This is a genomic window from Paenibacillus dendritiformis, assembly GCF_021654795.1.
Taxonomy (GTDB): Bacteria; Bacillota; Bacilli; order Paenibacillales; family Paenibacillaceae; genus Paenibacillus_B.
Genome location: NZ_AP025344.1, coordinates 5,873,186 through 6,317,500, shown reverse-complemented (window position 1 = coordinate 6,317,500; position 444,315 = coordinate 5,873,186). Strand labels below are relative to the sequence as shown.

Here is a 444,315-nt window from a genome sequence, read left to right as displayed (position 1 = left end):
GGCTGGAACCGCCGCCGTATTTCCGGTTGCCCCTTCCGCAGATTCCGGTTCCCCTTCACCTTCGACAGCTACCGTCTTCACCATAAATGCCTTCAGCACTTCCATATCCTGAACGCTGAGCGTACGGCCTTTGTACATCAGCACACCGCCGAGCATCGTCCGCACGTCTTGGTCGAGCCGATCCCCCGGCTTGGCTTGCGATACTGGAATTAACACCATCTGTCCACTCCACGCTCCCGATCCTTCGTAAAATAAGAAGAAAACCTCTTCCGCAGCCGAATCGCTCTGGACCGGCTGGGGGGTAGAGGTTCAATATAATGACTGCATCAGGAAGCATTTTTCGTGATGTCAATAACCGTCTGATACAGTAGAAGGGGCGCATCTTGTATAGATATCGCCCCTTCGTGTCAAATTAGGATGAAGGATTGTCTGCGCCGCCGGTGGTGTCGGCCGCGGCAGAATCTGTCTCAGGCCCGTTCTCCTGGCCTTCCGGAGAACCGTTGCTGTCTTCCATCTCATCCTGTTCTTCATTCTTGTCGCAACGGCTGACGGTTGCTACGCTGTCATCCTCCCGGATATTAATGAGCTTGACCCCTTGCGCATAGCGCCCCATCTGCGAGATGCCTGCCATGCTCATCCGGATAATGGTGCCGAGCGAGGTGATAATCATCAGATCCTCTTCCGGCTGGACAACCTTCAAGCCCACGACAGGACCGTTTTTCTCCGTTACGTTAATTGTCTTGATTCCTTTGCCCCCGCGGCTTTGAATGCGGTACTCGCTCATTGGCGTCCGCTTGCCGTAGCCTTTGGAAGAGACGATAAGAACATCATTGTCCTCGCTGACGACGTCCATATCGATGACGAAGTCGTCATCATCGAGCGTAATCCCTTTGACGCCGGTAGCGGAGCGTCCCATAGAGCGGACATCTTTTTCCGGGAAGCGAATCGACATCCCGTTCGATGTCCCCATAATAATCTCCTGCTGGCCGTCCGTGAGACGAACCCCGATAAGATCATCGTCTTCTCTGAGGTTGATCGCAATGAGCCCGCCCTTGCGGATATTAATGTAATCGTCCAGCGGCGTCTTCTTCACGATACCGTGGCGGGTGGCGAAGAACAGGAACTTGTCCGATTCGAATTCCTTGACCGGAATGACGGCGTTGACCGATTCGCCCTGCTCGATCTGAATCAGGTTGATAATCGGCGTTCCGCGCGAGGTGCGGCTCAAGTCAGGCACCTCATACGCCTTGATGCGGTACACCTTGCCTTTGTCAGTGAAGAACATCAGGTAATGGTGCGAATTCGTGACGAATAGATGCTCGACGAAATCGTTATCCTTCGTATCCATTCCGACCACGCCCCGTCCGCCGCGCTTCTGGCTGCGGTATGTCGTAACCGGCAGGCGCTTGATGTAGCCGCTGTGCGTAATCGTGATGATAACATCCTCTTGCGGGATCAGATCCTCGTCGAGAATGCTGTCTTCGCCGATCGTAATCTCCGTGCGGCGCTCGTCGCCAAATTTTTGTTTTACTTCTTCCAATTCGTCGTTAATAATATTCAACACCAGCTGTTCGCTAGCCAAAATTTCCTTAAACTCAGCGATTTTCTTCATCAGCTCGGCGTATTCTTCCTCGATCTTCTCCCGCTCCAGGCCGGTCAGGCGCTGCAGGCGCATATCGAGAATCGCCTGAGCCTGTTCGACGGAGAGCTGGAAGCGGTTGATCAAGCCTTCACGCGCGATATCGGCTGTTCGAGAACTGCGAATGAGCGCGATCACTTCATCGAGATGATCAAGCGCCACGCGCAACCCTTCCAGAATATGAGCGCGGGCTTCCGCCTTCTTCAGATCGAACTCGGTACGGCGGCGAATGACTTCGACCTGGTGCTCCAGGTAGTAGTAGAGCATATCGCGCAGGTTCAATACGCGTGGCTCCTGATTAACGAGCGCCAGCATATTGATGCCGAAGTTCGTCTGCAGCGCGGTATGCTTGTACAGATTGTTCAGCACGACGCTCGGATTGACATCCCGGCGCAGCTCGATCACGATCCGCATGCCGTTCCGATCCGATTCGTCACGCAGATCCGTAATGCCTTCGACGCGTTTCTCACGGACCAATTCGGCAATCTTCTCGACCAGCTTCGCCTTATTGACCTGATAAGGCAGCTCATGAACGAGAATCCGGGCTTTGCCGTTATGCTCTTCAATTGTTGCCTTCGCCCGCATCGTAACCGAACCGCGCCCGGTCATATAGGCTTGACGAATCCCTTCGCGGCCGAGGATCAGACCGGCCGTCGGGAAGTCCGGCCCCTTGATATAATCCATCAGTTCAAGCGGCGTAATCTCCGGATTGCGGATAAGCGCTTGAATGCCGTCAATGACCTCGATCAAATTATGCGGCGGAATGTTCGTCGCCATCCCGACCGCAATCCCCGACACCCCATTGACAAGCAGGTTCGGGAACCGCGCCGGAAGCACGACCGGCTCTGTCTCTTCCCCGTCATAGTTCGGAGCGAAATCTACTGTATCTTTATTAATGTCACGCAGCAGCTCCATCGCGATCTTGGACAGACGCGCTTCGGTATACCGCATCGCTGCCGCAAAGTCCCCATCTATCGAACCGAAGTTCCCGTGACCGTCGACCAGCATATAACGCAGAGAGAAGTCCTGCGCCATGCGCACCATCGTCTCATAGACCGCCGAATCACCGTGAGGGTGATACTTACCGATGACTTCCCCGACAATTCTTGCCGACTTCTTATATGGCTTGTCCGGCGACATGCCGAGTTCGGACATCGCATACAATATCCGGCGATGGACCGGCTTCATCCCGTCGCGCACATCCGGCAGCGCACGGCTGACAATGATGCTCATCGCGTAATCGAGAAAAGATTCCCGCATCTCCATGCCGATGTCGCGATCTTTAACTTGCGATTGTTTTTCTTCCGCCATGCTGGACCTCCTCATCATTCTTGTTCACAGCGTCCACAATGTATGGCAAAAAGCAATGAGTTTGCTTATCAAGCGAAAACGGCCCCATTGCCCTGATCGGGATCGAACCGTTTCCCTGCATGAATAAGAGCAGCTTCCCTAGTGAGCTGCCTATTATTCACCAAGTCCATATCTACGCTATTTTCATTATATTACTTTCACAAAAGATGTACAATTAAACGTTCCGCCAAATCACACCAAAAACCGAACGATTCCTTTTGCAAAATGGGCTTTTGTTCTTTTCCAATCGGCCTATGACGACATATCCTTTATTATACCATACTTCACTACTAGAAAAGATGACGCACGCAGGTTCATCGGAAAGGATGGTTGAATGGCCATACGACGTGTTGCCAGTAAGCTGAAAAAGACGCTGGCCTTGCAGCGCTCCGCCGAGCTCAATGAGTTCATTCCAGAAACGCATCCCTTCAAGGAGAACCATCTGGAGAGCATGCTTGAGGCGCATGCCATGGTCTACGTTAAGCCGAACCGGGGAACCCATGGTCATGGTGTCATGAAGGTGGTCCGGGAAGAAGGAGAATATCTGTTGATGGCGGGCACGCAGTTATTCCGCTACCCGACATTCGAAGACTTGCACCGGGCGCTCGCCAGTCGAATCGGATCCAAGCCCTATTTGATTCAAAAGGGAATTCATCTTCTTACCTATGAAGGCAAAAAATTCGACATTCGCGTTCTGACGCAGATGAGCCCGAAAGGACGCTGGGTAACCACGGCCGTCTTCGGCAAGGTCGCCGGCTCGAGTATTGTCGTTACCAACTTCAATAGCGGAGGGAAGCTGGCTGATATTAATACGCTCCTCAAAGGCAATATGACGGAGGAAGAACGGGTTCGCCTGATTGCCCTGCTGAAGCAGCTGGGGGTCACGACCGCAGCGGAACTGGAAAAAAATTTTCCCGGCCTGAAGGAAATCGGGTTGGATGTCGGACTGGACGAAGACCGCCATCCGTGGATATTCGAGGTCAACACGAAGCCGGATATCACCGCGTTCCGGAACATGAAGTTCAGCCAGTGCGATTACCGCCTCATCCGCAAATATGGCATCGCCTACGGCCGCCTGCGCGGACGCTTGCGCCACCGCAGACGTTCCTCCTAACCGTTCCCGCACATCGCAGGCAGGCAGAAGGCTTCTCACACTGCCCCAACGCTTGCAGCGCAAAAAATCCCCGGTCCCTGCCAGGACCGGGGATTGCATGCTGCAGCTTAATAATCAAGATTTTTGACAAACTTGGCGTGGCGCTGAATGAAATCGCGGCGCGGTTCCACATTGTCGCCCATCAAGGTGTCGAACACTTCGTCCGCCATCTTCGCATCCTCGAAGGATACTTGAAGCAAGGAGCGGCTCTCGGGATCCATCGTCGTCTCCCATAGCTGTTCGGCATTCATCTCGCCAAGACCTTTGTAGCGCTGCACGTTGACCTTGGCGCCCTCGCCGAATTCGGCAATAATCTCGTCTCTCATTTTCTCGCTGTCCGCATATCGAACGACCTTGTTCCGCTCGATCTTGAAGAGCGGCGGCTGCGCGATATAGACGTAACCCGCTTCAATAAGCTTCCGCATGTAGCGGTAGAAGAACGTCAAGAGCAGCGTCCGGATATGCGCCCCGTCGACGTCGGCATCCGTCATAATAATGATTTTGTGATAACGGGCCTTTTCCAGATCGAAGTCTTCGCCAATCCCTGTGCCAAGGGCCGTAATGATCGCCCGGATTTCGGCATTGGACAAGATTTTGTCCAGACGGGATTTTTCCACGTTCAAGATTTTCCCCCTGAGCGGAAGAATCGCCTGGAAGTGGCGATCCCGGCCCTGCTTGGCCGAACCGCCCGCGGAATCCCCCTCGACGATGAACAGCTCGCTCTGAGAGGCATCCTTCGAGGAGCAGTCCGCCAGCTTGCCCGGCAGCGAGCTGACCTCAAGCGCGCTCTTCCGGCGGGTCAATTCCCGGGCGCGGCGTGCGGCTTCCCGCGCGCGTGCCGCCTGCAATCCCTTCTCGACGACCTTCCGCGAGATGGCGGGGTTCTCGTCCATAAATTCCATCAGCCGCTCGGCGAACAAGGACTCGACGATGCTGCGCACTTCGCTGTTCCCCAGCTTCGTCTTCGTCTGGCCTTCGAATTGCGGTTCCGGAATTTTGACCGACACGATCGCCGTCAAGCCTTCGCGCACATCATCCCCGCTCAAGTTGGACACATTATCCTTCATCAGGTTCATTTTGCGAGCATATTCGTTAATGATCCGCGTCAATGCGCTCTTGAATCCGGACTCATGGGTCCCGCCTTCATGCGTATGAATATTATTGGCGAATGAATAAATATTTTCCGTATAGCTGTCGTTATACTGAAGGGCAATTTCGCATGTAATGTAATCCTTCTGCCCCTCAACATAGATCGGCGGCTCATGCATTTTTTCCCGGTTGCGGTTCAAATATTCGACGAATTCGATAATCCCTCCGTCGTATTTGAACGTCTCCGTCTGGTTGTTCCGCTCGTCGGTGAGCACCATTTCGATGCCTTTATTCAGGAACGCCAGCTCGCGGATACGGGAGACCAGCGTCTCATGATCATAGACGAGCGTGTCCGTGAAGATTTCGGGATCCGGCTTGAAGCGAATCGTCGTGCCGGTCTCGTCGGTATCCCCGAGCACTTTCAGATCATACTGCGGCACGCCGCGGCGGTATTCCTGCTGATGGATATGGCCGTCCCGCTTTACCGTAACGATCAGGCTCTCCGACAATGCGTTGACGACGGACACCCCTACGCCGTGCAGACCTCCGGACACTTTGTAACCCTCGCCGCCGAACTTCCCGCCAGCGTGAAGCACCGTCATGACGACCTCGACGGCCGGACGCTGCATTTTCTGCTCGATACCGACCGGTATACCGCGCCCGTTATCAATGACCGTGATACTGTTATCTTCATGCACGATCACTTGAATCTTCGTACAGTAACCGGCCAACGCCTCGTCAATACTGTTGTCGACCACTTCCCATACCAAATGATGAAGCCCTCTGACGCTAGTGGAACCAATATACATCCCTGGCCGCTTACGAACCGCTTCCAGGCCTTCCAAGACCTGAATCTGGCTCTCATCATAAGTGTTTTGATTCAAAGACATGCCCTCACCTACTTCTTATTTTTCAGTTCCGCCGCTGCTTCATCCGCTATACGTACGATGCGGCTTGCAGGCATTTCCGGCGCGCTGCGGCGCCAGACCGGTCCGGCAAGCGAAAGTGTCGTATGCTTACTCGTTGTAATGACGCGCCCGCTTCTTCAGCGTAGTAGATGAAATGGGCGAAAAGTAAACTTTTCCTCTCGTGACGACGATCGACTTGGCTTCCTCTTCGCCTATCGCCTCCACATTTTTGACCTTGTGGGCATTCGCTACGAACTGCTTGGACAGCTTCGATGATTTCTCAATGGAGACATCGAATATCGCGACCAGTTCCGAGGAACGAATGACCTTTTCTCCACCCAGGTGAATATACAATCGGACTTCCCCCTTAACGCATGACTTGCCCATTTTCCACGTGGAACATATTTGCATCCTGGAGCCGGCCAATGTTGATGCCCTCGATGCCCGTCGTCGTGATGAACGTCTGAACCTTGCTCTGAAAGGTCTCAATGAGCTGCGTCTGGCGGTGCGAATCGAGCTCGGACAACACATCGTCCAGCAGCAGCACGGGATATTCACCGATTTCTTCATGCATCAGCTCAATCTCGGCCAGCTTCAAGGACAAGGCCGTTGTCCGCTGTTGACCTTGCGAGCCGTACGTTTGCACTTCTTTGCCGTTAATGAAAAAGGCGAGATCGTCCCGATGCGGCCCGACAAGCGTTATGCCGCGCCGCACCTCCTGGTCTTTCATTTGTGTTAACTTTAACATAAATTGTTCAAATAAAACAGCGTCATCTTCTTCCGCCGCCGTGAAGGAAGGCACATACTCGATCTGAAGCGCTTCCTGCCCGTTGGTAATGCCTGCATGAATCTGCTCGGCCCAACCTTGCAGCTTTAGTAAATATTGTTTCCTTTTCCTTACAACTTTAACACCATTAACCGCAAGCTGCTCGTTAAAAATCTCGAGCATCGCATCCGGCTGCGCGCCGGGCTTGGCCCACATCTGCTTCAACAAATTATTGCGCTGAATCAGGACCTTCTGATACTGCTGCAAATGGTACAAATAGCTCGGCTGAACCTGGCCAATCTCCATATCAAGGAAGCGCCGGCGAATCCCTGGAGAGCCCTTGACGATCTCCAAATCCTCCGGCGCGAACATGACGACATTGAGCGCCCCGATGAAGCCGCTCAGCTTTTTCTGCTCCAGCCCGTTCAGCTTCGCCTTCTTCCCCTGCTTGGAAATGCTCAGTTCGAGCTGAACCTGGCCATACTTCCGCTCCACGAGCGCCTTGAGCGAGGCTTGATCCGCTTCCCAGCCGATCAGTTCCTTGTCCTTCGAGGTGCGATGAGACTTGGTCAGGGCGAGTACAAAAATGGCTTCCAGCAAATTGGTCTTGCCCTGCGCATTATTGCCGACGAAGATGTTGACCCGGTTGTTCGTATCCAGCTCCAAGCCCTCATAATTGCGGTACTGCTTCAGCGCCACGGATTTGACGAACACCGGCTATGCCTCCTGCGCGGCAGCGACGCGGAAAGCGCCGCAGCCTTCCACGTTCACAGTATCCCCCGCATACAGCTTCCGTCCCCGGCGGGATTCCGGCTCTCCATTGACCTTGACCTGATTTTCGGCCAGGAGCACCTTGGCATGTCCCCCGGTCGAAGCGCAGTCCGCCAGCTTCAGGAATTGCCCGAGCGTAATATATTCCGTATGAATCGTAATCTCGTTCATGATCGTATCCTCCTTGGCAGCCTCCCTGCGGCTGCGCTCCCCTGCCTTTGTCTCCGGTTAGTTGGTCGTCCGGTATGGCAGGATGAGATGAAGGCTGTTCACCTTCTCCGTTGGTTTAATAATAATCGGACTCATGGCGCCCGTAAATCCGATGAAAATATGCTCGCATTCCACAACCTTCAGCACGTCAAGCATATATTTGGAGTTGAACGCGATGCGCAGCGGTTCACCGTTGAATTCCTTGACATCCAACTGCTCGGTCACCCGCCCCAGCTCCGAGGAGCTCGACGAAATCTCGATCGTGCCGTCCTCCTTGGTCTGAAGACGGACAATGTTCGTCTTCTCTTCACGGGACAGCAAATACGCCCGGTCGATCGCATCCGTCAATTTTTTTGTATCCAAAACAAGTTCTGTTTTATACTGCTGCGGAATAATCTTGGAAGTATCCGGATAAGTGCCGTCCAAAATACGCGAATAAAACAGAACGCGGTCGATTTTGAACAATACCTGATTGTCGGCTACGACGATGTCGACAATCGTGTTTTGATCCGGAATGATTTTGCTCAATTCATTGAGCGTCTTGCCGGAAATGACGACATTGTTGAAGCGAATCTCCTCGTCGGCTTGAATATCGGCGATACGGCTGGCCAGCCGGTGGCGGTCCGTAGCGACGAACTTGAGGTTCCCTTCCTGCAAGTTCCACAGCACGCCAGTGAGGATCGGCGTCGTCTCGTTCGTGGAAATGGCAAAGACCGTCTGCTTGATCATGGTCTTCAGCAGATCGCCGTTCACACGAATAACTTGATTCTCCTCAATGCTTGGGAGCACCGGATACTCCTCCGGATCGAGACCAACCATCTGAATGTCGGTCGAACCGGAACGGAGGAAGGTCTGGAAGTGGTCTTTGACTTCGATCTCGATGTCTTGGGACGGCAGCTTTTTGATAATCTCGACAAAAAACTTGGCCGGCAACACGACACTGCCCGGCTTCTCCACCTGAACAATCGTCTGGCGGTCATCCTCTACCGGAATGAAGCATTGAATCGAAATGTCGGTATCGCTGGCCGTCAAGGTCACGCCTTGGTAGGTCACGTCCATCTTAATCCCGGTCAGAATCGGAATTGTCGTCCGGCTGGAAATCGCCTTTGATACATTTTGTATCGCTTCGTTCAGTTCATTTTTCAGTATGGAAATTTTCATGTCGTCACTCCTTAATGCCTATTGTGCGTTGCAATTCGTGAGCAGCGGATATCGCTTGTGTCGTTACTATGATGATCTATATTAATCTTTTAAAATAATAATAGTAATAGTAGGCGCGCTGAATATGTGGATAACTATCCGGAATGCGCATAAAGTAAAGCCTATCCACATGTGTATAGATTGTGCATAGGCTTTTTATGTTGTTCACAGCGTCGGATTTTTGATTTTATCGATTAGGTTCTGAATCACTTTGTATAATTCCTGATCTTGCTGAATGTTCTGGGTAATTTTTTCGTGCGCATGGATGACCGTCGTATGGTCCCGGCCGCCGAAGGCTTCCCCTATCTTGGGCAGGGAGTAATCGGTTAGTTCGCGGGAGAGATACATGGCGATCTGCCGCGGGAACGCGACGGCCTTCGTTCGCTTCCGGGCCTTGAAATCCTCCATCTTCAGCCCGTAGAACTCGCCTACCTTCTGCTGGATATCCTGTATCGTAATCATGCGCGGACGGCTGGAAGGAATGATGTCCTTCAGCGCTTCCGCCGCCAGGTGGGTCGTGATATCCTGGTTCGTCATCGTCGAGAACGCGACGACCCGGGTCAGCGCCCCTTCCAGCTCACGAATGTTCGTGTTGATCTGATTCGCGATATAGCCCATCGCTTCATTCGGGATATCGAGGTTCTCCGCCTTCGCCTTTTTGCGCAGGATCGCGATTCTGGTCTCCAAATCCGGAGGCTGAATATCGGTGATCAAGCCCCATTCGAACCGGGAACGAAGCCGTTCTTCCAACGTTTCGATCTCTTTGGGCGGACGATCGCTGGAGATCACGATCTGTTTATTTTCGTTATGAAGCGCATTGAAGGTATGGAAAAATTCCTCCTGCGTCGATTCCTTGCCGGCGAGAAACTGAATGTCGTCGATGAGCAAAATGTCGACATTCCGGTATTTATTGCGGAAGCTCTCCCCCCGGTTATCCCGGATCGCATTGATGAATTCATTGGTGAACTTCTCGGAAGTGGTATATACGACGCGGCTCGCCGGATTATGCTCTAAAATGTAGTGGCCGATCGCATGCATCAAGTGGGTCTTGCCCAGCCCGACGCCCCCATAGAGGAACAACGGGTTATATGCTTTGGCCGGCGCTTCCGCCACCGCGAGCGAAGCGGCATGGGCGAAGCGGTTGTTCGAGCCGATGACGAATGTATCGAACGTATATTTGGGGTTGAGCATGGTCGAAGCCGGCTCATCCTGAACGGCAGGGCGGGCCGGAGGACTCTGTGGCTGCGGAATGTCCGGTTCCGCATGGGCCGCCTCTTCGATGATGAACTTGACGTCCACCTGATTGCCCGTAATTTCTAAGATAGTTGAGCTAACCAGCTTCGTATAGCGGCTTTCTAGCCATTCCACCGCAAATGTGGTCGGTGCGGTAATCAGTAGCTGCGTGTCCGTAAACTTGACCGCTTGAGTGGCTTTGAACCAGGTATCGAAGCTTGGTTTGCTAAGCTTGGTCTGGATGACGGACAATATTTCCTGCCAATGTTCATTCGCTTGGCGCTCCACAGATCGTTTCACTCCTTCAAACCTTCTGCGTCGTCATTGACGCGATAACCGGCGTGCTTCGCCGTTCCATGAAAAGGACAAGGGCCCCGACAAGACGCGATAAGGGCTCTCCAAGGCACAGAAAGCCCTTATGAAAGAAGGGCGCATTGTCGGGGTCTATGCTGACATGTTATGACGGCGTTCGGCTTGCGCGTGGCCGCGAAGCGAACGGGCCTGATGTCGGGATATAGCGATTCGAATCATAGATTATCCACAATATCAAGAAGATGTCGAACCGTATATAAACGTTATATTCGAGTTGTTCACAACTTTATCCACAGGTTGTTGATAAATAAATATCCACAACGGTTATTCACAACCGAAAAGCAATATAATCATAGCAGAAGAAGGCTTGTTTTTCAATGATACCGCGATAATTATCCACAAATTCAATAACTTGTGTACAAAAATTATATACACCACTAGATATTGTTTATAACTTGTTTGTGATTCGACAAAAACGGACACTGTGCATAAATAGTTGTGCACAAGTCGTCATGGAAATCTGTCGATTTCTCAACGGTTTTGCACATGTGAATAACTTCATGGCGGCGGGAACGCGAATCAGGGCTGCGGATAAGTTCCGAAGGCGGACTTTCTATTATGGAGAAGAAGAAAGAGGAAGGAGGGTGCCTAACGTTATCATTGACTTTTCAGAGGTATTCTGTTTAAATGTAGAAAGGAATTTTGTGCGAAAGTGTGAACTGACGCAATCAATGGGACTCCCATGACATATCTCATTCGAGGAGGTGCGCTACGTTGAAACCAACATTTAAGCCAAATGTGAGCAAACGCAAAAAAGTTCACGGTTTCCGTAAAAGAATGAGCACGAAAAACGGCCGTAAGGTTATTGCTGCTCGTCGTCAAAAAGGCAGAAAAGTACTGAGCGCATAAGACGCGTGAATGCAAGACCACCACGGTGGTCTTTTTTTCTTAAAGGGGACCGCCGCGAGTCAATCGCATCTATTTATAATAGAGAGTCTGTTGAATCCGATATGAGGGTCAAGAAGGATGGCGGTCTGCAAGCAGTATAGAAGAAGCCATGAATGTCCTGACAGATAAGGCCGGCTGGCGGCAAGGGGGCATCATGGCCGTTTTTTGCTTGCTTCCGATTTCCCATGCCGCTCCCGGCTGCGGCCGGGGCGCGTTTATTCCGCCTGGCGGAAGCACATACTTGGTTAATGGAATGCCGGCAGAGATTCATGCAGGCTTCGTAAGAAGGGCAGGAGTAAGCACGTGCAGAAAAAGTACCGGTTGCGGGACCGATCCGATTTTTCCCGGGTATACCGATACGGCCGTTCGTTCGCCAATCATCAGCTGGTCTTATATGTTTTCCATCGTCCGCAGGTGGAGCGGTTCCGCGTAGGGGTCTCCGCCAGCAAGAAGATCGGAAATGCGGTCATGCGCAATCGCATGCGGCGAATGATTAAAGAGATTGTGAGGCGTGAGGCCGATCGGATTATCGATCATGTCGATTTGATTTTCATCGTCCGCAAAGGCGCGACGGAGATGAATTACGATCAATTGACGAAGAGCGTGCAGCATGTGATGCGCAAGGGATCCGTGTTCAAGCAATAGGCAAGATTAGAGCGGCTTGGATCGTTTCCTTTAGCGTTTGAAATATGATATATTTACTTTGGAATCGGATGGTTCAAGAGAGGAGTTTTTGCTATTGTCGCTGAAGAAGTTGTTGCATAATCGTAAATGGCTCTTCGTGGCGGTATCTGTGCTGCTGCTGGTCGTACTGACCGGATGTACGACATCGACCACGACATTGAAGACAGAGGACCTGCTGCAAGGGAACTTCTGGGAGCGCAACGTCGTTTATTATTTCTCGTTAGCTCTGGATACGTTTGCAGGATGGTTCCAGGGAGAATACGGCCTCGCCATATTGCTGCTTACGATTATTGTCCGGTCTCTTATTTTACCGCTTACCGTGAAGCAGATGCGCAGCTCGAAGGAGATGCAGAAGCTGCAGCCGAAGCTTGCCGAGATTAAGAAGAAGTATGGCGACAATCCGCAAAAGCAGCAAGAAGAGACGATGAAGCTGTTCCAGCAGCATAATGTCAATCCACTGGCCGGCTGCTTGCCGATGATTGTTCAGATGCCGGTATTTATCGCCCTGTACAACTCGATTTATCTGAACTCGGAGATTCGCGAGCATACGTTTTTATGGCTCAAATTGGGACAAACCGACCCGTACTACGTGCTTCCGATCATCGCTGCTCTGACCTCGTTCGTTCAGACGAAGATGATGACGGCGCAGCAAAAAGGGCCGAATCCGATGCAGTTCATGCTGTACGTGTTCCCAATCTTGATTTTTGTCATGTCGATCAACTTCCCGGCGGCGCTGCCGCTGTATTGGGTATATAGCAACTTGTTCACGATTGTCCAGAACTTTTTCCTCTATCGCAACAATGATAAGGAGGTCAGTCCGGCGAAATGAACACGCTGATTGTATCGGGAAAAACTATCGAAGATGCAATAAAAAACGGATTGGCACAATGGAAGGTGACGGAGGAGCGCGTCACCGTCCGCGTATTGGAGAAGCCCTCGCGCGGATTGTTCGGCTTGATTGGGGTGCGCCCGGCTACCGTGGAGCTTACGCTGCTTGAGAAGCCGGAGGCGCCTGTACCGGCGCCGGAGGCCACTCCTGCCCCGGCCGCGCCGGAAGTGAAAGCGAAGCTGGCGGAAGTGGCGGCGATGCCGGCCGCCGAAGCCGCAGCCGAAGAGGCCGCGGAGCAGGGCCCCGATCCAATCGAAGAGTCGAAGCGGTTCGTTATCGACGCCGCCCGCGCGATGGGATTGGAAGTGGACGTATCCGTGCGCAAGCGCAAGGATACCGTGACGTTCGACATTAGCGGACCTGATCTCGGGCTCCTTATCGGGCGCCGGGGCCAGACATTGGACTCGCTGCAATATTTGACGAGTCTGGTCGCTAACCGTTATTCTAAGCACCACCTTCGAATTATTCTTGATGCAGAGCAGTTTCGAGAGCGACGGAAGAAGACGCTGGAAGCGCTGGCTGACCGGTTGGCGAACAAGGCGGTTCGCAACCACCAGGATGTCGTGCTGGAGCCGATGACGCCGCAGGAGCGGAAGATTATTCATGCCAAGCTGCAGGATCATCCGAAAGTGAAGACCTACAGCAAGGGCGAGGAGCCGAATCGGCGCATCGTAATTTCCGTAAAATAAGCCGCAATGGTATTATTGGAATATTCACTATTAATAGACGTGGAATTCAAGCACGAACGCAATGATTGCGCCTATGCCGGGGGTAATCATTGCTTTTTTTTAACAAAATTCAATGTCCGGTATACGTACAGGATAGAAGCATGTGCGAAGACAGGAGGGAGTTCCCATGATGTACGATACGATTGCAGCCGTCTCGACGCCGTTGGGCGAGGGCGGAATCGCGGTGATTCGGGTGAGCGGGGAAGGCGCGCTCAAGGAAGTGGAGAAGCTGTTCCGCTCCAAGGTGAAGCTGACCGAGGCGAAGACGCATACGATTCATTACGGCCATATCGTCGATCCGAAGACCGGGGAGCGGGTCGAGGAGGTGCTGGTGAACGTGATGCGGGCGCCGCGCTCGTTCACGACGGAGGATGTGGTCGAGATCAATACGCACGGAGGGATGATCTCGATTCGCAAGGTGATGGATCTGCTGCTGGAGCAGGAGATTCGGCCGGCGGAGCCAGGGGAGTTCACGAAGCGCGCGTTCTTGAACGGGCGCATTGATTTGTCGCAGGCGGAGGCGGTCATTGACCTGATTCGCTCGAAGTCGGATCGGGCTTTCTCCGTGGCGATGAAGCAGGTGCAGGGCCATCTGTCGAAGAAAATCAATGCGCTGCGCCATACCCTGATCGAGACGCTGGCTCATATCGAGGTGAATATCGATTATCCGGAGCATGACGTGGAAGAATTGACGAGCGCGTTCATCCAGGAGAAATGCGGCCAAGTCAGAAAAGAGATTGAACAGCTGTTAAAGACGGCCTCCGAGGGGAAAATATTAAGAGAGGGCATCGTAACGGCAATCGTGGGGCGACCGAATGTAGGGAAGTCCTCGCTGCTCAATACGCTGGCCCGCGATAACAAGGCGATTGTCACGGATATTCCGGGCACGACACGCGACGTGATCGAGGAATTCGTCACCATTAACGGCATTCCGCTTCGCTTGCTGGATACGGCCGGTATCCGGGAGACGACGGATGTCGTCGAGCGCCTCGGCGTCGAGCGTTCTCGCAGCGCCCTGCTGGAGGCGGATCTGATTCTGTTCGTTGTGAATAACAATGAGCCGCTGCATGAGGATGAGCGGGAATGGATGAAGGAATTTGTGGGTAGACAAGTCATTGTGATTGTGAATAAAATGGATCTGCCTCAACATATCGATATAAGCGAACTGGAAGCTTCGTTCGGCGCAGACGCCATTGTCCGCATGTCGGCGAAGGAGCAGGAGGGCGTGGACGCCTTGGAGCAGGCGATCTCGACCTTGTTCTTCAGCGGAGGCATCGAAGCCGGAGATTTGACGTATGTGAGCAACGTGCGCCATATTGCGCTGCTGAAGAAGGCGCTCCAGGCGCTTGATGACGCGATAGACGCTTCCCGCCAGGGCATTCCGATCGATATGATTCAGATCGATGTCCGGTCGGCCTGGGAGCAGTTAGGTGAAATTATCGGCGATGCCGTGGGCGATTCGCTGATTGATCAAATATTTTCTCAATTCTGCCTCGGCAAATAAAAGGCGGGACGAAGATGGGAATAGAGGAGGGATACGATGCCATTCGATGCAGGACATTATGATGTTATCGTCATCGGCGCCGGACACGCCGGCTGCGAGTCGGCCTTGGCGACGGCCCGGATGGGCTGCAATACGCTGCTGTTGACGATTAATCTGGATATGGTGGCCTTCATGCCGTGCAACCCCTCGATCGGGGGGCCGGCCAAAGGCCATGTCGTGCGCGAGATCGACGCCTTGGGCGGCGAGATGGGCCGCAATATCGACAAAACCTTCATTCAAATGCGCATGCTGAATACAGGCAAAGGACCGGCGGTGCACGCGCTGCGCGCGCAGGCGGATAAGGTGCTGTACCAGCAGGCGATGAAGGAAACGGTGGAATCGACGCCGAATCTGACCCTTCGCCAGGGCATGGTGGAGGAACTGCTCGTGGAGGACGGCAAATGCGTCGGCGTCGAGACGAAATCCGGCGCCCGCTATACGGCGAAGGCGGTCGTGCTGACGACCGGGACGTATTTGCGCGGCAAAATTATTATCGGCGAGCTGATGTACGAGAGCGGCCCGAACAATCAGCAGCCATCGGTCAAGCTGTCGGAGAACCTGCGCAAGCTGGGCTTCGAGATGGTGCGCTTCAAGACCGGGACGCCGCCGCGCATCAATAAGCAGTTCATTGATTTCTCGAAGACGGAGATTCAGCCGGGGGATGAGCATCCGAAGTTCTTCTCCTATGAGACGAAATCCTCGGATAATGAACAGCTTCCGTGCTGGCTGACCTATACGTCGGAGGAGACGCACCGGATTATTAACGAGAACCTGCACCGGGCGCCGATGTTCTCCGGCGTCATCGAGGGGACCGGACCGCGTTATTGTCCATCGATCGAGGATAAAATCGTCCGCTTCGCCGACAAGCCGAAGCATCAGATTTTCCTGGAGCCGGAGGGGAAAAATACGGCGGAGTATTACGTTCAAGGGCTGTCTACCAGCATGCCGGAGGACGTTCAACTGCAGATGATCCGCTCGGTTCCCGGGTTGGAAAAAGCCGAAATGATGCGCACCGGCTATGCCATCGAATACGATGCGGTCGTGCCGACGCAGCTCTGGCCGACGTTGGAGACGAAGCTGGTCGAGAATCTGTACACGGCCGGCCAGATCAACGGAACATCCGGGTATGAAGAAGCGGCCGCGCAGGGCATTATGGCCGGAATTAATGCGGCGCGCAAGATTCAGGGCAAGCCGCCGGTCATTCTGGACCGCTCGCAAGGCTATATCGGCGTCTTGATTGACGATCTCGTGACGAAGGGGACGATGGAGCCTTATCGTCTGCTGACGTCCCGGGCTGAATACCGTCTGCTGCTCCGGCATGACAATGCGGACATTCGTCTGACGCCTATCGGCTATGAGATCGGCTTGATTAGCGAAGAGCGCCATGCGGCCTTCCAGCGGAAGATGGAGCTCGTCGAGCGGGAAATGGAACGGCTGCGCGAGACGAAGGTGAAGCCGGATGAAGCGGTGCAGGCGATGCTCGCCGAAGCGGGATCGGCCCCGCTGGTGAACGGCTGCGACGCGATTACGCTGCTGCGTCGTCCTGAAGTGGCCTACGCTCAGGTCGAGAAGCTGTTCCCATCTCCGTATGAACTGGATGACGAGATGAAGGAGCAGGTCGAGATTCAGATTAAGTATGCCGGCTACATCGAGAAGCAGCTTCTGCATGTGGAGAAGCTGCAGAAGATGGAGAAGAAGCTGATTCCGGCCGATATCGACTATCAGGATGTGCAGGGCATCGCTTCCGAGGCGAAGCAGCGCCTGGAAAAGGTGCGGCCGATCTCTATCGGTCAGGCGTCCCGGATCTCCGGGGTGACGCCGGCGGATATTTCCATCCTGCTTGTCTATATCGAACACTACAACCGCGTCACGGCGGCCAAGCAGGAGGAAGTCCGCAACGGCTAGGCCTGCTCTGCTCGCCAAGGGCGGGATTTCATATGAGGGACGGAGAGATTCAAGCTTATGGATGCCGTACAAGAACAGTTTGCCGGCTGGCTGGCCGGGCACGGATGGACGCTTACGGAACGGCAGCGGGAGCAGTTCGAACAATACTTCCATATCTTAGTTGAGTGGAACGAGAAGATGAACCTGACCGGGATTACCGAGCGGGATAAAGTATATGAGAAGCATTTCTATGATTCGCTGCTGCTGGCGGCCCACGTCAACATGGAGGATATCGTCACCATGGCCGATATCGGCTCGGGAGCAGGGTTCCCGGGCATTCCGCTTCATATCCTGTTCCCGCATGTCCAGCTGACGATTGTGGACTCGCTGAACAAGCGGATTCAGTTCTTGAATTATCTGGTGCAGGAACTCGGTCTGACCGGGGTGGAATGCATTCATGGCCGGGCGGAGGAGATGGCGCGCAAGCCGCAATACCGGGATCGGTTCGATCTCGTCACGGCCCGCGCCGTCGCCCGCCTCAATGTGCTGAACGAATTCTGCCTTCCGTTCGTGAAGACGGGCGGCCTGTTCGCGGCGATGAAGGGGACGAATCCGGCCGAAGAGATCGCCGAGGCGGGGAAGAGCCTGCAGGTGATGCAAGGCTCCTTCCTGGCGGATCACAAGCTCACCCTGCCGGTGGAGCGATCGGAGCGCCATATCATTTTGATTGCCAAAAAAGGACCGACGCCCAAAGCATACCCGCGCAAGCCGGGCATGCCGTTGAAGGCGCCGATACAATAAAGGAAAGGAGCCGGCGTTTGTGCCGGCTCCTCAGACTGTCGACAAAGTCCTGTCGACAGTCTTTTTCTTATGATCGCGGGGCCGGGGAAGGCAGGCCAGGTTAGGTCAGGGCAAGCTGGTCCCTGCGTGAAGCTGGATGGTGCACGCATGGAGTCAGCTTGCCCGCGGAGGAAGCAAACTGGTACGCGTATGGAGTAAGCGGGTACGCACATGAAAATGCTGCACAGGCGCAGCATTTTGAGCCTCAAGAGGCTAAATTCCAATAAAATCCTGCAAAACTGCATCATTTCGCCATTTTGAACGCTATCTGCGCCTTACCGTAGGGTAATTGCTGTAGTTTTGCAGCAATTCTATTTTCGCATACTCGTGCCAATGAAAATGCTGCATTCATGCAGGATTGGTGGAGAAGATGACTAGAATGACGGGAGATACGGCAGCATTAGGGGAGTGGATGATCGGAGGTGCGTATAATGATGATAGTTCCCTTGAGACAAAATTCGACTTCGTCTTTAATTCCTTGCTTGTTCGAAAAATTTCAGAGGTATCGTTACTTGGCGTTCCTGAAAGACACGTACATGTTTCCATTCCATATGCTCACCCCCTTTTGAATTATTTCCCCGAAATCTCTTTGATGAATTGTACTACATTACTTATATCTCAATATTATTTACATAACAATCATGAAATGGTAATGTATAGATAACTGTATTCCATTATAAGGAAGTGAAAGTGTGAGTTCCGTCAATCTGGTGTTCTTAACCTTGGGGGAGTTGCTTCAACGTTATCGCCAGGAACGGGGGATGACGCAGGTACAATTGGCTGAATTATCGGGAGTGAGCAGAGGGAACATTTCAAAGATTGAAAATGGAGTAATTCAGCGCCCAGATTATAATACGATCCAGCCGCTTATATCAGTTTTGGAGATTCCCCTTGAAGAACTGTTGGAACCACTCGTGTTTGCAAAGCCACAATCAGATACGTTATTGGCACTACTCCACGACTCCTTTTCATATCAAAATGCATCTATAAGCGCCAAGATCGCCTCATATTTATTATTAGAATCGGAAGATGAAAACAGCGATGTAATAGCAAAGAAAATATTACTAACTGCAGAGCAGTTTCCCGACAATACCGAAATAAAGCTTGCTTTGCTCGATACGGTCATAGCCTATGCCAGAAGCCACGGCGTGCTGCCACAACTTGCGCAAGGATTACTTCAAAAGTATTTGATTGAACGAGATGACTTCAGCAAGCTGGAAGAGACGTTTTGCTCGGGAAAATCCATTTTGAAATATGCCGAATTCCTATCTATCGAAAACCGAATCACCTTATACTACAAGTTGGGTGTCCATGCCTATCACTTGCGAAGATATCCCGAATCTATCGAATTGTGCAAGCGAATTGTCATTGAGGATGAGACAGAGAGCAGTTTCAAGGCTTATTCTATACTTATGATTTGTTCTTCCTATTTTCATCAGGAACAGTACGAGTTAGCCGAGAAATACTTGAAAGCATTCAGTTTGTTCGACTTTCCTTTTGTGAAAGAGAATGTTGATTTTATGACGGCTAAACTTAATGAACGAAAGGGACAAACAGATTTAGCAATTATGCAATTACAGCAATGCCTAAACACTTCTTTTTATAAAATGAATATCGTGAATTCACTCCTTACTATATATTTTTCTAAACACGATCATGATTCTATACAAAAGTTACTTGAATGAATCAATTTCATAATGCATAATTACAAAACTGTAGATTAACCGAATTAAAGTATTTCCTTTTTTGAAAATTATGCAGCTTGCTCTTGGAATTGACGATTTAAACGATCACATGCTAATTTTATACAATTGTAAACCAAAGTAACCAAGTTAAAATGAACCTTAGCTTTTTGACCCGTTCGGTGTCTCACATTGTTCAATTGGAAGAATTCCTTCAAGTAAGCATTCACTCTTTCGACTGCAGAACGTCTCTTAGCGATTTCTTTCCAATGCTTTGAGCCTCTGGCCGGGGCGGTATATTTTCTAAGATCAGTTGTTATCTTCATTTTATAGACTTTCTGGCAAAGTGAATCATGCGCCAATGGACAGCTTTCGCATTCTTTCGGTCGAACATATTTGAGTGTTCCATATTTTGAATCGTAGCTGTCATAACGATAAGAATGCTCCCTTACACAGGTTGGGGCGAAGTGTTCGTCAAATCCGTCGTGTTCTGGTTCTCGGCGACGGTTATACGCAATTACAGCATGTGCCTCTGCTTCTCGAACTTGCTTGTATATAGGTTCATAATCGTATCCAGCATCCATGGTTGCGTACTTGAAACTGAAATTCGGATGCTGTGAAGCAACCCCTTTTAGGAGTGGAATGGCCGCTTTACCGTCATTCAAGCTTCCGGAAGAGAGCAAGGCTCCGAGGATATACTGACTCTGCGTTCCAATGGCAAGATGACCTTTATAGCCATACCAAAAGACATTTTTTCCATCACTATTTTTCTTGACTCCCCACTGCGGATCAAGAGGCATTTGATCTCGCAAAACATGGAATGATTCATTTAATTGAGCGGCAATTTCTTTTTCGAAGATTGGTTTTTGTTCCTCTTCTTCTTGCTTTTGTTTGAGCCAAGCTTCACGTTCGGCTTTTGTTTTTCGCCCACGCTTTTTTGGCTCAGGTTTTTCCTTTTCTTGCTTCGCAGGTGCCTGATCCCGAGCTTCGATATGGGTCGCATCGATTGCAACCGTATCGTCTGTAATGAATCCTTCTGCCATGGCTTGTTCGAGTAACTGCTCTTGCATGTCCTCCAGTGCATGGCTTTGGCTCATCTTGCGCACCAACCGGGAATAGGAAGAGGCCGAAGGAATCGCTTCTGAAAGCATAAAGCCACAATCCATGCGGAATAAGATGTCATGTTGAAGTCTCTTTATTAAATCTTTAATCGTAGGAATACGTTCAACGATTCTAACAATCAAGGAATAGACCATCGCCCTATAATTCACTTCAATGGGGGCACCATAAAAAGATGTTTTCCTGACCAAACGCAAGATCGGAGTGATGTCGATTGTAGAAAAAATCTCACGAAAACGATCTTTTTGTTCCATCTCATAAAGCTCTTGCAGGGTAAATAAGCTCTCATGTCGAATATAGGGCATAGGGAGTTCGCCTCATCTCTTTGGGTATTGTGTGGATACTTTACTTATTCGAGATTTGGGGAGGTACTCCTTTTTCTGTACCTTAAAAACCCAGTCATAGCAAGACTTTCGATTTATGAAATTGATTCGAATGTGAAAATGAATTCATTGGATCTGATCTATCAAATCCTATAATTAAGACCGGTCATGCGTATTATTTTATGAATAAGGGGAAGTTTTTAAATATGATCGGCTTACATAACGAAGCCGTCGCTTGTCTCGTGAAAAGCGTGTCTATACTTTATGAAATTAGTAAAGAAGATGAAGAGCTAATTTGCAAAATTGAAAAAACCAGAATAAAAATGGAAAAGGCAGTTCTAGAGGGAAAAAATCTTACTGATGTATATGTAGTAAACCTCAGCCAAGAGTTAGATGAATACTTAGTAGAAATTCAGAAAAAAGGGCTTATTAAAAGGGTCTTATGGCTAAGCTGAAACACACAAGTATAAACGTTAGGGCAGTCAAAATAGATATTGAATCTGAAAAAGTTTCAATTGTGGGTGAGTTACTATGGACTACATAATCATTGAACCTGGTCGTAGTATCGGAACGGTTAAGCTGGGGATGACCAGAGATGAAGTAAATTGGTGTATCCAAAAATATATTCGTGAGTACAATGATGAAGAACAACGCCATTTTGAAAGTTATATTATCCCTGAATATGATGAGAACGAAAAATTGATAGCACTGCAAGTAGTACGAGATTTAAAAAATACGCAAACTTTATATGTTATGAAATCGATGTCTTTAATACAAAGGCAGAAGATTTAATCGAAATGATGGATAAAATAACGTCATATCTAAGAACAAGTGAGCCCGATTTAGGATCTATTTTTGACTTTACAGAGGTTGGTCTTTCTTTCTACAGGTCTAACGTCTTTACTGAAAAAGAGATGGAGGAAGACTGGTTCAAGTTAAAATCGCCAGAAGAACAGGAAGATGACATGAAATATTTGTACTTTGAAACCGTGATGGTCTGTGGATTGGATTATTATGATTTGTTAAGGAAAGCGAGGGAAGGAAAGCTGCTAGAATAAGAATAATATATTATCATGACAGAGCCGCAGGAGTAGTCTTGCGGCTCTGTCATGATTTACCCAAGCTCAATGTACCACCCAATATGCCGTGAGCTTCGGCTATTCGCAAGGATGAGTATTCACCTGTTTTGTCATGGAATTTTTATCTATCATGAGACCGAGGCGAGTAAGGTTCGATTCGGTCTCCAGCGTTAAGCCATCATCATTTATTACAACATTTGGATGGACTAAACCGTTTCCATAATCAGGAGGGATACGCATGCGTTATTTTTTATTCTTGACCTTTATAATGTCCCTATTTGTTTCAGGATGTTCTTCTCAAGAGAAGCTATCGACATCAAGTAATGAATGGAAAATAATTGGGGTCATATGGAAAGGTTATATGTACCAAGCCACGGAAGAGATGGTAACGGAGATCGATGAAAACATTGGCGCCGTTGAAAAATGAATCTTTTTTGAAATCATATCAAGATACGTTCTCAAACAAATACCCAGTTGGAACCAATCTATATTCGATAAAGGATACTCCCGTTACAGAAGCGATTGCTGCAGAAGCGAGTAACAACACCTACTATAAACTATATTGCGAGGGAAAGATTCGCGGAGATAAATCGGGAAAATGTAAATGAGCGGCCTGTGTACGTAGGCCGTTTTTTGACGTAACGGACACAGCAAAGTTTCATCGTTCCTATATGGATAATCCATTATCAGATCAGTTCCGAGAATATCTATGAAACGCAGGAACATCATGGTATCATGTAAAGTAGAGCAGAAATGGGTGCCAATGGAATTGGTGATTTGTTCCACGTGGAACAATTTTTTTGTTCAGGTTCTCTCCTTGCAGGAAATAGGTGCCTGCTTGGAGAATAGTTAGGAATAGAGGATAGCTGTATCCCATGCAACGGCATGGATATAGCACGGGTAGGCTTTTTCATGTAGGTATGGATCACGGATTATACAATCCGATGGAGCAGAGCAACTGCCGCTTCTTCAAGTGTCTGGCATTATTTTGAAGTTAGGTGGTATTATCGGATATGAAAGAACAACTGTCTCGGTTATTCGGTTTTGCAGAGCGGGAAGCGCTGGATGAGGTGAAGCAGCTTCCGGTGAACGAGATCGTCACCAGTCCTTATCAGCCGCGCACCATTTTTGATGATGAACGAATTGATGAATTGTGTCAGACGATTAAGACTCATGGTGTGATTCAGCCCATCGTGGTTCGGCAGCGCAACGGCAAGTATGAGATTATTGCCGGGGAGCGGCGTTGGCGGGCCGTGAAAAAGCTAGGCATGGACACCATCCCGGGGATCATTCGAGAAATTAACGATTCTCAAGCGGCGTCGATTGCCCTCATTGAGAATTTGCAGCGTGAAGGGTTGACCGCCATCGAGGAAGCGGTTGCTTATCAGAAGCTGATCGATCTCCATGATCTGACACAAGAAAGCTTGGCGCAGCGATTAGGCAAAAGCCAATCGACGATAGCCAACAAGATTCGGTTGCTTCAACTTCCGGAAGCAGTCAAGACAGCTCTGATGGAACGCAAGCTGACGGAACGTCATGCCCGGGCACTGTTGGGTCTCGATTCGGAAGAATGGCAGCTCAAGTTGTTGAATGAGATTATTACGAAAGAACTGAATGTGAAGCAGACGGAAGCGAGAGTCGCTTTCTATAAAGAAGTCAATAAGGCCAAAAAGACGAAACGCATTTCGTTCACGAAAGATGTGCGTTTGGCCTTGAACACGATTCGCCAGTCGATTGATATGGTATCCGGATCCGGCCTGAAGATTAAAACGAATGAAACGGATCACGAGGATCATTACGAGATTGTGATTAAAATTCCGAAACGATAAAATCGCGTCTTGAAGTCCAATAATGTGCTGCATGTCTACCGTTGCTTAGAATCGGATGAAGACGTTGGTGTTGTTCTGATGACGGAACGTTAGGGCGGCAGCCAAGACGCCGCTCTTTTTATTGCACAGGAAAGCAATTCAAGTTCTCGATGCAGCTCGAGCAGGCAGAAAGAATCAACATTGAGGTGAAGAGGAATGGCTAAAGTCATTGCCATTACCAACCAGAAAGGCGGCGTCGGGAAGACCACGACGACGGTGAATTTGGGTGCGGGTTTGGCGTTGCTAGGCAAGCGGGTATTACTGGTAGATATCGATCCGCAGGGCAATACGACAAGCGGAGTAGGGATCAATAAAGCAGATGTAGCCAACTGCATTTATGATGTCATCATTAATGACGTCCATCCCAAAGATGCGATCGTTCCCACGATGGTCGAAGGATTACATATTATCCCGGCTACGATTCAACTGGCGGGGGCCGAGATTGAGCTGGTGCCGACGATTTCACGGGAAGTCCGGTTGAAGAAGTCCTTACAGCTTGTGGCCCATCAGTATGATTATATTTTGATTGATTGTCCGCCGTCTTTAGGGATTTTAACAATTAATTCGCTGACGGCTTCTCATTCCGTCATTATTCCGATTCAATGCGAGTACTATGCCTTGGAAGGCTTAAGCCAATTGCTCAATACGGTAAGACTGGTGCAAAAACATCTCAATACATCCCTGCAAATCGAGGGCGTTCTGCTCACGATGCTGGATGCGCGTACGAACCTGGGCATTCAAGTCATCGAAGAAGTGAAAAAGTATTTTCAACAAAAAGTGTATCAAACGATCATTCCTCGGAATATCCGTCTGAGCGAAGCGCCGTCGCATGGACAGTCGATTATGACTTATGATCCGAAATCGAAAGGCGCCGAGGTATATTTGGAACTTGCGAAGGAAGTGATTTCATATGAGTAAGCGTTTGGGACGCGGCTTGGATGCGCTCATTCCTTCTTTATCCGTGAACGATGATGATAAGGTTACGGAAGTGTCCTTGCAGCAATTGCGTCCGAATCCTTATCAGCCGCGTAAAAATTTCGATGAACAGTCGATTCAGGAGTTGGCCGAGTCGATTAAGCAGCATGGTGTCATTCAACCGATTATTGTCCGGAGCGTCGTCAAAGGATACGAAATCATTGCAGGGGAGCGCCGTTACCGGGCTTCGCAATTGCTTGGGCTGCCAACGGTACCGGCGGTCATTCGCAGCTTTTCCGATCAGCAAGTGATGGAAATTGCTCTCATTGAGAACCTGCAGCGGGAAAACCTGAATGCGATCGAGCTTGCGCTCGCTTATCAAGGTCTTATGGATCAGTTCTCGCTTACGCAAGAGGAACTGTCTGTAAAGGTCGGCAAATCACGATCGCATATAGCCAATTTCCTGAGATTGCTTCAACTTCCGGAAGAAGTAAAGGAATATGTTTCACGTGGAACACTATCGATGGGACATGCACGCGCTATCGTAGGCGTAAAAGATACAACGAAAGTGAAGCAGCTTGCGAAATCGACGATCGATCAAGGCTGGAGCGTCAGACAACTGGAAGAAGCGATACAGCAGCTTCACCAAAAAAACAAACCGGCAGACAAACCGAAGGCTGTTCGCCATGACCCATATTTGCATGAAGTAGAGGAGAGCCTGCGCGAGCAATTCCGCACCACGGTCCGGATTAAGCAAAATAAAGACAAAGGAAAAATTGAGATTGCGTATTTCAGCAAGCAGGATCTGGAACGGCTGCTGGAAATGCTGCAGACCGTTTCTTCCAAATAATTTTTGCAAAAAAGCTGGACACTTGGTTGTCATCCTAAGCCCAAAGGATTAAACTAAGAATGCCAGTTTTTTTCTGTTTTGAGAACCAATTTCCGCGAAGATTCCGGTCTGAAACGGCTGGTTTCCAGGGATATATTGGGATAGAAAAGGTTACAAAAATGTTCTATTTGTCGATGCCGGGATAAGGTAAAGTTATAGATAGAATGAGGTGGATGAGATGGGCGGAAGAGCGGGTGCGCCTCCGATCATTTATATGGATCATGCAGCCACCTCGTGGCCCAAGCCAGCATGCGTCATGGAAGCGATGCAGCGCGCGATGCTGGAAGAAGGAGGGAATCCGGGGAGAGGCGGACACCGCATGGCCGTGAAGGCAGGCAAGCGCATTCTTCATGCGAGAATGGCGGTGGCCAAGCTGTTCCAGGTGGCCAACCCGGTAGATATTGCCTGGATGGCCAATACGACGATGGCGTTGAACACTGCTATTCATGGCTACGTCCGGCCGGGGGATCATGTCGTAGCAACGGGTGTAGAGCATAACTCGGTTACTCGTCCGCTGGAGTGGTTGATGCACCATCATCAGGTTGAGGTCACTTATGTCGAACCGGATGCGGCCGGAACGGTCGATCTGCATCGCGTTCGGCAGGCTTTGAAGCCTCATACCCGGCTCGTGATCTGCAATCATAGCTCCAATCTGTTCGGTTCCATCCAACCGGTAGGGGAGATTGCGGCCATTGCGCATGATTATGGCGCGAAGCTGCTTGTGGATGCCGCCCAGTCGGCGGGTCTGCTGCCCATCTCGGTGCCGGCGATTGGCATTGATATGCTTGCTTTTCCCGGCCACAAAGGCCTGCTTGGGCCACAGGGAACCGGCGGGCTATATATTGACCCGGCTCTCGATGTCCAACCCCTCGTACAGGGGGGAACGGGAAGCTTTTCCGATGAAGCGGTTCATCCTGCGACGCGGCCGGATTGTTATGAAGCGGGGACGCCGAATACGGTCGGGATCGCTGGTTTGGAGGCAGGGGTACAATTTGTACTGCAGGAGACGGTTGAGGCCAAGTATATGAAGGAATGGAAACTGGCACAGAAGCTGATGGAAGCAATCGAGCGGTTGCCAGGCCTGCGTGTCCTTGGACCTGAACTCGGCCAGCCGCGAACGGGGATCGTATCATTGGTCAGCGAACGCGTCGATAGTTCCGTCTTGGCCTATCGCCTCGATCGGGAGTTCGGCATTGCGGCGAGGGCGGGATATCATTGCACTCCTGCAGCCCACCGGGCTGCGGGGACGTTGGAATCCGGCGCGCTTCGCATTAGTGTCGGCTGGAATACGACGGAGGCAGATATCGAACGGGTAACGGAAGCTCTACATTGGTTATGCATCGGATAAGCTAGAGGCAGGAGAGAACAGAAACCTATGATGAATGAATTATGGAATGAATGGTTGCCGCTGGTTGTACTGTGTACGGCAGGGCTATCTCTTATGTTACTATTACTGGTATGGATTCAGGGCGTGAAGCTTCGCAAGCTGCGGCGGAAATACATGTCCATCATGGGGGAGAGCGGCGTAGAGCAGCTCGATCTGGTGCTGTCCAGCATGCATGATGACATGAGCCGGTTGCGGGATGGGTTCGAGCAGCATCAACGTCGGATTCAGCAGTTGGAAGGAACCGCAGCCAGAATGAAATCCCATGTCGGCATTCAGCGCTATAACGCTTTTGCAGAGCATGGGAGCGAACTGAGCTTCTCGATTGCCTGGGTTAACGATGAACAGGACGGCATTGTATTGACAGGCATTCACGGGCGGGATCATTCCTACGTATACGCTAAGCCTGTGGAGAAAGGACAATCCGCGTATACCTTATCGCCGGAAGAAAAGCAGGCCCTTGAAGCGGCGGCAGCCAGCCGTGGACAAGCCGCCTCGGTGAAGGCTGACAGAGATTAGTTAACCGGGGTTGTCCCTTCGATCGATTGATGGATCACTTCTCCTATCAGTTCGGCCATGCTCATGACCAGATGAAGCCGAGTATTTTGCAGCACGAAATATTCCATGAAGCCTCCGACGTTGACGATGCCGGTTATGTGCATGTCGCCGACCGGGGGCAATTGTTTGTTCACTCCCGCACCCGGACGGACAGGACCATGCTGGATCTGAACCGCGCCTACGCTGCTGCTCTGGCCAAGGCAGGCATCCACGGCTAAGATGAAGGTACTCGGGTCTTCCTGCCGCAATTCATCCAGCTTGTCCTGCAAATTCATGGCATGGACCGGCTGCTGAAGCGTTCCGAAGACGCGGTAATGGGAACTGGAACGCTTGACCAGATACGTGCCGACGAGGGGGCCCAGGCAATCCCCGGTGGAGCGGTCGGTGCCAATGCATACAACCGATAATGATTGGTAAGGGGCACGCAGGCGCAAATGCTCGCGGCAGGAACGGACCAGCGTCGTCAGCGCTTCCGGCGTGTTGTAATCCACTTTGCATGGCAGACAGTCTATGGGAGCAGGAGAATTGGATAGAGAGTAACTCACGGCGCAACCTCCGTTTCTACGAAATAGTAGTAACTAGTATATGGATGAAAGAGGAGTTTTATACTCGGAAGAAGGAAATCATACTGTTAAGGAAGGATGCGCCGTCATGAATGGAATAGAAGCGGAAGAATGGCTGCTGGCCTTTGATTCTACCCAGCATGCGCTGCGAATGGAAATGCTGATGGAATACCTCGATCTGGACATTGACACTTGTCCGACGCCGACACAGATTACGGCAGGGTGCGCACTGTCCATTCAGTTCCAGCCTGACGATCTGGGGGCGGTGCGGACCCTGATTCGAAGCGAGCGGGTCGAGATTCGCGGGATATTCTATAAGCGGAATGATCACTATATTCAATTGATAGAATCGGCAGAGGAGTGAGAGGATGCTGCAGGCGGAACCGGAAGAGACGCATATGATGGAGCAGAACATCGAACAGACGGTGGGCATTTTTCAGAAATGGCAGCATCAGTTGATGGACTGGATCACGGATCCTTCCACATGGGAATGGCTGATAATCAAGTCCATCCGGATCGTGCTCATTATTCTCATCTCCCGGATTGCGATTAAGGTGGTCTTCCGCATGATTGACCGAGCAATCAGCAAGAAGGGAAGGGGCAATCTTGCGCTTAATCCGCGCCGGCTCCTCACGATTGTGAAGCTGCTCAAAAATGTCACCTCATTGACACTCAACTTCACGATGATTATGTTCATCTTAATGGAGTTCAACGTCAATCTCGCGCCGCTGCTGGCCGGGGCAGGGGTCGTTACGTTTGCGATCGGCTTCGGCTCGCAGAGCCTGGTCAAGGACGTGATGACCGGTTTTTTCATTATTTTCGAGGATCAATTCGCCGTAGGGGATGTTGTCAAGGTAGGACAGTTCCAGGGCACGGTGGAAATGATCGGTTTAAGGTCTACGCGGATACGCAGCTGGACAGGGGAGATGCATATTATCCCCAATGGAAGCATTACGGACGTAACCAACTACTCGATCAGCAATTCATTAGCGGTGGTGGATGTTGTCATTGCCGCGGATGAAGATGTCGATAAAGCCATTCATCGAATGGAGAAGACATTAGCCGCCTTGCCGGACCGCGAACCGAATGTAATCCGGCAGCCGCAGGTGCTTGGAATTCAGACAATGACCCGCACCGAGACGACGATACGCATCATCGCGGAATGCAAGCCGTTCACTCAAGCGCAGGTGTCCAGACTCATCAATCTGGAGGTTAGAAAAGCGCAATATCGCAAAGAAGAGGAAGCGGCAACGATTGAAAATTATGAAGGAAAGGGGCTCTCGACGAATGGAACGTAAGCAATTTGAACTGGGGGATATTGTGCAAATGAAAAAGCCGCATCCATGCGGCACGAATGAAATGGAGATTATCCGTATGGGGATGGATATTCGGATTAAATGCGTAGGGTGCAAGCACAGCGTGCTCATTCCGCGGGCCAAGTTCGAAAAAAGCATGAAAAAAGTGCTTCGGTCGGCAGAAAAAAAAGTGGAGTAAAACATCTTGCATTTTTAAAGTTCATGTGTTAAAATGAATTGTGCTGTGGAAAGGTACCCAAGAGGTCCAAGGGGGCTGACTCGAAATCAGCTAGGCGTGTCAAAGCGTGCGTGGGTTCGAATCCCACCCTTTCCGCCACTTTCACTTTAATTCTACGCTCTGGTATGATACTGGAGTTAATGTACATACCTTCGTACGTTGGCTGCTTCATAACGACGAACTGATTCGATACCTCTTACCGATGAGTAGGAGGTATTTTTATATGGTTTACCCTTCCGAAAAGTAGGATATAATTGCCATGCAATAGAATGGCTTTATGGGCGGTCGGCCAATCTCCCGGAAGGGAGGTGATGCCAGTGAGCGTATACGAAGCAATGTCCGTTATGTTCCAATTCGGGATATCGATACTCGCGTTATTGACTTTTGTCGGGACGCTGCTGATATACATGCACACAAAGAAATAGACCGCCCTTGCTGAAGGGAAGCGGTCTATTCGCCAACCTGAAAAGCCGCCGCCTTTGAAGCGGCTGTTGTGAAGAGTCGTGTTCGGGCACGGCTCTTTTTCTATTTATATGATAGCATGGCAGTTTTTATACGTCTACATGATTTGGATTAGAAGAGAGTCGGATCTTCTTCCGTGAAGACCCCAGCGTGAAGCCATCTAGACAAATGAAAGGACTCCGCAGTTGCAGAGTCCTTTCCTGGTTGACGGTGCTTGATTAGACTTTCTTTACTTCACTTCTTCAGATGGCTCAGGTTCATCTATATGGCTGACCATACAAGATTCGTGTTTCAGACTAAAGTGTCTTTGGCACAACCCCTCGCTTCTCTTATGATGTTATCGTAAAGTTTGCGTCATCACTCGGCTGTTTCGCTGCAACGTTCAACGGAACCCACCTCGCTTCGCACCGTCAGTCGTTATTATGGCTGTTCATGCCGATTTTATGCGCTCGGTACAATTATTTAGTGGGTAAGTGCGTGGGATTTCTTTTTCCATTTACGGTCTTTGTTGGTCGTCTCCGGGAACGTTTCGCCTTTTTTCAATCGAATCTGCTTCGGATCCTGAATCTCGGTGTGGAAGCTTGCCTCGCCTACCTCCATGTAGATACCGTCGTTGGGCGCTTTGTCTCCCGGCTCGAATTCGGTCTTTTCCCCCATCGTTGCCACCTCCTGACATCGGCAGATTTGTCTCTTCCATTGTATTGTTCGCGTGCGGACACAGGTTCATGAATGGAGAATTGTAGGAGGGATATGCCTTATGACTTTTCAACAGCCCGGGGAATGGACATTCCGCGATAAAATCGGTCAAGACAGCGAAGGTATGGCTTGCGCCTTGGCCCAGTTTTTGATATATTTATTTAGTGCGAGTTTTCTCGCTCCTTGCTCCTGACGCACCGATCAGGGGCCTGAAGTCCAAGAGGAGGTGAACGTGAAATGCGCAAATACGAATTGATGTACATCATTCGTCCAGACATCGAGCAAGAAGCTGTCCAAGCTGCAGTCGAAAAATTCCAAGGCGTCATCTCTAACGAAGGCGGGGAAATTACGAAACACGACGTGATGGGCAAGCGCCGTCTTGCTTATGAGATCAAGAAGTTCCGCGACGGTATCTACGTTCTCGTGAACTTCACTGCACAACCTGCAGTGGTTGCCGAGTTGGAGCGTCAATTGAAGATCTCCGACGAAGTTATCCGCCATCTCGTAACAACAGACGTGGCTTAATTGCCGACCATCGTATTTCGTAAGGATACGTCGAAGGAGGGGATTACATGTTGAATCGCGTGATCTTGATTGGTCGTCTAACCCGTGACCCTGAATTGCGCTATACGCCATCCGGAGTTGCCGTGACGCAATTTACGTTGGCGGTCGATCGTCCGTTCTCGAACCAGAATGGCGAGCGGGAGGCGGATTTCATTCCCGTGGTCACATGGCGGCAGTTGGCAGAGACTTGCGCCAATTATTTGCGCAAAGGTCGGCTAACGGCTGTGGAAGGCCGAATCCAAGTCCGCAGTTACGACAACAATGAAGGGAAGCGCGTATACGTTACGGAGGTTATCGCCGATAACGTACGATTCCTGGAGTCCAACCGCGACAGCGGAGGAAGTCGTGACGATATGGGCGGAGGTTATGGCGGCGGACAGCCGAACAATAACTCACGGCCATATGGCGGAGGAGGCTCTAGTCAGTCCCGCGGTCCGGCAGCGGATCCATTCTCTGACGACGGCAGACCGATCGATATATCTGATGATGATTTGCCATTTTAATAGGGAAAGGACTGAATGGAATGAGCTTCAAGCAAAATGAAGGCGGCGAACGCAGCGAGCGTCGTTTTGGCGGCCGTAAAGGACGCAACAAGCGCCGTAAAGTATGCTACTTCACTGCGAACAAAATTACGCACATCGATTACAAAGACACGGATCTGTTGAAGAAATTCATCAGCGAACGCGGTAAAATTTTGCCTCGCCGTGTAACAGGAACAAGCGCAAAGTATCAACGTCTGCTGACTGTAGCGATCAAACGCTCCCGTCAAGTAGCGTTGCTGCCATACACCACGGAGTAATGCAAGAGAGCAGCCGGGTTAGTACCCGGCTGTTTTTTATGTCTTCATTTACATGTCTATCCCCCAAAAAATCGCAAATTTCCTCTTAAAACCCATTAATTTTTCCCATATTTTCAATAATTACATCAAAAATGTGACCAATCAGTATTTTATTTTTTCATCAAATACATGTAAAATAAAACTTGTTGTTTTCTGTAATTCGAAAATGTATGGTAGATCCAATGCAATACCTCATGGCTCCGCTCATACGACAGCTATAAAATAGATAAATCGGACCATGAGCAACTAGGGGTAAGCCGAACATGAAGTGAAGGCGGCTTCAACTTTTTGGCTCTAGCCGGGAAGAGGTAGCCGGGTTGAGCGAGTGTCGATCGGCAGGATGCGCCATTCATCAAGGGCGTGTCCGGGAGCATAATATGCTAAAGGAATGCATCGCGCGGATTGCGTCTTATGGGGAAGACGCGGCAGGAAGAAGCGATGTTTCATTTGTTGATCCAGTTGTGTAATCATCCGGCAAAGGGGTGCGGCCAAAGAACTTGCCCAAGAAAGAACAGCACAGAGAAAACGGGGCAGCGGGCAGGGCGCTACAAATTCATCAAAAAGGAAGAAGTTGATAGCATGAAAAAATATAAAAAATGGTGGATAGCCTTCTTGGTGATCGCCATCATCGGATTCGGAGGGTTTTTCTTCCGCAAACAGATCGCCGTCTTGGCGTTCGACATGTTCCTGTCGGGGCATGTGGAGGAAACACTGGAGAATTCGTACAAACCGATTGAAGGCAAAGAGGAAGTTATCCGGAAGGTTACCGAACCGTTCTCGGTGTTGCTGTTAGGGATTGATGCCCGCGGCAATGAAGTGGGGCGTTCGGACACCATCATTTATTCCGTCGTGCGGCCGGAAGACAATAAAGTCCTGCTGCTGTCGATTCCGCGCGATACGTACACCGAGATTATCGGCAAAGGGTTCGAGACGAAGCTGAACCATGCTTACGCATACGGGCAAGCGAAAATGAGCATGGATTCGGTGGAGAACCTGCTGAAGCATAAAGTTGATCATTACGCAACCATTAACTTCCAAGGATTGAAGGATGTCGTGGACGCGCTGGATGGCGTAGAGCTTCCGATCAAGGAAGACATTGTGAACAAGGATCCGAACCACGAGAAATTCCGGATTGAGGCGAACAAGCCAATTTACAACGGACAGGAAGCATTATACTTCGTCCGCTATCGCGAGGATTCCGACATGAACCGGACGATGCGGCACCGCACCTTCTTGAACGCCATTATGCACCGGGCAATCGAAATGGACAAAATCGGCCGAATTCCTGAACTTATTCAAATTATGGGTGATAATTTCTCGACCGATATTCGTCCCAAATTCATGATTGACCTGGCAAAGACGATGTTCACGCAGTCGGATACGCCGCAAATCAGCAGTTACATGCTGCATGGCGACGGCAAAATGATGAGCAATGTATGGTACTATATGGTTGATGAAGAAGATATGGAATATGTGCAGAAGCTCCTTGATAATTGGCTGGATCCGAACACGAAGAAGGCCGATCTGATGGAGCCGCGCGAGGTCAAGGAAGATTAAACGGATAAGAGTCAGTCGTGATTGCGGCTGACTCTTTGTTTTTGATATGGGAAATGTGTTAATTTAATCTTAGGGAGAAAATGGCCCCTGCTTGAAATGAGGAGGAGACCACGCGGATGAATATTGCTTTTTTCTTAACGCCCAAACATGAAGTCGTATGTTTGACGGTGAGCGCCACCTTGCGTCAAACCTTGGAAAAAATGGAGCATCATCGTTATACGGCCGTGCCTATATTGAATGACGATGGGGAATTCGTCGGGACGGTTACCGAGGGAGACCTGCTGTGGCATATGAAGAACTCGAACGGGAGCATCACCTTCGAGAACGCATCGCGTTTTTTGCTCAAGGATATCCCCTTGAACGTCCGTCATAAAACGGTGCGCATCGATTCGAATATGGAGGATCTGATCAACTTGGCCAAGGTGCAGAACTTCGTTCCGGTCGTTGACGATATGAACCGCTTTATCGGCATTGTCCGGCGCAGCCAAATTATAGAATATTGCGAGCAGTTCACGTCGAAAGCCATGAATATCAAGTAAATATGGTATAATGAAGAATGACGGTTTTATTGGGGACAGGGAAAAAATAAGGAAGTTAGCCCCGGTTCTTGCGTGACGAACGGAATAGAACCAAGAGGGAAGAAGAGCTTCTCAAGAGGTGAATAGGTTGAAATATCGCTGGTCATCGTTAGCATGGGCGGTTGCGGCGCTCGTATTGTTATTATCCATCCTACAACCGATTCAGGTGTTGACGATGAGTTTTATGGCGGTGCCGTTTGTCATGCTCTACGCAACACAATCCCTTCGCGGATTTATTCTGCATGGGGCGGCATTGTTATTGCTTGTATATGTTCTGCTCGGCAGCTTAGGGATGGTAGGCGTGCTGACGGGTGTATATTTTATGATTCCGGGAATCGTATTCGGTCATATGTTCAAACAGAAGCGGCCGGCCTTGAACGTCTATGTCGCGGGAACGGCCGCATTCCTCGTGGAATCGTTGCTGCTGTTGGCGTTTGCCAAGCTGGCATTTGACTTCAATGTGTATCATTACATTATGTCGCTGATGAACGAGAGCATGGCCGGACTGCAGCAGACAACGCTGTTCCCGGCGGATCTTACGCAGGAGATGAAGGAGCAATTCGTCATCCTGCTCAGCCAGATGATCCCGTTCATGCTGATTATCGGCGCCCTCTATATGGGCACCATTACTTATGCCATAAGCCGGGCGCTGCTCACGGCGCAGGGTATCGCGGTGCAGAAGCTGAAGCCGGTGTGGCAATGGATGCTGCCGCGGGCCTTAATCTGGTATTACTTAATTACGATCATCCTCGATCTGATCGTGCAGAAGACGTCAGGAAGCTTCCTGACCTTGATCTTGATCAACCTGGTGCCGTTGCTCCAACTCGCTTTTATGGTGCAGGGCATCGGCTTCCTGTTCTTCCTGGCGCATTCGCGGAAGTGGAACAGGGCAATTCCGGTCGTTATTACCATTGCAGTCATCTTTGTGCCGTTGTTACATGGCATTTTGCGAATTATCGGAATCGTGGATCTGGCCTTTCCGCTGCGGCAGGCCATGTCCAAGCCAAAAGCGTAGGGTGAAAAGCCATGCCTAAAATGTTGTTCCAACGCTGGTATTTCAAGCACATCATCTGGACGTTCGTGCTGCTCGTCGTGGTCACGAGCGTCCTTGCATATTACAACTGGATGGTCGGCTTGCTTGCCTTCGCCGGCATCGCCGCCTTGGCTGCGGCTTCGCTGGCGGCGGAACACAAATTCCGGCAAGAAACCGAATTGTACCTAACCACCCTGGGGCTTCGCGTCAAGCGGGCCGGAGAGAGCGCCATCGTGGATTTGCCCTATGGCATTCTCCTGTATAGCGAGAACCGGATCATCGAATGGCATAATGCTTATGTGGCGCAGCTTATTGAGCAGGACAGCCTGGTCGGAGAGGAACTGGGAGAAGTCTTCCCTCAGCTTCAAGCCGGGAAAGATGCAGAGCATTCCCAAGAGCTGTTCATCGGCGGACGCATCATTCATGCGGACATTGTGCCGGGGGAGCGGGTGGCTTACTTCACGGACATTAGCGACATCTGGACCCTGCGCAAGCGGTACGAGGAAGAACGCATCGCGGTAGGAACGGTTATCATGGATAATCTGGAAGAGTCGACGCAGGGGATGGATGACCAGCAGCGGACCGGGCTCATCGCGCGGGTCGCCGGCCAGATTACGGAATGGGCGGCGGAGAACGGGATTCTGATTCGCCGGCTCTCTTCGGAGCGGTACTTCCTCGTGATGGACGTACAGACCTTGAAGGCGCTGGAACAGACGCGGTTCGCGATTCTGGATGAAGTGAGAGAGGTGCTGTTCGGCAATAAGCTTCCGGTTACGCTCAGCATGGGGATTGCGGCCGGTGCGGAGAGCATTGCCGAGCTTGGCCGGATGGCTCAGTCGAGCCTGGATATCGCTCTAGGCCGAGGCGGCGATCAAGTCGCTGTCCGCATGGGTCAGCGGCTGTCTTTTTATGGGGGCAAGACGAATGCGGTCGAGAAGCGGACCCGGGTGCGTGCCCGCGTTATCGCGCATGCGCTGCGCGATTTCATCCAGCAGAGCGACGCGGTGTTCATTATGGGGCATAAAGTGCCGGATACCGATGCGATCGGCTCGGCGATCGGCGTGCTGCACGCATGCCGGATGCTTGAGGTTGAGGCGTTTATCGTACTGGAGGACAGCAATCCGTCCATCGACCGGATGGTGGATCAGCTGCGGAGGGACGAGATTCTCTGGTCCCGGTTCATTACCCGGGGCGAAGCCGTCGAGATGATTACCGAGGCCAGCCTGGTCGTCGTGGTCGATACCCACAAAGCATCCTTGGTGGAGGAGCCGAAGCTGCTGCGTTCGGATCGGATCGTCGTCATCGATCATCATCGGCGCGGCGAGGAATTCATCAACGACGCCGTGCTTGTCTATCTGGAGCCGTATGCCTCGTCCACGGCCGAGCTGGTCACGGAGCTGCTCCAATATATCCATAACCGGATTAACTTGAGCATGCTGGAAGCCACTGCGCTGCTGGCGGGCATCACGGTGGACACGAAGCATTTCACGCTCCGGACCGGGTCGCGCACCTTCGATGCGGCCAGCTTCCTACGCCGCCAAGGGGCCGATCCGCTGCTGGTGCAGCGCATCTTGAAGCAGGATCTCGAAGAATATATCGAGAAGGCCGAGATTATCCGGCGGGCGGAAATGTTGTATGGGCATATTGCGGTCGCGGTTACGGAGCCGGGACGCAAATATTCACAGTTGCTCATCGCCCAGGTAGCTGATACGCTGTTGAATATGACCGATGTGCTGGCGTCGTTCGTGATTAGCGAACGCCCGGACGGACTCATCGGGATTAGCGCGCGGTCGCTGGGGCAGATGAATGTCCAGGTCGTGATGGAGCGGCTGGGAGGAGGAGGCCATCTGACCAACGCGGCTGTGCAATTGGCGTGTCCGCTCGAGGAGGCGGAAGCCAAGCTGAGACGCGTGCTCGAAGAAATTGATGCGGAAGAGGGGTTGTTCGAATGAAAGTCATTTTGTTGCAGGATGTTAAAGGACAAGGCAAGAAGGGGCAAATCAAGGAAGTCTCCGAAGGGTATGCGCAGAACTTCCTGTTCAAGCAGGGACTTGCGCGTCCGGCGACGGAAGGCAATCTGAAGACCCTGGAGCAGCAGAATAAATCGGAACAAAAACGCAAGGAGCAGGAGAAGCAGGATGCGGAGAAGCTCGCTGCGACCTTGAATGAGACGACGGTGCCGCTGAAGGCGAAGGCCGGGGAGGGCGGGCGCCTGTTCGGGGCGATTACGACGAAGCAGATTGCGGAAGCGCTCAGCAAGATGAAGCTCAAAATCGATAAGCGTAAGATCGAGCTGGAGGAACCGATTCGTTCACTCGGCTATACGAATGTAACCATAAAGCTGCACCCGGATGTAAAGGCGACAGTGAAGGTTCACGTCACGGAGGAATAAGATGAACGACTTGTTCGTTGATCGGATTCCGCCGCAAAATCTGGAGGCGGAGCAAGCGGTACTCGGCGCGATTCTGTTGCAATCCGAAGCCTTGATTACGGCGATGGAGCGGATTCAGCCGGAGGACTTCTACGATCCGGCTCACCAAATGATCTACGAGGCGATGATTGAACTCGGCGAGGAGAACCAGCCTGTCGATCTCATTACGCTGACGGCCAAGCTGCAGGCGAAGCAGCAGCTCGAGGATGTCGGCCGCATCTCGTATCTGACGAAGCTGGCCAACGCGGTGCCGACGGCGGCCAATGTCGATTACTACGCGCAGATTATCGAAGAGAAGTCGATGATGCGCCGCCTGATTCGGACCGCGACCCAGATCGTAAGCGAAGGCTATTCCGGCGGCGATGACGTCTCCGGCCTGCTGAGCGATGCGGAGCGCAGGATTCTGGAAATATCGAATCGCCGTTCGTCCAGCGGCTTCATCGCCATCAAGGATGTGCTGATGGATGTCTACGAGCGGGTCGAATTCCTGAGCCAGCATCAGGGCGGGACGACGGGGATTCCGTCGGGGTTCCCCGATCTTGACAAGATGACGTCCGGCTTCCAGCGAAGCGACCTCATTATTGTGGCGGCCCGGCCTTCCGTAGGGAAGACCGCGTTCGCGCTCAATATTGCCCAGAATGTCGGCGTGCGCGCGAAGGAGACGGTGGCGATCTTCAGTCTGGAGATGTCCGCCGCACAGCTCGTTCAGCGGATGATCTGCGCCGAGTCGAACGTGGATGCCGGACGCCTGCGTACCGGACAACTGGAAGACGATGATTGGGAGAAGCTGACGATGTCGATTGCGGCGCTGTCCGAGGCCGAAGTCTATATCGATGATACGCCGGGCGTCACGGTCGCCGATATCCGGGCGAAATGCCGGCGGCTGAAAAAAGAACGCGGGCTGGGCATGATCCTGATTGACTACTTGCAGCTCATTCACGGACGCGGCAAGCCGGGAGAGAACCGGCAGCAGGAAGTATCCGAGATCTCCCGGACGCTGAAGCAGATAGCCAGGGAGCTCGAAGTGCCTGTTATCGCCCTGTCCCAGCTGAGCCGGGGCGTGGAGCAGCGTCAGGATAAGCGTCCGATGATGTCTGACTTGCGGGAATCCGGTTCGATCGAGCAGGATGCCGATATCGTCGCGTTCCTGTACCGCGATGACTATTACAATCAGGATACCGAGAAGAAGAACATCATCGAGATCATTATCGCCAAGCAGCGGAACGGCCCGGTCGGAACTGTCGAGCTCGTCTTCCTCAAAAATTTCAATAAATTCGTAAGCTACGAGCGCAATCATCAGGAAATGCCTGCAGGATAGACATTTAATGGGATTCATAGCGTGCGAGCGTTACTTTTCCGAACATTGCTATATGGGCGGTACGTAACGTTCGCTTTTTTATTGACTTCGTCTTCCAACGCTGATACACTTAAAATGCTGCCTTCGGAAGAATGCAGCGAATATTGGTGTGTGAACACCCGACGGGGGTATGAAAATGTCTACAGTAGTCGTCGTAGGAACCCAATGGGGTGACGAGGGAAAAGGGAAAATCACCGATTTCCTCGCCGAAAGCGCAGATGTAGTGGCGCGATATCAAGGCGGTAACAATGCGGGGCACACGATCCTAATCAATAATAAAAAGTATAAGCTGAGCCTGATACCATCCGGCATCTTCTACAAGGACAAAATCTGTGTCATTGGAAACGGCATGGTAGTCAATCCAAAGGCGTTAATCGAAGAAATTGGATATATTCACGATAATGGCTTCTCGACCGACAATCTCCGCATCAGCGATCGGGCACATGTCATTATGCCATATCATATGGTGCTGGACGGGTTGGAGGAAGAGCGTAAAGGACCGAACAAAATCGGGACGACCCGCAAAGGGATCGGCCCTGCCTATATGGACAAAGCGGCGCGCAACGGCATTCGGATCGTCGACTTGCTCGACAAGGACGTATTCGAACAGAAGTTCCGCCATCTTGCCAAAGAAAAGAATGAATTGATCCGGATGTATGGCGGCGAAGAACTGGATATTGAAGCGACGCTGAACGAATATCTGCAATATACGGATGCGATCCGCAAGTATGTCGTCGACACGTCCGTCGTGTTGAACGACGCGATCGATGCCGGCCAAAAGGTGCTGTTCGAAGGGGCGCAAGGCGTCATGCTCGATATCGACCAAGGCACCTATCCGTTCGTTACGTCTTCGAATCCGACGGCAGGAGGGGTCTGCATCGGTTCGGGCGTGGGACCATCCAAGATCGAAGAGGTTATCGGCGTCGCCAAGGCTTATACGACACGCGTAGGCGACGGCCCGTTCCCGACGGAGCTGAATTGCGAGACCGGAGACTTCATCCGCGAAGCGGGCCATGAGTACGGCACCGTTACGGGCCGCCCGCGCCGCGTCGGCTGGTTCGACAGCGTCGTCGTGCGCCATGCGCGCCGGGTAAGCGGCATTACCGGATTGTCCCTGAACTCGCTGGACGTGCTGACCGGATTGAAGACGGTCAAAATCTGCACGGCTTACAAATACCGCGATCAGGTGATTGAGCACTATCCGGCGAACTTGAACATGCTCGCAGAATGTGAAGCTATCTACGAGGAAATGCCAGGCTGGACCGAAGACATTTCGCAATGCAAGACGATGGAAGAACTGCCGGAGAGCACCCGCAACTATGTGAAGCGGGTATCCGAGCTTACAGGCATTCCGATCTCGATCTTCTCGGTCGGACGCAATCGCGAGCAGACGAACCAGGTTCGTCCGATCTATCGCTAATAGATGAAGACAAGGGTTGTGAGCCGGTTGTTCCCGCGAGGGACGGCCGGTTTTTTTTGCGCATAATTGGGCATACTAAGCAGTAATACAATTGCAACTCTATCCGTTCTCTCTTTCATTGCTAGATGGACGGATAGCGGCTGGGAGGCTTCATTATGCGCATGACGCTACGCATTATCCGCCTGATCGCCATCATCGTGACGGTCAGCGTGTTATCCGGCTTTATTACGATAGCGACGACCGCGGTCGTCGTCGATCGCTATATTCAATCGGCCTTGAATACATTTCAGATTCCGATAGAGCGGCCTGCTCTCACGCTCACGTCGATGTGGGGGGAACTGTTCGGAAGCGGAGGCAAGGCGGCACAGCCGGACAAGAGCAAGCTGACGCCGCAGAGTCCGCAAGCGCCCGCAGCGGGCAAAAAAGCATCCGATCCGCCGAAGGAGGAGCCTGGCGACGGGGCGCTGCCTGTGATGGGCGGAATCTCTTCCGGCGACGCCGCGGAGCGGGAGCGGGTCGTCATCTCTCCGGATGCGCTGTCCCGCAATAAAGAAGAGATTCCGGCGTCCAACAAGGAGCAGCTATTCGCCACTTTGATGAAGAAGCTGCCCCAGGAGGAGATGCAGCGGCTGTCCACCTTGATGGAGGACGGCTTGACGGCGGCGGAGCTGACGGAAGCCGAGCAGATTTTGGCGAAGTATTTGAATGACGAAGAATACGGGCAGATGCTCGAATGGTTGAAGGGCAAGCCGGACAAGGCGGAGGAGCCGAACGGACCATCCGAGGCCAATGGCGAAGCGAGCGCTCCGGAAGGAACGGGGACGCCATAACCCTTCGCCGGTTATATTCCTGGTCTGCCGCTTTGCCTATGATGAATAAAAAACGCGGATATGGCGCATCTTGCATAGCAGGTGCGCCATATTCGCGTTGGATCACGAATTTTGAACGAGAATGGAACGAAAAAACCGAAAATCTCCTTATTTTTGCCCATTTTTTTCGTCAGTTGCATTGTTCTTCCGACCTATGTTACAGTATAAAAGGTGGAAAAAAGATGACAAAACTTTAACCATTTGTCGGGGTCCGCAGGATGATGCAGAGACAGAATGGATACGGATACAGGGAATCGAGCCTTGCCGGTACGTTGCGTACAGGCATCCATGGCCACCATTCGAATTCCCGTTGTAATCGGCGCAGAAGTCTTGATATCAGATGTGAAGCAAAAGGAGACTGACATGGAACGTTACGATAGCGATCACCGGAAGGATGAGAAGAATTCGGTCTCAGGCAGCCGGTGGCAACAATGGAAGGCAGCGTGGCGTCGGATGATGCCGGAATCCGCTCAACAGTGGATCGCTGTTCACCGGAAGCAACTTGGTCTGACACTGGGGGGCGCAGCGCTTATCGCTGCATCGATCTGGGGCGGAACCGCTTATGTTCATGCCAATACGGTAGCGTATTTTCACGTATATAACAATAATGAATGGGTAGGAACGATTTCCAGTCTGGACGAGCTGGAGTCGTTCTATGCGAAGAAGCAGCAGGAAGAGCAGGGAAAATATCCGAACGCCCATATTCAGCTCGACACGAAGCATATCCGTACAGAGCCGGATTCCGGCTTCAAGGCGAAACCGGCGACGGCCGAGACGATCGCCAAGCTGGATCGCACGTTGAAGCCGTATGCGGCTGGCGTCCAGCTCAAGGTCAACGGCAAGAGCATCGGCATCGTGAAGGATGAAGCGACGGCGGAGAAGATTCTTGCCCAGATTAAGTCGAAGTATTCCGGCAAGGCGGGCACAGGCAAATCGGCCAAGGAGGTCAAGGTGCTGTCCGCGCCGGTTCGTTCCGCGAATGCCACGAAGGCGATGTCACGGGTGGAATCGGTCGAGTTCCGCGAGCGGGTAAGTATGGTGGAGAGCAATACCGACCCGCAGCAGGTGCTGCAGCCCGAGGAGGCGCTCCGAATGCTGACGACCGGCGTCACCAAGCCGGTCCAGTATACGGTGAAGGAGGGAGATACGCTCTCTTCGATCGCCAAAAAGCAGAATGTGCCGTTGGAAACCATCTACCGCAACAATCCTAACGTCGGGGAAGAAGTGCTGAAGCCGGGACAAGAGCTGGATCTGACCGATGCGAAGCCGATGATTACCGTGAAGACCGTAGAAGCGTATAGCGAATACTTGGTGACGGAGCCGCAGCGGATCATCAAGGAAGATCCGGATATGCGCGCCGGCGAATCGAAGGTCGTGCGCAAGGGCAAGCAGGGGCTGAAGCGGATGTCGTACCGCCTGACGAAGGATAACGGCAAGCTGACTCATGAAGAGTGGATTGAGCAAGAGGTGATCGAGCCTTCCGTGCCGGAGATTATTTTGCGCGGAACGAAGGTGGTGCGCGGCGAAGGGACAGGCACCTTCGATTGGCCGGTCAACGGAGCTACGCTGACCAGCGGCTTCGGAAGCCGCTGGGGCCGGACGCATAAAGGCATCGATCTTGTATCGTCCGACCGCTCGATCCTGGCCGCGGACGAAGGCGTCGTTATTTTTGCCGGCCAGAAGAGCGGCTATGGCAATGCCATCATCGTCGACCATAATAATGGGTACAAGACGTTGTACGGCCATCTCAACTCGATTAACGTCAAAGTCGGCGATATTGTCGAGAAGGGACAAGACATTGGCGTGATGGGCAATACGGGCAATTCGACGGGCACGCATCTGCATTTTGAGATTCATGTGAACGATGAAGTCAAGAATCCTTTAAAATACTTATAAATTCAGACTTAAAAAGGCCGGTTTTCAGCACCCGGAGGTTGCTTGAAACCGTATCTTTAACCGATACCGAGGCGGGAGAATGATCCCGCCTCTTTTTGATGCATCCCTGGAAGTAACGGAAGGAAGGCGGGAAGGGGAGAAGAATTTATTAAATTTGTCCAATCCGGGGTTGACATTCGGGATGGGGCGGCAAATATGGTAATATAGAGGGGCACGGATCGTATGAACTGATTCTATCGATTCCTGACAAGTCGGAACCGAATCATAATAGGGGACATTTTCAAGATAGAGAGAGGTGTGGCTTCATGCACGGCAAAATTCTCGTGGTGGATGATGAGCAGCCGATAGCGGATATTCTCAAATTCAATCTGGAAAAGGAAGGATACGAGGTCATCTGCGCCTTCGATGGCGGCGCGGCGGTCGAGCTCGCGCTGTCGGAGAAGCCGGACCTGATTCTGCTCGATCTGATGCTGCCGGTGAAGGACGGAATGGATGTATGCCGGGAGATCAGACAGCATCTTCATATGCCGATCATTATGCTGACGGCAAAGGATACCGAGCTGGACAAGGTGCTCGGGCTGGAGATGGGCGCGGATGATTATGTAACGAAGCCGTTCAGCACGCGCGAGATGCTGGCGCGGGTGAAGGCGCACCTGCGGCGGCAGAACAAGGCGTCCGCCCAAGCGGCGTCGGACGGGCAGAATGCGGATAACGGCGAGAAGCACGGCTTGCGGCTGCATGAGCTGCTGATTGACACCGACATGTATGTCGTGTACAAGAACAAGGAAATGCTCGATCTGACCCACCGGGAGTACGAGCTGCTTCATTATCTGGTTCGAAATGCAGGCAAGGTCATGACTCGGGAGCATCTGCTGCAGGCGGTATGGGGGTATGAATATTTCGGCGATGTCCGAACGGTGGACGTGACGATTCGCCGTCTTCGCGAGAAGATCGAGGATGATCCGAGCAAGCCGGAGTACATCATTACGCGGCGGGGCCTCGGTTATATGATGCGCAACCCGCGTAACGGGGGCTTCTAAATGAAGCGGGGGATCGGCCGGTTTTTTCGCACGATTCAAGCGAAGCTGATCATTATTTACGTATTGCTCATTCTGATCGCGATGCAATTAATCGGTGTATACTTTGTCAGCTCGATGAAGAATTCATTGACGCTGAACTTCTCCCGGGATCTGCGCAATACGGCAGGACTGCTGTCTCATTATACGGGCCAGACGTTGAAGGGCGATGAGACGGTAGACAATCCGAACACGATTAAAGAGATCGATCGGTTCGTTCGCAACTTCATCAATATGAACGGGATGGAGATTCAGGTGCTGGATGCGACGGGCCGGGTATTGACGACCTCCTCGCAGACGAGCACGGAATATGTCGGACGCAAAAATACGGAGCCGGTCGTAAACCGTGCGCTGCAGGGCATCAGTTATAACGAGGAAGTTATCATCGATGACAAGAACGTGCGCAAGCAGATTGTGGCCCAGCCCGTCTACTCGAACGGGAAGCTGGTCGGGGCCTTGTATATCGTCGCCTCGATGAAGGAGCTCTACGAGACGATCAACGGAATCAACCGCATCTTCTTCTCGGGGATGGCGATCGCGCTCGGCCTGACGGCGGTGCTGGGCATCATTCTCGCCCATACGATTACGCAGCCGATCAAGGAGATCACGAAGCAGGCGACGAAGGTGGCCGAGGGGAACTTCGATGGCGAAGTTCCGGTGCTCGGCACGGACGAGATCGGACAGCTGAGCGAGGCGTTTAATTATATGACGCGGCGGCTCCAGGAAGCGCTCAATGCGAATGAGGAAGAGAAGGAAAAGCTGGCTTCCATCCTGACCAATATGAGCGACGGCGTTATCGCGACGGACGAAGCGGGACAAGTCATACTCGTCAATCGCCGGGCTTGCCTCATGCTGGGAATTCGGGAGGCGGATGCCTTGGGCCGGTCGATCGCCGGGCTGCTCAGCATTCCGGATCGGCAGGTCGAGCAGCTCGTCAGCGGGGAGAACAACGGGATGCTGCTCCCGGCGCGCGGGGCTGGCGATGCGGCGGAACCTGGAGGCGAGACGGTGCTGCGCGTCACGTTCACCCCGATTCACCGCCGCGGCGAAGGCATGACCGGCTCGATTGTCGTCCTGCAGGATGTGACCGAGCAGGAGAAGCTGGAGCAATCGCGCCGCGAATTCGTCGCGAATGTGTCGCATGAGCTGCGCACGCCGCTCACGACGATCAAGAGCTATGCGGAGGCGCTGGAGGACGGCGCCCTGGAGGAGAAGGAGCTGTCCGGTCGCTTCGTCGGCGTTATCCGCAATGAGACCGAACGAATGATCCGGCTCGTGACGGATCTGCTTCATCTGTCGCGGCTTGATTCGAAGCAGGCGATTATGCGCAAGCAGCCGACCGACATTGCCGAGATGCTGGAGGATGTGCTGGACCGCTTCTCCTTCCAGTTCCGCAAGAAGCGGATTACAGCCAAGGCCTCGGTCGAGGGAACCAATATTCCGGTCGTCATCGACCGCGATCAGATTGATCAACTGCTCGACAATCTTGTGTCGAATGCGTTGAAATATACGCCGGATGGCGGCGAGGTCACCTTGTCCGCCGTATTCCGGGAAGGCAGGCCGAATGTTGAGGTGAACGTCAGCGATAACGGGATCGGCATTCCGCAAAAGGATCTGGAGCGTATTTTCGAACGCTTCTACCGTGTCGACAAGGCGCGATCGAGAAATATGGGAGGAACCGGTCTGGGGTTGTCCATTGCCCGGGAAATTGTGCGGGCGCATGGCGGGGATATCCGAATCGAGTCGGAATGGAATGAAGGCACCAAGGTGGCCTTCACCCTTCCGGTCTCGGCCGAAGGGAGTGACCCAAGTGTATGATTGAGCGGCTGAAGACGATATTGCTCACTGTGCTTGTGCTGCTTAGCCTACTCCAGAGCTTCTTCCTGATGTATAGCATGCCGAATTACAATTTCGAGAAGAAGACGTCCAGCGATTATATCAAAACGGAGCCGCTCGGACCGGAGGAACGGCTGGAAAACCTCGTCTTCCCGGAACAGATGATTCTTCATCTGGGAGGAGACAAGCATACGATGCTGTATCCGGGGACAACGTTCTACAATATTATCATGAAGCGTCTGCAGGGCCGGACGTATGACGGCTTCCAATACCGTCCGGTCTCATCGGTCGATTGGGAGCGAGTCCGGAAGCAGAACGAAGGAATCGAGCTGAGGTTCAACTCGCCGGTTCCGGCGAAGCTGCTGCAGCGGGTCTTCCCGCTTGGGGATGATACCACCTTCATGGAAGAGACCATCAAGCGGATGTGGCTGTATGCCAATCCGGAGTCGAACGAGGTGAGGGTGTACTTCTTCAATGCGAAGGGAGACGCGGTCTATGAATCGACACGCGCCAATCTTACTGTGCAGGATGTCACCCAGCAGGTCGAATTCGGCCGCACCTGGACGCCGTACCGCTTGGTCGGCGGCATGTTCTATCTGCCGGAGGAACCGCTGGAGGCGGTGGAGGTGGAGCTGCCGTACGAGCGGATTACGGTGGAGCAGATGCAGCGCAGCCTGTTCTTCGATCCTGCCTTGACGAAAAATATCGTCGCCGGCAACTCTGAAATTTATACCGACGCCAAGCGGGGGCTGGAGATCAACCGGGGAGAGCACTGGATTATCTATTCCGATCCGGCGGTGATGACGGAAGGGAAGCAGGATGTCGCGGCGGATGCGACATCAGCGGTCCGCTTCATCAACCAGCATGGCGGGTGGAACGGGAAATACCGCTTCACGCTGCCAGGTCCGAACGAAAGACAGTCGGGATTGTACGGCGGCGCGAATGAACGCGGAGTCGTCATGCGGTTCGAGCAGTATTGGGGCTCATACCCGGTCGTCAGCACGCCGGATTTCCATTTCGGCTATATGCAGGTGGCGATTCAGCAAGGAACGGTTACCAATTACGAGCGCTCGCTCATTCAGCTCTTCAATCGGTCTGCCGAGAAAGAGATACGCAAGCTTCCGGCGGGCGACGACTTGCTGAACAAGCTGAAGGCTCTCGGGCGGCTGAATGAGATCGTCAGCGTCGATCCCGTCTACGTGCCGCATTACAGCAAGGAGACGATTCACTTGATCCCTACGTGGCAGGTGAAGTTCAACGACGGTTCGACGACGCTGCTGCAATAGGGCGACTTCCGCTCGATGGAACCGGGATCATGAAGCGCAAAGGAGGATCGGCATGGATTGGAGTCGGGCCAAAAATATTTTGATATACGCGTTCCTGCTGCTGAATATTGTGCTCGGCTACCAGCTGTGGCAGGATATTCGCGAGCAGCTCCATTCCGATCTGGACTGGACGTCGCTGTCTGAAGAGACCCGCCAGATGATGGACGTGAAGAGAATTCAGGTTACGGCTAAAATACCGGCGGAAACCCCGGCGCTGCGCGAAATTACGTACCGGTTCGTCCGGCGCGATCCGGATCCGGTGCCGCTGGAGAATCCGCAGGACAGCACCATCATTTTCTCGGAGAAGGATCTGGTGCGCGGGCTGCAAGGAGAGATTCCCCATATTGAAATGTATCGCTATGATTCGTTCAGCGGAAGCGTCGACACCTTCCTGCTGCACCAGCGGCTGGCGAATGGGCTGCCGATATTCGAAGTAACGCTTGAGCTGAGCACCCGCAGCCAGAAGATTACGGCCTACCGTCAGCAATATGTGGAATTGATCGAGCCGAAGGTCAATCAGGAGCAGAAAATTTTGTCCGCCACCAAAGCGCTGCAGAGCGTGATCGACAACGTGCTGGCGCCCGGCTCGATCGTGAAGGATATCCAGTTGGGCTATCACGGCCAGCTTTTCGATGCAGATACGCAGGTAGCGGCTCCTTCCTGGCGGATTTTGCTCGAAAATGGCGAGGTGTACTACGTAAATGCGATCAATGGAGCGGTGGACAGTTCGGAAGCGGGAAAGAAGGAGAGCGAGAAATGAGTTTACGATTTTCAGTGTTGTCAAGCGGTTCGACGGGGAATGCGACCGTGATTCAAAATGATGACGCGACGGTGATGATCGACGTCGGTCTGAGCTGCAAGCGGACCGAGCAGTTGCTGGAGGAGCAGGGACTCTCCGGCAAGCAGATCGACGCGATTTTCGTCACGCACGAGCATTCGGATCATATTAAAGGATTGGGCGCGTTTGCGCGGAAATACGATTTGCCCATCTATGCCAACGAGAACACGTGGGCCGCGCTGGAGAAGCATGTCGGCAATATCGCGGAGGAGAACCGCATCGTCATGCAGACCGGCGAAGCCCGCGACTTCGGCGATCTGCGCGTGGAGTCGTTCGGCATCTCGCATGATGCGGCCGAGCCGGTAGCATACCGCTTTTTCGAGGGGGAGACGAAGCTGTCGGTTGCGACCGACTTGGGTTACATGAGCGATAAGGTCCGTGACGCGATCGCCGACTCCGATGTGCTCGTCATGGAGTCGAATCATGACGTCGAGATGCTCCGCGTCGGGCGTTATCCATGGAACATCAAGCGCCGCATTTTGAGCGATCTGGGCCATTTGTCGAACGATGCGGCGGGCGAGGCGTTGTGCGAGGTCGTCACCGGCAACACGCGCCGTACATATTTGGCGCATCTGAGCCTGGATCACAATATGCAGGACTTGGCCCGGATGACGGTGCAGGACGTGATGGAAAGCAAGGGCCATTTTTTCAAAGAGAGCGAGTTCCAGTTGAAAGATACGTATTATGACCGTCCCACGGCATGGGATAAGGTCAGCGAGAAGTCTCCGGTTCGTCGGTAAGCCATCGATCGACTTCATGCGCTTTGCGCGCGATGTCCTCATCGGTGATGAGCCCTTTCTCGACCAGCAGCTCCATTAAGGTGGACAAGGCAAGCGTAAGGCGGTATTGGTCTTCCTTCAAGTCGGCAAGTTGCCCCACAATATTGACGTCCGACCAAGCGGAAGAGGCTGTTTTCATGTGCATTTCCTCCTTCATAACGGAATAGGATGGTAAAGAGTTACAATGCCGTCTCTTTTCTCTCAACGAGAACGATGTATGATAGAATATGTACGAGGAAACGAAATGATGACATGCCTGACGCATGAACTGTCCGCTGCAGGCATCTCATATATAGTGTTGACCGTTTGAAAGCCTGGCATTCCTGTGTAATGGGTAATAGGATGCAGAGAGTCGGAGCAGCAGCCGAACGTGGCGAGAGCCCGGGTTGAGGGGAGTGGGTTCGGATGAGCTTGTTTGAGGATGATTTTTTCTCACCGAAGGTGAGAAGGCGGATCGAGCGCAGATGGTACCGGCGTACCAAGGCTCCCCGTGAAGGCTGGAAGCGGATTAGACGGTCAGGAAGCGGCAAGTGGTCGACGGTGCAGGTCGCCGTCGTCAGCTCGATTATCAGCGCGTTCGTCGCCGTCATCCTGTTCAGCTGGATTACCGGATCCGGAGAGGCCGGCTCTCCCGCCGTGGCGGTGGCGGGCAATGCGATGGCGAACGATCCGTACGAGCGGATCGTCCAGGCTGCGGACAAGGTCAGTCCGGCCGTGGTCAGCATGGTCAACAAGCAGAAGCAGATTGGCGATGAAAACGGTGCGGCGCAGGATATGAATCTCGGCTCCGGGGTCATTTTCAAGAAGGACGGGGGCAAGGCGTATGTGCTGACGAACGAGCACGTCGTTCAAGGCGCGGACGAATTGGAGGTCGTGCTGGACAACGGACAGCGCAAGAACGCCGAGCTTGTCGGCAAGGACCGCGTCATGGATGTCGCGGTGGTCCGGATTGACGCCGCCGGCGTGACAGCGGTCGCTGAGATTGGCGATTCCCGCGCGATTCGGCGCGGGGAGACGGTCATTGCCCTCGGCAATCCGCTCGGCTTCGGCGGGTCGCTCACGGCCGGGATCGTCGGGTATACGAACCGGCTGATTCCGGTGTCGCTGAACCAGGACGGGGTATACGACTGGGAGCAGACGGTGATTCAGACCGATGCCGCGATCAATGAGGGCAACAGCGGCGGGGCGCTTGTCAATCTTGACGGCCAAGTGATTGGCATCAATACGATGAAGATCGCGACTACGGGCGTGGAAGGATTGGGCTTCGCGATTCCGATCAATGAAGTGATGGAGACAGTCGAACAGATTATGGAGGACGGTAAGGTCGTGCGGCCGTATCTCGGCGTCTATACGGTCGATGTGAACAATCCGTACGCGCCGATTACCGAGGAACAGCGCGAGGACATCCGCCTTCCGAAGGACGTGAGAGAGGGCGTTATCGTCCTGGAATCATCAGGCCCCGCCAAGCAGGCCGGCTTGAAGCTGAACGACGTTATCGTCCGGTTCGATAAGCAGGAGATCGGCTCGACCCTGGAGCTGCGCAAATATTTGTATGAGAAGAAGCATATCGGCGATAGCATGGATGTTCATTTCTATCGCGACGGCGTGCTGATGACGGTAAAGGTGATCTTGGCGGATAAGCCGGACTAATCGGGACACAATGACAAGAGAACGGTGCATATCCGCGGCGTTTCGCATTCGTTGGGGAGCGCCGGAACCGGAGCAATGACTTTTCCAATACTGACAGCAGGTTAGGCAAGAAAGAGGGAAACATGCATGTATGTCGTCTGTAAAGAACACGTAGAATTGGCAATCGATAAATTCGTAGATGAGTATGAGGATGCTCCCGATCTGGTCAATTTGGACGAGGTCGAATTCAGTGATTGGGAGAAGCCGGTCAAATGCTGCATGAATTGCGATCGGGAGGCCAAATTTCTTATCGTGTGAAGGACAGCAGAAGAAAGAGTAGCGTGCGCAGCACGGAAGAGCAAGGGCGCTGAACCGGAAGGTCGGCGGCCCTTGTTTTTTTGTGAGCATCGCTGTGGATAAGCGGGATAAGTGAACCGAAGGAAGGTTGTCCACATGTGGATAAGACTGTCGTGACGGTCGAATGCGGTTATCCACAGCACGGCAGAATGAGGATAACGGGGCTTGCGGGATGCCCCGGCTAGATAACCGGAAAGAGAAGTGGATAAGTGAAATATGCGGGGATATGCCGAACTTCGAGAGCAGAGCGGACAAGGGTGTCTGTCTGTCCTTATGGCCATTATCCCCATTGTTCAGGTTTCCATCAAAAAGGGGAGTTGGATTGCCCAAGGGAGAGAATCGTCTGTACGCTCGGATAGACAAGTTGTGAAGGTGAAGCGAAGGACGCGAAACTGGAAAGGGAATGGGCGCAACTCTTTTGTTCAGTCTTCCATTGGTTCAGGGTCATCCTTACTAACTCTGATTTAGAGGATATGAGAGCTGGCGGAACGGATCTGAGCGGGTGGGATCGTGCCCGTAAGAGACAAGATGCCGTTGAAAAGAGAGGTTAAGAGAAAAACAAAGGAGAGTTGTTCCGAGAAGTGGCGATAGGGACCCCTGAGGCGATGGGACAGGCAAGGCAGGCCGGGGGGAACGGGCCACATGCCAAAAAGCAGCAACCGGAGGCATCGGCTCCGGTTGCTTGCATTCGCTCCGCTTATATGGCGGGAGCGCTGCCGGTGCGAGGCCGGCGGCGGAAGCGGCCCGTGCGGTTCGGCCGATCCTCGCGGAACATGAAGAAGTAGCATATGGCCGAGGTCACGTATAGGACGCCGGTAATGGAGAAGGTCATCGCATAGCCCCAATAGTAGCCGTACGAGGTCACGAGGAACGACTGCACGGAGCCCATGCTGGCCCACCCGAGCATAAAGGCGGTCTGGGTCAGCGAGTTAGCGATACCACGTCTCGAATCCGATATGCGGTCGACCATGATGGCGGATTGAATCGGATTGGCCGCGTTCATGAGCGCCTGCCGGAACAGGAAGCTGATGGATGCAATGAGCAGCAGGTTCGTGAATCCCGTCAACAGCAGGAACGGCAAGGACATCAGCTGAAATAAGACGACGGCGCGCACTTGCCCGACGCGGTGGACCAAGGTCGGGCCGATAAGCATCGAGACGATGGTCATCACCTGGCCGAGCGAGATCAGCAATCCGACGGCGGTCAGCGAGACGGAGAACCGGTTCGTGAAATAGAGGTTCAAGTACGGCACGACCAGGCCGGAGCCGAGGCCGACGAGAAGCTGGCAGAACGTCAGGCGCCGGATGACCTTCCATTCCCGCTGCTTGGCTGCGGCGGGCGCCGGTTCGGAAGCCTGCGAAGGCGCCGGGGCGGGAGCGGGCTCCGGCTTCCGGGCGGCCCGCTTGCTCTCCTTCACCAGCAGCAGCGGCAGGAAGGCCGCGAAGCTGGCTGCGCCGCCGATGAGCAGCACCGACTGGAGGCTGACAATCTTGCTCCAGCCGAACGCCTGCAGGACGTCGGCCAGATAGCCGCCGCCCATGCTCCCCAGCACCTGTGCGGCCAGCACCATCGAGGAATGGTAGCTGAACAGCTTCAGACGCTGCTCCTTCGGCGTATTTTCCGCCAGGAAAGGAATCGCGATTACCTGGAAAAAGGCTGCGAATATGCCGGTAAAGACGGCCAGCACCTGCAGGCTCAGCGGGGCTTCGGCGAAGGCGCGCAGCATGAAGCTGATGCCCGTCACCAGCGAGCCGGCAATCAGAATCCGCTTGCGGCTGGAGCGGTCTCCAAGCAGTCCGATCGGGATGAACAGGATTGCCGTCGCCAAGGACTGCACGCTGATGATGGTCCCGTTCATCTGATCGTTATAGCCGAGAGATTGCACATATAGATTATACAGAACGGAGAACATGCCGGTTCCGATCTGGTAGAGAAGGTTGGCAATAAAAAACAGCTGGATATTGCGGTTCCAGCTACGTATCTCATCCGTTGCATGATGAAAAAAGCGCATTCGTGTCACGCCCCCATTTTTCTTGCTGCCTCTCTCATTGTAACAGGGGGGGATGCGGGAATAAAGAGGCCTTGTTGGGAAAGGCCTCCCCGGTATGGCAGAAATTACAGGTCAATGGATCAGCTTGCTCTCCTTCGCTTTTCGCACCAGCCCCGCGCTTGCCTTGTTGATCGGGCTTTTGAGGACGAGGCCGATGAGGAGGAAGAGGCCGGCGACGACCGCCAAGACGATGATGTCGCGCCGCACGATATCCCATAGTATGCCGCCGACCGCTTCCCGCATCATGCTGATGGCATAGGTGAACGGCAGGAACGGATGAATCGCCTGGAAAAAAGGCGGTGTTGTCTGAATCGGAAAGGTGCCTCCGGAGCCGGCCAGCTGCAGGACGAGCAGCACGATGGCGAGCGCCTTCCCTACGTTGCCGAAGACCGAGACCAGCGTGTAGACGGCAAGCATGAAGACGGCGCTGATGATAAGGCCGAAGACGATGAACCAGCCCGGATGGAGCACGTAGGTCTTCAGCAGATAAATATCGCCGGCGGTTACGAACAGCGACTGGAGCAGCGCGATGGTCAGGAAGGTGAAGTACCGGCCGAAATAGATTTGCACATTCGTATAATGCTTGCCCTCCTCATGGACTTCCACCGTCAGCAGCGAGACGAGCAGCAGCGCCCCGACCCAGAGAGACAGCGTCGTGAAGAACGGAGACATGGCCGAACCGTAGTTCGGAATCGGGAACAGCTTGTTCTCCTTCAGGATGACCGGCTCGGCGAAGAATTCGCTCTCCTTCTCGAAGTTGTTCTTCAGCAGATCGATAATTTCGGCAATATCGCCCTGCTCCTCAAACGCACGGATTTTATCGGCAAATTCCGTAATTTTGGCTTGAACGGCAGGCAGGTTCTTCTGAATTGCCGGAATTTTCTCGGTGCCGATGGCGATCACCTTCGAGGCGTCCTTCAACAACGTCTCGATGTCCGGAATATTTTTGATGGCATCCTGGAGCACTTGCCGCACTTTGGCGATGTCCCCGGCCGCTTTGTCCACGCCCTGCAGCATGGCAGGTTGAATCTCGCTGTCGTACCGGTTCAGCATATCCCCCGCAATGGCTCCCGCATCCTCGGACAGCCGATGGAGATGGTCCAGCAGATCGGCCCCGACGTCCTCGCCGCGATCGACCGCGGCCTTGATCTCATTGACGGTCGCGGCCTGCTGGGCGAGCTTGTCCGAGAGCTGCCGCAATCTATCGGTTACGCCATGGAGCTGTCCGCCGGTGACCGCTTGGCTGAGCCGGTGGAACCAATCGGCCGCGCTGTCCGCAATCTTCACGGCGGCGCCCAGCTTCTCCGACAGCCGGCCAAGCCCCTTGCTGGCCAGCGACGGGTCGGCGGTGACGTTCTGAAGAATCGCCGTCACCTGGTTCACCGATTCCGCGGCCTGCTGCAGGGTGCTCAGGTCCTGCTTAATGAACGGGGAGATGGTCTCGATGCCTTCCCGGCTGTACTGGAGCAAGTCCGCGAGCTTGGACGAGAATTGCTGCGCGTCCTTCGCCAATTGGGCGACGGTGGGCAGATTATTCAAGGCCTCGTTCACGATCCGGTCCGCGGTCGTCACGTCCCTCATCGCGGTGTTCACCGCATCCGAGAAGCGGGGGAATGAGTTTTCCAGTTTGAAGACGAGGTTCTTCACCTTCTCAATGGTCGGCAGCTCATTGGACAGCTGGACTCCGAGTTCATTGAAGATTTTGAAAATCGTCCGGTTGGCCGTTCTGACGAAGTTGTCGCTGACCTCCTCGATGATGCCGGTGGCGCCCTTGGATGTAATTTTGGGAGCGACGGCATTTATTTTTTCATTCACAAAGTAGAGGATCTCGGCCTTGATCGGCTCGTTCGACAGCACGGATCCGATACGGGCGGAGAAGTCCTCCGGAATGAGGATGGCGGCGTAGTAATCGCCGTGGCTGACGCCCCGCATCGCTTCGTCCTTGCCGACGAAGGTCCACCCGATGAGCGTATTGGTCTTTAGATTCTCAATGACCTCATTGCCGATATTGACGGGCTTGTCCATAATCACGTCCCCGTGATCAAGGTTGACGACGGCGATTTTGATGCCGCGCGTATTGCTGTACGGGTCCCACGATGCTTCAATATTGAACCACGCATACAGGGACGGAAGAATGCTCAAGCCGAGAATGATGACTGTGGCGGCCCAATTGGATCCGATTCGCTTCAGGTCATTCGCGTAAATGGAAATGATATGTTTCATGATGGCCTCCGCTTTTAGATGTAATATTTTCAGTATTTGCCAAAGGAAATTCAATCATGCGGAAGGAGCAGGCGAAGCCGGAGGGATCGATCCGTGATCGCGGGATATGTATGCGCTTGCTGCATCGCAAGGAATGTCTTCAGGAAATGGGAGAGACTCCCCGGTCTTGACAAATGGCGCGGATATGAGAGGATGGATAAGTTACAGAAGAAATCATCCATTATTCTTCCGAAGTCAGACAGAAAGAAGTGGGTTTGCGTGAAAAAATACGCCATCTATCTGATGCTGGTCGGCGTGATGGTTGCATGGGGCTTGAACGTGACGGCGACGAAGGTGCTGGTGACGCATTTCATGCCGGTCACCATGACTGCATTCCGCATTATGACGGCGGCGCTGAGCGTGTTCCTGCTGCTCATACCGATGCGTCAGCTGCGGCTGCTGCGGGGCAAGGAATGGGGCTATGTGCTGATCGCTTCCTTGTTTAATGTAGTGGGGCATCATTATTTTTTGTCGCTTGGCCTGGCGAATACGTCGGCTTCCAACAGCGGCTTGATTCTCGGCCTGGGGCCGTTATTGACGACGCTGATGGCGATTCTGTTCCTGGGCACCCGGATGACCTGGTTCAATATGACCGGCATCGTGCTCGGTTTGTCCGGCGTCGCCTTCATCGTCACCCATGGGAGCTCGGGGATGAGCGGCGTCTCGATCGGGGATGTGTATGTGTTCCTGGCCATTCTGGCGCAGGCGATAAGCTTCATTCTGATTAAAAAAATGGCCGCCACGCTCGATCCGCGGCTGATGACGGGATATATGCTGTTCTTCGGGTCTTTCGGATTGTACGCGTTAAGTTGGGTGCTGGAGCCGGAGGGGATGGCCAGCATGGCGCAGACCGATATCGGGCTGTGGGCGGTCTTCCTCGGTTCGGCCGTGATCGCGACGGCTGTCGGGCATATGACGTACAATTACGCGATTGGCCAGGTGGGCGCCGCGGAGGCGTCGATCTTCATCAATCTGAATCCGTTTTTCGCCTTGATTGGCTCATCTCTCCTGCTGGGCGAGGCGGTCACGCTCGTGCAAATGTCAGGGTTCGTGCTCATCCTGATCGGCGTCCTGTTCGGCTCGGGGGCCCTTGAGGAGTGGCTGCGCCAGCACCGTCTGCGGAAAGGGGACAATCGCGGGTATCCGCAAGCGGCTGAGCGCAAAGGCTACAGCAGCGGCTCTTGAACGTTCTTGGCGGAAGCCGGGAAGGCGGAGTCGAGAAATCAATCGGCCGTGGAAGAGGAAGGGCTGTTCCATAAGTAGGTTTTAATTACAGTGGGACAGCCACACCCTGCTCCACACAGCGCGACTTGCCGAAAAAGCTGCGAAAGTACAGTTTTCCCCTGTGTGGCGGCTCTCGTTTCTCAGTAGAAAAAATCGATTTAAAACGCTATGGCGCGAAATCCGCCAAACTGCACGATTTCTCCAGACACGCCTATTCGGTAAGCGAAATGCTGCGCAAATGCAGCATTTCGATAGGGACGACTTTCCCAGAAAGGGAATCCTGCAAAACGGCAGGAATTTCACCCGTTTCGCTTCGACTTGAAGCAAAAGGGCCTAAAATGATGTAGTTTTGCAGCAATTCCTCGGGATGTGGACGCATTGAGTCGAAATTCCTGTAAAATAGCAGCAATTCCCTCCACATGTTCAAGCCCCAGTAGGCAACGATGCCTCCAGGATCCGACGCGGTCTCTTGGATCCCGTAAAATCAGGCCGTTGAGAAGTCCATGGGGATTTTCGCCACTTCATTTTTATATGGTGGATCTCGTCTCTAGAAAAAATCAACTGAAAACGCTCTGGGGGCCAAGGTTTGGAATAGGTCAATGGACATCTCCACCCTTCGTGCACAAATCCTGGATTCACTGCCTCGACGCTCTTCCGCCGCCAGTCCCGCCGCCGTCTTTTCCACTTCTAGTCTCTATTATCCCGTCTTGCCCTGCGTCATGATTCAATGCCTATGGGAAAGTCCCTTTTTGGCGTGCTATGTATTGAAAAAAAGCTTCCCGCCTGTGAATCGTGATCGAATAGTCCCGGTTAAAAGCGCTGGTGCGTCACAAATTCCCGCACCGGCTTGCGGTAACCGCGCGGCCGCAGGCTGGATGTATCTTGCTTGCCAATCGTGATCAGCATGACCGGAATATAGGTGGCGGGAATATTCAGAATCGCCTGCACTTTGTCCGGATCGAAGCCGATCATCGGGCAGGTGTCCCACCCCTTGGCCTTGGCCGCGAGCATGAACTGCATGGCGGACAGGCTGGCATTGCGAATCGCCTCATCCCGTTTGAACGTCTCTCCGCGCTCTTCATAGAATCGGATGGTATCCTCTGCCACCATGTCCACTTCCTGCTGACTCAGCACGCCAAGATGGACCAACCCTTCGTTCAGCTCCCGTGCCTTCAGATGAGCTTCCATGCTGCCCAACACGACAATGACGCCGGAAGCCGTCTTCACCTTGTATTGCTTGTTCGCTGCCTCGTATATCTGCTCCTTGAGCTCTCCATCCGTTACGGCAACATAATGCGCATGCTGTAAATTGAATGCGGACGGGGCGAACTTCACCAGCGAGAAGATCTCTTCCAGCTCCGACTCGGAGATAGCCACGTTCTTTATAAACTTATTGGCGGATCGTCTTCCTTTGATGATAGCTTCAAAATCTTGTGTCATTGTGAACCGTCCTCCTCGAAAATCATTGTTTGTCCTATTTTACCATCATTACTTATTAAAAGTAAGTGCATATTGTAATAAAATTAACATTATTTTTGTTATTTTAATTTTAAGGCATGCGAACCGGGCACGGCGAATTGATAAGATTTTGATAAGAATGGGCTTCGGACGGCCCGGGAGCGGATTTTTATGCTACTTTGAATTCAGATTGCTGCGTGAAAGGCGGGTGGAGGGATCTGCTGCGTTTGACACTTTAGAAGGACATAGAGGCGGATTGAAACACATATCGGCGCTCCCGGCGGCATACATATTGGTTCTTAAGGGAGCTCTCTGAAATTTTATTTTAGGAGGAATGGATAAGGGATGAAATGGAAACGAAAGAGGCCGGCCTTGCTTCTGAGCCTGTGCCTGCTCTGGCCGCTGCTCGCTCCCGCCGGACAAGCTCTGGCTGCCGGGCTGCCGCAGACCGAGTTCGGGCAGGTGCTTGATCGGAGGCAGATGGAGATCGGCCCGGGAGCCACGTACACCTGGTACAACATGAAGCTTCCGCAAGGCTTGGAGAAGGTGCATTTCATCGAATTCGATCCGAAGAATGAGGCGCTCGATCTGCAGCCGGGCATGACGGACGGCAAAGTGTACGGCATGCAGGGGGTGACCAAGATGGCGAGCGATGCGGACAAGCAGGGGAACCGGGTCATCGCGGCCATCAACGGCGATTTCTATGATATGTCCACCGGCGTGCCGCTCGGTCTCTTCATGGGAGACGGCGAGATTCTCGTCAGCCCGCCCGAGCCTGCCAGTTGGTATGCCTTCGGCCTGAAGGAAGACGGCACGACCGTCTACGGGTTGAGTCCGGCCCTCAAGCGGACGCTGCATATCGGCGGCAAGGATGTGGAACTATCGGACATCAACCGCATGCGCGGCACGGGAGACAAGCTGATGCTGTATACGTCCGCCTTCCATACATCGACGATGACGAATCAGCTTGGAGACGAGGTGGTGCTGGACGTACGGTCCGGCGAGGTGAAGAGCGGGCAGACGCTGAAGCTGAAGGTGTCCGAGTTAAGGCTGCATGCGGGCGATACGCCGCTCGCCGAGGGCAAGGTCGTCTTGTCGGCGGCGGGATCCTATCGCGAGCTGCTACAGGGACTTCGGGTCGGCGATGAAGTCACGATCGATTTCGAGCTGGAGGAAGCGTGGCGCGACGTGAAGATGGCCATCGGCGGCGTGGCCCAACTGTTGAAGGACGGCGAGGTGCAGCCGCAGAGCGACAAGGCGCTCTATCCGCGCGTCGCGATCGGCACGAAGGCCGACGGCTCGCTGGTCATGATCGAGATTGACGGCCGGGCGCCGGGCTTCAGCGAGGGCGTGTCGTATGACGACCTGGCGAAGGTGATGAAGGACATCGGCGTCGTCAACGCGCTCTGTCTCGATGGCGGCGGCTCCTCCACGTTCGTGGCGCGGCTGCCGGGCATGCCGGAGCGCCGCATCTTGAACCGCCCGTCCGACGGCGGGGAGCGGAAGACGGCCAACGGGCTGCTGCTCGTGAACAAGGCGCCGGAGGGAGAGGCGGCGAGCCTGGCGGTGCAGCCGAATCTGGAGCGGGTGCTGGCCGGGTCTTCCTACACGTTCCAGACGGCGGGCATCGATGCGAACGGCCACCCGGCTCAAGTTGCGGGCACACCGCAATGGAGCGTCGATCCGGCGATGGGAACCATCGACGAGAACGGCTTGTTCACGGCAGGCGATTCCGCCGGATTCGCCGAGGTAAAGGTCTCTCTCGGCGGCTTGACTGGCCAAGGGGAGGTCGAGGTGGTGAAGGAGTTGACCGAGCTGCGCTTCCCGGATACCGTCCGCACCTTCGCATCCGGCGAGAGGGTTACCCTTCCGGTGAGCGCTCTGCGGGACGGGCAGGACATCGTGGCCGACAACCGCCGCTTCACTTGGCGGGTGGAGGGGCCGATTGGGACGATCGACGAGAACGGCGTCTTCACGGCGACGGAAGAGACGGAGAAGAGCGGACGCATTGTCGCCGCTTACGGAGGCATTGAAGCCTCGATGGAGGTGAATGTCGGATTGCCTCCCGTCATTTTGGAGGATTTCGAATCGGGCATGGACCGGTATTTGACGACAAGCGGGGACCGGTACCAAAGTGTCCGCGTCAGTGCAGAGACGAACGAGGATTTCGTCCGCTTCGGTTCTTCCTCGGCCAAGCTGGAATATGATTTCACCGATACAGTTGGCATATCCGGCGCCTATCTGGCCGTGAAGGATGATGCGTCGCGCATCCAGATTCCGGGGTATCCGGAGAAGATCAGTGTCTGGGTCTACGGCGACGGCAAGGCGCACTGGCTGCGCGGCCAGATCCGCGACGGCAATAATGCGGCAGTGGCCCTTGACTTCACGGAGGAGAAGGTTGGCGTTGATTTCACCGGATGGCGCTACCTGGAGGCGGAGGTGCCGAAGGGCAGGCCGTTGCCGTTAACGATGGATCGCCCGATCCGGTACATGGAGACGAAGAATGACAACAAGACGGCAGGGGTTATTTATATCGATCAGATTCGGGCGCTGTACGGGCCGGCTGATGATGATCTGGATCCGCCGATCTTGAAGGACTTCGCCCCGGCTGACGGCAGCACGGTGGATACGGCGACGCCGGAGATTCATGTGTACGCCGAGGATGCCGGGTATGATCCGGCGGCCCATCCGGGCACGACGCTTATCGATCCCGAGTCGATCCGCATGATGGTCGACGGGAAGCTCGTGCCGCATAGTCTGTACCCGCCTAAGGGCAAAATCACGCATATTCCGCCGGTGCCGCTCGCGGACGGCGTGCATACGGTGAAGGTGCGGGTCAAGGACTTGTCCGGCAACCCGACGGAGAAGGAGTGGAGGTTCGAGGTCGATACGGGCGCTCCGAAATTGATGTATACCGGCCCTGATAATGTGTATGCCGGCGGCACTTATACGGTCGATGTTACCGCTCTCCGTGCTTCCGATATCCGCCGGGCAAGCATCGCTTTTGATTTCGACCCGGCCCAGGCGGAAGGGCTGGAGGTCGTGCCTGGGGCTAAGCTCCAGGATAGCCATCTTGCGTCAACGGTCGATCCGGCCAGCGGCGGGGTGGAGCTTAAGTTCACGGGCCTGTCCGATTTGATTCTGTCCGACGACGATGTGCTGGCGCAGATCCGGTACCGGGTGAAGACAAACACCGAGGGTGAGCTGCGGGTGAATTTCCGATCGGGATCGATCGCGTTCGCCGATCAGGATGACGCCGACTTCGATTTCTTCGGGCTGCCGCTGGTGGCGGCAGTGCAGTACCATCTGCGGCTGACCTGGAACCCGGATGGCATCGCTCAAGGCAATGAGACGGTGTTCGGCGTCGTCGATGAGCAGGGCCAGCCGGTAGAAGGCGCACGGCTGATGACGGCGGACGGGCAGGAGATTGGCGTGACCGATGCAGAGGGCAAGCTTGCAACCCGCGCCTTGACCGGGACGGTCAAGGCGTATGCGCTGCAGGCGATGAAGGATGAGCGCTACAGCCCGGTCGTGAAGTTCAAGGTATCGCCGCTTGCGGGCGGCAGCGATCCGTACAATATCAGTGTCGCGATGGGCGCTGATCCGGCCACGGCGCGCGGATTCGCCTGGCATACGCATGCGAACGTAGAAGCGACGGTGGTCGAGGTGGCGAAGCGGGACGGATTTTCCGGCTTTGACGGAGCCGGCGTCATCAAGGTGAACGGCACGAGCAGCCTTTATCATACCTGGGATATCGGTACCGTGCGCGTGCACAAAGCAATCGTAGACGGGCTGGAGCCTGGCACCGCCTATGTCTATCGTGTGGGCGACGGCGGCAGCCATGTGAGCGAGGGCTCGTTCCGGACAGCGGGGACGCCGGAAGAGCCGACCAAGTTCTTGTTCTTCGGCGACTCGCAGGCCTCCAATGCCGCCGGCTTCAATCTGTGGGGCAATATTCTTCGCAAAGCCGCGGCCGATCATCCGGACTTTGATTTCATCCTGCAGGCCGGGGATATGGTGGAGGACGGCTTCAAGGAAAATGAATGGAATCTGTGGTTCAAGGAAGCGCAGGATATATTGACCGATACGACGATTGTCTCGGTGGTCGGCAACCACGAGGTGACGGGCACCCGGAAGAATGACGATTTTCTGGCGCATTTCAATAACCCGCAAAATGGAATCGACAGTCTCAAGGGCAGCAATTATTCCTTCGATTATCACAATGCCCATATCGTGGTGCTGAACAGCGAATATGACTTCGAGGCGCAAAAGGAGTGGCTGCGCCGCGACCTCGCCGCCACGGACAAGACGTGGAAAATCGTCACGTTCCATCGCGGTCCGTACGGCAGTGTCTATGACTCCGCCCATATTCGCGAGGCGTGGACGCCGACGTTCGACGAGTTCCATGTCGATCTGGCGATGAACGGGCATGACCATGTCTATGTCCGTTCCTATCCGATGCGCGGCGGGAAGCCGTTCGGCGAAGGCGAGGGCACGACGTATGTCGTCGGCGGCTCGACCGGACCGAAGTTCTACGCCGTGACGGAGCGTGAGTGGCAGTATAAGGTGGACGGCGAGCAGACGCAGATCTACGGCGCCGTGGAGATTCGCGGGGGCGAGCTGACGTTCACGGTGAAGACGCTCGGCGACCGGCTGGTCGATCAGTTCACGCTGCGCAAGGGCCCGACGGAGCCGGTGCCTCCGGCCGAGGTCGTGCTGGACCCGCCGCAGGCGAAGCTGGCGGTCGGGGAGAGCGTGAAGCTGAAGGCGACGGTGCTGCCGGCCGAGGCGAGCGACAAGACGGTGACGTGGTCCGTCTACCGCTCTTCCGCCGACGGCGTCGCTTCGGTCACGGCGGATGGCGTCGTGACCGCTCATGCGCTCGGCACCGCCGTCGTTCGGGCGACGAGCGTCGTCGAGGCGGTCTATGCCGAGAGCGTAATAACGGTCGACCGTCTGCCGGAGGTTATCGTCGATGAGGTCCGGCTCGACCGGACGGAGGGCACCTTGAAGGCGGGCGAGACCTTGCAGTTGAACGCGTCCGTGCTGCCGGAGACAGCCGATCCGTCGGTCATCTGGGCGGTGTACCGCTCCGCGCCGGAGGGCGTGGCGACGGTTAGCGATCACGGCCTGATTACGGCCGTGAAGCCGGGGACGGCGGTCATCCGCGCGCTGAGCCGGGCGGATGCGTCGAAGTATGCCGACTTCCGGCTGACGGTGACGCCGGCCGTGGAGCCGCCGAGGCCGGATCCGGAGCCGGAGCGGGAAGGATCGAGCGACAGCGGCGGCTCCCGGACGGAGCCGAGCGTGACGCCGAAGCCGCCGGAGCCGGACGCGAAGGTGGATCCGGGCCGGATTCGCGTGAAGGCGAAGCGGGATCCGGGCGGCGCTCTTGCCCGGGCGGAGGTGACGGCTGCGATGCTGGAGCAGGCGCTGCGGGGCGTCGCGCCGGATCGGCGCGGCGTGAAGAGGGTCCGCATTGAGGCGGATGAGGACAAGGACGCGACCGGCATCGCGCTGTCGCTGCCTGCGGCGGCGGTATCGGATTCGAGCCTGCGGCACGAATACGAGATCGTGACGCCGCAGGCGACCGTGACGGCACCGTCGGGACTGGTGCCGGAAGGGGCGTTGGCGGACGATGCGAAGACGGTGAGCATCGTTATCGCCCAGGCCGACCGCAGCGCATGGCCGGCGGGGCTGGCTGGGCAGGCAGGCGACCGCCCTGCGGTGGAGTTGTCGCTGCTGGCGGATGGGAGGCCGCTGTCCGCCGGAAAGCTTGGGGAACGCGTGCTTGTCGCCGTTCCATATGAACCGGCTGCGCAGGAGCTCGCGCAGCCGCATCGCATCGTCGTCCGGACGGTAGATGCGGACGGCCGGGTTATCGCGGTTCCGAATGTGCGGTATGATGCGAAGTCCGGTATGGTGTATTTTTCGGTGAACACATTGGGTGTTGCGGCAGTTACCTTCTATGCGGATGGGTTTGACGATATCGGACAGCTTGGCTGGGCGAAGACCTCCATAGACGCTTTGGCGGCCAGAGGCATCATTAGCGGTATTGGCGGCAATCGGTTTGCGCCGCAGTCGGAGATTTCCCGGGCAGACTTCACGGTGATGCTCGTGCGGGCACTGGAGCTTCAAGCGGCAGGCCGTAAAGGGGTAAGGGGCTCGGGATTCGCTGATGTGGGCGCTGGCGCGTATTATGCGGACGCGATTGCGGTGGCGAAGGAATTGGGCTTGGTACGGGGCAAGCAGGATGGTTTCTTTGGGCCGCAATATGCGGTTACTCGCCAAGATTTGTTCACGATGACAGCCCGCGCGCTGGGGCACGTCGGCAAGCTGAAGCTGATGAGTGATCCGGCCGCGTTGACCCAATTCGCCGATCATGAGAAGATATCCGGCTATGCGAAGGAGGCGCTTGCCGCCTTGCTGGAGGAAGGGCTTATTCAAGGCAGCGGCAGCAAGCTGCGTCCGGACGGTTACGCGACCCGGGCCGAAGTCGCGGTCTTCTTGAACCGGGTGTTGGCGCTGGTTCAGGAACAGGAATGAGATATGAAGTAGCAGAATAGGGTTGTGAAGTTGCTGGAATGGGCGCTCTCTGTGTGAGGGCGCCTTTTTAATGCCTGGTCTTTTTTATGCAGAATAGATGAAGGTCGGGGGTCGTGGGTATGCTCAAGGTCTTATCGTCAGTATCCCATTCGGTCAGGATAACGGGAATGGAGCTTGAGGTTAGGTCACAGACGAGCGTGGTTTTTGCGGAAGCGACGTGAAAGTTATAGCTGCTTATGGGGGGCTGGTGATAGCTGTGCACGCGGGATGGGATACCTGGCGGCGTTGAATAGACGCGTCGAGGAATTGTCGGGTACACTAGAATCAATGATGGAAGTGTTAGAGGCGAAGGTTCTCTTTTGGATAAAGTAAACAAAACGAAACGGGGTAAGCGAGACGAATGTTTATTCAATTGGTATGCGTTGGGAAGCTGAAGGAGAAATACTTGGTGCAGGGGATTGCGGAATACAGCAAGCGGCTGGCGCCCTATGTGAAATTCCAGGTCATCGAGGTGCCCGACGAGCAGGCGCCCGAGAAGATGAGCGACGCCGAGGTGGAGCAGGTGAAGGAGCGGGAAGGCGACCGCATCCTCGGCCACATCAAGCCGGACGCGCATGTGGTGGCGCTGGCCATCGACGGACAGCTCTGGTCGAGCGAGGACCTGGCCTCCCATATCGATCGCCTGGCAACCTATGGGACAAGCCATTTCGTCTTTGTCATCGGCGGCTCCAATGGCCTGTCCGACGCTGTCCTGCGCCGCGCCCAGACGAAGCTGTCCTTCGGCCGCATGACGCTGCCGCATCAACTGATGCGCCTGGTGCTCGTGGAGCAGATTTACCGGGCGATGAAGATTAATCGGGGGGAACCGTATCACAAGTAGGGCGTAAAATAGGGGGGGTGCCTGGCACTTCCTTTTTGCTGATATTGTTCTCTCATTAAAAGAAATCTTCGCGTTTTTTCAATAAGGCGAACGAATGAAATGCTTATTTTCGGAGCGAGGCATTATATCGGTGAGTGTATACAAACCATGTAATGCTTGCTGTTAATAATGCCGACGAAATCAAAGCTGTAAGAACACTATATGTTTGCCAAATAAGTATCGCTGACCAATCTAATGCAAAGTACATTATACACTGGACAATCGTAGCAATCAGCAAAATAGCTGTTACGATTATTCGCTTTTTTGTCATTGGCTGCCGCTCATTCGTTTTCCTTCTGCGTATTCCTAAGAGAAAGAACAGAACAGCCAATAGGCAAAGAATAATTGTGGTGGACGACAAAATGATGTCCAAAAGCTGTGTGCCGCTTATTCCATATGATTGCGTCAGATTGCCGTCTAATATATCTTTAACTTTTAGTACCATGCTTCTGTTGATATTTGCGCCGTTGGTCAGCAAGCAGATGGCTGTTCGTTCATTTGGCAGTATGACCATTTCGGTTCCGAAACTGGGGTTGCCCCCTGAGTGCTTTATAATCGTTTGGTTGGCGTTTACCGACCAGCCCGCCGCATAATACATTTCGTTGACAGCCGGAACAGACATATCACCCTGATGTGATTTTTCGATAACCGTATGGAATATTTCGGGTATGTCCTGCACAATACCCATCTGTATGCCCATCCAACGCGCCATATCTTTTGTACAAGAAATGATGTAGGCTGCGGGTTTATTCCCGGAATAATCCGGCGCGTTATATGGAGTTGTCATAAAAAAGGAAGAACGGTAGCCCTGTGCCAATTGTCCGGTGGCTTGAGCATCTTCTTTATAAACATACGTCTGGTGAAGACCCAGTGGCTGAAATACCTGTTCCCTCATAAAGTCTTCATAGCTTTGTCCCGACACAATCTCAATAACCAGACCTAATACGTCATAATTAACAGTTCCGTAATTATACTGCTCACCAGGATAGAACGACAATTCAGAATCTACGAGCATTTCTACGGTTTTTTGCAACATATCCGGCGTATTGCCTTGTGGAATGTTTTGATTGTGAGGGCCATTTGTTAAGCCGCTAGTATGGTGTAAAAAGTTATTGAGTGTAATACTTTGCATATCAACGTGTTTCCCCTGATACTTTAACGTAAACCAAGGCAAATATTTCTGGATAGGGTCTGACATTGACAGCAGTCCTTGTTCTTCCATCAGCAGAATACCCATGCCGGTAAAAGCTTTACTTACCGAAGCCAGCTCATATAGAGTATTTTCACTTGCCGACAGTCCCTTTTCACGATCTGCGTACCCGGAAGAAAAGTAGAGCACTTCATTGTTCGCAAGTATTGAGATTGAGATTCCCGGTACACCTGATATACGGCTTGCATCATCCAACAATGTTTGTATTGAATCAGATTGCGAATCTGATAATGCATAACTTGGTGTTGCGAATCCGGTGAACAGTATAAGTAATGCAATCATAAAGACAATAATTTTTTTCATAGTCTCTCCATTCCGAAAAAACTCCCGTACGGAAAATATAAATAATCTGCAGTACGTCTTATTCCCCTAAAGTGTAATAAGATATATATTATGAAGTTTATTATTGCAAAATCTTATTGTATGTGAAGAATTATACGATATAAAAAATCATACCATAATTTTCTACTTACTACGAACTATTTTGCTAGAAACACAAAAAGCCCCCCCTGCGTCATTAGCGGAAGGGGGCAATAGTTTGGAAGTATTCCTCATTCTTCTCATCAAAGAAATTAGCTCGATCTCTTTGTGATGCGCTTATTTCCTGCTACAGTCAGATAGAAACACTGCATTTAGTCAAACTTGAATAGCTCAGAAGACTCCAATTGTGTTGATGTCGACCTTTTTCGATGATATTCCAACTGTAAACAAGGTTGATAGTCAAGCATTTTGAGGCGATTTCCGAAAAACAATAATAATATGGGAGATTATTACCTTATGGACGAGTTCTTTTGATAGGAGTTAAGTTCGCTTTATAGATGATATGGTGAACCGTATCATAAGTAGCGGCAAGTTTTATAGAATCTTGTTCGTTTTTAATAATGTATACTTATTGGAAACAATCAAATTTCCGAGGTGCTGACGTGAGCGGACCCAATTGCATATGAAGATGTTATTTAATAATTTCCCTATAATGAATTAGATCTAAAGCCTGATGGAATTTGTAGAACCGAATGCAGACATGGAAATAGAAATAAATACATTGTGCCTAGAAAAAAAGGCGCTCAAGGAAAATTATGTTTCTTCTTGGAAGACCAGGGACTGGAAAGTCAACTTTTATCCACTCATTAAAATAGAGACCGAATATATCTTTAAGAACCCTTGCTTCAATAGATGTTCTGAAATAATTAAAGATAACACTCTCTCGGAGCTGCTTGATGAAATAAAAAATATATCAGGAGAGGCAATTGAGAAGAAAGATAAGGGGCCAACTGCGAAGACTTGCAGGGATTTGATGAGGGAAATTATTAAGAGTTTTTTTCGAAACTTGAACGGGGTCTTAAGGAAAAGCCCATTATTAGTAATATGGCCAGTTACTGAAAAACGTGAAGTAGATGAAATGCTAATTTCAAAGGGGAAAGAAGTCCTAAACTTTACAGGACCGCAAACTGACAACTTTATTGATATTGCTAAAGAACATTATCGGTAATGAACGCTGGTAAGGAATTAGATGACTTTAACCTTATCTATGAAGATGTGGTTGATGCCTATGATGCAGTTTCTTCTAACTTCAATGGGCTCCTTAGCTGCATAAGGTTGATACTCCGCCGTTGTCCATGGGCAACTCTAGTTTGACGGATGTTATGTCGCCAAGACCTTTGATTGTTGCATCAAACAGTTTAGTTATACTTATGTCTCTACGTGTAATGGTAGCTTTCAACGTGGAAATCAGCCGGGATTGTGGTTAAAAAACATGGATGTTTTGTTTTCAATCTCTTTCGAATCAGTAGAACAACTTGAACCCCTTAAGGAAATAGGTACACGTTGTTAACCGGTTATTGGGTATCGTTATTCTTAGTGAAGAACAAGGAACTAGACGAGTATTGATGCAAAGAGAGCTTGATTTGAGATAAAATAGGATTTAAGGTTGAGGACATTAGGGGTGCAGGGGACTGAAAGCGCCATAAATAGTAGCTTGATAAAATGGAGATCATGGTTATTATTTCAAAGAAATAAGTCTGGTCGTCAGCTTTTCCCGTTTATCTAACTTTGAATGGATAATGAATATGCAGTTTGGAGGTGCTCTATGAGTATAACTGGCAAAAAAATTCTAGTTACGGGTGCAACTGGAGGAATAGGGAAAGAAATTGCTATCCATCTTTCCAAGGTGGGTGCTCAAGTTGTCGTCACAGCTAGGGATAAAAAGAGACTCGGAGATTTAATGATTAGATTACACGGGAGTGGTCACGAGCAATACGTATGTGATTTCACAAATTTGGAGGAGATTGAACCGATGATTTCTTACTCAGCAGCGATCAGCCCCTTTCACGGGCTTGTTCATTCAGCTGGCGGTGGAACGATCATGCCGCTTCGGTCGCTCGGTTCTTCCATTTTACACCAACACATGCAAGTGAATTTTTATGCCTTCATAGAACTTGTGAAGCAAATTACTAAAAAAAAACACATGTATGAGGGGGGCAGTATAATTGCGATTTCCTCGTTTGCAGCTGAGAACGGTGAACCGGGTCAAACGGCATACTCTGCAGCCAAGGCGGCAGTAGACGCGTCAGTGAGAACACTTTCTTTTGAACTAGCCTCTAAAAAAATTCGTATTAACAGCATTCGTCCAGGTATGATTCAGTCTGATTCAACCGAAAACTATGAACGAGATATGGGTCAGGAAAAGTTTGAAGCTTTGGTACAAAAACAATTGCTTGGATTAGGACAACCCAAAGACGTTGCAGCCTTGGCCGCTTTTTTATTAAGCGATGAATCTAGCTTTATGACAGGAAGAAGCGTTTATTTAGATGGCGGAAGGTTTCTATAATCTTTCTATCAGTTTGTTAAAATACGGGTTGGAAAACTGTTGCTTAGTTTAGATCAGAGAAGGAACAGAAAAGCTCAGCCCTTAAGTAACACCGTAAATTACAGTGTTATAGTTTAGAATGATAAGAATTGGTGCGCTGACATTGAGTCGGCGTTTTTTTATAGGAAGAAAGTTTTCTGTAAACAAACTAAAACATCATAAATAACTGTACATGCCCAACAAACACTTAAAGAAAATGTAAATCCAAAAACTGACAGTCTCCCTATGCAGTTCTAAGCTGTTTTTAAATTTGGGCGAGAATTACTCCGGATAGAGCTTGTTTGTAAACATATTGGGGAATCCCTTGTGGGTAAACGATGTTTGGCCTTCAGACCGCTAATGACATAAATCCTGCGCGCTAGTCACCTGAAGAACAGAGGCAGAAGGATGCCACGAATCCATTAATCCCTAAGTTCGGTGATGAGACTTGGGCACTTGACGGATCATGTCACGCCAGATCAATCTTGCTCTTGCTTTTGGATCCATAACTTCTGTTGCAAAAGGATATACTACATAACCCGCCCGAGCATGGCTTCCACGAGAGCATGACCATAGACCTTCTTCCCTTAAGCTTCTGCGATCCCGATGATGCAAGCTTTCACGATGTATGTCTGTTAAGGTACCTGAAAATCAAGATGACAACATGCCATCTACAAAGTGAGTGAGATGTTGGAGTACGGATTTGGAAAAATACAACGGGACTTTCCATTGTTGAAAGATATTATTCCAATTGCATACTCAGTTAAATAAGTGAAAGGTTGTATGTACTTATGGGGCTATGCTCATTAACGGGCTCTTATGGAATATTTTTACATATATCCTTAATTTTATCTTTTCCAGAACGATATCCTCACTCAGAAGAAGACTCCCAATTTTCCGTACAGCGAATCAGCTCAGGGGCAGGAGCGTCGGCCATTTTTGTTGGATATCCCCATCGCATTCAAGAGCGTCTACAAAAAAGAGGGTTAAAATGTTACGTAGAAATACCGATAGTAGTATATAGTGATGCATACAGGAAGCTGATAAAGTCATATTACCGTAATCGATAAATGATACACTTATTTGCGCAATGCTTGCAGGAGTTAATCCCTCGTAATTTAGGCTAGTCATAATGAATTTTTACATCACCATAAGAACATTTTAATACTTGTTACATTGCGAAACAAATTAAGTATACTATTAAAATATTAGCAGATAAGTGAGTGAATGGGATGTACATCCATTTGACGGAATATCTCGATCAAACAGTAAAAACTTCACCTGATAAAATCGCTGTCATCGATCATAACCAATCGATCGACTTTAAGACACTAGTCGTCAACGCGAAGAAATTGGCTTGTTTCATCAGCCGAATAATGGGCGACATGATTAATGCTCCAATCGCCGTGTATATGGAGAAAAGCATCGGAAGCATCGTTTCCGATATTGCGATCCTGTATAGCGGCAACGCCTACATGAATTTGGATATAAAAACTCCGGCGGCACGTACTCGTAGTATTATCGAGTTGATCCAGCCGAGATTGGTCCTTACGAACAGTAAATACGTTGGGCACCTAAAGGAAATTGCATCCGAAGTGCAAATCGTTACCTTCGATACGTTGGATTTTCAACAGTTGGTTTACGAGGAAGAACTGATTTCTGCACGGCTTCAGCGGCTGATAAGCACCGATCCAAGTTGTATTATTAACACGTCTGGTTCTACGGGTGTACCAAAAGGCGTAGTTCTCAACCATTTGAGTTTTATTGATTTTACGGATTGGGCTGTTGAAACACTAGGCATTGACAATGATGAAATCATAGGAAGCCTCTCGCCGATTGTATTTGATATTTATAGTTTTGAACTGTGCATGCTCATGGCAAAGAGCAGTACCATCGTGATCATACCGGATGGGCTGTCGCCGTTTCCGGTAAAAATATTGAACCTAATGCAGGAAACCAAAGTATCGTATATTTTTTGGGTGCCTACCATTATGGTCAATATCGCCAATATGGGGCTGCTTGATCACATTGAGTTGCCCGACCTCAAGACGGTGTGGTTTGCCGGTGAAGTATTTCCAACGAAGCAGTTAAATGTGTGGAGAAGGCATTTACCGCATGCACGCTTTATTAACCTATATGGACCTATCGAGATTACGCTGGATTGTACATATTTTATCGTAGATCGTGATTTTCGGGATGATGAAGTTGTTCCGATCGGCTTTCCTTGTCGGAATACCGATATCTTGATATTAAACGATGAAAACATACTTGCTGGAGTCAATGAAGAAGGGGAGTTGTGCGTTCGCGGCGTTTCCCTTGCAATGGGGTATTATAACAATCCGGAAAAAACAGCCGCTGCCTTTGTGCAAAATCCACTTCAGTCCGCCTATCCAGAGCTAATTTATCGTACGGGCGATATTGTATTGAAGAATGAACGTGGCGAATTGATTTTCAGAGGACGCAAAGATACTTTAATCAAGCACATGGGCTACCGCATCGATCTTGGTGAAGTCGAGCATGTAATCATCAACAGCATGAAATTGGTTAAAAATGGATGTGCTGTTTACGATCATGTTCGCAAGGAGATAGTATTCTACTACGAATCATTAACGGATATGCAGCCTGCTGATATGCGTAAAGCGATAGCCGAACTATTGCCCAAGTATATGATTCCGAACAAATATGTGTGTCTGCAGGAATTACCGCGGAACACAAATGGCAAAATTGATCGCCTTTACCTGAAACAGCAACTAAGTGAGAGCCGCTAACTATACTTGCGAAGAAGGGACAGTCATTGGAACAAGTAGAACGATTGTTTGCGTTTATCCGCAGCATCAAATCCCGACAAATGAGAACCAACGCAATGTTTACCAAGAATCGGCTTGAGGAAATCGAACTTTCGAGCGATCTGAAAGTGGTGATTGGACAGGATGCATCCGTTGTGCTTATTCCTGACGGCAGTTTATTGCGGGTATATTACTACGCCCGTGATGAACAAGCGTTGCAAGAGCTTAGGAGACTGATCCCTTCAACAGATTTAACGGTTGTTTGCGATATCGTAGTAAAGGAGCCACAAGGGATCCGCCTAAGCGAAGAATTGACCAGATATGGCTTCACTTGCTATGCGAAGTTTATTCGTATGACTTGTGCAACGATTGATCGAGATGCCGAAGTCAATACAGCGGAAGTGGAGTTGGCGCAAACTGCTGATGCTCAGGAAATACTAGACATATTACATGACGAGTTCGATCCTATTACTGCCCATTTTCCTTCCCTGGCAACCGTACGCAGGATGATAGAGGACGAAGAAGTTTTTATCATTCGCCGGGATGGACGGATTGCAGGGCTTACGTCATTTGATTCCAAAAACAAAAAAATAGCCTGTTTGGGGTTTGTGGTCGTACGCAACGAATACCGTAAGCAACATTTCGGACGAAAAATGTGGCAACACAAAATTCAAAACAGTCCACACATTGAACAATGTTACTTATGGGTCAATGCGCTGTGCCATGGCCCTATCGCTTACCATGAGAGAAATGGGTTTGTCCAAGATGGCGTTGTGGATTATATTATGATTTTGAAAGAATAGGTGAAATTTTGGGGTTAGATACACATACAAACCAAGGAGTGACGATGATGGATACGATCATGGATATTTTAAAAGAACTTCGACCGGAATGCGATTTTGCATCAAGCACTGACTTTATAAGCGACGGCTTGCTGGATTCGTTCGACATCGTATCGCTCGTGACTGAACTGGAGGATAAGTTTACCGTTTTAATTGATCCGCTCGATATTGTGCCTGAACATTTTATGAGTCTTCCTGCCATTGCTGGCCTTGTTAAGAAAAGCGGCGGTGATGTGCAATAACATGCATGAAAGCGAGTAAACCTTATGAAAATGGTATTTCGTAATAAGAAAATATCCGGAATCATGTGTGTGTTGCCCGAATCGGAAGTGTTTTTTGACGATGAAATTGGCAATTATACATTTCCCGAAGCACAAACCAAACGGTTGAAATCGGTAATGGGCTTTGAGAAGCATCGAGTCGTCAAGCAAGATACCGCCTCATCCGATCTTTGCATCTATGGATTGGAGCAACTGCTGCAAGCGAAAAAGATTAACAAAGCAGACATTTGTGCCGTGATTGTCGTTACGATCACACCCGATCATTTCGTTCCTCATGTGAGCAATAGGATTCAAGCCCATTTTGGTCTTTCCGAAGAAGTATTATGCTTGGATATTTTACAGGGCTGCAATGGATTTCTTATCGGATTGATGCAAGCGTTCATGCTGCTTGACTACAATCCAGGGATGAAAGTGCTGCTATTCAATACAGACACATTGAGCAAGAAAGTTTCCAAGCAGGATCGCAACAGCTACCCGTTAATCGGAGACTGTGCCACGATTACCGTTGTCGAGCAGGATGAAGCGGCCAAGCCTATTTATTTTCAAGTTTCTATGGACGGGACACAAGGCGAAGCATTAATCATCCCAGCCGGTGGATCACGCATGCCCTGCAGTCCAGAAACGGCTCAGATGAGAGATAGTGGTGACGGCAACATACGCAGTCTGGAAAATCTCGTTATGGATGGCACGGCCGTCTTCCAGTTTGTGATGACGAAAGTCCCTCCTCTGATAGCCAATACGATTGAATTTTCCGGAATTAGCCAAAAGGAAATCGACTGGTATGTCTTTCATCAACCGAATAAATTCATGCTGCAGAAGCTGGCTGACAAAATTGGTGCTCCCAGGGAAAAGCTTTTTATGAATATTGTGCAAAACTTTGGCAATCCAAGCGGTGCGTCGATCCCGTTAACAGCAGCCTTTAATTTAGGTGAGCGATTGATTCATGAGAGCTTTACATGCTGCCTTAGCGCCTTTGGAAGTGGATTAAGCTATGGTGCCATGATAATGGAGCTAGGAAGGTTTGATTTTTGTGAAATTTGTGTATCAACTTACTGAATCTTCCATTTACTGTTCTTACTTTGAACCGATCGACTCTCGTATGTATGTGATTCATCAAAAGGATCGCGCTTTGATCATTGATCCGTTTATAGAAGATGAACTCTATACATTTTTGCAATATCATTCGATCAACCAGGTACAAGTCCTGCTTACGCATGAGCACTATGATCATATTTCCGGCGTAAACTGGCTACGCGAGGTTACCCATTGCCAAGTGCTTTGTTCAGCATCTTGTGGGGAGAGGATTCAGGATCCTCGGAAGAACTTATCGCAATATTTTACGGCATTGTTTGGTTTACAAAATGAATCTATACGGAATAAAATCAAGGAAATGAATGTGCAGCCTTACAGTTGCAAAGCCGATCAAATATTTACAAACGAACTGGAACTCACTTGGTTTGGCCATCATGTGTATGTTCGAGAAACACCGGGCCATTCAATTGGCAGCGTATGTATCCTGGTGGACAATCACATTATTTTCACGGGTGATAGTTTGACTAACGGAACACCTGTCGTAACGCGACTGCCAGGCGGAAACCGCCAAGCGTATCAATCGGTTACCCAACCCTATTTATATGGATTGCGGCAGGATATGTTGGTATTCCCAGGCCATGGCGATATCGATACCATAGGCAACTTGCTTCAGAGGAGTTGAGTCATGCTTTTACAAGGTAAAATTTGTTTTATTACCGGTGCCGGAAAGGGAATCGGACGCGCTACACTTGAACGCTTTGTAGAAGAAGGCGCGCAACTTATTTACGCTAATGATAGCGTAGAAGGATGTCTCGATGAATATTGTGCCGAGCATACTCAGGTCGTGCCGCTTTATTTCGATGTTGCTGATGTGGCACAGGCAAGAAAAGCCTTTTTGAAGATCAAGAAGGAAGCGAATCGATTGGATGTTTTGGTCAATAATGCGGGTATGATGAAAGATGCGCTCATCGGAACGATCAGTCGCTCGCTAATGGAACAACTGTTCGCTGTGAACGTCTTTGGAACGATGGAAATGTTGCAATTAGCCAGCAAGCTGATGATCACTCAAAAGTGTGGCAGCATTATCAATTTGTCATCAGTTGTAGGAATAACAGGGAACCCTGGTCAACTCGTTTATTCAGCTACGAAAGGTGCTATCATATCGCTGACCAAGACAGCTGCAAAGGAACTTGCACCAAAAGGCATTCGTGTAAACGCAATCGCGCCTGGCATGATTGACACCGATATGATGCGCTCGATCGGTGAGAAGCATCTTCAGGTACACCTCGACCATATCCCGTTTGGCAGGCTGGGTCAACCGAGAGAAATCGCTGATGCCTGTGTGTTTCTGGCCAGTGGTATGTCCAGTTACATCACCGGGCATATTTTATCTGTGGATGCTAGTGTTTTGGTATAGCACTACTTCGCGTTGAATCATTCAACTAATTTGTGGTTATAGCCGGAAAGGAGGATGAACGATGCTACTCAGTAAGTTCAATAACTTACAAATTGCCGGCATTGCGTGTGCAACACCAACGCAGGAAGTTACCGCAGAAGAACTATATGAGAAGTTTGGCAAGGACGTTGTGGAAAAAACCATCAAAATGGTAGGCGTTAAACGTTCACGCCAATCAACTCGCAAGCAACTCTCTTCCGATTTGGGCTATGTCGCTGCAAGAGCAATATTACAAACGAAACAGATTGACCCCTCAAGCATTGGCGTGTTGCTCTATGTAACACAGACACCGGATTACAGGGTGCCAGCAACCGCCTCCATTTTACACCAGCGTTTAGGTCTAACCGTTGACTGTGCGGCAATGGATATTAACTTGGGCTGCTCCGGGTTCATCTATGGCGTGCACAGTGCTTGTTCACTCTTAACCAGCTTAAATTGTGAGCGTGCCCTGTGCATCGTCGGGGATACATCCAGCAAGCTGGGCTCGCAAGAAGACCGCGTATCTTCCTTGTTGTTCGGGGATGGAACGGCAGCCATTCTCATTGAAAAATCCGTACAGGCCCGCTCGATCGAAATCGCTTTGCGTTCAGATGGCAGCAGATATGATGCGATTATGATACCGAATGGTGCATTTCGAGCCATGACCTTAACTCCTGAAGAACTCGCTCTTGGCCACAGAAGTTATGCTTATCCGATTATGAAGGGCACGGATGTATTCAACTTCAGTATCACGGATATCCCTAAGCATATCCATGAGTTTTTGCTTGGACAAAATAAATCGATTTCAGACTATGATTGTCTTGCTTTGCACCAGGCCAATCTCTTCATGTTACAGCAAATTGCCAAACGTGTAAAGGCAAGCCCTGAACAACTGCTTGTCAGCATCGATCGATATGGAAACACTAGCGGTGCCTCGATACCTTTATCGCTTGTCGATCGTTATGGTGCACAGGATCGCGGTGAGATTCAGGCGCTGATGAGCGGATTTGGCGTAGGGTTGTCATGGGGGGTAATGAGTGCAAGCTTACTAGCCGAAAATATACTGCCTATGATCTATACGGATGAATTTTATGACGACCCAGCCTTAAATGTACAGGAGTGAACTACCAAATATCATACATTTTTGGAGGAATTAATGATGGAACTCAGTAAAAAAATGAAATTATTAGAGGAATTGCTGGAGGTGGAGGCGGGAGAAATTAATGCCGACACGCTGTTGGATGATATTGAGAGCTGGGACTCCATGGCCAAGCTATCATTAATTGTGATGATGGAGGAAGAATGCAAGAAACCTCTTTCGGGTGATACGATCCGCTCATTTACATCTGTTCAAGATATTCTCGATTATATGGATTAATGACCTATGAAACATTCACAATTCAAAAAGTACTTACCTTATTTCGAGGATCGATATGTATTTGAATTTTGCCCTGTCGATCGAATTGGCGATGTAGTTGCATTTATTGATACCTATTGGAAAAAGAATCATATTTTTGTGAGATCACCTGAATTTTTATCATGGCAACATTATGATAAAGCTAGCAACAAATACAATTTTGTGATTGCGAAACATAAAAAAACCGAGGAAATCCATGCGATGGTTGGGGTCACACTTTCCAGCCATTTTGATCCCGCGATTAAGACGCCTGTAAGATGGGGGAGCATGTGGAAAATTCGCCCTGATATTCAGGAGCCTGGACTTGGATTGATGGTTGAGTGGAAAAAAAACGAAACGGGTCATGCATGTGCAGAAGTTGGCTTTGGAGAATCAAAGATCGCGATTGGTCTAGCCAAAAAATTAAAAGCCATAACGGGCATTGCTGACCAACACGTCATCATCAATCCCAAGAAAACAACGTTTCATATTGCTTCGAATGTAGACACCGCAGATTGCTATGCGAAGCAAGCAGTACCATCAAATAAAGCTCTATTGGATTGTTCGTTGGATGAATTTCGGCAATTAGAAGGCCCTGTGATCCATACGATTCCGTTTTATAAATCTAAGCTCTATTATGAAAACCGATATTTCCGCCATCCCATCTACTCGTACCAAGCAACGAAAATTTGCAATGCAGCGTCTGACGTTGCAGGCATCTTGTTCTGGCGAAAATGTACGCACGGATCTGCCGCATGTATTCGAATTGTTGATTATTTTGGTGCTCATGATGCACTAAGTGGGTGTTTGGATGGCTTCCTGGAATTGTTAGCGAAATACGATGCTGAATATATTGATTTTATTCATGTGGGCATGCCTGACAAACTTATGATGGAAAGTGGATTTATAAATAGGGGAAACTATCCATCGCTCATCATTCCTAATTTTTTTGAACCTTTTGTGCAAAAAAATATTGATGTTACTTACAGTTATGAAAGTAGGGATACCAACTACATACCTTTAATATTTAAAGGTGATTCTGACCAAGATCGACCAAGCTAATTCTCATTTACATGCAGACTGAATTCTTACAGCGGGAGAAGGCTCATATCCAAACGAACGCTTTGGCGGTCATGTATCATTATGTAAGGCAAAGGGAAGGCTGGAATGGAATATCTCCGTTTCTCCCGGGGGAATTTTGAGCGTACTGAGAGTAAGGTGGGGTATTATCATTAAGGCTAATAAACAATTTTTGATATGGTTTCTACAGGTACTACCATATCACTGAGGCTGTATAAATAACAGTCTCTTTTTTTTGCTATTTCAGACGTTCCAGTGATCCGTACTATAAATAAAAGCAACTTTTTGCTTTGGGTGGGCATAATGAAATCAGTGCGTGCCGAAAGAAAGGAAGGAGATGGATACACGGAAATGGTCCATCCCTTTGTCATCTTGCCTGAAGAACAAGTGCCCGAAGGTATTGAGCATTGTGAACGCTGTCGTGTTATCTTGGGTGAAGGAAATCCGAAGGCCAAGATCCTGTTGCAGCCGTCGGTATTATTTGCTGGCACGAGTTTGAGGGTGTCCCGATCAGCTTTACCTATCACCCGCTTGCCGTAAGAAGGAGACCCAATTTACTAAGGTTCTTCGTAGAGGATTTTAAAGCATTGAAGGAGAAGTCGAAGGGAAGATCAACGCCGCAAGCAAAATGAATTGAGGTAAAGCATTATGTCTAAAATTGATAATATGATGGCGATTCTATGGATGTTGCATTCAGGCAGGAAAATTACCGCAAAACAAATAGCTGAAAAGTTAGAGATGAATATAAGGACGGTTTACCGTTATATTGATGCGCTTTCTGCGAGTGGTGTGCCGATTATAGCGGACACAGGTCATCATGGGGGGTATACCCTGTTGAATCATTTTATTGAAAGTCCTCTTCTTTTCGATGTTGATGAGAAAACCGCATTACTTCATGCTGCTGTTTTTGCCCAAGAAGCTGGCTACTTTTTAGGAGAGGCATTAGACCGAGCGACACCAAAGCTAACAATGTATTCAAATCAAGAGCAGGAAAGAAGGATTAAGCAACATTTACAAGGGCTTGAAGTCATAAGTCCAACTGGAAAATCATCTATGGAGCCAATATTGAAGCAATTGGAGCAAGGTATAGTAAACGAATCATCTGTAGAAATTGAATATCATACAAATCGTGAAGAGCAATCCAAGCGCAGGATTGTTGATCCATATGGAATGATTTATTGGAATAATAACTGGTATGTCATTGCATTTTGTCATCTAAGGAATGAAGTCCGCAGTTTTAGAGTAGGGCGAATTCGCAGTATTATTCAAACAGAAATTACCTTCAATCGTCCAACGTCCTTTTCGGCCGGTGAATTTTTTATGAAAAGCCTGCTTCCAGAAACAGCAGATAAGCAAGGACTTATGCCATTCGTTGTTGGCGGTACGACCAGTGCGTTGGATAATTTATGCCAGCATTGGTTTTTAGGGCATCATTTCAGAGAACGAACTTCAAAGAAAGCTGTATTTCTGCTTGAAGAAGAAGCAATTCATACATATGTACCGTATTTACTGTTACCTTACGGTAAATCTATTCAAGTCATTGAACCACTAAGTTTGAAGCAAAAACTTATTGAGGTTCTATATGAGTTAATTGATTATTATCAGGCTTAAAAACTTTACTGACGGAGGATGTCAGTAAAGTTTTTTTATATTAGGGTATATCGATTCATCCCTTACAAAAGGAGTGCTGTTATGCATACAAGAAAAGTGTATCTTTATGTATTTAATACAATGTCAGACTGGGAGGTAGGTTATTTAATTGCGGAACTCAACTCGGGAAGGTATTTTAAAAAAGAATTAGCGCCTTTAGAGGTGGTTGCTGTAGGCATTGATAAAAATCCTGTTACTACAATGGGAGGATTGAAAATACTGCCTAGTATTTCTATTGATGAGTGTATTTTGGAACGGACCGATGTTTTAGTTCTTCCGGGCGGAAATACTTGGACAGAAGCAATTCACGAACCTTTATTGAAAAAAGCTTCTGCATCGTTAAAAGAAGGTACTGTTGTTGCGGCGATTTGTGGTGCAACCGTAGGACTTGCAAAGATGGGATTGCTAAACTCAAGAAGGCATACAAGCAACAGCCTAGAATATATGAAAATGATCTGTCCCAATTATACTGGAGAAAAATATTATGAAATGGAACCAGCAGTAACTGAAGGGAATTTAGTTACGGCATCAGGAATAGCTCCGTTGGAATTTGCGATGCATGTATTGAAGGTGCTGGATGTATTTGCACCAGACACATTACAGTCATGGTTCAATCTTTATCAGACTCATGAACCGAAATATTTCTTCGCGTTAATGAATTCTATCCAGTAGCTGATAGTGGATAACAAGGGAAAGAAGAGAGGATCAGAAGAAATAATCAGCTATTGAATCAATTTCATAATGCATAATTACAAAACTGTAGATTAACCGAATTAAAGTATTTCCTTTTTTGAAAATTATGCAGCTTGCTCTTGGAATTGACGATTTAAACGATCACATGCTAATTTTATACAATTGTAAACCAAAGTAACCAAGTTAAAATGAACCTTAGCTTTTTGACCCGTTCGGTGTCTCACATTGTTCAATTGGAAGAATTCCTTCAAGTAAGCATTCACTCTTTCGACTGCAGAACGTCTCTTAGCGATTTCTTTCCAATGCTTTGAGCCTCTGGCCGGGGCGGTATATTTTCTAAGATCAGTTGTTATCTTCATTTTATAGACTTTCTGGCAAAGTGAATCATGCGCCAATGGACAGCTTTCGCATTCTTTCGGTCGAACATATTTGAGTGTTCCATATTTTGAATCGTAGCTGTCATAACGATAAGAATGCTCCCTTACACAGGTTGGGGCGAAGTGTTCGTCAAATCCGTCGTGTTCTGGTTCTCGGCGACGGTTATACGCAATTACAGCATGTGCCTCTGCTTCTCGAACTTGCTTGTATATAGGTTCATAATCGTATCCAGCATCCATGGTTGCGTACTTGAAACTGAAATTCGGATGCTGTGAAGCAACCCCTTTTAGGAGTGGAATGGCCGCTTTACCGTCATTCAAGCTTCCGGAAGAGAGCAAGGCTCCGAGGATATACTGACTCTGCGTTCCAATGGCAAGATGACCTTTATAGCCATACCAAAAGACATTTTTTCCATCACTATTTTTCTTGACTCCCCACTGCGGATCAAGAGGCATTTGATCTCGCAAAACATGGAATGATTCATTTAATTGAGCGGCAATTTCTTTTTCGAAGATTGGTTTTTGTTCCTCTTCTTCTTGCTTTTGTTTGAGCCAAGCTTCACGTTCGGCTTTTGTTTTTCGCCCACGCTTTTTTGGCTCAGGTTTTTCCTTTTCTTGCTTCGCAGGTGCCTGATCCCGAGCTTCGATATGGGTCGCATCGATTGCAACCGTATCGTCTGTAATGAATCCTTCTGCCATGGCTTGTTCGAGTAACTGCTCTTGCATGTCCTCCAGTGCATGGCTTTGGCTCATCTTGCGCACCAACCGGGAATAGGAAGAGGCCGAAGGAATCGCTTCTGAAAGCATAAAGCCACAATCCATGCGGAATAAGATGTCATGTTGAAGTCTCTTTATTAAATCTTTAATCGTAGGAATACGTTCAACGATTCTAACAATCAAGGAATAGACCATCGCCCTATAATTCACTTCAATGGGGGCACCATAAAAAGATGTTTTCCTGACCAAACGCAAGATCGGAGTGATGTCGATTGTAGAAAAAATCTCACGAAAACGATCTTTTTGTTCCATCTCATAAAGCTCTTGCAGGGTAAATAAGCTCTCATGTCGAATATAGGGCATAGGGAGTTCGCCTCATCTCTTTGGGTATTGTGTGGATACTTTACTTATTCGAGATTTGGGGAGGTACTCCTTTTTCTGTACCTTAAAAACCCAGTCATAGCAAGACTTTCGATTTATGAAATTGATTCTATTGTTTATGGAATAGAGAATGACGAAAGTTTGTTGCATTATGGAAAGTAGGCTTTATCCGCTATTTCATTGATAGACCCGATAGATAAACTATATTTAAGTTAAATAGTGAAACTTATATTCGGGCTTCGGTCTGTTACGACAGGTCAAGAACAACTTCAAGTTGTACCAGGGGAAGCTCAAGAAGTGATTCCGGTCGATTGCGTGAACACAAGGAGGACACGGGGATGAGAATGCCGAGCGACAGCGAGCTGACAATTCTATTCGATGGAGACGAGCGGCAGCTTCAACAATTTATTGAGAAGCATCGCGAGACATTCGAGCGCTATCAAATAATGGATGACGTGAATGAACTAGCGGACGAGCTTACGGTCGAGAAGCAAATTCCGGTTGTGTTCGCTTTCGTACACGGCGTTACCGTAGATTGGCGAGAGTACGACGAGGATATCGTCCGATTGTTCGGTGAAATGCTGTCGGATGAGACGGTCGAGGTAGCGAATACGGACAAAGGGCTGGACATTACCTACAATGGACAACTGCATTCGATACCACTCACCTTTACCGGAAAAGATCGCTATATTACGATTCGGGGGTTTCAGGAGTTGATTAAGGACAAATACGAAATTCGTCTTTTTGAAGCCTCGTATTTGTCCGATACTCACGACTTTTTGATTTTACCGAATCGTCAGTGGGAAGAACTGGATGCCCGGTACCCGGATCGGATCAGGGAAATGTTCCGCGTTATTGATGACGAGCTGGATTTTCCGTAAAGCTGTTTCAGAAGAAAAATGCGATTCTCGCTTATAAAAGCAACCCGCAAACTTTGGCGTTTGACGGGTTGTTTTTCTTTAGAGATCAAGCTTTTTACTATCGCGTTGTTCAAGGTTGCGGGCCGTCTGGCTTAGCTCGACATTTTTTTGATCCTCAAAGGTTCCCAAGGCGAGATCAAAAACCGGGTTTGTCACGCCGTACCAGTAATTTTCATTTTTATAGTGATGCCATAAATGGACTTTCTTCATCCAACGGCCCCATGGGGAGACGGGGGTAACCGGACGATGGGCGATATAGTGCTTCCACTCATAAAACAAGAGGAACAGGATCACGCCAGCGAGAAAAGCATTCGCAATCACGAGGCGTGCTGAAATAAAGTAGGCGATGGTTCCCGCGATGGCGAGGTTCGGCAGAGTATACCACAAAGGCAGAAACAACAAATGCAGGTCATTCGGATTGGCGTGATGATCATAATGTAAACGCTTAAGTAATTTTAACAAGAAGGGATTTTTCGGAGTTTTTAGGTGAAACAGGAAACGATGCGTAAAATACTCGGCGGCGGCATAAGCGGCCATGCCTATGGCGAATGCAATCCATGGGCCAATGGTTGTCAGGCCTGGAATGAGCAGGCTAACACTGACCAAGAAGATTCCGCACATGATGCATATATCGGGAAAAAGGAAAAACTCTTTTATATATTTAGTCTTCATTCAAAACGCCTCCTTATTGCCATTACTTACGGCCAACGTTTCCGTGTATCTTGTGAAGGGGCCTTTTTGCTGCGCTGATCTATAAATATGCAGGAAATACGGGGGTGTTGCCGGTTGATCACTGGGAATGCTGATTCAAGTAAATTGCCGTCGCTCAAGATAAGTCAGGGGAACCGTAACCTAAAGAAAGGCAAGTTTTTGCTCTGGTGGGGGATAATGAATACATTGGTGCGAAAGAAAGGAAGGAGCTGCATGACACGGAAATGAGTCATCCCTTTATCATCTTCCCTGAAGAACAAGCGCCCGAAGGTCTTCAGCATTGTGAATGTTGCGAGCTATCCAAGCAACGGACTCGTGTTATCTGGGGTGAAGGAAATCCGAAAGCCAAGATCCTGTTGATCCTGGATAATCCGGGAGCCCGCGAGGATCGGCAAGGAAATCCGTTTTTGTGCGGTACCCGGGAGACACTCCAGCATGGCATGAGGGAAGCGGGTATCGATACAAACGCGGTTTATGTCACTTATTTGCTTAAATGCCGGCCGATTCGTGCTTACAATAAGCCTGAGGCCAGAGCAGCATGTCTTCCCCATCTACACTTACAGCTCCTGCAGAAGCAGCCGTCGGTATTATTTGGTTTTGGGAATGTCGTGGCGGAAGCAATATTCCCACAGAAGGAGAACGCCAGTGTCAAGGAATTGCGAGGGAGCTGGCACGAGTTTGAGGGTATCCCGATCAGCTTTACCTATCACCCGCTTGCCGTAAGAAGGAGACCCAATTTACTAAGGTTCTTCGTAGAGGATTTAAAAGCATTGAAGGAGAAGTGGAAGGAAAGATCAACGCCGGCCACATAAACGGATACATATATTCAATGAAGAAGACACGTTTAATCACGACAATCAGGCCCCCGATTACTTCGGCGGCCTTTTTTCGCTGAGAGACCAGATAAGCTATCATAAGGGAAAGCGATAAATTTCGGCATATTGGTGCGGGTACTAATCATGAGCAAGAGGAAACTTTAGTTAAGTTATCTCTTAAGGGCCAGCGTTAGAGAATTTCCTGCCTTTTAATTACTTTGTAACTGTCATATAATAGTAAATATCTTAATCTTTCAATGATAGTGGTATACTATGATTAGGCAATAATAGAAAAGGTATATGATTCCGATCACGTTCCGGCTGCTATGTTAGGGGAACTGGCGGGAGCGACTACATCTTTTCTTCAAATATCAGAGTATAAGGGCGGTAAAAATGAGCAGCAGACAAACCGAAACAGACGTTATCTTAATTGGTGCTGGAATCATGAGTGCGACTTTGGGGACATTGTTGAAGGAATTAGTGCCGTACTGGGAAATTACAGTGTTTGAGAAGCTGGCAAGCGCAGGAGAGGAAAGCTCTAACGAATGGAATAACGCGGGAACGGGGCATGCTGCGCTGTGCGAACTGAATTACACAACCGAAAAGCCGGACGGGACCATCGATATTAGCAAAGCGATCAAAGTGAATGAACAGTTCCAAGTTTCACTCCAGTTTTGGTCTTATCTTGTCGACCGCAATCTGATTCGGAAGCCGCAAGACTTCATTATGCCTTTGCCGCATATGAGTTTAGTCCAGGGGGAGCAAAATGTAGCGTTTTTGAAAAAACGTTTTGAAGCGCTATCAAACAATCCGCTGTTTCAAGGGATGGAATTTTCCGATGACCCGGAAAAATTGATGGAGTGGATCCCTCTGATTATGAAAGACCGTACCTTGAATGAACCGATAGCGGCAACAAGAATCGAATCCGGCACAGATGTCAACTTTGGCGCTTTAACGCGCATATTGTTCGATCACTTACAGAATAAAAACGTCGATATCCATTATCAACATCGAGTAGAGGATATTAAACGTACGAGCGATGGCTTGTGGGAATTGAAAGTACGGAATGATCGAGGCGAAGTCGAACGCCATACCGCCAAATTTGTCTTTATCGGCGGCGGGGGAGGAAGTCTTCCTTTGCTTCAAAAATGCGGCATTCCTGAAGGAAAGCATATTGGAGGGTTCCCGATAAGCGGGTTATTTATGGTGTGCAATAATCCGGAAGTGGTAGCGCAGCATCATGCCAAAGTATACGGAAAAGCGAAGGTTGGCGCGCCTCCAATGTCGGTTCCGCATCTGGACACCAGATTTATCGACAATAAAAAATCGCTGCTCTTTGGACCGTTTGCCGGCTTCTCGCCAAAGTTCTTAAAAACCGGTTCCATGTTTGATTTGATAGGTTCGGTAAAACCGAATAATGTATTGACGATGTTGGCGGCGGGCGCAAAAAACCTGTCGTTGACAAAATACTTAATCCAGCAAGTTTTGTTATCCAAGGAAAAGCGCATGGAAGAGTTGCGGGAGTTTATTCCGAATGCCAAAAGCGAGGATTGGGATCTATTGGTGGCGGGCCAGCGCGTGCAAGTCATCAAAGATACGGTTGCCGGCGGTAAAGGAACGCTTCAATTCGGAACGGAAGTCGTCAGTGCCGCCGATGGATCGATAGCCGCCTTGCTCGGCGCTTCTCCGGGGGCTTCAACCGCCGTGTCCGTCATGCTGGAGGTCATCGAGAAATGCTTCCCGCAGCATCTAAAAGAGTGGGAGCCGAAAATAAAAGAAATGATTCCTTCTTATGGATTGTCCTTAGTGGAAAACCCGGATCTTATCCATGACATTCGTACGGAAAAAGCGCGGATGCTTGGTCTGCACAGTGAACTGCAGCCTGTGATGTAGATAGTGAGAATGATCCAAATGATGGCGACTTGATAATATAATCCATCCGATAAAAATATCCCCTTCAAGTTGACTCGTTTTCTCATGATGACGTGAGGTCTTTTGAGTGACTGCTTGAAGGGGACGATCGCTTATATTTTATCTGCAGAAATACGCTCAGGTATTTTGGTAACATTGTCGAAGCCGAAATCCAAGTTTCTCGTCATGTACTTATTAAAAAAGCTTGGATCAATTCCTGTCATATGATGAAAGAAGGATACTTCTACTTTCCAATCGTTTTCAATCATATGCCCAATATCCAAGAGACCCCTTTTTGAAACCAGATCAATGATTGTTTTGATTTTCATTGGTTTCTGGATTGGAATGACATCATCAAGCGGTTCAACTTTTAAATAACCTTTCCGGTGCATTGCCGCGTAAAAGTTCCGATGATCTTTCGGTTCGATGATCCCAAGATTAGCTGCCCTATATCCCAACACTTGCAACGAAGTTTTCCATTTCGCTTTCAAATCTAAATAATCATCTGGATTCGTGATATGGGATACATCCTTCATGTCAATTGCGAATTCGTCTTCCGGCAGTAATAATGCTCCGGCAAATAGATTCGCTTCATTCTCAATCATTTTGTGCTCTTTCCGATCTAAGTTAGCAAATTCAAGGCGATAATGAAGCAACAAATGACCCAATTCATGTGCGATATCGAAGTTCCTCCGAACAGCCGATCGTTTCCTATTACCCAAAATGATATAGGGTCGATCGTTTTGGGTCCAGAGACTATAAGCATCAATTTCCTCGCCAATCGCCTTCTCAAAAACGAACACTCCGCTCTTTTCGATCAGGAACATGAGATCATCATTATTAGAATTCGGTAAGTCGAGCCTTTTTCGCGCCAAATGAGCGACATGATATATTTGAGTAGATCTGTCTTCACCTGTATCGTTTAGATACTCAATAACCTCGTCCCTTAACTTAATGATTTTTAAGGTAGGAAGGCTGACTTTGGCCGTTACGTAGTTCACAAAAGCATCTAAATATTCAATATGCTTCGCTTCTGCCTGCGTCTTCGAAATGACATTCAATACTTTTGAACGATATGCGATGTTCATTACGTCGACATTGGCAGGCGTCATGTATCGTGCAAGCATGTCTTCCGTATAAAAATATTTACTTTTTACGCTAAAAATTCGTTTCAATTCGTTCACGATCTGCATTTTCGGAGATGTATAAGCGTTCTCGTACTGCCAGACGGCTTGTTCTGTAACACCTAACATTTCGGAGAGCTGCTTTCGCGAATATCCATGCATGATCCGTAAATTGGCTAGATTTTTACCAATGAACATGCCTGCTCCCTCCTTATTTCCCTAACATCAATCTGTTTATTTATGAATTTTGTTGTTCCTCTTCATAAATCCCGATATCAAACGCGGCTGGATCCATAACATCATCGTTCATTGCAGGCGCCACTACATCGCGATCCTCTTCAGTTAACTCAGCTCCGGAGATAAAGTCGGAGAGATCCTCTACGAGGTAAGCGACGTTATTATTTAGATTAGGCAAATAGTGTCTGATTTCAGATATTTGATATGCCTCATCGAGTGCGTATGTAAGGATATGGAACTGATTGTAGGACGATGCGAAATCGTCTAGCTCATCTTTCACCCGGCTCTCCAGAATGAATAAGGAAAGCTGTTCAACCGCTTCTGTTTCGTTCCCTCTTTTCGATGATTGCCGTGTTGAGGGGAGTGCTAAGTCCTTATTGATTTTCGAGAGTTCATGGAGATAGGTCCGTTGCAGACCTTTCTTTCCACTATTGTTAGGCAGTTTTGCTTGTGAAAAGCATTCTTCATTGAAATAAGCCGCATTTTTTATAAGAAAAAGAATCTTCGAGTCTCCATGTATGAATTGCAGGTAATCCCATGTTCATCCCGCTTTTGATTTCTTATATGTGAAGCCGTGACGAATGCACTCTTCGGCGAGCTTGCTTTCAATAAAATTACCTTTCGTCCAGGAAAAAGCGGAGCTAATCTTCATTTTTGATTTGCGATCTTTCCGATGTTCAATATAGTCACGATAACCATCAACAATAGCATCAACAAGTCATTTTATTGTGTTCAGGACTAAACTTGTATTGATCCATCTCAAACACCCCAATTCCATTTTATGAAGACATTTATAGTGTAATCGAAATTGGACTGTATTGAAATGATTTTTTTTGTTTTTTTTAAAGTTTCGTTGTATATCTTCATTCATTTTTATAGTTTTAATGGGTTTTGCTGGACGTTTACGTTGAATTATTCTCGTACTGTCCACATATTATTCAAGTACATGTCAAGCTGCCTTTCCTATTCGAAGCTGGGATCCCTCCGCGTCCGGGCTTCCATAATTGAATTCGCCAATTTGGGGGAGATTAGGGAGGAGGATATAACCAAATCGCCGATTTTCTTCCCTAACGGTAATTCGAATGAGCCTGCCGTTACAATGGTTAACGTTATTGCAGAGGAGTTTTCTAGATGGACCAACAAATGCCGATACCGCAGCCCAGAACCTATGGGGTTCTCGGAAATTTACCCTTAATTGATAAGGACTCACCGACGTTGTCTTTCGGCAAGCTTGCTGACGAGTACGGCCCAATTTTTAGATTCGAGTTAATGGGAAGATCCGTAATTATCGTCTCCGGCCCTGACTTAGTAGCCGAAGTATGTGACCAGTCGCGTTTTGACAAAGCGATAGGTCATTTGCTCAAAGTACGTGATTTTGCGGGGGACGGACTATTCACCAGTCTAACGGACGAACCCAATTGGCAAAAAGCGCATCACATTCTGATGCCTTCCTTCAGCCTGCAAGCCATGAAGGGGTATCATGACAGGATGCTGGACATCGCTTTGCAGCTTGTCCAAAAATGGGCCCGCTTGAATCCGGATGAAAGTATCGACGTTCCGGACGATATGACGCGGCTCACGCTGGACACCATTGGCTTATGCGGATTTGACTATCGTTTCAATAGTTTCTATCGAGAAACCCCTAATCCTTTTATCGTCAGTATGGTTCGGGCTCTGGATGAGGCCATGCATTATAGCAGCCGTTTGCCGCTTCAAAACAAGCTGATGTTAATCACCAGACGTCAGTACGAGCGCGATATTCAGTCGATGTTCTCCTTAGTCGATAAAATTATCGCCGAGCGTAAAGCAAGCGGGGATCAGGGAGGAACGGATCTACTAGCCAGAATGCTGACCGCCAAGGATCCTGAGACGGGACAACCACTGGATGATCAAAATATTCGGTTTCAAATTATTACGTTCCTGATCGCGGGTCATGAAACGACAAGCGGGTTGCTGTCGTTTGCGATTTACTTTTTATTGAAGAACCCGGAGGTTCTCAAAAAGGCATACAGAGAAGTGGATGAAGTATTGACCGGCCCGTTGCCTACGTATGAGCAGGTTCTGAAGCTGAAATATGTGCGCATGATTTTAAATGAAGCTTTGCGCTTATGGCCGACTGCTCCCCAATTTAGTCTTTTCGCCAAGGAAGACACCGTGATTGGAGGGAAATATCCCATCAAAAAAGGGGAAGCCGTTTCCATTATTTTGCCCAAGCTTCATCGCGATAAGGGAGCATGGGGGGAGGATGCGGAGATCTTCCGGCCGGAACGGTTTGAAGACCCCGCCACAGTTCCCAACCATGCCTATAAACCGTTCGGGAATGGCCAACGGGCTTGCATCGGGATGCAATTTGCGCTTCACGAAGCGGCGTTAGTTCTCGGATTGATCCTTCAGCACTTTGAACTGACGGATCATTTGAACTATCAGTTGAGAGTAAAGCAAACCCTGACACTGAAACCGGCCGACTTCAAAATCCGTGTGCAATTACGAGACAAAAAACTCGCCAATCCGTATCCCATCCAACCGGAGAGCAACCTTGACGGTGATCCTGGCCCGGAAAATAAAAGAGAGGCGGCCTCCATCATCGGCGTCCATAATCGGCCTTTGCTCGTTCTCTACGGTTCAGATATGGGAACAGCCGAGCGGATTGCCAAAGAACTGGCGGATCTTGCCCGGTTGCACGGCATCCGAAGCGAGGCGGCAACCCTTGATGACCGGTTAGGCAAACTGCCGGAGGAAGGCGCCCTGATCATCATCACCTCTTCGTATAACGGGAAGCCGCCCAACAATGCGAAACAGTTTGTGCAATGGTTGGAACAGGTCGAGCCGGGTGAGCTTCGCGGGGTTCGCTATGCCGTATTTGGTTGCGGGGACCACAATTGGGCGGCCACGTATCAAGCGGTCCCGAGGTTCATTGATGAACAGCTAGCCGAGAAAGGAGCGACGAGATTTTCCCTTCGCGGGGAGGCCGATGCAAGCGGTGACTTTGAAAAGCAACTCGAAGCATGGAAAAGTCAAATGTGGGCCGATGCGATGAAGACATTCGATTTAAAATTGAATGAAAATGCGGAAAAAGAACGGAGCACACTCAGCATTCAGTATGTAAGCGGCTTGACGGAAACTCCGCTCGCCCAAGCGTATGAAGCGGTTCATGCAACAATCGCGGCCAATCGGGAACTGCAGCAGCCTGGCAGCGAACGAAGCACACGCCATATCGAGATTGAATTGCCGGATGGGATGACCTATCAGGAGGGCGATCACCTTGGAGTTTTTCCAAGCAACCGCAAGGACCCTATCGATCGCATTTTGCGGCGGTTTGGTTTGCGTGAAAAAGATCAAGTGATTTTGACTGCAAGCGGAGCCAGTGCATCCCATCTGCCTTTAGAGCGGCCAATCTCTCTTCTTGATCTGCTAAGCCATAGCGTAGAGGTGCAAGAAGCCGCAACTCGGGCCCAAATCCGCGAAGTGGCCGCTTTCACGGTGTGTCCTCCACATAAGCGTGAATTGGAAGCGTTGCTAGAGGAGGGGACATATGAAGAGCAAGTCTTGAAGAAGCGGATTACGATGCTGGATCTTGTTGAAAAATACGAAGCGTGCGAGATCCCGTTCGAGAAGTTCGTGGAGCTTCTGCCTCCGCTTAAACCGCGATATTATTCGATATCCAGCTCCCCGCGGATGGACCAGGAACGCGCCAGCATTACGGTTGGGGTCGTCCGAGGGCAGGCTTGGCGCGGACGAGGCGAATATCTTGGCGTGGCCTCGAATTACTTGGCGGACCGCAGGCCGGGAGACGATATTGTCATGTTCGTCCGAACGCCGGCTTCCGGATTCCAACTCCCCGAAGATCCGCAGACTCCGATTATCATGGTAGGTCCGGGGACGGGAGTAGCGCCATTCCGCGGTTTTCTGCAAGCCCGCGCTATAATGAAGCGGGAAGGACAAGCGCTGGGAGAAGCCCATCTTTACTTTGGCTGCAGGAACGAAGCGGACTATCTTTACCGTGATGAGCTTGAACAATATGAAAGGGATGGAGTCGTTATGCTTCATACGGCTTTTTCTCGCAAGGAAGGTGTGCCCAAAACCTATGTCCAGCAACTGATGGCGAAGAATGCAGAAGAAATCATCCGCATTCTCGACGGCGGAGGGCGGCTTTACGTATGTGGAGACGGCAGTAAAATGGCTCCAGATGTAGAGAACGAACTGAAGAAGGCTTATCAGGATATCCACGGGGTGGATGAACAAGAAGCGGTCAACTGGCTGGGCAATCTGCAGACGTCCGGAAGGTATGCGAAAGATGTCTGGGCGGGGATATAGATGATTCGGCCGGTGCTCCCACGCAGGAGAAGCCAGATCATGGCTTCTCCTGAAGGGGAATCGGGTATAATCGAGTCCCGTAAGGAGTGGTTCCAATCTCTGCGCGTATAGAGTTGAAGAAAATAGGAACATTTTTAATTTTGTGAAAAGGAAAATAATTCCTCGACAAAGTTAGCGCTCACAGCTATAATTGTGACGGTTGTCAGATATTTCAATGCGGGGGGATAATCGATGCATGTACAGTTAGTTAATGCGCAAGGCGCTGCCAAGAATGTGAAACTCGGATTTAGTTGGACCACTTTCTTTTTCGGATTTTTTCCTGCGCTGTTCCGCGGAGATCTGAAATGGGCTGCTATTATGTTTATTTGTGCAGTTCTATTTGGTCTCTTTACCCTTGGTTTGGGAGCATGGATTCCGGGTATTATTTTTTCATTCATTTACAACAAGATGTACATTAGAGAACTGATGGAGAAGGGTTACCGCCCAGCCAATGCGGAAACGGAAGCTGCGCTGCAGGCAAAAGGCATCATGGCTCAGGCGGTAAGAATATAGTAGCGGATTATCTATACATATGTGAAACCAACAAAAGACCGCGGGGATGCGGTTTTTTTGTTCCTCGGCAGTATGGAGGCCACTGCTTGGAAGGAGATGCGGTGGCCTTTTTTATCATGCGCACAGTTCTGGCAGGAGAGTATACAGCGGCTTGGGGCGGGCTAACATATTGCTGCCAAGCGAATGAAAGGCCTAATCGGACTCAAGGGGAAACGCAACAAAGCCCCCTAAACACGCTCAATGGGCCGCACTATCGCAGCTTAGCGCCAAGAAGCGCGCTGTACAGGGCAATGGGATAACGTTGCCAAGAAGCAGGACAGCGCCAAGCGAAAGCCTCCAGTTCCTGCAAAAGTGCAGCATTTTAAGTTGAACCAACGAAAATATAACGAAATTGCTGCACAGCTGCATCAATTTCCTCAAACTGCGACCTATTCAGGCGAAATTGAGTGAAATTCCTGCATTTTTGCAGGATTGCGTTTTCAAATATTCCGCCGCTGTAGAATCCTGTATTTTTGCATCATTTCCGGCTGGTGTCTGGGGCCTGTTCCGGCTTGAACGCATCTTCTCCTGTAGAGCCCTAATCGATCGGAGGACGATCAGCACGACACGCACACACGATGCTAAAATAGTGCTTACCCAGACCGTATTTTAATACACAGAGAAACGATAAATGCGACTGCAGCGCGAAACCGTTGTCGAATACATAGGAGAATCACTCACTCTAATGACGGAAAATCGCAGCAACCACAAAAAAGCCAGCATCTCCGACAATCAGAGGCGCTGGCTCTCTTGGCGTCCGGCTTATTTCAATATAAACCTTCCGGTCACCGGATTATGGTCACTGTTCTCGAAGTTCAGAGCGTGTCCGGTCACAGCGGCGATTTCGACATTCGGAGAGACGAGGAAGCCGTCGATGACCGCGAGGAAGGTAATCCCTGGCCGATACGCGCTGTCCAGCGTGCGGACGGAGGGCGTGCCCGGGTCCACCGCCCATTGGAAACCAGCCGGAGCGAAGGTGTCCGGGAAGGGCTGCAGCCACTGCGGCCATTCCTGCCGCGACGGAAAGCGGCGGTGGTCGGTTCCCGGCAAGGCGTGGTTCCAATCGCCGCCGAGGATGAGGTAGTTGTCCTTCTCCATTTCTTGCTGTATATATTCTCCCAGAAAATCAAGCTGTTGTTTGCGGATGGTGCCGCCCTTGTCGAAGGCCGATAAATGCAGGTTAATCAGCACGAGCTCTTTACCGTTATCGACGGGGAAGCGGCTCTCGATAAATGCGCGATCCAGTTCAAAGAGCTGCACTGGCCAGCTCTCTTTGCCCGGCAGATCGAAGCGGGTGTGAGAGCGGCTGTGGAACTTCGATAACGTCAGCAAGCCGCTCTGCACCGCGCCCATCGGATGGGTCAGCGGCACGGGAACCCATGCCACCTTATAGTTATAGGCGAAGGTGCTGCTGTACTCCGGCAGGCTGTCGCTAATCATCTGAACCTGATTAATATGATGGCTGCGTGAAGAATGAACGTCTACTTCCTGCAGGATATACAGATCGGATCGGGTGTCCTTTAGAAAATCGGCCATAGCGCTCAGGTTCGCTTCCGTCTGTTCCTTGCTGCGGGAGCGGGACATCGTTCCGCCGTCCATGAAGAAGTCCTGTCCTTGGTCGAGACCGGCGTAGCCGAGATTGAATGTCGTGACGGTGAACGGCTGGCCCCGCTTCAGCGTAGAGCCAGTGTTATTGTTGGTTGGAAGCTCGACTTGAGCAGGGGGCTTATCATCCGCTGCGGTCATATAGATGAGAAAAATGGCAAGCGCAGCAATGGGGGTGAGCACGACCCAGGCCAGCCACTTTAATAATTGTTTGATCATCAGATCGTGTGGTACCTCCTCGTTATCAAAGCTTGCAGCGCAAGGCAAACCAGCTCCGATGTCCCCGGCCTGCCTTAGACCGGGAACGCTTCATGACTGGCTTCTTATAGATTATTACTGATGTTGATCCGGAATGACAAACGATACGGTTGTTCCCTCATTCGGCTGGCTGACAATAGACAAGCCGCGGCCGTACAATTGAATCAATCTTCGGTTCGTATTGGCGAGCCCGATTCCGCCCTTCCCCTTCAGGGTCGGACTCAGCAGATGGGCCACCCTGTCTGGTTCCATCCCGTTGCCGTTGTCTGTGACTTCAATCCGCGTGAACCCATCTCCGCGAGTTATCCGAAGCTGAATCGTGCCGCCTTCATTGCGGCTGAGAAGGCCATGCTTGACGGCATTCTCGACCAGCGGCTGAATGGAGAGAGGCGGGAGGAGCGCGTCGATGCCGGGCTCAATCTCCCGGACGATAGACAACCGGTCTCCGAACCGCTCTTTCTCAATGTATAAGTAGGCTTCGACCAGATCCAATTCACGCGACAGTTCGACCAGTTCCCCCGTGTTGAGGTAGTCGAAGCTAATTCGTAAAAAGGAGGCGAACGCATTCCCCAGCCTGCGCATTTTTTGCGTATCAATTACGCTTAGCGCCATCAGCGAGTTCAGCGTGTTGAACAGAAAATGAGGCTGGATCTGCGCTTGCAGATAAGCCGCCTCCATGCGCAATCTTTCATTAATGGATTGCTTCAATGTAGTCAGCGCTTTGATGCGGGATTTCAGCTCGAGCGCGTCTACGGGCTTGGTCACGTAATCGTTGGCTCCGGCCGAGAAACCGGTGTAGATGTCCGCTGGCTGACTTCGGGCGGTGAGCAGCAGGATCGGAAGCTCGGACACGGAATAGTGCTCCCTTACTCGCTGCGTCAGCTCATAGCCCGACATGTGCGGCATCATGACATCGGCAATCAGCAAATCCCATTGCTGTGTTCCCAGCAGCTCCAATACTTCGCGGGCCGATTGGACGGTGGTGACCGTATACGGTTCCGTCGACAGTATCCCAACAAGCACATTCAGGTTGACCGGATCGTCATCCACGGCAAGAATATGAACGTTCCCGTCCGGCAACAGCGGCGGGATCGGTACGGTGGCCGCCAATTCCCCGCTTGTCGGATTGGCCGAGGTAAACCCAACCGGCTCGACTCTGGTCCCGACGGTACGCTGATCGGGGTAAGCAGGGCCTTGCGACGGCGGGAACGGCGATCGGTCAGCCAATGGCAGAGTGAAGCTAAAGACGGAGCCCTTGCCCAGCTCGGAGCGAACGTTCAAGGTGCCGCCGTGCAATTCCACCAGTTGCTTGCAAATGCTCAAGCCCAGTCCAATGCCTCTCCCATCGCTGATGCCGGGAGAGCCCTGCTCATAAGGGAGGAACACGCGCGCCTGGGTCTCCTCATCCATGCCGACCCCGGTGTCGGAGACCAGAATGACGGCATTCTTGCCCCTCGTCCGGGCGGAGACGGTGATCGTTCCCTCCGTCGTATATTTGAGGGCGTTATGCAATAAGTTGTACAAAATTTGCACAAGCCTTTTCTCATCCCCCATTACGGGAGGCAGCGATTCGTCGATATCCATCTGGAGTTGGACGGGCTTGCCTTCGGTCAGAAATTTCAGCATCGCGATGACGCCGGGAACGAGCGATTGAATCCGCAGCGGCTCTTGCTGCAGCACGACGCGGTGCTCCTTGAGAAGCGCGATATCGAGCAGATCGCCAAGCATATGCGACATGCGGCGGCTGATCGTGATCAGCAGCTCCATATCTTTCACGCTGCTTGCATTCATCTTTTCCTTCTCTTTCGTTACCACGGTCTGAGCGATATTCATAATCCCGTGAAGCGGCGTTCTCAGTTCATGCGACGTATTGGCCAGGAATTGGTCTTTCAGCTGATCGGCTTCCTTGAGCTGTTCGTTCAGCTTGGCGTTCTCCTTGGCATTATGGATATATTTTTTGAACCAATACGTGGAAAATCCGATAATGGCCACCAGAATATCGATGAGATAGTAGACGGTCGTAACCTCTTGAACCGACTCCAGGATGCCCCATAGTAAGTTGGAGATCATACCCGCTGCGGAGAGCAGCAGAAACACGACGTCCTTGTCGCCCTGCTTTCTGAAGATCATCGTTCCTACGATATAAAAAAACCAAGCGAACGAAAAGAGATAAAAGGCAATAAACAGGTTGAAATGCACTGCGCCGTATACCCATGAAGCGGGCGCGGCAAGCAGAAACCCGGTAAAGCCAACGATTGCCGCGGTGTATGCCCTCAGCCATACGTTCCCCGAAGAAGCCGAAGCAAATCTTCTGAAAATAACAAGGATAAAATAGTTTTGCCACAGGAGAGCGATCAACTTGATCTTGATTGCCCACGTATAGTTGATCGGAAGCCATATTTGCAGCACGTTGTCATGACCGATCAGTACCGCGATGCCGACGGTCAGCATTAACAGAAACGTAATGAGCAAAGCCCGTTCTTGGCGGTTGAACAGGTACAGGATCCATGCATACATCCCGTGGAGCAGCAGCACAACGAACGTCACTAGCTGAAATCCGATAGAATACCAACGCACATAATCAATGGAGGCCTGAGAGCCGAAGCGAATCGAGCGTACAAGACCGCCGTTAAAAGGTTCATCGAAGTTGGCCGCGTGAATAAGCACTTCAAGCTCCGTTGTTCCTTTCTCAGAGTGGGTAGCGGTGTAAGAGACGCTTTTGGGCCAGTAATCTTTCTCGGCCGCGGCAGGTTTCCCGACGCCGTATTTGTCCGATCCGTTTATCTCCACTTGCGATGAAGCCTGAATCCCTTGGAGCCAGAGCGCGACAGGCTCCTCCAGCGGATCGATCAGAATGCGCAGCCGGTACGTTCCGTACCCGTACGAAGTACCGGAAGCCGGGTTCATCGCGCTCCCCCAATCTCCCGGAACCTGAATGTTGCGATACGGTTTGTCATCAGACTGCAGATCCTGAAAAGATATAAATTGATTCGGATAGAAATGCCATTCGCCGTCCATGTAGAAAGGGGGAGCTTGCTCCAGATCGATACCGCGCAGGTCGAGCACGCCATTTACCGCCCGCTGTTCTCCCGATGTATAAAAGAACTCGGACCACGCCCATCGCAGAGAGAGGAGACCCCCGAAAATCACGATGAGCAAGACTATATTTCGATAGGCAGGGGAAACATTATTTATTTTGGGCAGTTGCTTAATGAGTGGGAGCATATAGCACTTATTCCTTTACGAAAATAATCTATTGGATGGTTCCATAAAAAGGTGTCTGCAAAACGGATATTTGCTGCCCATAATCATTTCGTTGCAGACCATCCGTTAAGTGCAACATTGCCGAAGTTATGTAAAATTTAGGTATTCAAGGGATGGAAATAGGCGTTATTCTTGATTCTTTTGATTATAAGTCTTTATGAGAATGTAAACAATATTGCCCCAAAATTTGTTCTCGGACCGGCCGATCGCGAACCAAATAAGAACCTGGATTTCATAGCCAATGTATTGGTTATACAAAGTGTACTTAGACATACTTAACTAACTAATCTTACTTTTTGGGGGGTGAATCATGAAAGGACCAAAAAGGCTAATATGCTTGGGCAGCAAAAGTCGGAGAAAAAGAAAAATCGTCATTCCAAAGGAAGCGCGGGAGATCTTTGAAATTGAACCCGGCGACACGCTGCTTCTTCTTGGTGACGAGGAACAAGGCATAGCCATCGTGAAGGGCGGTAAGTTTACGGAGTTGGCCAACAAAATTTTCGGTGCCCATGAGGATGGGGGAAGGTGAGTGAACGGAGTCGCGGTAACCGGCTTGACGACAAGATTTAACGAAAGGACAGCGGTCGACCGCTGAATCCTATCGTAAGGGAGGGATAAAACGGAAGACATGATGGAGGCCAATGAGTGGTAGGGCGGTTTCCATCGCCTCAAATTGGGAAAACCCGTTCGTGCTTCATGCGTCTGGCCCTAATCATGAATAAGCGGCTCCCTCTCGGCAGGTTCCAGGGGGCAGCCGCTTGCCTGGCCGTTTTGTCTCAAGGCTTGTCCAGCTCCAAAGGCAAAAACGCATATTCGCCGTTTTTTAATATCTCGCCTTTGCGAACGGGGATGGGTTGTCTGAACAATGGCCCGTCGATGACGGTCGTGTGGAACTCGCCGCCTTCTCCGCAAGGATCGATGCCGCGGGCGAGAAGCTCCTCCACATACTCGTGGGTCAGCACTCGGCCCAGGTCGTCCTCCCGCATGCCTAACGATAAATTCACGGTCACCAGCATCGTCACGAAGCCGAGATCGATGAACTGCCGGACCGCTTCCAGATGATCCATCTCCCAGAGGGGCATCCCCAGCTTTAGGCCCGCATTTTTCGTTACTCTGTCATGCCAGCAGCCATGCGCGGGCACATCCAGGTCGCCGGTGACCAACACTTCCGCTCCTTCGCTTTTCGCTGTGGCCAACAGGATCATAAAGTTCTTCTCATAATCCGCCCAACTCGTGGCGGCCGTATATACAGGCAAGCCGATAGCTTCCGCTTGGGCTTGTACCACCTCGGGCGGCATGCCATGCGAGCGGGAGCGCTGCCCTTCTTCCTCCAGCATAACGATCAGGCCAATGGCTTCACCAACCTCCATCGCTTTGTATAGCGCCAGCGTGCTGTCTTTCCCTCCGCTGAAGGAAGCGACAAATTTCTGCCCGCGGGCGCCGTTTTTCCAATCTGCTGTTTCAGTCATGTCTGTCTTCTCCTCCGCTGTCTATACTCAGGAGTGTCTGTTTCCAGTTCCAGGTACAGGATGAGCTGTTCCTCTTTCATTATAAGCGATGGCGCCGGCATTCAGTAGCAGGATGGCGGCGAAGCCCTCCGGCAAGAGGGCTTCCGTCTAGGCCATGATTCCGAGCTGGGCCGGTACAGCTTGCTGTAATGGGTGAACCGCCGCCTCCAGCCCGCCCTTTTCCGCCTTTGTTAAAAGAGAGGAGCTTACGGGAACCATCGGACACAGCATGCCGATGGTGGCGTTGTTCGATTTTGCAATGCGGATGACGTACCCGCTTTTTCATCGTTCATGCAAAAAGTATTCGGCCTTGAGTGGTCTATCCCGATTCCATGTTCGGCACGCCGGCTTTTTGCAGTTCGATTTGCCGAGAAAACTGTAAAAGTGCAGTATTTCCTTATGATGCTTTTTCTGTTACAGGCATTCCTGCAAAACGGCAGGAATTTCAGCCATCTCAAGAGATCGAGCCCCGAATATACCCAAAATTGATGCACTTTTGCAGCAATCCCATCAACTAACGGTTCAAATAGCAAAAAATCCTGCTTCTACCAGGCTGTTGAGAAAGAAGTTTTGAGTAGGAAAATGGATATTTCCACCATCCTGAAAACTGCACCATTTCCCTAGACACGCCCATCCGGCAGTCGAAATCCGCAAACTCCACGATTTTTCCAGGCACGCCGATTCGGTAAGCGAAATCCTGCAGAAATACAGCAATTCGATATGGACGACTATTCCAGAAAGGGAATCCTGCAAAATTACAGGAATTTCCCCCGTTTCGCTTCGGTTTGAAGCAAAAGGGCCTAAAATGATGTAGATTTGCAGCAATTCCTCGGGATGGGGACTCATTAAGCCGAAATTCCTGTAAAATAGCAGCAATTTCCTCCACACATCCAAGCCCCAGGAGGCAACGATGCTTCCAGCAGGCCGATAGTGCTTCCAGCAGGCTGATAATGCTTCCTGAAGGCGATGATGCCCCCAGCATCCGACGCGGTCGATTGGATCCCGTAAAATCAGGCCATTGAGTAGTCTATGGGACTTTTCACCTGTGATGTGGATCTCTTCTCCCGGTAGAAAAAAATCGATTTAAAACGCTCTAAGAGCCAAAGTTTGGATGAGGAAAATGGACCTTCTCCACCCCTTCACAAAAAACAGGGGTTTTCCAACAGCCTGTTCTACGCAGAATTTTGCTTCCTCATCGATTTTCCGCCGCCTTACCCTTCTTCTTTTCCGCTTCCCGCATCCGCCGTTGTCCCGTCTGGCTCTTGCCGCATATAATTAGAGCCAGCCCTTCTCATCGGCAATATTCACCGCTTGCTGCCTCGATTCCGCTTCCAGCTTCTGAATCGCGGAGGACAAATAGTTCCGCACGGTCCCCTTCGTTAAGAAGAGAGCCTTGCTGATATCGCTTGTCGTCATGCCCGCCTTGGTGAGGCGCAGCATCTCCGCCTCCCTGTCGCTTAACGGATTCTCTTCTTTCATAAAAAGCGCTGCGGCCAAATCGGTGCTGATCACCCGTTCCCCCGCCATGACTCGGCGAATGGACTCAATCAGATGTTCAATCGGTTCATCTTTTAACAAGTAGCCATTCACCTGAGCCTCGATCGCTTTTTGTAAGTAGCCGGGACGGGCAAACGTAGTCACGATCATGATTTTGCAGGGCATGCCGGCATTTCTGATTTGTTCAGCCAACGCAAGGCCGTTGATGAGAGGGATCTCAATGTCCAGTATGCACACATCAGGCTGATGCCGCTGTATCGCCTCCCAGGCTTGCTTCCCGTCCGGCACTTCAGCCAGCACTTCAATATCGGGTTCGAATGTGAGCAAGGTGGCGAAGGCGCCGCGCAGCATCTGCTGATCTTCGGCAATGACGACTCGAATCATGGGGCAGGATTCTCCTTTCCGTGTTGACGAAGCGGAAGCTGCATTGAAATAACCGTTCCCCTCCCAGGCGAGCTGTCTACCGTAAAGGTTCCATGAAGAGCTTGCAACCGCTCTTTCATCGACTGAATTCCATGTCCGGTTCCTGAAGGCAACAGGCCGACTCCGTCATCCGTTATCGATACACAATACAGATTATTCATCGTTTCCAGCCGGATTGTACATTTCTTTGCTTGACTGTGTTTGACAATATTGGTCGCCGCTTCCCGAACAGCGAGGGCAATCATCGTTTCTTCTACGCTTGCGAGCAGGGGAGGCATTCCATCTTTCACGATCTCCAGATCAATGCCTGCCGTATGCAGCAGCTTGCGGGAATGCTCGATTTCATTCGCCAGAGAGATGAACTTCAAATCGGAAACCAGTTCTCTCACCTGCTTCAAGGCGATTCTTGATGTGTACAGTATATCCTTGAGCTCTTCCTTGGCCTGCGATGGATTCTTATCTACCCACTTCGAGGCCAGCTCGCATTTCAGTTTAATCATCATGAGGGTTTGCCCGAGCGTGTCATGTAGATCCCTCGCAATCCGCTGCCTTTCCTCCTGTTGAATGTACTTTTCCAGCTGTTGATTGGCGGCATCCAGCTTGCTTTGCAGGCGCTTTGCCTTTGCCATGATATAAATGACGATAGGGAGGAGCATTTGAACGATCATGAGAGGCAGGAATAGAAAATTGTCGTCCGTCCTCTCCCAATACACCAAGATAAACATGAGGCCAATGGCTGCAACCCCGATACCAATATGCCACTTAGACTTCGACTTTCCAATCAGATCGGCAAATATAAAACCAAAGAGTAAAAGGTGCGGGTCGATATAGAAACCGATCAGAGCCGTCGTGGCAAGACCGGCTAGAACGGCTGCCAGTAGATATCCATTCCGCAGCCACAGTGCGAAATAAAAGGAAACAAGAAAAGAAAGCAGAAGAAGGAGACTTCCCAAGAGACCCGGATTCGAACTGGAGCTGAGAACCATATAAAATAAATACACGATCGCGATCACATCGATGAGCAAATAATTTTTGATTTGTTCTCTCGGGTAAATCTTGAATATCATGGATGACCTCCAGTTCGGTTATCGGGTTATCTGGATTCGAAGAGTCCCACTGCGCGTCTGCGGACCGATTCCATCGGCCCGAGCTTGAAGACACGAAGCCATGTTGAGGCAAACCATAGCTGGAAGATCGAGATGCCGATCCAGATTCCTATAATTTCCCAGGAATTCAGCTTTCCGCCTAGAGCAAAGCCCCAACCGTAAAAAAGAACAGAAGCGATTATATTTTGCATGACATAGCAGCTTAAAGACATCTTTCCGGCATGTTCAAGCAGGCGCCACAGCCAGTTCCACTTCGTATATTGTATCATTTTCCCAATGAGTGCTATATACCCAAGTGAGAGGAAGGGAGCAAATAGATAGCGCACAGGCAGATCAAAGGCGCCTCCGGGGATAAAAATCAACAGGTTCAGCGGCAGACCAAGAAAAATGCCCAGTTTCATGAGTTTTTTACGCTGTTTTGCGCCGTTCTCATCTTGGGCAAAGACCCCTGAGCGCATAAGACGAACGCCAAGCAAGAATAGAAAGACATTCATCGGAATCACGAGAATGGCTTCCAAGCGAAGCGGGAAGAAATAAGACAGCCGATATTGGATTTGCTCCAGCCAAGAACCGTCTTGATAGAGCGCGACAATCTGATCGAAGCTCCCCATCGACATCTTGGGAGATATCAAGGAAAGAAGCAGGATGGCCAAGATGATGCCCCCATGGACGCTGCCAATCCATCTCATCGTCATCGATATAAGGCGGTCGCCGCCTCGCACGATGAAGGCTGCGATCATGCCGGTGATTCCGTAGCTCATGAGGATGTCGAACTCCATGACCAGGGCGAAATGAAGCAAGCCTTCCATGAACAAGATGATGAGGACCCACATATAAACTCCCGGCCAAGCTTTCCCTGTGCGCATCGCTTGCTGATACTTTAATTCCATTCCTACACCGAACATAATCGTCAGCAAGCCAAGCAGCTTCCCGTTCACGAGAAATAACGCGATCATCCTGAGCAGATCATCGGGCTTCCACCAGCCGGCATACTCATACGTCGTAATATAAGATAAATCTCCTAAGTGCGCGAATATCCAGATGTTCGTCCCTAACGTTCCCAGGATGGCGAACCCTCGCAGAATATCCAGCAGCCGAATTCGCGCTTTGCGCTCCTCCACATTGCTCCCCCTTTTCTCCTATTCGTTCTTGTGGCTTTATTGTAGTTCTGAACAGGGGGACAGAACATTCACAACTGTAAAGAGATTTGGATGACAGGTGTCATATTGCGCGATTCGGGGGTTCATTTCGCGGGGTTCATTGCATCCTGTCTCACAATCAAGGTGGAGGAATATATTAACATATGCTAATATAGGGATAAATACATAGTGGGAGGTTCTTTTATTTTGATTGGTCGCAGCGGAAATCCGACGCTCAACGAAAACACGTTTGAGAATAGCGGACATTACAATGGACAAGAGACGATGACGATCGGCGGGACGGTGAACAAATCGTTCATGACGCTGGCGCTGCTCGTGGCGGCAGCCGTGATCTCTTGGACTATGTTCTTCAATGGGTACGAAATGTTGCCTTATATGGTAGGCGGAGCGATTGGCGGCTTGATTCTGGCGCTGATTATCAGCTTCAAGCCTTCGACGGCGCCGATTTTGACGCCTGTCTATGCCATTGCGGAAGGGTTGTTCCTTGGCGCGCTGTCAGCCAAGTACGAATCATTGTACTACGGCATTACTCTCCAGGCGGCTTTGCTGACGATGTGCGTGTTCATGGGCATGCTGCTTGCCTACAAGACGGGCCTAATCAAGGCGTCGGCAGGCTTCAAGCGCGGCGTATTCGCCGCGACGGCAGGAATCGCGATTGTCTATCTGCTCAGCTTTGTGCTGCGGATGTTTGGCGTCACGGTGCCTTATTTGCATGACAGCACCCCGATCGGCATCGGGATATCGGTCGTTATCGTCATTATCGCAGCCCTGAACTTCGTGCTGGACTTTAACTTCATCGAAGAAGGAGCGCAGCAGGGCGCGCCGAAATATATGGAGTGGTACGGGGCATTCGGCTTGCTCGTGACCCTCGTATGGCTGTACATCGAGATTGTCCGGCTCCTGGCCAAGCTGGCGAACCGGGATTAATCGAATCGAACAGGTTAACGAGATGCGGAGTGTCTTTGTTGAGGCACTCCGTTTTTTTGTGCCCATGGCGGGAGGCGGCTTGCCATGAAGACATGTGCCGCAGGCATGCGGAATAGGATATACGGAATCGCTTTTCCATGGAATATCGTCATGAAGGGAGAGGTTCCTGTGGTGAAGTATAGGCTGCCCGCACTTATCGTTGTCATGGGTATCCTTTATATTTTCGTGATTCCTGGCGAGCCGGAAGCCGTCAAGATTCTGTTCAAATTAATTCCGATGTGGCTGATTATCGCTTACGGCTATCTTCACATGCCTTCCAGCCGTCAGAGATGCCATTGGATGATCGGACTCGGGCTGTTTTTCTGCATGCTGGGCGACGGACTGTTGGTCTGGTTCACGGTTGGCCTGTTTGCGTTCCTCATCGGACATTTGTTCTATGTGACCGCTTTTATAAGCAGATGGCGCTTCTCCGTCATTCGCTTCTTCATGCTCATTCCCATCCTGGCCTATGCTTCGTTCATGAGCTGGCATCTGATTGAAGCGCTGATTCGCGCCGATAATTACGTCTTGGCTGCATCGGTGCTTTTCTATATTATCGTCATTTCCTTCATGGCTTGGTCCGCGATCATGACCGGAAATAAGCCGGCGACGGCCGGCGCTTTGCTGTTTGCGGCATCGGACTCCATTTTGGCGTGGGATAGATTTGTATCCGAGGTCGTCTTCGCAGGGCCGTTGATTATGATAACGTATTACGCGGCCCAATTCCTGATTGCCTCCAGCCTGAGAACGATCGCGGAAGACCACCGCAGCGCCGCCATCTGCACAGCCGACCGTGTAGAAAACTAAGGGCCTGTTGTCACGTTTTTTCCGACTCCATCGGACCGTATATTTTAATTTTATCAAAATGAGGATAAACGCTGGATTCGTTCTATGGATGATGCCTATTTCGAGTTGATTGCGCCGAACTGGTAAAGCCGGTTTCCGGTTGAAGAGTACGATTCTAATCCGATTATGCACCGTGCAAGGAAGCCGCCCATGGTTCGGTCAGGGTGGTTTTGCACCTCTATTCAATTTGCCAATATGAGAAATCTATGCCAGTATATAAACATATTAATAACGATTGGAGCTCATGTAATTATGTCTAATTTGCCGAACTGCCCACAGTGCAATTCTGAATATACCTACGAGGATGGACATCTGTTGGTCTGTCCGGAATGTGCGCATGAGTGGACGCCAGGGGCCGAAGCGGAAGCTAACGAGGATGGACGGGTCATCCGGGATGCCAATGGAAATGTCCTGAGCGATGGGGATTCCGTAACCGTGATTAAAGATTTGAAAGTCAAAGGAAGCTCATCCGTTGTGAAAATCGGAACAAAAGTAAAAAATATACGCTTGGTCGATGGAGACCATGATATTGAGTGCAAAATCGACGGCTTTGGAGCGATGAAGTTAAAATCGGAATTCGTGAAAAAGATCTAGAAGAAGCTCCGTTTCTTCGTCAATCTGCCGGTTGTAGAAGGAGCGAATCGGAGCTGCAGCGAGCGAAGGGCTGGCGAACCTATGACTTGGCTCCGGTTCGCGCTCGATTTCACGGAAGACGGGCTGAACGGCTTCGTGGAGGAATTTCCCGAGACTCGCTTGATTTCCCGGATGAGTGGCGAGGGCATCTTTATTCGATGGCATGCTGATAGTAATTCCAAGCTCTGCTGTCCTTATGCAGAGAATCTATCTTCCATACGAGCAATCTCCTGCTGGAACGGGGGCGATAATGAATAAAGCCGTCAACCGCTCCTCTCAGTAACGAATCCACCTGGGCAGCGTACAGATTAATATGAGCCTGGTAAGGAGTAGCGGCAATCATCTGTTGCATTTTATGATAGGAGAGAGAGTAAGCGTCCTCCTCACTTTCCTTCGGGCAATCTTCAAATAAATAGAAATGCGGTCGAACAAAGCTGCCTTGCAAATAAGGCAGCTTATTTTTATCGGGGCATACAGCGACATTAAAATAATGCATTCCCTTTCACCCTTCTTCGTCATCATGGGTTCCTATGCAGAAACATTACTAATCCCTAATCTTAGTGTATATATGAACAGATATCAAACAAATCATTTCTTTAATACTCTGTTTTCGGGTATGATGCTTCTCTAACCTGAAAGAGAGGTGGTAAACCGTTGTTGTTGAAGTTGATTGGCGAGAGATTACGGTATTTGAGAAAGCGAAATAACCTTACGCAAGAAGAATTAGCGGAAAAAGCAGGACTCAATTCCTCCTATATAGGCTCTGTCGAGCGGGGAGATCGCAATATTTCGATAGAAACGTTGGAGAAGCTGATCCATGGTCTCAATGTAACGCCTGCGGAAATGTTTCAATTGCACGAGATAGACGTGTTATCTTCCAATTTGGAAGATGCGCATTTGCTTGAAATCGTAAATTCATTACTTTATAACCGGACCTTGGAAGAAAAGAAACTGATCTATCGCATTATTAAAGATGTTTTGGAAACGCTGGATTCGAAAGCGCAATGAAAGATTGCCTGCACAGGAACATAGCTTTCGCAATCCTTCCCCCTTGCCTTAGGCTCATATGAAACCACGCATTGTTCTCCGTTGTGATGGAGACGGCTTGTTTTTCAACCGAACCGCGACAACCTTGACAAAGCGCGCCCCGTCGCGTATCGTGTTAGTATCAGTTAGATAATATCAAATAGATACGAACAGGTGATGAACAATGGAGCTGCGGGATCGCAACGGGCTGACGGAACGGGAGTTCCTGGAGCAATACCGCGCGGGGGATTATGAGCGCCCGTCGGTCGCTACGGATATGGTCATCTTCACGGTGACGGATACGGCGGAGGAGAATTACCGCAAGCTCCCGGAGAAGGAGCTGCGCATCCTGCTTATTCAGCGCGGCGGGCATCCTTATCTGGGGCAGTGGGCGCTGCCGGGCGGGTTCGTACGGCCCGCGGAGACGACGGAGCAGGCGGCGCAGCGGGAGCTGCGGGAGGAGACGGGCGTGGACAACGTCTACCTGGAGCAATTGTATACGTTCAGCGAGCCCGGCCGCGACCCGCGGACGTGGGTGATGAGCTGCTCGTATATGGCGCTCATCGACAGCAGCCAGGTCCAGGTGGAAGCGGGAGACGACGCCGACAACGCCGCCTGGTTCCAGGTCTCTTACCGGCTGCTGCGGGAGTCGAAGGAGCTGCTGGAGGCCGGCTACGTCAAGACGCGGCAGTACGAGTTAAGGCTGGTCAACGGAGACGACGCTTTGACCGCCGTCGTGGAACGGAAGATCACGTCGACGGATACGGTCTATGCCACCGAATATGCCATCGTCTCCAATGAAGGGCTGGCCTTCGACCATGCGAAGATTATCGCGTGCGCCATCGAGCGGCTGCGGGGGAAGGTGGAGTATACGGACATTGCGCTGCATCTGATGCCGAAGCTGTTCACCTTGACGGAATTGCAGCAAGTATACGAGGTCATTCTCGACCGTGAGCTGCTGAAGGCCGCATTCCGGAGGAAGGTGGCCCAACTCGTCGAGGAGACGGATCACTATACGGAGAATGCCGGTCACCGCCCGTCGCGGCTGTACCGGAGAAGCTGGGAGTCGATATGATGATCTACAACATTGAAACGCTGCGGAAGGCTTATAACGCAGGGCAGAAATTCAAATATGTGTTCTTCTGGGGACATACGCCGCCGGCAGACGGCAGCGTCAACCAGAGCTGCTTCAGCCAATGGTGGATGAGCGAATTCACCGTCGGCGGCGAGCGCTATTCCTGCGCGGAACAGTATATGATGGCGGAGAAGGCGCGCCTGTTCGGGGACGAGGAGATGAAGGCGGCGATTATGAACGCGAAGCATCCGAAAGAGATGAAAGCTTACGGCCGCGCCGTGAAAAACTTCGACAAGGACATATGGGAGCGCAACTGCTATGAGATCGTGAAGCGGGGCAACGCGGCCAAGTTTTCGCAAAATCCGGAGCTGTGGAATTTTCTGAAAACGACGAAAAACCGGATCATCGTGGAAGCAAGCCCGCGCGACCGCATCTGGGGAATCGGGATGGGAAAGAGCAATCCGGATGCGGAGAATCCGATGAAATGGCGGGGCCGCAACGGGCTGGGCTTCGCATTGACCGAGATCCGGGATCAGCTCTTGGCACAAGAAGGGGAGTAGCATGAAACGAAAGGGAATCGCACAAGATACGCTGCGCTATATGCGGCAAGGATATTATGAAATGAACGGGCGGCGGATTGATTTCGCCGCGGCCCAGCAATATTCGGAGGACAACAGCGCGCTCATTACCCCCGAAGAGGGGGCCGGGCTGGTGAGGAACGGTACGCCGCCTTCCGCCGGGAAGCCGGCGGTGCAAACGGTTATCAACGAGGCGACGGTGCAGGCTGTTCTTGATTTCGCCCGGGCCGGCGCCGAACGGGTCGGCGTGCTCAACTTCGCCAGCGCCAAAAATCCGGGCGGGGGCTTCCTGAACGGGGCGATGGCGCAGGAGGAGAGCCTCGCCGCATCAAGCGGCCTGTACGCCACGCAGCTTCGCCATGAGGGCTATTATCGGGCCAACCGGGCCTGCAAATCGATGATGTATACCGACCATGCCATCTACTCGCCGGACGTGGTGTTTTTCCGCGACAAGCGGTTCGAGCTGCTGGAGCAGCCGGTGACCGCCTCGGTGTTGACGCTGCCGGCAGTGAATTACGGGCAGGTGCTGCTCAAGGGCGAGGATCCGGAGCAAGCGCAGCGGGTCATGCGAGACCGCATGCGGCTCGCGCTGGCGATCTTCGCCGATCGGGGGGACCGCAATCTAGTCTTGGGCGCCTACGGGTGCGGCGTGTTCCGCAATGATCCGGAGCTGGTCGCCGCCTGGTGGCACGAACTGCTCATGAACGAAGGCTACGGACGGTTCTTCGAGCGTATTGTGTACGCCGTAATGGATAGATCCAAGGACGGAAAATGCATTCGTGCGTTTGACAGCCGCTTCGGAAGTCAAGTAGGCTAGCAATATATGCATTCCGGGGAGGTCATGGAGCTTGAAATATTTCAGCATATTTGCTTCCAAGAACGATATCGAGGATATCGGGGGCAAGATAGCGGACGTGTTCGCGTCAAGCTATAGGATCGAACAGAGTGGCAATGATTATATCATCCAATCCAACTCGCTGTTCAAAAAGGACAAGATGACGATTCGGGTGTTGACCGAGGAGACCAATCCCGATTATTTCGAAGCCAACATACCCGGGATGATGGGCTTTTATGATCGCATTTCTTTTGCCGATGAGAAACGGAAGGAGATGGTCCTTGCGCAGATCTCCGTGTTCAATACGCTGCTTGCGATCCAAGCGGAGAAGGAACTGAACGAAGGCCACCTGCAATTATGCACGGCGCTGATGTCCGCCATCGATGGCATCGGGTTCCTGGAGGACGGGACGCTTCTCGATAGCGACGGGCAAGCGATTGTCTACCCCGACGGAACGTCGGGACCGGCCGACTTCACTCCCCGGGCCTGCACCGACAAAGTGATGGGGCAGGAGATGACCTCCGAGGAAGGCGAGCGGAGAAAGCGCGCGTCCATCGCCTATATCCAGGAGCGCGGCATTCCCGTTCTGGAGACCTTGCCCCAGCTCCCGCCCGTGGCGGCCTGTCAGTGGAAAACGCAAGAGGACATCGCGGGAAGAGCGGTCGCTCTATTAATCGTGATCCAGTATGCTTGCGATGTGACTCAAGGCGGAGATTTGGAAGAATCGAAGGAATTCGTCATGCGCATGCTGGGTAAATTCGATGTGGAGGATCAACTGACGGAGAAGGAGCGCAAGCTGCTGCAGGATGCCGAACCGGCGGAGCAAGAGGCGGTTAATATTGTGTGGCAGTACGAAGCGTACTGGCCCCTTCTCTGGGCGCTAGGTCTGGTGGATTCACTCGACTTCCCCGATCAGATTTGCGACTGCGAGTATGCGATTGAGGCCGTGTCCCGCTGCGACTCGTTCGAGGAATTCTATGGGAAGACCGCCCTGCGCAGCCGGGAAGAAATCATGGATGAAGCCGACAAAATCTACCGGCTGCATTGGGCATGCGTCGATAGCCGGATTCATGGGAAGGAATCCCCGGCCGGCATGAATGAAAGCATCGTCATGGAAAGACGCAGAGGCTTGTTCTGGATGGTCGGCTGCGACGAGGAAGATTGGGATCATATCCCGATGGATACATAGACCGCGGATCCCTATCATGATGAATAGAACTGCCGCATAGGGTTTTAACAAGAGGCACCGGCGTGAAGTCAGGTGCTTTTTTGCTGCGGATCGCATACCGGACTCCCTTTTTTTGATAAAATATACGGGGATACGGGCTTGCGCGCGTATATCGGATTAGCTGCCGCGATCACGACAAGCGTTGCGGGAAAGGATCGGATTATGAAAAAACGTTGCATCGATATTTTTGTCATTATGGCGGGGGCATTCATTTTTGCGCTGGCCATCAATTTGTTCGTCATTCCGAACGAGCTCGGCGAAGGCGGGGTGACGGGGGTCACCATCATACTGTACTACCTGTTCCAATGGTCTCCGGGGCTCGTCAGCTTCATTCTGAACTCCATTCTGCTCATCGTCGGGTATAAATTCCTGGACAAAAATACGACCGTATATACAATCATCGCCGTCGTGTTCAACTCGTTGTTCCTGCATTTGACCCAGGATTGGCGCATTGAATCGAATGAGCTGATCATTAACACGATATTCGGGGGAGTCTTTACGGGCGTAGGGATCGGCTTGATTATCCGAGTCGGGGGCACGACTGCGGGAACCACCATCTTGGCCCGGATCATGAACAAGTATCTGGACTGGAACGTGAGCTATGCGCTGTTATTCTTCGATCTGATCGTCGCTTTTTCCTCTTACTTCATTATTGGCGCGGAGAGTCTCATGTTCACCATTGTGATGCTCTATATCGGGACGAAGGTGATGGACTTCATCATTGAAGGCGTCAATCCGAAGAAAGCCGTGACGATCGTGTCCAAGGAGCACGACAAAATCGCGGAGCAGGTCAATGTGGTCATGGACCGTGGGGTGACCGTCTTATATGGTCATGGGCATTACACGAAAATGCCGAAGGAGATTCTGTATATCGTCATCAGCAAGCAGGAAGTGAGCACGCTCAAAAAGATCGTAAAAGCGATTGATAAAGACGCTTTTATCACGATTCATGATGTGCGGGACGTGTTCGGCGAAGGGTTCGTCGATATCTCGAAATAACCGCCCGGGCACGAAAATATCCCCATTCTCCGAACTGCTAAGGGGGAGGATGGGGATGGCAGCGGGCCGCTTGAGGACCGGGTCCACAATATCGATCGAGAAGTCCGAATCCGGCCGCCCACGCCGAACAGCTTGGCGCTATCGACCCGAACCCCGGCGGCGCTTAGTCTGGGCTGCAGCAGCGCCTCATCGGCACGGCTGGCGACAATGCGCGTCAGACATGGCAGCTTGTCCAGCTCGGACATGTCGGAGAGGCTCCGCAGCAGCTTGTCATCGGCGAGATGCGTTGAAGGCGAACCTGCCCGGCCGCCCACCTCAATTATCGCGTCGTCACGCGCCGCTTCCTTGAAGCGCTTCCGCCGTTCCTCGGGGAGTGCATCCATTCCACCCATACGCAATAAATATCTCCCGTCTTCGGCTTCATATCCGGTCATCGCCCTCCCGCGAACGATCCATGCCCCGGGAGATGCCGATTTATCACGGCAAAAAATGATTTTTATCATAGTTTCTGGACAATTTCTGATGACATCTTGCAAGCTATCGCATATATTAGGTAATACCTAATAAATTTAGCCACAAGCTAAATTTCCGGAAATAGGAGGATCATTCATATGCTCGTATGGATGCTGCGCAAGGTGATGGCGGAGAGGGGAATATGGTCGGGGGCGGCATTGTCCCGCTTGCTGCGCGAGAGAGCGAATTATATTTTGTCCGCGCCGTCGATAAGCGCATTGATGAACGGGCAGCCGCGGCAAATGAAGGCCGAGACGCTGGACGCCTTGTGCACGGCGCTGGATTGCACGCCCAATGATTTGTGGGCGCATACGCCACCAATGAAGAAGGAAGGAGTGAAGTGATGGCGGAACGTGCAATATTGCCTTTTGGGGACCCTATATTGCGGAAGGTGGCCAAGCCGGTGGAGGAACTGACGCCGCGAATCCTCAAGCTGTTGGATGATATGGCGGAGACGCTGTATGCCAGCGACGGGCGCGCCGGCCTCGCCGCGCCGCAGGTCGGGGTGCTGCGAAGAGCGATCGTGATGGATTGCGGCGAAGGCTTAATCGAGCTGATCAATCCCGAGATTGTGGAGCTAAGCGGGGAGCAGGACGGCGTGGAAGCCTGTTTGTCATTTCCCGGCTATTACGGACATGTGAAGAGGGCGAATGCGGTCACCGTGACAAGCCTGGACCGGGAAGGGAAGCCCTTCACGTTGAAGGGGGAAGGATATCTTGCGCGATGCATTCAGCATGAGATCGATCATTTAAATGGCGTGCTGTTCGTAGATCATGTGAAGGACAGATGGCTGTATCACGAGAAGACGAAGCAAAAAATAGCGCTGCTGGATGTGATTCGGTTAACCAATCAAGGGGTGTAGAATGCCAATTACTAGATTTTATTTACATATAATTCTCGTGAATGTATAATAAGTAAAACTCTTTTTATACGATAATCCCTAGGATTCTACCACCCGAACAGCTCGATTATGACGGGCCCATCATTTTACGTTTTCCAGATGCTGCAGCGGTTGATAACTTATGACGAACACAAGGAAGGTGGATAGAATTTTGGAGTTTATCTACGATATTATTTCTTTTAACAATACATTTTGGTCTTATGTACTGATTGTAATTTTGATCTCGGCAGGCTTGTACTTCACGTTCAGAACGAAGTTCGTCCAATTTAGAATGGCGGGCGAGATGGTACGCTTATTGGGTGAAGGCGCAAGCAGCTCCAAGAAAGGACAAGGCGGGGTATCCTCGTTCGGCGCATTTTGCATCAGCACGGCTTCCCGGGTAGGCACGGGGAACCTGGCGGGGGTAGCGCTCGCGATTGCCACGGGCGGCCCGGGAGCCGTCTTCTGGATGTGGCTTATCGCTTTGATTGGATCGGCTACCGCGTTCATCGAATCGACGCTGGCGCAAATCTATAAGGTAAAGGACAAGGGCGGCTTCCGCGGCGGACCGGCTTACTATATGGAGAAAGGGCTGAACAAACGCTGGATGGGCGTGCTGTTCGCCGTTCTCATCACGATATGCTACGGCCTTGTGTTCAACTCCGTGCAAGCGAACACGCTCTCCCTGGCCTTGGAAAGCGCCTATGGCATGGATCGCTTCTGGGTGGGGGTCGTTGTCGCTGCCCTCACCGGATTTGTCATTTTTGGCGGCGTGCAGCGAATCGTGAAGGCTTCCGAATATTTGGTGCCCGTTATGGCGGGCGGGTATGTGCTCCTTGCCCTCTATATTGTGGTTACCAATCTGTCGGAGCTTCCTGCGGTGATCGGACTCATTGTCCGGAGCGCATTTGGCTTCGAGCAGGTGGCCGGCGGCGGATTGGGCGCTGCGATTATGATGGGGATTAAGCGGGGGCTGTTCTCCAATGAAGCGGGAATGGGAAGCGCTCCGAATGCTGCGGCCGCGGCCGATGTCACTCATCCGGCGAAGCAGGGCTTGGTTCAAGCTCTGGGCGTGTTTGTGGACACGCTGTTGGTCTGCAGCGCAACCGCTTTTATCGTTCTGTTCTCCAGCGCGTACGGCGCTGAAGATCTGACGGGTATTGAGCTTGTTCAGGCCGCGTTGGCCAATCATATCGGCAGCTGGGCCGTTAGCTTCATCGCGATTGCCGTGTTCCTTCTCGCCTTCAGTTCACTCGTGGGCAACTATTATTACGGGGAGACGAATATTGAGTTCATCAAGAGCAGTAAAACATGGCTGTTCCTTTATCGTCTTTCCGTGGTGGGCATGGTTCTGTTCGGGTCTGTTGCCAAGGTCGCGATCGTATGGGATTTGGCCGATCTGTTCATGGCGTTCATGGCGATTACGAACCTGATTGCCATTGTGTTGCTGAGCCGAATCGCGTTCGACGCGCTGAAGGATTACCAGGAGCAGAAGCGTCAGGGCCGCAACCCGGTCTTCCATCTCTCTCATTTCCAATCGCTACGCAATGTCGAATGCTGGGGAGAACCACACGAACCCGATCTCAAATAAGGTTTATAGTTCAGTTTGAAGAAGGCGGAGCCGTGAATGCGGCTCCGTTTTTTTTGCTGCCCTCGTTCCCCGCCTCGTTTTTTGATTTCCATCGTATGGATTGGATTCCAATGAGTTGAAGAGTATTGTATAGTAAAAAGTACGGGTCGCGAGGGTCCATGGCACTACGTCTTACATACACATGGAAGGGGATGCAAAATGGGCATATATCGGAAGGAATCCGGTCATCGGCCTGTAAAAAAAGCGGGGAAGCGAATCGATGTCATGGTGAAGGCGGTTCTCATTGCGGCGGTCGTCATGCTGGCGGCATTTCCTTACGGCCATCCGTCGCCAGTGCAGGCGGAAGCGAAGACACTCACGATTCAGCATGCGCTGCACAACCAAAAAAAGCTGGCTGCGGCCAACGCACATTATATGGCGGTGAATAGCGACGGTTCGGTAAAGACATGGGGCCAACGGCTCAAGGGCGAGCCGTCGGTTCCGAAGAAGCTGCGTGATGTCGTGGCCGTTACTTCATCGCGTAACGCGGCGTTCGCGCTCAAAAAAGACGGCACGATCGCGCAATGGGGTTCGGGTTCGGGTCTCCATTCCTCGCACAGCGGCACAGACTTGTCCAAAATAAAGGATGCGGTGTCGATATCGGCCAATCTGGGGACCTTGTTCATCGTCCACCGGAACGGCAAGGTAAGCTACTACCACCATATCAATGACGGAGGAAACGGGAAGCTCTCCATTCCGGCCGGATTGAAGAATGTGGTGGATGTGTCTTCGGGACCGTATCATGTGCTTGCCTTGAAAAAGGACGGAACGGTTGCGGCATGGGGGAAGAATTATGAAGGAATGGCCAAGGTGCCGCCAGGACTGAACAACGTAGCGGCGGTGGCGGCAGGAAGCAGCGTGTCCGCCGCGCTTCGGAAGGACGGCACGGCGGTAGCGTGGGGCAACGGATTTCCGAAGGGGAAGATCCATGAAGCGCCCTATCGGGACATCGTAGGCCTGTCTGCAGGCTTCAGCGAGATTTATTTGCTGCGGGCCGACGGTTCATTGGCGGTATGGAGAGAACAAACGATTTCCCCAATCGCAGGTCTGCCGAAGCTAATGGCGATCTCGGTTCAGGGCGAAGACGGGCTGCTCGGCATGACCATGGACGGATCGGTCATGGAGTTGGATGTTCCGCGGCAGGTGCAGCTTCCGGATCATTCCGCGATCGGGATTGTCTCGCTCTCCTCCAATTATGCGGAGTATGCCGTGGTTCATCAGGACGGTACGCTATCGACGTGGTCACGGTACCTGGCGTCGGAATCGGGCAAGATTCCGGCCGCAGCGACCGATATTGGGGCGATATCGCTCTCCTCGAACAAGCATGCCTTGGCTCTGAAGCGGGACGGCACGGTGGTCTCCTGGGGCAGTAATGAACAAGGAGAAGCTACTGTGCCCGCCGGCCTGAACGATGTTATGGCGGTGGCTGCCGGCTATCAATATTCTCTTGCCTTGCGGAAGGACGGTACAGTCGCCGCGTGGGGGAGCGACAAATTCAATGATATCACCGGAGCGGCAGGGCTGACCGATGTCGCCGCCATTGCCGCCGGAGCGCCGAATCTGGCCCTGAAGCGAGACGGGACCGTTGTAGCCTGGGGATATGCCGCGCACAAGTTTCCAGAGGGGATTCCCGCATCCGTCGCGATAGCGAATGCCGGCGGTTCGTTCTCGGCCGCATTGCATGAGGACGGTTCGATTACGGTATGGGATGATTCCCGTAATATCGTAACAATCAATGACTTCCGGGATCGGGAGCAGGAGGTAATATCGATCCATCTGGGGAATGGAGGCGAGCTGTGGGTGCTGTTGAAGGATGGTTCGGCCGTTGCGTTTCATTGTTCTACCGGCGCTGAGCTGCAGCGCATCGGCAAGGATATCCATCTGGTCCAGGTGTCCGGCGATATCGGAATTCGGAGCAACGGGGAACTGGTTCCGCTGGAACCTTATTTGAATGGACGATAACTCCGTGCTTCTGTATGCGGAAGGAGGCTTCTTATGCTTGCCAACTGGCTGAACGAATCGGCGTCGACGGTCGTATTTTCGGGAGCGGGCCTGTCGACCGAGAGCGGACTGCAGGATTTCCGGTCTGCGGACAGAGGGATGTGGAACGATCGGGACCCGATGGCATTGGCTAGCCTGGACGCGATGGAGGAGAACCATGATGAATTCGCCCGGTTCTACCGGTGGCGCATCGGAGAGATGCGGAAGCACGGGCCGAATCCGGGGCATCGGATATTGGCCGATTGGGAGCGAAGAGGCATCATCCGCGGCGTCATCACGCAGAACGTGGAAAATTATCACGAGCAGGCCGGGACATCGGCCATCGCGAAGCTGCACGGCGACCTGGGCACCCTCCGGTGCATGACGTGCCATGCACAGTATCCCTGCACCGATTATGTGGAGCCGAAGCGGTTGACCCGCTGCGCCAGGAACGGCTGCGGCGGGCGGGTGCGCCCGAATGTGGTGCTGTTCGGGGAATGGCTGCCGGAGCGGGAGCTTGTCCGGGCCGATGCGATGCTCGACGGCGTGGAGCTGCTTCTCGTCCTCGGCTCCTCGCTGCAGGTCAGTCCGGCCAATCAATTCCCGCGGCTGGCCAAGGAGCGCGGGGCGCGGCTCGTCATTGTGAACCGGGAGCCAACCCCTGCGGATGGGGCGGCCGATCTGATCATCCGCCATTCGATTGGCGAGGTGCTGCGATGCACGGACATGGAGCTGGCCCGGCTGTCGGACGGGTAGCGCCACTGCACAGAGAATCCCTTGAGCATCCGAACTCAAGGGATTTTTGGGCTGAACCTTTTATTTTTTCAGCAACAAATAGATGAAATACGGCGCGCCGATGAAGGCGACCATAATCCCAGCGGCGATGCCGTCGGGATCGGCCAGCTGGCGGCCGATTGTATCGGCAACCAGCAGCAGCCAGCCGCCCATCAGAATGGCGACGGGGAGGAAGAGCTGATGCCGCGGGCTGACCATCGCTTTGGCGATATGCGGCGCCATCAGGCCGATGAAGGCGATGCCGCCGGTGACAGACACCGCCGAAGCGGCCAGCGCGACCGCGGCGAACAGGAGGACGAGCCGCTCTTTGTTCAGCGGCATCCCGAGCCCGATGGCGACAGGCTCGCTAAGCGCAAGCACATTCAGGCGGTTGGCCTTGTACAGCGTGAACGGAACCAGGACCAGCAGCCAGGGGAGAAGCGCCCCGATGAACGGCCAGTCCGTACCCCATATATTCCCCGCGAGCCATTTGGCGATAAAGTCGACCTTGGCGCGCTCCGCCGAGGAGATCAGGACGATCATGACCCCGGACAGCGCCATGGAGAAGCCGACGCCGGTGAGGACGAGGCGGATCGGCTGCAAGCCCTGCTGTCTCTTGTAAGAGAACAGATAGATGCAGCAGGCGGTAAGCAGCGCGCCCGCGAAGGCGACCAGCGGGAGCAAGTAGACGAACGATCCGGCATTCACCGGAAAGAATAAAAAGAACACAACCACACCTACGCCGGCGCCCGAGTTGATGCCGACGATGCCGGGATCGGCCAGATCATTGCGCGTGATCCCTTGCAATATCGCGCCGGACAGCGCCAGACCCATCCCGGCCAACAGCGTGATCAGAATGCGCGGCAGACGAACGGAAAATAAGACAAACTCCTCTTTGAAGCTGCCTTGCCCCAGAATCGTCGGGATCAACCGCTCGTAGGACAGCGAGGCGTAGCCCATCCCCATGCCGATAACGATCGTGATGACAATAAGAGCCAGCAGGCCCGATACGATAAGGCGCTGTCTAAGGCGCAGAGCAGGTTCGATCATGAGAATGCCTTCCCTCCCTTGTGCACGATGAACAGGAAGAAGGGCAGGCCGACGATGGCGATAATCGCGGCGACCGGCGTCTCATACGGCGCATGAATGGTTCGTCCCAACGTATCGGCCAGCAGCATGAAGGATGAACCCATGATCGCCGACATCGGCAGCACATAACGGTAATCGGTCCCGACGATGGCCCGGACGATATGAGGGATCATCAGGCCGATGAAGGTCACATTGCCGACCAGTGCGACGGAGGCCCCGGCGAGCAATACGATGACGGTGAACAGGAGCGCCTTGATTCGGTTCGTCTTCTGCCCCAGGCCGACCGCCACCTCCTCATTCAAGCTGAGAATGGTAAGCTGTCTGGCCAGCAGCAGGGCAATCACAATGCCGAGGGCAATGAACGGCCCCACCGCTTGCAGCTGCACCCAGGACATGCCGATCAAGCCGCCGGCGGTCCAGATCGATACATCCTTCGATATTTTGAAATAAAGGGCCACGCCTTCGGCAATCGCGTACAGCAGCGCGGAGACGGCCGCGCCGGCCAGCACCATCCGCAGGGGGGAGAAGCCGCCCCTGCGCAAGGCTGCGATCCCGAATACCAATCCGGCTCCCGCCGCCGCTCCGAGGAAGCAAGCCGCCGCCATTCCCAAGTAACCGGCTCCCGGGAACAGTGCGATGGCGATGGCCAGGGCGGCATTGGCGCCGGCCGTCAGCCCGAGCAGACCGGGATCGGCCAGCGGATTCCTCGTCATGCCCTGCATTATGGCGCCGGCGACGGCTAAGGCCCCGCCGACGGCGACCGCCGCGATCTCCCGCGGCAGCCGGATCTCCCGAATCAGCGCAATATGCTCATCCGCGGCGCGGGACGTCAGGGCGAGCCAGACATCGTGAAGCGTCGTGTCGGCCGCGCCGAACCGCATCGCGACCAGGAACATTGCGGCGAAGAACAGCAATCCGGCCAGCCATTTGCAGGTAAAGGGAAGAGTGCGTTTCGTTTCCTTCATCATCGTTCTCTCATCTTTTCTGTAATAGATTCATGGTAAAAGATGCACGGAGCATCGCCTTTTTCTCCGTACTATTGCCCAAGGAAGCTCTTGCGGAAGAAGTCCAATTGGAAATCAAGCGTCAACGGGTCGTTGAAATAAAATTCCTTCGCATTGACCTCGAACAGCCGGTTGTTCTTTACCGCAGGAATATTTTTGTACGTATCCGTGTTCTGGTATGAATTGTCGGCATCGCTGTTCTTGCTCAGAATGACATAGTCGCCCGCAAATTCGGGCAGCACTTCCAGCGACACGGCATAATAACCGTCCTTGAGCGCCATTTCCTTCACCTTGTCCGGCATATTCAGATGCATCGCCTGGTACAGGATCTCGGTGCCGCGCCCCCAGTTATCGCCGAAGACATACAATTGCTTGTCGAACTTCTCAAGGACAGAGACCGTGGCATCCTTGCCGATCTTCGCCTGAATCTCTTCGCCCGCCTGCTGCGCCCGCTTTTTGAAATCGTCCACCCAATCCCGGGCTTCCTTCTCCTTGTTCAGCAGCTTGCCGATCTCGATATGCTGGGTCAAATAATCCACTTTGCCATACGTGAAGGTGACCGTAGGAGCAATTTGCTTCAGCTTATCGACATTTTTGATCGTGGACAGGCCGATGATGAGATCGGGCTGCAGCTCGATGATTTTCTCCAGATTTTCATCGGATACTTCCTGAACGTCCTTCAATTTCTCCTCGAATCGCGGATTCATCTTCGACCAGGAGTCCACGCCGACGAGATTGACGTCCAGGGCCATCACATTGCCGGCGAAGCTGGACAAGACGACCACGCGCTCCGGATGAGCCGGCACCTCGACGGGGCCGTCCTCCGACTGATACGCGATCGTGCTTGAGCCGCTTGACTCCGGTTGCGCGTCCTTAGATACAGGGCTGCCGCTGTTATTTGAGCCGTTGCCGCAGGCGGTTGCCAGCAGCAGGCAGAATAGAATAAATGGAATAATCGCTTTTTTCATCGTAACGCTCTCCTTCTTTTACACGGTGGCCAGATTATAAGTGACGCACATCGGTTTGTCTGTTCGCGGATCGCGGCCGATCTCGGCATCGATATGGAACACTTGCTTCAGCACGTCGTGGTGCATGACCTCCTCGCAGTCTCCGGCCTTGACGATCCGGCCGTTCTTCATCGCTATCATATAGTCGGCGAAGCGGGCCGCCTGATTCAAGTCATGCAGCACCATGACGATGGTGCGCTCCTGCTCGCGGTTCAGTTTTTGGAGCAGCTCCAGCACCTCGAGCTGGTGCGCCATATCGAGATAGGTGGTCGGCTCATCGAGGAAAATAATATCCGTCTCTTGCGCCAAGGCCATCGCAATCCAGACGCGTTGGCGCTGGCCGCCGGAGAGCGCGTCGACCGTGCGGTGCTTGAATTCCTTCGTGCCGGTGACCTCCAGCGCCCAGTCGATGACGTCGAGGTCCTTTTTGGTGAGGCGCCCGAACCCTTTCTGGTACGGGAAGCGGCCATAGGAGACCAGCTCTCCGACCGTCAGTCCGCTTGCGCTCTCCGGCGATTGGGGCAGGATCGCCATCTTCTTCGCCAGCAGCTTCGTATTCTCGCTTGCGATATTTTTGCCGTCCAGAATGACGGAGCCCGATTGATGGGAAATGATGCGGGTGATCGCTTTCAGCAAGGTCGATTTCCCGCAGCCGTTCGAGCCGATAATAGTCGTAATTTTCTTGTCGGGAATCGTGACGCTCAGGTCTCTCACGATAAGACGTTCACCATACCCAATATTTAAGGCCTCGGTATATAGGCGAGCCATGATGCTACCTCCATAGAGTAAAATAGAATTATTATTGATAATGATTATCAGTATCGAACATGATCTTACTATAGATTGCCACCTTTTCAACTGTCAATAGTTTTTCGCTTGTATTGGGCAGGCAAGGTATGTATACTAATTGATAATGATAATCAATTACAATTAGAATATGATGCGGGAGTGAGCGGATTGACGCAGCACGAATGCTTTGATGTGACGATAATTGGCGGAGGCCCGGCAGGGCTGTTCTCGGCTTTCTATAGCGGGTTGCGGGAGATGAAGACGAAGCTGATCGAGTATCAGCCCCGCCTGGGCGGCAAGGTCCATGTCTACCCGGAGAAAATGATCTGGGATGTCGGCGGGGTCACGCCGGTTCCCGGGGCGCAATTAATTGAGCAGATGGTGAAGCAGGGCTTAACCTTCGATCCGGAAGTGGTGCTGAACGAGAAAATCATATCCATTTCCAAAAATGAAGACGGCCTATTCGTGCTTGATGCCGCTTCCGGCAGGAAGCATTATTCCAAGACGGTTATCGCCGCGATCGGCGGAGGGATCCTTACTCCACAGAAGCTGGAGATCGAGGGCGCCGAACGGTTCGAGGTATCGAATCTGAACTATACGGTCAAGTCGCTGCGGCATTTCAAGGACAAGACAGTCATCATCTCGGGCGGCGGGAACGCGGCGATCGATTGGGCCAATGAATTGGAGCCTATCGCGAAGAAGGTGTACCTGACCTACCGCAAGGAGGAGCTGTCAGGCCATGAAGCGCAGGTGACCCAACTGAAGAACAGCTCCGTGGAATGCTATTTCAACACGACGATAACGAGGCTGATTGCCAGCGCCAATCATGAAGTGATCGAACGGGTGGAACTGACCAACCATGCGACCGGAGAGACGACGAGTCTGGCCATCGATGAAGTGATTATCAATCACGGCTATGAGCGGGACAGCTCCCTGCTCGGAAAGAGCGAACTGAAGATTGAGATGGTGGACAATTTCTATGTCCAAGGCAATGCGAACAGCGAGTCCTCCATCCCGGGCCTGTATGCGGCAGGCGATATCTTGCACCATGAAGGGAAGCTGCATCTGATCGCGGGCGCCTTCCAGGATGCCGCCAACGCGGTGAACAAGGCCAAGCAGTTCATTCAGCCGGATGCGAACAGCTATGGGATGGTCTCCTCGCACAACGACTTGTTCAAGCAGCGCAATCGCGAGCTGGTGAAGCAGATGATCAATAACTAGACCCATTTCGGAATGTGAAAAAGGGGGTGTCCCACAAGTAGAATTTTCTACAGGGAGACAGCCCCTTGATTCTCCTCGACTCGCCGAAAAACTGCAATAATACACTTTTCCTTTATGACATGTACTCCGTTACAAGGAATCCTGCAAAACGGCATCAATTTCTGACTATCCCATCGATAAAAGACCAAAATCGATGAACATCATGTACTTTTGCAGGAATTTCATCAAATAGCGTCTTAAAGAGCAGAAATTGATGCATCCGCGCAGCATTTCACTGCTTCATCCATCTTCCACCGGTTTTGCGCGCCGCCGTTTTTCACGCATCCACATTCTCTGTTAACCCGTCATCTCCATCATTTTGCAGTGCCTGTGAGACAATCCCTTTTTTCCGTGAGGGGCATCGATGCCCGGCAGGCCGGGCACCACGGGCCGTTACCGGTGCTCGTGCAGCGCCGCGGCCTGGCCTTGCCGCGCAGGCTCCCGGAACGGCAGCAGCCATCTGGCGGCCAGAAGAAGGAGGACGGCGGCGGCGCACCAGTAGATGGCGGAGGTGCCGACGATGTCGTCCAGCGTATAGGCGATGGACGGGCCCAGCGAGGCGCCGAGGTCGGTCGCTACCGTATAGCTGGTCATGACGGCCAGCCTCGATGCATGCGTGGACGCATTGGAAGCCATCGCGTCCACTATCGTGCTGACGGCGGTGATGCCGAGCTGCACCCCCAGAAGCAGCACGAGCCAGAGGGCGAACGGCATCCGGAAGGGCACGATGACGAGCAAGCAGGCGACGCACGCCAGCAAGACGGCGAACAGGCGGCCCTGATCTTGGGCGGCATCGTATTGGCGCCCAATCCAGGGCGACAGCCATGGCTGCAACCCCCAGCGCAGCGCTTGCAGGATGCCGGCCAGCGAGGCGGCGCCGATCGTGAACGTCCACAGGTTCACATACGTCGCTTCATGCACTTGAATGAGCCGGCTTAACGTCGAATTGAACATGCCCTGGAACACCATCGCGGAGAGCAGGCCGGCGATCAGCGTCCAGACGACCAGCGGCTCCTGCCAAGGCTTGACGGCCGGTGTCCCGTCTATTGGGGAAGCGCTGTCATTCAATTCCGTCCTGCTCGGCGCAACATGCTTCAGCACGAACGGCACGGCCAGCAAGGCGGCCAGTCCGAAGGCAAGCGTGACATTTCGGATGCCGAACCATTCGACGGCGAACGAGCCGGCCAGCATGCCAACCAGGCTGCCGAGGCCGATCAATCCATTGAAGGTGCCCATGAAATGTCCCCGATTCGTTTTGTCCGACAGCTCGATAATCGTGAAATAGCCTCCCAGCCGCAGAAAGCTCCAAGCCACCCCCCATACCGAACGCATCAGAAATAGGATCCAGAAGCCCCCAGCCAACCCGTAGGATGCCGTCGTCACGGAGGCAAGCAAGACGGCGAGCAGGATGCCCGCCCGCTTGGACATGTTGCGGTAGAGCCAGCCAATCAGCGGGTTGAGCGGAAGCCGCACCAGCCGATTGACAGACAGCAGGATGCCGACCTCCCACAAGGAAGAGAGCCCGAACTCCTGCCAACGAATCGGCAGCACGACATAGAGCATCGAATCCCCGAGCAGACATACCGCTGTTATGAGAGAAATCATGATGACGGGTTGCTTGTTCTTGGCCGTCTTCACGGGTGCAGGTACCCCCTTCGGCATGGATTGAGAGAGAATGGATGTTCAAGCACAAGAGGATGTCAGCCCCGGACTGTCACCCATCCTGCAGGGAATGGTTCAGCTTTACGAGCAATCGGTGCAGCGTGTGACACTCCTCCGGAGACCATTCCTGCAAAAAACGGGTAAGCCGTTCCACCCGAATGCGCCTCGTACGTTCAAATTCGTGAATGCCCGCTTCCGTAATCTCGAAAAAACTGGAGCGGCCATCCGCCGGATCGGGCAGGCGCCGGATATATCCCTTGGCTTCCAATCCCGCGGTCTGACGGCTGATCGTGGAGATATCGAGCCGGAAATGATCCGCCAGCGCCTTGACGCCGAGCGGGCCGCGGGTAGACAGCTCATGAAGGAGCAGATAGGCGGATCGTTCCAATATTTTCAATTTTTTATCAATACCAGAGGAAGTGGCGTGGCGAACGAGTGTGGAGAGCTGAAAGTAGATCTCGGCCAACTGCTTCTCTTCCATCGGTTTCTCACCCTTTCGCATGCAAGCTTCTACCTGCTACTTTACTTGATTCATGCAACCAATTCAACTTGACCCATCACGGTTTTCGACGAGCGATATTGACAGGATGCGAAGAAGTTGTATAATACAAGTAGATTATAGTTGTATCATACAACTAGATTGTCCGTCACAAAAAGCCTGGCAGAGGACGGACTTTTTTGTGCCTGCCGTCAGGCAGGGAACGCATGGTCCGTTCAATATGAGGATGGAGGTTGGAGAGGTTGGTATCTTCGGGGACTCAATATGAGGAGTTGCAGAAGCGAGCCGGTACGTTCAGCCAGCCGCTGTCCGTATGGGTCGTTGCTTTTGCCTGTGTGATTTCATTTATGGGGATCGGGCTCGTCGATCCGATTCTGCCCGCGATTGCGGCCAAGATGGAGGCGACGCCTAGCCAGGTGTCGCTCCTGTTCACCAGCTATAATCTGGTGACCGGGATTGCGATGCTGATTACGGGGTTCGTGTCCAGCCGCTTGGGAACGAAGTGGACCTTGATTGCGGGCGTTTTTCTTATCATTGTTTTCTCCGCGTGCGCGGGCATGTCCCATACGATTAACGCGATCGTGTGGCTGCGCGGAGGGTGGGGTCTGGGGAACTCGCTCTTCCTCGCGACGGCCTTGTCCGCTATCGTCGGCTTATCGACGTCCGGGACGGCCCGAGCGATTATATTTTACGAAGCCGCGCTTGGCCTCGGAATCGCCGTCGGTCCCCTGCTCGGCGGCGAGCTTGGCTCGATATCGTGGCGCGGGCCCTTCTTCGGCGTCAGCGTGCTGATGGGCGTCGCTTTTTTATTCCTGCTCTTTATTATGCCCAATGTGGCCAGACCGAAGGTGCCGAGCAAGCTGTCGGCTCCGTTCAAGGCGTTGGGCTATCCCGGATTGCTGACGCTGGGCGTCGTGGCCTTCCTGTACAATTTCGGATTTTTTACGCTGATGGCCTATTCGCCGTACGTGATGGAGCTGAATGAGCGCGGACTCGGCTACGTCTTCTTCGGATGGGGCTTGCTGCTGGCGTTCACTTCGGTGTTTGTCGCGCCCCGGCTGCATGGGCGGTTCGGTTCGGTCGCCTCGATTATGACCGTGCTGACGTTGTTCGCCGTCATCCTGTTCATGATGGGGATCGGGGTGAAGACGCCGTCCGTCGTCATTGCCTGCGTCGTCGTGTCCGGTATTTTCCTCGGCATTAACAACACGCTCATTACGACGGCCGTGATGGAGTCGGCGCCGGTCGAACGGTCGGTCGCTTCCGCTGCCTACAGCTTCGTCCGCTTTATGGGGGGCGCCATCTCCCCTTGGCTCGCCGGGAAGCTGGCCGAATGGTTCAACCCGATGGTGCCGTTCGTGTTCGGCGCCTACATGGTGCTGCTCGGCGTGCTGTTCCTGGCCGCCAGACGGAAGCATCTGGCCGGCATCGATTCCGCCATCTCGCATTGACGGCCGTATAGGAGACGTTAAGGGGCTGTCCCATGAGCAGTTTTTTAGCTACACGGAGACAACCCCACTTGCTTCTCCCAGCTCGACTTGTCCAAAAAAACTGCGAAATTACAGTTTCCCCTTGTGAAGTTTTCCTCGGTTAAAGGAATTCCTGCAAAACCGCAGGAATTTCAGCTATGCCAATGGATCGAAAGCGAAAATCGGCGAAATTGATGCACTTTTGCAGGAATGGCATCAGATCGCCGCTAAAATCGCGTAAATTCCTGCACATATGCAGGATTCGCCCCCTCAATGATTTATGGACGAATTCGCCCCGTAGCGGCGTTTCCTCCTTCTTCCTCTATCTTGCCGCCATACATAGAAAAAGAACCCGGCTGCACTCTCTGCAGGCCGGGTCTCCTGATTCCTATCAAGCGGTAATATAAAACGTGAACTCTTGACCGTTCCGCACAGGCTCCTGCGCCATCGTGTAGCCGTGCTTGACGACTTCCTCCGGCACGTTGCGGAAGGCGGCCGGACAGTCGGCGATCACTTGCAGCAGTTGGCCTTTCTTCATCCCTTGCAGCGTCTCCAGCGTGTAAATCACCGGATACGGGCATGGTTCTCCTCGCAGATCTAACGTGAAATCGACAGTCATAAGTCAAGCTCCTTTCTTGTAATTGAATCCGACGCCGAAGCGGTAGTTTTTCTGCCAGTACACGGCGATGATGAAGCCGATCCCCAGCAGAAGCAGCGTCGCGATGAGCGCGCCGGCAGGTCCCATGACGTCAATTAGATTGATTGGCGAACCGCTCTTCACGAGCAGGTTGTAGACGCCGAGATGATCCCAAGCATACGCCAGTCCGGTCGCCCCGACAATGTTGCCGATGAATACCGGCAGGAAGACGACCTGTCCTTCCATGAGACGGTACATCATGCCGGTCTCGCAGCCCCCGGCCATGACGATGCCGAGGCCGAACAGGATGCCGCCGGCGAAGGTGCTCGGCGCGGCAATCTTCGTGATCGGCTCCATGCCGTACACGAGAATGATGATGAGCGTCGCCGCGGAGCTGACGGCCATCCCGGCCGTGATCGCCTTCGTCATCGTCGCGCGGCCGCTAATCCACAGGTCGCGGAAGGCCGAGGTGAAGCAGATCTGTCCTCTCTCGATCAGAATGCCGAAGGCAGCGCCGAATAGGGCGGCCACGCCCAGCATCGTGCGGCCGGAGAGGAAGAAGTAGACGATCAGTCCCGTATACAGCAGCGCAATCAGGCCGCCAACATACGGCTGAATCTTGCGGGCCTTCGCAGGACGCGCCGCCGTGCCGCCGCGCTGCAGCGCGGGCTTGCCCTTCCACCAGGCGGTGTTGACGACCTTCGTCCCAACATACGTTCCCGCCGCCGTCGCCACGATGAAGATCCAGGAATGGAGCGAGAACTGGGGAACGCCGGTGAAGAAGGCCGCCAGGTTGCAGCCGAGCGCCAAGCGCGCGCCCGCCCCTGCGATAATGCCGCCGATCAGCCCTTGAACGAAACGGCGCTTCTGCCGCGGAGCGCGGATTTTGAAATTGTTGCTGAACAGAATCATCATCAGCGCGCCGATGAACATGCCCCATACAATCCAGCCGTCCGTCCGGCTCCATGTCGTACCGTCCATATGAATCAGATTAAAGTAAGCCCAATCGGAAATATCGACGCCGAGCAGCTGCAGGATATGTCCGCCCAGCCGGGTGAATTCGCCGGTGACCGCCCACACCGTTCCAGTAATCCCGAAGTACGCGGCGCTGAGGACGCCGGCGATGCCCATGGCGGCATAAGGGCTCCAATACTGGTTGAATACTTTGTCTAGCATGGATTTCATCTGTACTACCCCTTCAATCTTATAAAATCTTCTATCTATGGTCTATGAAATAGATAAATCACGATGCCACTCTTTATTGTACTACCATTGTCAATCCATGAGGGGGCTTCGCCCGAAGTGAAATCATGTCACCGATCCCAATGATTCGATAGACATGGTAAAATAATTCGTAATCTCCTAGGAAAGGATGGAAACGGATGAACCAAACCGCTGCACATGCTCTCCCGGTTCCCGTGCTGGCCTGGGCAGCGGAAGCCATCCATCCCCAGGCGGCCGTGAAGTCGATCCGACACGCTTGTCGTGGCCCCGGAAGGAATCGATCCGGGGCTTGCTGTTCCCTCGGCGCTAGATCGCTAACAGGATAAGCGAGAGCAGGAGCATTGCGATCCCGTTGATGGCCATCTTCGGCGGATGCTTGGCCCGGAACAGATGCGCATGGATGGCGCCCATCATCAGGATGATGAACAGGGAGGCGGCGTACTTCAACGCCGCGGGCAGCCAGAATGCGGCAATCAGGCCGGCGATGCCCGCCGCCTCAAGCGCGGCGGTCACATCCACGAACCAGATCGGATACCGGTATTCCTGCCAATGCCGGACCATCGAGGACGCACGCCCGAACTTGAGCAGGATCGATACCGTGAACATGGCGATGAGAATGCATCGGATGATGATAACGACAATCGTCACATGTCTCACACTCCATTGTAAAATAGCATGTCGAGCAATGGCTCGTGCGTAAAGTATAGCGGAGCGTGTGCATAGCGGATGTAGTCCAGCCTACAGCCAGCCGCAATCGCAATATTATGGAGGGAATCTTGTGGACAAGGCAAAGTATTTATCGAGAATCAACCTGTTCGACGGCCTCGACAGCGAAGAATTGAAGCGAATCGAAGCGGTCACCCCGGTCCAGATCGTCAAAAAAGGGACGCTCATCACGACCCCGCATGCCGAGCGGAAGGCGCTCTATCTGGTCAAATCCGGCATTGTCCGGCTCTATCAAATCACCGGGGAAGGAAAGGAGCTGACGATCGATCTGCTGGGTACCGGGCATCTTTTCGGGGAGATTGCTTCTTTTGCGGCCGGAGCTGGCTCTCCGGTTCATCGAGATCATTTCCGCCCGCCTGAAGGTAGTGGAAGAGCTGCTGGAACGGATGGCCTATGGAAGCGTTCGGCAGCGGCTGCTGTATCTGCTCTGCAAGCTGTCCGAGAAGTTCAAGCGGGATATCCCGGTTCAGGAGGAAGATGCCGATTCGTCCTGGGTGCAATTGGAGGTCGATCTGACGCATCAGGAACTGGCCCGTATGGCGGGATCCCTACGCGAGACGGTCACGGTCATGATGAATGAACTAGCAGCCGAGGGGATTGTGCGCAAGGAAGGCCCCCGCAAGCGGCTGTGGATTCATGCGGACCGGCTGCAGGCAGCGCTTCCGTCGCTTGATCGGGATTATTCCCTTATCCCTTCCGCAGAATCAGGGCGCAAGCGGCCTCGATCTGATCATCTCCATGCTGGCCTTCGGGGAAGCCGAACATGGAGCTCAATTCTCGGAAGCTTCTCCCGCCGGGGACATCTCCAGAACAAAATGAAAATACCGTTCATATGAATCGTCATCGAAGGACACCATATCCTCGTCGACATACGCATAGTTGGGGAATTCCAGCGTAGGGCGGACAAGCGCATCGAAGGAGTGGAATTCTCGCTGGCGCCGACTCGGATACGGCTCCGGGACGCTCCGTCATCCGGCGCGCCAATGTCCAGGCGGATTCCCTGTCTGCAGACCGCCATCATCTGCCGGGCCGCTCGCTGCAGTCCGTATTCCTTGATTTGCTCCTACGCCAATCGGCGAAGCTCTGTCATCGATTGGGTCATTTTTCCGCCGCCGCTCCTCATGTTACTGTTCTTATTCACCGGGCGGAGCGGGAAGACAAGTCTTGAACCCGGCCAGCAAGCGGGATCTGTTTCTTTGTAACCTTTCCCAAGGAAAGATATGTTGTTATAGGACTATCATCAATTTTAACAGGAGGAGTAACGTACACGAGAATGAAACCATCACAGAACCGTTCCATCATCATCCGGTGCATGGCGTTGTTGTTCGCTGCCGTTCTCGCCGCCGCATCCGTCCTTCCTGCGGGAGTCGCGGCCGCCCGGGCGAAGTCTTCCTGCGGACCCGGCTGCGACCGTTACGACGTGGTCGTCATCGGCAGCGAGATCCAGGGGGTCCTCCTGGCCAAGGCCGCCCGCGATCTTGGACTCAAGGTCATCATCCTCGATCCGCGAAGCAAGCCGGGAGGCGAGCTGATTCAAGGTCAGATGCTCGTGCTCGACCAGCCGAATGACAATCAGAAGCGGAGCCTCGTGCAGGGCGAGATTCGGAGGTTATTCAATGGCTATAACGCAGGCACCATTCGCAAGGAAGAAGAATTCAACCGCTATTTCCAGTCGGTCATCAAAAATATTCCGGTGAAATCCAGTATACGCATCGAAAAGGCAGAGGTCGTTCCCCGGGGGAAAGAGAAGGCGATCCAGTCGCTGACGTACCGGACGAAAGACGGCAAGCAGCATAAGGCGGAAGCGGAATACTTTGTGGAAAATACCGATTTTAACGCCCTGACGAGCAAGCTGGACGTCAAGCGGATTCCCGGCATGGAGAGCATCTATAACGGCAAGAAGCCGGATCATATGGCCGCGACCCTCATGCTGAGGTTCAAAAATGTGGATTGGAATGAACTGCACGAGCAGGTGCTGCTCGACTATCCGCTCACCAATGTGCAGAAGAAGTATGGCCCGAATACATATGTCGATTGGAACACGGCGACGGGCTTCAGCAACTTGACCTTCCAATACAAGCCGAAGGATGATCAGCTCGTGTTTCGCGGCATCAATTCCACCTACCAGCGAAATGGCCAAGTGATAATGAATGCGCTGCTTATCTTCAACGTCGATCCGGCGAACCCGGAATCGGTCCGATCCGCCGTCGAGAAGGGGAAGGCCGAGGCGCCGCATATTCTGAAATTTTTGCAAAAGCATATTCCCGGCTATAAGAACGCCGAATTGGACGGGTTTCCCGATTATTTATACATTCGGGATTACAACCGTTTCGAGACCGACTATATTTTGGACTATCCGGATGTGATGTCAGGCAAAATGTTCTGGGATAATGTCAGCATCGGCGGTTACTCGGTCGATCTGCAGGCGGTGCGGGCCATTCCAAAAGGAATCGGCTTCGGCAAGCCGAACCGGTACGGAATGCCGCTGCGTTCCTTCCAATTGAAGAACTATGAGAATGTGCTTGTCGCCGGCAAAAATGTCGGGGCGACGATCAAAGCGTACGGTACGGCCCGGATCATGCCGAACACCGCGCTGGCCGCCGAGACGATCGGAATTATTCTGGGGAAAGAGCTGAAGCATAAGCGCCTGAAGCAATTGACGCAGGCCGATTTTCAACGGATACATAAGTACCTGGAACGCAATTACGGCATTGTGCTGAACCGTTAACCGGCTAGAGGGGAACCCCGAAGGAGCCGGACGGATAGAGAGACCCGCAGCGGAACGCGGGTCTCTCTTCTTCTAGAATGGAATCGGCGGCGACACAATCGTATAATCATGCTTGGCCGCCCAGGCGGTCAGCCCTTGCCAGTACGCCTCACAGGCTGTGACGATCCGCTCCGGGCCGGCCAGATCCCCGGACATGACCAGCCCTGCCAGCTCATCGTACCCTTGCGGGCGATCGGGCAGCGCCAGCGCCTCCGGCAGCACGAGAGCGCCGGTGGTGAACAGGGTCCGGTGATGCAGGCCCAGTATCATCGCGCCGTAGTGGGCGAACTGCATAGCCAGGTAAGGCAGGTAGGAGGCGGGGCCGTGCAGGCTCGCGTTGCGGAGCTTGCCCGCGAACTCGTACATTTCGCCGACCAGGACCTCGCCGATCGCCCGGCGGAATTCCGACGCAGGCGGGGATTCAGCCGCCGCCTTCAGCTTCGGAAAGAACTCTTCCGGATCATGCAGGGCTAATGCCGTAAAGAAGGGACCATGCGTAAGCGGCCATCGTCCTTCGATCTCTGCCGCTTCGCGCAGCAGAACATCCTCGCTCATCACGTCTACCTCGGCCTTCCATGGTCCTGCCGACCATTCATAGCAGCGGTCTGCGGCTCCGCCCGATTTCCGCAGCACGCAGAACATTTCGATATCGGAATAGGGTCCGTCCATTCCGCGGGCGATCGATCCGTATACGCCAATCGCTTTAATTTTCCTTCCGTATTTCTCATGCAGCCGCTCCGCAATCTTGCGGCATGTATCCATTCGCGCTTGCTTCGATATCGGCACGGGTCCAAGCTTGTTCATAGCTCCATCTCCCTTTGTGTTATTGGCGGTCAAGGCGAGTCTGAACAAGTTGGATGGCGGGCCTCGGGATTAACGGGGCACTTTGAGCTTCGGCATGTCGATCATACCTTCCTTTCGTATCCTCTTTGCCGAAATTGTACGATGGTCCCGGCGTAACTGCAAGAAGCGGGCGATGCGCTAACGGACGAACTCGCCAAAATCACTCAGATCCGGTACGTGTGAGCGGCATCGTCATATGATGAAGTAACCACCTTCATGGGAGAGGAGGATTCTCCATGGACAAAGATGAAACGGTCAGAATCATTACCGCGATTGTGCTTCTAGTTGTGTTCACTTCATTATTTCTGGGTTTTGGGCTTACTGAAGGAGGTGGAGGCAGGCTGGAAACCATTATAATCTGAATTGGATGGTGACATCCATGGCGAAGAATGGGAACAATAATCGAAATAATAAGAAGAAAAATAACGCCGGTCCCAAGCTGTCCCCGCAACAAATCGCGGTCATCGTTGGTTTGTTGACCAATGCGCTTCAAGTCGACTCCGTCCTGATCGATCGCAATCAGGCTATCGAAATCGTGCTGGTAGGCTCGATCCGCAGGAAGACCAAGGCAGACTATGTTGCTGAACAGATGGGCGGGGTAAGTGTAGCCGAATTAATCCAAGCCATCCTTCGCCAGGGTCAGTAATAAACTCTCCTTTCACAGGTTCGGGCTTGTGGGGCGTGTCCTCTGGAATCTGCCTTCCGGTCGAGCGCACTGTAAGTGGACGTGCCCGCAGATGATCAAGACGTGCAGGAGAGCCCCCTCCTGCCAGAGGGGGCCGGGAAGTCAGTCGCGTCCCGATTCGTTCCCATGCAGCCGCAAGCTCAGCCCGGGGTTCGCCTCGGAGACGGAGCGGATATACCGGCTCATGGATTCCGGGGACACCGGGAGGCGGAAAAGATCCCGATCCGGCAGGAAAGTGATGCTGGTACCGGTCTCACGGGTCGCGCCTACCGTCAATAATCCGGTCTGGGGAATTCCACGCTTGAATTCCTGCCGGAATATGCTGCCGCCGCGGCGAATCTCGACCGTCAGTCTTTGGGAGAGCGCGTTAACGACGGCGGCATTGATTTTGTGCTCGGCGCCCGGCGCGGTTATGAAGGCGCTGGTGCTGCTGCGGCCGATGTCGGTGAGAATCGCTTGCAGGGGCGTCTTGTCCGCGGGGGCGAAGGCTTGAACAGGGATGCCCCGGCCGTTGTCGGCGATGGTCAAGCTGCCGTCGCCATGCAGGAAGAGATGCACTTCGGTGCAGTGCCCGGCCTGGTGTTCCAGGACCGAATTCTCGATGAGCGCCGCTGCCAAATGAAGCGGGTCATATCCATTCCGATGGGTTCCCAGGTAGTCGCCCGCATTGTTCCGTGCTTCGGCCAGGGCGATATAGTCGCTCGCATCGAGCAGCTCGGAAGCGGCCGCCCACAGAAGCAGCAGGGGGAGGGCCCGGTGGGGAGGGATGGCGTATGTGCCGCCCCGTTCCTCTTGGACAAGCAGATCGGCTCCCTGCAGCGCCTTCAGATGGTGATATAGCTGTCCGGTTGTGCCCATATGGAGCTGTTCAACGAGCTCGGATCCGGTAAGCGGAGCGGCGAACACGGACTTAAGAATATCGATTCGCTGCTTATGCCCGAGGGCGGCCAGCACCTTGGCGGCCTTCTCCCCGTCGAGATCGAGAAGCTCCCGGACCGTTCTCTCCTGCGGCGCCCATCGGACGCTTCCTTGCTCTCCCCGATAACGGCCGGAATACAGGATTCCTCCCGATTCCTCTTCATCACTTAGGCGCCTTGGCGTGCCTTCTGCGCCGAGATCTCCCTCCCTGGCATGGATATCCGCCTCTGATTGCATGCCGGCGAGCTGCTTCACGATCCGTTGGATCTCATTTAGTTGGGACTGCAAGGCATCGATCTCCGCTCCGTAATCCCGGTTTGCCATAGTATCACTCCCTTTTATCATTTTACGTAATTACGTAATTTGATAATACCATGAATCGACCCTGATGTAAATTATCATCCAACATGGAGGACTAGATTGTGGAGCTGGTCAGAAGGACAGAGCCGATCCTAACAGGCTCTCGCCAACCCGGCTTTGCTGAGATTACAATGGAGATGACAACACTTTCAATTCGAGGCGAGAGAGGATAAGGAAGCATGAACAAGACGGACCGTCTTTTGGCGATTGTGCTTGAGCTGCAGCGCTGCGGGCTTCGGCGCGCAGAGGATCTGGCGGCTGCGTTCGAGACGAGCGTGCGGACCATTTATCGGGACATTCAGGCGCTGAGCGAGGCCGGGGTACCAATTGCCGGCACGCCGGGACAGGGCTATTCGCTGATGGAGGGGTATTTCCTGCCGCCCGTCAGCCTGACGGTGGAGGAAGCCGTCTCTCTCCTCATCGGCGCCGATTTCGTCACGCAGGAATTCGCGGCCGGCTATGCCGAAGGCGCCGAGACGTCCCGGCGCAAAATCGAAGCTCTCCTGCCGCAGCCTGTCCGCGAAGAGGCGGAGCGCGCACGCCAGGCCATCCGGCTCCTCTCCGAACGGCGGGCCGCGAACCGGGGGCCGGAGAAGGAGCGCGTTAACCGGCTGCATCAAGCGATTCTCGACAGGCGCATGATTCGGTTCCGGTATTCGAAGGCTGCGCAGGATGATACCGGGAACCGCGACACTATCCGTGTCGCTGCCCCTTACGGACTGGTGCTCGTCCGCGGCGTATGGATGCTGATCGCCGATTGTCATCTGCGCCGGGCGATTCGCCACTTCCGTGTGTCGCGCATGAGCGATCTGGCATTGCTTGATGAACGGTTTGCGTTCCCGCGGGATTTCCGCCTGTCGGACTACACGCCTCCCGACGACCGGACGATCCGGGTGCGATTGAAGGTGGACGCCTGCATCGCGGATCGGGTAGCTGAATCGAATTCATACTACATGGAAGCAGCGGAGCCTTGCCCGGGAGGGGTGCTCGTCACCTGCCGCGTCCGGCGGCCGGAAGATCTGCTGGCGTGGGTGCTCGGCTGGGGCGGAAATATCATCGTGCTGGAGCCCGAATCATTGCGAAGGCTGGTTCGCGAAGAAGCGAAAAAAATAGCGGATCACTACTGACATACTGCTGTCAGGAGCCCTCCCGTATACTGAGAGTACTTCAGTATTCGAGGAGATGATGTAATGAATAAGAACATGAGCATTGCGGATATTTTGTCGCGATTCGACGAGATTACGGATCATTATGTACGGGAATTGGCCAAGTACAGCATGGAAGAGCTGCAGCGCCAGCCGGCCGGGAACGAATGGTCGCTTGGGCAAATGTATCTGCATCTGGCTCATTCCGCGCTGCATATGCAGCTGCGCCATGCGGAGCAGTGCATGGAACCCGGCGGAGCAAGCGAGGGGACTGGCGGAAAAACGGAGGCCGGCCGGGCCGCTTTCCAGCAGGGAAGCTTTCCGCCGGTGCGCATTCGGGTCCCTGACGGCGGGCAGTATACGCCTCCGCAGCCGGTGAGCAAGGAGCAGCTTGCCGCCAAGCTGGAGGAAGCAAGGCGCCGCATGCACGAGATTGGGGCATCGCTGCGGAGCGCAGCTCCGGAACGGCTGCAGCGGACGGCGGCTCATCCGGCCTTCGGCGCGCTGAATGCGGCCGAATGGTTCGCGATGCCGGAGATGCATTACCGCCACCATCTTCTTCAGAAGGAGCGGCTGGACGCTTTCCTCCATGCTGCCTCCTAGGGTGTCGCGACTTTACAGTGGAACGCTTCCCGAATTCGAGCGGCCCGTCTGTTGAGCAGGGAGAGGAAGACCGGACGGATAACCGCGCGTTTCGATATCGGCCCGTGATGCCTCCGCGGCCTCTGTGCTATGATGGGAACAGCTATTTAGCGTGGAATAACGCGGCTAGAACTGGAACGTCAACATTTGATGTAACCGCTATGAGAGGTGTCAGGATGCATAAAACAATCGGCATATTCGCTCATGTAGACGCAGGCAAGACGACGCTGGCGGAGCAGCTGCTGTACCATACCCGCAGCATTCGGAGCCGGGGGCGGGTCGATTACCGGGATGCCTACATGGACAGTCATGAGATCGAGAAGGAACGGGGCATTTCGATTTTCGCGGAACAAGCGGTGATGACATACAATGGCAGCACCTACACGTTGATCGACACCCCGGGGCACGTCGACTTCTCCGCCGAGATGGAGCGGGCCATTCAGGTAATGGATGCCGCCATTGTGGTCGTCAGCGCGACGGAGGGCGTGCAGGGCCATACGGAGACGGTCTGGCAGCTGCTGGACAGGCATCGGGTGCCGGTCTTCTTTTTCATCAACAAGACGGATCGGGCCGGGGCGGATGCAGACCGGGTGTTGGACGATATTCGCGCCCATCTGACGCCGGACGCGGCCGATATGAGATCTGCCTGCGGCGAAGCGGAATGGGAGGACGGGCTAATCACTTTTCTGGCCGAACGCGATGAGGAATTGCTCTCTCGTTATATGGAGGACGAGTACGATCGGGAGGTATGGCGAAATGCCGCTGCCAGTCTGATTCGGACGCATCGCCTGTTCCCCTGCGCCGCAGGATCCGCCCTTCAGGATGTGGGCGTTACCGATCTGCTGCAACTGGTGGATGCCTTCACCCCGGGGGACTGGCGACAGGATCTGCCGTTCGCAGCCCGGGTGTACAAGATCCGCCATGACGCGAACGGCACCCGCGTTACCCATCTGAAGGTGCTGGGCGGTTCCTTGCAGGTCAGGGATGAGATCCGTTATGGCTCGGGAGTGGACCGGATTGCCGAGAAGGTGACCTCGATTCGGATATACAACGGACGCAAATATGATCATGCCGAGAGGGCGGAGGCAGGTGAGCTCTGCGCCGTTACCGGATTGTCGGCGGCCGCGGCGGGGGAAGGCTTGGGCGCGCTGCACGATCGGGCGGAATACGAGATGGCGCCGATGCTGACGTCGAAGGTCATCTTTCCGCCGTCGCTTCATGCCAAGGAGGTGCTCCAGTGCTTCCGCCTGCTCGATGCCGAAGATCCGTCGCTTCGGGTGCAATGGGATGAGGCGCTGCAGGAGATTCATATCCATGTGATGGGCGTCATTCAGCTGGAGGTGCTGGAGCGGCTGGCCAAGGAGCGGTTCGGCATGGATATCTCCTTCGGGACACCGGACATTTTGTACAAGGAGACGATCGCTTCGACGGTGACGGGATGCGGGCATTTCGAACCGCTCGGGCATTACGCTGAGGTGCATCTCCGGCTGGAGCCCGGTGACAGGGGCAGCGGGATGATCTTCCGGAACGAGTGCCATCCCGACGTGCTGACCGTCAACTATCAGCATGTCATTGAGCAGTACCTGCTGGAGCGGGATCACCACGGGCTGCTCACCGGATCTCCCGTCACCGATGTGAAGATGACACTGACGAAGGGCCGGGCCCACAATAAGCACACGAGCGGCGGCGACTTCCGCGAGGCGGCCTGCCGGGCGCTCCGGCAAGGGCTGGAGCAGGCGGACAATGTCCTGCTGGAGCCGTATTATGAGTTGAAAGTGAAGGTCGCGCCGGAGCATATGGGACGCGTCATGACCGATATCCAGAAGGCATCGGGCCGGTTCGATCCGCCCGAGTTCGCCGGAGATCAGGTCGTGCTTACGGGCAAGGCGCCGGTGGCCACCTTCATGAATTACAGCGCCGAGCTGGCCGCCTATACCCAGGGCAAGGGGATGCTGCGGCTGCGCTTCGGCGGGTATGAGCGCTGTCATAACGCCGAGGAGATTATGGCGGCCAAAGCTTACAATAAAGACGCGGATCCGCTCTACACCTCGGCCTCCATCTTCTGCGCCAAAGGGCAGGGATACAGCGTTCCTTGGGAGGAGGCGGCGCGGCATATGCATTGTTGAGCCGGTTGGGGCGAGGCTGTGTCGGAGAAGGTTCGGTAACGAGCGGGGGCCGGAGGCCAACCGTCATAGAAAAGGGGCCATCCCGTCGTCACGCACGGTGACGGGGATAGCCCCTTCCTGCTTTATTGCGCAGCCTGCTGCTCGTACAGCTTAATAATCTCGATAATAACCTCCGTTGCCTTCACCATATTGTCGGCCGAGACGTATTCGAACTTGCCGTGATAGTTCTCTCCCCCGGTGAAAATATTCGGCGTCGGCAGTCCCATATAGGAGAGCTGCGATCCGTCCGTGCCGCCCCGGATCGGGGTAATGATCGGCTCGATGCCGACGTTCTTCATCGCTTGATAGGCAATATCGACAATATGCTTGACCGGCTCGATCTTGTCTTTCATGTTGTAATATTGGTCGTTCATATCGAGGATAATGCTGCTTTCTCCGTAGATGCCCTGAAGCTCCTTCACGATCGCTTCGAGCTTCGCTTTGCGGGCCTCGAAGTTGGCCTTGTCGAAGTCGCGGATGATATAGCGCAGATCGGTACGCTCCACATCTCCTTGAATGGAGATGAGATGATAGAAGCCGTCATAGCCGTCGGTGAACTCAGGTGCTTCCTCGGCAGGAAGTTTGCTGTGCAGCTCCATGGCGATTTTGGCCGAATTGATCATTTTGCCCTTCGCCGTGCCGGGATGGACATTCGTCCCCTTGACCGTAATCTTCGCCTGCGCCGCATTGAAGCTCTCATATTCGAGTTCCCCGAGCGGGCCGCCGTCAACGGTATAGGCGTATTTCGCGCCGAAGGCGGCTACATCGAAGCGGTGGGGACCCCGCCCGATTTCCTCGTCCGGGGTGAAGGCGACACGCACCTTGCCATGCTTCATCTCCGGGTGCTGGAGAAGATAGGCCATCGCGGTCATAATCTCGGCAATCCCAGCCTTGTCATCCGCGCCGAGCAAGGTCGTTCCGTCCGTCGTAATCAGCGTATGGCCCTTGTAATTCGCCAATTCCGGGAATTCGGCCGGCGACAGCACGACATTAAGCGCTTCGTTCAAGACGATTGCATTCCCGTCGTAATTGTCGACAATCTGCGGGTTGACATTGGCTCCGGTGAAGTCCGTCGCCGTATCCAGATGGGAGAGGAACCCGATCGTCGGGACATCCTTGTCCGTATTGGCCGGCAGCGTGGCCATGACATAGCCGTTCTCATCCAGGGTCACCTCCTGCATGCCGATCGCCTGCAGCTCTTCCACGAGCAGGCGGGCCAGATCCAGTTGTCCCGGCGTGGACGGGCATGTCTGGCTGTCATCATTCGATTGGGTGTCTACTCTGGCGTAGGCCGTAAATCGTTGAATAATTTCATTTTTCACGAGATTTCACCTCAAACTATGGTATGTACTCCCTTTTCCCATACTACCACACAGATGAATGCAGGACATATCCTCACCTATATAAACCCATATTGTGAGTGCTTTGAATCCGTCGCCCTGAATCGGCGGGATCCGTCGGACTTATCATTTCTTCCGGGCGTGACTCATATACGTCCCCGGCAGCCGGAATTTTGCTGTGGATAGGTCGGGTGCGCCGAATTTCCAGCCTATTTTTGCACAGGTAAAAACGCACGAAACGGAGAAGATAAGCAAGGAAGAAGGGGATAAGGCCGAGGCACATAATTTGACCGCTTCCGGGCCATTGTATGAAGGATTCATAATTTATGCTGGCAAGGAGGCAGGATGATGGCCCGCAGGAACCGAAGAAGGCTGCTCGTGAACGGAGCAGAGCAGGGCGTTAATGCGTTCAAGGCGGAAGTAATGCGGCAGGAAGGCTTCGCCGTAGATCCGAACCGGCCGGACGACGTCAAGTACGAGGTCGCCAAAACATTGGGCGTCCCGCTGCAGCCGGGAGACAACGGAGAACTGTCAACCGAATCGGCAGGGCGTGTCGGGGGCCGGATTGGCGGCACGATGGTGCGGGAGATGATTCGTCTCGCCCAGGAGCAGCTCACGAAGAAGCCGACGCAGTAGGTATTTATAGGTCAGGAAGCGAACAAAGCCGGAGTCTCCCGCGAAGGAGATCCGGCTTTGATGTTATCGGCAGCGGGGCTCTGCGCAGCGGCGGGTTACAGCTCGATCCATTGCGCGGACCAAGCTTCAATGTCCCGAATGATCGGTTCGAGAGCGTGCCCCTTCTCTGTCAAAGAGTATTCGATGCGCACTGGCGTGTCGGGATATACTTCACGGCGCACGATGCCTTCGCGCTCCAGATCCTTCAATCGCTCGGACAGAACCCGGCCGCTAATAGCGATTGCCGATTCCATCGTGCAGAAGCGCTGCGGGCCTCCCAGCAATTGATGGATGATAAGCCCTGTCCAACGCTGGCTCAAAATACTCATCGCTTTGTCGAAGCGGGGGCATCGTTCACTGGATGTTCCGTTCATGTTCCATCACCTCTACATTTCTATTATAGCACTGGTGATGGGAAATAAGCACCTTTCCCAAAAAAATATAATTACTTGACAATATCAATTGACTAATTTATATTTACTTGTAATTAGTAACCTGATGGTGACAAGCCAGGTTGCAGTGATTTTAAAATTAAAGGATGTGTATTCGGAAATGACAAAACTTCACGAATTAGGTGCTTTGCTGTTAAGGATTTTCTTGGGAGCGGCTTTTCTTATCCACGGCTTTCAGAAGTTCCAGGGCGGCATCGGCAATACAATGGGCTTCTTCGAGAGTCTGGGGCTCCCGGGATTTGCCGCTTATGCCGTTGCCTTGATTGAGATTATCGGGGGCATCGCTCTTATTCTTGGCCTGGGAACCCGCCTTTTCGCTGCCCTGTTCATTCTTATCATGGCTGGGGCGATGGTGAAGGTGAAGTTCGCGGCAGGCTTTACCGGCAGTCCGGAAATGGCGGGCTATGAATTGGATTTGGCCTACCTTGTCATGGCGGTATATTTGCTCCTGGCGCCAAGCAATACGTGGTCGCTCGATCGTCTTTTCTTCGGCAGCAAGCCGAACGCATGAACAGGCCTAGAGCCTGAAGGGGGAACCATCCTATGAATTTTCATCGTTACCCGTCAACTTATGTCAGCCATGTCCAGCTTGCCGTAGAGAATCTGGAACGCTCGCTCTTGTTCTACCGCGATATCCTTGGATTCAGGGTACTCGAACAATCCGGCTCCAGCGCCGTCTTGACGGCGGATGGCGTGACGCCTCTCGTCACGCTGGAGCAGCCGGATACGATCGAGCCGAGGAACCCGCGCCAGACCGGGCTGTACCATATTGCGTTCCTGCTCCCGAGCCGTTCCGATCTGGCCGATATTCTTCAATACTTCATCCAGATTGGGTACCCGCTCCAGGGGGCATCCGATCACTATGTGAGCGAAGCGCTCTATCTGGCCGATCCAGAAGGGAACGGCATCGAAATTTATGCGGATCGCTCCCCGGATACATGGAGCTGGAGCGAGGGCCAGGTCGGCATGGCGACGGTGGCGCTGCAGGCCGACAGCCTGCTGCATGAAGCGACCGGACGCCCATGGACGGCGATGCCAAGCGGCACCATCATCGGTCATATTCATTTGCAGGTTTCCGAGTTGGAGAAGACGGAGGAATTCTACGGCCGGGGGCTGGGCTTCGAGACCGTTGCCCGTTATGGCCGTCAAGCATTGTTCATCTCGACCGGGAAATACCATCATCATATCGGCCTGAATACATGGCACAGCGCGGGGGCGTCCGCACCCGGCAAGCATAGCGCAGGCTTGAAATGGTTCACGCTCATGCTGCCGGACGAGGAGGCGCGGAAGCAGACCGTGGAACGGCTGCGTCAGCTTCATGCTCCGGTCGAGGAGGAAGCGGGCACGGTACGAACGTCGGATCCGAACGGGATTCATCTCATTTTGCAAGTGCAATCCTGATATATGTGATTCGCCTGAGATCGGGCGGCATGGCAGCTTACAGCAGATGGCTTCGGCTATCTGCTGTTTTTGCCGTATACGGGCGCAACCTCTATCCAGGTGACCGGATGGTGACGATGAGGCGGAATTGGAGGTTGACGTTGGCGTCCGATTCCTTGGTGAAGCGCTTTTTTGTGTCGGAAAAGGGAAAACGGCTCTGAGAGCCGACTGTCTGTTTGCGGAATGAATACGTCAATGTTAACATATCTGCAATGTAAATATTCCGAACCTCAGGGAGTGACAGCCATGCAACGCAAATCGATGACAGCTATGGCGTTAAGTCTGGCCCTGGCACTGCTGCTGAGCGCCTGCGGCACAGAGCCTGCGGTCCAGGGGCCGGATAAAAACACCGATATCGCGTCGGAGGCGCCGTCCCCTTCACCGGATGCGTCATCGGCGGAGAAGCCGCCCGCCTCGGCGCCTTCCGGCCACGACGAGACTTCCGGCGGGACGAAGCCGGAGAAGGGCGAGCCGACTTCGGCGCAAGAGGTCGAGGAGATGATGAAGCTCGCTGCCGAAGGGCGGGTAGCGCACAGCGGCTTCGCCGTCGAGCATGGGTTAATGGATGATGTGGAGAAGGAATGGGGCGAGCCGGACAAGGACGAGTTCGCGGGACAGGGCATGTACGCCACCTATGAGAAGCGGCATATCGTCTTCGGCTATAACAAGGGCATGCAGATTTTCGACGTCCGATCGGACGGTCCGGAAGTGCGGAAGCTGACGCTGGAGGATGTGGAGAAGGCGCTGGGGAAAGCGAAGGATGTGCGCGAGACCGGCGGCGATGCGATCTATGTATACGAGGCCAGCGCGGATTACGAGCTCAAATTCATTGTGCCCAAGCCAACCGGCAAGAACCCGAATCCGCATGTCGATCATATCTCCGTGTTCTATCCGCAAGGGTCCAAAAATCTGATGGCCGGCTAATGGGGATGGGTGCGGCATGGCGGCAAGCCCTTTCGTGCGAACCGTTGGAGTGGTTCTGGCGGATGCTGACCTATTGGGAATGCCGCCGCTTTTGTCAGGAAGCGGCCCTGAGCCCGCTTCAGGGGCGCCCGGCGGCGGGCGTCCCTGTTCCATTATTGAACAATTGATGGCAGCGCGGATCGGTCATCTCCTGGCCCGATATTTATGCTATGCTAAGGCGGAGGATAAGTGCCGAAGCGGATAGCTCGGCTCTGTCCCATCAAGCTGAATAGAAGTTGGTGCATAGAAAATATGGAGTTATCGAATATCATGTCTTACGTGACGGAGGAGAACCTCAGGAATCTGCTGGAGCAGTTCCGCTCGTTCGGTCCGCTGCCCGGCATTCTGCTGACCTTCATGAAGTCGTTCATTCCCCCGCTGCCAACGATCGTGATCGTCGGCGTCAATGCCGCCGTATACGGGCTGTGGCCCGGGTTCTTCTACTCCTGGCTCGGCATGATCGCCGGATGCATGGTCACGTTCCTCATCGTCCGCACCATTGCCGGACATCGATATTTTCAGCGCTACGCGCAGAAGCCCAAGGTCAAGAAGAGCTTGCTGTGGGTGCGGCGCAATGCGTTCAGCTATGTCTTTCTGCTCAGTATTTTTCCGGTCGGCCCGTTCGTTATTATCAATATGGCGGCTGCGATCGCCCGGATGCGCATTCGCTCCTTCTTCATTGCGGTCACGCTCGGCAAGGCGATAATGGTGTTCGCGGTCTCCTACATCGGGCATGACTTGATGAGGTTCGTTCATCATCCGATTCAGATTGTGTACGTGGTATTGTTCCTTGCCGCCTCGCTATGGGTCAGCAAGAAGATTGAAGCGCGCTTCACCAAAGATCTCCCGCCGGAAGAAGAGCACGATCTGCCCGTGCCCGAGCGGAAGGAATCGATAGGGTCATGAGAGTCGAGCGGCTGCTCTCTATGCTGCTAATCATCGCGCAGCGGGGAAAGGTGACGGGCCAGGAACTGGCCGAACATTTCGAGGTCTCTCTTCGCACTATCTACCGGGATATCGACAAGCTGGGCGAAGCCGGGGTGCCGATCGCGGCGCTCGGCGGGCCGGGCGGAGGCTACTACCTGATGGAGAATTATCAAGTTTCCAATCTGTTCCTGAACGAAGGGGAGGCCGCAACGTTTCTGGCCGTCGCGAACAATTTGAACATGCTGTTCGGGAAGAACCCGCATTTCAACGATATGGTGTTGAAATTCGAGCATGAGCGGAGACGTCCTGTCGCGGATGCATGGAGCATCAACCTGTCTCATTTTAGCATGGAGGATGAGCTGAGGAGCAGCCTGCAGCTGATGAATCAAGCGCTGGAGCAATCGCGGCTGCTTGTCTTCGATTATATGAACCGGCGCATGGACGTCGAGGAGCGGACGGTAGAGCCGGTCCAGATCGCTTTCTCTGGAGGCCACTGGCATCTTAATGGATATTGCCGCATCCGGAACGGTTACCGCCGCTTCAAGCTGGTGCGGATCCGGCAGCTGCGGTTGGGCGGACATTACGAGAAGCGGCCGGAGTCGGCGGAAGCGGTCCAGAGACTGCTCGATGAGGGGTATTATCACAGCAGCATCAAGGTGACGCTGCAATTCTCTGCCCGTATCGGAGGGCAACTGGCGGAGCATTTTCCGAAGGAGTCGATAACGAGAACCGAGGAGGGACATTTTATCGTCACGGATTATTTTCCGTATGAAGAGGGTCTATCCAAGTTCATCATTGGCTTCGGCAAGGACTGTACGGTCGTCGATCCTCCCCAGGTCAGAAATGCCGTCCAACAATATATTTATGAAATGTGGTTGTCGTATCATGGCTGACATATAGTTGTCAGTCATTTTATTTTATAGTGAGGGTGTTGAACAAGGATCATTATCTCGACACAGGAGGTTGCTATGGAGAAGCACCAGATTGCGGATGGCATCGTACTTTACATGTTTGAGCCGCGCCCGGACAGGCATTACGGTTACAATATTACGGCCCTGATTGAGAATGGCAAGGCGATGCTTATCGATACCGCCTTCGAGGAGCATGCCCAGCAAGTATATGAAGATCTGACCTCCCAGGGCATCGCGATTGAGGGGGTCATACTGACGCATTTCCACGCTGACCACATATATGGACTGAAGGCGCTTCCTGAAGTCCCGATTTACGGAAGCGCGCATTACCAGGTGACGCTCGATATGTGGACCGATCCGGGGGATCATCCGTGTTTTACGCCGGATATCGTATTCGACGAGCCGCTGCACCTGCCGTTCGGTTCCTTCGAATTGACGCTGTTTTCCTTCCCTGGCCATGCGCATTGCAGTGCGCTTGTCCTCATCAACGGGCAGTACGCTCATATCGGCGACGAGCTTATGTTCACGAACGGCGGAGAAGCGATACTGCCATCGGTGGATAGCGGCCAGTATGTGGCGAGACATCGGGACTCGCTGGATAAGCTTAGGAAATACGGGGATTATGCGCTTATCCCGAGCCATGGCCCGATCATCAGCGGCCGGGAGGCAATCGAACGCGCTATTGCGAATCGTATCGCTTACTTCGAGGCGATATTGGTTAGCGAACAACCTTTGTCTTATGATGAAGCGGTCCAGAATTGTGACGGTCCGTTCCTGCATCAGGAATGGCATCACAATGTGTATCGCAGCTAGGTGGCGGGTGCCTGGCAGGCTGCATTTTCCTCATCTGGACTAAACCGGGAGGCGTCGGTTACACTATAGGCAGAATGCTATGAGAAGGAGAGCGACGGCTCTCCTTTTTGCGAATGGACATCGCGGCATGTCCCAAGCATGTCATCAATGACAGCGCAGATGGCCAGTATGGGGAGTGAAGCAATGAGCGCACAGCCGAGTGCAAGCTACGAGGTGACCCAGGTATGTCTTCTCGCGGGGAAAATTATGCTCCAATGCGGCGGCGAGACGTACCGGGTAGAGGACACGATGATGCGGATTGCGGCTGCTTACGGCTACGAGAACAGTCATAGCTTCGTGACGCCGACCGGAATCATCTTCGCTATTGACGGCTCCGCGCCGACGACGCGGCTGTTCCGCATCGGGGAGCGGTCGACCGATCTGAAGAAGGTGACGCTCGTCAACCATATTTCGCGCAGGATTAGCGGCGACGGTCTTCCGGCGGCTGAGGCGCTGCGCTTGCTGCAGCGAATCGACAAGGCCCGCCTGGCATACCCGCTATGGCTCCAAATCGCCGCGGCAACGGTCTCCAGCGGCTGCTTCGCCATAATGTTCCGGGGCGGCTGGCCGGAATTTGTGCCCGCGATGCTGGCGGGCGGCATCGGCTTCTCGCTGCTGCTGTATGTGCACGGACTGGTGCGCATCAAGTTTTTCGCCGAGTTCCTGGCGTCAATCGCCATCGGGACGGTGTCCTATCTATGCGTCACCTATGGGCTGGGGCGCGACTTGGATAAAATTATCATCGGTTCGGTCATGCCGCTCGTCCCCGGACTGCTGATTACGAATGCCGTTCGGGATCTGATGGCCGGACATCTCGTCTCCGGCATCTCGAAGGGCGCGGAGGCCTTCCTGACGGCCTTCGCGATCGGCGCCGGAATCGCATGCGTCTTGTCCCTCGGATAAGGGAAGGAGGATGGGAATGAGCTTCATCGAACAACTGGCGGTCAGCTTCTTCGCGACGGCTGCTTTCGGTATCCTTTTCAATGTTCCGGCGAAGAATCTTGTGCAGTGCGGCTTCGTCGGCTTAATGGGGTGGCTTGTCTACCTCTCGTGTACAATGGTCGGGTTCGATGCCATTCCGGCGACCTTGATCGCCTCCTTCGTCGTGACGATGATAAGCCACGTCTTCGCCAAGAAGTACCGGACGCCGATCATTATTTTCAATGTCTCCGGCATTATCCCGCTTGTGCCCGGCGGCATGGCCTATGACGCGATGCGGCATGCGGTCTGGAATCAATACGACATCGCGGTGCAGCTTGGGGTCAAGGCGGCGATGATATCGGGGGCGATCGCGATGGGGCTGGTGTTCTCCGAGGTTATCTATCAAGTGATGAGAAGAAAGGCGGCCTAGCCTCGGCAGGCCATCGGCAGGCTGGCCGCCGGACCGCGAGCCGCCCTGCTCCTTGCGGCCGGGCTCAAGAGGTAATGAACCCGCCGCCGTTCACATGCATCGTCTCGCCGGTCACGTAGCGAGAGTCGTCGCTCGCCAGGTAGATATACGCGGGAGCGAGCTCGAACGGCTGGCCGGCCCGCTTCATTGGCGTATCCGATCCGAAGACCGCCACCCGATCGGCGGGGAAGCTGGACGGAATGAGCGGAGTCCAGATCGGGCCCGGGGCGACCGCGTTGACGCGGATGCCTTGCTCGACCAGCGAGAGGGACAATGAGCGGGTGAAGGATACGATGGCGCCCTTTGTCGACGAATAGTCAATCAAGGTCTTCTCGCCGCGATAAGCAGTAACCGAGGCAGTATTGATAATTGAGCTGCCCGGCTTCAGATGGGGCAGCGCCGCCTGCGTGACGAAGAAGAAGGAGAAGACATTGGTCCGGAACGTCTGCTCTAGCTGTTCCTCCGTAATATCAAGCAGGCTGTGCTGCGGATACTGCACGCCGATATTATTGATCAGCACATCGAGCCGTCCGAAGCGGCGCAGCGTCTGCTCCACGATGTCGCAGCACGCGGCCCTGCTGCGGAGATCGGCCTTCATCGCCAGGACACGTCCTCCCAACTGTTCGATCCGGGCGCGGGTCTCCTCTGCATCGACCTCTTCATACAGGTAAGCGAAGGCGACCGCCGCTCCTTCCTTGGCGCAAGCAATGGCCACAGCCCGCCCAATGCCGCTGTCCCCGCCCGTAATGAGCACGGTCCGATCCCGAAGCTTGCCGCTGCCGGTATAGTGCGGATTCTCCGCGATCGGCCGCGGACACATTACATATTCCAGCCCAGGCTGCTGATTTTGATGCTGGGGCGGGAACGTAATCGGCTGCTCCTCGCACTTCGTCATTGTACTGTAATAAGGATACATGGGGTAATCGTACATAGCGTTCGGATCCTCCCTATAGTTATTTGCCTAGACCATCCTATTCTGGAAGGGGGCGAGGGGTCACATATGCGGCGAGTTGCATCAATAAAGAGGGGGGCTGCACCGAGTCGCTATAGACATAAGAAAATCCTATCTCGGTAAAACCAGGATAGGATTTTGCAGAGGCTGAAAGAGTGGCAGTGAGCCTAGAGGATTGTGCTCAAAGGAGAAAGGCCACCGCGCTGATATGGACAAAACAAAACATTCAATCAAGTGAGAATACTCTTTGGAAGTCCAGAAATGTACTTTGTATTATTATCTGAGTAAGACTGCCATTATACAGTAGAGAAAGACGACCATGCTTACACAAGCCCAGAACAGGCGCTCTTTGTAGGTGGACCGATCCACAATCCCTTTGATTGTGCTGACAAAACTGATAAGAAAGCAGATGGCACTTACGAAGACGAGGAAAAAGTATAGGCCAAACAAAGTGACACCTCCGTTATAGGAAAAAGTGTGGCAACGAGCATAAACCCGTTGCCAAAGAAATTTGAATTATTCAATGTCAAACGTTTTCCCCACATCATCGGCATAATCAACGCTAATTGCTCCAGACAAGGACAGGCTTCCCGACTTTAAATCGATGCTTAGACCACTAATGCCATATTGAGTATGTGCGTAATGAGCATGCGCACTGCCCTGGAAGTAGGTGTTATTATTTAGAGTCACCCGATAAGCCATATATCCTCTATTATTTCTCACAATTAACTTGTTCCCAAGCCCATCTCTATCAGAGCCTAGCAAGTCGTAGACGAATGCCATGCCGTACGTATTATTCCGGTTGGCATCCCATTGGTAGACATCTTTCGTACCAACATAGGAAGGAGGGAGCATATTGGTATAAGTATCGTACGTATATTTAAATATTTCGCTGTTATTTACATGTGAAAAATGCTCAGGATGGGTTATGGCAACAACATCTTCTAATGTAAAATTAGGTTCAGTTAACCATTGAAATGAATTTTTAAAAAGAAATTCTTTTGGGGTCTTAGTAGAAAGTTGAGAGATGATTTGAAAGTACTTTTCGCTTTTTAAGACCAAATCTCCATCCAGTCCATTCAGATAGTTCCTATCTACTTCGGTAAAGTCCTTAATTTCTGATAGGGAAAAACCTAGATTCAAGTAACGGTTTGTGTTATCTTCGTATGCGGAAGCCACTGGAGTAAGTTGCAACAGGATGAACAATTGACAGGAAAATTAATGAAAAAGATGAAAACCTGCGCTTCATTTTCCGTACCTCCTATTATTTTTCATTCCTTATGATACTATATAAGGACATTTATGGAAATGAAATAATCTGAATCTTAATTGATATTTCGAAAATAAAATCAAAATAAGCCTGCTCCTTACCATGGAGCAGGCTTATTTCAGGGCGTCGACAAATATGAAAGGGGCAGGCCTTGTCCCGTTTTGGATGGTTCCATTACGGTCAACTGCACGCTTTTCTGCTCAGTCATAGTGTCTCGTCTTCCACTGTTCCGTTGCCTGCGCCTGCAAAACTTGATTCATGATAGATTCTAATAAGGCGCTATCTCCTCATCTCTGGTCATAGCCAGATCCTCCTTCGGCATGTTGTCTCGACAATCTTATTCTTATACGTGGATCCTTGCTGTGGCTCTTCTTTTATGCCATTTTCTTTTTACACCATGATATGGATTGAGCTTCTGAACTGAGCTATCTGCTCTGCAATACTGCAAGAATGCAGCAATTTCATTGGCACGAGTATGCGAACATAGGATTACTGCGAAAATACAGCAATAATCCCGCGGCAAGGCGCAGATAGCGTTCAAAATGGCGAAATGATGCAGTTTTACAGGATTTTCTCGGAATTTAACCTCTTGAGGCTAAAAATGCTGCGCCTATGCAGCAATTTCATGCCGTACCCGCTGGCTACAACCGCGGGCGAGATTCCTTCATGCGCGTACCGCTTCAACCGCGGACCATCTTGCTCCATGCCGTACCCGCTTGCCCTGACCTAACGGTCCTGCCTTCCCCGGCCCCGCCCTGCCTAAGAAAAAGACTGTCGACAGGACTTTGCCGACAGTCTGAAATAAGCCTGCTCCAGGGTAGGAGCAGGCTTATTTGCAGGTGAATATTTCGCTTTATTGATAACCCCAGATCATCGTGAACAGCGTACCGAATACGGTGACCAGACCGACGAACAGCGCATAGACGAGGTTCGTCATGTTGGACGACTTCGTTGTCTTGTCTTCCGTGGCGTGCATGAACAAGAACAACTGCACCGATGCCTGGATAGCTGCACAGACGAGCAGGATGGTCATTCCCATGGCGAACGACATATCCCAGAAGATGACGGCCAGCGCGACGACAGAAAGGATGAGAGAGAAGACATATCCCATCACATGACGAATCGGGAACAGTTGTTTCATGTCACATCAATCCTTTCAAGTAGACAAAGCTGAAGATGAAGATCCAGACGACGTCAAGGAAGTGCCAGTACAGCGAGAAGATGAACGATTTATTCGATGTATCCATCGTAAAGCCTTCGCGCGTAATCTGAATCATTATCCCTGCTCCCCACAGCAGGCCCAGCGTGACGTGCGCGCCATGCGTGCCCAGCAGCACGAACAAGCTGGACAGGAAGGCGCTCGTCTGCAGGGTTGCGCCTTCATGGACATAGGTTACGAACTCGGCAATCTCGACGCCGAGGAAGCCAAGGCCGAGCAGCAGGGTGATGCCGAAGAAGACGAGCGTCGGCTTCTTCAGTCCGAGACGCATGCTGTGAATCGCGAGACCGCAGGTGAAGCTGCTGGTCAGCAGCAGGAACGTCTCGATCAGGACGCCCTTCAGTTCAAAAATATCCGTACCCGTCGGGCCGCTGCCCGTACGGTTCCACAATGTCAGATAGACAGCAAAGAGGGTGGAGAAGAGGACAATCTCTGCCCCCAGGAACAACCAGAATCCGAAAATACGGTTGCTGTTCTCCTCCGAGCGATATTCAAGCGGCAGCGTGTTATCTACTTTCATGCTTGTTCACCCCGCAATCGTTGTTCCGTCTCCTGAATCGTCTTCACCGGAATGTGGTGGCCGTGATCGCGCTCGAAGGAGCGGACCGCGAGCATAATCAGCACACCCAGGCCGGCGATGATGGACGGAATCCACCAGCTGAAGACGAGGAAGAAGCCCAGGAAGAAGAAGATGACGCCCAGAATAAACGGTTGTCCGCTGTTATTCGGCATATGGATCTCTTCGATTTTGTCTTCATACAGCGGCTGTTTGTCTTTTTTCCAGAACCAGAACGCGTCCATGCTCTTCACATTCGGGATGACGGCGAAGTTGTACTCCGGCACCGGACTGTGGGTGCTCCACTCCAGCGTACGCGCATCCCAAGGGTCGCCCGTCTTGTCTCTTGGCGCGTACCGGGCGCTCCAGTAAATGTTGTACACGAGAATCGCGAAGCCGATAGCCAGACCGAAGGCGCCAATCGTGGCGATCAGGTTCAGCGGACCGAAGCCGGTCTCGGCCGAGTAGGTGTACATCCGGCGCGTCATGCCGTTCAAGCCGAGGAAGAACAGCGGCAAGAACGTGATGTTGAAGCAGATCGCGATGAACCAGAAGCTGATTTTGCCCAGACGCTCGTTCAGGCGGAAGCCGAATATTTTCGGGAACCAGTAGTACATGCCGGCAATGACCGCGAACACGGTGCCTGGAATAAGCACATAGTGGAAGTGCGCGACCAGGAACATCGTATTATGGTATTGATAGTCGGCGCTCGCCATCGCGAGCATGACGCCCGTGACGCCCCCGATCGTGAAGATCGGAATGAAGGCGAGGGCATACATCATCGGCGTCGTAAACTGTATCTTCCCTTTTTGCATCGTGAAGAGCCAGTTGAATATTTTGACGCCGGTCGGCACGGCTATCGCCATCGTCGTGACGGAGAAGAAGCCGTTGACCATGGCCCCGTGACCCATCGTATAGAAGTGGTGAGCCCATACGACGAAGGACAGGAGCGAGATGGCAACCATGCTGAATACCATCGATTTATAGCCGTACAAGTTTTTGCGCGAGAAGGTCGAGATAATCTCGCTGTAAATCCCGAACGCAGGGAGGACGACGATATAGACCTCCGGATGGCCCCATACCCAGAACAGGTTGGCCCACAGCATATCCATGCCGCCATTAGCCATCGTGAAGAATTGCGCCCCGAACATCCGGTCGAACATCATCAAGGCGAGCGCTACCGTGAGAACCGGGAACGCGAACAGGATGATGACGCAGGTGATGAGAACCGACCACGTGAACATCGGCATGCGCATCAGCGTCATGCCAGGCGCGCGCATTTTGAGAATGGTCACGATGAAGTTGACCCCGGTCATCAAGGTGCCGATCCCGGCAATCTGCAGCGCGATGGAGTAGAAGTTCATGCCGACGGTCGGACTGAACTCGACGCTCGCGAGCGGGAAGTAAGCGGTCCAGCCGGCGTCCGGCGACCCTCCGATCACGAACGAAATGTTGAACAGCATCGCCCCGAAGAAGAACAGCCAGAAGCTGACCGCATTCAAGCGTGGAAATGCGACGTCGCGGGCCCCGATCTGAAGCGGGATCACGACGTTCATTAAGCCGATAATGAACGGCATCGCCATGAACAGGATCATGATGACCCCGTGTGTCGTAAAGATCTCGTTATAGTGCTGCGCATCCAGGAACTTCATGTCCGGAGCCGCAAGCTGCGTACGCATCAGCAGGGCGTCGACGCCGCCGCGGAACAGCATGAGGAGCGCGGCGATGATATACATGACGCCGATGCGCTTATGATCGACGGTCGTCAGCCATTCGCGCCACAGGTAACCCCATTTTTTGAAATAGGTTAACCCGATGAGGATGGCGAGCGACACGATGACGATACTGGCCATCGCGCCGTAGATCATCGGTTCTCCGGTAACGAAAAATTCGTCCCATTTCATACAGATTTGACTCCTTTCTCTGCGAATCTAGTTGCCATGCTGAGAGTGCTCCGTCTGCTCATGATCCGGCTCTGAACCGTTCATCGCACCGTGATCCATATCCGAATGATTCATATTCGCATGGTCGGTGTCCGAATGCTCCGTTCCCGTGTGGTTCGTGCCGGAGTGCTCCGAATCTGCTTCCGGAGCGGTCGCATCGTCGGATCCGTGATGATGGCCTGCATGCTCGCCTTCAGGCGCAGGCTTGAAGGCCAGATGGGTTGACGAGTAGCTCTTGCGTCCGACATGCTCCGTCGCGAGCAAGGCGTCGAACTCTTCGCTCGTCAGCTCCGGCGCGGTGGTTTTCACTTCGTTCACCCATTTGTCGAAGGCTTCCGGCGACATGGCCAATGCCTCGAAATCCATGTGGGCAAAGCCCGCGCCCGAGAAGTTGGAGTTCTTGCCCATGTAGGAACCCTCATGTTCGGCGACAAGCCGTAGCTTGGTCACCATGTCGCTCATAGCGTATTTCTGCCCGCCGAGCTGGGGAATCCAGAAGCTTGTAATCGGCCCGTACGAATAGAGCCGGAACTCGACTGGCCGGTTCGTCGGAATATTGACGTAATTGACCGTCTCGACGCCTTCTTCCGGATAGCTGAAATGCCACTTCCAGTTCGAGGAGGAGGCATAGACGATAAGCGGCTTCTGATCCTCATAGCCTGCCGGCGTTGTCTCCACGGCATTGGTCGATCGAATCGTAACGACCGACAGAATGATGACGATAATGACCGGAATGAGCGTCCACGTAATTTCCAGCCATGTGCTTCCCTCCATATGAGGCGGCTCATAATCCGGCGCGGCCTTCGACGCCCGGTACTTGGTCAGCATGTAGATGTACAGGACGTAGACGACCAGCAGCACGCCCGCCATAATAAACATGGAGAAGATGATCGTGTCCGATTGGGTCTTGGCCACCGGACCTTTTGGATTCAGCACGAGCAGTGATGAATCACATCCGGTCAGCAGGATGATAAGAGATAGGAAAAGAAAAGATAGCGACCATCTCTTTTTCACAAAAATACCCCTTTCTATGTGTGATGAACTTCGCTGAAATATGTCGGGATAATGATTTCACAGTCTATGTTAGTAAGAAGGGAGTAGAAAAACAAAGCATATAGAAAACCATAAATGACATTAAATGGTTTGACATTGGATGTGAAAACCAAAAAAATAAACGATTAAATGTGATATGTGACAAAAATCACGCGTATTCGGCCGAAATCCGCCGTTTTGATTTTTGTACACATTTATGGGCGGAAAGGCCGAGTTTGCAATATTGTCACATTAGGAGGGCGCTGAAAAGTGCGGTTTTCGCGCGAAGGGGACTCGCTTTGACTGGTAATTATTTGTACAATAGTGCTGTGGCATGATCGTGCGAATCCTTGTGACATCCGGTTTTTCCGGCTCCTTGCACGAATGGGCCACCTTCGGCGCGTATCGCTCCTCATTCAATCGCGGGCTGTCATAAAATCGTAACATCCAATGAAGAAAAAATGTGTCATGGGTGGACGTTTGTATTGCCAGCAGATACAACATTGGCGTTGCGCTGAAGGCGATCTTGTTAAAGCTCTCGTTTACTGCTGAAAGGTAAGGATTGGTACTTAAAGGATATCCGGCATAGGGACGGCGGGGTCTAAAACTGGATGGAATGGAGCTGAGATCAGGATGAAGATGACCACGGAGCTGTGCAAAGCATTGAATATCGCGTATCCTATCGTCCAAGCCGGCATGGCGGGCGGGCCGACGACCGCGGATCTCGTGGCGAGCGTGTCCGAAGCAGGCGCTCTCGGGACGCTGGGCGCGGCCTATATGGAGCCGGACGATATCCGGGCGGCGATTCGGCTGATTCGCCAGCGGACCGCCAAGCCGTTCGCGGTTAATCTGTTCGCGGCCGATATGACGGACGATCCGAGCCGAATCGCCGAGGTGAACGAAGTGCTGCGCGGCATCCGATCCGAGCTTGGGCTTGGAGAGCCGGCCGCGGAGCTGCATACGCCCGATCGGTTCGAGCAGCAGATGCAGGTGCTCCTTGAGGAGAATGTGCCTGTGATCAGCACCGCATTCGGCATTCTGCCTGCCCGGTTCATGGAAGGAGTGAAGCGGCGGGGGATTCGGGTCACGACGATGGTGACGACCGTCCGCGAAGCGATGGAAGCGGAACGGGCGGGCAGCGACGTCATCGTGGCCCAGGGCAGCGACGCCGGCGGCCATCGCGGCACGTTCGACGTCGGCCTGCACCCGAACGGAGCCAATATCGGCACCTTCTCTCTCGTGCCTCAGATTGCCGACCGGGTTCGGGTCCCGGTCGTCGCGGCGGGCGGCGTGATGGACGGGCGCGGTCTGGTGGCGGCATTGGCCTTGGGCGCGAGCGGCGTGCAGCTCGGAACGAGGTTCCTGACCGCCGCCGAGTCGGGGGCCCATCCGGCCTATAAGCAAGCGCTGCTGGACAGCACGGAGGAGAGCACCGTCATTACGCGTGTGTTCTCGGGCCGGCCGGCACGGGGGATCAGCAACGCGTTTGTGCGGCGGTTCGATGAGAGCGGGGTAGAGCCGCTGCCGTTTCCGACTCAGAACTCGGCCACGAATGAGATTCGCAAGGCCGCGGCAGCACGGAATGAAGCGGACTACATGTCGCTGTGGGCCGGCCAAGCTACGCGGCTGCTGACGGACGGCGATCCGGCTTCCCGCATTGTGATGGATATCATGGAAGAGGCGCAGCGGCTGTTAAGCGGACTTCAGGCGCTGAATCAAGATTAAAACAGACTACGTCCTAGGAAGGAGATAGCGATGTACCATCTGATCGTCGAGACATAACGCTGCTGTCCTATCCGTGGCCCTCCTCCCGGAAGAAGACTCTGAACATTCAGACTTCTATCTCGGGGAGGATTCGATATGGGACGACGGACAATGCCCTTATGGAGGGCGCTAATGGATGGCAGACATGTAAATGACCGCGCACAGGCAGAGAGTCTGATTCTTGCGGGTAGCGTCTTCGTGAACGGGCAGCAAGCGGCTTATGCGGGTGAACCGGTAAAAGCGGATGCCCGGATTGCCGTCAAAGGGAGCGAAAGGAAATACGCCGGGAAGGGCGGCCTGAAGCTGGAGGGCGCGCTGCGGCATTTCCGGATCGACGTAACGGGGCGTATCGCGCTGGATGCCGGCGCTTCCACGGGCGGATTTACGGATTGCCTTCTCCAGCATGGGGCGGCGCAAGTATATGCCGTTGACGTTGGGTACGGCCAGTTGGCTGGACGCTTGCGGCAGGATCGCCGCGTCGTGTGCATGGAGAAACTAAATATTGGGCAGCTGAAGCCAACGATGCTCCAGCCAAAGCCGTCGCTTGTGACGCTGGATTTGTCCTATTTGTCGCTGAAGCAGGCAATTCCCATTGCCGGAGCTTTGATGGAACCGGACGGGCAAATGCTCTGTCTCGTCAAGCCGCTATTCGAAATAAATGACCCTGAAATACGGCGAACCGGCGTGATTGCGTCGCCGGAAGTGTATCGGGAAATATTAAGAGATCTCGTGAGAAGGGTAAGGGAGCTCGGTTACGCTCCTTCCGGCGTTACGCACAGTCCGGTCACAGGGAACCGGGGCACACGCGAGTTCTTCCTGCATTTATTCCTTCGCGGCAACGAAATGAAGCCGCTGGATGAGGACATCGATCAGGCGGTGAACGCCGCTCTGGCCATCGAAAAGTACCGAAAATAAAGCAGAACAGCCCAGCCTGGCATATTCGTGCAGGACTGGGCTGTATTTTTTAGTTCTCCTGCAAAGATTCCAGTTCATGCGCGTAAGGAATCGAGGAGATGGCTCCCTTGCGCTGAACGACCAGCGCCGAGAAGGAGTTGGCGAACCGGACGATGTCCTCCATATGGCGGATATCCTGCCATTGAGCGAGATCGAGGCGGCTGCACAGGGCGCCGATGAACGAATCGCCGGCGGCCGTCGTATCGACCGCGGTTACGCGCTTCGCCGGCACATGCGCGGCTCCGTCCGCATGGCAGATAAGCGCCCCTTGCTCGCCCAGCGTCACGATGACGTAGCGGATGCCGTACCCGAGCAGCCGGTCCGCCGCTTGGCGAATAGCATCGTCGCTGTTCGGCTCCACTCCCGTGATGATCTGCATCTCGGATTCATTCGGCACCAGAATGTCGGTAGCCCGCAGCAGCTCCTCCGGAATCACCTTGGCCGGAGCCGGATTGAGGACCGTCACTTTGCCTTGCTGCTTGGCATAGACGAACGCTTGGGTTACCGCCGGAATCGGGATTTCGAATTGGGCGATGACGATGTCCGCCTGATCGATAGCCGAGTAAGCACGCTCTATATCTTCCTCGCGGATGCTCATATTGGCGCCCGGCGTGACGATAATGGCATTTTTCCCGTCCTCTTGAATGAGAATTGTCGCTTCTCCGGAATGCACCTTCGGATCGACATCGATATGCGAGGTATCGATTTGCTCCTCCTTCAGCACTGTTAGAAGCTGATCGCCGGCTTTATCTTCACCGACCTTGCCGATGAAGGCGACCTTCGCGCCCAAGCGTGCGGCGGATACGGCTTGGTTGCAGCCTTTGCCTCCGGCGCTGGAAGAGGTGCTGATGCCATGCACCGTCTCCCCCACCATCGGAAGTCTTGCGAGCAGATGGCTTGTATCTCTGTTTAAGCTGCCCACGACACATATATGGTTCATTTTCTAACACTCCCTCCTACCTGGAGAAGATCCCTGGCGGGATCCTCTCAATCCCTTGTCCTCTTAGGCGAACATGATGAACGACAAGATGAGGCAAGAGACGACCCCGACCAGAACCGGCACGGATGTCCGTTTCACAATTTGTATCGGGTTGACCTTAATAATTGAAGCGACGACGATAATGACGGCCGCTACCGGCGAGATGGAGCGGACCAAGTTGGCAATGAGCTGCATCGGCAGCGAGATCATGACACCGCTGATCCCCAGCTTCTCCGAAATGTCCGGAATGATGTTGATCACGGAATAGAAAACGGCCAAGCCGCTGCCGCTGATGAACGTAATCAAGCCTTCGACACCTGCGAAGGTGAGCATCAGGATGACGCCGGCGCTCTCGATATGTCTAACCGATTCGATTAACATATCAATAATGCCCATCGATTTTAAGCCTTCGACCAACATACCTGCAGCGACGATCAGGGAGACGACCTGAGCCAACCCCGTTCCCATGCCGGTAAAGAAAATCGAGAGCTGTTTCGACGTCTCTTTGAAGGAACCTTTGCGAATAATCTCAATGAGCAGAGCCAACGCCATACAAATGAACGTAATTTCCACCAGCCCAAGCTTTACGCTCGTGATCAGCAATCCAAATACGAGCACGAGAACCAGCGGCAAAATTGGCAGCAAGCCGTAGTAGGCGGGCGGCAAATCCTTTTTCACGGACAGCTTTTCATCATTGATGTCCTGATGCAGGGCGCCTTGCTGACGCTTATCCATATATTTCTGCCAGAAATAATGAGCGACAGCCATAATCAGCAGCACCGGAATCGAAATCTTGGCATGATAGGTAAATACATAGTCAATAATGTCGATTCCCAGATTTTCAGCCGCGACGACGTTGTCCGCTCCCAGAGGCGTTGGAATAATCGTCGCCGTTGTTGCAATGATAGCTCCAGCCGTGAGCGAAGACATTCCCGTGTTCTTCAAGACCGGATAGAGGGTGGCCATGAGAAGAACCGCCAGGCTGGACGCGCTTGGCACGACCAGAGACAGCAGGTTGCCAAGCAGGAACACAATCGGCACAAGGATATACTGCGATTTGATGCGGCCCAATGGTTTTGTCAACAAATGCACGGCGACATCACTGGCTCCGATGTGCGTCATGTAGCTTGAAAAACCGAACAACACCATAATCGTTAACCCGACGCCGCCCAATTGTCTTACGAAAACTAACCCAATCTGTTTGAACGGATCAAGCAGGGCAAGCCCGGTTGAATCTTCAGGTGACAGAACTTGATGTCCGAGCAGCGCGGCAGCGATCATAAGCACGATACCTGCGGCCAGGAGCACAAATTTAGCGTCATAGTTCTTGGCGATCAAATACCCGGTTGCAACAAGAAGAACGATGCTGATGATGATCTCCAACACGTTGAACACGCTCCCTTATATAATAAGAAGGTTTATACGGTTTTGCCAAGGACTTCAATCGCCCACTCGCGGAAAGCGGGAACATCAATGTCCAGACATACGGTGGCGTTGCTTGGCTTGCCAAGACGGTTCGTAATATCGGTGACCGTCGTGCCGGCCGTATAAGTTCCTGCCAGCTCGATGTCGACGAAGCAGTCCTGCGTCTTGAACAATCCTGGGTTGACCAGATAGGCGATGGCGCACAGGTCATGCATTTTCAAGCCGCGGCTCTTCAGGCTGCCGCCCCGGTAATGCTGGAACAAGGAGTAGAGCATGAAGCCCGTCTTGTTCATTTCCTTTATCTTCTCCACAATCTCGGTCGTCAATGTAGCCTGGCTGGTCACGTCAAGTCCGACCATCACCAGCGGCAGACCGGCGTTGAATACGATGCTGGCGGCTTCCGGATCGGCATAGATGTTGTATTCGGCATTCGGCGTATGGTTGCCGCGGGAAGCGGAACCGCCCATCAGCACGATGCGCTCAATCTTCTCCTTGCATTCCGGGAACAGCGTCAGCAGCAGGGCCACGTTCGTAAGCGGTCCGATCGGAACGATTGTAATCGGTTCCGGGCTGTTCATAATGGTGTCGCGCATCTGCAGCACGGCATGATCGAGCGGAGTCTGCTTCGGTTCGTCGAAATCATAGCCGTCCATGCCGGATTCTCCGTGAATATGACTGGAGTCTTCGGCCGGGCGTACGAGAGGCTTGGCGGCGCCCCGGGCGACAGGCACTTCTTTGCCGAAGAACTCAAGCAGCTTCAAGGCGTTATTGGTCGTCTTGTCGAGGCCGACATTGCCCGCAACCGTCGTAATCAGCCGGACATCGATACGCTCATGGAACAGGGCGGCCGCAATGGCGACGGCATCATCAATTCCAGGGTCCGTATCCAGAATGACAGGAATTTTTTTCACAGTTTCCATGTTCAAGCACTCCTTTTGAATGTGGTGGGTTGAAAGCGGCATATGAAAACAAATCAACTGTATGTGTAACCGGTTACACACCCGACAAAGAATTTCTTCATCCCAAGCTGTCGGATGGGTATGAAGAAAAATCAGACCGGAGAGAACGCACGCTGTTTTTCTAAAGAATAGCATTCCCTGAATATGAAGTTCTATGAAAGCGGCGCGATTATCGCGTCGTCCCTCGCCGGATCAGTTCTACGGGAAGCTTGTAATGCATCGTGTCCAGCGGCTTTCTTTCGATCATTTTAATCAGCATTCGGGCTGCCAGCAGCCCCATTTCATAGATGGATTGCGCGACTGTCGTCAATTCCGGGTAGACCATCTCGCCCAGCGAGATGCCGTCGAAGCCGACAATCTGCATCCGGTCGGGAACGGGAATATCCCGTTTCTGAACGGCCCGCAGCGCTCCCATCGCCATAATATCGTTGCCGGCGAAGATACCGTCGACATCGGGGTGACGATCCAGCAAGCGATTGGCCGCTTCCGTCGCCTGATTCAGGCTGAAGTTGCCTTCGATGATGAGATCCGGGGAGAACCATGCGGCCTCCTTCACCACGTCCAAATATCCCTGGCATCGTTCATCCGCAATCGATAGCTGCTGCGGTCCCCGAAGATGGGCGATTTTGCTGCAGCCGCGATCAAGGAGATATTGCACGCCTTGCCGCGCTCCCTCCCGGTTGTCGGAGGCGACCGTCGGTATGGTATCCGAAATCGTCCGGTCCAACGTGACCACCGGAACATCCAGCAGCCGGACTTCTTCCGCCGACAGTGTATTCGATGCAAGGATGAAGCCGTCGATGTATTTCTGCTTCAATGCGTGAATATACTGCTTCTCATTGGCAGGGGTGTCGTCGGAGTTGCATAAAATGGTTGCGTATCCGTACAATTGGGTTACCTTCTCCACGGCACGGGCCAGTTCATTGAAGAACGGGTTCGTGATGTCGGGGACGAGAAGCGCCAGCATTTTCGCCGATTTTTTGGTCAAGCTTCTGGCGACGTCATTCGGAATATAGTTCAGTTCCCGAATGGCCTCCATCACTTTCTTCTCGGTGTCCTCATGGACATACCCTTTTTGGTTCAGGACCCGGGAGACGGTTGCGACCGATACGCCCGCCAATTTCGACACATCTTTGATCGTGGCCATGACGGAGTATCCTTCCTTTCTATGTGTAACCGGTTACACATCCGTTACATCACTTATCATATGTCCTGCTCATCCATTTGTCAACGATCCAAGATCTGCAAATTCCTCTTGTTTTGTCGTCTCTTCTTTTCGGAGTACCACCAACGCCCTTATAGTATGACCCGATTCGGAAGGAAGCGATGGAAAATGAGCTGCAATTTAATTCCTTTTCATTCCTCGCCTATCCATTTCTATGCGAACGAGTCGAACTGTGAAATATTAGGTCGAAGTACCTATAATTATGAAAATAAGAGGCGATTATTTTTCAAAGAAATGAATATTTTATCCCATTTGCAGTTTGAAGAAAATCCCCCAACCAGGGGATTTTTCGGGGGTTCAGGCGCTGTTGGAAGCGGAACGAAAAATTTTCAAAAAAGTGATTGACAAAAAGGAGGCTGTCCCATATATTGAGCATTGAATAGTGCTTTAGCTGGGTATGATTGGATACCGTAACTACATAGGGCACACTAATCGAAAGATTAGGCCGCAAAGCTTAGGAATCTAAAGGCCACCAGGCCCATGATCGTCCGGCTGCATTTAACAATCGTTAAATTGCAGCCGGATTTTTTTATTTTTCATAGGGCGGTTCTCCGCGGTATTTTTGGCCCGCAGAACGATATAAATAAGACGTGAGGAGGCAATTTTATTCTGCAAAGGAGGACTCAGATGAAAAAATGAGGAGGAAACTATGAAACGCCGATTCAGACTAGTAGTTACATGGTTGTGTATGTTGAGTGTCGCATTTGGGACGATTCCGGGCACGCTCGGCGCCCAGGCGGCGAGTTCCGGGGAGCTTGAGTGGCCGAATCCGGGAGCGGTGAAGCTCACGAAGGAAGCGAACCCGGTCGAAGGCAAGCTGGATGAATGGGATATTACACTGACAGTCGAAGGCAAGAACCTGAAATCGGGCTCCTCCGATGTCGTGCTCGTAATCGACAAGTCGGGAAGCATGACCCAAAAACCGAACCAGAACCGATTGCCGAAGGCCAAGGATGCAGCGAAGAAATTCGTTGACAATCTCTTGATTGAAGACTCGGACACGAGAATTGCAGTAGTGACCTTCAATAAGACTTCTGATCAGGTATCTGACTTCAAAGGCCTTGACCAGAAGACGGAATTGAAACGTGCCATTGATAATATACAGGCGACCGGGGGAACGAATATTCAGGCCGGACTGCACGAAGCTCAGGAGCTTTTAAAGACAAGCCAGGCCAACAACAAAGTGATCGTTCTGCTGAGTGACGGGGAGCCGACGTATAGTTACAAGGCGTCTACTGCAGTAAAAGGTTCATGGGGAAATAATAGCCATCAGTTTATTCTTTCTGATTTTAACGACAAAAACATTATTGGGTCGGGCTCCAGTTACAGCCTGGGCTCTAACTGGTATGGTTTGGGTAAGGAAACTTGTTTTTTGTGGAGTTGCAGCTATGAGTTTGAAATTAAAGACAATGGCATCGGCACGATTTCCGAAGCCAAGCTGGCCCATGATGCAGGAATTCATATTTATTCTATTGGGTTGGATGTTGGCAGCAATAGCAATGCCACCAATACGCTGAAAGATGTTGCCAACAAAGGCTATTATTCGGGCACCAGCGACAGTCTGGAGCGAATCTTCTCCGAACTGGCCAGCAAAATTGCCTTTGCCGCAGAGAATGCGGTAGTCACTGACCCGATGGGGGACATGTTCGATCTGAAGTTGAAGGGAAGCTCCTTCGGCCCGGACGACTACAAGGCCTCTCAAGGGGAGGTAACCTGGAACCCGCAAACCGAAACGTTTACCTGGAACATTGGCAATGTTACGGAAGGCAATCCGGCGACGCTTACTTACCGGGTCAAAATGGATCACTCCAAAAACCCGGATCCAAAACAATTGTACCCGACCAATAAGACAACGACGATGAATTACACCGATGCCAAAGGTGATCGTACATCGAAGGATTTCGAAGTGCCGAGAGTGGGCTTGGGCAAAGGTTCGATTCTCGTCAAGGCGTATAAAGTCAATGCCAACGGCAAGCCGGTCAATTCCGACGGCCAAGAAGTCGAACGCCCGGATTTGGCCCAAGAGCTGTACAGCCGCTACCACGAGGAGGATGGAAGCGACGCGCTTGAGGTTGGCAAATCCTATACCGTCCCGGCGCCAACAGTGCCAGGTTACACGTTGAGAGTTGGCGACAATCCAACGAAAGTGGATTTGACGGTTAGCAAGCCTTCGCCAATTATTTGGTTCGGTTATAACGATGTCCCTAACAAGCTGACGATTGTTCACCAATCGGGAGACAAGGTGCTGGATCGCAGCGAGGCGGACAAAAAGCCGGGCGAATCCATCGATGTAAGCAGCAAGAATTTCGACGGCTACGAGTTCTCCAATGTCGAGGTTAGTAAAGGCAGCGGACTGACTGTGGACAGCGGGCATGTAACGGGCGTGATGCCTGGCCAGGATGTAACGATTACTTTTCATTACACCGCAAATGATCAAAGCGTCAAAGTCCGTTACGTAGACCGAGCCACGGGCAAGGATCTGCTGGAACCAAGCGTGAAGACAGGGAAGACGGGAGAAACACTGACGCTGGAAGCCGCACATGTTGCGGGATATGAAGCGGAAAAACCGACAACCGTAGAATACGTGCTGAAGGCCGGCGAAAATCCGGATCATATCTTCTACTACAACGGGACAGAGCAGAGCTTGAAGGTGCGCTATGTGGACCGTGGAACCGGCAAGGAATTGCTGGTCCCAATTGTGAAGACAGGGAAGACCGGGGAAGAACTTACGCTGAAAGCCGAAGAAATTGCGGGGTATGAAGCAGAAGAGCCGACAACCGTAGAATATGTGCTGAAGGCTGAAAATCCGGATCATGTCTTCTACTACAACGGATTGGGACAGGGCGTCAAAGTCCGTTACGTAGACCGAGCCACGGGTAAGGATCTGCTGGAACCAAGCGTGAAGACAGGGAAGACCGGGGAAGAGCTTACGCTGAAAGCCGAAGAAATTGCGGGCTATGAAGCGGAAGAGCCGAAAACAGTGACATATGAGCTGAAGGCTGGCGAGAATCCGGATCACATCTTCTACTACACGGCGGAGAAGCAGACAGTCACCGTGAAGTACCTGGAGAAAGGTACGGATAAGGTACTGGCTGAAGCAACGGCGCATGAAGGCGCAACGGGCCAGACCGTAACGCTGGAAGCGAAGCCGATTCCGGGTTACACCGCAGAGAACGATACGTATGAGTATACATTCAAAGCAGGTAAGAACGAGTATACGTTCTACTATACGGCGAAGGAACAAACGGTCACCGTGAAGTACTTACTGGAAGGCACGAAGGATGTCGAGGTTGCCGCCCCGGATACATTCACAGGCCCGACGGGTTCCGAAAAGCTGCTGACCGCGAAGCCGGTAGAAGGATATGAGCCGGTTGATCCAAGTGAATATAAGTATAAGTTCACAGCGGAAGCGAACCAGGAGTACATTTTCTACTACAAGGCTCTGAAGCAGACGGTCACCGTAAAGTACCTGGAAAAAGGTACGGACAAAGCACTGGCTGAAGCAACAACACATGAAGGCGTGACGGGTGAGACCGTAACGCTGGAAGCGAAGCCGATCGCGGGTTACACCGCAGAGAACGATACGTATGCGTACACGTTCAAAGCAGGAACGAACGAATACATCTTCTACTACGCCGGAAGCAGTCAGACGCTGACCGTGAAGTATCTGGAGCAAGGAACGGAGAAAGAACTGGCAGCGGAGAAGCTGCTCGAAGGCGTAACCGGGCAGACCATCGGACTGACGGCGAAAGAAGTGGCGGGCTACAAGCCGTTGAACGCCACGCACAAATACACGTTCTCGGCGGAAGCTGACCAAGTGTATACGTTCTACTACACCAAAGATGATCCGACAGGCGAAGAGCGCACCGTAATCGTGCATTACGTCGATCGGGCGACGGAACAATCGCTGAAGGAGTCCACTTCGCATATTGGGCAAGTGGGGTCGGCGCTTACGCTGAAGGCGGAAGACATTACGGTGACGGATTCGGTCTACAAGCCGGAACGATATAGCGTCGAGTACACAGTTACAGCAGACACCGAGCAGGAGTACACCTTCTACTACAACAAAGTTAATGAGGGCGAGACGTACACGGTGACGGTTCACTATGTGGATCAAGAATCGAATCTGGCTCTCCAAGCTCCGTCCACTCATTCCGGCAAGGCCGGGGAAGTGCTGTGGCTGAGAGCGGATCAGATTACCGTTACAGACGCCGTATACACGCCGCTGAAATTCAATGAGCTTTACACGATTACGACGGCTTCTGATCAGCAGTATACGTTCTACTATGTGAAGGGCGAGCATGGCGATATTCAGCTTCTGACGGTTAACCATCTGGAAGCCGAGACGAACCATGTGCTGAAAGAATCCGAGCGAGTCAAAGGAAGAGCGGGCGAGCAAGTCCTGTACCGGACGTCTCCGATTACGGTAACGGGTGCCGTCTATCACCCTGAGCATCCAAGTTACTCGTATACATTCACTGCTGAACCGGAGCAGATGTTGAATATTTTCTACAAAAAGAACCCATCCCAGACGGAGCACAAGGTGACCGTGAAGTATCTGGAGCAGGGAACGGGCAACACGTTGGCAGCGCCGACGACGAAGAGCGGCAAGCCGGGAGAACAAGTGACGTTGACGGCAGTCCCGGTATCCGGCTATACGCCGGTGAAGTCCAGTGACACGTACACGTTCACCGATGCGGAAGGACAGGAATACATTTTCTATTACACGAAAAATTCGTCCAATCCGGATCCGGACGGCGGCAGTCCGGGAGGAAGCACCACGACAATAACGCCGTCGCCGAAGCCGCTGCCTCCGGTGCCTCCTGTGCCGCCATTGCCGCCGGTACCGCCGAAGCTGGATATGGAGAATCACTACAACTACATCAACGGCTACCCGGATGGCACGGTGAAGCCGGAGAATCAGATTAGCCGGGAAGAGGTCGCCGCCATCTTCTATCGTCTGATGGAGAATGAGAGCCGCGCGAACTATCTGACCGACCAGAATTCGTTCTCGGATGTAGCGAAGAAACGTTGGTCGAACAAACACATCTCGACGATGGAGCGGGCCGGAATCATCACCGGATATCAGGACGGCACCTTCAAGCCGGGCCAATCGATTACGCGGGCGGAATTCGCCGCGATCGCGTCCCGATTCGACAAGCTCAATGATCAAGCGAACGGCATGTTCTCGGATATCTCCGGACATTGGGCGGAGAAATATATCGTATCGGCCGCGAATAAAGGCTGGATTAAAGGTTATCCGGACGGCACCTTCAAGCCGAATCAGTACATTACGCGGGCGGAAGCGATGGCTTTCATCAACAGTGTGCTTAACCGGAAGGTGAAGGCAGCCGATATCCATGACGATGCGAAGCAATGGCCGGATAACAAGCCGGGCAAATGGTACTATACGGACGTGTTGGAGGCGACGAACCACCACGAGTACAGCCGTTCCGAGAACGGTTATGAGACGTGGGATTCCATCCAACCGGACCGGGTATACCCATAAGGCAGGCTCGCCTGCATGAACAAGAAGCTCCTTCCGAGGCCTCTGCCCGGAAGGAGCTTCTGTGTCTGTTATGGATTGGCGAACAGCTTGTCCATAAATTCATAGGTGAGCGGAGTCGTCTTCTTGAGCTCTTCCCGCGTGGCGTCGCTGTATACATACAAGCTGGCGGTCTCCGCAAAGTATTCGGTCGGATGGACCGACACGTAGCCGTCCCCGTTATAGTTGACATTCGCTTCCTGATTGAAAATGTTCTTGAATTCCTCGGTGCCGCTGATTTCATTGAAGACGATGCGGTCCACCGCATGCATGGTCTCGTGAATTTCCAGATTGAACGAATTGTGTCCCTGGCCCTTATTGCTGTAACCGATGCGGGCGGCGACAATCCGCTCGCTGACGCCGGGAACATCGTCCCATGTCATGCCGGTGCCTTCCCAGCCTCGCGGCGTAACGCCCTTCAAATAGCTTAACTCCGGTTCGTTCGTAATGATGTCGTTCGTCAGCTTGATTTTGACGCCCTTGTCATACAACTGGTTCAAAATGCGGGAGGGAATCTTGGCCAGCCGTTCCTTCATGGCTTCGGCTTCCTTGACATTATACTCGCTGCTTGGCAGCACGACTAATTTATCGATAATGGCATCCTCGGCGTGAACCGGATATACCGGCACCGTGAACAAGATAGCGGCCAATATAAGCAGGCCCAATAGACGCTTGTCCCATTTCATCGCAATCTCTCCTCTGAAGCCCGGCGTCTCTGCTTCCGCGATTCTTTCCATTCCATCCGGATTGGTAGAGTATAATCGCGCAGTTCGGCGCTTGCTTCAATATTGGTAGCTGGCTGGCTGAGCGCTGGCGGCGCTGAAGCCCCTATAGCTTTGCGTCCCTGCTTTTCAACAGGTTTGCCTTTGTCAATACGGAGTTGACCTGTTCCTTCGCTTGTCCATCCTAATGAAAAAGCCCCGCCTACCGAAGTAAGAAGGGCTTGGGAACGTTCGCGAAAGACACGTCAAGCTATCTCTATCGGTAACTGGCTGGCATAGCGAGTCATCTTCGCTGAAGCCCCTGTAGCTTTGCGTCGCCATCTTTCGATGGGTTTGCCTTTATCACTAGGATAGATATGCGATTGGAAGAAAAATCTAGTTATCTATCTACCTCTAGATTAATATTGATAGAATGGCTTGTCAAGATGAATCGGCGTGCGCGGACTTGGTTTCTGCGTGCTTTTTTTGCAGCTATTTGGGAGAAGCTAAGGAACTGGACTGGCCTTGGATCTGGTGGTAAAGTTTATGAGGAAAAGATGCGAAACAGAAAGATGCCTCTACGGGTGCTGTGCATGCAAAGGAGTATGAAACGTGACAATCAAAAGCTTTCTTAAGCTGGTCGAGCTTCAGACCAAAACGGCCAGCATGATCCCCTTCTTTATCGGCAGTCTGTATGCCGTATTTCGGTTCCAATCCTTCGAACTCAGCCATTTCTTGCTGATGTTGGCCTCTCTGCTGTCCTTCGATATGGCGACCACGGCGATCAACAACTATTACGATTACAAAAAGGCGATCAAAACCCATGGCTACGGCTATGAAGTCCATAATGCAATCGTGCAGTTCAAATTGAAGGAATCGACAGTCGTTGCCGCCATTATAACCCTGCTCGTAATCGCGATAAGCGCGGGGGTTGTTCTGTTCCTCCAGACCAGCCTGCTGATCCTGCTTTTGGGCGGATTATCGTTTTTGGTCGGCTTTTTGTACTCGCTTGGGCCGGTCCCCATCTCGCGCATGCCGCTGGGGGAGTTGTTCTCCGGACTGTTCATGGGGTTCGTTATCATCTTCATTTCCACCTATATTCATGTGGAAGATCATCAGCTGGCGGCCTTATGGCTGGAGGACTGGCATGTCAAGATCGATATCAACATCATTGAAGTGCTGCTGGTATTCCTTATCTCGATACCGGCCATTCTGTGCATTGCGAATATTATGCTGGCCAACAATATTTGCGATATGGAAGACGATGTGGAAAATAAGCGGTATACGCTTCCCGTCTATATCGGCAGGGCGAATGCGCTAGCCTTGTTCCGCATCATCTATTACGCTTCCTATCTGGACCTTATCGTTCTGTTCATTTTGAAGGTCAACCCCATTATTCTGCTGCTTGTCCTATGCACCCTCATCCCGGTGCAGCGCAATATTCGCGCTTTTCAGCAGAAGCAGACCAAGGAGCATACCTTCGTCTTGGCTGTCAAAAACTTCATCATCACGAATGTGGCCCGCATTGCCGCTCTGGGCGCAGCGATTTTGCTCAACCTGATATAGCCGTTTTTTATTTTTTGCCGCAACGCATCATCCCCCTGCTCCCGCATGATAGGCAGAGCAAGGGGGATGAATAGGTTGTGAGGGAATTGAGCGAAATACGGCCGTTCTCTCGCCCTCGGCCTCTACTTATTGGTGCTGTGCTGCTTGTTCGGCAGCTTGTTGCCCGGCGATCCTTTGCCCTGCCGCTGTTGATTGCGCTCCGCCTTCTCCTGCGTCTCCTTCAGCTTCTCGACAAAATCATGCGTATTTTCCATAGTCGGCACCTCCTTAGGCTCTTACTATTGCCAACTCCAATGATTTCATTCCGATGGCCCAGAGGGCAAAGATCGGGAGAACATAGCTCTGGATGGACAGGTTACCCGCGGTTCCGGTACTCCTGCTCCAGGATGCTCATCATAATGGAATCATGATACTCATGATTGTAATACAGGGCGTCGCGCTGCACGCCTTCGCGCCGGAAGCCCATTTTCTCGTAGACGTGAATGGCGCGTTCATTGAAGGCGAAGACGTTCAATTCAATCCGATGCAGCTGCAAAATGCCGAAGGCGTATTCCAGCAGCAAGCCGATCGCTTCGCTGCCGAACCCTCTGCCCTGATTGTCCGGCGCGTCAATCGCGATGCGCATGCTGGCGCTGCGGTTAATGCTGTCGATATCCTGAAGCTCAATATCCCCGATGACTTGATCGGATTCGCGGATCGCAATCAGCAGCAGCATGTCGGAAGCGGATTGCGTTTTGCCTTCGATATGGCGCGCGACCTGCTCCTTGGAAAAATGCCGCTGCGTTCCCGTTAATCGTCTCATTTCCGGTTCAAATAGCATGTAGTAATAAAGGTCCGCATCCTCCGGGCCGATCGGCCGTAAGTAGATGTCCTTGCCTTCAAGAAATCGTACAGGTGCGTCTGTTTTTGGTCTGCCAGTGGTCATGATTATTCCCCTCCTGAATGTTCTATTTCTACTATAGTCAAGAACTGTATACATAGAAATATACAGATTACCGTAAATCAAAGGGACAGAATGGCGCCTAGACCGGTGTGCCCGTTTTTTTGCACAGGTTCCCGCCTTGGGCAGAAAGGCGAGGGTAGGGGTTGCGGAAACGCTCAAAAAGCATTAGAATATAAAATAATTAAGATAGCTTAACTATTAAGGAAGTGGATGTATTGAAAAAGGCAAGCGACGAGCTTGTCCGTCTCGTCAAGGAGATGAATGAAGCGGATTACGCCATGAACGTCATGCTGCTTCAAGCTCATGAGTCGCTGATCGGCCCCGAGATTACAGCGAAGCAGACGATCTTGCTCGAGCTCGTTCACAAGCATGGGCGTCTGACGGTCAGCGAGCTTGCGGAGCGGATGAAGGTCTCCTCCAGCGCGGTCAGCCAGATCGTCAGCAAGCTGGAGAAGGCGAAGTATGTCAGCCGGGAGATCAATCCGGACAACCGGCGGGAAATCTTCGTTCGTCTGGACGAGCGCGGAGAGGAGCATTTCGCCCGGGAGGAGGAGTTCGAGCGGACCATTATCGACCGCTACTATTCCCAGCTCGAGTATGAAGAGGTCGTGGCATTGAAGAACATCGTCCTCAAGCTCAAAGGGATCGTAGAGAAGGAATGCAAGGGCGGGGCAGAGACGGATTGATTGCTTCAAGCCGAAATCGGATGAACACCCCCCGTGAAGGAGAGGGAGGGCTCTCCTTTGTCTAATTGTTAAGTCATCTTAATAATTAAGGTTATTCAATCATTTGTGGTTCGCGAGGATAATTATGGGAAAAGAGGAGTGCGGATATATGAAGATGAAACGGGAGCGGTTAGAACATTTGTTCAGCAAGTTGGAAGAACAGGGAGGAATGAGCGGGGTCTTCCTGGCCGCCGAGCAGGGCGAGATTATTTATCAGAGGGCCTTTGGGGAGGCTGACCTGGCGACGGGCCGGCGGGTGACGACGGGATCGGTATTCGATTTGGCTTCATTGTCGAAGCCGTTCACGGCGGCGGGAATCATGGTGCTCGCAGAGGAGGGCAAGCTGGGCTATGACGACCCGGCAGCCCAGTGGCTGCCGGAGCTTCCTTATCCGGGAATTACCATACGCCATCTGCTCTGTCATACGTCCGGGCTGCCGGACTTTATGCAGCTGTTCTGCGAGCATTGGGATCGGAAGCGAATCGCGACGAACGCCGACGTGCTGGCGAAGCTGGCGGAGCATCGGCCGCCGGCTTATTTCGAGCCGAATGAGAGATGGCTGTACAGCAATACCGGCTATGTGCTGCTTGCGCTGATTATTGAGCGGGCGACGGGCCGGACCTTTGCCGACTTCATGCGCGAGCGCGTCTTCCTTCCGCTCGGGATGAACGCTTCGAGAATCTACAGCCGGAGAGTGGAGGGCGACGCGATAGACAATTACGCCTACGGTTATGTGTATGATTATCATTCTTCCCGGTACGAGCTGCCTGACCTTGTGCCGGAGACGAAATATGTCGTCTACCTTGACGGCATCCAGGGCGATGGCGCAATGAGCTCGAACGTTCATGATCTGCTCGCCTTCGACCGGGCGCTCAGTGTAGGGAAGCTTATCGGCGGCCTATCGCTGGAGCAAGCGTATGCTCCCGTACGCTTGAATAATGGGGAGACAATCGACTACGGGTTCGGCTGGATATTAGAAGATAAGGAAGGTAAGGGGCGCATCGTCAGCCATAGCGGAGGATGGCCGGGGTATGCCTCCCTCCTGAACCGCTATCTTGAGGCCGATATGACGCTTATTTATTTGCGTAACCGGGAGCAGGATGTCGAATTCGACCAGGCGGTTATCGACGCCGCCGAACAAATTTTGTTCGACCAGCCTTATGAGATTCCTCAGCGGCCGCTAGAGAGACGGATTGCTTCCGTCGACCCGGGTTCATATCCGTGCTATGCCGGAGTATACCAACAGGAAGACGGAGAGGACGGCATCATCTCCGTCTTGATTGAGGACGGCCGGCTGTGCATGCAGACTCCCGGCACCGTGCGCGTGGAGCTGTATCCGGGCAGTGACGCGAGATTTTTCGTTCGGTCGATCCCGGTTGAAGTGAAGTTCGTCGTTCAGGCAGGACAGACGCGGGCGGAGAAGCTGGTCATCGTCGAGGAGGGACACGAGACGCATGCCGTACGGATCGGATAGCGCGCTTGCCCCTATCGAAGACGGGAATACAGTGCGGACCACGCATGTCAGAGGGAGAAATGAATCAGGATGGGGAGCATGAAGAGGATAGGGAACAGAGCGGCCAAAGGAGCGGTAATCATGATGATTGCAGGAATGGTCCTTTCCGGTATCGGCTGCGATCGGGCCGCATTCGCTGCGGCGGATCAGGCCCGTCTATCCGGGCCGGCCGATGCGCGTGAACTGGAGCGGTTTGCGGATGCTTTTTTTGAAGAGAGAGAACCGAAGGATGCCGGCGGCGCTGTCGTCGTCGTGGTCAAGGATGGGAAAGTGCTGCTGAAGAAGGGGTACGGGTATGCCGACATGGAACGGAAGGTGCCGGTTGATCCGGATAAAACTATATTCCGCATCGCCTCCGTCTCCAAGACATTTACGGCGGCCGCCGTCATGCAGCTTGCGGAGCAGGGGAAGATCGATTTGCACGCCGATATCAACCGCTATATGGGGGATATTCGCATTGACAATCCGTTCACGGAGCCCGTAACGATGCATCATCTGCTGACGCATACGTCTGGATTTCAAGTTACGTTGGAGACGATGGACGATTTCCCGGAAGATCTGTCCCGCACGGTCTCGATCCAATCTTATATTAAGGAAAGAATGCCGCCGGTGGTTCGCAAGCCGGGCGAAGCTTATATGTATGACAATTTCGCCTACATCCTGCAAGGCTATATTATAGAGCAAGTCTCCGGGATGCCATTCCATCAATATATGAAGGAGCATATCTTCAAGCCGCTAGGGATGGCGAGCAGCGATTTTCTGCTGACGAAGGAGGTGCTGGAGCCGCTGGCTGCCGGTTATGATCGTGGCGGCAAGCCGATTTCGGTGTATGGCGTAACGCCTACGGAGGAGCCGGACGGAGCGATGAACACGACCGGCAGCGATATGGCCCAATTCATGATTGCGCAATTGAATGGCGGCGCCAATAACCACGGCCGGATACTTCGTCCGGAGACGGTTGAGGCCATGCAAATCTACCGCGATCCGATACATCCGGCATTCCCTGATGCGACGTACGGCTTCGAGAGCGAGCCTGCGGCCAGCAACGGGCAGCATGTCATCTCCAAGGGCGGGGATCTGCTCGGCTTCGCCTCCTGCATATGGCTGCTGCCGGATCAGAAGACAGGCATATTCATCTCCGCCAATGCGGAAGGAATGCTGCGCTCGGACTGGTATGCGGCTTTCATGACTCAGTATTATCCGAAGGCGGATCAGGAACGGACATTCCTTCACACACCTAAGGATCAGCTTCGGCGGCTGGAGGGGGTCTATCTCGATCTGAGGTTGAACATTATGCAGACCACCGTTACGGCAACGGGAGACGGAGAACTGTTGGTCGAGGATGTGCTGGGGCGGCACACCGCGAAGCAGATCGATACGCTTCTGTTCCAGGACGAGGCTGGGAAGCTGCTTGCCTTCAAGGAGAATAGCGATCGTACGGTCGATTATTTGAAATACCGGAACCCGGTCAGCTACGCCAAGAAGAGCACGAAGCAAGCCTTCCGTGACGTGGCCCGGGACAGCCCTTATGCCTCGCATATTCATTATTTGCAGGCCATTGATCAGGCGGCGGGATTCAAGGATGGGACATTCCGTCCGGGCAAGCCGGTGACGCGGGCGGAATTGATCGCCCTTATAATGCGCGCGTTAGGCTATCCGCTGTCCGAGCAGCGGCCAGCGTACGCCGATGCGGCGAACCATTGGGCCCATGCGGAGATTCAGACGGCCGTTGAGCTCGGTCTGGCGGAAGGCTTATCGGAAGACCGGTTCGGTACGGAGGAGACGATCAGCCGGCAGGAAGCGGCAGAGATGATCGTACGCGGCATGGCGCCGATTCTGGAGAATGCCCGCCCGGATCTGAGCGGCGTGAAGCTGGCCGGGGCAACCGACGATACGTATGCGGACAGCGTGAAGACGATGGCGGCGTTGGAACTGTACGGGCCGGAAGTGAAGCTGCTCGCGGACGGGACCGTCGACTTCGCGTCCCGGCAGGCGATGACCCGCCAGGAAGCGGCGCTGGTCATGTCGAAGCTGATGGATTTGATGCTTAAGGCGATGTGACCTGGGATCAGAGCGAGGGCGGCATCCCCGCCATTCACGGCACTCGTGGCCGCGTCTTCCCGCCCGCGGGGCAAGGAAGTGCCAAGCCGCCAGCGCGTCAGGGAAGGAACCAAGCCGCCAGTCGGGAATGAACGGAAGTCTGGCCGATTGGTCTATTTCATGAGCGCCAGCCCCTGTATACTTTGATTATACAGATTCTCACCTTGTGAACAGGTCAGTGGAGGTTGCCATGCTGTTGATTCCGAAGCTTGATGATAAGAGCCCCATACCGCAATATTTGCAGCTTGTCGATTATATCAAACGCGAAATCGCCTCCGGCCGTCTGGCCGAGCAGACGCGGCTTCCTTCTATTCGAGCGCTGGCCGACTACTTGTCGCTCAGTCCGACGCCGGTGGAATTGGCTTATAACCAGTTGGCCGCGGAAGGATTCATTGCCAGCGTGCCGCGCCAAGGATATTATGTGCAGCATTTGCCGGAGCCGTATCTGGGGCTCGGGATCGGAGACGCGGAGCCGCAGCGGCATTCGCAAGCGGACGCCGTGACGAAGCGGGCCGCGCCCGCCCGTGACGCGAGGACGTATCCGTACGATTTTCATTTGTCCAGCATCGACGGCGCCCACTTTCCATACCGGGTGTGGCGAAGCATCTTCCAGGAGCTTCTCGTCCCGGAACGGAAGGAGCTGCTCTGGTACGGGGACCCGCAGGGAGAGCCGGGCTTGCGGGAGCAAATCGCGAAATATGCGCATCAATTCAGAGGAGTGCGCTGCACGAAGGAGCAGGTGATCGTCGGTTCGGATCCGCATGTCCTGCTGACGATGCTGGCCAAGCTGTTGCGGAAGCATGCCGGCCATATCGCCGTGGAGAATCCGGGCTATCTCCTCTGCCCGGCGACGTTCCGCCAGCAGGGCTACGAGGTGACCCCCGTATCGCTGGAGGACGACGGCATTCATATCGGCGAGCTCTATGACAGCGCCGCCCGCATCGTCTGCGTCACCCCGTCCCATCAATTCCCGCGCGGCATGATTATGCCGATAGCGAAGCGGCTTCAACTGCTGGAGTGGGCCCGGCGGACGAACGGCTTCATCATCGAGGACGACATTGACGGCGAGCTGCGCTATTACGGCCGTCCGATTCCGTCCTTGCAGGGGCTTCTCCCCGAATCCGATGTCATCTATCTGGGCGGGTTCGCCCAGGTGCTCGCTCCGGCGGTCGGCATTCATTATATGATCCTGCCGCCGTCGCTGCTGGAGGCTTACCAGGTCATGGAATACTACACGCTGTTCGAGCAATCGGCCCCCCGCTGGAACCAGCACGCGCTGCAGCTGTTCATGGAGCGGGGGCATCTGGAGAGGCATGTGCGCCGGATGCGCACCTTGTACCGGAACAAGCATGATCGTCTGATCACGGCGATCCGGCAGCATTTCGGGGCCCGCGCCGACATTACCGGAACGGATGCCGGGTTCCATATGCTGATGAGGTTCGAGAGTCCTCACAGCGATCAAGAGCTGGTGCGGCGGGCTAGAGAAGCCGGCATTCGCCTGGCCTCGGCGGCGTTCACCTGGCTGCGTCCGCCTGCGGAGAGCCGCCAAGAATTTTTCCTCGGCTTCGGCGGCATTCCGATCGACCGGATCGACGAGGGAATCTGCCGCCTGAGCGAGGTCTGGATAGAGGACTGACAGGAACGGGCACGGCTGCAAGCGGGCTGCGCCGCAGCCTGGCTAAGCGGCTCCAGTGCGGCCGGCTTGCCCGCGGGCACCGGAGCCTCACGGGCAGGAGGGAAGGCCTCCCGATCCTTCGCCTCGCCCTCAAGGAGCGGCTAGGATTGGAGGGGGATATAGATCTCGAACTCGTTCGTTACCCGATCCGGATCGTCAACAGCGGGATGGTAGCGTTGATCATAGCTTTCGAGACCGAGCACGGCCTTGTTTTTCTCATAGCCTTCCTGCCTTATCCAGTCAAAGCACCGCACATAGAAATCGGACACTTGGGCCATGGGGCCTGTGAAGGTGAAGCGGGCGTACCGTTGCGTCGGTATCGTAAGGCCGATCATTCCATCGGGCAGTCGACCCCAATCAGACACCTCTATACCGATATAATACGTAAAGTCCGTCGGGCGGTCATGGCTAGCCGCGACATATTGGAAGGGGTGGATCCGGTATTCAATCTCATGCACGCGTTCCGCGAACGCCCGCCACAGACCCGGAATTTCAGGCGCAGCCGAAAAAGGGCCCGTCCATCCCATTCCCGCTATTTTGAACTCCTTTTTGGTCACAATACTTCCTTCCATCGTTCATACACCATCCCCGCTTGATCATTTTTTCTTTCTCCTTTACGCTAGCAGTAAACTTGGTCAAAAACTGTCATAGTTCAAAAAAAAGTGACGGCAGGGGATGGACGTGGCAAAAAGCAGGCGGTTAATCGAACTGATGATGAAACTGAATTCAAAAAAAAGGTATACGGTACAGGAGCTGGCGGATGAGTTCGGCGTGTCTTATCGCACGATGTGGCGCTATCTGCAGGAGTTAAGCGCCATGGGGCTGCCTTTATACTCCGAGAGCGGGATACATGGCGGGTATCAGGTGCTGCCGGAACGGAAAGTCCCCTCCATTCCGGTCGGGAAGCAAACCGAGGTGAGAGGGAAGATGATCAGTAAGCCTTCTTTCCTGGTTTCGGGATTTGAATTTACGGCTCCCTATACGGCGTTCGGCGAGGTGGAGGTTTTGGCGCCCAGGCTATGGCTTGAATTGCTGCGCCGCCAGGAGGAAATTCCATGCGTCAATTCCAGCATACGCCTCGGGCTCTCTCATAATCGGGACAAAGAGTTCACCTATTATGTCACCTTAGAGGTAGAACATGTTGAACGGATTCCCGACGATTTTATTCAACTGCACATACCCGCGCGGATGTATGCTCTTTTCACGCACTATGGCTCTTTAGAGCGGGCGCACGTTCATGCGACCTATCATTCCATTTACCGCTGGCTGGAGAAGAATGGGCATGAACAGGATAGGGATGCGCTTATTATCGAGTCGTTCGATGAGCGCTTCGCGCCTTCCTCCCCCCACAATCAATATGATATCTACATCCCGATTCGTTGAACGGCAAGCTGGTTGATGAGGGAATGGCCGCCGCGTCCCTAGAAGCGGGAACGCAGCGGAGTGATTACAATTCCCCCCGATAGAGCCTCACCGAGCCGATTGTCCAGGACAAAAGATAGCATCCGCAGATGCCGCCGATGAGCAGCAGCAGGAGCAGCCAATCCTTCCAGGTCACCCGCAGGCGCACGTAATAGGGGCGCTCCCGCTTGCCGGTGAAGCCTTTGGAGAGCATGGCGACGGCGACGCGCTCCGACTTGCGGATAGCGGAGGCGAGGAGCGGGATGGCATACCGCTTCATGGCGCGCAGCCGGCCCCGCCAGCCGCGTTCCCGTTCCAGGCCGCGCATGCGGTGCGCATGCTGCAGAATCCGCAGCTCCTCCCGGAAGAACGGGAGGAAGCGGTAGCCTGCCAGGATGCCGTATGCCCACTTCGGCGACAATCTGCACTGCTGCATCAGGCTCAGCATGAAGCGGACGGGGTCCGTCGTCAGGATGAACAGCAGCGACAGCGCCGAGAAGATGAGCACCCGCAGTCCGAGCGAGAGCGCTTGATGCAGCGCTGCCGCCGTTACCGAGAAGGCTCCCCACTCCCATACCACGTCAGAAGCCCCGTCCGCTGCTGCGCGCGAAAGCAATAGCGCCGTCCATACATACCCGATACTCATGATCAGGAACGGAGCGAAGCCGAGCAGCCATTTCTTCCACGGCACGCGGCCAAGCGCGAATGTCATCGCTGCGGTCCAGATGAGCGCCAGCAGCGGCGTGATCGGATCAAGGGTCAGCGACAACAGAATAACGGCAATGATGACCGCCAATCCCTTCATGCTCGGATTCCATTCCTGCAAGCTCAGCATGCTTCTCCCTCCTGTTCCCGATGGGCCCGGCCACCCTGCCGGCTGCCGCGCAGCGGAGCGGCGGCAGCAGCTGGCAGTCCGCCGCCAGCTCCGCATGGTCCGCCCACAGCGAGGCGGGCGGTCCGTCATAGGCTGCGCGTCCGTCCCGGAGGACAAGGATGCGATCCGCATACGCATAGGCCAGCTCCATATCATGCGTAATCATGATAACCGCGTTCCCGCGCCGGACCCGTTCCCCGAGCATATCCATCAGCTCGCGGGTCGTGTCGGCGTCCTGGCCGTAAGTCGGCTCGTCCAGGATGAGCAGCCTCTGCTCATCGGTCAGCGCCGAAGCGACGCTCAGCCGCCGCTTCTGGCCTTGGCTGAGCGAGAACGGGCTCGCCTGGGCGGCATTCTCCAGCCGCAGGCGGCGCAGCGCTTCCTGAACCGCCTGCTCGATCGCGGCCGGCGCAATGCCCTGCAGCCGGAGCCCGAAGGCAAGCTCATCGGCGACCGTATCGGTAATGAATTGATGCTCCGGATTTTGGAAGACGTAGCCGATCCAGGTCCGGAGCTCCTTCTCCGTGTAGTCGCCGAGAGGCCGTCCCTGCAGCCGGACCATTCCGGCCTCCGGCTCGTTGAGCCCGGCCAGCAGCGAGGCGAGCGTCGATTTGCCCGCCCCGTTCGGCCCGGCGATGGCGACCCATTCTCCCGCGCGCACGGTCAGCGAGATCCCGTCCGCCACCGGGCGGCCGCCGCGCCGGAAGCGCAAGCCTTCCGCCTCCAGCAGAGGGGCGGGTCCGCCTCCGGCCCGCACTCCGGCTACCCTGCAGCCGGACGGGGAAGGCGCGGCGAGCGCCCGCAGCGCGCGCTCCCGGCCCGCCTCGCTCCACCGGGCCAGCTCGGCGGCGAGGTCCTGCTCCGTCAACACCGCCGCCTTCGCCGGCGGTTCCTCGCCCGGGACAAGCCGCCTCAGCTCGCGGTACAGCCGGAGCGGACCCGGCTGCCAGATGCCGGGCGCTTCCGGCGCCGCGCCGGCATAATACGCGGCGGGCGGCCCGTCGTAAGCGATGGCGCCGGCGGCGTCCATCACGAGCAGCCGGTCCGCCTGGCCGATCCACTCGTCGATCTGATGCTCGATGACGAGCACGGCCAGACCGCGCGCCCGGGCGAGCTCGCGGACGTATGCCGCGAACTGTCTGCGGGACGCCGGGTCAAGATTCGATGTCGGCTCGTCGAGCACGAGCAGGCGCGTCTCCATCGCGATGGCGCAGGCCAGCGCCAGCCGCTGCTTCATGCCGCCGGACAGCTCGTGAATCGGCGCCTCGCGCCAGGGGGCGAGGTCCACCGCCGCCAGCGCCCCGCTGATGCGGCCGTCCATCTCCTCCCGCGGACAGCCGAGGTTCTCCAGGCAGAAGGCGATCTCCTCCTCGACCCGCAGCAGGCAGAATTGGCTCTCGAAATCCTGGAACACGATGCTGGCCGCCCAAGGCGCGTTCCCCGCCGCCCGCTCGCTGACCGGCTTCCCGTACACCAGCACCCGGCCCTGCACCTCGCTGTCGATGGCGTGAGGGTACAGCCCGGCCAGGCAGAGGGCGAGCGAGCTCTTGCCGCAGCCGCTCGGCCCGAGCAGCAGCGCCGTCTCCCCGTCGCCGATGCGGACGTCGATGCCGCACAGGATCGGATCCGCGCCCGCCTCGAGAGCGAGCGTCAGCCCCTCGGCCTGGATCGCCGCCACGCGCCCGCTCATGCGGCTCATATCCACGCGGCTCATGCGGCGCGAGAGCCTTCCTTCGCGATTGGATAGCTGCGCAGCACGCCGGTCCGCTTCAGCGACTGGGCGATGCCGTGGCCGAGCAGCCCTGCGATGAGCGCCCCGCTGACGCAGCGGACGGCCAGCATCGCGATGACGAGGCCGGCGGAGTATGCGCCGAAGCCGCTGCGGAAGTAGCCCCACGCGAAGCTGAACAGGGCCGCCCCGACCCCGGCCAGCATCAGCGTCCTCAGGCTGTAGCTGCGGTAGCGGGTGGCCGCGAAGGCCGCTTCAGCGCCGAGCCCTTGAATGAGGGCGGACACGATCAGGATCGGTCCGACCGCGTTGCCGATCAGCACCTCGACGACGCCGGCCACCGTCTCCGAGATGACGGCGGCGCCCGGCTTGCGCAGAATCGTGGCGGCGATAATCGATACGATGAACCAGATGCCGAAGATGACTTCGTAGCCCATCGGCCCCATGAAGCCGACCAGGATATTGCCGACCTGGAAGAACAGCAAATAGACAACGGCAAAGACGACAGACAGCGAGCTGAGCATGACGATATCTTTTAATTTCCAACGTTGCATCGGTATATGGATCTCCCTTCCGCTTCCCGCGTTCATGACTTCCGGCTCGGGCTATGCGCCGAAATATTCGCCGTCAGCACGATATGAGCGCTGTCGCTTGTCCGCGCCCGCTCGAAGGCATGCTCCAGCGTCGCGAACACGTCATGCGCGTCGCCCTGCAGCCCGCTCGCATAATGCACCCCCTTGGTGAAGGTGCCTTCTTCCCGGGCAAGACCGATAATGTCAGAGATGGTATCCATATAATCCGGCGTGCCGAGCGGATAGAGCGAGAACTGCGCATCCGTCCGGACCGAGATCAGGCGGGAGAGGTCTTCATTCAGGCGATGGGCGTCCTCTGTCATGCAATAATCGGCTTCGCTGTCGCCGGGGCAGCCGACCGAAAAGGTCGCATTCAGCACGGTATGAACGCCCGACCGGGCGCAGTGGAGAAAGATTGACTTCACCACGTCGAACACATGCTCCGTCTTGCCGCGGACGCAGGTGCTCACCTCATCCGTCTTCGACCATACTTTGGACAGGTCCGTTGCCTCCAAGGCGCCGAGAATCAGCTCCACGAACCGATCGCTCATCGGATAGAGCGAGAACCGGCAGCCGGCGATCTGGCCGGTGCCGCACATCGATTTTTTCATTGCGAATTCCTCCCGTATCTGCGAATGATCGAAAAACAGCAAAAAACCGCACTTCCGGGAAGTGCGGTTCGCCATACGGAAGAACGGCTGCCAGGAAGGAAACCCTCCTTCGGCGGGCGCGAATCATCGTAATCTGCCTACACTTCCCCACGCTAGTATTATCTAGTTCGGGTCGTAAGGGTTAACAGCGATCCGCTGTCTCTCAGCCTGCGAGCAAGCACCCCTAGTGTTCACGGATATGCGGTTGGCTTTGCTTCTTTCACGCTTCCCATTATACCGGGACCGTCCTGAATGTAAAGACTCTTTTCGGGAAAAGGCGCTTTTTCATCGTCCTTCCCGATCATCTTCCGGTATAATGAAAAGAAATGTCATCGCTTGGAATCGAGAGAATACGAGGGAATCTTCATGAATTCAATGACGCACGGCCTGAACCTTCCCGGATATGAAGCAGATAAAATTATATATGAGGACCCTTACCTGTACGTCTGTTACGCCTATGCGGCGAAGCGGAAGCAGCCCGCCCTGCTCAAGGTAGTGAAGGAAGGCAGCCGCACCATCATCGAGAACGCGAAGCTGCTGCATGAATACGAAGGCGCCGCTCGCGTGCCTGTCGACGGCATCCTGCGGCCGGTGACGGTCGTGCCGCATGGCCACGCCCTCATCCTGGAGTATGAGCCGGTGAACGGGGTAACCTTGCGGCGCTACTTCGAGATGCAATCCGTATCGCTCAACGAGTTCCTGGAGCTCGGCATCGGCATATGCCGGATGATCGAGGCGCTCCACCAGCAGCAGGTGCTCCATCTCAATCTCAAGCCCGATACGCTCCTTGTGCAGATGGTGACGAAGCGAATCTATGTGACCGGCTTCGGATATGCCTTGTTCCTGCGGCAGGATGGGGGACAGCCGGTGAAGCGCCCGCTGCTGGAGGGCAATCCGATCTATATGTCCCCGGAGCAGACCGGGCGCATGAACTGCGATCTCGGCCCGTACTCGGATCTGTACTCCCTGGGCATGACCTGGTATGAACTGCTGGCGGAAGAGCTGCCATTCGAGGCGGACAACGCGCTCGCCTGGTCGCATGCGCATATGGCGCGGCGCCCCGTGCCGTTAATCGAACGGAGGCCGGACCTGCCCCCGGAGCTGGCGGAGATCGTGATGAGGCTGCTGGAGAAGGACCCGGAAGCGCGCTATCCGGATGCGCGCACGCTGCGCGTCGCGCTGGAGGAATGCCTGGAGGGGCGGCGGAACAGCCACGCATCGGAGCTGCCGGAGGGAACGTTGCGGGATCAGGCTGCGCCGGCGCGGCAGCTATCGGTGACAGCGCTCTACCCTGACGATCCGGGGCCTATCCTGCCGCACCCTGCGCTTGGCCAGGCCGGTGACGCTCCGCTGTTCGGCTTGAGCGGCCCGTTCGCGGGGCATGACGGCGGCGGCTATCCGCAGACGCTGGATCTGGCGGCGGTCGTCCAGTCCTCCCGCTGCTTCGCGGAGGGTTGGGCCGGACGCGGACTGGCGGATAAGCTGCTCGCCACGATTCTGATGCAGGCCGGAGCGGGGCAGGGGCATCTCATCGTCTTGCGCCAGGGCACGCCTTACGCGGAAGCGTCGATAGATACGGACAGGGACGGGATGAGCGAGTGCGGCGAATTCCGGCCTTGTCCGCTGGGCGAGTTCGGCGCCGTGCCGGAGGAGCTTGTCCGCGCTGCGCTTCAAGCGGGCGAGCCGATGCTGCTGCGCACCGAGAGCGGGAAGCGCTCCGGCAGTTCGAAGCCGCATGGGCCGGCGGCGTTCGCGCCCGAAGAGAGGGCCGGCCGCCCGGCCTCTGTGCTGGCGCTGCCGATTCGGCTTCATGACCAGGTGAGGGGCTGCCTGTATCTGGTCAATGGACGGACGCGGCACGCCTTCGTCCCGGGACGTCAGGGAACGCTGCACACATTGGCTTGCCAGCTGCTGTACGTGGCGGAAGCCCAGGGCAGAATGCAGCTGCCGTCCAAGGAGGAGCTGCAGCGGCTGGCGAAGGTGGAGGAGCTCACCGCCCGCGAACGGGAGGTGCTCAGCCTGCTGGCCCGCAGCCTCTCGAACAAGGAGATTGCCGAAGAACTGCTGGTGTCGGCCGAGACGGTGAAGGCCCATATCAAAAACCTGTTCAAGAAGCTCGGGGTCGATCGCCGCATGAAGGCGGTCTCCGTCGCCAAAACGCTCGGCTGGCTGGAGGAGCGGGGGCCCTAGCCGAAGATGACAACATCGGGTCCATACCGCCCGCAATCTGTTGATCCGGAACAGACTGTAAGAGCCGGCCGCCAGGGAATCCTGGCGGCTTTTTTGCTTGTTCCGGTCCCGCGGCCCGGCTCCGCCCGCGCAGGGCGAATCCGTTCGATCCTTCCGCGGAGACAATTGACGCGGCTCCCCCGGCGCAGTACGATGACAGGAGAAGCTCCTGCTCCGCAAGCCGGCATAGGAGCCACATTTCGAAGATTCGGGGTGGAACTATTTGTAGTGCCGAGCTGTTGCTCTTGGAACGCCAGCATATGGAAGCCGCGGCCGCGATCCTGGCCGAAGGCTTCAAGGAAGACGGATTGTATGTGCACTTGCTGCCTGATCCGTCGACCCGCGTGGAAGTGCTGAAGTTGTTTTTTCGAAATTATATCGAATTGTTGTATGATTACGGCGGCTTATATGCGACATCCGAGAACATGGAGGCCGTCGCGCTCATCTTCCGCTCGGAGCGGATGAGCGCGTCCTTGGCTTCCCGCGCGAGCTACGCATGGGGCGTTGTCCGGGCCGTCGCGAAGTCGTTGGGCATGTGCCGCTGCATCGGTCCGGCCCGCTTCCTGCGCGGCTTATCGGGCCTGCGCAGCATGAGCTCGGCCTGGCTGGCCTCATTGGGCGACCAGCCTTACCTGCATCTCGACATGCTCGTGGTACAGCCGCAATACCGGGGCCAGGGCTGGGTGCGGAAGATGATGTCCCCGCTGCTGGCCGAATGCCGCGAACGGGGAATCGCCTGTACCCTGGAGACGCAAAATCCGCGCAATGTCGGGCTGTATGAGCATTACGGCTTCACGGTCGTGGATACGATCCGGCTGCGGAAGAGCGACCTGAAGCAGTATTGCATGGTCTGTCTGCCCGGACGCGGCGGTTTGGCAGAACGGGAGTCCCGGCTATCCGGCAGCCATGCCGCAACGCGGCACAAGCCCTAATGCAACACAAGCCGTAACGCAATACAACAGTGAAGGTGTGAGGATAGAGGATGAAGCAGCATATTTTGCTGATTGAAGACGATCCCGGCATCGTGGAGATGGTGGGCAATCATTTGTCGAAGGAAGGATTCGCCGTCGCGGCGGCCGGCAATGGGGAGGAAGGCCTGACCCTCTTCGGCCAGCGTTCCTATGATATCGTCATCGTGGATCTGATGATGCCGAAGCTCGACGGGTACGAAGTGATTAAGCGGATACGGGAGCGAAGCTCGGTTCCGATTCTGATTATGTCGGCGAAGGACTGCGACGTGGACAAAGCGTTGGGGCTTGGCTTCGGCGCCGATGATTATGTGGCCAAGCCGTTCTCCTTGATTGAGCTGTCGGCCCGGGTGAAGGCGTCTATCCGGCGCGCCACCGAATATGCGCGGCCGGCCGAACCTGAGGAGCGCGTTGTCACCTATGGCCCGCTCAGCCTGTATGTAGACGGCTACCGCGCCACCAAGCAGGATCGGGAGATTAAGCTGACCTCGACCGAGTTCGAGCTGCTGAAGCTGTTCATGACGAATCCGAACCGGGTCTTCACGAAGGCTCAGATCTACGGCTTCGTCTGGGGCGACGACTATTTGGGCGACGAGAATGTCATTAATGTCCATATCCGCCGATTGCGGGAGAAGATCGAGGACGATCCTTCCCATCCGGTCTATATTACGACCCTATGGGGCATCGGTTACAAGTGGGAAGGGAAGTAAGATGATCATCCATCTCGTGTACGGCGCACTGATTGCCATTCTGCTCCTTCTCCTCTTGCTGCAATGGCGGGCGCGGCGGGTTCGAAGCGCCAAGCTCGCATATATCCATTCGAAGCTGCATCTCATATTGAGCGAGCCGACACGCGAGAAGCTGCTGGTCGTCACGAGCGATCCCGAACTGCGGCCGATCCTGATAGAGATCAACCGCCTCTTGAGCGAGAATCAGAAGGTAACGGCCCAATACAACCGCACGGAGCAGTCGATTCGCCGCATGCTGTCGAACATTTCCCATGATCTGAAGACGCCGCTAACCGTCATCCTTGGTTATATCGAGACGCTGAGCCTGGATCCCGATATGCCTGCGGAAGAGCGGCAGCGCTTATTGGAACGGGTGAATGAGAAGCTGCACGATGTGCTGAAGCTGATCCGCACCTTCTTCGATCTGGCGAAGCTGGAGTCGGGAGACAAGGAGCTGCCGCTGACCCGGCTGGATATCAATGAGGCCTGCCGGAAGAGCATGCTTCAGTTCTATGATACGCTGACTTCGCGAGGCTTCGATGTCGATATCGGAATCCCGGAGACACCGATGTATGCGCACGCGAACGAAGAGGCCCTGGAACGCATTCTGAACAATCTTATCTCGAACGCTATCCATCATGGCGGCGACGGCCAGGCGATCGGCATCCGGACCCGCGAGGAGGAAGGCTTCATTTTGATCGAGGTGTGGGACAGAGGCAAAGGCATTCAGGAGCTGCATCGCGATCGGGTATTTGAACGGATGTATACGATGGAGGATTCACGGAACAAATCCTTCGAAGGCAGCGGGCTCGGCCTGACGATTACGAAGCGGCTCGTGGAGCATATGGGCGGCGCCATTCATCTGGACAGCAAGCCGTATGAGAAGACCGTCTTCACGATTCGGCTGCGCGCTCTCACCTATTGATCTTCGCCTGCGGACAGACCGGAACGGCTGTCTGCGGGCTATGTGCCGTTTCTTAAGAAACTCGTAAGAATCAGGAAAGAAAAAAGAGAATTTCAGATTATACGATGGAAGCATAAGGCACATGAGCGAAGGGAGTTATTGCGATGACCTATGCATTGCGAACCTATCGGGTCACGAAAAGCTATCAAGGCAATGAAGTCGTGTCGGAAGTCAGCATGAATATCCGGCGGGGAGAAATCTACGGATTTCTCGGGCCGAACGGCGCCGGCAAGACGACCTTGATGAAAATGATGACGAATCTGGTCAAGCCGACCAGCGGCGAGATCGAAATTCTCGGGCAGAAGCTGACGGACACGTCCTATGAGCTGCTCGGACGGATGGGATCGATTATCGAATATCCAATCTTCTACGATAAGCTCACGGCGCGCGAGAATCTGGATTTGCACTGCGAATATATGGGCTACCATGACAAAAAGGCGATTGACGAGGCGCTGGAGCTGGTCAATCTGCGCGGCATCGACAAGAAAACGGTCAAGGACTTCTCCCTGGGGATGAAGCAGCGGCTTGGCATTGCCCGCGCCATCACGACGAAGCCGGAGCTGCTCCTGCTCGACGAGCCGATTAACGGACTCGATCCGATCGGCATCAAGGAGCTGCGGGATCTGTTCCGGATGCTGTCCCGCGAATACGGGATTACACTGCTCATTTCAAGCCATATGCTGGGGGAGATCGAGCAGATGGCCGATACGATCGGCGTCATCAATCATGGCAAGCTGCTCGCCGAGGTGGGAATGGCGGAAGTGAGGGAGCAGAACGCCGCCTATATCGAGATCGTCACGGCGAACAGCCAGCATGCGGTGTTCGTGCTGGAGAACAAGATGAACCTCACGAACCTTCGGTTGATGAACGAGCAGGTCATACGGGTATATGACACGGATCTGCCGCAGAACGAGATTGCGAAGACGCTGATCATGAACGAGGTCATTATCGAATCGATTCATAAGAAAAACCACTCCCTGGAAGACTACTTCCTCAATTTATTGAACGGAGGCGGCATCCATGCGTAACTTGATGAGGATGGAAATGAAAAAATATAAGATCGGCGGCTACATCCGCGGAGCCGTCATCGCCAGCGCCATCATCCTCCTCTTCATGCTGTTCGTCAGCTTCGTGCAGAAGGCGGAGGAGGGCGCTCCTGCCTTTACCAGCCTGCTTGAGGCATTCGACTTCGGCGTCACGATCGTGCGGGGGACCTTCATTGTGTTCGCGGCGGTGCTGCTCTCGCGCTTGGTCATCGAGGAATTCCGGAGCAAGTCGATTACGGTGCTGTTCATGTACCCGATCAGCCGTAAGAAGCTTATCGCGGCCAAGCTGGCGATTGTTGTCATTTTCACGTTCTGCGCCATCATCCTGTCTACCCTGTTCGTGACAAGCGGCTATTATCTCCTGAACCGGTGGCTTGATCTGGTGCCCGGGGGCCTGCCGTTATCGGCGCTCGCCTCCCAAGGCTTGAAGGCCTTCATCAATGCGATCGCCGCCAGCGGCATGGGACTGATCCCGCTATTCTTCGGGATGCGGAAGCATTCGGTCTCGGCGACCATCGTCTCTTCGATTCTGATGATGGCGATTATCACCTCCAGCACCAACGGGTTCTCGCTGGGGTCGATTATCTTCATTCCGCTGGCGTTGGCGGTTACCGGCGGGCTGATCGCTTACTTCACCATCCGCAATATTGAGCATGTCGATGTGACGACTTGATTTCGGGAGGAACGGGGCCGGGAGGCTGCGTTCCTCTTGGCGTATTCTCTCCACTGAACGACGGATGGCCAGGTCTATTCCTTCTCTTTCTCCCTTTCCATTTCCCTTAACCTCAGATCCCCTTTTCGCTTGCCCTTGCCGCTCCAGTTCAGGGTTAACCGTAGCCGAGCCTCCCAAAAAAGGGTAACATAGAAGCAGTAACCACGACGAAAACGAGGTGCTTCGATCTATGGACTTATCCCGTATTCATGCTCTCGCCCAAGCGATCAAACGCAATGTGCAGCAGGTTATCGTCGGCAAGGACGATACGCTGGACCGCATCTTCGTCGCTCTGTTCACCGGCGGCCACGTGCTGCTGGAGGACGTGCCGGGCACCGGCAAGACGCTGCTCGCCAAATCCATCGCCAAGTCGATCGACGGCACCTTCAAGCGCATTCAATTCACGCCCGATCTGCTGCCGACCGATCTGAGCGGAATGAATGTGTACAACCAGAAGCGGGGCGAATTCGAATTCCGGCCGGGCCCGGTCTTCACGAACCTGCTGCTCGCCGACGAGATTAACCGGGCGACCCCGCGCACCCAATCCAGCCTGCTGGAATGCATGGAAGAGCGCCAGGTCAGCATCGACGGCGTCACGACGCAGCTCGAAGAGCCGTTTATCGTGCTGGCGACACAGAATCCGCTCGACAACTTCGGCACCTTCCCGCTGCCGGAGGCCCAGTTGGACCGCTTCATGCTGAAGCTGAAGCTTGGCTATCCGACGTTCGAGGAAGGACTGCGCATCCTGTCGCGCTTCCGCACGGAGGATCCGATGCAGGAGCTTGCCCCGGTCGCGACGCGGGAGGACATCAAGGCGGCCCGGGCCGGATATACCCGGGTCCATGTGGACGATGCCATCCTCGAATATGTGCTCGGCATTGTCGAGCGGACGCGCAGCCACCCGGACATCGCCCTGGGAGCCAGCCCGCGGGCCAGCCAGGCGCTGCTTCGGGCCGTACAGGCCTATGCCGTCATCCGCGGGCGGGATTACGTATCGCCGGACGATGTGAAGGCGATGGCCGCTCCGGTGCTGGCGCACCGACTGCTGCTTCATCATGCGGCCGGATCACGGGATGAGCTCGCCGCTTCCGTCCTGGCCCAGATCGTAAGCCAGGTGCCGGTTCCGGCAGAAGCCCGCGCGGCGGAGTGACGCTCATGCCGCTGCACTGGTTGATTTTGTTCCTCGGCCTTGCGCTCGCAGCGCAGGGCATGCTGTATAGACGCTGGGCGCTGCGGCGGGTCTCTTATACCCGCACATTTTCGAAGCAAAAGCTGTTCGCTGGCGAGACGGTGGAGATGACGGAAACGATCGGCAACGACAAGCTGCTGCCGCTGCCCTGGGTCCGGCTCGAGTCGATGATGCCGAGCGCGCTTCGCTTCGGGAAGCAGCAGAATCTGGAGATGGACGTCGGGGAGCTCTCCCAGAACCATCGGAGCCTGTTCGCGCTGCAACCGTATACACGCGTGATTCGGCGTCATCAGATTACATGCGTCAAGCGGGGGATCTACCGGCTGGACAGCGTCACGATGACGGCGGGCGATCCGTTCGGCGTGTTCGATGCGGTGCGCCGGATTCCGCTGGGGCTGGAGCTGACCGTGTACCCGGCCCTCATCCCTCTGGATCAGCTTCCGCTGTCGACGAAGAGCTGGATTGGGGACATCCCTGTACGCCGCTGGATATTGGAGGACCCGTTCTGGAAATCTGGCGTCCGGCCGTACCGCCCGGGCGATACGCTCAAATCGGTGCATTGGAAGGCGACGGCCCGCACGAACAGTCTTCAAGTCCACAAGTTCGACTATACCGCCGACCGCAAGCTGATGATTCTGGTCAACTTCGAGACATCGGACGGGATGTGGTCGAAGGTGACGATTCCGGAGCAGGTCGAGAAGGCGCTCTCTTATGCGGCTTCCATCGCTCATGCGGCGGTGAAGCAGGGAATGGAGACGGGCGTCAGCTGCAACGGAAACTTGCCCGGCCATACTAGAGGGACCGCGCTGACCTTTTCGCCCGGAGCGGGAACGGTGCATTTGCACCGGCTGTTCGAATGGATGGCGAAGCTGGAGCTGGAACTGACGATGACATTCGACACCTTCCTTGCGCAGTGGGAGCCGGCGGGGGACACGGACTATATTATCGTGACGCCGCTGCCGCCTTCCCGCCAGGCGGAAGGGATCGCGAACCGTATGCGCATGCGCGGCAGCGCCGTGGAATGGCTCGTGCTGCCGAAGCTGGCCGCGAAGCCGGAGACGGAGGATGAGGAGGTGCGCCATGCTCAATAGCCGGGAAAAAGGGCGGGAACGAAGCCGGAATCAGAGCGGGGATCAGCATCGTGAAAGCAGCCGGGATCCGAATGGGGAGAACAATTGGGAACGAAAGCGCGGCCTCAACCGGGAATGCGGCCGGGGGTGGCATTGGAACCGGGGGCGAGGCTTTGGGATCTCGCTGCTGCGGGCGCTGCTTGATTATCTCATCCTGTTCCCGGTCCTGCTGCTGATCAGCGTGTATGCGGCGCCCGCTGAGGCCGGACCGCTGCTGTGGTACGGCCTATGGCCGGCCTGCGCGGCCGCGGGGACGGCGCTCCAGACTGCGGCCCGCTTCAAGCGGCTGCGCCTCTGGCTGCTGCTGTTGTTCGTGGCCGGCAGCGCTATGCTGGCGGCCGTAGTGCCGCTTCAGCTGCCGAATATAGCGGTGTATGCGGCCGGCTTTATCGTATTTGCAAGAGGGACGTCGGCTGTGGCGAACCGATCAGCGTTCGGAGATACCGTGCATTGGAATTGGGCGGCGCTCGGCATATATTTTCTTGTATTTGCGCTCTCTTTTTTCCGCCCGGAGCTGCATGCGCTGCAGCCGCATCTGGCCGCCGTCGGCGTGCTGTTCGTCTTCGGCACGCTCTGGCAGATGAACTGGGGGCAGCTGAACAAGGCCAATTACAGCGCGGAGGCCCGCGGCTCCGTTCCGGCTCAGGTGATGCGTCTTAATGCGTCCTATCTCATCCTGTTTTTCCTTGCGCTGGTGCTTATCGTCGCCTTCACTTTCGGGTCGGCGATGGACACGCTGATGGAGTGGACGCGCATGCTGCTCGGATGGATCTTCTCAGGGAGCGAGCAGATCGCCGTGGATGAGCCGCCGCCGCCGCAGGCCGCACCGCAGATGCCTCTATTCGGGGCCGATGCGAACGCCGAGCCGAGTTTGTTCTGGAAGCTGCTGGAGCGTGTCATTACCGTCGTCTTCTGGGTCGCCTTGGCTGTCGGGGCGCTGGCCGGAATGTGGTTTCTGCTGCGTTTCCTGATGAAAAAGCTGTTCCCGCGCGCCTGGGATGCGCTGCTGCGGTTTTTGCGCAAGCGGGAAGCGGAGCCGGAGGCGGCCGACTATGTCGACGAACAATCCTCCACGTTCGAATGGGAGAAGCTTCGCCGCCGCGTCATGAAGCCGTGGGCGCAGACCGAGCGCCGCTGGCGCCAGGAGCGCTATGACGACCTGAAGACGAATCGCGAGCGTGTCCGCTTCCTGTACCGGGAGCGGCTGCGCCAGGCGAGCGGGCAAGGGTATGAGCCTGACCCGGGCCGCACGCCGAAGGAGACGATGGAGCATCTTCGCCAATGGGAGGAGCGGGGAGCGGGGGGCGGTCAGGGCGGCGAGAGCGAGTTGGGCAAGACACACACCAAAGCCGCCAAGAGTGAGCTGAGCGATGGATACATTGAAGCCGCCAGAAGTGAGCCGGGCGAGGCATACGCCAGAGCCGCCAAGAGCGGGTTGGCTGGCGCCTGCACCGGTTTCGTCGAGAGCGAGCTGGGCGATGCCTACACCGAAGCCCGATACGGGAAGCGCGACATTCCGGATGAGACGGTGAACCGGCTGGCCCGTCAGATACGAGGCGGTGCGAAGTGAGGCAAGTTTATGAAAGGGAGCCCTGGCGGCTCTCTTTCGATTGTGAAATTCCTGCTATTTTACATCATTTTTGGTGCGCATAGGGTGAATTTAGGAAAAATCCTGCAAAATTACATTAATTTACGCCGATAAACGCTAGTCAAGCGACTTTGGTGCGAAATTGCTGCTCATTTGCAGGATTCCCTCGCATCCAGAGGGGCTCCTATGAGAAAACTGTAATTTTGCAGTATTTTTGGAGGGAAAACACGAATAGCACGCATCGCAAGCGAGGATATGGGAGGAAGCACATGCGCATACCAGTGTATACCTAGCGTACTGCAGACTCTTGCGAACACCAGCAGCACGAGCAGACATCCGCCACACCAACGAACACCAGCAGACCGTATCAGACACCCGAAGTAGCTAGTCCAACCTAGTCCCAACTCCTCCAACTAGCCCGCTCTGAACCGCCTTGACCTATGCAAAAAACCGCCAGGGCACACTGCCCTGACGGCCGTTTTTTACCGGCTGGTTTATACGTAATTGCGGCGAAAGCGGAGTCTCGCCGTCTTGCGCGGCACGATCGGGTGCCGCTCTACCTGCAGAATCGCTTCCAGCACCCGGGCTTGCGTATGCTGGCGTTCCGCCTGGGCACGGACGCTCATCCATTGCAGCGCTTCAGGACGGGAAGCGAAGGATGAGAGCTGGGACACGAGATCCTCCGGATCCTCGGCTTGGCAGGCCAGTCCCTTGCGGACCAGATAGCGGATATTGTCCTGCTCTTGGCCCGGCAGCGGCTTGTAGACCAGAAGCGGCAGCCGCTGGACGACCGCCTCGGTCGTCGTCACCCCGCCCGGCTTCGTAATTAACAGATCGGACATCGCCATATATTCGTGAACCGGCTGTACGTAGCCTTCGACCCGGATATGAAGCGGGGACGAGGCCGCCCATTCTTCAAGGTGTCGGCGCAGCCGCTCGTTCCGGCCGCAGATGACGATGAACTGAATGCCGGCTGCCCAGTCGGCTTCTTCCATGGCGCGGAAGAAATCGGGATCGAGCAGGCCGCAGCCGCCGCCCATCAGCAGCACGGTCATCCGCTCCGGATCCAGGCCGTAGCGGCGGCGCAGCGCCACTTTGTCATAGGTTCCGTAGAACTCCGGCCGAACCGGGATGCCGGACACCTCGATCCGGCTGGCGGGAATGCCCTGTCCGGCGAGCTTGGCCCGGGCCTCCTCCGAACCGACCAGATAGCGGTCGGTATGGGGGTGAATCCAGAAGCTGTGATCGGTATGGTCGGTAATGACTGTCACCAGGCCGCATTGCACAGCTCCGCGCTCCTTCAGGCGGGATACCGCCGCGCTGGCCGCCGGGAACGTGCTGACGATAATCGTCGGCTGCAGCTCGCGAATCAGCTTGATGAGCGGACGCAGACTCGTCAGCGGAACATTTTTAATCAGCTGGGAGAAGCGATGATCCCGGCGTGTCATCTCGAACAGAAAGCCGTACATATTCGGGAACATTTTCAACCATTGCACGAAGCAGTATGAACCGACCGTGTGCAGATGCGGCGACACCTGTTCCAAGTAATCGACGACATGCACTTCCGCTTCCTGCGGGCACCAGGTGCGGGCCGCTTCCCGAATCGCGTGAGCCGCCTGCAGATGGCCGTGGCCGAGCGATCCTGCGAGAACGAGCACCTTCTCCTTCGGCTGTTTACCGTAACCCCGATCATACATGTTTCCTAACATCTCCCTTTATTTATAACTTCACCATCTCTGGCTACTTCTTCTCTCTGAATGTTGTTACTCTTATCGTATCCGAAAAGGGACGGACTGGAAATGGACTGGAGTGCGGTTGTGATCCTAGACCTTTGGCGGGTCTTGGACCTAGCTCCTATCAACATACAACCTCCATCATAGAATAAAAATGATGAGAAAAGGTTGAAAATTTATAAGATTTTCAAATGATACCATCAGAAGAACCGTTAGTCAGCCCGTATCATCCTATTATACAAGTGGAATGGGACATCTCCCTAGATAACTATATTCGGGGCAGGAGAGACGTATGCAGAGGTAAAATATGAAGGATTTGTTGAACTCCATACCACGGCGGTGGAATAGGACAACGGACAAGGGGGCCGACGGCCCCCTTCCTATGTATAGCTAACCCACCGCTCAGTCGTTGGCGGCTGCCTTACCCGCGGCGGATGCGGGCACGGAGGCTTCCGATCCGAACAGGCCGCTTCGGTAGAAGAGGACGAGAGCCGTTAACATGGCGATCAATACCATCAGACCGACGCTCCGGAACCCGCCGAACCGGACATACAGCCCGCCGGCTATGGCCGCCCCGGCCGTAGTACCCATATACATCACCGAGTTCGCGAGAGAAGAAAGGGTGCCTCTCATCTGTATGTCTATCGACTGCAGGGTGTTCATAATAAGCGGAAACGCCAGTCCCCCGCAAAAGGACGAAAGAAGCAGCAGCGGAAGGACAGCCCAAATGGCGTGCATCATCGGCGCTGCCGCGAACAGAAGGCCGATGGCCAGTGCGGCCGCAGTCCATGATCTCTTGGGTCCCAAGACAGCCGTAATCCGGCTTCCGCACAAGCCTCCCGCCAAGTTTCCGGCTCCGTATGCGATCATGAGAACACCGATTTGCGCGACATCCAGGCCAAATTCATCGCCCATCCAATTTCCGATAAAGGTGAAGGAGCCGAATGTACCGAAGAAATAAAAGAAATGGGCCATAAACGCGTACCGGCTCTCCGATTTTCCGAGAATCCGTTGATAGGAGGCGACGATCGACAGCCGTTTCGAGGCAGTCCCGGCAGGCTGGATGGCAGGCATTGACGCGGCAATCCAGGCGATCACCGGCAGGGTCAGCAAGCCGACCGCGAAGAACGGAAACCGCCAGCTCTGATGCGCCAGCAAGCCGCCGAGCGGAATGCCCAGGACCTGGGCCAGGGACAGGCCGGCCGTCGCCCAGCCCATCGTCTTGAGCACGAGCGGGCCTGCTACCGTCTGGGGAATCGAAGCCCATACCTGCGGAGTGGTGATGGCGGCGGCAACACCGGCCAGAAAGCGAAACAGGAACATCGTGTTGAACCCGTGGGCGGTACCGCACAGAGCCGTGCACACCGCAAAAGCGGCAAGCCCGGCAATCAGCACCTTTTTCCGGTTCATTCGTTCGGTCAACGGTCCGGCGATCAGCGCTGTAACCGCATAACCGAGCGAGTAAGCGGACATGAGCCAACCGGACGTGTCGGCCCCGATGCCAAATTCTATACGGAGCGTTGGAAGCAGAGGAGACATGATAAAGATGTCGATACCAATGGTGAACATAATGGCGGCGAACAAGTATTTCATTTGCAATGGAGAAAACCCCTTTCGTGATGGTAGAGAGTCATGCATGCCTCATATTCGATAGTTCGATAATATTCGAACAATTGAAATATGTCAATGCCAGGCTTATAATAGAAGCATGAGAAACTTATATCATCCACCTGCGGAAGAAATTCAACTGACGGCGGTGCTGTACGCGTTAAGCGATCCGATCCGCCTGGAGATGATCCGTTTTATCGGCCAATACGGGGAGACCCGATGCGGCGACATGGGGATAGATATCCCGAAGTCGACGATGTCGCATCACTTCAAGGTTCTTCGGGAATCGGGGGTAACCCGGACACGCATATCCGGAACTCAGCGGCTCATGTCTCTGCGGAAGGAGGAGCTGGAGGCCAGGTTCCCGGGGCTTCTCCAGTCGGTGATGGGGGCGTACGGCAAGGAGAAGGAAGAGGAGTAACATACAATAAGGCTGCTTAGGACCTTGCGTCCAGGCAGCCTTATTTCACACTTCTCAATCCATCCCCGCCGTTCTCTCCCTCTGTACGGCGCGCTCCCTGCTTCGCCTTCGCGCCGGGCCGAACAACTGCTCGCTCCATCGCGAGAGCAGGGTCAGCGTCTTGGCATCGACGAACCGCTCGAAGAGATGGGCTGCGGCGAATATGACCGGCAGCGTCATCAGCATCGTCAGCAGGACGCTCATCCCGTAAGGCAGCGCGGAATGGAGCTGCAAGAAGATATAACTGCCGAGGGAACAAATGATCGTAAAATGGACGAGATACAGCGAAAACGAGATTTTGCCCAAATAGGCGAACGGCTTGCGGTTGAACAACGTCTGCATCGGGCCGGGGTTCAAGAGGGCCGTCAGGATTAGGAACGATCCGATGACATGATAGAACTCGAAGAAGGAGAAGCCGGGCGCTTCCCATACGAGAATGGAATAAATGGTTCCCTGCGGAGCCCAATAGGGGTACGAGCCCAGATAAATGCCAGCGATAACGAATACCGCGATGATCCAGGGGCGGTTGAGGGCCGCCAGCCAATTCCGGCCGCTATGCTTGAGATCGCTCAATAGCATGCCCAGCACGAAGCCCAAATAGTAGGAGTCGATCCAGTGCCAGATCAGGAGCGCATAGACGGCGAACCGAAGCTTGCGCTTCCCGAGCAGCAGCAGGAATGCAAAGATCAAAAAGGACCCGAACAGCTCGTATGTCATCGTCCAGAGCACGGGGTTGTATTCCGAGCCATAGGTGAAGAAGGTATCGAACAGGCTTTCCTTTATCATCACCCATGCGCTGGTATCCGCCGCGAACGGATCGGGCATGGAGGACAGGGTGATTCCCTGAATGTCATCATAGAATCCGAACCCGGCGAGGATCGCCAAATAAGCCACAACCACAGACAGCAAGGCGGGCACGGCCAAGCGGAAATATCTTCGAGCCGCGGAAGAGCAGACATGCAGGCGGTCAGCAGTCTGAAAATACCGGTAACTCAGGACGTATCCGCTCAGCACGAAGAACAGGCATACGGAAAAGTTGCCGTTGAACAGCAGATTGATTGGGGTCTGCGCGGCGGCAGCTTCGAAGGCGAAATGCGCTATCTCCGGCTTGCCCTCAAAGACAGACGGAAGAAAGACCTGAAAGAAGTGGCTTATCACCACGATGCAAGCCGCCAACCCTCTTACGCCGTCCAAGTATACAATTTTCGACTTCATGGGCGTCTCCACTCCTCCATCACGGCATTGCTCCTTTTTATTACTTTTATTGTAATCTCTTTTTGAAGCAAGATGTTTAAATTTTTGAATACAGTCATAGGAAAACAGTTGCAAGGAGAAGAAGTATTCGAAGGGTAGAGCGCATAGGCGGATACGAAGGAGTGAATATCAATGGCGCTTCAATGGAACATAGCAGATATTGAAGAATTGACTCGTTCCGGCATTATTTATTTTAATTCCAAGATGGAAATGTTGGAGGGCTTGCCCTGCAAAATGTACCGATTGACGGCCCAACCGAGCTTAATGACCCATTGCCACGACTATTTTCAGATCTGGTATGTCGCCCGAGGAGCCTTCCATCATACGGTGAGCGGCGAGCGGTTCGCGATTGCGGCGGGAGACATTTTTGTCGTCTCTCCGTTCACATTGCATAGCGTGGAGATTCCTTCGGGGCAGGAGCTTGAAATCTACGGCTGTGAATTTATGCCCTCCTTTATCAACGAACGGTTGGAAGAGAAGCCGGCAGATCATGCTTTTTTTGATGTCGCCTATATAGAGTATTTTTTGCGAAGGGAGACAAACATCCAGTCCAAAATAACGCTGGAGAACGTGATCGAGGTCAGGGTTCGAAATCTGATGAGGGAGATGCTGGCGGAGTACGAGAGGCGATCTCCCTTTTTTCAGATCCTGTTGAAGGCGAACCTGCTGCTGCTGCTGTCCATCCTGGTCCGGCAGGTGAATCGGGAACTGGTCGATGCGGGATTTGAGAAATCGGAAAAATATAAAAATATTATGACCGGGGTGATCGAGTACATCCATACGAACTACTGCGAAAATTTGAAGCTCGACACGCTTTGCTCGATCGCGAATCTGTCGCGGTCGACCTTTTGCGGGCTGTTCAAGGAATGGACAGGCAAGACGTTCAACCGTTACGTCACCGATCTTCGCATCTTTCACGCCATCGGCATGCTGATGCGGCCGGAGCTGTCCGTTACGGATGTGTGCTACTCTACGGGCTTTAACGAGCTCTCCTATTTTTGCAGAATCTTCAAAAAATATACGGGCATCTCCCCTACCTATTTCCGCAAGCAAGCATTGCAGTCAAATCATGACAATCATACGATAATCCCACTTATACAGCCAAAAGTGAAATGAAATAAAGCGTTTACATGCTACCATATGGGTACTTGTTAGCCTAACAGGGTCGCAGACGGTTGTTCGATTCACCATTACAGGGGGATGAAGTATGAGAAGAAAATCGTTGATGTGGTGTCTTGCTCTCATTCTCATGATTTCGATTGTATCCGGATGCTCTGGCGGCAATTCTCAAAATGCGGACGGCAGCTCCCGGAATAAGGGGGGCGAAGCCGGCGGGACAGACAACGGTTCTTCCGCGGACGCGGCAGAGCTCAGCTTCTGGTACGGATGGACCGGGCCGGAAGGCGAAGCGATGGAGAAGCTGATCGCCAAGTGGAATGCGGCCAATCCCGGCATCCAGGTGAAGGGGCTGTCTCAGAGCGATTATCAGAAGCAGCTTACGGCGATTACCGGCGGCAATCCTCCGGATATCGCCTCGCAATTCGGCCAGAACGTAGCGCCTTGGGGGCTGCGGGGCGCGATGATGCCGTTGGATGATTATATTGCGAAGGATGGCGTCGATCTGCAAGATTTCGTTCCGGCGGCATTAAGCACGTCGCAGTATGAGGGCAAGACCTATGCCATTCCGATGGCGATGCATGTGTCGATGCTGTTCTATAACAAAGACATCTTGGCCGAGGCGGGCTTCGACGGCCCTCCGGCGACGATCGGCGAGCTGAAGGAATACATCAAGGCGCTGAGCATCGTGGAGGACGGGGGACGCCTGCAGCGTCTGGGACTATGGCCGGGAATGGATGCGTACACCTTCGCCTATGCCTACAGCGGTTCATTCTACGATGCCGAAGCGAAGCAGGTGACGCCGGATCATCCGGGCGTGAAAGCGGCCATTGAGCTATCCAAGAGCATCTGGGATCAATACGGCTCCGACAATCTGGATCGGTTCTCTTCCGGTCTTGGCCAATATATGTCCGCCCAGAACCCGTTCTTCTCCGGCAAGTATGCGATGACGATCGACGGCGAATGGCTGCCGACCTTCATTAAGCAATTCGCGCCGGATCTGAACTACGGCATTGCCCCGATTCCGTATGATGAGAACCATCCGGAGATGAAGAATCCGGGAAATGTCGCCACGAGCGTGTTCTACATTCCGAAGGGCGCGAAGCATCCGGATGCCTCCTGGAAGTTCCTGAAGTGGATGACCGAGCCGGAGCAAATGGCGGAATTCACGGCGGCAATCGGAAATCTCCCGACGAGAACATCCGCGTTCAAGAACCCGCTCTACAATGACGTGCCGGGATTCAAGGAGTTCCTGGATTACTCGACAAGCAGCAACCTGAAGTCCTTCCCTGCCACTTCCTTCGCGAATGAATATATGACCGAGTTCGGCGTTCAGTATGATGCCATTCTGCGAGGCAGCATCAGCCTGGAGGAAGGCTTGAAGAAGGTCAAGGACAAGATTCAGCCGCTCGTGAAATAAACTGCTCGCGCATGGCTCCGGTCCGCTGCGGCAATAGCCAGGGATCGCTTCGGATCGGAGCCGGCATTGGCCTGACGAGACATGCTGACGAAAGGAGAGCCGCGAAGATGAGAGTCTCCACGCCCGAGATGCGACAGGGGAGGAGAGCCGGTTGGTCGAAGAAGGAGCGTCATTATGTCTATCTTGGCCTGGCATTCGCTTCCCCCTGGATTATCGGTTTTCTCGTGTTTACCGTATACCCGTTCTTCGGATCCCTTTATTTCAGTCTGACGGACTATGATCTGTTCAGCCCCCCGAGATGGGTCGGTCTGGACAACTACAAGCAGATCATCGCCGACAGCGGCTTCTACAAGTCGCTGGGCAACACGTTTTTCATGGCGTTTATATCCGTGCCGATTACGTTAACATGCTCCCTGCTGATCGCGCTGCTGCTGAACACGAAAGTGAAAGGCATCAACTACTACCGGACGATATTTTATTTGCCGTCGGTCATTCCGATCGTCGCCAGCGCGCTGCTGTGGACGTGGATGCTCAACCCGGACTTCGGCCTGATCAATATGGCGCTGCGCGCGCTCGGGCTCCCTGATCCCGCCTGGCTGCTCGATCCGCGGTATACGAAGCCGTCGCTGATTCTGATGAGCTTATGGGGCTCCGGGGCGGGTGCCTTGATTTTCCTGGCAGCCCTGCAGGGCGTGCCGAAGCAATATTATGAGGCGGCGCAAGTGGACGGCGCCAACTGGTGGCACCGCTTTTGGAGAATTACCGTTCCGGCCCTGTCGCCGATTATTTTGTTCCAGCTCATCATGGGCCTGATTGGCGCATTCCAGATCTTTACGGAGTCCTACATTTTGGCCGGGGGGAAGGTGGACGGAGGCAAATCGCTGGGCGGACCGGATCAGTCCTTGTTATTTTACGCAGTCAATCTGTATCAGGAAGCGTTCGTTTATTTGAAGATGGGCTACGCTTCGGCGCTGGCCTGGATTTTATTCCTGATCGTATTGCTGATTACATTCGTGCTCTTGAAGACATCGGGCCGCTGGGTCTATTACGGAGGTGATTAAGATGGCGATCCGGTTGCGGAAGCATATTTTGCCCCATGCCGTGCTTGTTCTGTTCTCCATCCTCTTTCTGTTTCCGTTTTTGTGGCTGGTGATGACCTCGTTGAAGACGCCGGACGAGATCTTCCGGCTGCCTCCGCGCATTTTGCCTGAGACCTTTCAATGGTCGAATTATAAAGCGGCGCTTGAGGGCATTCCGTTCACCCGCTATATGATGAATACGTTCCTTATCTGCGCCCTCAATATTATCGGGCAATTGTTCTCGGCTCCGCTGGTGGCTTATTCGATATCCCGGATCCCGTGGTGCGGGCGAAACATCATTTTCTCGATCGTGGTCGCCACGATGATTCTGCCGGCGCAGGTGCAGATGATTCCGCAGTATATCATTTTTACGAAGCTGGGCTGGGTAAATACGATTCTGCCGCTTACGATCGGAGCGTTCTTCGGGGCGCCGTTCTTCATCTTCCTGCTGCGCCAGTTCCTGATGGGGGTGCCGGCGGAGCTGTCCGAGGCGGCGAAAATTGACGGGGCTTCCGAGCTCCGCATCTACGCGAAGATCATTCTGCCGATTCTGAAGCCTGCTTTGGTCACCGTGGCCTTGTTTTCCTTTGTCTGGTCCTATGTTGATTTTATGGGTCCGCTGATCTATTTGAATGACTCGGCCAAATGGACGATAACGGTCGGCTTGCAGAGCTTCCAGCAGGATCACGGGGCCCAGTGGGAGAAGCTGATGGCGGCTTCCACGATTATGGCGGTGCCGATGATTCTTCTCTATTTCTTCGGGCAGAAATACTTCATGCAATCCGGTTCGGCCTTAACCGGCTTTAAATAATGGGAGGGATGTCGAAATGAGTAAAACCATCGTAGCGATTATCGGCTGCGGAACGATTGCCAATAGCGCCCACATTCCGGCGTATGTGGCCAATCCGGATGCCGAGATCAAATATTTCTGCGATATTCGCAAGGATCGGGCGGAGCAAGCGGTCGAGAAATACGGCTGCGGGATCGCGATACACGATTATCGCGCGATCCTGGACGATCCGGACGTCGAAGCCGTCTCCATATGCACCCCGAATCATTGCCACGCCCGGATCGCGATCGATTGCATGCGGGCGGGGAAGCATGTGCTCTGCGAGAAGCCGGCCGCCCGCACGTACGAGGAAGCGCTGGAGATGCAGAAGGTGCAGCATGAGACCGGGATGACGCTGAACATCGGCGTCGTGAATCGGTTTAATACGGGAGTAAATATTATTAAGAAGATGATCGAGGACGGAGAGCTGGGCGATCTCTACCACGTATACGTCAGCTTCCGCGCGCAGCGCTCGATTCCCGGACTGGGGGGCGACTTCACGACCAAGGCTGTCGCCGGCGGGGGCGCGCTGATTGACTGGGGCGTGCATTTTCTCGACATCGTCATGTACTGCGCAGGCGATCCGGAGCCGCAGACGGTGACGGGACAGACGTATTGCAAGCTGGGCAAGGATATGAAAAATTACTCCTACCTCAACATGTGGGCGGGGCCGCCCAATTATGAGGGGACCTACGATGTCGACGATTTCGTCACCGCCATGATTCGCACGGCGGGGCCTTCGATTACGGTCAACGGCGCTTGGGCGCAAAATATCGGGGTCGACGAGATGTATATCGATTTCCTGGGCGACAAGGCGGGCATCCGGTTGCAGTACGGCGCCGAGTTCACGATCTACAGCGCCAAGCATGGCGCCCTGCTGGAGAGCACCCCGAAATTCACGAAGACCGATCATTTCCGGAACGAGATCAACAGCTTCCTCGCCTGCGTCAAGTCGGGCGAGCGGCTGCCGTCCCATATCGATACGGTCATCCTGACGGCCAAAATGATTCAGGCCATCTATGATTCTTCGGAGCAAGGGCGAGAGATTTCATTCGCGAAAGAGGGAGCGCGGGCATGAAGAAGATCGGGTTCATCGATTATTATTTGGACGAATGGCATGCCAACAAGTACCCGGACTGGATTCGAGCCGCTTCCGGCGGAACGATGGAAGTCGCATATGCTTACGGGATGAAGGATGCCGAACGCGGGTTGACCAACGCGGCATGGTGCCGGAAGCATGGGATCGCCTTGCGCCATACGGTGGAAGAGGTCGTGGCGGAGAGCGATTATCTCATCGTGCTGTCGCCTGACAACCCCGAGCATCATGAAGCGCTCGCCGAGCTGCCGCTGGCATCGGGAAAGCCGACCTACATCGACAAGACCTTCGCTCCGGACCGCGCTGCTGCGCTCCGCCTGTTCGAGCGGGCTGAACAGTACGGCACGCCGATGTACTCCTCGTCGGCCTTGCGGTTCGCGGCGGAATACCGCGAAGCCGAGCGCTCCGGAATCGAGACGATCTGCACCTGGGGTCCCGGCGCGTTCGAGAATTATTCCATCCATCAGATCGAACCGATCGTCTCGCTGATGGGAACGGAAGCGAAGCGCGTCATGTTCGTCGGGACCCAGATCGCGCCTGCGCTCCTGATCGAATTCAAGGATGGCCGGCAGGCGACGATGCATCATCTGGGCAGCGATTGTCCGTTCACGACCGCGGTTGCCTACGATTCGGGGAGCTGCCGGATCCTGAAGCCGGAATCGGATTTTTTCCAGCTGTTTATTCAGGAGCTGGTTGCCTTCTTCGAGACGGGGCAGGTCCCGGTTCCTTCCGCCCAGACCATCTCCGTCATCACCATCATCGAGTATGGCTTGCTGGCAGCCCGGCGGCCTAATGAGTGGGTCGAACTGTCATAGGTGCTGTGGAGGGAGCAGCTTGGAGCAGCTTTAGATCCGTTATAGGAGGTGTTCAATATGTTCATGTTCCGCCGGCGCCGCTCGTCCCGCCAAGCGGGAATCCGCCTGCTGGCACTATCCGTCCTCTTCTGGCTGCTGCCTGCCGGAAGCGGGCAAGCCGCCGGGCAAGGTGAACAGGGTTCAGGAGCGGCCCTTGGGTTAGGCAAGGCTTCGGCCTTGGCGGGGCCGACCATTCAGGTGGATCCGGGGTTCCGTTATTATCAAGAGCGCTCTGCGGCGAGCATCGCCGACGAGATTGTGCAGAACGGGTACAAGTCCGTCCGGTATTTCGTCGTGAATGAGAATCATGTTAACCGCGAGCTTGTCGAGGCTTTTCAGGAGAGAGGGCTGTTCGTCTGGGCGCTGGTCCTCGGCAACGGATCTTACTCGGTCGAAGGCTTCCCGGGCGATTGGCCGAGCTGGCAGATGGAGCTGTTGACCCCGGCCAATGACGGGTACTACCGCTTCTCCCCGCACAGCGAAGCTTATGTGCAGTGGAAGAAGGAAAAGCTGGCGAGCCTGGTCCGGGATATCCCGTTCGACGGCATTGAAGTCGCGGAGCCATACTTCCCGGAGTGGGACGGCATCGATCGCGGCGTATACGGCGATGTCGGCCCGCTGGCCCAAGCGGCCTTCCGCGAACAGTACGGATATGACCGCATTCCGAATTTCACCGATCCGGATGATCCCGACTTCTATCTGACGAATGTCGAGCTGTATGAGGATTGGATCGAGTTCCGGGTCGAGGCCGTCAACCGCTTTCTCGATGAACTGATGAACGGAAAAGGCGGGGTCCGGGACGCAAGAAAGGATATTCTCGTCGCGACTTGGTCGCTCGCGATCGACGCGGGCCCGGATTCGGTGGAGGCGCTGCGCGAGATGCAGGGCCTCGATGCCGCAGAGATGATAGCGGCGGTCCGGCCGGATCTGCATATCCTGCAGACGCACTGGCCCGACTGGATTAAGCCCCAGGACGCGCTTCCGCCGCAGTATATCCGCAGCTATCAGAGCTTCGTCGATCAGATTCGCTCCGTTCATCCGACGATTCCGCTTGGCGTCCAGGCCGACATCGGGTCGTCGCTGGCCATGGTGAAGGACCGCGCTTGGTACGACTCGTTCGGCCGCGAGGCGGCGCAGATGGGGTTCCGTACTTGGACGGCCTATGAATATCATCTCGGCAAATATATGTACGAGGAAGCGCCCGTTCCGGTCACCGTGGCCCGCCCGCGGCATGACAAGGCAGTCATCTCGTTCCAGAAGCGAATCGACGAGTCCTCCGCCAAGCTTCCCGGCAGCCTCCATATCATAACCGAAGAGGGGGAGACGCCCGTCTCTCCGGAGCATGTCACCGTCGACGGCAATAGGCTCATTATCGAATGGGATCGGCTGCCGAAGAAGGAATTCCGCCTGCGGATTCAACACGCGACGGACACGCCCTCCTACTGGCTGTACAACAAGGATCAGCGGGCGAATGCAATTAAGGCGGATACCATTGTGACGGTAGGGAAGAAGAATCATTAACTGAATCGGATGATAACCGTCCACTCCCGGGATGCAGGATCGTTTTCGGGGGTGGTCGGTTTTTTTACACACAATCGTTCTTTTGCCTGCCATAGAAGGGATTATCACAAATACGCCTAGTTCGCATTTCCGGGCTATGGTTTCGATCACCGCCATGCTTTGGATTATTGGTATGTTCGAGATTAGAAAAAATTTGAATGTCGCGATTTGGATGTTGATCCTTTTTGCGTTCATGTTTATTTTGACCGTGGAACTTTCTAAAGTAAGTTAGGTCGTTGGAATAAAAATTTTATATTTTTGACGTGACTTGGCCGTGATCCCTCACGGCTATTTTGTGTTCTTATTACTGATCAACTTGATTCCTTGATGTAGCTTTGGCTCTCAAGGCCTCTTTTTGCACAATTCTTGATAGTATTTTATGGAAAAACATAAAGAAAAAGTAGATCTCAACCGCTTCCTTTTGCGGTAATGCTATGCCTTTTCTCTTCCAGCTCAAGTTTAATTTTTAAGCTTTTGTGAACAATGGCACAAAGTTCGCAATTTGCTCACTCTATTCTGATAAGATGTGATTAAAGTCACATTAGCCCTGCCTGTCATCTGACAAAATAACACTGAGTCCTGTAACGTTTGTCATTGATCAGGCTGTTCCTCGTAACGCAGTCAACGGCTTATGCCAGGCGCATAGGGCGAAGACGGCTGCCCGAACCGTGCTGGCAGGGCCTCGAAAGAGGATGTTCAAAAAGTTAGCTTCTGAGTTACATAGTGTTCCAAGAGGCACCCTTTTTTGAACTCCCCATAATAAAGAAAGGTGGAACGAAAAAATGGATACGCTAATCTTATCACGCATCCAGTTTGCGTCGACGACGATTTTTCACTTCTTCTTCGTCCCGGTATCCATCGGGCTGGCGCTGCTGATTGCCATTATGGAGACAATGTACGTCGCCAAGGGCAATGAAGAGTATAAGAAAATGGCCAAGTTCTGGGGTAAATTGTTCCTTATCAACTTCGCCGTCGGCGTCGTGACCGGTATCATTCAGGAATTCCAGTTCGGCATGAACTGGTCCAACTACTCCCGCTTCGTCGGAGACGTGTTTGGCGCCCCGCTTGCCATCGAGGCGCTGCTTGCCTTTTTCATGGAGTCTACGTTCATCGGGCTCTGGATCTTCGGTTGGGAGCGGCTGAGCAAGAAGGTGCATTTGCTGTGCATCTGGCTTGTGGCAATCGGAACGACGATGTCCGCTTTCTGGATTCTCGCGGCCAACTCGTTCATGCAGCGTCCGGTCGGCTTCGCTATCAACAATGGCCGGGCCGAGATGAATGATTTCTTCGCGCTGATTACGAACGGCCAGTTGCTGGTGGAATTCCCGCATACGGTGCTGGGCGCATTTGCGACAGGCGCCTTCCTCATTACGGGTGTCAGTGCGTATAAGATGCTGCGTCGCCAAGACTTTGAGTTTTTCAAAAAATCCTTCAAGCTGGGTATCGTGGTCGCCTTGATCTCGTCGTTCCTGGTCGCGATCTTCGGCCACCAGCAAGCGCAGTACTTGGTGCATACACAGCCGATGAAGATGGCTGCGGCCGAGAGCCTGTGGGAACGCAGTGAGGACCCGGCGCCATGGACGGTTATCGCGTCGATTGATCCGGACAAGCAAGAGAACAAGATGGAAGTGAAGATTCCATACTTGCTTAGCTTCCTGTCCTACAGCAAATTCTCCGGAGACGTCAAGGGGATGAAGGAGCTGCAGGCAGAATACGAACAAACATACGGACCTGGCGATTATATTCCGCCGGTGCGCACGACCTTCTGGAGCTTCCGCATCATGGTCGCTGCCGGCTCGCTGATGATTGTGCTTGGCTTGTACGGTGTCTACTTGATGGCGCGCAAGAAGCTGGATCGGAAGAACACATGGTTCATGCGCTTCATGCTGTATGCCATCTCGCTGCCGTTCATTGCCAATACGGCGGGCTGGATTATGACCGAGATCGGGCGCCAGCCGTGGACTGTATTCGGGCTGATGACGACGGAAGACAGTATCTCGCCTAGCGTATCGGGAGGCTCGGTGCTGTTCTCCCTGATTGCCTTCTCTGCCATTTACACGGTGTTAGCTATCGTGATGGTCTACCTGTTCGTACGCGTAATCAAAAAAGGACCGAACGAGGATGTTACTGTCCGCGTGTCTCACGATCCATTCGATAAGGAGGAACGTCATGCTCTCACTCAATGAATTATGGTTCGTTCTTGTCGCTGTGTTGTTCGTCGGCTTCTTTTTCCTCGAGGGCTTCGACTTCGGGGTTGGCATGTCGACTCAATTCCTGGCTCGCACTGATGGAGAGCGCCGGGTGCTAATCAACTCCATTGGCCCGTTCTGGGATGCCAATGAAGTCTGGCTTCTGACCGCCGGCGGGGCGATGTTCGCCGCCTTCCCGAACTGGTACGCGACTTTGTTCAGCGGCTATTATGTGCCGCTCGTCGCGGTGCTGCTTGCGCTTATCGTGCGCGGCGTCGCTTTCGAATTCCGGGGCAAGGTGGACAGCGAGCGTTGGAAGAAAACATGGGATCTGGCTATTTTCGTCGGCAGCCTGCTGCCTCCGTTCCTGTTCGGCGTCGTCTTCGCCGGGCTGATTAAAGGCCTTCCAATCGATCAGCAGATGGAGATGAAAGCCGGCCTGTTCGACATGGTGAATCTCTATACCTTAGTAGGCGGCATTACCGTTACGGTGCTCTGTCTCGTGCATGGCCTTATGTTCACGACGCTGCGGACGGAGGGGGATCTGCAGGCGCGCGCACGCCGTCTCGGCCGGAAGCTGATGATTCCGCTCGCCGCGCTGCTCGTCTTGTTCGCTGTCATGACCTACTTCATGACCGACGTGTTCCAGGTTCGCGGAGCCATCCTGGCTGTCATCGCCGTCCTTGGTCTAATCGTCTTCCTGCTCGCCGGATACTTCATGAAGCAGAAGAAGGACGGCTGGGCATTCGGCATGACCGGAGGCATTATTTTGCTCTCGATCGCATCCGTCTTTATCGGCTTGTTCCCGCGGGTGATGATCAGCTCCATCAACAGTGCATTCGACCTGACGATTCATAATGCGGCTTCGGGCGCTTATTCGCTCAAAGTGATGACGATCGTAGCGGTGACCTTGCTGCCATTCGTGCTCGGTTACCAGATTTGGAGCTACTTCGTCTTCCATAAGCGCGTGAACGAGAAGCAGCATCTCGAATACTAATGGGCAAGAATCTGTTCGGCTACCAAGGGATCAAGCCGGTTCTTGCCAGTCTGACCGCCATTGCCCTGGTGCACACCCTATCTATTATTATGCTGGCCATCTGGCTGGCAGAAGCAATTTCCGCCCTGTTCGCCGGGGCGGCATGGCAGGAACAAGCCGGCAAGATCGGGCTGTTCCTGCTTGCTTTTATCGTGCGCCAGTTGACGGCACTGCTGCAGCAGAAGGTGGCTTACCGATTCGCCGAGAAGACCGGCGCCAGCCTGCGGAGCCAGCTGCTGGAGGCGCTGTTCCGCCTCGGGCCGCGGCATACCCGGACAGAGGGTACGGGCACGACGGTAACGCTTGTGCTCGAAGGGGTCGGGAAATTCCGCAAATATATGGAGCTGTTCCTGCCCCGCATGATCGGAACCGCAGTGACGCCCGTGCTTATCCTCGCGTACATTGCGACCCAGGATATCGTCGCCGCCCTGATCTTGGCAGTGACGATGCCGATTCTTATCGCTTTCCTTATTCTTGTCGGGCTGGCCGCGCGCAAGCAGACCGAGAAGCAGTGGGCGTCGTACCGGCAGCTGTCGAACCATTTCGTGGATTCGCTCCGCGGCCTGGAGACGCTCAAGTTCCTCGGACGCAGCCGCTCGCACGGAGATACGGTCTCGAAGGTGAGCGACCGATACCGCTCGGCCACGATGCGGACCCTCCGCGTCGCCTTCTTGTCCTCCTTCTCCCTGGACTTCTTCACGATGCTGTCCGTCGCATCCGTGGCGGTCAGCCTTGGGCTGCGTCTCGTGGACGGGGACATGATGCTCGTTACCGCGCTGACGATCCTTATCTTGGCGCCGGAATATTTCCTTCCCGTCCGCATGGTCGGGGCCGATTACCACGCGACGCTGGACGGGAAGGAAGCAGGCGAGGCGATGCAGGCCATTATCCGCGCGGGAGCGCAGTCCGAGCCGGCGCCTGCCTCGCAGGCATTGCCGGCCTGGACGCAGGATAGCGTGCTGCAAATGACCGGCATCGGGATGCGGCATGAGGAGCAGGGCCCATCCTCGCTTCAGGGGATTCATCTGGAGATTCAAGGCTTCCGCAAGGTTGGCATCATCGGCGCGAGCGGGGCCGGCAAGTCGACGCTGATCGATATTATCGGCGGCTTCCTGCATCCGACAGCGGGAACGATCCGGGTGGACGGACAGGAACGGGCATCGCTGACCGGAGAGGACTGGCGGAAGCAGACGACGTACATTCCTCAGCATCCTTACATTTTCAGCTCCTCGCTGGCGGATAACGTCCGCTTCTATGCTCCGGACGCGACCGATGACAAGGTCGCGCGGGCGATGGCCGCCGCGGGGCTGAGCCGGTTGGCGGAACAGCTTCCGAACGGTCTGGACGAGCGCATCGGCAATGGAGGCCGTTCGCTCAGCGGCGGGCAGGAGCAGCGGGTTGCGCTGGCGCGGGCATTTCTGAGCAGCCGGCCGGTTATGCTGCTTGATGAGCCGACGGCGCATCTGGATATCGAGACCGAGTATGAACTGAAGTCGACGATGCTGGATCTGTTCCGGGATCGGCTCGTCTTCCTGGCCACGCACCGCCTGCACTGGATGCCGGATATGGATTGGATTATTGTCCTGCAGGACGGCAAGGTGGCGGAGACGGGGACCCATGAGCAGCTGCTGGCCAAGCGGGGGGCCTACTACGACATGATTTGCATGGAAGGGGAGGAGACGCTATGAACCGCGAAGGCTGGATTATGCCGTATATGCGGCGCTATGCCGGACGCTTCGCCGTCATTATCGCCCTGGGCGTGCTGACGGTGCTGTGCGCCTCCTCCTTGACCTTCACGTCAGGCTATCTGATTTCGAAGTCGGCTCTGCGCCCGGAAAATATTTTGCTCGTCTACGTGCCTATCGTGCTTGTCCGGACGTTCGGGATCGGGCGGGCTGTGGTCCATTATGTCGAACGTCTGGTCGGCCATGATGCGGTGCTGCGCATTTCGTCCCAGATGCGCGAGCGGATGTACCGCATCCTGGAGCCGCAGGCGCTGTTCCTCCGCTCCCGCTTCCGGACGGGGGATCTGCTCAGCACGCTGGCGGATGATATCGAGCAGCTGCAAAATGTCTACCTGCGCACGGTATTCCCGGGCGCGGTGGCGCTCGTCGCCTATGCCGCCTGCATCGCGGCGCTCGGCTGGTTCGATCTGCCGTTCGCGCTCTTCATCGGCTTGCTGCTGCTCTTGCTGATCGCGGTGCTGCCCTGGGTGTCTCTGCTGATTACCCGCACCTGGCAGACCCGCATCAAGCAGGAGCGGAACGTGCTGTACCAGCGGCTGACCGATGCGGTGATGGGGATGAGCGACTGGGTCATTAGCGGCCGCGCTTCCCGGTTCACGGCCGAATATGAAGAGGGCGAGCAATCCGTCGCCCGCATGGAGCGCCGCCTGAACGGCTGGGCCCGGCTTCGCATGCTGCTGGGACAGTGCGTCGTCGCGGCCGTGCTGGTGCTCATGCTCTGCTGGTCAGGAGGCCAATATGCGGACGGGCGCATCGCTGCCACCTTAATCGCGGCGTTCACCCTGGTCGTATTCCCGCTAATGGACGGCTTCCTCCCCGTATCGGAGGCGGTGGAGAAGCTGCCGCAGTACCAGGATTCACTGGATCGGCTCGCGAAGCTGGACGGGCCGGCCGCCGAGCAGCCCGTTCGTCCGGCGCCGGAAGCGGAGCTGCAGACGGCCCTGGCGTCCGGTGAGGCGCATATCCGGCTGGAGCAGGTCCGCTACCGCTATGACAAGACGGCCGCCTGGACGCTGGACGGCTTGTCGCTCGATATCCCGCAAGGACGGCGGATCGCGGTCATCGGCCGCAGCGGAGCGGGGAAATCGACGCTGTTGAAGCTGGTGCAGGGGGCCTTGGCGCCGGATGAAGGCCAAGTCTTGCTGAACGGCATCCCGGCAGCTTCATATGGGGAACATATCCCTGAGATGATTGCGGTCTTGAACCAAAGCCCGCATCTGTTCGACACGACGGTGGCGAACAATATCCGGCTGGGCCGCCCGGATGCCTCGGACGAGGACATCCGCCGGGTCGTCCGCCAGGTCGGCCTGGAGACGCTTGTCGACTCGCTGCCGGACGGCTATGACACCCGGATGCTGGAGACGGGCGGACGCTTCTCGGGCGGAGAACGGCAGCGGATCGCCTTAGCCCGCATCCTGCTGCAGGATACGCCGGTCGTCATTCTCGACGAGCCGACCGTCGGGCTCGATCCGCAGACCGAGCGCGCCCTGCTGGCCACGATGTTCGGCGCGCTGCAGGGCAAGTCGCTGCTCTGGATTACGCATCATCTCGTCGGCGTGGAGCAGATGGACGAAGTCATCTTCATCGAGAACGGCCGCATCGAGATGAGAGGGCCGCATGCGGAGCTGCTGGAGCGGTACCCGCGCTACCGCAACCTGTATCATCTGGATCGGCCCGCGCTTTTGTCGCGGTTATAGGGGCTGCGTGATTGCGGTTCTGCCCCCATGCGGAAATCCCCCGAGACCCTGTCATCTCGGGGGATTTGTTTATGCCGGGCTGGGGGGGGTGGGATGGAGAAGGCGCGTGGAGGAAGCAGCGCCTGACGGATGATAAGGAGAGGCGGGAAATCCTGCGTAAATGCAGCAATTTACGCGAGATGAGCTGAATTTGGCTGGTATTGCTGCAAAAGTGCATCATTTTCGCCGGTTACGGCGCTGATTGGGGGCGAAGCGTCCGAAATCCTGCAGTTTTGCAGGAATTTTTTTAGCGAAGTAGACGCGAGATGAGAATGCTGCATTTTTGCAGCTTTGCGCAAGGCGAGCAGTGAGAGAGCGTAGGGTCGTGGTGATTGCAGAAGCGCCGGACAAGAAAAACGAGTTTGATAGTTACATCGAATAACCGGGTAAGCACGATATCATGAGCAATCGAACCACCAGTCACATCGAATAACCGGATAAAGCACGAGATCATGAACAATCGAACCACCAGTCACATCGAATAACCGAACAAAGCACGATATCATGAGCAATCGAACCACCAGTTACATCAAATAGCCGAACAAAGCACCAAATCATGAACAATCGACCTACAGTTACATTCAACAACCGAATCAACCAATCACAACAGGCAACCCAACAAGGCGGCATATCGGAAACTAGAGCAGAACCAAAGAAAGCGTGGTCTACTGGTGACGTGGGCTACCGGTGCTCGGGGCAAAGAAAAACACCCTTAGCGGGTGTTTGGCAGATTATTGCAGAGGGAGCTCCTTCTCGAACAGCAGGTAGCCCCTCGGGATCTCGCCTTGAAAAGTGTAGCCCTCCGCCCGGTAGAAGGCGTTCAAGGCCGGAACGCCCGCCTTGCAGTCCAGGCGGAGCCGCCGCTTGCCCGGGAAGCGGATACCGGTCTCGACCCAGCGGAGCACCGCATGTCCCAGCCGGCTGCCGGCGAGGGCGCGGTCGATGGCCAGACGGTGCAAATAAATGGACTCGTCATGGCCCGCTTCGCCCTTGTCGCCCAAGCTGCTCCATAGCTCCCGGTCCCAGGCGCTCGGCTGCTGAAGCAGCATGACGACGGCCGCCGGAACACTGCCGCGCTTGAAGACGAAGACGTCTCCCTTGGCGATGGAATCCGCCATCCCGTGAACATCGACGCCCTGCAGCAGCTCATTCCATTGCGTCGAGCCTTTGCTGTTCAGCCAGGCGGCTGTGCGGTACAGCAAGGACATAATCGCCTCGGTATCGGCGGTCTCGGCTTGCGATGCGTAGATATCGTCCTGAACCCGTTCCTCGATAATCCGGAATGTTTTCATAGGTGGCCATCCCTCCATCCAATTTCTTTTGATTTCTTTTTTTTCGACGTGAAGTGCCCGGCTTCCTGCCGGTCACGATCGGCTGCAGTGCCCGCCGGAGCGGCGGATCGCCGTTCCTCCGCCAGACGCCCTCCGGAATCCAGTGGATTCTATAGGCAAAAGATGAAATATTCAAGTCTTGATTCCCTCACAAGTTGTAACTATAATTGTTACAATTGCAATTTTATAGAGAAAGGTTGTCATACATGAATCCTGGAACAAATCTGAATGCTTCCGTGGCGGCCGTCCCGCGCAAGCGGAGACTCGCGATCGCGCTCGTGCTCGGCTCGATGACGGCGATCGGGCCGTTGTCGATTGATATGTATTTGCCGTCGCTGCCGATGCTCGCCGCCGATCTGCAGGCAAGCACCTCCTTGACTCAGCTCAGCCTGACGGCGTGCCTGCTTGGTCTGGCGCTCGGGCAGCTGGTCATGGGGCCGCTCAGTGACGCGCGGGGCCGCCGCGGCCCTCTGTTGGCGTCCCTGACGGTGTACGCCGTCGTCTCTTTCTTGTGCGCCGTTGTTCCGTCCATGTGGGGCTTGATCGCCCTGCGCTTTCTGCAGGGAATGGCCGGCGCCGGCGGGATCGTTATCGCGCGGGCGATGGTGCGCGATCTGTACTCTGGCTCGGAGCTGACGAAGTTTTTCTCGCTGCTTATGCTTATTAACGGGCTGGCGCCGATCGCCGCTCCGATCATTGGCAGCCAGCTGCTCAAATTTACGTCATGGCACGGCGTATTTACCGTGCTGGGCGCATTGGGGCTGCTGATGATCGCTGCGGCTTACTTCGGGCTGGCGGAGACGCACCCGCCGGAGCGGCGCTCGTCCGGCGGCGTCCGGACGACCTTGTCCACTTTCGGGGGACTGGTGAAGGATAAGGAATTTATGGGCTATGCCTGCACGCAAGGGCTGGTCTCTGCCGCCATGTTCAGCTATATCTCCGGCTCTCCTTTCGTCCTGCAAAATATTTATGGCGCATCGCCCCAGGCGTTCAGCCTGTTCTTCGCGCTCAACGGGTTCGGTCTTATTTTGGCGACCCAGATTACGGGACGGCTGGCTGCGCGCCATGGCGAAATGCGGCTGTTCATCGCAGGGCTGATCCTGTCCTGCGGCGGGAGCCTCGCGCTCCTGGCCTCGATTCTGCTGAACGGGCCGCTCTGGTCGGTTCTGCTTCCGCTCTTCGTGTCGGTATCCAGCACGGGGGTCGTCAATACCGCCGGCTTCTCCCTTGCGATGCAGAACCAGGGCAAGACGGCCGGGAGCGCCTCGGCCATGCTCGGCTTGCTGCCCTTCATCGCGGGCTCGGCGGCGGCGCCGCTCGTCGGGATTGCCGGCAGCGATACGGCCGTGCCGATGGGCGTCGTCATCGCCTGCTGCGGGCTTGGGGCAGCCGGCTGCTATCGGCTGCTGATCCGCCGCTAACCCGCCACCGCACAATCATTTATCCCCGGTCCATCGTTGGGCCGGGGATTTGTCGCATATGGGGGAGCTGCGTTCAGGCACCGCAAGTTCCGGAGATGATCTGATCCCGCTTGCCATAAAAGCCGCCCAGCTCGCTCTGCTCATACGTATAACCGGTCCGAATCAGGAGCGCCTCCCGGCGATGATCGGCGATGAGCTGCAGTCCGACCGGAAGCTGCTCCTGCTTCGTAATGCCGCAAGGCAGGGTAAGGGCCGGCATGCCGGTCATATTGAAAATCTCCGTGTAGCGGGTCATCGCGTCGAAGATGCTCTCGGTATAGGAGCCGAACGTGACGGATTCGACCCCGATGCGGCGCGGAGGGATCGGGAGCGTCGGCGTGGCGAGCACGTCGACCTGCTTGAAAATCCGCTTGAAGGCCTGAGTGTATTCTTCTTTCTTCTGAAGCGCGGTAAGGTACTGGAGGGACGTAATATCGAGCGACGCCTCCAATATCGCGCGCACGTCGGCCCCCATCTCCGCCAGACAGCAGGCGATATCGTGGCGGTGGACATATCCGGCTTCGGCTGCGGCAATGATCAGCCCATATTCCTGATAACCGTACAGGAACGAGGTATCGACCTCGACGCTCACGGCGCCGAGCCTCTCAAGAACCGCCAGGGCTTCCTGATACAGCCTCAGCGTTTCCTCCTCAATATGCTCATTGAAAAAATTCACCGGGACGCCAATGCGCATGCCGCGAATAGTGTCGATCAGATGGCGGGAGTAGTTTTTGCTCCCGGTAAGCGCGTCCATCATGATCGCGAGGTCCTCCATGTTGGCGGCAAGCGGGCCGACATGATCCATCGTCCACGAGACGAAATCGACGCCGGATGTCGAAAGGGTCTCATAGGTCGGCTTCAGCCCGGCAATGCCGCAGGAAGCGGCCGGAATCCGCACGGAGCCCCCGGTATCCGTTCCGATGGAGGCCACGGACAGATTGGCGGCCACCGCCGCTGCGGAGCCGCCGCTCGACCCTCCGGGAGAATATTCGATGTTCCATGGGTTACGGACCGGCCCATAGTGCGGATTATTGGACGTGATGCCGAGCGCGAATTCATGCATATTGTTTTTGCCCAGCATGATCGCCTTCTCCTTATTCGCCCTGCGGATGACGGAAGCGGTCCGTTCGGGAACGAAATTGCGGTAGATCTCGGAACCGTTCGTCGTCCGGACGCCCTTGGTGGCCAGATTGTCCTTATAAGACAGCGGAATCCCGAACAGCAGCCCCGGATTCTTGCCGCGGTTCCATTTCTTCTCCAGCCGCTTCGCCTTCTTCAGCGCGCGTTCCTTCGTAACCGTAATAAAGGCGTTATATGCCGGATCGCAATGTTTCATTTCTCTTAAATATTCGCGGGTGACTTCTACGGGAGAAAATCGCTTGTTCTTGTAGCCGTTCAACAGCTGCCGAATCGATTTTCGCTTCAATCTCATCCTCTCCTTCTGCATATGCGTGGCGGGACGGCGAGGCTGCCGCTTTCCATCATTCCGTTATCGAGAGACAGCCTGTCTTCTTGTATCCTGTCACAGTAGTATGCTAGAGAAGAGAGAAGAGTGTGGGGGGTAGACCGCATCGGTAGGCGGCTTGGAAAAGTTGGGTTCGGCAATCCTGCTCTATCAGGCGAAGAAAAAGTGAAATTGGAAAACGGAGCGGCTGCCGGCCCAGCAAAAGCCCGGCCTCTCCCGGCGGGAGGAACAGTCACGGGAACCGCCGTCATCATCCATTGCCACGTCGGCAGGAAGCCGTATACCGCCTCGCCGAGCGTGAGCGCCGTCAAGGCGAGACCAGGGCGGCCCGGCGCCCGATGCGGCTGGTTCGAAGGGAAATACGTGTCATCATTCGTTGTTGTCCAATCCTCCTGCTGCATCAAGAAAAAATAACCCAATCTTATGCAAACCTTCACATATTGTCGAGCGCAATTCCCAATCTATGCTAGAATGAGTGTACGATAACGAGCCAGCATACGGTTGTGCGGCATACGGGTATCGTTCCGCGCCCGCATGGCGGCTTCATATGATACGGAAGGCAATGGCAGGCCTAGGCGAGGGCTTGTCAACTGTCGGGATGGAAGCGCTTGCCGCAGGCGGGGTACAGGAACCGCCTCAGGACTGCTTCGCGCAGCATGGCGATTCCGTCCCGGCTTGGGAAGGAGAGTGTACATGAGAAAAATACTATCATTTCTGCGGCCCTATCGGGGGCCGATGAGCTTCGCGCTTGCGCTCATGCTGGTGGAGCTGATCGTGGATCTGTGGCTCCCGCTGCTCATGGCTCGAATTATTAATGAAGGGATTGTCGCCCATCATCTTCCCGCGGTTATGAAGTGGGGAGGACTGATGGTCGGCTTGGCGTTGTTCGGCTTCGTATGCGGCATCGTCAACTCGTACTATGCGGCGCATGTCAGCCAGAACTTCGGCTATGATATCCGGAAGCACCTGTTCGAGAAAATTCAGTCCTTCTCGTTTTCCAATTTCAGCCGCTTCCCGACGGCGACGCTGATTACGCGGGTGACGTCGGACGTGACGACGATGCAGAATGTCGTGTTCATGGGATTGCGCATCATGATGAGGGCGCCGCTAATGATGATTGGCGGCCTCGTGATGGCGCTTCTGGTCAACTTCAGGCTGGCGCTGATTCTGGCCGTCGTCACGCCGGTGCTGTTCATCTTGCTCGTCTGGCTGATGAATAAGGCGTTCCTCCTGTTCCGCTCGGTGCAGGATCGCCTGGACCGGGTGAATGGGGTGCTGCGCGAGAACCTGTTCGGCATGCGGCTCATCAAGGCGTTCGTTCGCGACAAGCATGAAGTCGAACGGTTCGAGGAGGCGAACGGGCGGCTGATGGATCGGACGGTCGCCGCGCTGCGCCTGATTGAGTTTACGGTTCCGATCCTCCTGCTGCTGATGAACGGAAGCATCCTGTTCGTGCTGTGGTATGGCGGGCTGGGCGTGCAGAGCGGCAGCACTGACCTCGGCGAAGTCGTGGCCATCGTCAATTATACGACGCGGATTACGGGAGCGCTGTCGATGGTCTCCATGATTATGATGAATCTGTCGCGCGCCAAAGCGTCCGCCCAGCGGATAGCCGATGTGCTGCAGAGCGAGGTCGACGTGACGGATGCGGCCGATGCCGATCCGGATGCGGCGGTAAGCGAAGGCCGCGTGGAATTCCAGAACGTCACTTTCCGCTATCCGGACACCGAGGCACCTGTGCTGCAGGACGTGTCGTTCACGGTACGCTCGGGCGAGACGATAGCGATCATGGGAGCGACCGGCTCCGGGAAATCATCCCTGTTCCAGCTGATTCCCCGGCTGTACGATGTCAGCGAGGGACGCGTCCTGCTGGACGGAATGGACGTCCGCCGCATGACGATGGAGCAACTCCGCCGCCACATCGGTTATGTGCCGCAGGAGGTCATGCTGTTCAGCGGCACGGTGAAGGACAATATCCGCTGGGGCAAGCAGGATGCCTCCGATGACGAGGTCATGGAGGCGGCACAGCGCGCCCAGATTCATGACACGATTATGAAGCTTCCCCGCCAATATGACACGATGCTCGGGCAGAAGGGGATCAATCTCTCCGGTGGACAGAAGCAGCGGCTGTCGATTGCCCGGGCGCTAACACGGAAGCCGAAGCTGCTCCTGCTGGATGACAGCACGAGCGCGCTGGATGTGAAGACCGAGGCGCGGCTGCTGGAGGCATTGGGGGCTTATCCTTGCACGACATTGATTATTACGCAGAAAATCAGCACCGCTCTCCAGGCGGATGCCGTTATTCTCATCGATGACGGACGCATTTTGGATCAGGGAAGCCATGACGAGCTGATGCGCCGCAGCGAGCTGTATCGGCGCATCGTGCAGTCTCAGTTCGAGCGAGGGGAGGGGGTTCCATGCTGAGACTGAAGCTGCCGGAGAAGCCCGGCATGGCCGCTGCGGACCGGGCGGGAGGCAGAGCGGCAGCCGGCGATCCTTCGAAGAAGAAGCCGCGGGCCAAGGACTGGTCAGGCACCCTGCTGCGCATATGGCGTTACATGTCCGGCCACACAGGACTGCTGGCCCTTATTTTCCTTATGGTATTGCTGACGTCGGGGCTTGGCTTGCTCGGTCCCTTCCTGGTCGGGTATGCGATCGACTATCATATCAAGACGCAGGAAGGCGGCAACTTTCTGCTGCTCCTCGTCCTGCTCGGCGTCGTGTACCTGCTGTATTCGGCCGCGCTCTTCCTGCAGAACTACTGGATGATCGGCGTCGCCCAGAAGGCGGTCTATGCGATGCGCTCCGACCTGTTCGGGAAGCTCCACACGCTGCCGGTGGAGTTCTATACGAAGCGGCAGTATGGCGAGCTGATGAGCCGGATTACGAACGATATCGACAATGTGAGCCAGACGCTGAACAGCTCGTTCATTCAGCTGTCCTCCAGCATTCTGACCTTTGTCGGCATGCTGACCTTGATGCTGTGGCTGAGCCCGCTGCTGACGCTGATCACGTTGACGATCGTGCCGCTTATGTTTCTCGGCATGAAATGGATTACGCGACGGACCGGACGGTTTTTCAAGGAGCAGCAGCGCAATCTCGGGGAGATGAACGGGTTCATCGAGGAAACGTTCTCGGGGCAGAAGATCGTGAAGAGCTTCTCGCAGGAGCAGAAGGTCATTCAAGAGTTCGCCGAGAAGAGCGAACGGTTGAAGGCTTCCGGGTATTGGGCCCAGACGTATTCAGGCTTCATTCCGAAGCTGATGAACGTGCTGAACAATATGAGCTTCGCCATCATCGCGGGAGCGGGCGGCCTGTTGGCGCTCCATGGGCTCATCTCGATCGGGGTCATCGTGACCTTCTCCGAGTACGCGCGGCAATTCACCCGGCCGCTGAACGATCTGGCGAACCAGTTCAATACCTTCCTGTCCGCGATTGCCGGGGCGGAGCGGGTCTTTGAAGTGCTGGAGGAGCGCGAGGAGGGGCAGGATGAGCAGGATGCGATCCGGCTGGAGCGGGTGCGCGGCGAGATCGAGTTCGTGGATGTCTCGTTCGCCTACGAGAAGGACGGGCGCACCTTGAGGGACGTCTCCTTCCGGGCGGAGCCCGGCCAGACAGTTGCTCTGGTCGGGCCGACCGGAGCGGGCAAGACGACGATTACCCAACTGCTCAGCCGCTTCTATGACTATGACAGCGGCCAGATCTATCTCGACGGCGTCGAGCTGTCCGACATAGACCGCAAAAATCTGCGCAGCCATATGGGCTTCGTGCTGCAGGATTCCTTCCTGTTCCAGGGCACCATTCGCGACAATATCCGCTATGGCCGATTGGACGCCACCGACGAGGAGGTCGAGCAGGCCGCGCGGCTGGCGAACGCCCATTCATTTATCAGGAAGCTGCCGCAGGGGTACGAGACGGAGCTGAGCCAGGACGGCAGCGGCATCAGCCAGGGCCAGAAGCAGCTGCTGTCGATCGCGCGGGCGGTGCTGGCGGATCCGGCCATTCTCATCTTGGACGAAGCGACCAGCAGCATCGACACGATTACGGAGATGAAGATACAGGACGCGCTGTACCGGCTGATGGAGGGGCGAACGAGCATCGTTATCGCGCACCGCCTCAATACGATTCAGCAGGCGGATTGCATCCTCGTGCTGGAGGACGGGCGCATCATCGAGCAGGGAAGCCACGAGTCGCTGCTGCGGCAGCAGGGCTTCTATCACGGCTTGGTGCAGAGCCAGTTCCGGCGGCAATCGGGATAACCGCCGTTGCACCGATTCCGATCCCTATGGAAGGGAGGTCCTGTCCTCGACATGAATTCGACAGTCGCAATTCGGTTGGCCATCATCATTATCGTGTGTTACTCGGTTGTCACCATCGTGGATTTTATCGAAAAAGACAGGTACGAGGAAATAACGGACTCTCAGATTCGGGATATCGTGGCGGCCGAGGAAATCACCATTTTGGCGGAGAAGCGGTTAAATGACCGGGAGAACCCGGCCGCTCTTATTTTTTATGAAAAGGGAATCTAAATCGGTACCTATAGTGTTTTCAACAGAAACGGAAATATCGAGTATGCGAAGACGCTGACGACACATAAAAGCGGGGGTGAGCCGGTAGAGAAGCTTGGCGCTCATGGGGGATTTTCCTATGTTATGCTCAAGGTCAATGATAATCGCATACGGGAAAACATGAGCAGAATCGTAGTTGCGTTTGGCGCCGAGGCGGAGGCCGCCACCGAAGCAAGCTCTCATCGCAGCAGTTATATTATCGTCCACGATCCGCCCGAAAAGGGCCGAATAGCGGACAGAAGCTCAGACATTCGGATTTATGCTTCAGATGGGGCGCTGCTGTTCTATTCGGATTGAGAAGCAAAGCGCAGCATGGTACAGGAAGGTGCTTGAGCGAAGGTGGCCTCAAATCGTCAGAATGCTAATGTTCGTGCTCGTATTGCTGGTTGCTGGGCTGAGCGGGCGGAGCTGGATCGGCCGGCAATCTCTCGCTGACGGAGGCGCTCAGCAGCGAGCTGAGGCATGTCAATGCGATCGCTCTCCAGTATGGGGATGACAACCGTTGTCCTGGACAGATCCTGCCGAGATTCTGCCCGGATTCGCGGCGGAATAGCTTCAAGGGTACTGACGGATGAGCAGTACCCTTCTTTGGCGTGCGCGGGGGTTATGCCGACCGGGAAGGTCGCTTCTTCGCCTTGCGGGCCGCTGGCAGGTTCGTGACGATGACGCCGCCGAGGATGGCGATGCCCCCGAGCACATGATAGGGTTCGAGGCTCTCATGAAGGAACAGGACGCCGGCGACGATCGTAATCAGGGTGGCGACATGGCTGAACACGCTCATTTTGGCCGCCTCGAGGACGGACAAGGCATAGTTTGACATGAAGGACGTAACCAAGGAAGAGAGAATGCCCAGATAAAGGACCGACAGCAAATACCGCGTTTCTGCCATCGGAGCCAACCATGATGACAAGGTGCCCTCGGCAAGATGAGAGCCGATGGACAGTACGTTGAACGCGATGAAGCCGAAGCCAGTCATGACGTAGGTCAGCAGCGGCAGCGAATACGCCTTGGTCAAGGAGCGCGCGAATATATTGTACAGCGCGGCGCACAGGGCGGATAGCAGAATCAGTGTGATTCCGATGAGGCTGAAGGTGTCTCCGTTCATTCCTCCCATGAGCAGCATGAAGATGACGCCAGCCGACGATACGGTTAGCGAGATCTTTTGCGTAAGGGAGGAGCGCTCGCGCAGCAGGACAGATGCCAGAAAGACGGTCATGATCGGCACGGTCGCCTGGACGATGCCGGCTTCGGACGAAGTCGTGTAGACGAGGCCGAAGGTCTGAAAGACAAAGAACCCGGCCGGATAGAGCAGCGCCAGCGGCATAATTTTGAGCAGATCGGACCAGCGGATGAAAAAGGACGGCCGCTTCACGGCAAGAATCAGCGTGGCGGCGGCAAAGGCGATCGTAAACCGGTGAGCCAATACGTCAAGCGGATCGGCGCTCTCCAGCGCTATCGTGACAAATAGGAACGAAAAGCCGATAATACAAGCATAGATAAGCGCGGCTGCGTAAGCTTTGATCAAGTGTTGCTTCATACTTGTTTCCCTCCTGTCTTGTGCCTTTATTGTACGGAGCGGGAGAAGAGGCAACAATAGCCGTATTCGCGTTCTGTACCGATACAGATAGGAGTGGGACCGTGACCAAATATGAAGCCATCATGCGGGACATCAAGCGGCGAATCGAGGAACGTTCCTTGCGGCCGGGGGAGAAGCTGCCGTCGATTCGCGCCTTGGCCAAGACCTTCCAGTGCAGCAACAGCACGGTGATTCATGCGCTGCAGGAGCTGGAGACGGAGCATGTCATCTACTCCATTCCGCGCAGCGGTCATTATGTCCTGAACAAGGCGCAGCCGCTGGCGGCCGAGGATGCGCAAGGCTATGATTTCGCCGCCTCCGCGCCCAATGTGCGGCAGTTTCCGTATGTTCATTTTCAGCATTGCATCAATCAGGCGATCAATCTGTATCAGGATGAATTGTTCGTATACGGGACGCCGAACGGGCTGCCCTCCCTCATTCGGGCGGTGCGCGCCCAGCTGGAGTCGTATCAGGTGTTTGCGAGCGAGCGCAATATCGTCATTACGTCCGGAGTTCAACAGGCGCTGGCCTTGCTCAATGCGATGCCTTTGCCGAACGGGAAGACGAAGGTCGTCGTCGAGCAGCCCGGATATCATCTGTTCCTGGCGCTTCTCAAGCTCCGCCGGACGCAGGCGATCGGGGTGAAGCGAACGGCCCGCGGAATCGATCTTGCCCGTCTGGAAGCGTTGTTCCAACGCGGGGATGTCCGCTATTTTTACACGATGCCCCGCTTCCACAATCCGTTGGGGACCTCACTGAGCAATGCCGACAAGCAGCGGATCGTCGAGCTGGCAGAGCGATACGACGTCTATATTATCGAGGACGATTATTTGGCCGATTTCGAGCAGGATGCGGGTCAGATGCCGATGTACTACTACGATACGAATCAGCGGGTCATCTATTTGAAAAGCTACTCCAAAATCATGTTCCCCGGACTTCGCGTCGGCGTCGCCGTGCTGCCGGATGCGCTTGTCGGCTCCTTCCAGCAGCACAAGCTGACGACCGATATCGACAGCTCGATGATCTCCCAGGCCGCTCTGGAGCTCTACATCACCAGCGGCATGTTCCGGCGGCATCGCGACGAGGTAAGGGAATCGTATATCCGCAAATCGAGACGGCTGTATGCTTCCTTAGGCAGATATGTGGAGCCGTTCCTGAAGCCGGGGACGTTCGTGCATCCCTCGTCCGTCTGCATGAAGGCGCATATCGTGCTGCCGAACCGGATCGATATGGGGGCGCTGCTGCGCAAGCTTCGGCAGCGGCATTTGTTTGTGGGGGACATGAAGGAGCATTATCTGGAGAGCTGCTACCCCGAGAAAATCATGAAATTGAATGTTTCCAAAGTGGCGGAGGAACGGATCGAATCGGGCGTGGCTCTGATTGCCGACGAATTGAGCAGGGGGCTGCACGGATAATGTAGTACAGCGAAGCAAGCCTTCGCAGATGAATTTCCCGGTATCCGAATGAACCGGTCCAAGCCCGTTCCGAAATATAGACTGACGAACGATGGCGTGAATTTCGCGTTCGCCTTTTTTTGATCGGCGGTGACGTTCCAAAAAAAATAGGCTCGGGAAATGATAAAAATCATTTGACACCGTTTCCAAAATAGAATAAACTGTGAACTAAGTTAATGATGTTGCGGAGACATGGAGATCTACTTGCAGACGCGCTGATCGCTCTCTACATTTGGAGAGTTATCGCGTGGATGGATAGGTAGGTCTTTTTTGCGTTCCCGTCGAATAATGCTTTTCATTGACTAGAAATGAAGGGGGACTTGGGATGTCGGCATTTTGGGGGGAACTGATTGGGACGATGATTTTGATCGCGCTTGGAGGAGGTGTATGCGCGGGCGTATCCTTGAAGCGGTCCTATGCGGCGAATTCGGGCTGGATCGTCATCGCGATGGGCTGGGGGCTGGCCGTCGCGATGGCGGCCTATGCGGTCGGTCCGATCAGCGGGGCGCATCTGAATCCGGCGCTGACGGTAGGAATGGCTCTGATTGGCACGTTTCCTTGGGCGGATGTGCCCGCCTATATCGCAGCGCAGCTTCTCGGCGCCATGGCGGGAGCGGCCCTCGTGTATTTGCATTATTTGCCGCATTGGAAGCTGACGGAGGACGCGGCCGCCAAGCTGGGCGTCTTCGCGACAGGTCCGGCGGCGCCGCATCTTTTCGGAAATCTGATGAGCGAGATTATCGGGACGTTTATTCTCGTTCTCGGCATTTTGGCGATTGGCGCCAATGAGCTTACCGCCGGGCTCGGCCCGTTCATTGTCGGCTTTCTTATTGTGAGCATCGGCTTGTCGCTGGGCGGAACGACCGGGTACGCGATCAATCCCGCGCGCGACCTCGGCCCGAGAATTATGCATATGCTGCTTCCCATTCCGGGCAAGGGCGGCTCCAATTGGGCATATGCCTGGGTTCCTGTTGCAGGCCCGATGATTGGGGGCGCATTGGGCGGACTCTTCTACAAAACGGTGTTCCTCGGGCAAGCGGATACCCTCGTCTGGGTCGTATCCGGCATCGTTCTCGTCATCGTGATCATTGCATTGCTCACTTCCCGGCGAGACGGCAAAGTATCGGCCGAGGCGAGATTATAGGCTTCAGCGCAGTTCATTATATGGAATGGAGGAATCGGTGATGGAGAAGTATATTTTATCGATTGATCAGGGGACGACCAGCTCCAGGGCGATTTTATTCAACAGATCCGGCGAGATTATTCATATGGCCAAAAAAGAGTTTACGCAAATTTTCCCTGAACCGGGGTGGGTCGAACATAATGCGCAGGAGATTTGGGGGACCGTGCTCGCTGTCATTGCGACTTGTCTCATTGAATCGGGCGTGAAGCCCAGCCAGATCGCCGGCATCGGCATTACGAATCAACGCGAGACGGCCGTCGTTTGGGATAAGGAGTCAGGCCGCCCTATCTATCATGCGATTGTATGGCAATCGCGGCAGACGAAAGCGATCTGCGACGAGCTTCAGGCGGCGGGGCATAGTGAGCTGTTCCGCTCCAAGACCGGGCTGCTGATCGATTCTTATTTTTCCGGCACGAAGGTGAAATGGATCCTTGATCATGTCCCGGGCGCCCGGGAGAGAGCGGAACGCGGGGAGCTGCTGTTCGGCACCATCGATACCTGGCTGATCTGGAAGCTGACCGACGGGGAAGCGCACGTGACGGATTACAGTAACGCGTCCCGCACGTTGATGTACAACATCCATGAGCTGAAATGGGACGACGAGCTGCTGGAAATTCTGGATATTCCGAAGCAGATGCTGCCTGAGGTGCGCTCCTCCTCCGAGATCTACGGCCAGACGGCCGACTATCATTTCTTCGGCGAGCGGGTTCCGATTGCCGGCATCGCCGGAGACCAGCAGGCCGCCCTGTTCGGGCAAGCTTGCTTCAAGCCCGGCATGGCCAAAAACACGTACGGAACCGGGTGCTTCATGCTTATGAATACAGGCGAGCAGGCCGTTCAATCCTCTCATGGACTGCTGACGACGATTGCGTGGGGGATTGACGGCAAGGTGGAATATGCTCTTGAGGGCAGCGTATTCGTGGCCGGTTCGGCGATACAGTGGCTGCGCGATGGCCTCCGCATGTTCAAAGACGCCGCCGACAGCGAGCAATATGCGAGCCGCGTCGACTCGACCGATGGCGTATACGTCGTGCCGGCCTTCGTCGGGCTGGGAACGCCATATTGGGACAGCGAAGTGAAGGGCGCCGTCTTCGGCTTGACGCGCGGCACGTCGAAGGAGCATCTGATTCGGGCGACGCTGGAGTCTCTCGCTTATCAGACGCTGGATGTGCTTCAGGCGATGGAGGCGGACTCTTCGATAGAATTGACGACGCTGCGCGTGGACGGGGGCGCGGTGCAAAATAATTTCCTGATGCAGTTCCAGAGCGATATGCTGGGCGTGCCGGTGGAACGCCCGCAAGTCAGCGAGACGACCGCGTTGGGAGCCGCTTATCTCGCAGGGCTTGCGGTCGGCTACTGGGAGAGCCGGGAGGAGATCGACTCGCTCTGGAGCGTCGAGCGCGACTTCCAGCCCGCGCTGCCGGAGGAGCGGCGGGAAGCGCTGTATGGAGGCTGGAAGACGGCCATTGCGGCGACCAAAGCATTCAAATAAAAAGCCGGGTGTCGCGGGGAGACCAAAGACATCTGACATCTTAGGGATCAGGGATACCGGGGGATATCACGGCGATCATCACAGGGCAAATTCGCAGAATTTAGGGATATCCGCCGGGGAAATGGGATATCTCGTTCATATTGGAATCATTGCGTACAAGTTAATACTATCAATCAGTTGGAGAACGGGGGGAACTGCAATCGCACTACAGTCTGTGGCTGTGGTGTTGTTGCAGTTTTTTCTATCGGCGAGACAACCTATATTTCACGTTACGGCTACGAGGAGGTTCACCTATGACAACTGCAACATTTTCTTCTGCATATCGCACACAGATCGCGGATGCTATGGGCCGGACGCCGCTGGACGTCATCGTCATCGGCGGCGGCATCACCGGAGCGGGCATTGCGCTCGATGCGGCGACCCGCGGACTGACGACGGCCTTGTTCGAAATGCAGGATTTCGCAGCGGGAACGTCGAGCCGTTCGACGAAGCTGGTCCATGGCGGGCTCCGGTACTTGAAGCAGTTCGATATAAGCACGGTTGCCGAGGTCGGCAAGGAACGGGCCATCGTCTATGAGAACGGACCCCATGTGACGACTCCGGAATGGATGCTGCTGCCGATTCACCGCGGCGGGACGTTCGGCAAGTTCAGCACCGGCATTGGCCTGCGCGTCTACGATTTCCTCGCCGGGGTCAAGCATAGCGAGCGCCGGCGCATGCTGTCCGCGCAGGAGACGATAGAGCGTGAGCCGCTGCTGAAGCGGGAAGGCTTGCTGGGCGGCGGTTATTACGTAGAGTACCGGACGGATGACGCGCGCTTGACGATCGAAGTGATGAAGGAAGCCGTCCGTCATGGCGCAATGGCGCTTAATTATATGAAGGCCGACTCCTTCCTCTACCAGGACGGGATGCTGCGCGGCGTGCGCGTCGTGGATCAGGCGGACGGCAAAGAGTATGAGTTCTATGCCAAGACGATTATTAATGCGGCGGGTCCATGGGTGGATGAGCTTCGCGATCGGGATCATTCCAAGACGGGCAAGCACCTGCAATTGTCCAAAGGGGTGCATCTCGTCATCGATCAAGCGAAGTTCCCGCTCAAGCAAGCGATCTATTTCGATACGCCCGACGGGCGGATGGTCTTCGCGATTCCTCGCGACGGCAAAACGTATGTCGGCACCACCGACACGTTCTACAAGGGGGACCCTGCCCATCCTGTCATGACGAAGGAAGACCGCGATTATATTATGGACGCTATCGCGTTCATGTTTCCGTCGGTACGGCTGACCGCCGACGATATCGAGTCGAGCTGGGCCGGGGTCAGACCGCTCATCTACGAAGAAGGAAAGAGCGCGTCCGAGATCTCGCGCCGGGATGAAATCTGGCAGTCGCCTTCCGGCTTGATCACGATCGCCGGCGGCAAGCTGACCGGATACCGCAAGATGGCGGAGACGGTCGTCGACCGCGTCATGCAGCGGATGGCCAAGGAAGACGGCCGCCCGTTCGTGCCGGTCAAGACGAAGCAGATGCCGATCTCCGGCGGCCATGTCGGCGGCTCCTCCGCCTTCCCGGGATTCGTGGAGGCGAAGAAGGAGGAGGGCGTCCGCCGCGGTCTGGATGCCGCGATGGCCCGGCGGTGGGCTCGCATGTACGGCTCCAATGCGGACCGCCTCTTCGCGCTCGCGGAGCGGTACCGCGACGAAGCCGCATCCGGCGGCCTTCCGCTGGAAGTCCTCGTTCCGCTCGCCTATGCGGTCGAGGAAGAGATGGCGCTCAAGCCGGCCGATTTCTTCATCCGAAGAACCGGCGCCTTGTTCTTCGACATCGACTGGGTCCGGCAGTGGAAGGAGCCGGCCATCGAGTGGATGGCCGCTCGCCTGGGCTGGACGCCGGAGCAAAAGGCGAGCGGCGCGGCAGAGCTGGACCGCTATCTGCATGAAGCGGTCGTTCCGCAAGTGGAAGCGGCAGGGGAGCAATAAGAGGACAGATGGGGACAGGCAGGGAAGCCCAGGGGAATCCCGCAAAACTCAGAGAAACTTAGGAGAGCTTAAGGAAATCCAGTGACCCAGGGAGACCAGTGACCCAGGGAGACCCAGTGAAGCCGGGGGAAACCCGTGAGCTCAGGGAAACCCAGAGAAACCTAGTGAAAGCAAGAGAAACCCAGAGAAACTCAGGAAAAAAAGGGAAACCAAGTGGAATTCAGTATAACCTAGGGATACTAAGGGGGTAGGGGGAAGCGGCAGACTTGTCCGGAGGCCGCGAGCTGCCCCAATATTATCCCTTGTCGCATCGAGCGGCTCGGAAACGCTGCGGTAAAACTGCAAAAGTGCAGTATTTGTGTCACGGCGCCTAGGTCGTGATCGGAATGCTGCAAAAGTGCAGGAATTTTCCCCTTTATCGCCTGAAAAGGAGACAAATAGGAGAAAAAGATGTAGTTTTGCAGGAATATGACTAAATAAGGGACTATCTGGGGCAAATTGATGCAGCTGTGCAGGATTTTTAATCGAGTGGACCGATCAAGCTTCTGGACGAATCGAACCTTCGAGCGCACCTGAGTAAGTGGGATAGAGCGAGCCACCAGGCGGATTCGGCCTGAGCAAGTGGGATAGAGCAGAGCCACCAGGCGGGTCGGACCTGAGCAAGTGGGATAGAGGGAGCCACCAGGCGGGGTCGGCCTGAGCAACCGGGATAGAGCAGAGCAACCTGGCTGCATCGAACAGGGGATGCCATGTAGGTTCGTAACGCCAAAAAAACACCCGCGAAGGGTGTTTTTTTGTTGTCCGGCCTGGATGAATCCCGCCTAATCTTCAAACCTGCAATGGCGCTCATATGTCACTCCACGGGGAAGGAATTTCGCCCAAAAGGGGAGAGATGGAAAAATAAATGATTGCACAAACTAACGATATTAGTTATTATACTAATATAATTAGTTTAGCAATCGGAGGTGATTGCCATGCGCGTAACCCGCCATGAGCATATCTATCAATTAACGTGGTTCCCGGGACTGTTCCCTGTAAATGTATATCTGGTCGAAGAAGAGAAGGAGCTCACCTTGATCGATGCCGGGCTGCCCCTTAGTATGAAGGGGATCCTGGGAACGGCCGCGAAGCTGGGCAAGCCGATTACCCGCATCGTGTTGACGCATGCCCATGACGATCATGTCGGTTCGCTGGATGCGTTGAAGGCGGCCTTGCCGGACGCGGAGGTATCCATCTCAGAGCGGGATGCCAAGCTGCTGCGCGGCGACCGCACGCTGGAGCCGGGGGAGCCCGGGACGCCGATTCGCGGCGGGGTGCCGGCCTCCGTCAAGACGGCGCCGGATCGGCTGCTGCGCGACGGCGATCGCATCGGCTCCTTGCTTGCCGTGGCTGCGCCGGGGCATACGCCGGGGCTGATGGCCTTCCTCGACACGCGCAGCCGGGCTCTTATCGCCGGAGATGCCTTCCAGACACAGGGCGGCGTGGCCGTATCCGGCAAGATGAAGCTGCGGTTCCCGTTCCCGACGCTCGCCACCTGGAACCTGGGGGAATCGCTCGCAAGCGCGCGCAAGCTTCGGGCGCTGGAGCCGACTCTGCTGGCGGCCGGCCATGGGCCGATGCTGCCGCATCCGGCGGCAGCAATCGATAAGGCGATTCAGGAAGCAGAACTTGTATGGAGGAATCAGCATCATGCCAAGGAAATCCATTGATCGATCGTTAATTGTGCAGACCGCCGCAGAAATTGCGGATGCGGACGGCCTCAGCCAGGTGACGCTGGCTGAGGTTGCGGAGCGGCTCGGCATCAAGTCGCCCTCGCTGTACAACCATGTCCAGGGACTTCCGGGGCTGCGCACCGGTCTGGCGCATTACGGCCTGCTCCAGCTAAGAGAGTCGCTGGCGCGCGCGGCGGTCGGGAAGTCGGGCGAGGCGGCCATCGACGCGATCGGGTTCGCTTACGTTAACTTCGTCCGCCAGCATCCGGGAGTATACGAAGCGACGATGTCGCCGCCGGATTTCAATGACCCGGATATTCAAGCCGCATCCGACTCGATATTGGAGCTGCTGCTCGCTGTGCTTGGCCAATACAAGTACGAGCAGGCCGACGCCTTCCATGTCGTGCGCGGTCTGCGCAGCCTGCTCCATGGCTTCGCCACGCTGGAGATGAAGCAGGGCTTCCGCATGGAGCTGGAGCGGGACGAGAGCTTGAAGCGGATGCTTCATACGTATGTGCGGGGGCTGGAAGCAGCGGGCCCGGGGACGAAGTGAGATGCTCGGTTCTGCCCGCCGAAGGCGAACTTGCTGCAGACCGGCGAGGTCAGGCCGACTTACGTGAAGGCGCAGGGTGAGGGCGGGCTTGCGCACAGGCGGCAAGGTGCATGCGGACTTGCGCATGGGCGGCTCCGGGGGGAACGGGGGGGCGGCGAGGTCAGGCCGTGAACGCTGTGCATCCGGCACTTTAGCCTGAATTGCGGTATAATCGGTATATCGAGTGACAGATTCAGGCAAAGACAGGAACCGGGAGAATGCGATGACGTATACGATACAATTATCCGTGCGTTCGCTGGTGGAGCATGTGTTCTTGAGCGGCAGCATCGACAGCGGCTTCCGGGCCGCCAGCTCGATGACGGACGGGACGAAGGCTCATCAGCGGGTGCAGGAAAGCTACGGAGAGACGGACCAAAAGGAAGTGTATTTGCAGGCCGACATCCGGTACGGCGATCTAAGCTTCAAGATCGACGGCCGCTGCGACGGCCTGCTTCGGTCCGGCGAGGAAACGATAGACGAGATCAAGTCGGTATCGGGAGACATCGCCCTGATTACGGAGGATGCGTATCCTGTGCATTGGGCGCAGGCCTGCTGCTACGCCTATATGTATGCGAAGGAGCATGGCTGCGATCGGATGGCGGTGCAGTTGACCTATGTCCATGTCCGAACGGAAGAGGCGAAGCGGTTCAAGCGGGTGCTGACCTTCGCCGAGCTGGAGGCCTTCGTGCTGGACGTCATCGGACGGTATGCGCCGTACGCGGCGATGCGGCGGGACCACGAGCAGCGGCGGCAGGAGAGCATCCGGGAGCTGCCGTTCCCGTTCGACACGTACCGGGCAGGACAGAGGAAGCTGGCCGGCGCCGTATATACGTCGATTGCTCAGGGCAGCGGCCTGTTCGCCATGGCGCCGACCGGCATCGGCAAGACGATGTCGACCTTGTACCCTGCGGTCAAGGCGATGGGGGAAGGGCTGATCCGGCGGATTCTCTATATTACGGCCAAGACGACGACGCGCGCGGCTGCCGAGGATGCTTGCGCGCGGTTGGCGTCGAAGGGACTCTGCATGCAATCGGTTACGTTGACCGCCAAGGACAAGATCTGCTTCCAGGAGGAGACCCGCTGCCAGCCGGATTATTGCGAATATGCCGACGGCTATTATGACCGGATTAACGGGGCGATCATGGATATATTGTCCCATGAGACGCAGATGACCCGTCCGGTCATTGAGGAGTACGCCCGCAAGCACCGGGTATGCCCGTTTGAATTTTCGCTAGATCTTGCCTATGCGGCCGATGCGGTCATTTGCGATTATAATTATGTGTTCGATCCGCGCGTCTCGATGAAGCGGTGGGCGGAAGAACAGAAGAAGGAGACGGCGCTCCTGATCGATGAGGCGCATAATCTGGTCGACCGGGCGCGGGATATGTATTCGGCCGGGCTGGTCAAATCCGCGTTCCTGCAACTGAAGCGCGAGTTCAAGGGAGTGAATCGCGCGATCCACGACGCGGCTCAAGCGGTGAATGCCTATTTCATCGCCTTGCGGAAGCGGTGCGCGGATCAGGGCGGCCTGACGGACATGGAGCTCCCCGAAGAGCTGCTGGCGCTGCTGGACGGGTTCATCGCCCAAGCCGAACCGGTCCTGTTGGGCGGCGGCGGATCGCCGGCCCATACGATGCTGCTCGACGCCTATTTCGCTGCGTCAAGCTTCGTCCGCATCGCGAAGCTCTACGATGAGCGGTTCACGGCGTATGCCGAAGTCGGGCGGAATGAGGTCCGGCTGAAGCTGTTCTGTCTCGATCCGTCTTTCCTGCTCGCTCAGGCTGGCAAGCGGTATCGATCGATTGTGCGCTTCTCCGCGACCTTGACGCCGATGTCCTATTATATGGACCTGCTGGGCGGCCATCGGGAAGAGGATTACACGCTCTCTCTTCCTTCCCCGTTCGATCCGGCGCAGTGGGATGTGCGGCTGCACCCGCTCTCGACGCGGTACCGGGATCGGGAACGGACGAAGCTGCCGATCGTGCAGGCGATTCGGCGCGTGGTAGAGGAGCGGGGCGGCAATTATTTGGTGTTCTTCCCTTCGTATCCGTACTTGCAGGAGGTATACGAAGCCTTCATGGCGGAAGGCAGCCCGGTCGATACGCTGGTGCAGGAGGCGGGGATGACAGAAGAGGAGCGGGAGCGGTTCCTGGATGCTTTCCAGCCGAATCGGTCAGGCACGCTGGTCGGGTTCGCCGTGCTTGGCGGCGTCTTCTCGGAGGGGGTAGACCTGCAGGGAGACCGGCTGACGGGCGTCATCATCGTCGGCGTCGGCTTGCCCCAGCTTGGCCTGGAGCGGAACATTATTCGCGACTACGTCAACCGCACGGGGAAAAACGGATACAACTATGCCTATGTCTATCCCGGGATGAACAAGGTGCTTCAGGCCGGGGGCAGGCTGATCCGTTCGGAGCGCGACACCGGGACGCTCGTGCTGATCGACGACCGGTTCCAGCAGCCGCCTTACCGGCAACTGCTGCCGCAGGAGTGGATGAATTACCGGCTTCCCGGATCGGATGGGCCGGATATCGAATAAGCCAAGCAAGCCGGGTGATTGCCTGAATAGACAGTCATCCGGCCTGCTCATTTAGCATTTCAACAAATGACGGTAACGGCTCTCCAAATAGCTCATCAGCTCCTGTGCGATAACCTGGTGGCCCTGCTCGTTCGGGTGTATCCCGTCGGCGCACAGATAATTCCGGTAATCGAATGCCCGCAGGAACGCGCCTCTCACATCGATCCAGCGCGTATTCATCTCCTCTGCAACCCGGATGATGGCGGCATTGTAGCGTTCATGCCACCAATAAATCCGGCTGACGCTGCCCAACCAGGCAAGGATGTTCGCGGCGGCGGAGTCGTCGTTCTTGCTGACCCACCGGAAATACCGCTCCGCATCCAGCGGCGGCAGGGACATCAGCACCGGAACGATCCCGTGGTCCTTCAAGGTGCGGATCATGTCCTTCAACGTCTGCGTGTAGCGCTCCAGATCCGTGTTCGGCTCATGCAGATCCCCGGGCTGCCGGGCGATTTTGTCCCAATCGAAGTCACAATCATTGCCCCCGAATTCAAGCAGCACGATATCCGGGCGCCGGCTCAGGACATCCTGCTTCAGCTTCTCGGCTCCCTTCGTAACGAGGCAGCCGAAGCGACCCGCGTTCGTCACGATCCCGTTCAGGCGGCGCTGAACGAGCTGCCCGAAGCTGTCGGCCAGCTTGGCGTATCGGCCTTTCTCTTCATCGTACACGATCCCCTTCGCAATCGAATCGCCGTACAAGACGATATTGCATGGCTTTTCCATCTTCAATCGAACCTCCCATGACCTAGTATCCGGCTATCCTGCCCTATTTATGATTAACGCGTGCCCGCGCATCGGATGTATTAACAAAAATTGTTATGTAGTAATAAAAACTACATGATGTTATATATGAATTATAACATGTGATTCAGAGAAGTAAATAGAAGAGTTTTTTGCATTGTAGCCTCTTTTCTTTGCCATATGGTAGTATGGAGAAATGAACGGGACAGTATCGTTTGAGTTGCGCCCCCAGGCAAGAAGGAGAGGAAGATATGGAAGACGCAACCTTGAAGGAACATATCGAAGCCCTGTACCGGGGCATCGCGGCGATGCCGGATATCGAGCCGGCGGAAATCCCGAAGCTCGATCTGTATATGGATCAGGTCATCACATTGTTCGAAAGCGTGCTGGAGCCGACGAAACGGCATCCCGAGGACAAGCTGCTGACGAAGACGATGATCAATAATTACACCAAGGACAAGCTGCTGCTTCCGGCGAAGAATAAGAAATATTCTCCCGAGCATATCATTCAGATGGCCCTGATCTATCATTTGAAGCAGTCGTTGTCGATCGGCGACATCAAGACGCTGTTCCAGGGCACGCTTCATCGGGAGGATGTGGACGGATGGAAGGTGTACGAGCGGTTCCTCCGTCTGAAGGAGGAGCAGGCTCCTCAACTGGAGCAGGCCGTCGCGGCCCAGACCGAAGCGGTGGAAGCGGCCGGGGAGAGCCAGGCCCTCACGCTGCTGGCCGTCTTAACCTTTATTCATCAGGCGAATACGTATAAGCGTCTGGCCGAGAAACTGATTGACAATCTGGAGCAGCGCATGGCGAAGGACAGGGATAAAGACAAGGAGAAGGGCAAAAAGCCTTCCTCCTGATTCGCTATACGATACCGGCTTGCCGCCCGTGGCATGCGGCAACATACATCATGAAGAGTTCAGGAGGGAACGATGTTCAGGGATCGCAAAACATTATACTATTTGGGCCTGTTCACCGCAGGGCTGTTGCTGTACAAGCTGGTGGACAATATTGGGGGCGTCCTGCATTTTTTCTCCATGCTGATGTCCTTGATGACGCCTTTTTTCATTGCGTTTTTTATCGCTTATTTGCTCCGGCCGCTAGTCAACGCGCTGGAAGCGAAGCTGTTCTCCCGGCAGCGTCTGCGCAGGCTGTACAGCATTCTTATCGTTTATACACTGTTCCTCGGACTCATCTTTATCGGAATCACGGTCATCACCCCAAGAATTATTGAGAGCGTCAGCACGCTTCTCGCGGGTTTGCCCCAGTATATCGCAGGGACGGAGCAGTGGCTGCGGGGCCATATTCTGGAGCAGGAATGGTTCGCCAAATCCGGAATCGACGCCAAGCTGGGGGAGTTCCTCTCGTCTGCTTCCAGCCAGATCAGCGAGTTCGTTCGGCTCATTCTCAACAATTTGTTGTCCGGCCTGCTGTCGATAACGACGACGCTGCTGAATCTGGTCATCGGCTTCATCGTCTCGATTTATCTGTTGAAAGACAAGGAGGTCATCGGCCGCGGCGCGCAAAAGATTCTGGTTGCCCTGTTGGGACAGGGACGGGCGGCATCGGTAGTTGACTTCGTGAAACGCATTGACACGACATTTTCCCAATATTTTGTCGGGGTCATTTTAGATGCGATGATTATCGGCTCGATCGTGTTTCTAGGACTGCTTGTTCTGCAATCGCCCTTCGCGCTGCTGGCCGCTCTCGTCGTAGCTGTCACGAATGTCATTCCTTATTTCGGCCCGTTCATCGGCATGTTGTTCGTCGGCTTGATTACCCTGCTCGTATCTCCGGTACAGGCGCTGTGGAATGTGCTCTTTATCTTCATTATCCAACAGTTGGACGGCTATTATATCGGCCCGAAGGTTATCGGGAACAAGGTGGGCATCGGCCCGTTGTGGATTATTTTCGCGATTATTATCGGGGGCGGCTTCTTCGGGCTCATCGGGATGTTCGTCGCGGTGCCTGTGGTGGCGGTGATCAAGACCGCGTTCGATTCCTATATCGAGCGCCGCTTGTCTTCGAAATAAACCGGTTGTTTTGGGAGCAGGGCCTGCATATTCAATAAGATGAGGGCTATCCAGGCAGGTTCCTCAATCTGAGAGGTAGGATAGTTTTTTCTAGGCAAAAAATGAGCTGGTCGGGGCTTCTCCAAGACAGGCTCGTTTTCTTAGTTCGCTGATGCTTTTCGAAACAAACCATACTAAGCACGGCGTCCCGGTCCGCAGACGTTAGAGCGTTAACCTTCTGTACCATGGCGACGTTTAGCGACGTCAGAAATCGACGCCAGACAAAGCCGGCATGATTGAGAAAGCGGTAAACGGCATCCTTGCTGGGCATCGAGTCACCCTTGCTGCTCTCGAGTAGGCGAAACCAGTTTTTCTGATGGAACAAAAGGACGAAAACGAGTTGAAACAGCAGGGCACAGCTAAAACCAAATCGCTTACGAAAGCCAGCTTGCTGTAAATGTTTGAGCACGTTGAGTTCTTGAAAGGCAGGCTTTATTTCATTTGGCAGTTGATTCAGATCGGTCTGATGGTCTATCTTGATGGAAGACACCTCTTCTGTCTGGTAGGGGAAGCTCGTCACTCTCACTTTACCAAACGAAGCGGTGTTTTTCTATTTTGCAAGTGTGGGATCTGATCCATCTGGAACCCTACAATGGCAAGCGTTCACGCTGATTTTCGATCTGCGAAAGTTGAGTTGATAAGGTAACTGTTCCTTGAAACTTTCGTACATGATTGTATGTAAGTTGAATCAATGGGGCATAGGGAGGCATTCTTCTCCACTTTTAGCCTAAGCCTCACTTTTTTAAAATAACTTACTTCCTGAAAAAATAATTCACCCCCCCCGATGTTTACATTGATTGGAATTTATGATAATATAAGGGTAGATTATACATACAGTCTATTTTACTACCTCTAAATTCAACAATTAAACAGTCCCCATCTTCCAACCTGCTAATCTATTGTTTCAATAAAAAAATGGTCTTATCAACAATGAAAAATAACATAAAGTACGTACCCATTCTCAAGATGATCCAAACTGTACATTTGGGAAGAGATTAGAATAAAAAGGGGGATAGCACTCAGTTTCATTCTTAGTACAGTGATTAAAGATTTTTACAAAAAAAGAGAGTGCATATGTTTATTACTTCGCAATTTAAACGATCACTAACTCAAATAGGAGGATGTTTTGTGATGAGAAAACTATTATTGGTAGTCATGATTTGTTGTTTACTAGTGCCAGTATCATATGCTTCAGCTAAAACTGTCTCAACAGATGAGAAACTGCTTCAGATGAATGTTCCCATCCATATAATTGGAGTAATGGATGATCGTGAAAAAGAGGTGATTACTCAAAAGTATGATGAATCAAATGGTACATTAGAGTTTCTTGGTTCGTCCTTGCTTCATGATTCATCTCACTCTCTGCTGAGTGACAAATTTGAAAAAAGCACCAATGTCTTTGGTAGAAAGTTAACTAAAGAAGATTTGAACAAATCTTATTATAAGGGTGTAAAGTATGATAGTAAAAAGCAATATTATAGTGTATTAGCTTCTGGATCTGCTAGACCGGCAGGGGTAACGAGTATGGCGTTAGGAGTTGCTTATTCCGATGAGTGGAATATCGAATGGCATGATGCTGATGCTAATTGGGAAACGTGTAATCTAATTCTTCAATGCGAAATGAAGTACAATACTGGAAATGGAAATATGGTTGATGCAACTCCAAAAACAGGCGTTGTATATCAGTACAACAGTTTTCCTTCACGTACACGTTATTATCAAATGCTTGTTGAAGTTGTGATCTCCAGACCCGAAAAGAATACGGGTACTACTGACTTAGTTTCTAAGCTTGGAGTTACAAGTCAAAGCGTTTCCTGGTCAGCCACAATATCATCATCTCCTGGAATTAGCCTTTCACCTACGACTAATACAGAACAAAAGGCAGCTACTGGAACGATCAGATATTGACATACTGAAATTATATTAATTTTGAAAACTCCCTTGAGAATAATGTTTAAGGGAGTTTCATATTTATATATGAATGTTTTATTTGTTGGATCTTTCAAGGCAGTGATTTTTGGGCACATAAATGAATAGACAGTAACAAACAGGGGTGGATGCCGTTGAAAAAATGGGCTGTTCTGGCTGTGCTCTTCCTTATCGGGCTGACATCAGCCTTATTGTTCCGTCCTCAAGCCGAATCGGCCGAGGATTGGCTGAGGCATCAGGGGGTTGATGCCGAGTTGCTGCATCAGGAGACCATGCCAGGAGACATCGATATTATCGTGTTTCATGATTTGAATCTGCAAGAGATGAACATCGCCTTTTCCCAAATAAGTTGGTGGAAAAGAAATGGGGTGGTACGCAACGACTTCCCCCATGCCGATCCTCCCGAGTCGATAAGCTATAAATATTCCCGCCTCCCACTCGGCAATACTGGCCTGCCCGTACTCTACGGTCTCGTCACCGATCCGGATGTCTCTCAGGTGGAGGTTCGCATTCCGCGCGATGAACAAGAAGAGATCGTGGATATCAAGATGGCGCCGGTCATTCGATCATCATATGGGGCGGTCTGGTACACCGTGCTGGAAGAAGAGCTCACCGGTGCGCAATCAGTCAAGATACAACTGCAAGGACTCAAAAAGCAGGCTGTTCCTCTATGATTTGATAGAGAGGGGCAGCTCCTTTTTTTGGATTTGACATCGGTAAGCCCCGAAAATATAATTAGGTTACCAAATAAATAGGTTGCCTAACTAATTTAAATTTTAGGCAACGAGGGGGTAAACGAGATGCATGAGGAGGGAACGATAACCGAGCGGCTGATGAGGGCCTTCAAGCTGTTCAACAAGGCGGAATGGCATCGCCGTTCGATTGAAGGACATAAGCCGAGCGAGCTGCATGTCATGATGGTTCTCATGCGTACGATGAAGCGGGAGAAGCAAGGGCTGATGGTGTCCGAGATCAGCAACATGCTGCATGTCACTTCACCGACGATTACGCAATTAATCAAGGGCATGGAGAGCAAGGGGCTTGTCACCCGGAACGCCGATCCCGAGGATCGGCGGGTCATACGGATTGCGCTGACCGACAAAGGCATCGCGGTAACGAAAAAAGCGAAAGCCGTCATGACGGAATATTTCCACGGGCTGATTGAGCACCTGGGCGAGGAGGACAGCGAGAAGCTGGCCGGGCTGCTCACCAAGGTGTACACGTATTTTCAAGACAATCCTCCAATTCCTTGGAGGGAGATAGAGAAGCGCACGAGTGGAGATGATCATGAATGATGAAATTATTCCGCTTCCTGAAGCCGTTCCGGCTTCCGGTGGCCTTCGTGCTGGGGCTGGTCTTCTTCCAGTCGCTGGCCGAGCTGTATCTGCCGACGCTGATGTCGGATATCGTCGATATCGGCATTATGAACGGGGATACGGCTTATATTTGGAAAATGGGCGGGTGGATGCTCCTGGTCGCCGCAGGCGGGACGTTATGCGCCATCGCGGGCAGCTACCTGTCCGCGAAGGTGGCGTCCGGCTTCGGCCGCAATCTGCGGCGGCGCTTGTTCACCCATGTGGAGAACTTCTCGCTTCAGGAGTTCGACAAGATTGGGACGGCATCCCTGATTACGCGGACGACCAATGATATTACCCAGGTTCAGCAGGTGCTGGTCATGATCCTCCGGATGATGATCAGCGCGCCGATGATGTGTATCGGCGGCATTATTATGGCGGTGTCGAAGGATGCGAAGCTGACGCTCGTGCTGGCGGTCGTCATTCCGGTGCTGGCCTTGGCGATTTTTGCCGTAGCCGGCAAAGGGATTCCGCTCTTCAAGGCGATGCAGAAAAAGCTGGATAAGCTGAACCTTGTCCTGCGCGAAAATCTGACCGGAATCCGGGTCATTCGTTCCTTCAACCGGATTAACCATGAGAAGACACGGTTCAACGAAGCGAATGCCGACTTGACCGGCACGGCCTTGAAGGTGAACCGCATTATGTCGTCGATGATGCCGATCATGATGATCACCCTGAATTTCTCGACGATCGCGATCATCTGGTTCGGAAGCATTCGGATCGACAACGGCAGCATGCAGGTCGGCTCCTTGATGGCCTTTATTCAATATGCGATGCAAATCATGTTCTCTGTCATTATGGTTTCCATTATTTTTGTGATGATTCCAAGAGCATCCGCGTCTGCGGCCCGGATTAACGAAGTGCTCAGCATGGAGCCGGAGATTCACGATCCTGCAGAGCCGAAACGGGCATCGGCCGCCAGACAGGCCCATATACAATTCGACAATGTCACCTTCAGTTACCCGGGGGCAGAGATGCCGGCCCTGTCGAATATCTCGTTCGAGACCGGTCCGGGAGAGATGACCGCGATTATTGGCGGAACCGGGGCTGGCAAGTCGACGCTAATCAGCTTGATACCGCGCTTCTACGATATCGACAGCGGCAGTATCCGGGTGAATGGCGTTGACGTCCGGGAGTGGAAGCAGGAGGAGCTGCGGGAGAAGATCGGACTCGTGCCGCAGAAGGCCGTGCTGTTCACGGGAACGGTGGCGGACAATATCCGCTATGGCAAGGAGGATGCGACCGGCGAAGAGGTTAAGCATGCAGCCGAGATTGCCCAGGCGATGGAATTCATCTCTCATATGCCGGAAGGCTTCGACGCTCCGATCGCACAGGGCGGAACGAACGTATCCGGCGGGCAGAAGCAGCGCCTGTCGATTGCTCGGGCCTTGGTGCGGCGTCCGGAAATATATATCTTCGACGACAGCTTCTCGGCGCTTGATTTCAAGACCGATGCGAAGCTGCGCGCGGCGCTCCGGCCGGAGACCCGGGATGCGGCCGTTCTGCTGGTCGCCCAGCGGGTCAGCACCGTGATGGATGCCGATCGAATCATTGTGCTGGATGAAGGGAAGATCGCGGGAATAGGCACGCATCGCGAATTAATGGAGACGTGTCCGGTGTACCTCGAGATTGTATCCTCCCAGCTGTCAGAGGAGGAGATCGCATGAGCAGAGATAATCGGCCAAAAGCGGGCGGACACAGGGGCCCGATGGGCGGGCCGCCGATGGGGATGCCCATGGAAAAAGCGAAGGACTTCAAGGGCACGCTGAAGCGGCTCGTCGGCTATTTGAAGCCGCGGAAATATCAGCTGATCGCGGTCCTGGCGATGGCGATACTCAGTACCGTCTTCACGATTCTCGGCCCGAAGATTATGGGGGAGGCCACCACCTCGCTGTTCGAGAGCTTGATGGGAAGAACCGCTATTGATTTTGCTTTTATTTGGAATATTCTGCTTAAATTAATGGGATTGTATGTCGTTAGCGCGCTGTTCAGCTATTTTCAGCAATTTTTGATGGCCGGCGTGGCGCAAAATATTGTGTACGAGATGCGCAAGCAGGTCAATGACAAGCTGAACCGGCTGCCGCTGAAATACTTCGACGCGCGGACGCATGGCGAGATTTTAAGCCGGGTGACCAATGATGTCGATAACATCAGCAGCACGCTGCAGCAGAGCTTGACGCAGTTGATTACCTCGATCGTGACCTTGGTCGGCGTCGTGGTGATGATGCTTACCATCAGCCCGCTCATGACGCTGATCTGCCTGCTGACGCTGCCGCTCAGCTTCGTCGTCACGATCGTGATCGCGAAGCGGTCGCAGAAGCACTTCAAGGGGCAGCAGACGTCCCTTGGGGAATTGAACGGCCATGTCGAGGAAATGTATACCGGCCATAAAATCATCAAAGCCTTCGGGCGTGAGGAAAAATCGGTGGCCGCGTTCGACGGCATCAATGAAAAGCTGTATGAATCCGGCTTCCGGGCGCAATTCATCTCCGGGTTGATCATGCCGCTCATGAACTTCATCGGCAACATCGGCTATGTGCTCATTTGCGTGGTCGGTGGCGTGCTGGTTACCCAGCGCTCCATCCAGATTGGCGATATTCAGGCATTCATCCAATATGCGCGGCAGTTCACCCAGCCGATTGCGCAGACCGCCAATATTGCCAATATCATTCAGTCTACCGTCGCCTCGGCGGAACGGGTATTTGAAGTGCTGGATGAAGCTGAGGAAGTGCCGGAGGCGTCTCCGGCGAAGACGATTGCTCATCCGGCGGGCCAAGTCCGCTTCAATCACGTCCGCTTCGGCTACAAGGAAGATGCAGTGCTGATCGACGATATGAACATCGACGTCAAGCCGGGACAGATGGTCGCCATCGTCGGGCCGACCGGGGCCGGCAAGACGACGCTGATCAACCTGCTGATGCGCTTCTATGAGATTAACGACGGAGCGATCACGATCGACGGCGTCAACATTACCGCCATGGAGCGCGGCAATCTGCGCAGCCTGTTCGGCATGGTGCTGCAGGACACGTGGCTGTTCAACGGCACGATCCGCGACAATATCGCTTACGGACGCCTGGGCGCGACGGAAGAAGAGATCGTGCAGGCGGCCCAGGCCGCGCATGCGGATCACTTCATCCGCACGCTGCCGGATGGATACGATACGGTGCTGAACGAGGAAGCATCGAATATTTCGCAGGGCCAGAAGCAGCTGCTGACGATTGCCCGCGCCATTCTGGCCGATCCGGCGATTCTGATTCTGGACGAAGCGACGAGCAGCGTCGATACGCGGACGGAGCTGTACATCCAGAAGGCTATGCAGGAGCTGATGAAGAACCGCACCAGCTTCGTTATTGCCCACCGGTTGTCTACCATTCGGGATGCCGATCTGATTCTCGTCATGAATCAGGGCTCCGTGATCGAGCAGGGCACGCATGAGGAACTGCTGCAGCAGGGCGGCTTCTATGCGGATCTGTACAACAGCCAATTTACCGGTCGATTGGTCGATGTCGGGTAACCCTGCTGAGCCAAGGCGCACCTTCGGGTGCGTCTTTTTTGATGTTCCGGCGTGTCATAGATAAACGCTGTTTTCGTAAAAATTGTTGTTATTTACTTAATTGAGGTAGAATAGAATTATTGTTACTTCTCAAAACTATTGGGCAGGATTGCGGAACAAGTGCATTGAAATGTTGTTCCTAAACGGGGCTCATATTATTGATGAATAGCAAGGGAAAACATTAACTTACACAGACGTAAAAATGTGTTTCTAAATCCAGAAGGAAGGTTAATTATGAGTGCATTTTAAAAAATCTGATAAAATACGAACTAATATTAAAGTAGGCAAAAAGCAAATAGCATATTCTATTTTATTTTCAGCCATTATTGGATTTACATTGGGTTTTGTTGCTAAAATACTTGATTCACCTACAATCCCCAGGGAAATTTCAATTTTGGGATTCATCGGAAGTAATTGGGGGGGGTGGATATTTATTTCAACTTTGATAGCTGTATTTTCTTACACGCCTAAATTAGCTGCAACACGTGTTTTGATATTCCTTATTTCAATGCTATTTTCGTATTACATGTATACGATCTTAATTCTTAGCCTTTTCCCATTAAAGTATATTGTTTTTTGGTTCTTGGCTGCATTACTATCAATAATTCCAGCCTACATAATGTGGTTTTCTCGTGCTGACCACTTAATTTCTAGTATTATTATGGCATTACCAATTTCTGCAATTGCATTTGAAGGGTATAAAATCTATCTTTCTACGGTAAACTATTATGAAAAATTCATGCAATACGAAAATGTTCTTATAAGTAAGGGAAACTATTTTTATATGCTTGGCACTGAAATATTATATGCTTTAATGATAATTACAATTTTACTTCTTGTGCCGAAAAGAAAAAAGCAATGTTTATATACTATTCCGTTTTCAGTAGTCATATTTTTTGCCTTAGTGTCTGTATTACCTTAATTATTAGGATATTCCAATGAGCTAATCTTCAGGAACCGGGCTCGATTAAACAATGGAGGCGATGGTTTAATTACTAGGGAACTATCACCTTTTATACACTTGTTCTCAACTTTTCTACAGTTGTAAAGTTCGCTCGTTTGCAGGTGTCCAACAGGAGTTTCTTTTGCCTGTCGGTAAAATTCAATTTCTTATGCAAATCTAGGAATCGGAACCAGAACATATAGTTGTCGATGTATTTGGTGGCTACTCCTTGAAATCGATCCATCCACCGTTTCAAGCGCGAATGAAACGAATTCACATGTTGGATGTGGTATATCGACTTCGAAACATGAGTTCCACGCGGCAGAATTTCGTGCGTTAATCCTTTCATTTTGGCAAACTTTTTATAATTCGTAGCGCTGTCTGTACAAAGCAAAGAAGAAGGTGCGATATACCCTCCGATTACTTCATCAATCTCTTCGGCTTTGATACGACCGCGACCACCCATCTGACAAATGATATTGCCATTTCTGTCGTAAGCTACAACAATGCTGACCTGCTCTTTAGAGATGCCACGCTTCCGCTTCTCCTTTTTTTCGTTTTCTACTTTGCGACCACGTTTACGGGCATCACGGTGAGGAATACCACCTATGGGTACCCGCCATCGGCGTACCCGTCATATCGTTGAAACTAATGAACTTTATTATACAGTTTTCCCACCAAGAGCAACAGTATAGGCGAAAACAGCGTAGATAAAAAGCTGCTCTGTTGCAGTCTTTCGTTCCAATAGAAGCGGGATTTGGTGAAATTCCGGCAAATCTGCATCCTTTGGCCCTCAAATCGGCGCTACAAGTTTGAAAGGGATCAAATTGATGTATATTTCAGGCTGTTGAGAAAGAAGTTTTGAGTAGGGAAAAGGATATTTCCACCATTCTGAAAACTGCACCATTTCCCTAGACACGCCCATCCGGCAGTCGAAATCCGCAAAACTCCACGATTTCTCCAGACGCTCCTATTCAGTAAGCGAAATCCTGCATAAATACAGCAATTCGATAGGGACGACTATTCCAGAAAGGGAATCCTGCAAAATTACAGGAATTTTCCCCGTTTCGCTTCGGCTTGAAGCAAAAGGGCCTAAAATGATGCAGATTTGCAGCAATTCCTCGGGATGTGGACTCATTAAGCCGAAATTCCTGTAAAATCGGCTAGGCCCCCTATATCTGGAGTCATGTCCACCAAAAAAGATGCGTTCTTAGAATTGCTTCCTATTTCGCGTGGTTACACGGCCCGATGATATTTTGATCGGTCCTCCAGCGTCATGACCCACTTTGAGTATTCCGATGGTGACATGCTCTTTAGGCTACCATGCATTCTGCGGTTGTTGTAGAAATCCATGTAACGATCAAGTGCTTCATAGGCCTCTTCAAATGTCATAAATTCCGTCAGGCTGAACAGATCACGTTCGAGTAAGCTATGAAATGACTCAATGTAGGCGTTCATATTCGGACTGCGTGGCGGGATGCGTTCATGGACGATCTCCAGACTCTCGCACGTATCACCAAACAACTTGCTGACAAACTGAGGCCCGTTGTCGGTGCGGACGGTGGGCAACTCATCGCCGGGATTCAGGCGTTCTTGTAGCGCCCGGCATAGTGTCTGTACGACGTGCTTGGCCTCACACACGGAACCCCGGTATTGTCCGACGACGACGCGGTCAAATACATCGATGATACTGAGCACGAAAAAGAAACGCTGGCGACCAATCACGTACCCATATTTAATATCAATTTGCCATAGCTGGTTCACCCCGGTTACCGTCCGGTTTCTCGGTACTCTTCGAGGATGTTTGCTTGTTTTCTTCCGTTGTTTCTGAAGAATTCCTAACTCTTTGCAAATGCGGTACGCCTTTTTCTTGTTTAGAATCAATCCACGTTGTTTGCGGAGGCACAGCGCCAAATTCTTATACCCATAAATGTGCTCTTCTCCTTCCAGGAGTTCGAGCATCCATTCTTTAATCTGTTCATCTGAAACTTTCCGGCCCGTGTTCGTAGAGGAAAATCCAGGCACAGGACGCCCTTTTAGAGCGCATGAAGCCTGTTCTTCGGTACTGGATGCCTCTCGTTTCTTCCGGCCATAGTACGTCGATTCGCGAACTTTCAGGATACGCAGAACTTTAGCTGCTGCATGCCCCCGCTTAATAAACGGTTCTGCTATTTCAAGTCTTTCAGATAAGCGGGGTTCTTCTTTTTTACGACTTCTCGCAGGATCTCGATCTCAAGCTCTTTTTCACCCAGGAGCTTTTTTGCCTGCTCGAACTTTGCCTCTACCTCTTGAAGTCGACGGAGTTCTTGCAGATGCTCGTCTGCTGCGGGTATCTCCTCTTGGCTAATTTCGTCACGGTGGTCTCTAACCCAAACACGTACCGTCTCCGGATGGACACCGTACATTCGGGCAAGTGTTCCCACCTTAATGCCGGCCATTGCTTCCTTTACAATTTGCAGGCGTTTTTCCTTGCTAAAGTGCTTTCCCATACTAGTTGTCCCCCTCTGATAACAGCTTATAATATTGGAGCCGGAAGCTCCAGTTTAATTAGGGGGCCTAGGAGAAATAGCAGCAATTTCCTCCGCACGTCCAAGCCCCAGGAGGCAACGATGCTTCGAGCAGGCCGATAATGCTTCCAGCAGGCCGGATAACGCGATGATGCCCCCAGCATCCGACGCGGTCGCTTGGATCCCGTAAAATCAGGCCAATGAGTAGTCTATGGGGCTTTTTACTTGTGATTGATCTCTTCTCCCGGTAGAGAAAATCGATTTAAAACGCTCTAAGAGCCAAAGTTTGGATGAGGAAAATGGACCATCTCCACCCCTTCACAAAAAACAGGGGTTTTCCAACAGCCTGATATTTGCAGGCTTGCCTTTTTCGATAATGGATTCGGTGGAGAAACCAGCATTTTTACAGTTTTCCACAGACGATGAACACAAAATGCGGGTTCCCGCAGTCAGGTTATGGATGGAAAACGCTTGCTTACCTTTTGCCGGGGAAGGGACTATAATGAGAATAAAGCAAAGGACTGTACATAGCTGATGATGAAAGGCAGAGAGTAGGAGGGGAAGGAATGGCGCTAATTACCTGCAATTATTTCTCGGAAGTGCTGGGTTTAAGCACGGCGATGACAGTCATCCTGCCGGAGACGACGGCGGGACAATACGGGATGAACAACGTCAAATCGACGGAGGTTCATAAGACATTGTTCCTGCTGCACGGCTTGTCGGACGACCATACGATCTGGGTTCGCCGCACGTCGATCGAGCGTTATGCCGCCTTGAAGGGCATCGCGGTCGTCATGCCGCAGGTCCATCGCAGCTTCTATACCGATATGGCTCATGGGCTGCGCTATTGGACCTTCCTGACGGAGGAACTGCCGGCCAAAGCCCGCAGCTTCTTCCCGTTGTCCGCGAAGCGGGAGGATAATTATGTGGCCGGCCTGTCGATGGGGGGATATGGCGCCATGAAATGGGCGCTCTCCTATCCGGAGCGATTCGCGGCCGCGGCTAGCCTGTCGGGCAGCCTGGATGTCGCCGCCCCCGCGCTGCGGGAGCGAATTCGGGAGGATGCCCGGTTGATCTACGGCGAAGGCGAGATTGCCGGGACGCCGAACGATCTGTTCCGCTTGCTGGAGGAGGCGGACCGGCATCCGGGACCGAAGCCGAAGCTGTTCCAATGCTGCGGGACGGAGGATTTCCTCTATGAAGACAATGTCCGCTTCCGGGAGACGGTGCGGCGCACCGGCTTCGAGCATACCTACAGCGAGGGCCCGGGGGATCATACATGGGAGTATTGGGACGCCCGCATTAAGGAAGTGCTGGAGTGGCTTCCTCTTGGGCCGCAGGAGCAGCCGGAGGCATAACCATCGAACATCGGAGAAGGAGACGGAGAGAGTATGCATACAATACAAAGCCTGATGGCCGATCTGGAGCGGATCGGGATTGACCGGAAGGGCACGCTTCTGGTGCATTCTTCTTATAAAAGCATTGGCGCCGTAGAAGGTGGGCCGGATACGGTGCTCGATGCGCTCTCGGATTATATGAGAGAAGGCTTGCTGGTGCTGCCGACGCATACCTGGGCCAACATCAATGCGGAGAATCCGCGGTTCGACGTCGAAAACACTCCGGTATGCATCGGCATGCTGCCGGAGAGGTTCCGCAAGCGCCCCGGCGTCATTCGTTCCTGGCATCCGACCCATTCGGTCGCCGCGCTGGGCCGCGATGCCGAGGGGTTCACGGTCGGGGACGAACAATTCGACACGCCGTGCGCCCGCGGTTCGGCCTGGGGGAAGCTGCTCGACCGCCAGGCCACGATTATGCTGATTGGCGTCGATCTGCGCCGGAATACGTTCATTCACGGCATCGAGGAATGGCTGGATATTCCGGGAAGAATGACCGACGAGCGCGAGCAGCTCTATACGGCGCTTCCGGACGGAACCGCCATCTCCGTTCCGTCGCGCAGACATTGCGGACTGAACTGGTCGGAGCATTTCTGGAAGGTGGACGGCGTGCTGCGGGAAGAAGGCGCGATGAGGCTCGAGCGGTTCGGCGATGCGGAGGTGCGGGTCTGCGATACCGTACGAATGACGGAAGTGCTGACGCGAATGCTTCGCGCTAACCCGGATCTGTTCTCGGATAATGAACCGTTGAACGCCACCGCGCAATATAGATGAAGAAGCCGGCAAGCGGACGCGTTCGGCGTGCCGGCTTTCGTTTTTGATCGGCGTCATCCGATACCCAATTGCTCTCTCCGCTCCGGTTTGCGGCCGGCGGCAGGGGGCTTTTTTGGCATGGAAAAGAGCGGCGGGTCCGCATTCCTTGGCATCTTATGGGACATCTTAAGGTGATAGGGAGCGAAAGGGGCATCGGATGACATGATCATGACGACGATACAATTGCTGCTCATTTCCTTGGTCGGGGGGACCGTCGGGGCCATTCTCGGCCTGGGAGGCGGCATTATTATTACGCCTGCGCTCACGCTGCTGTTCGATGTCGATATCCGGTATGCGATCGGAGCCAGCATCATCTCGGTCATTGCGACATCCAGCGGAGCGGCGATTGCGTATTTGCGCGACCGGCTGACGAATTTGCGGGTCGGCATGTTCCTGGAGGTGGCGACGACGATAGGGGCGGTGACGGGGGCCTTTGTCGCGAGCCTGATCGCGCCGAATGTGCTGTTCATTCTGTTCGGTCTGCTCCTGTTGAATTCGGCTTATGGCATGGTGAAGAAGGTGAACACCGAGCTTCCGGAGCATACGAAGACGCATCCGCTCGCGGCTAAGCTGAGAATGAACGGCTCGTATTACGATAAAGCGCTGGGGAGGCAGGTCGATTACCAGGTGGCCAATGTATACGGCGGATTCGGCGTCATGTACGCGGCCGGCGTAATCTCCGGCCTGCTCGGCATCGGGAGCGGCAGCTTCAAGGTGATGGCCATGGACGTATTTATGAAGCTTCCGCTCAAGGTCTCCAGCGCCACCAGCAACTTCATGATGGGGGTGACTGCGGCGGCGAGCGCCGGGATTTACTTCTTCCGCGGGGATATCGACCCGAGCATCGCCGCTCCCGTCGCTATCGGCGTGCTGGCCGGCTCGACGATTGGAGCGCGCCTGATGCAGAAGCTGAAGAGCCGTACGATCCGGCTGTTGTTTATACCGATTCTGGGCTATGTCGCCATTGAAATGATTTTGCAGGGGGTGGGCTGGATATGAATTCGAAGGTCGAAGATGTTGAACTGACGGTCAGCCGCCTGCTGCGGATCGGCGTACTGGGGGCGGGGCTGTTCATCGCCATCGGGCTGCTTTTCTTCCTGGCTGCGGGCGAGAGCGGGTATCCGGACGCCAGCTTCCCGACGACGGTGGCCGGAGTCGCCGCAGGCGTGGCCGGACTCAAGCCCTATGCATTTATATCGCTAGGGCTGCTTCTGCTTATTCTAACCCCGGTCTTCCGCGTCGCCGTGTCCCTTCTGGTCTTCCTGAAGGAGGGTGACATAGTCTATGCGGGCATTACGGGACTCGTACTCGCGATTCTGCTCATCAGCTTCGTGCTCGGACGAGCCGGACACTAATCAGGACACCCTTTCCGGAAGAAGCCGCTCTTCGCTTCTTCCTCTTTTTTGCGGACTTTTGTCATGCGGCGCTTCTGCTTCTTCCCCCACTTTTTCGGCTTTCTCCCCCCCTCTCTTCCTTGTCTTTTCGCGGCCTTCCCCCTCATTTAAGTGAAAATATCCCTTCATATCAAAAAAAGTTTAGTAAAATAAATTGACGCACTCTGGAGAAGTTCGTCGGATTTTAAGGTAAATATTTTAGTAAAATAAATTGATTTTGTTTTACTTCAGTGATACATTTACCTGTGTATCCGATGACAAGAGCGAGCTTACATCACGTTATTCGTTTTACGTTGTGAAGGCGGGATTTATAAGAAGCTTCTGTTTACGATCGATCGCAGCCTGATCAATCTTATGGGGGAGGGTTCATTTATGCGTCGCAGAAAAGTATGGGAAGACATCGGCATCGTCCACCGGAACCGGATGGAGGCAAGAGCTCATTTCTACTCTTACCCAAGCCGGGATCGCGCCTTGACGGGCGAGCCGGCGTATACGCATCATTTCAAAAGCTTGAACGGCATCTGGCAGTTCCTCTTCCTGCCCGCGCCGGAATATTCGCCGCCCGGCTTCGAGGCCGCCGACTATGACACCGCCGGCTGGAACGATATCCGCGTGCCTGGCAACTGGCAGATGCAAGGCTATGGCCGCATGCACTACTCGGATCTGTGGTACAACTTTCCGATCGATCCGCCGTACGTCCCGACCGATAATCCGACGGGCATTTATAAGCGTTCCTTCCGGATTGGCCAGGAGTGGCTGGAGGACGGGCAGCAGGTGATTCTGCGCTTCCATGGCGTCGATTCGGCCTTCCATCTCTGGGTGAACGGTGCGGAGGCCGGGTACAGCAAGGGGGCGCGCCTGCAGTCCGAGTTCGACGTTACCGGCCTCGTGCGGGCGGGGGACAATCAACTGACGGTCCGGGTGTATCAATGGTCGGACGGAACGTATCTGGAGGATCAGGATATGTGGTGGCTGAGCGGCATTTTCCGCGATGTCGATCTATATGTCCAACCCCGGAGCGGCATCCAGGATGTGGCCGTAGTCACGAAGCTGGACGGCGCCTATACGCAAGGCGTCTTGCAGGTGACGGCGAAGCTTCGCCATCCCGGCGCGGATCTCGCGCTCGCCTACGAGCTGCTGGACGATCGGCGGCGGACGGTAGCGGAGGGCGAGGTTCCGGCGGCAGCGGAGGAGGTGCGGTTCGAGGCGGAGGCGGCGCAGCCGAAGCTGTGGAGCGCCGAGACGCCGGAGCTGTATACGCTGCTGCTGACCGTCAAGCGGGGGGATGACATCATCGAGGTCGTTCCGCAGCGGATCGGCTTCCGCCAGATTGAGCGGCGCGGCTCCACGTTCATCGTCAACGGCGTCGCAATCAAGTTCAGGGGCGTCAATCGCCATGATGCCCATCCGTTGACCGGCCGCGTCGTCTCGCGGGACGATATCGAGCAGGACATCAAGCTGATGAAGCGGCATAACATTAATGCGATCCGAACGGCTCATTATCCGAACTCCCCGTATTTGTACGATTTATGCGACGAGTATGGCTTGTACGTCATCGATGAGACGGATCTGGAATGCCACGGCTTTGAGCTGACGGGGGACTATAATTGGATCTCCGACGACCCGGCATGGGAGCGGTCCTATGTCGACCGGCTGGAGCGGATGGTGCAGCGGGACAAGAACCATCCGAGCATCATCATGTGGTCGCTCGGCAACGAATCCGGCTTCGGCTGCAACTTCCGCGCGATGGCGGCGCGGGCGCGCGAGCTCGATCCGACGCGTCTCATTCATTATGAGGGGGATCGGGAGGCGGAAGTGACGGATGTCTACTCGACGATGTACACCTGGCTGGAGCATCCGGATCGGAAGACGATGCAGCATATTATCGAGAACTCGGACAAGCCGCATATTTTATGCGAATACGCGCATGCGATGGGGAACGGCCCGGGCAATCTGCGCGAGTATCAGGATCTGTTCGACGCGCATGACAAGCTGCAGGGCGGCTTCGTGTGGGAGTGGATCGATCACGGAATTCATACCGCAGCGGAGGACGGGCGGGTCTATTACCGCTACGGCGGCGACTTCGGCGACGATCCGACGAACGGCAACTTCTGCATCGACGGCCTCGTTATGCCGGATCGAACGCCGTCGCCCGGCCTGCTGGAGTATAAGAAGGTCATCGAGCCGGTGCGAACGGCCAAGGTCGATCTGGCGCGGGGCATGATCCGCTGCGAGAATAAATACGATTTCGCCTCCCTTGATCATCTCGATCTGTTCTACAGCATCGTGAAGGACGGTGAAGCGATCCGGACGGGCCGGGCTTCGGTGGCCGGCATTGCCGCCCGGACGGCACGGGAGCTTGCGCTTGGTTATTCGCTCGACGATGTAGAGCCGGAGGCGGGCGCCGATTATTATCTTAACTTGTCTTATGTATTGAATCGGGACACGGCCTGGGCTTCCCGGGGACATGAGGTGGCCAATGCCCAATTCCTCCTGCCAGTAAGAGCGAAGGCAGTGACGGTGCGGCCATCGGGCGCGCTCGATCTGGAGGAGCGTCATTGCGAGCTGATCGTGCGGGGCGAGGACTTCGCCATCGCCTTCGATACCGTCAAGGGGCGGATCTCCTCCTGGACCTACAACGGCTGCCGGGTGGTCGAAGCCGGACCCCGGCTGCAGTTCTGGCGGGCGGCTATCGATAATGACATGTACCTGGTGCCTGACTATAAGCAGAAAACCTTCCTGCATCTGATGCATGAAGTCGTGGAGGAAGTCGCCTGGGAGAGGTGCGGAGAAGAGTGCATTCATGTCCGGGTGCATACGGTGAACGCCCCGACCAATGCTTCATGGCATTACCGGTCGGTATACGAGTACCGCATCTATGGGAACGGCGACATCCTGTTCGAGGTGCGGGGCGTTCCCGGCGGCCATCTCCGCAATGCGCCGGAGATGCTGCCTCGCATCGGCGTGAAGCTCCGGATCAACAAGCAATGCGAGTTCGCGAAATGGTACGGGCGCGGCCCCGGCGAATCGTACGCCGACTCGAAGGAAGCGAACCGGTTCGGCGTGTACGAACAGACGGTGGACGGCATGTTCACCCCGTACGTGATGCCGCAGGAGAACGGCAATCATACGGAGACCCGCTGGGTCCGGCTGGCGGACCGGCACGGCATCGGCTTGATGGCGGCGGGTTATCCGAGCGTCGATTTCAGCGCTTCCTATTATGAAGCCGGCGATCTGGACGCGGCCAAGCACACTATCGATCTGCGGAAGCGCGATTATATCGTCTTGAACCTGGACTACAAGCAGAACGGGCTCGGCTCCAATTCATGCGGGCAGAACCAGCTCGCCCGCCACCGCTGCGGCTTTGAGCCTTTCCATATGAAGCTGAAGCTGTCCGTCTACTCCAATAGAGTCATCTCCGATCTCCGCAAAGGGAAGGAAATCATATTGTAAGCAGCCGTTCAACCCGTTATCCTCTAGATAGCGGGTTTTTGGTTTGCATGTCGTGGAAGCCGTTGTATATTTACTAAAACGATTGCTAGTTTACTAAAAAATCAAGTACAATGAGGGATATTAGGTTGATAGATTAGGAGTGAACGGAATGGCAACATTGAAGGATATCGCGGAGAAGGCGATGGTGTCCGTCTCGACGGTATCCAGAGTATTGAATTATGACGAGACGCTCTCCGTGTCGGAGGAGACGCGGCGCCGCATCTTCGAAGTCGCGGAGGAGCTGGAGTATACGAAGCACAAACGGGGATCGCGGACGGAGGAATCCGCCGCCTTCCCCGGGGAAGCAGGCGCGGCTGCGTCTGTCGGGCTGCTGATGACGTACCCGCGCAGCGAGGAATTGAATGATCCTTATTATTTGTCGATGCGCTTGGCGATCGAGGCGGCGGCCCGGGAGTATCGGGTGCAATGGTTCGCCGGCTTCCAGGACGAGCTGGAGCTGGACAGCGGCGCGGCGGACGGCTATATCGTCATTGGGCCGGTGCAGCGGGAGCAGGTAAGCCGGCTTGCGGCCGTCACGCCGAATCTCGTCTTCGTCGAGCCGGTGCCATGGGACAACCGCTTCGATATCGTGACCGCCGATCTTCACGATGCGATGGAGCAGATGCTGGCCTATATGAACGGTCTGGGCCATCGGGACATCGCCTACATCGGCGGGCGGGACGATAACGGGGATGACGGCGCGGATCGAAGGGAAGAAGCGTATGAGCGGTGGATGCGGAAGCGGGGATGGTATGACCCTCATCGGGTTCGCATCGGCCGCTTCTCCGCAGAGGACGGGTACCGGTTGACCCGCGAGCTGATCGAAGCGGGCGTTCGCTTCACGGCCGTGCTGGCGGCGAATGATTCGATGGCGATCGGCGCGGTGCGGGCGCTTCGGGAAGCGGGGCTGAAGGTGCCCGCCGATATCAGCGTCGCTGGCTTCAATGATATTACCGTCGCCCAGTTCATGACGCCATCCTTGACGACCGTGAAGCTCCACAGTGATTTCATGGGCCGCACGGCGCTGGAGCTGCTGCTCGAGCGCATCCGGACGAAGCGCGCTATCAGCAAGAAGGTCATCATTCCGACGGAGCTGATGATACGGGAGAGCTGTGCGGCCGCCCGATAAGGCTAACGTCGGATGCTATACCTCCGAACACTGGATGTATTATTCAGGCCGCTCAATGGTGAAGATTTCGCCCAACTTCGAATAGTTGTGGCCAGCGAGTCGGCTTACGGGCTTTAATTGGCGTGCATCAATCCGGCCGTTCTCGTACAGATCTTCCGCAATATGGAAGCATTCAACTCTTCCGATAATCAAATCGCATGCGGGAGACGAAGGAGTGCCCCCAAGCGCAATTGATTGCTCCAACGTACATTCCATGCGGATTTTGGCTTCTGCTATGCCCGGCACATCAATCTTCTCGCTTGGAATCGAAGTAAGCTTAGCCAAGCTTACTTCGCTTTCTTCGGGCGGAAGATTGGCCGCCGTCAGATTGATCGCTTCAATGTAATCCTCATCCGAGATATGAACAACAAACGATCCCGTCTCTATAATGTTTCTAGAAGTATCTTTGTATATGCCGTTCTTTCTTTGGACGGATACGGATACCATGGGAGGATTGGCCGAGACGATATTGAAATAGCTGTACGGCGCCGCATTTAGCACCCCATCCCTGGACAGCGTCGTTATGAACGCAATCGGCCTTGGAATAATGCTGCCGATGAGCAGCTTATAATTGTCCCGCTCTGTTTGCGTCTCCGGATAGATAGTCAGCATCGTTGTCACCCCTAATCGAGAATATTCTTTAACCTAAAATCGGCCGCGTTAACCCGGAACGCATCCATTGTGACCGTACTGATCCCAATGGACGGATATCCGAGAAATGAGCGTAGGCGCTGCAGGCTCCGACCCTTTTTGAAAAATAGGCTTCACGCTTATTTCCCCTCCAGCCGCGCACTTGAACAGGAGGCAGGAGCTTCTCGATGGCAGCCCGCCGCGCTTCATACCGATCGGGAAGCTTTAAGGCCGAGCCCAGCTCCTCGAAAGCTTCGTCGCGCGTGAATCCCGGAGGATCGGTAGCGATTTCGAATAAGATCTGGCCCGGCTCACGGAAATAAATCGCATTAAAATACTGACGATCCACGATCGGAGTCGGATGATAGCCCTCTTGCATGATATGTTGTCTCCATGCTTCGTGATCCTCGAAGTCTTTGGCTCGCCACGCGATATGGTGGACAGTGCCGTATCCGCCGGAACCGCGTTCCATCGGCGTCACATTTACGTCGATCACATTTCCTAGATCCGCGCTTCCCTTGAAGCGGATCCAGTCGCCTTCTTCCGCCCTCTTTTCGAGGCCCATCACATTCTCGAGCAATTGGGCGGTTGCTGTCGGATCGATACTGTACAGCACCGCTCCCCCGAAGCCTTTAATAGTCTTGTCGACGGGAACGCCGCCAAAAGACCATTTGCTGTTCGGGCCCTCTTCCCGTTCCACGATTTCGAGCTGCAGCCCGTCATGATCCGAGAAACGCAGGTACTGTTCCCCGAATCTTGCTTCACGTTTCGTTGATACATGGAAGGTTCGCAACCGTTCTTCCCAGAAATCCATGGAGCCTGCAGGCACGACAAAAGTGGTTACGCCAACTTGCCCGCCGCCGACCCGCCCTTTTCGTGCCGTCTCCCAAGGAAAGAATGTCATAATGGTGCCCGGGCTGCCCGCTTCATCGCCGAAGTAAAAATGATACACCTCAGGGGCGTCAAAGTTAACCGTTTTTTTAACGAGGCGAATACCCAATACCCCTGCGTAAAAATCTACATTTTCCTGAGCATTTCTGGCAATCGCCGTAATATGATGAATTCCGGTTGTCTGTTTTTTCATAAGACAGGCTCCTTTGGTGATTTATTTCCTCCTATGGTTTCCTGTTCCTTCATTTTCGATGAACCGGGACTGGGGGCTTGGAAATTCGTAAGCTAAGGTCATAATAACGAAAATGGGGTATACGAGACAAGGAGCAGGTCATAAAGATGGACTGGAGTGAAATGTTCATGACTGAAGGGAGCGGATGACATGTGGGTGTACCCCAATAATTGGATACCGGCCAAATCACTTGAGGAGATGGCCACGACGGATTATGACGTTCTGATTGTCGGCAGCGGCGCAGGCGGGGGAGCGACGCTTTACCGGTTATGCGAATTATGGAGGAATCAAGGGGCACGGCGCATCGGTATCCTCGAAAAAGGAGATAGATTGCTTCATTCCCACGCATTAAATGTACCAACCATGAATGTCGACCGCATGCGCGATCAATTGTGGCCTGATAATTCCACGCATATCGGAGCACGGCTTCCCAGCTTTTCCGGTGCCAGGCTAACATTTGCTCTGGGGGGCAGGACATTGTTCTGGAATGCGGCATGCCCTCGGCCGGCGGAATTCCAGCTCCGATATTGGCCTATCAGCACGGAAGAATTGGATGTATATTTCCGGCTTGCCGAGCGCGTGCTGCATTGCACGTCATCCTATGCCGACGGTTCATCCATGCAGGAGGTGTTGATGAACCGGCTTCATGCGCATGGCATACTGGAAGCGACCAATATGCCGCTTGCCATTGATATGAGCGGCTCCCATATGGGGCAGATTCATTCCAATGCATGGTTCAGCTCCATTCATTTTCTCGCGTATGCCCTCAACGACAGGCCATTTGATCTTGCCTTAAACGCCTATACGACGAGCGTCCTGGTTGAAAACGGAAGAGCCGCGGGCGTTACTGTCGCGTCCCCGGATAAAAGAAAGCATGTCATTCGCGCAAAAAACGTGGTCGTGTCCGCCAGTACGTTGGAGACGCCCCGCATATTGCTCAATTCGGGCATCCAGGGACCGGCAATCGGGCGTTATTTGACCAATCATTCCTTTGTATTGGGAACCGGTAAAATAAACCGCCGGGAGTTTTCAGAAAATATCGGCAATCTTGCTATTTTGAAGCGTGAAACGAGGCAATCTCCCTATCAAATCCAAATCTTGGGCCCAAACCAATTTTTCTCATACCAGCAATTCGAGGACAAGGTACTCCCTGATCAAGTGAGTATAGTGTATGCCGCTTTCGGGCTGGTACAGTCGCGGCCGGAGAACAGAGTGTACCTGGATCCGAATCAGCGGGACGAGTACGGGGTGCCTTTGAACCAAGTGGATTTCAGCTACAGCAGCACAGATCAGCGAGTGATTCAACAAATGCGCGACGGGATTATTCAATCCGCCAATGCCATGGGAGTCACATTGGACGGGGAGCCGGCCTTATTGCCGCCGGGAAGCGATGTGCATGAATCCTGCACATGCCGAATGGGAACGGATCCGGCAACTTCGGCCACCAATCCGTATGGGCAGGTTCACGGCGTTCCTGGCCTTTATGTGGCCGATAATAGCAGCATTCCGCTGCTTGCCGCTGCGAATCCGACCAATGCTACGGTCGCTTTGGCGATGCGATTGGCCGATCATATTGTCCGTACCAGCAGGTAGGCGCAATTTCGTCGGCATACCTTATCTAGCAGCCATTCTCGCAAGCTTGGTCTGAAGAACCATGAGAGAAGAATCGGTATCCGGGAAGATTTCTTTATGATAGTATCGACATTGAGATTGGGGCGTTGAGCGATGCCCTATATCCTTTAAGCCATCATCAGACGTTCATACGCTTTATGGAGAACATCTTTCCCGGTACACCTGTGAGGAACTGCTGGAATGTTCTTGCTATGACCGTAAGATCCCAATAACATAGATGACCTGCCGAAGAGATGTGGAGTTCTACTATCCTGGCCGCCAGGTGTACAAGCTTCGGCTCGCGGCGAAGCGGCGAGCGGCATGGCAAGATTAGAGCCATTTGCCCGAGAGACTGCCGTCTCACTATGGATGCAGATTCTGACTAAGCAGTTGCAGCGATCCTTATCGTAATATATAGCAAGGGGCCTGTGATTAATGTTATAATCTCCACAGCAACCAATGGACGCAGCAGCAGGAATGCGCCGCTGCGGGCCGGCTCATGGCCGGATGTTGGCCCGCGATGCGAGCTTGCGGCAAGCATGCTGCGGGATCAGTGAATGCGTGATTGTCATACTATCTTCCGGCCCGTCCCCGACAATGGTCTAGGTCGAATCCGGTCGCGGGATTGTGTTATTGCATCCGCCGCTCCAATACAATAGAAAAGGATGATTCAGCGGGCCGAGCCGCCGATAGGGCGTCTCGCTGTCAGGAAACCAGTTCCCGAGCGGTATTATTCTGCATGTTCCGGATATGGAAAAACGTCCTGTTCGTACGGCCGCTCCTCGTGAGGAGACGCCGGCAGGAGCTCTTTATTCATTCTTTTTTGAAATTAAACACAGGTTGGTGAGCATGGTGGAAGAGAGAAAGATTTATATCCTTCTTACCGACACAGGCACGATTTTCTCCAAACTTATCCGGCTCTATACGAAGGCGCCGCTTAATCACGCGTCGATCGCGCTCGACTCCGAGCTGCGGGAGGTGTACAGCTTCGGGAGGAAGCATCCGCTCAATCCGTTCCATGGCGGCTTCGTCAAGGAGCGGGTGCAGGGCTACCTCGTTCGGACCGAGGCTCGTCCTACGCAATGTGCGCTGTACTCTTGCACCGTAAGCAAGGAAACATATGAACGGATCCGTCTGCGCCTGAAGCAGATGGAGCAGAATCCGGAGCAGTACAAATATAATTTACTTGGACTTTTCGGCGTCATTTTTAATATACATATTCGCCGGGAAAATGCTTATTTCTGCTCCCAATTCGTGGCTTCCATGCTGCAGGAGCATGGAATGTGCGTGGTGGACAAGAGCTGGGTATGGGTGACGCCGGAGGATTTCCGCCATTCTCCTTCCCTGCAGCTCGTCTATCGGGGCGATCTGCGAACCAAAGTGCGTCACAAGAGGCGGAAGTACTCATAGAAGACAAAGGAGTCATCATGCTGGAATGGTTGGAACGTACCTATCGCTATTTGTCACAGCTTGACATGGATCAGATTCAAGCCTTGCTGGAGAAATATTCCTCGCTCGGCCCCATTCCGGGCATCGCCCTGCCGATGGTGGAGGCGCTGCTGCCCTTTTTGCCGCTGTTCATCATCGTCGCGGGCAATGCTTCCGCCTACGGCTTGTGGCTCGGCTTCATCTATTCATGGATCGGCACGGTCGCGGGAGCGCTGCTCGTCTTCCTGGCCGCGCGCCGGTTCGGGGGGAGATTCAGCACCTATTTGTCAGCGAAATACCCGAAGGCGGAGCATTTCTTCTCCTGGATTGAACGCAAAGGCTTTACGCCGCTGTTCCTGTTGTATTGCTTTCCGTTCACCCCTTCCTTCTTCGTCAATATCGCATCGGGCGTCAGCAATGTGCCGAAGCGGATATTTGTCGCCGCTGTCGTGCTGGGCAAAGGGGTTATGGTATTCATGATGTCCTTCGTCGGCCATGATTGGCAGGGCTTCATCTCTCATCCGTGGCGTCTGCTAGTGGCGGCAGCCGGATTGTTCCTGCTGTGGTTGCTTGGCAAAAAGGTCGAAAAGCGCTATCAAATCCAATAAGAGGGCGGCGATCGCCCGAGCCCGATCATGTTCAATATACGCAAGCCTGCTCCCTCTCGAGGGGACAGGCTTGTTCTTCTATCTCCGTAAAATTCAATGAGGGCCTAATCAGGGCCCTCATTCTTCCGGTCTAACCGTGCTAATCACTTCGAATGTCTTATAATCCACCTGCGCATACACTTCCTGATCCGGCTTGCCGTGAACATTCCCGTACAGGGCCAGATTGTCGGACACATATTCAGGCTGGAATTCATGTCTCGTCCAGTCGACCTCCAGGCCGTACCGATCCTTGAAATATTGCGTCCCGACGGCCATCGCCTTGTCTACCTCCGCTTGCCGCTGCTCCTCTGCAGGCTGCTTCATTTGCGCACCACATCCTATAAGAAATGCAAACATCAGGAACAAAAAACCTGTAAAGAGGAAATTTTTTCGTACCAACGGCTTCACTCCTACAGGAAATCTTCTATAATAAAATATTATAACATCCAATTTTATGAAATAAAAGGAGCGTATATGGCGAAGGGAAACCATATTTCTGACAAGGATTATGTACGCATGTCCGGCTCCGCCTATGATGACCTTCCCCCAGGCCGCTACGATGGAGCCGCGGGATCGTGGAATGTCATCGAGCCGAAGGGCGCCAAGCTTCATGACTCCCACTCCGGCTTCGATGCGGCCGTATTCCGGAACAAGGATACGAATCAGATTGTGGTCGCCTTCCGCGGGACGGAACCGAAGGGCGGGTTGTCGCGCACCGTTCCCGACGTGCTGACCGATTATCACGATATCGTCAAGGGGCGCTTCAAAGGGTTGGAGGAGACGTACAGCTCTCCCGTCAAGACGGCTATGGCATACTTGAACCCGTTCCGAAATGCGGGATCGGAGCATATTCAATACAGCACGAATCAATTCCGGCGGGCGGATCAGCTGGTTGAGGCGCTCAAGGAGAAGTATCGGAATGCGGAGATCTCCCTGACCGGCCATTCGCTGGGCGGAGCCCTGGCTCAGTACGCGGGGGCCAAGCACCAGGTCGAAGCCGTCACCTACAGCGCGCCGTCGGTCATGAACCTGCTGCCGGACGATTTGGCGGAGCAGGCCAAGCAAGGGAAATTCGACGATCTGATTACGAATTACGTCAACCCGAAGGATGCGATCGGAGCGGGAGCGCTTAGCGAATACGAGCGGCATGTCGGATCCACCTACTATATCAACGAGGATTACGACACCGCCAACCGGGAATATGAGGGGGCCCTCGGGGCGGCCCGGCGGCTGAAGGATACGCCCTTCGGCGTGAATCACCACTCCATGAAACATTATAAGTTCGACGAGGACGGCAATATCAGCAACGAGCTGGTGAACCGGCTGACAGGGGAGCGGCTCAATGCTTCGCCCCGCCTGCCGCTGATTGACCGGCTTGCCCCGGATGGGCTGCCTGCCCTGTTCGAGGGCGCGATGGCGGGCCAGCCGCTCTTCGCTTCCCTTCAGGCGTCCGGCCTGCTCGGCGGTTCGGGAGGGGTGCTGCTGCAGCTGCGGCCGGAGGAGCTGATGCAGGTCGCCCGCACGCTGCAGGACCATGTCGAGCAGTTCCACCATGAAGCAGGGGCGGCGCTAGGCACGATTGCGCAGCTGCTGCATACGAGCCAGAGCCGGCGGCTCGCGGCCATTACGGAGGCGGCCAGCCAGGATCTGCGCAGCACGAAGGAATGGTACGCCGCAGCGGCCCGCGAGATGGCGGAATATATCGGGCGCAAGGCGCAGGAGTTCCATCAGGCCGACACGAGTCTGGCGTAGCCCTGAGGATTGACGAAGGAGGCGTTAATGGATGCAGCATCGGATTTTGGCCGAGATGAATGATCTGCGCCGCTCTGTCCGGGAGATGGAGCAGCTCATTCAGCGTCTGGCCCGCAATGAACAATATATTCACGGGCAGCTGCAGCGGATTGCCGATTGGAAGGGCGAATCCGCGGACGAGCTCCGGGAGCGGTTCATGGCGTTCCGCCAGGAGCTGTCGGCCCGGCAGCAGACGCTGCGCCAGCGGCAGCAGGAGATTGCCGCCTATATCGCGGATATGGAGCGGGCCGACGCCTCCGCTGGACGGCTGGGTTAGCCTCCGTCCGCTGCCGCGCGGATAAGCGGTGCCGGGGGATGGACGATGGCCCCGGGAAGCGCAATAACATAGGGAAGGACCCGTCATGGCTGGCGGGTCCTTTTGGTGTGGATTGGGAGAGGTCACTGTCGGCGCCTGATCTCCAATGAACAAAAAAGAAAAAGGGGCAAGATGGAATCCTGCAATTTTACATCATTTTGCTGCTCTCGCGGGCGAATTCGGTGAAGTTCCTGCACAGTTGCAGCATTTCACTTGTTTCATCTGAAATCCCGGCTCTAATGTCTGGAAATCCTGCATATTTGCAGGATTCCTTGCTCATGAAGGCGGTTCCGGTGAAGAAACTGCATATTTGCAGGATTTTGGGAAAGCTGAGCGTAAAGTCCGAGTCTCTCCAAGTCTGGGCGAAAAACCTGTACGAACAACCTGTACGAAAAACCTGTACGAAGAAAGAACCTGTACGAAAAGCTTGTGCCGGGGAAGAAAGAGAGCGACCCGCCCGAGGGGCGGCGGCTAACGCCGTTCGTTCGTCATCTCCCTCTTGACGGCCGGATGGTTCGGATTGAATAGTAGCAATTTTGCCTGCTTTCCTGTAACATGGGGAAAATAAAACGGAATCGAGCGTGAATGGATGCTGGAATGGACGGGGGAACGCATTATCCCCAAACTGATGAAGCCGATGAACGGGATGCTGCTGGAGCATATTGCCCGCTATTACTTTGCGACGCCGTATGCGCGGGGCAGGGTGCTCGATATCGCTTGCGGGACCGGGTACGGCTCCCATCTGGTCGCGAAGGAGCGCAAGCGGGAGGTGACGGAAATTGTCGCTGTCGACAATGACCTTCCGACCTTGCAATATGCACGGCGGGAATACCATCATCAGAAGGTGACGCATATGCAAGGGGATGCGACGGACCCGGAGCTGCCGGCCAAGCTGGGCGCCTTCGATACGATCTTGAGCTTCGAGACGGTCGAGCATGTGGCCGACGATCGGCAATTGATGGACAACCTGTACCGGATGCTCAACCCGGGCGGCGTCCTCGTGCTGTCGAGTCCGTTCGGCAGGGGGAGAGGGATGCCGACGAACGAGCCGTTCCATGTGCATCAGCTGACGCCGGAGCAATTCGCGGAGCTGTTCACCCGGTTCGCGGAGACGGAGATTTACTACCAGCGCGGCGTCACGTTCGAGAAGCCGCGGGAAGGAGTGCGGTATTTCATCGGCGTCGGCGTGTGCCGCAAATAGAGGACGGCATCCGAAGAGGCGCCCGGCTTGATCGGGCGGGGCGGGCGAAAGCCGTGCTTGAAGGAGGGAAGCATATGGAGCAGAGCGGTCAGCAGCGGGCGAGCATCCGTCCCGGCCTGGAGGTGGATATTGTCCTGAAGCAGGATCAGCGCACCGGCAAGACAACCCGGGGCGTCGTTAAAGATATTCTTACGAATTCGGCTTATCATCCGCATGGCATCAAGGTTCGCCTGCAGGACGGGCAGGTCGGCCGGGTGAAGCGGATTATCGGATCTGGCGATTCGGGACCGTGAACTTGCCCGCGGATCTCGAACGGAGGCCGCGGGATCGAAGCAGGGACGGCAAGCAGGGCCGGAATCGTTCCGAGGCGAAGCAGCGCATCCCGGAGCGAATTAAGGTATGACTCTGTGGAACGAATCTGCCGGACGAATCCATGAAACGTGAATGAACACTAGAGAAACCGATGCATATGCATAGCGAAGAAATGAGGTGGCCTGTCTGTCAGGCTTTATGTCACTAGGAATTCGCCAAGAATGGGCGAATCGATTAACGAAGCAAGGCATTGCGGCGCCGACGCCGATTCAGATGCAAGCCATCCCCGCCGCGCTGGCTGGCCGGGATGCCGTGCTGCAAGCGCAGACCGGAACGGGCAAAACGCTGGCATTTCTGCTCCCGATCCTGCAGCGGATCGATCCGGAGCAGCCCCGGGCGCAGGCGCTTATCGTCGCGCCGACGCGCGAGCTGGCGCTGCAGATTACGGCAGAGGCGAAGAAGCTGACGGATTCGGCCCCGGAGGGAGCCGGAGGCATTCATGTGCTGGCCGCTTACGGAGGCCAGGATGTGGAGAAGCAGATCCGCAAGCTTCAGGGAGCTTGCCAATTGGTTATCGGCACGCCGGGCCGCTTGACCGATCATTTGCGCCGGGGCACCTTCGACGGCTCCGGCATCCGCATGCTCGTGCTGGACGAGGCCGATCAGATGCTGCATATGGGCTTTCTCCCCGAAGTGGAGGACGTGATCGCGCACACGCCGTCCAGCCGGCAGACGCTGCTCTGTTCGGCGACGATGCCGGAGCCGGTCCGGGCGCTCGCCGCGCGCTTCATGCGGTCGCCGCTTGATCTCCGGGTGGAGGCGGAGCAGGTGACGGTGAAGGAGATTCGCCAGATGGTGGTGGAGACGACGGATCGGGCGAAGCAGGATACGCTCTTCCGCCTCCTTGATGAGCATCGGCCTTACCAGGCGGTCATCTTCTGCCGCACGAAGCGGCGGGCCCAGAAGCTGTATGAGGCGCTCAAGGCGAAGGGCTATGATGCGGACGAGCTTCATGGCGATCTGACCCAGGCGGTGCGGGAACAGGTAATGAAGCGGTTCCGGCAAGCGAGGGTGCAGCTGCTGGTGGCGACCGATCTGGCGGCGCGCGGATTGGACGTGGAGGGAATTACGCATGTGTTCAACTATGATATCCCGCATGATGCGGAGAGCTATATTCACCGGATTGGCCGGACGGGGCGTGCGGGCGGAGCCGGATGGGCCATTACGCTGGCCGCGCCGCGGGATGAGAGCTATCTCGCCCTCATCGAGCAGGGCATCCGGATGAAGCTGCGGCGGCAGAGCCGGGACGGCGCGTCCGCCGGGCGCGGCGGGAACGGGCTCGGCGAGAGCGGCCCGGGCGGACGCGGATCCGCCCGGCATGGGAGCGGCCGGAGCGCAGGTGCGCGCGCCATGGCCGAAGCGGGGCCGGAGCGCCGCAGAGCCGGCGGCGATGCGGGCGGCCGCCAGGGGGCGCGCCGGGGGCAAGACGCAGGCCGCGGCGAACGAACGCGGCGGCCGAACCCGGCCAGCGAGGGAGCCGGTCGGGAGCGCCCGGCAGACCACCGGCGGCCCGACAGCCGGGGGCGGACCGAACGGGGCCCAGGCCGCGGCGCGTCCCAGGCTGCCCGCCGCGAACATGTCCCGGCCGCTGCGGGCGGCCGGCAGCGCGGAGCGTCGGCGAGCGGACAGCGCTCCGGCCGGAACGCCGCGCCAGGCCCGGGCAAGAGGGGGAAGGCGCCGCGCAGACGGAAGTAATGCGTGCGGCGGAAGCCGCCCAAGCTGAATGGCATAAGACCGAGGAAGGGCCGGGCACTCCCGAGATGGGGGGACCCGGTTTTTCCTTTTCACAGGCAGATTGTATGTTACTATGAGAATAAGATGTGACACGATTCGACGAAATGAGCCCTTGAATGACGAAAGGTTGATACCACTCCATGCTGCGCATCCGCGACCCGTTAACGAGTCTGATTAACATTCCGGCGACAGCGGTGCAGAGAAAGGCCGCCCTGTTTGTCAGCATCGGGGTCTTGGCGATCTCGCTGCTGATTAGTCCCTATCTCGACACGCCGCTGCCCGAGGTCCGGCCTTTCCTGCCTGTTTTCATTGCCTGGATTGTGTTCGGGAATTTGATGACGGCTTATTTGCTGTATGTGCAGTTCCGGGCGACGGGGTATAAGCCGATACTTCTGCTTGCGGCCGCCTTTTGGTTCGCCGGCTTGATTACGATTCCGTATCTGCTGACCTTTCCGGGCATTTTTTCCGATATGGGCCTGCTGCATGCCGGCCCTCAGACCTCGATCTGGTTCTGGGTGATCTGGCATGGGGGATTTCCTTTCGGCATTCTTCTGTACACCTATAGTCTCCGGACATGGAAATCGGCCCTGACCGAACGCCGGGAGAAGGCGACGGTCATCGCCATCTTCGGCACGGTGCTGCTGGTGATTGTTGTGCTGGCGTACCTGCTCGGGCAGTTCCGGGACGAGCTGCCTGTCTTGGTCGAACAGAATCATTACGGGCTGATGATTCGCACGGGAATCGGTCCCGCGCTGTGGCTGCTCAATCTACTCGCCCTTGTCTGCCTGTTTATCGCGACGCGGGCGCAGAGCTTGCTGCATCTGTGGCTGACGATGTCCGCTTTTATGTTCTGGATGGACATCAACCTGACGCTCTTCGCCGGAGAGCGGTACAGCATTGGATGGTATGCGGCCCGATTCAATTCCTTTGTCTCGTCGACGGCGCTGCTGACCGTGTTTTTCCACGAGCTGAACCAGTTGTATTTCCGGCTGATGCAGTCGCAAGCGGCGCTGAAGCAGTCGCAGGAGCGGGTGGAGACGATCCTGGACAGCATTACGGATGCTTTTTTTGCGGTAGATCGGAAATGGGAATATACCTATATGAACAAGGAAGCGGAGAAATACACCGGACTCGACTTCGAGGCGGTCAAGGGCCAATCGCTCTGGGACGTCAGCCCTTGCCTGCTCGACAGCGGACTGTATTCGATGGCGCATCGGGTGATGGAGCGCAGCGAGCCGGCGGGGTTCACGGAATATGACAAGCTGCGGGAGCGCTGGCTGGAGTTTCGAATTTTCCCGACGGGCCAGGGCGTATCCATCTATTTCCGCGACGTGACCGACCGCATCGCCGCCGAGGACAAGCTGAAGGAAGCGAACAAGAAGCTTCAAATGGCGAATCGGCTGCTGACCGATTTCTCCTATACCGATGGCTTGACGGGGGTATACAACCGCCGCTATTTCGACTTGATGCTGCAGCAGGAATGGGAGCGAATGAAGCAGGAGAACCGTCCGCTGTCGCTCATTCTGCTCGATATCGATGATTTCAAGCGGTATAACGACACTTACGGGCATCTGGCGGGGGATGAATGTCTGCGGCAGGTGGCCCAGGCGGTCAAGGCCGCGGCGACTCAGCCGCTGTCTGTCGCGGCCCGCTATGGCGGGGAAGAATTCGCCGTCCTTCTGCCGCATACCCCGGCGATGAATGCGACGATTGCCGCCGAGGGGATCCGGCTGCAGGTGGAATCATTGGCTATTCCCCACGAGGCGTCCGAGGTGAGCCATTTTGTGACATGCAGCCTTGGCGCAGCCACCTGGATTCCGGGGCGGCAGGAGCATGGTCCAGATCCGCAAGCCCTCGTGCAAATGGCGGATCGGGGTCTGTACGCGGCCAAGCGGGACGGGCGCAACCGCGTCAGGACGCACGGAGGCGGCGCGCCAGGATGAACATGCGGAGGCAAAGCCGCCATAGACACCTTGCCGGAAGGGCGGGGTGTTTTTTTGTCGACAAATGGTGCATGCCGCGGAATGTTGACAAGGAAATAGAAAATGTTGGGGGATCTTGCTACAATGGATGAAAGAACAGGCACGGCGCCGGGGGCAAGCAGAGGCATGCAGGCGCTGACGGCGGAGCGGGGGAGACAGGTGGCACAGACAGTCAACGAGTCGGCCTTGAAGCGCAATACGAGGCTGCATAACAAGTATCGAATAGGAAAAGTGGTGTCGAGCGGAGAGCTGTCCATCGTCTATAAAGCGAGACATATGGAGAGCGGAGCATGGTGCGTGATCAAGGAATTTTTCCCGCAAGCCTTGGCCGGGCGGGATCGGGATCGGCGCTCCGTGCGCTGCCGCGTGCCTGGAGCGAGGGCGCAGTTCGAGGAGCAGCGGGCGATTTTCGCGAAGGAGGGGCCGCTGCTTGCGCAGTTGAGCCATCCTTGCATCGTGGAATATGTCGATCAATTCGAAGAAGGCGGAACGGTCTATCTCGTGACGGCCTATTGTCCGGGGATGACGCTTGGGCAATATATTCGGGAAGGACAGGCCCCGTCCCAGGGCCGATTCTACAAGGAGACGATGCTGCCGATCATCGATGCGCTCGAATATATACATAGACAGGGCTTGATTCATCGGGATATCAAGCCGGGGAATATCATAGTCGATCGGGAGGGACAACCGAAGCTGATCGACTTCGGATCGGCGGTGCATTATGAAGCGGGCGGCAGGCAGCCGATCTTCACGACGGCGGGTTATTCGGCCTTGGAGCTGTACTCCGAGACGTCGCGTCAGGATCCGGCCGCCGACATATACAGCCTGGCGGCCACGCTGTACTTCTGCTTATGCGGCCAGCCGCCGCTGGATGTGACCCAACGGCTGTTCCGGGATCAGGTTGAGCCGATCCGGCAGCGGAGCAGGGGCACGACCCCTCTGTTGGCCCGGGTCATTACGAAGGGATTGGCCATCCATTCCCGCAAGCGCCCCGCCTCGCTGAATCCGTTCCGGATCGCGCTGTATGCGGAGCATCTCAAATGGTCGCTGAAGGAGAGGCTTCAAGGCCGCCGCCTGCCGGAACAGGCGGAGCATGAGCCGATATCCCGGGGCGGGAGCTAGCTTGCGGCCCGGGTGCTCCTACAGCAATAACAGACAGAGCCGGGGCTTGCGCCCCGGCTCTTCCCGCATCAGCCCGATTCCGGCAGCGAATTCGGGCGCCCCGTGGAGGCCGCGCCCGATTTGAGCGGCTTATAACGAAGCTCGATCTCGGTAATGCCGTCCTCGAACGTTACATAGATTTTCTCATTGTATTGCACAACTTCCTTCTTGCCCTTCGGAATCGGCGTCCGCCCCTTGTCCACCGCGCACGACGTATGGTGAACCACCCTCAGCACACCATCCTTCCCCGGCTCCAGCAGGATGCGCTCCGCTTCCGGCAGCGGCTCATGAATGTCGAGGCTGCGGAACAGATCGGCCAGACTGACCCGGCGATTATCGAAAGATGACAACGGCCAGAAGGCCACCGGGATGTCATTGCCGCTGGCGGTATTCAGGAAGTAGCCCTCCAGCCGCCCGGCGAACTTGGGCCGCGGACGCAGCCACAGGTAGGCCGCGCCCCCGATCAGCGCCGCGATCAAGACACCGGCTCCAATCCGAAGCGGCAGCTCCCAGTAGGACCGCACCGAGAAGGCCAGCGTCGAGACGGCGGTGCCGCCTTCCGGATCGGAGGCTTGCACGGCGAGCGAGGCATCGCCTGTCTTCCGCGGCGTCACGACAAGCCAGTAATCCTCGATATAAGCGCCTTCCAGCTTATTGTCCGCTTCCGGCTGAAGCCGGAAGGCCAGTTCATCCCCGTTCGGATCATGGAACCATTCCCGCAGATCGATGCGCGCTTCGCCATCTTCCTTGGTGAGGGAGAGAGGCCCGGCCGCGACCGCTTCCGGCGGCAGGTTCTCCACCTTCCGTTCGGTCTCCGGGCTCATGCGGTAGAAGTCCGGGCCATGCAGATAGACATGCCAGCGGTATGAGCCGGAGTAGCGAAAAATATAATCCCCCTCGAACCCGTTCCCCTTCCTTGCCAGCGGCGTCCGTTCCTCCTTGCCGGAATCAAGATTGGTTACGACAAGCTCCGCCTGCATCGTGTCGAACACAGGCGGATCCTCCAGCCGGGAACCGTCGGGATGCTGCAGGTATGATAAAAATTTCGTATTTTGCCCTTTTATAATCTCCTGGGACTCCAGAACCAGTTCCGGTCCCAAACTATAGTTCCCGAGCAGATTCACTTTGACGAAATCTCCCGGCTTGCCCCGCAGCTTGATAACCAGTTCTCCCTGCTCTGGACGGATGATTTTCATCAGACGGTATTTATTCGATTCGTACAAACGCACGTTTTTGGAACTGTAATACAGTTGGGCCTCCCGCAGCGGATGCGAAGAGAGCAATATAATATTGGCCTCGCTCATGCTGGAATTCGGAATCGGCACCTTCACCTCCTGAAGCTCGCCGGTTGCCGTTACCGCGGCGACCGTCACGAGAACGGATTGAATCTGACGGGCGAAGATTTGATTGAAAATATCGGGCAAATCATCCGCGCTGTCGGTAATGAACGAGGTTCCGCCCGTCTGCTTGGCGATCCGCTCCAGCTCTTCCTTGTTGACCGAACCGTCGTGGTTCAGGCCGATCGTGTAGATGGGATAGCCTTGGGCTTGGGCTTGCTTGATGACGTGCTTCACGTCCCGGTTCGAATCCTCCACCGTTCTCCCCCGGGAAGCGTAGCCGAAGTCGGTGCCGCCGTCGGACAGCAGAATGAGGAACGGAACGCCGCCTTTCTCTTGGTCGGAGGCGAGCATGTCCGCGCCCGTGCGCAGGCCGAGCCCCAGATCGGTATAGCCGTAACGGGGCATATGCTGCAGCTTCTGCTTCAGCTTCGCCTGATGCCCCGGCGAAGCGATGGACGTCAGCGGCTGCGTCTCCACGATGCGGTCGTTGTAGGCGACGAAGCCGATCCGGGTCTTGGCGGAATCGCTCATATCCATGAACATATTGATGACTTCCGCCGCGATGCCGTCTTTGTCGGTCTCATTCATCGAATAGCTGACGTCCATGACGAAGACGGCGTCAATCCCCCGCGAGGCCGCATGGGCGGCTTGGCTTCCGGCCTTGTCTGCTGCCGATGCGGGCGCTCCGCCTCCCCCGCCGCTCCACAGCACGAGCAATGCAATCGCGGCCGCCAGCCCCTTGAACCATCCGCCGCGCTTGGACATCATTTTCTTCATTCTATCACCTTTTCCTGTAAATGGTATTTATATCGTCATCCAGGAGCCTCTCGGCAATCCTTACAATTCCAAATAATAGAATCGGATTCTCGCAGGGAAATCTAAATAGCTTTTCCACGTTTCGACATTTGTTGTCATTGAATGACTAGATTTTTGGGATTAAAGTCCCGGTTTGAAGACTCATTGACACGTCGGGACAAATATTTTTAAGATAAAGTCGAATAAGCTCGATTTCCATATTTTTTCGTTCGTGCGAAAGATTGCCGTGCGGAAAATATAGTTCCATGCGATTACATGAAATTAGTTGTTATTGTTCAATACGTCATGGGGCATAAATCCTGTTTGTTCGCTGGAAGAGTCTTTATACTCAAGGAATCCGAGAGGAAATGCGCCTCCTGCCTTAGGCTTAGGCGAGCGCTCCCTCTTACGGGAGGACGTGCGCCCGGCCAGGGCGGATGGTCCGCTTCACCCGAGGCAATACATGCAGCAAGCGATAGAAAGGAGGAGCATATGATTGGCAAGCCGGCTGCGGCCCTGCCGTAACCGCTTGGCATCATGTTGCTGAACGACATGGACATCATTAACCAAACGAACCGTGCCATGCTCTTCGAGGAGATCAACCCGGAGAAGCTGGATCTTCTGACCATCGTAGGCGATGTCAGAGGGATTGACAGTCTGAGCGATGACAAAATCAAGGAAATCAACGAGCATCTGCTTGTCCGCAGCTTCGACGAGTTCCTGGACAAGTTCTCCCCGAGCGTCTATTCATTCTTCAACGCGGCGAACCAGAAAGTAATGTATACGCTTAAGAAGCCGGAGGGGATCGCGGAGGATTGCATTTCGGAGATCAAGATCGATCAGAGCAACGATTTTCTGAAAATGCTGTTCACCCTGATCGACACGAAGCGCAGCCAGGGCATCACCAACGTCGATTTCAAATTCGAGAATCTGCTGGACATGATCTCGCCGAAGAAGGTGATGGACGACATCCGCCAGGTGCGGAAGGAGATTCATTACTTGTACACCCAGTATGACAAGCTGGACGAGGGCGATCCGAAGAAGCTCGATCTCGGCGACAAGCTGAACACGATGTTCGAGGATGCGAGCAAAAATTACAACAACGTGATGGCGATGCTGCCGCTCGCGATCGAGGATATCAAGACGCGCCTTCTGCTCGGCGGCTCCCGGGAGGAGAATCAGGCGGAAGCGATTCAGATCGGGATGCTGACGATCGGAGACTCGGGCGAGCTGAAAATTATCGAGGCGCCGAAGAGCGAGAGCACCGAGCTGATGCTGATGGAGGAGAACACCAGCACCGGGCTGGCCACCGTATTCGAGGAAGATTACGAGTCGATCTCCGAGACCCCGTCCGCTTATGTGAAGGACCTGGTCGTCCGCACGTTCTGTCCGCTGCCGGTCGTGCAGACCGAGGTGGATGTCGAGACGGAAGTGCAGAATTACAATACCTATTTGGAGTTTTACAAGAACGCGAAGGACGATTTCGTGAAGACTGTCAAGCCGCTTGTGGAGAAAATCCTGGGCGTGCGCATGTTCTTCGACCAGTATGCAACCAAGAATAAAGGGATGCAGCCGTCGCTGCTCATCACGAACGCCACGCTGGATATGACGGTGAAGAGCAACAATATTCCGCGCCTGGAGACGTATCTGAACACGGTGAACTCCAAAAACGAATTCTCCGACACGATCTGGTTCGGCATCGTGCCTTCGGTGGAGCTGGAATCGGCGGGCAAGGTGAAGGTGACCCGCGAGCGCTTCCGGGGCAACGGGAAGGCCGTGAAGCAGGATGGAAATACGATGGAGTCGCTGACGATGCTGCTTCAAGTCGTCAAGGACTACAAGGTTCAGGTCTTCTTCAGCTTCGAGACGGGCGAAGAGACCACCTTCAGCAGCATGGCGACCTCCGGCCTCGACAAATATATCGACAAGTGCAGCGTTATGGTGCGCAAGGATTACAGCGAATTCGCGATTCCGTGCGTCCCGAACTTCACGGTCATTCCGAAGGACAAGTCCGGCGTCGTCATCGACAGCCGCATGCTGCAGACGGAGCATGGCGTTCAGTTGTCCAAGGAGAAGGAGGATATTCTCAAGCTGTGGATCGAGGGCGTCTATATCGGAGCGGCTTATGTTGCCGCCGGCATCGTGGCTGCGTACCAGTGTCCGGAATATTTGCGCGAATCCTTCAAAAACGTGAGTCGGGAATATCCGGGCGTTAGATTCGATATCGAGGCCAGCGACCATGCGCTGCGCGCCGTCACGACCATGGCGAAGGAGATTACCGGCTTCACGAACAACATCAAGGATGCGATTAACCGGAAAAACTTCGGCTTCGTCTTCTCCTCCGAGAATGCCCAGCTGCAGGACAAGGATATCAAGCGCATCACGGTGTACAAGGCGAGAAGCATGGCGATGACGGAGGGCGGGTTCGATCCGCTCTACAAGACCCTGGTCAGCACGTATATCGAGCGCATTTTGCGCTTCCAGACGGGCGACTTCAAGCATGAGAACATCGTCAAGTTCTTCAGCAACAACCCAAGCAGCCAAAAGAGCAAATGGCTCGGTACGCGCGGGTATGTCAACTCCATCATTCAAGACGGCGACGACATGTCCTATATCATCGATGACAAGAGCAATCTGTGCCATATCGATCTCGTGTTCAATGGCAATGTGAAGAATCTTGAAGTCATGATCACGAAGGGCACGACGCCGGTCAAGGCGTAACCCGCATGGCCGGATTCTGGCAACGTATGTTGGAGGCGTGCTTCACCAGGCTCGCCTCTCTACATAAATCCCGGAAGCGTTCATCGCCTCCGGCATCAATTTCATCCACATTCAAGGAGGTAGTATCCATGGGATTCATTCTCAGAGTAGAAGGTGCAGAAACAATCGAGCTCGGCATGGACAACATTCAACAAGTCGTCTATGACACCGACACGCCGGACGACTCCAACGCAAGATCGACCGACGTCGGCGCCACCATGCGCATCTCCGGCAAAATCATCACGGCCACCGACGGCGACAATGCCGACGACACGAAGAAGCTGGCGCTGTGGTCGCTCGTTCCGGCGGAGAAGGCGGACTGCTACCGCAAGGTGACGCTGGAAGTCATCGCGGCGGACCAAGTCGTGCGCAAGATTTATTTCCCTAACGCGTTCGTCGTCGATTACACCGAGACATACGGCGACACGGAAGGGGTTGGGACATTCAGCCTCTACATCAAGCAAAAGAAAGACAAAACCGAACTCGCTACGATCGACGGCGGTTACCCGATGTAATCGGGCTCCCGGACACGCGGATATCGGTACATGCAATCCAAGTTTAAGAGGCTTCGTGCCTCTTAAATTTTATTTCTTAGCGAGAGGCGGGGAGGGCGCGGATGGCTGCGAATTACTATGACGTGCTGGGCGTGAGCCGCGGCGCGTCGCCGGACGAGATCAAGAAGGCGTACCGGCGGCTCGCCAAGCTGCATCATCCCGATGTGAACGGCGGCAGCCCCGAAGCCGAGCAGCGGTTCAAGCGGATTCATGAAGCGTACACGGTGCTCCAGGATGAGGCAACCCGATCCGCGTACGATGAGGAGCTGGACGGGAAAGGCAAGGCCTGCAAGGCCTTCGGCCAAGACGGGAAGCGGGGGGCGGGTCCGGAACGGCCGCGCGAAGCCGCGGGGGCTTCCGCGCAGGAACCGTTCGATCCGCGGAACGTGGAGGCGAACTTCGCCCGGTTCTTCGGGTTCGATCCGAAGACGAAGAAGCCGATCGGCATGAAGGGTACAGGCAAGGAAGCATCGGAGCCGATTGACGCGGCGGCGATGTTCCAGCGGTATTTCGGCATGCGAAAAAAGTGAAGGGCGGCACAGCCCGAATGGAAGCGGTCTGCCTTATGGCAGGCATGGCGTGCTCTTCAACGCGGAGCGCGTCCGGCAGCGAGGCCGGCGCATCCGGCTCCCCCTTAACCGGGCGGGCCGCGGCGGCGGCCAGATGCGGAGAAGTCAGAGTTAAGTCGGGTTGTTAGATTCACTTGAAGAAGTCAAGGCAAAAGGCGACATTGGCATCTTGATTCTGGACGGGTCCGTCTTGGCACCGGATCCTTGGACTGTTGGAGGAATCGAATGTGAGGTATGAAGCGGATTATGAAGATGCCCATTCCGACCGGAAGCACCGTTCCGGCTGGATTGTGGCTATCGATGTGCTGATTGCCGGCATTGCGGCGGCAGCACTGTTCTACGTGTACATAGGGAATGCGGATCTGGTATTGAAGGTGGCGGTCGGCGTCCTGCTTGCCGCAGGGGCAGCCGTCTATGCTGCTTGGAGGGCTCGAAGCCGCATGAAGCGCCGGCAGGACGGCGCGGCCATTGCCAAGCTCGTTCTCCTGGACGAAGAGGGGGAGAGCGTGAAGGAATGGTACATCCATGGGGAAACTTCCTTGCTTATCGGCAAGAGCTCTGCACAGAGCGAGGTTGACATAGATCTGTCGGATTCGGAATACGCGTCGCTCATCAGCAAGCATCACGCCGTGCTCAATTATGCTTCGGGAAGCTGGTACTTGGAGGACCTCGATTCCCGCAACGGCGTCGGCATTCAGCCGGCCGGGCGCAGGATGGCGGAGCGGCTGGAGGAAGACGGGCCGTACCGGATTGAATCCGGCGATATTATTTGCATTGCCAATACGCGAATCGTGGTCAAATAGCGCCATGATCGCCATGTCGATAGAATCACCACCTCTACAAAGAATCGAGTAACGGAGGAATGAACAGGATGAGTCTGACAAGATGCGCCAACGGGCACATGTTCAGCACGCGGAAGCACGGCAATATTTGCCCCTATTGCAATATCTCGGTGGAGGCGGCGCCGGGCGGCGACACGGCGGCGAAGAAGCCGGTGCGGCCGGAGGAGGACGAGAAGACGATGCCTTATCTCGGCGAGACGACGGGCATCGATCCGGTAACGGGCTGGCTGGTCTGCATCGAGGGTCCCCAGCTCGGCCAAGACTACCGGATTCGCGCCGAGAAGAACTTCATCGGACGCTCCGAGGACATGCATATCCGCATTCTGGGCGACAATGCGATCTCGCGGCGGAATCACGCCGTCATCGTGTACGACCCGAAGAAGCGCAACTTCTTTCTCCTGCCGGGCGATGCTTCCGGCCTGGCCTATCACAATAACGAAGCGGTATATACGCCGGTAGAGCTGGCCGCTTACGACGTCCTCCAGCTCGGCCGGAGCAAATTCATCTTTATTCCGCTCTGCGGGGTCCATTTCGAGTGGGACCACAACGAAGGTTAATATGGGCATCCCGATGGAATTACAGGAATGGGTGCCGTATATCATCGTGCTCGGCGCGGCGGCGGCGATTCTGCTGCTGCTCGGGGCGCGGCGCCGCTTGCTGGCGAACGCCCCTGCCGACAAGCCGGGAGTTCCGATCGGGAACGGGCAGACGATCGGCACTCGGGACGAGCAGGATGATTATTTCTCCAGCGTAACGACTCCGCACGGCACCGCCGCCGTGCTGGCCGACGGCATCAGCGGCCTCGCCCATGGGCGTCTGGCGAGCACGATTGCCGTGACCGTGTTCATCCGTGAATTTCTGAAGCTGTCCGATATCCGGGACGTGCATGACTACTTCGCGAAGGCGGCGAAGGTCAGCAATTCCGAAATCCTGCAGCAGCTCCAGGGCGCTCCCGGGGGAACGACTCTCGTCGCCGGCGTCATTGCCGGGGACTGGCTGTATTGGGCCGCCGTCGGGGACAGTGTCATCATGGTGTTCCGGGACGGAGAGTTCATCCGGATGAATGAGAAGCATACGCTGGAATCCGTGCTGCAGGAACGCTGCCTGGCAGGGGAGCTGACGAAGGAGGAAGCGATCGATCATCCGCTGCGGAAGCGGCTGATCAATTATTTGGGCTATGAGCATTTCGCCCGGATGGAGACGGGAAGCGAGCCGTTCGCGCTCCGGCCCGGAGACCGGATCATCCTGTGCAGCGACGGCGTCTACAACACGATGGCCGAGGTGGAGCTGGAGGCGATTCTATCCCAGCCGATATCGCCGAATGACGCCGCGGAGGAGATTATCGAGGCGATCGAGGCCAAAGGGCTGGCGAATCAGGACAACGCGACGATTGTCATCGTCGATCATGAATGAGTGTGGACGAGCCGGCTGGCCTGGTTCGACCGTGAGTCTGCCGGTGCGCCGGAATCCGGGTATTCGCGGTACCGGGAGCAGAGGGACCGGAGCTTGCGGGATCGAAGCGGATGTAGCCTGGGGCGCGACGAAAGCTGAGGGGCTGGATAAGCCGCGGCACTCGCTGTGCAGGAGGTTAAGAGGCCGGAGGGCTGTGGCATTTGCTGCGCCGGAAGCTGAAGGGCTGAATAAGCCGCGGCCTTTGGAGCGCAGGAAGGTAAAAGGCCGGAGGGCCGTGGCGTTCGCTGCGCCGGAATGCAAGGAGCCGAAAAAGCCGGTCAGACGGTGAGCCGGGGCGGCATCTGCGCCATATGCGCAGGAGAGCCTGTAGCGCTGCGTGCGGAATAGGGAAAAGCGGGGGTACGGATGAGGAAGGAGAACAGCGATTTCAAGACCAGCTTCGTGTCGGAAGCCGGTTCTTTTCTACATAACAAGGATTATTTCGCTTACGTCGAGCTCGACGATATGGCTTGCTGGGTCGTCGCCGACGGCCTCGACGCGGATCGGGAGGCGGACAGCGCCGAGATGGTCGTGAAGAGCATCCTCGGGCGGTTCACCGAGAAGCCGACGATGTCTCCGCTGCGGCTCAAGCGGTATATGCAGGAAGCGCATGAATGGCTCCGGGAAGAGAGCCGCCGGGTTCGGCTCAAGGCGAGCCTCATCCTGGTCGTCACGGACTATTCGAAAATCGTCTGGGCGGTGGCCGGCCATGCGCGCCTGTATCATTTCCGCGGCGGACGCCTGTTCGGGCGCAGCCAGGATCAGAGTCTGGCGCAGGCGATGGCGAATAGCGGCGAGATCTCTGACGCGGCGGTCGACCATCATGCGGAGCGTCATAATCTGCTCAATTATATGGGCCGTCCCGATAGCTTCGAGCCGTTCGTCTCGAAGAAGGCGCCGCTCTCCGACGGCGATGTGCTGCTGCTCTGCACGCCCGGCCTGTGGGAAGAGGTGCACCGCCTCGAGATGCTGGATGCGCTCGAGGAGGCGAAGGAGCCGGAGGACTTCACCGACACGCTCGAGGACGTGCTGCTCAGCAAGCAGCGCGGCACGGTCAATAATTATACCGCCGTCGCCGTCTACGTGAACAAGGCGTTCAAGGAGGATCCGAAGCGGAAGTGGCGGCAGCTCAAGAAATGGCTCATCGCGCTGGTGATCCTGGCCGTGGCGGGAGGCGGCGCCATCTACCTGTACGCGAAGGAAGCCGCGCGCAAGGCGGAGGCGGCCGCCAATATGATTGAGTTCCAGCAGAACGCCGACACGCACATGAAGGAAGGCGATTATGCGAAGGCCGTGAACGAGTACAGCGAGGCGCGAAATATGGCCAAGCGCTTGAAGGACCGCTATCATCGCGATCTGTTCGACAAGAAGCAGCGCTTGATGCAGTTAATGGTGGACGGAGACGGATTTTTCAAGGAACGCGACTTCGCCAAGGCACTGGACAAATACGTCAAAGCGCAGGAGGAAGCGAAGCCGTACAAGGAGTTCAACCACAAGGAGCTCGAGGAGAAAATCGAACGCGCCAACCTTTATATGCAGATTATGAGCTGGGTGCAGGAAGGAGACATGAAGTTCGAGGCGCAGGATTTCGTCGGCGCGCGCAGCTCGTATCAGAAGGCGCGCCGGGCGGCCATCGAGGAGGGCTTCGTCGACGGCGAGAAGGAGATTCGCAAGAAGCTGGAGGACGCGGAGGCGAAGGTCACCGGGCTGAAGCGGGAGAAGCGGCTGCTCGAAGGCGACAAGCTCGAAAAAAAGGGCGATCAGCAATTCGCCGCTCAGGACTACGTCGGGGCGATTGACGCTTATTCGGCGGCGCAGCAGATCTATCAGGAAATTGACATGCTGGAGCGGGTACTGGGGATGGAGCGAAAAATCGACAAGGCGGTCGACAAGCTGAATCCGCCGCCGCCTGCCGCCGGCGCGGACGGCACCGGGGCCGGCACGGCAGCGGCCGGTGCGGGGCAAGCGCCGCCAGGGACGGGGCAAGCGCCGTCTGCGGCTGGGCAAACGCCGCCAGGGACGGGGCAAGCGCCATCTGCAGCGGGAACCCATGCCGCCGGCCAGAGCGGAGGCTTCGGCGGCGGCAGCGCTGCCGCTTCCGGGACGGGAAGCGGCGCGGGGGGAACCGCAGGCGCCTCGAATGGGGGCGCCGCTGCGGGAGCCGATTCGGGCGCGGGATCCGGTACGGGTGCGGCCCGGGGTTCCGGCGCCAACTCCGGTGCGGGCACGAGCGAGCACTCGGGTGCGAACCGGGGGACGAACTCGGGTGCAGGTGCAAGCCCGGATGCGAGTTCGGGTTCCGGCTCCGCGAGGAATCCGGACGCGAACTCCGGCTCCGGTTCAAGCACGAACCCGGCCATGAATTCAGGGGCGGACTCCGCAGAAGCGGAAGACGCCCCAACGCGATAATGCCAGTTCAGGCGAGCTAATCAAGAAATCCTGCACCCGTGCAGGATTTTCCCCGGAACCAGCGCCGAAAAGTGGAAATTGCTGCAAAACTACATCAATTTTGCCCATAGCGGGCCAAATCCGGGGATGGACCGCCAAAATGCTGCATTTTTGCAGGATTGATGCGGAGCGGGCACTGACCACCATGCAAAACTGTAGTTTTGCAGGATTTTCTGCCCGGATGCGCCCGGAACATGCGAGTGACGAATAAGTGCAGGGCATATCTTGTCCGCGGCATACCGTGTCCTGGGCGGGAAGGGGCGGCGCTGCGGGATCTGCAGCCTGCTTCCTGCGAGCGGGTCCGAGAGCAGCCCTTCACCCGTGGACGCACCCGTTGCAGGCTCAACCGTCGAGGGGGATTCGCCGGCGCTATCGTGGCAGTCCGCCCTGTTCAGTGGTGTCCAACCGGACACATCCGTGGCGGACACTCCCCGCTTGGGGAACTTGCCTGCCGGGTCGCTTCCGTTGCCGTTGCTTACCTGCCTGATGCCGACTCGCGGACGTTCCCGCAGGAAGCCATGCCGGACAGTCAGGGTACGGGAGAGCGGGGCCAAGACACCCGGCAGGGCATGCCGTGCCAGCGAGGCATGAGAGAGGCAGCCGCCAGGGAGCATGCCCGCCACCAAGGAGCCTGCCCGTCACCGGGCAAGCGGAGGAGAAGGAGGGGCAATCATCGCCATGAAGGATATCATTTCCGATCGGTTAAGCAAAATGGAGGATCTGGAGCAGCGCAAGCTGCTGAAGCAGCTGATGACCGGGTTGTTCCTCAATCTGGTGGAGTATCAGGAAGAGATGAACCGGAAGATGGAGCGCAAAGTGTTCGATGAGGTGGAGGACGGCGAAGAGAAGCATGATGTCTTCGTCTCGCTCTGCCGCCGCGACGAGCTGGATCCGATTCACGACTTCCTGCATCCGATGCTGCCGGAGGACGCGGCGCCGAAGCTGATCGACATGAGCCGGCTGCTGGACCATATGCAGCGGAAGGAAGAGGCGCTGCTGTTCACGCTGTTCCTGGAATGCGATTATGCATCGCTTCGAGGACTGCTGGACGGGGAGAGAACGTTCCGCGGGGAGATGATTACGTCCGGCGGCCGTTACCCGATCTCGGTCCGGCTCGTGCAGAGCCGGCGCTATATCGAAGAGATCGAGAAGCTGTATCACGTGTTCCAGCAGAACAATGTGCCGTGGAAGACGGTCAATCATCCGTACGCCTACAAATTCGTCGACGTGCTGCTGACGCATTGCGACCCCGTGCCGCAGGCGGATGAGGAGATCGGCGAAATTACGGTCGATCTGGAGGAATACGAGCCATATAAGCGGGTCGATGTCATTCCGCTCTGGAATATCGAGCGGCTGGCCATCAAGAACAGCGGCTTCCCGGTTCCGGCCTCCGATCGGATCAACTACGAGCATGTGCTGTCGCTGCACAAGACGGGCAGCGAGCACGGCTATCTGGTGGAGGGCGACGAGGAGAACATCCGCTATATCAAGCGTTCGCGGGATGAGCTGACGATCGTGTCGCCTCAGGAGAAGGCGGGCATCTGGAGCGTCCTCAAAATCGCCCAGCCTGTCGCCTCCCGCCTCGGCAGCCTGAGCTACCCGCTCGTCTCTAACCGGAGAACGGACGGCTTCATCGGAAAATATGCCCGCCGGCAGGGGCAGATTGTGCGGGCGACGGGGGAGATCATCCGCATCGTGCATGCGTTCGATGCGGCTCGCCTGCTTGAGCTGGAGCGGGTCGATATCCGCGATCGGAGCGACGGCTCTCCCCAGACGTACGAGATGAATCCGTTCGTCAGCGACAATGTCCGCACGGAACGGGACAAAAAGGTGATGCGGCTCGCCTTCCGGGCTCGCCAGTCGGAGGAGAACGAGCGCTTCCTGCTTCAGGATCAGATGAGCTTCCTCGTGTCGGAAGTGCAGATGTTTTTTCCGGAATACAAGTGTGAAGGGGAATGGGCGTGAATTATATATGGGATCTGATCATCCAGGCGGAACAAGCCGGCATTGAGGCGAAGGATATCCGGTTCGCTCCGGCCCGCGTCTACTCGCCCTATATGGAGCTCAGCCTCGAGGATCTCAACACGCGCGCGCTGCAGCATCTGGAGAAGGTCGAGGTCAATCCATACTACCGCTTCTACGACTTGTTCAAGGACCTGTTCGATATTAACAACGAAGAGGATACCGAGCTGCGGCATGCGTTGTTCGATATCATTCTGCACTTCCTGACCGGGATTGACCGCCGGCAGGGGATGAACCTGCGCGAGTATTATATCCGGTTCGTGCTGCGCGATATGGCGGAGGGACGGTTCGGCCGCCGCGTGAGCGAAGCGATCCCGCTGTTCACCCGCGATGAGCAGGAAGCGGTGGCGTGCAATGTGCTGCGCCTGTATGAGACGGGCGAGGCCGTTTATTTGCTGCGGGATACGATGCGGCGCATTTTTCGCCGTTCGACGATTTACGTGAATTGCGAGGACAAGGATGAATTGCTCATCTATGTCGGCCAGGAAAAGTCGGAGCCGGTCCGGGCGAAGGTAGAGCTGATTACGGATCTGTTCCTGCCGGCGCGCTTCCATACGGAAGTCTACTGGCGCGATCACTTCGGCATTATCGAGATGGACGACACGATGCAGTTGGGGCGGATTGCTCTGTATTAGGCCGGGAGGCTGCTCTCTAAGCGGACTGCTCGGGAGTGGCGGATGCTTGATCCTCTAGTAGCTGGCAGATTGTCCAGCAGGGCCCGGGTTGCTCTGTAATGGCAGAGTGCCCGGTGCCCTGTATTGCCTTTTAGGAGCAGACTGTCCTGTGGTGGCGGATTTTCCCTGCAGCAGCAGACTGTCCAGGGGGAACGATGGGTTTTTTCAAAGAAATGCAATGGCATAGTTAAGCACGTTAAGCTATCGGTTCATCGCAATGGTGGCAACCAAGGATGGGCCATTCATGTTAGGGCAGGTCACGAAGTTGACAGCCGGAGGGAGAGGTAACTTATGGCCGGATACTCGTACAAGCTGTATACGCAGCCGGGACGCCGGGAGGATGCCCGGAAGCGGGCGCAGTATCACCGGGAGGAACTGTTGGAGATGACGACATTCCAGCTCCGGAACATATGCCAGCGGGAGAAGCTGATCGAGGGGCTGATCCATACGCTGGATCGGGACGAACTGATCGCGACCATCATGAAATACCGGGGCGCAGACGAGAGTCTGCTCATCACTGGCGTCCGGCCGGGCGGATTCGAGCGGGTCGAGGCGGCCATGAAAAAGTATCTGGGCACGCCGCTGACCGATACCGGAGGCATCCGGATTCCGGCGAAGATTACGCTGTACTCCGGCTTGAAGCTGGATCGGTTCGACGGCTACCATGTCGAGGCGGGGGCGGAGATCGCCGAATCGAACGTGCTGCTCGTCAATGAAAATCTGGAGCTGTGCGCCATTCTCAATCTGGTGAAGGACGGCTCTGCGCCGGGAAGCTTTTATTTGGCGATGGCCGAGGAGGCCGAGGTGAAGAAGACGGCGAACCGCCAGTACAGCCTGCTCTTCTTCCCGCGGGCAGTCTCCGAATATGTGTACCGCACGTATTACCGCGACACGCCGCTTCCGCCGGCTCATCTGTATTATTACAAAATTCCGGTCACCGATCTGGACATCCGCGAGTTGGAGGAGACCGATGCCGTCCTGGCGATCGATTTCGGCACCTCGAATACGACGGCCGGAGCGTATTTGGACAGCGGCTACATCGCTTCGCCCAATACGAACGACGTGCTGAGCGGGCGCATTCGCCTCGATCGGATCAACTATGTGGCGTTCCCCGATACGACGTCTGCGGATGCGGATTGGATCGAGGTGCTTCCGACCGTCATCGGCGTGGCGGACTGCTCCGATCCGGAGCGCATCCGTTATCATTTCGGCTACGATGCGCTGCGGGACCGGAAAAGAAACGGCTACAGCGGCAGCGCCACCGTTTTCCACGGCATGAAGCGGTGGGTGAACAACTACAAGAAGCGGGAGGACGTGATGGATGCCCAGGGGAACGCGGCATCGGTGTCCCGGCAGGAGCTGATCCGGGCTTATATGCTCCATGTCATCCGCATGGCGGAGCATCAGTTCAAGTGCCGCTTCCGGCATCTTCATCTGTCGGGCCCGGTCAAGCTGAAGAAGCAGTTCATCGAGATGTTCGCCGATATTTTGCCGGAATACCGGATCGAGTCCGACGATGCGCTCGATGAAGGGTTAGCCGTGCTGTACAACACGATTGCCAATCAGATGGAGCAGCAGCGCTTCCTCGACGGGGAGGAATACAAGGCCTTGGTCATCGACTGCGGCGGAGGGACGACCGATCTGTCTTCTTGCCGCTTCCGCATCGAGGATGGCCACATCGCCTACAAGCTGGACATCCATACCTCCTATGAAAATGGGGATACGAACTTCGGCGGCAACAACATTACGTACCGGATCATGCAATTCATGAAAATCGTCTTCGCCGGGTATTACCGCGGCGGCGGAACGTTGGCCGGGACGGTGCCGGATATCGATGCGCTCATCGACATTCCGGCGGCCGACCTGTACCGCCATGTGGACGAATTCGGGTCGGAGGCGGTCTATGCTGCGTTCGACGCCGCTTACCGCGAGGCGGAGGTTGTCATTCCGACCCGGTATAAGGAATATGAGCACCGCTCCCGGGATGAGTATCAGCGGGTGCGGAACAATTTCTACGTCCTGTGGGAGATGGCGGACGGGATGAAGAAGGAATTTTTCCGCCGGACAGGCATTCTGCGGAGCCGCTTCGATTCGGGGCGCGGCAGCCGGGCGGAGCAGGATCTGCATCTGACGGTCCTGGATCGGTGGTGCCTGTCGCTGCGGGAGAACGGGCAGTTCCGTGACGTTCACGAGCCGCCGGATGTCGTGTTCAACATTCAGGAGATCAACCATCTTATTCGGGCCGACATTTATGCGATTGTGCACAAGTTCCTGGACGAGTTTTTCCGCGACGGCCGGCTGCAGGATTATTCCATCATCAAGCTGACCGGCCAATCGTGCCGGATCGACGTGTTCCGGGAAGCGCTGAAGGAGTTCGTGCCCGGGCGGGCGATCGAGTTCCGGCAGAAGGCGGATGATTCCGGCAAGGTGCCGGAGCTGAAGCTGGCCTGCCTGCGCGGCGCGCTTCGCTACCTGAGCGCCCGGAAGGCGGGGCTGATTGAAGCGCGGCTGACGAATCAGGCGCCGATCGTGCCGTACTCGGTCAGCGCCCTGACCCATACGGGGCAGGAGAAGCTGCTGATCGCGAGCTACGAACGGCTGGATCAGGCGAGCGGCTCAATCTCGCGTCCGCTGGGGGCGCATGAGATCGAGTTCAACATCCGCAATGCGGACGGCCAGCTGCGCTATGTCGCGGTATACGCCAATGATTTCACGACATATCGCCCGGTGCGGTACGAGGAGATCGCCGCGGAATACGGCGATCGGATTCCGCAGGATGATACGGACTCGATTGCCAACGGCGAGGCCAAATGGTTCGTCTTCGCCGGCGACGGCAGCTGGGGCTTCGACACCGTGCCGGTCGCGCGGCTGAACGAGCAGCTCTATATCGGCGCGAAGCAGTTCTATGCCTTCGAGAATGATCTGTCGGAGCTGGATTTCTTCGACGGCTTGAAATAATCGAGACAGAACGGAAAGGAGGGCTGCGCTTTGTTCAAACATCAGGTGCCGCATTTCCATCGGGGCCGGATTCTGAAGACGGACATGCTGGAGAATCTGCGGGACTTCCCGCGGCAATTCGTCGACATCGCCTACCAGTCCTATTCGAGCGGGGTGCTGGCCGGGACCGAGGTTCGGGTCGGCCCCCGCAGCCTGACGGTCGGCAAAGGCATCGTCAAGCATGGGGGCCTCATCTATATGCTGGAGCAGGAGCATGAGCTCCCCTACCGCTCGACCGGGAGGGAGACTGTGCTCAAAATCCGGTTCCACGCGGAGCAGCCGTCGAGCGACTTCACGACGCTCCCGGGGGAGATCGTGCTGGACGAAGACACGGCCGAGGTAAAGGCGAACGAGATGGAGCTCGGCCGCTTCAAGCTGAAGGAAGGCGCGCGGCTGCGGGACGATTACCAGAGCTTCGCCGACTTGTCTACCGAATTCAACACGCTGAATGTCATTCACGTGCCGCATGCGGGGATCGGGCAGAGCACCTTGTCGCCCTTCATCCTGCGGTACTTCGCACAGGAACTGCTGAAGACCCGCATTGAGCATGCACAGGATGCGGCCTTCGCCATGCTGTGCCTGAACGGCGGCGCGGTGGAGCGGGATGTTATCCAGCATTACCTCGGCCAACGGCTCGGCACCGGCTACCGCGAGCTGACCAACGAGCGGCTCTACGCCGGCCTGCGCCGGGTGCTGAGCGAAGCCGGCAGCGGCCGGGCGATGGCGCCGGACATGCGTTCCGGCGGGCGGCAGCGGGTGATTGTGGATTGATGCGGCGGTTCCGGGAACCCAACGAACAGTAGTTGAAGGAGGGAGAAGCGACGTGGAGCATGTAGATGAGCAGATCATTTCGCTGTTGTATGGAGAGTCGGAAGCACAAGAGGCACGTGGGAAGCAGGAGAATAAAATGACACCGCCGCAGTTCGCCTCACCGCAAACCATATTGAAGATTAACGGGGAGACCGTTCCCTTCACGGAGGAGCAGCTTCTGGACGGGAAGCTTCGGGTTCCGCTGCCTAAAACATTTCATGTGATGTCTCCTGAAACCGCGGCGTTGAAATATCCGTCAGAGCAACGGCCGGATGTTATTTATTCGAATGATAGTGCTTCGATTAATATTGCGTTCAACCATACGGAACAATCCCTTTCGGCCAACGAGGTAGAGGAATTCACCGCTGCTATGGTGCAGATTCTTCGTCGAACGCAGCCGATATTGCAATGGTACGAAGACGGAGTTCGCTATATCCGGGAAAAACCTATTGGATACTGTGAATTTCAGATTCCTTCCTTGAGTGCGAACATATATCAATTGATGTTTTTTGCCGAGTTGGATGACAGGGCTCTTTTATGCACTTTTAACTGTACCGAGGAAGAAATCAAGCATTGGAAGCCGATAGCCTGGGGGATGATGGACTCGTTGGATTTTGGGAAGGAGGGACGTAACGATGACCCAGTCGGCGCTCGCTTATCATAATCTGCAAATATCTCCTTACGAGCTGTTAAGCCTGCAAGAATTGACAATGACCAAAAAGATTAATGAGCATACGAGACTTTCTTTTACCGCAATTGTGCCGGAGGAATTGAAGGACAGTTATGTGGAGATGACTGATGCGGATACGACCGTTGAAATCTCTCAAATCGATGAAGAAGGAGCGAGCAAGCCGCTGTTCAGCGGTATTGTGCTACATATCGGCATCAAGGTTGTCCGCGACATTTACTATCTTGAGGTGGAAGCTGTCTCTCATACCTATAAGCTGGATGTGAAGAAGAAGAGCCGATCATTCCAGAACAAAGCGATGACGATTCCCATGCTATTGGATGTCATTGCTACGGATTATCCGGGTCTGGATGTCGTCGACGAGGCGACCAATCATGCACGCTTGGGTCGGCTTACGGTGCAGTATGAGGAGACGGACTGGCAGTTCCTCAAGCGAATCGCGTCACGCTATCGCACGAGTCTCATGCCGGCGGCCGTGTTTGACAAACCGAAATTCTACTTCGGCATCTTCCAGAGCAGTTCCCAGACCCGTCTTGACGACTATCATTATACCGTCCGCAAGCGCATGACATCGTATCGCCATTTTGCCGAAAACGATACTCAGCAGGTTACGGAAAACGATTTTATTTTCTACGAGATAGAGACAAACCGTGTGCTGGAGCTTGGCAACTGGATTGGATTCAAAGGCAAAAGCTTGTACGTCTGCGAAGCAAGAACCGAAGCGAAAAACGGGTTATTGAAGCATCATTATGTCCTCTGTTCGCATCGGGGACTGAGGCAAAAACTGATTCCCAACTCACGAATCGCAGGCGTATCCATTCAAGGAAAAGTCATTGATGTCGTTCGCGACACGGTGAAGGTGCACTTGAACATCGACAAGAAGCAAAGCGAAGAGGAAGCGCATCGCTTTCCCTACACGTCGATGTATACCGCAGAAGGACATACGGGCTGGTACGTTATGCCGGAGATTGGCGATCCGGTTCAAATCTATTTTCCGAGCGACCGGGAGGAAGAGGGAGTCGCAACCGGAGCCGCCCGCGAGAATTCGTCGGTTGGCGGGACGAACAAGCTTGGCAACCCTGACGTTAAATATTTCCGCACAGCCGCGGGCAAGGAAGTGCTGCTGAGCCCTGAAGAAATTGTCATCACGGCAAAAGACGGCGAAGTTTTCATCAGATTAAATGAGAAGGATGGCATTGAGATTTTCAGCAGGAAGGGCATAAAGCTGATATCCCAGGACAGTATCCTGATGGATTCGGGCAAAAAGGTCATCGTATCGGCCAAAAATGAAATCAGCATGTCTTGCAAAGAGAGCAGTATCAAGCTTGATGGCAATGCCACTATTGTCGGCAGGGAATTGAAAACGAACTGAGTTAAGGGGATATAACGTGGACAAAGCGGACTCGATTGCTCATTTCCAAGAACATGTATTGTGGCAGGAACGGGCAAATATGCAGCTCGTGCTGGAGCGAGATTATCAATTGCATAAAGAACGGCTTGCCGCTAACTTTGTGACCTCCTTCCAACAAATATGCCGACAGATTAGAGACGCACAGGCACGGGAGGAGAAAGGGGCTATCGGATACATCGCGTACTCTATGCTCCGGACCGAGCTGTTGGAAGGCAGATATATCTATCGAGTAGAGGCATTAGATAGCGGATGGGTATTTGACCGCCATCCCTATGTGCTGGAGTATGATGCCGGATGGGCATTTCAGTATCTCGACACGCTGCGGAGCAGGATGATGGCAGCCAGCCGTATGTATGGAGGCAGAGTAACGGTTCCGGTCATTGAACGGATGCTGCTCACGGAAGCAATCGCCGTTCATCAATATGTCATTGCTCTAGCAAGATATGCGCTGCCCGAAGCAGTCGAACTGGAAGAATACCGGGACATTGCAAAAGAGCCTGAATTTGAGATTCGGGTCGGGGAATATATGGACCTGAGCGAAGCGGTGTTCAAGCAATATGAATGTGAGCGGGATTCAGCGTCCGTTCGTGCATGGCTGGAGGACAGGGAAGAGGCGGCGTATGCTTACGAATCCTATCGAAATATGGATTTGCAAAACGGAGACTACGGAGGCATTGACTTCCAATTCTCTGAATTCAATCAATGTGATCTGTCTCACTCCAGCATGCAGGATAGCATACTAATCGGATCGAGATGGCATGATACGGCTCTCGTAGGGACCGATTTCTCCCGGAGTCAGGTTCACGGGGTTGAATTCCGTGACTGTGATCTTCGGGGAGCGGTCTTTCGGGGAGTGGAAGGGGCCAACGGTTGGAAGGACGCTCTATTTCTTCGTTATCCCGGCCTATCCGCGCTTCGTTTTGCCGGCTCTAATCTGGAAGGGGCTGATTTTACGGGGGCCTCTTTATATGGAGTTGATTTTTCCGAAGCAAATGTGGTGGATGCCGTATTTGAGGGGGCGGATTTGACGAACGCCGTATTCTCTCAACGCCAGCGGGAGGCGCTCAGGCTGGATCCGCAGCAATGGGAACAGACTCTATGGAAAACGTAAGGAGACACGGGATATGAGTTACTTTATTCTATCACAGGATGATCGCATCCCCGATGCCATTGAACCTGTTGGCATAAGAAAGACCATACCCAAGGACATTCTCGATGAAGCGCGCATTGGGGAACTGAAAGAAATGAGTTTGCAGTTCCCCGTCTCTGACCGTGAACAAATCGAATATGTCGATTTTATTGAAAGGCCGATCCCTCTCTTGTCCGATAAGCTGAAGCAGTTGATTGAGAAGTTCCTGCCGCGGCAGTTCTATCACCCCGTAGGACTGGTCGACTTCACCCGGATGAGGCAGGAAGTGTATTGGATTACACTGCCGCAGCGCATGGATTGTCTGTCCGATCAGAGCGAGTATCATCCCAATGGCACGCTCAAGCGGCCTGTTATTAGAGGGGACATGGCCGGGAGTGCCCCATTTTTCCAAATCGGTAGCATCTATGAAACGATTGTTGTTGTGAACTTATTTTTGGCAGAAAGCATGTTGAGGCGAGACTTCCATGGACTAAGGCTGACCAAGATAGAAGAAGTGTAGCGACTGGAGCGGGAGGTGATGGAGATGAGTTCGGGGAAGTCGGGGAAAGACAAGAAGGAAATGACTCCTCAAGCCAGCAGCGGTGATAAGAAAAGTTATGTCGTCGCGGGCGCCATATTAAGCTGCAGCTACGGTTCACAGCCAAGCCGTATGGGGATGCAAATGAGCCACGGCGTATATGTCAAAGGGAAGCCGATCATGAATGTCATGGATCATATCCCTAATGTGAACATCATGCCCTTTGGAACATGCGGGAGCATGCAGAATCCTGCCGTCGCCGCGGCTACGGCGGCCAAGGGCGGCCTCCCGCAACGGGTGCCGTGTACGCCGATGGTGATGATGCCCTGGCTCGGCGGCAAAACGGATAAACTGGTTGACAACAATCCTTCTTTATTGAATGATTCAACGAACATGTGCATGTTCTGCGGGCAGATAAAGGTTGAGGATGACGGGCAGAATTTGGACTATGTGCAGGTGATCAGGAATTCGGACGAACCTTGGCAGGTATGCAGCGCAGATAAACAAGGCCTTGGTAATGAAGGAATTGGTGGTATCGATGATGGAACCTTATATGGTGTAATGGAAAAAGGGTCAATTGTATATGGTCCGTTTAAGGGTGAAGGAAAGGTGTACGGTGGAATGGCAAGTGCTTCCGGATCGGCAGTCTTTGGTACTGAGAATCACCCAAACGGAACGAAAATCAAAGGAGGGCATATCGCGCAAGTACCAGGGATGGATATTCGTGGAGGGGCAAAGGCCTCCGCTTTTAATGCTGTTGGAAGTGGAGAGTTAGGCGACAAAAACTTGGGAGTTGCAGCTCAAGGTCAAGGTGATCTACTAACGGGCAGTGCTTATGGTGCCTTTGTTGTAAGACCAGAACAACGTACAGTTGGATTTCGTGCAGGCGCAGAAGCTGCAGTAGTTTCTGGGGAAGCAGCTTTGGAGTTTAAAGTTTTCGGGTATAGCGTTCAGATTGGAGTGGAAGGCTCACTTCTTTCTGTAGGAGCCAAGGCTGACATGATTGTAGAAGAAGGGAGATTTAAAACTAGAGCGAAGGTTGCTGCAGGTCTTGGAGCAGGTATTTCAATATCAATTGGAGAGGCTGATTAGTGTTAGGAGGGGCATGCGTCTGTGATAGTTACTCCAGATAAGGGCAAGAAAGGTTTAATAAAATTTATTACGATTTTATTTAACTCACTATGCATATTTTTTTGTTTTATTACAATAGCCATTTATTTTGCATCGGAAGATAACAATGGGTTTTGGCTGTTTTTTACGTTTACAATTGCTTATAGTACAAGCTGGATATTAATATATAAATTTTACCTCAGAAAGTTTAAGGAGAAATAACATGGCCTCATACGAGATCGAGTTTTCTGCAAAAGAGTTGGTCTATTTTCTATTCAGGAGGAAGAAATGCCCTATTTGTAAACAAAAACTAGAGCGTACAAAAAAAACAACTCCAGGAGAAAACGAAGTAAGTAGTTTAGAGCTTGGGAAAAAATATGTTGGACCTTCTAATAAGGTTGAAATATATTACTCGTGCGAAAAATGCAACAAACTGTTTACTTTGACTGATCTTAGTAATAGTAAGTGACGTTACAAACAAAGGAGGTGACTTTTTATTGGAAAAGTTGCTACCGATAGGTTCTGTGGTTCGGTTAAGAAACGGTGAAAAGAGGATAATGATATACGGGAGATACCAAAAGAAAGTAAATAGCGAACTAGTATTTGATTATATTGCATGTTTATATCCGGAAGGTAATATGAATCCCAACCAAGCATTTTTATTTGACCATGATTTAATAGAAGAAATTTATTTTAGGGGTTTTCAGGATATAGAGGAATTATCCTATAATCAGATGCTACAGGATTATCGAGAAAGAGTAGATGACTCGAATTAGATTTTTTAAACTCCATTTTTTGGAAAATGAAATCACCCACCTAAAGGGGGGGATTATGTGAGTACATCAACCAAGCTGGCAGGGTACGGAAATATTCAGATTGTGTCGCCATACGAGATACATTGCCTTAGTACTCTTCGGGTTGAAAAGAAAGTGAACGAGCATGCTCGGATGTGGCTTACAGCGATTATTCCCGAAGAGAAGAAAGATAGTTGCGTAGATATGGCTAACGATACGGACACGATTGAGATTCGTGAGTTATCTGATGAGGGAGACGTTATTCGAACCTTGTTCCATGGGGTACTCTCCGATATAGCGGTTAAGGTTGTTAGGGGCGTCTATCATTTGGAGATGGAGGCGGTCTCCCATTCGTATCGTCTTGATCTAAAGCCGAAAACGCGCTCCTTTCAGAATCATAAAATGCGGTACGAGGAATTGGTTCAACATATTCTGTCCGATTACCCTGGCTCCGACTTTATTGATTTGACATTCGACAATGCGCCGCTGGATCAATTTACGGTTCAGTATGAGGAAACCGACTGGCAATTCCTCAAACGGATGGTTTCCCGATTCGGGACGGCTCTTATTCCGGAGGCGGCAGCCGATTCCCCGAAGCTCTGGGTCGGTTTGCCTGAGGGCAAACCCGATTCTCTCCGCAATACGAACTATCAGGTGCTTCGATCGCATAATAATTTTGGGCAGAAAGAAGAAGGCGTCACTAGTTACTTGATTGTAACGAAACGTTATTACAATCTTGGAGATCGAATTCTATTCAAGAACAAACCACTGATTGTTATCGGTTCTACATCTCTGTTACATGAAGGTATGCTCACCCATGAATACATTTTACAAGCCGAAGCAGATAGCCGTTGGCGACCGATATGGAACGAGTCTATTCAAGGCGCATCCCTTGCAGGAAAAGTAATAGACGCCGCGAAAGATAAAGTCAAGCTCCATTTGAATATAGACGATGTGCAGAGAAAAGAGGATGCATGCTGGTTTTCTTATTCTTCTCCCTATATGGCAGAAGGAAAGACAGGCCTATATTGTATGCCGCAGATTGGCGACTCTGTCCAGCTGTATATCCCGAACCCTCGGGAGGAAGAAGCCTTTGTCCGCTCCTCTCTTCGTGAAGGGGGGAATTCTCCGAAGCTGGGCAACCCTGGTGTGAAATATTGGGGCAATCCCCTCGGGAAGGAAATTAAGTTCAGCGGCAATGAGCTAAGGATGACGGCTCAGGAGAACCATGTTTTTGTGAAGCTGCATGACAACGAAGGCATTGAGCTTCATAGCAAGGACGCTATCGTTCTCCACGCGGACAGAGAAATAGCGCTAGAGGCCGGTAGGTTAGATATACGGGGCAAAGAGGCAGTCTATCTCTTGAGCGGATCGAGCAGTATTGTGTTGGATGGGGATACAGATATAAAGGGAGCGAGGCTTCGAATAGAAGGGCTAACGAAAGCACCTGTCCAAGTTAATACGGAACCTGTGCGAAGCGACTCCCAGTCTGCTGACCGGGCTTTGAAAGGATCAACGTCAAATAATTTATCAGGTCAGAAGCTGGATGTTGCTCAACTTGCTCTCAATATGGCTGGTATGGTACCCGTTGTCGGTCCAGTTGTTACTACGGTGACTAAAGGAAGCGAGAAAACCGCTGGAAAATATGAATCGGCGGCACTTTCCGTGGCTGGAAGTGTTCCATTTGCTGGGTGGACGGGTGTAGGCGTAAAGGCAGCCCAAACGGTGCTTCAGGCAGCTAAGGGTGCTACTGGTAATACCGAAGGGAGCCTAGGGCAAAACTCTAGCTTTATTTTAGGAAAAGTAAATACATCTGCACGTAAGCTGCAAAGCAATCATTCAAGAGAAGAAGTTATTGAGCGGTTGAAGAAACAAATGCAGCATAAGATAGTTCGGCATGACTTTGCAGGTATCCCTATTTATGTACGTTCAAGAGCTGATGCAAAACCAACTACGATGGATAAGATCTTGGATATTGGCGATGGATTAACCATCGGGGGAGATCAAGCTATTTCATCTTTCCAGAACTTGTTGGTAGAAATGGGGAGTGATCCTATTGGGGTTACTTCTCAAATGATAAACGACAAAGTCACAGGAATATTGAAATTTGCCAATAATCCGGTTGAGTCAGTGTTAGCTGTAGCATCGAATATCAAGTCCACTGCAACCCATATAAGCCAACTTTACAAAGATGGGAACACAAAAGAATTAGCGAGTATAGTGGGAAATGAAGTTGCCTCAAGTATCCTAAGTAAGGGCTTTAGTAAAGGACTCAACGTTAAGAACGGAAAGAGTAGTTCTTTTAAAGAAGGGAAGTATGCAGATAGTAAGGGGGAGCGTACTAAGGGGGCGGGTAAGATTGAAGGAATGCCCCCTATTGTTCAATCGAGAATAAACTTAAGAAATGGAACTGCCGAGGAAGGGGCAGGGTTTAATCATGTACTAGATAGGCATTTTAACCCTTCAAAGAATGCTTCCCAATTCTCAATTACACCTGACGAACTAAAGGGCGTTCTTCAAAGTAAAGAAGTTGTAAGCACTCCAGTTTCAAGAGTTTTATACTCAGACATAAAGTTAGCAGATGGGACAATTGAAAAACAGGCTAGATATGTGAGGGAAGTTACATTAGACTCAAACATAGGCATTGACAAGTTTAGTGGTTCTCCTACAAATATTATGACGGTATTAACCGATAAGTATGGGAATCTAGTTACTGCTACACCAGGGGTGATAAAATGAAACTGATCGGAAGCAAACAGGAACAGGATTTCAGAAAGGAGTTAGAAGGTTCAAATATAGTTTCGGCTCAGGACGCTAAAGCAGAAGCAATATTGAATGTGTTAAGAACTACTTTTGGAGAAGTAAAAAGTGCATATATTTTGAATTGGACACCTGAACAAGGCGAGGATATATTCACTATTTTAGTTGACCTTGATAAAATTGCTAAAGTTGAAATTAGCAGAGTCAATCATGCGGAAGTTCCTTTAATTGAAACTTATAATCTGAAGGATTTCCAAAGACGTTTGAGTAAAATATTCCAAATTAAATTAGCCGTGGCGATTGATTTAGCGAAAACGGAACATCAAAAGGGTTAAATACTGTATAAAAACCTTGATTGGCTTCATGCCTTTCAAGGTTTCTTTTTTTGGAGGAGGTGGGTGACGAATGAATCCATCATCCAACCAATAACAAATATAACCTATGTAATACCCGTATGAAGATTTCACCACTTTATTTGTACGCACATCAGATGCTTAAGAAGTGTAACCCAAATAACGCTATTCCGTTACATTGAACAGGTCGATTATGGTTAGATACCACCATGATTGACCTGTTTTTTGTTATCTTCGCTTTCTTGCGTTTTTTTCAAAATTTATCGCAACTGTAGAATACTCCGCCCCGATAGGGAGGATGAAAAGGTAATGCATCTTTTAAGTTGGATAGCACGACCATTAATGGTAGGGGCGGCTAAATCAATTAATTTGATTTTGTCCGCAACAGAACGGTACATTATAGCGATTGTTACTCCGAAGAAGGAAATCTGGTGACGACCAGTTTACATAAAGAGTAGGTCATGTGGTAAGGCTAGCCACCCACTCCCACCTTTCTATAATACAAGCGGCAAATCAGTCAAAAGTTTTGCCCGTGGGGGAACGCATGAATAATGTACGGCTTTCAATAGACAAAGTTGCTATTGAATATCATGGAGTGACAGTGAACTTCTACAATCAACTCGCACTATCATTTCGGGATTGGTTTGATATAAAGCCCGTCATCCGTCATAGAGGGTATGTTTACCATTGGAATTTGGGAATGGATGAGGCTTACCTGTACTTGCGGTATCAACCGTGGTGGCAGAAGAAATCAAGGAAGTACACGCTTCAAATTGAAACTCACCCTAATTATTTGGTGAAGTTTCGGACGTTGCTTGATGCACTATACGGGCATTCTCAAGAAGTTTACTTCAACCGTTGCGAGTTGGCATATGATTTTCCGTACTCGATGAACAATGTGTTTCTTGCTTCCAACACGGGGCGGAACATGAATGTTTATGAAGGAACTCGCTATTTCGGCAGGAAAGAAGAAAGCAAAGGTCATGCCTTCTGTCGAAATTATGATAAAAAAGCCGAACGGCTAAGTAAGGGAGTGGAAGAAGTGGGGGAGCGAACGAGAGTGGAACTGGTGTACAAGCCCGACGAAAAAATACCGATTGAGAGCATCATCCAGTATCCGCCCAAGTTCAATGACTACTATACGTGTAGCATTATTGCTGACTTGCAAACTGTTCGGGCAGAGAAAAGAGCGATGATACTGGCTTTACAGCATGGCTTAATGACTCCCGATGAACTGACCAAGCATCATCGAGCATCGATAAAAGAGATAATGTCTTCACAGCAAGCAGTTGATTTCGATGCACTCGCCGCTCAACATTGGGTCGATTTAATGACCGTGACCTGTGCTTTGGTTTGTGGCAAGATTAGTCATCTTCCAGTACGAGAAGTTCGTTCAGGTTGATGTTTAAGGTCTTACAGATAACATCGAAGGTACTCAAATGTACCCTGTCAACTTCATTGGAACATAGATGGCTAATGGTATTCGGTCTTAGTCCTGTTAACCTTGCCAATTCACGCTGAGACATATTACGTTCAGCTAGAATCTCTTTGAGTTTTACGACTACTGGCAAAATGACACCAACTTCCGAGCAGAGTTTACTACTCTAATTATACGCTTTCCTGAACCTTATGGAAATGATGATTGTATCGCTTAGTCGGTATATAATTACATTGTATCTACTAAGCGTTACAATAATTCAGATTTCTGTAACGGTGGGGGGAATCAGCATGAATGTCATCGGTTACGTCCGAGTATCAACGAGTGGGCAAGCCAAGGATGGTTATAGTCTAGCGTACCAACAAGATGAAATCCGCTCCTATTGTCAGGAGCAAGGATGGAATCTAATGAACATATACAGCGATGAAGGAATCAGTGGGGCTAAGGTAAATGAGGAAGACCTTGAGGTGGACAGAATCGGCTTTCAGAGCATGTTAGCCGCCCTGTCTACACAATCCATTGATGCTGTTGTTGTCCTCAATACAAGCCGTTTATGGCGGTCTGACATCGTGAAAGTGTTGGTACATCGAGAATTTAAGAAGCATGGAGTCGATGTTCGGAGCATCGAACAACCAACCTACAGCATTCATAAGAAAGACCCGAACGATTTCCTAATCAACGGACTGATGGAACTGCTAGACCAGTACCAACGTCTCGAAATCGCCCTCAAGTTAGGTCGGGGGCGGAGCAAGAAAGCCCAACAGGGCGGTTATGCAGGTGGTAGAGCCACATTCGGCTATAAGGCAAAGAAAGGTCAGAAGTGCATAAGTAGACCTTTTTCATCAGTAGAGAGTAGGTCGTACAATACAACCAACAGACCATCCACTAAACAATTCAAACACTTGATAAACTTTCAAAAGCTCTTTCCAACTTGAACTATGAGTAGGAATGGGCTTTTTTTGCATGTTCAAAATCAAAGGAGGACGAAACGAATGGCAAAACGTGAACAGGTAGTGGCAGAAGAGTTGGAAATATAGCAACTAGCACAGGAAGCAGAAAACAAGTGAGGTCTATTGCCTAGGCTCGAGCAGCATAACGGAAGTAAGGGACTTCCTTTCTCACGTAGAAATTAATATTTTTCCTTATTTTATGAAATGATGCAGGGGATATGCCGATATATGAAAAAACGGGTGCATCCAAAATTAAAGGAGAACGCAACGATGACTTCCTATGAGATAGAATTTTCGGCTAAAGAGCTGTCTTACTTTCTTTTCAGGGAAAAAAGATGTCCGAGCTGTGAAGAATTGCTGCAGCGTGCAGAGCTTGGCAAGGGGTATGTCGGGTCAGCCAACAAGCTTGGCATCTATTACAGATGCAGCACGTGCAATGAAACTTACTCCTTGACTGATCTCAGTGAAAAAGGAAAGACCGATACGAATAGGGGATGATAACATGGCCGATACTTTTCTACAATATCAGATAAAACGGTGCAATCGAAATTTTCTAGTAAGCAATCTAATCCTGATGGTTGTCGTTATCCTCGTGTGCAGCGGCTCTTTTCGAACCATCCATAATTACATGAACGGGCCGTTCGAGGTGGAAGGAGAACAACTGCTGTCCATCGTTGATCCCGAGGAAATATATCAATTCCATGTTCGTTTCCAGGCCGACACGATAGTTGAGCCGATTGCGGAGCAAGTGGAATGGATGACCGCTTTTCAGGGGATGGTGCGAAGCGATGAGAAGGCAGTATACGAGTATTCTTTGGGTCAGTTGAAAAATCGTTTTGTCATAATCAGACACCATGTTGATGAGCGAATCGATGGCATGCTGGAGGGAGCGTTATTCCGCGTCCCGGCAGGTGTCTATGGAATCGCCAATGAGTTGGTAGGCGGAGAGCGGCAGGTACTGCCCTTTATGCTGGATATGACAGGCGCATTGCAGGAAAGGGCGAAGCAGATTTTCTATACCGTGATTCCTGTTTTCCTGTTTGCCGCGTTCAACATGATAAGGGCGCTGTACAGAATGATGGACAGGGAGCGACACCCCATTTACAAGAAGCTTCGCACATTCGGCAATGCCGATGAGGCAGTCCTCAGCATTAATCAAGAGATGAGCGACGAAGTGATTCGAGTGAAGAATTACTACGTTACCCCGTCCTGGATTATGCGCCAAAATTGGTTTACGCTGAAAATAGCGAGAAATTATTTCGAACCGGATGAGGTTTATGATTTGGATAAAGTGTTCTAGGTCTTGAAAAAATTCATGGATGGAGTCATTCGAAGCCGGAGCGCGGCAATCGCCCAGCCCGCACCCTTCCCAGGCAGCCGGCATACACTGGCCTCGACAAAAGCGTAAGGGAGGTCAACCATGCCTGCCGTATCCATGTACAGAAAATGCGTTCAATGCCTGAATAAGCAGGTCAGCATTAGAGCGAAGAATGGCAATGTCTATGTCGGGAAAATCGTGAAGGTGGATAAAAAAAGGGTCTACCTCAAGGTGAATTCTGTGAAGCATGCGAAGAAAATGCACACCTCCTTTGCCCCGTTCATTTTGCCGCTCGTCCTGTTCGATTTGCTGGCCATCGTGCTGCTGGAGAGAAGACGCCGCATTCCGAGAAGAAGACGTTTATAAGAATGTCCCGCCCTCATACCATGAGGGTATTTTTTTGCGCTGCGGCTTCATAGGCTAGAATACAAAATGATCGCTCCCACACGATATTTATGATATATTTCCTAGTTAATATTTCCTATAATAAAGATGTGGCTGTATTTTTTGTATTTGGGAGGTTTCGTTGCAAGCCTCTATACATATAACCGATAGAATGTAACCGATAGAATGGACAGATAGATTCAGCGGGGGGAGAAGGTATATGGCAATCATTGATGTGATCAAATATGACGGTCCGCCGGATGTATTCGCGTGGAAGCATCCGAATCAGGAGCTGGGGACGTGGACGCAGCTTATCGTCAATGAATCGCAGGAAGTGATTCTCTATAAAGGCGGACAGGCGATGGATCGGTTCACCGCCGGCCGGCATACGTTAAGTACAGCGAATATACCGATTATCAATACTATCGTGAATTTGCCGTTCGGCGGCAAGTCGCCGTTCGCGGCAGAGGTATGGTTCGTCAACAAGCTTCATTCTCTCAATATCAAATGGGGGACACGGGCGCCGCTCCAGCTCCAGGATCCGAAATATCAGATGTTCGTGCTGGTGCGCTCCTACGGCCAATTCGGCATTCAGATCGATGACGCCCGCAAGTTCCTGGGGAAGCTCGTCGGCACGATGCCTGTGTTCAGTCAGGACGCGTTAAGCGAATATTTCCGCGGCGTGCTGATGATGAATATTCATGAATTGATTTCGTCTTATTTTGTTCATCGGAAAATCAGCATTCTGGAAATTAACGCATACATATCAGACATTTCCAAGCATATCCATGAACGCGTAGCGCCCGTCTTTGAGGAATATGGCATCCGGCTGTTGAACTTCACGGTCGATTCCGTCAATACGCCGGAGGATGATCCGGCCACGCAGCGTCTGCGGGAAGCGCTCACGAAGCGGGCGGAGATGGATATTATCGGGTTCACGTATCAGCAGGAGCGCACCTTCGATACGCTCGAGCAAGCCGCGAAGAACGAGGGCGGCACCCATTCGGATCTGATGGGCGCGGGGATTGGCCTCAGCATGGGCTATGGCGTCGGCGGCGCCATCGGCGGCACGATGACGCGGCTGGCCGACGACCTGCAGGCTGTGCCGGCCCGGCAGAAAACATGCCCAAAGTGTGATCGCCGCAATCCGGACGACGCCGCGTTCTGCACGGCATGCGGCACGGCATTTGCCGCCTCCGGCGAAGCCGCTCCCCCGGAAGAAGTCCGGTGCAGCGCCTGCAACCGTTCGATGTCCCGGCGGTCCAAGTTCTGTCCGCATTGCGGCGACCCGTACAATCCGTGCCCTCACTGCGGGGCAGACAATCAGCCTGGGCAAGCCCAATGCGCGAAGTGCGGGCAAGATATGCCGGTTCCTTGCCGCCACTGCGGGGAGAATGTGCAGCCCGGGGTCAAGTTCTGCCCGCATTGCGGCCAGGAGCTCGCGCTCACCTGCGGCCAATGCGGCCACGAAGTGCAGCCGGGACAGAAATTTTGCGCAGAATGCGGCAATAAGCTGACATAGGGGGATGACGGATGAGACAGCTTACATCATACAAAGGGATTACGACGACGATTTTCGCTATCATCCTTATCGTTACGCTCTCGCTGTTCTTCTCGTTCAGTGAGACCGACACCCGCGATGCCTCCTGGTGGCTGTCGTTAGGCGCCCTCGTGCTGGCGGAGGTCATCAGCTACGGATTTGTGTTCCACATGATCGAGAGCGGCCACGAATTCAAGGCGTCCTTCCCGGCCTATATGGGGCTGGCAGCGGTCATCACCATTTATGATGCCGTCGTTTTGCTGGATATCGTGCTATTTTGGCTTATTTTCGAAATTCCGTTCAAAGTCTATTTATTCATTCACATATTGACCTTGGCGGCGATGCTGATCGTCGGCTTGCTTCTTGGCATGGCTAAAATATTTATTCGCAGCCGGGAAGCGGACGAGCAGATTCGCATCCAGTCGATGAAGCAGCTCTATATCCTTCTAAATGGGGCGCGAATGGAGCTGGAAAGCTGCCAGCATGCGGACCGCGACACGCTGCGGGAATTGCTGTACAGTCTGGAGGAGCAGTTGAAATATAGCGATCCGATCTCGCATCCGGCCCTGGTGTTGGAAGAAGCCGAACTGATGGAGAAGGTACGGCAGCTCGACAACGGGGTGCGATCATTCGTGCGCGAACGGCCGACGCTGCATTCTTCTGACGAGCTTCGTCAACTGATGCTGGATATCGCGAAGCTTCTGCGGCTCCGCAACGAGCGCATGACGGTGATGAAGTAGGAGGGGGAGCGCCATGTCCAGGGAAAGACGAAGCCTGTGGCTCAGCGCAGCCGGGGTTGCTTTTATGTTTTTCATTTGTCCTCCTACGGGAATTGCGTTGGGTATCCTTCGCGGCAAATATGATGACAAGAGTATTCGGGGCAAAAGTCGGGGATTACGCATTGCGGGAGGGATTTCGATTGCCATATTTGTTCTTATGGTCTATGGACAATTGTTCCAGAATCCGAATCCACCACCCTACTCTCAAGTGATACTCCTAGCTGGTATCCTGTACTTGTTGCCCGGGTTGTCCATGATACGCGCCGGTAACAGAGTCATCAAGTCAGTCGAAAAGGAGGCTCCAGTTCGGCGGATGAAGTGGGAAGAACTGAAAGCCATACCAGCGGCGCATCGTCCATGGATGTTCCTGAAACGATGGTTCCGTTTTGGCAATGTGCTGCGGGTTATCGGTTTGATATTCCTTATCTTTTTCGGGTTGGTTGTGCTAGTTCTTGCCTTATCAAAACAGGAAAATGAATTGGAAATTCTGATCATCTTTTTCTTCCTGTTCTGCCTGCCGGGCACGCTTATGTACTGGGCGGGCCCGAGGCTGAACCGCAAGGAGGATCAAGCCCAACCGGTACCGAACGGATTCAGCGGGAAAGGGAAGGAAAGCCCATCGCAAACGGGCAGGAATACCGATCAAGAATGGAAAAAGTACAGCCGGGAGCCCATCCCGAAGCGGCCGGCCTCTAGCTATACCACGTCTGCAGCCATGGAGACGGCAAGCGCCCAGTCTCCGCCTTCGCCTCCGCGGAGGATGATCTGTCCGGGCTGCGGCGCCCAGAACACCGTCCCGGCCCACTCAAGCGTCGCTTGCGAATACTGCGGCTCTACCCTTACCAACCTGTAAATATCAAGGAAACAAGGCTGCCCGCCCAAGCAGAATGCCTGCTTGAGCGGCGCAGCCTTGCGCTGATCGGGGATTACTTCAAATAATCCGGCTCGCTTACTTGATCGATGAACAGGATGCCGTCGAACTGCTGCGCCGGAACGCTGCTGACCGGCATGACGCCGTCATAGTAGGAGATGTTCGGCTGCGTCATCCACGAATTGCCCGGCGCGCGCTTCGCATAGCGCAGGTCGACAAAGGCGAACGGATGCCCTGCCCCTTTCATCACTTCCTCGACCGAATGCGGCATTGGAGGAAGCACGTCGGAAGCGCCTCCGGCGACATGCGCATTGCGGCCGCCGCCCATATACAAGCCGATTACGTAGCTTTGATCCTTGAATTCGGTCTTCTGCATCCATTCGCCCATATGGACGCGTGGCAGCGAATTCATCTCTTGCGAGTATGCTTTGGCAATATGGCCGTTATGGGCCCAGACGATAATCTTCTCGTTCGGATAGACATGGGTGGCAAGCCAGCTCAGGTTGTCGGCCATCATCCGATCGCGGTATTCCGAGGATTTGATCACCGACATGTAGTCCATCGATTTTCCGTTCAGGAACGCGGAGGAATGAATCGAAATCTCCATATACTCCTCGACGACTTGAATCCGGTTGTCCAGGGCCCGCTCCATCAGCTTGACGATATGCGGATTGTCCGGATACTGCCGCTGCAGCTCCTCGGCGCGCTTCGGCAGCAGCGCCCGCACCTGCTGGTACACCTTCAGCAGCTTCGGCTTCGCCTTGCGGTAACCTTCCGGATCTTCGGTCATTTCCCACTCATCCAGCTCTTGTTCCGCTTCCCGGAATTGCTTGGCCAGCTTGGCATCGCCCATCCACTCGCCCGTGAACAGCGCTCCCTGCGGCTGCATATCGAAGCCCGCCAGCGCCAGCGGCGTCTTCGTGTTTTGCGCATCCTTGATGTATTGGAAAAGCGGTACGGTCTCTTGCGCCTGCCAGACGCGGAAGATCGAATCCTTCATCGTCGCGACCGGCTCCCGGGCGCGAATATGGCCGTACGCGGAGGCGGCATTGCCGAGATTCGTCTCGAAGGCGACGACGTTGAAGCCCAGCTCTTGATGCAAATATTGAATCAGCCGCGTCTTGGCCGAATTGTATTCCGCCGCGCCATGGGAGCTCTCGCCCAGGTAGACGATGCGCTTGTCTTCCAGCAGCGGCTTCAGCGCGTCCAGATCGGCGAAGCGTTCGGCAGGAATCCGGGCCTGCGGGGCTGCCTCCGGCTGGATGGAATCGAGCGCGATGGCGTGCTCCTTCATCCACTGCTTCCAATCCTGACGGGCCTCCGTGCTCGTACGGGCCCGATCCGGGGCCGCCGCCGTGCCGGCTGAGGCCTGCGCTCCCGCCTGGCCCTCTCCTGGCGTGCTTCCCCCTGCGGCTTGCCCGTGCGCCGTCGCTCCGAAGGAGAGCAGCGTGCCGAAGGCAATCACGGAGGCGAGGAGCACAGCGGCTCCCTTGCGTGTCCAATCCGATATCGTCATAGTCAAGGTCATATCCTCCTGAAGTCCATAAGTAATCCATCTTCTATCTTCACATTCCATGTATAAGGCCGTTATTTGAGAAATGCCGGTGCTTTTACCTGATCAATATACAAGATGCCGTCATACTGCTCCCGAGGCACGAAGACTTCCGGCAGCATGCCGAAGTAGAGGGCGGAGCGCGGCTCGCTCATCCAGGAGCTGCCGGGGCTCTTCTCCGCATAGCGCAGATCGACGAACGTATAAGGACGGTTCGCGGACTTCATCAACGATTCGATCGAATTGGCCGGAAGCGGCTGCACCTCGAAGGTCTCTCCCAGATTGTCCGCGCTCGTTCCGCTTCCCATATACAGGCCGATCGTGTAGCTGTACGGCCCGAACATCGTGTTCTGCATCAGCTCGCCCATGAAGCGGCCCTCCGGCATGAACGATTGCTCCATCCGCGAAGTCGCCTTGCTGATATGCGTGTTATGGCCCCAGACGATAATCTTTTCCGTCGGATAGATTTCCGTCGCCATCCAGAGCAGGTTGTCGGCCATCGCCTGGTCGCGCCATTCCATCATCTTCATCATGCCGGAATAGTCGCCTTCCTGGGCCGTCACATTCGCTTTGATACTAAGCTCAATGTACTCGTCGATCAGGCGGATGCGATCATCGAGCATCCGGTTCATCATCGCAATCAGATGCGGGTTGTCCGGGTACTGCTTCGCCAAGGTCTTCTCCTGCTCGGACACCTTTGCCTTCATATCCTGGTACAATTTCAACAAATTAGGTTTTTCTTTTGCGAAGGCTGCCAGATCTTCCGAGCTCATCCACTTCCACAGTGAGCGTTCGGCTTCCGTATATCGGGCGTTGAGATCTTCATCCTTCATCCAATCCCCGGCCAGAATCGGCCCCATCGGCTGCATATCGAAGCCTGCCAATTGGAGCGGCTGCTCCGTAGCTTGAGTTTCCTTCATGTATTGGAACAGCGGCAGCGTCTCCTTCGTATGCCATTGCGGGAAAATGGATGTCTTCAGGATCTCTTCCGGCGTCTTCGTCTTCACGTTGCCGAAGGCGGTTGCCGCATTGCCCAGCGGCGATTCGAAGGCTATGACGTTAAAGCCCAATTCCTGATGGAGAAATTGAATCAACCGCGTCTTGACCGAGTTGAACTCAGCGACTCCGTGCGAGCTCTCGCCGAGATAGACGATGCGCTTGTCGAGCAGCAGCGGCTTCAGCATATCCAGGTCGGCGAAGCTGCCTTCGGCAGGCTGGCCGTCCTTCGTCGCGGCAGGTTGTATCGTATCCAGCGCATAGGCATTCGTGCGGAGCCAATCTTCCCATTGCTGTCTGAATTCGGTCGATGCGGTGCCCTTGACGGCGGCCGTCGATGCGTCCGCAGCCGGGTTGGCTTCTCCATGTGCGGCCGGTGCCCAAGAGAACAGGACGCTTAGAGAAATCACGGATGCGGCGAATAGCTGTATGGAACGTCTGGTCCATTTTGTCATCATAGGTTTCAAAATATCATCTCTCCCTATAAGTATCTATACTGCTTTTACATATGAATCAGGGTCACGAGGACCGGCGTGTTGCCATTGGCCATTTTTGCTCCCGATGTGACGCATTCATCTTATAACGGAATGGATGCGGCCGCCTTATTTATGCGGTGAACGGAGCGATCTTGGGGGTGAGCGGCGCGCCCTGGAGGTCGTACGAACCGGATAGGAACGTGGCCGCGGGCCAAAGAGAATATGATAGTATACATTACGAAATGAATGGATTTGCGTTGCGCTATGGAATACTAGACTAACCATTTTCAACAGAGGACGAGTCTGGCCAGCAAAATGTGAGGAATGAGTTCCGTATCGATATATTGTTCGTTTTCGGGATGGAGAGATTAGAAAAAATAGCATTTCCCGGGCAATTTTCGACGAAAAGGCGAATGAATCGACAATATCATTGACAAAAAATCGGCTTTGGACTAGGATACGAAAGTGCGCAAGGCGCAAGGCAAGGAAGGAGCAGAGTTCATGATAGAAAAGTGGTTCAAATTAAAAGAACATGGCACGAATGTCCGCACCGAGATGACAGCGGGACTAACCACGTTCTTGACTATGGTATATATTGTTGTCGTCAACCCGGCGATATTGTCGGGGGCAGGGGTGCCGTTTCAACAGGTGTTCACGGCGACGGTCATCTCCGCCATTATCGGAACATTGACCATGGCTCTCGCGGCGAATCATCCGATCGCCGTCGCGCCGGGCATGGGAATGAATGCCTACTTCACCTCCGTGGTGGCTTCGCAGGGCGTTACCTACCAGACTGTCTTCGGAACGGTGTTCCTGGCGGGGATTCTATTCCTGCTGCTTACCTTTACGAAGCTGCGCGAGACGTTGATTGAGTCGATACCGGCGCCGCTCAAGTTCGGCATCACGGCAGGCATCGGATTATTCATCGCCTTTATCGGCTTGAAATCATCCGGCATTGTGGTAGCCAGCGAATCGACGATGGTCGCTTTCGGCGATCTGCACCAGCCTGTCACGATATTGACGCTGGCTGGCCTGTTCATTACGCTTATCCTGATGGCCCGCAAGGTGCACGGCGCTTTATTTATCGGCATGGCGATGACTGCCGTCATCGGTTACTTCATGGGCTTGATGAAGTTCACGGGTGTCGTTGCGCTGCCTGCGGCCCCGGTGTTGTTCGATATCGATATTTCGGGCGTCTTCACGCATGGACTGTACACGGTCGTCTTTGCCTTCCTGCTGGTGACGATCTTCGACACGACCGGCACGATGATCGGGGTCGCTGAGCAGGCGGGCCTGATGAAGGGCAACTCTTTTCCGCGGGCGAAGCAGGCGCTGCTGGCCGACGCCATGGCGACGACGGCAGGGTCGCTGATGGGAACGACACCGTCCAGCGCCTATGTGGAATCATCGGCAGGCGTGGCCGCAGGGGGGCGCACCGGCTTGACTTCGGCTGTCGTCGCCGGGCTGTTCTTCCTGTCGCTCTTCTTCTCGCCGGTGATCGAATCGATCTCTTCGCTCCCGGCCATTACCGCTCCGGTGCTCATCATTGTCGGCTGCTTCATGATGGAGGGGCTGGCCCGCATTCAGTGGAAGCAATTCGATGATGCGTTCCCGGCATTCGCGATTATGATCAGCATGCCGCTGACCTCCAGCATCGCGACAGGCATCGCGATTGGCTTCATTACTTATCCGCTCATCAAGCTGTTCAGCGGCAAAGGCCGGCACGTGCACCCGATTCTCTATGTCTTCGGCGTCATTTTCGCGCTGCAGATGGTATTTTTCCCGGCGCATTGAGCCTGACTGATGGTTATAAAGAGCTCTCGCCCCGGATGCTGCCTTGGATAGCGCCGTTCCTATGAAGGAAGCGGCAGGCCCATTAGGACTCCAGGGGTGACGGGCCGGTGTCTATGCCGGGGCCGGCCCCCGGTCTCGCTCCTTTAAGGCCGCATGGCTCACTTGCAATGTAACCGTACCGTGCTTGAAGAGGAGAAAGGGCTTGAGCCGGTTGACCCAGCTTCGCGGGGAGCCGAGCGCTTGCCCGCATGCGGCCTTCAGATCCAGGAGATGACGTTGGCCCATGAAGGGAGCAGGCAGGAAATGACTCCCCAATATCTTGTGACCGGCATAGATGTCGATCATCGCCTGCGCGCTTCGCGCGTAGTCCGGAATGTGGGCGGTAGGGAGATTGGCTACGAGAGGACCGTGATACAGGGCGTCCGCGACAAAGAAATACCCGTTCTCCTCATCCAACAATCCGGCATGATCCGCGGAATGCCCCGGCAATGGAATCACATGGAGCTTCCGGTTCCCTAAATCTATCGTCTGCCCCGCCTTATACCATTCCTGAATGGGGAAGGAATACCGCTTGAATGACAACCGTAACCGCCAGTGCGGGGTGAACAGGTTGTTTTTCATTTGCTCCCGGTTGATGGGAAGGTCGGTCAGCGCGATATGCTTGAACTCGTGGTTATTGCCGATATGATCGAAATGAGCGTGGGAATTAAACAAGATTATCGGCAGATGGGTGAGCTGTCTGATAAGCGGGGCGATCGTTCTTTTTCCCGAACCGGAATCAAAGAGCAGCGCCCGATCGGTCCCGATCAGAAGAAAGACATTATTTTTTTGATAATAGCGGGGTTCGTGAATCACATACGTCCTCTTGTCCAATGGATCGACCTGGTACCAATTATCATGTAAGGCACGGCCATCCGCTGTGGAAGCAGCGCTTCCTCCAGCCATACGAGTCCCTCCTTCTTCTTCCATACGAGTTGCCTGCATGGTTCTTATATATCCGCGGGTTTCACTATTCTCTATAAAATCATACAATGAACAAATATTCATTGTCTAATCCTGTATTTCCTTCGTATAATTAGGAGGGCTGTCAGGGGCGAACGGCGTCCCTGTTCCATGTCCAATAATACATAGGGGGAGACACGACGATGAGATGGACCAAGTGGGTCAAATGGATCGCGCCGCTGTGGATGGCCGCATTGCTGCTAAGCGCTGTACCGGCGCATGCGCTGGCCGCCGAGGAATGGGAGTGGGAAGAAGAGAGCGTTGAACTGAATATGGAGGATATCGATGATGCGCTCCTTACGCGGGTGCAGCAGGAAATGAAGAAGCTCGCGGGGAAAGAGATTGAACTGATCCATGCTTATCAATCCGGTGAGATGATTTTTCTTGCCGGCGAGAACGAGCACGACTATGCCAGCTTCCTTATCGAGGATATCGATAATTCATTGTACGTCAGCGCGGCCGTCTCCTATGCGGAAGTGCCGAGCAAGGTAAAACAAGCCGCGGAGAAGGCGCTCAAAGCATTGGACGGAAAGAAAAAATTCAAATTTACCGATGCCGTAAAAGCGAAAGAGGCCGCAGAAACGGGCATCACTTATTATATTAATAGCGATGATGCCAGCGTAGCGGTCGCCAATGGCGCCGTTACCTTCGCCGCGATTGAATATCCGGCGGCCCAAGCCGATAAAAAGGCGCTGGCCCGGGCGCAGGAAGCGCTCAAAGAGATGGCGAAAGCCGCGGGCGTGTCCGCTCCGAAGCTGACGGAGGCCATTCGCACGAGAGCCGTCGACGGAGATGTCTGGATGTTCAGCGACGGTGACGGGAAGGCTTCCATTGTCGTAGGGACAAAGACGGGAAAAATATGGAGCGTCTCTCTCATTGACAACAAGCCCATTGATTATGATCAAATGGAAATAATGGCGAACAAGATGAGCAACGAGAAGAAGATTGCCGCCGTATCGCCCGTCGTCAAGAAAATTGCGGGAATCGACATGAAAGGGTATTCCGTGTCCTGGAGTCCGGACTATCCGAATATGTTCGAATACACGAAGAAAGGCCAGCCGTCGATATACGGAATCATGTCTTCCTCAGGGAAGGTCACAGCCATTCAAATTCAGCCGGTGAAAGGCATAGCAGAATAAAACAACCATGGAATGGGCTGCCCGCCCGGCTCGTCATGAGCCGGCGGAGCGGCCTTCTTGATTTGTAAGGGCTGGAGCGGCCTGTGCCATGAGAAGGCCCACTTTACACGGGAGCGGAAATCGGGATATGATGGACGTATTCATATGCCAAACTTTGGAACCCCATTCAACTTTCCCGGTTTGGCGCCAAGAAGGAGGGGTTATGATGCTGCAGTTTCCGAAGCCGGATGTAGAGCAGTATTTCCAGACGACGGTCATTCGCCAGTTCGCGGTCAGCCGGGATGAGAGCCGAATCGTGTTCAGCAGCAACCTGAACGGCCATTACAATCTGTGGGCGATAGAGATGGAGGGGACCGCTTTCCCTTACCCGCTGACGTATATCAATCAGGTCAGCAGCTTCATTGCCATCGACCCGGAGCAGCGCCATATTTTGTGCGGCTTCGATCGCGACGGAGACGAGAATTACCACATCTATGCGCTTCCGCCGGCCGGAGGCAAGCCGGTACCGCTGTTCGAGGCGGATGAGAAGGACAAGATGTATTTCGCCCATCTGTCGGAGGACGGGGAGAGATTATATTATTGCACGAGCCGGAATAATCCGAATTTTTTGAACAGCCGCGTATACAATTTGCGGACGAAGCAGGACGAGCTTCTGATTGAGGGACAGGGTGCGGCAACGGATCTGGAGGCGGTCAGTCCGGGCGAGGGCCGCTTCGTCTACGGCCAGTCCTATAGCAATACCTATCGCGTCCTCTATGTCCGCACCGAAGAAGGCGATCTTCCGATGGTACCCGCCGAAGAAGGCGAGGTTCACCGAAGCAGCCGCGCCATCTTTGTGGATGAAGACACGGTTGTCTTCGCCACGGATTACAAGGCGGAGTATGCCTACGCCGCATCCTACCATATTCCGAGCCGCCAGTTTTCCGAGCTGTGCCGGATTCCGCGGGAAGGCATCGTCGAGATCAAGTGGCACAAGGACAGCCGGACGCTTTACTTCGTTACGGAAAAAGGCGTGGAGGATCGCCTGTACCGGTTCTCGCTGGATGCGCGTGAATTGGAGCCGATGGAGCTTCCGAACTCGCTGGTCGACCAGATTCATGTCGCCCAATCGGGCACCGTCTACCTGCTTGCCCGCGGAGCCGCATCTCCGGCGAATATTTACAAGCAAGCGGACAGGGGCTGGAAGCAGTTGACCCGGAACCTGCCGACCGGGCTGACGCCCGAGCAGATGGTAGAGCCAGAGGTCGTCACCTATTCCTCCTTCGACGGGATGGAGATAGAAGCGCTGCTGTTCCGGGCGAAGGCCGAAGCGGCCAACGGGTACACGATATTCTGGCCGCATGGCGGTCCGCAGGCGGCGGAGCGCAAGCAATTCCGCAGCATGTTCCAGTACTTCCTCGCCCAGGGCTACCATATCTTCGCTCCGAACTTCCGGGGCAGCACCGGCTACGGCAGCTCGTTCGTGAAGCTGGTGGAGTGCGATTGGGGCGAAGGCCCGCGTCTCGATTGCGTCGCCGGGATGGATTGGCTGTTCGAGCAGGGCATCTCATCGAAGGAGCGCCTGTTCATCGTAGGCGGCAGCTACGGCGGCTATATGACGCTGCTGTTGGCCGGTCGCCATGCGGATTATTTCCGGGCGGCGGTCGATATCTTCGGCGTCAGTAATCTGTTCACTTTCTACCATTCGGTTCCGGAGCATTGGAAGCCGATGATGGAGCGTTGGGTCGGCGAACCGGAGCGCGACAAAGAGCGCTTCATCAAGGATTCCCCGATTACGTATCTCGAAGGCATGACGAACCCGATGCTGGTCATCCAGGGCGCGAACGATCCGCGCGTCGTCAAGGCGGAGTCCGACCAGATCGTCGAGCAGCTTCGCCAGCAAGGGCGCGATGTCGAGTATATCGTGCTGGACGATGAAGGTCACGGATTCACGAAGAAAGAGAATGAAATGCGGGTGTATCGCGCGATCGTCGATTTCCTGCAGCGCCACCATGGGTAGGCGCAAGCAGCAGACTGTCCCCAAGTGGCCGCAATGGCTCGGGGACAGTTTTTTTAATCGGGCTTGATTGATCCGGGGAAAAATCGGGTAAGGAACGTATTATTCATGTTTTGCGCCCATGCGTATATGATGGAACATAGAATCGTCTGGGGAAGGGAGATTACAACTTGAGGACGACTGAACTCATTCATGAACTTCGGCAGCCGAAGATTCAGCCTTGGTATTGGATTTTGATGTGGGAAGTGTACTTCGTCGTCGTCCTAGTCGGGCTGGCGATGATGATCGGGCCGTTTCTGCTCCTGTACGGGTGGCGCAACGGCTGGGTATACGCCAGCTTCCTGCTCGCCGTGCCAGGCTTCTTCATCGTGCGCGGCACCGTCCGTCTGTGGGCGCAGCAGCTATGGATGAACCGCCATCGCGATACATACCGCCTCTACCCGGAGCGGGTAGAGTATGAGGCATGGGATCCGGCTTCCCGCGGGAAGCGGGAGGGATCGATTGCGCTGGCGGACATTCGGCGCGTCCTGTACGGGTATTCGGTCTTGGAAGGATACCATCTATATAAGCCGTCCAAGTTCACGGAGCAGGTCCCGCAGTTCGGTATGGTGCGGACCTTGACGCTGGAATTCAGCGATGGTTGGAAGCCCGGGAAGCTGTCCGTTCCGATGATGCGGAATGACGATATCCTGGCCTGGCTGGCCCAGTTCCGCTCCGGCCATATTCCGCTGTACTTTAGCCAGGCGGTTTACGGACTGAAAGGCTTATTCGTCGTTGGACAGGAGCAGCCGCTTGAGGAGGAAGGCCAGGAATGCGCGGAAGCGGCGTGGCCGGAAGATATCCATCGGATTGACTACGAGTTCCGCCAATACGTGGAGAGTCTGGCGCCGGAAGAAGAGGAGGAGCCGCTCCCGGAGGGGGCGTCCGCTTCATCCAATTCACAACCACAACGGACGTATCGGTTCGGCAAGATTGGCTGGAAAGCATACGGGGTGCTGCTGTTGCAGGGCGTGCTGTTGTACGGCATTTTGGCAGCCGCGGATCAAGGGTATCTGACGGAAGAGATGTACCGGCATCCCGCTTATAAAGCGATCGCCGCCGGCATCATGCTGCTGTTCGGGTTCCTTTTCTATCAACGCGTGAGCATCCGGCACGGGATGCAGCTCATCAGCTACCCGCTGTTGAACTTGGCCCTGTATCTGGTGGGCGGGGCCATCCTGTGCGGCGACGAGGGAACGCCGTCTTACGGGGCCTGGGATGAAATCGCCACGGCGGCGCTGCTGTACATCGCAATATCATGGATTCCCTACCTTATCATCTCCCGCGTTCGGCGGAACCGTGCCGAACGACAACAAGCGGCGCATCCGGGTCTGTAGCTCCGGATGTGCCGCTTGCTTGTGGTTAGGGTAGATCAGGTTCGTACCTAAATTCATACCGATCGACCTCGGTCTCCATCGTCATCCGATCGAGCTCTTTTTTCTCCCCCGGCTGAAGATGAAGTTCCTTGTATGTCTTCTCTTCCAGCACATTGCCCTGCGCATCATACATTTTCACATAGAGGCTGCCATCGAATGCCTTGTTCTCATTATAATTGCCGACATAGACCGTGATCCGGTAAATGTCCTCATCACGGAACGAACCGACCTTCGCGGCCATATGATCAACCGGCCGGATCAGATGCAAATCCTTGGTCGTCTCGGCATGCAGGTCATCCAAAGATTGCAGCATCCTCGCTTCCATGTGGTGAGCGTCGTAGGACACGGCGTAAATGAAAATGCTGGCGGCACCGTACAGCACCAGGGCAGCTCCGGCCGAGCTCTTCAGCACGGTCTTGCGATCGTAGCCTCCGGCGAGCATGCCGATGACGGCGACGATCCATAAGGCGGCTGCGATCCCATGGAACGGCGTCGCCAGCAATTCCGGATAAAAGGTCATAAAGCGGCGTCCTCCCGATACCTTGTTTTTATACGCGGTTTTATGTTGTTTACCCTATGCAGGGGCAGCTGAATCGTATTCCTCGCACGATAATCCGAGTGAGACCAGTGTACATGGAGAACAGCCGGATTGTAAAGAAGGGCGGATTCCCGTTATCCGCGCAGCAGCAGAACGGTTTGTTGAAATGCGGAATACCCGAAGTAGACGCCGAACCCGATAAGCGACCACCCGGCAAGGATCGAGATCCATTTCATGAGGCGCGGGGAGACCGCTCTTCGGCTCAGGTGGACGACGAGCGAGACCGAGAAGTCCCACAGACACACTCCGGCAAAAATCGCGCAGCTTAACCATAGCGCTTGGCCACTCCCCGACGATTCCAGCGTTTTGGTCATAACCGATCCATAGATGCCGATCCAGAACACGATGTTCATCGGATTGGCAATCGCGATCAGGAAGCCGGACAAGAACGACGAGCCGGCCGATTCTTGCCGGGGTGAACCGCCGGTCTCCCCCGTATCGATGACGGAACGGGCATCGCGGATGCTGTCATACCCGAGCTTCAGAAGCACGCCGCAGCCTAGAAGCCAGATGATCAGCTTCGCCAGCGGCGTCGTTACATAGGCGGCTGCCCCAAAATAAATCAGCAGCATGAACACGACGTCGGCGCACATCGCGCCGATGCCGACGCACCAGGCGTTCCAGAACCCTCCTCTCAGGCCGGCTTTAATCTGCGCCACATTTACCGGGCCGACCGGGGCCGACAGTGAAATGCCAAGCAGCAAATAACTGAACCACATGCTCATCAACGATGTTCCTTTCTACAGGTAATCAAAGCTTGCAAAGTTTGCTATAATCATAGGCAATCACTGTCCTGATGATAAGTGACAGATTTGCAGTTATTGATGGGTACAGAAGGAGGGCGCTAACGGTGGACCTGGTTCCATACATTGACGAGCAGTTGGGGGAAGCCAAATACAAGCAGATCTACCGGTATATGAAGCGGCAGATTTTGAGCGGCGCCATTCCGTCCGGGACGAGGCTGCCTTCGATTCGGCTGCTCGCGGAGAGCCTGCATCTTAGCCGCAACACCGTGGAGGCCGCCTATCAGCAGCTGCAGGCGGAAGGCTATGCGGACAGCCGCCCCCGGGCGGGCTTGTTCGTCTGCGAGCTGGAGGGCGACGGAGAGCTGCCTCCGCCAAGCCGCCATCGGGATGCGCCGCCGCCAGCCGATCCGGCCGCTGCCATGGATTATGAGATTGATTTCCGGCATGGCAATATCGATGCCCGCGGCTTTCCGCTCCCGCTCTGGCGCAAGCTGTCGAACGACGTGTGGCGGCTGATGCCCGTCGATGCCTTGCAATACGGGGAGCGGCAGGGCGAGCCCGGGCTTCGGAAGCAGATTGCCGCTTATGTACGCCGGTCGCGGGGAGTGGTCTGCGAACCGGAGCAGGTCGTCATCGGGGCAGGCATTCAGCAGCTTCTGATGCTGATCAGCCAGATGATCGGCCGCGAACGCCGAACGATCGCGATCGAGAATCCGGGCTATGACGGCGCCTGGGCGATCTTCCGCAACCACGGGCTGCGCCTTGTCTCCGTTCCGATGGAGCGGGACGGCTTGAACGTCGATCTGCTGAAGGCGAGCGGCGCGGAAGCGGTCTATATTACGCCGTCCCATCAGTTCCCATGCGGCATGGTCATGCCGGTGGCGAAGCGGCTGCGGCTGCTGCAGTGGGCGGAGGAGCGGGACGGCCTCATCATCGAGGATGACTATGATGGCGAATTCCGGTATCACGCGAAGCCGATTCCGGCGCTGCAAGGACTGGATTCGGGGGGGAGGGTGATCTATATGGGCACCTTCTCCAAGTCGCTGCTGCCGTCCATCCGCGTCAGCTATATGGTGCTGCCGCCGGCGCTGCTGGAACGGTACCGGAGCGAGTTTGCCGTGTATGAGCAGACCGCGTCCAAGCTGCATCAACTGACGCTGGAGCGGTTCATGGAGGAAGGGCACTGGGATCGGCATGTCCGGAAAATCCGCAAAATTTACCGCAAAAAGCATGCGGCCCTGCTGGCTGCCGTCAAGCGCACGATGGGCGGGCAGGTTCGGGTCATCGGGCAAGATTCCGGCCTTCATGTGCTGCTTCGCGCCGGCAATGGCATGACGGAAGCGGAGCTGCTGCAGGCGGCGGCCCGTGTCGGAGTGAAGGTGTACCCGACTTCGAACTATTGGGGGGAAGGCGAGGGCACCGAGGCTCCCACCCTGCTGCTCGGCTTCGGAGGCGTCAGCGAGCAGCAGATTGAAGACGGAATCGGCCGCCTCTACGAGGCCTGGTTCGTGAAAGGATGAGGAAGAATGAACAAGGGAACCATCATTCGATCGCCCAAGCTGGAGCTGCGGACGACGGACGAGCGGGATCTGGCCTTCGTCCGGGAGATCGAGAACGACCCGGACAATCGTCCGTTCATCGGGCAATGGACCGCGGAGCGCCATCGGGCCGCCCTGACCGAAGAAGGCGTGCTCCATGCCGTAATCATCGGCAAGCAGGGCGCTCCGGCGGGGTACATGATTGTGACGGGGTTGACGGATCCGAACCGATCGGTATGCATCCAACGCATCGCGCTGAAGGAGAAGGGCCGGGGGTACGGGACCGAGGCGATGCGTCTGATCGTGCGATGGATCTGGGAGCAGACGGAAGCGCACCGCATTTGGCTCGATGTCAAGGAAGGGAACGGCCGCGCGCGCCGCGTCTATGAAGCGGTCGGCTTCGTCCATGAAGGGACATTGCGGGACTGCCTGTTCAACGGAGAACATTTTGAATCGCTCTCGATTATGTCTATGCTGAGATCGGAATATAAGGGATAGCCGTCTCTCATCTTTGATGGACGAAGGGAAGACGGGTCTGGGACCCGAACTGTCGTGCACAGCCCCGCTGCAGGAATCGGCCTCATGCGCCGTCTCCTGCAGCGGCCGCGGCGCCGACGGACGCGGCCGTGAATGGAATCAGACATGGAGTTTGGAGTGAAGGAATGAGAATGGTGGAGCAACAGAAGCTATTGCCGATAGAGAATGCCCTGCCTGCGCTGAAGGAGGCTCTTCACGACGGCAGGGGTGCGGTGCTCGTCGCCGAGCCGGGAGCGGGCAAGACGACGCGCGTGCCGTTGGCGCTGCTGGACGAGCCCTGGCTTCGCGGCCAGCGCATCGTGATGCTGGAGCCGCGGCGGCTGGCTGCCCGTTCGGCGGCCCGCTATATGGCGCGGGCCAGGGGGGAGAAGCCCGGCCAGACCGTGGGTTACCGGGTCCGCCTCGATACGAAGGTGAGCGCCGCGACGCGGGTGGAAGTGATCACGGAAGGGGTCCTGACCCGGATGCTGCAGGACGACCCGGCGTTGGAGGGCGTGGGCCTGCTCATTTTCGATGAGTTCCATGAGCGGCATCTGGACGCCGATCTCGGCCTGGCGCTGGCGCTCGAATCGCAAGCGCTGCTGCGCGGCGATCTGCGGATCCTCGTCATGTCCGCCACGCTGGAGGCCGAGCCGGTCGCCAACCTGCTGGGCGGCGTGCCCGTCATCCATAGCCCGGGGCGGACGTATCCGGTGGATACGCATTATGCTCCGCAGCCGGAGAGCGTGCCGCTTGAACGGGCGGTCGCCCGCACGATCGCCTCGGCGCTCCAGCGCCATGACGGCGACCTCATGGCGTTCCTGCCCGGCGCGGGCGAGATTCGCCGCACGGAGGAGGCGCTTCATGCGGAGCTGCGCTCGCAAGGCATGGACGGGCGGGTGCGGATCGCCCCGCTGTTCGGCCAGCTCTCGGCCGAAGCGCAGGACGCCGCGATCGCGCCCGGGACGGACGGCGGGCGCAAGGTCGTGCTCGCCACGGCGCTGGCCGAGACGAGCTTGACGGTGGAAGGCGTCCGCATCGTCGTCGACAGCGGCCTTATGCGCGTCCCGCGCTTCTCGCCGCGCACCGGGATGACGCGTCTGGAGACGGTGCCCGTCTCCCGCGCGTCCGCCGATCAGCGGCGCGGCCGGGCCGGCCGTCTCGGCCCCGGCGTCTGCTACCGGCTCTGGCCGGAAGCGCGCCACGCCCAGCTTCCGGCGCAGAATACGCCGGAAATTCTGGATGCGGATCTGGCCCCGCTCGTGCTGGAGCTCGCGGTCTGGGGCACCGCCGCATCCGACCTGCGGTGGCTGACCCCGCCGCCCGCGGCCGCTCTGGCCCAAGGCGCCGATCTGCTTCAACGGCTCGGCGTCTTGACGCCGGCCGGGGCTTTGACGGCGCATGGGCGCGAGCTGGCCGGGAGCGGCCTGCACCCGCGGCTCGCGCATATGATCGCGCGGGCGGAGCCGCTCGGCCTCGGCGCCGCCGCCTGCGATCTGGCGGCGCTGCTTGGCGAGCGCGACCTCTTCCGCAAGGACCCGGGCGCGGCGGAGACGCCGCTTAGCCCGGATCTGTCCTTGCGCCTGGAGGCGCTCGCGGCCCGCCGCGCTCCGCAGGCGGCGGCTGCGGCCGGCGGCCGGCTGGACGAGGGCGCCGTCCGCCAGGTGCGCGAGCAGGCGCAGCGCTACCGCCGGGCGTTCGGCGCCCCCGCGGAAGCGCCGCCGCCATCCGCCGCCGAGGCAGGCCTGCTGGCCGCGTTCGCGTACCCGGACCGCATCGCGGAGCGCCGGGCGGACGGCCGCTACCTGCTCGCGAACGGGCGCGGGGCGGCCTTCGCTCCCGCCGCGGCCCGCAGCGCCCCGCTGGCGCGCGAGCCCTACCTCGTCGCCCTGCAGCTCGACGACACCGGCGCGGACAGCCGCATCCTGCTGGCGGCGGCCTTGGATCGCGCCCTGCTGGAGCGGCACTTCGCCGAGCAGCTCGTGCGGGAGACGCAGGTCGCCTGGGACGCGGCGGCCCAAGCGGTCCGCGCGCGCGAGCGCGTTCGGCTGGGCGCGCTCACGCTGGCCGACGCGCCGCACCCCGCCCCCGATGCGGAGGCGGTGCAGCGCGCGCTGCTGCAGGGCATCGCCCGGGAAGGGCTCGCCCTGCTGCCGTGGACCAAGCAGGCGCGGCAATGGCAGACGCGCCTTCAGTTCATGCACCGGCATCAGCCGGATTGGCCCGATGCCGGGGAGGAAGCCCTCCTCGCGACGCTGGAGGAGTGGCTCGGTCCGCATGTCTACGGGATGCGAAGCCGGGCGGACCTGCAGAGCCTCAACCTCGCGGCGGCGCTCGAAGCGCTGCTGCCGTGGGAGAAGCGGCAGCAGATTGAGCGGGAAGCGCCGACCCATATGACGGTGCCGAGCGGATCGCGAATCGCGATCGATTACACCGATCCGGATCGGCCGGTGCTCGCCGTGCGGCTGCAGGAAGTGTTCGGCTGGAAGGAGACGCCCCGAATCGCGAAGGGCGCGGTGCCGCTGACGCTGCACCTGCTCTCGCCGGCCCAGCGTCCGGTGCAGGTCACGCAGGACTTGGCGAGCTTCTGGCAGAACGCCTATTTCGAGGTCAAAAAAGATCTGAAAGGCCGCTACCCGAAGCACTATTGGCCGGATGATCCGCATGAAGCGATCGCGACGCGCCGCACGAGGCCGCAGCCTCCGCGCGGATAAGCGCGTTGAGCGCACCGAACCGGCAGTTTATCAGATCATGGACGACACAAGAAGGAATAGAATCGTCCCGGGGAACGAATGAAAGAGATTCCCGGGGCTTCTATTCCTTTTTTCGCTTATGGCGGGAGGGGGACAGGCTTTCTGAGGAAGCTTCATTGTTTCTGCCGAGTGAGTGCCCTTGAAGGTACTCCTGGCTAATATCCCCTTCGCTCCGATGGAAACAAAGAGTACTTTCCAATAACCGAACGGTTCCCTGGCGCAGGGATGGCAGGGTCAAGCGTTGTTTGACCCCGCGAGCGGCCTCCTTTATAATGAAAATGGAGTAATATCCTATTTTAGTATAATTTTGGAGGTGGAGTAAGTGGCGCGTGTATTATATGTAACAATTCCAGCAGAAGGTCACGTTAATCCTACGATAGGATTAGTGAAGCAACTGGTCGACAATGGGGAAGAAGTCGTCTATATGTGCTCGGAACAATATCGGTCCAGGCTTGCCCGGACCGGGGCGCAATTCCGAGCCTATCAAATGGATGAAACCGTATTTAGACAGCTAGGTTTTAATCCAACGGAATATAAGCACCCGCTTAACTTCACCGAATTTATTGTACGAGGCATTATTGAACCTCATGTTCCTGAAATTTTAAGGCAGACAGAGGGAGAATCTTTTGATTACCTGATTTTTGACTCCTTGTTCGGGTGGGGAGGGGCGATTTTAGGGGAAAAGTTGGGCATCCCGACGATCTGCTCGATTACCAACCTGGCTTTTTCCGAGCCTCTGAGCAGCATGATAGAAGTGTTCGAGGCCGATGATCTAGATGTGGAAGCTCTTTATGCCAGAGTGGAGAAGGCGGCGCAGAGCGTCGCGCGGGCCTGCAACGTAGCCGTGCCCGCCATTGAAGATATTACCCGCCAGTATGGGCAATTTAAAATTGTATTTACAAGCCGCGATTTCCAACCGGAGTCGGACAAGCTTGACGATAGCTATATCTTTACCGGACCTTCCATAACGCCGCGTCCCGATGCCCCCTCCTTTCCGTTTGAACAGCTTCGATCGCAATATGATAAAGTGGTCTACATATCAATGGGAAGCATTTTAACCAAGGATGTGGAGTTGTACAAGCTTTTCTTTGAGGCGTGTGAAGATATCCCGGCGCAATTTGTGTTATCTTGCGGCAAAGATACGGATCTCGACTCGCTGGGTGACCGGATTCCGCACCATTTCATCATCGAGCCGTATGTTCCCCAGCTCGAAGTGCTCCAGCAAGCCGATGCTTTTATTACCCATGCCGGCATGAACAGCGCAAGCGAGGGGTTATATTATGACGTGCCTCTGGTCATGATTCCATTAAGCTCGGATCAGCCCATTGTCGCCAAGCGGGTAGAGGAGCTGGGAGCCGGGATTTGTCTAAAGAAGAGCGAGCTTACGCCTGAAGCGTTGAAGTCCGCTTTGCTGCAAGTGTTGAATGAATCATCTTATAGAGAGCATGCCAAGCGGGTAGGGGATTCCTTGCGCAGCGCTGGCGGGTACACCGAAGCCGCGAAGCGGATTATGTCCTTATTTTCAAAAGTATAAAAGGCAAGATGGAGATGTACCGACAAGTTGAGCAGCTTGGCTGCAGACCCGACTCGCGTTACACAAGGGGGGGGGTGCAGTGAAATCCTGCGTTAAAGCAGCAATTTTCGATCTTAGAAGCGATATTTGATTAAAATCCTGAAAAAATACATTATTTTTATCGAGTTTTGTCTTTTAACTGTTGGACACCCCGAAATTGATGCAGGTTTGCAGGAAGTCCTGTGACAGAGTGCCAGTCATAAAGAAAAACTGCATATTCGCAGTTTTTTCATCGCTCACCGTCAGAGACCGGGGCGGGGCTGTCTCGTCGAGCTAATAACGGCTTATGGAGGCAGCCCCTTTCGCCGCTGCACGGGACAAGTACGGCACAGAGGGCGGCGGCGGGTAAAAGGGGCAGAACCGGTTGTGCGGGGATGCCGCAAGTGGGCGGATAGCGAATGCGCCGGCTGCGGGGGAAGCTGGAGGGGGATCCTTTGTAAGCGAGGGCATACTCATGTAAAATAAGTCATAGACGGCCGAGGGCGACGCGGGTGCCCTGCGGTTCTATTCCAGTCTATCGAGGTGAATGACCATGTCACATGCCCTGGTATCGTCGCAATGGATATCGCTGCTTGTATCGCTCGCAGCCGGGACGGCGGTCATTGTGCTGCGCCTTCGCGCCTCCCGCAAGCCGACCTCCGCCAAAAAGATTATAATGCCGCCCATCGGCATGGCCACCGGTTTTCTCATGTTTATCGTTCCGGCGATGCGGATCCCGTGGACATGGGGCCTTGCCGCTTTTGCGGCGGGTGCGGTATGCTTCTCGTACCCGCTTATCCGCACCTCGCGGTTCGAAGTGAACGACGGGCAAGTCTACCTGAAGCGTTCGAATATGTTCATCGTGGTGATCGTCGCGTTGTTGGTTTTGCGGCTCATTCTGCATGATGTCGTGGAGCAGGTCGTCTCCATAACGCAGAGCGCGTCCATCTTCTTCATCCTGGCGTTCGGGATGCTGCTTCCTTGGCGCGCAGCCATGCTGATGCAATACCGGAAGCTGACAGGTTCTGCGGATGCCGGCGCGGGAGAGAACCGCTCCACGTAGACATGGCGGCGGACGGAGATGCCGGAACGGAGCCGCCGGGGCGGAGCAACTGGATGCGGAAGCCCGGCCCCGCGGTTCATGCCACCGGCATGCAGCGCTATACACGAGGTTACGGCTCTACGGAGCCCGCTTCTTCCCGAACATGGGAAGGGGCGGGCTCTTCGTGTGTGCAGAGCGTTCTGCGCTTGTACAGCGCTCCCCTCGCGATGCGGAATATGGCAGAGTCTGGCAGGTTGTACAGTCCCCAGACGTGTGTCTTCAGCGGCCCGAGTGCGGTTCAAGCCGTTCCCCACTCGACCCCGAGCTCCTTCAAGTATTGGCGGTAAGCGATGCTGACCCGGTCGCATTTGAGCGACAGCTCCGCCTGCAGGTCAAGCGGCAGATCCTCCGGCTTCTGATTCTCGACGACCGGCTTGTCCTGCTCGAAAATCATATCTTGGAAGCGGGTAATCTCGTTGTCGCTCAACCCCGGATCGTAGCTGAACGAGATGATGCCGTAAGCAACGGACATCGCCGAGTCCTGCGGACGAACCGTCAGCAGAATCGACATGCGCTGCCCGGTCTCCTTGTCGCGCTTGACGAACTTGACCGTGAGCGGCCGGGCAATCTCATACGTATAGTACACATGCTTCGCTTGTCCGCTTCCATCCGGATCCGGCTGGAAAATCTCGATCTCCTCCGAACGGATGCCCTCCGCCACCCGATGCACCCGGTAATCTCCGATCTCGGTATGCGTCTCCACCCCGAGATAGCCTTCATGCACGACAGCCAGATGGCCGACATCAAGGAAGTTCTCCACGATCCGCGGCGGCTTCGCTTCGACGGTCTGCGGCCCCCAGACGACATGGCGCCACCCTTCCGCTTCATATTCCGGGAACGGGAACCACGGCGCGTCCTTGCCGCCGAGATTGACCCAGATGAAGCCGTAACGTTCCTCACATCCGTATGCAGTCGCTTGCGCTTTCTTCGGAATGGCCTGCTCCGCCGGCAGCTGCGGAATGTGCACGCAGGCGCCGGAAGGGGCGAATTCCCACGCATGATACGGGCAGACGAGATGCCCGTTCTTGACGCAGCCCAGCGATAATGCCGCTCCGCGATGGATGCACAGATCCTTGAACGCATGCACGCCGTCCTCCGTGCGGAACACGACGACGCGCTCTCCCATGATGTGGACCTGAATCGGCTTCTCCTTTACCTCATCCGCCCGGCAGGCGACAATCCACTCCTTGCGCAATACTTCATCCTGGATGATCATGATCTTGGTATATTCCCTTTTTATGGAAATGTTATGAATCAATGAGAGTTTTAATTCGAAAGTTCGACAATCAATCTATTCTTATCTTATTTTAGGAGATATATTCGATGCAGTCAATCCGAAACACGAACAATCTTTTGGAAAGCATAAAAAATATTCGTGAATAATCTATACAAATCGGGGGATTGAATTTATAATCTGGAATTGTGAGCTATATCACGTCAAGGACTACATTCGAACCGCAATGGGAGGAACAGCACACTTATGGAACCGTCAACCAAGTCGAACAACCTTATCGTTGGAGTGGATGATAAGATCGGCGTCGGGAAGGCTTTTATTTTGGGCTTGCAGCATGTATTGGCGATGGATTTGTACATTGCTCCAATCGTCATCGCCGGCCTGCTCAGTCTGAGCGCGTCGGACACTTCGTTTTTTATTCAAATGTGCTTTTTGGGGACGGGCATCGCCACCTTGATTCAGACCGGCTTCGGACTCCGGCTGCCTGTCGTTCAGGGGCCGTCTTATGTGCCTATCGGGGCCATGGGGGCCATCGGCAGCAAGCTGGGGCTTGGCGCGATGACCGGGAGCCTGATTCCCGGGGCGCTGCTTATCGCCCTGCTGGGCATGCCGTTGAAATGGTTCGCCAAGGCGGTTCGCCGCGTCATCCCTCCGCTGGTCGGCGGCACGGTTATTCTCATTGTCGGTATTTCGCTTATGCCTGTCGGCATGAGCAATATTTATAGGGCGGAAGGCGATCTGTGGACCAATGTGCTGATTGCCGCCGTCTCTGCGGGCGCGCTGATTATTTGCATGCTGCTCGGCCGCCGTTCGAAGGGGCTGGGCACGGTGTCGCGCCTGATTTCCGTCATCGTCGCGATCGTCGTCGGCACGATTACCGCTTCGTTCTTCGGGACGGTCGACTTCACGCCGGTCGCCGAGGCGGATTTGCTGGCGATTCCGAGCTTCTTCCCGTTCGGAGCCCCGGTCTTCGACATAAGCGCCATTTTGACGATGGTCTTTGTCTATTTCATTATTCTAATCGAGACGACCGGAACCTGGTTCGTCATCTCCCAGGTTACCGGCAAAGAGCTGACGGACGAGCGCTTGAACCGCGCCGCCGCCGGCGAGGGAATCGGCTGCTTCGCCGGCGCTCTGTTCGGTGGCACGCCGATGACCGGCTACTCCTCGAACGCCGGACTGATCGCGGTGACGGGAGTAGGCAGCCGCATGGCGATTATGGCGGGGGGCATCATCCTGCTCCTGCTCGGCCTCGTGCCGAAGCTGTCTACGGCGATTACCTGCATTCCGGAGCCGGTCATCAACGGGATCTTCGGCGTCGTCTGTGTCGCGATTGTCGTGAACGGCCTTAAGGTCATTCAACTGATCGACCTCGATGAACGCGCAATGATGATTATCGGGGTGCCGGTCCTGCTGACGATGGCCGTGACGGTCCTGCCGAAGGACGCGCTGGTTGGTCTGCCTGATTTCGCCGTCTATATTTTATCCTCCGGCATTACCGTCGGGGCGATCGCCGCGCTTTTGCTGAATCTGATCATTCCGGGCGGCCGGGCCGCTTCGGCCAAGGAAGCGGCAACGGATACGGCGGCATAGATCGCTATCGTTATTGAATTCCGAACGCACATAACCCCCGCTGGCCCTTATGGCAGCGGGGGTTATTGTTACCCGATCATGATTTTCCCTTCCGGATAGCGGTAGAGCGATTGCTCCCGGCGATTGCCGAGCGCGTAGGCGAGCGTCATGGGCCCGATTCTGCCGATGAACATCGTCATGGCGATGACGAGCTTCCCGAAGGGGGAGAGCTCGGGGGTCAGCCCCATCGACATGCCAACCGTCGCGACGGCCGAGACGGTATCGAACAGAATGCTGATGAACGGCACATCCTCGGTGACCGCGAGCAGCATCGAGACCGACAGCACCATGAACAACGCCAGAAAAATCACCGTCAGCGCCTTGATGATCAGATCCTTCGGCAGGCGGTGGCGGAACAGCACGGCATCCTCGCGACCCTTCAGCATGGCGTAGACGGCCGCCATCAGAATGGCGAATGTCGTCGTCTTAATCCCGCCGCCCGCGGAGCCGGGCGAAGCGCCGACGAACATGAGCATAATCAGGAAAAATTGCGTTACCTGGCGCATGTCCGCCACATCCAGCGTTACGGTGCCCGAGGAACGGGTCGAGACCGACTGGAAGAAGGAAGCGTAGATCTTGCCTTCCCAGCTCATCGATCCGAGCGTATTGCTGTTCGAGAATTCGAAGATGAAGAGCAGGACCGCCCCGCCCGCGACGAGAAGCGCCGTCATCGACAGGACGACCTTGGAGTGCAGCGAGAGCCGCCGCTTCTTCGGATAATCATACAGCTCCGCCAGCACGATGAACCCGAGACCGCCGGCGATGACCAGGAAGAAGGCGACGAGATTGGTCAGCCCATCCTCGGCGAACTGCTGGAAGCTGTCGCCGAACAGGTCGAAGCCTGCATTGTTGAACAGGGATATCGAATGGAAAAGACTATATGCGAACGATTGCCCGAGAGGCATCGTCTGTCCCCAGTGCAGCGTCAGCACGACGGTGGCCGAAGATTGGATGATGACGACGAAGATGATGACCCGCCGAATCGTGCGCACAATCCCCTCCATGCTGTTGGCGTTGATCGACTCCTGCAGGATAAGGCGTTCGCGGAGCGATATCTTTTTGCCCAGCATCAGATAGAATAGCAGGGCCACCGACATGAATCCGATGCCCCCGATCTGGACGAGGGAAATGATCACGCCTTGTCCAAAGGCAGAAAAGGTCGTGCCGACATCGATGACAACCAGCCCGGTTACGCAGACGGCGGAAGTTGCCGTAAATAACGCATCTACGAAGGAGATGGAACGGCCCGGCGCCAGCGAGACAGGAAGCATCAGCAGCAGGGTTCCGATTGTAATTATAAAGAGAAAACCCGTCACCAGCACGCGGGCGGGGGTCCAATGCAGCGTCCTTTTTTTCAACAGGTTCATGAAGAAGGTCTCCTTTTGGTCCATAACGAAAAAATAATGATCGCAACGACGCCGGATCGGCGCCGAATCGGATGGGAACGTAAAACGAAGACTAGTATATCGTTCTCCGCTCCCGTTGTAAACAAGCGTGCCATGATTTACTGAACATTTTCCTATTCTCTGGGGTGGAATGCAAGCTTTTGGCGGCGGAAGGCAGACGCATTTTGCCGTATAAGGGACCATGTGCCGATAGGATTAGACAAAGGAGGAAAAAGAATGGGAAGCTGGTTATGGTTCGCCCTTTTGTCCGCCGTGATGGCGGCGCTCGTCTCGCTCTTTGGCAAGCTTGGCATGAAGAATGTCGATCCGGACACCGCCACCGCCGTACGGGCCGTCATTATGGCCGTGTTCCTCTTGGGGGTGCTGGCCATTCAGGGCAAGCTGACCCAGGTCGGCGAGATTCTCGCCAACCGGAAGGCGCTGCTGTATATCGTGCTGAGCGGGGTAGCGGGCGCGCTGTCATGGCTGTTCTACTTCATTGCGATTCAAAAGGGCGAAGTCTCAAAGGCGGCTCCGGTCGACAAGCTCAGTGTCGTGTTGGCCGTGGGGTTGGCGTTTCTGTTCCTGGGAGAGCGCTTGTCGCTTGTCGCCAGCCTGGGCGTCCTGCTGATTACCGTCGGCGTCATTATGACGGCTATCGGCTGATTGGAGCGGGGAGAAGGGACTTGCCGTTTGCACTCGTACATATGGGGAGCGGCCTGAAGGTATCATGCCCAAGGCCGCCCGTATACTTTCCAATTGACATACCACCGGCTAATCCAATGGGTCGAGACATGAATCAGGATAAAGGCAATAAGCAGAACCGGTTTAAGAAAAGCAAATAAGACCCAAATGACAAACAATATCCACGGATTCAGCTTCTGGAACCACTGGGCCGGCAGCCAGACAAGGCGAAAGGCCGGATTGGCCTTCTGCAGCGTGTCCATATACTCCTCCCGGACCTGGGCATCGTCCGGGTCCAGGCGGACCGCCTTCTCCATCAGTCGGAGCGAGTGATCCTTCTCCCCGCGCTGGTCGGCTGCCCAGGCGAGCTGCATCAGCGTGTAGGCATGCTCCTCTTCCATCGCCAGGGCCTGGCGTTCGGCTTCCTTCGACTCCGCTGTCCGCTGCAGCTGAGCCAATACATAGCTGTATGTGGCGTAAGCGAGTCCGGCCGGCTCGATATCGATGCACCGCTCCAGCGAGAGAACGGCCTGCTCCAGCGCGCCCTTGCGCATCTGGTGCTGCGCGAGCAGCAGATGCGGCGTCGGGTCGTCAGGCGCCATCGCGATCAGCTGCCTCGCCGCCGTCTCGAAGGCTACCCACTCTCCCCGGTCATAATAGATGCCCATCCGCACCCGCCAGGCGTCCGGCTGATAAATGTCCCGCCGCAGCGCTTCTCCCGCCCAATCGAGAGCTTTGTCCGGATCGACGGGCTTATGCACGACGGCAGCCAGCGACATAATGGTCGGATGCTCCGGATATTCCAATTGCAGCCGCATGGCTTGCCGCAGCGCTTCCTGATACGCTTGCTTTTGGTACAGCTGGTTGATGCGCTGGATCGCCTGCTGCAAATATCGAATTGTCTGTTGATCGTATTCTTCCCTGCCGCAGGCCGACTTCGATTCGTCTGCCGCCGGGGTCTGCTCCTGCGCCGCCGGAGGACATGATTCGGTGTCTGGCGTGTCCTGAACCGGCTCTTGATGCGCATTCCGCGTCATCCTCCATCACCTCCAAGTATTTTCTTATGCTGTCTAGAACGATGGATATGTGATCCGTATCTCCACGGTAACATGTGATTGTCTTGATTGCCGGCGAATCGGGCCGGATTCCACAAGCTCCTCATTCAATTGCGGGACATGCCGTGATGCGCGATGCTGCCGCGTTCGGCGAGCAACGATTGCAAGCACATCATATTGTAGATCTAGTGAGCGCGGGGAGCAAGTGGAAAGCGGGGAAGCTTGAACAAATATGTCCAAACGGTGAAGAACCGCAATTCGAAGCGGCGGAGGCCATGGCGAATCGCGGTGGAGTCAGCGCATTATGCCTCGGCATCTTGCGCCCATTTGTTGAGCGTGCGATCGTTCGGAAGCAGCAGAGCGAGAACGCCCAGGACCGGCAGGAAGCCGCACACCGTCATAATCCGGGTAATGCCGAAGCCGTCGATGAAGTAGCCGAGCGCCAAGGCGCCGACACCGCCCATCCCGAAGGCGAAGCCGGTGATAAGGCCGGAGACCGTGCCGATATTGCCCGGATGGAGCTGCTGGGCGTAGATAACGGTCACCGAGAAGCTGGACAGCAGGATGAAGCCGGTGAGGGCCAGCAGCACCCCGGCCCAGAACAGATTGACGAACGGCAGCAGCAGCGCCAGGGGCGCGGTGCCGAGCATCGAGGCCAGGATGAGGTTGCGGCGGCCGAACCGATCCGCCAGCGGCCCGCCGAAGAAGGTGCCTACCGCGCCTGCCCCCAGGAACAGGAAAATATAGAGCTGGGCCTGATCCAGCGTAAGCCGGTAATCTTCCATTAAGTAAAATGCGTAATAGCTGCCGATGGCGGCCCCGTACCAGGAACGGACGAAGACGATCACGACCAGAATCAGGGTCGCCCAGGCGATGCTTCTGCGCCGTGCCGGGTCCATCTTCCGCTGCTGATGGCGCTTAGCGAAGGTATATCCGGCATCGAGCATGCCGCGGTACCAGCGTGCGATATACGTCTGCACGGCGATGCCGGCCCCTGCGATGAAGGTGAAGCCGAGCGCTCCCATCTGACCGAAGGGGATAAACACCCACTTCGTCAGCATCGGGGCAAGGGACTGTCCGGTGTTGCCTCCGACCTGGAAGATGGATTGGGCAAGGCCTTTGCGAAGCCCGGCGGCCATGTGGGCGACGCGCATCCCTTCGGGATGGAAGGCGGCCGAGCCGAGTCCGACGAGGATGACGGCCAGCAGCACCAGCCCGTAATTCGGCGCCAGCGCCAAAAGCAGCACGCCGAAGAACGTGAACGTCATGCCGATGGGGAGCAGCGCCGGGGTCGGGCGCCGATCGGCCGCATAGCCGACAACGGGCTGCATAATCGAAGCGGTGAAGTTGATCGCGAAGGCGATCCAGCCGATCTGCCCGTATGAGAGCCGCATCGTGTCTTTCAATATCGGAAAAATCGCAGGGATGACGGCTTGAATCGAGTCATTGAACAGATGGACGAAGCTGATGGCCAGAAGGATGCGGAAAACCGTATCCTGCTGCGGGCTTGACTGCTTGAGCAGATCGGGCGCCGGACGCGAGGCGGCTAGCGGTTTGCTGTTCATGTGCAGCTCCTTTCTTGACGATTTATCGTAATGACGGCCCTGCGTCCTTCCCAGCCGGGCAACGGATGGAAAGGACGGGAATGGGCTGTTCCCTGACCGTTCTGAAGAATAAGGCCATGTCCCGCACAGATCATCGGGTTGATGCTACGATACAAGTTTTTGAGACGGGGCGCAATCCAAAATATTCCGCATATCGGAGCGCAATCCCGGCTTTCCCGCCGCCGGAAGCGGTCATGCGCGGATTATCGCAATAGAGCGGCCGCTTGGCTGGACAACGCGAAGCCGGCCTCCGGAAGCAAGCCGGCAGACCGGGACAGGGCGGCACGGTTCGTCTGTCTCCCTAGTGGGAGCGGCTGTCGCGCCGCCGCCGAATGCTGTCTTTATTTCTCGGGAAATAGTTCCTGTTGTCGACGGGTGGAGCACGCTTCCCGCCCGCTTATGCGTCATACCGCTTCGTGCGGTAAGTCGTGCAGCACAGGAGCAGGCATGCGGCCATCCAGGCGGCAATGATGCCGGCATGCGGCAGCGCGTCGGCCAGCGTTCCGCCCCTCCACAGCTTGGAGCAAGCCAGGGAGAGCTGCTCCGTCGGAAGATAGCTGATCATCAAGTCTACCGCCGGCTGGTTCAGCAGCGAGCCGAACATGGGCCCCATCAGGAAGAGAAGGTGCAGCGGCATGCCGATGAAGGAAGTCTCCATCGAGGTGCGGGATAGCAAGCCAATCAGCGTGCCAATCGCCAAGTACATCACGATGCTGGGAACAAGCAGAAGGATAAGGGCAAGCGGAGACAGGGCAGGCGTCTCCGCGATGAACAGGGTCAAAATAACGGCTGCCACCGTCATCGCGGCAGCGACGGCGCTCTTGCCAATCAGCACCTCGAACGGTCTGGCCGGCGAGAGCATCAGCACCCGCAACGTATGCTTTTCTTTCTCCTCGGCGACCATCATCGCGAGCACGAAGGCCCCCGTTATCGTCAAGGCCATATTGATGGGCAGCGCCAGCACGCCGATCCCGACTTCCTCCCGGCCTCGGAAGAGGAGGGCGAAGATAAGCGGAAGCGCGGCCATACTTAACAGAGCGGGATTGCGGAAGCAATCCTTCCATTCTTTCTCGATAATCGCCGAGATTCGTTTCCATGCGTAAGTCATAATACGGCTCCCCCAGTAAATTTTATAAAAATTATCCATGGCGCGGATGCGCCCCTGATGCAGGAAAGCGATCCGATCGCAGAGCGCCTCCGCTTCCTCCATGTCGTCGTGGAGAGGAAGATGGACGTCCCCGCGCGATTCAACGCTTTTGACGATTCATGAATGCGGCGGGTGTTCCCCGGATCGAGCGCCGATGCCGGCTCGTCCAGGAACAGAACCTCCGGCCGGTGAAGCAGGGCCCGTGCCAGCGTGACGCGCTGCTTTATTCCTTTGGACAGATTTTTGACGGCGGTCTGCCGATCGTCGGCCAGAATGACTTGCTCCAGCGCTTCCGGCGCTCTGCTGGCCGGCACCTGGTACAGCTTGCAGAACCATTCCAGATTGTCCTGCACCGACAGCCGGTCGTACAAAGTGATGCTGTCGGTCAGGACGCCGATGCGGGACAAATGCCGGTATCGCTCGGCTTCCGTCATACGGGCGACATCCTGCCCGAATACGCGCGCCGTCCCGGATGTAGGCGGCAGTTGGGCGGTCAATATTTTAATCGTGGTCATCTTGTGGCGGTCATCTTGCCGGAGCCGCTTGGCCCCAGGAAGCCGAATGTCTCTCCTCTATGAACGGCGAAGTCGAGCGAGCGCAGCGCGGAATGGTTGCCGAACATTTTGGTCAGCGCGCGGGCTTCAATAATAGGTTCCCTATTGCTTTCCTCCCATTGGGCTTGTTGATCGGTTCATCTGAGCTGAACGAGTTCAATCGGTTGACCTCATCCCATCCCGGGAGGGAGAAGACTGCGGCAAATGATTGGCGAGAAGCGGATCTCAGACGATGAACGGAACGGATCGAGGACTGATTGAACCTCTCCTTCCGGCAAAATTCCGTTATGGCAGGTTAAGAAATGCCCATAATCGCCTTCATTTCCTCGTATTTGCTTTTCGAGAGCGGAACGGTGCTCTTCTTCTCATCGTCCAGCACGAGGCTGTAGCTGTTGCGCGACCAGATGATGACTTCACGGACGCGCTGCAGATTGACCAGATAGGAGCGATGGCAGCGGAAAAAGCCGAAAGACTTTAATTTTTGCTCTAGTTCCTGCAGCGTCATAGAGCACGGATATTCGCCGGATTGGACATGAAGATGAGCCACTCCGTCCTGGCTCTCGATATAGATCATCTCCATCGGATCGATGAGCACAATTTTATCCTCCACGCGAGCCGGCACTTTATCGAAGACAATTTGCGGATAGTGGCGCTGGCTGCCGGACGGCGTGCCGGTCTCGTCCTCGGCGCCTGCCGATGAAGTCGCTCCAGCGGCAGAACGGTTCGCTTCGGATTCCAGTGAGGCGTCCGTTTGCTTCCCGGCGGCACTCGGCGCGGCTTCGGCGTAGAAGCCCTCCCTCCTGTTCGGGGGGAGAGCCGCCGCTCCTTCCGGCGCTTGGCTGGCGCCGTCTTCTTCGAGGATGACTTCCTTGAAGCCGCCGGGCGTCCAGCGCAGAACGGTATCCGTCAGCGTCAGCGCGCTCTCCAGCGAAGGCACGGTCATGAAGAAGGCGATCCCTTCCTGACAGAGCTCGCGGATCCATTGACGCAGCAGGAAGCAGCTCTCCAGATCGAGATGGAATTCCGGATCCTCCATAATAATCAGCTCCGGCTTCACCGCGGCGGCCCGGGCCAAATGGAAGCGTCGCTGCTCCGCTTCCGTGCATTTGCCGAGCCGGACGTTCTGCTTGCTCCACAGACCGGTCAGCTTCAATACGGATTCCAGTCTTGATTTATCGAATGCATTATATAATTTCATATACAATCCGACAGCCTCGCGCACGGTCAACCGTTCATGCACAGCGTCCTCCTGGCGGATCCAACTGATGCGCGCCTTCGCTTCCGGGGAATGGAGGGGAAGCCCGTTCCAGCTCACCGTTCCGGTAGACATGGCAGCGGTGCCGGCCAACACATTCATGATCAACTGGCCCGTGACATGGTTGCATTGTACGGCCAGGCATTGGCCCGGCTGCACCGTGACATGTAGCGCATCAAGGAGGGTCGAATTGCCTTGGGCGATATAGAGATGGTCGAGAACAAGTCCGCCCGATCGGGAGGGAGAGTCAGAGTTCATTATATTCACGCCTTTTCATTGAATCTTCTTCGAGCGTCATATCCCAATGGCAAGCTTACCAGCTTCGGGCCAGGACACGCATTCTCCATCATAGCGCATTTTTCGTGTACGGGAGTAGCGGGTCTTAGGGATAAATCCAATGGAAAGGGTGCGAGTTTTATTAATATTCGGATTTAGGCTTGTTTCTCTTTCTGATTAAGGCTGATTTCTTCTCTATTTACGAAAAAATAACGAACAATAAAACCAAAGTTCATTGACACGTTCGGGGAAATTCGTTACAATATCCATGTCGCTCCTTTAGGGAACGGCAATGAAGTTGATCACAATGTTGCTATTATTCCTGTTCGTATATTCCCGGAGATAAGGTCCGGGGGTCTCTACCAGGAGCCGTAAATTCCTGACTACGAGCGGTGTGCTTCCGCATACCCGGGTGAAGTCAGGATTTTTTGTCGCCTAGAAAAGGAACGGAAGTTCGTCATTCGCCCTATTCAGATTCATACAACGTGTCATGAACGAGGAGGATCTTGATCTTATGAGCAAGTATGATGTCATTGTCGTCGGCGCAGGGCCCGCAGGAATTTTTACATGCTACGAGCTGACGTTGAAAGCCCCCCATCTTAACGTACTGTTGGTGGACAAAGGCCATGATATTTACCGGCGGAGCTGTCCGATTCTGGAGGAGAAAATTCAATTCTGCCCTCCGGCTATCGGCCGCAAAGAATTCGCCGGATGCTTGCCCGCCTGTTCCATCACAAACGGCTTCGGCGGAGCCGGCGCCTATAGTGACGGCAAATTCAATATCACGACCGAGTTCGGCGGCTGGCTGACGGATTATTTGCCGCCCTCGCAGGTGCTTGATCTGATTCAATACGTGGACCGCATCAATTTGGAGCATGGTGCCACGACGAATATAACCGACCCGACGACCGAGACCGTGCGCCGGATCGAACAGCAGGGCTATGCGGCAGGCTTGAAGCTGCTGCGTGCGGAAGTCCGCCACTTGGGGACGGAGCAGAACCTGGAGATTTTGAAATCGATTTTTGAATACTTGAAGACCCGTATCGATATGATGCATAAGACCGAAGTGGCGGATCTCGTCACCGTGAAGGAAGACGGCCGCCATGTCGTGAAGGGCATCGAACTGAAGGGCGGCGAGACGCTCGAAGCCGATCGCGTCGTTATCGTGCCGGGACGGGACGGTTCCGCCTGGCTGAAGGAGATTCTGAAGAAGCGCCGCCTGAAAATGTACAACAATCAGGTCGATGTCGGCGTGCGCGTCGAGACGTCTGATGTCGTCATGCGGGAGATTAACGAGCATCTGTATGAAGGCAAGTTCATCTTCAACACGTCCGTAGGCACGCGGGTGCGCACCTTCTGCAGCAATCCGTCCGGACATGTCGTGGTCGAGAACCACAGCGGCATCATGTGCGCGAATGGCCACTCTTACAAGGATCCGAAGCTCGGCTCGAAAAATACGAACTTCGCCCTGCTCGTCTCGCACACGTTCACGGAGCCGTTCGACAAGCCGAACGAGTATGCCCGCGAAATCTGCAAACGCGCCAACGATCTGTCCGGCGGCGGCGTCATTGTGCAGAAATACGGCGATATCCTCCGCGGCCGCCGCTCTACCGAGAAGCGCATTCGGGAAGGCTTCCTGGAGCCGACGCTCCGCGAGGGGGTGCCGGGCGATCTCGGTCTCGTGCTGCCATATAACACGATGAAGAGCCTCATCGAAATGGTGGAGGCGCTGGACAAGGTGACGCCGGGAATCGCTTCCGAGCATACGCTGTTCTACGGCGTCGAGGCGAAATTCTACTCGGCCCGCCCGAAGCTGGATGCGTCGCTCGAATCCGAGATTGCCGGGCTGTACTGCGGCGGCGACGGGGCCGGGGTTACCCGGGGGTTGGCGCAAGCGGGGGCGGCCGGAGTTCACATCGCCCGCAGCATCATCGCGAGAGCCTAATTCAGATAACGAAGTCCGCGGCCGCAAGGTACGCGGGCTTTTTGTCGTTTTTGGCGGTTCATGGGGGCTCCCGGCGGTTCTTGATTTCCTCCATGAGGTGTTGCCAGATTGTTCATTTTGAACATTGTCTTGTGATAAATTGCACAACCTCGACTGAGAACCTTCGATACAATGAACTTGCATCTTACATCCGTCTGCAACGGACTGCCATAACGGCGTGACCGTTGCGTTCATCCGGGAGGATGCGACAGGCGACAAGGTACTTGCGGTGCAAGGAGGTAATGCAATATGGCAGGATACTTGAAGCCGCAGGAAATAGCGGCAGCGACGGTGGAGACAGGAACGGCCAAGGCCCGCAATCCGCTGTCGGTTATGGTGATACTGGGTTTTCTGGCAGGCGCGTTCATCGCGCTGGGATATTTACTGTATATACGGGTGACGGCGGGGGCTCCTCTGGAGTGGGGGACGATCACCGGTCTTATCGGCGCGTCCCTCTTCCCGATCGGGCTTATCCTCGTCCTGCTGGGGGGCGGCGAACTGCTGACCGGCAATATGATGGCCGTCCCGTTGGCCCGGATGAAGGGCCGAATTACGACCGGCGAGGTCGCACGCAATCTGATCGTGATTACGTTGAGCAATTTCCTGGGAGCGATATTCGTCGCATACTTCTTCGGGCATATCGTCGGCCTGACCGCCGATGGCGTCTATCTGGAGAAGACCGTGTCCGTCGCCGGACACAAGCTGGAAGAAGGCTTCCTGCAAGCGTTCGTCTCCGGTATCGGCTGCAACTGGCTCGTGGCGTTGGCGGTGTGGCTGTCTTACGGCTCCAAGAGCTTCAGCGGCAAAGTATTGGGCATCTGGTTCCCGACGATGACATTCGTAGCCATCGGCTTCCAGCACGTGGTGGCCAACATGTTCGTCATTCCGGCAGCCATCTTCGAAGGCTATTACAGCTGGGGAGAATATATCATGAACTTCATTCCGGTCTGGCTAGGCAACCTCACCGGCGGTGCCGTCTTCGTGGCGGGCGCTTACTGCCTGGCTTATTTGCGGCCGAATCCGGATGAAGCCATGCCGGCTCGGACTTCCGCGCCGGGTGCTTCCGCTTCTATGGCATCAGCGGCCCCAACTGCGGCGGCTTCCTCCTCCGGGAGCCTTGACCAATCTGTCACGGGATAAGCTTCCGCTCGCGTGATATATTGAACCAGGTCCGTCCAGTCCGGGCCTGGTTTCTTGATCCTTGAGGCCATTTGGGCATGCAGTTGCGTAAAGGCATCCGTTTTCTCAATAGGGTGATCGGGGCTTGCATATATTCGGAAGGAAATGATAATAATTATCAGTACAAGAGTGAAAAAGCAGCCCGGCAAGGCTGCTTGGACCTGCGCTAAATTTTGGGCTCGAACGTTTTACAGTCCGTTTCTTCCGAGTTGCTTGCTTGTCTTCCTTGACGATTCACGACATAAATCGAAGAAGCGTTGCACTTATTGCCGGCAGCCCAGTATTTGCAGCTGTTCACTTCGCACAGCACGTCTTTAGCCATGGCGTGTCACCCCCTTTGCAATAGCATTGACGGGATGATGGCGGTTCTATACGCCCTGCTGCTGCCAAATCTGCCCCAAGACATGGATCGGCAAGCCATGTCTTTTTGGCATGTCTACGAAAGGACGGGGAGGAAGCGTTGGTGCACAGCCCTTGCGAAGAACCTGGCTCTTTATCGGGGCTCCATTGTAATCCACTTGGGTGTTGTTCGCTGGGAAAACCCCGCTGATTTATGCCTTTGCTCTAATATGCCAATGACTCAGGGATGGAGGTCGCTCCTTACAGTCCTTACGGTTAATATCCCATCGGCTCATGGCACAAACTGAGTGCCGGGGATAACGGAGCAAAGAGCGGGCGAACTCCCTGCCAGTCCTTATTGTCCTTCTTCCAACGGTTCAGGGACAAGCTGAATGGTTGGGATATTGAAGCAAAGGAGCAAAGAGAGCCCGGTGATCTTACCCAACTGGTGGCGTCGCAGGATGCTTGCCTACTTAACCGTATAACAGCAAAGTCGCCCTGAGGTTGCGAAACGGGAGCGATAGCGCTATCCTAATCCCATCCTGCCGCTTACAGTGACCAGCATGGAGCGGATTTATACAACTAGAGGAGGTACAAAAAGGATGCATATTCAATTTAGCGGCGATGTGGACCGCTTCCTGCCCGGAATCCGGGAGCTGCAGGAGCTGCTTGACCTGGAGATTAGCGAGGGAGGCAGCCCTAATCCCGCAGCGATAGCTGTAAAGGTAGAGCAGGCCGCCGGGGAGTTGTCGGTGTCCTGGGACGGAAGCGCCGGTTGGATCCGATATGCGGAGCCCATCCACTTTTTCCGGGGGCTGGGGCGGTTCGTCGAAGCTTATCGCCAGGGAGGGACGTTCCATATTGCAGAACGGCCGCAATTTACGTATAACGGGGCGATGATCGACGCTTCGCGGAATGCCGTTCCTCATCTGGCCATGCTGAAGGAATTACTCCGTTCGATGGCGTTAATGGGCTTGAACGGCATCATGCTGTATACGGAGGATACATATGAGGTGCCGGAGCGGCCTTATTTCGGGTATATGCGGGGACGCTATACCGAGGATGAGCTGCGAGCCATTGACGATTACGCGGCCCAATTTGGGATCGAGGTGGTGCCGTGCATTCAGACGCTGGGCCACCTGGCCCAGGCCTTGAAATGGGATGTGGCCGAGGAGCTGCGCGATACCGAGGATGTGCTGCTGGCCGGCTCGGATGCCACCTACCGCTTCATTGAGGACATGATCGCGGCCGTCTCGAAGCCGCTTCGCTCGAACCGGATTCATATCGGCATGGACGAGGCGTTCGGACTTGGACTGGGGCGATATTTGTTTAAGCACGGCTTCCGGGAACGGTTCGATATTATGAACGAACATTTGCGGCGCGTGCTGGAGATTACCGAGAAGCATGGCTTACAGCCGATGATGTGGAGCGATATGTATTTCCACCTGCTGATGAATAACGGGGGCCATTATTACGATCTGGACCTGGAATTTTCCAGCGATGCGGTGGCCCGGATTCCGAAGGGCGTTCAGTTTGTCTATTGGGATTATTATCATGATGATCAGAAATTTTATGAGAACTTCCTTGACAAGCACCGCGCGCTTGGTTCGGATCCGGTGTTCGCCGGCGGCGTCTGGCTGTGGGGGAGCCTCAGCCCGAACTACGGCAAGACATGGCAGAACACGAATCCGGCGCTTATGGCCTGCAAGGCGAAGGGCATACGCGAAGTCTTTGCGACGGCGTGGGGGGACAACGGGCAGGAGACGAACCATTTGACGGTTCTGCCGGGCCTTCAATTGTTCGCGGAGCACGGGTATACGGACGGCGAGGTAGACGAGTCGGCCTTGGCGGAGCGCTTCCGCCTCTGCACCGGCCAGTGTCTGGACGATTATTGGCGGCTCACTTATCTGGACGAGACGCCGGGCGTGACGAAGAACAATATGCACAGCTCGAACGCATCCAAGTTCCTGCTCTGGCAGGATACGTTAATCGGATTATTCGACAAAGATTTGGAAGGCGAACTGGAGACTGCCCTGCCGGCCCATTATGCGAAACTGGCCGAGCGGCTTGCCGCCGCCGAAGCGCAAGCTGCGGGAACGCATAAGCTGGTGTTCGGGTTCTATGAGAAGTTGGCGCAGACGCTGGCGATGAAGGGAACGCTCGGCCTGCAGGTGGCATCTGCGTATCGGGCGGGGGAACATGACAAGCTCCGCAGTCTGGCGGAGAACGTCATTCCGGGCGTCCGCGAGCAGGTGGAATTGACGCGGAGGGCGCATCGCTCGCTGTGGATGGCGACAAGCAAGCCGTTCGGGTGGGAAGTGCTCGATATCCGCTACGGCGGGGTGGTGGCCCGCCTGCAATCGGCCGAGGATCGGCTGCTTGATTATGTGGAAGGCCGGGTGGACAGGCTGGAGGAGCTGGAGGCGGAGCGGCTGCCATTCATTGCGGACGATCCGGTGGGCGAGCATCGTGTCTCCCATTCTCCGTTCTTCCACCGGATCGCGACAGGCGCCGTGCTGTCCGCGATTTAGGGAGCAGGAGCTCAGCTTGAGGCCGCCGCCCTCAAGAATGTATTCTCGGCAGGGTTGCGAGCACGGTAACGGCGGCATAAAAAGGGTGCCGTCGGCCGTCTAAGTCTAAGGCCAGGGGCACCCCTTTTATCGCCGCAGGCAGCAAGCGATTATTGCTTGACGATAGTGTAATTGCTATTTGTCAGCTCGAAAATATCCTTAATGCCCGGCGTGCAGTACACTTTGTGATCGGTCGTGATGAAAATCGCCTCCGCTTCCGGATTAGATTCGATGAACTTCATCCCTTCGTCCAGTCCGAGAGCGAATGTCGAGGTGGACAGCGCATCGGCATGCGTCGAGCTGCTCGTTACGATCGTGACGCTGCTCAGGTTATTCTCTATCGGATACCCGGTCTTCGGGTTCAAAATATGGTGATAGTGCTTGCCGTTCTCGACGAAGTACCGTTCATATACGCCCGAGGTGACAATGGTCTTGTTCTGCACCGTCATTTTGCCGATCTGGTTGCCGCGCGTCTCATCCGGATCCTGTACTCCGATGATCCAATCCTTGCCGCCCGGCTTCGGCCCGACGGCGAAAATATTTCCGCCGAGATCGACGATCGCGCTCTCGAATCCCGAATCGCGCAAATAATCCGCGATACGGTCAGCGGCATAGCCTTTGCCGATGCTGCCGAGGTCAAGCTCCATGCCTTCTTTCTCGAGCTTCACTTCCCGCTTGTCCGGATTCAGGGTGACGTCCCGGTAGTCCACCAGATCCAGCTTCTGCTTCAATTCGGCTGAATCGGGAACCTTGGCATGCTCCGAGCCGATGCCCCACAGATCGACAATCGGGCCGACCGTCGGATCGAACATGCCGCCGGTTCGCTTGGCGTAGTCCAACGAGGTGGCGATAATATCGAATGTATCCTGGGAGACCGCCACGGCTTGCTTGCCCGAAGCGGCTTGGACCTTGGAGATTTCGCTCTCCTTGTCCTGGCGGTTCATTTTATGGTCGATCTCCTTGAGAATCGCTTCGATATCCTTGAATTGGGTGTCCCCCGCCCGTTCATCATATATTTTGACCGTCACGATCGTGTCGAAAATAAAGTAAGTTTGCTGCTTGATCGAAGACGTTCCGGAGCCGGCATTCGTGGAATTCTCCTTGGCGCATCCGCCAAGCACGAGGATGAAGGCCACGAGCAGCAGGAGGCAGCTTCGAAGCGGCAGCCGTCTTAGGTGTGTCATATCTCAATTCCCCCGTTCGGTTAGACTGACTGGATATCGGTTCGCGCAGCTTCCCGTGGCGGCGAAGCTCTCTTGCGGAACACGCTTATTATAACAGTTACGGATGGAGTTGCAAGGAAGCCCGTTACGATCCCGCTCCGGCGGGGCTTCGTCCGCGGGCGTCATCCATGGTCATGGACAGATGTCATCGGATGGACATGGAACTTCATTGATGATGAGGGACGGGAGTTGTATAATGGCAAAAGATAAACTATTCAAATTTAATCCAAGGAGTCATTGCAATGAAACGTGGAGACCTGATTCTCATCGGAGTCATTGTCATCGCGGCGCTGGCGTTTCTTGTGCCGAAATGGCTGTTTCAACAAGAAAGTGAAAATTTGCACAATTCAAAGGTGTTTGCCAATATTACGGTGGACGGAGAATTGTATCAAAAAGTAGAACTGACGAAGGAAGAGCAGATTATAAAAGTCGAAACAAGCAAAGGACTAAATATACTGAAGGTTCATGACTATGGCATTGAAATGTTCGAGGCCGATTGCCCGGATAAAGTATGTCTGTCCTTTGGCTTCGTAACTCGTCCGAACAGCACGATCGTCTGCATCCCTCATCGTGTGCTCGTCGAGCTGGTAAGCGAGGACGGCGCAGGGGAGGATGAGATTGATGCGGTCGTACAATAGCCTGGCCTGGCGGAAGGGGGAAGCTTCTTCGGAAGCCTTGAAAAGGGCGGTGATTATCGCGATTTTTAGCGCCGTGGCCGTCGTGCTCGGCTTCGTGGAAGCGATGCTGCCCGTGCAGACGATTATGCCGATTCCCGGCGCGAAGCTGGGGCTCGCGAACGTCATGATTCTCGCCTGCCTCTACTTCCTGCGCGGCCGCGACGCGTTGATGCTGGTCATCTTGAAGACGCTGCTGATGACCTTGTTGCTGGGGACGTTCTCCGCATTTCTGTTCAGCTTCCTCGGATCGCTGTTCAGCTTCGCCGTCATGTATGCCATTTTGAAAATCGGAAAAGATCATGTCAGCCTTATCGGCATTTCCGTGGTGGGCGGCGCGGCGCATAACGCGGGCCAATTGACGGCGGCGTATATTGTATTCCGCACCGCCAATATTTTTTACTACTTGCCGGTGCTGCTTATAACCGGCGTGGTGACCGGCGTCTTCATCGGCATTGCCGTGAAGTACATTGTGGCGGCGCTGGCGAAGCTGCCGCTCTTCGACAAGCTGACGCCGCAGATCGACAGCTCGGCGGCGGATGCGAACCGGCAGGCGGCGCTTGAACGGAATCACGCGCTCGCTTCGGATATCCCAGCGAGCGGAGCGCCCGGGGCGGCCGCGGAACCTGCGCCCGTCGGCCTGGAGAGAGGCTCGGACGCCCAAGGAGCGGATGACGCGGTCGTCTTGTCCGGTGTCCGGTACCAGTACCGTCCTGACCGCCTGCTCTTCGATGAATTGTCCCTCCGGATTCCGCAGGGGCAATGGGTGTCCATCGTCGGCCCCAACGGCTCCGGGAAGTCGACGCTGGTGAAGCTGCTCAATGGCCTGCACCGCCCTCAGGCTGGCCGCATCGCGGTGGCGGGCCTGACGCTAACCGAAGCGAGTCTGGAGGAGATTCGCCGCCGCGTCGGCTTCTTGTTCCAGAATCCGGACAATCAATTTTTCGCGACGACGGTGCGGGACGATATCGCCTTCGGCATGGAGAACCGCTGCCTGCCGCTGGCGGAGATGGAGCGCCGGCTGGCGGACGCGGCACGGCGCTTCGGCGTCGAGCCGCTGCTGGACCGCCATCCCGCGCAGCTGTCCGGCGGTCAGAAGCAGCGGGCCGCCATCGCCGGCATGATGGTGCTGGAGCCGGAGGTGCTTATCTTCGACGAGGCGACCTCGATGCTCGACGAGCGCTCCAAGCGGGAGATGACGGCATATTGGACGGAGCTGCATGCGAGCGGCAAATATACGATTATCTCGATTACGCATGATGCGGAAGAGATTATGGCCTCCGAACGCGCGATCGTGCTGAAGGACGGGAAGATTGCGGCGGATGTCGCCCCCGAGGCTTTGTTCGCGGATGAGGCGCTGATGCGGGAGTGCCGGCTGCAGGCCCCGTTCGTCTGGTCGGTGGCCCAAGCGCTGCGGGAGCGCGGCGTGGCGGTCGCTTCGACGAATGACGAGAGAGAGTTGGTGAACGCCTTATGGCCATCGTGCACGCCGAACGATTAACCTACGATTATATGGCGCAGGGACAGCCGCCGGTCCATGCGCTGCAGAATTTGGATTTTGCCGTCGGCTCCGGCTTCACGGTCGTGCTCGGGTCGACCGGCTCCGGCAAATCGACGCTGCTGCAGCATTTCAACGGCATCCTGCAGCCGACCTCCGGGAAGCTGCAGGTGCTGGAATATACCTTCGAGGGCGGAGCGAAGCAGTCCGGCCTCAAGCCGCTGCGCCGCCGGGTCGGTCTCGTGTTCCAATTCCCCGAGCACCAACTGTTCGAGGAGACGGTCGAACGGGACCTGATGTTCGGGCCGATTCAGTTCGGGGCGAAGCCCGAGGCAGCAGCCGAAGCGGCGCGGGAGGCCCTCGCGATGGTAGGCTTGCCCTCCTCGGTGCTGGAGACCAGCCCGTTCGAGCTGAGCGGAGGCCAGATTCGCAAGGTAGCGATTGCGACGGTGCTCTCCTCGGATCCGGAGCTGCTCGTGCTGGATGAGCCGACGGCGACGCTGGACCCGATAAGCCGGGCGGAGCTGATTCGCCTTCTGCACGGACTGTGCGCCCGGCAGGGCAAGGCGGTCGTCATGGTGACGCACCGCCTGGATGAAGTGTTCGCGCATGCCGATTGCTTCATCCTGATGAAGGAAGGCCGCATCGTCTTCCAAGGCGGCCGGCAGGAGCTGATCCGCCGGCCCGAGGAACTGGAGGCGGCCGGTATCGAGATTCCCGCCACGCTGCGCCTCGCGGCGCTGGTGGCGGAGAAGACGGGCGCGCCGCTCGATGCTCTGCCCGCCGATCCGGAAGGCTGGGCCGATTGGATTGCGGAGCGGTTGGGCATGAAGGCGGGCGGAAGCGCGGAACGCCCATTAGACAGCAGGGAGGGGGACTAGCCAGATGGAAGCCAAAATGTTGCTCGGCCGGTATGTCGCCGCGGATTCGTGGATTCACCGCCTCGATCCGCGGGGGAAACTGGTGGCGATGGTCCTTTTTCTAATCACGGTCATTATGGCTGAGGCGTTCGCGGAGCTTGCGGCGCTGAGCGGATTCGCCCTGCTGGTGATGGTGAGTTCGCGCATTTCCTTAACCCGTTATTTTCGGGCGTCGCGGCCGCTCTGGTTCATTATGGCCTTCATGTTCCTGTTCTATATCTTATTCGACAAGAGCGGCAACTCGCTGGTGAATGCGGGCAAGCTCAACATTACGACCGGAGGCGTTACCTACGGGGCCTACGCGGTATGGCGCATGGCGCTGCTCGTTAGCTTTACCGCGATTTTGACATTCACGACCACGCCGGTCGAGCTCAACCTCGGGCTGGAGCGGGTGTTGAAGCCGCTGCGCTTCGTCGGCGGCTCGCCGCAGCAGTGGTCGATGATGATCGGCATCTCGCTGCGCTTCATACCAACCATATTCGAGGAGGCCGACAAAGTGATGAAGGCGCAGGCTTCGCGCGGCGCCGATTTCCACGAGATCTCCTTCGTCCAGAAGGGCAAGATGGTCATGACGCTCATGGTGCCTGTCATCGTCAGCGCGTTCCGGCGGGCCGAGGAGCTGGTCCAGGCGATGGAGGCCCGGGGATATGTGCTGCATGCGCCGCGCACGTCGCTGCGCACGCTCGTATGGCGGACGCCGGACACGCTGTTTATCGCGTCGTTCCTTGTCCTGCTGCTGTTCATCTCATGGTGGTGATCGGATCGGCTATAGATCGCCACCTCTTCTATAAGTACAGCCTATCAAGTGAAAAATATCACATAAAATATCTCAAAGTCTGATATATTTAAAATTAGGAAAATAAAACTAGAAAGCATGGAACAGGGGATAGGAGGAACGGGCATGGCTAGATATTTTCACGGCAAAGAGGTCGAGCTGCTGGCCCCGGCAGGCACGTTTGATATTTTCAAACAAGTGATAGAGGCAAATTGCGATGCGGTATATTTCGGTGGGCCGTCGCTGAACATGCGAATGATGCGCAAGGGCTACAATCTGTCCTGCGACGAGATTCGGGCGGCCGCCGAGATGGCGCATGAACGGGGCAAGCGCGTCTATGTGACGGTCAACAATCTGCTGAACGGCGAGGACATCGAGGAAGCGAAGCGGTACCTGTCATTCCTGAACGAGGTTGGTCCGGACGGGATTATCGCCCAGGATATGGCCGTCTTTCCGCTGATTAAGGAGATGAACCTGACCCGGCTTCCCGTGCATGCCTCGGTGATGATGAACGTGCATAACGAGGAAATGATTCGCGCGCTGCAGGAGCTCGGCGTGACGCGCATCGTCGCTTCCCGGGAGATGGATCTTCGGACGGCGCAGCTGCTGCAAGCGAAGACCGGCATGGAGTTCGAGTACTTCGTCCATGGCGACATGTGCACGGTGCATGGCGCCAACTGCTACTACAGCTCGCTGCTGTTCGGCAACAGCGCCAACCGGGGCCGCTGCATGAAGCCTTGCCGTTGGGAGTACCGCGTGAAAAAGGACGGCAACGTGTACCCGACCGAATATCCGCTGGCCGCCAAGGATATGAATCTGTATGAGCATATTCCGGAGCTGATCGAAGCGGGAATCACCTCTTTCAAAATCGAAGGACGGATGCGTGACGCCGAGTTCCTCCGCCTGCTGGTGAACAGCTACGGTGACGCGATCGACCGCTATCTCGCCGATCCGGTCGGCTTTGAGCGCTCGCAGGACAGCCGCAAGCTGTTCGAGAACCGGAAGCGGGATTTTACGACGGCCTATGCGTTCGGCAAGCCCGGACTGGATTATCTCAATACCCGTTATGAAGGAACCGGCAAGTTCTACAGCACGGGCAAAGTGTTCAGCACCCCGACCGCCGAACGGGAAATGAAGGTGGAGCGCATCGAGCAAGTGAAGGCCGCCTTGGCGGAGGTGCGTACCCCGTCCCGCCGGACCGAACGCCCGCAGCTCTCCGTTCATGTGAACGATGCCGAACAGGCGCAGGCCGCGCTGGAAGCGGGCGCCGATATCGTCTATCTCGCGGGAGACGTGTTCCAGCCGGCACGGCCGTTCACGCGCGGCGATATAGAACGGATTGCCGGCGCCGCCGGCGCGTCGAAGGTGGTCCTCGGCCTGCCGCGCATGATGGACGGACTGCATATGGAGCAATACAGCCATGCCCTGGCACAGGATCGCAGCGGCCTGGACGGGCTGCTCGTCACGAATCTGGGCGCGATGCGCCGCTTCCGCGATGCCGGCCTGCCGCTCATCGGAGATGTCAATCTGAACGTGTACAATGCCCGTTCAGCCGAATTCTATCACGAGCGCTTCGGTCTGGAGCGGATAACGGCGTCGCTGGAGCTGCCGCTGCATGATCTCGCGTTGCTGCTGGAGCAGAGCCCGGTGCCGGTCGAGGTGATCGTGCACGGTTCTCCGGTCGTCATGTATCTGGAGCTTGATCTGTATGAGAATGCGGAGGTGCTGGAGCCGATCAGCCAGGAGGATAACCGCTACGTCGACAACCGTTATCTCGTGCTGATGACGGACAAAGGGGAGAATCCGGTCTACCGGGACGCCCGCGGCCGCAACCATCTCGCTTTGTGCAAGGAGCTGTGTTACATGCCGTTTCTCGCCGAGCTCCACTCCGCTGGTGTGAACCATTTCCGGATTGAAGGGCAATCGTATACGTCCGAGCAGCTGCGCGGCATCGTGCAGGCTTACCGGACGGCGCTGCAGGAACTTGAACAATGCGAGGAGATCTATCGCGGCATGAAGCCGGTCTATGCCGGATATACGCTGGGCGCGCTGCAATTCGACCGCCCGATGGGCGAGCCGAAGGGCCCGGCGGAAGCGAAGACGGAAGCGGAGCCTGCGGCAGATTCGACGACAGCCACGGAATCGAAGGCACCGACGGAATCGAAGGCCGCATCGCAGTCGAAAACGTCGACGAAACCGAGTGCGGCAACGAAACGGAAGGCAATGACGAATCATAAGGAAGCAGCCGGACAGAAGGAAGGAGCGGTTGCGCGATGACAAACATCGAGAACGAACCACAGAAAGAAAACCGAACAAGCGGGTTAGAAGGGAGCGCCTTTATCGGGCCGGAGGGCGTGCTCGCGAAGCGGCGGGCTTATTTCTACCCTTGCACGCAGCATTTCTATCGGCGGCCCCCGCAGATTGTGCGCGGATCCATGCAATACTTGTACGACCATGAAGGCCGCCGGTATACGGACTTTTTCGCCGGTGTCTCCGTCGTCGCCTGCGGACACTCCAACCCCCGCATCGTGGAGGCTTCGGTGAAGCAGCTGCAGACGCTGCAGCATACCACGACGATATACTTGACGCAGCCGATGGTTGATCTGGCCGAGCGGCTGGCGAACGGGATCCTGCCGGGCCGGCTGTCGCGGACGTTCTTCTGCAACAGCGGCTCGGAGGCCAACGAGGGCGCGCTGCTCCTGGCCCGGCTGCATACGAAGCGCCGCGATTTCCTGGCGCTGGAGTACGGGCTGCACGGCCGTACCTGGCTCACGATGGGCGTGACCGGGCTGCCGATGTGGCGGGCCGACGACCATCTCGATGAGAGCGGCGTCACGTTCATTCCGCGGCCGTACGAGCCGGGTCTGGACGCGGAGTCCGCGATGCGCCGCTCGCTGGAGGCGCTGAGACAGGCGCTGGAGGCGGCTCCAGAGCGGTATGCGGCGATGATTGTCGAGCCGGTTCAGGGCAATGGCGGCATCATCGTGCCGCCGGAAGGCTATTTCCGCGAAGTGAAGGCATTGCTTGATGCCTATGGCGTGCTGCTGATTGCGGATGAGATTCAGACCGGCTTCGGCCGTACGGGCCGCATGTTCGCGCTCGACCATGACGGTGTCGCGCCGGATATCGTCTCGATGGCCAAAGCGCTCGGGAACGGAGTGCCGATCGGCGCCTTTGCGACGACCGACGAGATTGCGGCGAGCTTCACCCGCCCGTCCGCCTCGACCTTCGGCGGCAATCCGGTCTCGTCCGCAACGGCGTTGGCCGTATTGGACTATATCGAGGAAGAAGGTCTGGTCGAGCGGGCATCCCGGTTAGGCGAACGGCTGAAGCAGGGATTGGAAGAGCTGCAGCGGAAGCACCCGGTGATCGCGGACGTGCGGGGCCGCGGACTGATGATCGGGGCTGAGCTGCAGGGTCCGGCGGGAACGGACAACGCCGCGCTGACCGACGCCGTGCTGGAAGCGATGAAGGAACGCGGCTTCATCATCGGGAAGAATGGCATCGGCCGCAACGTCTTGGCGTTCCAGCCGCCTCTCGTCGTCGAGACGGGCGATATCGATGCGATGCTGGCAGCGCTGGACGGCGTCCTGGGCGGCATCGCAGCATAAGCGCATAAGCATGGAATCGGAAATTGAAGCGTCCGCTATCGGCCGTTCCTGCGCCCCGGCCGTATCGAGCCATTGAGGCATCAGCACTGTCCGGGGCAAGCATGTATAATTGCGGTTCGAGGGCGGCACGATGTGTATAGGCCATGCTCAGACCAAGGAGCCGCCGCGGGCCTGTCAGCGGTCGTTCCGTGCGGGCTGCCATGGCTCCGGCAATTGGTCTGGAACCGAAGCCTGGATGATTGATATTGGGGGAGTCAGAAATGATCTGGATTCAGAAGCTATACCGCAAGACCCGGCTGTTCGGCGAGCTCGTCATGTTCTCGCATACCCTGTTCTCGCTGCCGTTCGCGCTAATCTCGATGGTATGGGCCGCCGGCGGCCTGCCGTCCGCGCATGTGATGCTGTGGTCGCTTATCGCGCTGGTGGCGGCGCGGAACGGGGCGAACGCCTTCAACCGGCTGGCCGACCGGGAATATGATGAGGCCAACCCGCGGACGGCCCACCGCCATCTGCCGCAGCGGCTGCTTCAGGAGCGGGAGGTGACGGCGTTCATCCTGCTGAACTTCGCCGTCTTCATCTTCGCGGCAGGCATGCTGAATCCGCTCTGCCTCTGGCTGTCCCCGGTCGCGATCGCGCTCATCTGCTCGTATTCGTATACGAAGCGGTTCACCTGGCTCTGCCATCTGTATCTCGGCTTCACGATTGCATCCGCGCCGGTGGGCGCCTGGTTCGCCGTCACGGGGGAGCTTGCCTTGACGCCGTTCTTGCTCGGCCTGGTGGTGATGCTCTGGATTGCCGGCTTCGATATTATTTATGCGACGCAGGATATCGAGTTCGACCGGAAGACCGGACTGTGGTCCGTACCGAGCTTATTCGGCTACGAGGATGCGCTGTTCATCGCCCGCGGCCTCCATACGATTATGCTGGCCGTGCTGTTCGCCCTCTTCTTCATCCGGGGGCTCGGTTGGATCTACTTGACGGGCATCGCGGCCTCCGCCGTGCTGCTTGCGGTCGAGCACCGCATCGTCCGGCCAAGCAGCCGGAAGCGAATGAACATGGCCTCCTACAACCTGAATCAGGTCATCAGCATGCTGATTCTGTTTTGCACGATGGCTGATTTCTTTTTGCTCTGAGTCAGAGATGAGGACGAGGTTTGGCGTGAATATCAGTCTTGATTGTTTCAGGGATAGAAATAGGAGAATGTGGGCATAGTCCTCTGTTTGTGGAAAAACTACTAAAGTGTCCACACATAAGTAGACAAAAGGGTGTTAAGCTTTGAGCGTAAGAAAAATCGATATATAGAAGATGTGAATTGTAAACTCACATTATATAGTGTTTTCGGGGCTTGAGAAAAACGGTCTCATTCTCGAAGCAGTGTCCACTATTTACAGACAATTCTTTCGATTTTCCAACGTACACGGACAAAAACCAACATTCACCGACTATAAGAAACAGCACCCGCGAAGGGTGTTTTTCTTTGTTGTGGACACAGGCCCCTATAAATAGGTAAGGTATACGCAGGGCAAACAAAACGGGAAAGAGTGGCATTTTAATGTCAACTTAAAAAGCGAATTTCCAGATTTCCACGACATTATCCTAAATTCGAATACGGCCGGGACGGCGTTCATGACCATTCTCAGATCTCAGATGCCCGCTTTGGCAGTTGAGCCGGGGCAGAAGCGTCTCCTTAGTCGACAATCAATTCGGCATTCGTCATTCAGACGGCAGGACTGACAAGAACACCTTGCATTCGGTTGCCGAGATCGAAGAGGTCATCGCTAACGAATTCGCTTTGCCCAAGCTCCCCGTAAGAGAGGCTCTAGACGTGCCATCTGAACTTGGCATCGATGTTTTTAGCTCGGAAAATTAGTCTATTGACTACTCTGGCGCCGCCGGATACCCGCCCAGCCGCTTAACAGAATGAGTCCGTAAGCCCACATGAGCCAGGCGGCGAAGGCGGGGACAGAGGCGGCGGGCATCGAAGGAAAGAGCGACGAATGCCAATTGAGACTGATGATATCAAGCAGCATCCCAGGCACCGCAATGGCGGCGGCCGCGGCAGGAAGATTCAATCCTGCAGCACGCTTGCCGCGGTACAGCGGGAGCGTAATGGCCGCGACAATCGGTATCGTGAGCAAGTAGAACAGTATCATCCACCCCGGATTTGCCGGTTGAATCAACCATCCGCCGAACCAGCGGAACGAGGCAGTCGCCCCGATCCAGACTAGGCATCCCCATATAATAAACGAGCGCATAGCTCCATCCTCCTTAATGCAATGAAATGCTGTTGGACTCGAATTATAAGGTCACATCCTTATCCAGCATGGCCCGTATCCATACCTCCGCATCGCGATAGACTTCATCGACCGGGTAATCGGGGTCCAGCAGTGCCTGCAGCGCGATTCCGTCGATGAGCGCGTTCAGAAGCGGCGCCAGCCGCGCGGGAGACAGAGCGCCTTGCCTAGCCTTCGGCCGCTCCGCCGCTTTTCCGCTCTCTTCCTCTGTGCTGCTCGGCTGGGGGATGCGGCTCTCCAGGAGCTTCGCTAATTGCTCGTTCTCCCGTGCCAGCAGTTGACGAAGCGGCGCCTGCATCGCCGGCTGATGCAGACTGTGCGCCATCATGGCGAAGAAGAGGCGGTGGTACGGGGAATCGAAGCCGCAGCGGCTGCGTGCGGATGCCAACGCATCCGCCAACACAGCCGATTCGGTTGGCATCTCGGCCCAGGATGCTTCGCACCAGTCCCGCAGTACCTCCATCAACAACTGATCTTTCGTCCGAAAATGATAAAACAACGTCCCCTGGGTCACGCCCGCCTGCTCCGCGACGGCCCGCAGCGTCGTTCGCTCCGGTCCCCGCTCGGCGATGCAGGTCCGGGCCGCTTGCAGCAGCATGTCCCGGGAGACGATATTCGGCTTGGCCATGTCAGGCTCCCTCCTTGAAGGAAATTAGGTTCACCTTAATTAGTTATTTAACTGACTAACTAAGATCGACTTCAATTTACCATATAAATGGCGAAAGCGTCAAATATGAGATGACTGTTTAGAAGCAGTTTGTAGTATCGCGTTTTACGGCATAGCGAAAGGTTAACCTAATTAACCAAATATTGGGATGAAAGGCCTATATATCTTACCCATTTCATACAATATAATATTATTGAAATATTTGTCTTAGGAGGTTGGAAATGAGAAAAATCATTATGTTTTTTTTAGTTGCAATGCTCTGTATCTCCAGCACAGTCTTTGCACAAGGAAACATAACTGAAGATGGTTCACGAGTAAACAAAGGGAAGCTTTCAAAAGAAGAAGAACTAATAGTTGAGAAGAGAAGTGAAGAGGTTGGAAGGCATTTCTTGGCGGTTGCAAAGGCGAAGGCAAAACTGGATGAAATGTCAGAGCACTTTACAATGCAATCGGAACAAGTTTTATCTGCACAAGCGGAACTTGAAAAGCTGGAGAAGGGCTATCAACAATTGGGTCTTATCAAGGTTAGTCAAGAGGAGAAGCAATCAGTGACTCCTTTATCTACAAAAGGAGATTATGCACTGGATAAGCTTACAATCTATTATGACTCCAAAGTGGGACTGCATGTTATTGAAATGGCGGGGATGTGGAAAAACACCAACTTCTACAATGATGTACAGTGTCCGCTTTCCTGCCACGGAACGATAGATGTGGGAGGGAAAGACGGAATAGGATTATTCTCATTGCATCGCGATATCAATGTTATCTCTCCAAAGTTTTTACAATAACGCACGGTACCCTGACTGAAACGGATTGGTCATATAGAGCAGATAAGGAAATAGAAAGGAGAGGTGCAGCATACTCTTTTCAAGATACTGTCCAAGTTGCAAGAGTCAATCCTCCTAAGTTTGAGCAATATAACGGATATAGACATTTAATGTGGTATTATTTTAATTTTACCGATGGTTATCCGCGACCAGGAACAACGATTTCGTTTAAAGTGACTGTAGCACACACATGGGGCAGAGCATATGTTAACAGTATAAGTGCCGGACCATTTTCAATAGGGATTGGCATTGCAAATGAATCCGATAGTTGGAAGTTTGACGAACCTACTTACATGAGTTTTTAAAGAGGAGGCAACTCCTCTTTTTTCTGCTTGCTAAAGAAAGGTGGTCTACATGAACAAGCGAAAAAGAGCCCTGATCGCGGGCTTCTTAATTCTTGCTGTTATTCTCGCCGTCGTCGTCATCAAGATAATAAACCGCGATCCGATAGCGCCGTTTCAGTCGCGTGCCGGTTCCATGCACCAGCTAGACCGGGACTCCCGCGTGACGTATACGATCAACTCGCATCATATCGATTTTTTCACGGATAGCAACGGGGAAACGCTTGTATTCTATTCAAATCCCCAGAATGTTATTCTTGGTTATTTATATTTTCCAATTTGGCCCCCTGAAGATACGAGAGTGCATTGGCACCTTAGCGCACGTCAAGACAGCGTCATATTTACCTCTGTCCTGCTGGACGGGGCGATTGACCGGATTACCGTGAAGGCGGAGGACGGTCGGGAGATGAGCAAGGAACTGCACCCGATTCAGTACAATAATTACCGCTTCGTGATTGCAGTTGACAATCGAATCCAGCAATCCCCTGTCGATATAACAGGATACTCTAAGGAGAATAAGGTCGTGTACAAGAACGTGAATCAAAAATACGACAAAAGTTTGTTCAAGTAAGGTTGGATGTATCCAAAGCCCCGCCTCTTGCCAGCTTATGGGGCGGGCTGGTGATAATGCATGCCGGTATCGTGAGGGAAGTCTTCCCGTTCGACGGCATAGTCGAGATCATCGATGTCGCAGATCGGAATCGGCACTTTATTGGCGATGAGCCGGCTGACAAATTCGAACTGATCCGTCAACAAAGGTGCCTGCTCGCGCATTAATGTAGTACTATAAGCGTTGGACCCTGGTCTGTAGGATTAGCTTTAGTAAAGATTATGATCATTGGTTACGTGAGAAAAGGACGTACATGAATTTTTAAAGAGGGGGAGACTCCTCTTGTTTTCTTCTGGGAAGAAAGGTGGTCGTGATGAAGAAGAGAAGCATCATTCTGGTTTCCGGTTGCTTTATTCTTGTCGCTGTCCTCATAGGCCCAGCCCTCATGATGATGAACCGCGATCCTGTAGAGTCCTATCAATCGTATATCGGCTCCAAGTATCAGCTCAATCGGGATTCCCTCGTAACGTATAAGATCAACTCACATCATGTCACGTTTATCACGGATAATCATTACTCTACGCATATTTTCTGTTCCGAAGCAGGGGATTCCAAAATTAATTATCTTTATATTCCGAGAGGGGCGCCAGAGAGAAAGCGAGTGTATTGGCATACGAGTTCAAAGAATGGGAGCGTTATGTTTACCTCCGTCCTGTATGACGAAGCGATCGACCATATTACCGTGAAAGCGGTGGATGGACAAGAGATGCGGGAGGAGCTCAAGCCCATTCCTTACAACGATACCCGCTTCGTGGTTGCAGTTAGCGATCGGATTGAAAGAAACCCGGTCGATATTACGGGATACTCCAGGGAGGATGAGGTGGTTTACCGCAATATTAAGGAGAAATACGACAAAGAGCTGTTCAAGCGCTAGCGCCCTTCCCATGCAAAAACCCGCCTCTTGCTAGCTTAAGGGGCGGGCTGGTGCTAATGCATGCCGGTGTCGTCAGGGAAGTCTTCCTGTTCGACGGCATAGTCGAAATCATCGATGTCGTAGATCGGAATCGGCACTTCATTGGCGATGAGCCGGCTGACAAATTCGAACTGATCCGTCAACAAAGGAGCCTGCTCGCGCATGGAGGTGAGAATGAGCTCCGTCTCCACCGGATCGAACAGTTCTCCGTAGCGCGCGTTGTCCATCGCGTTGATGATGACGCAAGAGACGTTATCGCGCAAGAGAAGGGGAGGGCTGGTCCGCCAAGGGGCGGTTAAGGCCCGTTCGATCTTCTTTTTGTTCAATTCGCTCTCGAAATAGGTGATCAGCTGCTCGATCTGCTGCTTGGCGAATACGTCTTCTTCCGGGTCGGGCATGACCTGCTCGCCCTCCTGACGCATCTCGTACAATTCCATGATCGTCGTATAAGGGATTACATATTCAACGGGCCGCCGGGGCTCAAATAAATGGCCGTATACCGCTAGCATAACGGCTTCCAATACAAATCGGCGAGGCTTCACTGTCGATCCTCCTTCATCTAAGATGCAGATTGCGATTGGCAGACAGGCTGCGCGCAATAACATAATAATACCACCTTGCCCCAATGGACAAAAGAGTAAACAGTTGAATTATTCGGGAAACCCAAGAAAGCCGAACCTCCTGTATCCAAGAGATTCGGCTTCTGCCGGGTACGGGTCAATACGTTCGCGCCTCGAAATAAGACCAGAGCGTGCGCAGATCGGCATGCGCCGGAAAAGCGGACAACTGCTCCGTCACGTCCCATGCCTGCTTCATGAACCGGTGGCTTACCGCCAGCGCTTCCTCCAGGCCTCCGCTCTGCCGGACGATCTCGATGGCCTCGTCCATTGCCGCTTCGGAGGCGTCCGGGCGAAGCAGCTCGCGCAGCTTGCCGGCCGTGGCCTCGTCCTTCATCGCCAGGATGACGGGCAGGGTGACATGACCGTTGCGGAGGTCGGTGCCTGCCGGCTTGCCCAGCTCCTCGGCGGTCGCCGTGAAGTCCATGATGTCGTCCCGAATCTGGAAGGCCATGCCGAGCAGCTCGCCGAAGCGGTACAGGCTGTCCACGACGTCCGGAGCGGCGCCGGCTGCTTTGGCGCCAAGCTGCAGGCAGGTGGCCATCAGCAGGGCGGTCTTGTTGCGTGTCTTCTCCCAATACGCCTCCAGCGGGATTTCGAGATTGAAGCGCTGCTCCATCTGCTGGTACTCGCCTAGGCAGAGCTGGGTCGTCGTGACCGAGGCCAGCTCGTGGATATATTTCTCCGCCTCCTGCCCATTGGCGGCGGCGAGTTCCATGACGCGGCACATAATATAGTTTCCGATATGGACGGCAGAATAGACCCCGGTCTTGCGATGCAGGGCCGGCTGTCCGCGCCGCGTCTCTGCCTGATCCAGAATATCGTCGTGAACGAGTGAGGCGGCGTGGACCATTTCGACCATCGCGGCCAACTGGTAGACGCTGTCCGTCTCGGGACGGGAGCCGAACCGGCTGCCGACGATCGTCATAATCGGCCGCAGACGCTTGCCTCCTGCGCGGATGAGATCCATGACGCTGAGCGCGACGATGGATCGGGAGGATACATCCGGGTCATGCAGCACAATTCGTTCCAGGTCGCGGTTGATGCGGGCGAGCGGGATATGAAGGCGTTCATGCAGCGTGCCGTCAAATGACCTCATATGCCACCTGCTTGTAACGCTTCATCAGGAACCGGGACATCTGCCGATGCAGCTCCGATTCCGTACCTTTTCCCTCTGCCCGCCGTATTTGAATCCGCTTGTTGACCGTAGCCATATCGGCTATCAGCTCGGTTAACCCGTGACGCGCGGCGAACTGGTAGTACAGACTGAGCAAGAAGTCGCCGTCGAGCACCGCTTTCCCCGCGAGACGCTCGTCCTGGGGAACATGGTGATGCGTCCGCATCGCTTGACGCAGCAGCCAATAGCAGCCTAACAGAAGGCGCCGTTCCTCGGCTGTCATATCATAAGCGTCCAGCGTTCGCGCCATATCGGACAGGTAGCGTTCGTCCGAGCCCGCCGTAATGCGGATGCCGGCCAGCGGCGGAAGCTCTTGCTCAAGCATCTGAATCGTATCCTTCATAAGTTGCCGGTTCATGGGAACCCCCCGCTTCCCTGTAGAAATAAGCAAAGTAATGTGACGCAGGGACACATTACTTTGCCGTTGTCAATGAATGTTATATCGTCCGGGTCCCGATTAATCGGTATACAGGTACCAGCGGCGGACAAGCGGAATCTTCTTCCAGATTCGCTTCAGGCGAGGGTACAGGTAGTAATCCGCGCCGAAGGTGCTGCCGGAACCGCCAATCAACGCGATGCCGCCGAAGAAGTACCAGAACATCTCGTAAGGAGCCATGCCGGACGTGTAGATCATGACGCCCATCGCGCAAGTTCCGATCGCGGCAATCGCCGTGAACAAGCCGATAATCAGCATAATGCCGAAGACAACCTCGGCCGCTACCATGCAGCCCTGGAAAATATATGCCAGCGTCGTGTAGCCGCCGTCATGCGTATAGAACATCAAATCCATCGACCAATCCACGATGCTCTTGAGGAAATCCGGCACCGGAATAGCCTTGATCGCCGTGCTTGCCCCTTCTACGGCCGATGCGGCCGTCTGGGCGTCTACGGTCGAATGGACCGCGTCGACCGCTTCCGTAGCCGCCGTCACGCCATCCATCGCCTTCGGCGGAATCAAGAACATTTGGGAAGGATCCTTAAGCAGCTTCGCCGCTTTCTCCCAACCTTGCATCAACCACATGACACCGATGTAGATCCGCAGCGGCACAAGCCAGAAGTTCGGCGAACGCTTGGAGAAGTGGCCGCCAACGAAGCTTCTGCGGTTCTCGATGTGGAAGATCTCGTGCATCAAATAAGTCCAGACCTTATTAAAACCAAGTACCTGCAAGAAGTACACGATATTAATCATGTGCTTGAAGAACATGGCCAGGAAGCCGGAGAAATGGAACAGCTTCTTCGGCGTTCCCACGGCGGCAACCCCGTAGCGTCCGCCAATGGAGACCATCGTCCCGTGGAAGGCCGGCTTGTACGATTTTTGCGTGCCGCCCTTGATGTCGCATACGAGATTGTGGGCGATGAGGCCGGCGGAGTGCTCGGCGTTCTCGACCATTTGCGGGACGGGCCGCTCTTCGCCTTCCGGAATATAGAAGATGTTGTCGCCGACAACATAGACATTGTCATAATCAACGGACTGCAGCTTGTCATTGGTCAAAATGCGCTTGCGTCCTTGCTGCTGCACGTCGAGATTGCCGACCAGATCGGAACCTTCGACCCCAGCCGTCCAGATCACCGTGCTCGATTTGATTTCGTTGTCCTCGCCCAGAATAACCGAGTTCGGCGTCACGCCGGAAATTTTCGTTCCGGTAATGATCTCGACTTTCATTTTGCGGAGATATTTATCCGCTTTGTCGATCAGATTTTGCGGCAGAATCGGCAAAATCTTCGGTGCCATATCGGCCACGACAAGACGAACTTCGGATTCATCCACATAGAATTCCTGGCACAGCTGCTCGCGGTATTCCGCCAGTTCGCCGATCATTTCCACGCCCGTGAAGCCGGCGCCGACGACGACGAAGGTCAGCATCTGCTTGCGCAGTTCCGGATCGCTCACTTTCGTGGCATCCATGAACATTTGGCGGATCTGCTGCTTCAGCTTCACCGCATCCTCGAACGACCACAGCGAGAAGGAATGCTCCTCCGCGCCCGGGATCCCGAAGAATGACGGTTTACATCCGGTACCGATAACAAGATGATCATACTTGTACGTGCCGTGTTTTCCCTCGAGCTTGTTGCTCTTGAAATCAATGTTCGCAATTTCGTCCAGGACGATGTCCACCTTGAGGCCCGCGAAAATCTTCTTCAGATCCATCTTGATGGCATCTTCGTCAACGCGCCCCGCGGCGACCTCGTGCAGCTCCGTCATCATCGTATGGAACGGCTTGCGGTCAATCAGCCTGATGCGGATATCCTGATCCTTTTTGAACCGTTTGGCCAGCTTCTTCGCCGTCAGGACACCGCCGTAGCCTGCGCCCAACACAACGATCTCTTTCATGGTTTCACCCCTGCATAACGATGTAGTATGAATTGCGTTGGTTCAAAATTAAACTATATCATGAAGGGAGCCCCGACAGCAGGAGAGCAAGGATGAATGCTATCAAGCGTCATCTGTGCCCGTAGGCCACCGTACTCTCTTACTGCGGAGCTCTATATTCAATCCTGAATCGAAGCCAGATTACTTAGCCGAAGCGAGAGCTTCCTCAGCCAGCTTCACAAAGCCGATGACGTGGATGGATACGCCGGAGATTGCATCCTGGGTGCCATCATCTTTCACTGCGATGGCCGCAGGATCTTGCTTCGCGATCAGCTCTTCTTCCATTTTTTTCGCTTGCTCGCTCCATTCCAGTTCGGAACCGGCTTTCTTCATGCCGTACTCTTCGCCCAGCTCTTTTTTCGTTTTTCCGCCTTCTTTATTGACGGCGTCCCAGTTCACTTCTGTAATCTTACCGTCTTTCACGGTGATATCGAGCGTATCTTTCCAACCGGACTTCTCGTCGAAGTCGCCGGCTTCGGCATGATACGTGCCATCTTTATATTGGCCTTGGGCTTGGCCTTGATCCGCCGGAGTCGTCGTCTCCGTATTTGGTGCTGTAGTCTCTTCTTTCTTATCTCCACAGCCTGCCAGCATGCCTACTACTAATACAGCAGACAAAAGCAACGCAATTTTCTTTTTCATAACCCGTCCCCACCTTTTCATTATTCAAAAATACTTTGTGAAAAATTTAACTAACCGTTTTACACCATGATTGTAACATCAAGACCAAATATTAGATGTGATATAAGTCACAGTCAACCCCAAAATTTAAAAATATTAAAATTGTTTTGTTTTCCGGTGTTTTTTTCTTATTGTTGCGAACTTTCTCCCATCTTATACAATCGGGAACCAGACCGCAATGCTTAACTCGATGCGGCTTTATGATTTCTTTGCAAAAAATGCAGGAACCCTTTACAAGCCTCTGATATGGGCTTTACATTTCTCCGCTATGCTGGGGGAGATGACAGGCCGTTCCTGTTCCAAGCGGGCAAGCGCCCATGGGCAGGTACAGGCCGCTGCGCAGCTGATGATTGGGGGTGCCTATCGTGAAATCGACTGTAATGCCCGGGCGGGGAGCGCTGTTGTCCGCAGAGCGGACACGGCATGCCATGGAGGAGAACAATGCTGCCGTCCGTCGCCGCCGCCTGTGGGAGAGAATCCGGCCCTATGTATATATCGGCCCGGCATTTCTGTTTCTCGGTTTGTTCTTTTTCTATCCGATGCTGTCCGTCTTTGTTCTGAGCTTCTTCGACTGGTCTCTGCTGAATCTCGCGAGCCGTTCCTGGTACGGCTTGGCCAATTACCGCGAGCTGCTCGCGGATCCCGACTTCGCGCATGTGGTCGCCAATACGGCGATATACACGGCGGCGACCGTCGGCCTCGGGCTGCTGCTGGCTCTGTTTCTGGCCTTGTGGCTGAACCGTCCGGCACGGAGGTTCGGGCTCATTCAAGGCATGCTGTTCAGCCCGCATATCATTTCTCTCGTCTCCATATCGATCTTGTGGCTGTGGATGATGGATCCCCAGTACGGCCTGCTGAACACCGTGCTGGAGGCACTCGGCATTTCCGGCCTGCCGTGGCTCGCCGATCCGGCCACCGCCCTGCCTTCGCTCATTCTCGTCGCGCTCTGGAAGGGGGTCGGCTACAACATGATCGTACTGATTGCCGGTCTGCAGAGCATCCCGCGCGAGATTCATGAAGCGGCGCTGCTGGATAACGTGTCGCGCTGGCGCGTCGTGTGGCGGATTACGATTCCGCTCTTGTCGCCCAGTCTGTTCTTTCTGCTCATCATGAATACGATTAGTTCCTTTCAGGTCTTCGATACGATCAGCATCATGACCCAGGGCGGCCCCGTGAACAGCACCAACATGCTGGTCTACTACATTTACGAGCAGGGGATGGAGTTCTTCAACGGCGGGTATGCCGCTGCCGGCTCGGTCTTGCTGCTGGCCGCCGTCGGCCTGGTGACGCTCGCGCATTTCGCTCTGCTCGGGCGCCGGGTTCATTACCGCTAAAAAACAAGAAAAGGAGGCTGCCGATATGCACAACCTGGTACGCAGATGGCCCTTCCGCCTGCTGGAAGCCGCCGCGCTCGCCCTGATCGCGGGCATGTTCCTCTTTCCCTTCTTGTGGATGCTCGTGACCGCCTTCAAATCAAAGCCCGAGGTGCTGCAGTTCCCGCCAACGTGGATCCCGCAGGAATGGCGATGGGACAACTTCTCTGCGGCGTGGAACTCGGGTCCGTTCGGCCGTTACGTGCTGAACAATGTGATTGTCGCCGTCAGCATTTTGGCGCTGCAGCTGCTCACCGGCATTCCGGCCGCTTATGCGTTCGCCCGCTTCCGCTTCAAGGGGAGGGGACTGCTGTTCAGCCTCGTGCTGCTGGCGCTCATGATCCCGTCGCAGGTCGTGTTCCTTCCTATTTATGTGCAGATGAGCGGGTGGAATCTAATCAATACGTTGTGGGCGTTAATTCTTCCATTCGGGGCGAGCGCCTTCGGCATCTTCCTCATCCGGCAAGCGTTCTTGCAGATACCGGAAGATATGATGGAGGCGGCCCGGCTCGATCATGCGACCGAATGGACGATCCTGTGGCGCATCGCGGTGCCGATGGCGAAGCCGGCCGTGACGACCTTTGCGCTGTTCAGCCTCATATACCATTGGAATGATTATTTCTGGCCGCTTATTATGACGAATCAGGCGGCGATGCGGACACTTCCAGTGGGCATTGCGATGCTGAAGGAGACGGAAGGCATCAGCGCGTGGAACGTGCTGATGGCAGGCAATCTGATGCTCGTCGTTCCGGCGCTGCTGCTGTTCGTTCTGGCACAGCGGCATATTATGCAGGCTTTCGTGTACAGCACCAAATAAAGCTTCTTGTCTAACTCAATCGCGTATCAATAAATCGTACATCAATCGATCGAGCATTAATGAATCGCACATCAATCCATCGTGAAGGAGATGAAGAAGGATGATTTGGAATATGTATCGCAAGAAGCGAATGCGGTCAGCCGTGCTGGCGATGATGATGGGGGCGGGGGCATTGTTGTCCGGCTGCGGCGGGACGGCCGCGGGGACATCCTCGGGAAGCGCGGCGGACGCCCAGACAGGGGGACTCGCCCCGGCGCCGGCGGCCCAGATCGCTTCCGAACCGGCTGCGGGCACGCCGGTAGAGATTCAGTTCTGGTATTCTCTGGGCGGAGCGAATGGCGAGCTGATTGAAGCGATGACGGCGGACTTCAACGCGTCTCAGGATGAAGTATTCGTTCGGCCGGCTTATCAAGGCGATTATTATACGAACCATTCCAAGGTGCTGGCCGCCGTTGCCGCCGGCAACCAGCCCGACGTCACGATGATCGAGGTCGCTTCGGTCGGGGCGTTCGCGGACGCGGGCGTCATCGAGCCGCTGTCCTCGTATACGCAAGGCGCGGAGAAGGACTATATCGACGGATTGATGGGCAACTCCTACTGGAAGGATGAGCTGTACGCCATCCCGTTCAACCGCTCGACGCCCTTGCTCTATCTGAACAAGGGGCTGTTGAAGGAGGCGGGTCTCAACCCGGAAGGCCCGAAGACTTGGACGGAGCTGGAGGAATTCGCCCGCAAGCTGACGAAGCAGGAGGGCGGGAAGACGGTGCGCTACGGCTTCTCCACGCCGATCGACATCTGGTTCTATGAAGCGCTTGTCTTTCAGAGCGGGGGCAGCATCTTGACCGAGGACAACAAGCAGCTTGCGCTGCTGAACGAGGCGGGAAAAGCGCCGCTTGAATTCTGGTCGCGCATGATCAAGGAAGGCATTATGAAGAATCCGCCGGGCGAGAAATACAATGCTTGGGACGTAGCCAAGCAGGATTTCGTCAACGGGCAGGTCGCCATGATCTTTACGTCGACGGGCGATCTGAAGGGCTTGAAGGAGACGGCCGGATTCGAGGTCGGAACCGCCTTTCTGCCGGCGAACAAGGATTATGGCGCTCCGACGGGCGGCGCGAATCTGGCCGTGCTGGCGGCATCGTCCACGGAGAAGAAGCGGGCGGCGTGGAAGTTCATTCAGTGGATGACCGCTCCGGAGCAGACGATACGCTGGTCGCAAGGCTCTGGTTATATGCCGGTCAGCAAGACTGCGGTGGAGTCGGATACCTTGAAGGAGGCCTTCGCCAAGGATCCGAACTTCAAGGTCGCGATCGATCAGCTGCAGTATGGCAAGGCGCGTCCGATGGTGCCCGGCTATAAGGAATTGCAGGAGGTTATTATGACCGAGATCCAACGGGTCATCCTCGGCCAGGCGACGCCGGATGGAGCGCTGCAGGCCGCGACGGACAAGGCGAACAAGCTGCTGCGCAAATAAAGGACGCCTGACCGGGAAGCATCACCCGGAAAAAGCACCTCCCCGCATTTTTGGGGAAGGTGCTTTTTCCGGGTGCCCGCAAGTTTCGCTTAGGCGCCCCTGGTCGGCAAACATTTTCTGCGAGAACGCGGGCATGCCGCCGGGGAGAGCGGCAAAGGAAAACAGTGAGTTTTTGGCATTGGCAATTGACCTGGTCTATGGTAAAGTATACCCCTGTGTGCCATCACACCGCGGTTCGCAACCATCCCGCGTAATCAAAACTAGGGGGAGTACCGAATGTTCAATTTCATATGGGGGATATTGTTTGTCCTTGCCAATTTCGGCTTTTTTCTGCTGTGTTACCGCTTGTTCGGCAAGAACGGCTTGTTCGCCTGGGTCGGCGTCATGACCATCGTCGCCAATATTCAGGTCGGGAAGACGATCGAGATGTTCGGCATCGTAATGACGCTGGGCAATGCGGCAAATGCCAGCCTGTTCATGACCTCGGATCTTCTTAACGAAAAATATGGACCCAAGGAAGCGCGCCGCGCGGTCTGGTTCGGATTTTTCATGCTCATCATGACAACGATAATCATGCAGATGGCCCTTGCCTTCATTCCTCAAGGAGATGAGATTGCCCAGAGGGCACAGGCGTCGCTGGCGCATATTTTCGACTTGATGCCGCGGGTCGCCGCGGGGAGCCTGACGGCCTATCTCGTCAGTCAATTTCTCGATGTCAAGCTGTTCAGCATGCTGCGGGAACGTTTTCCCAAGTCGGGCCAGCTGTGGATTCGCAGCAACTGGAGCACGGGAATCAGCCAATTGGCGGACTCGTTCGTCTTCTGCACGATCGCGTTTGCCGGTTATTACCCATGGGACGTATGGTTTCAAATTTTGCTGACGACCTATATCGTCAAGCTGCTGTTGTCGGTAGCGTCCACCCCGTTTTTATATTGGGCGAGAAGCTTCCGCGTGCCCGGAATGGAATCGTCCGCCGCAAGGGAAGGCAGCATGGACAGACGATAACTTGCGTACACGATACCGTCCGGCTTCGCAGACAAGATGCGGAGCCGGGCGTTTTTTTATGAATGCCGGCATTGGATACAGTACGGGCGGGAGCGCCGTGACAAGTAGGCCGAGCATTTTTGACAAATTGCGCCATGTTTCACATGGAACGTTGTCCGAGGCGCGGGGGCCGTCCGTTTCCCACAAAAAGGGGTTCCTGCGCCGATTGGCGGCTGGAACCCCTTGCTTCACCCGGTCGTGATCGATGGGATCAGTACCCATGTCCGTTCTGCATCATTTGATTATGCATCATGCCCCCGCGCATCATGCCTTGGCTGCGGACCGATTGGCGATCGGCTCCATGGCAGTGTTGAACCATTTGTTCAACCTGTGCATCGGTCATATTCGGATGCATCTGCTTCATATGGGGGGGCATTTGGCCGAAGCCGCTGTCGTTGCTGCCAGAGGCATATACCGCGGTTCCGAAGATGAGGGCGAGCGCGGTTGCCCCAACCCATACAAGTCGTTTTTTCATGAAGACATCCCTCCCAAGGCCATCTTACCCGTACCGGAAAGAAGATCGCTATGTGCTTCGTCACAAGAAAGGCAGGAGATATGCGGATCCTGCGCCGCATCATGGCTGGACAAGGGAGCGGACGAGGTCTATAATTGCATGTGAAACGGCAACTGAATATGCATACTAGGGGGGCTGGAATAGGGCCGGCTGAGATCGTATCCCGTGAAGATACTGACCCTTACACCTGATCTGGGTAATGCCAGCGTAGGAATGAGAATGGCGCCATGCCGGACGGCGGAGGCGTTCCTTTGCGGTCGGAGAAGTCCGATGCACCGCATCCGTGTTCACAGCGCGGGCGGGCAAGCGGAATGCTCTGCATGGAACGCGACGTACCGTTCAAGCGGCCGCCATGCACACGCCTAGGTAATGGACAGCGTAAGCGCCCCGATGAGGGGCGCTTTTTTAGATCCGCGCGATGGCTTGCGCGGGCGCTTATCAGGGAAGGGCTGCGGCAGGATGCCCGTTGTGCCGGGACTCCGCCGGTTCGTATGCCAGAGAAGGAGCATGGCCGTGTACCGCCTGAATGACAGGCGAATCGGAAAGGGGAAGAAGATCAGGATGAGAAGCATGCGTGCACGAAAAAAAGGAGCGCTTGGACTGGCCTTGGCGCTCATGTTCATGTTGACCGCCTGCGCGGGAGGAGGTTCCGCACCGACGACGCAAGGAAGCGGAGCACAGGGCGCTGAAGCGCCGAAGGAGCTGCGCGAGATTACGTTCGTGCTGGAATGGACGCCGAATACGAACCATACCGGGGTGTATGTCGCCCAGCAAGAGGGGTACTTCGAAGCGGAAGGGCTGAAGGTGAACATTATTCAGCCCGGTACAGGCGGAGCCGACGCGATGATCGCCTCTGGCGCCGCGCAGTTCGGGGTCAGCGTACAAGAGAGCATTACGCTGGCGCGCACGCAGAATGTGCCGATCGTGTCTTTGGCGGCCATCATTCAACATAATACGTCCGGGTTCGCCGCCCCGCAGGACAAGCACATTACGTCGCCCAAGGATTTCGAAGGCAAGACGTACGGGGGCTGGGGCTCGCCGGTGGAAGAAATGGTGCTGCGGACGCTCATGGAGCAGGAGGGCGCCGACTACGGCAAGATCAAGAACATCAATATGGGTTCCGCCGACTTTTTCACCGCGGTCAAAAAGGATATTGATTTCGCTTGGATTTTCTACGGGTGGACAGGCATTGAGGCTGAGCTGCGCAGCGAGCCGATCGATATGATGTATGTCAATCAATATTCGGATGCGCTCGACTACTACACTCCGGTCATCGCGACCAGCGAGAAGCTGATCGAGTCCGATCCCGAGCTGGTGAAGGCGTTCATGCGGGCCGTGTCGCGGGGATATCAGTTCGCGATCGACAATCCGGAGCAGGCGGCCGGGATCATGTTGAAGCAGGTGCCTGACCTGGACAAGGAACTGGTTATGGCCAGCCAGCGCTGGCTCAGCCCGAAATACCGCGACGATGCGCCGCGCTGGGGAGAGCAGAAGCGGGAAGTGTGGGATAACTATACGAACTGGCTTTTGCAGAACAAGCTGATGGAGAAGCCGATCGATATCGACAAGGCGTTCACGAACGAGTTCTTGCCTGAAGCCTGAGGCAGACGCTGCTCAGGGAACGGGCGATGACGGCAGGCGATGATGGCGTTAGATCATTTTGAGGGCCGATAATCCGTGCAAGGGTTTGCCCTCTCCGGGATGAACGGTTCGAGCCGGGCTCGGCATCAAGACGGGATTAGCATCAAGAGGGGGATTAGCATCAAGAGCAGGATCAGCATCGAGAGGAGGAGTTGGCATGAGGGGGACGAACCGCATAGCTGCGGCAGGAACGCGCAGGAAGGTGGCGGCGGGATGAAAAGACGGCTTGCAACGGCGGGACCGCCCGCGGCGGCCCTGCTGCTGTTCATCGTGGCATGGCAGATTGGGGTCATGCTGTTCGATGTGGAGAAATGGATGCTCCCGAGCCCGCTTGATATCGCGCGGGAAGCGGCGGCCAACGGCAGCGGCATTCTGCTGCATGCGCTGGCTACCCTGAAGCTGATGCTGGTCGGCTTCGGGACTGGAGCCGGAATCGGCCTCGCGCTGGCTTGTCTGCTCCATCCGCTCCCCTGGCTGAAGCGCGCGATCTATCCGCTCATTATATTGAGCCAAAACGTGCCGACGATCGCCCTGCTGCCGCTGCTGATGCTGTGGTTCGGCTTCGGCCTGCTGCCGAAGGTGATCGTCATTGCGCTCGTCTGCTTTTTCCCGGTCTGCGTCGCCGCCCTGGACGGTCTGACCCAGACGGATCGGACGATGCTTCATTATATGCGCATGACGGGGGCGACCCGGTCGCAGCTGTTCTGGAAGCTGGAGCTGCCGCATGCTCTGCCTTCCGTCTTCTCGGGCTTGAAGATTGCGGCCACCTATAGTGTGATGGGGGCGGTTATCGCGGAATGGCTCGGAACGGATCAGGGCATTGGCTATTATATGATGCTGCAAAAAGCGGCCTACCGGGTCGACCGGATGTTCCTCGGCATTGTCGTCATCATTCTGCTCAGTCTGGCGATGTTCGGAGCGATCCGCCTGCTGGAGCGGATAAGCATCCGTTGGCGGCCCGAGGAGAATGATAAATGAGGGGGGAACCGCAATGAAGGCAACGGCTTCGGCTCATCCAGCCGATTCGACGGGAGGGACCGCCTCCGAGGCCGCCGCGCCGCCGCCCGCTCTGGAGCTGGATCGGGTTAGCATGTCCTATCCTGCGGCGAACGGCCGCGGCGAAGGACGGCTGCCGGTGCTGGATCAGGTGTCGCTGCAGGTGAAGCAGGGGCAATTCGTCTCTATTATCGGCCCCTCCGGTTCCGGGAAGAGCACCTTGTTCCATCTGATCGGCGGCCTCCTGCGCCCGGATGGCGGCCATATCCGGATGAACGGGCAAGAGGCTGCTGGGCGGACAGGGCATGTCAGCTACATGCCACAGCAGCCGGCGCTCTTCCCGTGGCGGACGGTGGAGCAGAACGTCATGCTGGCGCAAGAGATCGGCGGCCGGCCGAAGAAAGAGGCCCGCGCGGAAGCGCGCCAATGGCTGGCGAAGATCGGCTTGTCCGGCTATGAGCGGGCATTTCCGCACGAGCTGTCCGGCGGCATGCAGCAGCGCGTCGCGTTCCTGCGCGCTCTGATGAGCCCGCAGGAGCTGATGCTGCTTGACGAGCCGTTCAGCGCGCTTGATGCCTTAACCCGCAGCGAGATGCAGCGCTGGCTTATCGGCCTGTGGGAACAGCATCGCCGCTCGGTGCTGTTCATTACCCACAGCATCGAAGAAGCATTGCTGCTCTCCGATACGATTTATGTATTGTCGAGCCGCCCTGCCCGCGTGCTGCGGGAGGTGGCTGTGCCGTTCCCGCGGCCGCGGCGTGACACGCTGACGGGGGAAGAAGCTTTCCTCCGCTTGAAGCGGGAGCTGGCCGGGTTGCTACGGGAGGCGCAGCGCCAGGAGACGGGCGAACTCGACAAATAAGGGCAGAGGGACGGCGAGAGCCGTCCCTTTTTGGCCGATGCAGGGAGAAGTCAGGGAGAAGCAGGCCCATTTTCCAGCGGCCGGAACCGATTTTCCGGCGGGTGAATTTCCATCTTTTATGGCAAATTCGGACGAATAACTTTTACTGGTAAATGGAAAGTTGACGCTATATAATAAGTTATCCCGGCTTCGGCTGCGAGGTCATTGCGGGTGAATCAGGACCGGCTTCCAGAGCTGGTCCGGTACATAGAAGGAGGGAAATGATTTATGGTGGCTCAAAAGAGCAACTTGGGCTTGGTGGTGGTCGCGCTGCTGCTCGGGATTCTGATGGCGGCGATGGACAATACGATCGTGGCGACAGCGATGCCGACGATCGTCGGCCAGTTGGGAGGCTTCGAGCTGTACGTCTGGGTCACCTCGGCGTATATGGTCGCGACCATGGCCGGCATGCCGATCTTCGGCAAGCTGTCCGATATGTACGGCCGCAAGCGGTTTTACATTTTCGGCCTGCTTGTCTTCCTGGCCGGCAGCATGCTGTGCGGGACGGCAGACAGCATCATGATGCTGGCGATTTACCGCGCCATCCAGGGGATTGGCGGCGGCGCCCTGATGCCTATCGCTTTTACGATTATTTATGATGTCTTTCCGCTAGAGCAGCGCGGGAAAATGACCGGCATGTTCGGAGCGGTCTTCGGGATTTCCAGCGTGGCAGGGCCGCTGCTCGGCGCCTATATTACCGAATATATCGGCTGGGAGTGGGTGTTCTACATCAACCTGCCTCTCGGCGTCGTGTCTTTGTGGCTGATTGTCCAGTTCTATCAGGAGAGTGCGGCGAAGTCGAAGCAGCGGATCGACTGGGGCGGCGCGGTCACGTTGGTGGTCGCCGTCGTCAGCCTGATGTTCGCGCTCGAGTTGGGCGGCAAGGAAGGATACGAATGGAATTCTTTGTTCATCATCGGGTTATTTGCTTCCTTCATCATCTTCCTTATCGCGTTCGTTCTGTTCGAGCTGAATGCGAAGGAGCCGATTATCTCCTTCGCTCTCTTCCGGAAGCGGCTGTTCGCCACCAGCCAAGGGGTCGCTTTCTTCTACGGCGTAACCTTCGTCATCGCGACGGTCTACATTCCGATGTTCGTGCAGGGCGTGTACGGCGGTTCGGCTACGAACAGCGGTCTCGTGCTGACACCGATGATGATCGGATCGGTCGTGACGAGCTCGATCGGCGGGATTCTGGCCGCGAAGACGAGCTTCCGCAAGCTCATGATCATCTCGGGCATCCTGTTCACGGCCGGCATCGTGTCGCTGAGCACGTTGTCCGTGGATACTCCCCGCGCGTTGGTCACCTTGTACATGGTGCTGACCGGACTCGGGGTCGGCTTCTCCTTCTCCTTGCTCGGCATGGCTTCCATGCACGGGATGAGCTACCATCAGCGCGGAACGGCGAACTCGACTTCATCCTTCTGCCGTTCGCTCGGCATGACGATCGGGATTACCGTCTTCGGATCGCTGCAATCTTCCTTGTTCAGCGGGCGGCTGAAGGAAATGATGCCAGGCGGAGCGATGCCGGCCGACATCATGCCCGAGGAGCTGCTGCGCGGCGGGGGCGGCGCCAACCTGCCGCCGGAGGTCAAGGAGAGCATGGCGGCGGCGTTGGCCGACTCCATCGGCGGCATCTTCACCTGGGCCTTGATTCCGGTCGGCCTGGCGCTCATCTGCATCGCCTTGATGGGCAAGGCGCGCATGATGGACGATGCCGCCGGCAAGGGCTCCGGCGCCAATTCGGAGGAAGCGGTGTCCTGATTAGGGACGCTGCGCTCCCTGAAGGGAAGCGCAGCGTCTTTGTTCATATCGGGAGCTCCGCCCCCATGATGTGCCAACCCGCGGCAATCCTGCAATTTTGCAGCATTATTTGTGAGCGGCGGGTGCGGCAATGGCATTCCTGCAAAATTACATGATTTTTCTAAGCTTCAGCTCAAAATGAGCTATAGAGGACGGAAATAATGCTGTTTTGCAGGAATTTCTTCATTTAGAGGTGTTTTCTCGGCGTAAAATCCTGCGTTTTTGCAGCATTGGCTAAGTGGAACGGCTTCACTCAGCCGGAACATAAAGGGGCGGGCTGCGTTACTCGAGGCGGCGGCCCCGCGGGACAGCCCCGTGCAGCCGCTAGGCAAGGCCGTCATGCAAGGGATCCCGCGCACGTTAGTCTGCGTGGCCCTGCGCAAGGCGTCCGCGCACGTCAGTCCGCGTGGCTCTGCGCAAGGCGTCCGCGTACGTCAGTCCGCGTGGCCTTGCGCAAGGAATCCGCGTACGTCAGTCCGCGTGGCTCTGCGCAAGGCGTCCGCGTACGTCAGTCCGCGTGGCCTTGCGCAAGGAATCCGCGTACGTCAGTCTGCGTGGCCCTGCGCAAGGCGTCCGCGCACGTCAGTCCGCGTGGCTCTGCGCAAGGCGTCCGCGCACGTCAGTCCGCGTGGCCTTGCGCAAGGAATCCGCGCACGGCAGCCCGTGCGGCCCTGCGCAAGGCATCCGATCCTATACGAAGAGGAGTGGTCCGACAATGGCAGAAAATCATACCGCCACAGGCCCGGAGCGGCTTCGATTTATGGATGCCCATATCCATCTCGACGGCTATGGGCAGGAGCAGCGGCCGCTCCTGGAGCAATCGCTGGAGGCGGAAGAACTGGACGGCCTCATCGCCGTATCGATGGACGCGGCCTCGTGCCGCGAGGTGCAGCGCTGGGCGGACCGGTATCCGGGGCGGGTTCACCCCGCGTACGGCTTCCATCCGGAGCAAGCGCTGCCTGCCGAGCCGGAGCGGAGCGCGCTCCTGGAATGGATGGATGAGCGGCGCGATGCCATGATCGCCATCGGCGAGGTGGGACTGCCTTATTACATGAGGCAGGAAACCGTCCGCGCGGAGGGCAGCGAGGCCGCCTTTCCCCGCGGCGCTTATCTGGAGCTGCTGGAGGCCTTCGTGCAGCGGGCCGCCGCGTGGGATAAGCCGATCGTGCTGCATGCGGTGTACGACGATGCGCCGCTCGTCATCGATCTGCTCGAGCGGTACAGCGTGCGGACGGCCCACTTCCATTGGTTCAAGGGAGACGCGAAGACGACGGAGCGGATGGCCGGGAACGGATACTACATCTCGTTCACGCCGGATCTCGCCTATGAAGCCGAGATCCGGGAGCTGGCGCTTCGCTACCCGGCTGACCGCGTCATGACGGAGACGGACGGGCCGTGGCCGTTCGAAGGGCCATTTGCGGGACAGGTCACGCTCCCGCTGATGGTGCGCGACGTCGCTGCTTCATGGGCCGCGCTTCAGCGGCTGGAGCTCCCCGAGGCAGCGGCGCTGCTGCGGGCCAACGCGAAGCGCTGCTATGGCGTGTAGCCCCCGGCGGCGCTAGCGGGGCTGCGCGGGAGCCTGCCTGCCAGATGTGTGCGCTGCGGAAGCTTGCCCTGCCCGTCCGGCCCTGCGTGGGCTCCGTGACAGGCGTCTGCGCCTGCGGGAGCGTGCGGAGCCGGAAGCTGCGCAGCCAGGAGCCCATGCAGTCAGGAGCCTGCTCTGCAGGGGCGGCATAGCCTGCTCCTCTGCGGAAGGGCCCAGCCTGGCCGCACGCAGGTTTTACAGCATCATGGCCGCGAGGAAGCCGAACAGCAGGAGGGGCACGTTATAGTGCAGGAAGGTCGGCACGCAGGTGTCCCATATATGATCATGCTGTCCGTCGGCGTTCAACCCTGCGGTCGGGCCCAGGGTGCTGTCCGAGGCCGGGGATCCGGCGTCCCCCAGCGCCGCAGCCGTGCCGATGAGCGCGACAGTCGCCAGCGGGCTGAAGCCAAGCTCCACGCAGAGCGGCACGAAGACGGTCGCGATCAGCGGAATCGTCGAGAACGACGACCCGATGCCGAGCGTGACGAGCAGGCCGATGGCGAGCATCAGGATGGCCGCCAGCGCCCGGTTGTCGCCGACCATGTGGACGGCCCCCTGGACGAGCGACTCGATATGCCCGGTCTCGCGCAGCACCGCGCCAAGGCCGGCCGCCGACATCATGACGAAGCCGATGTAGGCCATCGACCGCATGCCGTCGGAGAGGACGCGGTCGGCCCGGCCGAGCGGCATGACGCGCGAGAGCAGCAGCACGGCTAGTCCGGCGGCCGCGCCGTAAATCATGGAGCCCGTGCTTAATTGCACGGCAAGCATGGCCGCGATGGCGGCGATGCCTGCTCCGGCCGCGAAGCGGCTGCCGGAAGGGGAGCCCTCGTTGGCTGCGGCAGCCGGCTGGGGCTCGGCCCCTGCGGCATACCGCCGCGGCTTGCGGTAGCTGATCATCATGGCGAACAGCAGGCCCGCAATCATCCCGAGCGCCGGAAGCAGCATCGCCTTCGGCAGTTGGGAAGCGTCCACGGCCAGGCCGTTCTGCGTCATATTGCTCGCCACGATATCGTGGAAGATGGCGCCGAAGCCGACGGGCAGGAGCATGTATGGCGTAATCAGCCCGAATGTGAGCGCGCACGCGACGGCCCGCCGGTCCAGCCGCGCCGCATTGAACAGCATGAGGAGCGGCGGGATAAGCACGGGAATGAAGGCGATATGAACGGGCACCGCATTTTGCGACAGGCAGGCGATGCCGGCGATCGCGGCCAACACGCCGAACCGGATGGAGGCGCGAACCGGGCCGCCGTCCGAACGGCCCCGGACGAGCCGAACCGCGCGCCGCACCAGCCGTTCGGGCAGCCCGGTCTCGGCCAGGCCTGCGGCGAAAGCGCCAAGCAAAGCATAGCTGAGCGCAATGCCGGCGTTGTCCTTCAGCCCTTCGGAGAAGGCCGCGATCGTGTTCGAGATCGGCATCCCTCCGGCCCAGCCGCCGATGATGGCGGACACGAGCAGAGCGAGGACGACATGCACTCGCAGCAGGCTTAATCCGAATAATACCGCGAGAGAGAGTAGTACGGCATTCATGTAAAAGATCAACCTCACTTGATGATAATAATTAATTAAAACATTACCACGTTACCAGAGTAATGTATAACGTTTCTCTTCATCCATTTTATGACATACGGATCCCGATCTTGTTCCCTTCCCCTCTCTCTTCCTTAATATAGCGTGCTGCAAGCGGGATCAGCCGCAAGCAGCCCAGCGAAAAAGAGCAGAAAATGCAATCGATCCGTTCTGCTCGGTCCAGAGGCGGAGAAGCTCTCCAACCCGAGACGGAGCCTTGATTCATTTCCGGGACGCAGCGGAAGTTCCTGCTGGTTGCGGATGCAGGAATTCCCGCTTTTCCGGTACACTGAATTGTGGCTGAATGCTGTTCGGAATCGGCGCGGCCGCGTTAAGCCGCGGCACAGTATTGCTTCCTTCGGAATGCCTTGGAGAGAGTGGATCGCAGCGCTGATCCCGCATCCAACATCTACACAAAATTTTTGAAACAAAATGATTGCGAAAAGCGGTGATGATCCAGTAAACTAGTTGAGTTCAGAGAGAAGAAACCATGCAAGTTCAGAAAAATTCCAAAGCGGAACATCCGCATTGAGGATAGAGTGGGGGGAAATGTACATGAATTCTGCACCAACTGCCAAGAAAAATGACTCGGTATTCAGCCTCTTCCGGAACCGGTTCGTGCAAGCCATCATGATGGCGGGTTTGTTCATGCAGGTCGGCATCTGGATCCGCAACTTCGCCGTGCTGTTATTTGTCATGGAGATGACGAACGGGGATGCCTTTGCGGTCTCAATGATATCGGTAGCAGAGTTCGCTCCGATTTTCGTCTTTTCGTTCATCGGGGGGACCTTCGCCGACCGTTGGCGCCCGAAGCGCACCATGATATGGTGTGATATTTTAAGCGCCTTGTCCGTATTCGCCGTCTTGGTGACCATCCTGCTCGGATCGTGGCAGGCCGTCTTTTTCACCACCTTTATTTCGGCCATTCTGTCGCAATTCTCACAGCCTTCTTCCATGAAGCTGTTCAAGCAGCATGTTCCGGCCGAGATGATGCAGGCGGGAATGTCCATCTTCCAGACGATGGTAGCGCTGTTCATGGTGCTTGGCCCGGTCATCGGCACGATGATTTTCCAGCATTACGGCATTACGACATCGCTCGTTCTTACCGGCTTGGCCTTCGTGCTGTCGGCCATCTCGTTGACATTCCTTCCTGGCGATTCTCGGGAGGATACGAACCAAAAGGATTCCCGGGTATGGGATGAGCTTGGAGCCGGCTTGCGCTATGTGATGAGAAGCAAGCTGCTGAAGTCGCTTGGCGGCTGCTTCGCCTTCGCAGGGCTGGCGATCGGGATGATTCAGCCGATGGGGGCTTTCCTCGTGACGGAACGTCTTGGCCTGCCGAAGGAGAATTTGAGTTATCTGATGATGACGAACGGCGTGGCGATGATGATCGGCGGCGCCATCGCGATGGGCATATCGAAGCGGCTGCTGCCGCAGCATATGCTGGCAATCGGCTTGCTGTTCAGCAGTATCGGAATCTGGATGGCCGGCATGTCGACCCAGCTGTGGCTCACGCTTGTGGCGCAGTTCATCAGCGGCTTGATGCTGCCGTCGATTCAGATCGGAATCAACACGATGATTTTGCAAAATACGGAAGGGTCCTTCATCGGCCGGGTTAACGGTATCCTGACGCCGCTGTTCATGGGAGCGATGGTCATTATGATGTCGATCTCCGGATGGATCAAAAACTTGACTTCCATTACGACCATGTATGAGATCTCTGCGGTTCTATTCATCGTCGGCATTGCCGTGATGCTGCCGATTCTGCGGACGAAGAAGACGCCGGAGCCTGCGGAGCCGGTCCAATCCGCCGTAGGCCAGGAATAACCGCGATGTCCGCGTTTGAGGACAGTGAACAATTTATGACCGTGCCCATTGACATGAAGCCGGACGCATGTTCATAATAATAGGATACAATTCATGAACCGTTATTGGAATCGATGACGAGAACAAGTAAGCTGGGATGCAGTCCGCAGAGAGTCGACGGCCGGTGCGAGTCGATGTCTGGACCAGCTGAATATCCTCTCCGAGATGCCGCGCTGAACCGTATGCCGCCTGGCGGCGCTCAGTAAGCGCGGACGGCTCATCCGCCGTTACCCGGATGCGCGGCATTGCCGCGGCCAAGCGCCGCAGAAGCGGATTCGGCAAGCGAATCCGGTCTTTCGCGGAACAAGGGTGGTACCACGGTAAACTCTCGTCCCTTTTTTGGGACGAGTTTTTTTATTTTCCCGGCAATTGCCCAACACTAGACAGTATACCGACCGAAAGCGAGGAATGTGAGATGGAGACGACTCATCCTGCACCGGCCGTGACGATGGAGCATATCGTCCGTGCCCACCATGTGTTGAAGGAAGTCATTGTGCGCACGCCTTTGCAGCGCGACCCGATTTTATCCGCCCGATATCAATGCAATGTCTATTTGAAGCGGGAGGATTTGCAGATCGTCCGGTCATTCAAAATCCGGGGCGCCTACAATATGATTCGCCATCTGTCCGCCGAGGATTTGCAGAAGGGAATCGTGTGCGCGAGCGCGGGCAACCACGCCCAGGGAGTCGCTTATTCGTGCCAAGCGCTGCAGATCCAGGGCACGATCGTGATGCCAACCACGACGCCAAGCCAGAAGGTAACCCAGGTGAAGCGCTTCGGCGGATCGTTCGTCAAAGTCGTGCTGACGGGGGATACCTTCGATGATGCCCATGAAGCGGCCATGAACATTTGCGAAGAGAACGGCAGCACTTTCATTCATCCTTTCGATGATCCTTATATCGTCGCAGGCAGCGGCACGGTAGGCATGGAGATTATGGAGTCGCTTGACGTGCCGGCGGACTATGTCTTCGTGACGATTGGCGGCGGCGGCTTGGCGGCCGGCGTAGGCACATACGTGAAGACGGTGAGTCCGTCCACCCGGGTGATTGGCGTGGAGCCGGAAGGGGCCGCCTCGATGACCGCGGCGCTGGAACGTCAAGGAGTGCTCACGCTGGAGACGATCGACAAGTTCGTCGACGGCGCCGCCGTGAAGCGGGTAGGGCAGCTTCCTTACGAGATCTGCTCTCAGGTGCTTGATGATGTCATCCTCGTGCCGGAAGGCAAAGCCTGCACGACCATCCTGCAGCTCTACAACGAGAGTGCGATTGTCGTGGAGCCGGCCGGATCGCTGCCTGTCGCGGCGCTCGATCTGTACCGGGATCAGATTCGCGGCCAAAATGTCGTCTGCGTCATCAGCGGCGGCAACAACGATATTGACCGGATGCAGGAGATTAAGGAACGGTCGCTCATTTATGAAGGCTTGAAGCATTACTTCATCGTGAACTTCCCGCAGCGTGCGGGGGCTCTGCGCGAATTCCTGGAGGATGTCCTCGGACCGAATGATGACATTACCCGGTTCGAATATAACAAGAAGCATAATAAGGATGACGGCTTCGCCCTGGTCGGCATCGAGCTGGAGCATACCGAGGATTATAAGCCGCTCATTGAACGGATGAAGAAGCGGGGCATCCAGTACGTGGAAGTGAACAAGAACGCGACGCTGTATAATATGCTGGTGTAATCATGCTGCCTTTTGCCCCTGCCCCTCCCTTGCGGACTTCGGACGCATCCCGGGAGGCGTTCATCTCGTATAAATAGGTAAGGAATGCGGGAAAAGGGGGAGATGACATGCGGACATGGCATGAGCTGCAGCAGCGCATCGAGCGGGCACGGCTGAATGGAAGGCTTCAAGACAAGTATGAGACGCGCCTGCAGGAAGCCGAACGGGAGCGGCAGCGGCGCAAGGCGGAGCTGGAGCGGCTGGAAAAGTGGTGGCGCGAGGAAGAACAGGATGTCGAACGGCTGCGGTCCTGGTCGATGGCGAACTTCTTCTTCACGCTGATTGGACAGAAGGAGCGCAAGCTTGAACGGGAAGAGGAAGAGGCGCTTCGCGCCAAAGAACAATACGAACTGGCGCAGGATGCTTACCGCCAGGCCGAGGCCGATGCGGCGGACTGGCGCCGCCAGTTGATCGGCGTCAGCGGGGCCGAGGAGGAGCTGCGGCGGGCCATCGAGGAGAAGGAGCGTCTGCTTCGCGCCTGCGACCGGACCATGGCAGCCCAGCTGGATGCGCTCATCTCCGGGCGGGCCCGGCTGCAGACGGAGAAGCGCGAGCTGGACGAGGCCATCCAGGCGGGACGCGACGCGCTGCGCGCTCTGAAGCGGGCCGAAGAGCAGTTCCGTTCCGCCCGCAATTGGGGAACGTATGATATGCTCGGCGGCGGCACGATTGCGACCTACCTGAAGCATAACCGCTATGACGACGCCAAGGCCGAGCTGAGCCAGGCCAATCATCGGCTGCGCCGCTTCGGCCGGGAGCTGGAAGACGTGCAGAAGCTGCGGCAGACGGCACAGGCCGTCGATATCGGTGCGGGGCTTACCTTCGCAGATTATGTGTTCGACGGGTTCCTGACCGATTGGATGGTGCAGGGCCGGATTAACCGTTCGCTCGAACGGGTGGAAGAGGCGGTCCGGCACGTTGAGGCGACGATTCGGCGCCTGGAGGAGGAAGCCGCGGGCGCAGAACGGCAGCAGGCCGCCTCGGAACGGGAGTATGCCTCGCTGATCGAGAATTGGTTCCCGGCCGATCAGAGTTGAAGTCCCCCCATGATATGGGTATATTAATAGACAAAGCGCTAGACAGAGAAAGGTTGATTGCTGGTGGAGAACCCCAATGCTACATCGAATTTTATTCGCAATATTATTGTGAATGATCTGGAAGAAGGCCGGGTAGACAAAATCGTGACCCGGTTCCCGCCCGAGCCGAACGGATATTTGCATATCGGGCATGCGAAGTCGATTTGCCTGAATTTCGAGTTGGCCCGAGAGTTCAAGGGCCGCGCGCATCTTCGCTTCGATGACACGAATCCGCTCAAGGAGGATACGGAATTCGTCGAATCGATTAAGGAGGATGTCCGCTGGCTCGGCTTCGATTGGGATGGGCTCTATTTTGCCTCCGATTATTTTGACGAGATGTATAAGCGCGCGGTCCTGCTCATCAAGAAGGGCAAAGCTTTCGTCTGCGACCTGAACGCCGACGAGATACGGGAGATGCGAGGCACGCTGACCGAACCGGGCAAGAACAGCCCGTACCGCGATCGCTCGATCGAGGAGAATCTGGATTTATTCGAACGGATGAAGAACGGCGAATTCCAAAATGGGGAGAAGGTGCTGCGCGCCAAGATTGACATGGCCTCCCCGAATATCAACCTCCGCGATCCGGTTATCTACCGCATTGCGCATGCGACGCATCATAACACCGGCAACCAATGGTGCATTTATCCGATGTACGCGTTCGCCCATCCGCTGGAGGATGCGATCGAAGGCATTACCCATTCCATCTGCACGCTCGAATTCGAGGATCAGCGTCCGCTGTATGACTGGGTCGTGCAGGAATGCGAGATGGAGGCCACGCCGCATCAATATGAATTCGCGCGCCTTAATATGACGAATACGGTCATGAGCAAGCGGAAGCTGAAGCTGCTCGTGGACGAGGGGATCGTGGACGGCTGGGACGACCCGCGGATGCCGACCATTTCCGGCTTGCGCCGCCGCGGCTTCACGCCGGAATCGATTCGGACGTTCTGCCGGGAGATCGGCGTGACGAAAGGGAACAGCACCGTCGATTCCAAGTATCTCGATCATTTTATCCGGGAAGATTTGAAGCTGAAGGCGCCGCGCACGATGGGCGTGCTCAAGCCGCTGAAGGTCGTTATTACGAACTACCCGGAAGGCCAGATCGAATGGCTGGATGCGGAAGTTAACCCGGAGAATCCGGAGATGGGGATCCGCCAAATTCCGTTCTCGGGCGAGATTTACATCGAGCAGGACGACTTCATGGAGAATCCGCCAAGCAAATATTTCCGTCTGTTCCCTGGCAATGAAGTCCGCTTGAAGCATGCATACTTCATCAAGTGCAACGAAGTGATCAAGGACAGCGAGGGCCAGGTGATCGAGGTGCGCTGCACGTATGATCCGGAGACGAAGAGCGGCAGCGGCTTCACCGGCCGCAAGGTCAAGGGAACGATTCACTGGGTCGAGGCTTCCCAGGCGGTTCCGGCGGAATTCCGGCTATATGAGCCGCTCATTCTCGACGAGACGGAGAATGAAGGCGACACGACATTCCTCGATCGGGTCAACCCGTCTTCCCTGGTCGTGGAGCAGGGCTTCGTGGAGCCGAATATGAAGGATGTCGCAGGCCATGACAAGTATCAATTTTTCCGCCACGGCTATTTCAATGCGGATCCGAAATATACGAATAACGGACGTATCGTCTTCAATCTTATCGTGTCGTTGAAAAGCTCTTTCGAGCTGCCGAAGAAGTAACTTCGAACGGGATGAGCCTCCTAAGAGTCGAGTCGGACTGCTGATGCAGTGACTCGAGCCGCTGGGGGAGATTCGGGCTGCTGATACAGTGACTCTGTACTTCCAAGTCAGGATGGGAACTGCTGAGGCAGGCCCCGGAACCGCGCAACTCGCTGCGGAAGCGACAGGCGGTGGAGTCGAAGGATACACGCTGAAGAAAGGGTGGCTGTCATGAAAAACAAAGTCATTCTATTGACGTCGGATCGCATCGGCGCCGAAGAGAACGGGCTGGGCCCGTCTGTGCTGGAGACCTTCCTGACGCTGCTGAAGCAGCAGGAAGAGCTTCCGGCCGCGATATTTTGCATGAATCGGGGGGTGCTGGCGCTGACCTCCAAGTCCATGGCCTCGCTGCAGCTGGCCGATCTGGCCAAGGCGGGCGTGCCGGTGCTCGCCTGCAAGACATGCGTAGATCATTACGGCATCGCGGACGAACTGGAGGCGGGCGAGATTTCAAGCATGGGCGAGTTCGTCCAGTTGGCCTCCCGGTATGAAGTGCTGACGTTAGGCTAATTTTGCCGCGAGCATCGTTATGCTGGGCCAGACATGAATAGCGCGAAGCGGCTGCACTGTGCAACGTACTGCTGGTTGCAGTCGTTGCTTGAACCGGGTTCCTGAGGGACCCGGTTTTTGCCGTTGGGGTGAAGCGCTCCATGCAACGGGTGGGGGATAGGGCAGCTCCTTCCTCCGTTATCTGGTATTTAATCTCATTATTAGTTAATAAGGTTGATGGTTAACAGCACTAATCCTGCAAATATGCAGCTTTGCTTCCCTTGAGGGAGGGCCATTCCGGACCATTCCTGCAAAACCGCATCATTTTCCTCATATTATCCCTATTGGAAGCTGGAACGGACGAAATTGATGTATGAATGCAGCAATTCCCCTTCCAACGAGCGAAAACCGGCAAAAATCCTGCACTCTTGCAGGATTGATCCGACGCTCGTCATAACCAAGTCCCGCCGTTCATATGTATAACCAATTTGATGCAGGATGGGGGGAATTGGATGACGGTCGGTGTCCGCTTCATTAAGGCAGCGGCATTTTACTTTGTGGCGGGGGTATTGGCCGGATTGATCGCCGGAGCGACCAATCAGTTCCAATATACGTCGCTGCATGCGCACCTGAATCTGCTGGGCTGGGTGTCGCTGGCGATCAGCGGATTGATTTATGCGCGCTTCCCGCAAGCCGGCGACAGCACGCTCGGGACGGTGCATTTTTGGCTTCACAATATCGGCCTGCCGATTTTTCTGGCCGGCCTGGCCATGGCGGCCAATGGCGTAGACGCCGCGACGGCCTTGCTGATCGGCGGGGGAATCATTTCCGTGCTGGGGGTCCTGGCGTTTGCAATCAATGTATGGAAAAATGTCAGATAGCCTCCAAGGCGAAAAGTTGGTTGAATGGCCGATGTACGTGCGTGAAAATGGGCCCGTGTCCCTCTCTCCATCTTTCGAATAAGCTGATGCCTAACTGAATCCGGACTGCATCTCTATAGGAGATACAGTCTCGTACCCCGCCCCATTTACTGCTGTATTCCTAGGCTGTATGGGGCTTTGTCTTGTCTTGGAGACTCGCCTCCGTACAACGGCCCCGCCCTGAGTTCGTGCTTCTCAAAGGTTGGATTTTTGCGCGGGCTTCCTTCAGATCACAGCTCGCGGCCGGACTATTTCTCCAAATCCGGGATTTTTCATATATGTGCTTCCACCCCTTCCTGACAATCCGATTTTGAGGTTCTTTAATTTAGATTTTCTGGTAAAGTATATGTAATGTACATTTGCCATTAAACAGGAGGGATAGAGTGGAAAAAAAACATCGCCCCGTTCTTTCTGCGATTGTGCTTGTCATTGCCCTTATTAATCTAGGGATATACGGTTATCCCTACTTTTATGATTATGTTCTGAATGCGAAATCCTTTTCATTCCAGGATGTACTTCAAGAACATTTGAAAGAAGAAGAAATCAAATCGATTTCAATAAGGAAAACCGAAGACGATACGAAAAAAGAATCGGGATTTGTTTTTTTAAAAGACGAACAGGAAATAAAATTATTCATAACATCTCTTTCTGAAATACAAGTAAGGGGTATCCATTCCTCCAAATCATGGGATACAATGTACCAGATTTTTATTGACGGCGAAATAAATGGAGTAACAAAGATCATAAGGTCTCTCAGAATTTCAAAAAATGGAACGATTGCAATAAGCAAATCTTATGAACCCGAGAAATTTTACACCATTTCAGATGAATCCGTACACGATACATTAAAGTTTCTTGAGCAAACTATCCAGAAAAAGTTGCAAGATAAAGAAAACAAGGGTTAGCGTGGTCAGTATTCCAGCCGCCTCCACGATTACGAACCCCGGTGATGTAGCCATCTCCAATAACAAATCGAGTAGTCCCATCAACATTGCGATACTCTAAAAACGGAAGTTTCGCTTTAAGCGCATCATATTCTTGATTTTGAATCAGATAACGTTGGAGTGTACCCAGATAGTTGATTCCATTTTGAAGATGTACCCTAAGGCGCTCTTTTTCATTTGGCAGCAACGATGTGAACAAACCTACCAGACCTGTCGCCAATCCCCATTCGGAATGCTTGGAGAAGGCAGTGATGAGCCCTACTACTGTGGCAGCATTACCCAAATACCTTGCCCAATCTGACACATCAAGACGTCTCTCGACATTATCAAGGATAATCTGCTGCGCTTCCTGGAGATCTGAAATCGTCCGCAGATTCAATTCAACTTCTTGTACATATTCTCTGGCATCCATTGTTACATTCCTCCTCAATTGTGAACCGAGAAATTTATTTCCATCGCGATGAATTTTCCCTGCTCACTATATAGGGAGATGGCTCTTAGAAATTTACAACCTAACGGAGATAAAAAAAGAGGTTGTCCGTCATTTTTACGAACACCTCTGTTCAGGTCATTCCTTAATTTGTATCCAGCTTTTCTCTTGCAGTAGGCCGTTCTTTATTGTCCCTTCAGGATGATTCGGCATCATGTATGAAGATTACGGCTTTCTTACTTCGAGGGAGCTTCTGCATTCGGTCTATTGTCTTCCTTGATAAAGAGCACGGAAATGGTGCCGATAACGAGAAGGAATCCGGCAAAATAGAATCCGGCGTTCAGCGATCCGGTTGCGTCGGTAAGGAATCCGGTAATATAAGGCGCCAAAATGGAGCCGCACATACCGATGAAGTTGTAGAGACCAAATGCGGTGCTTAAGGCATGCTTCGGCGCGTTATCGGCAACAACGGCTACAAGGACCGGGTTGGTGCTGATTTTTCCGAAAATCCCGTAACCGATCAAGGCCATGTATAAAACCCACATATTATCGAAGGCGACAATGGAAATAATCGCGATTATGGAAAGAGGCAGCATCACTAACAATACGGGACGGCGCGTACCCATTTTATCCGCTATCCAACTGAACAAGAGGGAACCGGGAATGGCCGCCCAGGGGACGAGCGAAGAGACCACGGCGACTTCGGTGCCTTCAATGCCGCGGGCATGCTGCAAATAATACGGGATCCAGGTGACAACGACGAAAAAGGCATAGATTGCGCAAAAAATCGTAATGTACGCAAAAATCAGGTTTTTGCTAAATAGTTCTTTCAGTTTCAGCTTTTGAGGGGCTTTTTCATCGGTTCCTTGTTCTTTTGCTTTTGGTTTGTCTTTAATCACGATCCACATCGCGATGCCGGCCAGAACGACAGGAACGGCAATAATGTAGAAGGGCGCCCTCCAACTCATTCCCAGCGTGCCGACCGTGTAGCTGGAAATGAAGTAGCCGAGGGAAAGCCCGAAGGCCATCCCGCTATTAATAATTGCGCTGCCTACGGTAATATGTTTTTTGGGAATCGCTTCGGATGATAATCCGTACTGAGGCCCGTAGTAAAAGCCTTGAAATATGCCGACAAGGAGCCAGGTTGTCATGAAAAGCGCGAAGGTGGGCATCATGCCGGTTACGGCCGCGAAGATCCCGAAGAGAATCACGCCGGGAACAAGCACTTTTTTCTTGCCGATTTTATCGCCCAGGATTCCGGACGGCACGTTGAGTCCTGCGTAACCAATGAAGAAAATGCTGCTGATTAAGCCTAATTGAGAAGCCGATAAGCCAAATTCCGCTTGGATATTGTCCATGACCGGATTGAGCACGGAGCGGGTGGCGTAAATGGAAATCCAGCCTAGAAAGAAAACAATGGTGATTTTGACCCAGTAGGGAACCAGGCCCTTTGGTGCGGCATCGTGATTGTCCATCTTGATTTCCTCCTGAATGTAGATTTGTCCTCTCTCGGTGACCGTTCAATAAAACTATAAGCGAAGCGGCATAACAGACGAATAAAAATGAAAGTGCTTTCATTGCATAAACATTAAAAATGCGATAGAAAACATAAAATGCGAGGGGGGAAAATGCTCCGCAACAAAAAAATCCCGCATTGCCAAAATTGCAATACGGGAAAATCGTTAGAAATTCGTCTGGGCAGGAATCGGAATGCTTTTCAGCATATATCCAATCCCGGAATACGTGACGATATATTCTTCTTTTTGGGGTAACAGATTTTTTAATTTGCGCCGGATTCTTGCGATACTTACGCGCAAATATTCCACCTCGTCCCGATACTGCGCTCCCCATACCTCGGATAACAAGGTCTCATGCTGCACGACTTTATCTAAATGGAGCGATAAGATTTCCATTACGGAATATTCCGTGTGCGTAAGGTTAAGCTCTTCGTTCTGAATCCAGCATCTTCTGCTGCCCAGGTCGATGATGAGTTCTCCGGTGCGAATGATCGGCGTATTCACCATATGGGCCTTGGCGCCATTATATTGGCTTCTTCTCAACACGGCGTTCACTCTGACGAACAGTTCATCCAATGAAAACGGCTTTGTTAAATAATCATCCGCGCCAAAATTCAATCCCTGCACTTTATCTTGGGCATTGCCTCTTGCCGTCAGCATAATGACAGGGACATTCGAGAATTTGCGTATTTTTTCCAACACCTGGAACCCGTCTTGTCCCGGCATCATTATATCAAGCAAAATTAGATCAGGCGAGACGCGATCGAAATTGGCAAACAGCTCTTCCCCTGAGCCTGCTGTTGTTACTTCATATCCGATGGATTTGAGGTTTGCGGCCACAAAGCGCAAAATTTTGGGTTCATCATCGACAATGCAAATCTTTTGCTTTTTCATCCTATTCTTCCCCTTTCGTTATAGGAAAATAGAGGGTGAACGTACTCCCTGCTCCCGGTTTGCTGGTCACTTCGATTTTCCCGCCATGGGCTTCCATAATGCCGACGCATATCGCCAGCCCCAAGCCTGTTCCCCCCGTTCGTCTGGCCGCAGTCGCATCTACTTGGTAGAAGTGATTGAATATCTTTTCAAGTTGATCGGCAGCGATGCCAATCCCGTTATCGGACACCGAGATTGTCAAATCATCCTGCTCTATATCTACCGAGACATCGATTTTTTTTATGGCGGCATCGTTATAACGAAGCGCGTTTGTAAATAAATTCACAAGTACCTGTTGAACACGGAGCTTGTCCGCATATAAAACAAAGTCGCTCCCCAGATGATTATGGAAATGGAATTCCGCATCTCGTCGAAGCGGCAGCGGAATTTGCTCCATCGATTTGGCAATCACTTGATCGGGACGGACCTTATTCATTTCCACGTACATGGTTCCGGATTCGATTTTGGAAATATCCATCCAATCGTTGACGAGGCACAGAATTCGGTCAATATCTTCATGGACTCCCTCGAGAAGCTCTTGCTGGAATTCCGGACCCCATTCTACCTCTTGCCGGAGCAAGGTTTCTATGCTTCCCTTAATATTCGTAATCGGGGTTTTGAATTCATGGGAAGTAAGCGAGATTAAATTATTTTTTAATGCGTCGATTTCCTCATCCTTCGTTATATCACGCAATAACAGGCCTTCACCGATCGTATCATCATCCAGCTTGACCAAAAATTTATGGAGTCGATAGTACTTTGGCTTCTGCTTATGCTCCATTTTTAGTTCGGCGTTTTCATCCGTGAAGAAGGAGGACAATTCCTCTTTGTCGACATCAAATAGGGCCAGAAATCTCTTGTACACATCATTCAGATTTTTTACCTGATGCTCTTCTCCGTTCGCAACGACATTCAGGAAAAATTCATTCACGTATTCGACTTTTTTTTGGTTGTTTACGAGCATTAAGCCCTCGGACATGCTTTCCAGGACAGCGAGCCACACCGCATTCTTATTGCGGATTTGTTCAAATAAAAACTTATTTTGCAGCATGATGCCCAACGAATTGGAGAACGTATCGAGAAACTCTTGTTCGCTGGCCGAAATCGAGGACCGTGATCCAAGATCGACGACGAGAAATCCGTTATGTTTTTCTTCGAGCGGAATCGTTTTAATATACGGGAGCTTTCCTTTTATATTTCGGTTAACATACTCAAGTAAATTTTGATTCGTATGAATCTTCTCATTCGTCACGGCAAGATCATGGAAGAGAACATGAATCGAATAGTCGGTAAACGGCTTCATTTCCTGCAGACCGTGTTGAATAAACTGAGCTAAATCCTTATTGGAGGACACGGACGTGATTAGTTTGTTGACCGCTTTCAGCTCCGAATTTTTATGTTTTAAAATCGCGGTTCTTTCTTGCACTCTTCCTTCAAGTTCTTTATTTAACTCCATTAATTCCTTTCTGTTGTTCTCGACTTCATCAATCATATGATTGAAATAAAAAAACAGCTCTTCCAGTTCTTTTGGACCTTGGATTTTCTTTGTGCGGATATGATTTTCTTTCAAGCCCACCGTATATTCTTTAATATAGTTAAGCAGCTGTCGAATCGTTTTTTCCAGCCGGTTGGTCAAGAAAAGGCTTGCTCCAACCATGGTGATGGTGGTAAGAAACAGGACGGCAATGATGGTCAGTACCGAATTTCTGTATCTATTGGAGAGTACGTCCGCCGATTTTCCTACCCAGACTATCCAATCCAGAGGTTTAATTTTTTCATACGTAATATAGACATCCCCGGGCGGGTCCTCCAGGCTGAAAAAACCGCTGCCCTGGGCTGTGTGCTGCTCTTGAATATGATGAACAATCTGTGATTGCGACAGGTTAACCAGTTCTCTCCTTGTATCAACATAAGGATGGACGATGACGTTTTTTTCATGATCAATGACCACAGCATAGTCTTCGTCGCTCATGCTCCAATTCTGAATGTGCATTCTTAAGGCATCCAGATCCAAAGCCCCAAGCACATAACCTATCATTTCTCCGGCATCGTTCATAATGGGAGACGCAATGGTGACTAATAAATTCTCGGTTCCGCCTCGGCCTTGAAACACCGGGGAGATAACGGTGCTTTTCTTGCTCAGCAATTCTTTATAATAAGAACGATCGCTAAAATTAAGATCTTCTCGTTTTGTCCCATCGGTATTGACTTGGGGATAGAAAACGATGGATTGCCCATTTTGATCCCCGACATAGAAGTTGACAAAGCCAGGGTAAATCGTTTTGATATGTTTGAGATGCTCTTGAATACGTTGAACATCCTTTTGGGCAAAAAGCTCCCTTACATTTACCGCTTGCGTCTGGATCGCCTTTTTATGCTCGACAATGTAACCGCTAATATAATCGGCAAGATACTTCGACGCTTGAGCCTGGCTTTTTTTATTTTCTTTCATTAATGAAATTAATTGGTGAATTTGAAAGCTGCCAAGAAGAATAGTTGAAAAAAAGGTAATGATTAAAAATGAATAAATGAGTTCCTTTTTAAAGGAGCGAGCCTTTTTCATTGCCCCCCTCCCGTCTGCAATGGAATGTTGTGCGCCTAAGAGAAAAGCCAATCTAGTCATCTCGACTGCATTATAAGGACTGAGGCATTACAATCGCATTAAATTGTAAGGGGTTACATTACAAAAATATAAAAAGTTATCGGAGAACAGGCGCCGCGTCTCCTCAGGAAGAGATGCAGCGCCGATAGGCGTCAGGCGGCTCGCAGGATTACGGCTGCGCGGTCAGCAGCTTATCCTTCAGCGCGGCGATCTCCTCCGCGGACAAGCCGAGCGATTCGGATACGAAGCGGCCGATATCGCCGTACTCACGCCCGATCTCCGCGAAGGCGGCTTCCAAATATTCCGACCTTGCCTCCCAGACGGCGTCGAGCACTTCATTGCTGACCTTGCCTGTGCCGAGCTTGGCAGCCGTCTTCGAACGAAGCAGCCCCGTATTGAGATAGCGGTTCGTCAGTAAATAGTCGGTCATGACCGTGTCCAGCGGAACTCCCAGCGTCAGGAGCAGCAGCGCGGCCACCAGGCCGGTGCGATCCTTGCCTGCCGTACAGTGGAACAGCAGCGGAGCGCCGTTCTCGGCCAGTAAATGATCGAAGATGCTGCGAAGTCCCGCCGTCGAGTGGACGAGCGAGCGGTTCATGTCGACGAGCAGCTGCCCCGGCTTGCTTGCCGGCGCTCTGCCTTGCTCCGAGACGTCCCCGGGCTGCCGAATGACGTCCTTGCCAAGCATCTCGACGAGCGGGATATGAGTATGGACGGCGGGCGCAAGCGGCGGAGACGGCATCGCCGCCACTTCGTCGCTGTCCCGCAGATCGCAGATCTGGCGCAGGTGCAGCGAATCCAGATAGTCGAGATCATCCGGAGTCAGATCCGATAATTCCGGAGATCGGTAGAGACTGCCCCATTGGACATACCGTCCTTCTGCCGTCCGGTATCCGCCCAGATCGCGGAAGTTGGAGACGCCCGCGAGCGGAAGCACGCGCTCGGCTGTCGTCAGCAGATATTGTCCATTCTGGCATAGATGATAGTAGATTCTGCGGCCCGGCGCCGGATCGGGGAAGGAGACCTCCTGTCCCGGCACTACGGTGGCCGCGAAGGCGGACTGTTCCGGATCATATTGGGGGCGCGGACTGGAGTACAGGGTCAGGGGGGCCGTCCCCCAGCCTCCTTCATCGGCAAGCAGGAAGCAGAGCCTGCCGGATGACTTGGACCGGTGGATGGCTGCGGTCTCCAGCGGGGGATGGTTCATGGCATGGAATGATGTCGGCATTGTCTAGTCACCTCTTCCGTTCCCATTCATGATGAAGCTTACACTTCCATCATATACGATATGCGGGGAACAAGCGAACGAAGGGGATAGACGCGTGGCTGGAAGGAAACAAGTTCCTGTGGCTCTTGCCGCCTGCGGGCGTTATGAGCTTCAGGAAGCTTCAGGATGCCGAAGCCTGCCGCTCCACTGATCTACAACCGGATCGCGCTGGATACGGAGGAGGCGGCGACCTCCTCCGCTGTCACTTCCCGGCCGAGCGCGCCGGACATATAAATGCCCTCGCTGATAAGCATGGTGTTCAAAGCCAGTTCCGCTGTCGGCAGGAGGGGAACGATTCCGCTGAGCGCCGCAACCCAGTGTCCCTGGGACGAATCATAAGCCCACTCGTTCGGGTTGAGCAGATGGCGGCGCCGGTCCATCGCATTCAGGTCGATCACGGTGTCGAGGTCCAGGTCGAGCACCGTGCTATGGTACGTGAATGGTTGAATATGGTCCCCCTTGCGGGCCGGCATGCGGATGCCGCCCTCGGAGCCGACGATGCTGCTGCCTTCGAAGCCGCCAAGATGGATCGCCCAGGCCTCGATAATATCGAGCGTGATGCCGCCTTCGAACTTGATCAAGCCGACCCCGAGTTCTTCCACATCGAACTTGCTCATCTCCCTCCGATCCGGAAGCATATCCATCTCTTGATAGGTCTGGCCGCTAATGCGGGTCACCGTTGGCAGACCGAGCAGATAGAGAATCTGGGAGATATGGTATACTCCCATATCGTAGAGAGCGCCCCCCGAGGCGGTGGCCTTCTGCGTGAATGCCGTCGTGCCGTATCCGTCGACGAACGGGCGGCCGCGGCGGCGGAAGCCGGTCGATCGCGCATGATACAGCTTGCCGAGCTTGCCGCCGTCGATCAGGGTTTTGGCGGCCTTCGTCTCCTTGCTGTACAGGGTAGACAGCTGGATATGCAGCATCTTGCCTGTAACTCGGGCCGACTCCAGCATCGCGGCGCCATCCCGGTAGGAGCCGGCAATCGGCTTCTCGCAATAGACATGCTTGCCAGCTTCCATAGCCGCGATCGAGACCGGGGCGTGAAAGTTGTTATGCAGGCATACATCGACCGCTTCGATGTCATCGCGCTTCAGCAGCTCGCGGAAATCGGCATACACATGGGGGATCCGGTTCGCCTCCGCGACCCGGCGCGCCTCCGCTTCATTAATATCGCAAATGGCGACGATGTCGGCGCCGCCCACCCGATGATATTCGTTCAGGTGATGCTTCCCTATCTGGCCTGCTCCAATGATCGCGATACGTCTTCGTTCCATCGAATCTGCCTCCTGGCGTTCCTGAATTCATGCGAATAGAATCGGCGTGCTGCCGTCCGGTTCGGAGCTTCCGTGCTCTCCCCGGCGTTAGACTTCCCGCTGGCGGTCCGGCCCGTTCTCCTGCAGAAGCGCGCGAAGCCGCGCCAGCGCCTCTTCGATGGCCGCGAGCTGATCGTCCGGCGCGTTGTACTCGACGGCCCAATAGCCGTCGTACCCGGCCTGAACCAGGTTCGACAGGCGCATCGCGGCATTCGGGGCCTGAAGCGTCCGCCAGTCGACATGCGTATGGCGCACCCAGCGGGCAACCTCGCTATCGCCCTCCCAGATGAAGGGTTCATTCTCGTCCGCCATCGGCTTGGCGTTCACGATTGGCTTGTTCCTTGCCTGCCAGCGTCCCAGATGGAGCAGGATGCCGTAATGGGGGTGATCGACGGCTTCGGAGATGCGCGCGAGCGCTTCCGGACGCAAGGCAAATCCGGTATGATTCTCCGGGCCGACCCAATAGCCGCCCTGCGCTGCCCGGTCCGCGTAGGAACGGTAGCGGGCGGCGACATATTCCAGGGCTTCGTCGCTTATCTGATCGCCGCCATGCAGCACCGCATCGATCCGGACGGACTTGGCGCCCAGAATCTCGGCCGCGCGAAGATGGGCAAGCGCATTCTGATGCAGCGCCTCGCGAATCTCCGGGTCCGGATCCCAGAGGTGAGCCGTATCGACGGCGATGTTGACCAGCGTCATCTCGCGTTCGTCCAGCGTCTGGCGAATACGGCGCAGATGATCATCATCCGCCACCTTCCAGACCGGACGGGAGGTATCGGCAAAGAAAGCATTCCAGAAATCAACGGCGTGGAGCCCAAAGCGTTCATGCACCGTACGGATATAAGTGAAGATATCCATTTTTCCTTCGACGCGCATCGTGTTGAATGAGAAGCCTCCAATGGATAGTTTCATGGCTGTCCTCCTTCAAAGGGGGTATAAGATCGAAAGCATTCGCTTCCCGCTCCAGCAACCTTCCCGGCGCTGAAAACGGAATGTGAGGGAACAAGTTATAAGCGCTTTATTTTCCAATCCGAGCGTAGCAGATTATGAAAAAGGGAACAATTCGGCTATAGCGCCATATTGATACCGTTTACATGACAGATTGCCCTTCCATCTCGCGCTCACGCTCGATTCCGAAGGTTTGCTTCAAATCGGAGCGGGTGTGTCAATGATAAAAATCACAGCAAAGCGGGCATCCTCGGCGGATCGGGTCATTCGGCCGCACCGTATGGAACCGCGCGGGATGGGACTAAGGGGGAAGACAGGAAAAAAACACCCGCCCGGATGCAGTATCGCGGGGCAGATGTTTCAGCGGCAAGGAATAAGGGGTAAACCCTGGTTATTGAATTAGAGCACCCGCTTGGCTCCGACGTAGGTCCGGCTGGACCAGGAGGAGGACAAGCTGGTTATCGTAACGCGTCCGGCGGAACCGGAAGAAGCGTTGATATATTTATTGTCTCCGATGTAAATCCCCACATGGGAAATCGTCTTGCCGTCGCCGGCGAAAAAGACGAGATCGCCAGGCTGCAGGCTGCTTACTTTGGAACCCGAAGCGCTGTACATGGCGCGGGACGTGCGCGGCAGTTCGATCCCATGCTTGCGGAAGACGTAGCCCACATAGCCGGAGCAGTCGAAGCCGTTCGGCGTCGTGCCGCCCCATACATAAGGAACGCCCAGGTAGCTGCGGGCCGTGTTCAGGATCGCGGCTGACTTATCCTCGGACGCTCGGGCCGAGGCGGTCTGGACCTCTCCCCGGGCCCGGTTGATGCGGGGGATATTCTTCATCTGTTCCGCATCCCATTCGAAGCTCAATTGAAGCTGATCCAGCAGGAAGCGGAAAGGCACGTATGTACTGTCCTTATAAGACATCGGGGCGCTGCCCATGCTCACTGTTGTGCCGTTCACCTCGGCCTTGGAGCTGTTGGACTTCAGCCGGATCGTGTTTGTGCCATTCGACATTTCTATCGTCTGCACGTCCTTGTCATCGGCTTGCCAATTCAGTTCATAGCCCAATTGCTCGGCTACGGCGCGCAGAGGAACATGCATGTTCTGCGCTTCATCTATAATGGGAATAATATCATTCGTAAACTGCAAATTTTCACCGTTAACCTGGAGCGTAATCTGTTTCGTAGCTGCGGCGGCTTGGACAGTCGCATCGGTCCATGCGCTGTCTGCCAACAGCATGCATCCGAATACGGCGCCTGCCACAAGGGCAGATCGGATGGCGGTCTTCACGGCATCTCCTCCTTCATTGTTAAAACTGTAAATGGATTACTAAAAAATCGACAAAACTAGCCTAACATAGGTTACAAAATGATGACAATAGTCTGCGGGAATCATAATTACAAAACTGTAACCTTTCCGGAGAGGCGCTTTTTTTCGCTTTGTATAGCCATTTTGGAGCGGAATAAGGGTTGGTACGCTACTATCGGAAGCTGCTATGGAAATGAAAGGGATGTCGAATAAAAGGAATCAATTTCCTGGAGGCTTGATCCATGTTCTCAGAGGAGGCTCAGCAGGACAAGTCTTGGAGGCAGGCAAGGCTCTATTGAAAAGGAGGGATGACATTTGCAAGTTATCGTCACACGAATCGAGCCGCATCGTCAGGTTGGGAACGTTCGTTCTCAAAACATTCCGATTGTGCGGGAGGGCGAGCAAGAGCGGGGCGTTAGGCCTGGGGAACTATGGTTGATGGCGCTTGCCTCGGATGTTGGAGCGGAGATGGAGCGCTATGCGGAGGAGCGGGGATGGGCGTTGTCCTCCCTGCAGATTGAAGCGCAGGATGAGCGGAACGGCGAAGGCGCCATCTTGGATATCAAGCTGTATGTGACGGCCGAAGGCTTGACCGCCCCGCAGCGGGGGGAGATGTTCGGCGCGGTCCGGCCGCGCTGCAGGCTGCTTCGGGCCGTCCATCCGAATCTGGAAATTTATTTTGCGGACCGTCTGGTTCAGGATTGAACCGTGCGGTTGGCATCGGCAGGCTGCTTCCGATAGCGGAAGCGGCCTGTTCGCGATCGTCTTATTCAGGACAGAGAAAATATATCCGATGAAGAGAAAGATGGCTCGTAACCGTCAGGGAAATCATGGAATATTGGGGTGAGGTATATTACAATAAATGCGGTGTCATGAGAGGCATCGGAGCATCCAGTAGAAAAAGAAATTAAGGGAGAACGAGGGGAATGGAGTGTCGAACAGACGATGAGAACGATATTGGTCGCAGATGATGACGAGCATATCCGCGAGATGATAGGTTTGTTTTTGCGCAATGAAGGTTTCCGGGTGCTGGAGGCGGAGGACGGGGAGCAGGCGCTCCGCCTGATGGAGACGGATCCGGCTGATCTGGTTATCCTCGATATTATGATGCCCGTAATGGACGGCTGGCAGCTCTGCAGCGAGCTGCGGTCGCAGTACCCTGATCTTCCGCTGTTCATGGTCACGGCCAAGGGAGAGGCCGGCCAGAAGGTAAAGGGCTTCCGTCTCGGCACGGACGATTATATAACAAAGCCGTTCGATCCGATGGAGCTGGTGATGCGGGTAAAGGCGCTGCTGCGCCGCTACAAGATCGTGTACGAGCAGATTATCCGCCTCGGCAGCTTGAAGCTGGACCGGAACAGCTACAAGGTCTACGCGGATGACCCGTCCATGGGGACGACGCTGCCGCTCAAGGAGTTCGAGCTGCTGTTCAAGCTCGCGAGCCATCCGGGGCAGATTCTGACCCGGGAACAGTTGATCCGCGACATCTGGGGCATCGATTATGAGGGGGAGGAACGGACCGTCGATGTCCATATCAAGCGTCTGCGCGAGCGCTTCGCCGGCCACGCGCACGAGTTCCGCATCGAGACTGCCCGCAGTCTCGGGTACCGGCTGGAGGTCTGCTCATGATGAGGACGCTGTACGTCCGGGTTGTGCTCACCTTTTTATTCGCCGTAATCGCAGGCATGATCGTTGCATTTGCCGCTTCCGGCTTTTTTTTCGAGAGAGAGATGAGAGAGATTGTCTACCGGGACCTGACCCAGCTCGGCAATGATATGGTCCGGCTGTATCAGCAGGTGCCCGAAGCGGAGTTCCGCGATTATCTGGACTCCTTGAAATCATTCGAATGGATACAGGTTCAGGTCTTCGACAGCAAGAGCAACGCGATCGTGCGGCATACCCTCGCCGGACGTCCGCCGGAGTCGATGGCGGCACAGGTGGTGAAGGATGTGCTGTCCGGGAGGCCGTATCACAGCACGGAGCCGGAGAGCTCCGAGCCCATCATCGGCATCTCCTTTCTGAAGGAGGGAGAGCCGCATGCTCTCTTCTTGCGAATGAAGTACGGCGATAATAAACTGATCAGTCGGCTGATTCTGTTCACGCTTGCCGTGGTGCTGGCGGCCGGGAGCCTCTGCTTTCTCGTCGCCGCCCGCTATGTCGTGCGGCCGATCAAGAAGATGACCGAGGCGACGAAGCGCATGGCGAAGGGGGATTTCAGCACGAAGCTGAGCTTCCGGCGGAAGGACGAGATCGGCGTCCTCGCCGCCAGCTTCAACCATATGGCGCAGGAGCTCGGCCAGATGGAACAGATGCGGCAGGATTTCGTCTCCAGCGTGTCGCATGAGATTCAGTCGCCGCTTACTTCGATTTACGGCTTCGCCAAGGCGCTTCGCAACCGCGTCATCCCCGAGGCAGATCAGGAGCGCTATCTGGAAATTATGATGACGGAATGCGAACGCTTGTCGCGCCTCAGCGACAATCTGCTGCAGCTCGCTTCGCTCGATTCGGAGCATCATCCGTTCGCGCCGCGCATCTACCGGCTCGACGAACAGCTTCGCCAAGTCATCGTCGCCGCAGAGCCGCAAAGGGCCGACAAGGAGCTGCGCCTGGAGGACCGGCTCGAAGACGTCACGATCGAAGCCGATGAGGATCTTCTGAGCCTCGTCTGGACGAATCTGCTCGGCAATGCGATCAAGTTCACGCCGGAGAACGGCAGGATTACCGTCAGCCTTGCGCGTCAGGACGGGAAAGCGCTCGTCATCATTGCCGACAACGGGATCGGCATCGCGGAGGAGGACCGGGCGCGCGTGTTCGAGCGCTTTTACAAGGCGGACAAGGCCCGCAGGCGCAATGCGGGCGGCAGCGGCCTCGGCCTGGCCATCGTGAAAAAGGTCGTCACTTTGCATCACGGGACGATCCGAATCGACAGCGAGCCCGGCAAGGGGACGACCGTGAGCGTGACGCTTCCGATCCGGCGTAATTGGTAGTTCCACAGGGGGTATCCCACAAGTAGTATGTAACTACAGTGAGACAGCCCCCTGATTCTCAAAGCTCGATTCTCAAAGCTAGACACTCCGAAAACTGCAAAACTACACCTTTCCTTTACCACGTGTGCTCCGTTGCAGGGAATCCTGTAAAACTGCATCAATTTCCGACTTCCAATAGATAAAACGACAAAACCGATGGAAATCATGTACTTTTCGGGCTGTTGGAAAACCCCTGTTTTCTTCGGAGGGGTGAAGATGCCCACTTTCCTCATCGAAACTTGACATTCAAAGCGTTATCGCCTTCTGGAGGCATCATAACCTCCTGGGGTTTAACGTGTGTGTGGCGGGATTGCTGCTATTTTACAGGATTTTCGGCTCAATGAGTCCACATTCCGAGAAAATGCTGCACAGCTACATCATTTTAGGCCCTCTTGAGCGAAGTCGAAGCGAAACAGGTGAAATTGCTGTAGTTTTGCAGGATTCATTTTCTGGTGAAGTCGTCTATCTCAAATTGCTGTATTTGCGCAGGATTTGGGTTACTGAATAGGCTTGACTGGAACAATTGTCGCCGACCTGATAGACGTTTCCAAGGAAATGTTGCCGTTCTCAGACACTCCGATCAGAGCGTGTTACATCCATTTTTTCTACAGTGAGACAAGTCCTAATGAAGGATCGAAAACTCCCCTGGACTTTCTCAACAGCCTGACTTTTGCGGGAATTTCTTCAAATATCGGCTTAAAGAGCAGAAGTTGTTGCCTCCACGCATCATTTCACTGGTTCACCCAGCTTCCCCCGTTTTGCGCGCCGCTATTTTTCGCTCTGTAGACTCCTCTAGCGCGAGCGCTTTCTTTATTTCCCGCATCCACATTCTCTATCGGCTCCTCACCTCAATCATTTTGCAATGCCTATGAGCCACCCCCTTTTTTCTTTTTAGTTCATACTCCGTTCATATTTCGCTGCTATCTTGAATTCGTTCGTTGCGGTAGTGCAGAGAAAAAGGAGGGGAGAGATAGACAACGATGAATTCGCTTATTCAATTTTCGATGAAACAGGTGGCGGCCGTCATCATCCTGTGCTGCATGCTGTTCGGGGGCGGGATCTATGCCGCGACCAGCCTCAAGGTGGACAACATGCCTGATATTTCATTGCCGATCGTGATGGTCACCGTTCCTTATCCGGGGTCGCCGCAGGATGTCATGGAAGACGTCACCAAGCCGCTGGAGAAGAAAATTAGCGCGATGGAGAACGTGAAGACGATCGAGTCCACTTCGAGCGATCAGATGGCGACCATTATCGTGACATTCGAGGAAGGCGCGGACCCGGATCGGAAAAAGGCGGACATGGAGAGCCTGTTCCAGGAGACGGAGCTGCCGTCGGAGGCGGGACGCCCCAAAGTATCGACATTCGGCGTCTCGTCCATTCCTACATACTATCTCGCCATTCAGGCGGGGGAAGGAATGGAGCAGACGGAGCTGGAGCATCATTTCGAGCATGTGATCCGGCCCGGATTCCAGGCGATGCCGGGGCTCGATCATATGGATGTCATCGGCGAGCGCAAGACGGAGGTGGCGATCCGGCTGTCTCCGGAGCTGCTGCGAGTGAACGGGCTCACGCCGGCGCAAGTGTCCGAGGCGGTCCAGAGCGCGATGGCTGCCGGCCCGGCGGGGACCGTGGAGCTGGACGGCAACACGCTGCTCGCCCGGATGGACAACGGCCTGCGCAGCATCTCGCAGCTGGAGGCGATCCCGCTGGCGGCGGCGGACGGAAGCCAGCTGACGGTGGGCAGTCTCGGAAGCGTGGCGGAGATACGCGAATCGGCGTTCGCGGCCCGCATGGACGATCGGCCTGCTATCGGGGTCCTGCTGTATAAGACCGGGAGCGCGAACGCCGTTCAGTTCACGGACCAGGCCGATGAGTTGATGGAGCGGTGGACCTCCGAATTGAAGGGGATTACGTTCAAGCAGGTGTACAATTACGCGGATGAAGTGAAGCAGTCGATTGGGGGACTGCTGCGCGAAGGCATGGTCGGCGCCGTGCTGGCTTCGCTCATGATTCTGGTGTTCCTGCGCAACATGCGGATGACGCTGATCGTGCTCGTGTCGATTCCGCTGTCCGTCCTGATCGCGCTGCTGATGATGAAGTGGCTCGATATTTCCTTGAACATCATGACGCTGGGCGGCATGTTCATCGCTATCGGCCGCGTCGTCGACGACAGCATCGTCGTTATCGAAAATATTTACAGCAAGCTGGAGCAGGCGGCCCGCAAGGAGGAGTCGGTCATCCTGCTCGCGACGAAGGAAGTGGCGAATGCCATTACGTCGTCCACGCTGACGACGGTAGGGGTGTTCGCGCCCATCGGCCTGATTAGCGGGCCGGCCGGCCAATTGTTCCGCCCGTTCGCGGTGACGCTGTCCTGCGCCATCCTGGCTTCGCTCGCCGTCGCGCTGACCGTCATTCCAATGCTGGCCAAATTGATCGTGCTCCGCAGCGCCAACGCCAAGGCCCATGTGGAGCCGGGGCCGTCCGCCTTCACGGAGGGGTACCGTCGCATCCTGGAATGGTCGCTGCGCCATCGTTGGAAGACCTTGGGGGCCTCGGCGTTGCTCTTTGTCGTCACGATGGTTGCGCTCGTGCCGCAGTTATCCTTCACCTTCATGCCGGAAGGGAATCCGCCGCGCCAGTTTTATTTTACGGTGAAGCTGCCTTACGAGACGGCGCTCAAGACGACGGATGCCGTCGTCAAGGATATGGAGGCGAAGCTGCGGTCGGCGTCGGACAAGGCGGGCCGTCCGCTGTTCACCTTCGTCGAGGCCTTGGTCGGCTACGGGGGCGACCCGAACGCGATTCCGTATATGGCCCAGATCTATACCGAGGTGAATGAAGATGCCGACGTCGAGCAGGTGAAGCGGGATTATAAGGAATCGCTCCTGTCCCTTGTCCCGGCGGGAAGCGAGATAGATACGCGCACCTTGTCGGGCGATTCGGGAGGAGGCGAGGATTTCTCCTATGTGCTGAAGGGAGAGGACAGCGGCAAGCTGCGCCAGGCTGCCGCCGTCATCAAGGAGGCCGTGCTGGGCTACCCGGAGCTGACGGAGGTCAAGGACTCGTTGAGCGAAGCTTCTTCCGAGGTGACGATTCAGTTGGACCCGCACAAGGCGCTTCAGGCGGGGGTATCCCCGGCTGCCGTCCAGCACTCGCTTCGCACCTGGCTCTTCGAGCAGAAGCTGGGCGAATACCGGTTCGATGAAGGCCTGCGCGCGTTGACCATCCAGACGGGAGAGAACGGAAGGCAGGATCTGGAGGGGGTCGGCAATATCCTGATGGAGACGGGGAACGGCGGCATGGTTCGCGTCGCCGACGTTGCGGATGTGACCCGGGAGCTGGCTCCCGCCTCGATCAAGCGGGTAAATGAAGAGCAGGTCGTCACGGTGTCGGCTAAAATTACCGGCAAGAACAAGGGGGGCATCAGCGCCGGTATCGCCGCTGAACTGGATCAGATTGAACTCCCGGAAGGCGTGAGCCGTTCCGTGGGCGGCATCAGCGAGAACATCGGGGACAGCTTCGGCCAGTTGTTCGTCGCGATGGGCGCCGCCATCGGCGTCGTCTACCTCATTATGGTCTTGACCTTCGGCAATGCCAGCGCGCCGTTCTCGATTCTGTTCTCGCTCCCGTTCGCCGCGATCGGCGGCGTGTTCGGCCTGTTCGTGACGAACGAATCGCTGAACATTACCTCGCTAATCGGGTTCATGATGCTGATCGGCATTGTCGTCACCAATGCCATTGTCTTTATCGATAAGGCGCAGCAGCTGCGCAAGGCGGGCTTTGCGGTGCGGGAAGCGCTGGTGGAGGCCGGGGTGTCGCGCCTGCGGCCGATCATCATGACGGCCGGAGCCACCATCGTGGCGCTGCTGCCGCTCGCTTTTGGCTTCGGGCATGGCACGCTGATATCGAGAGGGCTGGCCGTCGTCGTCATCGGCGGACTGACCGTATCCACGCTGCTGACTCTCTTGGTCGTGCCTGTCATGTATGACCTGATCGGACGGGGGAAGCGCAGCCAAGTTCATGTCTTGCCGGCCGCCGCGCCGGAGCAAGCGGAAGGAAAGGGGATGTAACGAATGAGACACAGCAAGAAGAGCCGGCGCAAGCGCGGGCTCGGCATGATGGCCGGCATCGCCGCCTTCGCCGTGCTGCTGGCGGCCTGCGCCGGCCAGCCGGAGAATGGGGCGGCGCCTGCGGATGCGAAGCAAGCGGCTCCGCTCGTGAAGACAGCTGTCGTGAAGCGCGAGAAGATCGGCATGCCGGCCGAACTGATTGCCGAGATCGCGCCTTCCGTCTCCATGGATGTCATGGCGAAGGGGAGCGGCGAGGTGACCGCTGTCCTGAAGAAGCGCGGCGATCGCGTGAAGCGCGGAGAGGTTATCGCCCGGCTGGATGACTCCGCCGCTCATATGAAGAAGAAGCGGGCGGAGCTTGCTATCCGCAGCGCCGAGAATCTTTTGGAGCAGACGGAGGAGAAGGAACGGATCGGCAAAGAAGAAGTGAAGCAGAGCATTGAGAAGCTGGAGCGGGAGATGGAGCAGCAGACGAAGGAACTGAACCGCCTCAAAAACGGATATGACGAAGGCACGGTAGAGAAGGCTGCCGTCGATCAGGCCGAGCTGCAGCTGAAAAATTCGGAGATTGATCTCGGCGTGTGGAAGATGAAGCTGGAGGCGGCCGACAATAGCGATTCGAAGGCCACCGCCCGCCAACAGCTCGATACGGCGAAGCTGGAGCTTCTGGAGGCGGGGATGGCTATCGAGGAGGCCCGAATCGCCGCGCCGTCAGACGGTATCTTGACCGAATGGACTCCGCAGCCTGGCATGATGCTGAACCAGGGGGGGACGATCGGCCGGATCGTGCAGCTTGATCCGGTCCTTGTCCGGGCCAAGCTTCCGGAAGACCTGCTGCCTCTGGTGGAAGGGAAGAGCTCGCTTTCCTTCTATGTATCCGATCGCCCCGGCCAGACCTATAAGGGCTCGCTCGCCTATCTGTCCGAGGTCATGGATACGCGCACCCGAACCTATGATGTCGAGCTGCGGGCCGCGAACGGCAAAGGGGAACTTAAGCCCGGCATGAAGGTGCGCATTCGGCTGGAGACGGAAGCGGAGCGGCTCGTGCCGGCCGTTCCGGCCAGCGCGATCATCCGTGAGGAGAGCAAGACGTTCGTCTTTGTCTATAAGGACGGCAAGGCGGTGCGGCAGGAAGTCGAGCTCGGCCCGCTCCAGGGCACGCTCTATGCCGTGACGGATGGACTGAAGGAAGGAGCTACCGTCATCGTGACGGGACAGCATCGGCTGAAGGAGAATGAGCCGGTATCGGTGGAGCCGCCATCCGCCAAGCCGCAGCAGCCAGAGAAGGGGGATAACCAATGAAGCCGAAGACGAAGCGGAGCTTGAAGCGAATCACGGCCGTGGCATGGGCGGTCAGTCTGCTTGCCATGGCGATAACCGGGGCGGTTCCGGTGCCGGGGCTGTCCGGCACGGCGGAAGCGAAGGAGCAGAAGAGCGGCAAGGCAGCGCCCTCGCGCGCTTCGATCCAGACGGATGCGGCCGCCTTCATGAAGTCCGCCCACGGCATCGAGATCGCGGTGGAGCGGGTCATCTACGGGCAGCGGGACAACGGTCGCCAGGTGGCCGCCGTGTTCCAACTCAAGAATAGTTCCGGGAAGCGGATCCGTATCCCGGACTATGAGCTGGCCGTCCGGATGGCGTCCGGGGCGGAAGCCGCCATGGAGCCGAGCGCCGGAAGCCCGCGCTTCCTCATGCCGGGCCAGACCGTGGAGTGGCGCTGGATGAGCCGGACGCTAGCGGAGGAATCCGCTCCGGTGCGGTTCATCTGGAAGAAGACAGATCGGGAGGTGTATCCGGCGAAGGTGACCATTCTCGGCGGAATGCCCATCCGGGACGTATGGGAGAACGACTACAGCCCGATTACCGATCCGGAGAAGGTGAAGCCTTGGGGGCACTCGTTTCAATTGAATGGTCCTGCCGGCACCTCGATGCTTATCTTCACCCCGATAAGCATCGTGAAGAGCTCGGGCAAGCCGGAACAGACGACGGAACGGGCGCGAGAGAAGCTGGATACGGTGCATATCGTGACCTTGCGGGTAGAGAACCGGAATAATATTAGCGAGAAGCTCCCCGAGTTCACCTTGACCGCATGGTCGGATACCGCCATCTATGACGGGAAGCGGCTCGGCCAGCCGGCTCCGCCCGTTCTCAAGCCGGGCGAAGCGGTTCAGCTCCGCTATGCCGTGGAGACGGGAGCGAACCGGGAGCTTACCATGCTGCGGGTGCTGACGCCGGAGACATTCCTTCCGCCCGATGCCTCTGATCCGGACCAGGCGGTAACCTACCAGGTCGGGCGCATTCAGATTGCCGTGCCAAGACAAGCGGAGGCCTCCGTGCCGCCGATCGACTATAAGCTGCGGACGCCAATGAAGTTCTCTTCTGGTTCGGATCTGTTCCCGAAGGGGCTGAATATGTCCATCGAGGAAGACACGATGCTGGCGAACAAGGAGGCTGGCTTCACTGCGCTGCTCCTCCGGTTCAAGCTGGAGAACAAGAGCGGCTCGTCCATCACCCCGCCGCCGTTCCATGCGGAGCTTGAGGGCGCGGACGGGACGCGGTATGGCGGGGAACGAATCGGCACGCCGGCGGCCGAACCGAAGGCGCTCATTCCGAACGCCTCCGTCGTCGAGTCGCATTTGTTTATTCTGCCGGAAGGCGAGACGGGCAAGGATCTGCTCCTGCATCTCGTCGACAACCGGGAAGAGAAGGGGTACCCTGTCGTCATGGACACGTTCCGCTTCTCGACGACGCTGGACAACACCTCCGATCTCATTTACGACATGTATCCGTTCCGCATCAAAATCGACAATTGGGATGGCAAGTGGATCCGCGACGTGAATCCGATGACGCAATCGGACTCCTCCTCCTACGACCTGGAGCTTAGGCTCAATATCGATCGGGCGCGGCAGGTGATGGCCGATGCGAATCTGTCCCGCATCCGGCTGGAGTTGGCGGATCATGGCGGCCGCGTGCTGGGAACGAAGCAGTTCTCGCTCGTCGAAGAGCCGCGGCTGACGGACGGAGTACAGCATATCTACTTCGAGAATATCGATTTGGCGAGCGTCAAATATCCGGTTATGGTTAATTTCTACGAGACGCTGGATACCCCGTACGGTCCGGTCAAGCGGTTCCTGGGCCGGGTCATCCGGAGTTAACGGCCACACCTCCAACCCTATGTCAATGCATGGCCAAGGCTGCAGAACCTGAGAAGGTTTTGCAGCCTTTTTTTGAATGAGGAGAACGGGGCGATCAACTCTTTTCGCGCAGGCAGTATGAAAAAAAGAGTGTATCTAGTAAAATGGTTTAGTAAAATAGTTAATAATGCAAGCCATAAATGTTAACCAAGCAGCCAGGAGGGGATGGGTTCGCAAAAATCGGGTTCATGGATAAAACAAGTGCTGTAGGAGGGAAAGCGGCTTGAAGAGCAGATTGAAGGAAATCGCGGAGCTTGCGGATGTATCGGTCGCAACCGTGTCCAACGTATTGAATGGCCGTAAAAACGTAGGACAAGCGACCCGGGAGCGAGTGCTGAAAATATGCATGGAGATGGGCTATTATTCAAGCTCTTCGAACAAGGGGGTGAGCAGCAGCACCGTAATGTTCATTTTCAGTGATTTTGATCGGGAATATTACTTGCAGATTATTAAAGGAATTAACCATTGTCTGACGGAGAATGGCTATGATTTGGTTATTTGCACGAATAAGTCCAGTCAAAAATTTATGCGCAATAACTTCGCCTGCGGGATCATTTGCCTTGATCGCCATATGAGCGATGACGTCCTGATCGAATACGCGAAGCCCCATTTCCCGGTCGTGTTGATGGATCGGATGATCGCCCACGATTACGCGAATACCAAAAGCGTCGTCGTCGATAATTATCCCGTCATGTCCGAGATGGTTCAGGGGCTAGTGGACAAGGGTTACAGGCGGTTCGGCTATATCGGCGGGGTCGACTTCACGCTGGACCACAAGGAACGCTTTGCGGCCTTCAAGGATACGCTTCATCGCAATGGCCTGACCTTCGATTCGCGTCATTATTTCCATGGCGATTACAGCGAGACGAGCGGGTACCAGGCGGCGAAGCTTATCATTCTAAGCAATGAACTGCCGGAAGTGCTCGTCTGCGCGAATGACCATATGGCGCTCGGCGCGTTCAAGGCCTTCGAGGAAAATAAAATCAGGGTTCCCGAAGACATTGCGGTAACCGGCTTCGACAATACCGATGCGGCGATGATGGCCGGGATGACGACGATCGCGATTCCGCGGTATGAATGCGGTTACTTGGCGGCGAAGGAGCTGCTGGCGATGATACGCGGTCAGGCGAATCGTGACCCCGTGAAGCTGAATGCAACGATTCAATGGAGAAAAACAACGAAATAGGTAAAAATATAGCATTATTTTACTTGGTCAAGAGTTAAAGTTTATCTAATAAAGAATAAAAACATCGGATTATTTCACTTATTTTTTATTGCATTCACACAAAATATCCGTTAAGATGAGTTTGTAAGCGCTTAACTACGAAGTATTCATCTCAATCGGGGAGGCGTAAAAAATGAGTAAGAGAAAATACATTACGCGCACGCTTAGCTTGCTGACCGTGCTGGCCGTGATAACGGCGCTTGTAGGTTGCGGCGGCGGATCGGACAGCAAAAATGCAAATCCTTCCACGGATTCTTCGGGGCAGGAGAAGCTGAAGAAGATTACCATTTTCCAATCCAAGGTTGAAATCGCGGAGCAATTAGAGAAATTGGCTCAAAAGTATACAGAGGAAACCGGCAATGAGGCGGAAGTATGGGGCGCTGCCGGCGATAACTATATCACGCAGCTGCAGGCGAAGTTGACCAGCAACCAAGGGCCGTCCATCTTCAGCATCGGGCCGGGCACGGAAGCCGAGAAGTTCAAGTCGTACTTCTATGACATGAGCAATGAAGGATATGCCAAGAATGTAGCGCCGAACATGGCGTTGGAGACCGACGGCAAGGTGACGGGCATTCCGTATGGCGTCGAAGGCTACGGCCTGGTGTATAACAAGGATCTTGTCAATCCTTCCGACGTGACGGACCTGGATTCCTTCACCAAGACGCTGGAAAAGTTCAAGAACGAGAACATCAACGGTCTTGCGCTTTCTCAAGAGGCTTACTTCCTCATCGGCCATATCATGAATACGCCGTTTGCCTTGCAGGCCGATCCGGTCGACTACATTAATAAGCTGAACAAAGGCGAAGTGAAGATGGCCGACACGAAGGAGTTCCAGGAGTTCGCGAAGTTCATGGATGCCATCAAGGCCTACGCCAAAAATCCGATGGAAATCAAGTACGATACGCAAATGGGTGACTTTGCGACCGGCAAGACAGCGATGGTGCATCAAGGCAACTGGAGCTTCTCGATGCTGAAGGACTTCGGCGACTTCGGCTCCAACATCGGAATGATGCCGCTTCCAATCAACGGCAACAAGAAGCTGACGGTAGGCGTGGCAAGCTACTGGGCCATTAACGGGACGGCGGATGCCGATGAAATCAAAGCCGCAAACGCTTTCTTGGATTGGCTCTTCAATAGCGATACCGGCAAGAAAACGATTGTGGAGGATTTCCAATTCATTCCGGCCATGACGAATATCGAAGCAGGCAACATGGACCCATTGTCTCAAGCGGTATATGAAGCCACGCAGAGCGGGGAAACGTTAATGACGGCGAACAACTACTTCCCGGCAGGCATCATTACCAACGATCTGGCGCCGGCAGCCCAAGCATTCTTCCTGGATAAGTCGATGACGGGAGAGCAGTTCCTCAAAAATCTGGATGAAGTCTGGGCCAAAGCGACCAAATAATAAGATACCTGCTTGAAGACAAAAAGCCTAACCCATGGGTTTACATACATGACCGTGTTAGGCTTTTTGTCATTCTGGCTCTCGTCATCAGGTTCCAGCGTGATAGGGCGGCTGGCTCGAACTTTACCGGAAAGAAGGGATTACCATGAAGAAGCGGAAGGACCGGCTATGGTTTGCCTTATTTACGCTTCCCCTGCTTTTTATCTTTACCACCGTCGTCATCATACCGTTCTTGTTCGGTATTGCTTATTCGTTCGTGCAATGGGACGGCATTCCGGCCAACCCCAAAGTGTTCGTCGGGCTCGACAACTATATTCAACTGTTCCAGGATGAACGATTCCTGGCATCGGCATGGCATACGCTGAAGTTTACGATTTTGGCCGTGCTGCTCGTCAACGTGTTCGGTCTCGCGTTCTCTCTCTTTGTCACCACGAAGCTGCGAGTGCGCAACCTTGCCCGCACGATGTTCTTTATGCCAAATCTCATCGGCGGTCTTATTCTGGGTTATATTTGGCAGTTCATCTTTACGGATGCGATGGGCTATATCGGCGAGAGCACAGGGTTGACCAACGTCTTCTTCAACTGGCTTCTCGATTCTCAATTCGCCTTGTTCGCTCTGGTAGTCGTGTTCACGTGGCAGTTTGCCGGTTATACGATGATTATTTATGTGGCCGGCCTTCAAGGCGTTCCGGATGAACTGATTGAAGCTTCGAAGGTGGATGGAGCGAATTGGTGGCATCGCCTCACCAAAATCACGCTTCCGCTCCTTATGCCCGCGTTCACGATCTGTCTCTTCCTGACGTTGTCCGGCGCCTTCAAGATTTATGACGTGAACTTGAGCTTAACTCGCGGAGGCCCGAACAACGCGACCGAGATGTTCGCGATGAATATTTTCAATGAGATCTTTGCCTACGGCAATTACGGTCTCGGACAAGCGAAGGCCGTGCTCTTTTTCCTCGTCGTGGCGGTCTTTACCCTGACTCAGGTCTTCCTGACGAAGAAAAGAGAGGTGCAGTACTAATGAAGAAAACGAGCAAATGGCTGCTTGAACTCTTGCTTCTTCTGCTGGCTCTCCTCTTTTTGTCGCCGATCTACTTGATGCTGGTCAATTCATTCAAAAACCGTGCAGAGTTGTATGAGAACGCGCTCGCTTTTCCGACTTCATTCAGCTTCCAATACTATAAAGAAGCCATGGAGAAGATGAATTTCTTCAACGCCTTCGGCAACTCGCTGTATGTGACGGTCGTCTCCGTCATTCTTGTCATTGTACTGGCGTCGATGACGGCTTGGATGCTGGTTCGCACCGACAATAAGCTGAGCAAAATCATTTTCATGACGTTGGTCGCCACCATGCTCATTCCGTTCCAGACGCTGATGATGCCGTTGATGCAGGTGATGGACTGGATTCGCACCCATCTTCATATTCCGATGCTGAATACCCATGAAGGCTTGATCTACATGAATGTAGGCTTCGCCTCAGGCATGGCGGTCTTTCTCTATCACGGCTTCATTAAGTCGATTCCGATCGACCTGGAGGAGGCGGCAACCATCGATGGCTGCAGCAAGTTCGGGGTGTTCTGGAGAATCGTCTTTCCGATGCTCAAAAATATTACGATCACGGTAGCCATTCTAAACGTGATTGCCCTGTGGAACGATTACTTGCTTCCATCCCTGACCTTGGCGGACAAAGGGCTGAGAACGATTCCGCTGTCGACCTTCTACTTCTTCGGCGAGTTCACGATCGTATGGAACCAGGCGATGGCCGGGCTGACGCTCACGATCATCCCGATTGTCCTCTTCTACATCTTTGCGCAGAAGTATATTATTAAGGGGATTGCCGCGGGTGCGGTGAAATAGAAGGACAGGCTTGGATCATAGTTCCCTTGCTCGGATGCTATTCAAAAACACAGTTGCCTTTCAGCAACTTGATAATTTCCAATGTATCCCTTAAAGTGAGATTTAAGGAGCATGATTGTTCCTGAAAAAGCCGGAGATCCTCGGCCGTATAAGTGAGGGGCGAAAAAAGTTAGAATGGGTAGCATGTATTTGTATGCTACCCTTATTTTTTAGGGAGAACGGGAGGTTTGTTGGAATCCGACTTGTTATTCCCTCTGGCTTACGCGGAACTAATCACGCCGTCGAGGTTACTCATTGGGGACCAACCGGTACCGATTTCGCCGACTATCCAGCCTGTGCCAATATCTTTGACGGACCAACCGCCTCCAATGTCACCCAGCGACGATACTCCTGTAATATTGAACAAGAAAAGAGCCATGGATATCGTGATTAATGTTTTTTTCATTTGAATCCACCTCATTCAATAGAATATTTATGAATCGATTCTTTTGCTCTGCCGAAGCATGCACTTCATGTTCTTGAAAGGCAATGACCGCCATTCCTGCACGCTGTATATTTTTTAGCTTGAGCGCCAGTTCCAAGGATACAGCGTTGTAGTGAAAACCGACCTCATACCGTCCAACTCTGAAATAATATTGACTCAAAGCTTGCACTAGCCTCAGCTTGTGTTTCAAATGGAACGGGTCCTTCCTTGAAATCAGATCATCGACATTGCCTTTATATTTTTCCAGGTATTCTCTAGCCTCGGGGACCGCATTGTTGCTGAGGTAACTCTCCAAGGCAACCGGGAGCACGAGAAGCACTTGATCGCCTTTTAGCATGCCCATCAGTTCTTCGATTGGTTCGATTTGCTTCATCTCAATAGAGATATAAAGCTCGTTATATTTAGATAACCGGGCATAATGCTCTCCATATCTGTTATACGCTGCAGTGGCCTTCAATGCGCCTTCGTAGTTTTTCATGCCCTTTAAGGCGACCGACTCATACAACCAGCTTTCTGCCACGTATTCATCTTGTCCTTCGGCAAGGGCAATGCTTCTTAGCTCTTGGGCGTACAAGAGCAGCTTAGGCCAGTTCTCTACTACATTATAGAACGCCAGGATACGGTAATAGGCGTCAAGCCTGATGTCGTCCGGCAACAAAGGCAAGTACTCCAGAAGCTGACATAATGCTTCATTACCGGCTCCCGAAGTATCCAAGTCTCTAAGGATGAGAAATCTTCTATAATAGGAGATGGCCAATCTTTCACTTCTGCTGTATCCGTTCTGGGTGATAATGTCGTAGAAGGGGAGAGAGTAGTTGCGTTGGTCGGATTGAAAAATATATTCCGCGATTCTGAAGGCAGTGTCGATCATTTTGGAGCGGTTCGTTTCTTCGTGAAGGATTTGTACAAGCTGTTTGATGATTTCATACTTTTCAACCGCGATACAGTTAAGGATAAAATCGCTCGTCTTCTCTGGCTTCAACCGTCCGTTATCGCCGCAGCACTCCCCGATAAACAGTTCATAAAAGGCATCGTTCGGCAAGCCGAAAGCTTGATTGATCGCGTGAAGTTGAGGAAGCATGAGGGACTGCTTACGGTTGAAAATGTTGCTGATCGTTGAGCTCTCCATTTCCGCAGCTTCTGCCAGATCTTTTTGCTTCCACCCCCTTTTGACCAGTTCCTCTTGTACATATTGTCGGAGTACCACCGGAGCTATACGATGGTCATATATCATTGTGAAGACCCTCCTTAATTTATGTAATTCATCTTACTGATATAAAAATCCTGCTTAATTTCCGAATAATTACAATTTCTGAATGAATTATTTTTAGTATAAGCGAGAATGTCGAGAATATTAATTTGACAAATGGTTGAATTTTAGTATATTTTTTGTCATATTTTAGCGAATGCTGTTGAACGGTCAGTTGCATATCCCCTCACTTTACTTCTCTAAAGCAGCCAGTCCCCAACGGCTACGGTCAACTTCTTTTATGCTAATTAATGGACTCCATCTAAAGGATATATTGAATATGGTATGATAGAAGATGCGTAAACCGATTACATGGGGATTGGGCTGCGGATGGTGCAGCCGACAAAAGGAGAGGCATCAGGATGCTGAAGACAATCAAACAGATCTATATGAAGCATTTCAAGAAAAAGCTGTTCATCAAGCTGATTGTCGTGTACTCGATTATTGCCGTCGCTTCTCTGGTTACGCTGTCCGTAACGGCGTATCATTTCTTCGTCTATAACAACGTCAACAATGCGTTGTTCGATCAGCAGCGGAATGTGGATGCGATCAACCGTTTTCTCGATCAGAAGTATGATACAGCCCAGGCTATCATTCAGCAAGTGTACCAGGATACCGTTCTTGTGAAGGAAACGGTCTATTTGCTTAATGAAGGGCTGGAAAATTTCATCCGCTACCGGCTGGACAGCTTCAGTTCAAGCAACGGCTTCTATATCCGGAATATGCACGATTTCTTCTCTACGCAGTTCGTAAAGGATCAGGATCTCCAAAATATCAATTTGATTAGTCTGAAAAAGAAATTTGCCTACATCTATTATAAAGGCGGATTCTATCGCGGGTATTACGACTGGAGCGAAAACAGCCAGGCGCAGCAGCTATGGCAGAATAATCGGTATGCCATTCCGACCAAGCGGTACTCTGGGGAATTGGGGAACTCTCATCCGGAGGCGGGCCACGATATCGCAACGAAGCCAATCGAGGAAATCGTGAATATGCCGCCGTTTGAACCGGATCAGACGGCCAAGCCGCTCTCTCTGCTAAGCGTAACGAACCGGATCAGCAACCCGGAGACGCTGGCGACGGCCGGTGATATTACCATCGACTTCAATGCCGACGGCATATCGCGGCAGATTGGCGAGCAGATGCCGGGAGAACAATGGCTCGTGTTTGATTCCAACGGTCAAACCGTATACCATGCGGAAACTTCGCCGCTATCGGTCACCTCGCCAATGTACAGTGAATTGATGTCGATGCCGCGCAACAAGTCGGAGCAAGTGGATCTGAACGGAGAGAAGTCCTATGTCATGGTCTCGGAGACAAATAAATTGGGGCTTGTTGTCGTTAACACGATTCCTGAGGAAGCGATTACCGACCGGTTGTCGGGAATTCGAAATACGATAAGCATTATTACTGTGCTATGTATCATAACGGTCCTGGCGGCAACCTGCTTCTCGGTCCTCCATCTGTCGCGCCGTACGCAGACGGTCATCCAAGGGATGAAGAAGGTGAGAGAAGGCTATCTGAATACGAAGCTTCCGGTCGACCGGGAAGACGAGCTCGGGCTTATCGCGCTCAGCTTCAACCAAATGTGCGAGGATTTGCAGCAATATATCAATAAAGTCTATAAATCGGAGCTCAAGCAGAAAAATGCGGAGCTGATCGCGCTTCAGTCCCAAATCAAACCTCATTTTCTGTACAACACACTGGAGGTTATCCGGATGCGGGCGATCTCGCAGGGCGCGAACGATGTCGGCGATATGATCTATAACCTGGCGTCCATGTTCCGGCATATGGTGAAGGACAAGACCACGATAACCTTAAATGAAGAGATTGAAAATTGCCGCCGTTACCTGGAGCTGACCCGAATCCGCTACCGGGACAAGCTGCAATACTCTATCTCTATGGATGAGCGTCTGGGCGGGTATAATATAATGAAGCTCTCGGTGCAGCCGATTATTGAGAACTATCTGGTGCACGGGCTCGGATTGGATCGGATGGACAACCATATCGCCATCGAAGTCGAGACCGAGGAAGGGGATTTGGTGATCCGGGTGGCCGATAACGGGAAAGGGATCGAGCCCGCGCAGCTGCAGCAGATTCAAAAGGAACTGAGACAGTCGAGCATTCAGGAGCATGGTTCACTGGGGCTGAAAAATGTCCATGACCGCCTGCGAATACTGTATGGAGACCACTACGGGATTGCGCTGGAAAGCGTTCTCGGTACCGGCACGACAGTCACCATTCGTGTGCCTCTGAATTGACGAAGGATGGCCCGGTACCAAGAAAAAGACCCAAATCCTCGAGAATCTTGGAGGGATTCTCCCACGATTGGGCCCGATCGAATGTAAGTGCCATTAAAATAGAAGATGCGCGATGAACGCGATAATCGGCAATGTCAGCAAGGTGCGGAGCAGGAATATGACAACCAGATCCTTGAAGCTTACGGGCAGCTTGGAGCCTAACAGCAATCCGCCGACCTCGGACATATAGATGAGTTGGGTGACGGACAATGCCGCAATGACGAAGCGTGTCATGTCGCTCGTAATGTCGGAGGCCAACACCGAAGGCAGGAACATGTCCGCGAATCCGACAAGAATGGTCTGGGAAGCCGCTTCCGCTTCCGGAATTCCGAGCAGCTGCAGCACCGGAATGAACGGCCAGCCGAGCCATTTGAAGATGGGCGTGAATTTGGCGATGGCCACAGCCAGTGTGCCAATGGCCATAACAACCGGGATAACGCCGATCCACAGGTCGATAATGTTTTTGCAGCCGTCCCGAAGGAAGGATCCGGCTCCCCCGTGCTGACGCGCCTTGCCGACGGCCTGGCGCAGTCCCCAACGCCAGGGGCTCCATGCGGCCGGGATGACCTCTTCTTCCGCAGGCGCGGCATCGGGCGAATAAGTGTCCGGCTTGCGCGACAGCGGCGGAATCCGCGGCATGACGACGGCTACTGCCATCCCGGCAAAGGTGACTGTGGCATAAAAAGGAAGGAACATATGCCCCAGCCCGACATTGCTCAGCACGATGAAGCTGAACGTAATGGATACGGCTGTAAATGTCGTGCCGATGACGGCGGCTTCGCGCTTCGTGTAGTACCCGGATTCATACTGTTTGCTTGTCATCATGACGCCAATGGTGCCGTCTCCAAGCCAGGAAGCCATGCAATTGATCGAGGCTCGTCCCGGCAAAGTAAAGATGGGGCGCATGATTCGGGTCATGAGTGTGCCGAAAAACTCAAGCAGGCCAAAATCGACCAACAGCGGCAGCAGAAGCCCGGCCAGCAAAAAGACAACGAACAAGCCGGGGATAAGACCGGAGAGCAGCATGCCTCCCGTATTCTCCGACCATATCCATTCCGGCCCGACCCGGAAAAAGGTAAGTATCGCGAATATGACCCCTAACGTACGTGCGGCGAACCAGAAGGGAGAAATATGGAACAGCGCATTCCATAGCGGGATATGCAGCAGCTTGTCCGGTCTGAACCAGCGGGTATAAGCGGTTCCCAGCCAGGCAACCACGATGATGATGGTGACCGCCGACGGGAGCCAAGGCGCAAGCCCTTGGGTGAGGGCGCTGGTCAGGAATGCAATGGGCACGGTCACTTCTCCGTTCCACGGAACGGGAACGACGAAGAGAAGCAACCCTAGCAAAGAGGGAAGGGCGAAATGCAGCACCCCTCTTAGATTCAATTGCCGCACGGGCGCAAGTTTTGGTTGGGTATTGTCGTTCTTGGCTTCCATATATGAATAATTCTCCTTGGATTGCGGTATAATTATGCAACATTGTTTTTACTTTATTACAAATAGAGTGGAAATCCAAGAGCAGACTGAGTAACAAAAAGTGGTAGCGCAATGCGGCGAGAGTTTATACGAATCTCCTATGTTTTTATTATATCCTCCAAATGATACATCACAAGGTTATAATTGGGGTTTTGGTAAAATTTTTTACGGCATTTTTCTGATCATACTCTTTAATTTGGGGTCTTATGGGCCGTCAAAATTGGGGATTGAATTCATGGACGCTCTCAAACGGGCTTCCTGAGTTATGGTATGATAATAGATGCGTAAACCGATTACATGCGTTATCCGGAACGGGCTGAACCGGTATCGGGACAAGCTGCAGTGCTTCCAATTGGATGAACGTCCAAGCGGTTATAATATAATGAAGCTTTCGGCGCGGTCCTGCATTCGGAAGCATGGTTGACCATTCTGCCGGATTACGCTCGAAAGCGTTCTCGGGCCGGCACGGCGGCCACCTTTCATGTGCCTTTGAGTTGACGTTGGGAAGTGGTTAAGGGGGGATACGATGTACAGCGTATTTTTAGTAGATGACGAACCGTTTATTATAGAGGGTTTGCAGACGATTCTGGAGTGGAACGACTACGGCTTAAGCGTAGCGGGAACGGCGGAGAATGGCGAGGATGCTTGGGAGAAGCTGCAGCGGCAGCCGGTCGATTTGATTATTACCGATATTATGATGCCGCGCATGACCGGCCTTCAGTTGATTGAGAAAGTGAAGAAGGCCTCTCCTCAGACCCGGTTCATTATACTTAGCGGCTATAACGAGTTCATGTATGTGAAGGAAGGCATTAAGCTGGGCGTGGAAAACTATTTGCTGAAGCCGATTAATATCGAAGAGTTCCGCTCCACGCTGGAGACGACGGTACAGAAGATCGACCAATCCCGGGTTTACCGGATGGCGGAGCAGCATAATCGTGATATTTTGCGGGATAATGTGCTGTACCGCTGGCTGCGCGATTTGATTCATCTGGAAGAGCTGCAGCAGCGGGCGGACTTGCTGGATATTCATTTTATTCATCCTTATTACATGGTTGCCTTGGTGCGTCCCGAGCCGCAAATGGACCAGGAGGCGGATTATGATAAGCAGGAAGAAGTCGTTAACCACGCGAGGCGGCTGTTGAAGCAGGCGAACGGCGGATTTTGCGTCCCGGAATGGGACGGAGAGACCGCGATTATTTTCGGCCTGTACCGGATCGAGGAGAAGGAAGCAGTGATGGAGCGGCTGCGAGACTGGAAGCGGGAGGCAGAGCGTACGCTGAGCACCTCGCTGCAGATTACGCTGGGGAGCGTCCAGGAAGGGTACGCCCATGCGTCGGCAAGTTACATGCATGCGAAGCGGGTTCAGCCATACCATCTTGTCCGCGCGGATGACGAATGGGTCGACGCCGATGAGATCGCCAACTATCGTTCTTCCCGTCCGGCGGATGTTCAGCCGGAGACGGAGCCTTATGTGAAGCTGCTCTACGACCGGGACAAGGCACAGCTTCGGCAGCAGCTTGAAGCCGATTTCGAACGGCTGTCATCCACCTCAGGGGTTACGCCCCGGGATATTCGCAACTTCGCCGTCGAATTGCTCATCGCCTGGAAGCAGGCGGTGAAGGATACCGCTCACTATTTAATGGAAGAGGAGCGGGACTGGTTCGATGATGTGTACCATATTCAGACCTTGGAGGTGCTGAAGGATCATGTTCTCCAGGTCGGTTACCGCATTATGGGGCAGCTGGCGGAGCCGGAGCATATGAGTCCGGTCATCAAGCAGGTGCTGCATGATATTCATGCCCGGTATGCGGAGGAGCTGTCGTTGAAGACTTTAAGCCAGGTCTATAATATCAATCCGGTCTATTTGGGGCAATTGTTCCAGAAGGAGGTTCAATCCACCTTCTCCGATTATTTGAACAAGACCCGCATCAAGATGGCGAAGGAAATGCTCGTCAACACGAATCAGCGCATGACCGATATTGCCTCGAATGTCGGTTATTGGGACAAAAGTTATTTCTATAAACAGTTCCGGAAGTACGTCGGCGTATCCCCAAAAGAATACAGAGAATTCCATGCAAACCGAAATGAAATCGTATGAAATACATTACTGGGAAGGGGTTCCACGGTGTCACATGAAAATGTGGCATCTGTGAAAGCCCTTCCTTTATTTTGTACACCAAATCTAAAGTTTGTTGACTATTGGAAGCGCATCAATTGGGGTACGCTATAGGTACAACTTAGCAACGGGGGATGAATCTGATGCAATCCATCAAGAACGTTTTTCGGAGCTTAAACCGCAACTGGATTTTTCTCATCATGGTTCTTCCGGGAGCCTTGTGGTTTTTGTTCTTCTCCTACCTGCCAATGTTCGGGACTGTGATCGCTTTCAAGGACTATCGTTTTAGCAGAGACGGCTTCCTTGCCAGCTTGCAGCAGAGTGAATGGGTAGGCTTCAAAAATTTCGAGTATCTTTTCGGTACAAATGACGCATATGTCATTACGCGCAACACAATTTTGTACAACATGGTGTTTATCGTGCTTGGCCTGGTCGGGGCCGTGGCGATGGCTATCATTTTGAGCGAGATTGTGAACAAGCGGCTGGCGAAGATATATCAGACCGGGATGTTCCTTCCTCACTTCTTGTCGTGGGTCATCGTCGGTTATTTCACGTTCAGCTTCCTGAGCGTCGACAAAGGGGTACTGAACCAATTCTTGACTTGGTTAGGAAAGGATCCGGTCTCCTGGTATTCCGACACCACGTATTGGCCTTATATTCTCGTCTTCCTTAATCTCTGGAAAGGAATCGGATATTCCAGCGTCGTTTATTTGGCCGCGATTGTCGGGATTGACAAGACTTATTATGAGGCAGCAATGATTGATGGCGCTAACAAGTGGCAGCAGATTCGCCATATTACGATACCTGCGATCACGCCTTTGATGACCATTCTGACCTTGCTGGCCATCGGCCGAATCTTCTATGCGGATTTCGGGTTGTTCTATCAGATTCCACGCGACTCCGGTCCGTTGTACAGCGTAACGAACGTCATTGATACGTACGTGTACCGGGGGCTGAAGGCAACAGGGGAAATCTCGATGAGTACGGCCGCAGGCTTGTATCAGTCGCTGGTCGGATTCATTCTCGTTATGACATCGAACTGGATTGTGCGTAAAGTGGACAAGGACAACGCGCTGTTCTAAGGGGGGGACGACATTGAGAAAAAAAACACGAGATTTCCACAATTTATCGAGAGGCACGAACCTGATATTCAACCTTATTGCCGGTGTGTTTGCTTTCCTGTGCGTCTACCCGTTCTTGTTCGTCATTGTCATTTCATTGACGAATGAGGAGGCGCTCGCACGGAACGGGTATTCCATATTCCCGGAGAAATGGAGCTTTTCCGCTTATGAATACATTTTCAAGGCCGGAGATCAGCTTCTTCGCTCCTATGGAGTCACCATCCTGATTACGGTTGTGGGGACGCTTATCAGCTTGGCGGTCATTTGTCTATACGCTTACGCGATTTCGCGCAAGAACTTCCAATATCGGGGATTCTTCTCCTTTATCGCCTTCTTTACGATGCTGTTCAATGGCGGATTAGTTCCGACCTATATGGTTCTAACGCAGGTCCTTCATTTGAAGGACACGATCTGGGCGCTGATTTTGCCGCTCATCATGAATGCGTTCTACGTCCTTATCATGCGAACGTTCTATAACACAACGGTGCCGGATGCGATCATCGAGTCGGCCAAGATTGACGGAGCCGGGGAATTGCGGGCATTCATTACGATTGTGCTGCCCATCTCCTTGCCGGGGATTGCCACGATTGGATTGTTCGCCACGCTTGGCTTCTGGAATGACTGGTTCAACGCCTTGCTGTACATCGACAACCCTGCGCTCGTTCCGCTGCAATCGATGCTGATGCGGATCGAGAACAGCATGCAGTTCTTGCTCAACAATGCGCAGCTCAATGCATCGGGTCAGACGCTAGAATTGATGCGGACGCTGCCGCAAGAATCGACACGGATGGCGCTTGTCGTCCTGGCGACATTGCCAATCGCATGTGCGTATCCGTTCTTCCAGCGCTATTTCGTTCAAGGCTTGACGATTGGCGCCGTAAAAGAATAAGCAAGACCACCTTCGATTATTCCCGGGCGGCGGCATACATAAGCAGGCGGCCGCTCCGGAAATAATATACACCACAACTTGGTCACAAAAAGGGGAGGAAAAACATGGCTAAGGCAAAAAAATTGTTGCTCATGACCTTCTGTCTTGTCCTGGTCGCTTCGCTGGCATTGGCTGGCTGCGGCAGCAAGAAGGAAGAAGCGGGCGGAAGCGAAGCGGGCACGAGCGAGAAGCCGGTTGAGTTGATCTGGTATTCCATTGGAGCGCCGCAAAAAGATTTGGACAAGGTCATGGAAAAGGTTAGCGAGTACACCAAGGAAAAAATCGGTGTAACCGTAAAAATGAAATTGTTTGATTGGGGCGATTACAACCAAAAGATGGGCGTTATCGCCGCTTCTGGAGAGCCTTTTGATATCGCATTCACTTCTTCGTGGGCTTTTGAATACGTTGCCAATGCGAAGAAAGGCGCATTCTACGAGCTTGATGACTTGATGGATCAATATGGCCAAGACATTAAAAAGCTGGTTCACCCTTCGTTCCTCGAAGGCGCCAAAATCGACGGAAAAACGTATGCGATTCCAGTTAACAAAGAATTGCCTGCGCAAAAGGTATTCCGCTTCAACAAAGGGCTTGTTGACAAATACAACCTGGACATCAACAGCGTGAAGACATTGGAAGATCTGGAGCCGCTGCTTGCGAAGGTCAAAGAGGGCGAGCCAGGATTGTACCCATTGTCCGCGGATAAGCAATTCAAATTCGCCGTTCCTTATGACCTGGTGAACGAGAACCTGCCTTTGGGCGTCGCGCTGACAGACACGAACGATCTCAAAATCGTCAATATTCTCGAACAGCCGGACATGATGAAAGGCTTCGAGACGATGCATGACTACTACAAAAAAGGCTACCTGAAGAAGGATGCCGCGACCGCTTCCGGCGGGGATGAAATGAAAACCGGAAAATGGCTCGTAGATATGCCGGATACGCAGCCGTTCGCCGATAACCTGTGGTCTCAATCTATGGGCTATCCGGTTGAATCGGTTCCTTATACCGAGCCTTACGTCTATAACTGGTCCGTAATGGGCTCCATGCATGCGATCTCCGCGAACAGCCCGCATCCGGAGAAAGCGATGCAATTCCTGAACCTGTTGAACTCCGACCGCTACCTGCGCAACCTGGTGAACAACGGTATCGAAGGCGTGCACTACAAGCGCATCGATGACGAAACGGTTGAGTATTTGCCGGCAAAAACAGAATCGTATGATATGCCAACCTTTACGTTGGGCAACTTCTTCATCTTGGATAAGCTTCCTGCTGACCCAAAAGATAAATGGGAGCAGTTCGCTAAATTCAACGACAATGCCAAAAACGCGCCGCTGCTTGGCTTCCACTTCAATGCAGACAGCGTAAAAACGGAAATGACCGCGCTGACGAACGTCAAAGACGAGTTCTATGCGTCCCTGTTCACTGGCTCGGTAGATCCGAAGGTATACGTACCGAAGGCAATCGAGAAGTTCAAGGCGGCTGGATTGGACAAAGTTCAAGCCGAAATGCAAAAACAATTGGATGAGTGGAAAGCATCCAGAAAATAAGTAACGGCATCGTTCCATTCGCTGGTTGAAGGCAGTCTGCTGCCGGCCAGCAATGAATCGCCGCAACTGTGCAGTCAGGTGGAGCGTAGGCTTCACCTGACTGTCTGCTATTCGCGACATGACGACTGCGAAATAGGTGCGGATGATTGGTTGAATTTTGCACAAGCCTTATATACAATATGATGGACATATCTAATGTACTAAATAAGATAATGGCCGGATACGGCGGCTTACAACAACGACTTTGATCGATGGATGGAGAAGGAGAGAGCTGATATGGAACGCCTACCGCAAGCCGTGCTTCGCGTGATGGAAGAAGCCAAGACCCGATTAGCGGACAACCCGAAATTGCAGCAGTTGTTCTTGAATTGTTTCCCGAACACGCTGCAGACGACAACCAAATTGCATGAAGACGGCACGACGTATGTCTTCACCGGAGACATTCCCGCCATGTGGTTGCGCGACTCCAGCGCCCAGGTGCGCCAGTATATGCCGCTGGCCAAAGAGGATGCGGATATTCGCCGCATCATTGCCGGGCTGGTGCGCAAGCAGTTGAAATATATTCAGATCGACCCGTACGCCAATGCATTCAATGAAGAAGAAATTCCGCTCGATCAGATTCATCACCGGGATCAGACGGAATTGAACGGCTGGGTGTGGGAACGGAAATACGAGATCGATTCGCTGTGTTATCCTATCCAGTTGAGCTATTTGTACTGGAAAGAGACGGGCGATACGTCGCTCTTCGATGGCGAATACAAGACGGTTGCGCATATTATCATGAACCTGTGGACGACGGAGCAGCGCCATTTCGAGCAATCCCCTTACCGATTCTCGCGGATGGACTGCCGCAAGACGGACACGCTCAAGAACAACGGCCGAGGCATGCCGGTCAACTACACGGGCATGACGTGGTCGGGCTTCCGCCCAAGCGACGATGCGTGCACCTTCGGTTACCTGGTTCCTTCGAATATGTTCGCGGTTGTCGTGCTTCGTTATTTGGAGGAGATCGCGACGGCGGTCTACGAGGATGCGCCATTCGCTGCCAAGGCGCGGGCGCTGTGTGAAGAGATTGAAGACGGCATTCGCAATTATGGCATCTTTCATCACCCGAAATACGGAAAAATCTATGCCTATGAAACGGACGGCTTCGGCAACTACAATCTGATGGATGACGCCAACGTGCCGAGCTTGCTGGCCATTCCTTATCTTGGCTATACGACGGAGGACGATCCGATCTATCAGAATACGCGCCGCTTCATCCTGAGCGAGGAGAATCCTTACTACTATTCCGGCAAGGCTGCTCAGGGCATCGGCAGCCCGCATACCCCTGACCAATATATTTGGCATATCGCCTTGTCGATGCAGGGGTTGACTGCCGGATCGCAGGAAGAGATCGACGGTCTGATTCGGCTGTTGACGGCGACGGATGCCGATACCGGTTATATGCATGAAGGATTTCATGTCGACGATCCGGCCCAATTCACACGTGAATGGTTCGCCTGGTCGAACAGCTTGTTCTCTGAGTTAATCTACCGGGAATATTGGTTGAAAGCCTAATCCGATAAGAAGAGAGGGACAGAACATGACGAAAAAAACGGCCCACATCATCTCTCATACGCACTGGGATCGCGAGTGGTATATGCCTTACGAGTATCACCATGCGCTGCTGATCGAATTGATGGACACGCTGCTGGATACGCTCGATAACGACCCGGGCTTCAAGAGCTTCCATCTCGACGGCCAGACCATCATGCTGGAAGATTACCTCCAGGTCCGCCCGGAAATGAAGGACAAGCTGGAGAAATATATCCGCGAAGGCCGCATTCATATCGGTCCATGGTACATTCTGCAGGATGAGTTCCTGACGAGCAGCGAGGCGAACGTGCGCAACCTGCAAATCGGACATCGCGACGCCAACCACTACGGCGGCACCATCTCCAAGATCGGGTATTTCCCCGATTCGTTCGGCAATATGGGCCAGGCGCCGCAGATGCTCAAGCAGGCCAATATCGATGTCGCCGTATTCGGACGCGGCGTGAAGCCGACCGGCTTCAACAACCAGGTATCCGAAGATGCCGCCTACGAGTCTCCATTCTCGGAGATGATCTGGGAATCGCCGGACGGCTCGCGCGTCATCGGCATTCTGTTCGCGAACTGGTACTGCAACGGCATGGAAGTGCCGGTTGACGAGAAGCAAGCGATCGCCTATTGGGAGAAGAATATCGCCAATGCGGAGAAATTCGCTTCCACGCCGCATCTGTTGTTCATGAATGGCTGCGACCACCAGCCGATTCAGACCGATCTGTCCAAGGCGATCGAAGTGGCGAAGAAGCTGTTCCCGGATGTGGACTTCGTACACTCCAATTTCAACTACTATGTGGATGTGCTAAGACAGGAATTGCCCGAGAATCTGCAGACGGTAAAAGGCGAGCTGCGCAGCCAGCGCACCGACGGCTGGTATACGCTGGTCAATACCGCGTCTTCCCGCGTCTATCTCAAGCAGATGAACGCCGAGAACCAGACGCTCCTGGAGAAGGTGGCGGAGCCGCTGGCGGCATTCGCCGACCAGGCGGGCAAACCGTACCCGCATCATCTGTTCGTCTATGCGTGGAAGACATTGATGCAGAACCATCCGCATGACAGCATCTGCGGATGCAGCGTCGATGAAGTGCACCGGGAGATGGTGACGCGCTTCGAGAAGTCGAAGCATATGACCGAGATGATCATTAACGAGACGGTAGACAGCCTTGTGAACCAGATCGATACTTCGGCATACGGCGCCAAGGAAGCCGTGCCGTTCGTCGTCTTCAATACGGCGGGCTACGAGCGCAGCGGCGTCGTCGAAGTGACGCTGGAGCTGAAGCGCCGCTACTTCCGCGAAGGGCATCCGACGAAGCTGGCGCGCGAGCTGAAGCAGGAGCCGATCGTGGCGGGCACCGTCATCGATGCGAACGGCAATGCGGTCGTCTGCGAATGGGAAGACGCCGGCGTCCAGTTCGGCTACGATCTGCCGAAGGATAAGTTCCGCCAGCCTTATGTGGCGCGCTGCGTGAAGGTTCGCCTGCAGGCTAGCAGCATGGCGGCCTTCGCGTATCACACCTTCGCCTGGGTGGCGGGCGGAGAAGCGCCGCAAGCGGCCAGCTTGTTGAACGGGCACAATACGCTCGAGAACGAACATCTGAAGGCGGTCGTCGAAGCGGACGGTTCCTTGACGCTGACCGACAAGGCGACGGGCCATACGTTCAGCGGGCTGAATGTGTACGAAGACAGCGGAGACATCGGCAACGAGTACATGTTCCGCAAGCCGGACGGCGAGGTTCCGCTCACGACGGCAGGTCTGGCGGCCGATATCCGCGTCGTGGAGGACGCTCCATACCGTGCCGTCATCGAAGCGGTTCACCATCGGGAGATTCCGGCTTCCGCCGACGAGAAGCTGCAGGAAGAGATGAATGAGCTGGTAGACTTCCCAAGGCGTACGGCGCAGCGTTCCACAGTCATGGTTCCGTTCCGCCTTGTGACCCGTTACACGCTTGATCGCGGCGCGAAGCGCGTCGAAGTGCAGGTGACGATTCACAACGAAGCGAAGGATCACCGTGTGCGCGCGCTGTTCCCGACCGCTCTGCAGGCCGAGACGCACCAGGCGGAATCCATCTTCGAGGTGGCTCGCCGCAATACGCATCCGGCGCCGGAATGGGAGAATCCGAGCAACGATCAGCATCAGCATACGTTCGTCAGCGTAACCGACGGCCAGCTCGGCTTGACCATCGCCAACAAAGGGCTGTTCGAATATGAAGTGCTGCGTGACGGCCGCAACACGATGGCGGTCACCTTGCTCCGCTCCTCCGGCGAGCTCGGCGACTGGGGCGTCTTCCCGACGCCGGAAGCGCAATGCTTGGGCACGTACACGGCCGAATATGCGATTATTCCGCATGCGGGCGATGTCGTGACCTCCGGCGCGTACAAGGAAGCGCACGCGTTCCAGGTGCCGTGGATTGTCCGCCAGGCCGAGGTGCATGACGGCAAGCTGCCGGCCAACCATGCGTTCCTGGCATGGGAGGGTGAAGGCATCGCGTTCTCCTCGATCAAAATGGCGGAGCAGACCGGCGACATGGTTGGCCGCTGGGTCAACTTCGCGCATGAAGCGAACACGTTGAACGTGACGCTTCCGCAGGCAGGCAGCGGCTTCTACCGCAGCAGCATCATGGAAGTGAAGGGCGAAGACCTCGCTTCCGGCGACAAGCGCAGCGTCAGCGTTGAGCTCGGCGCGGCGGAAATCTTCACGCTCGGCATGAAGAAATAAATGAAACAAGCCCTCCCGAAGCATTGCTTGGGAGGGCTTGTTTTCGCTATAGAGGCTGAACCTTCTGAATCCTGCGTATATGCAGTATTTTTGGCCCTGGCGGGGCGGGAGGCGGCGAAAATCCTGCAAATTTCCTATCCGGTCGGCGACAATCGAAGAACTGCGCGATTGTTCCAGTCAAGCCTATTCGGTAAGCCGAAATCCTGCGCAAATACAGCAATTTGAGATAGACCACTTCACCAGAAAATGAATCCTGCAAAACTACAGCAATTTCACCTGTTTCGCTTCGACTTCGCTCAAGAGGGCCTAAAATGATGCAGCTGTGCAGCATTTTCTCGGAATGTGGACTCATTGAGCCGAAAATCCTGTAAAATAGCAGCAATTCCCGCCACACACACGTTAAGCCCCAGGAGGCTATAATGCCTCCAGAAGGCGATAATGCTTTGAATGCCAAGTTCCTTTTCTTCATCCAGCACCTTTGGAAAAGCCGCTATCCTCCGATGACGGTCAACTCCTTCGGATAGGAGGTGAGCACGCGCACGCCATCCTCCGTGACGATGACGTCATCCTCGATGCGCACGCCCGCCACGTTCGGCACATAGACGCCCGGCTCGATCGTGAAGACCATGCCCGGCTTCAGCACATCCTCGTTCCGGCCGTGCACGGACGGGTACTCGTGCACGTCCAGGCCGAGCCCGTGCCCGAGCCGGTGGGTAAAGTAAGGGCCGTAGCCGCGGTCTTCAATGACCTGCCGCGCCGTGCGATCGAGCGAGCCGAAGGTGACCCCTGGCTTGACGGCCGCAATGGCCGCTTCGTTCGCCGCCAATACGGTATCGTAGATGCGGCGGCTCTCTTCGTTCACTTCGCCGACGGCGAAGGTGCGGGTTATGTCGGAAGCGTATCCGTTCACGTAGACGCCCAGATCGAACAGAAGCAGCTCGCCCTCGCGAATGACGCGATTGCCCGGAACGCCATGCGGCAGCGCGGCTCTCTCGCCGGCCAGCACCATCGTATCGAACGACGGCCGCTCCGCGCCCTTTTTCTTCATCACGTATTCCAGCTCCGCCACGACATCCAGCTCGGTCATGCCCGGACGCACGCGGCTTACGCCTTCCAGCAGCACCGCTTCGATGACCCGGATCGCTTCCAGCAGCCGCTCCACTTCTTCCGACGACTTGATGACGCGCATCTCCTGGAGGATCGGCCCCGCATCGGCATAGCGCTTGGCGTCCAGCGCAGCGGACAGCGCCTCGAACCGGGCGACGGAGATATGATTCTTCTCGAAGGCCAGCTGGTTCATTCCGGCGGGCAGGCAGGGCTTCAACACATCGTAAGGATTGTCTGTGTCTTCATGGGTTACGATATTCTTGACGGAGGAGGCGGATGCCGCCTTGTCCGCATCCAGGGCCGGCACGATGAGCGTCGGCTCGGCATCCCGCTGGATGACGAGGCCGAGAAAGCGCTCATGAGGATCGCAGGCGAAACCGGTCAAGTAGTAGACATGCTTGGGGTCGGTAATGAGCAGAGCGTCATGGCCCTCCTGCTCCATTGCCGTGCGTAATCTGTTCCAGGACTCGTTCATAGCTTTTCATCCTTTCCGTAGTGCGGCAATTCGGTATTCTTCCTTGACCTTATCATAAGTATGGCTTCCCGTGCGAGTACATTTGCACAATCGGCGACCGAGGTCTGCAGATGGCGGGAAAAAGAAGGCAGCAAGGGCAGCCCGAGTGCATCCGGACTGCCCTTGGAGAGCGTTCTGTTCATAGGTGTCTATGTCGATTGCTTCATGCGGGAGACAATGAGTCCGTCATTGAGCGCCTGGAGCTCATGTCCTATGTCTGCTGCGCCGATCGAATCGCCGGCTGCCACCAGGTAGCGGAACTCATAGAATCCGCCGAGCGTTGCCTTGAAGTTCGTCTCCCAGTAGTTCGTCATCAGCCAGGAATACGTCTGCGGCTTCGCGTCCGCTGGCTGCTGGGTATGAACAAGTCGCCGTCCATACTCGATCGGACCCAGCTGTACCAGCGGCGTATCCGGCATGGCCAGCAGGAGAGCGCCGGTCGACTCGTTGACCCAGGCGAGCCCGTGCTGAACGCAAGTATAATCCAGGCACGTTCCCGGCAGCTGATCTGTCCACGGTCGAATCAGCTCGCCCGCCTTGTCGGCATACAGGGTATCTTCGGACGAATCGCCATTCGTGAACGGCAGGGCGACATAGACGTTCTCCGGCTGCCAGACGCTGTCTTTGTGAAGCCGGACGGAGACATCGACCCGGTTCAACGTGGCATAGACCTTCAGAAAGAGGCTGTAATAGCTCATGCCGTCCGCCTTGTACTGCAGCTCCAGAGTGGCGTACAGCGGTCCGTTCTCCAACGCTCTGACCTGGACGAGGCGGCCGGCGGAGCGCCTGACGCCCATCCCTTTGCGGTTGCGGCCCATTCGGCTGCGCACCGACCATACTTGATGGGGACTCGTCGGATCTTCCGCCGGAGTCACTTCGTAGATGGGCGTAAATGCTCCGTACGGAGAATCAGGATTCAGCAGCTCTTGTCCGGTCAACCGATTGCGCCACGACGCGATGCCCCGATCCTCCTGCCATTCGATGCGGCAAAATGGCGATTCAACGCCATGCTCCGTCATCGAAATCGGCCCATGCCCAGGCGCGTCCGGGCGCATGTCTTCCATATCATACACGCGGTCGCTCCCGATCAACCGGGTGCTGGACGTCATGACTCCGGCAGCCGTACCCTTTTCCGTCCGGGGTTGAATCCGAAGAAGGCAAGCCTCTTCGGCTTCCAATGCGACCTCCACGACGATGGCCTGCGGATGCGGCTGCTGCCAAGCCAGCTTCTGTTCGGTCGCTTCACAGATGACATCGAATCCGTTGGCGAGCAGGGCGGGCTCCCATCCGTCCAGCGGCAAGGTCACCAGCTGCATCGATGCGACGGGTGCCGGGTTGACGATGCGGTAGCGAAGCGGCCGTTCCGGGAAGAGCGTGGCCGCACCCTGGGCGCTGAGCACTTTATCCAGAGCTTGATAAGCGCAGCGGCTTGCCTCCGCGGCATAAGCAAGCTTCCGTACCTCCAGCAGCTGCACGTTCGGATGCCATGGCTCGGCTATGGAGGAGTGATACCCCCACGTATGCTCCGCATACATCACCAAAGGCTGCAGGGCTGCGTCCCTATCCGCTTCCGTGAGCACGCTCCGGTCCGGATCAAGCTGCTCCGCTTGTCGCAGCACGCGCTGGGCATCCCGGAAAATTTGCGTATGCATGGCGGTGGATGCGACGCCGTCCGACCACCAGTCGGGCCAATCCCCGCGATGGACGGGCAGCTGGCTTATATCCTCGCGTTTGAGGCGGGCGAAAAAGTCGTGCAAGCTGGTCATCTCGATCCGGATTGATTCCCCGTATTGTTCGTTCCATTGACGGATGAACTCCATGATTCGTCCGTTCGGCGCTCCGTTGTCCGTGCCAAGACCGGACAGCATGACCGGGACGAAGTCGAACGGATAGCCCTCCTCTTCCAGCTTGCATACATAACGATGGAGACGGATGCGGGCGATATCATCATGCTGCTCGTCAATGAGCCGGTGATCGAATTCGTCCCGGATGATATATTTGCCGAGCGCGCCCGGGCACAGGCCGAGCTCGTTGCCGAACATATAGTGCTCCCCGTTCCAGACGAGCAGCCGTTCTCCCGAGGAAGCTTCCCACCAGAAGGGCGTCTGCTTGCGGCCCAGCGGGAACATGCCGTGGTGGGTATGGACGCAACTGAACAGATGCTTGATGCCGTTCTCAAGCAGGCTTCGGGCGTAGCCCCAGCCGTAGCCGTTAATATCCGCGGTCATGGCAGAATCAACGGCATGGCCGATGGAAGCCGCATAGGAAGGGGCTTTGCCATGAATATGGCGCAGCAGCGAATAGTCGGGCAGCTCCGTCATATTCAAGTAGGTCCCGGAGAGCTCGATATGGCCGCTGCGCACCGCTTCCGCGAACTGCTCCCGCTCTTCCGGCGCGGCGCTCTCCAGGAACCGCTCAACGGCCCAGAACGTCTCGCATGTCCAGCGGAAGCCGTCATATTCCGGGCGGCTGCCATCCTTGGCCTGGGCAATGATGCGAAGCGCTTGGCGGATAAAATCGACGTGATACTGTTCAATTTTCTCTTGTCGGTCCGTATACCCGATATCGGTATGCGAATGATGGATGGCGCAGATGGTCCATGCCCGCTTCGGCGCCGGCGTGTCTGCCTGTTGAATCTGTCGGCTCAAATTTATCATCCTTTCCCGGTGGTCTAAAACTTTGTCCGTTGACTGGTTCGCAGCATGGACCGCATCTGGAGCGAAGCGGCCCCCTCGGAGCAAGTGCTCGGCGCATGCAGCCGCAGCGGGCCTGCCGCTGTATAGTCACGGCGTTAGCAGGTAACGTCTTACGTCTTGCTCCTTGTTCCGTCGAATAAAGCGTCAATGCCTTCATACGTATGCTCCATCACGCGATCGCTCGTCTCCGCGAAGCCGCCGACGCTTCGCAACAGCGCTTCCAGCGGCTCGAGGAACAAGCTGGCGCTCTTCGCGATCTGGCCGCCGAGGATGAGGCGGCGGGGACGGAAGGCCGGGACATACGGCTCGAGGAACTCGCTGAGCCGCCTTCCGTATGCCGCGAAGACCGCGGCCGCTCCGGGATCGCCGCTATACGCGGCCGCGGCGAGATCATGCACGTCGCCGCCAGCAGCGCCCGCGCCAAGCTCGTCGGCGAGCCGCAAAATGCCGCGGCGGCCGAATTGGCCGTCCGCAGGCTGTCCGCGGTACGGTTCCGCGTACAGCAGGCCGCCTGGCGGCACGCCGTCCCGGCCCGCGAAGGGCTGCCCGGCCTCGATGAAGGCCGATCCGAGGCCGGTGCCGAGCGTCAAGCACAGCAAGCGTTCGCCCGGATAGCGGCGGCCGAGCCCGAGCGCGAACAGCAGCGCATCGTTCGCGAAGCGGATGTCCGCCCGGGCGAGTTCAGCCGCGTGCGGAATCCCGCGCATGGCCTGGCGGGCGAACTCGGCCCACAGCGCCACGCGCACGTTCACGCCGTAGAGGCGCTCGTACTTGCCGAGGCCCTGCAGGCGCGCGACGCCGGCGGCATAGTCGAACGGGCCGGGGAAGGCGAAGCCGATGCGCAGCGGCGCTCCGGCTGCGGGGGCTTCCGGCCCGGCGGCCGTATAGGCCGCATAGGCGGCCAGCAGCTCGCCGCAGGCTGCGGCGAAGCCGGCCACGATGGCGTCCGGCTCGCCGTCGGCACGAGACGGCCACTGGCCGGCCAGGCCGGGCACGAGGCGCCCGCCGGCGACGACCGCCCCCTTCAGGGCCGTCCCGCCGGCATCGAGCGCCAGCGTGACCGCCTTCGGCGGCGCGGCAGCGCCCCGCCCGGGGCTGCGGCGGCCTTCCGGCCGCTCCGGGGCGCCCACGGCCTACGCCTCCGCGCCGGCCGGCCAGCCGTGCGGCAGCAGCGGCGTCTGCCAATGGGACGCCACGCCCGCCTTCACGAGCTTGCATAGCGCGCTCCCGGCGTTCTCCAGCCGGTAGGCGCCGACGCTGGCCGGCACGATATAGCTTTCGGCGTAGCCGAATTCCACCGCCTTCGAGGGATCGGCCAGCGGCACGAGGCGCACCCGTTCGCCCTCGACCAGGTTAACCATGACGAACTCGCCGTTCGTGTCGTCCTCCCAGCGGTCAATCAGATGAACCCGCTTCACGCTGAACAGCACGTCCTCATGCTCGCCGAGCAGATATTCCTCGTTCCCGCCTTGGCGCCCGATGAGCAGCGGCTCCGGGATGAGCCGGTGCCGGACCTCCTCTTCCGTCAAGCCGGCATTGATGTTCCGCGCGGCATGATCGATATTGATCGGACGCGGCTTCCCGTCCAGATCCTGGCGCAAATAATCATAGATTTTGAAGGTGAACCACCAGGTCGTCGACGAGATTTCGAGCACGAGATTGTCTTTGCCCGAGCAGTGAACCGTTCCCGGCGGGATAAGATACAGCGCGCCCTTCGCCGAATCGTATTCCTTGACGTACGATTCGAAGGGCAGCGGCACGCCCGTGTCCTGAGCCTCGCGCACCGCGCCGAGGAACTGCTTCGGCGTCGTGCCGTCGGTCAAGCCCAGATAGACTTTGGCATCGTTCCGGCGCTCCATAATGTAGTATGATTCCTGCTGCGTCATCCGCTCGTTGAACACGCCTTCGATATACGCCTGCTTCGGATGGACCTGGCAGGACAGATGGCTGCCGCCGATCGTATCCAGATAGTCGAACCGGACCGGGAAATAGTCCCCGAACAGCCCGACGATGCGATCGCCCATGACAGCCTGATGCTCATACCCGAGCAGCAGCGTGAACGGCACCTCGATCGTCTCGTCCCGGTATTCCAGCAGCAGCGTGTTCTCGGGGGCGATCGGCTCGAAGCTCCAGGCGCAGTTGACCCATTCCGGAGGCAGATCGCACAGCTCCTTCAAATACTGTCCGCCCCATACGCCCGGCGCGAAGAACGGCTTGACGCGGAACGGCTGTCCCGCCGCTTCCGCCGCCATTCTTCGCAAGGCTGCGACCGTCGTGATGACCGGCTTCGCGGGCCGGTTCAGATCGACATAATAGTCGAAGCGGCCGAGATGCTGCTTCCGGTACGTCTCCCAGGCCGGCCACTCGAGGAAGAGGCAAATTTTATACTTCTCCGTATGATCGCGGTTCCAGGAGAAGCCGAGATTGCGCAGTGACCGGCGGTGCTCCCGCTGTTGGTATTCCCGGGATACGTCGCAATAGAACGACAGCCCGATCCGATCGCCGCCGAGCCACAGCGCGCCGGGGCCGCATATCAGGACCACCTGCCTGGCCCCCGGCTTCGCGGCGGTATCCTGCTTCGCCTCGGCTGCCCAGCATGCGGCAGCGTCTGAGCGGAAATAATCGGTGAACGCCACGTCGCTGGCCATATAGCCGAAGGCGCGATTGTCCGTAATATAGCGGTCGAAGCGGCGGCGCAGCTCGCTGCCGCCGTATAAATAATCTTCCGTGGAATAGACATGAGCCCGAATCTGCTCCTGTTCCAGCCGGTCCGTCAGCCGGGAGGCGACGGCTTGCACATTCGCGCCATGCGTTGCATCAAGCGCAACGTACAGAACATCCTTCCTTCCGGCATGGCATGCGGCCAGAACCGCGTCCGCGATCCGGTCCATTCCCGTCTCCAGTCCGGATGGGAGCCAGTCCAGGGGGCGGTGCCCCCCGCTGGGAATATCCGCATGAATCCGGTTGCGTGGAAGCTTGTCGAACATCAAAAAGCCCTCCGTTCCCTCTACACATTTGAGCCGTGAACTCTCGGACAGAACAGGTCTGCCCGGCTCAAGCCCATTGTAGAAAAAGTCAGGGGGGCTGTATTTGGACAATGCAGCTTTATTTTTGTACAGAACGGACATGGCCTCAACGCATCGGCCCGGAACGTCCTTCGGCGAAGCCGGAACGGCGGAAGCGCGCCGGGGAGACGCCCAGCTTGCGGGTAAAGACGCGCGTGAAGTAATGGACGGACTCGAAGCCGCACCGCTCGGCGATATCCTTGATCGCGGTATCGGAGGAGAGGAGCAGGTTCTTGGCCAGCCGGATGCGCCGCTCCTGCACATAGTGGACGAAGGTCTGCCCGCTCTCCTGCATGAAAAGCCGCGACAGATGGCGCGGGGAAATATGCAGATGCTGGGCGACGATATCCAGGGTCAGCGGAGCATTCAGATTGTCTTCGAGATAGAGCCGGGCGCGCCGGAACAGCTCGTTGCCCGGCTGCGGGGCTTCTCCCTCCAGCGCCGGGACGGCCGGCAGGCCGGAGGCATCCGGCATGAACAGCGGCAGCATCGAGGACAGGAGCGCATGAGCGGTGGCCCGCAGCATATCTGGCGGATACAGAAGCTGCCCGCCCTCGGACAGTGCGAGGAGCGTCTCCCACAGCTTGGCTGCGGGGGCGGAGGACGCATCCGCGAGGCAGGGCACGGCATCCTCGGCCAGGCGCCGGAAGGCCTGGACATAGTCGTCCTGCGTCTCGCCCTCCTCGATGTCGAAGGCGACGAACAGGAGCGCCATGCCCGCCGCGCTGCGGATCTGGTGCCAGACGCCCGGCCGCGAGCAGATAGCGCTGCCGGCGCGAAGTATGTAATCCTGCCCGTCATCGGTATATTCCCCTTCCCCCTCCATCACATAGCACATTTCAAAAAAGGAATGGCGGTGCACCGAGTTGTTATAGTGCTTCGGCATGAAACCCCAGTAATGCACGCGGAACCCGGCCGGCCCGGCATGGAGGGAGGTCGCGTGGACGTTCAGCAGCGCGTTCGCTTTTTTGAAGGCGGATAGCAAAGGCATCATCGACACTCCTCGATTTATTCGTTCATGGCTTGCTGTGTCTTATTGTACACTGGGCGAGGCCGTCCTTCATCCGGAAGGGCCGGATTCCAGTTTTTACATGTAGGCGTGATGACCTGAATCTGGTAAAATTGATAGCCGTGTGATCGAACGGAAGTTTGTCCAATCGGTGACGCAAATCATGGAGTTTCCCGCTGTTCACAGAAGATTCACATAGAGCGCTTTCAAGCGCGGGAATGTTTGTGTTTTGTCACAGCTTTCCAAATCCGGATATGGGACAATATGGTTGAGCAAGGGAATTCATCATCATATGGAGGGGACGGACAATGTTGTTAGCGGCAGATCGACCGGCACAGTGGAATGAAGAGACCGTTGAACGGCTGGAGACGCGGATGGCGGCATATCAATTGCTGGCCGACTTCCTGGCTCACATGCCGACGCTCGATGTCTTGATGTCATGGCGCAATCATGAAGGGATGAAGCGGTTATGCCGCCATTCCGAGGCTGCCCGCGACCTGTGCGCGTTGTTGGATAATTTGTCGGTAAGCGAATTGTACGCCGTATTCTCTTCCTTGCGCGATGAATATTACCGCTTATTCGGAAGCTCGGGACAGCTTCCTGTCACGCCTTGCGAGACGATGTACCGGGCCAACGAACAGAAGTTGCCAAAGAGCTACGCTCAGATTGTGCGGCAGCATTACGCCGAATTCAGCCTTTACTTCAAGAAGATGAACGGCGAGCCGGACGATCATATCGCCATCGAGCTGGAATTCATGGCCGTCCTGATTGGCAAAATGCTCGGCAATGTCATGACCGAAGAGCGTTACCACCGTTATATGGACGGACAGCGGCGCTTCGTGCTGGACCATTTGACGCGCTGGGCTCCGCGCTTCGGCGAAGACTTGGCGCGGCATGCGGATCATCCGCTCTACCGCGCGATCGGGCGGCTGCTGGTGGAATTCATGGCCAGCGAAGAGGAGCGGGCCGGGCAGGCGGCGTAAGCGGCGTCGCGCAGGGTGCACCGCCACAGATAACAGAGCATCGGTCAAGGAATCGATTCGGATACACAAGACCTTTCTGCGGAAGGGTCTTTTTTTATATGATTTTCGGAGCGGCCATCCCCGTATTCAAGGAAGCGCTTGTCGAATATAATAGGAAAAAGAAGAAATGGCGGCTATGCCGTACCTTGTGTTTTAAAATACACGGAAAGAGAGCGCCGTTATGGCGTGAATGGGGGCCTCGTCATGAGAAGAGCGCTGCAAGTCGGTCTATTTCTTATCTTGTTACTCGCTTTCGGTTATTACGTAAATGGCACGATCGGCCATAGCATCACGACGGCGCTGAGCATTATGACGACGCTCGCGGTCGTTACGCTGGGCATCATTATTTTTATGGAGAACCGGAATCCTTCCAGCACAGTCGCCTGGATCTTGGTGTTGGCGATGGTGCCTGTCGTCGGCTTCATCTTTTATCTCGTGTTCGGCCAAAATTACCGCAAGCGCCGCCGGTACACCCGAAAGGCGCAGCAGGACAAGCATACCTATACTTTCGTTGAGAATGAGCCGAAGGAGCTCCGGGAACAGGCGCTCGCTGCCATGACGCCGGATCAGCGCCACTTGCTGCGCCTGACCAGCCGCATCAGCAAGAGCCCGATTACGTTGGCGTCCGATACGCGCATCCTGAACAATGGCGAAGAAACGTTCGGCGCATTGCTGGCGGAGTTGAATCAGGCCAAGCATCATATTCATATGGAGTATTATATTTACCGCGATGACGACATCGGAAGCCGCATTGCCCAGATTTTGATGGACAAGGCCCGGGCCGGCGTCGAAGTCAGGTTCATGATCGATGCGGTCGGCAGCATGCACCTCTCCAAAGCCTTCCTGCAGGAGCTCCGAAACGCCGGGGTGCGGGTGGCTGTGTTCGGCAATGTGAAGTTCCCGATCTTCTCCAATCGGGTTAACTACCGGAACCACCGCAAAATCGTGGTCGTCGACGGCAATGTCGCGTTTATCGGCGGCCTCAATGTCGGGGACGAATATTTGAGCCGCAGCAAGACGTACGGCTTCTGGCGGGATACGCACATGATCGTGCGGGGGGAGGCGGTGCAGACGCTGCAGATCATTTTCCTGCAGGACTGGGCCCATACGAGCGGCGAGACGCTCTATGGAGCGGAATATCTTCAGCCTGAGCCGGTGGAGGCGACCGCGGGCGCGGTGCAGATGATCGCGAGCGGGCCGCATCAGGAATTCAAGACGATGAAAAATCTGTTCTTCGCCATGCTGACCTCGGCCCGGCGCTCGATCTGGATCGCGACGCCGTATTTCATTCCGGACGAAGACATTTTTACCGCGCTGCGGGTAGCGGCTTTGAGCGGCATCGAGGTGAAGCTGCTTTTCCCGGGCAAGCCGGATAAATGGCTGCCTTTTCTCGCTTCCCATTCCTATTTCCTGGGCCTGCTGGAGGCCGGCGTTCAAATCTATGAATACGAAAAGGGCTTTCTTCATTCGAAGCTCATCATCGTGGACGGGGAAGTGGCGACGATTGGCACCGCGAATATGGATATGCGCAGCTTCCACCTTAACTTCGAGGTGAATGCGCTGCTGATCCGGACGGAGAGCGTGGAACAGCTGATCCGGGAGTTTCAGCAGGATTTGGAATCGGCCGTGCAAATATCCGATGAACAATTTGCCAACAAAAAAGTTGTTACCCGCTTTCTGGAGTCGGCGGCCCGCTTGTTCTCGCCGCTGCTGTAGGCCGATACGGGACCCAGCCGGTCTGGAACCCCACCGTTCCCTCGGCACCCGGAGAGCGGGAGGTCTGGAACAAGAGCCCGGGCTGCGTTGCGGGGTCCGGCTCCGCCTGCCGCGGCCGGCTGCGGCGGCAGCCCGCCCGGCGATTGACTAGCTCCGCCGAATGTGGCATCATGTAGCTAGTTATATTTGAGAACGATTTTCATTATTATAGATTCTGCCTGATTGTCATGCCGAACGGCAGACGCATGCGTTACGAGAACGGGGGAGGGGAAGAGCATGTCCATGATTCAGACGAAGTCGTTGACACTGGCCTATGGTGACGTGCCGATTATCGACAATCTCACACTGAGCATTCCCGAGGGGCAGATCACGGTACTGATTGGGAGCAACGGGTGCGGCAAGTCGACCCTGCTCCGCTCGTTGGCCCGGCTGCTCAAGCCCGAGCAAGGTTCCGTCCTGCTCGACGGCAAGGATATCCACCGGTCCGGCACGAAGGCGGTCGCCCGCAAGCTGGCGATGCTCCCGCAGGGGCCGACGGCGCCGGAAGGCTTGACGGTGCTGCAATTGGTGAAGCAGGGGCGCTACCCGCACCAATCGTGGCTGAAGCAGTGGTCGGATGAGGATGAGCGGCTGGTCCGCCACGCCATGCAGGTGACGGGCGTGGAGAGCCTCGCCGATCGGCCGGTCGATTCCTTGTCGGGGGGACAGCGGCAGCGGGCCTGGATCGCGATGACGCTCGCCCAGAATACGGACGTGATTCTGTTGGACGAACCGACAACCTATCTCGATATGAGCCACCAGATCGAAATTCTCGATTTGCTGTATGAGCTGAACCAGACGGAAGGACGCACCATCGTCATGGTCCTGCACGACTTGAACCTCGCTTGCCGTTATGCCCACCATATTATCGCCGTCCGGGACAAGGGCGTATATGCCCAAGGGGCCCCGGAGGATGTGCTTACGCCGCAGATGGTCAGGGACGTGTTCTGCATGGATTGCATCATCTGCGATGATCCTTTGTTCGGCACGCCGATGTGCGTTCCGCGCGGCAAGGGACGCGTGTGCGGCGATCGGTGCGAACGGAAGGACGAATGCCAGGCGAATAATCTGCTCGCCACGCATGCCGGATAGCCGTCCGGGACTCGCTCTCGGCCGGGTTCGGCATGGGGGGACGGGACAGATGCCACAATAGGTCATCGGCAAGGAATGCCGCTGGCCTTTTGGGCTTGACGTGAAAAGCCGAAACGGACGGCCGCCGGACGCGGCAGGGATGCGGCGCCGGACGGCGTGGTAACCCATTCCCTGCCGCGGGCGGGAACATGGTATGATTAGTCCATCTGGACATAGAATTGGAGAGGATTCGGATGTGGGCGAATCGGAATGTATGGATTGTGCTCTGCGGCGAGTTCGTGGCCGGCCTTGGCCTTTGGACTTCCATTATTGCCAATCTGGAATTTATGCAGCATCAGGTGCCTTCGGATTTCATGAAATCGGTTATTCTGTTCATCGGCTTGCTCGCGGGCGTCCTGATCGGCCCCTACGCCGGAAAAGTCATCGATTCGTCCCGCAAGAAGCTGGTGCTGATCTACGCCGGTCTCGGGCGAATGATAGGCGTCTGCTTCATGTTTATTGCCCTGGCGGCCGATTCCGTATTATGGATGGTGTTGTTCAATATTACGCTGCAAATATCGGCCGCATTCTATTTCCCTGCGCTTCAATCCGTAATTCCGCGCATCGTCGCCGACAAAGACTTGTTGACCTTGAACGGCGTACATATGAATGCGTCCACCATCGCCCGAATTATCGGGACTGTGCTGGCCGGCATAATGCTGACCGCGATGAGCCTGGCGTCGCTCTATGCGGCTTCCCTGGCCGGCTATGCGCTGCTGCTTATATCGACCTTCTTCCTTGACGTGAAGGAGGATTTGCCCTCTGGCAAGGCGGCCTCCCCGGGGAAGAAGAAGGGCGGTGGCTTCAAGGAGATCGTGCCGATGCTCAAGCGAATGCCGATCGCGGTCATGGCGCTTGGGCTGTCGTTCATCCCGGGCTTGTTCATCGGCGGCTTCAATCTGATGGTCATCAACATCAGCGAGATCCATCATGACACCCAGATCAAAGGTTGGCTGTATGCGGTCGAAGGAATCAGCTTCATCGCGGCCGCCTTTTTCGTGAAGCGCATCTCCGCCAGGGGCGGACTGATCAAGCTGCTGTGTCTGTTCGCACTCCTGAGCGCGCTGGGACATTCGCTTTTGTTCTTTGCCGATATTCGCGGGATGGCGCTGTTCGGTTTCGGTTTGTTCGGTCTCGCGGCGGGCTTCTTCTTCCCGTTGCTGTCGACATATTTTCAGAAGACGATCCCGAAGGAATACCACGGGCGCTTCTTCTCGTTCCGCACGATGCTGGACCGGGTCATGTTCCAGGTGGTGTTGCTGGCGACGGGCCTCATGCTCGATACAATCGGGCTTTCTTATATGGTCCTCGTATTTGGCGGATTGTCGGTCTTGTTTACCGCCTACGCTTACGCCCGGTCTTCCCGCATGCCGGAGCGGCCGCTGGAAGCGGTCCCGGAACCGGGGAGTCCTTCGATGTAAGCTGCGGGCTGCGGGCGGCCTGGCCAGGCCGCCCGCGAACGAGGCCGGAAAGAGGAATCGGACTGCTTTTGTTCGTGCGAAGCGGTCTTTTTTGTGCCAAAATCCTGTCTAGAAGGACATATTGCCTGAAAGAAGGCTTGCCTTCCGGCCGCCGGATTGGTAGGATGGTGCTGAAAGTGCTTTCATTTCACCATTCGCCGTACAGGATGCGCTCCCTGCCGCGTATCCTATCGTATGACGTGCGGAGCCGGATTCGATCATGGATACGCGTAGAAGGAGGAATCGCGATGAAATATCGCAGCGTGTTTGACATCATTGGTCCGATTATGGTCGGGCCGTCCAGTTCACATACGGCGGGCGCAGCCAAGATTGGCCGCCTGGCCCGCAGCATATTCGGGAGGCAGCCGAAGAAGGTTCATATATTCCTGTACGGCTCCTTCGCGGAGACTTATAAAGGCCATGCGACGGATGTCGCGCTTGTGGCCGGTCTGCTCGATTTTGACACGAATGACGCCCGGCTCCCCCAGTCGCTGCAGTTGGCGGAGGAGGCCGGGATGACGGTTGAGATTACGGCGGAGGACGCGGTGCCGGAGCATCCCAACACGGCCCGTATCCGCCTGTCGGATGAGCAGGAGGATATGGAAGTGACCGGCATCTCCATCGGCGGAGGGAAGGTGGAGATTGTCGAGCTGAACGGCTTCAAGCTGAAGCTGTCCGGCCAGTGTCCGGCCATCCTGATATTGAATCATGACCGCTATGGCGTTATTGCGGGGGTGACGCGGATTCTGAGCGAGGCCCGGGTCAATATCGGCCATATGGAGGTCAGCCGCAAGGAGAAGGGCAAAATGGCGCTGATGGTGATTGAAACCGACGAAATGATCGATGAAGCGATGTTCGAGCAGATTCGCGGACTTCCCGGCGTGAACCGCGTGCTCCGCATGGAAGATTGATGCGCTGTCCAATCTAAGGGAGAGGTGATGAAGCATGTTCCGCAATGTGGCTGAGCTGGTCGCGCTCGCAGAGGAACGATCGTGCAAAATAGCGCACGTGATGATAGAGCAAGAGATGGAAGTGAAGCGAATGTCGCGCGAGGCGGTCCTTGCCCAAATGGAGCGCAACCTCGATGTGATGGAGCAGGCGGTCGCGCGAGGGCTGTCCGGCGTGAAGTCCCACTCGGGCCTGACGGGCGGAGACGCCGTGAAGGTTCAGCAATATATCGCCTCCGGCAAGGCATTAAGCGGCAGAACGCTGCTCGACGCGGTCAGCAAGGCGATGGCGACGAATGAAGTGAATGCGGCCATGGGGCTTATCTGCGCGACGCCGACGGCCGGCGCAGCGGGGGTGGTCCCGGGGACGCTGTTCGCGCTCAAAGAGAAGCTCAACCCGACAAGGGAGCAGATGGTGGAATTTCTGTTCACGGCTGGAGCGTTCGGTCTTGTCGTGGCGAACAATGCATCCATCAGCGGAGCGGCGGGCGGCTGCCAGGCCGAAGTCGGATCGGCGGCAGGCATGGCGGCCGCAGCCATTGCCGAGCTGGCTGGAGGAACGCCGCGGCAGGCGGCGAACGCGATGGCGATCGCGCTGAAAAATATGCTCGGCCTGGTCTGCGACCCGGTCGCCGGGCTGGTCGAGGTGCCCTGCGTGAAGCGCAACGCCTTGGGGGCGTCCAACGCGATGGTGGCGGCCGATATGGCGCTCGCCGGAGTGGAAAGCGTCATTCCGTGCGATGAAGTGATCGAGGCCATGTTCCGCATCGGACAGAGCATGCCGATGGCGATGAAGGAGACAGCGCTTGGCGGCCTGGCGGCAACGCCGACGGGCATACGCCTGAAGAAGGAGATTTTCGGCGAACAACCGGGAGCCGGCGCGGCTGATTCCCCTCGGGCCGAGTGATGGCGAATGCCGGGCCGCGGGCTGGACGGCTTCGCGAACAGGGCTTGGCCGAATCGCGCTCACAGGTCTGTAAGGCCTCCGATGCGGAAGGAGCTTCTTTCCGGTTCGGAGGCCCTTTTTAGACGGAGATGAACGTATACGATAGCGCCCATATTTGCTATGCTAATGATGCTGAAAATCGTCAGGCTGCAACGAATGGAGGAACGGCAGCGGAGGGATTCTTGTCCGGTGCAATCGTTGCATTCATGATATAGGAAGAGGATGAAGGAGGATCACGATCACGATGGAGGATCGGCAGCCGGCTCCTGGAGGAGCAACCGAGAAGCGCAAGACGGAGCATATTCGCATTTGTTTGGAGGAAGCGGTGAACGGCGTCGGGATCACGACGGGGCTGGAGCGTTACCGCTTTCTTCACCAGGCGCTCCCCGAGCTGGATTTCCAGGAGATCGATCTGGCCACGGAATGGCTCGGCAAGCGGGTTCGGACGCCATTTCTTATCAGCTCGATGACCGGGGGCAGCAGTCTCGCCGCCCCGATTAACCGCCGGCTGGCCGCGGCGGCGGAGGCGCGGGGCTGGGCGATGGGCGTAGGCTCCGTACGGGCGGCGGTGGAAAATCCGGGGCTGTCGGTCACATTTCGGATCCGGGATATCGCGCCTACTGTGCCGATTTATTCCAATATTGGCGCCGTTCAGTTGAACACGGGGATGGGAATCGAGGACTGCCGCCGGGCCGTGGAACTGGTGGAAGCGGATGGCTTGATTCTCCATCTGAACGCGCTGCAGGAAGTATTCCAGCCGGAAGGAGACGTCAACTTCGCGGGCTTGCTGCGGCGTATTGAGGAATTATGCCGCCTGCTTGACGTTCCGGTCGGCATCAAGGAGGTCGGCTGGGGAATCGCCGGCGATACCGCCCGGCAGCTCGCCGATGCCGGCGCCGCCTTCATCGACGCGGCCGGGGCGGGCGGCACGTCGTGGAGCCAGGTCGAGAAGCTGCGCTCGGCCGACGCGATCCGCCGCCGCGCGGCCGAAGCGTTCGCCGGCTGGGGCATTCCGACGGCGGAGAGCGTCCGGCTTATCCGGGCGGAGCTGCCTAAGCACCCGCTGATCGCAAGCGGCGGACTGGGCACCGGCGTCGATGCGGCGAAGGCGCTGGCGCTTGGCGCAGATCTGGCCGGCTTCGGACGCTCCCTGCTGGCGGCCGCCGCCGATTCGGAGGAGGCGGTGGACGAGGTGCTGGCGCAGGTGGAGCTGGAGCTCCGCATCGCCATGTTCGGCATCGGAGCGGGAAGCATTCGGGAGCTGCGCGCCACGAATCGGCTGATGCCAAATTAGGCAAGCTTTGCTATAATGGACACATCCAGCGGCCACAGACCCCGAGCCTGTGGCTTCCTTTATGCTCCCAGCTCACCGGGCCGGGAGAGTTCTCAACCTGCGCCTATGAAGCACCTCGCTCAGCTTGTTCCGCCCGCCTTGCCAGAACTGTGAGTCACATTCATTTATGGGAAATAAAAACTGTACCCTTACCTTGGAATATCCTTTATATTATTATCGGAATCACAATCAAACGTTCGGATTTTACGCATATCGCTCTCCTAAGTTTGCCGAACGGGCGAATGTCGATACATATTAAACCAGGAAAGAAGGGTTGAAGCATGAAGCAATCGATGTTCAACTTTAGCACCAAAACGGTTGTTGCCATCGGAATCGGAGCGGCGTTATACGGCCTGTTAAGCACGGTTACGATTCCGCTGGTGCCGCAGACGGGCCTGCGCCCGGCCATTGCGATTCTGACCATTTTCGGGGCGATGTTCGGTCCGATCGTCGGTCTGTTGAGCGGGGCCATCGGTCATATCATTACCGATTTGACTTGGGGCGGCGGCACGATCTGGTGGACATGGGTGCTTGGATCGGCGATTTCCGGATTCGGAATGGGGCTCGTCTACATAAACAAGTCTTTCAATGTCAACGAAGGCCGCTCGACGAAGGGAGCCATCTGGACGCTCGCGATCACCGGTTCGCTGGCGCTGGCTGCCGGCTTTGGACTGTCAAGCATCCTGGATGTGTATTTGCTGGGAGAGGCGCCGGACAAAATGTGGCTCCAATTCTTCGCTTCGACCTTGGCCAACATCGCCGTTCACTTGGTGCTGGGCGTCTCGGCCGTGCTTGGTCTTATCCGACTGAACCGCCGCAATTCGAATTTGCGGGTACTTAAATAAGCTGCTGGAAACGAAAGGAGTCCACCGCATAGGAGGGGCGCGTGGCGGGATTGGACGTCCTCCATGGGGCCTCTTCCGGTGGAACCGGGATTGGCATGCAGCATGTGACAGGAGTTATCGAAATCATGAAGGAACCGCTTATCTCGTTTCGGGATTTCAGCTTTCAATATCGCAGCTTGTCCGAACCGACTCTGAAACATATCACTCTGGACATTTACCCGGGGGAAAAAATATTGATTGCCGGACCGAGCGGTTCCGGCAAGTCCACATTGGCCCATTGCATCAATGGGCTGATTCCATTTACGTACGGGGGGACGATTGGCGGCGAATACAGTCTGCAAGGGCGGCGTCCGTCCGATCTGAGCATCTTCGAGATCAGCCGCAGCGTCGGCACGATTCTGCAGGATCAGGACGGCCAGTTCATCGGACTGTCGGTGGGCGAGGATGTCGCCTTCGCGTTCGAGAATGATTGCATGCCCGCGGCGGAGATGAAGCCCAAGGTGGCCCGCGCTCTGGAGATCGTTGATATGCTGCCTCATATCGGGCACAGCCCGCATGAGCTGTCCGGCGGACAGAAGCAGCGGGTATCGCTCGCAGGCGTGCTGTCGATGGAGGCTGACGTTCTGCTCTTCGACGAGCCGCTCGCGAACCTTGATCCGGCCAGCGGCAAGCATGCGATGGCCTTGATCGAGGACATCCATCAGCAGACGGGGAAGACGATTCTCATCATCGAACATCGCGTCGAGGACGTGCTGGAGCAGCCTATCGATCGCATCGTGCTCATGGCGGAGGGACGGATTGTCCGGACGGGAACCCCCGACGAGATTCTGGCTTCTTCCGTCATGAGCGCGCACGGCTTGCGCGAACCGCTGTATGTGACCGCGCTCAAATATGCCGGCTGCGAGCTGAAGCCGGAGGATCATCCGTCCTCGCTCGCGCAGGCCGGCGCGAATCCGGAATACCGATCTCGCCTGGCCGCCTTCGTCGCCGCCGCCGATGCGGAGAAGCCGTTGCCTGACCGTGAACCGCTGATCGAGATGGACAATGTCCGCTTTTCCTATGACGGCGAACGCGAGGTCATTCGCGGAGTCAGCCTGACGATCGGGCAAGGAGAACGGCTGGCCCTGCTGGGCAATAACGGCGCAGGCAAGTCAACCTTGTCCCATCTGCTCACCGGAATTGCGAAGCCTTCGTCCGGCGCGATCCGCTTGCTGGGAGAAGACACCCGCAGCTGGTCGATTCGCCGTCTCGGCCAGCAGATCGGCTATGTCATGCAGAACCCGAACCATATGATTACCCAGGCGATGATCTGGGATGAAGTCGCGCTCGGTCTGCGGGTGCGGGGGCTTGGCGAGGAAGAGGTCTCGTCCCGCGTGGAGGAGACGCTGCGCATCTGCGGCCTGCACGGCTACCGGCAATGGCCGATCTCCGCCTTGAGCTACGGACAGAAGAAGCGCGTCACGATTGCCTCCATTCTGGCGCTGGAGCCGCGGCTGATGATTCTGGACGAGCCGACGGCCGGACAGGATTACAAGCATTATACGGAATTTATGAGCTTTATCGCGAGGCTGGCCGACAGCGGGCTGTCGTTCCTGTTCATTACCCATGACATGCATCTCGCACTGGAGTATACCGAGCGAGCCGCCGTGCTCTGCGACGGCGCCATCATCGCTTGCGGCGAGACGGCGTCGGTGCTCACGGATGAAGCCGCCATCGCGCGCGCCAATCTGAAGGAGACGTCGCTGGGCGCGCTGGCGCGGCTGACGGGGGCCGCTGCCCCGGACATGCTGGTGCGCGATTTCATTGCACATGAGAAGAAGGTGAATCATCATGAGTAAGGCGGGGATGCTATACATCGACCGCAATACCCTGTTCCACCGGATGGACGGAGCGGCCAAGCTGCTTCTGCTGGCCGTGTGGACGGTCGCCGTCTTTTTGTTCCAGGATCTGCGCGTCTTCGTGCCGCTCTTTCTGCTGGGCATCGTCATGCTCGTCAGCGCGAAGCTGCCATGGCGGCGCATCCGTCTGCTCGTCTGGCTCATGATCGTCTTCAACGTGTTCAACTCGCTGTTCACCCTCGTCGTGACGCCGGCTTACGGAAGCGAGGTCACCGGTTCGACGACGGTTATCGCCAATCTCGGCTATAATGTGCTGACGTTGGAGACCGTCATCTACGTATTGACCTTATCGATGAAATATATGTCCCTTATGCCGATAACGGTGCTCTTCATCTATACGACGCATCCGACCCGGCTGGCCAGCAGCCTGAACCGGGTGGGCGTGCCGTACAAGGTCGCCTATGCGTTCAGCATCGCCTTCCGCTACATTCCGGATATGCAGGCGGAATTTCGCAATATCTCGAATGCGATGCAGGCGCGCGGGATCGGATTTGGCAAGGGAGAAGGCTCGTTCTCGCAGCGGCTGAAGCACTTTATATCGATCTCCATACCGCTCGTCCAGTCCTCGCTGCACCGGATCGAGACGATCTCGAATGCGATGGATTTGAGGGGCTTCGGCAAGCATTCGCGCCGCACCTGGTATTCGGCCACGGTGTGGGGGCGGGAGGATTACATCATTATTGCGGTTAGCGCCGTGGCGCTGATCGCGGCCATTGCGGCGCGCGTCCAGGGATTCGGAACATTCTGGTATCCCTTCGCCTAAGGCGATCGGCGCCGGGCCGAACGGGGCTGTCCCATGAGCAGCGTGACACTGCCATGAGATAGCCCCGGCCTGTTGAACACGCGTACCGCGTTTTGCCGAACAACCCCCGCTGTTCAATATTTCTCTGCTTCGAAGTGACGGGCGGCCGCTTTGTTTGTTTTTTTGCTTTTTTCTTTTTGCTTCGTCCGCTTGTCTGCCCCATTTTGCTTCCCCTTGCTATTCATCGGCCGAATTGCCGAAAAAGCTGCAGAAATACAGTTTTCCTTATGGCGAGCACTCCCGTTACAGGTATTCCTGCAAAACTCAGGCTGTTGGAAAACCCCTGTTTTTTGTGAGGGGGGGGAGATGGTCCATTTTCCTCATCCAAACTTTGGCTCTTAGAGCGTTTTAAATCGATTTTCTCTACCGGGAGAAGAGATCAATCACAAGTAAAAAGCCCCATAGACTACTCAATGGCCTGATTTTACGGGATCCAAAGCGACCGCGTCGGATGCTGGGGGCATCATCGCATTATCCGGCCTGCTGGAAGCATTATCGGCCTGCTCGAAGCATCGTTGCCTCCTGGGGCTTGGACGTGCGGAGGAAATTGCTGCTATTTTACAGGAATTTCGGCTTAATGAGTCCACATCCCGAGGAATTGCTGCAAATCTACATCATTTTAGGCCCTTTTGCTTCAAGCCGAAGCGAAACGGGGAAAATTCCTGTCATTTTGCAGGATTCCCTTTCTGGAATAGTCGTCCATATCGAATTGCTGTATTTATGCAGGATTTCGCTTACTGAATAGGAGCGTCTGGAGAAATCGTGGAGTTTTGCGGATTTCGACTGCCGGATGGGCGTGTCTAGGGAAATGGTGCAGTTTTCAGAATGGTGGAAATATCCATTTCCCTACTCAAAACTTCTTTCTCAACAGCCTGAAAACTGCAGGATTTTCAGCCATTGCTATGGTGGAAAGCATTAATCAATAAAAATTGATGCGCTTTGGCAGGAAATTCACCGAATATCGGCTTAAATAGCGATAAATCCTGCGTTTACGCAGGATTTCACTATCTTACATCCTTTCTAACGCATTGCTCTGCCGTCTTCTCCGCCTACGCCGTTGCCGCAATCCCGTCTTGTCCGCCACCCCAATTGGCCGCAATCCCGTCTTGTCCCTCTTCAAATTTAAGATTCTTATAGGATAGTCCCTTTGTTTTTTTGGCATAAGTATTGCAGTGAACCGGTGTTTGCGGGTAACCTAGAAAAAATAGAGCAGAGCAAGGAGTGCAATCGGTACGCATGTCAAGACAACAAAAAGCAACTTATCGTCGCATCGACAAAAACAAAGATCAATTCAGCAGCTCTTCCGGGTTTATTCTGGCGGCTATCGGCAGCTCGGTAGGGCTGGGCAATATGTGGAAGTTCCCCTATGTCACCGGCCAAAACGGGGGAGGGGCCTTTTTCCTGCTGTTCATCCTCTGCCTTGTGCTCGTAGGGCTTCCGGTTCTGCTGGGAGAGCTGACTGTCGGGCGGGCAGGCAGGGGCGATCCGGTCACGGCCTTCCGCAAGCTGTCCGGCAAGAAAGGCTGGGGCGCGATCGGATTTATCGCTGTGCTTGCTCCCTTTCTTATTTTAACGTATTACAGCACCATTGCGGGATGGACGCTTCATTATGCCTTCGAATCGCTGACGGGCGTCTTGTATGCCGATTCGGATTATGAAGGGCATTTCTCGGCCTTTACCGCCGGCTGGGGGCCGGTGCTGTGGCAGTTGGCCGTGCTTCTGTTGACCGGCTACATCATTGCCCGCGGCATTTCGGGAGGGCTTGAGAAATTCAACAAAATCGTCATTCCCGGACTGCTGATCATTTTGGTGGTTATGCTGGTGTGGACATTGACGCTGGAGGGCGCAGCCGAAGGCATATCCTACTTTTTGTATCCCGATTTTTCAAAATTGACTTTTCAATCCGCGTTGATGGCGCTTGGGCTTGCTTTCTTCTCCCTTTCTCTCGGGATAGGAGCAATGATTACGTATGGCGGATACGTGGATTCGCATCAATCGCTGCCCGCCGCGACTCTGGCGGTGGGGGCCGGGGATCTGGTGTACGCGCTCATTGCCGGACTTATTATCTTCCCGACCACCTTCACGTTCGGAATCGAGCCGAATTCGGGGCCCGGCCTTGTCTTCGCGGCGCTGCCCGCCGCTTTTGCCTCGATGCCGTATGGAGAGTGGTTCGGGGGGCTGTTCTTCATTCTGCTCGCCATCGCGGCGCTTACTTCCTGCCTGTCGCTGATCGAAGTTCCGGTGGCCTTCATCATCCGGCGGTTCCGGTTGAAGCGCAGTTGGGCGACGCTGCTGGTCATGGGTGCGGTGTATATTATCGCTCTCCCGGCGACGCTGGCGGCCGGCGGCGTCTTGACGGATTGGACCCTCGGCGGCCGCAATCTGTTCGATTGGCTTGACTTCCTCACCTCCAATATAATGCTGCCGCTAAGCGGCTTGTTCGTGACGGTGCTGATCGGCTTCGTCTGGACCGGCGCCAAGAAGGAAGCCGGGATCCGTCCGTTTATGGGACGGGTGTGGGGAATTATGATGCGGTATGTAGTGCCGATTCTCATCGTTCTCATTTTCCTGTCTTCTATCGGCATATTGTGACGGCTTCGGTTCCCTGATCCATGGCTAAGAAAAAAATGACGGCGAACTGCAACATCTGTCGATATGGGCCCGTCTGTAACAATGAACGAGGCATTCCCCCGCAACATATGCATCGGGGAAGGCCCGAACTTCCAGGAACAGACAGGGAGGAATATCAGATGAAAAAGTGCACATGGACAAAAATGATATTGACGG

At 54.8% G+C, this 444,315-nt stretch carries 372 protein-coding genes, 1 tRNA gene, 7 pseudogenes, 6 riboswitches and 1 other annotated feature (2 of these 387 only partly in view); of the genes and pseudogenes, 264 read left to right on the top strand and 116 right to left on the bottom strand.

Annotation, left to right across the window (positions count from 1 at the left end; translation table 11 throughout):
- Window positions 1–219, bottom strand: partial view of an HD-GYP domain-containing protein gene (locus tag L6439_RS28045; RefSeq protein WP_213471751.1) — the start only. Its footprint begins 921 nt before the window's first position; the window shows 219 of its 1,140 coding nt (coding positions 1–219); its start codon is at window positions 217–219; the stop codon falls past the left edge of the window.
- Window positions 220–412: 193 nt separating this feature from the next.
- Window positions 413–2,950, bottom strand: coding sequence for a DNA gyrase subunit A (gyrA, locus tag L6439_RS28040; protein WP_168178498.1), 2,538 nt, complete (start codon window positions 2,948–2,950; stop codon window positions 413–415).
- A gap of 373 nt (window positions 2,951–3,323) precedes the next feature.
- Here gyrA and L6439_RS28035 point away from each other — a divergent pair, with 373 nt between their 5' ends.
- Entirely contained in the window at window positions 3,324–4,103 is a 780-nt protein-coding gene (locus L6439_RS28035; protein ID WP_213471750.1) for a YheC/YheD family protein, read from the top strand.
- Window positions 4,104–4,210: 107 nt separating this feature from the next.
- Here L6439_RS28035 and gyrB read toward each other — a convergent pair whose 3' ends face one another.
- The 6 genes from gyrB to dnaA form a co-directional block, all read right to left on the bottom strand.
- Complete coding sequence (gyrB, locus tag L6439_RS28030; RefSeq protein ID WP_213471749.1) at window positions 4,211–6,121, bottom strand: DNA topoisomerase (ATP-hydrolyzing) subunit B; 1,911 nt, start codon at window positions 6,119–6,121, stop codon at window positions 4,211–4,213.
- A gap of 126 nt (window positions 6,122–6,247) precedes the next feature.
- A complete protein-coding gene (gene remB / locus L6439_RS28025) occupies window positions 6,248–6,493 on the bottom strand; it encodes an extracellular matrix regulator RemB (protein ID WP_168178501.1) in 246 nt (81 codons plus the stop codon).
- A gap of 13 nt (window positions 6,494–6,506) precedes the next feature.
- Window positions 6,507–7,619 carry a DNA replication/repair protein RecF gene (gene recF / locus L6439_RS28020; RefSeq protein WP_213471748.1) on the bottom strand — a complete coding sequence of 371 codons (1,113 nt, stop codon included), beginning with the start codon at window positions 7,617–7,619 and terminating at the stop codon, window positions 6,507–6,509.
- A gap of 3 nt (window positions 7,620–7,622) precedes the next feature.
- Complete coding sequence (gene yaaA / locus L6439_RS28015; RefSeq protein WP_168178503.1) at window positions 7,623–7,847, bottom strand: S4 domain-containing protein YaaA; 225 nt, start codon at window positions 7,845–7,847, stop codon at window positions 7,623–7,625.
- Between the two features lie 57 nt (window positions 7,848–7,904).
- Entirely contained in the window at window positions 7,905–9,047 is a 1,143-nt protein-coding gene (gene dnaN, locus L6439_RS28010) for a DNA polymerase III subunit beta (RefSeq protein WP_213471747.1), read from the bottom strand.
- Between the two features lie 204 nt (window positions 9,048–9,251).
- Complete coding sequence (gene dnaA, locus L6439_RS28005; protein WP_213471752.1) at window positions 9,252–10,607, bottom strand: chromosomal replication initiator protein DnaA; 1,356 nt, start codon at window positions 10,605–10,607, stop codon at window positions 9,252–9,254.
- A gap of 798 nt (window positions 10,608–11,405) precedes the next feature.
- Here dnaA and rpmH point away from each other — a divergent pair.
- The 8 genes from rpmH to L6439_RS27965 all read left to right on the top strand — a co-directional run bounded on the left by rpmH (window position 11,406) and on the right by L6439_RS27965 (window position 19,832).
- Window positions 11,406–11,540: a 50S ribosomal protein L34 gene (gene rpmH, locus L6439_RS28000; RefSeq protein WP_006678660.1), complete on the top strand. Its 135-nt coding sequence runs from the start codon at window positions 11,406–11,408 to the stop codon at window positions 11,538–11,540.
- A gap of 342 nt (window positions 11,541–11,882) precedes the next feature.
- Window positions 11,883–12,224: a ribonuclease P protein component gene (gene rnpA / locus L6439_RS27995; protein ID WP_133383376.1), complete on the top strand. Its 342-nt coding sequence runs from the start codon at window positions 11,883–11,885 to the stop codon at window positions 12,222–12,224.
- 94 nt (window positions 12,225–12,318) lie between these two features.
- Window positions 12,319–13,092, top strand: a complete 774-nt coding sequence (locus tag L6439_RS27990) for a YidC/Oxa1 family membrane protein insertase (RefSeq protein ID WP_168178505.1) — start codon at window positions 12,319–12,321, stop codon at window positions 13,090–13,092.
- On the top strand, window positions 13,089–13,841 hold the full coding sequence (jag, locus tag L6439_RS27985; protein WP_213471746.1) for an RNA-binding cell elongation regulator Jag/EloR: 753 nt from the start codon (window positions 13,089–13,091) through the stop codon (window positions 13,839–13,841). The genes L6439_RS27990 and jag overlap by 4 nt, the downstream gene beginning before the upstream one ends.
- A 166-nt stretch (window positions 13,842–14,007) precedes the next feature.
- Window positions 14,008–15,384 carry a tRNA uridine-5-carboxymethylaminomethyl(34) synthesis GTPase MnmE gene (mnmE, locus tag L6439_RS27980; protein ID WP_213471745.1) on the top strand — a complete coding sequence of 459 codons (1,377 nt, stop codon included), beginning with the start codon at window positions 14,008–14,010 and terminating at the stop codon, window positions 15,382–15,384.
- A gap of 36 nt (window positions 15,385–15,420) precedes the next feature.
- Entirely contained in the window at window positions 15,421–17,328 is a 1,908-nt protein-coding gene (mnmG, locus tag L6439_RS27975) for a tRNA uridine-5-carboxymethylaminomethyl(34) synthesis enzyme MnmG (RefSeq protein ID WP_213471744.1), read from the top strand.
- 57 nt (window positions 17,329–17,385) lie between these two features.
- Window positions 17,386–18,108 (top strand): 16S rRNA (guanine(527)-N(7))-methyltransferase RsmG, encoded by a 723-nt coding sequence (gene rsmG, locus L6439_RS27970; protein WP_213471743.1) that lies wholly within the window; start codon window positions 17,386–17,388, stop codon window positions 18,106–18,108.
- 731 nt (window positions 18,109–18,839) lie between these two features.
- A complete protein-coding gene (locus L6439_RS27965; RefSeq protein WP_213471742.1) occupies window positions 18,840–19,832 on the top strand; it encodes a transcriptional regulator in 993 nt (330 codons plus the stop codon).
- A 68-nt stretch (window positions 19,833–19,900) separates the two neighbouring features.
- On the opposite strand, the gene L6439_RS27960 is transcribed toward L6439_RS27965, so the two are convergent.
- Window positions 19,901–21,253 (bottom strand): transposase, encoded by a 1,353-nt coding sequence (locus L6439_RS27960; protein WP_213471782.1) that lies wholly within the window; start codon window positions 21,251–21,253, stop codon window positions 19,901–19,903.
- A gap of 224 nt (window positions 21,254–21,477) precedes the next feature.
- On the opposite strand from L6439_RS27960, the gene L6439_RS27955 reads away from it, so the two are divergent.
- From L6439_RS27955 to L6439_RS27915, 9 genes are all read left to right on the top strand, one after another.
- Window positions 21,478–21,726: an aspartyl-phosphate phosphatase Spo0E family protein gene (locus L6439_RS27955; protein ID WP_237096676.1), complete on the top strand. Its 249-nt coding sequence runs from the start codon at window positions 21,478–21,480 to the stop codon at window positions 21,724–21,726.
- Window positions 21,727–21,802: 76 nt separating this feature from the next.
- Window positions 21,803–22,063 (top strand): hypothetical protein, encoded by a 261-nt coding sequence (locus L6439_RS27950; RefSeq protein WP_213471632.1) that lies wholly within the window; start codon window positions 21,803–21,805, stop codon window positions 22,061–22,063.
- Between the two features lie 5 nt (window positions 22,064–22,068).
- Entirely contained in the window at window positions 22,069–22,329 is a 261-nt protein-coding gene (locus L6439_RS27945) for a hypothetical protein (RefSeq protein WP_213471631.1), read from the top strand.
- A 259-nt stretch (window positions 22,330–22,588) separates the two neighbouring features.
- Window positions 22,589–22,777 carry a hypothetical protein gene (locus L6439_RS27940; RefSeq protein ID WP_237096675.1) on the top strand — a complete coding sequence of 63 codons (189 nt, stop codon included), beginning with the start codon at window positions 22,589–22,591 and terminating at the stop codon, window positions 22,775–22,777.
- Between the two features lie 586 nt (window positions 22,778–23,363).
- Window positions 23,364–24,179 (top strand): nucleoid occlusion protein, encoded by an 816-nt coding sequence (gene noc / locus L6439_RS27935; RefSeq protein WP_168178513.1) that lies wholly within the window; start codon window positions 23,364–23,366, stop codon window positions 24,177–24,179.
- A 195-nt stretch (window positions 24,180–24,374) separates the two neighbouring features.
- Complete coding sequence (locus L6439_RS27930) at window positions 24,375–25,136, top strand: ParA family protein (RefSeq protein WP_168178514.1); 762 nt, start codon at window positions 24,375–24,377, stop codon at window positions 25,134–25,136.
- Window positions 25,129–25,983, top strand: a complete 855-nt coding sequence (locus tag L6439_RS27925) for a ParB/RepB/Spo0J family partition protein (protein WP_213471630.1) — start codon at window positions 25,129–25,131, stop codon at window positions 25,981–25,983. The genes L6439_RS27930 and L6439_RS27925 overlap by 8 nt, the downstream gene beginning before the upstream one ends.
- A gap of 217 nt (window positions 25,984–26,200) precedes the next feature.
- Window positions 26,201–27,370, top strand: a complete 1,170-nt coding sequence (locus L6439_RS27920) for an aminotransferase class V-fold PLP-dependent enzyme (protein WP_213471629.1) — start codon at window positions 26,201–26,203, stop codon at window positions 27,368–27,370.
- Between the two features lie 27 nt (window positions 27,371–27,397).
- Entirely contained in the window at window positions 27,398–27,925 is a 528-nt protein-coding gene (locus L6439_RS27915) for a DUF4446 family protein (RefSeq protein WP_213471628.1), read from the top strand.
- On the opposite strand, the gene yyaC is transcribed toward L6439_RS27915, so the two are convergent.
- Complete coding sequence (yyaC, locus tag L6439_RS27910) at window positions 27,922–28,509, bottom strand: spore protease YyaC (RefSeq protein WP_237096674.1); 588 nt, start codon at window positions 28,507–28,509, stop codon at window positions 27,922–27,924. The two genes, L6439_RS27915 and yyaC, sit on opposite strands and share 4 nt — an antisense overlap.
- 106 nt (window positions 28,510–28,615) lie before the next feature.
- Between yyaC and L6439_RS27905 the strand changes: the two genes are divergently transcribed.
- The 5 genes from L6439_RS27905 to L6439_RS29835 all read left to right on the top strand — a co-directional run bounded on the left by L6439_RS27905 (window position 28,616) and on the right by L6439_RS29835 (window position 30,485).
- On the top strand, window positions 28,616–28,891 hold the full coding sequence (locus L6439_RS27905; RefSeq protein WP_213471627.1) for a putative Se/S carrier protein: 276 nt from the start codon (window positions 28,616–28,618) through the stop codon (window positions 28,889–28,891).
- Between the two features lie 4 nt (window positions 28,892–28,895).
- On the top strand, window positions 28,896–29,825 hold the full coding sequence (locus L6439_RS27900; protein WP_168178519.1) for a mechanosensitive ion channel family protein: 930 nt from the start codon (window positions 28,896–28,898) through the stop codon (window positions 29,823–29,825).
- Complete coding sequence (locus L6439_RS27895) at window positions 29,815–30,021, top strand: DUF951 domain-containing protein (protein ID WP_168178520.1); 207 nt, start codon at window positions 29,815–29,817, stop codon at window positions 30,019–30,021. Before L6439_RS27900 ends, L6439_RS27895 begins: the two co-directional genes overlap by 11 nt.
- A gap of 47 nt (window positions 30,022–30,068) precedes the next feature.
- Window positions 30,069–30,159, top strand: a tRNA-Ser gene (locus L6439_RS27890).
- A gap of 170 nt (window positions 30,160–30,329) precedes the next feature.
- On the top strand, window positions 30,330–30,485 hold the full coding sequence (locus L6439_RS29835) for a putative holin-like toxin (RefSeq protein WP_369009965.1): 156 nt from the start codon (window positions 30,330–30,332) through the stop codon (window positions 30,483–30,485).
- 499 nt (window positions 30,486–30,984) lie between these two features.
- On the opposite strand, the gene L6439_RS27885 is transcribed toward L6439_RS29835, so the two are convergent.
- Entirely contained in the window at window positions 30,985–31,179 is a 195-nt protein-coding gene (locus L6439_RS27885) for a YjzC family protein (RefSeq protein ID WP_168178521.1), read from the bottom strand.
- Window positions 31,180–31,455: 276 nt separating this feature from the next.
- On the opposite strand from L6439_RS27885, the gene rpsF reads away from it, so the two are divergent.
- From rpsF to L6439_RS27800, 17 genes are all read left to right on the top strand, one after another.
- Window positions 31,456–31,743 carry a 30S ribosomal protein S6 gene (rpsF, locus tag L6439_RS27880; RefSeq protein WP_168178522.1) on the top strand — a complete coding sequence of 96 codons (288 nt, stop codon included), beginning with the start codon at window positions 31,456–31,458 and terminating at the stop codon, window positions 31,741–31,743.
- A gap of 47 nt (window positions 31,744–31,790) precedes the next feature.
- Window positions 31,791–32,285, top strand: a complete 495-nt coding sequence (gene ssb / locus L6439_RS27875; protein ID WP_197256945.1) for a single-stranded DNA-binding protein — start codon at window positions 31,791–31,793, stop codon at window positions 32,283–32,285.
- Between the two features lie 20 nt (window positions 32,286–32,305).
- A complete protein-coding gene (gene rpsR / locus L6439_RS27870) occupies window positions 32,306–32,581 on the top strand; it encodes a 30S ribosomal protein S18 (RefSeq protein ID WP_168178524.1) in 276 nt (91 codons plus the stop codon).
- A 618-nt stretch (window positions 32,582–33,199) separates the two neighbouring features.
- Entirely contained in the window at window positions 33,200–34,177 is a 978-nt protein-coding gene (locus L6439_RS27865; protein WP_168178525.1) for an LCP family protein, read from the top strand.
- A 116-nt stretch (window positions 34,178–34,293) separates the two neighbouring features.
- On the top strand, window positions 34,294–34,716 hold the full coding sequence (locus L6439_RS27860) for a CBS domain-containing protein (RefSeq protein ID WP_168178526.1): 423 nt from the start codon (window positions 34,294–34,296) through the stop codon (window positions 34,714–34,716).
- 127 nt (window positions 34,717–34,843) lie between these two features.
- Window positions 34,844–35,770 (top strand): DUF2232 domain-containing protein, encoded by a 927-nt coding sequence (locus L6439_RS27855; RefSeq protein WP_213471626.1) that lies wholly within the window; start codon window positions 34,844–34,846, stop codon window positions 35,768–35,770.
- Window positions 35,771–35,781: 11 nt separating this feature from the next.
- Window positions 35,782–37,740: a DHH family phosphoesterase gene (locus L6439_RS27850; protein ID WP_168178528.1), complete on the top strand. Its 1,959-nt coding sequence runs from the start codon at window positions 35,782–35,784 to the stop codon at window positions 37,738–37,740.
- Window positions 37,737–38,180 (top strand): 50S ribosomal protein L9, encoded by a 444-nt coding sequence (gene rplI, locus L6439_RS27845; RefSeq protein ID WP_168178529.1) that lies wholly within the window; start codon window positions 37,737–37,739, stop codon window positions 38,178–38,180. Before L6439_RS27850 ends, rplI begins: the two co-directional genes overlap by 4 nt.
- A 1-nt stretch (window position 38,181) precedes the next feature.
- Entirely contained in the window at window positions 38,182–39,537 is a 1,356-nt protein-coding gene (dnaB, locus tag L6439_RS27840) for a replicative DNA helicase (RefSeq protein WP_213471625.1), read from the top strand.
- 175 nt (window positions 39,538–39,712) lie between these two features.
- Window positions 39,713–40,996, top strand: coding sequence for an adenylosuccinate synthase (locus tag L6439_RS27835; protein ID WP_213471624.1), 1,284 nt, complete (start codon window positions 39,713–39,715; stop codon window positions 40,994–40,996).
- A gap of 155 nt (window positions 40,997–41,151) precedes the next feature.
- A complete protein-coding gene (locus tag L6439_RS27830) occupies window positions 41,152–41,826 on the top strand; it encodes a spore coat protein (RefSeq protein WP_213471623.1) in 675 nt (224 codons plus the stop codon).
- Between the two features lie 402 nt (window positions 41,827–42,228).
- Window positions 42,229–43,761 carry a peptidoglycan DD-metalloendopeptidase family protein gene (locus L6439_RS27825; protein ID WP_168178533.1) on the top strand — a complete coding sequence of 511 codons (1,533 nt, stop codon included), beginning with the start codon at window positions 42,229–42,231 and terminating at the stop codon, window positions 43,759–43,761.
- A gap of 305 nt (window positions 43,762–44,066) precedes the next feature.
- Window positions 44,067–44,801, top strand: coding sequence for a response regulator YycF (gene yycF / locus L6439_RS27820; RefSeq protein WP_168178534.1), 735 nt, complete (start codon window positions 44,067–44,069; stop codon window positions 44,799–44,801).
- Window positions 44,802–46,655 (top strand): cell wall metabolism sensor histidine kinase WalK, encoded by a 1,854-nt coding sequence (walK, locus tag L6439_RS27815; RefSeq protein ID WP_168178535.1) that lies wholly within the window; start codon window positions 44,802–44,804, stop codon window positions 46,653–46,655.
- On the top strand, window positions 46,652–47,959 hold the full coding sequence (locus L6439_RS27810; RefSeq protein ID WP_213471622.1) for a YycH family regulatory protein: 1,308 nt from the start codon (window positions 46,652–46,654) through the stop codon (window positions 47,957–47,959). The genes walK and L6439_RS27810 overlap by 4 nt, the downstream gene beginning before the upstream one ends.
- A 52-nt stretch (window positions 47,960–48,011) precedes the next feature.
- A complete protein-coding gene (gene yycI / locus L6439_RS27805) occupies window positions 48,012–48,758 on the top strand; it encodes a two-component system regulatory protein YycI (RefSeq protein ID WP_168178537.1) in 747 nt (248 codons plus the stop codon).
- Entirely contained in the window at window positions 48,755–49,576 is an 822-nt protein-coding gene (locus tag L6439_RS27800; protein WP_213471621.1) for an MBL fold metallo-hydrolase, read from the top strand. The genes yycI and L6439_RS27800 overlap by 4 nt, the downstream gene beginning before the upstream one ends.
- On the opposite strand, the gene L6439_RS27795 is transcribed toward L6439_RS27800, so the two are convergent.
- The gene (locus L6439_RS27795) at window positions 49,548–49,754 is read right to left on the bottom strand and encodes a hypothetical protein (protein WP_006678707.1); all 207 of its coding nucleotides are present in this window, start codon (window positions 49,752–49,754) and stop codon (window positions 49,548–49,550) included. The two genes, L6439_RS27800 and L6439_RS27795, sit on opposite strands and share 29 nt — an antisense overlap.
- 266 nt (window positions 49,755–50,020) lie before the next feature.
- On the opposite strand from L6439_RS27795, the gene L6439_RS27790 reads away from it, so the two are divergent.
- Together L6439_RS27790 and L6439_RS27785 are read left to right on the top strand one after the other, a co-directional pair.
- Window positions 50,021–51,265: a S1C family serine protease gene (locus L6439_RS27790; RefSeq protein ID WP_168178539.1), complete on the top strand. Its 1,245-nt coding sequence runs from the start codon at window positions 50,021–50,023 to the stop codon at window positions 51,263–51,265.
- 126 nt (window positions 51,266–51,391) lie between these two features.
- A complete protein-coding gene (locus L6439_RS27785; RefSeq protein WP_168178540.1) occupies window positions 51,392–51,562 on the top strand; it encodes a CxxH/CxxC protein in 171 nt (56 codons plus the stop codon).
- A gap of 736 nt (window positions 51,563–52,298) precedes the next feature.
- Here L6439_RS27785 and L6439_RS27780 read toward each other — a convergent pair.
- Together L6439_RS27780 and L6439_RS27775 are read right to left on the bottom strand one after the other, a co-directional pair.
- Window positions 52,299–53,612: an MFS transporter gene (locus L6439_RS27780; RefSeq protein ID WP_213471620.1), complete on the bottom strand. Its 1,314-nt coding sequence runs from the start codon at window positions 53,610–53,612 to the stop codon at window positions 52,299–52,301.
- 111 nt (window positions 53,613–53,723) lie between these two features.
- Window positions 53,724–55,874: a YhgE/Pip domain-containing protein gene (locus tag L6439_RS27775; protein ID WP_213471619.1), complete on the bottom strand. Its 2,151-nt coding sequence runs from the start codon at window positions 55,872–55,874 to the stop codon at window positions 53,724–53,726.
- A gap of 258 nt (window positions 55,875–56,132) precedes the next feature.
- Here L6439_RS27775 and L6439_RS27770 point away from each other — a divergent pair, with 258 nt between their 5' ends.
- Window positions 56,133–57,098: a DMT family transporter gene (locus tag L6439_RS27770; protein ID WP_213471618.1), complete on the top strand. Its 966-nt coding sequence runs from the start codon at window positions 56,133–56,135 to the stop codon at window positions 57,096–57,098.
- 250 nt (window positions 57,099–57,348) lie between these two features.
- Here L6439_RS27770 and L6439_RS27765 read toward each other — a convergent pair whose 3' ends face one another.
- Window positions 57,349–57,516, bottom strand: coding sequence for a hypothetical protein (locus L6439_RS27765; protein WP_213471617.1), 168 nt, complete (start codon window positions 57,514–57,516; stop codon window positions 57,349–57,351).
- 431 nt (window positions 57,517–57,947) lie between these two features.
- A complete protein-coding gene (locus L6439_RS27760) occupies window positions 57,948–58,577 on the bottom strand; it encodes a nitroreductase family protein (RefSeq protein WP_213471616.1) in 630 nt (209 codons plus the stop codon).
- A 363-nt stretch (window positions 58,578–58,940) separates the two neighbouring features.
- Here L6439_RS27760 and L6439_RS27755 point away from each other — a divergent pair, with 363 nt between their 5' ends.
- Both L6439_RS27755 and rlmH read left to right on the top strand, forming a co-directional pair.
- Window positions 58,941–65,141, top strand: a complete 6,201-nt coding sequence (locus L6439_RS27755; RefSeq protein ID WP_213471615.1) for a phosphodiester glycosidase family protein — start codon at window positions 58,941–58,943, stop codon at window positions 65,139–65,141.
- Window positions 65,142–65,541: 400 nt separating this feature from the next.
- A complete protein-coding gene (rlmH, locus tag L6439_RS27750) occupies window positions 65,542–66,021 on the top strand; it encodes a 23S rRNA (pseudouridine(1915)-N(3))-methyltransferase RlmH (RefSeq protein WP_213471614.1) in 480 nt (159 codons plus the stop codon).
- A 103-nt stretch (window positions 66,022–66,124) separates the two neighbouring features.
- Here the strand turns inward: rlmH and L6439_RS27745 are convergent, their stop codons facing one another.
- Window positions 66,125–67,573 carry a serine hydrolase domain-containing protein gene (locus L6439_RS27745; protein ID WP_213471613.1) on the bottom strand — a complete coding sequence of 483 codons (1,449 nt, stop codon included), beginning with the start codon at window positions 67,571–67,573 and terminating at the stop codon, window positions 66,125–66,127.
- Window positions 67,574–68,264: 691 nt separating this feature from the next.
- On the opposite strand from L6439_RS27745, the gene L6439_RS27740 reads away from it, so the two are divergent.
- The 15 genes and pseudogenes from L6439_RS27740 to L6439_RS27675 all read left to right on the top strand — a co-directional run bounded on the left by L6439_RS27740 (window position 68,265) and on the right by L6439_RS27675 (window position 81,289).
- Window positions 68,265–68,759: a hypothetical protein gene (locus L6439_RS27740; protein WP_213471612.1), complete on the top strand. Its 495-nt coding sequence runs from the start codon at window positions 68,265–68,267 to the stop codon at window positions 68,757–68,759.
- A gap of 597 nt (window positions 68,760–69,356) precedes the next feature.
- Entirely contained in the window at window positions 69,357–70,097 is a 741-nt protein-coding gene (locus L6439_RS27735) for an SDR family NAD(P)-dependent oxidoreductase (protein WP_213471611.1), read from the top strand.
- Window positions 70,098–71,359: 1,262 nt separating this feature from the next.
- Complete coding sequence (locus L6439_RS27730) at window positions 71,360–72,883, top strand: amino acid adenylation domain-containing protein (RefSeq protein WP_213471610.1); 1,524 nt, start codon at window positions 71,360–71,362, stop codon at window positions 72,881–72,883.
- A gap of 26 nt (window positions 72,884–72,909) precedes the next feature.
- On the top strand, window positions 72,910–73,704 hold the full coding sequence (locus L6439_RS27725; RefSeq protein ID WP_213471609.1) for a GNAT family N-acetyltransferase: 795 nt from the start codon (window positions 72,910–72,912) through the stop codon (window positions 73,702–73,704).
- Window positions 73,705–73,748: 44 nt separating this feature from the next.
- Window positions 73,749–73,985 carry an acyl carrier protein gene (locus L6439_RS27720; RefSeq protein ID WP_237096673.1) on the top strand — a complete coding sequence of 79 codons (237 nt, stop codon included), beginning with the start codon at window positions 73,749–73,751 and terminating at the stop codon, window positions 73,983–73,985.
- A 24-nt stretch (window positions 73,986–74,009) separates the two neighbouring features.
- Window positions 74,010–75,080, top strand: a complete 1,071-nt coding sequence (locus tag L6439_RS27715) for a 3-oxoacyl-ACP synthase III family protein (RefSeq protein ID WP_213471607.1) — start codon at window positions 74,010–74,012, stop codon at window positions 75,078–75,080.
- Complete coding sequence (locus L6439_RS27710) at window positions 75,055–75,738, top strand: MBL fold metallo-hydrolase (protein ID WP_213471606.1); 684 nt, start codon at window positions 75,055–75,057, stop codon at window positions 75,736–75,738. Before L6439_RS27715 ends, L6439_RS27710 begins: the two co-directional genes overlap by 26 nt.
- 3 nt (window positions 75,739–75,741) lie before the next feature.
- The gene (locus L6439_RS27705) at window positions 75,742–76,473 is read left to right on the top strand and encodes an SDR family NAD(P)-dependent oxidoreductase (RefSeq protein ID WP_213471605.1); all 732 of its coding nucleotides are present in this window, start codon (window positions 75,742–75,744) and stop codon (window positions 76,471–76,473) included.
- 61 nt (window positions 76,474–76,534) lie between these two features.
- Window positions 76,535–77,614 carry a 3-oxoacyl-ACP synthase III family protein gene (locus L6439_RS27700; protein WP_213471604.1) on the top strand — a complete coding sequence of 360 codons (1,080 nt, stop codon included), beginning with the start codon at window positions 76,535–76,537 and terminating at the stop codon, window positions 77,612–77,614.
- Between the two features lie 33 nt (window positions 77,615–77,647).
- The gene (locus L6439_RS27695; protein ID WP_213471603.1) at window positions 77,648–77,869 is read left to right on the top strand and encodes a phosphopantetheine-binding protein; all 222 of its coding nucleotides are present in this window, start codon (window positions 77,648–77,650) and stop codon (window positions 77,867–77,869) included.
- A gap of 6 nt (window positions 77,870–77,875) precedes the next feature.
- Window positions 77,876–78,949, top strand: a complete 1,074-nt coding sequence (locus L6439_RS27690) for a hypothetical protein (protein WP_213471602.1) — start codon at window positions 77,876–77,878, stop codon at window positions 78,947–78,949.
- Between the two features lie 321 nt (window positions 78,950–79,270).
- Window positions 79,271–79,507, top strand: coding sequence for a hypothetical protein (locus tag L6439_RS27685; protein WP_237096672.1), 237 nt, complete (start codon window positions 79,271–79,273; stop codon window positions 79,505–79,507).
- Window positions 79,453–79,599, top strand: a pseudogene (locus tag L6439_RS29905) (uracil-DNA glycosylase); the annotation flags it as partial. The gene L6439_RS27685 and the pseudogene L6439_RS29905, both read left to right, overlap by 55 nt.
- A 16-nt stretch (window positions 79,600–79,615) precedes the next feature.
- Window positions 79,616–80,578, top strand: a complete 963-nt coding sequence (locus L6439_RS27680) for a helix-turn-helix transcriptional regulator (protein ID WP_213471601.1) — start codon at window positions 79,616–79,618, stop codon at window positions 80,576–80,578.
- 81 nt (window positions 80,579–80,659) lie between these two features.
- On the top strand, window positions 80,660–81,289 hold the full coding sequence (locus tag L6439_RS27675) for a type 1 glutamine amidotransferase family protein (protein ID WP_213471600.1): 630 nt from the start codon (window positions 80,660–80,662) through the stop codon (window positions 81,287–81,289).
- 125 nt (window positions 81,290–81,414) lie between these two features.
- Here L6439_RS27675 and L6439_RS27670 read toward each other — a convergent pair whose 3' ends face one another.
- On the bottom strand, window positions 81,415–82,767 hold the full coding sequence (locus tag L6439_RS27670; RefSeq protein WP_213471782.1) for a transposase: 1,353 nt from the start codon (window positions 82,765–82,767) through the stop codon (window positions 81,415–81,417).
- A 356-nt stretch (window positions 82,768–83,123) separates the two neighbouring features.
- Between L6439_RS27670 and L6439_RS27665 the strand changes: the two genes are divergently transcribed.
- Window positions 83,124–83,666 carry a hypothetical protein gene (locus tag L6439_RS27665; protein ID WP_213471031.1) on the top strand — a complete coding sequence of 181 codons (543 nt, stop codon included), beginning with the start codon at window positions 83,124–83,126 and terminating at the stop codon, window positions 83,664–83,666.
- A 78-nt stretch (window positions 83,667–83,744) separates the two neighbouring features.
- Here the strand turns inward: L6439_RS27665 and L6439_RS27660 are convergent, their stop codons facing one another.
- Window positions 83,745–84,377, bottom strand: coding sequence for a sterol desaturase family protein (locus tag L6439_RS27660; RefSeq protein WP_213471030.1), 633 nt, complete (start codon window positions 84,375–84,377; stop codon window positions 83,745–83,747).
- 263 nt (window positions 84,378–84,640) lie between these two features.
- On the opposite strand from L6439_RS27660, the gene L6439_RS27655 reads away from it, so the two are divergent.
- Window positions 84,641–85,228 (top strand): uracil-DNA glycosylase, encoded by a 588-nt coding sequence (locus tag L6439_RS27655; RefSeq protein ID WP_213471040.1) that lies wholly within the window; start codon window positions 84,641–84,643, stop codon window positions 85,226–85,228.
- A gap of 396 nt (window positions 85,229–85,624) precedes the next feature.
- Window positions 85,625–87,124 (top strand): malate:quinone oxidoreductase, encoded by a 1,500-nt coding sequence (locus tag L6439_RS27650; protein WP_213471029.1) that lies wholly within the window; start codon window positions 85,625–85,627, stop codon window positions 87,122–87,124.
- Window positions 87,125–87,255: 131 nt separating this feature from the next.
- On the opposite strand, the gene L6439_RS27645 is transcribed toward L6439_RS27650, so the two are convergent.
- Window positions 87,256–88,464: a spr1629 family repressor/antitoxin gene (locus L6439_RS27645; RefSeq protein ID WP_213471028.1), complete on the bottom strand. Its 1,209-nt coding sequence runs from the start codon at window positions 88,462–88,464 to the stop codon at window positions 87,256–87,258.
- Between the two features lie 40 nt (window positions 88,465–88,504).
- Window positions 88,505–89,261: pseudogene (locus tag L6439_RS27640) on the bottom strand (spr1630 family ClpXP-sensitive toxin).
- 373 nt (window positions 89,262–89,634) lie between these two features.
- Between L6439_RS27640 and L6439_RS29830 the strand changes: the two are divergent.
- The 3 genes and pseudogenes from L6439_RS29830 to L6439_RS27630 all read left to right on the top strand — a co-directional run.
- Window positions 89,635–90,988 (top strand): annotated as a pseudogene (locus tag L6439_RS29830) (cytochrome P450); the annotation flags it as partial.
- Between the two features lie 89 nt (window positions 90,989–91,077).
- Window positions 91,078–92,817 (top strand): annotated as a pseudogene (locus L6439_RS29825) (diflavin oxidoreductase); the annotation flags it as partial.
- A 231-nt stretch (window positions 92,818–93,048) separates the two neighbouring features.
- Entirely contained in the window at window positions 93,049–93,369 is a 321-nt protein-coding gene (locus L6439_RS27630) for a DUF2628 domain-containing protein (protein WP_168178566.1), read from the top strand.
- A gap of 801 nt (window positions 93,370–94,170) precedes the next feature.
- Here the strand turns inward: L6439_RS27630 and L6439_RS27625 are convergent.
- Complete coding sequence (locus tag L6439_RS27625) at window positions 94,171–95,232, bottom strand: endonuclease/exonuclease/phosphatase family protein (protein WP_213471025.1); 1,062 nt, start codon at window positions 95,230–95,232, stop codon at window positions 94,171–94,173.
- Between the two features lie 114 nt (window positions 95,233–95,346).
- A complete protein-coding gene (locus L6439_RS27620) occupies window positions 95,347–98,496 on the bottom strand; it encodes a hybrid sensor histidine kinase/response regulator (protein ID WP_168178568.1) in 3,150 nt (1,049 codons plus the stop codon).
- 349 nt (window positions 98,497–98,845) lie between these two features.
- On the opposite strand from L6439_RS27620, the gene L6439_RS27615 reads away from it, so the two are divergent.
- Window positions 98,846–99,064: an AbrB/MazE/SpoVT family DNA-binding domain-containing protein gene (locus L6439_RS27615; protein WP_213471023.1), complete on the top strand. Its 219-nt coding sequence runs from the start codon at window positions 98,846–98,848 to the stop codon at window positions 99,062–99,064.
- 247 nt (window positions 99,065–99,311) lie between these two features.
- Here the strand turns inward: L6439_RS27615 and L6439_RS27610 are convergent, their stop codons facing one another.
- The 5 genes from L6439_RS27610 to L6439_RS27590 all read right to left on the bottom strand — a co-directional run bounded on the left by L6439_RS27610 (window position 99,312) and on the right by L6439_RS27590 (window position 104,190).
- Window positions 99,312–100,004, bottom strand: a complete 693-nt coding sequence (locus tag L6439_RS27610; RefSeq protein WP_213471021.1) for a Dph6-related ATP pyrophosphatase — start codon at window positions 100,002–100,004, stop codon at window positions 99,312–99,314.
- A gap of 561 nt (window positions 100,005–100,565) precedes the next feature.
- Window positions 100,566–100,889 (bottom strand): hypothetical protein, encoded by a 324-nt coding sequence (locus tag L6439_RS27605; RefSeq protein WP_213471019.1) that lies wholly within the window; start codon window positions 100,887–100,889, stop codon window positions 100,566–100,568.
- Window positions 100,890–101,318: 429 nt separating this feature from the next.
- Window positions 101,319–101,924, bottom strand: a complete 606-nt coding sequence (locus L6439_RS27600) for a response regulator transcription factor (RefSeq protein ID WP_168181844.1) — start codon at window positions 101,922–101,924, stop codon at window positions 101,319–101,321.
- Window positions 101,921–103,030 (bottom strand): sensor histidine kinase, encoded by a 1,110-nt coding sequence (locus L6439_RS27595; RefSeq protein WP_168181843.1) that lies wholly within the window; start codon window positions 103,028–103,030, stop codon window positions 101,921–101,923. Before L6439_RS27595 ends, L6439_RS27600 begins: the two co-directional genes overlap by 4 nt.
- Before the next feature lie 26 nt (window positions 103,031–103,056).
- Window positions 103,057–104,190: a DUF418 domain-containing protein gene (locus L6439_RS27590; RefSeq protein ID WP_168181842.1), complete on the bottom strand. Its 1,134-nt coding sequence runs from the start codon at window positions 104,188–104,190 to the stop codon at window positions 103,057–103,059.
- A gap of 225 nt (window positions 104,191–104,415) precedes the next feature.
- Here L6439_RS27590 and L6439_RS27585 point away from each other — a divergent pair, with 225 nt between their 5' ends.
- From L6439_RS27585 to L6439_RS27575, 3 genes are all read left to right on the top strand, one after another.
- Window positions 104,416–105,156, top strand: a complete 741-nt coding sequence (locus L6439_RS27585; protein WP_168181841.1) for a Bax inhibitor-1/YccA family protein — start codon at window positions 104,416–104,418, stop codon at window positions 105,154–105,156.
- An 84-nt stretch (window positions 105,157–105,240) separates the two neighbouring features.
- Window positions 105,241–106,002, top strand: a complete 762-nt coding sequence (locus L6439_RS27580; protein WP_306434373.1) for a lysoplasmalogenase — start codon at window positions 105,241–105,243, stop codon at window positions 106,000–106,002.
- A 291-nt stretch (window positions 106,003–106,293) separates the two neighbouring features.
- Window positions 106,294–106,635, top strand: coding sequence for a zinc ribbon domain-containing protein YjdM (locus L6439_RS27575; RefSeq protein WP_168181840.1), 342 nt, complete (start codon window positions 106,294–106,296; stop codon window positions 106,633–106,635).
- A 190-nt stretch (window positions 106,636–106,825) separates the two neighbouring features.
- On the opposite strand, the gene L6439_RS27570 is transcribed toward L6439_RS27575, so the two are convergent.
- Entirely contained in the window at window positions 106,826–107,170 is a 345-nt protein-coding gene (locus tag L6439_RS27570) for a hypothetical protein (RefSeq protein ID WP_168181839.1), read from the bottom strand.
- A gap of 158 nt (window positions 107,171–107,328) precedes the next feature.
- Here L6439_RS27570 and L6439_RS27565 point away from each other — a divergent pair, with 158 nt between their 5' ends.
- The 6 genes from L6439_RS27565 to L6439_RS27540 all read left to right on the top strand — a co-directional run bounded on the left by L6439_RS27565 (window position 107,329) and on the right by L6439_RS27540 (window position 112,415).
- Entirely contained in the window at window positions 107,329–107,682 is a 354-nt protein-coding gene (locus tag L6439_RS27565) for a helix-turn-helix domain-containing protein (RefSeq protein WP_237096671.1), read from the top strand.
- 202 nt (window positions 107,683–107,884) lie between these two features.
- Window positions 107,885–108,775 carry an NUDIX hydrolase gene (locus L6439_RS27560; RefSeq protein ID WP_213471018.1) on the top strand — a complete coding sequence of 297 codons (891 nt, stop codon included), beginning with the start codon at window positions 107,885–107,887 and terminating at the stop codon, window positions 108,773–108,775.
- On the top strand, window positions 108,775–109,335 hold the full coding sequence (locus tag L6439_RS27555) for a riboflavin biosynthesis intermediates N-glycosidase (protein ID WP_213471016.1): 561 nt from the start codon (window positions 108,775–108,777) through the stop codon (window positions 109,333–109,335). Before L6439_RS27560 ends, L6439_RS27555 begins: the two co-directional genes overlap by 1 nt.
- A gap of 1 nt (window position 109,336) precedes the next feature.
- Complete coding sequence (locus tag L6439_RS27550) at window positions 109,337–110,170, top strand: TIGR02452 family protein (RefSeq protein WP_168181836.1); 834 nt, start codon at window positions 109,337–109,339, stop codon at window positions 110,168–110,170.
- 31 nt (window positions 110,171–110,201) lie between these two features.
- Window positions 110,202–111,377 (top strand): DUF4272 domain-containing protein, encoded by a 1,176-nt coding sequence (locus L6439_RS27545; protein WP_213471014.1) that lies wholly within the window; start codon window positions 110,202–110,204, stop codon window positions 111,375–111,377.
- Between the two features lie 201 nt (window positions 111,378–111,578).
- The gene (locus L6439_RS27540) at window positions 111,579–112,415 is read left to right on the top strand and encodes a YitT family protein (protein ID WP_168181834.1); all 837 of its coding nucleotides are present in this window, start codon (window positions 111,579–111,581) and stop codon (window positions 112,413–112,415) included.
- Here the strand turns inward: L6439_RS27540 and L6439_RS27535 are convergent.
- Window positions 112,364–112,807: a polysaccharide deacetylase family protein gene (locus L6439_RS27535; RefSeq protein WP_213471012.1), complete on the bottom strand. Its 444-nt coding sequence runs from the start codon at window positions 112,805–112,807 to the stop codon at window positions 112,364–112,366. The two genes, L6439_RS27540 and L6439_RS27535, sit on opposite strands and share 52 nt — an antisense overlap.
- A gap of 219 nt (window positions 112,808–113,026) precedes the next feature.
- On the opposite strand from L6439_RS27535, the gene L6439_RS27530 reads away from it, so the two are divergent.
- The 5 genes from L6439_RS27530 to L6439_RS27510 all read left to right on the top strand — a co-directional run bounded on the left by L6439_RS27530 (window position 113,027) and on the right by L6439_RS27510 (window position 118,174).
- Window positions 113,027–113,272, top strand: a complete 246-nt coding sequence (locus L6439_RS27530) for a helix-turn-helix domain-containing protein (protein ID WP_168181833.1) — start codon at window positions 113,027–113,029, stop codon at window positions 113,270–113,272.
- Window positions 113,272–113,790: a peptide deformylase gene (def, locus tag L6439_RS27525; protein WP_213471010.1), complete on the top strand. Its 519-nt coding sequence runs from the start codon at window positions 113,272–113,274 to the stop codon at window positions 113,788–113,790. Before L6439_RS27530 ends, def begins: the two co-directional genes overlap by 1 nt.
- A 190-nt stretch (window positions 113,791–113,980) precedes the next feature.
- The gene (locus L6439_RS27520) at window positions 113,981–115,399 is read left to right on the top strand and encodes an alanine/glycine:cation symporter family protein (protein WP_168181831.1); all 1,419 of its coding nucleotides are present in this window, start codon (window positions 113,981–113,983) and stop codon (window positions 115,397–115,399) included.
- A gap of 198 nt (window positions 115,400–115,597) precedes the next feature.
- Window positions 115,598–117,400 carry an RCC1 domain-containing protein gene (locus L6439_RS27515; protein ID WP_213471008.1) on the top strand — a complete coding sequence of 601 codons (1,803 nt, stop codon included), beginning with the start codon at window positions 115,598–115,600 and terminating at the stop codon, window positions 117,398–117,400.
- A gap of 33 nt (window positions 117,401–117,433) precedes the next feature.
- Window positions 117,434–118,174 carry an NAD-dependent deacylase gene (locus L6439_RS27510; RefSeq protein WP_213471007.1) on the top strand — a complete coding sequence of 247 codons (741 nt, stop codon included), beginning with the start codon at window positions 117,434–117,436 and terminating at the stop codon, window positions 118,172–118,174.
- A gap of 60 nt (window positions 118,175–118,234) precedes the next feature.
- On the opposite strand, the gene L6439_RS27505 is transcribed toward L6439_RS27510, so the two are convergent.
- From L6439_RS27505 to L6439_RS27490, 4 genes are all read right to left on the bottom strand, one after another.
- Window positions 118,235–119,242: a FecCD family ABC transporter permease gene (locus tag L6439_RS27505; RefSeq protein ID WP_213471005.1), complete on the bottom strand. Its 1,008-nt coding sequence runs from the start codon at window positions 119,240–119,242 to the stop codon at window positions 118,235–118,237.
- Window positions 119,239–120,249 (bottom strand): FecCD family ABC transporter permease, encoded by a 1,011-nt coding sequence (locus L6439_RS27500; protein WP_213471003.1) that lies wholly within the window; start codon window positions 120,247–120,249, stop codon window positions 119,239–119,241. Before L6439_RS27500 ends, L6439_RS27505 begins: the two co-directional genes overlap by 4 nt.
- A gap of 68 nt (window positions 120,250–120,317) precedes the next feature.
- Window positions 120,318–121,253: an iron-hydroxamate ABC transporter substrate-binding protein gene (locus L6439_RS27495; RefSeq protein ID WP_213471002.1), complete on the bottom strand. Its 936-nt coding sequence runs from the start codon at window positions 121,251–121,253 to the stop codon at window positions 120,318–120,320.
- 18 nt (window positions 121,254–121,271) lie between these two features.
- Window positions 121,272–122,060 carry an ABC transporter ATP-binding protein gene (locus L6439_RS27490; RefSeq protein ID WP_168181825.1) on the bottom strand — a complete coding sequence of 263 codons (789 nt, stop codon included), beginning with the start codon at window positions 122,058–122,060 and terminating at the stop codon, window positions 121,272–121,274.
- Window positions 122,061–122,249: 189 nt separating this feature from the next.
- Here L6439_RS27490 and L6439_RS27485 point away from each other — a divergent pair, with 189 nt between their 5' ends.
- The gene (locus L6439_RS27485; protein ID WP_213471000.1) at window positions 122,250–123,302 is read left to right on the top strand and encodes an NAD(P)/FAD-dependent oxidoreductase; all 1,053 of its coding nucleotides are present in this window, start codon (window positions 122,250–122,252) and stop codon (window positions 123,300–123,302) included.
- Window positions 123,303–123,734: 432 nt separating this feature from the next.
- On the opposite strand, the gene L6439_RS27480 is transcribed toward L6439_RS27485, so the two are convergent.
- A complete protein-coding gene (locus L6439_RS27480) occupies window positions 123,735–124,979 on the bottom strand; it encodes an MFS transporter (RefSeq protein ID WP_213470999.1) in 1,245 nt (414 codons plus the stop codon).
- Window positions 124,980–125,055: 76 nt separating this feature from the next.
- Window positions 125,056–125,484 carry a MarR family winged helix-turn-helix transcriptional regulator gene (locus L6439_RS27475; protein WP_213470998.1) on the bottom strand — a complete coding sequence of 143 codons (429 nt, stop codon included), beginning with the start codon at window positions 125,482–125,484 and terminating at the stop codon, window positions 125,056–125,058.
- Between the two features lie 260 nt (window positions 125,485–125,744).
- On the opposite strand from L6439_RS27475, the gene L6439_RS27470 reads away from it, so the two are divergent.
- Complete coding sequence (locus tag L6439_RS27470) at window positions 125,745–126,953, top strand: MFS transporter (protein ID WP_213471038.1); 1,209 nt, start codon at window positions 125,745–125,747, stop codon at window positions 126,951–126,953.
- A gap of 409 nt (window positions 126,954–127,362) precedes the next feature.
- Here L6439_RS27470 and yedF read toward each other — a convergent pair whose 3' ends face one another.
- The 3 genes from yedF to L6439_RS27455 all read right to left on the bottom strand — a co-directional run bounded on the left by yedF (window position 127,363) and on the right by L6439_RS27455 (window position 129,480).
- A complete protein-coding gene (gene yedF, locus L6439_RS27465; RefSeq protein ID WP_087440365.1) occupies window positions 127,363–127,590 on the bottom strand; it encodes a sulfurtransferase-like selenium metabolism protein YedF in 228 nt (75 codons plus the stop codon).
- Between the two features lie 3 nt (window positions 127,591–127,593).
- Window positions 127,594–128,793: a selenium metabolism membrane protein YedE/FdhT gene (yedE, locus tag L6439_RS27460; RefSeq protein WP_168181821.1), complete on the bottom strand. Its 1,200-nt coding sequence runs from the start codon at window positions 128,791–128,793 to the stop codon at window positions 127,594–127,596.
- Between the two features lie 345 nt (window positions 128,794–129,138).
- Window positions 129,139–129,480, bottom strand: coding sequence for a DoxX family protein (locus L6439_RS27455; protein WP_213470997.1), 342 nt, complete (start codon window positions 129,478–129,480; stop codon window positions 129,139–129,141).
- A gap of 67 nt (window positions 129,481–129,547) precedes the next feature.
- Here L6439_RS27455 and L6439_RS29585 point away from each other — a divergent pair.
- From L6439_RS29585 to L6439_RS27445, 3 genes and pseudogenes are all read left to right on the top strand, one after another.
- Window positions 129,548–129,811: pseudogene (locus L6439_RS29585) on the top strand (Crp/Fnr family transcriptional regulator); the annotation flags it as partial.
- Between the two features lie 55 nt (window positions 129,812–129,866).
- On the top strand, window positions 129,867–130,394 hold the full coding sequence (locus L6439_RS29580) for a Crp/Fnr family transcriptional regulator (RefSeq protein ID WP_306434372.1): 528 nt from the start codon (window positions 129,867–129,869) through the stop codon (window positions 130,392–130,394).
- A 437-nt stretch (window positions 130,395–130,831) separates the two neighbouring features.
- Window positions 130,832–132,286 (top strand): FAD-dependent oxidoreductase, encoded by a 1,455-nt coding sequence (locus tag L6439_RS27445; protein ID WP_168181819.1) that lies wholly within the window; start codon window positions 130,832–130,834, stop codon window positions 132,284–132,286.
- A 72-nt stretch (window positions 132,287–132,358) separates the two neighbouring features.
- Here L6439_RS27445 and L6439_RS27440 read toward each other — a convergent pair whose 3' ends face one another.
- Window positions 132,359–133,129 (bottom strand): ANT(4')-I family aminoglycoside nucleotidyltransferase, encoded by a 771-nt coding sequence (locus L6439_RS27440; RefSeq protein WP_168181818.1) that lies wholly within the window; start codon window positions 133,127–133,129, stop codon window positions 132,359–132,361.
- A 275-nt stretch (window positions 133,130–133,404) separates the two neighbouring features.
- Between L6439_RS27440 and L6439_RS29405 the strand changes: the two genes are divergently transcribed.
- Entirely contained in the window at window positions 133,405–133,530 is a 126-nt protein-coding gene (locus L6439_RS29405; RefSeq protein ID WP_269155964.1) for a hypothetical protein, read from the top strand.
- Between the two features lie 17 nt (window positions 133,531–133,547).
- Window positions 133,548–133,814, top strand: coding sequence for a hypothetical protein (locus L6439_RS27435; RefSeq protein WP_213470996.1), 267 nt, complete (start codon window positions 133,548–133,550; stop codon window positions 133,812–133,814).
- A 141-nt stretch (window positions 133,815–133,955) separates the two neighbouring features.
- Here the strand turns inward: L6439_RS27435 and L6439_RS27430 are convergent, their stop codons facing one another.
- Window positions 133,956–135,095 carry a helix-turn-helix domain-containing protein gene (locus tag L6439_RS27430; RefSeq protein WP_213470995.1) on the bottom strand — a complete coding sequence of 380 codons (1,140 nt, stop codon included), beginning with the start codon at window positions 135,093–135,095 and terminating at the stop codon, window positions 133,956–133,958.
- Window positions 135,096–135,310: 215 nt separating this feature from the next.
- Between L6439_RS27430 and L6439_RS27425 the strand changes: the two genes are divergently transcribed.
- The 3 genes from L6439_RS27425 (at window position 135,311) to L6439_RS27415 (ending at window position 139,044) form a co-directional block, all read left to right on the top strand.
- Window positions 135,311–136,258: a helix-turn-helix transcriptional regulator gene (locus tag L6439_RS27425; protein WP_213470993.1), complete on the top strand. Its 948-nt coding sequence runs from the start codon at window positions 135,311–135,313 to the stop codon at window positions 136,256–136,258.
- A gap of 63 nt (window positions 136,259–136,321) precedes the next feature.
- The gene (locus L6439_RS27420; RefSeq protein ID WP_168181814.1) at window positions 136,322–136,879 is read left to right on the top strand and encodes a DinB family protein; all 558 of its coding nucleotides are present in this window, start codon (window positions 136,322–136,324) and stop codon (window positions 136,877–136,879) included.
- Between the two features lie 215 nt (window positions 136,880–137,094).
- Window positions 137,095–139,044, top strand: coding sequence for an elongation factor G (locus tag L6439_RS27415; protein ID WP_213470991.1), 1,950 nt, complete (start codon window positions 137,095–137,097; stop codon window positions 139,042–139,044).
- 122 nt (window positions 139,045–139,166) lie between these two features.
- Here L6439_RS27415 and pepT read toward each other — a convergent pair whose 3' ends face one another.
- Complete coding sequence (pepT, locus tag L6439_RS27410; protein WP_168181812.1) at window positions 139,167–140,405, bottom strand: peptidase T; 1,239 nt, start codon at window positions 140,403–140,405, stop codon at window positions 139,167–139,169.
- Between the two features lie 366 nt (window positions 140,406–140,771).
- Between pepT and L6439_RS27405 the strand changes: the two genes are divergently transcribed.
- Window positions 140,772–141,059 carry an alpha/beta-type small acid-soluble spore protein gene (locus tag L6439_RS27405; protein WP_168181811.1) on the top strand — a complete coding sequence of 96 codons (288 nt, stop codon included), beginning with the start codon at window positions 140,772–140,774 and terminating at the stop codon, window positions 141,057–141,059.
- A 95-nt stretch (window positions 141,060–141,154) separates the two neighbouring features.
- Here the strand turns inward: L6439_RS27405 and L6439_RS27400 are convergent, their stop codons facing one another.
- The gene (locus tag L6439_RS27400) at window positions 141,155–141,472 is read right to left on the bottom strand and encodes a winged helix-turn-helix transcriptional regulator (protein ID WP_168181810.1); all 318 of its coding nucleotides are present in this window, start codon (window positions 141,470–141,472) and stop codon (window positions 141,155–141,157) included.
- A gap of 178 nt (window positions 141,473–141,650) precedes the next feature.
- On the opposite strand from L6439_RS27400, the gene L6439_RS27395 reads away from it, so the two are divergent.
- The 8 genes from L6439_RS27395 to L6439_RS27360 all read left to right on the top strand — a co-directional run bounded on the left by L6439_RS27395 (window position 141,651) and on the right by L6439_RS27360 (window position 147,994).
- Window positions 141,651–142,061 carry a DoxX family protein gene (locus L6439_RS27395; RefSeq protein WP_213470990.1) on the top strand — a complete coding sequence of 137 codons (411 nt, stop codon included), beginning with the start codon at window positions 141,651–141,653 and terminating at the stop codon, window positions 142,059–142,061.
- A gap of 32 nt (window positions 142,062–142,093) precedes the next feature.
- Complete coding sequence (locus tag L6439_RS27390; RefSeq protein WP_213470989.1) at window positions 142,094–142,951, top strand: VOC family protein; 858 nt, start codon at window positions 142,094–142,096, stop codon at window positions 142,949–142,951.
- Between the two features lie 285 nt (window positions 142,952–143,236).
- Window positions 143,237–143,914: a YjgB family protein gene (locus tag L6439_RS27385; protein WP_213470988.1), complete on the top strand. Its 678-nt coding sequence runs from the start codon at window positions 143,237–143,239 to the stop codon at window positions 143,912–143,914.
- Between the two features lie 291 nt (window positions 143,915–144,205).
- Window positions 144,206–144,859, top strand: a complete 654-nt coding sequence (locus tag L6439_RS27380) for a TVP38/TMEM64 family protein (protein ID WP_213470987.1) — start codon at window positions 144,206–144,208, stop codon at window positions 144,857–144,859.
- Window positions 144,856–145,773, top strand: a complete 918-nt coding sequence (locus tag L6439_RS27375) for a helix-turn-helix transcriptional regulator (protein WP_168181804.1) — start codon at window positions 144,856–144,858, stop codon at window positions 145,771–145,773. Before L6439_RS27380 ends, L6439_RS27375 begins: the two co-directional genes overlap by 4 nt.
- Window positions 145,774–145,848: 75 nt before the next feature.
- Complete coding sequence (locus L6439_RS27370; protein ID WP_168181803.1) at window positions 145,849–146,604, top strand: MBL fold metallo-hydrolase; 756 nt, start codon at window positions 145,849–145,851, stop codon at window positions 146,602–146,604.
- A 183-nt stretch (window positions 146,605–146,787) separates the two neighbouring features.
- Window positions 146,788–147,546 (top strand): threonine/serine exporter family protein, encoded by a 759-nt coding sequence (locus L6439_RS27365; protein WP_168181802.1) that lies wholly within the window; start codon window positions 146,788–146,790, stop codon window positions 147,544–147,546.
- Between the two features lie 16 nt (window positions 147,547–147,562).
- On the top strand, window positions 147,563–147,994 hold the full coding sequence (locus L6439_RS27360; RefSeq protein WP_213470986.1) for a threonine/serine exporter family protein: 432 nt from the start codon (window positions 147,563–147,565) through the stop codon (window positions 147,992–147,994).
- Between the two features lie 64 nt (window positions 147,995–148,058).
- Here the strand turns inward: L6439_RS27360 and L6439_RS27355 are convergent, their stop codons facing one another.
- The 6 genes from L6439_RS27355 to qoxA all read right to left on the bottom strand — a co-directional run bounded on the left by L6439_RS27355 (window position 148,059) and on the right by qoxA (window position 154,987).
- Window positions 148,059–148,964: an SDR family oxidoreductase gene (locus L6439_RS27355; RefSeq protein WP_213470984.1), complete on the bottom strand. Its 906-nt coding sequence runs from the start codon at window positions 148,962–148,964 to the stop codon at window positions 148,059–148,061.
- A 537-nt stretch (window positions 148,965–149,501) separates the two neighbouring features.
- Window positions 149,502–150,128 (bottom strand): hypothetical protein, encoded by a 627-nt coding sequence (locus L6439_RS27350; protein WP_213470982.1) that lies wholly within the window; start codon window positions 150,126–150,128, stop codon window positions 149,502–149,504.
- A 980-nt stretch (window positions 150,129–151,108) separates the two neighbouring features.
- Window positions 151,109–151,396, bottom strand: a complete 288-nt coding sequence (gene qoxD, locus L6439_RS27345; protein WP_006679562.1) for a cytochrome aa3 quinol oxidase subunit IV — start codon at window positions 151,394–151,396, stop codon at window positions 151,109–151,111.
- Between the two features lies 1 nt (window position 151,397).
- The gene (qoxC, locus tag L6439_RS27340) at window positions 151,398–151,994 is read right to left on the bottom strand and encodes a cytochrome aa3 quinol oxidase subunit III (protein ID WP_168181799.1); all 597 of its coding nucleotides are present in this window, start codon (window positions 151,992–151,994) and stop codon (window positions 151,398–151,400) included.
- A complete protein-coding gene (gene qoxB / locus L6439_RS27335) occupies window positions 151,991–153,934 on the bottom strand; it encodes a cytochrome aa3 quinol oxidase subunit I (RefSeq protein ID WP_168181798.1) in 1,944 nt (647 codons plus the stop codon). Before qoxB ends, qoxC begins: the two co-directional genes overlap by 4 nt.
- 27 nt (window positions 153,935–153,961) lie before the next feature.
- Window positions 153,962–154,987, bottom strand: coding sequence for a cytochrome aa3 quinol oxidase subunit II (gene qoxA, locus L6439_RS27330; RefSeq protein ID WP_213470980.1), 1,026 nt, complete (start codon window positions 154,985–154,987; stop codon window positions 153,962–153,964).
- Window positions 154,988–155,638: 651 nt separating this feature from the next.
- Here qoxA and L6439_RS27325 point away from each other — a divergent pair.
- Window positions 155,639–156,730 (top strand): NAD(P)H-dependent flavin oxidoreductase, encoded by a 1,092-nt coding sequence (locus L6439_RS27325; protein WP_213470978.1) that lies wholly within the window; start codon window positions 155,639–155,641, stop codon window positions 156,728–156,730.
- Window positions 156,731–156,901: 171 nt separating this feature from the next.
- Entirely contained in the window at window positions 156,902–157,684 is a 783-nt protein-coding gene (locus L6439_RS27320) for a TlyA family RNA methyltransferase (RefSeq protein ID WP_213470976.1), read from the top strand.
- 49 nt (window positions 157,685–157,733) lie between these two features.
- Here the strand turns inward: L6439_RS27320 and rbsK are convergent, their stop codons facing one another.
- From rbsK to L6439_RS27300, 4 genes are all read right to left on the bottom strand, one after another.
- Entirely contained in the window at window positions 157,734–158,663 is a 930-nt protein-coding gene (gene rbsK, locus L6439_RS27315; protein WP_168181794.1) for a ribokinase, read from the bottom strand.
- 63 nt (window positions 158,664–158,726) lie between these two features.
- Entirely contained in the window at window positions 158,727–160,088 is a 1,362-nt protein-coding gene (gene dcuC / locus L6439_RS27310) for a C4-dicarboxylate transporter DcuC (protein ID WP_168181793.1), read from the bottom strand.
- A 32-nt stretch (window positions 160,089–160,120) separates the two neighbouring features.
- A complete protein-coding gene (gene rihC / locus L6439_RS27305; RefSeq protein ID WP_213470974.1) occupies window positions 160,121–161,047 on the bottom strand; it encodes a ribonucleoside hydrolase RihC in 927 nt (308 codons plus the stop codon).
- 208 nt (window positions 161,048–161,255) lie between these two features.
- The gene (locus tag L6439_RS27300) at window positions 161,256–162,233 is read right to left on the bottom strand and encodes a LacI family DNA-binding transcriptional regulator (RefSeq protein ID WP_213470972.1); all 978 of its coding nucleotides are present in this window, start codon (window positions 162,231–162,233) and stop codon (window positions 161,256–161,258) included.
- Window positions 162,234–162,723: 490 nt separating this feature from the next.
- Window positions 162,724–162,811, top strand: a riboswitch (cyclic di-GMP riboswitch).
- 149 nt (window positions 162,812–162,960) lie between these two features.
- On the opposite strand from L6439_RS27300, the gene L6439_RS27295 reads away from it, so the two are divergent.
- Window positions 162,961–167,820, top strand: a complete 4,860-nt coding sequence (locus L6439_RS27295) for a MucBP domain-containing protein (RefSeq protein ID WP_237096670.1) — start codon at window positions 162,961–162,963, stop codon at window positions 167,818–167,820.
- Between the two features lie 68 nt (window positions 167,821–167,888).
- Here the strand turns inward: L6439_RS27295 and L6439_RS27290 are convergent, their stop codons facing one another.
- Window positions 167,889–168,542 (bottom strand): anthrax toxin lethal factor-related metalloendopeptidase, encoded by a 654-nt coding sequence (locus L6439_RS27290; RefSeq protein ID WP_213470969.1) that lies wholly within the window; start codon window positions 168,540–168,542, stop codon window positions 167,889–167,891.
- 101 nt (window positions 168,543–168,643) lie between these two features.
- Window positions 168,644–168,731: riboswitch (cyclic di-GMP riboswitch) on the bottom strand.
- 105 nt (window positions 168,732–168,836) lie between these two features.
- Window positions 168,837–168,926, bottom strand: a riboswitch (cyclic di-GMP riboswitch).
- A gap of 243 nt (window positions 168,927–169,169) precedes the next feature.
- Here L6439_RS27290 and menA point away from each other — a divergent pair.
- Complete coding sequence (menA, locus tag L6439_RS27285; protein ID WP_213470967.1) at window positions 169,170–170,123, top strand: 1,4-dihydroxy-2-naphthoate polyprenyltransferase; 954 nt, start codon at window positions 169,170–169,172, stop codon at window positions 170,121–170,123.
- A 122-nt stretch (window positions 170,124–170,245) separates the two neighbouring features.
- Here menA and L6439_RS27280 read toward each other — a convergent pair whose 3' ends face one another.
- Both L6439_RS27280 and L6439_RS27275 read right to left on the bottom strand, forming a co-directional pair.
- Entirely contained in the window at window positions 170,246–170,377 is a 132-nt protein-coding gene (locus tag L6439_RS27280; protein ID WP_213470965.1) for a DUF4023 domain-containing protein, read from the bottom strand.
- Window positions 170,378–170,478: 101 nt separating this feature from the next.
- Entirely contained in the window at window positions 170,479–171,048 is a 570-nt protein-coding gene (locus L6439_RS27275; protein WP_168181787.1) for a GNAT family N-acetyltransferase, read from the bottom strand.
- A 233-nt stretch (window positions 171,049–171,281) separates the two neighbouring features.
- On the opposite strand from L6439_RS27275, the gene L6439_RS27270 reads away from it, so the two are divergent.
- The 4 genes from L6439_RS27270 (at window position 171,282) to pdxR (L6439_RS27255) (ending at window position 177,040) form a co-directional block, all read left to right on the top strand.
- On the top strand, window positions 171,282–171,752 hold the full coding sequence (locus L6439_RS27270) for a MarR family winged helix-turn-helix transcriptional regulator (RefSeq protein WP_168181786.1): 471 nt from the start codon (window positions 171,282–171,284) through the stop codon (window positions 171,750–171,752).
- A gap of 148 nt (window positions 171,753–171,900) precedes the next feature.
- Window positions 171,901–173,265 (top strand): serine hydrolase domain-containing protein, encoded by a 1,365-nt coding sequence (locus tag L6439_RS27265; RefSeq protein ID WP_213470963.1) that lies wholly within the window; start codon window positions 171,901–171,903, stop codon window positions 173,263–173,265.
- Window positions 173,266–173,385: 120 nt separating this feature from the next.
- Window positions 173,386–175,365: a serine hydrolase domain-containing protein gene (locus L6439_RS27260; protein WP_213470961.1), complete on the top strand. Its 1,980-nt coding sequence runs from the start codon at window positions 173,386–173,388 to the stop codon at window positions 175,363–175,365.
- A 229-nt stretch (window positions 175,366–175,594) separates the two neighbouring features.
- Window positions 175,595–177,040: a MocR-like pyridoxine biosynthesis transcription factor PdxR gene (gene pdxR, locus L6439_RS27255; protein WP_213470959.1), complete on the top strand. Its 1,446-nt coding sequence runs from the start codon at window positions 175,595–175,597 to the stop codon at window positions 177,038–177,040.
- Between the two features lie 140 nt (window positions 177,041–177,180).
- On the opposite strand, the gene L6439_RS27250 is transcribed toward pdxR (L6439_RS27255), so the two are convergent.
- Window positions 177,181–177,651, bottom strand: a complete 471-nt coding sequence (locus L6439_RS27250; protein WP_213470958.1) for a GyrI-like domain-containing protein — start codon at window positions 177,649–177,651, stop codon at window positions 177,181–177,183.
- A gap of 109 nt (window positions 177,652–177,760) precedes the next feature.
- On the opposite strand from L6439_RS27250, the gene L6439_RS29575 reads away from it, so the two are divergent.
- The gene (locus tag L6439_RS29575) at window positions 177,761–178,462 is read left to right on the top strand and encodes a GyrI-like domain-containing protein (RefSeq protein WP_168181781.1); all 702 of its coding nucleotides are present in this window, start codon (window positions 177,761–177,763) and stop codon (window positions 178,460–178,462) included.
- Between the two features lie 64 nt (window positions 178,463–178,526).
- Here the strand turns inward: L6439_RS29575 and L6439_RS27235 are convergent, their stop codons facing one another.
- The 4 genes from L6439_RS27235 to L6439_RS27220 are packed head-to-tail and all read right to left on the bottom strand — an operon-like array spanning window position 178,527 to window position 182,266.
- Window positions 178,527–179,315, bottom strand: a complete 789-nt coding sequence (locus L6439_RS27235) for an energy-coupling factor transporter transmembrane component T family protein (protein ID WP_213470957.1) — start codon at window positions 179,313–179,315, stop codon at window positions 178,527–178,529.
- Complete coding sequence (locus L6439_RS27230; protein ID WP_213470955.1) at window positions 179,233–181,068, bottom strand: ABC transporter ATP-binding protein; 1,836 nt, start codon at window positions 181,066–181,068, stop codon at window positions 179,233–179,235. Before L6439_RS27230 ends, L6439_RS27235 begins: the two co-directional genes overlap by 83 nt.
- Window positions 181,065–181,637, bottom strand: coding sequence for an ECF transporter S component (locus L6439_RS27225; protein WP_168181106.1), 573 nt, complete (start codon window positions 181,635–181,637; stop codon window positions 181,065–181,067). The genes L6439_RS27230 and L6439_RS27225 overlap by 4 nt, the downstream gene beginning before the upstream one ends.
- A gap of 32 nt (window positions 181,638–181,669) precedes the next feature.
- Window positions 181,670–182,266 (bottom strand): YkoF family thiamine/hydroxymethylpyrimidine-binding protein, encoded by a 597-nt coding sequence (locus tag L6439_RS27220; RefSeq protein ID WP_213470953.1) that lies wholly within the window; start codon window positions 182,264–182,266, stop codon window positions 181,670–181,672.
- 127 nt (window positions 182,267–182,393) lie between these two features.
- Window positions 182,394–182,501, bottom strand: a riboswitch (TPP riboswitch).
- A gap of 170 nt (window positions 182,502–182,671) precedes the next feature.
- Between L6439_RS27220 and L6439_RS29400 the strand changes: the two genes are divergently transcribed.
- The 9 genes from L6439_RS29400 (at window position 182,672) to L6439_RS27170 (ending at window position 192,841) form a co-directional block, all read left to right on the top strand.
- Window positions 182,672–184,495 (top strand): protein kinase domain-containing protein, encoded by a 1,824-nt coding sequence (locus L6439_RS29400; protein WP_213470951.1) that lies wholly within the window; start codon window positions 182,672–182,674, stop codon window positions 184,493–184,495.
- A gap of 284 nt (window positions 184,496–184,779) precedes the next feature.
- The gene (locus tag L6439_RS27205) at window positions 184,780–185,466 is read left to right on the top strand and encodes a GNAT family N-acetyltransferase (RefSeq protein WP_237096669.1); all 687 of its coding nucleotides are present in this window, start codon (window positions 184,780–184,782) and stop codon (window positions 185,464–185,466) included.
- Window positions 185,467–185,516: 50 nt separating this feature from the next.
- Window positions 185,517–186,212 (top strand): response regulator transcription factor, encoded by a 696-nt coding sequence (locus L6439_RS27200; RefSeq protein ID WP_269155963.1) that lies wholly within the window; start codon window positions 185,517–185,519, stop codon window positions 186,210–186,212.
- 1 nt (window position 186,213) lies between these two features.
- On the top strand, window positions 186,214–187,155 hold the full coding sequence (locus tag L6439_RS27195; RefSeq protein WP_269155962.1) for a sensor histidine kinase: 942 nt from the start codon (window positions 186,214–186,216) through the stop codon (window positions 187,153–187,155).
- A gap of 143 nt (window positions 187,156–187,298) precedes the next feature.
- Window positions 187,299–188,222 (top strand): ABC transporter ATP-binding protein, encoded by a 924-nt coding sequence (locus L6439_RS27190; RefSeq protein WP_213470949.1) that lies wholly within the window; start codon window positions 187,299–187,301, stop codon window positions 188,220–188,222.
- Window positions 188,223–188,238: 16 nt separating this feature from the next.
- Entirely contained in the window at window positions 188,239–188,913 is a 675-nt protein-coding gene (locus L6439_RS27185) for an ABC transporter permease (RefSeq protein ID WP_237096668.1), read from the top strand.
- 229 nt (window positions 188,914–189,142) lie between these two features.
- Window positions 189,143–190,102, top strand: coding sequence for an AAA family ATPase (locus L6439_RS27180; protein ID WP_213470945.1), 960 nt, complete (start codon window positions 189,143–189,145; stop codon window positions 190,100–190,102).
- A 5-nt stretch (window positions 190,103–190,107) separates the two neighbouring features.
- Window positions 190,108–191,232 (top strand): DUF58 domain-containing protein, encoded by a 1,125-nt coding sequence (locus tag L6439_RS27175; protein ID WP_213470943.1) that lies wholly within the window; start codon window positions 190,108–190,110, stop codon window positions 191,230–191,232.
- On the top strand, window positions 191,222–192,841 hold the full coding sequence (locus L6439_RS27170; RefSeq protein ID WP_213470941.1) for a DUF4129 domain-containing protein: 1,620 nt from the start codon (window positions 191,222–191,224) through the stop codon (window positions 192,839–192,841). The genes L6439_RS27175 and L6439_RS27170 overlap by 11 nt, the downstream gene beginning before the upstream one ends.
- Before the next feature lie 512 nt (window positions 192,842–193,353).
- On the opposite strand, the gene L6439_RS27165 is transcribed toward L6439_RS27170, so the two are convergent.
- Both L6439_RS27165 and L6439_RS27160 read right to left on the bottom strand, forming a co-directional pair.
- The gene (locus tag L6439_RS27165; protein ID WP_213470939.1) at window positions 193,354–194,556 is read right to left on the bottom strand and encodes an MGDG synthase family glycosyltransferase; all 1,203 of its coding nucleotides are present in this window, start codon (window positions 194,554–194,556) and stop codon (window positions 193,354–193,356) included.
- Between the two features lie 438 nt (window positions 194,557–194,994).
- Window positions 194,995–196,185 carry an MFS transporter gene (locus L6439_RS27160; protein ID WP_237096970.1) on the bottom strand — a complete coding sequence of 397 codons (1,191 nt, stop codon included), beginning with the start codon at window positions 196,183–196,185 and terminating at the stop codon, window positions 194,995–194,997.
- Between the two features lie 115 nt (window positions 196,186–196,300).
- On the opposite strand from L6439_RS27160, the gene L6439_RS27155 reads away from it, so the two are divergent.
- Window positions 196,301–196,621 (top strand): ArsR/SmtB family transcription factor, encoded by a 321-nt coding sequence (locus L6439_RS27155; RefSeq protein ID WP_168181117.1) that lies wholly within the window; start codon window positions 196,301–196,303, stop codon window positions 196,619–196,621.
- Window positions 196,622–196,675: 54 nt separating this feature from the next.
- Here the strand turns inward: L6439_RS27155 and L6439_RS27150 are convergent, their stop codons facing one another.
- Complete coding sequence (locus L6439_RS27150) at window positions 196,676–197,875, bottom strand: acyltransferase family protein (RefSeq protein ID WP_213470937.1); 1,200 nt, start codon at window positions 197,873–197,875, stop codon at window positions 196,676–196,678.
- Between the two features lie 171 nt (window positions 197,876–198,046).
- Between L6439_RS27150 and L6439_RS27145 the strand changes: the two genes are divergently transcribed.
- From L6439_RS27145 to cydC, 11 genes are all read left to right on the top strand, one after another.
- Window positions 198,047–199,030 (top strand): helix-turn-helix transcriptional regulator, encoded by a 984-nt coding sequence (locus L6439_RS27145; protein WP_213470935.1) that lies wholly within the window; start codon window positions 198,047–198,049, stop codon window positions 199,028–199,030.
- A 91-nt stretch (window positions 199,031–199,121) separates the two neighbouring features.
- Window positions 199,122–200,450, top strand: coding sequence for an ABC transporter substrate-binding protein (locus tag L6439_RS27140; RefSeq protein WP_213470933.1), 1,329 nt, complete (start codon window positions 199,122–199,124; stop codon window positions 200,448–200,450).
- Window positions 200,451–200,557: 107 nt separating this feature from the next.
- Window positions 200,558–201,511 carry a carbohydrate ABC transporter permease gene (locus L6439_RS27135; RefSeq protein ID WP_213470931.1) on the top strand — a complete coding sequence of 318 codons (954 nt, stop codon included), beginning with the start codon at window positions 200,558–200,560 and terminating at the stop codon, window positions 201,509–201,511.
- A 1-nt stretch (window position 201,512) separates the two neighbouring features.
- Window positions 201,513–202,340, top strand: a complete 828-nt coding sequence (locus tag L6439_RS27130) for a carbohydrate ABC transporter permease (protein WP_213470930.1) — start codon at window positions 201,513–201,515, stop codon at window positions 202,338–202,340.
- Window positions 202,341–202,356: 16 nt separating this feature from the next.
- On the top strand, window positions 202,357–203,436 hold the full coding sequence (locus L6439_RS27125; protein WP_168181122.1) for a Gfo/Idh/MocA family protein: 1,080 nt from the start codon (window positions 202,357–202,359) through the stop codon (window positions 203,434–203,436).
- On the top strand, window positions 203,433–204,269 hold the full coding sequence (locus tag L6439_RS27120) for a Gfo/Idh/MocA family oxidoreductase (RefSeq protein ID WP_213470928.1): 837 nt from the start codon (window positions 203,433–203,435) through the stop codon (window positions 204,267–204,269). The genes L6439_RS27125 and L6439_RS27120 overlap by 4 nt, the downstream gene beginning before the upstream one ends.
- A gap of 57 nt (window positions 204,270–204,326) precedes the next feature.
- Window positions 204,327–205,829 carry an N-acyl-D-glucosamine 2-epimerase gene (locus L6439_RS27115; RefSeq protein WP_213470926.1) on the top strand — a complete coding sequence of 501 codons (1,503 nt, stop codon included), beginning with the start codon at window positions 204,327–204,329 and terminating at the stop codon, window positions 205,827–205,829.
- Between the two features lie 821 nt (window positions 205,830–206,650).
- Entirely contained in the window at window positions 206,651–208,054 is a 1,404-nt protein-coding gene (locus L6439_RS27110; RefSeq protein WP_213470924.1) for a cytochrome ubiquinol oxidase subunit I, read from the top strand.
- Window positions 208,038–209,054 carry a cytochrome d ubiquinol oxidase subunit II gene (gene cydB, locus L6439_RS27105; RefSeq protein ID WP_213470921.1) on the top strand — a complete coding sequence of 339 codons (1,017 nt, stop codon included), beginning with the start codon at window positions 208,038–208,040 and terminating at the stop codon, window positions 209,052–209,054. Before L6439_RS27110 ends, cydB begins: the two co-directional genes overlap by 17 nt.
- Window positions 209,054–210,781, top strand: coding sequence for a thiol reductant ABC exporter subunit CydD (gene cydD, locus L6439_RS27100; RefSeq protein WP_213470919.1), 1,728 nt, complete (start codon window positions 209,054–209,056; stop codon window positions 210,779–210,781). The genes cydB and cydD overlap by 1 nt, the downstream gene beginning before the upstream one ends.
- Complete coding sequence (cydC, locus tag L6439_RS27095; RefSeq protein WP_213470916.1) at window positions 210,778–212,535, top strand: thiol reductant ABC exporter subunit CydC; 1,758 nt, start codon at window positions 210,778–210,780, stop codon at window positions 212,533–212,535. The genes cydD and cydC overlap by 4 nt, the downstream gene beginning before the upstream one ends.
- 770 nt (window positions 212,536–213,305) lie before the next feature.
- On the opposite strand, the gene L6439_RS27090 is transcribed toward cydC, so the two are convergent.
- Window positions 213,306–213,866, bottom strand: a complete 561-nt coding sequence (locus tag L6439_RS27090; protein WP_213470914.1) for a GNAT family N-acetyltransferase — start codon at window positions 213,864–213,866, stop codon at window positions 213,306–213,308.
- Between the two features lie 245 nt (window positions 213,867–214,111).
- On the opposite strand from L6439_RS27090, the gene L6439_RS27085 reads away from it, so the two are divergent.
- On the top strand, window positions 214,112–215,326 hold the full coding sequence (locus L6439_RS27085; RefSeq protein ID WP_168181130.1) for a multidrug effflux MFS transporter: 1,215 nt from the start codon (window positions 214,112–214,114) through the stop codon (window positions 215,324–215,326).
- 73 nt (window positions 215,327–215,399) lie between these two features.
- Here the strand turns inward: L6439_RS27085 and L6439_RS27080 are convergent, their stop codons facing one another.
- The gene (locus L6439_RS27080) at window positions 215,400–216,797 is read right to left on the bottom strand and encodes an amidase (protein WP_237096667.1); all 1,398 of its coding nucleotides are present in this window, start codon (window positions 216,795–216,797) and stop codon (window positions 215,400–215,402) included.
- Between the two features lie 198 nt (window positions 216,798–216,995).
- On the opposite strand from L6439_RS27080, the gene L6439_RS27075 reads away from it, so the two are divergent.
- The 5 genes from L6439_RS27075 to L6439_RS27055 all read left to right on the top strand — a co-directional run bounded on the left by L6439_RS27075 (window position 216,996) and on the right by L6439_RS27055 (window position 221,695).
- Window positions 216,996–217,244, top strand: a complete 249-nt coding sequence (locus L6439_RS27075) for a hypothetical protein (RefSeq protein ID WP_213470912.1) — start codon at window positions 216,996–216,998, stop codon at window positions 217,242–217,244.
- 279 nt (window positions 217,245–217,523) lie between these two features.
- Window positions 217,524–219,254 (top strand): ABC transporter ATP-binding protein, encoded by a 1,731-nt coding sequence (locus tag L6439_RS27070; RefSeq protein WP_213470910.1) that lies wholly within the window; start codon window positions 217,524–217,526, stop codon window positions 219,252–219,254.
- Complete coding sequence (locus L6439_RS27065) at window positions 219,248–221,089, top strand: ABC transporter ATP-binding protein (protein ID WP_420540571.1); 1,842 nt, start codon at window positions 219,248–219,250, stop codon at window positions 221,087–221,089. The genes L6439_RS27070 and L6439_RS27065 overlap by 7 nt, the downstream gene beginning before the upstream one ends.
- A 51-nt stretch (window positions 221,090–221,140) precedes the next feature.
- Window positions 221,141–221,359, top strand: coding sequence for a hypothetical protein (locus L6439_RS27060; protein WP_213470908.1), 219 nt, complete (start codon window positions 221,141–221,143; stop codon window positions 221,357–221,359).
- 159 nt (window positions 221,360–221,518) lie between these two features.
- A complete protein-coding gene (locus tag L6439_RS27055; protein ID WP_237096666.1) occupies window positions 221,519–221,695 on the top strand; it encodes a hypothetical protein in 177 nt (58 codons plus the stop codon).
- A 307-nt stretch (window positions 221,696–222,002) separates the two neighbouring features.
- Here the strand turns inward: L6439_RS27055 and L6439_RS27050 are convergent, their stop codons facing one another.
- On the bottom strand, window positions 222,003–222,935 hold the full coding sequence (locus tag L6439_RS27050) for a DMT family transporter (protein WP_213470906.1): 933 nt from the start codon (window positions 222,933–222,935) through the stop codon (window positions 222,003–222,005).
- Between the two features lie 101 nt (window positions 222,936–223,036).
- Between L6439_RS27050 and L6439_RS27045 the strand changes: the two genes are divergently transcribed.
- From L6439_RS27045 to L6439_RS27015, 7 genes are all read left to right on the top strand, one after another.
- Window positions 223,037–224,389: an aminotransferase-like domain-containing protein gene (locus tag L6439_RS27045; RefSeq protein ID WP_213470904.1), complete on the top strand. Its 1,353-nt coding sequence runs from the start codon at window positions 223,037–223,039 to the stop codon at window positions 224,387–224,389.
- Between the two features lie 364 nt (window positions 224,390–224,753).
- Window positions 224,754–225,572 carry an MIP/aquaporin family protein gene (locus tag L6439_RS27040; protein WP_213470902.1) on the top strand — a complete coding sequence of 273 codons (819 nt, stop codon included), beginning with the start codon at window positions 224,754–224,756 and terminating at the stop codon, window positions 225,570–225,572.
- 40 nt (window positions 225,573–225,612) lie between these two features.
- Window positions 225,613–227,103: a glycerol kinase GlpK gene (glpK, locus tag L6439_RS27035; protein WP_168181137.1), complete on the top strand. Its 1,491-nt coding sequence runs from the start codon at window positions 225,613–225,615 to the stop codon at window positions 227,101–227,103.
- A 293-nt stretch (window positions 227,104–227,396) separates the two neighbouring features.
- Window positions 227,397–229,079: a glycerol-3-phosphate dehydrogenase/oxidase gene (locus L6439_RS27030; RefSeq protein ID WP_420540570.1), complete on the top strand. Its 1,683-nt coding sequence runs from the start codon at window positions 227,397–227,399 to the stop codon at window positions 229,077–229,079.
- A gap of 974 nt (window positions 229,080–230,053) precedes the next feature.
- Window positions 230,054–230,788 carry an MBL fold metallo-hydrolase gene (locus L6439_RS27025; protein ID WP_213470900.1) on the top strand — a complete coding sequence of 245 codons (735 nt, stop codon included), beginning with the start codon at window positions 230,054–230,056 and terminating at the stop codon, window positions 230,786–230,788.
- Complete coding sequence (locus tag L6439_RS27020) at window positions 230,769–231,344, top strand: TetR/AcrR family transcriptional regulator (protein ID WP_213470898.1); 576 nt, start codon at window positions 230,769–230,771, stop codon at window positions 231,342–231,344. Before L6439_RS27025 ends, L6439_RS27020 begins: the two co-directional genes overlap by 20 nt.
- A gap of 262 nt (window positions 231,345–231,606) precedes the next feature.
- The gene (locus tag L6439_RS27015; protein ID WP_213470896.1) at window positions 231,607–233,919 is read left to right on the top strand and encodes an ATP-dependent DNA helicase; all 2,313 of its coding nucleotides are present in this window, start codon (window positions 231,607–231,609) and stop codon (window positions 233,917–233,919) included.
- A 51-nt stretch (window positions 233,920–233,970) separates the two neighbouring features.
- On the opposite strand, the gene L6439_RS27010 is transcribed toward L6439_RS27015, so the two are convergent.
- A complete protein-coding gene (locus L6439_RS27010; protein ID WP_213470894.1) occupies window positions 233,971–234,681 on the bottom strand; it encodes an SGNH/GDSL hydrolase family protein in 711 nt (236 codons plus the stop codon).
- Between the two features lie 269 nt (window positions 234,682–234,950).
- On the opposite strand from L6439_RS27010, the gene L6439_RS27005 reads away from it, so the two are divergent.
- The gene (locus tag L6439_RS27005) at window positions 234,951–235,559 is read left to right on the top strand and encodes a DUF1836 domain-containing protein (protein ID WP_213470892.1); all 609 of its coding nucleotides are present in this window, start codon (window positions 234,951–234,953) and stop codon (window positions 235,557–235,559) included.
- A 72-nt stretch (window positions 235,560–235,631) separates the two neighbouring features.
- On the top strand, window positions 235,632–236,732 hold the full coding sequence (locus L6439_RS27000; protein ID WP_213470890.1) for an AI-2E family transporter: 1,101 nt from the start codon (window positions 235,632–235,634) through the stop codon (window positions 236,730–236,732).
- 175 nt (window positions 236,733–236,907) lie between these two features.
- On the opposite strand, the pseudogene L6439_RS26995 reads toward L6439_RS27000, so the two are convergent.
- Window positions 236,908–237,246, bottom strand: a pseudogene (locus L6439_RS26995) (IS4 family transposase); the annotation flags it as partial.
- Window positions 237,247–237,902: 656 nt separating this feature from the next.
- Here L6439_RS26995 and L6439_RS26990 point away from each other — a divergent pair.
- From L6439_RS26990 to L6439_RS26965, 6 genes are all read left to right on the top strand, one after another.
- Window positions 237,903–238,679, top strand: coding sequence for a hypothetical protein (locus L6439_RS26990; protein ID WP_213470888.1), 777 nt, complete (start codon window positions 237,903–237,905; stop codon window positions 238,677–238,679).
- Window positions 238,680–238,834: 155 nt separating this feature from the next.
- On the top strand, window positions 238,835–239,374 hold the full coding sequence (locus tag L6439_RS26985) for a hypothetical protein (protein ID WP_213470886.1): 540 nt from the start codon (window positions 238,835–238,837) through the stop codon (window positions 239,372–239,374).
- A gap of 126 nt (window positions 239,375–239,500) precedes the next feature.
- A complete protein-coding gene (locus L6439_RS26980; RefSeq protein ID WP_213470883.1) occupies window positions 239,501–239,995 on the top strand; it encodes a MarR family winged helix-turn-helix transcriptional regulator in 495 nt (164 codons plus the stop codon).
- Entirely contained in the window at window positions 239,992–241,722 is a 1,731-nt protein-coding gene (locus tag L6439_RS26975) for an ABC transporter ATP-binding protein (RefSeq protein ID WP_213470881.1), read from the top strand. Before L6439_RS26980 ends, L6439_RS26975 begins: the two co-directional genes overlap by 4 nt.
- Window positions 241,719–243,569, top strand: a complete 1,851-nt coding sequence (locus tag L6439_RS26970; RefSeq protein ID WP_269155961.1) for an ABC transporter ATP-binding protein — start codon at window positions 241,719–241,721, stop codon at window positions 243,567–243,569. The genes L6439_RS26975 and L6439_RS26970 overlap by 4 nt, the downstream gene beginning before the upstream one ends.
- Window positions 243,570–243,846: 277 nt before the next feature.
- Window positions 243,847–244,530: a hypothetical protein gene (locus tag L6439_RS26965; RefSeq protein ID WP_213470879.1), complete on the top strand. Its 684-nt coding sequence runs from the start codon at window positions 243,847–243,849 to the stop codon at window positions 244,528–244,530.
- A gap of 91 nt (window positions 244,531–244,621) precedes the next feature.
- Here the strand turns inward: L6439_RS26965 and L6439_RS26960 are convergent.
- From L6439_RS26960 to L6439_RS26950, 3 genes and pseudogenes are all read right to left on the bottom strand, one after another.
- Window positions 244,622–245,152 (bottom strand): annotated as a pseudogene (locus L6439_RS26960) (IS1595 family transposase); the annotation flags it as partial.
- Window positions 245,153–245,787: 635 nt separating this feature from the next.
- Entirely contained in the window at window positions 245,788–246,669 is an 882-nt protein-coding gene (locus L6439_RS26955) for an IS3 family transposase (protein ID WP_237096890.1), read from the bottom strand.
- A 50-nt stretch (window positions 246,670–246,719) separates the two neighbouring features.
- Window positions 246,720–247,040 carry a transposase gene (locus L6439_RS26950; RefSeq protein WP_172879205.1) on the bottom strand — a complete coding sequence of 107 codons (321 nt, stop codon included), beginning with the start codon at window positions 247,038–247,040 and terminating at the stop codon, window positions 246,720–246,722.
- Between the two features lie 584 nt (window positions 247,041–247,624).
- On the opposite strand from L6439_RS26950, the gene L6439_RS26945 reads away from it, so the two are divergent.
- The 6 genes from L6439_RS26945 to L6439_RS26920 all read left to right on the top strand — a co-directional run bounded on the left by L6439_RS26945 (window position 247,625) and on the right by L6439_RS26920 (window position 255,280).
- Window positions 247,625–248,416 carry an alpha/beta hydrolase gene (locus L6439_RS26945; RefSeq protein ID WP_168178093.1) on the top strand — a complete coding sequence of 264 codons (792 nt, stop codon included), beginning with the start codon at window positions 247,625–247,627 and terminating at the stop codon, window positions 248,414–248,416.
- A 33-nt stretch (window positions 248,417–248,449) separates the two neighbouring features.
- Window positions 248,450–249,226, top strand: a complete 777-nt coding sequence (locus L6439_RS26940) for an AAC(3) family N-acetyltransferase (protein ID WP_213469778.1) — start codon at window positions 248,450–248,452, stop codon at window positions 249,224–249,226.
- Window positions 249,227–249,427: 201 nt separating this feature from the next.
- Window positions 249,428–250,264: a sulfite exporter TauE/SafE family protein gene (locus L6439_RS26935; protein ID WP_168178095.1), complete on the top strand. Its 837-nt coding sequence runs from the start codon at window positions 249,428–249,430 to the stop codon at window positions 250,262–250,264.
- Window positions 250,261–250,620, top strand: coding sequence for a DUF1634 domain-containing protein (locus tag L6439_RS26930; RefSeq protein ID WP_213469779.1), 360 nt, complete (start codon window positions 250,261–250,263; stop codon window positions 250,618–250,620). The genes L6439_RS26935 and L6439_RS26930 overlap by 4 nt, the downstream gene beginning before the upstream one ends.
- Window positions 250,621–251,031: 411 nt before the next feature.
- Window positions 251,032–254,112 (top strand): beta-galactosidase subunit alpha, encoded by a 3,081-nt coding sequence (gene ebgA, locus L6439_RS26925; protein ID WP_213469780.1) that lies wholly within the window; start codon window positions 251,032–251,034, stop codon window positions 254,110–254,112.
- Between the two features lie 148 nt (window positions 254,113–254,260).
- Complete coding sequence (locus L6439_RS26920; RefSeq protein WP_213469781.1) at window positions 254,261–255,280, top strand: LacI family DNA-binding transcriptional regulator; 1,020 nt, start codon at window positions 254,261–254,263, stop codon at window positions 255,278–255,280.
- Between the two features lie 39 nt (window positions 255,281–255,319).
- On the opposite strand, the gene L6439_RS26915 is transcribed toward L6439_RS26920, so the two are convergent.
- Together L6439_RS26915 and L6439_RS26910 are read right to left on the bottom strand one after the other, a co-directional pair.
- Window positions 255,320–255,931 carry a flavin reductase family protein gene (locus L6439_RS26915; RefSeq protein WP_213469782.1) on the bottom strand — a complete coding sequence of 204 codons (612 nt, stop codon included), beginning with the start codon at window positions 255,929–255,931 and terminating at the stop codon, window positions 255,320–255,322.
- Between the two features lie 28 nt (window positions 255,932–255,959).
- A complete protein-coding gene (locus tag L6439_RS26910; RefSeq protein WP_237096665.1) occupies window positions 255,960–257,033 on the bottom strand; it encodes a ring-cleaving dioxygenase in 1,074 nt (357 codons plus the stop codon).
- A 189-nt stretch (window positions 257,034–257,222) separates the two neighbouring features.
- Here L6439_RS26910 and L6439_RS26905 point away from each other — a divergent pair, with 189 nt between their 5' ends.
- The 3 genes from L6439_RS26905 to L6439_RS26895 all read left to right on the top strand — a co-directional run bounded on the left by L6439_RS26905 (window position 257,223) and on the right by L6439_RS26895 (window position 260,719).
- Entirely contained in the window at window positions 257,223–258,665 is a 1,443-nt protein-coding gene (locus L6439_RS26905) for a GMC oxidoreductase (protein WP_213469783.1), read from the top strand.
- Between the two features lie 867 nt (window positions 258,666–259,532).
- The gene (locus L6439_RS26900; protein WP_168178102.1) at window positions 259,533–260,093 is read left to right on the top strand and encodes a C40 family peptidase; all 561 of its coding nucleotides are present in this window, start codon (window positions 259,533–259,535) and stop codon (window positions 260,091–260,093) included.
- Window positions 260,094–260,110: 17 nt separating this feature from the next.
- On the top strand, window positions 260,111–260,719 hold the full coding sequence (locus L6439_RS26895; protein WP_168178103.1) for a TVP38/TMEM64 family protein: 609 nt from the start codon (window positions 260,111–260,113) through the stop codon (window positions 260,717–260,719).
- A gap of 117 nt (window positions 260,720–260,836) precedes the next feature.
- On the opposite strand, the gene L6439_RS26890 is transcribed toward L6439_RS26895, so the two are convergent.
- Window positions 260,837–261,082, bottom strand: coding sequence for a hypothetical protein (locus L6439_RS26890; protein ID WP_168178104.1), 246 nt, complete (start codon window positions 261,080–261,082; stop codon window positions 260,837–260,839).
- Window positions 261,083–261,232: 150 nt separating this feature from the next.
- Between L6439_RS26890 and L6439_RS26885 the strand changes: the two genes are divergently transcribed.
- From L6439_RS26885 to L6439_RS26855, 7 genes are all read left to right on the top strand, one after another.
- Complete coding sequence (locus L6439_RS26885; protein WP_213469784.1) at window positions 261,233–262,510, top strand: Tle-like phospholipase domain-containing protein; 1,278 nt, start codon at window positions 261,233–261,235, stop codon at window positions 262,508–262,510.
- A gap of 31 nt (window positions 262,511–262,541) precedes the next feature.
- Window positions 262,542–262,826, top strand: coding sequence for a hypothetical protein (locus tag L6439_RS26880; protein ID WP_168178106.1), 285 nt, complete (start codon window positions 262,542–262,544; stop codon window positions 262,824–262,826).
- A gap of 628 nt (window positions 262,827–263,454) precedes the next feature.
- Complete coding sequence (locus tag L6439_RS26875) at window positions 263,455–264,066, top strand: class I SAM-dependent methyltransferase (protein WP_213469785.1); 612 nt, start codon at window positions 263,455–263,457, stop codon at window positions 264,064–264,066.
- Between the two features lie 74 nt (window positions 264,067–264,140).
- Window positions 264,141–264,359 (top strand): YwbE family protein, encoded by a 219-nt coding sequence (locus tag L6439_RS26870; protein ID WP_168178108.1) that lies wholly within the window; start codon window positions 264,141–264,143, stop codon window positions 264,357–264,359.
- Between the two features lie 217 nt (window positions 264,360–264,576).
- Window positions 264,577–266,133 (top strand): DEAD/DEAH box helicase, encoded by a 1,557-nt coding sequence (locus L6439_RS26865; RefSeq protein WP_213469786.1) that lies wholly within the window; start codon window positions 264,577–264,579, stop codon window positions 266,131–266,133.
- Window positions 266,134–266,312: 179 nt separating this feature from the next.
- Window positions 266,313–268,115 (top strand): MASE4 domain-containing protein, encoded by a 1,803-nt coding sequence (locus L6439_RS26860; protein ID WP_213469787.1) that lies wholly within the window; start codon window positions 266,313–266,315, stop codon window positions 268,113–268,115.
- A 123-nt stretch (window positions 268,116–268,238) separates the two neighbouring features.
- Entirely contained in the window at window positions 268,239–269,276 is a 1,038-nt protein-coding gene (locus L6439_RS26855; RefSeq protein ID WP_237096664.1) for a serine/threonine protein kinase, read from the top strand.
- Between the two features lie 68 nt (window positions 269,277–269,344).
- Here L6439_RS26855 and L6439_RS26850 read toward each other — a convergent pair whose 3' ends face one another.
- Window positions 269,345–271,432, bottom strand: coding sequence for a vWA domain-containing protein (locus tag L6439_RS26850; protein ID WP_237096663.1), 2,088 nt, complete (start codon window positions 271,430–271,432; stop codon window positions 269,345–269,347).
- A 570-nt stretch (window positions 271,433–272,002) separates the two neighbouring features.
- Here L6439_RS26850 and L6439_RS26845 point away from each other — a divergent pair.
- The 21 genes from L6439_RS26845 (at window position 272,003) to L6439_RS26745 (ending at window position 296,763) form a co-directional block, all read left to right on the top strand.
- Entirely contained in the window at window positions 272,003–274,171 is a 2,169-nt protein-coding gene (locus tag L6439_RS26845; RefSeq protein WP_168181318.1) for a transcriptional regulator, read from the top strand.
- Window positions 274,172–274,299: 128 nt separating this feature from the next.
- Window positions 274,300–274,725 carry a membrane-associated protease 1 gene (locus L6439_RS26840; protein WP_168181319.1) on the top strand — a complete coding sequence of 142 codons (426 nt, stop codon included), beginning with the start codon at window positions 274,300–274,302 and terminating at the stop codon, window positions 274,723–274,725.
- A 101-nt stretch (window positions 274,726–274,826) separates the two neighbouring features.
- Window positions 274,827–275,294 carry a J domain-containing protein gene (locus L6439_RS26835; RefSeq protein WP_213469788.1) on the top strand — a complete coding sequence of 156 codons (468 nt, stop codon included), beginning with the start codon at window positions 274,827–274,829 and terminating at the stop codon, window positions 275,292–275,294.
- Between the two features lie 266 nt (window positions 275,295–275,560).
- Window positions 275,561–276,136, top strand: coding sequence for an FHA domain-containing protein (locus L6439_RS26830; RefSeq protein ID WP_172878922.1), 576 nt, complete (start codon window positions 275,561–275,563; stop codon window positions 276,134–276,136).
- Between the two features lie 68 nt (window positions 276,137–276,204).
- Entirely contained in the window at window positions 276,205–276,732 is a 528-nt protein-coding gene (locus L6439_RS26825) for an FHA domain-containing protein (RefSeq protein ID WP_168181321.1), read from the top strand.
- Window positions 276,733–276,745: 13 nt separating this feature from the next.
- Window positions 276,746–277,588 (top strand): PP2C family protein-serine/threonine phosphatase, encoded by an 843-nt coding sequence (locus tag L6439_RS26820; protein ID WP_237096662.1) that lies wholly within the window; start codon window positions 276,746–276,748, stop codon window positions 277,586–277,588.
- A 405-nt stretch (window positions 277,589–277,993) separates the two neighbouring features.
- Window positions 277,994–280,036 carry a PP2C family protein-serine/threonine phosphatase gene (locus tag L6439_RS26815; RefSeq protein WP_213469790.1) on the top strand — a complete coding sequence of 681 codons (2,043 nt, stop codon included), beginning with the start codon at window positions 277,994–277,996 and terminating at the stop codon, window positions 280,034–280,036.
- A gap of 717 nt (window positions 280,037–280,753) precedes the next feature.
- Entirely contained in the window at window positions 280,754–282,040 is a 1,287-nt protein-coding gene (locus tag L6439_RS26810) for a normocyte-binding protein (protein WP_168181323.1), read from the top strand.
- Window positions 282,031–282,732 carry an iron-dependent peroxidase gene (locus tag L6439_RS26805; RefSeq protein ID WP_213469791.1) on the top strand — a complete coding sequence of 234 codons (702 nt, stop codon included), beginning with the start codon at window positions 282,031–282,033 and terminating at the stop codon, window positions 282,730–282,732. The genes L6439_RS26810 and L6439_RS26805 overlap by 10 nt, the downstream gene beginning before the upstream one ends.
- A gap of 330 nt (window positions 282,733–283,062) precedes the next feature.
- The gene (locus tag L6439_RS26800; protein ID WP_213469792.1) at window positions 283,063–285,729 is read left to right on the top strand and encodes an acetate and sugar kinases/Hsc70/actin family protein; all 2,667 of its coding nucleotides are present in this window, start codon (window positions 283,063–283,065) and stop codon (window positions 285,727–285,729) included.
- Between the two features lie 30 nt (window positions 285,730–285,759).
- On the top strand, window positions 285,760–286,539 hold the full coding sequence (locus tag L6439_RS26795; protein ID WP_213469793.1) for a DNA and RNA helicase: 780 nt from the start codon (window positions 285,760–285,762) through the stop codon (window positions 286,537–286,539).
- A gap of 52 nt (window positions 286,540–286,591) precedes the next feature.
- Window positions 286,592–287,242, top strand: a complete 651-nt coding sequence (locus L6439_RS26790; RefSeq protein ID WP_237096661.1) for a hypothetical protein — start codon at window positions 286,592–286,594, stop codon at window positions 287,240–287,242.
- Window positions 287,214–288,638 (top strand): contractile injection system protein, VgrG/Pvc8 family, encoded by a 1,425-nt coding sequence (locus L6439_RS26785; protein ID WP_213469794.1) that lies wholly within the window; start codon window positions 287,214–287,216, stop codon window positions 288,636–288,638. Before L6439_RS26790 ends, L6439_RS26785 begins: the two co-directional genes overlap by 29 nt.
- A 16-nt stretch (window positions 288,639–288,654) precedes the next feature.
- Window positions 288,655–289,788, top strand: coding sequence for a pentapeptide repeat-containing protein (locus tag L6439_RS26780; RefSeq protein ID WP_213469795.1), 1,134 nt, complete (start codon window positions 288,655–288,657; stop codon window positions 289,786–289,788).
- A 13-nt stretch (window positions 289,789–289,801) separates the two neighbouring features.
- Window positions 289,802–290,326: a serine protease gene (locus L6439_RS26775; protein WP_213469796.1), complete on the top strand. Its 525-nt coding sequence runs from the start codon at window positions 289,802–289,804 to the stop codon at window positions 290,324–290,326.
- 24 nt (window positions 290,327–290,350) lie between these two features.
- The gene (locus L6439_RS29570; protein WP_213469797.1) at window positions 290,351–291,436 is read left to right on the top strand and encodes a DUF4280 domain-containing protein; all 1,086 of its coding nucleotides are present in this window, start codon (window positions 290,351–290,353) and stop codon (window positions 291,434–291,436) included.
- A 241-nt stretch (window positions 291,437–291,677) separates the two neighbouring features.
- Window positions 291,678–291,923 (top strand): hypothetical protein, encoded by a 246-nt coding sequence (locus L6439_RS26765; RefSeq protein ID WP_168181331.1) that lies wholly within the window; start codon window positions 291,678–291,680, stop codon window positions 291,921–291,923.
- Between the two features lie 28 nt (window positions 291,924–291,951).
- A complete protein-coding gene (locus L6439_RS26760; RefSeq protein ID WP_168181332.1) occupies window positions 291,952–292,230 on the top strand; it encodes a DUF4176 domain-containing protein in 279 nt (92 codons plus the stop codon).
- Between the two features lie 57 nt (window positions 292,231–292,287).
- Window positions 292,288–294,987: a contractile injection system protein, VgrG/Pvc8 family gene (locus L6439_RS26755; RefSeq protein WP_213469798.1), complete on the top strand. Its 2,700-nt coding sequence runs from the start codon at window positions 292,288–292,290 to the stop codon at window positions 294,985–294,987.
- A complete protein-coding gene (locus L6439_RS26750) occupies window positions 294,984–295,343 on the top strand; it encodes a hypothetical protein (RefSeq protein ID WP_168182331.1) in 360 nt (119 codons plus the stop codon). The genes L6439_RS26755 and L6439_RS26750 overlap by 4 nt, the downstream gene beginning before the upstream one ends.
- Window positions 295,344–295,905: 562 nt before the next feature.
- Window positions 295,906–296,763 (top strand): replication initiation factor family protein, encoded by an 858-nt coding sequence (locus L6439_RS26745; RefSeq protein WP_213469799.1) that lies wholly within the window; start codon window positions 295,906–295,908, stop codon window positions 296,761–296,763.
- Here the strand turns inward: L6439_RS26745 and L6439_RS26740 are convergent.
- Window positions 296,726–296,932, bottom strand: a complete 207-nt coding sequence (locus tag L6439_RS26740; protein WP_168182334.1) for a helix-turn-helix domain-containing protein — start codon at window positions 296,930–296,932, stop codon at window positions 296,726–296,728. The two genes, L6439_RS26745 and L6439_RS26740, sit on opposite strands and share 38 nt — an antisense overlap.
- Window positions 296,933–297,089: 157 nt before the next feature.
- On the opposite strand from L6439_RS26740, the gene L6439_RS26735 reads away from it, so the two are divergent.
- The 7 genes from L6439_RS26735 (at window position 297,090) to L6439_RS26705 (ending at window position 302,623) form a co-directional block, all read left to right on the top strand.
- Window positions 297,090–297,734 (top strand): recombinase family protein, encoded by a 645-nt coding sequence (locus tag L6439_RS26735; protein WP_213469800.1) that lies wholly within the window; start codon window positions 297,090–297,092, stop codon window positions 297,732–297,734.
- A gap of 243 nt (window positions 297,735–297,977) precedes the next feature.
- Entirely contained in the window at window positions 297,978–298,247 is a 270-nt protein-coding gene (locus L6439_RS26730; protein ID WP_213469801.1) for a hypothetical protein, read from the top strand.
- 4 nt (window positions 298,248–298,251) lie between these two features.
- On the top strand, window positions 298,252–299,049 hold the full coding sequence (locus L6439_RS26725; RefSeq protein ID WP_213469802.1) for a hypothetical protein: 798 nt from the start codon (window positions 298,252–298,254) through the stop codon (window positions 299,047–299,049).
- A gap of 120 nt (window positions 299,050–299,169) precedes the next feature.
- Window positions 299,170–299,433 (top strand): hypothetical protein, encoded by a 264-nt coding sequence (locus L6439_RS26720; protein ID WP_213469803.1) that lies wholly within the window; start codon window positions 299,170–299,172, stop codon window positions 299,431–299,433.
- A gap of 238 nt (window positions 299,434–299,671) precedes the next feature.
- Window positions 299,672–300,973 carry an SPFH domain-containing protein gene (locus L6439_RS26715; protein WP_168182339.1) on the top strand — a complete coding sequence of 434 codons (1,302 nt, stop codon included), beginning with the start codon at window positions 299,672–299,674 and terminating at the stop codon, window positions 300,971–300,973.
- An 11-nt stretch (window positions 300,974–300,984) separates the two neighbouring features.
- Window positions 300,985–301,731 carry a hypothetical protein gene (locus tag L6439_RS26710; protein WP_168182340.1) on the top strand — a complete coding sequence of 249 codons (747 nt, stop codon included), beginning with the start codon at window positions 300,985–300,987 and terminating at the stop codon, window positions 301,729–301,731.
- Between the two features lie 13 nt (window positions 301,732–301,744).
- Window positions 301,745–302,623: a hypothetical protein gene (locus tag L6439_RS26705; protein ID WP_213469804.1), complete on the top strand. Its 879-nt coding sequence runs from the start codon at window positions 301,745–301,747 to the stop codon at window positions 302,621–302,623.
- A gap of 73 nt (window positions 302,624–302,696) precedes the next feature.
- On the opposite strand, the gene L6439_RS26700 is transcribed toward L6439_RS26705, so the two are convergent.
- Together L6439_RS26700 and L6439_RS26695 are read right to left on the bottom strand one after the other, a co-directional pair.
- Window positions 302,697–304,157: an erythromycin esterase family protein gene (locus tag L6439_RS26700; RefSeq protein ID WP_237096968.1), complete on the bottom strand. Its 1,461-nt coding sequence runs from the start codon at window positions 304,155–304,157 to the stop codon at window positions 302,697–302,699.
- A gap of 71 nt (window positions 304,158–304,228) precedes the next feature.
- The gene (locus L6439_RS26695) at window positions 304,229–305,647 is read right to left on the bottom strand and encodes an erythromycin esterase family protein (RefSeq protein ID WP_237096967.1); all 1,419 of its coding nucleotides are present in this window, start codon (window positions 305,645–305,647) and stop codon (window positions 304,229–304,231) included.
- Between the two features lie 519 nt (window positions 305,648–306,166).
- Between L6439_RS26695 and L6439_RS26690 the strand changes: the two genes are divergently transcribed.
- Window positions 306,167–307,459, top strand: a complete 1,293-nt coding sequence (locus L6439_RS26690; protein WP_168182344.1) for an NCS2 family permease — start codon at window positions 306,167–306,169, stop codon at window positions 307,457–307,459.
- Between the two features lie 111 nt (window positions 307,460–307,570).
- Here the strand turns inward: L6439_RS26690 and L6439_RS26685 are convergent, their stop codons facing one another.
- A complete protein-coding gene (locus tag L6439_RS26685) occupies window positions 307,571–308,404 on the bottom strand; it encodes an MBL fold metallo-hydrolase (RefSeq protein WP_168182345.1) in 834 nt (277 codons plus the stop codon).
- A 200-nt stretch (window positions 308,405–308,604) separates the two neighbouring features.
- Between L6439_RS26685 and L6439_RS26680 the strand changes: the two genes are divergently transcribed.
- The 3 genes from L6439_RS26680 to L6439_RS26670 all read left to right on the top strand — a co-directional run bounded on the left by L6439_RS26680 (window position 308,605) and on the right by L6439_RS26670 (window position 312,972).
- Entirely contained in the window at window positions 308,605–309,600 is a 996-nt protein-coding gene (locus L6439_RS26680; RefSeq protein ID WP_168182346.1) for a hypothetical protein, read from the top strand.
- 205 nt (window positions 309,601–309,805) lie between these two features.
- Window positions 309,806–311,599, top strand: coding sequence for a S9 family peptidase (locus L6439_RS26675; RefSeq protein WP_168182347.1), 1,794 nt, complete (start codon window positions 309,806–309,808; stop codon window positions 311,597–311,599).
- A 167-nt stretch (window positions 311,600–311,766) separates the two neighbouring features.
- On the top strand, window positions 311,767–312,972 hold the full coding sequence (locus L6439_RS26670) for a hypothetical protein (protein ID WP_168182348.1): 1,206 nt from the start codon (window positions 311,767–311,769) through the stop codon (window positions 312,970–312,972).
- A 25-nt stretch (window positions 312,973–312,997) separates the two neighbouring features.
- On the opposite strand, the gene L6439_RS26665 is transcribed toward L6439_RS26670, so the two are convergent.
- Both L6439_RS26665 and L6439_RS26660 read right to left on the bottom strand, forming a co-directional pair.
- Window positions 312,998–313,531 (bottom strand): hypothetical protein, encoded by a 534-nt coding sequence (locus tag L6439_RS26665; protein ID WP_168182349.1) that lies wholly within the window; start codon window positions 313,529–313,531, stop codon window positions 312,998–313,000.
- A 152-nt stretch (window positions 313,532–313,683) separates the two neighbouring features.
- Window positions 313,684–314,337, bottom strand: a complete 654-nt coding sequence (locus L6439_RS26660; protein WP_213469806.1) for a LysE family translocator — start codon at window positions 314,335–314,337, stop codon at window positions 313,684–313,686.
- A gap of 122 nt (window positions 314,338–314,459) precedes the next feature.
- Here L6439_RS26660 and pdxR (L6439_RS26655) point away from each other — a divergent pair, with 122 nt between their 5' ends.
- The 5 genes from pdxR (L6439_RS26655) (at window position 314,460) to L6439_RS26635 (ending at window position 321,777) form a co-directional block, all read left to right on the top strand.
- Complete coding sequence (pdxR, locus tag L6439_RS26655) at window positions 314,460–315,875, top strand: MocR-like pyridoxine biosynthesis transcription factor PdxR (RefSeq protein ID WP_306434362.1); 1,416 nt, start codon at window positions 314,460–314,462, stop codon at window positions 315,873–315,875.
- Between the two features lie 6 nt (window positions 315,876–315,881).
- The gene (locus tag L6439_RS26650; RefSeq protein WP_213469808.1) at window positions 315,882–316,391 is read left to right on the top strand and encodes a GNAT family N-acetyltransferase; all 510 of its coding nucleotides are present in this window, start codon (window positions 315,882–315,884) and stop codon (window positions 316,389–316,391) included.
- Window positions 316,392–316,561: 170 nt separating this feature from the next.
- Window positions 316,562–319,123, top strand: a complete 2,562-nt coding sequence (gene hrpB / locus L6439_RS26645) for an ATP-dependent helicase HrpB (protein WP_213469809.1) — start codon at window positions 316,562–316,564, stop codon at window positions 319,121–319,123.
- A gap of 361 nt (window positions 319,124–319,484) precedes the next feature.
- Window positions 319,485–320,696: a macrolide family glycosyltransferase gene (locus tag L6439_RS26640; RefSeq protein WP_213469810.1), complete on the top strand. Its 1,212-nt coding sequence runs from the start codon at window positions 319,485–319,487 to the stop codon at window positions 320,694–320,696.
- A gap of 571 nt (window positions 320,697–321,267) precedes the next feature.
- Window positions 321,268–321,777: a CcdC family protein gene (locus L6439_RS26635; protein ID WP_168179164.1), complete on the top strand. Its 510-nt coding sequence runs from the start codon at window positions 321,268–321,270 to the stop codon at window positions 321,775–321,777.
- Between the two features lie 277 nt (window positions 321,778–322,054).
- On the opposite strand, the gene L6439_RS26630 is transcribed toward L6439_RS26635, so the two are convergent.
- On the bottom strand, window positions 322,055–323,032 hold the full coding sequence (locus L6439_RS26630; protein WP_213469811.1) for an aromatic ring-hydroxylating oxygenase subunit alpha: 978 nt from the start codon (window positions 323,030–323,032) through the stop codon (window positions 322,055–322,057).
- A gap of 264 nt (window positions 323,033–323,296) precedes the next feature.
- Between L6439_RS26630 and L6439_RS26625 the strand changes: the two genes are divergently transcribed.
- Complete coding sequence (locus tag L6439_RS26625; RefSeq protein WP_213469812.1) at window positions 323,297–324,643, top strand: solute carrier family 23 protein; 1,347 nt, start codon at window positions 323,297–323,299, stop codon at window positions 324,641–324,643.
- Between the two features lie 68 nt (window positions 324,644–324,711).
- On the opposite strand, the gene L6439_RS26620 is transcribed toward L6439_RS26625, so the two are convergent.
- Window positions 324,712–326,049: a TrkH family potassium uptake protein gene (locus tag L6439_RS26620; protein WP_168179167.1), complete on the bottom strand. Its 1,338-nt coding sequence runs from the start codon at window positions 326,047–326,049 to the stop codon at window positions 324,712–324,714.
- Window positions 326,050–326,304: 255 nt separating this feature from the next.
- Between L6439_RS26620 and L6439_RS26615 the strand changes: the two genes are divergently transcribed.
- A complete protein-coding gene (locus L6439_RS26615) occupies window positions 326,305–326,733 on the top strand; it encodes an EamA family transporter (protein WP_168179168.1) in 429 nt (142 codons plus the stop codon).
- Between the two features lie 62 nt (window positions 326,734–326,795).
- On the opposite strand, the gene L6439_RS26610 is transcribed toward L6439_RS26615, so the two are convergent.
- The 5 genes from L6439_RS26610 to L6439_RS26590 form a co-directional block, all read right to left on the bottom strand.
- On the bottom strand, window positions 326,796–327,788 hold the full coding sequence (locus L6439_RS26610; RefSeq protein ID WP_213469813.1) for a tetratricopeptide repeat protein: 993 nt from the start codon (window positions 327,786–327,788) through the stop codon (window positions 326,796–326,798).
- A 320-nt stretch (window positions 327,789–328,108) separates the two neighbouring features.
- Window positions 328,109–329,371, bottom strand: coding sequence for an MFS transporter (locus tag L6439_RS26605; protein ID WP_213469814.1), 1,263 nt, complete (start codon window positions 329,369–329,371; stop codon window positions 328,109–328,111).
- A 436-nt stretch (window positions 329,372–329,807) separates the two neighbouring features.
- Entirely contained in the window at window positions 329,808–330,518 is a 711-nt protein-coding gene (locus tag L6439_RS26600; RefSeq protein WP_213469946.1) for an ABC transporter permease, read from the bottom strand.
- A complete protein-coding gene (locus L6439_RS26595) occupies window positions 330,515–331,072 on the bottom strand; it encodes an ATP-binding cassette domain-containing protein (protein ID WP_269155960.1) in 558 nt (185 codons plus the stop codon). The genes L6439_RS26600 and L6439_RS26595 overlap by 4 nt, the downstream gene beginning before the upstream one ends.
- 334 nt (window positions 331,073–331,406) lie before the next feature.
- The gene (locus L6439_RS26590) at window positions 331,407–332,624 is read right to left on the bottom strand and encodes a LytTR family transcriptional regulator DNA-binding domain-containing protein (RefSeq protein ID WP_168179171.1); all 1,218 of its coding nucleotides are present in this window, start codon (window positions 332,622–332,624) and stop codon (window positions 331,407–331,409) included.
- A gap of 324 nt (window positions 332,625–332,948) precedes the next feature.
- A riboswitch (purine riboswitch) is annotated at window positions 332,949–333,048 on the top strand.
- 108 nt (window positions 333,049–333,156) lie between these two features.
- Between L6439_RS26590 and L6439_RS26585 the strand changes: the two genes are divergently transcribed.
- Together L6439_RS26585 and L6439_RS26580 are read left to right on the top strand one after the other, a co-directional pair.
- Window positions 333,157–334,587: an NAD(P)/FAD-dependent oxidoreductase gene (locus L6439_RS26585; RefSeq protein WP_213469815.1), complete on the top strand. Its 1,431-nt coding sequence runs from the start codon at window positions 333,157–333,159 to the stop codon at window positions 334,585–334,587.
- 288 nt (window positions 334,588–334,875) lie between these two features.
- Window positions 334,876–335,766 carry a formate/nitrite transporter family protein gene (locus tag L6439_RS26580; RefSeq protein ID WP_213469816.1) on the top strand — a complete coding sequence of 297 codons (891 nt, stop codon included), beginning with the start codon at window positions 334,876–334,878 and terminating at the stop codon, window positions 335,764–335,766.
- Window positions 335,767–335,971: 205 nt separating this feature from the next.
- Here L6439_RS26580 and L6439_RS26575 read toward each other — a convergent pair whose 3' ends face one another.
- Window positions 335,972–336,127 carry a DUF1540 domain-containing protein gene (locus L6439_RS26575; protein WP_168179174.1) on the bottom strand — a complete coding sequence of 52 codons (156 nt, stop codon included), beginning with the start codon at window positions 336,125–336,127 and terminating at the stop codon, window positions 335,972–335,974.
- A gap of 619 nt (window positions 336,128–336,746) precedes the next feature.
- Between L6439_RS26575 and L6439_RS26570 the strand changes: the two genes are divergently transcribed.
- Entirely contained in the window at window positions 336,747–338,675 is a 1,929-nt protein-coding gene (locus L6439_RS26570) for a beta-N-acetylhexosaminidase (RefSeq protein WP_168179175.1), read from the top strand.
- Window positions 338,676–338,824: 149 nt separating this feature from the next.
- On the opposite strand, the gene L6439_RS26565 is transcribed toward L6439_RS26570, so the two are convergent.
- Window positions 338,825–339,898, bottom strand: coding sequence for an FAD:protein FMN transferase (locus L6439_RS26565; protein ID WP_168179176.1), 1,074 nt, complete (start codon window positions 339,896–339,898; stop codon window positions 338,825–338,827).
- 281 nt (window positions 339,899–340,179) lie between these two features.
- Between L6439_RS26565 and L6439_RS26560 the strand changes: the two genes are divergently transcribed.
- The 7 genes from L6439_RS26560 to L6439_RS26530 all read left to right on the top strand — a co-directional run bounded on the left by L6439_RS26560 (window position 340,180) and on the right by L6439_RS26530 (window position 348,548).
- Window positions 340,180–340,575 carry a NusG domain II-containing protein gene (locus L6439_RS26560; RefSeq protein WP_168179177.1) on the top strand — a complete coding sequence of 132 codons (396 nt, stop codon included), beginning with the start codon at window positions 340,180–340,182 and terminating at the stop codon, window positions 340,573–340,575.
- Entirely contained in the window at window positions 340,559–342,112 is a 1,554-nt protein-coding gene (locus L6439_RS26555; RefSeq protein ID WP_213469817.1) for a Gx transporter family protein, read from the top strand. Before L6439_RS26560 ends, L6439_RS26555 begins: the two co-directional genes overlap by 17 nt.
- Complete coding sequence (locus L6439_RS26550; RefSeq protein ID WP_213469818.1) at window positions 342,085–342,990, top strand: ATP-binding cassette domain-containing protein; 906 nt, start codon at window positions 342,085–342,087, stop codon at window positions 342,988–342,990. The genes L6439_RS26555 and L6439_RS26550 overlap by 28 nt, the downstream gene beginning before the upstream one ends.
- A 4-nt stretch (window positions 342,991–342,994) precedes the next feature.
- Window positions 342,995–343,786: an energy-coupling factor transporter transmembrane component T family protein gene (locus L6439_RS26545; protein ID WP_213469819.1), complete on the top strand. Its 792-nt coding sequence runs from the start codon at window positions 342,995–342,997 to the stop codon at window positions 343,784–343,786.
- 144 nt (window positions 343,787–343,930) lie between these two features.
- Window positions 343,931–346,081 carry a peptidase U32 family protein gene (locus L6439_RS26540; protein ID WP_237096660.1) on the top strand — a complete coding sequence of 717 codons (2,151 nt, stop codon included), beginning with the start codon at window positions 343,931–343,933 and terminating at the stop codon, window positions 346,079–346,081.
- Window positions 346,078–347,415 carry an aspartate aminotransferase family protein gene (locus L6439_RS26535; RefSeq protein WP_213469820.1) on the top strand — a complete coding sequence of 446 codons (1,338 nt, stop codon included), beginning with the start codon at window positions 346,078–346,080 and terminating at the stop codon, window positions 347,413–347,415. Before L6439_RS26540 ends, L6439_RS26535 begins: the two co-directional genes overlap by 4 nt.
- A 260-nt stretch (window positions 347,416–347,675) precedes the next feature.
- Window positions 347,676–348,548 carry a UbiA-like polyprenyltransferase gene (locus L6439_RS26530; protein ID WP_168179181.1) on the top strand — a complete coding sequence of 291 codons (873 nt, stop codon included), beginning with the start codon at window positions 347,676–347,678 and terminating at the stop codon, window positions 348,546–348,548.
- Window positions 348,549–349,286: 738 nt separating this feature from the next.
- On the opposite strand, the gene L6439_RS26525 is transcribed toward L6439_RS26530, so the two are convergent.
- Together L6439_RS26525 and L6439_RS26520 are read right to left on the bottom strand one after the other, a co-directional pair.
- Complete coding sequence (locus L6439_RS26525; protein WP_213469821.1) at window positions 349,287–349,670, bottom strand: DUF5367 family protein; 384 nt, start codon at window positions 349,668–349,670, stop codon at window positions 349,287–349,289.
- Between the two features lie 43 nt (window positions 349,671–349,713).
- Window positions 349,714–350,337 (bottom strand): TetR/AcrR family transcriptional regulator, encoded by a 624-nt coding sequence (locus L6439_RS26520; RefSeq protein ID WP_213469822.1) that lies wholly within the window; start codon window positions 350,335–350,337, stop codon window positions 349,714–349,716.
- 260 nt (window positions 350,338–350,597) lie between these two features.
- Here L6439_RS26520 and L6439_RS26515 point away from each other — a divergent pair, with 260 nt between their 5' ends.
- Entirely contained in the window at window positions 350,598–351,164 is a 567-nt protein-coding gene (locus L6439_RS26515; RefSeq protein ID WP_213469823.1) for a hypothetical protein, read from the top strand.
- Window positions 351,165–351,557: 393 nt separating this feature from the next.
- A complete protein-coding gene (locus tag L6439_RS26510) occupies window positions 351,558–352,115 on the top strand; it encodes a hypothetical protein (RefSeq protein WP_213469824.1) in 558 nt (185 codons plus the stop codon).
- 35 nt (window positions 352,116–352,150) lie between these two features.
- On the opposite strand, the gene L6439_RS26505 is transcribed toward L6439_RS26510, so the two are convergent.
- Window positions 352,151–352,297 (bottom strand): hypothetical protein, encoded by a 147-nt coding sequence (locus L6439_RS26505; protein ID WP_168179163.1) that lies wholly within the window; start codon window positions 352,295–352,297, stop codon window positions 352,151–352,153.
- A 494-nt stretch (window positions 352,298–352,791) separates the two neighbouring features.
- On the opposite strand from L6439_RS26505, the gene L6439_RS26500 reads away from it, so the two are divergent.
- Window positions 352,792–353,028, top strand: coding sequence for a hypothetical protein (locus L6439_RS26500; RefSeq protein WP_213469825.1), 237 nt, complete (start codon window positions 352,792–352,794; stop codon window positions 353,026–353,028).
- 53 nt (window positions 353,029–353,081) lie between these two features.
- On the opposite strand, the gene L6439_RS26495 is transcribed toward L6439_RS26500, so the two are convergent.
- The 5 genes from L6439_RS26495 to L6439_RS26475 form a co-directional block, all read right to left on the bottom strand.
- Window positions 353,082–353,609 (bottom strand): ADP-heptose synthase, encoded by a 528-nt coding sequence (locus L6439_RS26495; RefSeq protein WP_237096659.1) that lies wholly within the window; start codon window positions 353,607–353,609, stop codon window positions 353,082–353,084.
- A 175-nt stretch (window positions 353,610–353,784) separates the two neighbouring features.
- Window positions 353,785–354,783: a polyprenyl synthetase family protein gene (locus tag L6439_RS26490; protein ID WP_168179188.1), complete on the bottom strand. Its 999-nt coding sequence runs from the start codon at window positions 354,781–354,783 to the stop codon at window positions 353,785–353,787.
- Window positions 354,770–355,219: an adenylate kinase and related kinase gene (locus L6439_RS26485; RefSeq protein WP_168179189.1), complete on the bottom strand. Its 450-nt coding sequence runs from the start codon at window positions 355,217–355,219 to the stop codon at window positions 354,770–354,772. Before L6439_RS26485 ends, L6439_RS26490 begins: the two co-directional genes overlap by 14 nt.
- Window positions 355,220–355,318: 99 nt before the next feature.
- Window positions 355,319–357,193 carry an FAD-dependent oxidoreductase gene (locus L6439_RS26480; protein WP_168179190.1) on the bottom strand — a complete coding sequence of 625 codons (1,875 nt, stop codon included), beginning with the start codon at window positions 357,191–357,193 and terminating at the stop codon, window positions 355,319–355,321.
- Between the two features lie 180 nt (window positions 357,194–357,373).
- Window positions 357,374–357,874, bottom strand: coding sequence for an FMN-binding protein (locus L6439_RS26475; protein ID WP_168179191.1), 501 nt, complete (start codon window positions 357,872–357,874; stop codon window positions 357,374–357,376).
- A gap of 467 nt (window positions 357,875–358,341) precedes the next feature.
- Between L6439_RS26475 and L6439_RS26470 the strand changes: the two genes are divergently transcribed.
- The 4 genes from L6439_RS26470 (at window position 358,342) to L6439_RS26455 (ending at window position 362,582) form a co-directional block, all read left to right on the top strand.
- Entirely contained in the window at window positions 358,342–359,247 is a 906-nt protein-coding gene (locus L6439_RS26470) for a carbohydrate ABC transporter permease (RefSeq protein WP_237096966.1), read from the top strand.
- A gap of 25 nt (window positions 359,248–359,272) precedes the next feature.
- Complete coding sequence (locus L6439_RS26465; protein ID WP_168179192.1) at window positions 359,273–360,103, top strand: carbohydrate ABC transporter permease; 831 nt, start codon at window positions 359,273–359,275, stop codon at window positions 360,101–360,103.
- Window positions 360,104–360,215: 112 nt separating this feature from the next.
- Window positions 360,216–361,577 carry an ABC transporter substrate-binding protein gene (locus tag L6439_RS26460; protein ID WP_168179221.1) on the top strand — a complete coding sequence of 454 codons (1,362 nt, stop codon included), beginning with the start codon at window positions 360,216–360,218 and terminating at the stop codon, window positions 361,575–361,577.
- Window positions 361,578–361,853: 276 nt separating this feature from the next.
- The gene (locus L6439_RS26455; RefSeq protein ID WP_213469826.1) at window positions 361,854–362,582 is read left to right on the top strand and encodes a queuosine precursor transporter; all 729 of its coding nucleotides are present in this window, start codon (window positions 361,854–361,856) and stop codon (window positions 362,580–362,582) included.
- Between the two features lie 250 nt (window positions 362,583–362,832).
- Here the strand turns inward: L6439_RS26455 and L6439_RS26450 are convergent, their stop codons facing one another.
- The gene (locus L6439_RS26450; RefSeq protein ID WP_213469827.1) at window positions 362,833–363,096 is read right to left on the bottom strand and encodes a hypothetical protein; all 264 of its coding nucleotides are present in this window, start codon (window positions 363,094–363,096) and stop codon (window positions 362,833–362,835) included.
- A gap of 157 nt (window positions 363,097–363,253) precedes the next feature.
- Window positions 363,254–363,366, top strand: a riboswitch (TPP riboswitch).
- A gap of 339 nt (window positions 363,367–363,705) precedes the next feature.
- Here L6439_RS26450 and L6439_RS26445 point away from each other — a divergent pair.
- The 5 genes from L6439_RS26445 (at window position 363,706) to L6439_RS26425 (ending at window position 370,019) form a co-directional block, all read left to right on the top strand.
- Complete coding sequence (locus tag L6439_RS26445) at window positions 363,706–364,737, top strand: ABC transporter substrate-binding protein (RefSeq protein ID WP_213469828.1); 1,032 nt, start codon at window positions 363,706–363,708, stop codon at window positions 364,735–364,737.
- 252 nt (window positions 364,738–364,989) lie between these two features.
- The gene (locus L6439_RS26440) at window positions 364,990–365,754 is read left to right on the top strand and encodes an ABC transporter permease (protein WP_168179196.1); all 765 of its coding nucleotides are present in this window, start codon (window positions 364,990–364,992) and stop codon (window positions 365,752–365,754) included.
- A 13-nt stretch (window positions 365,755–365,767) separates the two neighbouring features.
- Entirely contained in the window at window positions 365,768–366,634 is an 867-nt protein-coding gene (locus L6439_RS26435) for an ABC transporter ATP-binding protein (protein WP_213469829.1), read from the top strand.
- A gap of 267 nt (window positions 366,635–366,901) precedes the next feature.
- Window positions 366,902–368,434 carry an MDR family MFS transporter gene (locus L6439_RS26430; protein ID WP_213469830.1) on the top strand — a complete coding sequence of 511 codons (1,533 nt, stop codon included), beginning with the start codon at window positions 366,902–366,904 and terminating at the stop codon, window positions 368,432–368,434.
- Between the two features lie 754 nt (window positions 368,435–369,188).
- A complete protein-coding gene (locus L6439_RS26425) occupies window positions 369,189–370,019 on the top strand; it encodes a TatD family hydrolase (protein ID WP_213469831.1) in 831 nt (276 codons plus the stop codon).
- A gap of 234 nt (window positions 370,020–370,253) precedes the next feature.
- Here L6439_RS26425 and L6439_RS26420 read toward each other — a convergent pair whose 3' ends face one another.
- Window positions 370,254–371,588, bottom strand: coding sequence for a Na+/H+ antiporter family protein (locus L6439_RS26420; protein WP_168179200.1), 1,335 nt, complete (start codon window positions 371,586–371,588; stop codon window positions 370,254–370,256).
- Between the two features lie 594 nt (window positions 371,589–372,182).
- Between L6439_RS26420 and L6439_RS26415 the strand changes: the two genes are divergently transcribed.
- The 7 genes from L6439_RS26415 (at window position 372,183) to L6439_RS26385 (ending at window position 380,331) form a co-directional block, all read left to right on the top strand.
- Window positions 372,183–373,454 (top strand): MFS transporter, encoded by a 1,272-nt coding sequence (locus L6439_RS26415; RefSeq protein WP_213469832.1) that lies wholly within the window; start codon window positions 372,183–372,185, stop codon window positions 373,452–373,454.
- Window positions 373,455–373,558: 104 nt separating this feature from the next.
- Window positions 373,559–373,832 (top strand) — a binding site (T-box leader).
- A gap of 76 nt (window positions 373,833–373,908) precedes the next feature.
- On the top strand, window positions 373,909–375,174 hold the full coding sequence (gene ilvA / locus L6439_RS26410; RefSeq protein ID WP_213469833.1) for a threonine ammonia-lyase IlvA: 1,266 nt from the start codon (window positions 373,909–373,911) through the stop codon (window positions 375,172–375,174).
- A gap of 107 nt (window positions 375,175–375,281) precedes the next feature.
- Window positions 375,282–376,250 carry a coiled-coil domain-containing protein gene (locus L6439_RS26405; RefSeq protein ID WP_168179202.1) on the top strand — a complete coding sequence of 323 codons (969 nt, stop codon included), beginning with the start codon at window positions 375,282–375,284 and terminating at the stop codon, window positions 376,248–376,250.
- A 63-nt stretch (window positions 376,251–376,313) separates the two neighbouring features.
- On the top strand, window positions 376,314–377,978 hold the full coding sequence (locus L6439_RS26400; RefSeq protein WP_213469834.1) for a glutamine--tRNA ligase/YqeY domain fusion protein: 1,665 nt from the start codon (window positions 376,314–376,316) through the stop codon (window positions 377,976–377,978).
- Window positions 377,979–378,188: 210 nt separating this feature from the next.
- Window positions 378,189–378,527 carry a DsrE family protein gene (locus L6439_RS26395; protein ID WP_006677092.1) on the top strand — a complete coding sequence of 113 codons (339 nt, stop codon included), beginning with the start codon at window positions 378,189–378,191 and terminating at the stop codon, window positions 378,525–378,527.
- 491 nt (window positions 378,528–379,018) lie between these two features.
- Entirely contained in the window at window positions 379,019–379,387 is a 369-nt protein-coding gene (locus L6439_RS26390) for a cytochrome-c oxidase (protein WP_213469835.1), read from the top strand.
- Between the two features lie 422 nt (window positions 379,388–379,809).
- Complete coding sequence (locus tag L6439_RS26385; protein ID WP_213469836.1) at window positions 379,810–380,331, top strand: hypothetical protein; 522 nt, start codon at window positions 379,810–379,812, stop codon at window positions 380,329–380,331.
- On the opposite strand, the gene L6439_RS26380 is transcribed toward L6439_RS26385, so the two are convergent.
- The 8 genes from L6439_RS26380 to L6439_RS26345 form a co-directional block, all read right to left on the bottom strand.
- Window positions 380,291–380,782, bottom strand: coding sequence for a hypothetical protein (locus tag L6439_RS26380; RefSeq protein WP_213469837.1), 492 nt, complete (start codon window positions 380,780–380,782; stop codon window positions 380,291–380,293). The two genes, L6439_RS26385 and L6439_RS26380, sit on opposite strands and share 41 nt — an antisense overlap.
- Before the next feature lie 254 nt (window positions 380,783–381,036).
- Entirely contained in the window at window positions 381,037–382,275 is a 1,239-nt protein-coding gene (locus L6439_RS26375) for an MFS transporter (protein WP_213469838.1), read from the bottom strand.
- 207 nt (window positions 382,276–382,482) lie between these two features.
- Window positions 382,483–383,211: a response regulator transcription factor gene (locus L6439_RS26370; RefSeq protein ID WP_213469839.1), complete on the bottom strand. Its 729-nt coding sequence runs from the start codon at window positions 383,209–383,211 to the stop codon at window positions 382,483–382,485.
- Window position 383,212: 1 nt separating this feature from the next.
- A complete protein-coding gene (locus L6439_RS26365; protein WP_213469840.1) occupies window positions 383,213–385,813 on the bottom strand; it encodes a sensor histidine kinase in 2,601 nt (866 codons plus the stop codon).
- 208 nt (window positions 385,814–386,021) lie between these two features.
- Window positions 386,022–387,080, bottom strand: coding sequence for a tyrosine-protein phosphatase (locus tag L6439_RS26360; RefSeq protein WP_213469841.1), 1,059 nt, complete (start codon window positions 387,078–387,080; stop codon window positions 386,022–386,024).
- A 191-nt stretch (window positions 387,081–387,271) separates the two neighbouring features.
- Entirely contained in the window at window positions 387,272–388,396 is a 1,125-nt protein-coding gene (locus L6439_RS26355) for a Gfo/Idh/MocA family protein (RefSeq protein WP_213469842.1), read from the bottom strand.
- 87 nt (window positions 388,397–388,483) lie between these two features.
- The gene (locus L6439_RS26350) at window positions 388,484–389,347 is read right to left on the bottom strand and encodes a sugar phosphate isomerase/epimerase family protein (protein WP_168179212.1); all 864 of its coding nucleotides are present in this window, start codon (window positions 389,345–389,347) and stop codon (window positions 388,484–388,486) included.
- A 435-nt stretch (window positions 389,348–389,782) separates the two neighbouring features.
- Window positions 389,783–390,670 carry a C40 family peptidase gene (locus tag L6439_RS26345; protein ID WP_168179213.1) on the bottom strand — a complete coding sequence of 296 codons (888 nt, stop codon included), beginning with the start codon at window positions 390,668–390,670 and terminating at the stop codon, window positions 389,783–389,785.
- A gap of 333 nt (window positions 390,671–391,003) precedes the next feature.
- Here L6439_RS26345 and L6439_RS26340 point away from each other — a divergent pair, with 333 nt between their 5' ends.
- From L6439_RS26340 to L6439_RS26295, 10 genes are all read left to right on the top strand, one after another.
- On the top strand, window positions 391,004–391,393 hold the full coding sequence (locus tag L6439_RS26340) for an OsmC family protein (protein WP_168179214.1): 390 nt from the start codon (window positions 391,004–391,006) through the stop codon (window positions 391,391–391,393).
- A gap of 240 nt (window positions 391,394–391,633) precedes the next feature.
- A complete protein-coding gene (locus L6439_RS26335; protein ID WP_168179215.1) occupies window positions 391,634–392,317 on the top strand; it encodes a response regulator transcription factor in 684 nt (227 codons plus the stop codon).
- Window positions 392,314–393,675 carry a sensor histidine kinase gene (locus tag L6439_RS26330; protein ID WP_237096657.1) on the top strand — a complete coding sequence of 454 codons (1,362 nt, stop codon included), beginning with the start codon at window positions 392,314–392,316 and terminating at the stop codon, window positions 393,673–393,675. Before L6439_RS26335 ends, L6439_RS26330 begins: the two co-directional genes overlap by 4 nt.
- Before the next feature lie 1,019 nt (window positions 393,676–394,694).
- Window positions 394,695–397,787, top strand: coding sequence for an efflux RND transporter permease subunit (locus L6439_RS26325; protein ID WP_213469843.1), 3,093 nt, complete (start codon window positions 394,695–394,697; stop codon window positions 397,785–397,787).
- A gap of 3 nt (window positions 397,788–397,790) precedes the next feature.
- Window positions 397,791–399,089, top strand: a complete 1,299-nt coding sequence (locus tag L6439_RS26320) for an efflux RND transporter periplasmic adaptor subunit (RefSeq protein ID WP_213469844.1) — start codon at window positions 397,791–397,793, stop codon at window positions 399,087–399,089.
- Window positions 399,086–400,942: a hypothetical protein gene (locus L6439_RS26315; protein WP_168179225.1), complete on the top strand. Its 1,857-nt coding sequence runs from the start codon at window positions 399,086–399,088 to the stop codon at window positions 400,940–400,942. Before L6439_RS26320 ends, L6439_RS26315 begins: the two co-directional genes overlap by 4 nt.
- Window positions 400,943–401,204: 262 nt before the next feature.
- The gene (locus L6439_RS26310; protein ID WP_213469845.1) at window positions 401,205–402,167 is read left to right on the top strand and encodes a LacI family DNA-binding transcriptional regulator; all 963 of its coding nucleotides are present in this window, start codon (window positions 401,205–401,207) and stop codon (window positions 402,165–402,167) included.
- A gap of 172 nt (window positions 402,168–402,339) precedes the next feature.
- Complete coding sequence (locus tag L6439_RS26305; protein WP_168179227.1) at window positions 402,340–403,614, top strand: ABC transporter substrate-binding protein; 1,275 nt, start codon at window positions 402,340–402,342, stop codon at window positions 403,612–403,614.
- Between the two features lie 145 nt (window positions 403,615–403,759).
- Entirely contained in the window at window positions 403,760–404,635 is an 876-nt protein-coding gene (locus L6439_RS26300) for a carbohydrate ABC transporter permease (RefSeq protein WP_168179228.1), read from the top strand.
- Window positions 404,635–405,471 carry a carbohydrate ABC transporter permease gene (locus L6439_RS26295; protein WP_168179229.1) on the top strand — a complete coding sequence of 279 codons (837 nt, stop codon included), beginning with the start codon at window positions 404,635–404,637 and terminating at the stop codon, window positions 405,469–405,471. The genes L6439_RS26300 and L6439_RS26295 overlap by 1 nt, the downstream gene beginning before the upstream one ends.
- A 371-nt stretch (window positions 405,472–405,842) precedes the next feature.
- On the opposite strand, the gene L6439_RS26290 is transcribed toward L6439_RS26295, so the two are convergent.
- Window positions 405,843–407,189 carry a helix-turn-helix domain-containing protein gene (locus L6439_RS26290; RefSeq protein ID WP_213469846.1) on the bottom strand — a complete coding sequence of 449 codons (1,347 nt, stop codon included), beginning with the start codon at window positions 407,187–407,189 and terminating at the stop codon, window positions 405,843–405,845.
- A gap of 377 nt (window positions 407,190–407,566) precedes the next feature.
- Between L6439_RS26290 and L6439_RS26285 the strand changes: the two genes are divergently transcribed.
- Window positions 407,567–409,465 (top strand): sensor histidine kinase, encoded by a 1,899-nt coding sequence (locus L6439_RS26285; RefSeq protein WP_213469847.1) that lies wholly within the window; start codon window positions 407,567–407,569, stop codon window positions 409,463–409,465.
- A gap of 93 nt (window positions 409,466–409,558) precedes the next feature.
- On the opposite strand, the gene L6439_RS26280 is transcribed toward L6439_RS26285, so the two are convergent.
- Window positions 409,559–410,944 (bottom strand): YjiH family protein, encoded by a 1,386-nt coding sequence (locus tag L6439_RS26280; RefSeq protein WP_213469848.1) that lies wholly within the window; start codon window positions 410,942–410,944, stop codon window positions 409,559–409,561.
- Window positions 410,945–411,509: 565 nt separating this feature from the next.
- Between L6439_RS26280 and L6439_RS26275 the strand changes: the two genes are divergently transcribed.
- The 6 genes from L6439_RS26275 (at window position 411,510) to L6439_RS26250 (ending at window position 420,998) form a co-directional block, all read left to right on the top strand.
- The gene (locus L6439_RS26275; protein WP_168179233.1) at window positions 411,510–413,081 is read left to right on the top strand and encodes a response regulator transcription factor; all 1,572 of its coding nucleotides are present in this window, start codon (window positions 411,510–411,512) and stop codon (window positions 413,079–413,081) included.
- 161 nt (window positions 413,082–413,242) lie between these two features.
- A complete protein-coding gene (locus tag L6439_RS26270; protein ID WP_006679055.1) occupies window positions 413,243–414,181 on the top strand; it encodes an ABC transporter permease in 939 nt (312 codons plus the stop codon).
- Between the two features lie 13 nt (window positions 414,182–414,194).
- Window positions 414,195–415,109, top strand: coding sequence for a carbohydrate ABC transporter permease (locus L6439_RS26265; RefSeq protein WP_006679056.1), 915 nt, complete (start codon window positions 414,195–414,197; stop codon window positions 415,107–415,109).
- Window positions 415,110–415,213: 104 nt separating this feature from the next.
- Window positions 415,214–416,695 (top strand): ABC transporter substrate-binding protein, encoded by a 1,482-nt coding sequence (locus L6439_RS26260; protein WP_168179234.1) that lies wholly within the window; start codon window positions 415,214–415,216, stop codon window positions 416,693–416,695.
- A 276-nt stretch (window positions 416,696–416,971) separates the two neighbouring features.
- Window positions 416,972–418,255: a glycoside hydrolase family 125 protein gene (locus tag L6439_RS26255; protein ID WP_213469849.1), complete on the top strand. Its 1,284-nt coding sequence runs from the start codon at window positions 416,972–416,974 to the stop codon at window positions 418,253–418,255.
- 25 nt (window positions 418,256–418,280) lie between these two features.
- Entirely contained in the window at window positions 418,281–420,998 is a 2,718-nt protein-coding gene (locus tag L6439_RS26250) for an alpha-mannosidase (protein WP_213469850.1), read from the top strand.
- A gap of 490 nt (window positions 420,999–421,488) precedes the next feature.
- On the opposite strand, the gene L6439_RS26245 is transcribed toward L6439_RS26250, so the two are convergent.
- The 5 genes from L6439_RS26245 to L6439_RS26225 all read right to left on the bottom strand — a co-directional run bounded on the left by L6439_RS26245 (window position 421,489) and on the right by L6439_RS26225 (window position 429,374).
- A complete protein-coding gene (locus tag L6439_RS26245) occupies window positions 421,489–422,580 on the bottom strand; it encodes a M24 family metallopeptidase (protein ID WP_172879211.1) in 1,092 nt (363 codons plus the stop codon).
- A 188-nt stretch (window positions 422,581–422,768) separates the two neighbouring features.
- Window positions 422,769–425,276: a glycoside hydrolase family 38 N-terminal domain-containing protein gene (locus L6439_RS26240; RefSeq protein WP_237096656.1), complete on the bottom strand. Its 2,508-nt coding sequence runs from the start codon at window positions 425,274–425,276 to the stop codon at window positions 422,769–422,771.
- 149 nt (window positions 425,277–425,425) lie between these two features.
- Window positions 425,426–426,445 carry an ROK family protein gene (locus L6439_RS26235; protein WP_213469852.1) on the bottom strand — a complete coding sequence of 340 codons (1,020 nt, stop codon included), beginning with the start codon at window positions 426,443–426,445 and terminating at the stop codon, window positions 425,426–425,428.
- A 3-nt stretch (window positions 426,446–426,448) separates the two neighbouring features.
- Window positions 426,449–428,302, bottom strand: coding sequence for a class I mannose-6-phosphate isomerase (locus tag L6439_RS26230; protein ID WP_213469853.1), 1,854 nt, complete (start codon window positions 428,300–428,302; stop codon window positions 426,449–426,451).
- A 145-nt stretch (window positions 428,303–428,447) separates the two neighbouring features.
- Entirely contained in the window at window positions 428,448–429,374 is a 927-nt protein-coding gene (locus L6439_RS26225) for an AraC family transcriptional regulator (RefSeq protein ID WP_237096655.1), read from the bottom strand.
- Between the two features lie 323 nt (window positions 429,375–429,697).
- Between L6439_RS26225 and L6439_RS26220 the strand changes: the two genes are divergently transcribed.
- The 12 genes from L6439_RS26220 to L6439_RS26165 all read left to right on the top strand — a co-directional run.
- A complete protein-coding gene (locus L6439_RS26220) occupies window positions 429,698–430,372 on the top strand; it encodes a TorD/DmsD family molecular chaperone (protein WP_213469855.1) in 675 nt (224 codons plus the stop codon).
- 243 nt (window positions 430,373–430,615) lie between these two features.
- On the top strand, window positions 430,616–432,127 hold the full coding sequence (gene cls / locus L6439_RS26215; RefSeq protein ID WP_168183018.1) for a cardiolipin synthase: 1,512 nt from the start codon (window positions 430,616–430,618) through the stop codon (window positions 432,125–432,127).
- A gap of 276 nt (window positions 432,128–432,403) precedes the next feature.
- Entirely contained in the window at window positions 432,404–433,258 is an 855-nt protein-coding gene (locus L6439_RS26210; protein WP_168183019.1) for an ABC transporter ATP-binding protein, read from the top strand.
- 233 nt (window positions 433,259–433,491) lie between these two features.
- Entirely contained in the window at window positions 433,492–434,718 is a 1,227-nt protein-coding gene (locus tag L6439_RS26205; RefSeq protein ID WP_213469856.1) for an MFS transporter, read from the top strand.
- A gap of 287 nt (window positions 434,719–435,005) precedes the next feature.
- The gene (gene sdaAB / locus L6439_RS26200) at window positions 435,006–435,668 is read left to right on the top strand and encodes an L-serine ammonia-lyase, iron-sulfur-dependent subunit beta (protein WP_168183021.1); all 663 of its coding nucleotides are present in this window, start codon (window positions 435,006–435,008) and stop codon (window positions 435,666–435,668) included.
- Window positions 435,669–435,702: 34 nt separating this feature from the next.
- Complete coding sequence (gene sdaAA, locus L6439_RS26195; RefSeq protein ID WP_213469857.1) at window positions 435,703–436,611, top strand: L-serine ammonia-lyase, iron-sulfur-dependent, subunit alpha; 909 nt, start codon at window positions 435,703–435,705, stop codon at window positions 436,609–436,611.
- A 283-nt stretch (window positions 436,612–436,894) separates the two neighbouring features.
- Complete coding sequence (gene fni / locus L6439_RS26190; RefSeq protein ID WP_213469858.1) at window positions 436,895–437,944, top strand: type 2 isopentenyl-diphosphate Delta-isomerase; 1,050 nt, start codon at window positions 436,895–436,897, stop codon at window positions 437,942–437,944.
- Between the two features lie 320 nt (window positions 437,945–438,264).
- A complete protein-coding gene (locus tag L6439_RS26185; protein ID WP_168183024.1) occupies window positions 438,265–438,828 on the top strand; it encodes an ECF-type riboflavin transporter substrate-binding protein in 564 nt (187 codons plus the stop codon).
- Window positions 438,829–438,953: 125 nt separating this feature from the next.
- Window positions 438,954–440,666, top strand: a complete 1,713-nt coding sequence (locus L6439_RS26180) for an ABC transporter ATP-binding protein (protein WP_213469950.1) — start codon at window positions 438,954–438,956, stop codon at window positions 440,664–440,666.
- On the top strand, window positions 440,659–441,489 hold the full coding sequence (locus L6439_RS26175) for an energy-coupling factor transporter transmembrane component T family protein (RefSeq protein WP_168183025.1): 831 nt from the start codon (window positions 440,659–440,661) through the stop codon (window positions 441,487–441,489). Before L6439_RS26180 ends, L6439_RS26175 begins: the two co-directional genes overlap by 8 nt.
- Before the next feature lie 1,275 nt (window positions 441,490–442,764).
- Window positions 442,765–444,120: a sodium-dependent transporter gene (locus tag L6439_RS26170; RefSeq protein ID WP_168182701.1), complete on the top strand. Its 1,356-nt coding sequence runs from the start codon at window positions 442,765–442,767 to the stop codon at window positions 444,118–444,120.
- Between the two features lie 158 nt (window positions 444,121–444,278).
- Window positions 444,279–444,315, top strand: the start of a protein-coding gene (locus L6439_RS26165) for a hypothetical protein (RefSeq protein WP_213469859.1). 968 nt of this gene lie beyond the right edge of the window; the window shows 37 of its 1,005 coding nt (coding positions 1–37); its start codon is at window positions 444,279–444,281; the stop codon falls past the right edge of the window.

What these genes read in the sequence shown, in the direction of transcription:
- gyrA (WP_168178498.1), bottom strand. Translation starts at nt 2,950, where the DNA reads ATGGCGGAAGAAAAACAATCGCAAGTTAAAGATCGCGACATCGGCATG.
- L6439_RS28035 (WP_213471750.1), top strand. Translation starts at nt 3,324, where the DNA reads ATGGCCATACGACGTGTTGCCAGTAAGCTGAAAAAGACGCTGGCCTTG.
- gyrB (WP_213471749.1), bottom strand. Translation starts at nt 6,121, where the DNA reads ATGTCTTTGAATCAAAACACTTATGATGAGAGCCAGATTCAGGTCTTG.
- yaaA (WP_168178503.1), bottom strand. Translation starts at nt 7,847, where the DNA reads ATGAACGAGATTACGATTCATACGGAATATATTACGCTCGGGCAATTC.
- dnaN (WP_213471747.1), bottom strand. Translation starts at nt 9,047, where the DNA reads ATGAAAATTTCCATACTGAAAAATGAACTGAACGAAGCGATACAAAAT.
- jag (WP_213471746.1), top strand. Translation starts at nt 13,089, where the DNA reads ATGAACACGCTGATTGTATCGGGAAAAACTATCGAAGATGCAATAAAA.
- mnmE (WP_213471745.1), top strand. Translation starts at nt 14,008, where the DNA reads ATGATGTACGATACGATTGCAGCCGTCTCGACGCCGTTGGGCGAGGGC.
- mnmG (WP_213471744.1), top strand. Translation starts at nt 15,421, where the DNA reads ATGCCATTCGATGCAGGACATTATGATGTTATCGTCATCGGCGCCGGA.
- rsmG (WP_213471743.1), top strand. Translation starts at nt 17,386, where the DNA reads ATGGATGCCGTACAAGAACAGTTTGCCGGCTGGCTGGCCGGGCACGGA.
- L6439_RS27960 (WP_213471782.1), bottom strand. Translation starts at nt 21,253, where the DNA reads ATGCCCTATATTCGACATGAGAGCTTATTTACCCTGCAAGAGCTTTAT.
- L6439_RS27955 (WP_237096676.1), top strand. Translation starts at nt 21,478, where the DNA reads ATGATCGGCTTACATAACGAAGCCGTCGCTTGTCTCGTGAAAAGCGTG.
- L6439_RS27950 (WP_213471632.1), top strand. Translation starts at nt 21,803, where the DNA reads ATGGACTACATAATCATTGAACCTGGTCGTAGTATCGGAACGGTTAAG.
- L6439_RS27945 (WP_213471631.1), top strand. Translation starts at nt 22,069, where the DNA reads ATGATGGATAAAATAACGTCATATCTAAGAACAAGTGAGCCCGATTTA.
- L6439_RS27940 (WP_237096675.1), top strand. Translation starts at nt 22,589, where the DNA reads ATGCGTTATTTTTTATTCTTGACCTTTATAATGTCCCTATTTGTTTCA.
- noc (WP_168178513.1), top strand. Translation starts at nt 23,364, where the DNA reads ATGAAAGAACAACTGTCTCGGTTATTCGGTTTTGCAGAGCGGGAAGCG.
- L6439_RS27930 (WP_168178514.1), top strand. Translation starts at nt 24,375, where the DNA reads ATGGCTAAAGTCATTGCCATTACCAACCAGAAAGGCGGCGTCGGGAAG.
- L6439_RS27925 (WP_213471630.1), top strand. Translation starts at nt 25,129, where the DNA reads ATGAGTAAGCGTTTGGGACGCGGCTTGGATGCGCTCATTCCTTCTTTA.
- L6439_RS27920 (WP_213471629.1), top strand. Translation starts at nt 26,201, where the DNA reads ATGGGCGGAAGAGCGGGTGCGCCTCCGATCATTTATATGGATCATGCA.
- L6439_RS27915 (WP_213471628.1), top strand. Translation starts at nt 27,398, where the DNA reads ATGATGAATGAATTATGGAATGAATGGTTGCCGCTGGTTGTACTGTGT.
- L6439_RS27905 (WP_213471627.1), top strand. Translation starts at nt 28,616, where the DNA reads ATGAATGGAATAGAAGCGGAAGAATGGCTGCTGGCCTTTGATTCTACC.
- L6439_RS27900 (WP_168178519.1), top strand. Translation starts at nt 28,896, where the DNA reads ATGCTGCAGGCGGAACCGGAAGAGACGCATATGATGGAGCAGAACATC.
- L6439_RS27895 (WP_168178520.1), top strand. Translation starts at nt 29,815, where the DNA reads ATGGAACGTAAGCAATTTGAACTGGGGGATATTGTGCAAATGAAAAAG.
- L6439_RS29835 (WP_369009965.1), top strand. Translation starts at nt 30,330, where the DNA reads ATGGCTTTATGGGCGGTCGGCCAATCTCCCGGAAGGGAGGTGATGCCA.
- L6439_RS27885 (WP_168178521.1), bottom strand. Translation starts at nt 31,179, where the DNA reads ATGGGGGAAAAGACCGAATTCGAGCCGGGAGACAAAGCGCCCAACGAC.
- rpsF (WP_168178522.1), top strand. Translation starts at nt 31,456, where the DNA reads ATGCGCAAATACGAATTGATGTACATCATTCGTCCAGACATCGAGCAA.
- ssb (WP_197256945.1), top strand. Translation starts at nt 31,791, where the DNA reads ATGTTGAATCGCGTGATCTTGATTGGTCGTCTAACCCGTGACCCTGAA.
- rpsR (WP_168178524.1), top strand. Translation starts at nt 32,306, where the DNA reads ATGAGCTTCAAGCAAAATGAAGGCGGCGAACGCAGCGAGCGTCGTTTT.
- L6439_RS27865 (WP_168178525.1), top strand. Translation starts at nt 33,200, where the DNA reads ATGAAAAAATATAAAAAATGGTGGATAGCCTTCTTGGTGATCGCCATC.
- L6439_RS27860 (WP_168178526.1), top strand. Translation starts at nt 34,294, where the DNA reads ATGAATATTGCTTTTTTCTTAACGCCCAAACATGAAGTCGTATGTTTG.
- L6439_RS27850 (WP_168178528.1), top strand. Translation starts at nt 35,782, where the DNA reads ATGCCTAAAATGTTGTTCCAACGCTGGTATTTCAAGCACATCATCTGG.
- rplI (WP_168178529.1), top strand. Translation starts at nt 37,737, where the DNA reads ATGAAAGTCATTTTGTTGCAGGATGTTAAAGGACAAGGCAAGAAGGGG.
- dnaB (WP_213471625.1), top strand. Translation starts at nt 38,182, where the DNA reads ATGAACGACTTGTTCGTTGATCGGATTCCGCCGCAAAATCTGGAGGCG.
- L6439_RS27835 (WP_213471624.1), top strand. Translation starts at nt 39,713, where the DNA reads ATGTCTACAGTAGTCGTCGTAGGAACCCAATGGGGTGACGAGGGAAAA.
- L6439_RS27830 (WP_213471623.1), top strand. Translation starts at nt 41,152, where the DNA reads ATGCGCATGACGCTACGCATTATCCGCCTGATCGCCATCATCGTGACG.
- L6439_RS27825 (WP_168178533.1), top strand. Translation starts at nt 42,229, where the DNA reads ATGGAACGTTACGATAGCGATCACCGGAAGGATGAGAAGAATTCGGTC.
- yycF (WP_168178534.1), top strand. Translation starts at nt 44,067, where the DNA reads ATGCACGGCAAAATTCTCGTGGTGGATGATGAGCAGCCGATAGCGGAT.
- walK (WP_168178535.1), top strand. Translation starts at nt 44,802, where the DNA reads ATGAAGCGGGGGATCGGCCGGTTTTTTCGCACGATTCAAGCGAAGCTG.
- L6439_RS27810 (WP_213471622.1), top strand. Translation starts at nt 46,652, where the DNA reads ATGATTGAGCGGCTGAAGACGATATTGCTCACTGTGCTTGTGCTGCTT.
- yycI (WP_168178537.1), top strand. Translation starts at nt 48,012, where the DNA reads ATGGATTGGAGTCGGGCCAAAAATATTTTGATATACGCGTTCCTGCTG.
- L6439_RS27800 (WP_213471621.1), top strand. Translation starts at nt 48,755, where the DNA reads ATGAGTTTACGATTTTCAGTGTTGTCAAGCGGTTCGACGGGGAATGCG.
- L6439_RS27795 (WP_006678707.1), bottom strand. Translation starts at nt 49,754, where the DNA reads ATGAAAACAGCCTCTTCCGCTTGGTCGGACGTCAATATTGTGGGGCAA.
- L6439_RS27790 (WP_168178539.1), top strand. Translation starts at nt 50,021, where the DNA reads ATGAGCTTGTTTGAGGATGATTTTTTCTCACCGAAGGTGAGAAGGCGG.
- L6439_RS27785 (WP_168178540.1), top strand. Translation starts at nt 51,392, where the DNA reads ATGTATGTCGTCTGTAAAGAACACGTAGAATTGGCAATCGATAAATTC.
- L6439_RS27780 (WP_213471620.1), bottom strand. Translation starts at nt 53,612, where the DNA reads ATGCGCTTTTTTCATCATGCAACGGATGAGATACGTAGCTGGAACCGC.
- L6439_RS27775 (WP_213471619.1), bottom strand. Translation starts at nt 55,874, where the DNA reads ATGAAACATATCATTTCCATTTACGCGAATGACCTGAAGCGAATCGGA.
- L6439_RS27765 (WP_213471617.1), bottom strand. Translation starts at nt 57,516, where the DNA reads ATGCGTCCACATCCCGAGGAATTGCTGCAAAACTACATCATTTTAGGC.
- L6439_RS27760 (WP_213471616.1), bottom strand. Translation starts at nt 58,577, where the DNA reads ATGACACAAGATTTTGAAGCTATCATCAAAGGAAGACGATCCGCCAAT.
- L6439_RS27755 (WP_213471615.1), top strand. Translation starts at nt 58,941, where the DNA reads ATGAAATGGAAACGAAAGAGGCCGGCCTTGCTTCTGAGCCTGTGCCTG.
- rlmH (WP_213471614.1), top strand. Translation starts at nt 65,542, where the DNA reads ATGTTTATTCAATTGGTATGCGTTGGGAAGCTGAAGGAGAAATACTTG.
- L6439_RS27745 (WP_213471613.1), bottom strand. Translation starts at nt 67,573, where the DNA reads ATGAAAAAAATTATTGTCTTTATGATTGCATTACTTATACTGTTCACC.
- L6439_RS27740 (WP_213471612.1), top strand. Translation starts at nt 68,265, where the DNA reads ATGGAATTTGTAGAACCGAATGCAGACATGGAAATAGAAATAAATACA.
- L6439_RS27735 (WP_213471611.1), top strand. Translation starts at nt 69,357, where the DNA reads ATGAGTATAACTGGCAAAAAAATTCTAGTTACGGGTGCAACTGGAGGA.
- L6439_RS27720 (WP_237096673.1), top strand. Translation starts at nt 73,749, where the DNA reads ATGATGGATACGATCATGGATATTTTAAAAGAACTTCGACCGGAATGC.
- L6439_RS27715 (WP_213471607.1), top strand. Translation starts at nt 74,010, where the DNA reads ATGAAAATGGTATTTCGTAATAAGAAAATATCCGGAATCATGTGTGTG.
- L6439_RS27705 (WP_213471605.1), top strand. Translation starts at nt 75,742, where the DNA reads ATGCTTTTACAAGGTAAAATTTGTTTTATTACCGGTGCCGGAAAGGGA.
- L6439_RS27700 (WP_213471604.1), top strand. Translation starts at nt 76,535, where the DNA reads ATGCTACTCAGTAAGTTCAATAACTTACAAATTGCCGGCATTGCGTGT.
- L6439_RS27695 (WP_213471603.1), top strand. Translation starts at nt 77,648, where the DNA reads ATGATGGAACTCAGTAAAAAAATGAAATTATTAGAGGAATTGCTGGAG.
- L6439_RS27690 (WP_213471602.1), top strand. Translation starts at nt 77,876, where the DNA reads ATGAAACATTCACAATTCAAAAAGTACTTACCTTATTTCGAGGATCGA.
- L6439_RS27685 (WP_237096672.1), top strand. Translation starts at nt 79,271, where the DNA reads ATGAAATCAGTGCGTGCCGAAAGAAAGGAAGGAGATGGATACACGGAA.
- L6439_RS27680 (WP_213471601.1), top strand. Translation starts at nt 79,616, where the DNA reads ATGTCTAAAATTGATAATATGATGGCGATTCTATGGATGTTGCATTCA.
- L6439_RS27675 (WP_213471600.1), top strand. Translation starts at nt 80,660, where the DNA reads ATGCATACAAGAAAAGTGTATCTTTATGTATTTAATACAATGTCAGAC.
- L6439_RS27670 (WP_213471782.1), bottom strand. Translation starts at nt 82,767, where the DNA reads ATGCCCTATATTCGACATGAGAGCTTATTTACCCTGCAAGAGCTTTAT.
- L6439_RS27665 (WP_213471031.1), top strand. Translation starts at nt 83,124, where the DNA reads ATGAGAATGCCGAGCGACAGCGAGCTGACAATTCTATTCGATGGAGAC.
- L6439_RS27660 (WP_213471030.1), bottom strand. Translation starts at nt 84,377, where the DNA reads ATGAAGACTAAATATATAAAAGAGTTTTTCCTTTTTCCCGATATATGC.
- L6439_RS27655 (WP_213471040.1), top strand. Translation starts at nt 84,641, where the DNA reads ATGAGTCATCCCTTTATCATCTTCCCTGAAGAACAAGCGCCCGAAGGT.
- L6439_RS27650 (WP_213471029.1), top strand. Translation starts at nt 85,625, where the DNA reads ATGAGCAGCAGACAAACCGAAACAGACGTTATCTTAATTGGTGCTGGA.
- L6439_RS27645 (WP_213471028.1), bottom strand. Translation starts at nt 88,464, where the DNA reads ATGTTCATTGGTAAAAATCTAGCCAATTTACGGATCATGCATGGATAT.
- L6439_RS27630 (WP_168178566.1), top strand. Translation starts at nt 93,049, where the DNA reads ATGCATGTACAGTTAGTTAATGCGCAAGGCGCTGCCAAGAATGTGAAA.
- L6439_RS27625 (WP_213471025.1), bottom strand. Translation starts at nt 95,232, where the DNA reads ATGATCAAACAATTATTAAAGTGGCTGGCCTGGGTCGTGCTCACCCCC.
- L6439_RS27620 (WP_168178568.1), bottom strand. Translation starts at nt 98,496, where the DNA reads ATGCTCCCACTCATTAAGCAACTGCCCAAAATAAATAATGTTTCCCCT.
- L6439_RS27615 (WP_213471023.1), top strand. Translation starts at nt 98,846, where the DNA reads ATGAAAGGACCAAAAAGGCTAATATGCTTGGGCAGCAAAAGTCGGAGA.
- L6439_RS27610 (WP_213471021.1), bottom strand. Translation starts at nt 100,004, where the DNA reads ATGACTGAAACAGCAGATTGGAAAAACGGCGCCCGCGGGCAGAAATTT.
- L6439_RS27605 (WP_213471019.1), bottom strand. Translation starts at nt 100,889, where the DNA reads ATGAGTCCCCATCCCGAGGAATTGCTGCAAATCTACATCATTTTAGGC.
- L6439_RS27600 (WP_168181844.1), bottom strand. Translation starts at nt 101,924, where the DNA reads ATGATTCGAGTCGTCATTGCCGAAGATCAGCAGATGCTGCGCGGCGCC.
- L6439_RS27595 (WP_168181843.1), bottom strand. Translation starts at nt 103,030, where the DNA reads ATGATATTCAAGATTTACCCGAGAGAACAAATCAAAAATTATTTGCTC.
- L6439_RS27580 (WP_306434373.1), top strand. Translation starts at nt 105,241, where the DNA reads ATGAAGACATGTGCCGCAGGCATGCGGAATAGGATATACGGAATCGCT.
- L6439_RS27575 (WP_168181840.1), top strand. Translation starts at nt 106,294, where the DNA reads ATGTCTAATTTGCCGAACTGCCCACAGTGCAATTCTGAATATACCTAC.
- L6439_RS27570 (WP_168181839.1), bottom strand. Translation starts at nt 107,170, where the DNA reads ATGCATTATTTTAATGTCGCTGTATGCCCCGATAAAAATAAGCTGCCT.
- L6439_RS27560 (WP_213471018.1), top strand. Translation starts at nt 107,885, where the DNA reads ATGGAGCTGCGGGATCGCAACGGGCTGACGGAACGGGAGTTCCTGGAG.
- L6439_RS27555 (WP_213471016.1), top strand. Translation starts at nt 108,775, where the DNA reads ATGATCTACAACATTGAAACGCTGCGGAAGGCTTATAACGCAGGGCAG.
- L6439_RS27550 (WP_168181836.1), top strand. Translation starts at nt 109,337, where the DNA reads ATGAAACGAAAGGGAATCGCACAAGATACGCTGCGCTATATGCGGCAA.
- L6439_RS27540 (WP_168181834.1), top strand. Translation starts at nt 111,579, where the DNA reads ATGAAAAAACGTTGCATCGATATTTTTGTCATTATGGCGGGGGCATTC.
- L6439_RS27535 (WP_213471012.1), bottom strand. Translation starts at nt 112,807, where the DNA reads ATGGGTGGAATGGATGCACTCCCCGAGGAACGGCGGAAGCGCTTCAAG.
- L6439_RS27530 (WP_168181833.1), top strand. Translation starts at nt 113,027, where the DNA reads ATGCTCGTATGGATGCTGCGCAAGGTGATGGCGGAGAGGGGAATATGG.
- def (WP_213471010.1), top strand. Translation starts at nt 113,272, where the DNA reads ATGGCGGAACGTGCAATATTGCCTTTTGGGGACCCTATATTGCGGAAG.
- L6439_RS27515 (WP_213471008.1), top strand. Translation starts at nt 115,598, where the DNA reads ATGGGCATATATCGGAAGGAATCCGGTCATCGGCCTGTAAAAAAAGCG.
- L6439_RS27510 (WP_213471007.1), top strand. Translation starts at nt 117,434, where the DNA reads ATGCTTGCCAACTGGCTGAACGAATCGGCGTCGACGGTCGTATTTTCG.
- L6439_RS27505 (WP_213471005.1), bottom strand. Translation starts at nt 119,242, where the DNA reads ATGATCGAACCTGCTCTGCGCCTTAGACAGCGCCTTATCGTATCGGGC.
- L6439_RS27500 (WP_213471003.1), bottom strand. Translation starts at nt 120,249, where the DNA reads ATGATGAAGGAAACGAAACGCACTCTTCCCTTTACCTGCAAATGGCTG.
- L6439_RS27495 (WP_213471002.1), bottom strand. Translation starts at nt 121,253, where the DNA reads ATGAAAAAAGCGATTATTCCATTTATTCTATTCTGCCTGCTGCTGGCA.
- L6439_RS27490 (WP_168181825.1), bottom strand. Translation starts at nt 122,060, where the DNA reads ATGGCTCGCCTATATACCGAGGCCTTAAATATTGGGTATGGTGAACGT.
- L6439_RS27475 (WP_213470998.1), bottom strand. Translation starts at nt 125,484, where the DNA reads ATGGAAGAGAAGCAGTTGGCCGAGATCTACTTTCAGCTCTCCACACTC.
- yedF (WP_087440365.1), bottom strand. Translation starts at nt 127,590, where the DNA reads ATGACTGTCGATTTCACGTTAGATCTGCGAGGAGAACCATGCCCGTAT.
- yedE (WP_168181821.1), bottom strand. Translation starts at nt 128,793, where the DNA reads ATGAAATCCATGCTAGACAAAGTATTCAACCAGTATTGGAGCCCTTAT.
- L6439_RS27445 (WP_168181819.1), top strand. Translation starts at nt 130,832, where the DNA reads ATGAAACCATCACAGAACCGTTCCATCATCATCCGGTGCATGGCGTTG.
- L6439_RS27440 (WP_168181818.1), bottom strand. Translation starts at nt 133,129, where the DNA reads ATGAACAAGCTTGGACCCGTGCCGATATCGAAGCAAGCGCGAATGGAT.
- L6439_RS29405 (WP_269155964.1), top strand. Translation starts at nt 133,405, where the DNA reads ATGGACAAAGATGAAACGGTCAGAATCATTACCGCGATTGTGCTTCTA.
- L6439_RS27435 (WP_213470996.1), top strand. Translation starts at nt 133,548, where the DNA reads ATGGCGAAGAATGGGAACAATAATCGAAATAATAAGAAGAAAAATAAC.
- L6439_RS27430 (WP_213470995.1), bottom strand. Translation starts at nt 135,095, where the DNA reads ATGGCAAACCGGGATTACGGAGCGGAGATCGATGCCTTGCAGTCCCAA.
- L6439_RS27425 (WP_213470993.1), top strand. Translation starts at nt 135,311, where the DNA reads ATGAACAAGACGGACCGTCTTTTGGCGATTGTGCTTGAGCTGCAGCGC.
- L6439_RS27420 (WP_168181814.1), top strand. Translation starts at nt 136,322, where the DNA reads ATGAATAAGAACATGAGCATTGCGGATATTTTGTCGCGATTCGACGAG.
- L6439_RS27415 (WP_213470991.1), top strand. Translation starts at nt 137,095, where the DNA reads ATGCATAAAACAATCGGCATATTCGCTCATGTAGACGCAGGCAAGACG.
- L6439_RS27405 (WP_168181811.1), top strand. Translation starts at nt 140,772, where the DNA reads ATGGCCCGCAGGAACCGAAGAAGGCTGCTCGTGAACGGAGCAGAGCAG.
- L6439_RS27400 (WP_168181810.1), bottom strand. Translation starts at nt 141,472, where the DNA reads ATGAACGGAACATCCAGTGAACGATGCCCCCGCTTCGACAAAGCGATG.
- L6439_RS27395 (WP_213470990.1), top strand. Translation starts at nt 141,651, where the DNA reads ATGACAAAACTTCACGAATTAGGTGCTTTGCTGTTAAGGATTTTCTTG.
- L6439_RS27390 (WP_213470989.1), top strand. Translation starts at nt 142,094, where the DNA reads ATGAATTTTCATCGTTACCCGTCAACTTATGTCAGCCATGTCCAGCTT.
- L6439_RS27385 (WP_213470988.1), top strand. Translation starts at nt 143,237, where the DNA reads ATGCAACGCAAATCGATGACAGCTATGGCGTTAAGTCTGGCCCTGGCA.
- L6439_RS27380 (WP_213470987.1), top strand. Translation starts at nt 144,206, where the DNA reads ATGGAGTTATCGAATATCATGTCTTACGTGACGGAGGAGAACCTCAGG.
- L6439_RS27375 (WP_168181804.1), top strand. Translation starts at nt 144,856, where the DNA reads ATGAGAGTCGAGCGGCTGCTCTCTATGCTGCTAATCATCGCGCAGCGG.
- L6439_RS27370 (WP_168181803.1), top strand. Translation starts at nt 145,849, where the DNA reads ATGGAGAAGCACCAGATTGCGGATGGCATCGTACTTTACATGTTTGAG.
- L6439_RS27365 (WP_168181802.1), top strand. Translation starts at nt 146,788, where the DNA reads ATGAGCGCACAGCCGAGTGCAAGCTACGAGGTGACCCAGGTATGTCTT.
- L6439_RS27360 (WP_213470986.1), top strand. Translation starts at nt 147,563, where the DNA reads ATGAGCTTCATCGAACAACTGGCGGTCAGCTTCTTCGCGACGGCTGCT.
- L6439_RS27355 (WP_213470984.1), bottom strand. Translation starts at nt 148,964, where the DNA reads ATGTACGATTACCCCATGTATCCTTATTACAGTACAATGACGAAGTGC.
- qoxD (WP_006679562.1), bottom strand. Translation starts at nt 151,396, where the DNA reads ATGAAACAACTGTTCCCGATTCGTCATGTGATGGGATATGTCTTCTCT.
- qoxC (WP_168181799.1), bottom strand. Translation starts at nt 151,994, where the DNA reads ATGAAAGTAGATAACACGCTGCCGCTTGAATATCGCTCGGAGGAGAAC.
- qoxB (WP_168181798.1), bottom strand. Translation starts at nt 153,934, where the DNA reads ATGAAATGGGACGAATTTTTCGTTACCGGAGAACCGATGATCTACGGC.
- L6439_RS27325 (WP_213470978.1), top strand. Translation starts at nt 155,639, where the DNA reads ATGAAGATGACCACGGAGCTGTGCAAAGCATTGAATATCGCGTATCCT.
- L6439_RS27320 (WP_213470976.1), top strand. Translation starts at nt 156,902, where the DNA reads ATGGATGGCAGACATGTAAATGACCGCGCACAGGCAGAGAGTCTGATT.
- rbsK (WP_168181794.1), bottom strand. Translation starts at nt 158,663, where the DNA reads ATGAACCATATATGTGTCGTGGGCAGCTTAAACAGAGATACAAGCCAT.
- rihC (WP_213470974.1), bottom strand. Translation starts at nt 161,047, where the DNA reads ATGGAAACTGTGAAAAAAATTCCTGTCATTCTGGATACGGACCCTGGA.
- L6439_RS27300 (WP_213470972.1), bottom strand. Translation starts at nt 162,233, where the DNA reads ATGGCCACGATCAAAGATGTGTCGAAATTGGCGGGCGTATCGGTCGCA.
- L6439_RS27295 (WP_237096670.1), top strand. Translation starts at nt 162,961, where the DNA reads ATGAAACGCCGATTCAGACTAGTAGTTACATGGTTGTGTATGTTGAGT.
- L6439_RS27290 (WP_213470969.1), bottom strand. Translation starts at nt 168,542, where the DNA reads ATGAAATGGGACAAGCGTCTATTGGGCCTGCTTATATTGGCCGCTATC.
- L6439_RS27280 (WP_213470965.1), bottom strand. Translation starts at nt 170,377, where the DNA reads ATGGAAAATACGCATGATTTTGTCGAGAAGCTGAAGGAGACGCAGGAG.
- L6439_RS27275 (WP_168181787.1), bottom strand. Translation starts at nt 171,048, where the DNA reads ATGACCACTGGCAGACCAAAAACAGACGCACCTGTACGATTTCTTGAA.
- L6439_RS27265 (WP_213470963.1), top strand. Translation starts at nt 171,901, where the DNA reads ATGAAGATGAAACGGGAGCGGTTAGAACATTTGTTCAGCAAGTTGGAA.
- L6439_RS27260 (WP_213470961.1), top strand. Translation starts at nt 173,386, where the DNA reads ATGATGATTGCAGGAATGGTCCTTTCCGGTATCGGCTGCGATCGGGCC.
- pdxR (WP_213470959.1), top strand. Translation starts at nt 175,595, where the DNA reads ATGCTGTTGATTCCGAAGCTTGATGATAAGAGCCCCATACCGCAATAT.
- L6439_RS27250 (WP_213470958.1), bottom strand. Translation starts at nt 177,651, where the DNA reads ATGGAAGGAAGTATTGTGACCAAAAAGGAGTTCAAAATAGCGGGAATG.
- L6439_RS27235 (WP_213470957.1), bottom strand. Translation starts at nt 179,315, where the DNA reads ATGCTGAGCTTGCAGGAATGGAATCCGAGCATGAAGGGATTGGCGGTC.
- L6439_RS27230 (WP_213470955.1), bottom strand. Translation starts at nt 181,068, where the DNA reads ATGAGCCGCGTGGATATGAGCCGCATGAGCGGGCGCGTGGCGGCGATC.
- L6439_RS27225 (WP_168181106.1), bottom strand. Translation starts at nt 181,637, where the DNA reads ATGCAACGTTGGAAATTAAAAGATATCGTCATGCTCAGCTCGCTGTCT.
- L6439_RS27220 (WP_213470953.1), bottom strand. Translation starts at nt 182,266, where the DNA reads ATGAAAAAATCGATGTGCGGCACCGGCCAGATCGCCGGCTGCCGGTTC.
- L6439_RS29400 (WP_213470951.1), top strand. Translation starts at nt 182,672, where the DNA reads ATGAATTCAATGACGCACGGCCTGAACCTTCCCGGATATGAAGCAGAT.
- L6439_RS27200 (WP_269155963.1), top strand. Translation starts at nt 185,517, where the DNA reads ATGAAGCAGCATATTTTGCTGATTGAAGACGATCCCGGCATCGTGGAG.
- L6439_RS27195 (WP_269155962.1), top strand. Translation starts at nt 186,214, where the DNA reads ATGATCATCCATCTCGTGTACGGCGCACTGATTGCCATTCTGCTCCTT.
- L6439_RS27190 (WP_213470949.1), top strand. Translation starts at nt 187,299, where the DNA reads ATGACCTATGCATTGCGAACCTATCGGGTCACGAAAAGCTATCAAGGC.
- L6439_RS27185 (WP_237096668.1), top strand. Translation starts at nt 188,239, where the DNA reads ATGAAAAAATATAAGATCGGCGGCTACATCCGCGGAGCCGTCATCGCC.
- L6439_RS27180 (WP_213470945.1), top strand. Translation starts at nt 189,143, where the DNA reads ATGGACTTATCCCGTATTCATGCTCTCGCCCAAGCGATCAAACGCAAT.
- L6439_RS27175 (WP_213470943.1), top strand. Translation starts at nt 190,108, where the DNA reads ATGCCGCTGCACTGGTTGATTTTGTTCCTCGGCCTTGCGCTCGCAGCG.
- L6439_RS27170 (WP_213470941.1), top strand. Translation starts at nt 191,222, where the DNA reads ATGCTCAATAGCCGGGAAAAAGGGCGGGAACGAAGCCGGAATCAGAGC.
- L6439_RS27165 (WP_213470939.1), bottom strand. Translation starts at nt 194,556, where the DNA reads ATGTATGATCGGGGTTACGGTAAACAGCCGAAGGAGAAGGTGCTCGTT.
- L6439_RS27160 (WP_237096970.1), bottom strand. Translation starts at nt 196,185, where the DNA reads ATGAAATACTTGTTCGCCGCCATTATGTTCACCATTGGTATCGACATC.
- L6439_RS27155 (WP_168181117.1), top strand. Translation starts at nt 196,301, where the DNA reads ATGAGAAACTTATATCATCCACCTGCGGAAGAAATTCAACTGACGGCG.
- L6439_RS27150 (WP_213470937.1), bottom strand. Translation starts at nt 197,875, where the DNA reads ATGAAGTCGAAAATTGTATACTTGGACGGCGTAAGAGGGTTGGCGGCT.
- L6439_RS27145 (WP_213470935.1), top strand. Translation starts at nt 198,047, where the DNA reads ATGGCGCTTCAATGGAACATAGCAGATATTGAAGAATTGACTCGTTCC.
- L6439_RS27140 (WP_213470933.1), top strand. Translation starts at nt 199,122, where the DNA reads ATGAGAAGAAAATCGTTGATGTGGTGTCTTGCTCTCATTCTCATGATT.
- L6439_RS27135 (WP_213470931.1), top strand. Translation starts at nt 200,558, where the DNA reads ATGAGAGTCTCCACGCCCGAGATGCGACAGGGGAGGAGAGCCGGTTGG.
- L6439_RS27130 (WP_213470930.1), top strand. Translation starts at nt 201,513, where the DNA reads ATGGCGATCCGGTTGCGGAAGCATATTTTGCCCCATGCCGTGCTTGTT.
- L6439_RS27125 (WP_168181122.1), top strand. Translation starts at nt 202,357, where the DNA reads ATGAGTAAAACCATCGTAGCGATTATCGGCTGCGGAACGATTGCCAAT.
- L6439_RS27120 (WP_213470928.1), top strand. Translation starts at nt 203,433, where the DNA reads ATGAAGAAGATCGGGTTCATCGATTATTATTTGGACGAATGGCATGCC.
- L6439_RS27115 (WP_213470926.1), top strand. Translation starts at nt 204,327, where the DNA reads ATGTTCATGTTCCGCCGGCGCCGCTCGTCCCGCCAAGCGGGAATCCGC.
- L6439_RS27110 (WP_213470924.1), top strand. Translation starts at nt 206,651, where the DNA reads ATGGATACGCTAATCTTATCACGCATCCAGTTTGCGTCGACGACGATT.
- cydB (WP_213470921.1), top strand. Translation starts at nt 208,038, where the DNA reads ATGCTCTCACTCAATGAATTATGGTTCGTTCTTGTCGCTGTGTTGTTC.
- cydD (WP_213470919.1), top strand. Translation starts at nt 209,054, where the DNA reads ATGGGCAAGAATCTGTTCGGCTACCAAGGGATCAAGCCGGTTCTTGCC.
- cydC (WP_213470916.1), top strand. Translation starts at nt 210,778, where the DNA reads ATGAACCGCGAAGGCTGGATTATGCCGTATATGCGGCGCTATGCCGGA.
- L6439_RS27090 (WP_213470914.1), bottom strand. Translation starts at nt 213,866, where the DNA reads ATGAAAACATTCCGGATTATCGAGGAACGGGTTCAGGACGATATCTAC.
- L6439_RS27085 (WP_168181130.1), top strand. Translation starts at nt 214,112, where the DNA reads ATGAATCCTGGAACAAATCTGAATGCTTCCGTGGCGGCCGTCCCGCGC.
- L6439_RS27080 (WP_237096667.1), bottom strand. Translation starts at nt 216,797, where the DNA reads ATGAGATTGAAGCGAAAATCGATTCGGCAGCTGTTGAACGGCTACAAG.
- L6439_RS27070 (WP_213470910.1), top strand. Translation starts at nt 217,524, where the DNA reads ATGAGAAAAATACTATCATTTCTGCGGCCCTATCGGGGGCCGATGAGC.
- L6439_RS27065 (WP_420540571.1), top strand. Translation starts at nt 219,248, where the DNA reads ATGCTGAGACTGAAGCTGCCGGAGAAGCCCGGCATGGCCGCTGCGGAC.
- L6439_RS27060 (WP_213470908.1), top strand. Translation starts at nt 221,141, where the DNA reads ATGAATTCGACAGTCGCAATTCGGTTGGCCATCATCATTATCGTGTGT.
- L6439_RS27055 (WP_237096666.1), top strand. Translation starts at nt 221,519, where the DNA reads ATGAGCAGAATCGTAGTTGCGTTTGGCGCCGAGGCGGAGGCCGCCACC.
- L6439_RS27050 (WP_213470906.1), bottom strand. Translation starts at nt 222,935, where the DNA reads ATGAAGCAACACTTGATCAAAGCTTACGCAGCCGCGCTTATCTATGCT.
- L6439_RS27040 (WP_213470902.1), top strand. Translation starts at nt 224,754, where the DNA reads ATGTCGGCATTTTGGGGGGAACTGATTGGGACGATGATTTTGATCGCG.
- glpK (WP_168181137.1), top strand. Translation starts at nt 225,613, where the DNA reads ATGGAGAAGTATATTTTATCGATTGATCAGGGGACGACCAGCTCCAGG.
- L6439_RS27030 (WP_420540570.1), top strand. Translation starts at nt 227,397, where the DNA reads ATGACAACTGCAACATTTTCTTCTGCATATCGCACACAGATCGCGGAT.
- L6439_RS27025 (WP_213470900.1), top strand. Translation starts at nt 230,054, where the DNA reads ATGCGCGTAACCCGCCATGAGCATATCTATCAATTAACGTGGTTCCCG.
- L6439_RS27020 (WP_213470898.1), top strand. Translation starts at nt 230,769, where the DNA reads ATGCCAAGGAAATCCATTGATCGATCGTTAATTGTGCAGACCGCCGCA.
- L6439_RS27015 (WP_213470896.1), top strand. Translation starts at nt 231,607, where the DNA reads ATGACGTATACGATACAATTATCCGTGCGTTCGCTGGTGGAGCATGTG.
- L6439_RS27010 (WP_213470894.1), bottom strand. Translation starts at nt 234,681, where the DNA reads ATGGAAAAGCCATGCAATATCGTCTTGTACGGCGATTCGATTGCGAAG.
- L6439_RS27005 (WP_213470892.1), top strand. Translation starts at nt 234,951, where the DNA reads ATGGAAGACGCAACCTTGAAGGAACATATCGAAGCCCTGTACCGGGGC.
- L6439_RS27000 (WP_213470890.1), top strand. Translation starts at nt 235,632, where the DNA reads ATGTTCAGGGATCGCAAAACATTATACTATTTGGGCCTGTTCACCGCA.
- L6439_RS26990 (WP_213470888.1), top strand. Translation starts at nt 237,903, where the DNA reads ATGAGAAAACTATTATTGGTAGTCATGATTTGTTGTTTACTAGTGCCA.
- L6439_RS26980 (WP_213470883.1), top strand. Translation starts at nt 239,501, where the DNA reads ATGCATGAGGAGGGAACGATAACCGAGCGGCTGATGAGGGCCTTCAAG.
- L6439_RS26975 (WP_213470881.1), top strand. Translation starts at nt 239,992, where the DNA reads ATGATGAAATTATTCCGCTTCCTGAAGCCGTTCCGGCTTCCGGTGGCC.
- L6439_RS26970 (WP_269155961.1), top strand. Translation starts at nt 241,719, where the DNA reads ATGAGCAGAGATAATCGGCCAAAAGCGGGCGGACACAGGGGCCCGATG.
- L6439_RS26950 (WP_172879205.1), bottom strand. Translation starts at nt 247,040, where the DNA reads ATGGGAAAGCACTTTAGCAAGGAAAAACGCCTGCAAATTGTAAAGGAA.
- L6439_RS26945 (WP_168178093.1), top strand. Translation starts at nt 247,625, where the DNA reads ATGGCGCTAATTACCTGCAATTATTTCTCGGAAGTGCTGGGTTTAAGC.
- L6439_RS26940 (WP_213469778.1), top strand. Translation starts at nt 248,450, where the DNA reads ATGCATACAATACAAAGCCTGATGGCCGATCTGGAGCGGATCGGGATT.
- L6439_RS26935 (WP_168178095.1), top strand. Translation starts at nt 249,428, where the DNA reads ATGATCATGACGACGATACAATTGCTGCTCATTTCCTTGGTCGGGGGG.
- L6439_RS26930 (WP_213469779.1), top strand. Translation starts at nt 250,261, where the DNA reads ATGAATTCGAAGGTCGAAGATGTTGAACTGACGGTCAGCCGCCTGCTG.
- ebgA (WP_213469780.1), top strand. Translation starts at nt 251,032, where the DNA reads ATGCGTCGCAGAAAAGTATGGGAAGACATCGGCATCGTCCACCGGAAC.
- L6439_RS26920 (WP_213469781.1), top strand. Translation starts at nt 254,261, where the DNA reads ATGGCAACATTGAAGGATATCGCGGAGAAGGCGATGGTGTCCGTCTCG.
- L6439_RS26915 (WP_213469782.1), bottom strand. Translation starts at nt 255,931, where the DNA reads ATGCTGACTATCTATCCGGAGACGCAAACAGAGCGGGACAATTATAAG.
- L6439_RS26910 (WP_237096665.1), bottom strand. Translation starts at nt 257,033, where the DNA reads ATGAAAAAACAGACAACCGGAATTCATCATATTACGGCGATTGCCAGA.
- L6439_RS26905 (WP_213469783.1), top strand. Translation starts at nt 257,223, where the DNA reads ATGTGGGTGTACCCCAATAATTGGATACCGGCCAAATCACTTGAGGAG.
- L6439_RS26900 (WP_168178102.1), top strand. Translation starts at nt 259,533, where the DNA reads ATGGTGGAAGAGAGAAAGATTTATATCCTTCTTACCGACACAGGCACG.
- L6439_RS26895 (WP_168178103.1), top strand. Translation starts at nt 260,111, where the DNA reads ATGCTGGAATGGTTGGAACGTACCTATCGCTATTTGTCACAGCTTGAC.
- L6439_RS26890 (WP_168178104.1), bottom strand. Translation starts at nt 261,082, where the DNA reads ATGAAGCAGCCTGCAGAGGAGCAGCGGCAAGCGGAGGTAGACAAGGCG.
- L6439_RS26885 (WP_213469784.1), top strand. Translation starts at nt 261,233, where the DNA reads ATGGCGAAGGGAAACCATATTTCTGACAAGGATTATGTACGCATGTCC.
- L6439_RS26880 (WP_168178106.1), top strand. Translation starts at nt 262,542, where the DNA reads ATGCAGCATCGGATTTTGGCCGAGATGAATGATCTGCGCCGCTCTGTC.
- L6439_RS26875 (WP_213469785.1), top strand. Translation starts at nt 263,455, where the DNA reads ATGCTGGAATGGACGGGGGAACGCATTATCCCCAAACTGATGAAGCCG.
- L6439_RS26870 (WP_168178108.1), top strand. Translation starts at nt 264,141, where the DNA reads ATGGAGCAGAGCGGTCAGCAGCGGGCGAGCATCCGTCCCGGCCTGGAG.
- L6439_RS26865 (WP_213469786.1), top strand. Translation starts at nt 264,577, where the DNA reads ATGTCACTAGGAATTCGCCAAGAATGGGCGAATCGATTAACGAAGCAA.
- L6439_RS26860 (WP_213469787.1), top strand. Translation starts at nt 266,313, where the DNA reads ATGCTGCGCATCCGCGACCCGTTAACGAGTCTGATTAACATTCCGGCG.
- L6439_RS26855 (WP_237096664.1), top strand. Translation starts at nt 268,239, where the DNA reads ATGGATGAAAGAACAGGCACGGCGCCGGGGGCAAGCAGAGGCATGCAG.
- L6439_RS26850 (WP_237096663.1), bottom strand. Translation starts at nt 271,432, where the DNA reads ATGAAGAAAATGATGTCCAAGCGCGGCGGATGGTTCAAGGGGCTGGCG.
- L6439_RS26845 (WP_168181318.1), top strand. Translation starts at nt 272,003, where the DNA reads ATGGACATCATTAACCAAACGAACCGTGCCATGCTCTTCGAGGAGATC.
- L6439_RS26840 (WP_168181319.1), top strand. Translation starts at nt 274,300, where the DNA reads ATGGGATTCATTCTCAGAGTAGAAGGTGCAGAAACAATCGAGCTCGGC.
- L6439_RS26835 (WP_213469788.1), top strand. Translation starts at nt 274,827, where the DNA reads ATGGCTGCGAATTACTATGACGTGCTGGGCGTGAGCCGCGGCGCGTCG.
- L6439_RS26825 (WP_168181321.1), top strand. Translation starts at nt 276,205, where the DNA reads ATGAGTCTGACAAGATGCGCCAACGGGCACATGTTCAGCACGCGGAAG.
- L6439_RS26820 (WP_237096662.1), top strand. Translation starts at nt 276,746, where the DNA reads ATGGAATTACAGGAATGGGTGCCGTATATCATCGTGCTCGGCGCGGCG.
- L6439_RS26815 (WP_213469790.1), top strand. Translation starts at nt 277,994, where the DNA reads ATGAGGAAGGAGAACAGCGATTTCAAGACCAGCTTCGTGTCGGAAGCC.
- L6439_RS26810 (WP_168181323.1), top strand. Translation starts at nt 280,754, where the DNA reads ATGAAGGATATCATTTCCGATCGGTTAAGCAAAATGGAGGATCTGGAG.
- L6439_RS26805 (WP_213469791.1), top strand. Translation starts at nt 282,031, where the DNA reads ATGGGCGTGAATTATATATGGGATCTGATCATCCAGGCGGAACAAGCC.
- L6439_RS26800 (WP_213469792.1), top strand. Translation starts at nt 283,063, where the DNA reads ATGGCCGGATACTCGTACAAGCTGTATACGCAGCCGGGACGCCGGGAG.
- L6439_RS26785 (WP_213469794.1), top strand. Translation starts at nt 287,214, where the DNA reads ATGACCCAGTCGGCGCTCGCTTATCATAATCTGCAAATATCTCCTTAC.
- L6439_RS26775 (WP_213469796.1), top strand. Translation starts at nt 289,802, where the DNA reads ATGAGTTACTTTATTCTATCACAGGATGATCGCATCCCCGATGCCATT.
- L6439_RS29570 (WP_213469797.1), top strand. Translation starts at nt 290,351, where the DNA reads ATGAGTTCGGGGAAGTCGGGGAAAGACAAGAAGGAAATGACTCCTCAA.
- L6439_RS26765 (WP_168181331.1), top strand. Translation starts at nt 291,678, where the DNA reads ATGGCCTCATACGAGATCGAGTTTTCTGCAAAAGAGTTGGTCTATTTT.
- L6439_RS26750 (WP_168182331.1), top strand. Translation starts at nt 294,984, where the DNA reads ATGAAACTGATCGGAAGCAAACAGGAACAGGATTTCAGAAAGGAGTTA.
- L6439_RS26745 (WP_213469799.1), top strand. Translation starts at nt 295,906, where the DNA reads ATGAATAATGTACGGCTTTCAATAGACAAAGTTGCTATTGAATATCAT.
- L6439_RS26735 (WP_213469800.1), top strand. Translation starts at nt 297,090, where the DNA reads ATGAATGTCATCGGTTACGTCCGAGTATCAACGAGTGGGCAAGCCAAG.
- L6439_RS26730 (WP_213469801.1), top strand. Translation starts at nt 297,978, where the DNA reads ATGAAAAAACGGGTGCATCCAAAATTAAAGGAGAACGCAACGATGACT.
- L6439_RS26725 (WP_213469802.1), top strand. Translation starts at nt 298,252, where the DNA reads ATGGCCGATACTTTTCTACAATATCAGATAAAACGGTGCAATCGAAAT.
- L6439_RS26720 (WP_213469803.1), top strand. Translation starts at nt 299,170, where the DNA reads ATGCCTGCCGTATCCATGTACAGAAAATGCGTTCAATGCCTGAATAAG.
- L6439_RS26715 (WP_168182339.1), top strand. Translation starts at nt 299,672, where the DNA reads ATGGCAATCATTGATGTGATCAAATATGACGGTCCGCCGGATGTATTC.
- L6439_RS26710 (WP_168182340.1), top strand. Translation starts at nt 300,985, where the DNA reads ATGAGACAGCTTACATCATACAAAGGGATTACGACGACGATTTTCGCT.
- L6439_RS26705 (WP_213469804.1), top strand. Translation starts at nt 301,745, where the DNA reads ATGTCCAGGGAAAGACGAAGCCTGTGGCTCAGCGCAGCCGGGGTTGCT.
- L6439_RS26700 (WP_237096968.1), bottom strand. Translation starts at nt 304,157, where the DNA reads ATGACGATATCGGATTGGACACGCAAGGGAGCCGCTGTGCTCCTCGCC.
- L6439_RS26695 (WP_237096967.1), bottom strand. Translation starts at nt 305,647, where the DNA reads ATGATGACAAAATGGACCAGACGTTCCATACAGCTATTCGCCGCATCC.
- L6439_RS26690 (WP_168182344.1), top strand. Translation starts at nt 306,167, where the DNA reads ATGATAGAAAAGTGGTTCAAATTAAAAGAACATGGCACGAATGTCCGC.
- L6439_RS26685 (WP_168182345.1), bottom strand. Translation starts at nt 308,404, where the DNA reads ATGGCTGGAGGAAGCGCTGCTTCCACAGCGGATGGCCGTGCCTTACAT.
- L6439_RS26680 (WP_168182346.1), top strand. Translation starts at nt 308,605, where the DNA reads ATGAGATGGACCAAGTGGGTCAAATGGATCGCGCCGCTGTGGATGGCC.
- L6439_RS26675 (WP_168182347.1), top strand. Translation starts at nt 309,806, where the DNA reads ATGCTGCAGTTTCCGAAGCCGGATGTAGAGCAGTATTTCCAGACGACG.
- L6439_RS26665 (WP_168182349.1), bottom strand. Translation starts at nt 313,531, where the DNA reads ATGACCTTTTATCCGGAATTGCTGGCGACGCCGTTCCATGGGATCGCA.
- L6439_RS26650 (WP_213469808.1), top strand. Translation starts at nt 315,882, where the DNA reads ATGAACAAGGGAACCATCATTCGATCGCCCAAGCTGGAGCTGCGGACG.
- hrpB (WP_213469809.1), top strand. Translation starts at nt 316,562, where the DNA reads ATGGTGGAGCAACAGAAGCTATTGCCGATAGAGAATGCCCTGCCTGCG.
- L6439_RS26635 (WP_168179164.1), top strand. Translation starts at nt 321,268, where the DNA reads ATGTCACATGCCCTGGTATCGTCGCAATGGATATCGCTGCTTGTATCG.
- L6439_RS26630 (WP_213469811.1), bottom strand. Translation starts at nt 323,032, where the DNA reads ATGATCATCCAGGATGAAGTATTGCGCAAGGAGTGGATTGTCGCCTGC.
- L6439_RS26625 (WP_213469812.1), top strand. Translation starts at nt 323,297, where the DNA reads ATGGAACCGTCAACCAAGTCGAACAACCTTATCGTTGGAGTGGATGAT.
- L6439_RS26620 (WP_168179167.1), bottom strand. Translation starts at nt 326,049, where the DNA reads ATGAACCTGTTGAAAAAAAGGACGCTGCATTGGACCCCCGCCCGCGTG.
- L6439_RS26615 (WP_168179168.1), top strand. Translation starts at nt 326,305, where the DNA reads ATGGGAAGCTGGTTATGGTTCGCCCTTTTGTCCGCCGTGATGGCGGCG.
- L6439_RS26610 (WP_213469813.1), bottom strand. Translation starts at nt 327,788, where the DNA reads ATGACGCGGAATGCGCATCAAGAGCCGGTTCAGGACACGCCAGACACC.
- L6439_RS26605 (WP_213469814.1), bottom strand. Translation starts at nt 329,371, where the DNA reads ATGAACAGCAAACCGCTAGCCGCCTCGCGTCCGGCGCCCGATCTGCTC.
- L6439_RS26600 (WP_213469946.1), bottom strand. Translation starts at nt 330,518, where the DNA reads ATGACTTACGCATGGAAACGAATCTCGGCGATTATCGAGAAAGAATGG.
- L6439_RS26595 (WP_269155960.1), bottom strand. Translation starts at nt 331,072, where the DNA reads ATGACCACGATTAAAATATTGACCGCCCAACTGCCGCCTACATCCGGG.
- L6439_RS26590 (WP_168179171.1), bottom strand. Translation starts at nt 332,624, where the DNA reads ATGAACTCTGACTCTCCCTCCCGATCGGGCGGACTTGTTCTCGACCAT.
- L6439_RS26585 (WP_213469815.1), top strand. Translation starts at nt 333,157, where the DNA reads ATGAGCAAGTATGATGTCATTGTCGTCGGCGCAGGGCCCGCAGGAATT.
- L6439_RS26580 (WP_213469816.1), top strand. Translation starts at nt 334,876, where the DNA reads ATGGCAGGATACTTGAAGCCGCAGGAAATAGCGGCAGCGACGGTGGAG.
- L6439_RS26575 (WP_168179174.1), bottom strand. Translation starts at nt 336,127, where the DNA reads ATGGCTAAAGACGTGCTGTGCGAAGTGAACAGCTGCAAATACTGGGCT.
- L6439_RS26570 (WP_168179175.1), top strand. Translation starts at nt 336,747, where the DNA reads ATGCATATTCAATTTAGCGGCGATGTGGACCGCTTCCTGCCCGGAATC.
- L6439_RS26565 (WP_168179176.1), bottom strand. Translation starts at nt 339,898, where the DNA reads ATGACACACCTAAGACGGCTGCCGCTTCGAAGCTGCCTCCTGCTGCTC.
- L6439_RS26560 (WP_168179177.1), top strand. Translation starts at nt 340,180, where the DNA reads ATGAAACGTGGAGACCTGATTCTCATCGGAGTCATTGTCATCGCGGCG.
- L6439_RS26555 (WP_213469817.1), top strand. Translation starts at nt 340,559, where the DNA reads ATGCGGTCGTACAATAGCCTGGCCTGGCGGAAGGGGGAAGCTTCTTCG.
- L6439_RS26550 (WP_213469818.1), top strand. Translation starts at nt 342,085, where the DNA reads ATGGCCATCGTGCACGCCGAACGATTAACCTACGATTATATGGCGCAG.
- L6439_RS26545 (WP_213469819.1), top strand. Translation starts at nt 342,995, where the DNA reads ATGGAAGCCAAAATGTTGCTCGGCCGGTATGTCGCCGCGGATTCGTGG.
- L6439_RS26540 (WP_237096660.1), top strand. Translation starts at nt 343,931, where the DNA reads ATGGCTAGATATTTTCACGGCAAAGAGGTCGAGCTGCTGGCCCCGGCA.
- L6439_RS26535 (WP_213469820.1), top strand. Translation starts at nt 346,078, where the DNA reads ATGACAAACATCGAGAACGAACCACAGAAAGAAAACCGAACAAGCGGG.
- L6439_RS26530 (WP_168179181.1), top strand. Translation starts at nt 347,676, where the DNA reads ATGATCTGGATTCAGAAGCTATACCGCAAGACCCGGCTGTTCGGCGAG.
- L6439_RS26525 (WP_213469821.1), bottom strand. Translation starts at nt 349,670, where the DNA reads ATGCGCTCGTTTATTATATGGGGATGCCTAGTCTGGATCGGGGCGACT.
- L6439_RS26520 (WP_213469822.1), bottom strand. Translation starts at nt 350,337, where the DNA reads ATGGCCAAGCCGAATATCGTCTCCCGGGACATGCTGCTGCAAGCGGCC.
- L6439_RS26515 (WP_213469823.1), top strand. Translation starts at nt 350,598, where the DNA reads ATGAGAAAAATCATTATGTTTTTTTTAGTTGCAATGCTCTGTATCTCC.
- L6439_RS26510 (WP_213469824.1), top strand. Translation starts at nt 351,558, where the DNA reads ATGAACAAGCGAAAAAGAGCCCTGATCGCGGGCTTCTTAATTCTTGCT.
- L6439_RS26500 (WP_213469825.1), top strand. Translation starts at nt 352,792, where the DNA reads ATGTTTACCTCCGTCCTGTATGACGAAGCGATCGACCATATTACCGTG.
- L6439_RS26490 (WP_168179188.1), bottom strand. Translation starts at nt 354,783, where the DNA reads ATGAGGTCATTTGACGGCACGCTGCATGAACGCCTTCATATCCCGCTC.
- L6439_RS26485 (WP_168179189.1), bottom strand. Translation starts at nt 355,219, where the DNA reads ATGAACCGGCAACTTATGAAGGATACGATTCAGATGCTTGAGCAAGAG.
- L6439_RS26480 (WP_168179190.1), bottom strand. Translation starts at nt 357,193, where the DNA reads ATGAAAGAGATCGTTGTGTTGGGCGCAGGCTACGGCGGTGTCCTGACG.
- L6439_RS26475 (WP_168179191.1), bottom strand. Translation starts at nt 357,874, where the DNA reads ATGAAAAAGAAAATTGCGTTGCTTTTGTCTGCTGTATTAGTAGTAGGC.
- L6439_RS26470 (WP_237096966.1), top strand. Translation starts at nt 358,342, where the DNA reads ATGGAGGAGAACAATGCTGCCGTCCGTCGCCGCCGCCTGTGGGAGAGA.
- L6439_RS26465 (WP_168179192.1), top strand. Translation starts at nt 359,273, where the DNA reads ATGCACAACCTGGTACGCAGATGGCCCTTCCGCCTGCTGGAAGCCGCC.
- L6439_RS26460 (WP_168179221.1), top strand. Translation starts at nt 360,216, where the DNA reads ATGTATCGCAAGAAGCGAATGCGGTCAGCCGTGCTGGCGATGATGATG.
- L6439_RS26455 (WP_213469826.1), top strand. Translation starts at nt 361,854, where the DNA reads ATGTTCAATTTCATATGGGGGATATTGTTTGTCCTTGCCAATTTCGGC.
- L6439_RS26450 (WP_213469827.1), bottom strand. Translation starts at nt 363,096, where the DNA reads ATGAAAAAACGACTTGTATGGGTTGGGGCAACCGCGCTCGCCCTCATC.
- L6439_RS26445 (WP_213469828.1), top strand. Translation starts at nt 363,706, where the DNA reads ATGCGTGCACGAAAAAAAGGAGCGCTTGGACTGGCCTTGGCGCTCATG.
- L6439_RS26440 (WP_168179196.1), top strand. Translation starts at nt 364,990, where the DNA reads ATGAAAAGACGGCTTGCAACGGCGGGACCGCCCGCGGCGGCCCTGCTG.
- L6439_RS26435 (WP_213469829.1), top strand. Translation starts at nt 365,768, where the DNA reads ATGAAGGCAACGGCTTCGGCTCATCCAGCCGATTCGACGGGAGGGACC.
- L6439_RS26430 (WP_213469830.1), top strand. Translation starts at nt 366,902, where the DNA reads ATGGTGGCTCAAAAGAGCAACTTGGGCTTGGTGGTGGTCGCGCTGCTG.
- L6439_RS26425 (WP_213469831.1), top strand. Translation starts at nt 369,189, where the DNA reads ATGGCAGAAAATCATACCGCCACAGGCCCGGAGCGGCTTCGATTTATG.
- L6439_RS26420 (WP_168179200.1), bottom strand. Translation starts at nt 371,588, where the DNA reads ATGAATGCCGTACTACTCTCTCTCGCGGTATTATTCGGATTAAGCCTG.
- L6439_RS26415 (WP_213469832.1), top strand. Translation starts at nt 372,183, where the DNA reads ATGAATTCTGCACCAACTGCCAAGAAAAATGACTCGGTATTCAGCCTC.
- ilvA (WP_213469833.1), top strand. Translation starts at nt 373,909, where the DNA reads ATGGAGACGACTCATCCTGCACCGGCCGTGACGATGGAGCATATCGTC.
- L6439_RS26405 (WP_168179202.1), top strand. Translation starts at nt 375,282, where the DNA reads ATGCGGACATGGCATGAGCTGCAGCAGCGCATCGAGCGGGCACGGCTG.
- L6439_RS26395 (WP_006677092.1), top strand. Translation starts at nt 378,189, where the DNA reads ATGAAAAACAAAGTCATTCTATTGACGTCGGATCGCATCGGCGCCGAA.
- L6439_RS26390 (WP_213469835.1), top strand. Translation starts at nt 379,019, where the DNA reads ATGACGGTCGGTGTCCGCTTCATTAAGGCAGCGGCATTTTACTTTGTG.
- L6439_RS26380 (WP_213469837.1), bottom strand. Translation starts at nt 380,782, where the DNA reads ATGGATGCCAGAGAATATGTACAAGAAGTTGAATTGAATCTGCGGACG.
- L6439_RS26375 (WP_213469838.1), bottom strand. Translation starts at nt 382,275, where the DNA reads ATGGACAATCACGATGCCGCACCAAAGGGCCTGGTTCCCTACTGGGTC.
- L6439_RS26370 (WP_213469839.1), bottom strand. Translation starts at nt 383,211, where the DNA reads ATGAAAAAGCAAAAGATTTGCATTGTCGATGATGAACCCAAAATTTTG.
- L6439_RS26365 (WP_213469840.1), bottom strand. Translation starts at nt 385,813, where the DNA reads ATGAAAAAGGCTCGCTCCTTTAAAAAGGAACTCATTTATTCATTTTTA.
- L6439_RS26360 (WP_213469841.1), bottom strand. Translation starts at nt 387,080, where the DNA reads ATGCCGACATCATTCCATGCCATGAACCATCCCCCGCTGGAGACCGCA.
- L6439_RS26355 (WP_213469842.1), bottom strand. Translation starts at nt 388,396, where the DNA reads ATGGAACGAAGACGTATCGCGATCATTGGAGCAGGCCAGATAGGGAAG.
- L6439_RS26350 (WP_168179212.1), bottom strand. Translation starts at nt 389,347, where the DNA reads ATGAAACTATCCATTGGAGGCTTCTCATTCAACACGATGCGCGTCGAA.
- L6439_RS26335 (WP_168179215.1), top strand. Translation starts at nt 391,634, where the DNA reads ATGAGAACGATATTGGTCGCAGATGATGACGAGCATATCCGCGAGATG.
- L6439_RS26330 (WP_237096657.1), top strand. Translation starts at nt 392,314, where the DNA reads ATGATGAGGACGCTGTACGTCCGGGTTGTGCTCACCTTTTTATTCGCC.
- L6439_RS26325 (WP_213469843.1), top strand. Translation starts at nt 394,695, where the DNA reads ATGAATTCGCTTATTCAATTTTCGATGAAACAGGTGGCGGCCGTCATC.
- L6439_RS26320 (WP_213469844.1), top strand. Translation starts at nt 397,791, where the DNA reads ATGAGACACAGCAAGAAGAGCCGGCGCAAGCGCGGGCTCGGCATGATG.
- L6439_RS26315 (WP_168179225.1), top strand. Translation starts at nt 399,086, where the DNA reads ATGAAGCCGAAGACGAAGCGGAGCTTGAAGCGAATCACGGCCGTGGCA.
- L6439_RS26305 (WP_168179227.1), top strand. Translation starts at nt 402,340, where the DNA reads ATGAGTAAGAGAAAATACATTACGCGCACGCTTAGCTTGCTGACCGTG.
- L6439_RS26300 (WP_168179228.1), top strand. Translation starts at nt 403,760, where the DNA reads ATGAAGAAGCGGAAGGACCGGCTATGGTTTGCCTTATTTACGCTTCCC.
- L6439_RS26295 (WP_168179229.1), top strand. Translation starts at nt 404,635, where the DNA reads ATGAAGAAAACGAGCAAATGGCTGCTTGAACTCTTGCTTCTTCTGCTG.
- L6439_RS26290 (WP_213469846.1), bottom strand. Translation starts at nt 407,189, where the DNA reads ATGATATATGACCATCGTATAGCTCCGGTGGTACTCCGACAATATGTA.
- L6439_RS26285 (WP_213469847.1), top strand. Translation starts at nt 407,567, where the DNA reads ATGCTGAAGACAATCAAACAGATCTATATGAAGCATTTCAAGAAAAAG.
- L6439_RS26280 (WP_213469848.1), bottom strand. Translation starts at nt 410,944, where the DNA reads ATGGAAGCCAAGAACGACAATACCCAACCAAAACTTGCGCCCGTGCGG.
- L6439_RS26275 (WP_168179233.1), top strand. Translation starts at nt 411,510, where the DNA reads ATGTACAGCGTATTTTTAGTAGATGACGAACCGTTTATTATAGAGGGT.
- L6439_RS26270 (WP_006679055.1), top strand. Translation starts at nt 413,243, where the DNA reads ATGCAATCCATCAAGAACGTTTTTCGGAGCTTAAACCGCAACTGGATT.
- L6439_RS26260 (WP_168179234.1), top strand. Translation starts at nt 415,214, where the DNA reads ATGGCTAAGGCAAAAAAATTGTTGCTCATGACCTTCTGTCTTGTCCTG.
- L6439_RS26255 (WP_213469849.1), top strand. Translation starts at nt 416,972, where the DNA reads ATGGAACGCCTACCGCAAGCCGTGCTTCGCGTGATGGAAGAAGCCAAG.
- L6439_RS26250 (WP_213469850.1), top strand. Translation starts at nt 418,281, where the DNA reads ATGACGAAAAAAACGGCCCACATCATCTCTCATACGCACTGGGATCGC.
- L6439_RS26245 (WP_172879211.1), bottom strand. Translation starts at nt 422,580, where the DNA reads ATGAACGAGTCCTGGAACAGATTACGCACGGCAATGGAGCAGGAGGGC.
- L6439_RS26240 (WP_237096656.1), bottom strand. Translation starts at nt 425,276, where the DNA reads ATGATAAATTTGAGCCGACAGATTCAACAGGCAGACACGCCGGCGCCG.
- L6439_RS26230 (WP_213469853.1), bottom strand. Translation starts at nt 428,302, where the DNA reads ATGTTCGACAAGCTTCCACGCAACCGGATTCATGCGGATATTCCCAGC.
- L6439_RS26225 (WP_237096655.1), bottom strand. Translation starts at nt 429,374, where the DNA reads ATGATGCCTTTGCTATCCGCCTTCAAAAAAGCGAACGCGCTGCTGAAC.
- L6439_RS26220 (WP_213469855.1), top strand. Translation starts at nt 429,698, where the DNA reads ATGTTGTTAGCGGCAGATCGACCGGCACAGTGGAATGAAGAGACCGTT.
- cls (WP_168183018.1), top strand. Translation starts at nt 430,616, where the DNA reads ATGAGAAGAGCGCTGCAAGTCGGTCTATTTCTTATCTTGTTACTCGCT.
- L6439_RS26210 (WP_168183019.1), top strand. Translation starts at nt 432,404, where the DNA reads ATGTCCATGATTCAGACGAAGTCGTTGACACTGGCCTATGGTGACGTG.
- L6439_RS26205 (WP_213469856.1), top strand. Translation starts at nt 433,492, where the DNA reads ATGTGGGCGAATCGGAATGTATGGATTGTGCTCTGCGGCGAGTTCGTG.
- sdaAB (WP_168183021.1), top strand. Translation starts at nt 435,006, where the DNA reads ATGAAATATCGCAGCGTGTTTGACATCATTGGTCCGATTATGGTCGGG.
- sdaAA (WP_213469857.1), top strand. Translation starts at nt 435,703, where the DNA reads ATGTTCCGCAATGTGGCTGAGCTGGTCGCGCTCGCAGAGGAACGATCG.
- fni (WP_213469858.1), top strand. Translation starts at nt 436,895, where the DNA reads ATGGAGGATCGGCAGCCGGCTCCTGGAGGAGCAACCGAGAAGCGCAAG.
- L6439_RS26185 (WP_168183024.1), top strand. Translation starts at nt 438,265, where the DNA reads ATGAAGCAATCGATGTTCAACTTTAGCACCAAAACGGTTGTTGCCATC.
- L6439_RS26180 (WP_213469950.1), top strand. Translation starts at nt 438,954, where the DNA reads ATGAAGGAACCGCTTATCTCGTTTCGGGATTTCAGCTTTCAATATCGC.
- L6439_RS26175 (WP_168183025.1), top strand. Translation starts at nt 440,659, where the DNA reads ATGAGTAAGGCGGGGATGCTATACATCGACCGCAATACCCTGTTCCAC.
- L6439_RS26170 (WP_168182701.1), top strand. Translation starts at nt 442,765, where the DNA reads ATGTCAAGACAACAAAAAGCAACTTATCGTCGCATCGACAAAAACAAA.